This is a genomic window from Psychrobacter cryohalolentis K5 (genome assembly GCF_000013905.1).
Lineage (GTDB): Bacteria > Pseudomonadota > Gammaproteobacteria > Pseudomonadales > Moraxellaceae > Psychrobacter > Psychrobacter cryohalolentis.
Genome location: NC_007969.1, coordinates 2,595,210 through 3,056,582, shown reverse-complemented (window position 1 = coordinate 3,056,582; position 461,373 = coordinate 2,595,210). Strand labels below are relative to the sequence as shown.

The following is a 461,373-nucleotide window of genomic DNA, read 5'->3' as shown; positions in this document are numbered from 1 at the left end:
GCGTGCTATCGTCACTGATGTGGCGGGTACAACGCGTGATACACTACAAGAAACCGTTGTCCTCAATGGTTTGACGCTACACTTGACTGATACGGCAGGCCTGCGCGAGACAGAAGACACGGTCGAGCGTATCGGCATTGAGCGCGCGCGGACAGCGATTGCTCAGGCAGATATGCTGTTAATGGTTTATGATGTAACCCGTGATCTTGAAGAAGAAAGTACCCCATTACAGCTCGCTGAGCAGCTATTTGGCGAGCTACCAGAAGCCAAGCGCTTGTTAATTATCGCTAATAAAAGTGATTTATTAAACAATAATAGCAGCAAAGAAATAACCTCTATTTCGCAACAAGAGATTCATAATCGCGGTTACGAGCAAGTTAATGTTTCATGTGAAACAGGCGCAGGTATTGATGATTTAGTCGAAACTCTGTGTGCTAAAGTAGGGTTTCATCCACCCGAAAATAGCTTGATAGCTCGTACGCGTCATCTAGATGCGTTAAGAAGAACGGCCGAATATTTAGCAGAAGCTCATGAGCAGCTAACCGTCTTTAAAGCGGGTGAATTAGTTGCTGAAAGTTTGCGTCAAGCTCAGCATAGTCTGGGCGAGATTACCGGGGAGTTTAGTGCAGATGATTTGTTGGGCAAGATTTTTGGCAGTTTTTGCATTGGTAAATAATCTTATTTACGGTTATAAATTTGAATGATGTAGCTGTAAAGATGGGATTATGACTCGTTTAATAGTGCTTCATATAAAGACAAGGAAAGCCGTATGCATTGCCCTTATTGTAATGCGTCAGAGACAAAGGTAATCGACTCGCGTCTTGCTGCTGAAGGTGCGCAAGTGCGCCGCCGTCGTTCATGTAATAGCTGTCAAGAACGCTTTACCACCTTTGAAGTGGTCGAAGTGGTGATGCCTCGTATTATCAAGTCCAGCGGTAAGATTGAGCCTTATGATAATGATAAACTACGACGCTCAATTTTATTACCACTACAAAAACGTCCTATCACTATCGATGAGCAAGAAGGGATGATTAGCCGGATTGAAAAGCGTGTACGGCAAATGGGTGAGCGTGAGGTCAGCAGTAAAGTCTTAGGTGAAATCATTATGAGTGAGCTTAAAACGCTTGATGATGTCGCTTATGTGCGCTTTGCTAGTGTTTACCGCGACTTTCAGGACATTGATGCTTTTCATCAAGAGATTGCCAATATACGACCTAATGAAAAATAAGCATGACCGATAGGCTTTTGATGCTTTCTTAAGCCTATAATTTATGCTGCTTCATGAAACCATTGATAATAATATCTCATCATTTATTAAGCCCTTTTTTATGTCAAATTTAGACCATTCTCAAGATGCGAAAGACCACTATTTTATGATGCTTGCTATTGAGCAAGCAAAGCTTGGCTTGTATACCGCTCGACCCAATCCTGCTGTAGGGTGTGTCATTGTTCAAGCAGAGGAAGTTGTCGGTCAAGGCTTCCATCCTAAAGCCGGTCAGCCGCATGCTGAGGTATTTGCTCTAAAAGATGCTGGTATAAGAACAGTTGGTGCTACCGCTTATGTCACTTTAGAGCCTTGTAGTCATACAGGTCGTACGCCGCCTTGTGCAAAAGCACTGATAGAATCTGGCGTCATACGGGTTGTCGTTGCTGGACTAGATCCAAACCCACAGGTCGCAGGTCGCGGTGTGAAATTGTTAGAACAAGCGGGTATAGCTGTGAGCGTTGGTGTATTAAAAACGCAAGCAGAAGCGTTAAATAAAGGCTTTCTAAAAGCCATGCGTAACCAAATGCCCTATGTGCGACTTAAGATTGCGACCAGCCTTGATGGTCGTACGGCGATGGCGACAGGTGAATCAAAGTGGATTACTGGTCCTGCTGCGCGCGAAGACGTACAAAAGCTGCGGGCGCAAAGTGGGGCTATCATTACTGGTAGCGAAACGGTTATTGTCGATAACCCTCAGTTAAATGTACGCTCTAACCAACTAGGTATAGCAATTGAAGAGGTTCCACATCCTAAAGTGGTGATACTTGATAGGCGAGGTCGTTTAAAGCATGATCTACAGTCTGACTATCAGTTATGTCGTCGCCCAGATACCCTGTATTGGCGTGAAGATAATTTAAGAGAGTTATTAAAGGTATTAGTCACTGAGTATCAGTGTTATGACGTATTGATAGAAGCAGGTGCCAGTGTTGCTGGTAGCTTCTTACAACAGCAATTGGTAGATGAGTTGATTGTGTATCAAGCGCCATGTCTGTTAGGGCAAAAAGCGCGAGCGATGGTTGACATTAACCCCTTATCGCTAGCTCAGCAGTTGCGTTTTGATATTCAATGTCATGAACAGCTTGGTTCTGATCTGAAATTGACCTTATTACCCATTTAATTGTTAATTATCTATCCACACTCTTAATGCAAGATATGATGGTTAGGCATAAATAATGATTACTAATATTAGTTTCACATGAAACTGTGTATAACTTTGTTCCACATGAAACTTTTGATTTTGATTAAATGTTATTTATATAAATAAATCATAGTAAAATCAATTACTTGTATTGTAGTGACTAGATATACAAATATTAAATGAAAACAATATTAATTGTGGATAACTTGTTAATAACTAAGGCTTTTAAGCTTATAGATAAGTGTTTTCCATCACTTATCCACAGTTTACCCCGAAATATATGTGATATAGCATATTTATTACTGAGAAAAGCTATCTATAACGACAATAAAATAATGAGAAGAGGTTGATATGTTTACCGGAATTATAGAAAGTGTGGGAAAGGTTAAGTCGATGCAACCTACAGGCGGCGACATTCGCTTGACGATAGAGTCTGATGGCTTAGATTTTAGCGATGTGAAGCTTGGAGACTCTATAGCTTCTAACGGTATCTGTCTTACGGTTGTAGATTTCGGTAGTAATCATTATTCCGTTGATGTTTCACGTGAAACTATAGCGCGAACAGCATTAGAAGATCTAAAGCCCGGTCATCTGGTCAATTTAGAAAAAGCGATGCTGCCAACCACACGTTTTGGTGGTCATATCGTCGCAGGTCATGTCGATGGCGTCGGGATAGTCAGTAAGCTACAAAAGGATGCGCGCTCTATTTATATCGAAATTGAGATACCAAAAGAGTTAGTACATTATACCGCGACCAAAGGCTCGATTACCCTTGATGGTATTAGCCTTACCACCAATTTAGTACGCGATAATATCGTGTCGCTCAATATCATTCCACATACTGCGCAAGTGACCAATATTGCTCAGCATTGGCTGATAGGATCTAAGGTCAATGTAGAGGTAGATATCGTGGCCAGATATTTAGAGCGTTTATTAAATAAGTCGCAGGGAACCAGTGACAATAGCAGCCCGCAGAGCAGTATTACTGAAGCTTTTTTAGCGGATAATGGTTTTATGAAATAAGACCTTTGCTACAACAGTCTTATTCTGCTGCAAATTTTATATTAGCAGTAAGTGAGAAGCATGGAAGCTATCTTGTTTTGGCATGGTTTTGTGTAAGTGATCACTAACATCCTTTATGAGTTTTAATGGTATTTTTTAGGGTTTAATCAGTGCTGTTAAGACGTCTTGTAGTTTATCCTTATTAATAGGTTTGGCTAAAAACTCATCCATACCTACCTTTAAGCACGCTGAGCGGTCTTCTTCAGTATTGTTCGCTGTAAGTGCAACGATAGGAATATCATCGCCTTGCGCTCTAATTGCCTGAGTTGCTTGCAATCCATCCATCACTGGCATCCGGCAATCCATCAGAATAAGATCAATCTCTTGACGCTGCGCTTGCAGTATATCTAATGCTTGCTGACCGTCTTCTGCCACCACGCTACGATAACCAAGTTTGGCGAGCATTTTGCAGGCAATTTTTTGATTGGTAGGACTGTCTTCTACCACTAAAATCAGAGGTGAGATGATTTCATTAGACCTATTATCTGCTGACACTACAACGCTGTCGTTATACTTAATATCTGCTGCTTGTATGAGTATCTGTCTGGTAGGAAGTGTTAAGCGCAGTAGCTCAGAGAGCAGTAAATTCACATCTAGCGGCTTGGTTAAAAATCCATCACATCTATCTAGTAGCATAGAAGCGATGCGGCGCTCAGACTTCATACTTAGTAATATCTTTGGTAGTGATACATTAGCCAATAAGTGATTTAATGTATGCTGTCTGTCAATATTGCTAGATAACGTATTTGCTAAATCTTCTTCTTTTATTTGTTCCTCTACCATATTGGCATGGATACTTTTTTCATCTTTCAGTTGATTAGATAAAGCAAGCGTAATGCTTTCATAATAATCGTAGTCGAGGAGCAATATTGGAGCGAGTGTACGCTGGTTTTGCATCAGTTCGTCGTTGAGCTGTTGTAGGGTCACGCTATCAGTAGATGTAAAAATAGTGACTGTTATAGATAAATGGGTACATAGGCGTTTTAGATGTTCAGCGGCAAGTGGCTGATTGATGATGGCAATAAGATGCAATCGCGTTAACTGCTGATTGAGATGGTATATGGGTTGATAGTTTGGATTTTGGCAAGGCAGATAAAGATCAAAGGTACTTCCAACATCAGGTGTGCTGTGTAACTCTATAAAACCACCCAATAATTTAGCAAAACTATGAGCAGTTGTCAGTCCTACATCTGCTTGACTGACTTGAGTATGAATTTGGCTGGCTTTTTGCGAGTAACTCGACTGGTCTAATTGCGTATTTTCTAGTTGAGCTGTTTGATTAAAATAACTATGAAGTTTATCTCTCTGGGTTGTCTCTAAGCCAATGCCACTATCTTGGATACTAAAGCGAACCCAGTCATGCGCTGGGTTTGTTTTTCTGTTGGTATTATCAGGCACTAATTTATTAGTTGTACCGTTCACTAAATCATTAACCAGAATGGTATTTTTGGCTGATAGTTGTTCTGTATTCACAGCTTCAATCGTCAGTACAACGTAACCTGAACTGGTATATCTAATAGCGTTATCCAGTAAGTTACGTAAGATTGTCTGCAGACGTTTATGGTCGGTATCGATGAGGCGAGGGCAATCAGGAGTGAAAAAGTATAGTAATTCAAGCCCATGTTGTCTCGCATCTTTTGTGACTAAATGACTGACATGTTGCCCTATTTTATAAATGTCGACAGTTTCAATATTCAAACGAGTTTTTCGAACTTCTATCTCCCCTATATCCAGCATCTCGTTGAGCATAATAAGCATAGCATGACTGGTTTCAATCAGAGTATTGACAATCTGGTGCTCTTTAACAGTCAAAACGCTAGTATCAATCGGTTCTAAAGTATCAATCATAGCCTCTAATGGCAGCCGTAAGTCATGACCCATACTTGATTTGAGTGCATTAAATTCATCAAGTTGTCGCTGTATTTCTATATTTTGTTGCTGCAGCTGTTCGTTTTGGCTTGTTAAATCATTTACATTATTCAGTAATACGGTAAAACCGTGAACCTGACCATGCTCACCAAACCACGGGGTAATATGTAGCTGATAAGCTTTTTTATTAGCCAGCCCATATACCATAAACGTACGCGTAACACGAAGACTTTCTAGTTGTTGCAGCAGTAACTGGGTGGATTCATCTTCAGTAAAAACAAAATCTGTTAATTTATAATTGCTGTCATTTTGAAAGGCTGTCGAAAATACTTGCTCAAAACGTTGATTAAAGAAGCTAATTTGACCTTGTCTCATAATCATCAGCATCGGTAGTGGGGCGTGATCAACCAAACGCTCTAGGCGATGCTTTAGAGTAGTAATATGACGATGATTGTTATGCAATTGATAGTTAATCCGACTAAGTGCATGACCCAATTGCAAAAATTCAGGCGTAGATTCTTTGCTGACAAACGGTGGTGGTGTATATGCCTCTTTTGCATGACTGCTTAAGTTGTCGGTATAAAGCAGTAACTGCACCCAATTGGCGCGGCGTTTTAAGGTATATAGTAGTGCCAAAGTAAAAAACATGATGGCGGTCATTAAAGGCAACCAATAGCGATAAGATACCCAGTTAACATCGAGCGGCTTATGACGCAAAATGGTATAAAATTTATGGCCGCTTTTAAGCTCGATGGTTCCGACTAGTTTTTCGTTGGATAACGTATAGGTGCTATGAGTATTCTTATTTGATAATAGCGAAGTCTCAATGCTTGGAAACATAATCCCCGTAAATTCAGGTTCATCAGCTTCAGTTTGATGGTAAATGAAAGTTTGGCCGGAGGGCATCATAAAAATCAGCTGATAACTGATTCCTGCCAAAAAAGGCTTTTCTACTATCTTTTTAACGGCAGGGTTTATAGGATTATTAAGCTCGGAAATTTGATACTGCAAGGTATGAAACGTCTCTACACTGTGCTGCTTACTCTCATTCTTCATCTCATGAAACATGATGAAATAATACAATGACAACATGGCGAGTAATGTCAAAGTATAGAAAGCCAACAGGCGTTGCAGAGACTGAAATTGTGGCATAAAGGCATGACCCTAAGTCGGCATAATAATACACAGTAAATTTAAAATGGTTTCGTTAGATTTTACTGCTATATTCTTTATTATTAGCCTACAACAAAGCAATAAACAATATTGATAGCTAGCTAGTATATGACAATGTGAAAAATGAGACTGAATCTTATTGCTATTATAAAGATAATCAGACGCATTAGTAGCGCTTGATTGTGGCTATTACAATCATGGCACAACGCCACAAACTCACCTATAATAGCTTTATTACTTATTAATATTGCCTAAACTATGACCACACTTGCTTGTACCCCTGATGTATCTCTTAATAATGATAACTTTAAACCGACGCGTACAGAGCCGTTAAAAGTGGTATTTGCTGGCACGCCTGAGTTTGCCGCCGTGAGTCTTGAGGCATTAATCAAGCAGCAACAGGCATTGAATATCAGTATTGTAGCGGTCTATAGTCAGCCTGATCGTAAAGCTGGCCGCGGACAAAAGCTGGCGGCATCTGCGGTCAAGCAAGTAGCATTGGCACATGATATCGCTGTTGAACAGCCAGAGACCTTTAAAAAATCAAGTATAGAAGGGGTAATAGCAAGGCAAACTTTGCAAGATTATCAACCCGATGTAATGATTGTTGCTGCTTATGGGTTGATTCTTCCTGTTGGTGTCTTGAATACGCCGACTTATGGTTGCTTAAACATCCACGCCTCATTATTACCACGCTGGCGTGGTGCAGCGCCTATTCACCGCGCATTATTGGCTGGTGATAGTGAGACTGGCGTTACTATTATGCAGATGAATAAAGGGCTTGATACTGGAGACATGCTTTATAAAGTCAGTGCTAGTATTGAGTCTGATGATACGGCTGCCAGCCTACATGATAAAATGGCTGAGCTTGGTGCGACCGCCATTATTACTGTGCTACAAGATTTACCACACTATCAAGCTCAGGCTATAGTACAAGATGACAGTCAAGCCAATTATGCTGAAAAGTTAGTCAAAAATGAGGGTGAAATTGATTGGACGCAGTCTGCCACTGTGATTGAACGACAAATTCGTGGCTTAACTCCTTGGCCTGGTGCTTATACCTTTTTGGCAGGTCAGCGTGTCAAAATTTTAGCCAGCTTGCCTGTGAATGCATCGCAACCAACCGATAAACAAGCAGGTACAGTTATTAGTGTGGGGCGCAAGGCAATTTTAGTCGCTTGTGGTAAAGATAATAATATTGATACTGATGTAAATAGCGAAAAACCTCAAGCCAGTACTTTAGCTGTTACTCAGCTACAGTTTGCAGGCAGCAAACCTGTGAGCGCCGAACAAATCTGCCATGGCAATCAGCTTAATGATGGCGACCAGTTTAGTAAAGAAACGAAATAACTCCATTTAGATATACCTAATCCAAATCGCACAAGACGCTAACTATTAGACGTCAAGGAAATTCAATTTAATGAGACAAACCAGCACTGCACCAAGAAATAACAAGCTCAAACCGTCAAGCAACCTTATCATGAATGGTAGCGTTCGCGTTCGCGTGATTCGCACTTTGCTGGCCATTCAAAATGGTCAGTCGCTAGCAAGCGTCCTTGATCCGTTACTAAATAGTCTTCATGATGGGGATAAAGGTTTTGCTCATGCGTTATTGCTAACGACGTTGCGCCAGTGGTATGCCCTTGAGCGTCTACTCGATAGTCTGGCTGATAACTCGATTGATGAAAAAGAAGTACGTACGACGATTCAAGTAGGTTTGACGCAGCTGCTCTATTTGCAAGTGGCTGACCATGCGGCAATTCATGAAACGGTTGAAGCAGCAAAAGAAATTGAGTTTGCGCATGCGACGGGTTTAATCAATGCCATCTTGCGTAAAGTTGCTAAGAACCCAAGTAAGTTCCGTAAGAAGTGTGATAAAAAACACAGCTTACCGAATTGGCTTGCCTATCAGCTTAAGCAAGATTGGAGTGAGCAGTATGACGATTTGATGCAGGGTCTACGTCAACCTGCGCCAATGTTTTTGCGAGTAAATACAGCGGTTACTTCGATAGAGGACTATCAGCAAGCATTAGTGGAATTTGAAGTTGAAGCGGACTTAGTTGAGCTAACAAGTGGCTTACAACTCGAAAACTCGTCGGATACAGCCACTTCTAATAGTATAGTAACCAAAGGTCTTAGACTACATCAAAGCACTGCAGTCAATGCCTTACCACAATTTGCCCACGGGGCGGCTAGTGTGCAAGATATGCATGCTCAGCTTGCAGCACCGCTTATCCATAGCGCTCTACTCAATAAGCTGAGTGTTAAAAACGATGATGCAGACGGCGATATGGATACGAGCAACAATGAGATTCGTATTTTAGATGCCTGTGCAGCGCCGGGTGGTAAGCTTGCTCATTGGTTAGAATTAATTAGTTCAGACGAGCAATCACCTTTGTTTCACGTGAAACAAAACGAAGAATTTGTTTCTCTAGTTTCGAAAGTGAAGCTAACTGCGATAGATAATGAAGCGCCGCGTATCGAGCGTATTTATGATAATTTACAGCGCTTGAATTTAAGTCAGCATGATTTACAGCAAGCTGAGAAAAATATTGAGCTCAATATTGTTTGTGCTGATGCGACCACATGGCAAGGGGCTGGTAAGAAAAAGAGCAAGCTCGTATTTGACGCTATATTGCTAGACTCACCTTGTACGGCGACTGGCGTGATTCGTCGCCATCCTGATATCAGTATCTTGCGTACTGAAGAAGACGTCGAACAAACCGCACTTTTGCAAGCCGATATCTTGCATAATCTATGGCCACAACTTAAGGTTGGCGGTTATTTGTTATATGTTACTTGCTCTATCCTAAAGCAAGAGAACGTCGAGCAGATGCAGGATTTCATGACTCATTATAATAATGTAGCAGCTGTTGAATTTAGCGACGGTTGCAACTGGGGTATCGAACAAGCGATTGGTCGCCAGTGTTTGCCAATTGATAGCAAGAGCGGTGATGGTTTTTATTATGCCTTGCTGCAGAAAACTGCTGAATAAACCGTTTCAACTAATAATCTCATTGTAGACAGGACAATCTAATGAAATATATCAGTACCCGTGGTCAGACAGCGCCGATGGATTTTAGTGATGTGTTATTAATGGGTCTTGCACCAGACGGTGGTTTGATGTTGCCTGAGCATTATCCGAATATTGATAGTGCGACGCTTACTGAGTGGCGCGCGCTGAGCTATCCACAGCTTGCGATGGCGATTATGCAGCGCTTTGCGACTGATATTCCTGCGACTGATTTGCAGGATATTATTGAGCGCACTTATACCGCTGATATATTTGGCTCTGATGAGATTGTTCCTGTTCGCAAGCTTGAAGATAATATATATATTCTAGGCTTATCAAACGGTCCGACATTGGCATTTAAAGATGTTGCTATGCAGTTTTTGGGCAATGCTTTCGAATATGTGCTTAAAAGAAAAGACGCGCGTATTACTATTATTGGTGCAACCAGTGGCGATACGGGCAGTGCGGCAGAATATGCACTACGCGGCAAAGAGAATATCGAAGTCTTTATGCTTTCACCGCACGGCAAAATGAGTGAATTCCAGCGCGCGCAGATGTATAGCCTGACTGATAAAAATATCCATAATATTGCCATCGACGGTATGTTTGATGATTGCCAAGATATTGTCAAAGCGCTACAACAAGATGCAGAATTTAAAGCAGCTTATAACTTAGGCACGGTTAACTCTATTAACTGGGGTCGTATCCTAGCTCAGATTGTTTACTACTTTAAAGCTTACTTTGCCGTGACTTCAAGTAACGACGAAAAAGTTAGTTTTAGTGTGCCATCAGGCAACTTTGGTAATATTTGTGCTGGTCATATTGCACGTGAAATGGGGCTGCCAGTTAATCGTCTAATCGTCGCAACCAACGAAAACGATGTACTGAACGACTTCTTTAATCAAGGTGCTTATCAGCCACGTCCGACTGCCAAAACCTATATTACTTCAAGTCCTTCAATGGATATCTCTAAAGCCTCTAACTTTGAGCGTTTTGTTTATTTGCTATTAGATAAAGATAGCGCGCGCGTCCATGAACTATTTGAAGGTGTGAAATCTGGTCAAGGTTTCGATCTATCTGAGCTAATGGAAGCAGTTAATACTCGCTATGGTTTCGCTGCAGGTAAGTCAACCCATAATGACCGCCTGCAAACCATTAAAGCGCTTTATGAGCAGCATGGAGAGCTGGTTGATCCGCACACCGCTGATGGTATCAAAGTTGCTAAAGAATTACAGCGCGAAGGTGAAGTGATTGTTTGTGCTGAAACAGCGTTACCGGTTAAGTTTGCCGATACGATTGTTGAAGCAATAGGTCAAATAGATATTGCTCGTCCAGCCCATACCGAAGGTTTAGAGAGCTTACCGCAACATGTGGTGGTGCTTGATAATGAGGCTGAGTTGGTTGCTGAGCAAATCCGTCAACAGGTCACGCCAAACCCTGCCTAGTCGATTTTATTTTTAGTTAATTGTTAAAATGAATATCCAGTCTAAGGTTACGCTATTGTAAAAAAGTGTTTATGATTGTGTTATGGTGGATATAATTGTAATATTAGAAATCGCGTCAGTAGGTCATCGGTTTACCAGACGCTTTTTTAGCAATCATACCTGTCACTCATATCAGTCACTAACACTGAATAGCTGCTCTATAGACGTTATGATAAGGTGCTATAAGTCTTTATTTTTCCTTAATTCTTTGTTGTTATTTTTAAACAAAGGTAAAATAAGCCAACTTAAGTAGCCTTTATTATGGCGCTACCAGCGTTACATATTGTGGATATAACCATGAAGATGAGCTTAAAAAATATCGTAAAAGCGCTATTGGTGACAACCTTTAGTGGTGCAATGCTGATGAGCACCGCCCACGCTAATAATCCCCCGCCGACCATTAAAGCGGATGCGCCCAATCGCTATATTGTCAAAAAAGGCGATACTTTGTGGGATATTTCAGGACGTTATCTGGATAGTCCATGGCGCTGGAAAGAGATTTGGGCGACCAATAAGCAAATCAAAAACCCTCATCTTATTTATCCTAACGACGTTTTGATTTTATGCGTCATACAAGGTAAAACTCTGATCGGCGTTGATACGGGCGAGGGTTGTGCAGGGATTGAAAAACAGTTAACAGGCAATGTGGTGACTACGACAGTCGCTGTTACCTCTGCTGTCAATAGCATTCCGCCGATTCCTTGGTCTGCCATTCAGCATTGGCTTGATAAGACACTAATTGTTAATCCGCAAGATTTTAATACCACGCCTTATATTCTAGCCTCTAAAAAAGGTAATTTAATTACGGCTAGTGGTGACAAGGTTTATGCCAAAGGCGTGCCACTGCTTGTAGGTCAACGTTATGGTATCTACCGTGAAGGCGAGATGTATATCGAGCCAAAAACGCAAAAAGTCATTGGTTTAGAAGTCACACAAGTGGCAACGGGATTGGTTACGTCTACGGCAACCAATGGCGTGACGAGCTTGCAGCTTATCGACAGTTACGGTAAAGAAGTTCGTGAAGGCGATCGAGTATTTGTTGAATTAGACAATGCTATCCCACCAGTCTTTTATCCGACGCCTGCAACCGTTAATCGCGGTGGTATGATTGTTCGTGTGATGGATTCTATCAGCTCAGCTGCCAAAGGTAGTGTGGTGGCAATTAACTTGGGTCGCATACATGGTGCGAAGCCGGGTGATGTGTTGACTGTTTATCAAAAAGGCGCAGTCATACGTGATATTAAGGACAATGATACACCGGTACGTTTGCCAAGTGAGCCAAGCGGTATGGTGATGGTGTTCAATAGTTTTGACAATATCAGTTATGCTTATGTGCTTGAGTCTGAGCTGCCACTGAGCATTGGTGATCAGCTGTTGCCACCTCCTTATTTATAACCCTGCCTCAAGTTTTAGCGAGCAGATCTTAGATAAGCCTATAAGAGTCATACGATGATGACGGTAGCCACTTTTACTTTATCAGATGAGCAGCGTGCAATACTGGCGCTGTGGTTTGAGTTAAATGCGTCATTATCATCTTATCATAAACTCATTCATAACTATGATAGTGCGCAGCTTGCATGGCAAGCTGGCGTAGAGTCGTGGCGTCAACTAGGGATTCATCATAGCCATTTAACTCGTCATGAACATCCAGAGAAAACGCGCGCCAGCATCGATACCATTCAACAAGCATTGATAGAAGAAAAGTACGGTCTATTATTTGCCGACCAACCTAATTATCCTGCTCAATTGTTAGAAATCTACGATCCACCGCCGCTGTTATTTTATCGAGGTAATAGTGAATTGTTGCGTTGGGCACAAATCGCTATTGTTGGCAGTCGCAAGCCGACGGCACACGCGCAAAAAATTACCTTTGATATGGCACAGTATCTTGCACAAGCAGGCTACGTCATTACCAGTGGACTTGCCATTGGTGTGGATAAGCGCGCCCATCTTGGCGCATTGGCACAGACCGATGTAGCGTGCCAAGGTCGCACAGTCGGCGTTATGGGGACGGGTATTGATGTCAATTATCCCAATCATCATGATCGTCTGTTTAGCCAAATTATTGAGCAAGGTGGTTGCATCATCAGTGAACTATTACCGCATACGCTACCACATAAGCATACTTTTCCACGTCGCAACCGCTTGGTTGCAGGGTTGAGCCTTGCGACCATCGTCACTGAGGCAACGATTAAAAGTGGCTCGCTTATTACTGCGCGCCTCACATCCGAGCAAGGTAAGCAAGTTTTTGCAATTCCAAGTCATATAGACAATAGCAATGCTGAAGGGTGCCATCATTTAATACGTGAGGGTGCGACCTTGGTTTATCATCCTCAGCAAGTATTGGATGATATCAGTGTGCAATTGCCAAGCCAGTCTAAGCAGCATCAACTTGATCATAATTCAAAAGCACAAAGTCTTGATAAGTCAGTATTTAAGCAGTCTGCTACCATTAAAAAAACAATAAAACCTCAGGAAGTGAAGCCAGCGCCTAGTATTACTGTACCTGAGCATCTAACCACCTTGTTTGAAAAGTTGGACTGGCATGGTCAAGATTTGGATGCACTTATCCTTGTGACTGAGCTTGTGCCCGCACAATTGATTGGGCAGTTGATGGAGCTAGAGCTATTGGGCGCAGTGACGGTCCAAGGTGGACGCTATTTACGTATTTAATGATACTGATGTTTTTAAATATACTTGCAGCACTGCATTTTTTGTAAAATAAATTCACGCTATCTCTTTTCATTCTCTTTGTTCTAAAGGCATTATTTATGTCCTTATCTACACCCCTTATTACTGACTCTACTATTCAAGCGGCTACTTGGCTTAAAAACGGGCAGCTACTTGCTTACCCAACCGAAAGTGTGTGGGGCATTGGTTGTGACCCATTCAATAAGCAAGCAGTCATGCGGCTACTTGATATCAAGCAGCGCCCAATAGAGAAGGGGATGATTGTGGTCACTGATAGTCCCAGCCGCATTACGGCTCTGCTAGAAGGTCTAACGGCTGTAGAGCGGCAAACCGTACTTGATAGTTGGCAAGCTGATTCTATAAACGCCACTGCCAAACAAGCGCATACTTGGCTACTACCTATTCCAAAAAATCTGCCGATTACTATTCCATCATGGATTACTGGTGCTCATGATAGTGTTGCCGTACGTGTGATTGATCATCCATTGGTTAAGCAACTGTGCGCGCAAATGGTGTCAGTTAGCAATCCTTACGGTTTTGTCGTCTCAACAAGCTGCAACCCATCAGGAAAGCCACCTGCTCTGTCACTCATCGAAGCACAGAGTTATTTCTTAGGTGACAATGTAAACTCAGATGAGTGCGTTGGTTATCTTAAAGGGGAAACACTAGGCTATCAATTGCCAAGCCAAATAGGCGATGCATTGACAGGACAAGTTATTCGATAGTCTAATATTTAATAGCCAAAATTTCGCATAACTATCTCTGCTTCTTATTACTTAGCCCTAACGTCTACACTTGTCCCCTTGTTTTCATAGTGTGCTTTTTGTCACACTGATGAGAATATAATCAATAATAAGGATAATAAGTGATGAATATTCTAATCAGCGGTGGTTCGGGATTTTTGGGTAGTGCTTTTAGCCAAGAGCTCTTGATGCGCTACCAACAGATGGGAAAAGCGTTACAGATTACTTGGTTGACCCGTGATAGTAATCAAGCACATCCTAGTGATATCACAATGATGACCTATGATGAACTTACAAAGTCAGATGCATACTTTGATGTGATTTTAAATCTAGCTGGCGCAGGTATTGCTGATGCGCGCTGGAGTGACGATCGTAAAGAGCAATTGCTAGCCAGTCGAATGAAGCCGACAAAAGATATACTGGCATTTGTTGCCCGCAGTCATGTAAAGCCAAAATTGCTTGTTAGTGGTTCCGCGATTGGTTGGTATGGCAATCAAGGCGTTAAACCCTTGACCGAGAGCAGTGGTTTTCAGACAGATTTTGCCCATCAGTTATGTGATGATTGGGAGCAGCTGGCGCTACAAGCAACTGAGTTTGGTGTGCCAGTGACGCTTGTGCGTACGGGTGTGGTCATCCATCCTACAGGCGGTATGCTTAGCAAGCTCTTAACCCCTTTTAAAATGGGTGTTGGTGGACAATTAGGTGATGGTCAACAAATCATGAGTTGGATCAGCCGTGATGATTGGGTAGCGGCAGTAACATTTGTTATAGAGCAGCAGCTTAATGACAGTGCTTTTCAGGTTAACGAGAATACGCTCCATCCAGCAAGCAATAACGACATGAAAATTTATAATCTAACCGCGCCAAATCCTGTCACTAATCATACTTTCACCAAAACATTGGGCGCTTGGCTACATCGTCCGACCTTTTTTACTTTGCCGGCGTTTTTACTCAAGCTGATATTTGGTGAAATGTCGACACTGCTCATTGATGGACAGAAGGTGCTGCCGAAAGCATTGCTTGATGGTGGGTTTGAGTTTAAACATCAAACGTTTAAAGAAGCCTTGGAACAACAAGCAGTAAAATAGTACTCATCAAATCTGGCATAATAAATCTATAGTAAGCGCTATAGCTATTTCATAGACTGAAAAAGCGGATTGTTTCACATGAAACAATCCGCTTTTTTGGTTTTTATAAAGGGATAAAAACATAAATAGTGTCAGGTTTCAATAAACAAAAACTCTGTCTTCAACACGTAAGAATATTGACGTACTATACGTGCGTCTTTGGCTGGTTAAATTTTGTTATGTGGCTTTTTATAATAGGTACGCAACTACTGGCGTTTATGACGAGTATGATATTTTGGTGGTTAATCAAACCAAAATCTCGCTTTAGTCATATAAGTTTAGTCCTCAGTATTTTTGTGATTAATAATATTTTTCTTATTTACGGGCTGAGTGAGTTTTGGCGAGAGCGCTTTCATGTCTATCTGGCCGCCAGTATTTTGCAAGGCTTTATGTTGTATGCTGGTTTGGTCACCGCTATCATTGCTGTTATTTATACTCAGTTTTTTAAACAGAAGCTCAATAACGTATCCATTCGCGCGTTTGCAGTCGCTGTTTATACGGGGATTATAAGCTTGGCAGTATTTAATGCCTACTCTCCAGTCATTCATCATTTGACAGTAAAAACGGACAAAAACTTAGTCAAACCGATGAGAATAGCCTTAGTTTCTGATACCCATTTGGGTAGATGGTTTGGTAATCAGCAGATAGATAAAATGGTTGCGCTAATAGATGGGCAAAATCCTGATGTGGTGCTTATCGCCGGTGACGTCATGAACGACTCTACTGATGCTTATGATAAAACCAATATGCATGAGCATTTATCAAAATTAAGAGCGCCACTTGGTGTCTATGCAACTTTAGGTAATCATGATTACTCTGGTAATGAGATTGCGATTGCCGAAGCGATTGAGCGTGCTGGCATACAGGTGATTGATAATAAAAGCGTATGGTTGGATGATGCTGTATTGCTGGTTGGGCGTTCAGATGCGACAGACCCTAAGCGTCCTGCGGCAGCAGATTTGATGGGTGACATTCAAACTGATAAACCAGTGCTGTTTTTGGAGCATAGTCCTGAGGCTTTAGCAGAAATAAAGGACTTGCCGGTTGATTTACATTTATCAGGGCATACCCATGGCGGTCAAATATTTCCTTTAACCGTTTTACTCAAATGGTTTACGCCTTTGGTTTATGGCTTTAAAGCAGTAAATGGTAGCCAGTTTTTGGTCACTTCAGGTTATGGTATCGGGGCGGTGCCATTTAGGCTAGGGACGCGCTCTGAGATTTGGTTGATTACTTTACAACCGACCTAATGCGCTTCAATATATTGTGATTAAATGAATTTAGCTCAGAATAAACACACAGTGCTTAAACCCCGCTCAAGGATTTCCTCATGCGTTACGCCTTTATTTTCACCATTATTGTGCTGCTAGAGCTTTTTAGCACGGTTGCAGCGTTCAGCTTGCAGTGGTGGCTGCAGCCTTGGATAGATTCGACAACTACATCGATTGCGGTATGGATAGGGGTGTTTTTAATCACTCATGTTTTATTATTACTAAGCGTTACCAAGCTATTTTCTAATAGCTATCGCTGGATGAGTGGTTGGATGTTAGTGATGCATTTCATGATGCTGACTGCGGTAGCGACTGGTATATTGTATGGCGGGTCTTGGCTTTTAACCCCCTTGCTTGATAGTACGCTTGACCATTCAGAGATAATTGCTGCTGGATTACGCGTTTTTGCGCTGTTGTTTTTTATAGTGCTGTTTGCATATGCTTTATATAGCGCATATATACCCGTTGTGCATGAGCTGTCGATTCATATTCATAAACCTTTAAACAATCCATTGCGTATCGCGGTCGCTAGTGATTTACATTTAGGTCGGCTATTTGGTAATAAAGCTATTGAACGGCTGCATATCATGCTAAGCAAGTATCAAGCAGATGTTTTATTGATGCCAGGCGATATCATGGATGACAATACACAGGCATTTAACACTTATAATATGAAAGATAGCTTGGCAAAACTTGTCGCCAGTTTGCCATATGGTGTCTATGCGACGTTGGGTAATCATGATTTATATGGTCATGAGCAGCCCATCAGCGACTCTTTACGCGCGGCGGGCGTGCAGTTGTTAAATGATCAAGCAACACACTTCAGCCATCAAGGAGAAGTGGTATGGCTTATGGGACGCTTTGATAATCACAAGCGTCAGCGTGTCGCAACGACTGAGCTGCTCTCACAAGTCAATAGCGCTGAGCCCGTGGTTCTTTTAGATCACAGACCCAGCGCTATCATCGAACACAGTCAGCTACCAATAGATTTACAAGTATCAGGACATACCCATAACGGTCAAATATTCCCTGCTAATTTTATCGTCAGCGCGATTAACCGCTTGGGTTATGGCTATGAAGCCATTGGCAAGGGACATTTTGTGGTGTCCTCAGGCTATGGATTTTGGGGGATACCGTTTCGACTAGGCTCCCGATCAGAGATTTGGATAATCAATCTTACAGGTACCAATGTAGGTACTCAAACTTAAGATCAATAAGCACTCAAATATTAAAATTCTCATTAAGCGCTCAATAGCGCCCTTGTTTTTATGATTTCACGCACAAAATTAGCAAACCCTGTGATGATATGCTGAGTTTCTTGCCCTAATCTTTGATGAACGCTCATAAAGTGAATAAATCCATGCGGTGCGCCAAGTACCGTATGGGTTTGTACGGCTATACCATAACTCTTTAGCTGATCGGCATAAGCAAACGCTTCATCACGTAAGACATCTAATTCTGCTGCAACGACATAACTGGGACAAACCTGTCGATTGTCCCCAAGCATCGGTGAGGTCAGGATATGCTGACGCGGTAACGGACTATTTTCTAAACAAGCGGCATCAAAAATGGCAACATCAGCATGGTCGAGTAGTAGACCTTCACCATATAATTCCCAGCTTGGATAATCGGTCTCAATATCGGTCACAGGATATAAGGGCATCTGTGCCATAGGATGTGGTAAACCTTGTAATATATCAAAGGTCTTTTGACCTTCATCACCTAGATCCAACCAAGCCTCTTTATTTGGCGTGATGATTTGCTGAGCCATCAAAGTAGATAATCCACCACCTGCGCTATCACCTGCTAATACAATGCGTGATGGCAAAGCACCAAATTCTTCACAATGTTCAGCTAACCAAGCATAGGCACTGATACAGTCTCTTACGGCAGCAGGGGCAGGGTGTTCAGGTGCTAAGCGATAATCAACACTAATGACCGGCCAACCCGTCTGCTCACAAATAGCATGACAAAATTCATGATGGGTATTAAGGTCACCAATACAAAATCCACCACCATGAAAAAACAATAGCACGGTCTCATCAGGATTACTGGTCTGCTCTTTTTTAAAGCCAAAACCATTATCAGAGGTCTCATTTTGATAGCAGCGAATGGTCATATCACCGTCGTCGGCATTGGCAATCGTTCTATCTTGCCAACTGATGGCGCTATCGCCTTTTTTATGAAACTGTTTCAAATTGCTAAGCAAGTTGTCAGAAGCCTGCTGCCATACTTTTGGTGCTTGCATAGCGACCGCATCTGTTGCAAAGCGTTTACGCAGCTCAGACATCTCTATCAGCTGCAAAGGCGTTTTTAGCTTGCTATTGACTGCAAGTATTAAGCGCAGATGGGCATCAACATGCAAGTATTGCTTTGAAGTAGGTCCATCTAAACACTTTATCAAACTCTCAAGAATCGGCGTAGGTAAGCAGCCAAAGCTTTTTATGGCATAGTGCAGTAGATGCGGTTGATAGTTGGTCATCAGATGGTGCTCGAGTATCTTTTCTTTAATAGATAAGCCTTTATCCTCGCGACTATCTTGCAAAGCACTCTCATCTATATCCATTATTTCAGCTGATATATTGATATCAGTGCTTTTGGGGTTCTTATCTTGTCCAAATGACATAAGATTTAGGGTCTTCACCGCTTTATTGAGTAAGGTGTTGACTGATAGTACTGTTGAGTTAGACATAACACCTCTTAAAAATCATGGTGAATACTTATTAATGGTAAGTATTCACTGTTAGTATTTTGCTGACATTTGGCAAATGTGTAATGACTGTTATGCAGTCAATTTTGATTATAGCAATCATAAAATAATCGAAAATTAAGTTGGGTATTCTTTGGTAATAGTTTGGGTACAAAGCGTAAAGGAGTGGGAATAAATGACGACTTTTTGTACCTTTTGTTGGCTTAACTACATATTTATGGTTAATAAAGATCAGCAATGTGTATGCGAAATTGATAGATATCCGGCTATTTTTTCTTTATTTGCATAGTGGTTTTTATTGGTGAGAAAAATTCCTTGCGCTGGGCTTGAAATTTGCCTTCACAACCTTTATCAAGCAGCTATTGAAAGGTGATTACATATAGTTATACAAAGAACCAGTAATAAAGGTTAAGTAGGCAGTATAAGCCTATGAATTATGAGTAAATGCATTAGTAATAACCACAAAGTGGCGAGCGCTGCGCCAATTTTTTGTGTGCTACATTGCATCATTATTACGACACTATTAAATTATGACGCTATTAAATTATGACACTATTAAGGAGTTATCATGAGCGAGCAAAATAACAACCACGAATCGATCGATCAAAATGTTTCACATGACAATGTTTCACATGATAATGTGGTACACGATGAGAGTATCTTAGAAGAGACTTTAAAAGAATTTGACCCACAAAATAATGCTGGTGAAGAAAGTGTCATCGAAAATGATATTGATCTTGATACTTTTAAAGCCCGTATCGCTGAGCTAGAAGGTGAAGTTAAACAAGCTAAAGAAAGTACCGCGCGTGCCAATGCCGAAACTTACAATGCGCAAAAGCGTATGGAGCAAGAGGCAGATAAGAGCAAACGTTTTGCACTACAGAAATTTGCCAAAGAGCTTTTGGAAGTGGTGGATAACTTGGAGCGTGCGATTGAAAACGTCAATGCAGACGATCCTGTTACTGAAGGCGTGAGACTGACACATAAAGCATTGCTAGATGTGCTGAACAAAAATGGCGTCGAAGTGGTCGAGCCACAAGGCGAAAAATTCAACGCTGATTTTCATGAAGCGGTCGGTATCGACGCTGATGCGCCAGCCGATACTGTTGGTACAGTCTTGCAAAAAGGCTATAGTTTAAATGGCCGTTTATTACGTCCGGCGATGGTACGTGTCGGTCAGTAGTAAGTAGGACAGGCGCTAAAGCGGTAGTATGCTAAGCATATAACGTCGCCAATGTAGTCCTAGATGCTTATAGAGTATATAGGCAAAAGATATTCAGTCTTTAACTGTGCTAAACCTTATTATTAGTGAGGGTTTTCACAAAAAATCACACAAAAGGCATTATTTGCATGGCTATCGACTTGAAAAAATACATAAGCAAACCGATATAAAGCAACAAGTGACCGACTACGATCTAGTGATCGACGGTCTGATGAAATAAAATTTTATTTAAAAATAAATTAGGAGCAATTCATTATGGGTAAAGTCATTGGTATTGATTTAGGTACAACCAACTCATGTGTCGCAGTAATGGAAGGTGATAAAGTTAAAATCATCGAAAATGCTGAAGGTACTCGTACCACCCCATCGATTGTCGCTTATAAAGATGACGAGATCCTTGTTGGTCAGTCAGCCAAGCGTCAAGCGGTTACCAACCCAAACAACACGCTTTTTGCTATCAAGCGTTTGATTGGTCGTCGTTTTGATGACAAAGTCGTGCAAAAAGACATTGGTATGGTGCCTTACAAAATCGCCAAAGCCGATAACGGTGATGCATGGGTTGAAATCAACGGCAAAAAACTAGCACCACCACAGGTTTCTGCGGAAATCTTGAAAAAAATGAAAAAAACAGCCGAAGATTATCTTGGTGAAGCGGTTACTGAAGCAGTCGTTACTGTACCTGCTTACTTTAATGATTCACAGCGCCAAGCAACCAAAGACGCTGGTAAAATTGCGGGTCTTGATGTAAAACGTATCATCAACGAACCAACTGCTGCTGCTCTTGCGTATGGCATGGACAAAAAGCAAGGCGATAGCACTGTTGCCGTTTATGACTTGGGTGGTGGTACCTTTGACGTGTCAATCATCGAAATCGCTGACGTTGATGGCGAGCAGCAGTTTGAGGTACTAGCAACCAATGGTGATACATTCCTTGGTGGTGAAGATTTTGACTCAGCATTGATTGATTTCTTAGTCGCTGAATTCAAAAAAGACCAAGACGTCAACCTAAAAGGTGACTCTCTTGCGATGCAGCGTCTCAAAGAAGCGGCAGAAAAAGCGAAAATTGAGCTATCAAGTGCCCAAAGTACTGAAGTAAACTTGCCGTATATCACTGCTGATAGCAGTGGTCCTAAGCATTTGGTTGTGACTATCAGTCGCTCAAAACTTGAGAGCTTAACTGAAGAATTGGTACAACGTACTATGGGTCCTTGTAAGATTGCCCTTGAAGATGCAGGTATAAAAATCGGCGATATTGATGATGTCATCTTGGTTGGTGGTCAGACTCGTATGCCATTGGTACAGCAAAAAGTACAAGAATTCTTCGGTCAAGAGCCACGTAAAGACGTGAACCCTGATGAAGCAGTAGCAGCCGGTGCAGCTATTCAAGGTGCGGTATTGTCTGGTGAAAAAACCGACGTATTGCTACTTGATGTGACACCATTGACGCTTGGTATCGAAACCATGGGTGGCATCTTGACGCCAATCATTGAGAAAAATACCATGATTCCGACTAAGAAATCACAGGTGTTCTCAACGGCTGAAGACAACCAGCCAGCGGTTAGCATTCAGGTTTATCAAGGCGAGCGTAAAATTGCGAACCAAAATAAACAGCTTGGTCGTTTTGACTTAACTGATATTCCACCAGCACCACGTGGTTTGCCACAAATCGAAGTAAGCTTTGACATCAATGCTGACGGTATCATGAATATCTCAGCGACGGATAAAGGTACTGGTAAAGCTCAAAGTATCCAGATCAAAGCGGATTCTGGTTTATCGGACGAAGAAGTTGAACAAATGATTCGTGATGCTGAAGCTAATGCTGCTGAAGATGAGAAATTCGCCAATCTTGCGCAAGTGCGTAATGAAGCGGATGGTCGTATCCATGCAGTACAAAAAGCGCTAAAAGATGCGGCTGATAAAGTATCTGACGATGAAAAATCATCAGTAGAAGCGGCTATCTCTGAGCTTGAAGCAGCGGCGAAAGAAGATGACCATGAAGAGATCAAAGCCAAGCTTGAAGCATTAGACAATGCCTTCTTACCAGTTAGCCAGAAGATTTATGCTGATGCAGGCGCTAGCGCCGAAGGTATGGATCCAAACCAGTTCCAACAAGGTGCGGATAATGCTGGCGAGAGCAACCAAGCAGACGACGATGTGGTCGATGCTGAGTTCACTGAAGTAGAAGACGATAAAAAATAATTATACTGCTAATAAGTAGTTAAATAAAAAACGCATCCTTCGGGGTGCGTTTTTTTATTTCATTAATAAGATTGCAATTCACATGTCACACTTTAAAAGCGCTTATCATCAGCACATCATAAGTCAAATTCACATAAGGTTGACCGTCTTTATTTAATTCAGAAAACTGTTGCCAATAATCTTGCTCAAATTGTTTTAGACGGGACTTGGTCCATGTAAATGGCTGACCACTACTTGACTGATCTTGCGTTCGATTAGTCGAAACCCCTGTCAGCTTCATATGTTTAAGAACAGCGTAGGGATTGGCAAAAGGTACATCAAAGCGCTGAGTTAATAGTTTGATATTCTCAAAACCTGCGATTTCTAATGCTGATTGCCACTCATTGATAGTTGGATAATGCAGCCCTTGACCCGTTAGTTGCTTAATTTGCAAAAAGTTATCTGGCGTAAAAGTATTAAAGACTAATTGCCCTCCTGCTCGCAAACGCTGGGCAGATTGTTTTACAAAACTCAATGGGTTATCAAACCACTGTACCGCATTTGCACTGACTATTAGGCTGTGCTCTATCAAACTAGGGTTTATTGAGTTAGAGACTTTGGATAATTCAATGGTTTCAGCATCGCCAATTATTATGTTGGCTGTTGGTATTATCGATTGCAATATCGCTGCCCTTTCAGAACACAGCTCATTGATGAACCAGTGCTGACTTTGAACGCTCTCTGACAACAAACGTGTCATTTGACCTGTGCCTGCACCGATTTCAAATACGCTATCTTGCTTAGTACAAGCGATAAGGGCAAGGAGATGCTGACAGATTTGCGCTTGAATATGGGCATGCTGGTCATAATCGCTAGCAGTGGCAAAATGACGCGCGATGGTTTGTTTTCTTGTGCTGAGAATGTCAGGTGTAGCAGGAGGTTTCATGTTGTTTGTTGCATCCAAATAATTCGCTTAACGCTAAAAGAAAGTAGTTACTAAAAAATAATCGCATTATAAATGCGCTATCAGCCGCTGACAGTCCTCATGGCTAAGCGCTGCATTCATCACTAAGCGAATACGAGCAGTATTGGCAGGAACAGTAGGCGGTCTGACAGGTAAGGCATAAAATCCTGCTGCTTGTAGCTGCTTTGCTTTTTCGACAGTGAGCGCATTATCGCCTAGTATATAAGGCACAATAGGGGAGGCATAGCCTGCATCTTGATGAATTAACGACACGCGATATCGTTCGGGAATAGCGTCACTAAGCGTGACGGATAACCGTGCCAAATGAAGGCGCTGCTCCGTTAAGCTTGGCATTTTTGCTAAAATAAAACGTGTCCATGCGTGATTAATGGGTGGTAATGCGGTGCTAAAAATGAGGGGGCGCATCTGATTAATTAGCCAGTGTTTGACGACATCATTACACATGATATAAGCGCCAATGGACGCAAACGCTTTACCAAAAGTCCCCACCAGATAATCAATATCAGCCAGTGTTTGGGTTTCTTCTGCCACTCCTAAACCTGAATCACCTAAGATACCGATAGCATGGGCTTCATCGATATACAGCTCAATACGAGCATCTTTTGCTTTTAATTGCACCAATTGCGCCAAGTCAGCGCGGTCACCATCCATACTAAAGATGCTTTCGGTGACAATAATAATGCGCTTAACACTTGAATCTGCTTGCTCAATAAATTTGGCTAAATGCTCATAGTCGTTGTGACGGTAACGACGATAGCTAACCAGCTTACTTTGGCTGAGGCGTATGCCGTCGATAATACTAGCGTGCACCAGTTTATCTGCCAAAATGAGCGTTTTGATTGGCAATGTCGTCAGTGCAGGCAAAATACCTATATTGGCATGGTAGCCGCTGTTGAATACCAGTACCGATTTTGATGAAGATAAGTTTTTCTTGTCTACAGCGTTTTGATACCATTCTTGTAGTTCAGACTCCAATGCTTGCAGATGTTCATCGTTACCTGTCAAGAGCCTAGAGGAGGTGGCACTCATCCTAGGTATGCTATCGACTGGAAATTGATTGAGTTGATTAAGGAAATCGCTCTGGAGTTGCTTATTACTGCCCAAGCCAAGATAATCGTTGCTAGCGATATTGAGTAATCGCTTGCCTTCGCTAATCACATATTGCTCATGGTGTTGTAAGTTAGGTATCTGACGGTATTGATTCGCTGCTTTTAGCGCGTTGAGCGACTCTTGCAGACGATTGATAATAAGAGCAGTCATTGAGGTCCCTTTTTTTATTTAATCGCTTTTATTTAATCGTTTTTACTTATTAAAATGAGGTTCTGAGTAAATCGTCTCAAGAATAAGTAGGGATTATTGCACAAACTGAGTGGTTGTAACAAAAGATTTCATATATCGGCCTTTGTAACTTGAACACTGATAAACACTTGCAAAACTTAACTTTCTTACCATTAAACACTGACAGAGTCTCTGACATGGTTTGTTACTATGTATACATCGTTAGCAAACAAGGCGATATGACTAAAAATTCCACATAAATAAATAACTTGTTTGTCCACAGTGATTTTAAGGAGATACACATGAAAACTCTACAGAAAACTCTAATTGCATTAGCAGCCGGTTCATTACTAAGCATGGGTGCACAAGCTGCCGTTTCTTATGGCAACGGCTACACTGGTCAACCATACGTTGGTGCTAAAGTCGGTCAATTTGATTTAGACGTTGATGGCGCTGATGATCCAACCGCATATGGCGTATATGCAGGCTACAATTTCGATCCTAACTTTGGTATGGAAGCTGAATTTGTAGGCTCAGATGACGCAGATTACAGGGGCGGTGACATCGACGCAAAAACTTACGGCGCTTATGGTACCTACCGTTATGCTTTCCCAAATACCGGTCTATATGCTAAAGGTAAGCTAGGTGTTGCAAGAACTGAAATAGAAGCGACTGGTACTTCTCCAGCAGGTTTTTATAATGGTTCAAACAAAGATACTAGCTTAGCTGGTGGTGTAGGTCTTGGCTACTCAGTAAACCCTAACTTCAGCGTTGAAGCTGAATATGACAAGCTAGGTAGCGACGCGGATCTAATGACCGTTGGTGCACAGCTAAAGTTCTAATATTTTGATACTTAATCTCTTTATATTAAAGTATTAATAAGAACGCCCAGAATAAAAAACGATCGCTTCGGCGGTCGTTTTTTTTTGCTTTTTTTAAGCACAATATAGATAGTCTTAGTTTAAGGCAAATAGGGATGTGCTTTAATACTAAGAAAGTTAATTGGATTAAGACATTGTTTTTATAGCGCTTTTAAAACGTCCTTAGAGGAGTAAATGTGCTACATTGAAAGCTAGGATAACAAAGATAGGGAATAAAGCAATGATGGAGACTCTTTGGATGATTGAACCTTGGCATTGGCTAGTATTAGGCTTTTCGCTGCTGATAGTCGAGATGTTTGTGCCAACCTTTGCTAGCCTTTGGTTTGGTGCCGCTGCTATCATAGTGGCTGCGCTTGCATGGCTTCTGCCTGTTTCGGTATCCGTACAAATCATTATCTGGTTACTCCTCTCCGCCATCTTTTTGCTGGCATGGTTTAAGTTTATCAAACCTTTATCGGTTGATCGTACTAAAGCAGGACTTGGTGGCAGTGTGATCGTTGGTGAAACAGGTATGATTATTGCGCAGCCGCAGCCAGATAGGGCGGGCATGGTGCGTTTTAATGTGCCTATTGTGGGTGCCACTGAATGGATGTGCCGTACTCGAGGTGAGCAAGTGGCAGTCGGTGATCGAGTAGTGGTAACAGATATCGTTGGTAACGAGCTGATTGTGAGTAGCATGACATCGAAGGCAGCTGTGAACCAAAATATGCGCGTATAATAATAAGGATAAATTATGGAAAGCTTTAGCATTGTTATGGTGGTTTTGGTTGCACTGGTAGTCTTTACCGTGTTTAAAGGTGTGCGAATCGTACCACAAGGGTATAAATGGGTGGTACAGCGCTTAGGGAAATATAGCCAAACGTTAGAACCAGGTCTAAACCTTATTATCCCTTATGTCGATGATGTTTCTTACAAAGTAACGACCAAAGATATCGTCCTTGATATTCCGTCACAAGAAGTGATTACCCGCGATAACGTAGTGATTATCGCTAATGCTGTGGCTTATATTAATATTATTCGCCCTGATAAAGCGGTCTATGGCATCGAAGATTATGAGTATGGTATCCGTAATCTGGTACAAACGTCTTTACGTTCAATCATCGGTGAGATGGATCTTGATAGTGCCTTATCTAGCCGTGATGAAATAAAAATGAAGCTAAAGCATGCCATCTCAGAAGATATTGCAGATTGGGGTATCACGTTAAAGACAGTAGAGATTCAAGACATTAACCCCTCGCAAACCATGCAAGCATCAATGGAAGAACAGGCAGCGGCAGAGCGTCTACGCCGAGCGACAGTGACCCGTGCTGATGGTCAAAAGCAAGCGGCTATCTTAGAAGCAGATGGGCGTTTAGAGGCCTCACGCCGTGACGCTGAGGCGCAGGTGGTACTGGCGAAAGGCTCAGAGGAGTCTATCCGTCTAATCACTGCGGCGATGGGTACGGAAGAGATGCCGATTGTCTACTTACTTGGCGAGCAGTATATTAAAGCGATTCGTCAGCTGGCTGAGTCTGACAACTCAAAAATGGTGGTATTACCTGCTGACATTCTAAGTACCGTAAAAGGCATGGTCGGTGATAAGCTTAAGGTTTAAGCAGCTGTGCTTTGACCACATGCTATAAGCACAACGTATAAAAATAGCCAGTGAGTATGCTAAGCACTGGTTATTTTTTTGCCTTTAATTTATCTATCATTTTTTATGAAATACCGTTTTTGAATACTAAGAATATTGAGATAAGGAAAACGATAATGACTGAACAGAAGGTAAATATAGAAATAATCTCAATTGTGGATTTTCCGCAAGGCAGTCCATTACCTTATAGCGTGCTTGACGCAACGCATACTAATGCTGCCTATCCTGAGAAAAATTTAGAAATACGCGGTGGCGGTTATGGTTCAGATGCGGCGGCACATCCAAGCAATGCTAATCAATTCTATGTACTTACCGATCGAGGTCCCAATGCCGACTTTGATGGTATTGCTGGTAAAGGTAAGCAGTTTTTAGTGCCCAATTATACGCCGTCTATTGGATTGTTTGAGTTACAAGCTGATGGCAAAATCATCAAGATAAAAGACATTGTGCTTAAAGATAGCAATGGCAATCCTATCTCTGGACTACCGAATCCAAAAGCCTTTGGCGGTACCAATGAAGTACCTTACGATATCAATGGTCAGCCGATGACGGTGAATCCAGATTTACCGTTTGATGAAGTGACCAACCCCATTAAAAGTAATATCAATGGCTTAGATCCCGAAGGACTTGCCGCGCTCAAAGATGGCAGTTTTTGGATCAGCGATGAATATGGTCCACATCTTGTCCACTATGACGCGGATGGGGTGGAAATTGCCCGTATCAATCCTTTTGCACATGACGAACGCAATAATGTGTTTATTGATGGTAAGCAGGTGTTATTACCGGCAGAGTTTACCAAGCGCCGTGCCAATCGTGGTATGGAAGCATTAACTATAACGCCAGACCAGACTACGCTTGTAGGTATCATGGAGTCCTCTATGGACAATCCTGATAAATCGGGTCGTGGCTCTAGTTTGGTTCGTATCGTCATTATCAACTTAGTTTCAGGGAAAATAGAGCAATATTTATATCGTCTTGATATTGCAGAGCACGTGGCATCAGGGATAGTCGCTATCAATGAACATGAATTTTATCTCATTGAGCATGGCCGCAAGTTTCCTTTACAAGATAAATCGGCAAAAAAACTTATTTATAAAATAAATATCTCTCAGGCAACAGATATTGAAACCATTATCAGTGCTGATAATCCACATATCATCCAACAAAATGATACTTTCGGTTTGACTATTGACGGTCAAACGCTCGAGCAATTGATAGCAGAAAACGAAGCAAGCTGGCAACTACTCGAAAAGCTAGCTATCAAGCCTGTTAAAAAAACTTTGGTCGTCGATGTGCTTGCTACTCTAGATTATCCGCATGATAAGCTTGAAGGATTATGGTTACGCCAAGATGGCTCGTTAGGTTTACTCAATGATGATGATTTTGCGCTGACAGATACAGAGATAGTGGATGCAAAAAGCACGATTGAACAAAAATATCTAGATAAAGAAAAAACCATAGAGGATGCCAATCGATTATATCTTGTGATGCCTACTGCATAAAAACGGTCTCTAATAATAAGACATTACATTTATCACTAACCAAAAAAAGACCTCAATCGAGGTCTTTTTTATTATTTATATTTTAGAGGCTAAGGATTTAAATAACTTTTGAGAAGCGGTCTTTATGTTTTTTATCCAGATATTCATCGAATACCATGGCTACATTACGACCCAATAAGCGACCTCTTGGTAATACGCGAATGCCAGCAGCATCCATATCAATCAAGCGGTCTTCTTGCATTTCACCAAGCTGTTGAATCTCATGAATAAAATAGGTAATAGCATCGATGCCAAATTTCTGATTGATGTCTCTAAAGTCCATATAATCGTGACACAGTAAATTCATAATCACGTATTCACGTAAGCGATCTTTGATAGAGGTTTTAATCACATTGACCGCTGGCATGATGGTAGGATTATTACGTGCCGCATCGATATTGTCTTTATATACTTGCAAATCAGTATGGTTTTGTAGGATATAACTGCTGTTGGCATTGGCAATTTGACTGATTGAAGACACGCCAAAGCCCAATAAATCACAATCGCCCATGATGGTATAGCCCTGAAAATTACGATGCAACTTGCCCTCACGCTGGGCGACGGCAAGCTCATCATCAGGTTTGGCAAAATGGTCAATGCCAATATATTGATAACCGGCTTCAGTTAAAGTATTGATGGTATTACCGAGCATCGTGAACTTATCAGATGGAGTAGGTAAATCGTCCTCTTTGATTTGACGCTGCGCCTTAAAGCGTTCAGGCAAATGAGCATAATTAAATACCGACAAGCGATCTGGCGACATCTCGATAATACGGCGTATGGTTTTATCAAAGGTTTCAGGCGTTTGATGTGGTAAGCCATAAATCAAATCGACATTGATAGAATGAAAGCCTAATTCGCGCGCCTCATTTAATACATTTTCAATAAGCTCTGCTGAATGCACACGATTGACCGCAATTTGTACGGTTTCGTCTAAATCCTGTACGCCTAAGCTGACGCGGTTAAAACCAAGAGTACGCAATACTTTTAAGGTCTCGCTACTGAGCTCGCGCGGGTCAATTTCGATAGAGTAATCACCTTGATCTTCTGGTAAAAACTCAAACTGGGTCTGCAAAAACTCCCACAGTTGTATCAACTCATTGTCTTGTAAAAACGTTGGCGTACCACCACCGAAATGTAGCTGTTTAACCAGTGGTTTTTTACCGTCTTCTGGTGGCGTTAATAACCCACGTTTGTGTTTAATTTCAGCAATTAGATAGGCTAAATAATCGCCTGCATCGCTATTCTTTTTGGTGATGATTTTATTGCAAGCACAGTAATAGCAAAGATGGCGACAAAACGGGATATGGAAGTAAAGTGATAGCGGCGCATGAGCTTCGCGCGCTTGCAGGATTTTTGTCTCAAGCCCTTCTGGTATCGATGAAAACTCTAAAGCAGTTGGGTAAGAGGTATAGCGTGGTCCCGAACGATTATACTTATTAATGATATCTTGATCGAATGCTGGCAGCTGTTTGCTGGTGATGCTGCCACGAGTACTGGCATAGGGATTGTCCGGTTGCATAACAGGACGCACTGTAGTGGGCTGATCGCTCGCATTGATGGCGTGTTCAGGTGTGCTATTGATATCAACTTGTTCTGACATGCGAGATTCCTCGTTTGACTGTATCGATCGCTATTTTGAATAAGACATTTATGGCTTTGCTAATAGCTGTATTTCTTACGAAAGCTAATAAAAAACGATTGAAATAAGTAATGACTAGTATAACAAATCACAGCTTATAGTGTCATGGACAGCGAGGTTAGTTATACAGCGACGCTAATCACATAGCTATAAAGTTGTATAGTTAGGTGATGAAAAAAAGACTCTAGGATTGTCCTAAAGTCTTTTCTATTACTATCAAATATTACGCTAATTTTATTCTCTTAATTGAATCTTATTGCCAATGGCTTGCTTAGATATTTCACCAGCGCTAAAAGGCAGACGAATCCAGTCTTTAGCAGAATAACGACGGGTCTGATCACGATGGAAAGGACGAGTCGTATCACCAGCTTGCGAGAAGGCTAGCAGTGCTTCAACGACAGGGCCTTTACTATCAAACGTTACTGATTGCATATAAGTTGGACCATTGGTCACTGGACCATAAGTGCCATCGCTGTTTTGACTTGAGCTTGCGACGTTGAAAACGCCTTCAGGACCAAAGCCACCATGCATAGGAATTTTCTCACCGTTTTTGCCTGCATCAATAACGAATTGCAAGCTGCCTAATGGGGCATCAAGCGCGATATTTTTACTGTTAAAGTAAGCAATTGAGTCACCTAATGCTCTACGCGTGTTCTCATTAATGATTAGATCACGTGGTGTATTCACTGGATCGGCTTCGTTAAAAGGAGTTCTGAATCCTGCATTATTAAGTCCACTAACACGAAGGTTGGTCCAAAATTTTCTAAAGATATGAGCGCCTTTGCTATCAAGATTATTACGACGATCCCAAGTAGCTAAGATATTACATGCTTGAGTGGCATCGATGGTACTACCGCCAGTCAGAGGTAATATAGGAAATTCTTTACAATTAGCTATTACATCATTGAGAACCAGTTCAGCCGCATAACTACGATTGCCATAGACAACTTCTTCCATATTTTTTATGTTAAAAGTAGTACCACCTAAACCATCTTTATTATCTAATCGATCCAAGATTTGCGTAAACGCCATGCGAGTCCGCAATGACAATGGAGTGGCTTCAGGAGTTGATACTCCAGCGAAAGACACTAAATTACGTTGTAGTAGTGGTGAGAATCCAGTTAATGGTTGTTTTGCATTACTGAGCCAATAACTGTCGTTAGAATTAAGGGCATAATCATCACGTATTATGAATGGTAAGTTTGAACCACCAAAAATCCCCGCTTGCGGAGAGTCAGCATCATTACCCCATTCACAGGCAGCAGTACTACCATTAAGTGCAGGTAAGTCTGAGGCAATCAGCAGAGGAAGAGCAGCTCCAGCGTTAGCACTACAGGCTGCTAGCTTTTCTCTAGTGACATTAGGTACGGTTGAAATATCAGCATAAAGCGCTTTACCGTTACGATCAGTAGCAATGGTATTGACAAACCCTAGGCCTAGAATGTTTTGCATTCTATCGACGAGATCCTCAACGCTAGTGGCCATATTCATACTACGCCACTGATTAAGTGCTCTTGGATTTTCAGAAGCCGCGTCACGGATAGTATAAACGACGTTATTAGCATCACCCCATGCTGGTAAATTAGGATTAAGTAGTTTAGCGTTTAAGATTGGTCCATATTGTGAAACATATATGTTTCGAGTCATTGTTTGATTGTTTGGCATCTTAATAGTGACTGGAACCGTTTCAATGTCACGTTGTTCAACCATGCCTGCGCTGTTGACATAGTTGTATTTAAAAGGATTACCTTTGACTAGACTAAGCTGATAAAGCGTAAAGCGCTTAGCAGTCGATACCGTATGGCTCCAAGCCACGTCTTTATTAAAGCCGATATTGATAAAAGGTTGCCCTTGCTGAGCTGAACCCATCACGTCAAGCTCACCTGGTATTGTGGTATGAAACTCATAAAAACGCTGTACGCCTTCCCATGGTTCATGCGGATTGCCATACATCACGCCACTATCAGTACCTGTTACTTCACTACCAAAGGCATAAGCGTTACTACCCCCATCTAATACATTAATAGTCGTCATATCGAATTTTTCAACCGACTCTGCTATAGGTTCAGGGCTACTCATTCTAGAGCTACCCATGACGATACCTGACACTGGGGGAGCTGTGTCTACGATTTGTCTGACGAAGTTAGAGAGTCCACCACGTAAGTTGGCTTTGCCATAAACCGTCAACAAATCATCTAGCGTGATCTCACGTACCCATTCGGCATTGGCACAAGCAGGATCAATGTTAGCCACACCTGTATCACGTAGATAACGGCTAAAGCCTGCAGCATAGCCTGTGACTGCATCGATAGTTTCAGGGTCTTGCGCTGCTAAAAATTCAGCACGCCTGGCGGGGGTGTTATACCAGGTGTAAAAAACGTCGCTTCCTTCGTTGCCTTGAGCCCCTAAATAAAGCAAGCTTTCACCTCTAGCAACGACAACTTCACGCGCTAGCGAACAAAAATTATCTTCGGCAAAGGCATAACCTACACCGTAGCCCAAGCCCTTATAGTCTTTAGCGGTGATATGCGGGATACCAAACTCAGTGCGCTGGATATCCACTGCATAGGTGTCATTAGTATTTCCATTGCTACTAAGATTGTCACTATCCGAACAACCAGACAATCCCAATGAGACTGCCGCCGTTAATAACGTAAGCGTGTACACACGCCGATTAAGCACTTTGATGCTCATAAGCTTACCCATCCATGGTTAATTGGTGTTATTTAAAGATGTAGCAGAAAATCATTCAACATGCTTTAAACGATCAATAAATTCCTTTTATTGCTCATGCTTTTTTATTGTTTAGGTTTATTAACCGTCAGGCTTTTCAATGGTTAATCGTGATGTCAGTTAAAACATCAAAATGTACTTAAAACCTATAGAAATTTGATGAATATGATAAACAAAAAGCATTTCTCAATCATATAACAATTTCAAACGTCTACGCTAGTGAATAAACCAAACAAATAAATACGCAACATTTGCGCACTTATTAATAATCCTCTATGATCGATCAATCTCTCTATAGGAAAGGCTTATGTCGTTTGCTCAAGTCTATACCCGCTCGGTCGTCGGGCTGCACGCACCTGAGGTCATCATTGAAGTGCATTTGTCGCAAGGACTGCCAGCATTGACCATTGTTGGTTTGCCTGAAGCGGCGGTACGTGAGAGCAAGGATAGAGTGCGCTCAGCGATACTCAATTCTGGATTTCAGTTTCCTAATAGACGTTTGACGATTAATTTAGCACCCGCCGATTTACCAAAGGATGGTGCTCGCCTTGATTTACCGATTGCTATCGGTATTTTGGCAGCCAGTGATCAGTTGGATCCAACGGTATTGTCAGGGTTTGAGTTTATTGGGGAGTTGGCGCTCAATGGTGAGCTGCGGCAAGTAAGCGGTAGTTTGGCGGTTGCACGAGCAATGAAAGCTGAGGTATTGGCGACGCAACTGTTAAAAGGTGATGAGAAAATGATGTCGTCAACACGGCAACTCATTGTCCCAACCATCAATGGGGCAGAAGCTAGCCGTGTGGATGGCATCACCGTATTGGCAGCGACAAATTTAAAAGCCGTATGCAATCACTTGCAGTCACTTACCGATAGCAGTCTTTCGGATGAGCGCTTAGCGGCAGTAGAGCCAAATCAAATCCAGCAGCATATAGGCTATCAAGTAGATTTGGCAGACGTAAAAGGACAGCATCATGCACGGCGTGCCTTAGAGATTGCAGCAGCAGGTGGTCATTCATTGTTACTTACAGGACCACCGGGTTCAGGTAAGACCTTGATGGCGTCACGCCTGCCAACTATTTTGCCAGATTTGAGTGCAGAAGATGCGCTAGAGGTTGCCAGTACGTATTCGGTTGCCGATAGTGATTATGATTATGGCACACGACCTTTTAGACAAGTTCATCACACCATATCAGCGGTGGCATTGGTCGGTGGCGGTTCACGTCCCAAACCGGGTGAGATTACCCTTGCCAATAAGGGCGTACTATTCCTTGATGAGTTGCCTGAATTTGATCGTACGGTGTTAGAGGTACTGCGCCAACCACTAGAGGCAAAACAAATCACTATTAGCCGTGCCAACTCACAGATGACCTTTCCAGCAAATTTTCAACTGGTGGCGGCGATGAACCCGTGCCCGTGTGGCTATGATGGTGATGGCTCAGGGCGGTGTCGTTGCAGAGCTGAGCAGATTAAACGCTATCAAGATAAATTATCAGGACCACTACTTGATCGTATTGATTTACATATTACCGTACCAGCATTACCGATTGCGGATTTGCAAAACGCTCAAGCGGGAGAAACCTCCGAGCAAGTACGTACTCGAGTATCGGCAGCACATAATCGCCAATTAATACGACAGAACAAGGTCAATAATGAGCTGAGTCCTAGTGAAATTGATAAATATATTCAGCTAGGGGCGGGCGAGCAGCAGCTATTACAGCTCGCCCAGCAGCGCCTTAATTTATCTGCTCGTGGCTACCATAGGGTACTACGCGTTGCACGAACTATTGCTGATTTGGCGGACAGCGCGGATATCACGAGCGCCCATGTATCTGAAGCGCTCAGTTATCGTAGTAAATGATAGTTTTAAGATCCAATTATAGTAGATACACTTTTAAAAGAATACAGTGCTACTGGGATTAATTATTCGCAGCCTCTGTCTGCGTAGGCACAGTAAGCAAGAAAAATTGATACCAGTAGCATCTTATAATTTTTGTACTTCTTTTATTTAAGACTGACTATATTTGCAGGCTAACTCTTTAATAAATAGTCCACCAAAGCGCTAAAATCATCGAAGGCTGCCGTAGGATTAAGCTCACGAATATCTTGCCCATAGTTATAACCATAAGACAATGCGAGCGTGTCCATATTGGCATTTTGTCCCGCTAAGATATCATTTCTTGAATCACCAATCATGACCGCTTGTTTTGGAGTAACATTCAACGTCTCACAGACATGTAATAACGGCGCGGGGTCTGGTTTTTTGCTAGACAAGCTATCACCGCCAAGCACTTCGCTAAAGATGTCTTGCCAGCCAAAGGCTTGCAGTATTTTTGGTACAAAACGAATCGGCTTATTGGTGACCAATGCCAGCTCATATCCTGCTGCTTGTAGCTTTCTGAGCCCACTATCAACATCGGGGTAAGCGACAGTTTTGCTGCCACTGATATTTTTATAAGCATCGAAAAATACTTGCTCAGCATGGTCGACGGCTTCTTTGGCTAATTCACCCTCTAAAACCTCTATCTTACCAACCAAGGCGCGCTCAACAAGCATTCTTGAGCCATTACCGACCCAGTTACGAATGCTATTGAGAGGATAGGGCGTTTTGCCAAGGGTAGTCAGCATCGCATTGGTCGCATCCGCCAAATCTGGCACGCTATCAATAAGGGTACCATCAAAATCAAAAATTAAAAGTTGCTTATCCATTATTTCTACCCGTTAAAAGTGCTGTATTTTTTATTGATATTCGGTTAATGTTGATTACCATAGCATAAGAAACCAGTAAGCCTTAATTTTGCTATCCTATTCAATATCTTTATAGCGCTCACGGTGTTCAGCTTTCATCGCTAAATAATCTTTATTTTCACGGCATAAATCCCATTTTTCCTTAAAAATACGTGCAGACTCTGCTTTGATAGGGTCTTCGATTTGTCGTGGTAACTCTTCGCGACCATGCGCGCCGCTTTGACCTTTTTTATCATCAGGGACCGCCCCTTTATACTTTTTACCGCCTTTATGATTGGCATAGCGGCGGGCACGGGTAAAACCCATTTGAATAAATTTGCGTGCCATATCAGCGCCTACAAAGTCATGGGCTGCTAGATAATCTAAAAACATCTGATAAATAGTATCGCTACTCTCAAGCGCAATCTCAGGGGTGGCAAAGCGCCAGTACGGCAGTATCTCAGACTTATAAGGCTCTACCAATAACACCCCTTGCTCACCGCGACCGACACGGTACAGCTCAGGCTGCGCGCGCAAATCTAAATTTTTATAATCCAAGTCATAATCAAATTCTCTCATTATCTTACCTATCGGCTATCCATAGATGCCTTAGTATAAAGAGACTACACGATTCAAATGTAGCATAGATATGTTATAGATCGGTGAAAGTGAGCATCAATAGAAGTGAGTCATGATTGCAGGCATAAAAAAAGCCTCAAACAGTGATGTTTGAGGCTTTTTAGAATACTTAAACGAATGGTGGCTCGAGGCAGGTTCGAACTGCCGACACACGGATTTTCAATCCGTTGCTCTACCGACTGAGCTATCGAGCCGTCTTCGTTGAGGCGCTATTAAACTAAATATAGCGCTTACTGTCAAGAGGTTTTTGCATTATATGTAATAAAAGGGCAAAAATAATGAACGAGTCATCGAAATAAGCCTATTTAGGCTAAAATTAATCCTTGACGCGTAGTAGCTCGTATTCAGTCATAATACGATGAATCTCGGCATCAACCGCAACAAATGCACGCACGCCTTTTTTGACTTCAGCATCATAAACCAGTTTGATAAACTTAGCATCAATCGCACGACCGCGATTTTGCAGATGTACGGTGAGATACTGCAAGCGTTTGGCATCGGTCTGCCCATCATCAAAGCAAGCAACTGCGGCGATAGGCTTGTCATTAAACATACCGACATACAGCGTTTGACCACGTTTAAAACCTTGCTCAATAATAGCCAATACGTCAGCACCATCAGGCTGGCTATCATCGGTGTCATAGAGCGCCTCTAAGCGCTCGGCTAATTCGTTTTCACGAGTAGGCTTTTTGATGAGTGGCGCATCCAAACTATTGATGGCAATGGCTTCTAAAGGCATGTTCAATTCCTATAATTTAATACAGCAAGGCATAATAGAATCAGCAAAGGTGACGATTGATAAAACTGAAGCTATTATTTTAGCAGAATACGAGAATTTTGTGCGTGGTTTACTGCTTGGTCATGGCAGTAAATGGTAGGGTTTGCTATGATGAAGATAGACAAGGTTCTGTGTGCATCAAGCCTCATATTTTGGCTTGTTGAACAGGCTTTTTGAATAAGCATTGAACTTATTTTTAGCCTGATTGTTTTATTATCTATTTTAGACGCTAGTAAGAATATATTGGGCATTTTTCGCCCTATTTTATTGACCGCTTTTCATTTATAGAGAGTAGCCATGACCGCCAATTTAACGACGACAGCCAATATACCCAATACAGCTGAGCAAGATCCTACGCAAAAACTAAATTTACATGGTCGCCCTGAACGTATCGCGACTGTTGAGCGTATTACTGCTGAGACCCAAGTGACCTGTACGGTCAATCTTGATGGTACAGGGCAAGGTACTGTGGACACTGGCGTCCCGTTTTTGGATCATATGATTGACCAAATCAAGCGTCACGGTTTGTTTGACTTAGACATCAAATGTACCGGTGATACTTTCATCGATGATCACCACAGTGTTGAAGATACAGGCATTACGCTTGGTCAAGCATTTAACAAAGCATTAGGTGATAAAAAAGGTATCCGTCGTTATGGGCATTTTTACGCGCCACTAGACGAAGCATTGACGCGTGCGGTTGTTGATTTATCTGGTCGTCCAGGTCTGCATATGGATATTCCCTTTACGCGCTCGCATGTCGGCACTTTTGATGTCGATTTATTTAGCGAATTCTTCTATGGTTTTGTGAATCATTCGTGGATGACCGTGCATTTAGATAATCTAAAAGGCAAAAACAGTCATCATCAAATCGAATCTACCTTTAAAGCCTTTGCTCGTGCGCTACGTATGGCGTGTGAATACGATGAACGTGCGCTAAATACCTTGCCATCGACCAAAGAGGCGTTTTAGATGAGTCGTGCCACAAAAATTGCACTATTAGATTATGGTATGGGTAACTTGCACTCAGCCAGCAAAGCATTATCAGCGGTCGGGGCAGAAGTCTCTATCACCAATGACCCAAAAGTCGTGGCGGCAGCAGATAAGATTTTCTTCCCAGGCGTCGGTGCTATGCGTGATTGTATCGCTGGCATGCATGCGGCAGGTATTGACGAGGTCATACGTCAGGCGATATTTAATAAGCCTGTTATGGCTATCTGTGTTGGCATGCAGGCGTTATTTGAGCAGTCTGCTGAAAATGGTGGCACGCCTTGTTTGAGCATCTTAGATGGCACGGTACCCGCTTTTGATCCGGCATGGAAAGATGAAAAAGGGGTACAAATAAAAGTACCGCATATGGGCTGGAATACTATTAGTGGCATGGATTTTGAGCATCCATTGTGGAGTGGTATCGAAGACAAGGCGCATTTTTATTTTGTGCACAGTTATTACTGTGAGCCAGCAGATAGCTCGCAAGTGGCTGCTATTTGTGATTATGGTCAGCCGTTTTGTGCCAGTATCTTGCAAGATAATTTATTTGCCACCCAGTTCCATCCAGAAAAAAGCCATACCGCAGGTTTGCAGCTATTAAAGAATTTTGTAGACTGGGATATTTAAGAATAAGTATGACATATTTGGTTGCGCAGTCAGGTTGGCAAAGGCACAATCTGAGCGAGGAAGGAGCACAGTACTGCTTTGCTCTCGCGCAAAAGAGTTTGCATGGTCGCAAACTCTTTTTTATTCTTATTTTAAGCTTAATGACTTCCTACTCTCTTATATGTGGAATAAATAGTGGACTTTTATCTCTTTAAAAACGGCGTCGTGAGTGCCACAGGATTAGAAAAAGATGCCCTACATATTTATGTGGGCATCAGTGTTTATCTATTGAGCGTTATTTTGCTGCGTCCAATTTTCAAAAAATACAGTATCAGAGCGTTTATCGCTTTAATTATGGTGACCTGTATTGCTTTATTAGGCGAGTATTTGGATAACCGTCAGACCATTACCGAGCTAGGTCTCGCAGGGATAGAAAGCGCAGAGCTGATGGCAAGTATCCACGATATTATCAATACTTGTATGCTGTCGTATGTGCTTTATGGACTTACCATGTGGACGAAGATTTTTCAGTCAATCAGTACAGTCAAACCTATGATTAAAAGGCAGAAAAAAACGGACTATTCATAAGTCCGTTTTTTACTATTGAACTATTTTTATCATTGAAGTTATGATGCTTTGTTATTTTTAGCTTCATCATACAACTCACGTACTACTTCACCAATTGCTCTAATACCATCAGTCAGTGTTTGCTCATCAGCAGCGATACTCATACGAATACACTCGTGTGCGTGCTGATAATCGCTGACATCGACACCGGGGAAGAAGTACTCGCTTGGTACAATAAGCGTACCTTTTTCTTTTAGGCGCTCGTACAGCTCAAGCGTACTAATCGGCAAGTCTTTAAACCACAACCATAGGAAAATCGCGCCTTCAGGCTTATGAATCATCAATGGATAATCGCCCAATGCTTCTTTTAACAGCTTCACGGCAAGGGTGACCTGCTTTTGATAAAACGGCTTAATCTCATTATCAGCTAATTGCTTGATACGATCGTTTTCTACCAATGGCGTGGCAATCGCTGCACCAAATCTTGTCGGTGCTAGATTCACCACCGCATTCATCGCGCTGACGGCTTCGATCACTTTCGCATCGGCCACGATAATCCCCGTACGCATACCGGGCAGGCCAATTTTAGACAGGCTAAAGCATAGAATCGTATTGTTATCCCAATTCAGATGCGCGTCAGAGTAGATGATGTTAGGGAAGGGCATACCGTAGGCGTTATCGATAATCAGCGGTATGTCATACTGTTTGGCAATCTCGGCCAAATGCGCCATTTCGTCATCGGTCAGCACGTTGCCAGTAGGATTGGTCGGGCGTGAGCAGCAAATCGCGCCGATGCGACCTTCCTTTAATGCTGGCAAGTTCTCTAACGCTTCAAAGTCGACGCGATATTTAAAGAAACCTTCCTCGCCATCATGCGTCACTTCATCGATATGCGGTAGTACCGCTGCGAAATGCTGACCTTCGACATGCACGTCGCTATAGCCGATATACTCAGGGGTCAATGGCAGTAGAATGGATTTGTCTAAAGACTGGCTCTGTTCATCAATGAAAGCGCCACCGAATAGGTTGAATAGATAGAAAAATGCATTCTGTGAGCCATTGGTCAGCGCGATATTTTCTGAGGTCAGATTCCAATCATAATGACGGTTAAAGAAGCCAACCAAGGCATCGATAAAGGCCGAATCACCTTGTGGATTAGAGTAATTCGCCATGCTGATGATAGCGCTACTATTGGCCTCACCCGCATCATTGTCATTACCAAGCGCTTTATACGTTTCCAAAAATAACTCATTGACGGCATCAATTTTGGCAGGGTTACCACCGCCCAGCATATTTACAGGCTGATCGCTTTTTAGCGCGTCGCCTAGATCGTCCATTAATTGTGAGATGCCAGTGGGCTGGGTAAATTTTTGACCGAACTTTGAGAATTTCATAAGACTACCATACTGTTTTGGAGGATTTTGTAAGAAGGAATTTGATTGATAAAAGTTAGGCTAGTATAGCAAATGACTGGGGTGAGGAGAGCTAAGTCTAAGAAATCTCCAACATGATTTATTAAGATTACTTTATAATTTTAAAAAATGTTATTTATTTAAATTTTATAGAGAGTGGAGTGCGCTGAATGTCTGCTAAAAAGAAATATAAAAAAGATACTATGGTTAAAGGATGGGTTTTACAAGAAAAGCTAGGAGCTGGCGGAAGTGCAGAAGTGTGGATTGCAAAAAAAGGTAATAAAGTGGGTGCTATTAAATTGCTACAGTACTTAAGAGAAAATCCGTATTTAAGATTCAAAAGAGAAGTAAGTTCTTTGCTAGATAGTCAAAATATTGATGGTGTTATGAAGATAACAGAGTATGACCTAAATACAGACTTTAAGAAAAACCTACCTTATTTTATAATGCCAGTAGGGACTAAATTTAGTAAGTGGAGAGAAGGTAAAAGCATCTTAGAAGCTATTAAAGAACTAACTAATTTGGGTGAAACCATAAAAAATCTACATGACAAAGGGTATTATCATCGCGATATCAAACCTGCAAACATTTTGTTTGTAGACGATAGGTTGTATTTGGCAGACTTTGGGCTTGTTAAATTCCCTAATAATAAAGATATTACTGAAGAAAAAACAGATGTTGGTCCTAAGTTTACTATGGCACCAGAAATGAGACGCAATGCAAGTGTAGCTAGCGGTGAGTTTGCAGATGTATATTCGTTTGCCAAAACTCTTTGGATTACAATCACTGGTAATAATAAATGTTTTGATGGACAGTATAATGTTCTATCAACTGTAGGTCTGAGCAATTACTATGGAGGACTATACTCTAAATCATTCGATGTTCTATTAACAGAATGTACAGAAGATTCACCAAACCAGCGACCAAAAATGATAGAGGTTGTTAGAAGGTTAAAAGAGTGGACAGAAATTAATAATGACTTCCATTCGAGGAATTTGACAGAATGGTTTGATTTACAACGTAGTATATTTCCTGCTGGAGCACCGAAATCGGTAACTTGGGTCGATAAAAATGATATTTTAATTATATTAAATCAAATTGCGCAGGTTGAAAATTTAAATCATATGTTCTTGCCTGATGGGGGAGGTAATACATTCATTGGTGCAAGTATGGCTAACGAAGAAGGGTTTATAGCTATACAAACAAGTCCAAAGTCCTACTACATTTTAAAACCCAAAAAGCTTACTTATGAATCTTTCGGTATGGACTCCCAGTGGAATTATTTTAGATTAGAGGTTGAAATATCTCCACATACAGATGTATATGAAAATTTGTATTTCAATTACTCATATGAAGAGGTCGTTGAAGTTGAACCAACACTGTATGTTGATAGAATTCATTGGGACGAGAATGAGTACAATGGTGAATATTTACCAGAATCTGCAAACCGTATATGTAGGTATGTTAGCGGTTCATTTGTAATATTCAGTACACGTTCAATTTATAATCGCGTATCAGGTACTTATGATGGAAGACATAATAAGATGTCAGAAGATGAGTTTAGAGATTACATAACTAAGGGTGCTATAAGTCATGCAGAGCATCTTGCTATTACATAGACCAAGATACTTTATTGTTTAAAAAATCTTTTAAGTTTTGTAATGGTTATTGGCTGGAGTCACAGTTTAGCCCTGATAGCAGCGGTTATCCTGACGAGTTAGGCAAGTTGCAGTCGCTAAGTTTCTGTGTGACTACTTGAGCAAGAAGTATAGCCGCTGCCTAGACTAGCAAAGATTAACGGATTAAAAAACCCTCTATTATGAACCGACCCCCATAAGTTGGACACAACTTATGGGGGTATTTTTATGCGTTACGATCTAGACTTTAAGATGCAAGTCATCGCATACTATCTGCAAGGACATACCGGACTTGCCACAAGTGAGAAGTTTAAAGTAGATTCGAAACTTGTACAAAAATGGGTTAAGCAATATCAAAGCGGTGGTATAGACGCGATCAAGCCAAAGACAAGTAAGGCTAAATACAGCAGTGGGTTTAAATACAAAGTGATTACGACCATGCTGACGCAAGGATTAAGTCAATCCGAGGTCGCTTTAACATTTAATATCAGCTCACCTGCTTTAATTAGCCACTGGCACAAAGCATATCGACAACAAGGCATGTCTGGACTAATAACCAAGCCTAAAGGTAGAGCCGCCATGACCAAGCCATTTATCACAAGCAAACCAGATGATGAGAAAACCTTAGCAGAGCTTAAGCGTGAGAATGAATACCTACGTGCAGAGGTTGCGTACCTAAAAAAGCTCGATGCCTTGCTCAAAGCGGAGGAACAAGCAGGCAAAAAGCAAGGCTCATCGAAGCACTAAGACAAGAGCACCCTTTATCTGCTTTGCTAAACATCGCTAAGATGGCTAAAAGTGTCTTTTACTACCATAGGTGTCAGTTTGACGTTAAAGACAAATATGGAGACTTAAAACAGCGTATTACTGAGCTTTACCATCAGCATAAAGGCAGGTATGGTTATCGTAGAGTCACGGCTGCATTAAAGCAGCTAGATTGTCATCATAACCATAAGCTCATCGCTAAGCTTATGCATGACATGAAGCTTAGCGCAAAGATAAGACGTCAGAAGTATCGCTCCTATAAAGGACAACAAGGTAAGATTGCGAAGAACTATTTAAAACGCCAGTTTCATGCAGATAAACCAAATAAGCGCTGGCTGACCGATATTACTGAGTTTAAGGTGGGTGATGATAAGCTGTATTTGTCACCCATACTTGATTGTTATAACAATGAGATTGTCAGTTATACACTCTCAAAGAGACCCACTTATGACTTAGTTGGCAAGATGCTAGAGGATGCTTTGGCAAAGACGAAAGCGTGCCGTGATAACAAGTTAATGCTGCACTCTGATCAAGGATGGCATTATCAAATGAGACTGTTTGGACAGGTGCTGAAACAGCATGGTATTAAGCAAAGTATGAGCAGAAAAGGCAACTGTTTGGATAATGCGCTCATGGAGGGGTTCTTTGGTACCCTAAAGTGTGAGACGATTTATATTGAAAAGCCTAATTCGATTGAAGGTTTAGAGAAACAGATTCATGAGTATATTCACTACTATAATCATGAAAGAATTCAACTCAAACTAAAAGGACTGAGTCCTGTTAAGTACAGAACTCAGTCCTTGATATAAACTAAACCGTCCAACATTTGGGGGTCAGTTCAATTAAGAGGGTTTTTTATATGAAGCGAAAACTGAAGATACTTAGATCATCGCCCTTACCCTCGCCATAATCCCGCGACCAATCACCAGTCTCACATAAATAATGGCAATGGCAAACAGCAATACGACTAACGCCATACTACCAATACTCAGGCTTGCCCATGGCACACTAAAGCGTAGATTAAACCATTGGGTGAGGGCAGCCCATGCGCCCACGCTGGCGATAATGATCGCAAATGTCGCCGCACTAATTCCCAATACCCCAAGCTCTAGTATGTTTAGCATATACAAGTCGCGTTTTTGCATCCCTAGCAGCCTAAATGAGGCGCTTTCTTGCAGACGGTCTTGTGAGGTGGATAATAACGAGCTAATCAGTACCATGACACCAGTCAGTAAGGCGAGTAGCGTAAAGACGTAGACCAAACGGCTCATTTGCACCACAAGCTCTTGAATTTGCTGAGCGATAGCTGTACCGTCTATCGTCGTCACCGCAGGGAATTGTCGTACCATTTTTCCTTGCAGATCTGGAATATCATCAGCGTTTACATGGGCGGTGGCAAATTGAATCTGCGGGGCAGCAGAGAGAACAGCTGGCTCAAATAAAAAGTAAAAATAAGGACTGGGTCCTTGCTCGAAACGCGAGCGGATACTGGTAATCTGCCCGACGATTTCAATCCCTTGGATATTAAAACGCACTTCATCACCCATACCGACATTCAGTAAGCTGGCAGCAGTATCCAAAATAGATAAAGGCGCAACGGTTGACGATGAGTCTTTATTTTCATTGTTAATGGGTGCATACAGCTGATTGTCTACTACAGCATCCGTAATGAATTCAGTGTCCATTACTGTATCTGCATAGCTGAGATTAAAGACACGTGCAGGGTCATCAAAGCCATCAGCAGGCTCGATATCCTGCACAGGTATATTATTGGCAGTCACTACTCGAGCGCGTATAACAGGGTAGTAGCTCACTGGTGCGCCAATAATGCTATCAATCTCATCATGCTGATTACTCTGAATATCTAACAAAAATAAATTGGGTGCATCTTCAGGATAAGCGTTAATAAACTGGGCGTTGATACTGTAATTAAGTGTTGTAATGAGAGTCAGTACGGCTACCGATAGTGCTAAGGTGACAAAAAATAATGCCGATTGGTTGCCTTTACGCGCAAGGTTATGAATCGCAATACGCTGCATCCAGCCTATTTTAGCGTTACTTGCGATACGTGCCAGTAACCACAGCCAGCCGCGTGCCAATAGCCAAAATATACTCACAAAGCCAATTAAACCGATTAATAACTGCGCGCCAAATAACCATCCACCTACTTCATAAACAAAAAACACATATAGACCAGCCAGCATCAACCCATACCAAAGTAACGGCAAGCGTTTATACCAAGGCAGGTGTTGCACAGCTGAGCTTGCACCTTGATTGAGCAAGGTAGCAGGTTTGGTGGTATTCAATGCGCTCAAGCCACGTTGGGCGATGAGTAGCGTAAGCACCAAGGCTATGACGGTGGTTTTGATGGCACTAATAGGATTAATAGCCAAGCTGACATCCGTTGGCAAGATAGCCACAAGATAAGGCTGACCGACTTTGAGTAAGCCAAAGCTGACTAAAATTGCTGCGATACAAGCGATGATGGCAGTGATAATAAGGAGCTGATAGTAGCTGCGTTTTAGCGACTTAAGGGGCTCACCCAGTGCCAAACGTATCGCATTGCTCGACTGCTGCTTGGTCACAAATGCTGTGATGACGCCATACATAGCCACTGCGGACAATAACAATACGGCAATGACCAAAAGCTTTAAAAACATCAATACATTATCAGAGATACGCGATACCGAGGTGTCCGCAGATTCTGCATCAGAGAGCTCGATATCAGGATAATTCGTCAATATTTGCGTCAGTTTATCGCGCTGGGTCGCCATCAATTCTGCATTACCTGCCAGCTCAATACGGTAATTAATACGGCTACGCTGTCCCAATAGATTGGTTGCCTCTAATGCCTGCTGGGGCATCAAAATACGCCCACCAAAGCCAAAGGCGCTCAGCGGACGGTCAGGCTCTTTTGTCAGCACATCACTAATGATGAATTGCGCATCACCAATAGTGATTTGGTCACCAATATCAGCGTTTAAACTTTTGAGTACTTCGGGGGCGACCACTATATTATTGGCTGTAAGCTGCTGCCATAAGGACTGTCCTGATGCCAGCTCGACGTCACCATATAATGGGTAGGATTGGGAAACTGCTTTTATGCTGGCAAGCAAAGTCTGCTCATCAGTGACGACCATCGCGCTAAACTGATAGTCAAAAACCGTTTGTGTGTCGGCAAGGGTATCAATCTGCGTTAATACTTCGCTTGGCCAATCTTGCTTACTGTTTAATATTAAATCGCCACCGACCAAAGCGCGCTGATTATCATTGATATAGGTGTCAACTGACTGCTGGATAGAGTCCAGTGTGAGGTAGGTCGCAAGTGACAGCGTCAAAGTCAGTAAAAATAATACTGGATATATCCAGCGCTGCCACCAGCTACGGCTGAGTGCTTGCGCACCCAATCCTTGTAAACCTAATTTTTGTAAACCAAGGGTACTCGTCAATAGCTGGCGTACGATACCGCCATTAGCGTCTGACTCTTTAGCCATGGTGGTATTAGTAATATCAGTCGATGAGGTGTCTTCTACATTTTTATTATCCATTACGATACAATCCGCCCATCATGCATGGTGATAACGCGATCTGCCATGTCAGCTAGTGCTGAATCATGGGTGACCACTACCAACGCTGAGCCAGTTTTCTGACGCAAATCCAGTAATAGCTGCATCACTTGATTGGCATTTTGTTCATCTAAGTTGCCGGTAGGCTCATCAGCAAATACAATCTTTGGGCGTGATACCAATGCGCGAGCAACTGCTGTACGCTGCTGCTCGCCACCTGATAACTGGTTTGGCAAGCTATGACGCCGATGACCCAAATCAACTGCCTCCATCAACTCATCGACACGCGCCGCATCTGGGCGACGGGCAATATCTAATGGAAAAGCGATGTTTTCAGCAACGGTTAGCGTTGGTAGTAGATGAAAGGATTGAAAAACAAACCCCATATCGCGCTGTCGAATGATGGCTAGCGCATCTTCATTTAATCGGCTTAAGGTTTGACCTGCCAGCTCAACGTCGCCGCTATCAGGATAATCTAATGCCGCTAACAAACCCAACAAGGTGGATTTGCCAGAGCCAGATTTACCCATGATCACCACAAACTCGCCAGCATTAACGTGAATGTCGACGTCTTTAATAATAGACAAGGACTGGTCACCAACGTGTACGGTTTTATTTAGCTTAGTGGCAGTGAGCAGCGCTGCTTGCGAGGTAGGTAATGCTGATGTCATTGTGCTGTCTCAGTAGGCGTATTGGTCACATTCGACGGATTTATTTTTTTAAGCTCAGGCTGTAATATCGGCAAGATATTGTTATTAACGATCAGCGTATAACCTTCTTTGGTCGGATGAATGGCATCGGCTTGATTGAGCTTAGGGTCGCCGCCAACACCGTCTAAAAAGAACGGAATAAGCGTCACGTTCATGTCTTTCGCCACTCTTGGATATATCGCTGCAAAAGATTTTACATAATCAGAGCCAAGGTTGTCATAGATCTGCATACCGCCCAAGATAACCACGCTGTCATTGTCCTGTAAGCGTTTTACGGCAGTACGAATATTTGCTTCAACCGTCGCGACATCAATACCACGAATAGCATCATTGGCACCAATGGTCAAAATAGTGATATCAGGTTTGGTCTGTAATACCCAATCCAAGCGATTGACCAAACCGGTACTGGTCTCGCCGCTCAATCCTGAATTGATGACTTTTACATCTTTATAACCAAGTTCTTGTAAGCGTGTTTGTAATTGAGCAGGGTAATTGTCATCATTATCAACGCCAAGCCCTTCGGTTAACGAGTCACCTAATGCCAATATGGTCAAAGGCGCTGGTTGTTCAGCAGGGTTCGTTGTAGATGTGGTTTGAGACACTTGGATATCGGAGGTTTGACTGGTATTTTTATTGCTGTTTTGACTGCCAGTATCCGTCTGAGCTTCATTAGCATCAGGCGTTTTTTGGCAACCACTGATTGCGATTGCTACCGTCAATGCGACAACCGTGAGCAAGCGCTGCGGCAAGCGAAAAGGTCTGTTCATCATAATTCTGCTGTCCTATAGGCAATAGAGCCAGTCTAGCAGAATCAGATAAACAGCAATATGGTGCAAAAGTTAATCGATTAATGATAAAAACTAAACCTTCTTCCCATCGACCATCACCGGACGGCTGACCAGCCATGCAAATCCTACGTTTACCACCATCAATATCAGCATAATCAATAAGGGCAAATCCCAGCTATCCGTTGCTTCATGTAACCAACCAGTCCCCAATGGACCAAAAAACGCAATCAAATAACCGACTGCTTGCGCCATACCCGATAGCTCACTTGATTGATTGGCGGTATAAGTACGCATTGAAAACAGCATCATACTTAAGGTAAAAATCGCTGAACAACCAATGCCCATCAGCGCCGACCACAACCACGCCAAATCAGCAGATAAATAGCTGACACCTAAGATACCAATCACATTTAAAACCGCTGCAAGTACCGCCAGTGCCTGAATAGGTCGTCCACGATTGACCAACCATGTTAAGCTTAAAATCGCCACAGGTGCCATAAACTGGAATACCGAGTTCATCTGTCCCGCGCTTACTGCTGACAAGCCTTTACTGAGCCAAATCGACGGTAAAAAACTGGCAGCCGTATAAAAAAGCAGCGATTGTAAGCCCATAAATATCGCAATTTGCCAAGCAAAGGGTGTGCGCCACATAGAGATGGGCGATGGGGCTTGAACGCCTTCAGCAAGCGGTACTACGGGCTGATGGTTTGAAGAACCCAAACGCAGTCGTAGCAGTACCCATATTATTAAGGCAAAGACGCCCAAAATCGACCAACCACCAAGCGCCCATTGCCAGCCTACTTGCTCAGATAATGGCAAGACCACGCCCGCGACAATCCCTGCCGACACGGTCATAGTGAGACTGAATAATCCAGTAACTAAAGGAATATGATTGGGCGTACGTTGCTTGATAACAGGCGCCGCAAGGGTATTAGCAAAACCAATCGCTAACGTCAACAGTAATGTGCCGCCCAAAAACCCCATCCAAGTGGGAATAAGGCTGCGAATAATCATACCTATTGTTAGGAGGCTAATCATCGCAATTAAAGTGTTTTCAAGCCCAAAACGCTTACCAATCGCTGGCGAAATAAAAGCCCCAAGTGCAAAAGTCAGCATCGGCACCGCGCCAAGCCAGCCAATTTGGGTTTCGGAGATATTGAGCGCTCCTTGAACCACCGGCGCTATAGAACCTAGTGCCACAATGGGCGAGCGCATATTGGTCGCCAATAGAATCATGGCACATAGCACCAGCCAAAACGTAAAGCGCGAAGAGGGCAGCTGAAACGGCAAAGGCTTATCCGTCTGAGACTGTAAAGGCAAATCATTTTGCACATTAGGAGAGGTAGACATGGCAGCACGACTATTATTAGAATAAGAAAAAGGACACGTCATTAAACAGCGCCGAAGAGTCGTCGCTTGCAAAATAACACCGAAAAAATCTCACAAAGAAGATGAGTGAGACGAAAAAATAGAATATCGAAATATTGGCAGAAAGCAATTCATATGAACTTGCTACCTTAACGGGTAAGGCAATATGAATATCTATAAGTAGTGATGTAGAACAATAACGCTGCGCCATAAAAAAATAGCGCCAGCCCTTTTTTTATAAGGTCTGGCGCTATTATAAGAACAAATGACGGCTAAATACTACCAGCGTATGGTAACAAACCGACTATTTATACTGATTTGCCCAATTGAGCCGCTTTTAAAGCGTTCTCTTGTTGTTCAGCGATTAGAGAATCGCATTTATTAGGATCATCACCGCAGTACGAGCATTTCTCATTGCCCATCAATTTGGCAACACCGCCACAAGATCCTCTAAGCGGCTTTTTATTGACCATATAACCGATACCCATAAAGATAAAAAACAGCATGAATACGGTAAAGGTGATAGCAAGCATGGGAAGCAGTTGGCTAAGCATAGAGGAGACCTCGCGTTAAAAGTAGGACGGTTATCTGTGTGATAACCTCTTAATAGTATAGCAAAAATTCATCTTGTCCGTTTGAGCTTCTCAGCTTAGTAAGACAATTTCAGAAAGATACCGAATTAGCTTCTATTAGTGTTTTTAGATTTAGCTGGACTTTTTATCAGCACGTAATGCTTGCATAGCAGGTGTTTGCACCACTTGCCAATCATCAATGCTGTCCGCAGCTGCTTCTATGCTCACACCATCTGCCAACACGACAAACAATGCCGCTATGTTTTGCTCCTTGGCGACGCTCAAAGCTTTTTTGTAAGGCATAGCAGTTAAGGCGGTTGCCCAAGCATCAGCCAGCGCGACGGTGTCTGCCGCGACGGTTACCGATGGCGCACCACCTACAATCGGCTCACCTGTGGTCGGGTCAATGGTATGACTGTAGTGCTTACCATCAAAGACGACTGAGTTTCGATAGTTGCCAGAGGTCGCCAGATGCATCGTGTTGCCATTATTTATCGGTTGGCGAATCACTGCCATAGTTTGACGCTCGCTGACGGTACTACCTTCAATTGGTGCATCAATCGCAATTTGCCAAGGTTGTTGTTGCGCACTGACACCAGAGGTTGCCACCTCACCACCAATCTCAACCATATAATTGCGAATTTGATAATTGTTTTTTAGCACATCAGCGATGACATCGACACCATAGCCTTTAGCCACTGCTGAAAAATCAAGCCCAATGCCATCTTTGGCTTTATAGATAGTCTTATCTTTTTGAATGATACTTTCAAAGTCGACCAAGGCTTTGGCTTGCGCAATCTCAAGCGCCGTCGGTGGGCTTTGCAAACGCTCAACGGTCATCGTGCTACCAAAGCCCCAAGTGTCTATCAATGGCATCACTGTAGGATCAAAGGCACCACCCGATAGCTCATAAACTTGTCTTGAAGCTACCAACACATGATTAAAATCTTCATCGATGGTAATAGGCTCATCTTTGCCTAATTGATTAAATTTAGAGATGGTAGAGTCCGCTTGATAAGTGGACATACTGTCATTGATATCTTGCAGGCGCTTATCGATGGCTGCTTGTATAGTCGCTTCATCAGCGCCCTTAGGCAACTGATAGCTAATATGATAGCTGGTGCCCATGGTCTCACCGCTCAGATTATTATAATCGGTCTTTTGCTGGCAAGCGCTCATCCCTAGTGCAGTGCTTATAGCAATAATAGGTAGTAGGGCGGTATTCATCGATTTGACAGAAAATGAGAGTGGTATTGATTTTTGCATGCTTGGGTTTTTCATATGAGTCATCACAACTTGATATAGCGAAGGGATAAATGAGGCGTTAGCTATTAAATAAGCTAAGCGTTGCCTATTTTACACCCCTTGTCACCCATAACGCCAATTGTTGGCTTAAAACATTTTCAGATATTGATTGCTATGTAATATATATAGCTAAAATACCTAAAAAAGCTACGGTAGGGCTGGTATGAATTTTTTGCGGTCTATGTAGGCATAGCAAGCAAGAAAAATTAATACCAGCCGTACGTGATGTAGCGATATCACATGTCACTAATTATAGTTATTTAACATGCTAGATTTATTTGACTTGCGACTCACGAATGAGCTTATAAAGTTTTGGCGGTGATAGGCGATTAACCTTGGTGGCGAGCTTTTCTTTGCGACCAGCAACGATAATATACTCTTCCCCTTTAGTAAGGGCTTTGACGACTTGTTTGGCAAAGCTAGTCGCAGTTAGTCCTTTATTGGTTGCCGCATCCATCGTCCCTTGTGCACTACCGTCGCCAGTCAAGGCATTAATAGAGATATTGGTTTGAATAAATCCTGGGAATATCGTTGCTACTTCTATCCCTTGCTCGTGCAATTCAGCACGCAGACTGTTCGCCCACATATGAATAGCCGCTTTTGCAGCACCATAAGCACCGCGATATTGTGTACCGAGTAACCCTGCAACACTTGATATCATCACTATTTTGCCGCCACCTTGTTCGAGCATATCTGGCAATACCAATCTGCTCAGACGCGTCTGCGCAAAGTAATCTATGTCCATAATTTGTCGCTCGACGTCTTCAGTGGTATCCATGATAAGCGCGCGTTGACTGATACCTGCATTATTAATCAGCCAATCGATTTTTCCTGCTTGAGTTTTAGCGGTAGCGTATGCTAGTTTTGCTTGCTCAACATCGGTTATATCAAAAGGGATAACGATATGTTTTTTACTATTTTTACAGCGGCTTTTTACCAGTGCTAGGTTTTCTTCATCACGTCCACTTAGAATAATACGAGCGCCGCGTTTGGCAAAGGCGATGGTTAATGCTTCACCGATACCGCTTGACGCGCCTGTTATCCAAATGGTCAAATCTTTATAGTTGGTTTTCATAGGAATCCTTTCCGTTTCGCCCATAAAAAAAGAGCCTCAATTGAGACTCTTAATTTAGCATATATTATTCTATTAATTGTGGTTGCTTAACGATTAAGCTTAACTACCCCAATTAACCACCAAAGTCATCAAGCATGATATTTTCATCTTCAACACCCATGCTGTGCAGCATATCGATGACCGCCGCATTCATCATCGGTGGCCCACACATATAGTATTCACAATCTTCTGGATTTGGATGGTCTTTGAGGTATTCCTCTAACAAGACATTATGGATAAAGCCTGTATAGCCATCCCAGTTATCTTCTGGTAATGGATCAGACAATGCCACATGCCACTCAAAGTTAGCAAACTCTTCTTCTAGCTGATCATAATCTTCAACGTAGAACATCTCACGAATAGAACGCGCGCCATACCAGAAACTAATCTTACGATCAGAATTGAGGCGTTTGAGCTGATCGAAAATGTGCGAGCGCATCGGTGCCATACCAGCACCACCACCGACAAATATCATCTCAGCTTCGGTCTTTTTGGCGAAGAACTCACCATAAGGACCAGATACTGTGACTTTATCGCCAGGTTTTAGGCTAAAGGTCCAAGAAGACATTTTTCCCGGTGGAATACCATCAGGACCGCGCGGCGGCGGACTGGCAATACGGATATTAAATTTGATTAAACCTTTTTCATCCGGATAGTTAGCCATTGAATAGGCACGGATAACAGGCTCATCAACTTTTGAGACGTATTTAAAGATGCCAAAGTTATTCCAATCGTCTTGATACTCTTCAGCAATATCAAAGTCTTTATAATGCACTTCATGCGGTGGCGCTTCTAACTGTACATAACCACCAGCGCGGAAGTTCACTTCTTCACCATCTGGAATCTTCAGCACCAATTCTTTAATAAAGGTCGCAACGTTATCATTAGAGATAACTTCACATTCCCACTTTTGCACATCAAAGAATTCAGGATCGATCTCAATTTTCATATCTTGCTTGACGGCTACCTGACAGGCAAGACGCATATGATTGCGAATCTCACCTTGGGTAAAGTAACCTTCTTCGGTAGGCAGAATAGATCCGCCTCCTTCAATCACGCGGCAACGACACTGGGCACAAGTACCACCGCCACCACAGGCTGAAGATAAGAAAATACCTTCGCTTGCCAATGTTTGTAGCAGTTTGCCGCCTGCAGGTGTTACAACGTCATTCTCGGGATTATCATTAATATGGATAGTAACATCGCCTGAACTGACCAGTCGTGAGCGCGCTGCCAAAATAATGGCAACGAGACCCATGATGATCAAGGTAAACATAGCAACGCCACCAATCGCCGTAGCGTAATCCATGGTAGGTATCCTTAATCTATGGAGTAGGGGAGGGAAAAGACGTCATTGCGTTTTCTCTGAACCCCTACCGAATAAATGAATTAAATAGGTCAAATCGCTAAATAAGCTTTTAAGCTCAGCGGTTTAAATTGACATACCGCCAAACGACATAAAGCCAAGTGACATCAGACCAACCGTGATAAAGGTAATACCAAGACCGCGCAGCGGCGCTGGAATGTCTGAGTATTTCAATTTTTCACGAATACCTGCCAATGCGGTAATCGCCAGTGCCCAACCAAAGCCTGCGCCGACACCGTACACCACTGATTCACCAAAGTTATAGTCACGTTCTACCATGAACAGTACGCCACCTAATATGGCACAGTTAACGGTAATAAGTGGCAAAAACACACCGAGTGCGTTATACAGACTTGGGACGAACTTATCTAAGAACATCTCTAAAATCTGTACAGTGGCAGCAATCAAACCGATATAACTGAGTAAGCCTAAGAAGCTTAAGTCGATATCAGGGAAACCTGCCCATGCCAGCGCACCATCTTTTAGGATGAACTGGAACAGTAGGTTATTTAGCGGTACGGTAATGGCCATCACGACAACGACTGCTACCCCAAGACCGATGGCGGTTGAAACCTTTTTTGATACCGCTAAAAAGGTACACATACCTAAGAAGTAGGCCAGCGCCATATTCTCGATAAAGACCGAGGTTATAAATAAACTGACATAATGTCCCATTAGTGACCGCCCCCTTGAGCCATGCCTTTAGATTGCGGCTTCATTACAAATTCAGCATCTTCGACCTGATCAGGTTTCCATGTACGGATAATCACGATAAACAGGGCGATAATGAAGAATGCTGACGGCGGTAGTAGCAATAAACCATTTGGTACATACCAGCCACCGTCGGTCGCAGTTTGTAAAATGGTGATACCAAACCAGCTGCCTGCACCCAAGATTTCACGAATACTGGCGACAAATAATAATACGGCTGAATAACCCAAACCGTTACCGATACCATCCAAGAAACTTGGAATAGGCGGATTGCTCATGGCAAATGCTTCAGCACGTCCCATGACGATACAGTTGGTGATAATCAAACCAACAAATACCGACAAGCCTTTACTGACATCATAAGCGACCGCTTTTAGTATCTGATCGACCAAGATAACCAATGAAGCAATAATCGTCATCTGCACGATAATACGAATACTCGATGGGATTTGCTTACGGATAATAGAGATAAAAAAGCTTGAAAATGCTGTGACCAAGGTCAATGCCACGCTCATCACTAGTGCATTTGCTACACTGGTCGTTACCGCCAATGCCGAACAGATACCTAATATCTGTAGAGCAATAGGGTTATTATCAAAAATGGGCGAGGTTAAAATACTTTTTGTATCAGCCATGTTATGCCTCCTTGCCGTGTGCTGCTGGTATCACTGCTACCAGTTCGGTTACAGAATGCGCCTGCTGTTGATGTAAGTTTTGACCCAGTTTTTTATAAGGGCTTTGACTTGCTTTTACTTCAGCGTCTACCAGTGTTTCACCACTCTCTTTACGCAGCTGATCTAAGTACGGCTTATAGCCTTGCTCGCCAAGCCAAAACTGGATCATGTTACTGACGCCGCGACTGGTCAAAGTTGCACCACTGATACCGTCAACCCAGTTCTCTTTTGGGTTACCAGCTTTGGTTACGCCAGTAGCAACGGCACCTTTGTCATCATAAGAATGAATACCACTCCACATCGCACGCCATTCTGGCTCTTCGATACGAGCGCCTAGACCTGGAGTTTCTTTATGGTCATAGAAACTGATACCTTTGATGGTATTCATGTCGCTTTCAAGGGTCAAGAAACCATAGATAGTACCCCAAAGACCGTAGCCTTGGATCGGTAGTACCACTATTTCAGGTTGTCCAGCGTCGTCATTTTTGACATAAACTTTGGCATATTTAGGCTTACGACCGATACCGGCAGGATCATTACCACCCAAATCTTCACTCAGTGCTTTATTCTTAGTTGCTTGGCTGGCGTCATAAGCATTACGGTCAGGGATGCCAGCAGCGGTCAGCGCGTCATCATCAAGGTAGTTGCCTTTATTTAGGTCAACGATTTTTACCTCAAAATCTTTAAAGCGCTCCGCCACATCTTCATTGGTATCAGACGCAGGGTCAAACATACCAGCGGCAACCAAGATGTTTTTATTACGGTCTAAGCGCGCGTTTTCTACTTGCGCAGGCTTTAGACCCACAGCCGCAGCTGAGACCAATACCGAACACACCAAGCATAGCGTCAACGCCACACTGATGGTTTTTGCGTTATTACTTTTGGGCTTGGACATAGCGAACCCTCCGAGCAGTTTGGCGTTTGATATTTGCTTGAGTGACAAAATAGTCAAACAGTGGCGCAAATAAGTTAGCAAATAAAATGGCTAGCATGATGCCTTCTGGGAAAGCTGGATTAATGACACGAATCAATACGGTCATAAAACCAATCAAGATACCGTAAGCCCAGCGCCCTTTATTGGTATGCGCAGCAGATACTGGATCAGTTGCCATAAACACGGCACCAAAAGCAAAACCACCGATCACTAAGTGCCAGTAAAACGGCAAGCTCATCATCATATTGTCTTCAGAGCCAATCATATTAAACACAAGAGATGTGGCAATCAGACCAACCACACAACCTGCCATGATGCGCCATGAGGCAATGCGCGTCCAAAGTAGGACAGCAGCACCCATTAAGATAGCTAGCGTCGATACTTCACCGATACTGCCTTGCATGTTGCCTAAGAATGCATCACTCCACGTGATGGCATTGCCATAAACATCGACAAAATCTTGTGGGACAACCCCAAGGGCAGCAAGACCAAGTGGCGTTGCACCTGAAAAACCATCAACCGCGGTCCATACTGAGTCGCCTGACATATAAGCCGGATAAGCAAAGTATAAGAACGCACGACCCGATAGGGCAGGGTTAAGGAAGTTTTTACCTGTACCACCGAATACCTCTTTTGCCACGACCACACCAAAGATAATACCTAAGGCAACTTGCCATAATGGGATATCGGGTGGCAGACATAGTGCAAACAGTACAGAGGTAACAAAGAAGCCTTCGTTGACTTCATGACCACGGACGACGGCAAAGATAATCTCACAGAGAATACCAACCCCAAAGGTCACAAGATAAATCGGTAAGAACTGCATAGCACCGTAGACGAAGCTTGCCCAGATACTGTCTGGGTTGTAGCCTGCCATACTGGTGATAATGGTGCGCCAGCCTTCAGGCTGTAAGCCAAGGGTTGCAATCGCAGTTAATGCTTGATGACCGATATTGTACATACCCCAAAACATGGCTGGGAAGGTACATAACCAGACGGTAATCATAATACGCTTAAGGTCAATACCGTCGCGTACATGTGATGAGGCGTATGTCGTTGAGCTTGGTTGACGCAAAAACGTATCAAACATCTCAAAGATGGCGTAGTATTTTGTGTGTTTGCCACCCTTGGTGAAAGACGGCTCCATACGATCGAACATATTGTGTAAAAATTTCATCGTGGTTAGCCCTCCAGCTCAATGCGCGTTAAGTTATCACGCAAAATATCGCCGAATTCATATTTGCCAGGAGATACGAAGGTGCATAATGCTAAATCTTCTTCGTCCAATTCAAGTACACCCAAATCTACAGCCGTGATAATGTCTTCGACAATCAAAGCACGTAATAGCTGGGTTGGCAGATAGTCTTGTGGCATGACTTCTTCATAGACACCGATTGGCACCATCGCTCTAGGTGAGCCATTGCTTGTGGTAGTGAAGTTATATTTTTTGCCACCAAAAAACTGCGAAATATAGATAGGCAGTTTAGAGAAGCGGTTGGCGCCTGGCGTAAAGAAGTGGAACGCTGGACGCTCACGACCTTCTGCTAGCACACTGACTTGATTATCAAAGCGACCAAGATAGGCAATATTGCCAAATACTTGACGCCCAGACAGCACTGAACCTGAAATCACACGGTTCTCGCCAGCTGTCAAATTACCTTTGGTTAAGGCAGCAATATCCGCACCGCGTTCGGTGGCGATAATATGAGGATTGCTAACAGCAGGACCAGCTAAGCTCAACAGGCGACGAGTATATAAACGCCCGCTAGTAAATAGCTTGCCAATCGCAATCACATCTTGATAACCAATCGTCCAAACGCTTGTACCGCGCATGATAGGGTGCAAGAAATGAATGTGCGTGCCTGCAAGACCAGCAGGATGTTTGCCCGCAAAGCTATGATACTCAGTGACATTATTAGCTGCAGTTTTTGCAACTGGCGTCAACTGACTATTGCCATGATGGCAGACAAAGGTCTTTGGGCTCAAAGTGGATAATACAGCAAGACCGTCATTGAACGCCTGCAATTGCTCATTGATCAGCAACATCGGGTCAAATGCCAATGGATTGGTATCCATGGCTGTGACGAAGATAGCATGAGGACGCGCACCGATTTCAGGAGCACGGCTAAAGGGGCGCGTACGGAACGCCGTCCATTCACCAGAGGCAAGCAGTTGGGTTTCAACGACTTCAGAATCTAGGTCAGCAAGTTGCTGGGAGTCGTAGCGCTGAAATTCTACTTCCGCACCATTTGGGTCGACCGCAATTACAAGACTTTCAAACACACGACGTTCACCGCGTTTAATGGCGATGACTTTACCAGCAGCAGGCGCAGTGTAGATAACGCCAGCCCGTTTTTTGTCTTCAAAAACGGGTTGACCTTTTGCTACGATATCGCCTTCTTTGACATTCATCGTCGGCTTCATACCAACGTAATCATAGCCAATAAGTGCCACATGGGCGGGTCTGTGCTCAGATATCTCGCGGGAGGGTTCACCAGTGATGGGTAAATCCAAACCTTTCTTGATGGTAATCATAAGCGAAAACTTAGTCCATAGTCTAAAACGATACCAGACGTCCTGTGTGGTATATCGGCAGCATGAATGGTAACGCCATCACTAAAATAACCCAATCATATCTTATAAAAAGACAGCGATAAGGTTTTTAATAATGACACTTCATGACTACTAGTAAGAGTATTAACGCTGACCTTAGACTCCTTAACAACACGTTAATGTCTTATTCGAATGACCAAAGTGGCGACTGGCTACCAAGGTGTATACTAAAACACTGCAATCTAATTCTCATCTCTTAAAGAAATGGTGTTAGACAAAATACGGTTTTACCATACGATTTATTAAAATCTTAAAATCCATACTATTTGTGAGATTTAAGCACCACCACCCATTTGCTTAAATACAAATGAGAGATAAATGACTTATGATACTGAGTAGAAGCTATCTAAGCGCTATTGAATAACCTATGATTATAGGGTAAATATTAGGACTGAGTAACAGCCGTTGCTAAGCAAAACGTTTAATAGCGTATCAATACCGCATTATCATCTATCTTGCAATGATCGAAACCATCTATAGGTAGCAGACGATCTGGCTTTATCGCACAAATACAAATTTACCTAGGATTATACGCTAAACTGACCTAAAATTGCCAGTTGGTAATCGAATTTACCCAATGTTGCTAGTAATCCTTTGTGCTAAAACTTATGGTTATGACTGTCTGTTTTCTGCTGCAATAGAGAGAAAACTTTAGTTGATTTTATGACTAGAGTACTTACATCATTTTTAAATCACTATCAGGCTTATACATCTTTGGTAGTGAATTGACTTTACCGTGACCTGTTTAAATTGGCAGTTCTAGACATTTTATATTAAGTTTGTGTTTAAATGGCTCTTGTAAGCTAACCTACCTCCAAGTTTTGATTATTAATATCGTTTTATAAGGAATCCTATATGTGCGCTGTCCCTGTGATTATCCCTGCTATCGATCTCAAAGATGGTAAGTGTGTGCGCTTAAAACAAGGTCGTATGGAAGATGATACGGTATTTTCTGATGACCCTGTGGCGATGGCGGCACGTTGGGTAAAAGAAGGCGCGCGCCGTCTGCATTTGGTCGATCTAAATGGCGCATTTGATGGGATTCCAGTGCATAAGCAAGTGGTGCATGACATTGCAAAAGCTTTTCCTAAACTGCCAATTCAATTGGGCGGCGGTGTGCGCAATATGCAAACTATTGAGCAGTATATTACTGCTGGTCTGACCTATATTATTATCGGTACCAAAGCGGTTGAAGATCCAGATTTTGTTGCTGAGGCGTGCCGTGAGTTTGCTGGACACATTATCGTTGGTATCGATGCCAAAGATGGCATGGTTGCAACCCATGGTTGGGCAAACGTGACTGACACCAAAGCCACAGAGCTTGCCAAACGTTTTGCTGATGTTGGCGTGTCTTCTATCGTCTATACCGATATCGCCCGTGATGGCATGATGCAAGGCGTTAATGTCGAGCAAACCGTTAATTTAGCACGTGAAGGTGGCTTACCAGTGATTGCATCAGGCGGCGTCACCGATATGAAAGATATTGAGTTGTTAAAACCTTATGGTGATTGCATTGAAGGTATCATTACTGGTCGTGCTATCTATGAGGGCACGTTAGATTTGGGCGAGGCACAACTTTATTTGGACGGTAAATAATATTTGAAAAATACGCTTATCAGATTTTGAATAGATAAGGCGTAATCAAGGATGCTTATGGCCACTTATTTTGACTGCATTACATCACGCAAGTGCCAAAAAATGTGGAGTCAATGGCTGTTGCCATTAAGCATCCTATTAAGTTTACCAGCTTATGCCGCTCAAGAAAGTGAAACTGTTAATCCTATTGTATTAGACAGTAATACTGCCAAGCCCGTGCTTGATAGCAACGCATTACCTAATGCGGCTAATGACATTAATAGCACCCCTCTTCCTAGTAATACTCCTGAAAGTGGCACTTTGCCGGCTCAAGCGCCAGCTGTACCATCTCCGCTAACCCCTATTTCAATTGAACCTGCACCTTCTATCGATGGCGAGAGCAGTAATAACACTCAAATTGAAACCGCTCAAACTGTGCAACATGATAATGACATCCGCCAACGTATCAGTGGGATATTCTCAGAAATTGAAGGCTTGCAAGCAATTAATGTTGGTGTCACTCAAGGCGTTGTTACTTTAACCGGTGAAACACCCAACGAGAAAAAAGCCCAACAAGCCATTAATCTTACCAATCGTTTGACAGATGTTGTCACAGTTGAAGATAAGATTAACCGAACGCTTGATGTCCAGGATAATGTCACGACGGTTTATCAAAGCATCAAAGCTCAAGCCAAAAACCTTATCAAAGCTGTGCCGTTATTATTGGTCGGAATTATTTTATTTGCTTTAGTAACTTGGTTTGGTAGTTGGTTGTCCAATCGGCAAAAAATGTGGCAGCGCTTAACGCCCAATCCTTTTGTCGCAGAATTATTGTCGCAGACCGTCAAAGTCATCTTTATTATTCTGGGGCTTATATTAGCGTTAAGCCTGATCGGCGCGGAGACGATTTTGGGAACGCTACTTGGCGGCGCTGGGGTCATCGGTATTGCCGTTGGTTTCGCGGTTAAGGATACTATTGAAAATTATATTGCCTCTTTAATGCTCAGTATTCGCCAGCCATTTCGCGCCCGCGATCATATTTTGATTAATGCTCAAGAGGGAATAGTGGTGCGCCTGACGTCGCGTGCGACTATTTTAATGACGTTAGATGGCAATCAATTACGTATTCCCAATGCCGAAGTCTTTAAAGCCACGATTTTAAATTACACCAAAAATCCTGAGCGCCGTTTCACTTTTGAATTAGGCGTTGATGCCAATGACGATCCGCTTGCTGCCATCAAAGTGGGTATCGATGCGATTGCTCAATTGGATTTTGCCTTAGATAAGCCAAAAGTCACCGCGATTATCAAGGAGGTAGGCGACTCAAACATTATTTTGCAGTTCCAAGTATGGGTCAATCAATCAGAAGCTGATTTTTCCAAAGCCCGCAGTATAGCTATTCGCGAGACCAAGCATGCTTTAGAAGATGAAGGTTTTAGCTTACCTGAGCCCATTTATCAGTTACGCTTTAACCATAATCTAGAGCAAGCTTTTGAGTATTTCCAAAGCAGTCGAAATGGTGATAAGTCTCAAGAAGACATAACAGTAACGCCTATCATCGTTAAACCTTCTAATGATTCTAAAATAGCTAATGATGCTCAAGCGGCTGAAACTACGATTGAAGATAAAGATAAGCAACAAGCAAAGGCGCGGGCGAAGCATATCTTGCAAGGTCGGAATGCCGATCAAGTGCTTGATGCGCGCCCTGACGAAAAGCTAATGGAAAAGGTTGAGCAAGAAATTGCTGAAAATTCAGATGAAACTGATTTATTAAGTAATAGTAGCCCGCAAGAATAGTGCTGAATACCAACTATAAAAATCGGCATAGAAAATGCAGCGAAATGTTTATCTACATTTTATCGAACTAGACGAGACATTTTTATGCAAATGAAACATCTGATTATATTCGCGGTCGTTGGTATGGTTGTGTTATTGGGTTTTAATGTCATGAATGGCAGTCAACGTGAACAAAACCGAGAAGTTATAGCAGCGAGTAGTGAGGCAGCTGTATCTGAAAATAATGGTTCTGATACGAGAAATGCTAATGACAGCCATACATCAGATATCGCAAGCAAGCCCTTAGGTCAGGAGCCGAAAGCCATTCTAGATGATGCTACTACCAAGATCGATCAGGCACAGCAAGCAGATGCTGCGCGCTTAGAGCAAATGAGTCCTGCGGAGCAGTGATAGATCTGTTATTAGAAAACTGAAGACACAAAAAAGGCTAACGATAACGTTAGCCTTTTTTAATACTTATAGATTCAAGCTAGTTTAGCTCTTTTTACTACTGCCTCTACCACCACGACTGCCGCTTCTCTTCGCAGGTGATTTCTTTGGCTGATCTTTGCTTGTGGAGCTGCGGTTTGGCTGACTAGAGTTTGAATGATCTTTCTTAGTTTGATTCATTTTACTAGATTGCAGCTTTGCTTGTAAACCAAAGTCAATTTGTAGCAGATCCATATTAACGCCAGCTACTTTAACTTTAACCAAATCGCCCAGCCCAAACACTGTGCCTCTATCTTTACCGATAAGCTGTTGCTGCTGCTCATCATAAACAAAGAAATCGTCACCAACGTTTGAGATATGCACCAAACCATCGATATACAAATCCGTCAGAGTAATAAATAAACCAAAGTTTGTGACGGTAGTTACGACACCATCGAACTCTTCGCCGACATGATCTTTCATATAATGACATTTGAGCCATGATTCTACGTAGCGTGAAGCCTTTTCAGCACGGCGCTCAGTATCTGAGGTTTGCATGCCAGCACCTTCTAATGAAAAATCCATCACAGGCTGTTTGGCATTTGTCACTTTCGCCTTGATCGCACGATGCAACATTAAGTCAGGATAACGACGAATCGGCGAGGTAAAATGACTATACTCATCGTAAGCCAAACCAAAGTGACCGATATTGTCAGGTGAATAGTTCGCTTGCATCATCGAACGAAGCAGCATGCTATGAATGCTAATCGCATCCGGTCGCTCTTTAGTTGCTTCAATGATACGCTGATAATCTGCTTGAGTAGGATTTTCTTCTGGGAAGCTTAGACCAAAGTTTTTGGCATATTCATGGATACGCATCGACTTTTCGCCATCAGGCTTATCATGATTACGATATAACACAGGCAGCTCATTTTTTAGCGCAAAGTTTGCTGCACAGGTATTGGCAAGCAACATGCACTCTTCGATAAGCTTTTGCGCATCACCGCGCGTACGAGGCAAGATGGCTTCGATACCACCTTTTTCATTGAACTTAATATAAGTTTCAACGGTCTCAAACTCCATCGCATGACGCTCTTCACGCTTTTTGAGGAGTAGCTCATACAGTTGATGTAAGGTATCGACAGATTTTTTGACCTCTTTATTTTCTGTCAACGATTTTGGAACGCTACTGTCTTTTGGATTCTCAAGATAAGCGTTCACTTGATTGTAAGTCAAGCGCGCTTGCGAGTGCATGACGCCAGGATAAAACTCATAACTGGTGATTTTACCAGCACGTGATATCTTAATATCAGCAACCATACAGAGGCGATCAAGATTAGGGTTCAGCGAACAGAGACCATTAGACAGTACTTCAGGCAACATAGGAATCACTTGATGCGGGAAATATACTGACGTACCACGCTCGTAGGCATTTTGATCAAGTGGCGAGTTCGGTGTCACATAATAACTGACATCCGCAATCGCTACCAAGACGCGATAATTACCACCAGAACGCTTTTCTGCAAACACAGCATCATCAAAGTCACGAGCATCTTCACCATCGATCGTCACTAATGGCAACTCACGTAAGTCGACACGACCTTTTAGATCTTTTTCAGTCGGCTCTTTATAATCATTTGCTTGATTGAGCGCCGCTTCACTGAACTCTGATGGAATATCATAATTAAGTAACGTAGTCTCAATGATCAGTTCGCGATCATTGTCATCAGATAAGACTTCAGTGATTTTGCCCGTGGCAAATTCATGCTGATTTGGCCAATCAATAATATCAACTTTTACCGGCGAGCCTTGCTTAGCATTGAAAGCCTGTACATTGTCTTCTGTAACGGTAATCGGCTGATGGTTATTTGGGCTACCAAGCTCAACGCAGTAACCGTCTTCATCATGAGCCAGCGTACCGATAAAATGATTTTGACGACGCTCAACGACATCAACGATACGACCTTCAGTACGACCGCGGTTGTCTGTTGACGTGCCAACGGCTTCTACTGTATCGCCATTAAAGACCCAACGCATTTGTTTTTCATGCAAGAATAGGTCAGGCATATCACTTAATAATACAAAGCCAAAGCCCTTTGGATGGGCTGTTACTGTACCGGTGACGATGTCGTGCTGAGTGACCGTACGATAGCGATAAGGGCGACCGTCACGATTGACTTGTCCATCGCGTGTCATCGCTTTTAGGCGGTTGCCTAAAGCGTCAAACTGATCGGGATCAGCAATATTAAAGGCTTTTGCCAATTGCTGATGGGTGATTTCACCGTGTTCATTAATCGTGCTTAATATAAGCTCGCGACTAGGAATCGGGTTATCATATTTTTGTGCCTCACTTGAGGCGTTTGGATCATTCCAACTCATAAATTACCGTATCTATTTTTAAATTATTAATAATGACTATCTTAACACGAACAACGTCCCAATATCTTAGGTCAATTGTCTTATCTGTATTTGATAGCGAGTAGTCGTTAGTGGTCAAATTTTATTAAAAGTGAATGCTTATCTAAATCAAATATCAATATCGACCGTATTTGATTTATTGGTTATTTTTTCCATGTTCAATTCTTTTGACACTTCTAATACCGTGGTCTGATTAGATTTATCGAGGTATTTTTGGGCTTTATCAACCTCAGTGGTCAAGGTATTGACCGTTTGCTTCATATTCTCAAGCGCTTCAATTTTATAATTGCTAATCATATCCATGGTGTCATAGACATTATTGAAGGCATTTTGCAATTTATCAAGCTCAATAGTGCTGCTGGTCGCTTGCTCATGAATCTCAAGTGATTGACGCTTGAGCATTGCCGAAGTTGATTCAATCAAGCTACTGGTCGTTTTATTTAAAGCAGTAATTTGGTCAAGTACCAGTTTTTGGTTAGTCATGGCTTGTGCCACAACCACTGCCGTACGTAGGGCTGAGATAGTGGTAGTCGTGGCGCGATCTACCCCTTTAATTAGCTCTAAATTGTTTTTACGGATAGTATCTAATGCTAAATAACCTTGAACGTTTACCGCCAATTGTGTCAAAAAGTCGGTATTTTTTTGGCGAACATAAAACAGCATCTCTTCTTTAATAATACGTGCTTTCTCAGGGTCAGTCGCTTCTATCGCATAGACTTTTTGCTCGAGCTGCTCATCGATTTTTTTACCCACATAGATATATTGGCGAATCGATTGCATCAGCTCCCACATATTAATTTTTTCTTGCTCAATCATAGCATTGTCTTTGAGCAGCTCATCTTTACCATTATATAGACTCGTTACTACCGCATTAATATGAGATTGCGCTGACTCATACTGACGGAAATAGTCTTGTACTTTATTACCAAATGGAATCAAGCCAAATAGCTTACGTGAGCTGGTCAACTCTTTTTTGCTGGGGTCCAAATCTTCGACGATACCGCGCAGCTCCGTCAATGATTTTGCAATAGGGGAGTTATCAAATAAGCTGTCATTCAGGCTTTTAGCGGGTAGCTCTAACATACGGTTAGACACTTGCGCCGATTCACGGATTTCTTTATTACCCAAATTATGAATAGATTGGACGTTTTGTTGAAATTCAGAGCTGTGTACAGAGTTATTGATAACATGATCGACAAAAGCATCGACTTTGGCATCAAGCTCTGGAATATCGCTGTCATCTAACTTGACTATCTGATCTGCTTCACTTTTTTGTATCTCTTTAACAGGTTCTGGCGCGGTTAGAGTAATGGTTGGTGTAGAGGTGTTAGCAGGTGGGGTTAATTCTTGCATAAGGCTTCCTATGATATCTAAAAGAGGTTATATTTCTTATCAGCGACATTTGTAGTCGAGGCATGGATTATTTTTATCAGTTTAATTGTTTTTATTGAAATTATTCTTCATAAAGATAGAGTAGGTCTTTAGATTACCGTGTAATGAAAAGGTTGAGAAGATGGGTTTTGTAAAGCACTGTCGGCTTCATATATTTAAGGTTAAAGATAGTCAAAGAGGTACAAGTGTCAGAATTAACTATAAATATGCTTATTAAGCCCTACATACTAAAAACCACCAATATGCCGCAGCATATTGGTGGTGGGAAATCATGAATATCTATATAAACACAGCCACTACTAAGAATAGAAGATTAAAAAGTCTATTTCTTCTTAGTAGGTCCTAACAGCATACCCATTTGACGACCTTCCATCTTAGGATACTGTTCGACGTTTGAGATATCAGCCGTATCTTCAATGATACGATCAAGTTGCTTGCGACCAATTTCTTGGTGGGCCATTTCACGTCCGCGGAAACGGATGCTAATTTTAACTTTATCCTGATCTTCTAAGAAGCTAACGATTTTTCTCAGTTTAACCTGATAATCGGCTTCTTCAGTGCTAGGACGTAGCTTCATCTCTTTTAGTTGAGTCTGCTTTTGGTTCTTTTTAGCTTCTTTCGCCTTTTGCTTCTGATCATAGAGGAAATGTTTATAATCCATGATTTTACATACTGGCGGTTTGGCTTCGGGAACCAGCTCTACCAAATCTAGACTGTCTTCACGTGCCGCTTTCATCGCGGTGTCGATATCGACCACGCCCATTTGTTCACCGTCTTCTTTGACCAGACGGACTTCTTTGGCACTGATATCTTCATTAATGTTCAAACGGTTTGACTGTTTAATAGGTATTACTCCTGATCTATTTTTGGGATCTGTCGGCCCTTTTCGGCAACAGCTGCTTCTACTAATGTGATAAATTCAGCGACACTCATCACGCCTAGATTTTCGCCTTCGCGAGTCCTAACGTTGATGCTGCCTGATTCGACTTCTTTATCCCCTAATACTAGCATATAGGGAATACGTTCTAATGTTTTCTCTCGTATCTTAAATCCAATCTTTTCGTTACGCAAGTCACTAATGGCGCGTAAGCCTGCTTTTTTCAACTCATTGACCACATTTTCACATGCATCTGCCTGTTTATCTGTGATATTCATGACTACTACTTGTTGCGGCGCTAGCCATACTGGCATCCAACCGGCATAGTTCTCAATCAAGATACCGATAAAGCGCTCAAATGAACCTAAGATGGCACGGTGCAACATAATCGGTACTTCGCGCTCGTTTTGCTCATTGACGAATTCGGCATCAAGACGCTCAGGCATATTCGGGTCAACCTGAATAGTACCGCACTGCCATACGCGACCTAATGAATCTTTTAGACTAAATTCAATCTTGGGACCATAGAATGCGCCTTCACCTGGTAGATAAGCCCAATCAAGACCGGAACTATCCAATGCATCGGCTAATGCTTTTTCTGCAAAATCCCAAGACTCATCGCTACCGACACGTTTTTCAGGACGAGTCGATAGTTTCATAATGATCTTATCAAAACCAAAATCTTCATAAACAGCAAGGGTCAGCTTAATAAAATCAGCGACTTCTTGTTGAATCTGCGACTGTGTACAGAAGATATGAGCATCATCTTGAGTAAAACCACGAACCCGCATCAAACCATGGAGCGAACCTGATGGCTCGTTTCGATGGCATGAACCAAACTCTGCCATACGTAATGGCAAGTCACGGTAAGATTTTAAGCCTTGATTAAAGACTTGCACGTGACAAGGACAGTTCATCGGTTTTACCGCATAATCACGATTTTCGCTCGAAGTGGTAAACATATTGGTCGCATAGTTGCCCCAATGTCCAGAACGCTCCCACAAGCTACGATCGACAATTTGCGGCGTTTTAATCTCTTCATAACCATTATCGTGCTGCACTTTACGCATATATTGCTCAAGTACTTGATAAATCGTCCAACCATTGGCATGCCAAAACACCATACCCGGCGCTTGCTCTTGCATATGGAATAGATTTAACGCTTTACCAATTTTACGATGGTCACGTTTTTCGGCTTCTTCAATACGCTGGATATAGGCTTTTAAATCTTTCTTATCCGCCCATGCTGTACCATAAATACGTTGTAGCTGTTCGTTCTTAGCATCGCCGCGCCAATAAGCACCTGACATTTTGGTCAGTTTAAAGACTTTTAAGAAGCGAGTATTTGGCACGTGTGGACCACGGCACATATCGACATATTCTTGATGATGATATAGACCAAAGGCTTCTTCGCCTGGCATATCATTAATCAGCTTAAGCTTATATTCTTCACCACGTTCTTCAAAGATTCTAATGACTTCAGCACGTGGCGTTATTTTTTTGATAACGTCATAATCTTGCTTAATGAGCTCCATCATACGTTTTTCAATGGCTGCCATATGCTCAGGCGTAAACGGCGTTTCGCTATAGATGTCATAATAAAAACCATCATCGATAACGGGACCAATCACCATTTTCACATCAGGATATAACTGCTTAACGGCATGACCTAATAGGTGAGCACAAGAATGGCGAATGATATCGACACCGTCATCATCTTTTGGTGTCACGATTTCAACTTTCGCATCATGGGCGATAGGGTCATGCGCATCTACCAACTGACCATCCACACGTCCAGCGACAGTCGCTTTAGCAAGCCCTGTCCCAATACTTTGCGCCACTTCCATGACCGTTGTATTACCTTCGAAGTTTTTTACGCTACCATCGGGTAAAGTAATCGCTACCATAATCTATTCACCTTTTTGCGTCCGTTGGCAGTGATGATTGCAACCATCAATCATATAACCGTAAGACTGCGTCAATTATATCTAATTACTATGATATGTTGTAAGAGATGGTATTACTTAAAGGCAAGGCTCAAAGCAGCAGCTTCTTAGCTAAGTCTTAATAAACGAAGTGCCATTAAGTAATATTATAAAGTCAGCTATTATAGCAAAAAATGTCTATTAACACTAGATAAATGGGGAGTAGGGACTGTTATGAATAGCCATCTATATGGTCGTTAATAAGTTTCCATATATAGGTGCTTTCTGTACTAATATCAATGCACTCAAATAAAAGGCTTTTTAGCGATAAAGCAGCTACTCAAAATAGATTGATAGTAGGCAGTGGTAATATAATTAAATAGGGTCACTTACGACTAAAGGTGCATTTACAACATTATTTAATGACAGTAAAGATAATTAGTATGTTAAGTAGTTGAAAAATATCGACTATTTAAACCCTACTTAAATTAGTTTAAAAACCTTTGATAAAGCAGTTGACACTCCAGTCAGAATCTATATAATACGCCCCACAGCAAAGGAAGCTAGGCAATAAGTTAACCAACTTATCACTTAGATTACCGAGTTGAAACAAATTAAGAAAAGAAGTTGACAGACTATTAAAACATGATATGATGGTCAGCTCGCTAAATAGGATAAGCCAGATTGGTTTAGCATATTTAGTAAGAATACTCTTACTGGACGACAGTAGAGACATTATTTAAAAGCATAACTAAAGAACAACTTGTGTGGATTTTTGCTGATTCAGAATGCTAAAAAATAAAGTTGGTTGACTATCTTTTCGATAGAATTCTAACTATAAAAATTATCATTTAAGACAGTAAAAAAACTCAAAGTTAATTCATTACGAACATAATTTTTAGCGATTTTGCCAGATTAGATGAGCCAAGTTTAGAAGTCTCTTTAAAGGACTTCATAGCAAGATTAAACTGAAGAGTTTGATCATGGCTCAGATTGAACGCTGGCGGCAGGCTTAACACATGCAAGTCGAGCGGAAACGATGATAGCTTGCTATCAGGCGTCGAGCGGCGGACGGGTGAGTAATACTTAGGAATCTACCTAGTAGTGGGGGATAGCACGGGGAAACTCGTATTAATACCGCATACGACCTACGGGAGAAAGGGGGCAGTTTACTGCTCTCGCTATTAGATGAGCCTAAGTCGGATTAGCTAGATGGTGGGGTAAAGGCCTACCATGGCGACGATCTGTAGCTGGTCTGAGAGGATGATCAGCCACACCGGGACTGAGACACGGCCCGGACTCCTACGGGAGGCAGCAGTGGGGAATATTGGACAATGGGGGAAACCCTGATCCAGCCATGCCGCGTGTGTGAAGAAGGCCTTTTGGTTGTAAAGCACTTTAAGCAGTGAAGAAGACTCTTCGGTTAATACCCGGAGACGATGACATTAGCTGCAGAATAAGCACCGGCTAACTCTGTGCCAGCAGCCGCGGTAATACAGAGGGTGCAAGCGTTAATCGGAATTACTGGGCGTAAAGGGAGCGTAGGTGGCTCGATAAGTCAGATGTGAAATCCCCGGGCTCAACCTGGGAACTGCATCTGATACTGTTGAGCTAGAGTATGTGAGAGGAAGGTAGAATTCCAGGTGTAGCGGTGAAATGCGTAGAGATCTGGAGGAATACCGATGGCGAAGGCAGCCTTCTGGCATAATACTGACACTGAGGCTCGAAAGCGTGGGTAGCAAACAGGATTAGATACCCTGGTAGTCCACGCCGTAAACGATGTCTACTAGTCGTTGGGTCCCTTGAGGACTTAGTGACGCAGCTAACGCAATAAGTAGACCGCCTGGGGAGTACGGCCGCAAGGTTAAAACTCAAATGAATTGACGGGGGCCCGCACAAGCGGTGGAGCATGTGGTTTAATTCGATGCAACGCGAAGAACCTTACCTGGTCTTGACATATCTAGAATCCTGCAGAGATGCGGGAGTGCCTTCGGGAATTAGAATACAGGTGCTGCATGGCTGTCGTCAGCTCGTGTCGTGAGATGTTGGGTTAAGTCCCGCAACGAGCGCAACCCTTGTCCTTAGTTACCAGCGGGTTAAGCCGGGAACTCTAAGGATACTGCCAGTGACAAACTGGAGGAAGGCGGGGACGACGTCAAGTCATCATGGCCCTTACGACCAGGGCTACACACGTGCTACAATGGTAGGTACAGAGGGCAGCTACACAGCGATGTGATGCGAATCTCAAAAAGCCTATCGTAGTCCAGATTGGAGTCTGCAACTCGACTCCATGAAGTAGGAATCGCTAGTAATCGCGGATCAGAATGCCGCGGTGAATACGTTCCCGGGCCTTGTACACACCGCCCGTCACACCATGGGAGTTGATTGCACCAGAAGTGGATAGCTTAACCTTCGGGGGAGCGTTCACCACGGTGTGGTTGATGACTGGGGTGAAGTCGTAACAAGGTAGCCGTAGGGGAACCTGCGGCTGGATCACCTCCTTATAGATGGCATTCGGTCAGCAAGAATTCACAACAAGTTGTTCTTTAGTTTAAGCTAGTTTATTAGCTAGAGGTATATGCCTCGTACAGGCCTGTAGCTCAGCTGGTTAGAGCACCGTGTTGATAACGCGGGGGTCGGCAGTTCAAGTCTGCCCAGGCCTACCATTATTAGGGGCCATAGCTCAGTTGGTAGAGCGCCTGCCTTGCACGCAGGAGGTCAACGGTTCGACTCCGTTTGGCTCCACCACATAATAAACTTCTTTAGATGCTAATAAATAAATAGGTATCAAATAGAAACAAGTGATTCGTCTTAACAAAGACAAGATTACTTCTTTCTGTTTTATACAGAATCTGTGACTCGACGAGAGCACAGAGACTATTTAAAAACATAGATATGAGTCTGGGTTAGGAACACGTGTTCACGCGTTGTTTCTAACCTTAATAACTCACTACTTAACGACATCAGTTGTTATCCCAGTAGTGAGTTATTAAAAAAGTAAAGAGAACTGAATCAAGCGTATAAAATTAGGTGATATCGTTATCATAATTAGGCTTATATAGCACTTAGAAATCTAACTCCTATCTTTAGTAATAAAGGTTAGAGAAAGACTACTTGGGGTTGTATGGTCAAGTAATGAAGCGCACATGGTGGATGCCTTGGCAGTCAGAGGCGATGAAAGACGTGACAGCCTGCGATAAGCTTCGGGGAGGCGGCAATATCCTGTGATCCGGAGATTTCTGAATGGGGAAACCCACCTACCATAAGGTAGGTATCTTGTACTTGTACAAGAGGCAAACGAGGGGAAGTGAAACATCTCAGTACCCTTAGGAAAAGACATCAAATGAGATTCCCCAAGTAGCGGCGAGCGAACGGGGAGAAGCCGATTAATGCTAATGTAGAAGAACAGCGTGGGAAAGCTGACCGTAGTAGGTGATAGTCCTGTATTCGAAACATTAGCGTTAACATATTAAGTAGGGCGGGACACGAGAAATCCTGTTTGAAGATGGGGGGACCATCCTCCAAGGCTAAATACTCCTGACTGACCGATAGTGAACCAGTACCGTGAGGGAAAGGCGAAAAGAACCCCTGTGAGGGGAGTGAAATAGAACCTGAAACCGTGTGCGTACAAGCAGTGGGAGCCTTAATTTATTAGGGTGACCGCGTACCTTTTGTATAATGGGTCAGCGACTTATGTTCTGTAGCAAGGTTAACCGTTTAGGGGAGCCGTAGGGAAACCGAGTCTTAATAGGGCGTTTAGTTGCAGGGCATAGACCCGAAACCGAGTGATCTATCCATGAGCAGGTTGAAAGTGCCGTAACAGGCACCGGAGGACCGAACCCACTATCGTTGAAAAGCTAGGGGATGACTTGTGGATAGGGGTGAAAGGCTAATCAAACTCGGTGATAGCTGGTTCTCCCCGAAAGCTATTTAGGTAGCGCCTCGGACGAACACCATTGGGGGTAGAGCACTGTTTCGGCTAGGGGGTCATACCGACTTACCAAACCGATGCAAACTCCGAATACCGATGAGTGATATCCGGGAGACACACAGTGGGTGCTAACGTCCATTGTGGAGAGGGAAACAACCCAGACCGCCAGCTAAGGCCCCAAATTCCTAGTTAAGTGGGAAACGAGGTGGGAAGGCATAGACAGCTAGGAGGTTGGCTTAGAAGCAGCCATCCTTTAAAGAAAGCGTAATAGCTCACTAGTCGAGTCGGCCCGCGCGGAAGATGTAACGGGGCTCAAACTAGGAGCCGAAGCTGCGGATTTGAATTTGTTTTCAAGTGGTAGGGGAGCGTTGTGTAAGCCTGTGAAGGTGTGTCGTAAGGCATGCTGGAGGTATCACAAGAGCGAATGCTGACGTGAGTAACGATAATGCGAGTGAAAAGCTCGCACGCCGGAAGATCAAGGGTTCCAGTCCAACGTTAATCGGGGCTGGGTGAGTCGACCCCTAAGGCGAGGCCGAAAGGCGTAGTCGATGGGAAATCGGTTAATATTCCGATACTTGTTTATAATGCGATGGAGGGACGGAGTAGGTTATGTCAGCCTGGCGTTGGTTGTCCAGGTGAAAGGATGTAGGCAGACAGTTTAGGCAAATCCGGACTGTCATTATGCTGAGATCTGATAGCAAGCTGTACTTGTACAGCGAAGTGGCAAATACCATGCTTCCAGGAAAAGCTTCTAAGCAATAGTTATAAACGAATCGTACCCTAAACCGACACAGGTGATCAGGTAGAGAATACCAAGGCGCTTGAGAGAACTCTGCTGAAGGAACTAGGCAAAATGGTACCGTAACTTCGGGAGAAGGTACGCTGCCGATGGTGATAGGACTTGCTCCTTGAGCTGTTGGCAGTCGCAGATACCAGGCTGCTGCAACTGTTTATTAAAAACACAGCACTCTGCAAACACGAAAGTGGACGTATAGGGTGTGATGTCTGCCCGGTGCTGGAAGGTTAATTGATGGGGTTAGCGTAAGCGAAGCTCTTGATCGAAGCCCCAGTAAACGGCGGCCGTAACTATAACGGTCCTAAGGTAGCGAAATTCCTTGTCGGGTAAGTTCCGACCTGCACGAATGACATAATGATGGCAGCGCTGTCTCCAGCAGAGACTCAGTGAAATCGAAATCGCAGTGAAGATGCTGTGTACCCGCGGCTAGACGGAAAGACCCCGTGAACCTTTACTACAGCTTTACATTGAACTTTGACCTGACTTGTGCAGGATAGGTGGGAGGCTTTGAAGCAGACACGCTAGTGTTTGTGGAGCCAATCTTGAAATACCACCCTGGTCATGTTGGGGTTCTAACTCAGGTATAACAATACCGAGGACAATGTATGGTGGGTAGTTTGACTGGGGCGGTCTCCTCCTAAAGAGTAACGGAGGAGTACGAAGGTGCGCTCAGACCGGTCGGAAATCGGTCGTAGAGTATAAAGGCAAAAGCGCGCTTAACTGCGAGACCCACAAGTCGAGCAGGTACGAAAGTAGGTCTTAGTGATCCGGTGGTTCTGTATGGAAGGGCCATCGCTCAACGGATAAAAGGTACTCTGGGGATAACAGGCTGATACCGCCCAAGAGTTCATATCGACGGCGGTGTTTGGCACCTCGATGTCGGCTCATCTCATCCTAGGGCTGAAGCAGGTCCTAAGGGTATGGCTGTTCGCCATTTAAAGAGGTACGCGAGCTGGGTTTAGAACGTCGTGAGACAGTTCGGTCCCTATCTACCGTGGGCGTTGGAAATTTGAGAGGATCTGCTCCTAGTACGAGAGGACCAGAGTGGACGAACCTCTGGTGTTCGGGTTGTCACGCCAGTGGCATTGCCCGGTAGCTACGTTCGGATGGGATAATCGCTGAAAGCATCTAAGCGAGAAGCCCACCTCAAGATTAGATTTCCCTAAAGAGCCGTTGAAGACTACGACGTTGATAGGCAGGGTGTGGAAGTGCAGCGATGCATGTAGCTAACCTGTACTAATTGCTCGTTTGGCTTGACCATACAACACCCAAGTGGTTTGTATGAAAGCTCTAATTAATCTATCTTGTATAGCCTAGGCTATAGAATATATATAATTTCGATATCACCTTTAACCTTGATTCAGTTAGGTTACAAGTTGGTCGACCAATAGATAATATCTTGACGTCAAAACAATAATAACAGACTCATATCTAACCCCCTTTGCTGACGACAATAGCACGATGGAACCACCTGATCCCTTCCCGAACTCAGAAGTGAAACATCGTCGCGCCAATGGTAGTGTGGTTTGCCCATGTGAGAGTAGGTCATCGTCAGCTCTCTATTCCTAGATAAACCCCCTTTGCTTATGCAAAGGGGGTTTTCTTTCGTGTGCGGTTTGGAAATAAGAGGATTTCTCATTTGATTTGAAGATTTAGAGACTTCTTTGAGTTCGTTTTTTAGAGCTCGTGAGTTATTTAGCTGGTTAAATGAGTTTCATGACATGATATTTAAAGTGCTATCCAAGCTCATAACAGTCTTAAAGCGGATCAATTTCAGCTAAATAGACGATCTATATAGTTCTTTACCAGTTAGAGCTAAAGTCATCCAAATAAATATTTTCTCTAACCCATTGAAAAATATCGACTATTTAAACCCTACTTAAATTAGTTTAAAAACCTTTGATAAAGCAGTTGACACTCCAGTCAGAATCTATATAATACGCCCCACAGCAAAGGAAGCTAGGCAATAAGTTAACCAACTTATCACTTAGATTACCGAGTTGAAACAAATTAAGAAAAGAAGTTGACAGACTATTAAAACATGATATGATGGTCAGCTCGCTAAATAGGATAAGCCAGATTGGTTTAGCATATTTAGTAAGAATACTCTTACTGGACGACAGTAGAGACATTATTTAAAAGCATAACTAAAGAACAACTTGTGTGGATTTTTGCTGATTCAGAATGCTAAAAAATAAAGTTGGTTGACTATCTTTTCGATAGAATTCTAACTATAAAAATTATCATTTAAGACAGTAAAAAAACTCAAAGTTAATTCATTACGAACATAATTTTTAGCGATTTTGCCAGATTAGATGAGCCAAGTTTAGAAGTCTCTTTAAAGGACTTCATAGCAAGATTAAACTGAAGAGTTTGATCATGGCTCAGATTGAACGCTGGCGGCAGGCTTAACACATGCAAGTCGAGCGGAAACGATGATAGCTTGCTATCAGGCGTCGAGCGGCGGACGGGTGAGTAATACTTAGGAATCTACCTAGTAGTGGGGGATAGCACGGGGAAACTCGTATTAATACCGCATACGACCTACGGGAGAAAGGGGGCAGTTTACTGCTCTCGCTATTAGATGAGCCTAAGTCGGATTAGCTAGATGGTGGGGTAAAGGCCTACCATGGCGACGATCTGTAGCTGGTCTGAGAGGATGATCAGCCACACCGGGACTGAGACACGGCCCGGACTCCTACGGGAGGCAGCAGTGGGGAATATTGGACAATGGGGGAAACCCTGATCCAGCCATGCCGCGTGTGTGAAGAAGGCCTTTTGGTTGTAAAGCACTTTAAGCAGTGAAGAAGACTCTTCGGTTAATACCCGGAGACGATGACATTAGCTGCAGAATAAGCACCGGCTAACTCTGTGCCAGCAGCCGCGGTAATACAGAGGGTGCAAGCGTTAATCGGAATTACTGGGCGTAAAGGGAGCGTAGGTGGCTCGATAAGTCAGATGTGAAATCCCCGGGCTCAACCTGGGAACTGCATCTGATACTGTTGAGCTAGAGTATGTGAGAGGAAGGTAGAATTCCAGGTGTAGCGGTGAAATGCGTAGAGATCTGGAGGAATACCGATGGCGAAGGCAGCCTTCTGGCATAATACTGACACTGAGGCTCGAAAGCGTGGGTAGCAAACAGGATTAGATACCCTGGTAGTCCACGCCGTAAACGATGTCTACTAGTCGTTGGGTCCCTTGAGGACTTAGTGACGCAGCTAACGCAATAAGTAGACCGCCTGGGGAGTACGGCCGCAAGGTTAAAACTCAAATGAATTGACGGGGGCCCGCACAAGCGGTGGAGCATGTGGTTTAATTCGATGCAACGCGAAGAACCTTACCTGGTCTTGACATATCTAGAATCCTGCAGAGATGCGGGAGTGCCTTCGGGAATTAGAATACAGGTGCTGCATGGCTGTCGTCAGCTCGTGTCGTGAGATGTTGGGTTAAGTCCCGCAACGAGCGCAACCCTTGTCCTTAGTTACCAGCGGGTTAAGCCGGGAACTCTAAGGATACTGCCAGTGACAAACTGGAGGAAGGCGGGGACGACGTCAAGTCATCATGGCCCTTACGACCAGGGCTACACACGTGCTACAATGGTAGGTACAGAGGGCAGCTACACAGCGATGTGATGCGAATCTCAAAAAGCCTATCGTAGTCCAGATTGGAGTCTGCAACTCGACTCCATGAAGTAGGAATCGCTAGTAATCGCGGATCAGAATGCCGCGGTGAATACGTTCCCGGGCCTTGTACACACCGCCCGTCACACCATGGGAGTTGATTGCACCAGAAGTGGATAGCTTAACCTTCGGGGGAGCGTTCACCACGGTGTGGTTGATGACTGGGGTGAAGTCGTAACAAGGTAGCCGTAGGGGAACCTGCGGCTGGATCACCTCCTTATAGATGGCATTCGGTCAGCAAGAATTCACAACAAGTTGTTCTTTAGTTTAAGCTAGTTTATTAGCTAGAGGTATATGCCTCGTACAGGCCTGTAGCTCAGCTGGTTAGAGCACCGTGTTGATAACGCGGGGGTCGGCAGTTCAAGTCTGCCCAGGCCTACCATTATTAGGGGCCATAGCTCAGTTGGTAGAGCGCCTGCCTTGCACGCAGGAGGTCAACGGTTCGACTCCGTTTGGCTCCACCACATAATAAACTTCTTTAGATGCTAATAAATAAATAGGTATCAAATAGAAACAAGTGATTCGTCTTAACAAAGACAAGATTACTTCTTTCTGTTTTATACAGAATCTGTGACTCGACGAGAGCACAGAGACTATTTAAAAACATAGATATGAGTCTGGGTTAGGAACACGTGTTCACGCGTTGTTTCTAACCTTAATAACTCACTACTTAACGACATCAGTTGTTATCCCAGTAGTGAGTTATTAAAAAAGTAAAGAGAACTGAATCAAGCGTATAAAATTAGGTGATATCGTTATCATAATTAGGCTTATATAGCACTTAGAAATCTAACTCCTATCTTTAGTAATAAAGGTTAGAGAAAGACTACTTGGGGTTGTATGGTCAAGTAATGAAGCGCACATGGTGGATGCCTTGGCAGTCAGAGGCGATGAAAGACGTGACAGCCTGCGATAAGCTTCGGGGAGGCGGCAATATCCTGTGATCCGGAGATTTCTGAATGGGGAAACCCACCTACCATAAGGTAGGTATCTTGTACTTGTACAAGAGGCAAACGAGGGGAAGTGAAACATCTCAGTACCCTTAGGAAAAGACATCAAATGAGATTCCCCAAGTAGCGGCGAGCGAACGGGGAGAAGCCGATTAATGCTAATGTAGAAGAACAGCGTGGGAAAGCTGACCGTAGTAGGTGATAGTCCTGTATTCGAAACATTAGCGTTAACATATTAAGTAGGGCGGGACACGAGAAATCCTGTTTGAAGATGGGGGGACCATCCTCCAAGGCTAAATACTCCTGACTGACCGATAGTGAACCAGTACCGTGAGGGAAAGGCGAAAAGAACCCCTGTGAGGGGAGTGAAATAGAACCTGAAACCGTGTGCGTACAAGCAGTGGGAGCCTTAATTTATTAGGGTGACCGCGTACCTTTTGTATAATGGGTCAGCGACTTATGTTCTGTAGCAAGGTTAACCGTTTAGGGGAGCCGTAGGGAAACCGAGTCTTAATAGGGCGTTTAGTTGCAGGGCATAGACCCGAAACCGAGTGATCTATCCATGAGCAGGTTGAAAGTGCCGTAACAGGCACCGGAGGACCGAACCCACTATCGTTGAAAAGCTAGGGGATGACTTGTGGATAGGGGTGAAAGGCTAATCAAACTCGGTGATAGCTGGTTCTCCCCGAAAGCTATTTAGGTAGCGCCTCGGACGAACACCATTGGGGGTAGAGCACTGTTTCGGCTAGGGGGTCATACCGACTTACCAAACCGATGCAAACTCCGAATACCGATGAGTGATATCCGGGAGACACACAGTGGGTGCTAACGTCCATTGTGGAGAGGGAAACAACCCAGACCGCCAGCTAAGGCCCCAAATTCCTAGTTAAGTGGGAAACGAGGTGGGAAGGCATAGACAGCTAGGAGGTTGGCTTAGAAGCAGCCATCCTTTAAAGAAAGCGTAATAGCTCACTAGTCGAGTCGGCCCGCGCGGAAGATGTAACGGGGCTCAAACTAGGAGCCGAAGCTGCGGATTTGAATTTGTTTTCAAGTGGTAGGGGAGCGTTGTGTAAGCCTGTGAAGGTGTGTCGTAAGGCATGCTGGAGGTATCACAAGAGCGAATGCTGACGTGAGTAACGATAATGCGAGTGAAAAGCTCGCACGCCGGAAGATCAAGGGTTCCAGTCCAACGTTAATCGGGGCTGGGTGAGTCGACCCCTAAGGCGAGGCCGAAAGGCGTAGTCGATGGGAAATCGGTTAATATTCCGATACTTGTTTATAATGCGATGGAGGGACGGAGTAGGTTATGTCAGCCTGGCGTTGGTTGTCCAGGTGAAAGGATGTAGGCAGACAGTTTAGGCAAATCCGGACTGTCATTATGCTGAGATCTGATAGCAAGCTGTACTTGTACAGCGAAGTGGCAAATACCATGCTTCCAGGAAAAGCTTCTAAGCAATAGTTATAAACGAATCGTACCCTAAACCGACACAGGTGATCAGGTAGAGAATACCAAGGCGCTTGAGAGAACTCTGCTGAAGGAACTAGGCAAAATGGTACCGTAACTTCGGGAGAAGGTACGCTGCCGATGGTGATAGGACTTGCTCCTTGAGCTGTTGGCAGTCGCAGATACCAGGCTGCTGCAACTGTTTATTAAAAACACAGCACTCTGCAAACACGAAAGTGGACGTATAGGGTGTGATGTCTGCCCGGTGCTGGAAGGTTAATTGATGGGGTTAGCGTAAGCGAAGCTCTTGATCGAAGCCCCAGTAAACGGCGGCCGTAACTATAACGGTCCTAAGGTAGCGAAATTCCTTGTCGGGTAAGTTCCGACCTGCACGAATGACATAATGATGGCAGCGCTGTCTCCAGCAGAGACTCAGTGAAATCGAAATCGCAGTGAAGATGCTGTGTACCCGCGGCTAGACGGAAAGACCCCGTGAACCTTTACTACAGCTTTACATTGAACTTTGACCTGACTTGTGCAGGATAGGTGGGAGGCTTTGAAGCAGACACGCTAGTGTTTGTGGAGCCAATCTTGAAATACCACCCTGGTCATGTTGGGGTTCTAACTCAGGTATAACAATACCGAGGACAATGTATGGTGGGTAGTTTGACTGGGGCGGTCTCCTCCTAAAGAGTAACGGAGGAGTACGAAGGTGCGCTCAGACCGGTCGGAAATCGGTCGTAGAGTATAAAGGCAAAAGCGCGCTTAACTGCGAGACCCACAAGTCGAGCAGGTACGAAAGTAGGTCTTAGTGATCCGGTGGTTCTGTATGGAAGGGCCATCGCTCAACGGATAAAAGGTACTCTGGGGATAACAGGCTGATACCGCCCAAGAGTTCATATCGACGGCGGTGTTTGGCACCTCGATGTCGGCTCATCTCATCCTAGGGCTGAAGCAGGTCCTAAGGGTATGGCTGTTCGCCATTTAAAGAGGTACGCGAGCTGGGTTTAGAACGTCGTGAGACAGTTCGGTCCCTATCTACCGTGGGCGTTGGAAATTTGAGAGGATCTGCTCCTAGTACGAGAGGACCAGAGTGGACGAACCTCTGGTGTTCGGGTTGTCACGCCAGTGGCATTGCCCGGTAGCTACGTTCGGATGGGATAATCGCTGAAAGCATCTAAGCGAGAAGCCCACCTCAAGATTAGATTTCCCTAAAGAGCCGTTGAAGACTACGACGTTGATAGGCAGGGTGTGGAAGTGCAGCGATGCATGTAGCTAACCTGTACTAATTGCTCGTTTGGCTTGACCATACAACACCCAAGTGGTTTGTATGAAAGCTCTAATTAATCTATCTTGTATAGCCTAGGCTATAGAATATATATAATTTCGATATCACCTTTAACCTTGATTCAGTTAGGTTACAAGTTGGTCGACCAATAGATAATATCTTGACGTCAAAACAATAATAACAGACTCATATCTAACCCCCTTTGCTGACGACAATAGCACGATGGAACCACCTGATCCCTTCCCGAACTCAGAAGTGAAACATCGTCGCGCCAATGGTAGTGTGGTTTGCCCATGTGAGAGTAGGTCATCGTCAGCTCTCTATTCCTAGATAAACCCCCTTTGCTTATGCAAAGGGGGTTTTCTTTCGTGTGCGGTTTGGAAAGGGTGGGGTTTATCGGATAATCGCGCTGATTTATTCAGTTTAGAGTACGTATCCTAGTGAGGCGTTATCATGAGCTTTTTAGAAAAGCTTACCTGCTTCTGCTGTGTCTTCAAAATCAAATCCTAACTGCTCTCCTTTACGCTGTCTCATCTGTTCAATACGCTGTTTACGCCCAACGATGAGCCGTAGCACTTCACGACGCTGTTCAGTCGTCATCTCATGCCATAACTGACGCTCAGGACGACTGCGCAGGCAACCAAAGCAATAGCCTTTTTTATTGCTCGTGCAAACACCAATACATGGATTGGTGATATCAAACAGTTCAAACTGTTGGTTCATGGCGACTCCATTGCTATTACCGTCATTCCTTTGACCTGCATACAATCACTATGACAACATTCTTATGTCGCAAATACTGACTAATAGTGTGCCGTTTTATTGTTATTACTTTTGTCTAGCGGGTGCTATGCTTAGCTTCACTAGCCTATATAAGATAATCATAACAAAATTAATAAGTGAGATGATACGTGAACCTGATTTATATCCATGGACTGGACAGTGATGCGAACTCTACCAAAGGTAGGTTGCTAGAGGATTATTGCCATCAGCACCATTCTGATATCAATGTTTATCGTCCTAACCTGAATAGTGCTCCTGAGCAAGTTTTTGAGCAGTTAGTTAAATTGGTAACCGAATTAAATAAAGGTGCTAAAACTGTACTGATCGGTAGCTCATTAGGTGGTTATTTTTCCACATTAATAAGCAACCATCTAGGCTGCCCAGCGTTACTGCTAAATCCCAGTACTCAGCCTCATATCACCCTACAGCGTTTTTATAATGCATCGATATCAAATCGAGATAGCAGTGATGGGTTACCTAATAACAAAGTCCTGCATACGACGGCGGGCGGCTGGAATATTACTCCCTCAGATTTACAATGGTTTGCAGAACATCAACTTTTAGCAGTAAATTATCCCGATAAAGTCGCTGTGCTACTGAAAAAAGGCGATGAGCTGTTAAATTCTGAATTGTCTAAAGCTTTTTATCGGAGTCAGGGCGCATCAGTAACGGTGCAAGCAGGTGGTGATCATAGATTTAGTGACTTTGATAAACAGTTGCCAATGGTGATAGATATGCTACAAGATTTAGGACGGGTCTAAACAGACGACATTATATGACGTAAGCGATGGACTGTTAACGTTAATGTCGCTATTTTTCGTTATAATGGTTTAATAGAATTAAACGCACGCGAACAGTTAAGGATGCATTTGTGAGTCAATATAATGCGCAATCGTTAGAAGTTTTAGAAGGTCTTGAGCCAGTCCGTCGTCGTCCAGGTATGTACACCGATACCACGCGCCCGAACCATTTGGCGCAAGAGGTCATTGATAACTCGGTTGATGAGGCGTTAGCGGGTTATGCTAAAACCATCAAAGTGCAACTGCATAGTGATGGCTCGTTGTCTGTCGAAGATGATGGACGCGGTATGCCAACAGATATTCATCCTGAATTTAACCAATCAGGGATTGAGCTGATTTTAACTCGTTTGCATGCAGGTGGGAAATTTTCGACTTCCAATTATGAGGTGTCAGGTGGCTTGCATGGCGTGGGTATCTCTGTCGTCAATGCGCTATCAACGCGTGTTGAGGTTACGGTATGGCGTGATAGCACACAGTTTGATATGGCGTTTGAAAATGGTGCGCCCGTTACGCCGTTGACCGAAGCGGTTAGCTCAAATAAGCGCAAACGCGGTACTAAAGTGCACTTTTGGGCAGATGGTAGTTTCTTTGATACGCCAAAATTTAATGTAAAGCAGCTCAAGCATAATTTGAAAGCCAAGGCGGTTTTGGCAGCTGGACTGACGATTGAATTCACCGATGATATTAATGATGAAAAGGTGGTTTGGCAGTTTACTGATGGGGTGGTCGAGTATTTAAGCGAACAGTTAGATGGTCTTGAGACATTACCTGAAGCGCCATTCTATTATAATTACGATGCTAAAGCGGGTGAACGAGCTGCTATTACCTTTGCATTGTCTTGGTTGCCTGATGGTGGGACGCCAGTTCAAGAAAGTTATGTAAACCTGATTCCTACAGCTCAGGGCGGTACGCACGTCAATGGACTGCGCACGGGTATCTTAGAAGCCTTGCGTGAGTTCTGCGATATCCATAATTTACTACCGCGTAGTGTAAAGCTAACCGCAGAAGATGTCTGGGATGGGGTGAACTATATCCTGTCTCTTAAGTTCTCTGAGCCGCAGTTTTCTGGACAGACCAAAGAGCGCTTATCTAGCCGTGAGGCTGCAGGAGCCGTGCAGACATTGGCAAAAGATGCCTTTAGTCTTTGGCTAAACCAACATGCCGATATGGGTACGCAAATTGCCGAATTGGCAATTAGCAAAGCAGGACGTCGTTTAAAATCGGCAAAAAAAGTCGCTCGTAAGAAAATCACTCAGGGGCCAGCATTGCCCGGTAAATTGGCAGATTGCCGCGGTGATTTGCGTGATGGGGCTGAGCTGTTTTTGGTAGAAGGGGATTCTGCGGGTGGTAGTGCGAAGCAAGCACGTGATCGTCATTACCAAGCGATTCTACCCTTGCGTGGTAAGATCTTAAATACGTGGGAGGTCTCATCAGATACAGTGCTCTCGAGTCAAGAAATTCATGATATTGCGATTGCCATTGGCGTTGATCCGGCATCTGACGATTTATCTGAGCTACGTTATGACAAGGTATGCATCCTAGCGGATGCCGATTCTGATGGACTGCATATTGCTACCTTGATCTGTGCGCTATTCGTGAAGCACTTTCCTGCCTTAGTCGATGCTGGTCATTTATTTGTCGCAATGCCGCCACTCTATCGCGTCGATGTGGCTAAAGAAGTGCATTATGCGTTAGATGAAACCGAGCTTCAGCATATTTTAGCCAATGTACCGGGCAATAAAAAAGCCCAAATCACACGTTTTAAAGGCTTGGGTGAGATGAGTGCCGAGCAGCTGCGTGAAACGACCATGAACCGTGATACACGCCGTCTAGTCCAATTGGATATGGATGACATGGTACTAACCAACAGTGTGATGGATATGCTGCTAGCCAAAAAGCGTGCTGCTGATCGTAAGATATGGCTAGAAGATAAAGGTAATCTAGCCGATATCTCATAGCTATTTTTAGGACGCTTAGCATTATTTATAATCATGATTGAGTAAGCTATAACATAACAAAAGCATGTAAAATCCAGATTAGTGATACCAGCTTAATGGTATTATATGGATATCTTCTACTACATGGTGCCGTTATGACATCAAAATTATTTAATCGCTCTAATGCTAACAGTGCTAAGCCGCAACGCTCTAAAATATTACCAAGTCTCAATAAAAAACAGCTTGGGAATTTGGTTCCTAGACGCGGCAACAAGATTGCGCCAGTGATTGCGTCTGCATTCTTAAAAGCGGCTGGCTGGCGTACCGTTGGTGAGATAGCAAATATTCCACAGGCGGTGGTGCTAGCGCTTCCGCATACATCAAATATCGACGGTGTATATGCGATACCTAGTTTGTTTGCGCTCGATTTGAAAATTAGTATTATGGGCAAACACACCTTGTTTAAGGTGCCGGTCCTTGCACAATTGCTGCATTGGATAGGTATTGTTCCGATTGATCGCCGTAATAAAGGCTCCGTATTACAAGCGAGTATTGATAAATTTAAAACAGGTGAGCCATTATTTTTGGGGTTGTCGCCAGAAGGTACGCGTCAGTACACCAAAAATTGGAAGTCAGGCTTTTATTATTTAGCAGTGGGTGCCGGTGTGCCAATCTTGCCAGTGGCGCTGGATTACAATACCAAAGAGATACGCTTTATGCCTTTGGTCTATCCTACCGGAGATATCGAAGCCGATTTGCCAAAAATATATGCTCAATATCAAGGTGTAATTCCAAGACATCCTGAGCGTTTATCGCAGCCGCTACAGGACGTTAATAAATCAGCGGAGTAGTTTTTTAAGCAGTAGCAGATTATATTTATAAAAAACCCCTGATATGAACTGACCCCCAAATGTTGGACGGTTTAGTTTATATCAAGGACTGAGTTCTGTACTTAACAGGACTCAGTCCTTTTAGTTTGAGTTGAATTCTTTCATGATTATAGTAGTGAATATACTCATGAATCTGTTTCTCTAAACCTTCAATCGAATTAGGCTTTTCAATATAAATCGTCTCACACTTTAGGGTACCAAAGAACCCCTCCATGAGCGCATTATCCAAACAGTTGCCTTTTCTGCTCATACTTTGCTTAATACCATGCTGTTTCAGCACCTGTCCAAACAGTCTCATTTGATAATGCCATCCTTGATCAGAGTGCAGCATTAACTTGTTATCACGGCACGCTTTCGTCTTTGCCAAAGCATCCTCTAGCATCTTGCCAACTAAGTCATAAGTGGGTCTCTTTGAGAGTGTATAACTGACAATCTCATTGTTATAACAATCAAGTATGGGTGACAAATACAGCTTATCATCACCCACCTTAAACTCAGTAATATCGGTCAGCCAGCGCTTATTTGGTTTATCTGCATGAAACTGGCGTTTTAAATAGTTCTTCGCAATCTTACCTTGTTGTCCTTTATAGGAGCGATACTTCTGACGTCTTATCTTTGCGCTAAGCTTCATGTCATGCATAAGCTTAGCGATGAGCTTATGGTTATGATGACAATCTAGCTGCTTTAATGCAGCCGTGACTCTACGATAACCATACCTGCCTTTATGCTGATGGTAAAGCTCAGTAATACGCTGTTTTAAGTCTCCATATTTGTCTTTAACGTCAAACTGACACCTATGGTAGTAAAAGACACTTTTAGCCATCTTAGCGATGTTTAGCAAAGCAGATAAAGGGTGCTCTTGTCTTAGTGCTTCGATGAGCCTTGCTTTTTGCCTGCTTGTTCCTCCGCTTTGAGCAAGGCATCGAGCTTTTTTAGGTACGCAACCTCTGCACGTAGGTATTCATTCTCACGCTTAAGCTCTGCTAAGGTTTTCTCATCATCTGGTTTGCTTGTGATAAATGGCTTGGTCATGGCGGCTCTACCTTTAGGCTTGGTTATTAGTCCAGACATGCCTTGTTGTCGATATGCTTTGTGCCAGTGGCTAATTAAAGCAGGTGAGCTGATATTAAATGTTAAAGCGACCTCGGATTGACTTAATCCTTGCGTCAGCATGGTCGTAATCACTTTGTATTTAAACCCACTGCTGTATTTAGCCTTACTTGTCTTTGGCTTGATCGCGTCTATACCACCGCTTTGATATTGCTTAACCCATTTTTGTACAAGTTTCGAATCTACTTTAAACTTCTCACTTGTGGCAAGTCCGGTATGTCCTTGCAGATAGTATGCGATGACTTGCATCTTAAAGTCTAGATCGTAACGCATAAAAATACCCCCATAAGTTGTGTCCAACTTATGGGGGTCGGTTCAATATGGAGTATCAGGGGTTTTTTGTTTGCGCTTATTAATCTTGAGCCCTTACACATTAAGGCTTTATAAAGTTGCTTATAAGTAAACTTCGGTGTAATGGACAAAATTCATGCTAAAAAGTAGAAGGTAGTCGCTAATGGACATAATTCATGCTATTTGAGTGACTTTGATGCTAAAAAGTCTTTAATAAACCGTAACTTACGGCGCTCATTTAGCCCATGATGACTGTGTAATTGTCGCTTTAACTCACTAAACAAACCTTCAAGAGAATTTGTGGTGCTTGGTATGTCTAACTGCTCACATTCTTGATAAGTAAATAACCAATCACTATTGGTTCTGAGACTACGATAAGCACTTCTAAGACGCTTGTGGGTGTACCACGTTTTACCAGTATCGTCATTGGTACTACGCTCATTAAGATAATCTTCATGAGTCAAATACCAATAATCTAAGTGCTCTATGAAGTCAGCTTTATTAAGCTGTGTTAAGTCTAAAGCAAGCCCTCTAAGTTCAATGCTCGCGATGTTCTTAGGACGACGAGTCAGGTAACGAGTCACTATTTGCATTTGATGAAACTGACACATCTGACAAGGGGTGCTAATAAAAAGCGTTCTAAGTCCTCGTCTGCCATCGCAGGTAATGCTTTGTACATCAACGCCTAACGATGCTAAGTGATCCACTCCTTGCTTATAAGCACTGTTGGTTTCATGACTCACTACAGCGTAATAAAGAACGGTTCTAGTGGTGTTGTCCATAAAGACCATTAAACCAAACTTGCGACCAAAGTAGGTGGTGTCCATGATGATATTAGCAGTCGTAGGACGTTTAACTGGATACTGGGTACTGACTTTATCTAAGCGCCTTTGAATGGTTTTAAGACTACAGTGATACTTATCAGCCAGTTGTTTGTAGGTCTGTTTCCCTTGGGTATATTCAGTCCAAAGGGTTTGATTATTGAGTCTTTTACCACCTAAAAACTGCCGTCTGCAAGCCAGACATTGATACTGTTGTTTGCCTAGCTTGCGTCCATTCTTTTTGATGTGTTTATCACGACAAAAAGGGCAGTTTTTTGATTCATGGCGTTGATTCCTTGCAAATATAGACAGTATATAGCGTTAGACCCTACGCCAGCATGAAAAATGTCCATTACACCTAAACTTCTTATAAAGGTAACTGACGGTTAGAAGTGCTTACACCGCCATCGACGGGCAAATTGGTACCAGTAATCATGGCAGCATCATCGCTTGCTAAGAAAGTAATCACCGCGGCAATATCGTTTGGTGTGGCACAGCGTCCTAATGGACTATTATCTGATGATTCATCTATATTTGCTTGAAGATCTGTTATATCAGTATTTTGAATATCGGTGTTTTGAATCGCATCTGATATATCAGACTGAGTGACGCTTGGATTTACTGCATTAACGCGCACGCCGTCTGCGCTGTGTGCCGAAGCCAACGTACGGGTCAAATCAGTAATACCTGAGGTGGCAGCATCATAAGTCGCTGCACTCTGATCGCTACTACAAGCTGCAAATGAAGGAACGTTAATGATACTACCTTTACTCTGTATTAAGTAAGGCATGGCCGTCTGACAGACATACAAGGTTTCACTTAAATAGTCATCAACAGCCGGACTCTTCTGTTCAGTAGATAACCCACTATTTCTGCCTTGCGTTGTTTGTGCTGCGTTATTCACCAATATATCGATTGATTCAAACTTATCGATGACTCTTTTTATCATCTCTTGTACTTGGCTCTCAACACCAATGTCACAAGCAATGGTTAAAAAGTTGTCGGTATGAATCCATGTACGGTCTTGTGGAAACCCTTCAGTGATTTGATTTAATGTATCGGTCGAGCGTCCGACGAGTATGACATTAGCACCTTCATTCGCAAAACGAATGGCAGTTGCACGACCGATATGTGAGTCGGCACCTGTTACGACGACTGTTTTCTCTTTAAAGCGTTTCATGATGGGCAAGTCCTTGTTATCATCAGAGAGTTATTTGATACATAAATGGGCTAATTATATTGTAAAGTAGCATGCGTATTAATTGATTCCTCAATACGCGAGTAGTACCGCTTTTATATCATCATAACAAGTCACTGTGCTGAAAGCGACCATGTATAATTGCTATTATGTAGTTTATTTTTTATCCAATAGTCTTGGCGTAGCAGTTGCATTTATCCGCTGCACACCAATTGCGCCGCTTATAATAGCGTATTTTTTTCAGACAAAAAGGTGGTGACTGTGCCCAGTGATTCGACGATGGTAATGTCTGATGGAAGCTATCTTATGAATGAAATGGCTTGTTATTTACGAGCAGATATCTTAAAGATTATCTTGCCGGATATGCCAGTGGTAGAGAGCAACTATCAAGCGCAATATTCTCAGTACCAGCTATCACTGGGCGATCTTAACTTAGTAGAGTTGGTGATATATTTGCCTAATGACATGCTGCCAGCTGATATTGAGACACTAGGTAGGACAGCTTTTAATGCTGTAAATATATGGCGCAAGACTCATATATCAAGATCTATAGACAGCCAGTTACGTAGTATTGACGTCTTGGTTTTGGATATCCAGCGTCAAATTGATATTGATATTGATATTGATACTGAACATGATGTTCATAATAAATCTTGCAAAAAAAATCCTGTTCAACCTCTAGCCCATAGTTTTACGGATAGTGATTTAGTACAGGGTTCGATCGTTGATACAAGTGCATCTATTCAGCCATTACAAGCATTTGGCTGGCATGACTGGCATATTCATTTAAATAAATTAAAGATACCTTGCGAGCTATGGCGATTTTTACACTATCGTTTAGGGCATTCACAGCAGGATAATAAGGATCATATAACAAATTCCGAAAACGATATTATTACTAGATTTCTAAATGTTGCCGACTTCTTTGCCCCTGCAATCACGATAGATAATGCGTTGATAAAATATGGTTTGCAAAATGAGCCTAACTCGGCATTGATAGCGATGTCGCTGGCGCAGAAAACCAATAGCCCAACTAAGCAGATGTATCAACAGCATATGGCGCAAGCGGCTGCTTTATGGTCACAACTTAGCATGCAGATGTTAGAAACAGTTTATAAAAATCCTGCTGCGTTTAAGCAGAAAGAATCATTGGAGAAGTCTAGTAAGGCAGATTTTTCTCATTGGCAACAGCAGATATTAGATGAGTCATTGTTTTCGCGTCATGAGTTAGTTCGTACTTTATATAAGCATCCCAAGCAAGCGCAGCAGTTGCAGCAACAAGGCTATGTTGTCCACCAACATTCTTACGAGTGTTTGGGGCGGCATTATGTACTAATATTTTATGGACAAGATGCAGAAGGAAAGCATGGTAAGTCGGCTATACGCCCAAATTTAGCGAAAATCGCTTTAGATGTGGCGACACGGTTACCAATGGCAGAACTACATCATGTGGTTGTATTGGGTATAGATTTTATAATAGAGGCTGAAGATGCTTTTATGGATATTGATTTATGGATTCAGCCAGTTAATCCCATGACCCAGCGCGAGCGCCAACTGACTAAAAAGGTTCAGCAGTTGCAGCAAAGTAATCAGAGTAATGCTAGTGAAATTACCGAAGATAATAAGAAAAAAGCTCATTCTAATCATCTATCATAAGTGCGCTTAAATATTCCAAGTGCATCTCGCCCTAATAATACTGACTAAAATTACTTATTATCAAACATAAAAAAAGACAGCCTAAGCTGTCTTTTTTATAAAATAAATCAATAACGATAAATTATCTTAGATTATTAGGACCATCGATATCACTATCATCAGTTGCAATATGATTGATATCAACCGTAGAAGAATTTACATCACTGGTAGAGCTTAAGTTATTAGGTGTGATGATATTATTATCTACTTGGGTTGTGCTGCTACCAAACGTATCAGTAGCTGTACTTGGCGTATTGTCACGTACTGAAGCAGCAACCTTATCTTGAGTCGATGAGCTTGGCGTCAAAGCAGATTTTGCTTTTGCTTCGTCACGTTCTCTGTCCATTTTATCCTGCATTTTGCGTAAGAAACGTGCTGCTGCTTCTTGACCACCTAGACCAAACGATAGGGCAAATGCTACGGCAACTGCACCTAAAGTTAGACCAAATGCTAGGTTGACAATAGAGTCAGCGATACCCATTGCTTTTAGACCCATGGCAAGTACTAAGCCCATGATCAAAACGCGCACGATATTTGCTAGGAACTGTGAACCTTGTTCAGAGCGCTCAACGACACCAGCGATGATGTTGGCAAGCCAAAAACCGATGAATAGGATGATTGCGCCTAGGATGATATTAGCACCGAAAGCAATAAACATCGCAATAATGGCTGAGATAGGCTCAAAACCTAATAAGTCAGCAGCAGCGATAGAGGCAAATAACATGGCAAAAAATACGATGGCATAGCCAACTAAGTCAGAAACCTTTTTATCACCCATGGTCTGTTGAAGACCAACTTTGGCAGGTAACTGATTGATTTGCGTATTTTCAAGCAAGCCTTTGATGATGTTTGCAACCATACGTACAACATAAAAAGTCACAACCAAGATAGCAATTGCCATAAAGATATTTGGCAAGGCTTCCATGATTTTGTTTAGCATGTTGGTTGCAGGGCGAGCAATTACATCAATTTTTAGGGCATTTAAAGCAGCAATGATTGTTGGAATAATCACTACTAGAAAGGCTAAAGAACCTGCAATGTTAGGTAAGCTATTCTGTTCACTTAAACCAGCTTTGGTTGCAAGCTTTTGGACATCAAAAGTAGAAACAAGGTTGGTTACGATGCCACGTACCACTTTGGCGATGATGTAACCTACTACGAATACTACAGCAGCAATCAGAATATTAGGGATAAAGCTGAAGATTTTATCAACCATATTAGTTAATGGAGCAAATAAACCGTCAAGCTCTAGTTGACCTAATACCATGGTCAATACTACTAATAGAATGAACCAATAAACCATGTCAGCAATCGTGCTGCTCATTGGTTTTACACCAGCTTTTGCACTCAAACGCTCATCCATTGAGGTTTTTGAAAGTGCAGCATTGATGGCAGTACGTGCAACTGTTGCAATTACCCAACCGATCACACCAACTGCAATAGCAGCGATAAGATTAGGGATAAAGGTGAGTACTTGGTTTACCATATTGGCAAACGGTGCTGAAATAGAGTTTAGGTTTAACTGACTTAACGCGCCAGAAATAGCGATAACGAAAATAAACCAAAAAACAATCTTAGAGATGATGCCCTCTAAGTCATAGCTTTTACCCGTTGAAGAGTTCATACGTTGATTGAGATTGATTTTAGACAGCACGCCGCGTACCAGAGCAGCTATGCCCAAGGCGACAAGCCAACCAATGATAAAAATAAGAATAGCGCCGATGATGGAGCCGATAGGGCCACCCAGATAACCGTTGAAAGATGTAAACATTGGATTCATCCTGTCCTCCTCTAATGATCATGTGTCTGCTATAAGATAAGAAAATCACTTTAATTCAAGCGTTTCATCTGAGGCAAACACACACCTATTTATTAGTATTTTTAATTAAAATTATTTGAAAATTTGATTTTAGTGCTTTATAAGAAATTTATACTTAACAATCAGTAGTCACTATTAACAAAACATACCTTTTGTTATTTCTTTCCTTAACCAATTTAGCTTAACTTATGTAATTATGAATTTAAAGATAGAAAGCTTAACGTCTTACTATATTTGTGTGATAAGTTGTTATTTTTACGGTAAATATTAACATAGACTGTACATTTGACCGATAATTTCAAGTGAGTCATAGCAGGCAAAACTAAGATTTGCTATTATAGATAAATGTGACATCTCGCCACTATTATTACAATTTGAGAGCATTTTATGAAAAAAATCACTACCCTAAGCATCAGTGCCCTTGCTAGTGCTATGTTATTAATCACAGGCTGTAGCGCAAACAATGGCAGTAAAGAAACAGCTACCAAAAGTGTTTCAGTGACTGAACAAAGCCCTGCCAAGGAAAAAGTAGGCTATAGCTTGGGCTATATGATGGCAGAAGGGAATAAAGAAGCGGTTGGGGATCTGCACCTAGATACGTTTGAAAAAGGTTTCCGTGATGGCTATGAAGGCAAAAAAGCGGCATTGACAGAAGAGCAAATGCAAGAAGTGTTAATGGCCTATCAAAAAGAACAGGAAGCGAAGTTTGTGAAAGATATGGAATCTAAAGCGGGTGCAAACAAAACTAAGGGCGCCGCATTCTTAGTAGAGAATGGCAAAAAAGCTGGCGTAAAAACCACTGCTTCAGGTCTACAATATAAAGTAGTGACCGCAGGTACTGGCAAGTCGCCAAAAGCTACGGACGTGGTTGAAGTAAACTACGAAGGTAAATTGATTGACGGCACTGTATTCGATAGCTCATATGAGCGTGGTGAGCCAATTGAATTCCCACTAAACCAAGTAATCGCTGGTTGGACTGAAGGTCTACAGTTGATGAAAGAGGGCGGTAAATACGAGTTTTATATCCCATCTGATATCGCTTATGGTGAAGCGGGTAACGCAGGTATCGAGCCTAATAGCACGCTAATCTTTACCGTTGAGCTATTAAAGGTAAAGTAATTAGCAGTAATTAATGCCAATTTAGTATTGATACAATAGACGTTAAAAGAAGCCCTCTTACATTAAGAGGGCTTCTTTTTGCGTAAGAAATAGCACTTAAGCTTTCGACGTTAATGAGCCATTATTCAAAGGTTCTTTTGGAAAACTTTAGAATTGCGACCGTTATTATACTTCTCGCGGCGTATTTCAGGTAAGGCACTTGCCTCAACTTCAGCAAACCCCTGTTCAACGAACCAATGTGCTGTACGAGTGGTCAATACAAATAACTTGTGTAGACCATGGCTGCGTGCTTGTTGCTCCAAAAATGCCAGTAAATCAGCGCCGCGGCTACCGCTGCGATATTCTGGATGTACCGCGACGCAGGCAACTTCTGCTGAATCTGTATCGAGTGGATAAAGCGCTGCACAACCTAAAATCATGCCGTCACGTTCGATGACGCTATAATTATCAATCTCTTGCTCCAAGCGTTCGCGTGAGCGACTGACCAAGATACCTTGCTCTTCTAACGGCGATAATAGCTCTATCAGCCCTACCACGTCATCGACATCAGCGCGGCGAATCTCTTCGTAAGGGTCGTGACTAATCAAGGTGCCAGAACCATCACGGGTAAATAGCTCTTCAAGTAGTGCGCCGTTTTTGGCATAAGAGATAATATGGGTGCGATGAACCCCTTGGCGACAGGCATTGCTGGCACAGCTTAAGAAGTAATTAATCTCACAGTTTAGATCACGGTCACGTAAGAAGCGGTCGACTTCATTTGGAATCATCTCACGTAGCAAACGATCATTATGATTGATACCGGCTTCTTCGCCTAGGAAAATCAGCTTATCAGCACCAAGCGCCACGGCGGCACTAAGAGCAACATCTTCAGCCAATAAGTTAAAGACTTCGCCGGTTGCCGAATAGCCCATAGAGCCTAAAATTACAATATGATCGTGTAGTAGATTATTTTTGATGGCTTCAACATCGATAGAGCGTACTTCGCCTGTCATCTGGTAATCAACGCCATCGCGGATACCATAAGGACGCGCAGTGACGAAATTGCCCGACACTGCATCAATACGTGAGCCGTACATAGGTGAGTTGGCAAGCCCCATCGATAGCTGCGCTTCAATCTGCAAGCGAATAGCACCAACCGCTTGTAATATAGAAGGCATCGCGACGCGAGGTGTCACACGAATATCTTGATGCAGTGGCGATTCAATATCAGCATCTTTGAGGTTTTTCTCGATTTGCGGTCGCGCCCCATGCACCAATACCAGCTTGATACCCAAGCTATGCAATAAAGCAAAGTCATGAATCAGTGTGCTGAAATTTGGATGATTGACCGCCTCACCACCAAACATAATCACGAACGTTTTGCCGCGATGGGTATTGATATAGGGGGCAGAATTACGGAACCAATGGACGTATTCAGGGTTAATCTGGGGCATGGCGCTAGTAGTCATAATGGGAGCAATAGTCGTTAGAATAAGAAAAAGGGCGTGACAGAGAATGCCTGTCGTTAAAGGATCGCTAAAGATTTACCATAGCAAAAAACGTCGTTATGAGCTATCTTTTATTTCAGTAGCGTTAAAGAGTCTTCACAGCAGATTAACGATATACACAACATCAACACAGGGTTAATGTACGTATAAATGCTTTTTGTTATGCTAAGCGCTATTGCTTTACCGATGGCTTACGCAGATAATTGATAAAAATAATAATGTTTAAAAATTAACATGACTGAGTATGACCATATATGATGGTAAATTGCTTATTGTCCTATATTTTTAAAACTACTAATTTTTACCAGCTCCTTTTTTACCAGCTTTGTTTTACCGATACATCAACTAGGGATAATGAATGTCATGAAGAAAAGTAACCATTTTGCGAACCCATTCAGTGCATGGACTGGACACCGCTTGTTTCATGTTGTCGCTGGTACGCTCGTTGGCGTTATGGCTGTCACGCAAGCATCAGCGATGTTACCCACACCAGAACAAGCCGTTAATAATTCAGTAGCGGTTCAGTCAAACTTTAATCAAAACAGTCAGTCAAATGCGCAAGCAGTTAACAGTAGAATTACAGCGTCATTGATTAGTGTTGATGCCAATGGTAAAGAAATACTGGTTCCTGTGGATGCAAATACGCGTTTGCAGTCAGGTAATGTTTTAGAGTATCAAGGCTATTTTACCAATACCAATGCGGATCGGGTTCGTAAAATGACCGTGACGATGAGTATTCCTGAACAAGTAGAATTGCTGCGTGCTGTTTCTCCTGATTTTCCTTATGGTAGTGCAGACGGTAATACATTTGCCCGTATGCCGCTACGTGGAAAAGTTGACAATCAGTTGCAAGAAATTCCGTTAAAATTCTATAAAGCCGTACGCTGGGATTTGGAAGGCGTAGGTCTTAATGATACAGTCGCAGTGAAATACCGTGCGCGTGTCAAATAAGTATATGCTTTGATATCTGCTTCAACAAAAAAGCACCGCAGCAATCACTGTGGTGCTTTTTTTATCGTCAATCTTTGATATCTGTAGTTATCAGGATTTTTTATATATCTTTTTCCACTATAAATTAAAGAGTGGCATATTTACTCTTGGATTTTTCGTTAATAAGTTGCTTAATGGCATGAATTTGGGCGGTAGTGGCTTGCGAGCCAGCAGCAATCACAGCGCTACGCTGGCTAGTATCTAGCGAGCTGATATGACCGACATTTGGCATAATCACAATATCAGCACGATCACGCTCATGACGCATTGATGCAGCGCTATGATTAATCTGAGATGCTTTCGCGTTATAGACTGCATTGGCGATTAAACTATTTTCAAGAAAGCCCCAAAAGCTGGTTAATGAATTGAGGTTCGGTTTTTGATTGACAGTTGATGTACTAGCGTTAGCAGCAGTCACATCAACGGCGATAATAATATCGGCACCTAAATCACGGGCGCTATCCACAGGCACTAAGCTGACCACGCCACCATCAATATATTTTTTGCCGACTTTTTCAGGGATGCGCGGTGCAATAAAGATATTAGGCACACTACAGGATGCTTGTACCGCAAGCCCAACATCACCGGTGGTAAATACGGTCTTTTTCAGCGTGTTTTTATCAGCAGCAACCGCCGCAAAGGAGATGGGGAAGTTTTCTATCGTTCGTCCACCAACATTCGCGTTAATAAAGTTTTTGAGCTTAATACCTTCGATAAAACCTTGGTTAGATAAGGTAAAGTCTGTCAATTCACTATCAATGGTGGTCAGTGCCAAGTGTTCAAGCTGCTTTGCATTATAACCACTGGCATACAAGCTACCAACTAAGCTCCCGACACTGGTGCCTACTACCAGTGTCGGTTTGATACCGTTCTCTTCTAATGCTTTAATCACGCCTACATGAGCGAAACCTTTTGCACCGCCACCACCTAATACTAAAGCTACCGTAGGTTTGTTCGGTACTGACGTATCTGCTGGCGCGACTGGCGTCAAACTATTGCAAGCACTCATCAATATAGCAAATATAGCGAAGAGGCTCAGACGAAGCGTCAATAAAAAATGATAATAAGGGTGGCAGATAGAATGAGAGGACATAAAAAACCTTATCAAAAATTATCATAGAGGAATAAATAGAGGTGTAGTAGGGTATGCCTCAATAGGTTACGCAGAAATCAGCTAGACGTTGTATGGCGAAATAGCTTAGCATAAGGTATTAGTTAGCATAATAATTTAGCGGTATAGCTAGGCACGTTACAGAATATTGATCATTATCACATGATAAGACAGCTTATAAGCTAGCATGAATTCTTGAACAAGACACTTGACCCTGTAAAATTTATATTAACATCGTTAGGATTTTTGATGCCCACATCGGTTAACCCTGCTACACCTCATTTACTAGACGTTTTGGCACTTGATATGCCGGTGACGGCGCTGGCAGGTGTTGGACCAAAAGTGGCCGAGCAATTGGCGCAATTGGGCATTGCCCGTATCTTTGATTTGCTACTACATCTGCCACGCGACTATGAAGATCGTAGTCGCTTGGTATCAATAGGCGATGTGGCTCATGGACAAGCCGCCATGATTACTGGTCGCGTCGTGCATGTCGATACCAATCGCAGCGGCATGACGGTGATTGTAGATGATGACACGGGTACGATATCTCTACGCTTTTTTAAGGTATATCGTGGACTTGCTCAAACCATGTGTCTAGGTACCCATCTACAATTATTCGGTGAAGTCAAAGTGAGCCGCTACGGTAAGCAGATACATCATCCTGAATATCAAATTATCAGCAGTAACGAGACGGTAGTAAATACGGGTTTACAGCCTATTTATCCAAGCGTTAAAGGTTTACATCAAAATAAGCTGCGTACATTAATTAAGCTTGCACTGCAAACGGTTCGTAGTCAGGGCTTGCCGATGACTTTATTTACGCCTGAGGATTTTTCAGTCGTTGCGGATTTGCCATTAGTGCCTTTTGAACCAGCTAAAATACCGATAACCGAGCCAGATTATCCAGAAGATATCTTTTCCACCCTCGCGCGTAGTGTGCCTGACAACGGTTTTAGTAGTAGTGATAGCAGTAACAGTAGCGTCAATAGAACGAAGCCCTCTTTTTATCATAGTCAAAATAATACCAGTTCCGATGCTATAAGTATGGCTAATAATAACGTCTATAATTTAACCATATTTGAAGCGTTGGTATTACTGCATACGCCGCCTACTTATACTGATGCTGGTCAACAATACAAATTATTAACCCAATTAAGCGCTCGTACTCATGCTGCTTGTCAACGCCTCATTATTGAAGAGTTGACTGCACATCAGCTCAGCTTATTATATCGCCGTCAGCAATTGCATCAGTATAAAGCGCCAAAATGTGCTATCCAAAGTCCATTGGCAGATAAATTGTTTGGTGCGTTGCCATTTGATTTAACGGGTGCACAAAAAAGAGTTATGAGGGACATTACCGCTGATATGGCGACTTCAATACCAATGCTCAGATTGGTACAAGGCGATGTTGGCGCTGGTAAAACCTTAGTCGCGGCAGGCGCGGCGGGTTATGCATTAGATAGTGGTTGGCAGGTGGCGGTGATGGCACCGACGGAGATTTTAGCGGAACAGCATTTGGTTAATTTCAAAAACTGGTTTGAGCCGTTAGGTATTGGGGTTGGTTGGTTGGCTGGTAAACAAACCGCTAAGCAGCGCCGCGAAGCGTTAGAAGCGGTGAGCGAGAATACCGTACAAGTAGTCGTTGGTACTCATGCGCTTTTCCAGGATCAGGTACAATTTGCCAAATTGGGTTTGGTTATTATCGATGAACAGCATCGTTTTGGTGTTGAGCAGCGTATGGCGTTGACCAATAAAGGCGTGGCTGGTAGCACACCGCATCAGCTGATTATGACTGCAACGCCCATTCCGCGGACGCTAGCGATGAGTGTTTATGGCGATATGGACACTTCTATTATCGATGAGCTACCACCAGGGCGTACACCGATTACTACCGTAACAATTGACCGCAACCGCCGTGATGAGGTGATTGAACGTATTGCAGTTAATTGTGAAGCTGGCAGGCAGGCATATTGGGTGTGCTCACTGGTTGAAGAGTCGAGTGTACTCGATGCGCAAGCTGCTGAGGCGACTTATGAAGATTTGAGCGAGCGTCTGGATATTCGCATTGGCTTGGTGCATGGCAAAATGAAAGGCGCTGATAAACAAGCCATTATGCAAGCGTTTAAGGCAGGACAACTTGATTTGTTAATAGCTACTACAGTTATCGAAGTGGGTGTTGATGTGCCCAATGCTTCTCTGATGGTCATTGAAAATGCAGAGCGATTGGGTCTATCGCAATTGCACCAATTACGCGGGCGAGTCGGGCGCGGTTCAACAAAAAGCTATTGCGTGCTGTTGTATCAGAAGCCGTTGTCGGAGACAGGTACTGAACGTCTAAATGTATTGCGTGATAGTACTGATGGTTTTGTCATTGCGCAAAAAGATTTAGAGCTGCGTGGTCCGGGCGAGTTATTAGGAAAGCGTCAAACAGGTAATGTCGGCTATTATTTGGCGGACCTTATTCGGGATGAGCAGTTATTTGCTATTGCCCAGCGTTTGGCAAAGCATCTGATTGCAGATCCTGCACGCAAAGCCGATGTCAGCCAACTGATTCATCGTTGGATGCCAGAGGCAAGTCGTTATACCAATGCTTAATGATAGTTAACTCAACCTGTTTTCTATTACTGGTTACCATAAAAAAGCCATTATTTTCTTAAAATAATGGCTTTTTTATGGTTTTTATAAATCATTTATCAACCAATAATTAACACTGTATTCTTATTTTAATGAACTAATATTGACTTATGTGTTCATGAGTTATTATTGAACTATGATTATTTGTGTGGCAGTTTACGATAATGGATTGGCACAGTGTCTTCCATGCGTTTGCTAGGATATCGCGTTTTACATAATGATATATGGTTAAAATATGCGTATTTCTAGTCGTTTTATCGATTCTAACAGGACGTTAGGATGAGAACTTGATTAACTTCATAGTGGCAATCTATCTGCTTTGTCTGATGACTACTGTGCCATTCATGTTTTTTATTAACGACCTGAATTTATTAACAAGGATGTTTCATGAAAAAGACGTTAACCTTCGTTTGTGCTATCGCCACACCATTATTATTTAGCCAGTCTACTTTTGCTGCATTCGATTATTTTAAAACCGATGGTAGCTTTAAACGCTTTTCGGTCTCTGCTGGCTGGTTGCATGCCTCTCCACAAGGCACGGCCAATCCTCTAGAAAATACGACAGCCATTAAAGATGGTACTGTCGCTAAAAACGGCAGTGTTAAAATAAAAACTGTCAGAGAGGTTATTGATCCTGATCAAAATGAGCTCACTAAAGTTAAAGTAAATACAGGCCTAACTGCTATAGGGGTAGTAAGCTTTAGAGGTGAAGAAACTGATTTGTCTAGAACTACTCTAGGTGATGTATCAGGTCAAGTTAAGCTTGGCGGTTTAGAGAATTTCAGCAGTCCAGGTACGGGTCTTGAGTCTGCTGATGTTGATACTTTTGGTTCGCTATTTAACTATTATCTAAATGATAACTGGTCAATTGAAGTCAAAGCCGGATTTCCTCCTAAAGTAGATATTATGGGTAAAGGGAAAGTGTATGCACCTATATCTGGTGAGGTTACAGCTGGTGGAATAGGAGAATATGCACTACCAAAATTTAAAATTAAAAAAGAACAGCTTATAACCGATTTAGAACAAGGTGATGGCGTGGCATCTAGGGCTCGCGCATGGCTACCGGCAGCGGGGGTGCAATATCAGTTTGGCAAATCTGGGGTCAATAAGTTTCGCCCTTATGTCGGTGCTGGGGTTATGTATGCCTATTTTAACGGTATTGAACTAAATGATGGTATTCGTAAAGATTTAGAGGCAGCTGGACATCAAATTCAGAATATCAAAGATGGTAAATCGGGTGCTGCGCTAGAAAATGTGCCATCCAATCGAGAGATGAACGTGGATGTGGAGGCAGAAAGCGCTTTTGCACCTATCGTCACTGTTGGCGCTACTTATGATTTCAATGATAGATGGTTTGGAGTCGGGTCATTGTCTTATGCAAAACTGGACAGCGATACGACCATCACCGTTAAAAATGATAAGAATGAAGAGTTGATTCGATCGAAAGCTCACCTCGATATAGATCCTTATATTACTTTCCTTGGCGTCGGCTATCGTTTCTAATAGAAGATTTATAGTAACTACAGAATAGTAGGATAAATATAGCGCACATTCTTAAGACTGTGTTTTTTGTCTTACGATCTACAAAAAGAATCTTGATGCTATCAAATTCATTAATAAGCGGTATGTATTGCTTATCACTTTTAGTATGTTCGCTTGGAGCGTTTTTATATCTGCCGATATTGAGTCAGTATGGAACTTACGAAGCTCAGACACTATATATATAAATCAGATGACAACTTAATATATGCTATGCTCAATAAATTTACGAACTATTGTAGTCACAAACAGCATTTTGACCATATAAAGATGCTCGTTTAACGTAATGCTAGCCTATTTTCACCTATTATTTTCCTCATATTATATATCCTTATTATTGCCTGTATTGACAGAGAGTTATCATGAGCGATGTTGAAGACAACAAGCTGCCAGTTGAATCTGAGCTACCCCCATACCGCCAATCTGATGCGCGAACGTCTAAGCCTTTATCAGATAAGCCATTATCAAAATTTCCTTTATGGTTATTACCAGTATTGGCTATTGTGCTCGTTATTGGGGTATTGGTTGGTAAGTACTGGGGCAATGATGAGGAAGCGAGCAATGAGTCGCCCGTTGCTAACAATGTGCAAAACGATAGCGCTAACCTAAAAGATGCTAGCATTGAGCAAGCTGTATTATCGGTCGAAACAGTGCTACCAAGCCAAGATAATATTGGTAATACGCTCAGTGCTGACGGAACCATCAATGCTAAGGATGTCGCTAATGTCAGTGCCAAAGTAAACGGCGTAGCGATTGAACGGATATTGGTCGAAGAAGGTCAGCGTGTTAAAGCTGGTCAAATACTGGCTGTATTTGATACCGACGCGATGGAGCAGCAAGTCTTGCAAGCAGAAGCTGATGTTGCCGAAGCAAAAGCGACGCTTGCCAATGCCACTGCCGATGCCGCCCGCGTCCTGCCACTTATTGATATTGATGCCATTAGCAAGCAAGAAGCGGATCGCTATCGTACGGCTAAACTACAAGCGCAGGCGTCACTGCAAGCCTCTAAAGCTCGACTGAGTACGCAGCGCTTGAGTGTCAATAATGCCAATGTGGTTGCACCGGTTAGCGGTATTATTAGTGAAAAAATGGCTGAAGTTGGTATGATTGCTGGTGGAGACCCACTATTTACTATTATCAAAGGTGGTATTTTGGAATGGCGTGCGGATATCGATCCTAAGCTGATTGGTGAGGTTAATGTTGGCACACCAGTCCAAGTTAGCCTACCGGGCGGCGATTCTGTCATGGGGGAGGTCAGTCGCATTGCACCAACTGCTGATAATAATAGGCAAATTACCATTTATGCTAGCCTTGCTGCTAACGCGAAAGTAAGAGCAGGCATGTATCAAACGGGCGAGTTTTTATTGGGTAGTAGCAGCGCTCAAACGGTTCCTAATAGCGCCATTGTCAGCAATGACGGCTATGACTATGTGATGCTAGTGACCAATATCAGTACTAAAGACGGTAAAAACGGTCACAACATTGGCCGTATCAAACAACAACGTGTGACCCTTGGTGAGCGCTTTGGCGATAGTATTATGCTCACAGAGCCACTCCCTGCAGAGAGCCGACTTGTAAAGCAAGGGGGAAGCTTTTTAAATAATGGTGACTTGGTACGTGTCGTTGATGGTCTGAGTCAAACTGGTAAGCAGGCTACTAGCACAGACACGCAGGCGCGCTCATGAGTTTAAATGTTTCCGCCTACTCGATTAAAAATCCATTAGTGGCTATCTTGCTGTTTGTACTGCTCACCTTAGGCGGTATCTATGGCTTTATGCAAATGAAGGTGCAACAGTTTCCCGATATTGACCTACCAGCGGTGGTGGTCACGGTTACTTTACCGGGCGCTGCGCCATCGCAGCTTGAAAACGATATTGCAAAAAAGGTGGAAAATAAGCTCACCAGTATTGAGGGCGTCAAGCACATTCGTACGACGCTCCAGACGGGCGCTGCCACTATGGTCGCTGAGTTCGTCTTAGAAAAAGACATCCAAGAAGCGGTTGATGATGTGCGCTCGGCAGTCGGTGAGGTACGTGGCGATTTGCCTGCCGCTGCCAATGACCCTATCGTCACCAAAGTCTCAACATCAGGATTCCCAGTCGTCACATACTCTGTCGCTGCTGAAAAAATGAATGTAGAAGACTTGTCTTGGTTTGTCGATGATACCGTCACCAAGCGTTTATCTGATATACCCGGTGTCAGTACTGTTAGCCGTATCGGCGGTTTGCAGCGTGAAATTACGGTTGCCGCTGACCCTATTACCTTGAGTGGTCTAAAGCTTTCTATCACGCAATTATCCAATCAAATCACCGGTATTCAGCAAGACAGCTCAGGCGGTGAAGCCGAAGTCGGCAAAACCACGCAGACCATTCGTGTACTTGGTGCTGTTGAGCGTGCAAGCGATTTAAATAACTTACAAGTTGCAGTGCCTACGGGCGGTACGCAAGCGCTTGGACGCATGGCACAAATTACGGATGGCGCGGCTGATCCAAGCTCTATTGCCAAGCTCGATGGGCAAACGGTGGTTGCATTCAATATTACGCGCTCGCGTGGTGCCAGTGAAGTGGAAGTCATGGAGCTGGTTGACGCTGAGCTTACTAAGCTGTCAGCAGATGTGGGCAATATTAGTATTGAAAAGGTTTATGATCGAGCAACGCCAGTCGCTGAAGATTATCAAGCGTCATTACGGATGCTGATAGAAGGTGGTTTGCTTGCCGTAGTCGTGGTGTTCTTATTTTTACGCAATATCCGCGCGACTTTTGTGGCTGCTGTGGCATTGCCATTGTCCGTCATACCTACTTTTTTGGGTATGTATCTGTTTGGTTTTAGTCTTAATATTATCTCCTTATTGGCGCTGTCGCTGGTCATTGGTGTACTGGTCGACGATGCCATTGTAGAAGTTGAAAATATTATTCGTCATTTGCGTATGGGTAAGACGCCTTATGAGGCGGCAATGGAAGCGGCGGATGAAATTGGTTTGGCGGTTGTTGCCACTACCTTCACCTTGATTGCCGTATTTTTACCGACTGCGTTTATGGGCGGAATTGTCGGGCAGTTTTTTCGGCAGTTTGGTTGGACAGCAGCATTATCAATATTTGCCTCGTTAATGGTTGCGCGCCTTATCACACCGATGATGGCAGCATATATATTGAAACCAGAAAAGAAGCACGTTGAAAAGCAGAGCGCGCTGATGGATTGGTATCTTAAAGTGGTCTCATGGACGCTAGATCATCGCTGGATGACGATGGGTGCTACCTTAGTATTGTTTGTGGCTTCATTGGGTTTGGTAAAATTATTACCCACCTCTTTTATACCTGATAATGATATTGACCAAACACGGGTGGCGATTGAGCTGACACCCGATGTGGCGTTAGCGGACACGGAACGAGTTGCCGCGCTGGCAAGTGAGCGTATTTTAGCCATGCCTGAAGTGACCAATATCTTTACATCGGTAGGTGAGGCGCAGGCGACAATGGACTCAAACTCTAGCGGTGGCAAGGCAGAAAATATAGCAGGTCTAGATATTGTACTTGCGCCAAGAGCAGAGCGCGGCTCTAAGCAAGAGATTGAGCGTAAGATGAGTACTATATTGGCAGAAATACCCGGTGCGCGCTTTACGGTCGGGTTATCGAGTGGTGGTGAGACAGGTTATAATTTTTCTTTGACCAGCACCGACCCGCAACTGCTTGAGCAAACCGTACAGCAGATGATGTCAGAGATCCGTGAGCTACCAAGTTCTGGTGCTGTCACGAGTGATCGCAGCCTGCCACGCCAAGAGTTGACCGTCACGCCAAATAGGCTAGCAATGGCGGATAAAGGGGTGACGACGCAAGATATCGCCACGACCTTACGTGTGGCGACCGTTGGTGACTATGAGCAACGTTTGTCCAAGCTGAATTTAGATACGCGGCAGATACCAATTGTCGTGCGCTTGCCAGATATCGCTAAGCAAAACGTCAGCCAACTCGAAGGCTTATATGTACCAAGTGCGCTACCAGCAGGACAAGGCGTGCGTGTTGGCGAAGTTGCGACACTCGACTTTGGTACTGGACCTGCGCAAATCAGTCGCCTTGATCGTGAGCGTGCGATTAGTATTACTGTTCAGCCTGCCAATGGTGAGCTTGGTGATCTGGTACAAGCGGTCAAGAGTATACCTAGTATGCAACAGCTTCCAGCCTCTATTACTATTATTGATCAAGGACAAGCAGAAAATATGGCCGAGTTATTTAGCGGCTTTGTGATTGCAATGTCGGTCGGCGTGGTCTGTATTTTGGGCGTACTTATATTATTATTTGGACGCATCTTGCAGCCATTTACGATTCTCATGGCATTGCCCCTGTCTATCGGTGGTGCCTTTGTAGGCTTGGTAATTACCAATAGCAGCCTGTCGATGCCCTCGATGATTGGTTTTATTATGTTGATGGGCATTGCGACCAAAAACTCTATTCTTTTGGTCGATTATGCACTGATTGCTCAGCGGCGCGGTCTAGCACGTTTTGAGGCAATTATCGATGCTTGTCGTAAGCGTGCGCGTCCGATTATTATGACCACTATCGCGATGGGCGCTGGTATGTTGCCGTTGGTATTTGGTTGGGGTGATGCCGATCCGACCTTCCGTCGACCGATGGCAGCAGCAGTATTGGGAGGTTTAGTCACCTCAACCTTATTAAGCCTCGTTGTTATTCCAGTGGTCTATACCTTGATGGATGACTTATCAGGATGGTTTGGTAAGTGGCTTGCTCCGAATGGTAAGCCAGATATAATGACTGAGGAAAAGTAGCAGCTCTAACAGTAATACTGTTAGTAAGCGACATAAAAAGCTCAAATTATATTCAGATATAGTTTGAGCTTTTTATGGGTAAGATTTTTGCTACTAGATTAGTTAAAGCTATTATGAAGTAAAAGAGTCGTAATATGTGTTATTGGGAGACAGGTTACCAAGGTAATGGGCTTTAATTATGGTTCTTTGTATGACGTTAGTCTGAAACTGGTAAGTTTAGTGGTTTAGTTGAGCAAGTCTTTGTTATAGTCGATTCAGTTAAATTTATCAAAGAAACGGTTTATATCGATATTTTGATGCTATCCGTGTCTTGATCATTACTAGAACTATAAACCAGTTTCTATACATATTAGAAAACAAGGAATAACTATGATTAATGCCTATGCAGCAAAAGAAAAAGGTGGTGAGTTTGTGCCTTATCAATATGATCCTGGCACATTAGGGGATCATGAAGTAGAAATCGAAGTACATAGCTGCGGTATCTGCCATAGCGATCTATCGATGTGGCAAAACGAATGGGGAATGACCCAATATCCGTTTGTAGGTGGGCATGAAGTCGCAGGAAAAGTCCTCGCAAAGGGTAAGCACGTCAAGCACCTAGAGCTTGGCGATAAAGTCGGGCTTGGCTGGCATAAAGGATATTGCAACGTTTGTGATCTATGTATCGGTGGGGACCACAATCTATGCCCTGAGCAAGAAGGTACTATCATTGGTAACCATGGCGGTTTTGCAGATAAGGTGCGCGCAAAAGATACTAGCGTCATCAAGATACCTGAAGGGCTTGATTTTAATGCGGTAGGACCATTGCTATGCGGTGGCGTTACGGTGTTTAATCCGCTTATGCAGTACGACATCACGCCAACCTCAAGAGTCGCTGTTATCGGTATTGGTGGTTTAGGTCATCTAGCGCTTCAATTTGCCAATGCGTGGGGCTGTGAAGTGACGGCATTTACCAGTGAATCAAAAATGGAAGAAGCAAAAGAGATGGGCGCTCATCACTCATTAAACTCAAGAGAGGATAGTGAAATTGAAAAAGCCGCTGGTTCTTTTGATTTAATCATATCAACAGTGAACGTCGATATGAACTGGGATGTTGTGATCAAGACTTTGAGACCAAAAGGTAAGCTACACTTTGTTGGACTGTTAGAAGCTCCATTAGAGATATCAGCTGCACCAATGATTATGGCTCAAAACAGTCTGTCAGGCTCACCAGTTGGATCACCGTCAACCCTGCGAAAAATGTTAGATTTTGCCGCTCGACATAATATTCAGCCAGTGACTGAAACGTACAAAATGTCTGAGATCAATGAAGCATTTGAGCGCCTAGAGAGTGGTAACGCTCGCTATAGAGTGGTATTAGAAAGAGACTAAAAGTCATTGAAGATCACGAAGCATAGTCATATAGTGATACCTCATTTAATGAAAGACGGGGTATCGCTATTTTTTTGTATTGTACCTCTACTTTCTTTAAGCCATTTTTGCTTTTTTTTGAGCGCATAAAAAACCCTTGCTGTGGTATTAAACAACAGCAAGGGCTAATAGTTGAGTCAATAGAATGAATTGTCTAATATGATACTTTATTACTCGCTGACAAAAAATAAAATAAATTAGTAAACATTATTCGACTGTAACTGATTTTGCTAGGTTACGTGGCTGATCAACGTCTGTACCGCGCATTACTGCGACATGATATGACAGCAATTGTACTGGCACGCTATAAACAATCGGCGCAAGCGTTTCGCAAACATCTGGCACATACACCACGTGCAATCTATCTGCTGCGACCATTTGACTGGATTCGCTTGCAAAGACAAACAACTCACCATGACGGGCATGTACTTCTTGCATATTGGCTTTTAGCTTATCAAACATACTGTCTTTTGGGGCTAGCACCACGATAGGCATATCTTTATCCACTAATGCCAATGGTCCGTGCTTCAGCTCGCCTGCTGCATAGCCTTCAGCGTGGATATAAGAGATTTCCTTTAACTTTAATGCGCCTTCTAGAGCAATTGGGAACTGTAAACCACGACCTAGGAATAAGCAGCTTTTCTTATATTCAAAATGCTCACTCATGATCTTGATAGGCGCGTCCAGGTGTAAGCTGGCATGGAGCTGACCCGGTAGTTGTTGCAGTTGACTAAGCAGCGTGCTCAAATTTTCATCAGTCATGCGCTGTTGGGTCACACCTACCTTTAATAACAATAACATCAGTGCTGCAAGCTGAGTAGTAAAGGCTTTGGTAGATGCCACGCCAATCTCGGGACCGGCAAGCGTTGGTAAAAAGATATCCGTTTCACGTACCAATGATGAGGTTGGCACATTGCACAATGCCAGACTAACCAGTCCAATAGGAGACTGTTTTTGAATATCACGTAGTGCAGATAAAGTATCAGCAGTCTCGCCCGACTGAGAAATACAAATCACTAAAGAGTTATCAATAACGACTGGATTGCGATAACGGAACTCACTGGCAACTTCCACTGAGCAAGGCACACGAATAAGACTCTCAAACCAATATTTTGCGACCAAACCTGAATGATAGCTAGTACCACAAGCGATCACTTGTACGTGCTTAATGCCTTTTAATTGCGTTTCATGACGTTGCAGAAAATCATCACGCAGTTTAGTTGGCTCATCATTATCTAATGCCATCTCGAGAGTACGAGCGACAGCATCTGGCTGCTCGTAGATTTCTTTGAGCATATAATGCTTAAATTCGCCCTTGTCTGCATTGTGTTGTGCTGCGTCAATTTCATGGATTTGGCGTGTGACCTCGACACCATCAGCGTAAACCTGAATACTGTTACGCGTTAATCGGGCAATATCGCCTTCCTCTAGATACATAAAACGATTGGTCACTGGTAAAAGTGCCAATTGATCGGAGGCGATAAAGTTTTCGCCAATACCGACGCCAATCACCAAAGGAGAGCCTAAACGTACCGTAATCAGCTCTTCTGGGCAATCAACATGGATAACGCCAAGGGCAAATGCTCCATGTAACAAAGGAGTGACAGTGCGAACGGCTTCTAATAAGTCAGGCGTTGCTTTATAGATATCGTTAATGAGATGCGCGACGACTTCGGTATCGGTTTGCGAGGTAAACTCGTACCCTTTGGCAATTAATTCTTCTTTTAGCTCGGCGTAGTTTTCAACGATACCATTATGTACCACAGCAATCTTGCCTGAAACATGCGGATGGGCGTTACGCTGAGCCGGCTCGCCATGCGTTGCCCAGCGTGTATGCGCAATACCAATATGACCATCGAAAAACTCTGGGTTGACTGCGACGGCATCGACTAAGGCCTGAACTTTACCCACTTGGCGCTCACGGTGGAGCTCGCCATCACGAATGACAGTCAGACCAGCAGAATCATAGCCTCTATATTCTAGGCGCTTAAGTCCCTCAAGTAAGATATTGGCGATATTACGCTCAGCCACTGCTCCAACTATTCCGCACATAACTATTCCTTAAATTTAATTATTAGTATTTCTATGTATTTCTATGTATGACGATGTCTGGTTAATCTATAAATATAAATAAGCAGCACCACAAATCATTGTCGTACTGCTTGAGATTGCTAAGAGCCATTTTTATTTAACTAACTGTCAACGCTGCCATTATTTTTTAGTCGGACGCTTAAAGTCATTTTTCTGTGTTTGACGAGCACGACCAAAGGCTAGTGCATGAGCATCAACGTTTTTAGTAATCACTGAACCAGCTGCCACAGTAGCGGTATCACCAATTTTCACTGGCGCCACTAGACTTGAGTTAGAGCCAATAAAGGCATTATCGTCAATGATGGTTTGTGATTTATTCACACCATCATAATTGCAAGTAATCACACCAGCGCCAACATTGACACCAGTACCAATAGTGGCATCACCAATATAGCTTAGATGATTAACCTTGCTACCATCACCAATTGTTGATTTTTTAATTTCGACAAAATTACCGACTTTGCTGTTGTCAGAGAGTATGGTCTCAGGACGTAAATGCGCAAAAGGACCAATATCTACACCTGCGCCAACTTCAGCGCTATCAATCACGCAATAAGGCTTTATATGACAAGCGTTGCCTATCTGGGCGTTTTTAATGACACAGCCCGCTTCAATATAAACATTATCACCTAAGACACAATCACCCTCAAATACCACACCCACATCGACAAACACGTCCTGACCTGCGCTCAAGGTGCCACGAATATCGACACGAGTAGGGTCAGCGAACTGTACGCCAGCTTCTTGTAAGTCGGCGACAAGTTTACCTTGCCATGTACGCTCTAAGCTAGCAAGTTGTTGACGGTTATTCACGCCTTCAATCTCAAAGGTATGCTCAGGCTCAATCGCTGCAATAGTGATGCCATCAGCAACCGCCATTTTGACAATATCGGTCAGATAGTATTCTTGCTGCGCATTGTCATTTGATAGCTTGGGCAAAAATTTATGCAATAAAGCATTATCGACGCAGTAAATACCGCTATTAATTTCTTGTATCTGCTGCTCATCGCTATTGGCGTCTTTTTGCTCAATAATGGCTTCAATATTGCCATCTTTATCACGTTTAATACGACCAAGACCAAATGGATTATCTACGGTTAGCGTCAACATAGACATGCCGTCAGTATTGGCATCCTGTAGTGTCGCTAACGTTTGACAGCTAACCAATGGCACGTCGCCGTAAAGAATGAGGCTTTGTCCATCTTTTGGTAGCTCAGATAGAGTCACTTTGACCGCATGTCCCGTGCCCAACTGCTCAGTTTGGGCAACCCAAGTAATGGGCAAATGCGCATATTGCTGGTCAATGTGATCTTGTACTTGCTCGCCACCAAAACCATGGACAATGATGGTGTCATCAACCGTCAATTGATGGCAAGTGTCTAACACGTGACCTAGCAATGACTTGCCAGCCAATGTCTGTAGCACTTTTGGCTTAGCCGACTGCATACGCGTGCCTTTACCAGCAGCGAGGATAATTACCGAAAGAGAAGATGTCATAATAGCCCTACAAATGTAACAAAATATAATTTGGGATTATAGCGTAAATTGGCATTTAACTAAAACGCTATGTCGTGACCTCTTTGTAATTCAGCTATCGCTAACAGCAATATTAAATGATGAAAGTTGTTTTGTTATCACCATCTGGTTACAAGATAAAATAAATGCGCTGCTAATGTAAAATTAGAGGATTATATTATAAATAATGACCCAAACTGCCGCTGCCATAATGCTAGCAATAATGTCATCTAACATAATGCCTAGACCGCCAGCGACTTTTTTATCTGCCCATCCAATGGGTGGTGGCTTAATGATGTCAAAAAAGCGAAAAAGTATAAAGATCATGATCAGAGCAGCGACAGAAAAAGGTTGCGAGATATTGTGCCAAAAATTACCGTCAGCAATACCTATATAAGACAACGGCAATAAGGTAATCCATATACCTGCCCACTCATCCCAGACGATATGTGGGTCATCATGACCGCCCATCAAATCTGAGGTGCGACCACATATCCAGATACCAATGATGCAAGATAAAAGTGTAATAATTAAAAATGGTATAAAGCCTAAGCTTAGCAGCGGTATTGCAACGATTAAGCCGCCAACCGTACCCCAAGTGCCGGGCGCCCGGCGAGGTAAACCACTGCCTAAGCCAATACCGAGCCAATAAACTGCGCGGTCAATCATAGTGGCGTTGACTGGCAGAGGAGGGCAATCATTGGCTTTACGGATATCGGGCTTAACTAGGTCGTGATCGGTCATGGGTTAACCTGCAAAATGTTGGTAACCCGTAAGATTGGGCCAAGTAATAAACGGTGAGGGATGGGTGGGTGTCACTGGCTGATCTTGATAATAAAGTTCAGGACGTGTATGCGCCGCATTATCTGTATTTCTATCACTCGCCAATGCAATCACATTACCAATGTAAGTCACAGGCGTATTAACGTCGGTACAAGAAGATGGCTCGATATGGGGAGGTAAGGTAAAAGCCAACTCATAATCATCGCCACCAGTTAATTGACACAATAGCCGCTCAGATACATCGATACTAGCTAAAGGGTTACTGGTAGGAAGAGCTTCCAAATTAAGTCTCATAGCGATGCCGCTTTGCTCGCAGATATGACCAAGATCTTGATAAAGACCATCAGAGATATCTATCATTGACGTTGCACCGATTTGTGCTAGTGCTGCACCTAAGCTAATACGTGGTGTTGGCATATGAAGTCGATGCGCAAGTTCAATACCGATAGCATTATCAGGGTGCTGTAAGGCATAAGCGGCATCACCAAGTGTACCTGACACATAAATTTTATCACCGACTTGCGCACCTGAGCGATAGACAGCGGGAGTATCTGCGGCAATCAGCCCTTGGGCACTGACACTTAACACTAAGCTATCATTACGGGTCGTATCACCGCCTATCAAAGTCACACCAAATAACTGGCAAGCATGAAATAAACCTTTGGCAAACTCAGTCAGCCACTGACTATTAGCAAGGCGCTGAGGTAATGCTAATGCTAGTAAAATGCTATGCGGGGTAGCACCCATAGCCGCTATATCAGAGACGTTAACGGCTACCGCTTTATAACCAATAGCAAATGCCAGTTTATTCACCTGTTCCCAATCAGCACTAAAGTGACGACCTTGAACGAGTGTGTCAATACAGCTGACTAAGCGCGCGCCTTGTGGCAATGCCATCACAGCCGCATCATCACCGATGCCCTTTTCGACAGCGTTAGATGATGACTGCGTGGCTTGCATCTGTGAAAATATGCGCTCAATCAGCTCAAATTCATTCATGGCTAGTCTTGGCTTTTTTCATCAGCATCATTTAATTCAGCACTTTTTGTATCAAAATTAGCGCTATTCGAGTCAAGTAATTCGACCTCTGCTGTAACTTTGTCATTGCTAGCAGCGATGTTTTCTTCTACTGGCTGATCATTGGCAATGTTTTCGGCACTAACGGCAATCTCGTCTACTTTATCAACGATGACTGTTTCGATGCTAGTCGGCTTAATAATAATTTCCTCAACCGTATTTTGAGTATCGTTCTGCTTACTAGCTTTGTAATCAGTAATATTTGCCAAAGCTTTACTGACACTATTGCGTTTAACACTGGCATTATTAGCACTGATACGTGGTTTATTTGATGCTATTGGTTTTTCTTCGATATCGCTATTATTAGCATTGATATCTGTTTTTTTATCCGCTTTAGTAACAGGCTTAGCTGCTGCTTTTTGTGAGGTGCGAAGATTGGCTTTACTATCTGCGTCTACTTCGGGAGCACGTAGCTCAACTGCCATTCTATCTAAGACGGCATTAATCAGTTTATGTGCATCCGTAGCACCAAAGTGATTGTTTAGCTTCATCGCTTCATCAAGTACCACTTTGTACGGAATTTCTAAACGATTTTGTAGCTCGTAAGCGCCAACCAAAAGAATGGCATGTTCAACCGTATCGAGTTTATTGATTTCACGATCTAGATGCTGGCTAATAAGCGCATCTAAGGCATCAATCTGCTCTGGGATATCACGCATCATTTCATGATAGTAGCCAATATGTACAGTATGCATGGCATTAGTCGCGCGTGTACGAGCAGCAATATCGTGCGGGGCATTGGCTTTCCAACCAAGCTTGCCATCGATATCAAAACGGCGGTCAGTAACCAGCCATTCATATAGACCTTGCATAGCAAAGCGGCGTGCCTTACGAATAGCAGTGTGACTGGTCTTATAAGAAGACTCACTCATATCAAAGGTTTGATCGCCCGCACTGCTGCTCGCGATGCGCGTGGCTTCAGCTTGTTGGTCATTAACTTGTGCGGTTTGTGCAGCGCTAATAGCGCGCTTGAGTTGGTCAGTCATAAGGGGTCTATACCTAGTTTTTGAGATAATAAGTTTAAAAATAAAATGTTAAATAGTGGTCGACTAGCAAATGTTGCTAGTCAGTCTTGGAGATGGATGTTCGATAATCATTTAAAATATTAATGCTAATGCTATTGTAAAGTGCTAAGGGCTATCGTTATAACCATAGCCCCGTTTCAAACAATAAATAATAATTTTATACTCATAAATGCGGCTAACAGTGAGTGCAATTAAGCGTCTTCGCTGCCATCATCAATGTCTAACTGTGATAACACAGCAAGCATTTCTAGTACAACCATCGCTGCTTCTGAACCTTTATTACCAGCTTTAGTACCAGCACGCTCAATCGCTTGCTCGATGCTGTCAGTAGTCAATACGCCGTTTGCTACTGGAATATTATAGTCAATGGCAACACTGCTTAAACCTTTAGCAGATTCGCTTGCGACAAAGTCAAAATGCGGCGTGCTACCACGGATAATCGCACCCAAAGCAACGATAGCGTCAAAGCGATCAGACTCAGCAGCACGCTGTGCAACCAATGGCAACTCGAAAGCACCCGGCACACGAATCACAGTGATGTTACTGCCCAATACGCCATGACGAAGCAACGCATCAATCGCACCATCAACCAATGACTCAACGACAAAACCATTAAAACGACCGACGACGATACCGATACGCACGTCCTCGTTTTGATGTAAATTGCCATCAATATGGGTCACGTCATTGCGTTGCTGTTGTAAATTTGACATAAAAAATCCTTTGCCGAATAGGCTATTAATAGAAGTATAAGAATCTAAGTATTAGGAATCTAAATATATTGCTAGGTTCAAATCGCTTATTTAATTGGCTAGTGAGCAGATAAATAGGCAGTAAAATGAACGAAAACCAAATGATAATAAGCAGTTAGCGCTATGATAACATTTTTTTCTACTATATTTGTATTTTACCAACGTCTTACAAACGCATTTGTATACCTTGCGCTGCCATATATGCTTTGGCTTCTTGAACGGTATACTCACCAAAGTGAAAAATACTGGCAGCAAGGACGGCATCGACGCCGCCTTCTAATACGCCTTCGGCTAAATGCTGTAAATTACCGACGCCACCTGACGCGATAACTGGTACATTTACACGACTGGTAATTTGCTTCATTAATGCCAAATCGTAGCCTTTTTTGGTGCCATCGCCATCCATAGAAGTTACCAATAATTCACCGGCGCCAAGCTCAGCCATTTTGCTTGCCCAAGCGACGGCATCAATGCCCGTTGGCTTACGACCGCCGTGGGTAAATATTTCCCAACGCGGCATGATAATGCCATCAACCTCGATATCAGCAACGCGCTTGGCATCGATAGCAACGACGATACATTGATTGCCGAATTTCTGCGAGGCTTCACCGACGAACTCAGGGGTAAATACCGCAGCAGAATTGATCGCTACTTTATCCGCGCCTGCATTGAGCAAATTACGAATATCGGCAATTTTACGCACGCCGCCGCCGACAGTTAATGGCACAAATACCGTTTCCGCCATACGTTCTACCGTATGGTAAGTGGTGTCACGCTCGTCATTGGTCGCAGTAATGTCCAAAAAAGTAATCTCATCGGCGCCTTGTTCATTGTAGCGTTTCGCTACCTCGACAGGGTCACCTGCATCTTTGATATCGACAAATTGTACGCCTTTGACCACGCGCCCATTATCAACGTCCAAACAAGGGATGATACGCTTTGCTAACATAGGGTCTTTCACCTTATAATCAATTCATTCTATAAGCGCTAGTCTAGCAAAATCACTGCCATCTCAGGCAGGTTTTCGCAAGATTATTATGCTTTTAACCAAAGTTTGCTCATGCACGGTACAATCATTGTCATTACCGTATCTATTTACCTTCTTTTAATTGCCATAAGTGAGATGTCATGTCCGTCTATACCCAGTTAACCGATGACCAATTTGCTACCTTTTGCCAACGTTTTGGCGTATCGTTCGCCCGTGCCATTCCGATTACCCAAGGTATCAAAAACTCTAACTGGTTTATTCAGACGACTGACGATGTAGATGGCGCACATTCTTATGTGTTTACCTTGTTTGAAGAGCGTCCACCAGAAGACATCGAAAAAATGGCGGTTATCTTAAACCAATTAGATGGTAAATTGCCGGTAGCGGCGCCATTATCATTGGTTGATAGCGCAGAAAAATGTTATGTCATACGTTATGACAACAAAGCTATTACGCTAGTGCCATGTTTGGCAGGCTCGCATCCACAGCAGACGACGCAAGCGATGTGTCATGAAATTGGCGCGTCTTTGGCAGTATTGCATGAAACGCTACAACAGCTACAGCCTGCGGAAGAATATGGCGTGCCTTTATATCCATGGAGCGAGGTACGCGACCGTGAAAAGCAGTTTATGCCAGCTGATGAAGCCAAGCTGATGAGTGATATTTGGCAATCTTATACGGACTTGCCACTTGCCACTTTGCCAAAAGGCTTATGTCATTTAGACATGTTTGCTGATAATACTTTATGGAACTTATCTTTAAATAACAGTCAAAAAGGTGAAGCGCATCTGACTGGGTTATTAGATTTCACCGAAGTCAGCGTTGAACATTATGTGATGGATATTGCCATTACGATTAATGATTTTTGTACCACATGGGGTATGGCTGAACAAGGCGAGTCGGTGAATTTTGACCGCAGTAAAATGGCGGCTTTTTTGCAAGGCTATGAGTCGAAACGCATGCTCGGTGAAGATGAAAAGCGTGCACTACCAGTGATGCTCGCAAAAGCTGCGGTGATTTTTTGGCTATTACGTCTCAACGTCATTCATTATAACCGTACCGAAGGTCGTACCGGTGATAACATCATGGTCAAAAACCCTGACTTAATGAAGCGTCTAGCCGCTTATCATTGGTCACATGTTGAAAAAGCACAAAATACGGTATTTGTACTGTTAGCTATTAATAATAAGATCGAAAAGCCGATAGCTGGTGTGTTTAGCAGTATTACGCAAGCTGAGCAAACATGTGATAGTTTAGGTAATAGCAGCGATTTTATTATTAAAGAATATACGCTCGATCAATTAGTATAATTTTTTTAAGCATTCTTGTATCACAAATATAAAGGCGACCTCATGACCGATCAAGTTGATAACTGGCACAAACTGGCACGCTACGATACCAATATCCAAGGTGAGTTACATGCCAATTTGCTGCGTAATAATGATATTACTGTTTCTCTACAACCGCTGAGTGCGATGCCTGGCATGAATTCTGGCATCGTGCTTTGGGTACAAGATACCGATTTGGTGCATGCCAAACGCATTTTGGATAGTATTGATAAGGATGCGGCAAGCTTGCCTGAAACAGACGACGATAACGGCGGTACTCTATAAATGTGTCAACTTTTAGGTATGAACTGTAATACGCCAACCGATATTGGTTTTAGCTTTGCAGGCTTCCGTCGTCGCGGCGGCATGACAGACAGTCATGAGGATGGTTTTGGTATTGCTTTTTTTGAGCGTAGCGAATGCACTAATAGTGACAGCTCTAATAGTGAAAAGTCGGACAATGCCTCGACTGGTCTACGCTTATTCCATGACAATCGCCCAAGCCATTTATCACCCGTTGCTGATTTGGTTAATAATTATCCAATTAAAGCGATGAATGTTATCGCACATATTCGTAAAGCCACCCAAGGTCAGAATTGTTTGGCGAATACCCATCCTTTTGTCCGTGAAGTCTGGGGCGAGCAGTGGGTATTTGCGCACAACGGACAGATGAATAGCGAATTTATTAAACGCTGCCAGCGCCTGCAAGACAATGGTAATGCCTCACATTGCCAACCAGTCGGCACAACTGATTCTGAAATGGCATTCTGTTATCTGGTCAATCGGCTGAAAAGTAGCTTTAAAACTCGTCCGGATGACAAAACGCTGTTTAACTTTTTGACGACTCAATGTCGTTATTTATCCGCTAACGGTTTGTTTAATTGCTTGATATCGAATGGTCAATGGCAATTGGCTTATGCAGGCAGTTTACTGTTTTATCTCACGCGCAAAGCACCATTTGGTGAAGCGAAATTAGCAGATGATGATTTGGCGATTAACTTTGGTGATGTGACCACTGATAAAGATAAAGTGACTATCTTAGTGACTGTGCCATTGACTGAAAATGAAAAATGGCAACAGTTGGCAGTCAATGAGTGCTTAATATTTCAAGATGGGGATGTCATTTATAAAGACAGCCCAAGCCAGCGCAAGTTTTTGACGATTGAGGAAGGCGTTGCGGTAGCACGGGCAGTTGGGGCGAGTGTTTAGGAGTGGTGAATAGTGGATGTTAATTAAATATACATTCCACAACAACGCTTAAATTTCTCACCCGAACCGCAAATACACGGCTGTTTTTGGGTTATAGTCATTTCTACTGTTGGATCTAAAAAGTACCACTGCGCATTGTTGTTCGTTTTGTCTGTTACTTTTACAAAGGCAGACAATTCATGATGCGCCTGCAAGCCATCATTTTCATTATCAGAGACATTAAAGTAAGCCTTAAATTCAACTTGCGCATGACGTTTACCTAGCTTTGGCGTGTGCGCGACGATTTCCAATCCTGCCCAGTTCGTCTCTTTTGCCCAACTCTCAATCGCCTGAATATCTAGTAAATTTTGCTGCGCGGGTAGTGTAGTCTTGACGATATAGTTTGGCTTGACCAACACAAACGCACTATAGCGCGTGCGCATGAGGCGTTCAGCAGTTTCAGTTTTTATGCCGTCAGCTTTATCAGTTTCTTCGCTCAATAAACTGTCATGGTAAGGCTGGCAGCAATCTTGATAAAGTAGCGGCGCGCTAATGTCATCCGATGACGGGTTCATTTGGCAAGGGCAGGTCTGTAGAGAAATTGACATTATTTACTCAAGTTATTATTCGTTTTGATAGCTTCATAAGTTTTAATTTAGCCAGTTTTTTATCAATTCTGGCCATAGACCGATTTTAAGCTTTGCCCAAGGTGCGGGGTCACGTAGCTGCTGCCAAAATTCATCAAATGGTGGCGCAAAATATACCAAGAGCACAAGCATGACGTACAGTAGCAGATACCACCATTTGTCTTTATGCTGATAGAACTTCATCGCCGTACCCGATGAGCGCTTCATTTTCATATTGGATAAATTCACACTATATAACTCATCTAATGCCAAATGCACTATCGCGCCGCCAAATAAAAACAAGCCGTAAAACCAGCTAACCGTCAACGGTAAGTTTAAAATATCGTAGCTGATATAGGTCATTCCAAGCCCCATTATCGCCATATAGGGCACCGAGTGAATGACACCGCGATGCACGGTCATATTGGTAAAAACCGAAAATACCACATAACGCATAAAGCCGTAGCCGGCCAACCATAATGCTATCAGCGCCAGTAAACTCAGCTCACTACGCCAATGCATCACCAGACCAAAGGCAAAAATAAACGAGGTAATATTAAAGCCAAGTTTAATCGGCGTCGAGTTATCTGAATCTAAATCAGGTAGCAACCCACCGATGGTACCGAGCGCCACACACATCAAAAAACCTGAATCATCAATCAAGCCAGCTTTATAAACCGTTAGACTCATCGTACCACTGACCATGAATGCGACATTTAAGTGGGTGTTAAAATTTGCCATAAAAACTCATCAATAAGTAGCGCACGAAAACGTCATTTCGAGCGGCTTGTCTAGCCGTAAAAAAGCGCTCCATGATACCATAGCCACGCCAGTCGTCTAATAGAGATAGTGAACATGACCGCTACTGATTTACCTGCTAAGCCTAATACCAATCTTTATAACGCTCCTTTCGATGTGCCTGTTAATGCATCTGTTAATGCATCTGTTGAAGCTTCTATTAATAACCCGTCTGCAGGTAATAGCAGGCTTGATGACAGCTTTGTTGTTATTGACTGGCACGCGCCATGGCTGTGTCACTTAAACCAGTTAGGCTATATAAGTCACGCCATTACTCAGCTAAGTGGCTTAAAAAATGAGCCTGCTCAGACAGATATAATTGAGAATACGCCTGATATTATCGCCAAGGTTTTAAATACAGCATTGCAGCAACAGGCTGATGACCTACAGCAGTCATTATCGCAAACCAAACCTGCACTAAATAATCAAGCCCAAACCTTACGATTTGTCTCACAAAATGCGTTGCCAGCAGGCGAAGCATACGAGAGTTTTATCGGTACGACTGGTAATATTCCGACCCGTAATAATTTGCATGATTTATTTAACGGCAGCATTTGGCTAACCTTTCCAAAGACCAAAGCCTTGCTTAATTATTATCATATGCTTGAAATCGAACAACAAGGTATTGGTGCCAGTCGCGGGCGTGTCCGCGATACCATTACCGTATTTGATGAGAACGGCGCGATTTTAGTGACAGCAGAGCCTAGTATTGGTGAGGCATTAGTGGATTTTGACTGGCAAAAAAGTTTGGTAGAACCGCGTGAGCAGTGGGATAAACCAAAAGCGCTAAATAGCGCCTCTCAAGCTGCAGTTTATATTTTTGGTCATGCCTTAATAGAAAAACTGCTACAACCACGTAAAGCATTATGCGCCCATAGTATTGTTATTTATGTGACGCCAGATTTTTTTGCCTTATCGCTATCTGAGCGTATTAGTCATTTGGATCAGAAAGTAGCTGATTGTATGGAGGCGTTATTATCACAACCGGATGTGACACCGCGCAAACTGTCTCCATTGCCTATTTTGGGTGTGCCGCATTTTTGGGCTGAAAATGCCAAGCCTAACTTTTATGATGATAGCCAAGTGTTTCGCAGTGGTCGCCGTCAAAAATAAAAAGATAAGGGAATACCTTACGAGTTAACCGTTAATGCTTAACCGCTAAAGCATTGTTACGTTTACGATTGTGCCACGATTTGACTACGTCTAGACGTTAACAAAGCTCAGGTTATTTGTTATGGTAAAAGGACGTTACTGTTAAATACTAAAGATATGCTTATGTCTTTTGTTACCTAAGATTTTGTTAGTATAAAAATACAGCGGTCTATTTTTCTTAGCAACTCTTATGAGTCATTCATTTGAGTTGTTAATAACAGCTACTAAAGTTAGCCATTAAATTCATTTAGTAAAAATTTAACCACTATTATTTAGCCACCAATTATCAGCATAAATGCTTATTGATTGATAGTCATATTAGTTCAAGAGTTATTTATGTTCAGGATCTATAACAACGATAAGGAAGCTACCATGAGTGATATTTTTAATGTAAAAGACACTATTACGGTCGATAGCAAGGACCATACCTATTATAGTCTACCCAAGCTAACTGAGACTTACGAAAACATCAGCAAGTTACCATTTTGCATGAAAGTCGTTTTAGAAAACTTATTGCGTAATGAAGATGACGGGCAGTCTGTTGGCAAAAACCACATCGAAGCGGTCGCCAATTGGGATGCAGGCGCAGAAGCGTCAAAAGAAATAGCCTTTATGCCAGCCCGTGTTGTCCTGCAAGATTTCACTGGTGTGCCATCAGTAGTCGATTTGGCAGCGATGCGCGATGCCGTCGTTGAGCTTGGCGGCAAAGCTGAGCAAATTAACCCGTTTATCCCAAGTGAATTGGTCGTCGATCACTCAGTACAAGTCGATGCTTATGGCCGCGAAGATGCCATAGATCTTAACGAAAAGATTGAGTTTAAGCGTAATAATGAGCGCTATGAATTTCTGCATTGGGGCAAGAATGCCTTTAAAAACTTCGTTGTCGTGCCACCAGCCACAGGTATTGTGCATCAGGTCAACTTAGAGTACTTGGCCCGTGTGGTAATGGCTGCAGATGTCGACGGTGAGCTGACCGCTTATCCTGATACGGTATTTGGTACTGACAGTCACACTACTATGATTAATGGTATTGGTGTACTTGGTTGGGGCGTGGGCGGTATTGAAGCGGAAGCGGCAATGCTTGGTCAGCCATCATCAATGCTCATCCCACAAGTGGTTGGTTTTGAGCTAAAAGGTAAGTTAACCGAAGGCGTTACTGCAACGGATTTAGTGTTACGCGTCGTTGAGATGCTGCGTGCGCATGGCGTGGTTGGTAAGTTCGTCGAATTTTATGGCGAAGGCTTACACAGTATGCCACTTGCAGATCGTGCCACCATTGCCAATATGTCACCAGAATATGGTGCAACGTGCGGTATTTTCCCGATTGACCAAATGGCGATTGATTATCTACGTCTATCAGGTCGTGATGAAGCACAAATCGAGTTGGTTGAAAAATATGCCAAGGCACAAGGCTTATGGCATGATGCAGATACGCCAGCAGCGACCTACTCAAGTAAGTTGGAATTGGATTTATCATCAGTACAGCCCGCACTTGCTGGTCCGAACTTGCCACAACAGCGTATTAATCTATCTGATATGCATGAAAAATTTGGCGAAACCTTGACGGCGATGACCAAAGACCGTAAGAAAGAAGTTGAAGCCAAGGTTCGCTTCGATGAAGAAGGCGGTAAGCAAGAGCAAGCAAAAACGCTCGCGGCAAAACCTAATCCTTTTTGCGCGGAAGGCAGTACTTATTGCACGGTCAAAATCGAAGATGAAGAGTATAGATTGCGTGATGGTTCTGTCGTTATCGCGGCAATTACTTCTTGTACCAATACCTCAAACCCAGCAGTGATGATTGGCGCAGGTTTGGTTGCGAAAAAAGCCGCTGCAAAAGGTCTAACGGCTAAACCATGGGTTAAAACTTCACTGGCTCCAGGGTCAAAAGTAGTAACTGATTACCTTGAAAAAGCCGAATTGATGGATGAGCTAGAGAAAATAGGCTTCTACCTAGTTGGTTATGGCTGTACCACTTGTATCGGTAACTCAGGTCCGTTATTAGGGGCGATTGAAGGGGCTATCGAAGAAGGTGATTTGGTTGCCGCTGCTGTACTATCAGGTAACCGTAACTTTGAAGGTCGTATTCACTCACATGTAAAAGCCAGCTACTTGGCGTCACCGCCATTGGTTGTTGCTTATGCCCTAGCAGGTACTGTCGATATTGACTTGACCACGCATCCGCTAGGACAAGACCAAGAAGGCAATGATGTATTCCTAAAAGACATCTGGCCAACGTCAGAAGAAATTAACGAGCTAATTGCCAATAATATCGACGCGGATATGTTCCGTAAAAACTATGGCGAAGTGTTTGACGGTAGTGCAGCATGGAACGCCATTAGCTCAGCCGATAGCCAGCTGTATCCATGGAGCGAAGAGTCTACGTACATTAAGAACCCACCGTTCTTCGATGGCATGACCATGGAGCCGGAAGGTATCCCTGATATCGAAGGCGCGCGTATCTTAGGGTTGTTCGGTGATTCAATCACCACCGATCATATCTCACCAGCTGGTAATATCGATGCTGATTCTCCTGCGGGTAAGTACTTGCAAGGGCGTGGTGTGATGGAAGCTGACTTCAACAGTTATGGCTCACGCCGTGGTAATGATGCGGTCATGACTCGTGGTACCTTTGCCAATATCCGTATCAAAAACGCCATGATGGCTGGCAAAGAGGGCGGTTATACCTATTACTTCAATGGCGATAGCGCCACGTTACAAGATGGTCAAGAAATGGCTATCTATGATGCGGCGATGAAGTATAAAGAAGATAAACGTCCGCTCGTGGTACTTGGCGGTGCAGAATATGGCTCTGGCTCTAGCCGTGACTGGGCCGCGAAGGGAACGATTCTACTCGGCGTGAAAGCGGTACTGACCAGCTCGTTTGAGCGTATTCACCGCTCAAATCTAGTCGGTATGGGTGTTTTGCCATTGACTTTTAAAGACGGTGAAAATGCAGCGACCTATAATCTAGATGGTTCTGAAGTCCTTAGTATCACAGGTCTAGATAATGGCGAAAGCAAAACAGCCAAAGTTACGGCCACACGTGCCGATAGCTCAACTGAGAGCTTTGACGTCAATGTCATGTTACAGACGCCAAAAGAGCGCGAGTATGTGCGTCATGGCGGTGTATTGCACTATGTGCTACGTCAGTTAGCTGCTGAGAGTAAAGACGCAGCATAGTCATTTATTAGACCTAGTATGGTAAAGAGCCCAATCATATGATTGGGCTCTTTTATGCAATATTATCGTGCTTAGGTAATTTTATTGCTCAACCTTTCTCAGTCAGCAGCTTGACTCCCATGCCGATAAATATCACACCGCTTATTCTATTTAAAATTACTTCAATAGTAGGATTCTTACGCAGATTTTCACTGAACTTTGACGACAGTAATGCCAAGCACGAGAACCACATAAAACCGGTCGTGGCAAAAGTTAGCCCAAGACCTAAAAAAGACAACATACTATTACCGTAACTCGAGTCGATAAACTGTGGGAAGAACGCTAAAAAGAATAATGCTACTTTTGGATTAAAGGTATTAGTTATAACCCCTTGCTTATATATCTGCCACCTATCTAACGGTCGAGTAGAGGCTAATTTTTCTTCAATGGGTAAATTACTGGCAAGTAAAGGTGCTGGTTTGCTAGTCAGCATTTTAAAGCCTAGATAGCATAAGTAGCTTGCGCCAATATATTTCACTAGCGTAAATGCAAATGGTGAATTGGCTAATAGGACGGACAACCCGAGCGCAGCCAGCAAAGTATGTACTAAAATACCAGAGATAATACCGAATACAGAGTAGAATCCTGCAGTCTGTCCCTGTGACATACTACGAGTAATGATATACATGCTATCTGTTCCGGGTGTTATATTTAATAAAATGGCAGCAAGGATAAATCCCAGATAATTTTCAATACCAAACATAGCCAATACCTCCTTGTGATAGCAATTCAGCTCAACATTTTATAGAGCGCCTTTACATTGCATTCTATCAATATTCCTAATGGTATATATAGCCTTGCTAGCATTTTTCAGAAATGACAGACATAAAAAAGCCCAGTCACCGTATGATGACTGGGCTTTTTTATTGTTCGCTTATTAGTCTAATCTGATGCTAAGCAAAAGTGCTAATAAGTGACGCCGTATAGTGGCGTCCCCAGGGGGATTCGAACCCCCGTTACCGCCGTGAAAGGGCGGTGTCCTAGGCCTCTAGACGATGGGGACGCATAGAGTGTTATAACCAGTGGTTACAACGGTACTTCACAATATCAGATAGCTTATCTATTAATAACAGAGCAAGCATTGCCTAGGTGCTGATATCGTCCTACTAGCGAGTATTTATGTTAAAGTTTCAGTGAACTGAGCTTTGCAATAAATAGTATGGTGGAGCTAAACGGAGTCGAACCGTTGACCCCTTGCATGCCATGCAAGTGCTCTACCAACTGAGCTATAGCCCCTCGCTAAGAGTGTGCGTATTTTATGTAAGACCAGCAGTCTTGTCAACTGCTATTTTAAAAATAATGCATAAATATGCAAAAAAAAGCGTTTAAAGCCATTTTAGCTGCTTAATAAGCTTAAATTAACGTGGATTTTGCTTGATGGCAATCTCTTTTAGGGCTTTATCGGTAAAGAATTCTTCTTCAGTACCATCTGAAAAAATAACTGCACCGCATTCTGTGGGGATATATTGCCCACCTTTTAGTTGTACTGTGCTGATACCTTTAAAACCAATGATGTCAGATTCTTTCAATCGATCGACATTATGATTGATATAACTGCAATAAGAGCTATATATCCACTTTAAGTCATCAAAATCTTGACCGGTAGTGAGGGTCAACTTGGTATCGTATAGCTCTTTTACGATGGCATCGTAGTATTTCTGCGCTTCTTTTAGCGTGTTAAAGACATAATCTTTACTTTCTATTGTGACGGTCTTGGCTACCATTTTTATTTCCAATTTAAATATTAAATAAAGAATCAGTATTCGTATGCAAATGCTGAGATTCACGTAAAGAGGGGTCAGTATTAGTCTGACCCCTCTTTTTTATTCACTAATAATGTTATGAATCAACAATGTTATTAACAAACAACTAAGAAACTATTCTGCTGCCAAAAAGTCTGGCAATTCTGCTGCTTGTTTCTCTAGTTTTTTGAGTTTCTTTTTACCGAGGCCACCCAGCACGTCAACCGCATGACGCAAGCGTGTCAGCGTCATATCAGCACCAATAATCGCCATAGAGTTCATGACAGGCGTCGATGAGGTGCTACCAGCGATAGCGATAAAGAACGGCGCCATAAAGTCACGCATTTTAATATCAAGATGTGCAGCAAGGCCTTTTAGCGTGGCGTAGATGTTTTCTTCTGACCAAGTAGGCAAGACTTCTAGCTGCCATAATGACAGCTGTAGCATATCCATGATTTGCTCAGGTGTGAGCGACTTATGAGTAAAGCTCTCAGCGTTGATATCAGGTAAGTTTTGAAAATAGAAGCCACTCCAATTGACCGCATCAGATAACAATTCGATACGTGGTTGAATTGCCGCTGCGATAGCGGTTAGCTTGTCACTGTTGCTTGCCCATTCAAGGATTTTATTTTTTAGCTCTTCTGGCGTGAGTGCACGTAGCCATTCAGAATTGAGCCAGTTGAGTTTCTCGATATCGAAAATAGGGCCGCCAAGCGACACACGCTGAATATCAAAGCTGGCAATCATTTCCTCTAAGGTAAACTGCTCCGCTTCGTCAGGCATTGAGTAGCCCATACGACCGAGATAGTTTAGCAACGCTTCAGGGAGTACGCCCGCATCACGATAATAGGTGATAGACGTTGGATTTTTACGCTTAGACAGTTTTGATTTATCTGGGTTACGCAGTAATGGCATGTGGCAAAGTACAGGCATCTCCCAACCAAAATACTCATAAAGCAACTGATGCTTAGGCGCAGAATTCAACCATTCTTCACCACGCATCACATGACTGATATCCATCAAATGGTCGTCGACGACATTGGCTAAATGGTATGTTGGCATGCCGTCTGTTTTTAGCAGTACTTGCATGTCGACTTGGGTCCAAGGAATCTCAACCGTACCGCGTAGCATGTCTTGCACTTGACAGACGCCTTCGGTAGGCACGCGCATACGGATGACGTGCGGTTTGCCCTCAGCGACCAATTGCTCGGTTTTTTCTGCGGCTAAATGCGCACAGCGACCATCATAACGTGGGGTCTCGCCATTGGCCATTTGCTCAGCACGCATGGCATCAAGCTCTTCACTGCTACAAAAGCAGCGAAACGCATGATCGTTTTCTATCAGCTGCTCGGCGTGCTTTTTGTAAATATCACTACGCTCGCTTTGACGATAAGGCGCGTGCGGACCGCCGATATCTGGACCTTCCGCCCAGTCGAGACCGACCCAACGTAGTGCATCCAAAATCATTTTTTCAGATTGCTCTGTCGAGCGCGTTTGGTCGGTGTCTTCAATACGCAAAATAAATTCGCCGCCATGAGCCTTGGCAAAGGCTAAATTAAACAGTGCGATATAAGCAGTGCCAACGTGCGGGAAGCCAGTAGGCGAAGGGGCAATACGGGTACGAACAGGGCGTATGCTATTAGTAGAAGTAGATGGTTGCATCATAAAAATCTCAGAATGTTGTTGTTAATGAATGGGACGGTCAAAACTAGTAGTGAAAAGTGAAAATATGGACGAAAGAATGGCAGTCAACGTTGAAAAATAGCGTAAAATATAGCGCTAGTATAACAGAGAGATGGGATATTTTTAACGAAATGCCCTTCTAGCGCTTGACTACCCGTGTATCCTTGCGATAATAATGTTAGGTAAGTCATAACTTGTTTATTTTCATCTGATTTTTTACTATTACTGGTCAATTTGACCATCATCTATTGAGTTGTTTGTGTCCATATCGAATAGTAAGCCAAAAAATACGCCAAATGCTAATCACAATCCTTCTGACCCTGATCATTCTATGTCAGCGGCGAGTCTGTTTTCTGAAGAAAGCACTTCTACTCAAAAACTTATGCAAGAGCCTAGTGAAGATCAAGCTACGTCTGACGAATTGAGTTTTGTCCATGATGCGGTGCTATTGCAAGAAGCAGTCGCCGCAGTGTTGGGTGTCAAAGCGCTACCGAAGCAGACAGACGACGAAAGTCAAAATAGCTTGCAAGCAAGCGGTATCTATGTCGATGCTACCTTTGGTCGTGGTGGCCATAGTCGCTTGCTATTAAGCCAGCTTGCCGATGATGCAACTTTGATTGTTTTTGATAAAGACCCAACAGCCATTAGCGTTGCTCGTGAATTGGCAAATAGCGACAGTCGCGTAAAAGTGGTACATGATAGCTTTGCGACGTTAACAGACAGTCTTGCTGCAATGAGAATCACTCAAGTTGACGGCTTAATGGCAGACTTGGGTATCTCGTCACCACAAATTGATGATGGCAGTCGTGGTTTTAGTTTTATGCGCGATGGCGCGGTCGATATGCGTATGGATACCAGCCGCGGGCAGTCAGTTGCTGAGTGGCTTGAGACGGTCGATGATGAAACCTTGGCCAATGTCCTTTATGAGTTTGGCGAAGAGCGTCACAGTCGCCGTATCGCTCGTGCCATTAAGCAAATGGACAGTTACGACTCTACTTTAGCATTGGCTGAAGTGATAAAAGTTGCCCATCCAAACTGGCAACGCGGCAAGCATCCAGCGACCCAGAGCTTTCAGGCGATGCGGATTTTTATTAACAACGAGCTTGGTGATGTCGATAACTTTTTAGAGCAAAGTATTCCGATATTAAAGGTAGGCGGACAGCTAGCAGTGATTAGTTTTCACTCGTTAGAAGATCGCCGTATCAAGCAGTTTTTGCAGCGTCATAGTAAAGGGCAATATCCAGAAGATGAGAATTTGCCGATGCCACCCAAGCGTCCACGTTACTTTAGTAAGCCAAAACGCGTCGGTCCTAGTAAAGCAGAGATAAGTCATAACCCACGCTCGCGTAGTGCATGGTTACGCATGGCAACACGTACTGATGCTGACTATGTAGCAGATATTCATCCATGAATGCCATTATTAACTTATGTGGTTTAAATATGACTGAATGTTTTAATGATTACGCGGCTGTTAAAAAGCTGTAAACATTATCTGCTAGGCTCAGCAGTTACTTTTTTGCTTGGTATTGTTTTTATTGATGGTGCTGATGGCTTATAAGAGTTTTATAACTCGTAAATGGTTATCGCTTTTTATATTTTGAAGTTCACTTTTTTGAGATTGTCATGGCAATATCCGACAAACCTGCAAACCGCCGCGCCGCAACGCCATCAAATACCGATGTTGGCGCCTTATTTGTGCGTAAATTTAAAATATCAAATATCTATGTAGCTATATTGGTACTGTTGGCGGCTGGTATTGTATGGAGTGGCATCAAAACGGCTGAAGGTGTTCAGCAATATCATCAGGATTATAAAACCTTGCAAGACATGAAAAAACAAGAGCGAAAACTACAAGTTGAGCATCAGCGTCTGCTTATTGAACAACAGACCTTTAGTGCGACGCCGCAGATTGCCAGTCGTGCCGTTGCTGAGCTTGGGATGTTTTCGCCGACACTCAAAGATAAGCTGATTATCCAGCCAGGTGCTGCGACAGCAGTTGCACTCGTGGACCCTGATGCCAGTACTCCAGACACTTTAACGACGAATGATTCTGATGTTTTCGAAGCTGATGCTGTGAGCGATGCACCCGTTAAGGCTGCTGCTACCGATTCTGACCTAGCGGAGGCAGGACAATGAGCGATAAAAAACCCAGTGCTAAAGCGACCAGCAAAAAACCCGCCAGCGGCAAGGTTACTAAGCCACTACGCCGTGCTAGTGCGGCCAAATCTGGGCAAACGAGTAGCAAGCCTGACCATAAATCAGATGATGGCCGTAAAGCCAAGCTATTTGGTCGCTTAAAAAAGAATGAAGAACAGGGTGCTTATACCAGTGTCAAAAATCTAAAAAGCAAAAGATCAATTTTGGGAAAAGCATCTGGTGCTTCCTCTCGCGGCGGTGTCGAACAAGATAAGAACCGTTTCCGTTTGATTTGGGGTATAGCGCTGCTTATTTTGGTGGCACTTATCGGTCGTGCTTACTATATTCAAATTGCCAATACTCAGTTTTATCAAGATAAAGGCAATGAGCTCATCACCAGTGTACGCACGCAAAAATCCTATCGTGGCATGATTACGGATCGCAACGATTTGCCATTGGCTGTCAGTGCACCACTTGCGACAGTCTCTTTTAGCCCGCATGACTATGCCCGTGAATACTACGAGCTTAAGCGTATTATTATCACCAATCCTGAAAGTCCGCAGCTTATCGCACGTATGCAAAAGCGCTTAGACAATATGGATTTGACGACGCTTGCGGCGGCTGCCAACATCTCAGCCGATGAGCTAAAAAGAGTGACAGCTATCGACCCTACTATTGATGTAACGGATGAGGTGGCAGTCAAAGCAGCGCTGCCATCGGGTGCAGGCTCGCATTATTTGCCACTATTAAATAAAGTAACGCCGGAGATTGCAGAAAGCGTTAGCTCGCTTGATTTTCCTGGTGTTAATGAGAAAAACTTTTTTCAGCGCTATTATCCGCAGCCACAGCCTAACTCGCAACTACTAGGTTTCATGGGACAAAATGCCAACGATCCTGAAGGTGGTTATGAAGGACGTGCTGGTATCGAACGTCAGTATGAGAAAGATCTGGCGGGTGATGATGGTAAGGTTTTGGTGCTCAAAGATGCCAAACAAAACAGTCTTAAAGAAATCAAACAGGTTGAACCAGAAGTACCAGGTAAAGATGTGACATTGACCATTGATTCGCGTTTGCAATATTTGCTTTATAAAGAGCTAGAAAAAGCGGGGCGTTTGCAAAAAGCGCGCTGGTCGACAGGTATGGTAGTCGATGTACAAACTGGTGAAGTACTTGCGCTATCGACATGGCCGTCATTTAACTCTAATAATCTGAATGAGATGACGGGTGAAAATCAGCGTAACCGTGCGCTCCTTGATGTCTTTGAACCCGGTTCAGTCATGAAGCCATTCACCGTTGCTGCGGCTTTAGATTCAGGGAAATACACTGCCACTACTTTAATCGATACCAATCCTGGCTCTATCCGTGTCCGTGGTTATACGATTCGTGACCATAATAATCTAGGGCGGATCACGATGGCAACGCTACTACAGAAATCTAGTAACGTCGCCTCGACCAAGATTGCTTTGTCTCTACCGGCTGACGGCATTACCAATATGCAAAGACAGTTTGGCTTTGGGGCAAAAACACCACTGCAATTTCCAGGTGAAGGCAGTGGGCTTGTGGTGACACCAGAAGAAAAAGAAACTTCGAGACGGGCAACGGTCAGTTATGGCTATGGTATACAGGTAACACTGGCACAGATAGCACAAGCTTATTCAGCGCTGGCGGCAGGTGGCGTCATGCATCCGCTAACGTTGAATAAAAATGACAAAGCGCTACCAAGCAAACGTATTATGGCGCATGAACAAGCGATGGCCATCGTACAGATGATGGAAAGTGTCACAGAAGACGGCGGTACGGCTAAAGGTGCGGCTATTGATGGTTACCGCGTTGCTGGTAAAACAGGAACCTCGCGCCGTATCAATCCAAAAGGTGGCTACTATACTGACCAGTATCGTAATGTCTTTGCGGGTATGGCACCAGCTTCTAATCCAAAACTGGTCGGTGTCATGTTAATCGAAGACCCGCGTGGTCAGATTTATGCTGGTTTAACCGTGGCTCCTGTTTTCCATAATGTCATGAAAGAGGCACTACGTTTATATAATGTGCCTTTAGATAAGCCGCTCAAAACCGAAGCTCAATAGATATAAAAGTAAATTTTTTAATATCCACCTCTTAACTATTTGATGTGTTTTAACCGTTTAGGATTTGCCAATGACCCTGTCTACCTCGTCGCCAAGCAGTATCACAGTTACCTTGCAACAGCTGCTTGCAGCTAGTAGCAGCGACGATAGACATAGTCTACAGCAGGTATTTACAGCGAATATGACCGCAGCTGTTAGCGAGTCATCGCATCAAATAACCGCTGTTCAACTGGATGCGGTGATCAATATTCCATTCCAGCAGTTCTGTTTAGACAGCCGTCAACTAGCCAGCAACGACGTGTTCGTCTTGTTAAAAAGCCATACGCCAAATTGCCAAAAAAGCCGTGACCACCTTTATCAAGCCGCTAACAATGCGGCTTTTATCCTATCAGAAATAGATCCTAGGGCTTTACTTAACACGACTAGTGTATCAAATCATGCCGATATCACCTTACCAAATGATAGTACTGCTAAAGCGCAGCAGCAATTAGTAGCACTGCCTTGCCCCGTTTTACATGTGCCCAACATTCGTGATTTTTTAGGGACACTCATTCAAGCACGTTTGCAGTATCAGCAGCCCGTGACATTACCAACTGTCATAGCCGTGACGGGCACCAATGGCAAAACCACCATTAGCCAATTGGTGGCACAATTGACGCAGCTGACAGGTATGAGCAGCGCAGTCATGGGCACGGCAGGTAATGGTAGGTTTGGTGCTTTGGTGCAAGCCAGCCATACCACGGGAGATGTTTTAGCGGTCCAGCAGTTTTTGTATCAAATGGGCAAAGAAGGTGCTGAACTACTAGCATTGGAAGCCAGCTCACATGGTTTAGATCAGCAGCGTCTGCAAGGTATGCCAGTGTCGGTGGCGATTTATACCAACCTGAGTCGCGATCATTTAGATTATCATGCTGATATGGCAGAGTACGCGGCAGCTAAAGCCAAGTTGTTTGATAAAGCCCATTTTCCGGATTTGACCCATGCCATTATCAATATCGATGACGAGCATGCCCAGATTATGCTTGACACCGCACACGCTAGCAATTTGACCGTTTGGACATACAGCTTAGATTCACTAAAAACAGCTACCTTCGTCGCCGCTAACATCACGCCAAGTTTACGAGGTGTAGAGATCAGCCTGCGTACAGATTTCGACGATGGGACAATGAATCATTTAGATATCGTTAGCCCATTATTGGGACGTTTTAACGTGGCGAATTTACTTGCTGCTATGGCAGCTGCTGTAGCTTTAGGCATTAGCCTTGAGCATATTGCCGCAGTGGTGCCGCAGTTACAAGGTGCGGTTGGGCGTATGCAGCGTGTACCATCGAATGATGGTTGTTTCATCGTCGATTATGCTCACACCCCTGATGCCTTAAGTCAGGTGCTTGCCAGTCTCAAAACTCATTGTAAAGGCCAGCTATGGGCAGTGTTTGGCTGCGGTGGCGACCGTGATGCGGGCAAACGTCCTTTGATGGCGCAAGCAGGATTGGCAGGCGCGGATAAAGTCGTGTTAACGGCAGACAATCCACGTACTGAAGACCCCAACGCGATTTTGCAAGATATGCAGGTAGGGATGAGCACTGAGCAATATCAGCGTACCCATATTGAGCCTGCGCGCCAAGCAGCGATTGAGTATGCGGTCAATCAAGCAGCGGCTGATGATATCGTCGTTATTGCTGGCAAGGGTCATGAGACCTATCAAGAGATTAATCATGTTCGTTATGATTTTGACGACAGTGTTATTTTGCAAAATGCCTTAAAACAAGCAGGGCGCGTATAGCATTTATAGATAAATAATAGCGCTTACAGTTAGTTTTTCATGCTATCTAAAAAGTATTAGTCGTTAACTATAAAAAATAAATAAATAAGTAAGTAGTCATCATATATAAGGTAATCATTATGACAGCCGACAACGATAACAGCATTCAGTCGCAAGGGCTGTATGTTTGGCAAGAAGACAATCTGCTCGCAGCAACCGCAGCACTCGACGGGCATTGGCAGCTGAGTGAGGAACAATCCGGCTCAAAAAACGATGTAATGAGCACTCGTATTGCCACCGACACCCGTACGATAAAGCCTGGTGATATATTTTTAGCGTTAACGGGTGACAATTTTGATGGTCACGATTATCTCGATACTGCCATTGCACAAGGTGCGGTTGCGGCTATCGTCGCCCGCCCTATTGCTACAGCTGATGCAAATAGTATTCCGCAGTTAGTGGTGAGCGATACCCGTTTAGCGTTAGGGCAATTGGCTGCGTATCGTCGTCAGCAGCATCAAAATTTAACCGTCATTGCTATTACTGGCTCTAGTGGTAAGACCACCTGTAAAGAGATGCTCGGTAGTATCTTTGGCAGACTTGCCCCAACGCTTATCACGCGTGGCAACCTAAATAATGATTTGGGTGTGCCGATGATGTTGCTCGAATTATCCGACCATCATCGCTATGCCATCCTAGAGCTTGGCGCAAACCATATTGGCGAAATTGCTTATACTACGGAGATTGTCCAGCCAGATGTTGCGTGTATTTTAAATATTGGCACGGCGCATTTGGGTGAGTTTGGCAGCCGTGAAGGGATTTGCCAAACCAAGGCTGAGATTTACCATACCTTGAATGACAGCCAATTTGCGATCGTTCCTGATAAAGATGATTTTACCAATCAATTACGCCGTATCGCTGAAAAGCATACATCACACGTGATTGGCTTTGGTAGTACTGATGTCAGTGCCAGCCATTTAGATGTCGAGCCTGAGCGCAGTGAATTTAAGCTGCATATAGGCAATCAAGTCCATGATATCAACTTGCCACTAGCGGGCGAGCACAATGTCAATAATGCTTTAGCCGCTGCTGCCTGTGCCCATGCATTAAATATTGAAGTTAGTGATATCGTCGTTGGACTTGAAAATGCGCGTCCTGCCAAAGGTCGCTTGAACAGTCAGCTGTTAGGCATGCATCGACTGATTGATGATACTTATAATGCCAATCCACATTCGGTGCGAGCTGCAGCAAAAGTATTGGCAGCACAAACGGGCACGCAAGTCATGGTGCTGGGCGATATCGCAGAACTGGGAGAGGCGGCGGTTAGCGAGCATCAAAGCTTGGGTCGTACCATTGCGACCACAGGTATTAATGTACTGCTTTGCGTTGGTGAATATGCCCCTTATACAGTCGAAGGTGCGCAGGAGATTTCTGATATCAATGCCTATGCGTTTACCGATAAAGACAGTTTATTGGCGTACTTGAAACCTTATTTGCAAGCGCAGCAGGCGCAACCTTGTACGGTGTTGTTTAAAGGTTCTCGTTCCATGGAAATGGAAACACTTATCAATGCGCTAGTCGAGGAGTAGGCAGTGTTAGTTTGGTTGTTTAGCTGGCTTGGTCATTATTATGCCCCGTTTTATGCGGTTTCTTCTTTGACGCTGCGCGCGTTACTGGCGGTCGTTACCGCCCTTGCTTTTAGCATGGTTTTTGGTAATCGCGTTATTCGACGTTTGCGTGCACTTAAGTACGGTCAGGCGATTCGTAATGATGGACCACAGTCGCATTTGGTCAAAACTGGCACCCCGACCATGGGTGGGGTGCTGATTTTGAGCGCAATTGGGGTATCAACCTTACTTTGGGCGCGTTTGAATAATCCGTATGTCTGGATTTTGCTCATTGTCATGATTATCTTTGGTGCGGTAGGCTGGGCGGATGATTGGCTCAAAATTAAATATAAGAACCCAAAAGGTCTAATTGCTCGCAAAAAATACTTTTGGCTATCCATGGGTGCATTATTCGTCGGCATTTCTTTATATTATATTGCCACACTGCAGCCAGATATTGCGACGACTCGCGAGATGCAGGATTTATTAATACCTATCTTTAAAGATTGGATGATTCCATTTTCGGCAGTGCCGTTTGGTATTGGCTTTATTATCTTTACTTACTTTGTGATTAATGGCGCCTCTAACGCGGTCAATTTAACTGATGGCTTGGATGGCTTGGCGATTTTGCCAGTGGTCTTGGTTGCTGCAGGCTTGGGCGCGATGGCATATGTCTCTGGTGACGTACGCTTTGCGGATTACTTGCACGTACCTTATATTGCCTACAATTCTGAGGTGATTATTGTCTGTGGCGCGATGATTGGCGCAGGGCTTGGCTTTTTATGGTTTAACGCCCATCCAGCGCAAGTGTTTATGGGTGATGTGGGTGCGCTGTCACTGGGCGCAATGCTCGGTACCATTGCGGTAATGACCCGTCAAGAAATCGCTTTCGCAATTATGGGCGGACTGTTCGTTGCAGAAGCATTGTCGGTAATGCTACAGGTTGGCTCATATAAGCTACGCAAAAAGCGCGTCTTTCGTATGGCACCGCTGCATCACCATTTTGAAGAGATTGGCTGGAAAGAAACCCAAGTGGTCGCAAGGTTTTGGATTATCGCCATTATCTTGGTTATCCTTGGCTTGATGACGTTAAAGCTGCGTTAGAACAGTAACTCAGATTAATCTCGATATTCTTCGTTAAAAAGCCATCTCAACAAGTTTGAGATGGCTTTTTTGTTTCCCATACTATCTTTTCTCATACCTTTTAACACTTAGCATGGCTGAATTTTGGTAAAATAACAGCCATATTGCTATGATTTGAGATGCCTGTGTCCTTATTTATTTGTCCCCTTTGCCAGTCGCCACTGCAGCCCGCAATCGATACATGGCGCTGTGATGGTAGCTTGCACCCAAAACAAACTGCGCATCCTTTTGATGTGGCGCGTCAGGGTTACGTTAATCTTCTACCTGTCCAACAAAAAAAATCTAAAGCACCGGGTGATAGTCAAGCGTCCATCGAGGCACGGAAACGGTTTTTAAATGCAGGGTATTATCAGCCATTACAGGCACTGATCTGCCAAAAAATAGTGGAATTGTTAGCAAAAAACGAGTTGCCATCTGAACAAACTGGTAAACCAGTCAATTGGCTGGATATCGGCTGCGGCGAAGGCTACTATACCGAAGCGATGGCTCAGACGGGTATGGATACACTTATTGCGGCGGATATTAGTAAACCTGCCATAGTAGAGCTTGCAAAAGCGAGCAAGGCAGCAAGTTCTCTTTGGAATCAGCAAGATAAGAACGATAGTATTAAAACAGCAGTGATTTATCCATTAGTAACCAGTGCTGCTCATTTGCCCTTGCGTGCGCAAAGGATCAATGGGATTAGCAGTATTTTTAGTCCCATTCTGCCAGAAGCGTTCAATGAAGTATTAAGCGATGAGGGTTATTTAATCATTGCTAAGCCAGATATCGGTCATTTAGCAACGATGCGTGAGGCTTTGTTTGACGATGTCCGTGAGCACGATTCTGACAAGTTTTTGCAGGAATTAGCGCCATATTTTACGCTGCTTAACACTTATAATGTCAGTACTGAGTTAAAATTATCAGCAGATGATTTGGCTGATTTGCTGACTATGACTCCTTATGCATATCGTGCGCATAGCGAAAAAAGACAAGCGTTACTAGCTTTAGTTGCAACCGAAACATTTGCAACTGAAGCCAAGTTTGTCATATATATTTTGCAGAAAACAACGAACTTATAAGTTTACTTATCGCTATGTCATCTTATCAAGACACTTCACAAAATAACCTGATGGGCTTAAAGTAAGAGGCTTATAAAACAGGACCCATCGTAGCAATGATGTTGTTCCAAATCCTAGAAGATAGTGGCCAGTTTTTGACCTCTTCACGTGTTACTTCGTCTGAGTCAGCGATATATTGGTATTGGCGCTCAATAATATCCGCCGTCAGCTTTTTATCGCTAAAAACAATGTTATTCTCATAATTCAGATCAAAGCTACGTAAGTCTAAATTGGTCGAGCCAATCAAGCTAATTTCACCATCAATCGTCAAGGTCTTCGCGTGTAACAAGCCTGGTTTATATTCATAAATTTTTACCCCCGCTTCGAGCAATTGCCAATAATAACTGCGACTGGTCGCGGCAACGATAAAGGAATCGTTATTTTTTGGAAAAACCATCGTCACTTCAACCCCGCGATAGGCAGTAGCGCATAAAATACTGACGAGTGAATAATCGGGCACGAAATAAGGCGTAGAGATAATCAGCGTCTCTTGCGCTTGGCTAATCAAAGCACCCAAAAACTGTGGCGTGGTACCGTGCCGCTGAGTAGGACCATCTGAAAAAACTTGGGCAGGAAAGCCATTAGGCTTTGGCGTGCTATCATAATAAAAGCTATCAAGCGAAGTATCTGGGTTTTCAATCAGCCAATCACTAGCAAATAACATCTGATTCTGCGCGACCACAGGTCCTTCGATACGCAGCATAATATCGACCCACGGCGCATATTTTGGCTTTACCATAAATTCAGGATCGGCGCAGTTACGACTACCAGAGTAGCCAATTTTGCCATCAATAACGGTAATTTTGCGGTGATTACGCAGATCAATACGGCTAAACAGCATTACTTTTACAAAGTTGGTTAGTGGGAGAGCTACACTGACTTGTACGCCAGCATCTTGCATTTCTTGCCATATCTTTGAGCTCACCATCTTCCGTGAGCCCATGCCATCAACCATTGCTCGACAAGTAACGCCGCGCTTTGCTGCTCGGATGAGAGCTTGCGCGGTATCAATACCCATGCCATCGACGAGCCAAATGTAATACAGCACATGGATATGGTCTGTTGCAGCATCAAAATCAGCAATCATGCGTCTGCGTGTTTCGCTTGCATCTGCCATGAGCTCTGCCTGATTACCCTCCATAGTATGAAAACCGGTGGCTTTTGCTGCATAAGCAAAGGAAGCTTGATAAGCGGGCTTGATCATCTTCTCTAACGTCGTCTCATGACCAAGAACGCTTGGACTATGAGTATTTAATCGCTTAATGATATCGTCGCGTTTTTGCCCAAAGTCATGACCCAAATGCACTTCACCAAACATCCAGTAAATCAGCACGCCAAAATAAGGTAAAATAAACAGAATGACAATCCATGCTAATCTAGCGGGCGAGGTCAAATCATGACGAGATAAGACCCGTAAAGAAATCAGTATCAGTAGGATAAAATGTATCGTCAACAAAATATCTACGATCATAACAGCGTCCCTTATTATTATTTTATCTAAAAAGTATCAATCGCTTTAACTAATCAAAAAGAGAAGTACTATGAAAACCGTCTAGTATTCTCCAAAAAGCCAACCGCTGACAAAGGCAAAGTACTCTCTAAACCACGCGTTATAGCGAATTGATAACGGAGTAGGACTGGCAAGCATAGTAGGTTGCACGTAGCCTTGATGCCGAGCGATGTTTGCGGCGCGAATAATATGAAAATCACTGGTCACGATAGCGATGGGCGCTTTGATAGAAATGCCTTTTGCCGCTAATATCTCTTGGCTATAAATAAGGTTTTCTGCTGTACTCGTGCTTTGACCTTCTTGCAAAATATGCTTAAGAGGAATGTCATATGTATCGTACAAGTAGGTTGCCATAATATAAGCTTCGCTATGTGTCTGACCAAAACCTATGCCACCGCTAGTAATGACTAGTGCGCCTTTTTGTGAATTGATAAGAGGCGCGGCAGTATCTAAGCGTTTGGCAAGTGTTGGTGTAGGTTTGCCTGCGACCGTACCTGACCCTAGCACAATGATGGCAGCGACTCTAGGTATGGGTTTAGCACTTTGTTTAATCTGCTGCTGTAATGCATAAACAAAAATACCAAAACTGATCAACCAGATAAAAAACACCATCCATAGCCCATACCACAGACGGCTTAACCAATTATTTTGGCAGATAAATCTTATTATATTACGCCAAAAAATACCATGAGCAACAAACACCATACCTACTAAAAAGGGTACAACAGAACCAAAATTTACCTTATCTACTGCCATCAAAATCGTACAGTCGACGATCATAAGGCTACCGATAATGGTTAATATAACTCGCACTGGCATCATGAAGTTTTTTGGCAGGGGTATACGATTGTTCAAAGGCAATATATTCAATGGATCTTCTATGGTGATATTAGTTTGGACGCTAGAGCGTGTCTGATAAGAGATTAATCGCTGCCATGATAACGCACCCTGTTTTGAGATAACGTCTTATTGTTGTTACTAGGAAAAGCAAATTTAACGATAAGGGTGGAAGAGAGAGTTAAAGCGGTTTAAGGTTGAAGAGATCATCCATTAATGTAAATTTAGTGATAAGAAAATAGTAGAAGGTGATATCAGAAAAACAAGCATGAGAAAACTATAAGATTTATCTTAACAGTTTTTGAGGGATATTTAGGAGGGGGTAGGACAGATTGGGAAAACTAGGAATTTCTAAGATTGGCGGTGAAGGAGGAAGTCAAACAGTGGTTATAAGTATTTGATTTTAATAAATATATTAATATTATTTAATGATATAGACCAGCAAATAGACCAACAACTATCAAGTATTGAACACAATCTATTATAATGTAACTAAGTATTTCCATTATAAAATTAGTAATACTATTCAAAGATTTGATATTAATATTACTAGGTGGCTTTGAATATTAATCATGATACTCATAATCCCAGTCATTGCTTTCATTACCGTCATAGCTGAAATTATTTTCTTCGTATTCATCAGGATCAGTTCTATAGTGCCCTGATACTTCAGTGCCATCACTACGTACATAACTATTTACGTAACCATAACCTACTCCGTTGGAATATTCATCGTCATAAGAATCTATATCTTCTTCGTAAATTTGAATTTCACTATATTCACTATCATAATTTGAACCGTAGCTCTTGTCGTTCGAAGGTGTATAAACAGGACTATTTGCGTAAAAAATCAGAAAAGCTGTTAATAGTACAATATTTAAAAGTAAGTAGCCTCCTCCTCGATGTACTACATCAAATATAAACCATACTTTTTTAATATAGCTTATACCAAAACCTAGCTCCGAGTTAATTTTTACTGAAGCGACTGTGTATTTGAGCCTTTTCAAAAGAGGTGATAATACATACAGTAGATAACAAATAAAGATAATAAGTATTATGATTTTCATCTAATTTTCTCTAGGTCTATTCGAATATTTGTTTGTTATTTACATCACTGCATAATATTTTAGAGCTAAAAATACTTTATAGACCTATTTTAAATTCACCGCTTAAACCGTTTAATACTACTCACCACCACCCCAAATAATTCAAGCGATCCCTTAACCAAGATATCGGCATAATTGTCATTGTGCGCACGTAAGATGATGTTATCACCTAATATTAACTGCCTAGCAGTGAAGCCATCGTCTATCTATTAGCGCAATCACGATGTCTTTATGACAAGCTGTCAGTGAGCGATTAACGATTAAGATGTCATTGGGGTAGATGCCGATATTCAACATGCTATCTCCTTCTACCTCGACCAGATAAGTTGATGCGGGATGGCGGTATAAGTAAAGTGTTCAAATCAATACAGTTTTGCACATAGTCAGTTGCTGGGCTTGGAAAGCCTGCTTTTACCTTATCGCTGTATAAAGACAGCAATACTGTTTCACCATCGTCTGTAAGCTCACCGATTATTTTGACTGGCATCTAATAACCTTTTGATAGTTTTATTGAGTTGATAATCAAACTCAATAAAAACTGCTGTTGCAGTCCATATAAGGCTTCTTCAAATCTCTTACGAAATCTTACCCAACTTCTAAATAAACCCCTTTATCTTCGAGTTTTATTAAAGTTTTATTTATCAAATCGACCTGTCTATCAGTAGGTGTCTTTAAAGATTTTCCAAGTAAAACGTTAGGTACTAGTGATAAAACTTGCTTATCATTTTCATCCAGCACATCTTTTTCTTCCGCATCTTTTATTAAAGCTAACCATTTAGCTGGAGGAGTGTTGAATAGTTCTATCAAGCTACTTACAGCTTTAGTCACTGTCTTGGTTTGCTGAGCTGAATCTTGACGCTTTTCTTCAATGATATTTTTAGAAACTAGTTGTGTTTTAAACATCATATCTAGTGAGAAGTAATCACCCTTATCAATAATAGACTGTACTTTCATTAGGTTTTCTTTAGACTTAGCCATAGACAATACGGCATTTCCGGTTTCTTCACTGAACTGATTGAGTAGATCATTTATCTTAATGGAGATCTCGATAAACTGATCATGAAAAAATTCATTTACGTCCTGATCTTGCCATACTTTTGGATAGTTGAACTCAAGACCTTGTTTATCCATTAAAGCTTTAATAATATATATTGTATAAGCGGTCAAGGTTGCTTTGGTATTACCAACAAACTCTTCCTGCTTATATACTGACTTTTTACAGGCTTGCCAGATAATAAACTTCGCTACTAGCTCTTTAAAAAAATACTCATTTATTGTCTCAGGGTTATTATCCCAGACCTTTTCAATTGACTGTGCAAATCCGTTAAATGCTATTTGAGCCCCTTTAATAGCATCATGAGGTCTCTTGTCAAAAATGAGATAAATTTTGGCCAAATCTGTTTTGATAATTAACTGTTCTTTAGGGTGTTCAGATCTGAATGCTTTTTTACCTGCATCAGTTAGTTTACTTTGAGCATTTAAGTAAGAGCCTCTCGCTCTTTCGTAATACCAGCGTGTAGGTTTGATCCTTTCTTTTGACGTTGGAGCAAGTATTTGTCGTGATAGTTTTTCAAGAGTCCGATGGAAAGGATGGTTGGAAAAGAAGTCGGAATCCTTAATAGCGTTCTGAGAGTTCGCGAAGCGAGAAATATTACTAATGAGCTCATCTGACTTTGCATCGCTCACTACATTAAGTTTTAACTGAACCCTTATTTTACTTAGATCGGCTTTATCTTTCTTTTGAGTCAGTAATAAAGAAGCTGTAGTTTGCCCTCCATTCACAATCTGTAAGTTATTTATCTTGGTAATAACCTGTTTGCTTTTATCATATTCCACATCTGATGCTGTAGCCGTTAAGCCGTTGTTATAGCTAAAGAAATATTCGGGCTCTGTTTTAATCGTCTTCCTAATACCTTTATTAATTTTGCCACGAAATTGCAAAAAGCTTCTGACGTTTGCTTCTAATAGTCTTGCTCCATATTCATCATAAAGATTAGCAATCGTCTGTCCATTTACAACGCATAAATAGCTTGTTAGTTCGTCTGATTCTGTTGCCAGTAGGGAAGGAACTGCACCTCCCCATTCGCTCAAATCAATTTCGATCGCTTCAGATTTTGTTTGACTGCTCTCAAGATCGTAGATTCGTTTGATATCCCAGATATCAAGTTTTAGAGGAATATCTACGTCCTCATCTATTTCCTTTTTATCCGCCACCCGACTACTGATTTGAGCATTGGTTAAAATGATAAGCTTAATAGACTCAATACGTTTATATTTTTGGAATATTTCTTGAGCTGCTCTATAACCATCTGAACTTTCTTCTAAGCTTTCAATGAAATCTTTTTTCAACGCACTATTAAAAAAGTTAATACCTGCTTTTTTCAACTGTTCAATGCGACTATTTGTTAAAGATTTAATATTGTCATCATGAACGAAGTCGTTAATGAGTATAACTAGTTCTAATTGATCTAAGTCTAGGTCGTTAAAATCGCCGTTAAAACCTAACCCATCAATACGCCCATAACGAGATCCTGGTTTGTAAAAATGGTATAGCTCTAAGTCATCAACGACGCCTTGTTCCTCAATATAAGGAAGTATCTTTTCAATGAATAAAAGCTCTTTGTAGTTACCCTGCGTGGTCGAGCTATGGTCGAGCTCATTCATCAGATCAGTATAGTAGCTTTGAAGATCAGTTGGATTATTCATAGCCTTCCTCCATTTCGTCTGACTCATCTTCATCACCAAAGTAGTCTTCCATAAAGACTTTATTAACCAAGTAGCTTACAGGGTTATGGTTACTGGATTTTGGAAAGCTAATCGCATATGCTGGTACATCTTGGTATTTTGGATCGTCACCCTTTTTATCACCTTCTTTTTTAGACCCCACATAAAGATCGAAAGACTTGAGTACAAGTAAAGGACGACTTCTATTTCTTCTATAGAATCGAGCGGTTTGTTTAACTTTCGATTTCTCTTTTTGTTGTTCTGCACTTGCGTACTGCTCATCTGTTAAGCCAAAAGCTTCTTCCCATGGTCTTAAAATACGACCACCACCGTCAGCTGTTTTGACATGATCTGAGTGATAGCAAGATTTTGCAAAAGTACGAACCTGAGATAGTGCGTTTTCACCTAAATAACTTTTATGAATTGCAATATCCCAAGTTGCCAACTCATCCTCTCGTTCTTCAATATAGGATATCAGCGCCTCTTTCCTGCCATTATCATCGATTGAATGCTCATACTCATTGAGTAGGTTGATAACCTCGTCAATGCCAACTTTTTGAATCAAATGAAATTGCTTATCGTTTTCTGCTCTAACATAGTTGTAAACTGGCTTAAAGCCATATAAATCAGCAGATTTAAGCGCAAAATCAGTAAATAATTTACGTTGACTAAGTAAATTGTTTAGTGCAATACCACGAAGTGTAAAAGCTTCTTCAGAAAAGCTTTCTGATAGCGTAACAGCCTCTGTATGATGCATTTTGTTGCGTGCAGTAATTAATAGCCCAGTATTACTAGTTCTAACTTTTAAACCAAACTCTGCTGGCGTCAGACCATTTTGTTCCATAATAGAAAACTCTGAGCGCAATTCTTCAATAGATTGAGCAATGAATGCATACCATTCGAATGAAGCGTCAGGAATATATAGCTTACAGAGATCATCATACTGTTCACGGTAGCCAAACCATCGTCCCATCTGCAATAACGTATCTGCCATGGCGGTATTACGTATTAGGTAGCTTATAGTTAATCCTTCTAGAGTAAATCCACGTGATAGACTGTATCCACCGATAGCAATGACATTTAGACCGTTCTCATAATTATCGTAATCTAATTTATCTTTACTCTCACTATTTATTACTCTTACTTTAACTGAATCGATGACTTTTTGTAGCTGAGTAAAAAGCTCATCAACGTTCTGTTTATTTAAGTGAGGTAAGAACTTGCGGTACAAGCCCTCTAAATGTGGGTTTTTCAGACGCTCTTGCTGTGGTTTAGCACCATGAAATTTTACCGCTAGTCTGATTTCTTCTAACGTTTGGCTAACTAGATATTGTGCGTCAGCTTGCTCTTGAGTTTTATGAGATATATTGATCAGCATTGATGTATGTTTATTACTAACTGAGCGTACACTTTTAATAACGATAGTTACCAAGTACTCATAGAGCGCCAAAGTCAAACTTTTAGGAAGTTCAGTAAGAACAAAGTCTTTAGGTTTTTTTAACGGGATACTATCTTCATTATCTTGGATGAACTCTACGTAAGGAGAGTCGTAATTAGGCTCACCATCTTCTCCTAAGAAAAACTGGGCTGGGCCTAGATAATTCGATGGTGGTACAAGCGTAAAAATAAAATGCTTAGGAAACAAATCGTCTGCCAAAGCTTCATCGTGGTTGGCAGGATCTATAAATATATTCGCAAATGGGGTGGCTGTGTAACCGATATAAGAACCCTGACGAAACAAGTTAAAAGTCTCTCTTATTTGCCCATTAATTTTTGTCGTCTCATTTGGATGTTTACTGGTATTAATTGAAGCATTGTCTGCTTCATCGTCAATAATTAGTACAGGCTCGTTAATAAAGCGTTGACCCTGTTCATTATTTCTCAGCCATTTAATCACATTACCTAAAGTATGATGGTTTTTCTTAATGACCATGATGACTGGGTTCTTAGCGTTCTCCAATCGAACTGCCGTTGTCTTACGAATTTTTCCGCTAAAGTCTTCAGTTAAGCTTGTTAAACAGTGTGGCTGTTTCGCTTTAATTTCTTTATCAAGCACTGGGTTATTAGTAACCCCAACTCCTGTAAGTTTTTGCTCCTCACTGTTGACACCTATAAATCCTTTATTAACCCGCTTTTGAGTTTGTGATCTTAAGTTATTGTGAATGCCAGTAATCAGGATAATTAACTTATAGTCATAATCAGCTGCCAAGTTTATCAATGATAGATAATTCGCCGTTTTTCCCGACTGTACATTTCCTACTACTAAACCTTGCCTTTTGAAAGGCGTATCTATATTTGGGTTACCTAATCGCTCTAAAATATCTTCATTAGTGCGCTTCATGACATCAACGACTCTTGCGGGTAATCGTTCTTCATTTTGTAGATAGGTGTAATAGCGGTCGCTATAATATTTATCACTAGAGACCGTATGCAGCCAAGGCGTGATTTCTTGATCATCCAATACGTGAGCATTCTCTTGCTTAGTATTACGAAAGAGATTTAAATTATTTACGATATTATTGAAAACATCCAGCTCGCTCATTTGATCTATATTAAATGTGCTCATAGCTTCACTTACTGCTTCAGAAACACTCAAATTAGTGTTCAGCTCTAGCAATTTAACACTGATACTGTAAATGAGATTAATCATATCCGTATTCATGATTTATTCCTTTGATGTTTTTAGATAGCTTTCCCAGTCTCTGCTGTAATCACTAAAAGGTGCATTTTTTTCTAAAAGAAGTGTTATATCGCTTATCTCAAACCCAATATTAGAAAAATTTTCAAGATAACTGAGCGCTAGCTCCTCAAGTTCTTCATCGGTGTGTTTGGTTTTAAACTCTTTGGGAGAAGAAGCGTAGTCCACATACAACTGGTCAACTGGGAAACTTTCCTCAATTAAAATAAGTATCTGTTTAAGCTGACTTGTTTGCCTAACATCTAAACCTTCCATAAACTGTGAAATTAATGGATAGTCTTTATTAATTTGATAAGAGCGTAAATTTTTATTGGTATATTGATGCCAAAGTGGGGTGACATCTCCTTTGTGTCTATAACCTTTAGAGTTATAAACACGTTTAGATCCTTGAATATAGGTGTCGATATATTGCTTAAGTTGATCTCGCATTTGCTCAGGTGGCTTGGCATGTGATTTTTTAATATCAATATGCCATTCACTATCAAAGTTATTAGGTAGATCAATTTCGATTCGTGTTAGAGAGGTTAAGTCTGATTTTGCAGCTAATCGAAACCAATCACCTGCTATAAGAAGTCTATTAGCTCGATATACGTAGAATCCTTGGCTATCTCGATAGCTACCTAAAGAATATTTGTCATACTCTTCTTTGGTACATTTTGTATGGTGGGGTAGGGTATAGCCTTGCACCTTAATGTATACGTCTTTATATTTGATAGTTTCAAGGTTGTGGACCTGAGTGGCAGGTTTATGGCGAAAGAAGGGGTCCACGTAGCTAATTGCTCTACCGTTAATAACAATGTCTAAATTCGATACAGAACTTGGTGACTTATCTAAAAACCGGTGAAATATCAGTCCTAGATATTTTTCGGCATTATCAAACTTTTGCAATACATGGTTATCATTGCTGCGATTTCCGTCACCTTGCAGACGGTCACAAATCTCCCAGACTACTAAAGTACCTGTGTCTTCCAGTTGATCGAACTGATAGATCTCTACCATCGCGTCATCGCCAAGCTGTATTAAATCCCAGCAATTAGATTTAGTGACTTGATCCAAATCCCAACACATTGCCCACGTCTGATCAAACTGTCTAGTAACTACTGTTAAACGTTTACACTGTGAGAAAGAAGCTGTTTTTAAACCTAGACCAAATCTTCCTAAGTCTTTAGTAGAGCGCTCAATTAGAGGGCTTTTTGATCCAATCGTCATCGCCTTTATGAGTTCATCCCGACTCATGCCATCACCATTATCTAAGATAGCAACCTTAGTTACGGGATCCGTCTCAAAAGTAATGTGGACCTCGCTTGCTCCTGCAGTAATACTATTGTCAATAATGTCTGCCAAAGCTGTATCTAACTCATATCCAATATCTCGCAAAGAGTGCATAAGTGCCGCCGCATTTGGCGGACTATCTATAGTCAGTGACATATTTAAAACTTCCAATTTTTAATATAAAGTTTTTCAGAAAAAAAGTTTATTATTTTGGTTTTAGTTATATCGATTTATTTGGCTGCATTAAAAATCAATGAATCATAATAGTGCCTATTAGCATCACTATCATGAGGCACTAGTGCTAAGTTAAATAATTTAATGAAATTTATTTCATTAAATTTAACTAGCTATTTTTTATAGCCATCCTACACAAGTTTACTAATTAAAGCACTCACTATAGATGCTCTATATACTATTTTCAAAAATCCAAGCGCTTATATAAAAGTAGTAGGATAGATGGCTTTGAGTGTAGAGGTGTGAGGTTGCAGAATTCAAGTGCAGATGTGATTAAGGCGACGATAGTTGTCGTGAGGTTTTTGAAGTATATATAAGTAGGAGGTTTCTAATATAACTGAGTTATAAGGTAATAATTTAAATACGTTTATTTAGATCAGTTTCCTGCTAGCATAAGTTATTACCAATATCTCATCGAGCTACCCCATGTTAAGCCAGTCCCTTTTAGAAGCCTACCAACAAACTCATTATTGTTTTGGTGATGTCGTATTAAATATTGATAAGCCATCTGCTAAAGCAGAGTTGATTTTAAAGCCATTTATACGAAGTGGTGGCTTATTTATCACGGCTTGGAACCCTATGGGCGAATATCTAGATCTTACAACTAATGAGTTAGCAAATGAAGGTTTAAAGAATGAGCTGCTTAGTCGAGGCTTTAATGTCGTTGACGGCTATGGTGAAAATCCTGACGAATCGTGGAGAGAGAATAGTTTCTTTGCTTTTCCGATAGATGAACAAACAAGTATCAACCTGTGTTGTAGCTACCTACAAAATGCGGTGGTATATGTTACTCCCGAAGGTCTACCTTTATTATTGTTAAATCCTAAGCTCTCTAAGTATGAATAAGATTTACATTATTGAGCTACTTAACACGTAAGCTCTTTAGCATATTTTATTCCTCAAACGCTCAGTCGCTGGACTTGCAGTGTCAGTTGTCACTTTCTAGCTGTAAAGCTATAACAATATCTCCTACTCACTTTCTGTGAGCTCTCCTATTATTTTAATTACTATCTATTTTACTTTGTTTCGTTCATTAATAAGTGATCGACTTGTTCAAATATAGCCTCTCTTGATCTAAGCAACTCACTTTATTACATAGCTTAATAGCTAATGGTAAATCCAATAAAATCACTAATATCTTTAAAATACCAACATTAATATAAAAATATTATATCAATACTATTTACACCACTGAGTTTCTATGGTTTAATACTTGCATCAAACAATGATTGCAAGGAAATTCTTATGAAAGCTTCAACGCATTTAGTATCAAGGATGAGTCAACGTGCTATAGGTAAAGCCGAACTAGATATTGTTATGGCTTTCGGAGAAGTAGACGGAGATAAGGTCATTGTAAATAAAAGACGTGCAAAAGAACTACTCGTAGAATTCGAGTTTCTTCTAGCGTGTAAAAAGGAGAGAGTAAGATGAAACTAAGCTGTTATGAGAAAATAAGTTCTGGCGCAGATCTTAATGTCAAAGATATTCAGACGGCTATCAAGACGCTAAAGAATATTTTAAAAAAAGGTGGGGTAGTCGTTGTTTCTGAAAGCGGTACATTGATTACTACCTATAACTTAGACAGCTATGATCGAAGACTTGCTTTTAAATAGCATGTCTTTCAATACTAAATAATAAAGGTAATTTCATCTTATGCAAAAAAATACCCAAAACGTTCAGAGTCTGGTCTGGAGTTTTTATGATCTTATGCGCTCACATGGCATTAGAAAACACAATGAAAATGAAGTCGCATTAAAGCTAATAACAATCTTGGTGTTGTCAAAAGAAGACAAGCTTCCGAATGGTTTAAAGCTAAGTCAAAGTTTAGCGGAGTATAAAGGCGAGTGGTTAGCGCTTATAGACGCTCTTAAAGCAAGTGAGGATAGCCAGATACAGCGGGTTTTCTCATATGATAATGCTCTAGAGGATCTTCCACTGCCATTTATTCACAGCGCAATAAGTACTTTATTGAAGTATCAGGATATCACTCTAGAAAGCCCAGCAGTTGATTCGATCAGAACGATCATTTCAAACTTTACCTCCTCCACTAGTGAGGGTTTTGCAGACTTCAGCGTATACCTGCTAGCAAATGCATTATTAGGGGATAAAAGTGGTAAAACGACCTATCTAATGTCACCAGCTTCACTTCCTTTAGCTATTATAGCTAGCGAGGAGTCTGAAGGTGTTTGCTATGAAACAATAAATCAGTCAGGAATGATAGCAGATGCTTTATCGTTGATGAGCAAAAATAGCTTTGAGGTATCATATTCTAATGCATTGGATAAGCCTGCTTACATAACATCAAAAAATGAACTCAAGACGTTTGATCATGGTGTTAGTTTTTCACCGATGGGCGTAATGGTGCCAAAGCATATTTCTGATAATATCGATAGCTACGATAGATTTATTATACCGACTAAGAAAGTTGAATCAGCTAATATCTTACATTTGATTAAACAATGTCGTGGAACCGTTGTTGTATCTGTTCCTGAAGGATTCTTATACTCTACTATGGAGAAAGATCTGAGGCAGTATTTAGTTGATCAGGGTATGCTTAAAGCAGTGATATCTCTACCTTCAGGAATCTGGACAGGGACTGCTGTAAAGACATCATTATTACTCATTGAGCCAAATGGTAATAATCAATCGGTAAGATTTATAGACGTAACTGGTGAAGAGTTTATTGAAAAGACCACCAAGCGATTACTAAGCTTAAGCAATATCGATATTATTTTAGAGTATCTAGCCTCTGATAAAGAATTAGATTGCGCAACCTCAGTATCATCATCGCTCATCCAAAAAAACGACTATGATCTGAGTGTCGGGCGTTACCTTCTAGATCCAAAGGAAAAGAGAGTCAATAAAATCCTTAGCGAGTCAACGACAGTCACTCTTGATAGGATCGTTCGTTTTGAGCGTGGATTGTCTGTTAAGCCAGACGAAGGTGACTATACTGTCTTAGAGGTAGGCGCTAGCGAACTAAATGACATTGGTGACATCTCTGTACCAACCAAAGAAGCCAATATATCAGAGTCAGAACGTGCGAAGAACCAAACAGGTTTTTTACAGCCGAATGATATTATTTTCATCCTAAAAGGTAGTGCTGGTAAGCTTGGTATCGTGCCTGAAGATGTTCCAACGACAGGCGATAGATGTTGGATGGTAAATCGATCAGCGATAGTAATAAGGACAATTTCTGACAAAGTGAACCCAAAGGTTTTATACGCTTATCTAAAATCAGATATCGGGCAAACTCAAATCTCTGGTCTGATTAAAGGGGCTACTATACCCAATATTTCATTAAAAGAGCTCAAGCAGATACCTGTTATAGTACCGTCTTTAGAAGAGCGAGAGCAGGCAATTGCATGTATAGATAAAAGCAGAGAAACACAAAAAGCTATTCAAAAGCTGCTATCAGAGCAATATGCGATACAAAGTGAGCTTTGGAGTTTATAGACCTTCAAACAACCAAATTTAAAACAATTTAAATATACGTTAGGAAAACGATAGTTTATGGATATTTCAATCAAACAACTCGAAAGTGATCTATGGAACGCGGCTGACAACCTGCGTGCCAACTCAACCCTTACCGCTGCTGAATATAAAGATCCTTTACTAGGTTTAGTGTTTTTACGATTTGTACAAAATCGCCATGAAGATGCTAAGGTTAAAATTCAAGAGTCATTAGCAATCAATCCTCGTACTGGTCAAAAGCGCGAGGTGACCAAAGACGACTTCGTAGCTGCAGGATCGATTCTACTACCTGAAAAAGCCAAATATGATTATTTAGCTGCATTACCTGAAAGCGAAAATATCGCTGAGGCAATCAATAACGCGATGAAACTCATCGAGGAAGAGTATCCCTCATTAGTAGGTATACTTCCCAAAAACTACCAAGTCTTTGATAATAAGCTATTACGCGACTTGGTGCGTGTATTTAACAAAGATGCGGTAAGAAAAGCTAAGGGTGATATCTTCGGTCGTATTTATGAATTCTTCCTGATGAAGTTCTCTATGCAAGGTGCTGGTGCACAAGAGGGTGGCGAATTCTTCACACCGCCATCACTGGTCAATCTGATTGTCAATTTCATTCAACCTGATCATGGCATTATTCATGATCCTGCCTGTGGCTCCGGTGGCATGTTTGTACAGACGGCTCATTTCATACAAGGCCATATGCCAAACAAGAGTGTTAACGAGGCTATTACGGTCTATGGTACAGAGCTTAAAAGTAATAATACTAAGCTTGCTAAGATGAACCTTGCTGTTCATGGTATCGAAGGGGCAATAATAGAGAGTAATAGTTTTTATACTAACCCGCATGATCTCAATGGTAAGTGCGATTTTGTCATGGCAAACCCGCCATTTAACGTAAGTGGTATCGATGGGAAAAATAAATTTCTCACAGAAGACGCTCGCTTGCCGTTTGGCGCACCTTTGACCAAAGGCGGTACGATCGGTAATGGCAACTATTTGTGGATTCAGTATTTCCACAGTTATCTGAATAAGACTGGGCGCGCAGGATTCGTTATGGCATCATCAGCGACTGACGCAGGTCATGCTGAAAAGCTTATACGTCAGCAGTTGATAGAGACAGGCGATGTCGAGTGTATCGTCTCTATCGCTAATAATTTCTTTTATACCCGATCACTACCGTGTCACGTTTGGTTCTTTAATAAAGAAAAGAAGGCGGAAAATAAAGACAAAATCTTGATGATCGATGCGCGTAACACTTATCGTAAAGTCAGTAGCACGATTCAAGATTTCAGTGAGGATCAATTAGAGGGTCTAACAGCGCTAATTAATGCTTTTCGCGGCGATGAGCTTGGCGTTAGTAAAGACAATGAGTGGTTCACTGAGCATTTCCCTGATGGCACGTATACGGATGTCGAAGGACTATGCAAAGTAGTGGATCTTGATGCTCTAAAAGAGCAAGACTATAGTTTAACGCCAGGGCGCTATGTGGGCGTAAATATCGATATTGATATGGATTTTGACTATAAAGGGCGTATGACTGAGATCCGCTCAGAGCTTAGCAGTCTAAATAAAGAAGCAGCTGAGCTTATGAAAAAGATTCAAGGAGTTGAACTATGAAGGAAGACTGGAGAGAATATACTATAGATGACGTTGCTAAAATTATTAATGGCTATGCTTTCAAATCAAAAGATTTTATCAGTTCAGGTGTACCTATTATTAAGATTAAAAGTCTAAAAGACAAAATGCTTGTCATTGATAATGGAGACTTCGTTGATAAAGATTTTTTAAAGTTAAACGAAAAGTATCATATTCAATATGATGACTTTGTAATTGCTATGACTGGTTCACATATAACACTTCCTTCATCAGCAGTTGGAAGAGTCGCTAAATCAAGGCACAAAGAAAAACTTTTACTTAATCAGCGTGTTGGAAAATTCAAAGTAAAAGATAAGATCTGCGATCATAATTTTTTATATTACTTCTTAACAACAGATTATTTTTTTCAAAATGTAGGATTGCGTGCCAAAGGTGCTGGAAACCAAGCGAATATAAGCAATGGAGATATAGGTAGTATCAAAATTCATCTTCCACCACTACCAACCCAACAAAAAATTGCTAGCATCTTATCAGCCTATTATGACTTAATCGAAAATAATATAAGACGTATTGAGCTATTAGAAGAGCAAGCACAGCTCATCTATGAAGAATGGTTCGTACGTAAGAAATTTCCAAATTATGAGAACACACAAATTGATGCAGAGACAGGTTTGCCAGAGGGTTGGGAGAAAAAAGGGTTAGATTATTTATGTTCAAAAATTACAGATGGTACTCATGACTCACCCAAGCAAGTAAATCATGGATGCTACTTAGTTACTGGGAAACACCTTAATAAAGGCATTATTGATTTTGAATCAGCTTATCAAATAAGCATAGAAGATCATGAAAAAATTAGAAAAAGAAGTGGTATCGAAAAAGGGGATATATTATTTTCGAATATTGGTACGTTAGGAAATATTGGTGTAGTAACAGAAGATTTTGAATATAGCTGTAAAAACGTGGTTATTTTTAAGAAAAAGAATTGTTTTGATTCTTTTCTGTATTGTTACTTAACTAATCCTATAAACAAGATAAAGTTAGATAATCAGTCATCAGGGGTTGCTCAGAAATTTTACAGTTTGTCATTTATTAGAAGATTTCAGGATTTTTTCCCACAAGAGCCGCTTATAAAAAAATTTGACGAAATTGTTCAACCTATATTTGAACTAAAATATAAATTACATCAGCAAAATCAGCTTTTACAAGAAGCCCGAGACATTCTCTTACCACGTCTGATGATGGGTATTATCGAAGTATAAAAAATATAAATTAGTTGTAATTTACGGGGTAATCATGAGCTACGAATATTCAGAAGATGGCATGGTTGAGGAAGCGACCAAAGACGTATTAATTGAGCTTGGCTGGGAAGTCGTAACAGCTTGGAAAAAAGAAACCTTTGGTAAGGACGGTCTACTTGGAAGAGAGAATAGATCAGAGGTCATTCTCACTCGTGAGTTAAGCCATGCTTTGGTTACCCTAAATCCTGGCTTGCCTGATACCGCTTATCAGCAAGCTATCGACATCATTACTCAAAAAACGGCAGATAAAACGCTTGGTAAGATCAACCAAGAAAAGTATAAGCTGCTAAAAGATGGTGTCCCTGTTAAATTCACTAATAGCGATAATGAACTTGAAGAGCGCGATCTAAAGGTCTTTGATTATCAAGACTATAGCAATAATAGCTTTTTGGCGGTAAGCCAATTAGAAGTGGTTGGAGATCTATATAACCGTCGCCCTGATATAGTGGGTTTTGTTAATGGCATTCCGCTAGTGTTCTTTGAGTTAAAAGCTCATCATCAGGATCTGCGTCACGCTTATGATGATAACTTTACTGATTATAAAGATACCATCCCTGCTATTTTTCATTGCAACGGCTTCGTTATCCTTAGTAATGGTACAGAGTCTAAAGTAGGAACGGTAACCAGCCCTTATAAGTACTTCCTTGATTGGAAGCGTATTGAGGAAGATGCAGAAGGGGTAGTTAGCTTAGATACCATGATTCGTGGTACTTGTGACCCAAAACGCTTAATGGATATTTTTGAGAACTTTCTATTGTTCGACACCTCCTATGGTGAAGTCGTTAAGCTGATGGCAAAAAATCACCAATATATTGGCGTTAATAAAGTCATCGATCAAGTCGATAATATTGAAGATTTGCAGGGCAAGCTTGGTGTGTTTTGGCACACTCAAGGCAGTGGTAAGTCTTACTCAATGGTTTTCTTATGCGAGAAAATCCATCGGAAGATGGGAGGGTCTTATACCTTCTTATTGGTAGTTGATAGAAGCGAGTTAGAAAGTCAGATCTATGATACTTTTTCAGGCGTTGGCGTCGTTAATAAAAAAGAATTAATTGCAGGTAAAAAGTCAGGAATGACAGGGCGCGAGCACTTGCGAGAGCTACTATCGGAAAACCATAGATACATATTTACCCTGATTCATAAGTTCTCTATTGACCCAAATAAAGAGAGCGAATATCCATTAATAACTAATCGTAAGAACGTCATTGTGATATCGGATGAAGCTCATCGTACACAAGGTGGTACTTATGCACGCAATATGCGGTTTTATGGTTTACCTAATGCGTCGTATTTGGGCTTTACAGGTACGCCGATTATCAAAGACGAAGAAGAGCTGACCAAAGATATATTTGGTGACTATGTGTCTGTTTATGACTTTAAACGTGCTGTTGAAGATGGGGCGACTTTGCCTCTTCGTTATCTTAATAAAGGAGAGCTGCTTAACATCGATAATCCAAAGCTTGATGAAGAAATGGCTGAAGTTTTAGAGAATGAAGATCTAACCGAAGATCAAAGACAGAAGCTTATTCATAAGTTTAGTAGAAACTATCCGATACTCACGGCACAATCCCGATTAGAGACTATTGCCAAAGATTTAGTATGGCACTTCAATGAACGTGGTTATCAGGGTAAGGCGATGCTTGTCGCTCTCGATAAGCCTACAGCTGTACGTATGTATGATCTTATTAAGCGCTATTGGGGTGAATACCTAATTGAGCTACAAAAGCGTATTGATAATGCAGAAGATGTTCAAGAGGCTCAAGAGCTAGGAAGGAAATTTAATCGAGTCACTGAAACTGAAGTGTGTGTGGTGGTCAGTGGCGAGCAGAATGAAGTTGATAAGTTTAAAAAGCTTGGATTAGACGTTGCTACCCATCGTAAGAAGATGGTTGAGCGAGACCTAGAAAAGGAATTTAAAGATCCTGATAATCCATTTCGTTTAGCGATTGTCTGTGCAATGTGGATCACAGGCTTTGATGCACAGTGTGTATCTACCGTATATCTAGATAAGCCTATCAAAGGTCATACTCTAATGCAGACCATTGCAAGGGCGAACCGTGTCTATGACGATGAGAAAGAGAATGGCTTAATTGTTGATTACGGTAATGTCTATGAGCAGTTAGAAAAAGCATATTCTGTATATGGTGAAGGTGGTACTGGTGGAGGTGGTAAAGGAACAGGTCCTGAAAAGCCAATCCCTGAATTATCTGAGTTAGAGGTAGAGCTGAAAATTGCTATTGAAGAAACCATCAAGCATCTTGGATCGTTGGGCTTTGATCTTGAATCTCTCAAGAATGCCAGTCCAATGCTTAGAATTAGCAAATTACAAGAAGCAGAAAACTGTGTGTGCTTAAATGAGACAAGCCGAGCAACTTTTGAGGTTATGGCGCAGAATGTTTTTAGAAAATACAAAGCCCTCTTTCCTGAGCCACAAGCCAAGTCTCATACTAAAGATCATAATGCTATCGAGGCTATTTATAAGCAGCTCAATAAAAAAGCCAAATCAGCAGATATCACTGAAGTGATGAAGAAGCTACAAAGTTTAGTGAGCGATAGCATTAGCGTAAAACAGAGTCATAATGTAGATGGTGTTTATATTGACTTAAGTAACTTGGATTTTGACAAGCTGAAAGCTGCTTTCGCAAAGTCTGATCAAAAAAATACTATGACATATACGCTTCAACAGATCATTGAAAATAAGCTGGAGCAAATGTTAAAGGAGAATCCTTTAAGGATTGAGTTCTATGAGCGTTATAAAGAGATCATTGATGCTTACAATGCTGGTAAGTCTCTAGAGAATACAGTGAAAGCTTTCGATGATCTAAACGATTTTGTTAGAGATCTATCTGTTGAAGAGCAGAGAGCTGTAAGAGAAAATCTAGGCGATCAAGAAGTGTTGGCAATTTTCGATTTATTAACTAAAGGAAAAGAGCTAAACAATGAAGATGTTAAAAAAGTTAAAAAAGTCGCTAAGGATACGTTAGATAAATTAAAAGTAGAAAAGTTAAGTATCGAGCGTTGGCGAGAAAGTCGTGAAGTAATCGCTCAAGTTAAGATCGTTATTCATGAGAATATGTTGCACTTACCTATTGAATCATATAGTGATGAAGATGTTGATACTAAAGCAACAGATGTCTATCAGCATATCTTTGCCAGCTACCGTGGTGGTAATGATAGTGTTTATAGAATGAGCGCTTAAATCGAAGCTAGTTTTTAAGTATAGATGTTAACGACCTAGCTTTAAAGCCGTCTTCAATGATGGACTATAGGCCTTCTTTTTGAAGGCTTATAGGGTAAGGTTTTTCAGTTTTTAGTATTAGATTGAGTAGCCATTGCTTATTCTCCAGTTAGTGAGTTATAAGCGATTACACACTTTTTAGTAAAGATTCAAGGCTTGACCAGTGCAGTTCCTTTAATCGTATCCGAGAGCTTGTCGGAGTCTATCGTTATGCCAACTGGCTGCCTGCTCATAAATATATTTATGAGCAATATATTTTGCTATGTCATCTACATAGGGCGATGAGTTCATTGGTGTGAAACTACTATCTATGCTTACACCACCGTCTTCCATATCGACTAGATGATCATAGGCATATTCAGTTTGTAACCAGATTGCATTAGCTTCATATTCACTGAGCTCTTCAAGCCGTGATATGACATATGTCACAACCGCAAAATCATATTGATTCCATGAGTAGGTTCGTGATCCCCCTTGACACTGGTAACAAACATCATCCCAGAGATTTTCGAGGCAGCCTAGATCTATTGTAGTGCTTTGACTTTGCATCCACCTGATAGTCTGTCCAGCTATTTTCTTTGACAGTTTATTAGAGAGCTCTTTAGAGATGTTTAATGCTATCTTTTTTTCTAATCCCATTAATATCCGCCTTAACAGTGAATCAGTTAAAATATTATGCTGATACGCTTTTTATAGAAAAGTTAACTATATTATTGTTTTAACTAGCAGGAATTTATCTGCATGGCTTCTCTAAGCTTCGATATACAACCTTAAAAAGCATACTCACAGTAAAATACACTAGTTACTATCTTACAAATTTGATTCATAAAAAAGCCACTAATTAGAAGTGACTTGTTTTTGTGCATTCAAATAAATCACATCTATATATTATTTACAGTACTTGCTCTGTCATACTCATCTAAACGCTTGCCATTAAGCTGCCAGTGATCAAAGGCTAGCTCCATTAGCATTTGCTGTCTTTGCTCAATTGACGTCTTAGTCCATTCATCAAACTGGCAGTTTAGCTTATTCTTTAGGCGATTCAGACCAGTATTTTTGCCAATAGCATATTGATCATTTAATAATTTAGTCAGCACAAAATTGGAGTGTATATACTCTGCTTGCTTCATTCCAAACCAATCAGTGGACAGATCGTTGCAATTGTTAATAGCTTGATTGATTTGACTCTCAAGTAAAGTGGTATTACCCAGCATGAAGGTATATTTGTCGCGTTCTTCTTCGCCAAACTCATCACTTGCATCTAAATTAATTAAGGTTTGTGGGAGAATGTGTTCAATTTGAAGCTTTTGTATGTTGTCTTGACTAAGCGGAGTTAGTCCCGCTTGTTTGCATAGTTCAGTATTTAGGCAACCTAAAATATAGCGCTCTCGATATTGTGGATTATAGTCATAGTGTCTTATCTGCAAAAAACTATTTTTGAAGTCAGATAAATAGCCTCTTAGAAAGGGTATGACAGCTTCATCAACAAGGTTTACGACTTCCTCTATATTACGCTTTCCGCGTAATTTTATAGCCCAGTCTGTAAAACGCCTCTCATAACTGTTAGTTTGAATCTTAAGAGTATTAGAGAAAAATAAGAAGCTTTCGATTTGCTGAGCTAAATAGTTAACTACATCGTCATTACAATTCAAGTCCAATGCCATCAATAACATTAAATGCTGACGTGAGCGTTGTTTGTTTATATAACCAATCTTGACTACATTAGGGTATTTATTAATACCTATATTACTGCTATCGCTATTTGTGGCTTGTACTAAATGGCTGTAACGTTTAGCTGCTATAGCCATTTCATTCACTAAGTTTAGCGGCTTGGTCTCATACTGTAGTTTATCCTTACCTTCTTTAGATATGATCCACGAGTACAAATCATCTTCACGAATGATGCCATTATGATAACGTGCAATCATAAAGTATCTTAAAAAACGTAACGGTTTATCCCCTTCATCACAAGCTTGGAGATCATTAGTAATTTGCTTCCACTTGGTTTTGATAGTTTCAAAGTCGTCAGCATTAGCTTTACTAAACATCAGGTTCTTAACTAAATCCATTGCATTTAGACCAGCGCCACGTTGGTTAATCGTCTCAAATATTTTAAGCGCGCTACCTAGGTTATCCGATTCAATTACGACAACGTTAACATTCGTTAAAAAATATTGGGTATATTCCTCGAAACGCTCTACCCCTTGATTTAAGTAGTCTTGTAGATGTTTAAAAATACGATTATATGCTTTTTGCATCTTTTGGATTGAATTAGTTATTTCACCTTCATATGTCTTTTTTTGGATTATAGTTTCTAAGTACCCATTGCTTTCATCATACTGTAGCTCAAGGCGAGAAAGTGTAGACTTAGTCTTCAAGTCAAACTTAAAGAGCCAACCTTTTATAATATCTAGGATGCTACTGCTCATGTCAGTAAGCTGCCCCTTTTTTTGTAAGTCTTCTAGGATATTACGCATTGCACATAAGCTAATGACAATAGTCGTTAAACGTTGTTGACCGTCAATGACATCGTATTTACTGTCTTTTTTTACAACAATGATTGAGCCGATAAAATAGCTTTGTTGATCGTGAGAATTGGCTTCAAATTCTTCGTCTATATCAACTAAAAACTGATAAATATGTTTATCTGCTTCCCAGACATATTCCCTTTGATAGTCTGGAACTACAAAATAGTATTTTTCAAGCTCTTGAATACTAAAGACATCTGCATCAATCTTCATGTTTATCCTTATATTTCTCTGAAATTTTTATGACTTTACATTAGCGTCATGGTCTAAAGCCAGAAGGTGAATCTAGCTATCAAGTTAGAGTAAAAGAATTATACTCACTATTAACAAACATCCCTAAACAATAAACTTCAATACAATTATCTGTATTTTTGCACAGGTAAATTTCAATCAATCTTCTGTAGGTGTTAATTATCTAAGTCTAGGTATTTTACTAAAAAACGTTATAAATATAAAAATACACCTTTATCTAGAGAGAGGCTGAAATCCTTATTTAATAAGGCCTGTACGGTAAAAATAGTCTTTTTTTAAGTTGAAAATAATAATAAGCCAATCAGGATTTAGTTTATTAAAACTATTCTATAATCAATTCGTATTTAGGAAAATCTTTAAAAAAGGCATTGATGATTAATCAATGCCTGAGCCTTGTCATATTGCCGAGTATCATAACCGTGAGCACTTTTTTGTGCATAGCGTTCCTGTTACTTTCTTGCCTTAACCTAAAAACCTAATAGTTTTTGACGATTAATATAATGAACTGATTAAGTAACAGGTTGTAATACTGAGATATTGCTTAGCGAATCTTGATTGTATTTTTACATTGATCATCAGGAATACCATATCCGCTACAGCCCCAGAATTTACCAAACTTGCTTTCACGCATTTTCATGGGACGACCGCATTTATTACAGATTTTCATTGAATTGCCACAGTCTCTATTGTTGCATAAGCTTTCATGTTCTCTATCAACAGATGGTGCCTCACACTTCGTGCAGACGCGCGCCTTACCTACCGAACAACCTTTTCCAGAACTACAGCTATAGAAACTGCCATACTGCCCTTTGATTAAGCGTAGGTAGCCGTTTACGCAGTTAGGGCATTTAAATATCTTTCTATGGCGTTCTTGAAATGATTTAGAGAAAATGTTGATGTCATATTTGGGAGCCAGTAATTCAAGAACAAATTCTGAGGGCGCTGTGGGACTAGCAATAATATACGATTTCTTTTTACAGCGCGTTATACCAACATACAGCAAACGTCGTTCTTCAGAATGAGGGAATGAGTCTAATGTTGGAAGTAGGGCTTCTGGAATAGCGTCCTCGCGGTTTCCATTAGGGAAGCCGCTTTTCCCTTGGAAAAACCCAATTAAGATGCAATAGTCAGCTTCAAGCCCTTTAGATTTGTGAAAGCTCCAAAAATGGATGCCTTTTGAATTTTCTTTACCAAGAAAATCACGTGAATCTTTTAGCAAATAATTATACCTAGCAATAATCGCTATTGAACCCTCAGGGTCATTTGCTCTAATCTTGCTGACAACCTCAGCTACTCTACTATAGAGACCATTCTCTTCACCAGTCTTATCATCTAGTAAATATACTTGTGGTTCATTAATCACGTCGTGTGTTTTGATGTGTTTCTGATACTGCTCAGGGTTCTCCATGATGAACGTCCCAGCAGTATCAGCAATGCTATTGTTATAGCGAAAGGTCTTTTGGAGCATTGTTAGCGTGTGTGGTCCAACCAACTCATTGAATCTAGTGGTGAGCTCAAGTTTACCACCTGAAAATCGATAGATAGACTGCCAATCATCACCGACAACGGTTAATGAGGGATCAGGACCTTTCTCAATAATACTATTAACAAACTCCATCCGAGAAGCTGATATATCTTGAAACTCATCAACAAGAATATATCTCCATTGAGGTTTATATTGACCATTATCTACAACTGCGATTGCACGAATAATCATATCGTCAAAGTCAATTGAATCAGTAGCTACAAGCTCTTCAACATACGCGTTGTGCAAGTCAGTCAGAATGCGTGTCTTTTTCTTTGCTTGTGAGATGCCGGCTTTTTCTAGTCTATCAAGTATTGAGTTTTCATTGAGCCTTTCAAATCGAGTGGCTTGTAAAGCCTTAATAAGCATTTTGCTCCAAGTGGCAATTTGATTGCCTTCCTTGAGTTTAGAGAGTAATTCTTTTGAAGCCTCTTCAACTGAGTTTTTATCAGGAATAACCCCAACAGCAGCCAGTCGTTCTTCAAGACGAGCTTCGAGTGCATCTTCAGTCCAGTCATAATGGAATGTTTCCACTAAAACTGTTTCAAGCTCTTTATGCAGTTTACGTTTGCTATCTATAGAATCGTCATATGCTTGCTTATCAATATCTGGTCGAGTATTACCATGCCTATCAATGCCGAAGTGCTCGATGTAAATATTAGAGTCCGATATATGAAAATCAGGTTGGTAGTCAAAACCTATGTCAATTCTACGCTTACTGATATAACGCGCTTCATATTCGTATGCGATCTTATGAATAGCCAGCCAGTTAGCTATCCTGAGTTCCTGATACCCTTTGACCAACTCGCCTTGGAGAGTTCTAAACTCATTGTCTCTGATATGCCGCTCATACTCTTCTTGAGTCTTAAAGTCGAAAGGATTCACAGGTTCTGGGAATAGCGATATAAAATCGACCATTCTTTTGGGATCTTGTGTTAAATACTCTATTAGCCACTCTGTTACCCACGCACCAAGCTTTAAGCTGTCTTCAGTGAAGACGCTCATATAGGTTGAGATACCAGAATCCCCTAGGATTTTTCTACCTAAAGCGTGAAATGTTGAAATTTGAGGGGATTCAGTTAATACGATGCCTGAGTTCTCAGCTTTATCAGCAAGCCGTTTTTTTAACTCTTCAGCAGCTGATTTATTGTAAGCCAGAACTAGAATCTCTTGAGGTGCTGCTAGTCCCCTATCAATAAGGTCGAGGGCCTTGGCAACTATTACAGAGGTTTTGCCTGTGCCAGCAGCAGCCAGTACCATGTTCTTATCATTAGAGCGAAGTACACCTAGTCTTTGCTCATCAGTCAACGGGTTTGACTCTACGCTATCAAAAAAAGACTTTCTTCGTTCTAGATTGATTTTTTCATGATACGCGCCTAAGGTTTCTTGTTTGATAGGGCAGAGGTTGTGTATCTTCTCAACTTCGCTAAACAGATTAGGGTTGCTAAAGTAATCCCATGGCACCCTAGCATCTTTATAAAATATAGACAGCTCATCTGCTAATGACTTAATTGGTTCTATTTTAGAATCTCTAGGGTAGTTACTCAAAACTCGAAGGTTAAAATCTTCAATTAAGTTAAGGAGATGGGGTTGTAATGAGTGAGCAATCTTTTTGTTGATAGACTCTAAAAACGCTGTAGAGTTAGTTTTGGATAAAAATTTGTGTTCTCGCAATGATTGATTGTTGTGAACAAATAGAGTTGCGCCAAAGAATCCTTCTTCAATATAAGCAAACTTCTTAACTTCAGCGAAAGAGATGAGCTCAGTTGGTCCTTTTTTAGTGTCTATAAGCAAGCCTTGCTCTGTCAGACGGATGCCTTTTTTACCAAAAATCTTGCCAAGAAAATTAAAATTTAATTGATCAACGGTAATAATCTCTCTCATCTTTCTTACTCACATGTATCTAAAATAAATATTTGTCTATTTGAATGCGCCTTAATCTGAGCATACAGTCTATAGTAAAAGAATAAAAAACTTCAGTAACGAGCTAAAAAAATGACCATAATTCATGTACTTGGTTTGGGGGTGAATATTTTTCTTTGCGACTAGATCACTTGAGTTTTTTGCTTCATGTAATCCAACAGATGTCTCGCATAGGCCATTGTTAATATTTTGTTTTATGTTATTAGCAGTGGTGCTTTTGCAAGAATACAGTCTATTGAAAAATTAATCAGAAGATGAGTGTAAAAAACACTTGAAATATTGTTTCTATCATCTAATACTGCTTCCTTATCTAATTAGTATAAGGACAGTACAATGATCGAAGAGTATGATGAGAATGGAAATAAAGTCAATCATGATGAAAGTCTTACCCCAAATCAACAGCAACAAAAGAGTGATTTGATTGCAAAGCAAATAGAAAGTGGTACGTTTGATGAACCGTTGTTAGAAGGTCTACCACCTGGTGCACATATTGATACCAAACCAGGAGAATAGTTCTTCTAAAACCTACTTATAATAGCTTAGGTTTATGCTCTCGAAGCCTTCAGCTGTGTTTATTCAAAGGACTTTTGAAAGCTGTTGCGACTCATAATTTTGTTAGAGAAGTTATGATAAAAGGCGAGTCATTTAGATTGACTCGCCTTTTTATATTAGTTAGGTCTTATCACTATAATTTTTTCTCAAAACTCTCTATGCCATTTAAAAAACCCTTAACTGAATTAGACGAATTCTCGAATATGCTATTATCCAAGACTAAGGTATTAATTCTTTTAAGATTGCAGATACCTTCAGGAACTCTTGTTATATGATTATTGTCAAAGTGAATCTCTTCTAGGTAGGATAGCTCACCAATGCTATCAGGCAGATTCGTTAGGAAGTTTTCTTCAATGTGAAGTTCTTGTAATTCTGATAGCTGACCTATAGTATCGGGTAGCTCAGTTAGTCGATTCCATCTAATGTCAAGTATTTCTAGCTCAGTCAAATGAGTAATACTAGATGGTAGTTTATTCAGTTTATTGCCTGCTAGTTCAATTAGTTGCAAACTCATTAAGCTCCCAATTTCATTAGGTAACTTAATTAACGAATTTCTTGTTGCAGTGAGAACTTGTAATTTTCTAAGTTTGCATATGCTATCAGGTAATTCTGTTAGATTGTTACGATCAACAGATATGAACATTAGCTTCTTTAAGTTACCAATGCTATCAGGTAGTTTAGTTAGCTCATGATTTAATAAATGAATTTGCTTTAAATTGACTAGTATCCCAATAGCTTCAGGCAAGTAGGTTAGGCAGCGAGAATTACCATCGTAATCTCTTAGTATTTGCAAATGACTCATTGATAGCAACTGATCTTTATTACGAGGAATCTCGCTTTCAGGGATATTAAACTCATCTGCCCATTGCCATATTTTCTTAAGGTCACAGTCTTCTGAAATAGGATGATCAACATCAAGTGAAGAGATGCTGAATTCATCAGCAAGTTTAAAAGATTTTTTTGTAGAAAAGTTTTTAGTTTTCAATAGCTCAAGGGCTATATGCTCACGTTTAGATAATTGCATGGCTTACTCTCGTTGTTTTTAACCTTTTGCTACGATTCTTTAGTGTATTTTTTATCCACTCTTTTACACTCATTTCAACACTTGTCATAAAACGCTTAAAACTGTTATATAAAAAGCATTGGAATATAGAGCAGGGAGTTTTTACAAAAAATGCGTCAGGAAGGTTTAGTTGTATTTAAGGGGTTAAAATTATATTGGTCAGGTATGTAATTACATCTTAATGCGTATGTCGAGATAGGTTTTTGGGTTAATACTAATCACGTTAGGAAGAAAAAAATAAGCCAATTAAAGTGACTTATTCTTGTATTGCTACCTAGTGAACCCTATCTGCCATCTTGGACTCTAACCATTGTGTAATTTCACTCTCAACCCAAGCTACTCTGCCTTTTGATAATTTAACTTGACGAGGGAAAGTTGGGTCATAACGACTAGATCTTTTATCTAACATGTCGTAAATAGTTGTACTACTAAGCGCAGTGAAGTAGACGACATCTTTTAGTGGCACCATTCTTGGTATGAGTAAAGCACTTAGGTTAGCTGCGTTATTTTGGTTATTAATATTTAAATTTTCCACGATTAGCTCCTTGTAAGTTATTGAGAGCGTTTCCTCTCATACAGTTACCCAGTCCTATATTTTTTTACGGCATCCCATGCAGTCCGATTGTTTACTCTTATTTAATTCACGAAAAAAAGGAGCTGAATTAATCAGCTCCTTTATATGCTCTGTATACGCTTAGCAGTATCAACTCACAGCCGTCACACTTTGCCGTAGACCTTGCTCAATACTAGCTACTGTATTAATGGGGAATTCACTCTTAGAGTTATTTTGCTGATTGCTAGCTGCGTCTGTTTCCATCGGATAAAACTCCTCAGCGACTTCTGCTAAATCATCGCCATCGACCTCAAAGCATGAATTCACATATCCTTGTTTCGCAGCTTGCTCTAATGCTGCTTGATCAAAGCCATGCTCACTCAGCTCCGCATCTATCGCTTGTGCATCTTGCACCGCTTGCTTGAGTGTGATGCCATCACGCAGTGTTAAATCAACAAAGTAAATCGGCGTGCGATAGCTTTGTGTCGTACTTTTGCCTCTCAAGGTAAGCTGTAATGGCAGACATGACAGTTTATTGCCTGATACTGCTGCAAAGTAGCTCAGCCTTGCGGCAAGCGTACGAATACTATTAAAGCCAGTTGTCCGAAAGATGAACGTGCCAAGTTCATCATCCTCAGACAGATTCACATAGAGCCTTCCATAAGGTTTACAAGCACCGCCTTGTGCCAATGGACAGCGATCAGGTGATGGGCATGGATGGTTTTCAACGCCTTTGTTTGTGCGTCGCTGACATTGCTCACCGTCGCCTACGCATAGTGGGCGTCCGGTCTGTCTATCAAATAGCGTGTACTCAGCACGTAAGTTTAGTTCAGGATCATTAAACAGCATGCGTACCGGTATTTGTCTGAGTTTGCCGTTGCTGTTTTCGCGTAGCTTCTCGTCTAGTGGGTGATTGATCCAGCCGTCCTTATTTTGAACTTGGCTGGTGATGGTGAATTGATCGTCTTTGGCAGGTAGACGCTTGCCATCCTTTACAATGACACGTCCAATGCTGATACGTCCTAAAACTGGTGGGGTTATAGTGAGACCTTTAATCATGGTGATATTCCTTATGTGTTTTATTTAGCCATAAAAAAGCCCACCTATAACGGGTGGGCGTTTATGCGCTTATTTGATTGAGTGGATTAATTTACGGATTATGGTTGATAACGAATTATTGGCTTAGTTATCGTTAAGGATTACAAAGCGACGACTGCCTTGACGAGTTTTACTAAATTGCTCGAGCAACTCAGGATGCGCTTTGGTTAGTGCCTTGCTATCGAGGCTAATGCTGTCCTTAGAGCGCTTCCAAGATATAGCGCCTTTCTCGAATACCGCAATCTCATTATCTTGAATTAAGCTTTGCAGCTGGTGCTTCACTTGGTCATGACGCTGCTCTAACTCTTGCATATAGTCACGGTAGCTCAGCAATTGCTCAAACAACTTATTGGCTCCGTCATCTTCTCGCAGATCAACTTTGCTTGACGGCTCAGGGGTTGGATAAAGTTGTTTTAAGGCTCTCGCTGCTGACTCACTATGATCAGGCGTTGGTGGAGTGTCGGTTTCCACATATTGCCAAAATAACCGCTCATGCTCAATGATGGAGGCAATCAAGCGCTCGTCACGCTCAACTTTATAAATCTTTGCTTCATGACCACATAGCAGCACGCAGATATGTGCAGCTTGCTTACCCGTGACTGCTAATTGATGCTGCACTTGGCACGTCACATACAACGGTACGCCATGCTTCCACAGCTTGGCACCATGTTCCCCTGCGGTTTTACACTCTAGAATCTGCACCTTCTCATTTCCTGTTATCGCGTAGTCTAAGTTTGCCAGCATAAAGTGATTGTCAGGATCAGGATGCTGCAAGATGGCATTCACACGGCGAACCTTGTTGCCTGTGTGCTGTTGATAATATTTAGCCACCATCGGCTCTAGTGTATTGCCCCAGTACAATGGTGAGTAGCCATCAATATCGTCATCCAAGTGTGAATGCAAACGACCGGTCTTAATCATCCACAGCTCAAGCATCGATAAGTAAGGGTGTATTCCACAAGCTGCGGCAGCGTCAGAGCTACCAATACCTTGCTTACGTACCTCAAGCCAGTCCTCATGACTGAGGGTTTTGGTATTGACCAGACGTTTTGCGGTGGTTGATTGATTGGTAGACGGCTTTACTGTTTCAGTATCTATATTGGCTTTGGTCGCCATAGGCGCTTTCACCTTAACGGTTGTACGCTTGGTTTGTCTGAGCTGAGCGATATGGTTCAATGCGATTGTGTTCATGATGAACTCCTTCGTTAGATTTATTATTGGTTAAATAAACGGTATAAAAAAACCACGCTCAAAGGCGTGGTTGGTTGTGTTGTCATATTTTAAGCATCGATAATTAAGCAAGCATCAGCAGCGATTCCTCTAAACCCTTTTGTTTGAGCTTAGCGCCAGCACCGAACCATGCTGAGTTGAGTCGGTTGTCTGTATTCATTGCTCGACGTTCATGATCGACATACTCCGTAATGCTACACAGCAAACCATAAGCCGTATCACGAGCTGCATCAAGATCTGCTCCGCGTCCTTGACCATTAAACATCTGCATCACCTTATTCATCGCTTTTGCGTTTGGTACAGCGTCTTTCTCTTTCTTAGCGCTGTTAAATAAAATGATGTTATTGTCCTGATCATTGAAGACTCGGCTAAGATAATTAGCCGCTTCCGCTTGAGTGACACGGCGCTCAGACAATTGCTTCATCTCGTAGCTGTGTTGATTCCACTGTTTGACCGACACACCTAATTGCTGCTTCACCTTGTCGGCATCAAAGGAGGTGCTATGCGGTACTTTCACCACGCCACCGCTTCCGTCCGCTAAGCTAATTGCTAAAGTGTTATTGCAGACCACACGTATCGATGTGAACTGTGCTGTGGTCGCCAGAGTGCCATCACAAGCCGTTGCAAGTAACAGATAGCCATTACTGACATCTTTCCCCTTAAGCGTTGCTGACTGGCCTGTACGGGCTAATGCCCATAGCTTGCGACCTCCCTTTAAGACACCTGCTGTTTCCAATTCAAAGTCAGACTGCTCGGTAAGATCACGATAGAATTCCAGAATCTCACGCGGCTGCACTTCTTGATAACGCTGACTAACGACTGATAACGGCTCAAAGTTATCAGAGCGGTACAACACCTTCTGCTCAGCAAAGGGCAGAATCAGGTTATGCCCTTTGTCATTGTTTGCCATGTAGCTGACGTCTGAGGATTCAATACGCCAATCAAGCCCAGCTTGCTTAGCCCAAACCTCGATAGGCTGCTTAGGGGACAGCTCGTTACCTAAGCCATGCCAAGGGGTTTCGCCGACGTATGCCATTGTTTCGATTAAATGTGCCATGATAATTGTCCTTTTAGATTTGATTAGAGTTATTGGTTATATAGACAAGTTAAATGCTGAAAGTTTTTGAGCAGGTATTACAGGTATAACTAGGTCTTGCTGCCAGAGTGATCAAAGGTGGCTGCTGTAGCTTATCTTTAGCCAAGCTGATCGCAGAGGCAAGGGCCGTGCCTACTACTACACCGATAGCGGAATTGATTTTGTAATACCTACAGATGCTCACACCAAGACCAGATAACGCTGCTGGCGTACACAGCTGTTCAAAGATACTAAATGGATTGCCAATATCCATATTGTTCATCACCCTTGATGAGTGACAGTAAGGACAGATTGTTTGCATATAAGCTCCTTAAATTAAGCGCATAAAAAAGGCCTGCGATTAAGCAGACCTTTAATTAGGATGGATTGGGTTAAACCGTCAGGAGAGCAATGCTCCCTGACTGCTCTCATGGGAATAATATATATCTGAAATTATTTTACTATTTAGATAAGCCTCTATTCTTCCTTGAATTCACCATGTCCAAATGTTTGCATTTTAGGCAACCACACTTTGAGTTTTTGATCGTATTTATCAGTCTTTGTTAGATACCTTGCTACAGTAAAAGCGTTCTCAACCTCTTGAGGGTTATCACGGCGTATTCTACCAACACCTAATTTACCTTTCATCTCAAAATTACGCTTAGTCTCAGAATCGTGAGAACTATGATAAGTACCGACGCCCTCTGTGATCTCTTGCCATTTCTCACCTATCGTTTTAGCTATAAGCCAGTCAGAGTACTTTTTTGAATTATCGTAAGTTAGAACTAAATGGCAATGAAAACCACCGTTTTTATAACCTTGTTCTAATGCCCATGCATAACCAGTTAAGTGTTTAAAACAAGAGTTCCTCTTACTGATAAGTTTTCTGAGTTTTTTCATATGATTATGAAAACTGTGAATATTTACATTATGACGTTGGTCTTTTAAATATTTAAGCTCGATAAAGATAACCAATACTCTTGATCTTCTTTCAATTAGGTTTTTAAAGTAAAGATCTAAGCTTTCTTTGTTTCTTTTTTCTTGATAAAGCCAGTTATAACGCTCTGTACTAATTTTATCCTTATATTTCAAAAGCTCTGTAATTAGATTTTGAGTCATGTCGTATTCCCAAATAACATTGCAGGGATGCTCAGCGCCAATAAACATAATGGAGCTGTCCATAAGTGCGTTAATAGATTGAGAGTAATTTAAAGAATAATTTGAGTAATGCATATACATGAATGGACGATATAATTCGTTCAGTTGATCTTGAAAGTGTTTAGAGCTAAGATTATTGAATAGCAAGTTTTTAACAAGTCTATCAACGTCGTTAGTAATTTTAGATTGATTGATAAATGGATGTAGCATTATTTCACCTATAAGATTAATGACTCATAGGGTTATATGAATAAGTATTTTTATAATATCAGTAGCTAAGAGCTAATCTCTTAGCTTATTACTACCTAGTTATTTGATATTATAATACCAAGCTATTATTTTTCGTTTAGTATTGCCTTTTATAAGTCTAGACTAGAGATTTTACATACTAGCCTAGGAGGAAATGATTGCTTACTTAGGAGTGTTATGAGGGAAAGTTACCTGATATTTATATATTAGCTATATTAGGGTGATTTCAAAGGCAGAACTCTTATATTCCTTAGCGAAGGGTGGCATAAAATCTATCAAAATATTATGGAAAATCATCTTAAATAATACTTTATTACTATATAATGATTATTAGAATACGTAAGCTATTATACTAAAATATCACTAGTGATATTAACAATTTATAACAAAAAGGTCGTTGTATGTCTATAAATTATAGTAATGAAAAACGTCAAAGAGAATTCAATAATAAATCATACTTTGATAAAAATGTTAGGTCTTTAACAAAAAGGCAAGTTATTTGGATGCAAGAGTATTTATCTTCTAATGAGAACATTAGATTTTCTAGTGTTGGTTCAACCAACCGACATGAAGAGTTTATTGCGCAGTTATCAAGTGATGATAAATTCAGAGATTACGTTGAAGACGCTTATTCGAAAATGACTTATAAGGTAATACCGGATAGAGAGTTTAATTGGCTTATAAATAATTTAAGAGGTCAAATATTTACTTTGAGCATTCTATATTTAGAAAATGGTTATAACTGGTTTGATATTAATAGTAATGATTTAATGGAGGAGGTATATCGATTTTTCGATAATAAGATTAATGAAAATACTATAGATTCTAAAATTAGTCTGTTGAGTAAGATAGAAAGAATTTGGTTTTCAATATCTAGTAAAGATAATTATTCTAAGTGGATAAGTGAAAGTAACAAAGAGCAGATAGAGTGGACTAAGGATTATTTAAGAAAGACTGGTATCTATAATGAAATAATAAGAGATAAGGCTTCTCTAAAAGAAGTAAGAAGTCATGTTTTAGCTTCTTTGGATATTATAAGTTACCCATTGTCTGAAGCGTCAATAAACAATAGTAATAAGTATGTAACAAACGACCGTAAAGAAATAATTATAGATAAGATGAAGCGAGCTTGGAGCCAACAAAAATATCGTGATGCTGGTAAAACAAAAAAAAGCTATCATTTACCATTAACCATCCAGACACATGCGAGACTTGAGAAGATGGCTGAAGTTAATAGGTTATCTCAAACTGCAATGCTCGATATTCTAATTAACTCGGAATATAATTTAAAATTTCTTGATGTGGATGGCAATGAAATTTATTAGCCTTTGCTATAGAGATAGTAATGATTTTATATCTTCACCGGTTAGACCTTTATTTTGCAAAGCCTTTATCAAAGCATCACTATCTAAATCTGATAGGGATGTTTGGTTTTCCACAATCATTGACTTCTCAATCTGCTGCCGAGCTGTCTGGAAGTCTATGACTTCGCCTTTGTCTCTAAGTAGGTCTAAAAAGTCCGCCCATACTTGCATTATCTTGCGTCGTTCTTCTAAGTGTTGAGCATGGTTATATACAGCTCTGATGCTACTTTTCTTGTCGTGCGCCATCTGCTTTTCAATAGCATCACCCATGTATCCCAGCTCGTTTAGGTTAGTTGAGGCAATGTGACGGAAGCCATGTCCAGTTTGTTTACCTCCATATCCGAGAATGTCTAAAGCGTTATTGATGAACTCTTCGCTATAAGGCTGGTGCATACCAGTATGATAGAAAACGTATTCATACTGTCCAGTGATGTGCTTCATTTCCTCCAAAACCGCTAGCATTTGATCTGATAAAGGAACAACATGCTTACGCGCGATTTTAAGATTATCAATATCGACACGCCAGAGACGGTTAGGAAAATCAATATGCTCCCACTTCATCATTCTTAGCTCGATAGTACGACAGAAAGAATATGCTAGAAATTTCATACCTAATCTAGTTTGATCGTGACCATGATAGCCTTCAATGTCTTGTAAGAGCTTAGGTAGCTCGCTAAGCTCAACGTGTTTCATGTGCTTAGTCTTCGCTTTCGGATATAGCTCTTTAAGCCCATCTGTATGATTTACCTCGATTAGGCGCTCTCTCATGGCTCTTCTAAGAATATTCCCAACAAGATCAATAGTGCGTCTGGTTACTTCTCGTGGTGAGGCCCCTTCATTATTAGTCCTGCTTTCAATGTTATCTGCCATTAATTTACAATCTTCAAACGTCACATCTTTTAAAGCAATGCCTTCAAAGCTAGGTATAACGTCTTTGTGCATGCGATTATAGTCTTGCTGATAGGTGCGAGGCTTTACGTTGCGCTCACGCTCCTCTAGCCATTCAACCGCATAATCATTGAACGTTTTAGCTTGCTCATTCGCAAGCTTGTCTTGACGTTTTTTATTCTTTGGATTGATTCCATTGGCTACTAAAGCTTTAATGTCAGCGTTAGCTACTCTTGCTTCTGCCAAGCCCATTTGTGGGTATGTACCTAAAGTAGTTTTCTGCTGCTTACCATCAAAGCGATATGCGCTTACCCATGTCCGCGTTCCTGAGCTGCGTACCAGTAATTGTAAACCTTGTTGATCACTATATTTGTCTGGGCGAGAAGGGGTGCATTTATCAGTTGGCTTAAGCTTACGAATTTTGGCATCACTTAACATGTTGGTCTATTCCTTATACCTACAAGCTATATTTTTAAAGCTTATAGACGATTATGTTGGTCTAAGCCATATAGATTGAGATCGAATGTTGGTCTAATTGAGGCGTATATGAATAATAGACCAACGGATAGACCAACACAACACGTGGGATACATAGGTTCGAATGGGAATGATTGGGACAGGGATAGACAGTAAGCATAGACTGGAAGTCTTGCTGTTAAAGGGTTTAAGGAGTGTTTAGGATGTGATGGGACAGATTAGGAAAACAGGGGATAACTAAGATTGGCGGTGAAGGAGGGATTCGAACCCTCGATACGCTATTAACGTATACACACTTTCCAGGCGTGCGGTTTCAGCCACTCACCCACTTCACCGTTTTGAGTCATACTCACTTAAATACTGCACAGACCATTGATAATCTGATTAGGACTCCAAGCTTTTAAATACTGTATATGATATACAGGCACTGATTTTTGCAGGACCTAGTATAGCGGATAGCATTTAAAATGTCACGGTGTGCGCAGTATCTTTCTTTATTGGTAGACGCCTGCTAGGATAGAGCATACGTAATAGTAAGCATAAATGGTTGAAAGTTGCATGAGAAGTGTTTTTAAGCGAAGATTTAATCTAAAAAACAGCACGATAACGGTAATAATTGCTACCGTTTTAAGCGTATCAACGGCACATGCTGAGGATTTCACACAATGCAGCCAATCATTTTATGGCGGTGTCTATCCTGAATTCAGCAATACTAAGCTCAGTAATAATACCCAAGCACTATGTATGGACGGTTTCGCTGTCATGTATTCTGGTATATCACGTACACCATTATGGTCAGCAGAATATCTGGATCGTAAGCGTTTACAGCAGGCCAAACAAATCGACCGTGAAGACAGCTTTCATGAAGAAAGCCGATTGCCACAGTCCATGCGTGCCAAGCTCTCTGACTATTCAGGCTCAGGTTATGACCGCGGACATTTAGCGCCTAATGGTGACATGGCCAATCGAAGTCAGCAGTATGATAGCTTTAGCCTTGCTAATATAGCCCCGCAATCACCACGTAATAATCGCTATATCTGGCGCAATATTGAATCGGCGACTCGCTATTTAACGCAGCAATATGGTGAAGTCTATACTGTCACAGGGGTTGCATTTACTGATAAAAAAGCTAAGCAACTAGCAGGGCGAGTACTGGTGCCCAGTCATTTCTTTAAAGCCGTTTATATCCCAGCGATCAATCAAGCAGGTGTTTACTATGCACCAAACGACGAATCTGAGCGTATAGAAATAATTAGTATTGACGAATTGACGTCTAAAATTGGTATTGACGTCTTGCCGGTACTTGATGCAAAAACTAAAGTACAAGCTCTGGATTTACCGCTAAAGGCTGGTGAAGCGATAGATCTACCAACCACAGAGGTAGAAGAGCCTGCTTGGATACTATTCGTAGTAGCAATTTTTGAATGGCTCATGGCACAATTGCAAACATAGATCGTTTAAATATTGCTGGACCTGTGTGATTCTGATACATCCTGTAATATGCTACTTATGAAAAAAGGGGGATTAAATGATTGACCCATTTGCTAATAACCACCAAAGCATGCAAATTGGTGAGCTGGTGATTGAAAATCAAGAAGATAGAATTATTATTTATGGGGACATTAATCTGGTCTTAAATGACACTGGATATGAGCAGGCAAAGCAGCTGCATGAGCTTAGCGGTAAAATTTTAAGCGCCTTCGAAAGTAAAAGTCTCTATATTAATGATGAGGCTAAGTCAAAAGAAAAAGATGACCAATCGGGCAAAATTATAGACAATCCTTTCTTGTAACTTATTGATATAGTTTTGATTTTATAGAAATAATAAACTATAAAAAAATTACTAGGCAAATTCTTAAAATTGCTTATAATGGGTCAAGACAACGCTTATGCTGTCCAGATTTTTTATAAAGAGTAAATTGGTCATTTGGTATTTGCTGTACTAATGAGCGAAAACTGAATATAGTACCACTGAGCTGTAATAAAAAATTGTTGGCAAAGGATGAGCTTAGGACATAGAAACATATCGTTTCTAATAATCATTGAATGAAGGGAGTCTATTTATGAAACTATTCGCAAAAACTACATTAGCAATTGCTGGTATCAGTTTAGGAAGCATGGCATTCGCTGCTGATCCATTAGCCAATACTACTTGGCAGACTTATGACGAAGGCAAGCCAAAAGGCGTGGTTAAAATCACTGAGTCAAATGGCGTGTTGACTGGTAAGCTTATCAGCACCGTGTCAGAGAAGGGTCAGAAGCACGTTGGTATGACGATTATCTCTGGACTAAAAGCTGATGGTAATGGTAAATACAGTGGTGGTAAGATTACTGACCCTGAAAAAAACAAGACTTATAAATTGACTGCTAACTTGAATGGTAGCAATCTTGATCTAAAAGGTCATTTAGGGCCATTCTCACGTAGCCAAACGTGGAAAAAGAAATAAGTCTGAGTTACTGTAACTCTCTTTATTAAGCTAAGTCTTAATAAAGGATAAAAAAATCCCGCATTGCCGAAAGGTTTTGCGGGATTTTTAGTGGTATCTGTTGTTATATCTCTGTTTAAAGTAAAATTAAGATCCTGATTATATATTCATCTCAAAACAAAAGCGATATAAGCTAACTATAGCTTTGCTAGGATAGATGTTCATCGTAAACTGTGAGCAATGCGTGGCAGAGACTTTGAAATCCCTGCTAGCAGCACTACAGCATTCTTAAAGCAGAGTTATTAATATATCCACTATCTTATAAATTCTGGATAGGCTTCCATACCACATTCGGCAATATCAGCACCTTGATATTCTTCTTCTTCAGAGATACGCAGACCGATGACAAACTTGATAATGCTCCAAACGATTAAGCTGCTTATAAAGACCCATGCAAAAATAGTCGCAGCACCTACTAGTTGACCAAGCAATGACGCTGCCGGATTGGTCAGCGGTACAATAAGCAGACCAAATAAACCCACCACACCATGGACAGAAATAGCGCCTACCGGGTCGTCAATTTTTATTTTGTCTAGTAGTAAAATCGATAAGACAACGATGACACCAGCAGTCATACCAAATAAGGTAGCTTGTAGTGCTGACGGCGTTAAAGGTTCTGCAGTGATGGCAACCAAACCTGCCAATGCACCATTTAAGAGCATGGTTAAATCGGCTTTACCAAATATAAGGCGTGCGATGAGCAACGCACCAATCGCTCCACCAGCAGCGGCGGCATTGGTATTCAAAAACACGACAGCGACAGAATTGGCGCTAGCGATATCACCCAGTTTTAATACAGAACCACCGTTAAAGCCAAACCAGCCCATCCATAAGATTAAGGTACCAAGCGCTGCCAGTGGTAAGTTTGCACCAGGAATAGCGCGTATCTCGCCTTTAACGCCATATTTACCTAGGCGCGCTCCTAAGAGTAATACACCTGATAACGCCGCTGCCGCACCTGCCATATGTACGATGCCAGAGCCTGCAAAATCAGAGAAACCCAAGTCGCCTAGACTATATAAGCCAAAGACTTCCTTGCCACCCCATGTCCAGCTGCCTTCTAATGGATAAATGACACCAGTCATCACCACGGCAAACAGTAAGAATGCCCATAGTTTCATACGTTCAGCGACCGCGCCTGAGACGATAGACATACAGGTGGCTACAAAGACAACTTGAAAGAAAAAGTCGGACGCGCTGGAGTAAACTGCATCGCCATTAAAGCCGTTTTCAGCTGAGGTAGCTAATGCATCAGTGACCAAACTTTCGGTGCCTGCAATACCACTCAAAAACAGATTGCCGTCATACATGATGGCATAACCGCATATCATATACATGGTACAGGCAGTCGCAAAAAGCGCGATATTTTTTGTTAGGATTTCGACAGTATTTTTTGAGCGAACCAGCCCTGCCTCTAGCATTGTGAAGCCCGCAGCCATCCACATGACAAGCGCGCCACACATTAAAAAGTAAAACGTATCTAGCGCGTACTGGAGCTCAAAGATTTGATTTTGCATGTTAATTCCCCCTTGAATATATGCAATACAGAGATCGGTATGACCTATAAAGAGATATTTATAAGTAAGTCTTGCGCTTAGATAGCGTCAGGACCTGTCTCACCCGTACGAATACGAATGACTTGCTCGAGATTGGTCACAAATATCTTACCGTCTCCGATTTTACCGGTACTAGCGATACGCGTGATAGCTTCAATAGCTGGCTCAACCATCTCATCCATCACCGCCACTTCCACTTTTACTTTAGGCAAAAAATCCACCACGTACTCGGCGCCGCGATAGAGCTCAGTATGACCTTTTTGACGACCGAAACCTTTGACTTCAGTGACGGTAACGCCTTTTACACCAATGTCAGAAAGCGCTTCACGCACATCATCGAGCTTAAACGGTTTTAAGATCGCAGTGATTAGCTTCATAAAAAAATCCTTATATGGGTGATGTCGCAGGTCAATAGATGCCATTTGATGCAACATATTATGATCATGCTTATATTAAATGATTCAAGAATTGTGCCAAACTTACTCAAGGGGGAAGGTAAAATAAGGCGCATTTACTCAAAATCATTAGCACAATGACAAAAATGGCGTTTATACAGCAAACATAATCCTCGTTTTACTGTGTATAAATAGACAATTAACCTGTAACGTTACATGAATACAAACTTTATTATAACTAACTTTTTAATCACTTGGGGGAGGATATGGCTTTATTTCCTGTGATGATTGGCTAAATGATTGTAGGATATAAAAACAGCTAGAAAAGACAAAGGCTACCTGTTTATCGATATAAAGAGTAGTCTCTATATCGATAAATAAGTAGCCTGAGTGTCAAAAAGAATAAGCTAAGAGGCTGTCTTTAGGCTTTGGGGAACAATAAGTACGGAGTAGTGGTGCTACCTAATAGCTTTTTGGTGTCACTGCCTTTGAGCAGCTCAATCAAACGCGGCTGGGCAAAAGCACCTGTCATCAGTAGACCAATATCGTTGTCACGTTGATAGTAGGTTAGCGCTGCAGTGACATCACGGCAGTCGAGCAAGGTTTTTTTGCATTTAATACCAGCTTGTTTTAGGCGCGCGTAGGCTTCACGTAATGCATCGCAGTTTTCAGAGTTCTCTTTGCCGACCATGACGATATGGATCAGCAAGGCGCGCACTAAAGGTGTTTTACATAGCCAATTCAGCATTTTGTGCGAAGTAGGACTATTATCAAACGCAAATAAAGCACTGGTAGGGGGCAAAAATGGTGCATGAGTCACCAAAATGGGGCAGTGACTTGAGCGGATAAGCTGGCTTAGAGTCGATTTACAAGTGACATGATGACCAATCACGATAAGTTGGGCTTGGTCATCGACATAATTAATACTGTCATCGAGCTTTTCATGCCGATGCAGCGTATAAGTCTTGATTTTGTGACGTTGCTGCTCACAATAGCTGCTTGCTTGATGTAAAAGAAGCTTACCTTGCGCTTTTAACTCGCAATTACTCAAGTGCTCTTTTATAGTGAATTGATCTAGTAAGGTATTTTCATCATCAATATTGAGGCAGCCCGAATAATCAACGGCTGCCTTCTGCTGTAAGCTTGGCACTGAATACAGCAGTCCAATCGGGGCTTGCAAGCGGATAGACGCCCACATGCTTGCTTCCAATACAGCTTGCACATGGTTTGGGCAGTCTAAGCAGGCAATTACGCTATCTGGCTTCAAATTACTCATAAAGGCATCACATCATTTCAATAACTAAAATGCAAGCTGGGCAGTCGAGATATGGCGCTCAACTGCCCAACCTGATTTATATACCAATATAATTACTGATCAATAAACCACTCGTTTATATCAGCTTGATAACACACATACAGTGCTAATCTAATAAGCCAATATCTCGGCGATCATGAATCGAAAAACGATCGATAAGCGTACGGCTGGCACTGTTCAATCCAACGACTTTTACCTCAATACCTTCGCGCTGCAAGCGTATCACCAGCTTATCTAAAGTATCTACTGCGCTGATATCCCAAAAATGCGCTTGGCTCACATCGATGTGAACATTATCTAATGCCTCTTTGGTATCAAAGCTTTGCAAAAACTGCGTGGTAGATGCAAAGAACACTTGCCCTTGAACGTAATAATAACGTGTATTGCTACTGTCATCATATTCGCTAAATACGGTTAAGAATTGACCAATTTTGTTAGCAAAAGCTAAAGCAGATAATAGTACGCCAACACCGACGCCGTATGCTAAGTTGTGAGTAAAGACGGTGGTCAAAACTGTCGCTAGCATGACAATATTAAATGACATAGGATGGGTCTTAAATTCACGAATAGACTGCCAGTTAAAGGTACCAATAGATACCATAATCATCACAGCTACCAGCGCCGCCATCGGTATCAAGCTGACCCAATCATTTAAAAACACCACCATAATCAGTAGTACGACACCAGCGATGAGCGATGATAAACGGGTACGCCCACCAGATTTTACGTTAATCATTGACTGCCCAATCATTGCACAGCCAGCCATACCGCCAAAGAATCCTGATACGACGTTAGCGATACCTTGACCACGGCATTCGCGGTTTTTATCGCTTGGCGTATCGGTCAGCTCATCGACAATGGTTGCTGTCATCATAGATTCCAACAAACCTACGATGGCAAGCGCGATAGAGTAAGGCGCGATAATAAGTAAGGTAGTCAAGTTTAGGGGAATATCAGGAAGCAAAAACATCGGTAATGAATCTGGCAAGTCGCCCATACTGCCAACGTTACGAATATCAAGATTCATATACATGGCAACAGCTGTCAAACCTACAATGCAAATCAGTGGCGATGGAATAACGCGACCAATTTTAGGAATGAGGGGAAATAAATAAATAATCGCCAAACCTGCGGCAGTCATTATATAAACCGTCAGACCAACGCGTTCAGTGGCAGGGTTGAGCTCAGGCAACTGCGCGGCAAATATCAAAATTGCCAGCGCATTCACAAAACCGATAACGACTGAGCGCGATACAAAACGCATCAGATTACCCAGCTTTAAGATGCCCATAACGACTTGAATACCACCGCACAATAAGGTTGCAGCAAGTAGGTATTGCAGACCGTGGTCGGCAACCAAGTCAACCATGACCAGTGCCATGGCTCCTGTAGCTGCCGAAATCATACCCGGACGTCCACCAACGAAACTGATGACTACTGCGATGCAAAATGAGGCATATAAACCAACTTTTGGGTCGACACCGGCGATGATAGAAAAGGCAATGGCCTCTGGAATCAGTGCCAGAGCAACGACTAAACCCGATAAGGTATCGCCACGAATATTGGAAAACCACTCTTCACGTAAATTACCAAAAAAAGATGTCATAAGTAAACTGCATATAGTTGGGGACAAAAAAAGCAATCATTACTCAGTGACAGAATGATTGCATTGTGATGAGCATTTCTAGAATGATAAAACTGTGTCCGCAATCATGGTCTGCGGTAGAAGAAGACAGATAAACCGTCAGAAAAATTATAAAAATACATATGATGAAAAATAAGGGAGAACATGCCTATCATACTATTAGCGTAATATGAAACATTGCCAATAAGAGGCGACAGTCGCACGATAATCGTGACAACATGCTAAACTAAAATGCTATGCTGAAGTTGTCGTCAATATAGTCGCTCTTACTAAGGTCGCTATTATAGCATTAGCCACTCAATATAAAAACCGCCGTCTCATTGTATAAAGCATTGAAAAATCAGTACCGAAATATGGTTGATACCGTTATCATACTATTCATTTTAATCAAATGGTTCAGGCGATATGTGCAGTACATTGATTGTCTGTTTTCTTGATATCATTTTGTTTATTTATTTGTTCGTTTCATAAAAGGAAAAGCCATGACCGCTAGCACCGCAACAGAAACCTTACTTCATAAAGGCAGTGGTTTACAAGTCGTGGTCGGTTTGGGGCAGTCGGGGTTATCGGTCGCGCATTATTTGGCCGAGCAAGGCTACCAAGTTGCCGTCACTGACAATCAAGAAAATCCTGCGTTAGCAAATAAGCTACCTGCTACTATTGATATCAGGCAGTTTGGTGCGATCGATGCCGAATTATTACAACAAGCGGCACGGATTATTATCAGCCCTGGTATCTCTTTAGATAATGTCGCCATTGCCGCGGCACGAGCTGCAAATATTCCAGTGGTCAGTGATATTCAGCTATTTTGTGAGGCTTGTACGGTACCAATCGTTGCGATTACAGGTTCAAATGCCAAGAGCACCGTTACGACACTGGTCGGACAAATGGCGGCAGATGCAGGTATCAATGTTGGCGTAGGCGGTAATATTGGTGTGCCAGCGCTGAGCCTACTGAGTAATAAAGAGATGGAGCTGGCGGTTATAGAGTTATCCAGCTTTCAGTTAGAAACGGTCACCAACTTAGGAGCGCAGGTCGCGACAGTCCTCAATATGTCGCCTGATCACTTAGATCGTCATGGCGATATGCTCGGCTATCACCAAGCCAAACACCGTATCTTTCAAGGTGCCAAATCAGTAGTGATTAATCGAGAAGATGCTTTGACGCGGCCACTGGTATCAGACAGTTTGCCAAGATTGAGTACTGGTATCCATGCGCCTAATAAAGGACATTATGGACTTATTACGGATACCGCCGGACAGACTTATTTAGCACGCGGCACAGAGCGTCTAATATCGGCAGACAAACTCAAGATAAAAGGGCGTCATAACCTGCTCAATGCCCAAGCAGCGTTGGCATTGGGCGAGCTTGCTGGTTTGCCGCTTGAAATTATGCTCATTACTTTGCAGCAGTTTGCAGGGCTTGAGCATCGCTGCCAATATGTCTCTACAGTCGCTGGCATTGATTATTTTAATGACTCTAAAGGCACTAATATTGGCTCAACTATGGCGGCTGTTGAAGGTTTAGGTGCAGTTTATGCGCCAAAAGACGGTAAGCTGCTATTAATATTGGGCGGTCAAGGTAAAGGTCAGCAGTTCGGTGAACTTTCGCCCTTTATCAATCAATACGTGAGTCAAGTGCTGTTTATTGGTGAAGATGGTAAGCAGATTGAGCAGCATTTACGCGCAGCGGGTCTCAGCGATGAGGTCAGCCTACATCAATGTCAGACATTAGAAAATGCTTTTGCGACGATTGAGCAAGTAACAGCAAGTAGTTTGTCGCAAGTACAGGCAGTGTTATTGTCACCTGCTTGTGCAAGCTTCGATCAGTTTGATGGGTTTGTCGCGCGCGGCGAGCACTTTAGCCAGCTCGTTAAACAATTGGATGTTGTGTCTTAAAGGTTTCGATCATGAACGGCAAAACCTAAGCATCTATATAGCCCTATTCGGTCTTATAAAGCGCCTTGTTACAATATTATGTGACCTGCGCTTTATAATCGTAAACACGACAAGCATTTTCTGGATAAATGATTGTTTTGCTTATAAATTGCTGCTACTGTCAAAGACAAGCATTACGGTCAGGAATTACAGACTGTAGCAGAGACAGTGAATACTTTGATGAGTATTAATTGAAGGTTTTCTAATCGACACTGTGTTGCTTATGCGCAACTTTTTAGTCAAGTCTATTCACCAATATCTCTTTTTAATTTTTAAACGGTGGCGTTGCATAAACGCCGTGTTTTTTCGTTTGCTAGTGTATATAAAATTATGGCGCTCTCTTCTCTCTTTCGTTCTTCGTTTCAATCTCGACAACATAACGGTTCAGATGGCGTTTTATCTATGCCATCTGCGCGCGCGATTTTATTATCTAGCGTTGGCTGTATGTTGGTGCTGAGCCTATTAATGGTGGCTTCGGCGTCTATTCCTTTTGCGCTTAGCCGCGGCATGACAGAGCTAAAGTTTTTTTATAATCAGCTTCTATACATGGGCATTGGACTGGTTATCGCAGCGATTTCTTATCGGATTGTGTCCTTAAAGACCTTATATAAGACCGAAACCCAATTTATACTCTTAGCCATTACGGGAGCCTTGCTATTTGCGACCTTATTTAGCACGCCCATTAATGGCTCGAAGCGCTGGTTAACCTTAGCAGGATTCAACTTCCAGGTAGCAGAACTTGCAAAGCTTGTAATGATTATATTTGTCTCAGATTTTGTCGTACGGCGCTCATTCGAAGTTCGTAATGGTTGGGATGGCTTTTTAAGGATTGCGTTGGTGGTTGGGATGATAACCTTTCTATTATTAGCGCAGCCAGATTTTGGCTCCTTTGTGGTTATTATCGGCATGGTCTTTGCGATTTTTTATATCGCTGGTGCTCCTTACAAACAGTTTATCGCCTTGGGTGCGGTTGCTGTCGGCGGCGCAGTATTAATGGTTGCAACAGTACAGTACCGATTGGTACGAGTGATGTCTTTTCTAGACCCATTTGATGATGTGCAAGATACGGATTATCAGTTGGCACGCAGCTTAATTGCCTTTGGCCGTGGACAGTTTACCGGCGTTGGTTATGGTGAAAGTGTGCAAAAACTGTCGCATTTGCCAGAAGCGCATACCGATTTTTTATTAGCCATTACGGGTGAAGAATTGGGTTTCGTTGGGGTGACGATGATTCTAATACTTGAAGCGCTGATTATCGGTAGTGCTATGCGTATTAGTTATACCGCTCTAAAGCGTCGGCAGATGCGCATGAGCTATACTGCTTTTGGCATTGCGGTCGTGTTTATTGCACAGACCATTATCAATGCTGCAATGAATATGGGTGCAATTCCGACTAAAGGTTTGACAATGCCTTTCTTTAGTTATGGTGGCTCATCAATGCTGATTAGCTTAGTGATGGTGGCGGTGCTACTAAAGATTTATAAAGAAAGTCCTGAGATTGAAAAAAGCCAATGTCGCTATTACTAATTGGTGTTTTTGATTTAGAGAAGCGTCGCTTATAGCGGCGTTTTTTTGTTAAATAGCGGGCATATTTAAAGACTGCCTACCTTGTAATGGCGTGTTATCCCATTGAGCAATTGCTTGATTTAGCATACGCTCTGGCGAGTCATGCTCGACTGGTAACTGCCCTAATAGCTTTAACGCATACGCAAGTAATTCACTTGGATAACGGGTATCGATAGGCTGCGCAAGATTTTGCTTAGAGAGTTTTTGACCATCTGAATTGCATATCAAAGGCAGATGATACCAATGACTGATCGTCGGTAAGCGTGCTGCTTGCATGATACTGATTTGAGCAGTCGTCATCGGTAAGATGTCCAAACCGCGCATAATATGGGTGACTTGCTGTAGTCCATCATCAAGACTTGCCGCCAAAATATAATTAATCATGCCATCTTGACGTCGAGCCACCATGTCCCCTAAAGTTTGCTGCGGATTATCCCACTGTATGCCCTGAATACCATCATTAAATCCAATACAGTAATCTGGCAGCTGTATACGCAGTTTATGTTGTATAGGACTTAAATCCTTCTCAATACAAAAACGTGGATAGCGTTGCCTATTGGGCTGTAGATCACTATCTACTTTTCTATTATCGTTAATAGACAAGTCAGTGGATAATTTTACATCATTAAGCGCTATTTGTTGTTCTTGCTGTGTCCAATAATGCTCTAAACGCTTACGTGAGCACTGACAGCCATAAGTCAAAGGACTTAATACTGAACAGACATAATCATTATAAATATCAATGCGCTCAGATTGAAAAATAACATCGTCATCCCAGTTGAGCCCAAGCGCCTCTAAATCTATCAAAATTTGCTCGGTAAACTGTCTGTCACAACGTTCGGTGTCCGTATCTTCGATACGTAATAACCATTTGCCACCGAGTGATTTAATATGACAAAAGCTGGCAAGCGCGGTCGTTAACGAACCTAGATGCAGCTCACCTGTGGGTGAAGGCGCAAAACGGCCGATAGGCTGCGTCAATTCAATATTGGTTGGCATGGTTTTTTCTGACTTAGACGGGGTAAACGTTTTCAACATAGACAGTTATTGTAAAATGACTAGAGAGATGAATAGAATAAACAATCCACCTATAAAAAGATATTTAACAAATACGCTTATTTTGTTGGTGACTCGTCAACCTGCGTAAAGCCTATTTATAAAACGCAACGAGCGACCAATCAATGGTCGCTCGTCCTTATTGTCATGCTTGATCAAAACCGCTTCAGTTCACTATATCTTGTATTTAGCAAACCTAAGCGCTTTTAGGTATGACCTTGGTTTTGGCGTTCTTTAATCTCAGACAATGTTTTGCAATCAATACACTGAGTTGCTGTTGGACGTGCTTCAAGACGACGCAAACCAATCTCTACGCCACAGGTTTCACAAAAACCATAATCATCATTTTCGATTTCTGAGATAGACTTGTCGATTTTGCGAATAAGCTTACGTTCGCGGTCACGTGTACGCAAAGTCAGCGCAAACTCTTCTTCTTGAGTGGCGCGATCATTGATGTCTGGCATGGCACTCGACTCATCTTGAATATAAGTCTTGGTGCGATCCGCTTCACCGATAAGCTGATGCTTCCAGTCTAATAACATTGCCTTAAAATGTGCCAACTGCTCATCAGACATATACTCTTCGTCTTTGGCAGGTGCATAAGGCGTAAACTTAACATCACTTGGATTCGTGGTCAGGGTGCTCATATGGGTATCCTACTTTTTCAAATTAATTCAATAAAACGTGCTGTCAAAAGACCAGACGTTATCAATTTACCAAACGCTATAAATTTTCCCTTTATAAAACGTTTTACCACTTAGTAACACAGCTGATCTGATTAAAATGTTTGTCTCAATATGCTGATAATGACGTATCAATAGTCAAGTATATTGTCATAAATATTTTTATTTAAATGGTTATGCCTAAATAAAATAATAAGTCACTGACTGTGAACACTTAAATTGTGGTCGATGTAGCCATCCTAGCTATTATAATATTGCCTAATGATATATTAAACTGTTGTGATTTTTATCACTATTTATCGTTTGTAATGCTGTCTTCAAAATATAGCTCTCAAGACAAAAATCTGATTAGTTATATCGATATCAACCTATACTTTGCCAGCCATTCTATAACGAATCAAGCAAAATCAGCGAACAATATAGCCGACAGACTCAAAGCACCATTATAGCCAGACAAGTAATCAATTCTAGTCAATAAAACTGGTCGTCAAGTATCTAGTCTTTCAACCCAGCTTGCAACCTTTCCATTGTTGGCTAATTGCAACCAACGATACCCTGGGCGCATATTTTTATCGTAGGCAAAATTGTCTTCAAACGGCTTAAATTGATAGCAGGTAGAAGGAGTGCTATATACAGTGACACCTTGATAATGGCGTGTTTGCTCTTGATGGGTATGCCCATTGATAATAACGCTAAGATTTTCAAAAGGGGTTATATGCTGCCAGAACTCTTCTGCATTTTCTGCCATATGGCTATCAATCCATTCGGAATCTACGGGCAATACATGATGATGGAGCGCGATGAGCGCGGGCTTAGCACAAGATGCTAGCTGCTCACGTACCCAATCAATGTCGGTCGCCGTAATCTCGCCTTCTACTTTGCCAGTAATCGATGAGTCTAGTAAAAGCAGCTGCCAATGCTCAGATTCAATCAAATGACGGCTAAGCAGACGTGGGTCACAAGCCCTCGCAATCAGCGTCCGTTGGTAAAAAGGTAAATCCTCACCCATCTCATCAGTCACGTCATGATTGCCAGCAATACAGGCAAAAGGAATACCCGTCTCCTTCAATACTGTAAAAATATGGTCATAAATAGCAGGCTCTACTTTATTGACCAAATCGCCTGTTACAATAATTAAATCACACCGTATCTCTTTGCTCAATGCTTGCTTGATAATTGCCTCAAAACTATATTGGCAAACAGCGACTTCACTACTGGTTTCATCAGCAGAAGCCGGCACATGTGATGATAGATGCAAATCAGTGATTTGCAATACATTCACCTGTCCGTCTGGCGTGCTGACGGCACTCACAGGATAGCTTGGCATTAAATTTTGTCCCTTATCGAAGACTAACAATGAACACTTTTAGGATATTCAGATAATTAAATGCACCATGGCAGCTCACCTGATTTCTCAATGTCGTTTTTATAGAGCGCATTTTAGACTGCTGATAAGAAGGGTGTTCCCTCTTGCGTAAAGCGCTATTAACTATCATATTGATAGCATTAGTGAAATTTTACAACATTAAACGTATGAAAGCTTTAGCAATTTTAATGAAATAAAGTTGTGCAAGGGAAAGAGATATTTGAGAGCATTACCTATGGCTATAGTGTGTTATGGCAAATGGCCTACCTTCTAACGGCGTGGCGACCAAAACTTTGCCAATATGGATTTTGATGTGGTCAGTTTTGAGATGATTAAAGCGGTAAAGAACAAACTGGCTAAGACTAAGACGATAGAGAGTCCAGTTTGGATATCAAGCCAAATACTACCCCATACACCGAGTGTCACACCAAGTTGTGCTGTAAATAGGGCGATAATCACCATCTGTTTTGGTGACGCTGACCACAGGCGAGCAGTAAGAGCTGGCAATACCAATAAGCCACTGATCAATAAGCTGCCAACAGCTTGCAAAGCGATGGCACAGAACCCTGCTAATACGCCCATAAAAAACAGACGTTGGCGAGTAGGGTTAATGCCTTGTATACGTGCCAAAGCTTCATGGGTTGCCAATTTAATTTGGGCAGGCCATATATAAATGAGTAATGCTAATCCGACTAGTACACTACCAGCAATTAAGGGCAAATCTGCCCAATCAAGCTCAAGCAAGTTACCAAACAAGAACCCTAAGACGTTTGCTTGCTGATCGGTTAGTTGGGTTAAAGTTAATAATCCCAGACACAGTAAGGATACGGCAACCACTGCTAGTACAGCATCGGCTGGTAAGCGCTCATCATCCATAAATGCCAGTCCCAATACCACCATCACGCTTACCAACGCAATACCGATACCCATTGGCATCTGCCACCATACCGCCAGTGCCACACCTAGTAATGTCCCATGTGCTAATGCATCAGCGAAAAAAGCCATACGTCGCCACAACACCAAACATCCTAAAGGTGCTGAAAGCAATGCTAAAATACTACCGGCAATCCAAGCAGGCGCAATAATGGCTAACCAAGCACTCATAATACATATCCGTAAATTTTTATAAAAAAGGTAATCAGGTCGTTTTTGATTTAAGTCATTTGATTTTTATTATATCTAGCTTGGTGCGTGATGCTCGCAGGCATGCGGCTGATGGACATACGGCTGCTCGTAATGATGACCGAATAGCTTTTGAAACTCACTGCTGATGGCAAGCTCGCTCGGTTGACCTTCACAGCAAATATGCTTATTCAAGCAAATCACTCTTCGACTGCCTTTCATGACCCAGTGCAAATCATGCGAGACTACTAACATAGCACAGCGTAAAAATTCCGGTAGTTCATCAATAAATTGATACAACCAAACCTCCGTTTCAGGATCAAGACCTTGCATCGGCTCATCTAAAATCAATAAGTTGGGCTTATCTAATAACGCCCGTGCCAATAATACCCGTTGAGTTTCACCGCCAGAGAGGTGCAGCATCTGCCGCGAGAGTAAATGGGTCAATGATAATTTATCAAATATAAACTGCCGCTGCTCTGCCGTAAGGCGTTTTTTACAGGCTTGCGCTAAAAGGTCGCTGACACGTAATGGCAGTATTGGTGGCACAGAAAATCGTTGCGGCACATAGCCTATCTGTAAAGGCTCAGAAGGCGTGACCTGTCCAGATGTTGGTACAATCAGTCCCAAAATAAGCTTAACCAGCGTCGACTTGCCCGCACCATTGGGACCAATAACGCTTACCGTCTCATTGACTGCAATGTCAATATTAATATTAGACAGTAAACGTTGTTGACCAATATAGTAGCTGACATTGCTTAAGTTCAGCAGCTTACTTGTATTATTCATCAGATGACCGCGCATATGGATAGGGAATAGGTTTAAATATAACAGTAATCTAAATTTTTACTGACAGGCTTGGCAACGACCGCTCAGCTCAATCACACTACGAGCAACGGTAAAGCCGATATCTTCTTCAGCAAAGCTCATCATCTCTTGCACAGGTAAGCTGCTACACTCTTGTACGCGTTGACACTGCTCACAAATTAAAAAGGCTGCCGTATGATGAGCGCGTGGATGACAGCAAGGTACATAAGCATTGATAGAGGTCAGCTGATGAATCAAGCCTTCGCTCAATAAAAACTCTAAACTGCGATATACAGTTGGCGGTGCGACATTTTTCGTGCCCTCAAGCTCACTGTCATTATCTAAGAGTCGCATTTGCTGTAACTGAGTGATTAAATCATAAGCACCCACTGGTTTATTGGCCTGCAATACCAGCGTATATATCTGCTGCCGTAAGGGGGTAAAACGCACACCTCGCATACGAGACTGCTCTTTTGCTGCTTCTAGACGCTCGGTCACATCCTGTGGCGTAAAATCTTGCACGTCATGAGCATGCTCACAGTTCGATGAAGTGGTCGGCATAGCACAAACTCCCAAAAGCATTTTCAATAAATGCAGAAAGTATTCGGTTTTAATTAAATTCCGCACAGTATAACGGTAAATGGCTATATCAATACGTAGATTTGCCAAACCTTACTATTACTTTTAATCAACATCGCTTTTGTAGGTTGGACTGCGGTTAGCAAAAACAGAATAGCTGTAATGCAAAATAAAAGTGGGATTTAATTATGTTATAGTATAACATAATGATTGGAAACTTAATATATTAAAGATATCGCAGTTCAATGACTTAATAGGATCAATAACGCATGATTGCCAATTCTCATAAAGCCACGCCGATTGTAGATAACAGCTTAAACGTTCAGGAAAAGAATCTTTTGCATAAGGTGCAGCAATTAACACAGCAGTACTTCTTAATAGCTAGCTTGTTGATGTTAGGGTTTTTGGCGTTACCAGCTCAAGCGGCAACGGTGAGTGTGAGTAATTATCCATTATTTTTGTTAAGCCAAGCAGTTACTGAAGGCGCACCCCCTGCCAAGCAATTATTACAAGCAGGAGAGGTAGGGCATCATGGTAGTATCAGCCCCGGCGATATCAAAGCGATTCAGGACAGTACCTTTGTGGTTTGGTTTGGTGAGCCGTTAGAAAATAACTTGGCAGCAAATTTAAACGACGCGCCTAACTCTATCGCTTTATTTAAGTTTGATGCTTTTAATCGCCATCCTTTGCGTGATATCAAAGGCAAGCCTATCGCTGGCACGCTTGATCCACATATTTGGTTGGATCCTAACAACGCCAAAGCCATTACCCGTGCTCTTGCCGTCATACATAGTCATGCCGATCCGCAATATAAAGAACTTTATCATGCCAATGCACAAAAATTTGCCCAACGTATGGATGCAGCAGTGGCAAACAGTAGTGCTAAACAAAAACCTTTGCCGTATTGGGCTTATCATGATGCTTATCAATATATGGAAAACAGCATGAACCTACAGCTCATCGGCAGCTTAAGTACTGACGATCATTTAGCACCAAAAGCCAGTCAATTACGCTGGCTTAACGAGCAGCGCCCCGCTAAGAAAATGTGTCTGGTCAGTCCAAGTGCGCCTGCCAAAGGTTTACTTGCCAAGTTACAGCCCGTTCAAGAAACCGTTCAGGCAGAAGATATGAGTAATAGTAAGGACTTTGTCAGTGGGTGGCAAACGATGGCACAGCAGATTCGCCAATGTATATCATAATGGACTTATTAGAATAAGTGATTGAAACTGTTAATTAAGAATCCCTAAAGACTGTGATATAGTGCCGGTCAAAGACTGGTTATCTACGCTTAAGTATATGAATTCTTGATGATTGAGCTAGGTGACTGATAAAAGGTATATTTTACTTGCTTAAAAGGGGCTCGCTCCCTATAATAAGTGGCGTTTAATTTTGGTTAAAAGGTAACATCTGTAGAGTGAGCCATTCACGGATAATAGTGTCGCGATGATATTAGATAGCGATATAATCCAAATGTTTAAGGCTATAGAAATACCATGACCAAGCCTGCCAAACGCACACAAAAAGATAAAATTGGTATTTATATCAAACGTCAAGCATGGATACTGTTTATCCTTATTATTATTGCTTGGCTTGTAGATACGATGTGGCTGCACAGTGCGCTAACCGTTGCAAAAAGCACCGCTATTGGTGCCTTGCTAAGTTTTGCCACACAAGCTGTCTTTGCCTTTTTTATCTTTTGGTATACCGGTTATCGCGCGCGCTTACATATTGTTAGCCAGCTTTATCGGGGTCAGATGGCCAAATGGCTATTGACTGTGTTTGGTTTCGCACTAATTTTTATTACCGTACAACCCCTATCTGCGCCAGCGCTGTTTATCGGTTTTATGGTAATGCAAATTAGTCACAGTTGGATGTTGTGGCATATACGCTAGTGTTAATAAATGATAACTATATACATAGTTACAGTATTCATTGCGCTTAGCAAGTCACCCTGCCGTCCAGCTTCTCTATGACTGATTTTAGAAAGTCGAAGCATAATAATTGTCTTAGGACAGTACCAACTATCGTGATATGAGCGTTTGATATAAGGTAGCGTGCAGTAATGTGCGGGTAGGGGAGCGCGAAATGAGCGTTTACTACTATTTATACTTAAATTCTTACAATTTAATTATAGATGCGAAGCAACGGTGTTAAACGCCACTAGCAGCTAACTTATTCATACAGCGGATAAAAAAGTCACAATTGACTTTACACGAATACAACCCTGCATTAATATATGCAGCTAAATATTTTACTTAACAGCGCTGTATTAAGCGTCGACTGTCAAAACACAGTGATAATAAGTAAACATATACATAAGAATTTTGCGTACACATGTAAAGGGCTATTACTGAACTATCATAAGCCCTTTTTTGATAGCTAAAATTTATCTTACGCTATCAAATCAGCATGAGTCATAGAACTATGGGTTGGATGTTATTGGTTACATGAGCGTGTTAGCATGAGTCACTTGCTTGCTTTGTTGCAAGGCAGATAAACATACTAAAATCTCATCAGATGACAACCATATTTTTGGTAGTTGATTAAATCGTTGATTAATAAGAAGCTGACATTATGGCAGGCGAGCAAACAACAACAGAATATATCTCTCACCACTTAACGAACTGGACGTACGGCTATCTGCCGGGCGAAGGTTGGAAAGTTGCCTATAATGCTGAAGAAGCTAGTGCAATGGGCTTTAAAGCTATCCACCTTGATTCTATGCTTTGGTCAATTGGTCTAGGCATTGTTTTCTGTGCCATCTTTTGGATGGTCGCTAGGAAAGTCACTTCAGGCGTACCGGGTAAAACTCAGGCTGCGGTTGAGATGATCGTTGAGTTCGTTGATAACAACGTTCGTGATTCGTATAGTGGTACCTCAAAGCTGATTGCGCCTTTGGCGTTGACTATCTTTGTATGGATATTCTTAATGAACTTGATGGATTTACTACCCGTCGACTTTATCCCTATGATTGCTGGCCAAATCGGCGCACTGATGGGACATGATCCACATCATGTGTACTTTAAGATTGTTCCAACCACGGATCCTAATATCACGCTTGGCATGTCTTTTTCTGTCTTTATACTGATTCTGTTTTATAGTATCAAAGAAAAAGGTTTGGGCGGCTTTGTTGGCGAGCTAACACTGCATCCGTTTAGTGCCAAAAATCCTATCGTACAAATTATTTTAATACCCATCAACTTTATCTTAGAGTTTGTTACTCTGATAGCGAAACCTATCTCTTTAGGTTTACGACTATTCGGTAACATGTATGCTGGTGAGTTGATTTTCATACTGATTGCCTTAATGCCGTTTTGGATTCAATGGGCGTTATCAGTACCGTGGGCTATTTTCCACATCTTAATTATTACACTTCAAGCGTTCGTATTTATGATGCTGACGATAGTTTATATGTCACTTGCATCATCAACTGAACATTAATTAGACATTCAATAGGTAAATGAGGATACATCCATGGATCCAGTATTAGGTGGTTACACAGTTATCGCAGTAGCACTACTTATCGGTTTAGGTGCACTAGGTACAGGTATTGGTTTTGCTATTCTAGGTGGTAAATTCCTAGAAGGCGTTGCGCGTCAGCCAGAACTTGGTTCACAGTTGCAAACTCGTATGTTCATCGTAGCAGGTCTTCTTGATGCTATTCCGATGATCGGTGTTGGTATTGCTATGCTATTGTTGTTCGCTAACCCTCTAGCAGGTTAATCAGAAAGCTCAGTTGTAAATGTTTGGTAGTCAAAGTTTGTATCTTAACCATAGCCAAAATTTGGCTATCAAATATGATCAATGAAACTGATTTTTCATTAACAAAGAGGTGATCACGTGAATATCAATTCTACCCTCATCGGTCAAGCCATTGCTTTTGCAATCTTTGTGATGTTCTGCATGAAATTCGTGTGGCCACCACTTATCGGCGCAATTAATGACCGTCAGCGTAAAATTGCTGAAGGCTTAAATGCCGCAGAAAAAGCAAAAGCAGATTTGGCGACCGCGGAGCGAGATGTACAGCAGGAGCTTGATCTTGCAAAGACTAAAGCTGCTGCTCTGATCGAGCAAGCAAATAAAAGCGCCAATCAACTTGTTGAAGATGCAAAATCGCAAGCCCAAGTGGAAGGCGAGCGCATTCGTCAACAAGCGCAAGCCTCTATCGACCAAGAAATCAATCAAGCACGTGAATCATTACGTGCCCAAGTTGCTGAATTGGCGGTACTTGGTGCAGAAAAGATTTTGCAAGACAAAGTCGATGTGCAAAAACATGCCAGCATGTTAGACCAACTGGCGGCGAAGCTGTAATTGTGAGGATATAATGGCTGACTTATCAACCTTAGCACGACCGTACGCTAAAGCCGCGTTTGACTATGCCAATGAAAACGGGGCAGTAAATGAGTGGGAAGACTTCTTATTTGTTGCCGCCACCGTTGTCAATGACAAGTCGTTCAGTACTTGGCTAGACAATCCAGCTGTTTCTGCTGAGCATAAGTCAGCTGCTTTGGTCGATCTTTATGATACGCAAGTAGCTAGCGCTAATGATTCTGCTTTTAAGCAGTTATTAGATGCAAATAAAGGGGTTCGCCCTGACAGCAACGCCAGCTATTCAAAAGTATCAGTAGCATTTAGTAACTTCGTTAAACAGTTATCAGAACAAGAGCGTCTGGCGCTGCTTCCTGAAGTTTATGAGCATTATCGCCGTCACAAGGCAGTAAGCTTAAAGCAGCTTGACGCTTATGTGACCTCTGCTTATCCATTAACCGATGATCAGCGTGATATGCTACAAGCACGTCTTGCTGCTTCGCTAAATGCTAGCGTAGTGATTCATGAATCGGTGGATGCCAGTCTTTTGGCAGGCGTTACGATCAAAGTCGGTGACAAAGTCATCGATGATTCGATGCGCGGCAAGTTACAACAGTTAAAAACACAGCTAACGGCCTAATGCCAATCATTAACGTAGCTTAATTAAGCATGCGTGATATAAGAGCATTTACGTCAGTGGCGGGTTATCATAAATTAAAGGAAACAAGGCAATGCAACAATTGAATCCAGCGGAAATCAGTAACCTGATTAAGCAGCGCATTCAAGACCTTGATGCGGGTGCAACTGCAAAGAATGAAGGCACGATTGTCAAAGTATCTGACGGTATCGTGCAGATTCATGGTCTTGAAGATGCCATGTACGGCGAAATGATTGAGTTTGAAGGTGAAGTCTACGGAATGGCGCTCAACTTAGAGCGTGATTCTGTTGGCGCAGTAGTACTGGGTGACTTCCTAAAACTACAAGAAGGTCAAAAAGCCTATTGTACTGGTCGTATCCTTGAAGTTCCGGTAGGTCCTGAGTTGCTAGGCCGTGTTGTTGATGCTTTAGGTAACCCTATTGATGGCAAAGGTCCTATTAATGCCAAAATGACTGACAAAGTTGAGAAGATCGCTCCAGGCGTTATCGATCGTCAGTCAGTTGATCAGCCAGTAATGACAGGTTATAAGTCTGTTGATACCATGATTCCAATCGGTCGTGGTCAGCGTGAGCTTATCATTGGTGATCGTCAGACGGGTAAAACCGCGATGGCTATCGATGCGATCATTGCACAGAAATCATCTGGTATTAAATGTGTCTATGTTGCAATCGGTCAGAAACGTTCTACCATTGCCAACGTCGTACGTAAGCTTGAGCAAACTGGCGCCCTTGAATATACTACTGTTGTAGTAGCGTCAGCATCAGAGCCAGCAGCACTGCAATATATCGCACCGTACTCAGGTTGTACGATGGGTGAATACTTCCGTGACCGCGGCGAAGATGCACTGATTGTATTTGATGATTTATCAAAACAAGCAGTCGCGTATCGTCAAATCTCACTACTATTACGTCGTCCGCCAGGTCGTGAAGCGTATCCTGGTGATGTATTCTATTTACACTCACGTTTACTTGAGCGTGCATCACGCGTAAACGCGGCGTATGTAGAAAAATTCACCAATGGTGAAGTGGTCGGTAAAACAGGTTCTTTAACTGCTCTACCTATCATTGAAACCCAAGCAGGTGACGTATCTGCATTTGTACCGACTAACGTGATTTCAATCACTGATGGTCAGATTTTCTTAGAGTCAAGCCTATTCAACTCAGGTATCCGTCCGGCTGTGAACGCTGGTATTTCGGTATCACGTGTTGGTGGTGCGGCTCAGACTAAGATTATTAAGAAACTGTCTGGTGGTATCCGTACCGCACTGGCTCAGTATCGTGAACTTGCAGCATTCGCTCAGTTTGCATCAGATCTTGATGATGTGACTCGTGAACAGCTTGACCACGGTGAGCGTGTGACTGAATTGATGAAGCAAAAACAGTATCAGCCAATGTCAATCTCTGAGCAAGCCGCTGTTATCTATGCGTCAAACGAAGGTTTCTTAGCAGACGTACCAGTTGAAAAAATCGGTTCTTTTGAAGAAGCTTACTTACGCTACATGCATGATGAGCAAGCTGACTTAATGAAAGAGATTGATGACACTGCGAATTATAACGATGATATCGCAGGTCGTTTAAAGTCTTCTTTAGAGACTTTTAAACAAAATCACAGTTATTAATTTAACGGGTTAAGCCAGTTTTGTTGTGGCTTTAGTGTTAGAGCTTATGGAGTGGCGCGTTGTCTGATAAGCTTTTTATTAAGACAGCAGCGCCACTTTAGTCACAACTCATGGTATATGGTTGCGTCATGCCACAAGATATTAAAACATTTAAACAATGATGCAATGCTAAATTGTACATTGTTAATGAGAATACCGTTTTATATTGAAATATTGTTGCATGCGCCAATGCTTTTTTAACCCTCTTATATTGGAATCATTATGGCAAACTTAAAAGAAATACGTGCCAAAGTCACCAGTATTCAAAGCACCCAGAAAATTACTCGCGCTATGCAAATGGTAGCCGCCAGTAAAATGCGCCGTGCCCAAGAGCGCATGGAAGTGGGTCGCCCGTATGCTGATAGTATGCGCCGGGTTATTTCGCATTTGGTGCATGCCTCATCCGATTATAAACATCCGTATATGGTAAGCCGTCCAGTCAATAGAGTTGGCTATATTGTCATCACATCTGACCGTGGTCTAGCGGGTGGTTTGAATATTAACTTATTCAAAGCCTTATCTAAGAATATTCAGAAATACCAAGAGCAGTCTGTACAAGCTGAATTTGCTGTCATTGGCGCTAAAGGTGTCAGCTTCTTTAAAAGCTTTGGTGGTAAAGTCACCTCAGCCGTAACTGATTATGGTGATAAACCTACTTTTGAGCAGATAAATGCGCCAGTTCAAGCAATGCTTGACGATTATACTAACGGTAAAATAGACCGCATTTATGTGGTTTATAATAAGTTTGTCAATGCAATGACCCAAAAGCCAACGGTCAATCAGTTGGTGCCTTTACCAGAGAGTGCGTTTGGTGAAGAAGAGAGCGGCATTCAGACAGAACTTAGTTGGGATTATATCTACGAGCCTGATATCAAAACATTGATTGATGAATTGCTTGGACGTTACATTGAGTCTATCGTCTATCAAGCGGTGATGGAAAACATTGCCTCTGAGCAGTCCTCACGTATGGTTGCGATGAAAGCGGCGACAGATAATGCTGGCGACCTAATTAACGATTTACAGTTGGTTTATAACAAGCTGCGTCAAGCGGCGATTACCCGAGAAATATCGGAAATCGTTGGCGGTGCTGCTGCTGTTTCATAATTGAAACCCTTTATAAAACCCAATATATACAGAATTTCCAGGAGAACGCAATGAGTAGCGGTCGTATTGTACAGATTATTGGCGCGGTTCTTGACGTTGAGTTCAACCGTAATGAAGTACCTAAGATTTTTGATGCTTTGCTAGTTGATGGCACCGAAACTACTTTAGAAGTACAGCAACAGCTGGGTGATGGCATCGTACGTACGATTGCTATGGGTTCTACTGAAGGACTCAAGCGTAACCTTCCAGTTACCAATACTGGTGGCCCAATTTCTGTGCCAGTTGGTATCGGTACGCTAGGTCGCATCATGGATGTTCTTGGTCGTCCTATCGATGAAGAAGGTCCAGTACAAGCAGATGAGCGCTGGTCAATTCACCGTGAAGCGCCAAGCTATGCAGAACAATCAAACAGTACTGAGCTGTTAGAGACTGGTATTAAAGTAATCGATTTACTTTGCCCGTTTGCTAAAGGTGGTAAAGTTGGTCTGTTTGGTGGTGCTGGTGTTGGTAAAACCGTCAACATGATGGAATTAATCAATAACATCGCGCTTAAGCACGAAGGTCTATCAGTATTTGCGGGTGTTGGTGAGCGTACGCGTGAAGGTAACGATTTCTATCACGAAATGCAAGAAGCTGGCGTTGTAAACACCGAAGACTTTAGCAAATCTAAAGTTGCGATGGTATACGGTCAAATGAATGAGCCACCGGGTAACCGTCTACGTGTTGCACTGTCTGGTTTGACCATGGCTGAATACTTCCGTGATACGAAAGATCCTGCTACTGGCAAAGGTCGTGACGTATTGTTGTTTGTTGATAACATCTACCGTTATACACTAGCCGGTACTGAAGTATCAGCACTGCTAGGTCGTATGCCATCAGCGGTTGGTTATCAGCCGACACTTGCTGAAGAAATGGGTATGCTCCAAGAGCGTATTACTTCTACGCAATCAGGCTCTATTACTTCTGTACAAGCGGTATATGTACCTGCGGATGACTTGACCGATCCATCACCTGCTACTACTTTTGCTCACTTAGATGCGACAGTAGTACTAAGCCGTGATATCGCCTCACAAGGTATCTATCCTGCAGTTGATCCACTAGATTCAACGTCACGTCAGCTTGATCCATTGGTTATTGGTGAAGAGCATTACAACGTTGCTCGTGGTGTTCAAGAAGTTCTACAGCGCTATAAAGAACTAAAAGACATCATCGCGATTTTGGGTATGGATGAGTTATCAGAAGAAGATAAACTGGTTGTTTATCGCGCTCGTAAAATTCAGCGCTTCTTATCACAGCCATTCCATGTCGCTGAAGTCTTCACTGGCGCACCTGGTAAATATGTACCATTACGCGATACCATTGCTAGCTTCAAAGCAATCATCGCAGGTGAATATGACAGCTTACCAGAGCAAGCCTTCTATATGGCTGGCGGTATCGACGAAGTCGTTGCTAAAGCTGAAAAAATGAAGTCTTCTGCTGCGTAAGTGGTATTAGTATTCGCTAAAAAGTAGGTGTAATATAAACTTTATATCTACTCTTTAGTAACGTGTTGCGTTTTTGATCGCGCTTTGATAGTAAGGAATTAAGTATGGCAACGTTACAATGTCGCGTCGTAAGTGCTCGTGAAGAGTTGTATTCAGGCGAAATTAGCATGTTAATAGCGACGGGTACCGAAGGCGAGATTGGTGTATTGCCAGGTCACACACCGCTTATTACTTTGTTAAAACCGGGTGCGATGCGAGTGCAAACGCCAGACGGTGAAGAAGAAGTTATTTATGTCTCAGGTGGCGTGCTAGAAGTACAGCCTAAGATGGTTACCGTATTGGCTGATACAGCAATGCGTGCACATAACCTTGACGAAAGTAAAATCGTTGAAGCACGTAAGAAAGCGGAGCAAATGCTGGTCAATCAGTCTGATACCGTACAAACTAATGCTGCCTTGGCGTCATTGGCGGAATCTGTTGCTCAGCTACAGACCATCCGTAAGTACAAAAACCGTGCTTAATATTTTTTGCTTATAAGGGTAAATATTTATTCTTGTAAGCAATAATAAAAAAACAGTCCTTTATGGGCTGTTTTTTTATGGCTATTGGTTTTATTGGATAGTGATGGTTTTTAGCTTTTAGCCAAAAAGCTACTAGCAACAACGGCAATATATGGTTATATTAAGGGTTGGAAAATAGTTTGCTAACTTATAGAGTTGAGCTGTTTTATGCGCTTTACTTAGTGATCAGGCTTACGATTGAAAGCTTTAGACATAGCGAAACGGTTATCAGCAAATAAAGTTATTTGACGCTTTTTGAATATGATAAACGGTATGATTTTTGCACGTAAAATAAAGTTTTAATGGTCGTAGTTTATAGGTTTTGTTAACGACTATAAGCTATAGTATAAGAAGCTGCAGGATTAATAGTATACTGTGCTGCCAAGTTTGTAACAGCTATATAAACAGCAGTTGCACTATTTTGTAGTGCTATTCATTTTACTGCTCTTATTTTGACTACTTTTAAATGAGATGTATTAGAGGATATAACAATGACAACGAATGATGATGACAACACCCCCCGAATTTTGATTGTTGAGGACGATGAGCGTCTGGCCATGTTGACCCAAGATTATTTGGTCAAAAACGGTCTAGAAGTGGCGATTGAAACGGATGGTAATCGCGCCATTCGTCGTATTGTCAGTGAGCAGCCAGATTTGGTTGTACTTGATGTCATGCTTCCAGGTAGCGATGGCTTGACAGTCTGTCGTGAAGTACGTCCACATTACCAAAACCCTATCTTAATGCTGACGGCTCGTACTGAAGATATGGATCAAGTATTGGGTCTTGAGATGGGCGCCGACGATTATGTTGCTAAGCCTGCTCAGCCACGTGTTTTATTAGCGCGTATTCGTGCGTTATTGCGCCGTTCAGAAAACGCCCCGTCAGAAGATGTGCCACAGCGTCTAGAGTTTGGTGAATTGGTTATCGATAATGGTGGTCGTTCAGTGAATCTAGGTGATGAGTTAGTAGATTTCACCAGTGCAGAATATGATCTACTATGGTTGCTTGCTTCTAATGCTGGTCGTATTCTATCTCGCGAAGATATCTTTGAGCGTCTACGTGGTATTGAGTACGATGGTCAAGATCGCTCTATTGACGTCCGTATCTCACGCATTCGTCCAAAAATCGGTGATGATCCAGAAAACCCAAAACGTATCAAAACCGTACGTAGTAAAGGCTATCTGTTCGTAAAAGAAGGCAACTAATCGCCGACTTTTGCTATAAGTCTTGATTGTTCCTCGTTATGCAATAAGAAACCAGCGTAAAGCTGGTTTTTTAGGGTTTAAATATTAAGTTTTTAACCTTAATTGCTGCGTTATGTGGTTTAATTAAGCGATAATTTTATGTACCAGTTTAATTATCATATAAATATATATCACAGCAAATATTATCCTATAATAGGTATTATATCTATTGATAACGCTTATTCATCAGGTTGGTCACGGCACGTATGTCATTAGTCTCTTCTCTTAAACACAGTATTTTTGTTCGTATTTATGCAGGGCTATTGATAGTCTGCTTGTGTGTGGCACTATTTGCCCAGCTATTGATGGATACCATCAATAAAGAGCGTGTCCAATCTTATCGTGAAAATATGGCGACAGGGGCGTTTCATATCGTGAGTGAGGGTTTGGCTCACCAAGAAAACGAGGCGCAACGTGATTATTGGTTGTCTGATGCCAGTAGTTTGTTTGGCTCAGAATTTAAGATCGTGTCTATCGATGAAGTTGATTTTAATGCCAGCGAGCTGCGCCGTTTTGAGAAAGAAAACACGGTCGTACGCTATATCAGTCAACTGACCACTGCTGATGTCTATTATCGCCTACCAGACAATCAAGGTGTTTTGACTGCGCGTATCTCACAAGTGACTGAACAGCAAGTCAGAGCTATCGCCGTATTTTTGCTAGATGATTTGTCCTATTATATTACTTTGTCTGATAAACGTGCACGTTTGGCACAGTTAGAAGAAAAGTTTTCATTTCCTTTAGCATTTAAAGCAGTAGCGGCGCTCAATTTGGATCCTGATCAGATGGCGCGCTTGCGCCGTGATGAGGTGGTTATCTTATTGCAAGATACCAATACCAGTAAAAGTAACTCATCTATCAAAGTCATTGTGCCGTCTGAAATTAGTGATATGGCAATTTTGATCGGTCCAGTACCTTTATTTAATTGGTTCCCACTAAACTTGATCGTCAGTATGATTTTGATCAGTATGTTTTTAATTAGTTTGGGTGTGTATGCACTGATTTTCCCGCTTGAGCGCAAGTTACAACTGATACAGGTCGGGGTGAATGAGGTCAGTAAAGGTAATCTTGAAAGTCAAGTACAGGTGATTGGTCAAGATGAAATCGCCCGTTTAGCTGCAACCTTTAATGCCATGACTTCTCATATTAAGCGTTTGATTGAGTCGCAGCGAGAGCTAACGCGAGCGGTGTCACATGAGCTACGTACGCCCGTTGCACGTATTCGCTTTGCTGTTGATATGCTGGCAGATACTGATGATGAAGATTCGCGTTTTATGCAGCGTGACTTTATTGATGAAGATATCGAAGCGCTTAATGGCTTGATTGATGAAATTCTCACCTATGCGAAACTTGAAGAAGGCTCGCCCAAACTAGATTTGGAACCAGTCAATCTTCGAGAGCTGCTTGAGCAGATTGAGCGTGAAACCAATGCCTTGGGTAAACCGATTAAAATTGTCACCAAACTGCCAAATGCTAAAGTAGAGGCGATAGCAGATAGACGCTACTTACATCGAGTGATTCAAAATTTGGCTGGTAATGCTCTGCGTTATGCGGAGACTACGATTATCATTAGTGCTGGGGTCAAAAAGGGCAATGCCTTTGTCAGCGTTGAAGATGATGGTCACGGTATTCCAGAAGCAGATCGCGAAAAGGTCTTTATTCCATTCTCCCGCTTAGACGATAGTCGGACCCGTGCCTCAGGTGGCTACGGTCTGGGCTTGTCTATCGTATCACGCATTGCTTTTTGGTTTAATGGTGGTATGAAGGTTGATGAGAGCCGAGATCTTGGTGGCGCGCGGTTTGTGATGACATGGCCTATCAAGCCACTGACACAAATTCTAGCAGCCGATGAATTAACCCAAGATAAGAGTGAGCGTGAGTTTGATGCATAAGCATCGTTAATATACTTTTGAAATAAAACAGTGCTGTTAAGATGACTTTTATAAAGGTATCAAAATGTCTATCGAAATACTATTTCACTTGTAGCTATGTTATTTCTAACTGATCATAAATGACGCTAACAAGTTATTTATTGCTGTTATTTAGTCTTTAATGGAGGAGGGCAACGGATGCCGTATTTATTTGGGGGTTTGGTGGTATTAAATGCTGTCACACTAGGATATTATTTATTCTTACAGCAGCCAAGTACTACTCAGACGCTAAAGGTAGCGCAGGATGAGATTACCCAGCCTTTAGCGTTTACTAACAGTGCTGAGTATATTCCACCAGTTATTGGCAACAAGTAATAAGTTTTATAACCGTTGAAGTTTTTATATCTAAAGAAAAATAACAAAAAAAGCAACGATAGCCAGTCGTTGCTTTTTTAGTATGATTGATTGGCACTATTATGATCAGTTCAATATAAAAGTGATTAAGCGAGAAAAATTCGTCCCAGTCTCGCCCCATAAAATAAGGTATCTATTTTATTTAGTATCAACTGTCTCAATAAATGGCTTTGTAGCGGGATTGATATCCAAAGGCTGCTCTCCGGCAACTTCTGAAATGAGAGGGATGCGAATACAGACTTGTAGACCACCATCTGGATGATTAATAGCCTCAACTGTTCCATGATGCAAGCGCGCGATACGGTCAACAATCGCCAAGCCGAGTCCACTACCCTGAGTGGTACGCGCTGATTCGCCACGCTCAAACGGCTGCATGACACGCTCGAGTTGGTCTTCTGCCACCCCATCGCCGCAGTCTCGCACACATATAATCAACTGCTCTTTTGCTTCTTTATTGACTGTATTTTCGGTCACGACATCGCTGTATTCTATCACCTCTTTTTCTACAAAGGTTGGCATGACAACAGCAGACAGATAAATAGGCGGTTCACCATAACGCTTGGCATTATTCACCAGATTGATAATCAGGCGCTTAATCGACATAGGACGTACGGGCACAAGCTTGCTGCATTCTGACTGATAAATAAACTCTAGTGGCGCAAATTGCACCATAATCTCATTAAATATGGTATCTAAATTGGTAAGGCGTACAGGCTCATCGGAGCCATCTTTCATAAACGAGATAAATTGCTCTAAAATAGCATCCATATCTTCGATATCGTAAATCAACCCTTCACGAAAAAAATCATCGGGCAGCATTTCAGCAGTTAAGCGCATACGAGTCAGCGGGGTACGCAAATCGTGTGAGATGCCAGCTAACATAATCGTACGCTCTTTTTGCGCCTGGTTAAGAGTAGTAAACAGACGGTTAAAAGCCATATTTACTTGGCGAATCTCGGTAGGACCATGACGGGTCGGTAGCGTTGTTGCATGACCCAACTGAATATAGTTGGTAGCAGCACGTTGAAGATAACGTAGAGGACGGTTTAATTGACGGGCTAATAAAATAATCGTCAACAGTGTCAAAATGGGTAGCCCAAACAAAAACAAGATCAATAAAGTAGGGCTGTACTGCGAATAATAGACCACAGGTTCGCGTATCCAAAAACTGCTATCACGACTGTCTTGTACCCAAAGCTGAGGGGTTGGTTTAAATTTAAAATATACTTCAACTGGTCGGCCCAATTGTGCGCTGATTTCTCGCTGCAACACATCCGTAAAAACACTGACAAAAGCTTTGTCCGCAACCTCTGGAAAGTCACTTGGGTTATCCACCACTACTACATGTGAGTGCTGATAAATCCACTGACGAACTTCAGGATTGTCCCGCCAGTCTCGATTGGCGCTGTTCATCAGCCGAAGCTCGCTGGTCAAATAGCGCGCATGGCTTTTGAGCTCTGGTAAATATAGACTGCGCCAAAAAAACAAAATTGATACCCCGACGCTAATGAGAACAATAAAAGCCACCATTAGAGTGGTTAGCAGACTATTAGAGTAAGAGCGGGGTAACCAGCTTTTATGAGGCAATGGTGGGTTTGGCGTGGTCATAGGAATCCAAATTATAATGAGGCAGTGACAGATGCTATTGCTAGGATAGCATAACCCATTAATAACGCTGCCAGCTTTCATCGACAACGCTGGCAATATCATCCGCTTAAGATAAAGGCATATGATAGAGGAGTATCCATCATATTAGCAGCGTGAATGATGAATCTTATTTACAGTCATAACGATTTAAGCTATTGTTAATAAATAATTAAATAAGCACAGTTTATGTTTTCAATAAAATAAGACTGTGGTATAATTATGCCCTTTTTGGTATACCTGCGAAAGAGAGAATTCACATGGTTGTTATTCGTTTAGCACGGGGCGGTGCCAAGAAACGCCCATTTTATCAAGTAGTTGTTGCTGATCAACGCCGCGCGCGTGACGGTCGCTATATTGAAAACATTGGCTTTTTTAACCCACTCGCTAAAGATTCTGAAGAAGCAGTGCGCTTGAACATGGAAGCGTATAATGCGTGGGTCGCAAAAGGTGCACAACCTTCTGATCGCGTTGCTTCATTAGCAAAAGCTTATAATAAGTCTGCTGCTCAAACTGAAGCTACTGCTTAAGTTTTGGCTGCAATAGACTGATAGTGCATTTATGCATCCATCAGTTGGCTTAAGAATACCTAGCGTAACTGGTCTAACCAGGGTACGCCATTAACTGTTTATCGCTTTTGACGACGTTTATCGTTTTTAATAGCTTTTTATTTATCATCGCTGTTTTTATCATTGTTAGGTTAGCCGTTATGTCGTCTGCTCCAAACGCTAGTGCCCTTATGAAAATTGGTCAGCTCAAAAAGCCTTATGGCATCAAAGGTTGGCTTTGGGTATTTAGTGAAACAGACGATCGTACGGCGATATTTGACATCAAGCCTTGGTGGATGAAAACCGCTACCGGTATGAAACCTTTGACAGTAAAGGCTTGGCGTGAGCAAGGCACAGGAATTGTGGCTCAGTTTGAGCAGATTCCTGATCGCAATGTTGCTGAGACCATGAATGGGGTAACTCTTTGGGTCGAGCAAGACATCTTGCCAGAACCTGCTGAGGATGAATACTATTGGTCGGATTTGGTCAGCCTGCGCGTGATGAACGAGCAGGATGAATATCTAGGCGATATTACTGAGATGTTTGAAACTGGCGCCCACGCTATTATGCGGGTTGCGGCAACGACAGACAGCTTGGATAAAGAAGAGCGCCTAATTCCATGGCACAAGCAAACTGTAGTGAAAGTCGATCTGACTGAAAAGACAGTGCTAGTGGCATGGCCAAGTGACTATTAATAAGCCATTATTAATCAGTAAGGGTTAATAAGAAATTATTAAAACAAGCTTTAGTGGTATAAGCTTTAACTTTATCGCTTAAGATTGTTAATAGTAGTACCGATTTATTTAGCCAATATTAGCCACTGCGCAAGTAGACATCTGATGTATTTTGCCGTTATTAGTATTTTTCCTGAAATGTTTGCCACGATTCGTGAGTTTGGAATCACAGGTCGGGCAGTCACTCAGAAGCAAGTAACGATTGAATGCATCAACCCGCGTGATTTTACCAGTGATAATTATCGCCGTATTGATGAACGTCCGTATGGTGGCGGTCCTGGCATGGTGATGATGGCTGAGCCATTATCCCAAGCGATTGAGGATGCGCGCCTACGAGCAAGTCAGCATGGCTGCCGTGTCGACAAAGCGCATTGTCCGGTGATTTATATGTCGCCACAAGGGCAGACGCTGAGTGAGAGTAGTGTGGTCGATATGACTGAGTATGATGGCATGATTATATTATGCGGTCGTTACGAGGGCATTGATGAGCGCTTACTGTCGCAGTATGTCGATATGGAAATATCACTTGGTGATTACGTGCTTACCGGTGGTGAGCTACCAGCAATGGTGCTAATGGATAGTGTGATACGTCGTCTGCCTGATATTATGGGTGATGATAAGTCAGCTGAGCAAGACTCGTTCGTCGATGGCTTGCTTGATTGTCCACATTATACTAAGCCGCATGAGTTTGCGGGTATGGCAGTGCCTGAAGTGTTACTTTCAGGTCACCATGCCAATATCGCGAAGTGGCGCTTTAGTCAGCAAGTCGAACGTACGCAAGCGCGTCGTCCAGACTTATGGCAAGCGTTTACGCCAACGGTAGAGCAAGCAAAGTGGCTAAAGGCATTAGCAAAAGCTGATAAAAAATAGCGGTTAAAAAGATAAACAGTTAAGTAATAAAATTTTGAGCAATAACAAAACGAGTCATAGCATAATGGCCGTTTGTCATAACCTACTTACGTTGTGTCTTATTAAAAAGAGATATAATTAATTATTACAAACAGGTGATATGCGTCAAGCCTCTATTATCTAATGTGAGGAGATAACTCTCATGAGCAACAAGCATCCATTGGTTCAGGTCATCGAAAATGCTCAATTGATTGAGCGCCCAAGCTTTGCACCCGGCGATACCGTTGTGGTTCAAGTAAAAGTACGTGAAGGTGAGCGTGAGCGTTTACAGGCTTTTGAAGGCGTTGTAATTGCTAAGCGTAACCGCGGTTTAAACTCAGCGTTTACCGTACGTAAAATCTCAAGTGGCGTTGGTGTTGAGCGTGCATTCCAATTGCATTCACCAATTATCGATAGCATCGAAGTGAAACGCCGTGGCGCTGTTCGCCGTGCGAAACTATACTACTTACGTGAGCGCTCTGGTAAATCAGCACGTATCCGCGAGAAGCTTGCTCCGCGTGCGCCTAAAGTTGTTAAGGCAAAAACTGATGCTCGCGTTCCTGATGCAGTTGAAACTGCACCTGGTATTTAAGCAAAAGTTTGCCATCTTTAGTGAGCTGTATGGTATACAGTTGACTAGAGTAAGGCGACAGTAGATACAAACCCTTATTCATAGGTTTATCATATAAATAAGCGGGTCATACCAAAAAAGACAAAACCCCAATCTGTGCGAATGCCAGATTGGGGTTTTTGTTTCTGTCGCTTTAAATCACAGACTTAAATTAAAGCTTTAAACGTTGCCTTTAATCATCGAGATTTTCAATACGGCTGTTTTGGTCTTTAGATTTGCTGTACTTACGCAAGCGTATGTATAGCGTCTTGGTGACGATAGCGATGATCTTTTGCTGATCGTCCACGATATCTACTTGGTATTCACGAAAGACGGGTTCACCCTCTTTTGCCAGCTCTTGAATGGCTTTAATCTCACTGCTAGGGATTTTCATGCGAGCAGTAACTTTGCTATTGCCCGGCGCGATAAATTCAATATGTGAGCTTTTATCCCAAACGACGTAACTGCTACCCAGTTGATGCATGAGCATGAGCATATAAAATGGATCAACCATTGAATATAAGCTGCCGCCAAACTGTGTCCCTACAATGTTCTTATTTAGACTATTTAGTCCCATATTGACCACACATAAACCTTGGTCAAGGTTTATATGCTCAATCTTGATGCCGGCACCGATATAAGGTGCATAAGTGTTGATACGTAGCTTGAGCAGATAAGGCGTGAGCAATGGCATAATATTTTTTTTAGCGTTACGTTTTAGCGTCTCAAGATTTTTGGGTAGTAAACTCATAAACTTATCCTAGGGAACTTCTTGATTTTTAGACTGCTATTATTCAATCGTTATGGGTAAAAAGGTATTTATCATAGTGAAAAACTTATAAAGGCGCTAGAGCTAAAGCGTAACTTCATTCAAATCTTAGCGCCTTGTTTTTGTCTATGCGTGATTGTCGATGTTTTATGTACCATAACGCATTATTAATTATAGGAACCATCATCATAATGACTACAATCTACTATTTTATTAGTCACTAAGTAGTTAATAAGTTTGTATTTATTTTAAAATGAAACTTTATGTTATTAATGGCTGCTATATTTATAGTATATTCGAATCGTTATACATTCGCGTTCTAAAGTCTCATGACATACAATGACTGCATTTTTTCTTCAGTGGCTTAACACTTATCGTAAGAGTAGTAAGTGGATAACCAGTCACTAAAACGTCGGTCGACACAAGGAAATGTGATGAGTAACACGCAGCTTCCCCCTTTAGATGCCAATCCGCAGCAGCCAACCCCTTCTGATAATGATGTTCAAAGTAGTTATGTAGAATTACATAAGCCCTATTCAAGTTTTAAAAATCGTGATGCCTACCTCAATCATGAACTGCAAATCATGCAGCCGAAACGCTGGCGGCCTAATTTGCCGTTCCGTGATTATCGTTTTGAGTACGAAGATACCATTCCAGCGATGGCTGCGACCATTGGTAAAGTCGTGATGGTGGGTGCTATTGCGGCGACCTTTGCAGGACCACTCGGTTTGGGTGATGCTTTTATCTTAGAAAACGTCCGTTATGAGTTATTGATTGTTTCGTTTTTTGTCATTTTATTCTCAGGTTTTCTACTACCGACCGCCAACCTTGCGGGTACCCATGGGCCTTTAATTCCGCTTATTCCTATTGTTGTCGCAGCTGGTGGTCACCCGATGGCCTTTGGGCTGCTCATCGGTGCCTTTGGATTATTATTGGCAATCAGTAAAGGGGGCAGTTTACTAGCAAATTTGACCAGTAAAGGCGTGTGCGGTGGTTTGCTGCTCTACTTGGGCTTTATTGGTACGATATCACAAGTTAAAAACTTGTTTGCATGGGCAGAGGGCATTGGCATGGCGCATATTGCTTTTGTAGTGATTTTGCTGACGATTATCTTGTATGCTGTGTTAGAAAATTTTCAAAAGCGCTGGCTGGCTGTGCCGTTGAGCTGTTTGTTAGGCGGTGGCGTGGCATTTGCTATGGGTGCACCTTTTGCCTTTAAAACCGCACCCGGTCTACCGCATATGAGCCCTATGTATTGGTGGGGCGAAAATACCGGTTGGATGTTAGGATTACCGACGGTTGAGAGCTTTATCGTGGTATTACCTTTTGCGGTGTTAGCAGTGGCGATGTGGTCGCCAGATTTTTTAGGTCATCAGGTCTTTCAGAAAATCAGCTATCCCAAACGTACTGAACGTGTACTGATGGATATTGATGATACGATGACCAGTGCATCGTTTCGTCAGGTCGTAGGTTCTGTGCTCGGTGGGGCGAACTTTGCGTCGTCATGGGGTACGTATATCGTACCTGCAGCAATTGCCAAGCGTCCGATTCCAGCTGGTGCGATTTTGACAGGACTATTCTGCCTTATCGCAGGTGTTTGGGGTTATCCTATGGACTTGGCAATCTGGGAGCCAGTGATGTGTGTGGCACTCATCGTTGGCGTCTTTATACCGCTACTTGAAGCTGGGATGGAGATGACGCGTGAGGGTAAAACTACTCAGTCTGCCGCCATTGTCGTCTTTGCATCTGCGTTGGTGAATCCTGCCTTCGGTTGGTCTATTACTTTGGTGCTTGATAATTTAGGATTAATTGGCTCTAAAGAGCGTAGTGCCAGTCTAACCAAAATGAGCCGCTGGATTATTCCTGTGATCACCTTTGTGATACTGACCGGGGTTATGGCTATCGTCGGTATGTTGCCAGGTATCCCAGCACTATTACCAAATTTCCGTCACTAGTCGCACTGTAGGGTTGTTTTTCTGCAAAAAGTCAGCCTTGGTGCTGGCTTTTTTTATGGTTATTGATAAGCTAATAAGGGTTCTTGTAAAACCCATACCATCGCCCCATAAACATCTGTATATCAGTATCTTGAGAGCAATAAATTCTATGGTCAATGTCTCAGAATCGAGTCCCATCGATGACAAGAAAGCCCGTCTTAAACATTTAATCCAGCGCCTGCCAAACTTGCCGGGAGTGTATAAAATGCTGGGTAAAAATGGTGATATTTTATATGTCGGCAAAGCTAAATCACTCAAGAGCCGTGTGAACAGCTACTTTGCGAAAACCATTGATCATCCTAAGACACGAGCACTGGTGGCACGGATACATAATATTGAAACCATCATTACCCGCAGTGAAACCGAAGCGCTGTTACTTGAGCAAAATCTGATTAAAGAATATCGTCCGCCTTATAACGTACTGTTGCGCGATGATAAATCCTATCTCTATGTGTTTATTTCAGCAGATAAGCCTTATCCAAGATTGGCTTATGGTCGTGGTAAAGGCAATCACCAAAAGGGTCGCTTTTTCGGTCCTTTTCCTTCTGCGCATGCGGCAAAAGAAACACTGGTGCTCATGCAAAAAATGTTTCAAATGCGCCAATGCACCAATACCTTTTTTAAGCAACGTAAGCGTCCTTGTCTTGAATACCAAATTAAGCGTTGCCGTGCGCCATGTGTGGGCTTAGTATCGCCAGAAGAATATAGCGAGGACGTCAATAATACTATTCGTTTCTTAAAAGGTGACTCTAGCGATATCCATACTGCTTTGATTGAAAAAATGGAAGCTTCTGCTGAAGAGCTAGACTTTGAAAAGGCAGTTTTTTATCGCGATCAGCTTTCTATGCTGCGTGAAGTACAAGCCAAGCAAGCCGTTTATACAGTGCAGGGTGAGGCAGATGTGATTGCTATTGCCAGTCAAGGAGGCATGACCTGTGTCAACGTATTGACGGTACGTGGTGGGCGCGTGCTTGGCGGTAAGAACTACTTCCCTGATGTCGATAGCAGTGAGCCTCTTGCAGACAATTTATCAGCGTTTATCACCTCATTTTATTTTCAGGTGACGGATGATTTGCCAGCAGAGATTATATTGAGCGATGAATTACCAGATCAGCTAGCAGTGAGTGAGGCGTTGGCAACACACTTTGGTAGTAAGGTCGTTATCAAAACCAGCGTACGTGAGCACCGTGCTGAATGGTTAGACTTAGCAAAACTTAATACTAATAATGCACTAAAAACCAAACTTGGCGATTATTTAGAGTTACATGCACGCTTTGGGGCGTTAAAAGATGTTTTGACTGAAGTCACGGATCGTACCATTGACCGTATCGAGTGTTTTGATATCTCGCATACGATGGGCGAGGCGACGATTGGTAGCTGTGTGGTCTTTGATCAAGGTGGCTCGCGTCGTCGTGATTATCGTCAGTATGCTATCCATGACATTGTCGGCGGTGATGACTATGCAGCGATGAAGCAGGTTTTGACACGGCGTTATAAGAAGCAGCCATTGCCGGATTTATTGCTTATCGATGGTGGTAAAGGGCAGCTCGGTATAGCCAAAGAAGTGCTGACTGAGTTGGGTATCCTTGGTGATACTTTGCTTATCAGTGTGGCAAAAGGTGAAGGACGTAAGGCTGGACTTGAAGTTCTGCACTTTATTGACCATGAGCCACTTGACTTGCCTATGGATAGCAAGGCGCTGCATTTATTAATGCATATCCGCGATGAGGCGCATCGTTTTGCGATTACAGCGCACCGTAAAAAGCGTGATAAGCGTCGTTCATCATCAGTGCTAGAAGTAATACCAGGACTGGGCGAAAAGCGCCGTCGTGATTTGCTCAATCACTTTGGCGGCATGCAGCAATTGCTTGGTGCCTCGCAGCAAGAATTGGCAGGCGTACAAGGTATTGGACCAGTACTCGCAAAAACCGTTTATAAAGTGCTGCATGAGTAGTCTAGGTAATGTTCGTCAAATTTAGGTTTATGTTCATAAAGTTTGAACATGAAAAAAGAGGCTGTCCTAGAGTTATTTAGGATAGCCTCTTTTTACGTTTTGTTTAAAATTTTACTATTATTCAGCGTTTTTTCTTTTATAAGTCACAAATCTAAAATCTAACGCGCTTTTTTCATCATGCATTTGCTCAGATTCTTGCGCAACTTCAAACTCACTTGGCAGCTCAGGATAAAAGGCATCGCCATCAACGATTTCAGTATCGACGTGAGTGAGTTCGATACGGTCGGTGTACAGCAATGCATCGCTAAACACGCGCTCGCCACCAATTACCCAAATCGTATCAAGATGCGCACCATGCGCTAGGCTTGCTGCTTGGGTTAAGGCATCGTCTAAATTATGCATTACATAAGCTTTTTCACTACCTACCAAGCCTTTTTGCTCAGCATAATCTATCTGGCTACTGATAATAAAGCTCACACGTTTAGGTAACGGCTTGCTGCCCATTGACTCAAAGGTCTTGCGACCCATAATCACGATACCCTGTATCGCACCGTCATTTGGTTTGGTTGTCATACTTTTAAAATGCTGCAAATCGGCTGAGATATGCCACGGTAGCTCATTGTCTTTACCAATACAGCGATTGCTACTGATAGCCGCGATTTGGGCAACTTCGGTGTTGGCATAACTCATAAATTATCCTTTGCTAATGTTTAAATATATTTAAATACAATTGAATAAACAGGCGCTATACCGCAACTTGTGCCTTAATCGCTGGATGAGACTCATAGCCATCAACGCTGATATCCTCATAATTAAAAGCAAAAATATCTTTTACATTAGGGTTAAGTGCTAATGTCGGCAGCGTATAAAGCGAGCGGGTCAGCTGCAGCTCCACTTGCTCACGGTGGTTTTGATAAATATGGCAATCGCCACCGGTCCAAATAAATTCACCAACTTCTAGATTACAAACTTGTGCCACCATATGGGTAAGCATGGCATAGCTTGCGATATTAAAAGGTACGCCCAAAAATAAATCCGCTGAGCGCTGATAGAGTTGGCAGGAGAGTTTATTATCCGCAACAAAAAACTGGAATAACGTATGACAAGGTGGCAGCGCAACTTGATCTGCTTCACCCGGATTCCAGCCAGAGACAATCAAGCGCCGCGAGTTAGGATTGGTTTTTATTTGTTCAACCACTTGTGCGATTTGATCGACACCGTCAGAGTTATACTGCCCATCTGCAGTTGTGGTCGCGCCATAATTACGCCATTGGTGACCATAAATAGGACCTAAGTCACCTGCAGGACGATTAAAGCGCGCCGTTTGCTCGCTCGTTGCCCATTCATTCCAGATGCGTACGCCGTTTTGTTGTAAATAATCGACGTGGGTACTACCATTTAAAAACCATAGGAGCTCATAGGTGATGGACTTTAAGTGAACTTTTTTGGTGGTTAATAGTGGAAAACCATCGGCTAAATTAAAACGTAGCTGCGCGCCAAAATGGCTAAGCGTACCCGTTCCAGTACGGTCACCTTTTTCAGTGCCTTCATTAAGGACAAGGCGTAGCAGGTCTAAATAGGCTTGCTCGTTTTTAATGATAGAGCTGTTCATGGTCATAAAATTACTCTTCTGCGCTATTAAAACGCATCTTTAATATAGTTCTTAACGTGGTGCATGAAGAAGATAAAGCTTAATAAGCGGCTTGCTTACCCCAATCATAAATACCACGCTTATAAGCATAAATTAGCATAATCAAACCAGCGATAATCATCGGTGCGCTCAATAGCTGTCCTTTAGTCATCCAACCTAATAAAATAAATCCTTGGTCAACATCAGGCTGGCGGAAGAATTCGATGATAAATCGGCTGATACCATAACCTAGTAAGAATACAGCAGAGGCAGCCATACGTGGACGCGGCTTTGATGAATACCACCATAAGAAAATAAATAGCAGCAGACCTTCGGCAAAGGCTTCATATAGCTGCGATGGGTGACGCGGCAGCACATACTGACCATTAACCTCAATCATTAGCTCTTGCAATTGTGGATTACTCTGTAATTGCTCCATATCAAAGGCAGCGGCTTGCGGAAAATAAGTCAGCCAGTTATAGCCACCGTCTGAGACGCGTCCCCATAACTCGCCATTGATATAGTTGCCAATGCGACCGAATAATAAACCGGTTGGTACACAAGGCACGATAAAATCGAATACTTGGAAGGCTGTTTTTTTATATTTACGAGCAAAGAACCACATGCCTACCATGACACCAATAAAACCGCCGTGGAAAGACATACCGCCTTCCCAGACTTTTAATAAATAGGCAGGGTTTTGTAATAGCTCGCCAAATTGATAAAACAGCACATAGCCGATACGACCGCCCAAAATGACACCAAGTGCACCATAAAAGACCAAATCGGACACCATATCGGTGGTCCAATTGTCACGTTTGCTGCTGCGATACCAAGCCAGACCAAAAGCGGCAGCAAATGCGAGCAAATACATCAAGCCATACCAGTGTACTTCTACTGGACCCAAGGACAGCGCTACAGGATTATACTGAGGATGAATTATCATAAGGGCATCATCATTATTGGTAATTAAATGCTGTCTATAATAGCAAAATTCATCCCTTGCGAACACTATGATAAATGTATGGTTTATTGAATGAATAGCAAAGCGCTAAAAAAACCGATAAGATGAAAAAAAGCGCATCAATTTCTAAGGAATTATCATGTCTGCTACCTTATCATCACGATCATTTTTGCACGATAAACGGTTAACTACCGCAGTTGATGTGCAATCGCCAAACCTTAAGCGAACCAGATTATCTTTATTGTGTATAGTCGCATCAGGCTTCAGTTTTTTTGTGCCAGTGACGGCGCAAGCAGCAACCAGTAGTATCGAACAAATTACCATTTATCAAGGCTTAGCCAGTGTCACGCGTGTACTGCCCATCAGTGGCACAGGTGAGCAGACGCTGGTTTTTTCCTGTCTTTCGCCTGCGATTGAACCCGACAGTATTAGTGTGCAAGCACTGGGCAATGTCAATATCGGTGAAGTCAGTATTCAAACTTTGAGTGGCGAGCAAGCAGCGCAGTGCCAGTATCAAGGGGCAGCTAATGTACAGACTCAGCAGAATAATCTAGCGGATATCAGTGCCGAATTGGAAGCCGCACGCCTGACCAAAGCCTATTTGCAAAACCTAACCAAAGTCACGCAAATCACTACTACTGGTACCCTTGCCAATAATGCACGCGACTTAGAAACGCAAGCCGCCAGTATTAACAAAAAAATAGTAGAGCTACAAAAACGAGAAGCTCGTGCTAAAGACAACTTAAATCAGCTGGTCGCTGACAGTACTTCGTCAGTACAAAGTAATGTCACCCAAGTCAGTGTACGTACCGCTAGCCGTTCTGCTAGTAGTGTTAAATTACATTATCAAGTACGCGGTGCCAGCTGGGAGCCGACTTATCAAGCGCGTTTAAATACCGATAATAAACAACTCAACATCACCGCCTCTGCCATCATCGCCCAACAAACAGGCGAGAATTGGAACAACGTGCCCGTTATTTTGAGTACTGTCAATCCCAATCAAACGACGACCAGCCAGCTACCAAGAGTTGAACGTTTGTCATTATATGAAGAAGAGCAAGCTAAGTTGAGCCGTTATGCACAACCAATGATGGAAGCTGCTCCAGTGGTTGTTGTTTCTGTCAGCGACAGTTATGGCGGTGCAGGTGGTATGGCGCCGCTACCGAGTTTTACGGTTAGCAGCCAAAATAAAAACGGTATCACTGAGTATCGCTTGCCGCAGCGCGTGAGTATCCCCAGTGATGGCAGGCGCGTACGCACAGTGATAGATGAACAATCCGGCATCAGTAAGCTGTGGCTACGGAGTACACCAAGCATCGAAGCTGCCGCTTACTGGTATGCGTCTGCGCCGTTTTTGACGCCAGCTTGGGCAGATGGTTCATTGCAACTGTATCGCGACGATAACTATGTTGGTCAGTCGCGCTATGATTATCAGAGTCTAAAAGAGCAGGGGATTGGTTTTGGTGTTGATCCGAGCTTGCTTGTGAAACAGCTGGCTGATGAAGACAAAAAAGGCGATAAAGGCGTATTTAATCGTCAACAAACCAAAACCATCACTCAGGCTTATCAATTTACCAATCAGCACAATCGTAGTATGCGCATGCAAGTGTTAGGCGCAGAACCCTTGAGTAGCGATGACAGCATTAAAGTAACCGCGACGCATACACCAGCGATTAGCAAAAAAAATTGGAATGATAACAAAGGAATGGTAGCGTGGGAGTTCGATTTACCGAGTCAACAATCTCAAGTTGTGCAGTCGATCTATCAAATTAGCTATCCTGCGGATAAAAAATTAAGCACGAATTAATGTTAAATCAGAACCATATAATCGATTCAATTTAAAAAATACAATCCTGATGGGAATGCTGCTGGGATAAATTTTATGAAGCCTCTGGAGTGCGAAGCGCATAGCAAGCGAGGAAAATTTATCCCAGCATAACCCTATTTTGAACGAGCCTATTTTATATTGAAATGACTATATAACAATCATATAAAAGGAATTCTATGTGTATTGTCGCCATTGCTTGGCAGTTATTTGATGAGCTGCCTTTGGTTTTATTGTCCAATCGCGATGAGTTTTTACAGCGCCCCACAGAACCACTACATCAATGGGAAGATAAGCCCATTTTTGCAGGGCGCGATGCGCAAAGTGGCGGTACGTGGTTAGGAATTCATCAAGAGCAGCATGCTGACTTTTATAAGCAAAATGGTCGCTGGGCGGCAGTATTGAACTTTCGCGATGGTGTGCAGGCAAGTAATGATGAGCGCTCACGTGGTGAATTGGTCGCTGATTTTTTGACCAGTTGCTTAAGCCCGATGGAATTTGCACGGAAAATCAGTCTGCAAGAATATGCTGGGTTTAATTTGATTGTCGGCGATAGCAAGCAAGCGGTTGTCGTTAATAACCGTGGTCATGCACCAACACCCTTATATGGAGGCTTGCACGTATTCTCTAATGGTCAGCCAGAAGAGGGTTGGTTTAAGACAGAGCGTTTGCGTGGCAGGTTACGTCAAGAAATATTGCCATTAATTAGCGAAAATAGTGATTTTGAATACTGGCAAGACGCTGCTTTTAAGGTATTGTCCGATAATACTCAAGCACCAGAAGAAGAGTTACCAAATACTGGTATCGATATCAAAATAGAGCAATCGCTGTCTTCGATTTATATTGAAGGCGCCAATCTTACTGGCGTTGCTAGTAAGGAGACTACCAATAATGCCGTGCCAAGCTACGGTACAAGGACACAAAGTATTTTAACGTTACGGCGAAATACTATTAAAGATTCAGGCATTCAAGCTGAAATCGTCAGCCGTGAATGTACTCATTAGCTATTAAGAAAAATCCAGTGAAAAAAATACCGTTAGTAATATTAAATATCACTAACGGTATTTGTTATTGTGCTAATTGCATTAAAAATTGGTGACTTTATTCCACCAACAAATGGTTGTTTTGTTCCGGAATAATAAGCCCTTGTTGAAGCGGTAGCTCGGGCACCAATTCTTGCAAGGCGCGACGATATACGCTGCGTTTAAAGTGAATCACTTGTCCAAGTGGATACCAGTAGCTGACCCATTGCCAGTTATCAAACTCTGGTTTTCCCTCATCAAAGCGGATGTGTTGGGTATTTGGCTCATCTAAGCGTAGCAAAAACCATTTCTGTTTTTGCCCAATACATAAAGGGTACTGCCCATGACGCACATAGCGTTTTGGCAGACGATAACGCAACCAATCTTGCGTAACCGCTAGCAAATCGACATGACGCGGATGTAGACCGACCTCTTCCCAGAGCTCGCGATACATCGCATCCATCGGCGTCTCCCCACGGTCGATACCGCCTTGAGGGAACTGCCAAGCGTTGTGACCAATACGTTTTGCCCACAGAACTTGCCCTTGTGTATTTGCCAAGATGATGCCGACATTGGCGCGAAAGCCGTCTGCATCTATCATGACGTAACCTTTTAAAATGTTTAAAAATAGCTTATTTCAACAAGGCACAGTGACAGCAATCATAATTATTATAGGGTGATTGCTATCGATACTTTGGCAAAATAAGATTCATTACCATCATTAAACCAAGAAAAGAGCAAAATGTGTAACAGTATTTTGCTATAAAATGTTTCACAGCTTTAATGATTTAAAATCAAGAGGTTATATAAAGATATTTAAGCAGACTTTTGTATATTTTTTAGCTAAGTTATTTTGTTGTCAAAGTTTTTGCTTTAGTGTCTTATCGTTATAAGTGCTTACTTAATAATATAAGTAATAATACGAGTTTTTGATTCATTAATGCGGGTTTTAGCTTATGCTACACTAGTCATATTTTGCTTATCTTAATCAACGATAAAGTATTAAATCGATAAAGTTATTCTTATATATTGAACCAATAATATCGAACAAATAAGAACCTATTATTAAATAAAACAAGGAACATTAAAAATGTCAGAATCTAAAGCAAGTGTCACGTGGCAAGAAAACAAAGCTTTTATGGGCGTATCACCGTCAGGTCATAATGTACAAATCGATGCTGATAAAGAAAAAGGCGCCAGTCCAATGGAGCTGATTCTACTAGGGCTTGGAGGTTGTGCTAGCTATGATGTGGTGGCGATTTTGCAGAAATCGCGTCAAAATGTGACTGACGTACGTTGTGAGCTGACTGCTCAACGTGCCGAAACCGTACCGGCTGTCTATACTGATATTCATATGCATTTTGTCGTGACCGGTCAAGACGTCAAAGACAGCCAAGTAGAAAAAGCCATTAAATTATCTGCAGAAAAATACTGCTCAGCCAGTCGTATGTTGGTGCAAGGCGGGGTCAATGTGACGCATGACTTTGAAGTTATCGCAGGATAAAGGCGAGTATATTGATGAATTTATTCTTAGGATTGGTCTCTGATACTGCATCGTCAGCCATTTGGGCAATGGTAGTGGCAAGTCTGTTGCCATTAACAATGGCATTGACTGCAAAAATGCTCGGCGGCTTTAATTTGGCTGACAATGCCCATCCACGTGATTTTTTACAAGGTACGACGGGCGCTGCTGCACGTGCTAATGCCGCGCAGGAGAATAGCTATGAGACTTTACCGGTATTCTTAGCTGCAGTCTTGGCAGCGATGCTGTTTTTTGTGCCACAGCTGATTGTAAATACATTGGCTTGGCTATACGTGTTCATTCGCATTGGTTTTTGCGTGGCTTACATCACTAATTTGGCGATGTTCCGCTCTATCCTCTGGGGTCTTTCTATTGCCTGCTGTCTCATGCTCTTTTATTTAGCTATTCGAGTCAGTGTATAGTAGCAGCTGATTGAAAAAACTAATGCTTATAAGATAAAAGCAGCTAACGTTACTGTGCACTCATTTGTAGTGCGCTAATGATAGCTGCTTTATTTTTCTCTCTTTTAATACTGTCCCATAATATCTTCGCCTCGCTATAGCCTTTGGTGAGCATCGCTAACCATTGTTTATAACGACCGACCAATACAATGTCGCTTTTTGCCGTGCCTTGCAAAAATTTAATCTGATGCGCAATCAGGTCTTGCCATAACAATGTTGTTTCATTATTTAAAGTCTGACTATGTTCTCTATCAACCTGTGCAATTAAGTCGGGACGGGTAACTGCACCGCGACCCAACATCAAATGCTCTGTACCCGATTGCGTCATACAATTTTGTGCGTGCTCTGCATTCCATATTTCGCCATTGGCAATGACGGGAATATCAAGCGCATTAAAGCTTTGAATCTTGTCCCAATAGGCTGGCGGCTTATAGCCTTGGGTTTTGGTTCGTGCATGAACAGTTAGCCAATCAGCACCACTGTCTTTAATCGCGCCGCGAATATCATCCATGAGACTGGTATCGGTATAACCTAAACGAATTTTGGCTGAGACTGGAATGTCGGCAGGTACCGCTTGACGCACCGCGCTGATAATCTGATACATGGTTTCGGGTTCATCCAGTAATACCGAACCACCACGGTGGCTATTGACAGTTTTGGCAGGACAACCAAAGTTGATATCAATGGCAGGTGCACCAAGCGCACAGGCATATGCCGCATTGTCTGCCATGAGTTGCGCTTCACTACCGAGCAACTGGATATGAATCGGTGTGCCACAGGCAGTCTTGGCATCATGACGCAATTCTGGAACGTATTTATAGAATACATGCGCGGGTAAGACATGCTGAGTCACACGGATAAATTCGCTAACCGACCAATCATAAGGGCGACCCAAGTCTGATGCAATTTGCGTGAGGATTTGCCGCATTAACGGGTCGGTCAAACCTTCCATTGGTGCAAGGAGTCGGACAGGATTGGCAAATAGATTTTGTATTGTTTTCTGACGTATTTGAAGTTGCTGACTATTATTCATGCTTGTTGTTCACTGCTAAAAGGGTGCTATTAAAAGGTTGCCATAAAGAAAGATAGGCTAGAGGTTTAGAGTGGCAAATACAAAGATTGATTAAGTTAGGAAGATTAAGTATTACCAAAAATAACTTTTTTGCCTGTCTGTAAGCCTGATATCAAGTCTTTGATATTATGGATGTCCAAATTACTCTGCGCACGTGTACAAGCAACGTAGAGCAAACGCAATTCTTCTGGGCTTATCTTGACGGCATTGGTGGTGACATCATAATAAAAGTCATCGTCCAGCTGCACTTTTCCCCATTCGAGCCCTTTCGCCTTATGGGCAGTGGAGATGACATAGTCAGCATTCTCGATACTGGTGAGGCTGTTCACTGCTTGGCTCAGGACATTGGTGCCATGATCATCGACCAATTTCACCAGAGTTTTTAGATCACTGCCTTCATTAGTTTCAGAATACTCTTGAACGTCACCCCAATTATAAAAATACGCTAGCTCGGGCACGCCATACGCCGATTTGCCATTTTTTAAGTTTTCGGCGGCCTGACAAAATTTAAGCATACGATCGGTATCAGCTTGTAGCGCCACGCGGTGACCGAGCTTGAGTCCAGTCAATAGTTGCGACATCGCAGCAGCATTGGTGCGACATAGAATGGCGTCTTTTTTACTGTGTACCATGCCTTTGTCGGTGGAGGATTGCTTATTCGGATTGCCTTTTAACGGGACATCTTCTTGCAATGCTTTGAGTAAGGTGTTGGCAATTTCAGCAATCGGTTCGCCAAAGCGAAAAGACTGCGTCAATAATGTTTGCGGTAATGGCAACTTTTTCATTGCATTGACTGCGCCGCGCCATTCATAAATCTGCTGATGAGCGTCACCTACATAAATCACTTGCCGTGGCTGCTGGGTCAAGATTCCCATCATCAATGGATCGGCATCTTGGGCTTCATCAAACAAAATAAAATCCGCTGGAATGCTTGGCTTCGATAATGCCCAAAGCTTCAGATAAATATCATGCCCGATACCAGCAGGGTGACGTGCATCAATCGACTGTAGCCAGCGTTGCTCAACGGCAGGGTAGAGCATTTCACGCAACTGTTCGGCATCTGACTCATCGAGCCAGCTTGGAAATTCAATATGCCTTGGTGCAGGGTAGCTGGCATGCGTACTACAAAAACTGCTGACGGCGTCACTGACAAAACGCGATAATCGGGCTGGAGTCAGGGTAATATATTTGTTTATACCATCCATTTGCCGACGCACTTGGACGGGCTGCAAACCCAAATCATCACCCAGACGTTTGGGTGAAAAACGCGGCAACGACAGCTTAGCAGTGATATCACGGGCGACATGACGATAGGCAAGCGAATGAAAAGTGCGACATTCCACATGGGGTGGAAACTTTGAACGAGCGTCATTGGCAATTGTTTTGTTAAAAGCTAAATATAAGCCACGTCCACGCAAACGCTCACCAATCAGTTTTAAGGTCGTCGTTTTACCAGCACCCGCATACGCCACCACTTTAAATGACTTGTGGTCCATCGCCATGTTGAGCGCGCTCAGTTGCTCATCAGTGGGATCGCTCATATAAGCTGGCATAGATGCGGACATAAAAAATTACCTAAAAGAGTAAAACGGATCAAAAATGACGGGGGTAAAAAAAGCCACTGCATAGACAATGGCTGGCTCGTCATATGAAATTGCAAAATACTTGCAAGTGCACATGACAATAATAAAAAAACGGATAGAAAATAAAGGTACAAATAAGCTGGTTATATTAACAGATTAGCGCATTGGCTGTTTTTGGAATAAGTGTCTGATTAGTGATGTTATTCTTTATTTAACCCTGTATCGCTTGCTAAGGTAGGACTATGTTCTTCTTTAATTAAAATTTTTGCTAAAAATAATCCTAGCTCAAATAGTAGCCACATCGGAATGGCGAGCATCAACATCGACACCCCATCAGGCGGTGTAACGACCGCAGCAACGGCAAAACAGCCGACAATAATATAACGGCGTTTATCTTCTAAGCTCTGAATGGAGACGACACGAGTCAATATCAATAGCAAGGTGACGACTGGAATCTCAAAGGTTAAACCAAATACCATAAAGAGTTTGAGTGCAAAACTTAAATAACTGTCGATGTCGGTCATCGGCAAGACGTTCTGCGGCGCGAACATAATAAAGAATTTGAGAACGCCTTTAAGGACAATAAAATAAGAGAAAGCCACACCCGCATAAAATAAAAATATAGAGGACATTAAAACGGGAATGGCGATTTTTTTCTCTTTTTTATATAAACCGGGTGCGACAAACGACCAGATTTGATACAAAATGTAGGGCATTGCAAAGAATGCAGCGACAAAGACAGTCAGGCGTATCGGTGCCATAAAGTTAGAGGTGATATCCGTCGCGATCATCGTTGAGTTGGCAGGCAACTGGGCAACCAATGGGTTGGACAAAAAATCATAGAGCTCGCGTGAAAATCCGACCAAGGCTAAAAATATTACCAGTACCGCGACGCATATCTTTATGAGATGTCTACGTAGGTCAATTAAGTGCTCAGTAATGGGCATATCACCAAGTGAGCTTAGGATATCGCCAGAGTCCTCAGTATTGCTGTTGACATTACCATCAATGGTAGCTGTTGAAATATCGATATCTGAATCCGTGACTTTTTCTTGACGGCTTTTTTTACGTTTAAATAAGCCCACTAATGACTCTCCTGCTCATTAACAGAAGCCTGTTTAGGTAAAAGACTGTCTATATGGCTGTTTAGTAAGATATCGGCTTTATAATTTGGTAAGTAGGGCGGTTGCGGCAAACGACGCGCTTTATCATAAGCACCAAGACGAAACCACATGTTTTCCCATGGTCTAGTTGTGATGGTTTGAATCACTGGATTGGCGTTATCATTAAAGTCAGTTTTTAGACTGTCGTTATCACCTTGTGCCGATGGCTGCTCAGAGCTTTCTGGTTTCTCAGCCTGTCTATTATTATCGTAGGCATAGTCAAAGGATTTTGGACTCACTGGTCGATTATCATCATTCTCACTACTGCCTTGGCTACTTTGCCTTGGCTTAGCATCATCGACTAGATCACGTGATGCCTTTAAATGCTGGTTTTTCGAGGATTCAAACTCTTGCATACTGCCGCGCATTTCTGCCATTTCACGGCGCATTTCTGCTTCAGTCTGGCGAATTTTGGCCAGCTCTTTTTGCATTTGCTGGCGCGTCTCAGCTAAGTCAAGTTCCGCTTCGATTTCAGATTGCAAAGTAGAAACCGTGCGGCGAATTTTGGCATACCATTGCCCAGCGGTACGCGCCGCTTGGGGCAGCTTTTCTGGCCCCAAGACGATTAAGGCAATGACGCCAAAAAGCAATAATTCAGAAAACCCAATATCAAACATAATGTTTCGATGTCACTGTCTAGATGCTATACATTATGCGTGTCATCAACCTTAGTGGTTGTTGGGCGCTCTTCAGTGTGTGCGTTGCCATCATGGTCGAGCACCACTTGCTTTTTGGCATGTTCAGTATTTTCATCTTTGACGGCTTCTTTAAAACCTTTGACCGCGCCGCCCAAATCTTTACCAGCATTTCTCAGTTTGGAGGTGCCAAATACGACAACCACCACCACCAATAAAATCAGCCAATGCGTAATGGAAAAACTGCCCATAATGCTATCCTTATGTCTTGGTTTTCAGTCTTTATAGGAATACGTTGAGTGTATAGAATATTGTGATCGTACACAAAAGCTATCGACCGCTTATGCGAAGTGACACGTCACTATATTATAACCTGCTGTTATGACAAAAAGGTGAAAGCAACAATAATCAAACAGGGTAATGGCTAATCTTATAAAACGCTATCGAGCCGCCTTTTCATCAATACCTGAGAGACCAAAGCGTCGACCTAGCTCATTTAATACTGCCTCTGATTCGATATCGAACCAAGCCAAACCTACTAAAGTATGGAACCAAACATCAGCGACTTCATAGATAAGCTCATGACGCGCTTCGTCATATTGGGTTTTATCCGTATTTTCATTGCAATTAGCAAAGTCTTTGGCAGCGATGATGCTCTCTGTACTTTCTTCACCAACTTTTTCTAAGATTTTATTCAAACCCTTGGCGTATAAGCTTGCTACATATGAGCTATCGGCATCCGTATGCTTGCGCTCAGCCAATACACCGTCAAGCTGTTGCAAAATAGAGCGATTAGTAGTGTCATTGGTATTGGCATCTGAAGGGATTACATCGTGAGCCTGCGTCTCATTAGTTTTAGGAGTGGCTTTTTCTGCATCGCTTGAATGATAAATATCAGCAGGATCTTTTAATACCTTATCGACGGTTTGCCATGCAGGCGTTTGCCCTGATAAATCCAAACGCTGATAAAAACAAGACTCGCGCCCAGTATGACAAGCAATACCACCGACTTGAGTGACGCTAAGGACAATCACATCGGCGTCGCAATCTAGACGAATATCATGTACGCGTTGGGTATGTCCAGAGGATTCGCCCTTATGCCATAACTTGCCACGCGAACGCGAAAAATACACTGCCGTCTGCGTTTGTGCGGTTAATTGTAGGGATTCGGCATTCATCCAAGCCATCATCAAAATACGCCCTGACACATAATCTTGTGCAATTGCAGGAATCAAACCATCAGCATTAAAATTTACGGCAGCCAGCCAATCAGGTGAAGTCATAATCTTGTTGCCATCTTATAAGTAGAAAATAATAAAAAGTCGCTAAGTATTCGCTAAATAATAGTTATTCAGCCTATTTGTCATTCATGTAAGCGCTTTATCAACACGCAGTCTCTACTTAAACACAGCTTAAGCTGACATTCAATATGTTAAATCAGTAAATACAGCACAATTATACTCGAGCTGAATTTTGATACAGCAAGAATTGCAAATTAACAGTGTTTTTAATTCGCCTAGTTTGTTTTCATCTAGCTATCGCTTGTGGCTGCTCAGTTTTTGCTTCTAAGCGTGTGCTTTAAGTGGCTAATAACCAAGTTTTGAAAGACGAAAATAAGCAGCAAGGTATTTGTGATTAGAAAGAACAACATACGCTAAACAGCGTTAAAACTTTCCTTGGCAAAACAGCGCACGATCTGTTAAAATGTCGCCTCCCACCTCGAGGCAAATAGAGGTTTGGTGCCTGTTTTTACAGCCACTAATCATTATTGACTATTTGACGACCAGGTTCTAAAACAGAAAAAGAGGCAAATCATCATGAAAAATAAGATGAAAACCAGAAGCGGTGCAGCTAAACGCTTCAAAAAAACAGCGAACGGCTTTAAGCGTAAGCAAGCATTCAAAAGCCATATTTTGACCAAGAAATCACCTAAGCGTATTCGCCAGTTGCGTGGTCTTAAGTTGGTGCACAAGTCTGACGAAGCAGCAGTTCGTCGTATGTGCCCATACATTTAATAGGCTATCGTCATTTATCTTTAATTAAGCGCTGTTTAATGAATAGCGACTGAATTAAAAGTATATGACTTTGCAATTTGATAACGATGTCTATTATCTGATGACATCGTGATTCGTTTAATAATGATTAAAAATATCTTGGAGTAATTTATGGCCCGTGTAAAACGTGGTGTACAGGCGAATCGTCGTCACAAAAAAATCTTAAAGCGTGCAAAAGGCTACTACGGTGCCCGTTCACGTGTTTACCGCGTAGCGGTACAGGCAGTGACCAAAGCTGGTCAATATGCTTATCGTGACCGTCGCAACAAAAAACGTACTTTCCGTCGTCTTTGGATTGCACGTATCAATGCTGGTGCACGCTTAAACGGCTTAAGCTATAGCCGCTTTATCAATGGCATGAAAAAAGCTAACATTGCAATCGATCGTCGCGTACTTGCTGACATCGCTATGCATGATGCAGCGACTTTCACAGCGTTGGTTGAAAAAGCTAAAGCGGAACTAGCATAAATATTAACCTTCCTTTAGGTAGGCTGCTTTTTAAATCATTATTGATAAGTAGTTATCTACATGGATAGGAATAATATTGATTAATAGGTTGATATTAATAAAAGCTACCGCTGGTCGGTGGCTTTTTTTATATCACATTATCTGACTGCCTACTTTTAGTACCAGAATCACATACGCTGTTATAGGATAGCGTTTATCATCGTCTAAATATTCAAGCCATTCATATCATTGAAATTATCGTCACATGAATGGGTAAATGGTTTGCAATATTTGGTCAAATCCCTACAATTACCTATCACTATTATTAATAGTCCGTTTAAATCAGGAAGAATGCGTCTTATGACTACCCCTGCTGCTACCACCGATTTGTCGGCGCTACCGACCTTGTCCACAGAGCTAAGCGATCTTAATGAAGCTCAGCTAAATGAGTTGGCTAGTGCCGCTGAAGCCTTGATTCTACAAGTAACTGATGTGCGTGCGTTGCAAGATTTGCGGGTGCAATTGACCGGTAAAAAGAGTCCCTTAACTGGCTGGTCAAAGCAGATGGGTAAACTCAGCAGCGACGATAAAAAAACCTACGGCGGCTGGTTGCATCAAGTCCGTAGCCGTATTCAAGATGCGTTGACAGAGCAGCAGCAGCAGCTAGAAGTGGCTGCACTAAATGCCAAGCTTGCAAGCGAGAGCATTGATATCACCTTGCCTGCTCGCGGTGGTCAAAAAGGTCATTTGCATCCTGTGACCATGATTACCCAGCGTATGCAGCAGTATTTTATACAAGCGGGTTTTAATGTAGCCACTGGTCCTGAAGTTGAGAGCGATTACTATAACTTTGAAGCGCTTAATATTCCGTTGCATCATCCAGCACGGGCGATGCACGATACCTTCTATTTTGATGCGCATTATTTACTGCGTACGCATACCAGTCCCGTGCAAATTCGCACCATGGAAAAGAATGAGCCGCCGATTCGTATTATTTGTCCCGGTCGCGTCTATCGTAATGACTCGGACCAAACCCATTCGCCGATGTTCCATCAGCTAGAAGGTTTAATGGTTACCGAGTCGAGCACTTTTGCTGAGCTAAAAGGCTTGATTAGTGAGTTCTTGGAAGCGTTTTTTGCCAAAGAGCTAACCGTACGTTTCCGCCCGTCATTTTTCCCATTTACCGAGCCGTCAGCTGAAGTTGATATCCTCGATGATAATGGTAAATGGCTTGAGGTCATGGGCTGCGGTATGGTACATCCACAAGTGCTGACCAACTGCGGTATTGATGCCGAAAAATATACTGGTTTTGCCTTTGGTATGGGTATTGAGCGCTTTGCGATGCTGTACTACGGTATCGATGATTTGCGCCTGTTTTTCCAAAACGACGTACGCTTCTTAAAGCAGTTTGGCTAGAGTGCTCTTTATTTATATAAAAAGTGCTCCTTGTTAATATAACAAGTTAATGTGCCAACCTTTACTTCAAAATATTTATTATAAAATTCTGATCCGAGATACTTATGAAAATTAGCGAACAGTGGCTACGTCAATGGGTAAACCCCAACAATAGCAGTGAGCAATTGGCTGAACAACTCACGATGGCAGGGCTAGAGATTGATGATCGCTTTGCAGTCGCCCGTGCCTTCAGTGGTGTGGTCGTTGGTGAAGTTATCAGCGTTGAGCAGCATCCAGATGCCGATAAATTACGTGTCACACAGGTCAATATTGGTGCAGCTGAGCCGTTACAAATCGTTTGCGGTGCACCCAATGTGACTATTGGTATGAAAGTGCCTGTTGCGACTGTTGGTGCAGTTTTGCCAAGTGATGACAAAAAAGGCTTCACAATTAAAAATGGCAACCTACGCGGTGTCGATTCTAACGGTATGCTCTGTGGCGCTTCTGAAATTGATTTAACCGACAGCATCGATGGTTTACTTGAGCTGCCAGCAGATGCGCCAATTGGTATGGATATCCGTGAATATCTGGGCTTAGACAATCAAATATTGGATATTTCTATCACCCCAAACCGTGGTGATTGTTTTAGCGTACGTGGTATTGCGCGCGAGATATCCGTCATTAACGATTTGCCGTTACAAATGCCAAATATCCCTGATAATATCGATTTCACTCAAAACGAAGTGATGCCAGCTGTAACAGTCAGTGCTGTAGAAGCTTGTCCACGCTACCTTTTACAGTCGATAAGCAATATCGATCGTAGTATCGATACGCCAAAGTGGATGCAAGATGCGCTGGTTCAGTCAGGACTACGCTCGCACAACTTTTTGGTTGATGTGACCAACTATGTCTTGATGGAATTGGGTCAGCCGCTACATGCTTTTGATGCTGATACTATCAAGGGCGATATCGTTGTGCGTTTGGCACAGTCTGAAGAAACGATTACTTTGTTGAATGAGCAAACTATTACCTTAACCGGTGATGAATTGGTCATTGCTGATGATAAAGGCGCACTTGCACTTGCCGGAATTATGGGCGGTCAACGCAGTAGTGTGACTGATAGCACCACCAATATTGTGTTAGAGAGCGCATTCTTTAATCCATTGGCTATCGCTGCACGCGCACGCCGTTTTGGTCTGCATACTGATGCCTCACAACGCTTTGAGCGTGGGGTAGACTTTGAATTGCCAGCGCTTGCTTTAGCGCGTGCTGTTGATTTGATTACCAGTGTAACGAATTCTCAAGCGGGGCAAATAATCACAGTCGAAAGTAGCAAGCATTTACCGGCTCGTGCACCTATTACACTGCCGATTACTAAAGTCCGTGATGTCATCGGTATTGAGATTGAGCCTGCAGTCATGGTACGTATCTTGACTCAATTAGGCTTTAAGGTAGAGCAGCAAGCAGATAGCCTGATTTGCATGCCGCCATCGTATCGCTTTGACATGAGCATTAAAGAAGATTTGATCGAAGAGATTGCTCGTATCTATGGCTATGACAATATTCCAAGCGTCTTGCCGCACCTGCAAGTCAGCATGGATTATGACGATACCGCAGATTTGACGCATGAGATGAAGCTTTCGCTAGTCGATAATGGCTATATGGAAGCAATTAGCTTTAGCTTTAGTGACGCAAAAATAGAAGCCTTGCTTGATGATGAAGCATTGGGCGAAGTGTTGGCATTGGCCAATCCTATCTCTAGTGACTTAGCCGTGATGCGCCGTACTTTGCTATCAAGCTTATTGCCTTGTGTACAATATAATTTAAATCGTCAGCAGCCGCGAGTGCGTTTCTTTGAAACAGGGCTTAGCTTTGTTGGTCAAAGTATTAGCGAGTTGGTGCAAACGCCAAGTATTGCATTGGTAGCAGTCGGAGATATTTGGGACGAGCAAGCGTATCAAAACCGTGCATTAGACTTTTATGATCTTAAGCATGATATTGAGCAGTTATTACCTGCACAAATGGATAGTGCGCGTATCCGCTATGAGCGTAGTGAGCTAGCTTTCTTGCATCCGGGTCAAAGTGCCAAGCTTTATATCGATGATCAGTATGTCGGTTGGTTGGGTCAACTGCATCCTAATACCGCTAAACAGTTGGATCTGCCAGCTACGTGGGTTGCGCAGTTGTCATTGGCACCGTTACTAACGCTTGCTCGTGAACAGCATGCCATCACCACTCCAAGCAAATTCCCGCAAGTACGCCGCGATATTGCTATATTAGTAGACAGCGATATCAGCCTTCAAACACTAGAGTCAACTATACGTAAGGCATCAGGTGCACTCTTGACTGATCTTTGGCTGTTTGATGTATACCAAGGCGAAAAAGTGCCAGCAGGTCAACGCTCATTAGCATTTGCCTTGATATGGCAAGATAAAATGCAAACCTTATCGGATGACGCTGTAAAAACGGTCACTGATAAAGTGGTACAAGCATTAACGGTTGAGCATTCAGCACAGCTACGTGACAGCTAACCTCTAATCGAAAAAGACAAATACTCTATAGCCTCAATATAAATGAGGCTATGGATTTTTGCTATTTATAAAAATTATTAACTGATAGAAGATTTTATTCATAGAGTAAGTTAAGTAGTTATTAATAAAGGATTTTAATGCAGACTTTATTAAAAAGACGCACAAAAACCTTTATAATAGCTAACACTAATTCTCATACCGCTAAACCATGATATTCGACATCACGACATAGCATAGGAGTCGTACTGTGAGCACCTTAACCAAATCTGACATGATTGAGCATTTGATGAATCATCTAAACCTAACGCGCCAAGAAGGTCGCTGTTTGGTAGAGAATTTTTTTGACGAACTGTCAGAGAGTTTGATTGATGGCAAAGAGGTCAAGCTTTCAGGCTTTGGCAACTTTGAGCTTAAAGACAAAAATAGTCGCCCAGGACGCAACCCTAAGACAGGGGAGCCCGTCGCGGTATCAGCGCGCCGCGTTGTGACCTTTAAAACAGGACAAAAATTCCGTCAACAGGTCGATGAGCGCCTATTTGACCAATAATAGTAGTGAGTAAGATTAAAAGTGATGGTTCGCAGTTGTCTATTAAATCGACTGTTATAGCCATCATTTTTTTATGCGACATTGTCTCAGTTATATAAAACATAAATTGCAGGCATAAAAAAAGAGAGCATAAGCTCTCTTTTTTTTAGTACAGTATTTTTATTTATAAAAATAAAAATTACTGAGCTGGTTGCTCAACTACAACTTCGTCAGCTGCGTCTACAGCTGGAGTTTCGCTAGCTACGTCAACGCTAGTAGTAGTACCGTCTACAGGTACTTCAGCATCGATTTCGTCAGTAGCAGTAGCAAGTTGTGCATCAGCGATATCAGCTTCAGCGCCAGCAACAGCAGCTTCTGCTTCAGCAGGAACAGCTTCGCCTTCAGCAGCAGCTTCGTCTAATTGCTCAGAAGCATCAGTTACTTCTTCTTGAGCGTCAGATAAATCTTCAGCAGCGTTTTCTTTGTTGCTATCACAGGCAGTTAAGCCCATAGTTGCAGTCATGATACCAGCTAGAGCAAGTAATTTTAAGTTCATAAGGTTTTCTCCGGGATAATTAAATGAGCAGTAGCAGCAAAAAAGGTTGAACATCCGAGATGTCTCAGATATTCAACTAGTCTTAGTCACAGCTACTCAGCTTCCACGCATTCTATATGATTTCTTTCTGCATAGAAAGAGGTTGTACAATTAAGTTACAATAAAATTGTAAATAGGGTTTTATTTTACTTATTTTACATAATTATCCATACAAAAAGTCAAATTAATCGACGTATAATCAACGACATCTGCTTATTGCAGAGAAATTTCTTATGTCTGGTACTTTGTATCTGTTTGCGCTATTTATGACAGCATAATAAAGAAGATAGCGGATACATAAGTAATGCTAAATGGTAGTCATAATAACTGGCTGTAAATATAAAAAAGCGCTAAGTGTTTTAAAGCAGTTTGTAGTCTGTGGCAGATTAAATTAGCAAAGGTTATCAAGATATGACATCAAAGGATTGAGCTAAAAACTATATAACATGAATCATGATCGATATGAGTGGCATAAGATATCGTATTTTTTGGGAGAAGGATTATGAAATGGCAAGGCAGACGTGGCAGTACTAATGTGCGTACTAGTAGTGGTGGCGGTAAGCTAATGGGCGGCGGTATCGGCGGTATCATTATTGCTGGTATTTTATGGCTAGTGTTTGGGGTAAATCCCATGACCGCATTGCAAACAGGTCAAGAGGTCGCAGGCGGTGGTAATACATCTACTGAACCAGCTACCAGTGACGATCGGGATACACAGTTTGTCAAAGTTGTCTTGGCAGATACTGAAGAGGTTTGGCATCAAATATTCAATGAGGGGGGTAGTACATATAAAGAGCCGTCACTGATTTTGTTTAATGGGCAAGTCAGTTCTGCTTGTGGTAGTGCCAGTTCAGCGACTGGTCCTTTTTATTGCCCAGGTGATCAAACGGTCTATTTAGATACGTCGTTTTTCGTAGAGATGCGTCAAAAGCTTGGTATCTCTGGTGATATCCAAAACTCCGGGGATAGTGACAATCAGAACAAAGCGGGCGATTTTGCCCAAGCCTATGTGATCTCCCATGAAGTAGGTCACCATGTACAGACTTTGCTTGGTATTACTCAGCAAGTAAATGAGGCCAGCCGTCAAGTGACTCGGGCACAAGCAAATAAATTGTCTGTCCTACAAGAGCTACAAGCTGATTGCTTTGCTGGTGTTTGGGCGCAGCGCAATCAAGAGCGCGTACAGTTTTTAGAAGCAGGTGATATCGACGAAGCTATCAATGCTGCTGGTCAGATTGGTGATGATCGCTTAGCACGTGCAGGAGGCGGGGCGGTAGTACCTGATAACTTTACTCATGGTACTAGCCAACAGCGTGTAGAGTGGTTTACGCGCGGTCTAGAGAGCGGTAATGTGCAAACTTGTGATACGTTTAGCGGTGCTTTATAGCACTGATTATTATAAAACCAGTTATATTGATTGGTATAGTTAAAATATCTCAAAAACGCTACAGTGCTGCTGGTATAAATTTTTTGCAGCCTCTGTCTGCATAGGCACAGCAAGCAAGAAAAATTAATATCAGCAGCACTTGATGTATTGATATTACTTTTCCCTGACTATAGTAATGGTTAGACACAAAAAAGCCTGCAATTGATTGCAGGCTTTTTTGTCAGCTAGTTGGCTAGGTAATATCTTTCATTAAAATATATGCGCCAAAAGAGCTGCCCAAAACTGATTATCTGGTTTGATCATAGATATAACCACCAGCGCCGCCAATAGCAGCACCAGCGATTGCACCACGAGCGATATCTTTGCTATCGCCTTTACTTTTGATCAGTGCACCGGCAGCAGCGCCAGCAGTGGCAGCTTTAGCTGTATTACTTAGACCAGTGCTATATCCGTTAGTAGCACAGCCACCCATAATAAGAGCAGAGCTAGTTAGAGCCGTCATTGCGATAGTTTTAGCAAGTTTCATAATATCACCTATTAAATCGTCAAGTTTAAAATACTAAGTATACAGTATATATTTCAGTATGTTCTTAACCCTTATAGTAGCCCTTATATATAAATCTGGTCGTAGTAAAAACGCTAAGCTTTGCAAGTAAGCTGTAAATTATGTTGCCTCACTGTGTCATTGGTAGTGCCTTTGCTTAGGGTTATTGTATTTATCCTGATAGTAAGCTAACTGTTCTCGACGCGAATTATTCCCAATGATAGAGCCAATAGTAATAAAAACAAAAAGACCGCCTTATAGGCAGCCTTTATGAGTAAAACGTCAATTATTTATATAACTCTATTGTCGTAAAAGATTTAAAATCAATTTTGTGATTTACGCTTCATTTGCTCAAAAAATTCATCATTGGTTTTGGCTTCTTTTAAGCGGTCCAATAAGAACTCAGTTGCTTGTACACCATCCATCGGCTGTAGCAATTTACGCAGGATCCAAACTTTACGCAGCTTATCTTCATCAAGCAGACGTTCTTCACGGCGTGTACCCGATTTTTTGATATTAATGGCAGGGAAGACACGCTTTTCTGCCAGATCACGCTCAAGGGTAATCTCTTGGTTACCGGTACCTTTGAATTCTTCAAAGATAACGCTGTCCATTTTACTACCAGTATCAATAAGGGCACTGGCGATAATGGTCAAGCTGCCGCCTTCTTCAATATTACGAGCAGCACCAAAGAATCGTTTTGGGCGCTCTAACGCATTGGCATCCAAACCACCGGTCAACACTTTACCTGATGAAGGAATAACGGTGTTATAGGCGCGGGCAAGACGGGTAATCGAGTCAAGCAGAATGACCACGTCTTGCTTGTGCTCAACCAAGCGCTTGGCTTTTTCAATGACCATTTCAGCCACTTGTACATGGCGCTGTGGCGGCTCATCGAAAGTTGAGGCAACCACTTCACCGCGTACAGTACGTTCCATCTCGGTGACTTCTTCTGGACGCTCATCAATCAGCAGCACAATGAGGTAGCATTCAGGATTATTACGAGTGATCGATTGTGCTATTGACTGTAGCAGCATCGTTTTACCCGCTTTGGGCGGTGCCACAATAATAGAGCGCTGACCTTTACCAATCGGTGCGATCAGGTCGATAATACGACCAGTCAAATCTTCAGTCGTACCGTTACCTAGCTCAAGTTTTAGCTGCTCAGTTGGAAATAATGGCGTTAAGTTTTCAAAGATAAGCTTATGACGTGAGCGGTCTGGCGTATCAAAGTTGATTTCACCGACTTTTAATAGTGCAAAATAACGCTCAGAGTCTTTTGGTGGACGAATCGTGCCTGCGATACTGTCGCCAGTTTTTAGACTGAAACGGCGAATTTGGCTTGGGCTGACATAGATATCATCAGGACCTGCTAAATAAGAGCCTTCAGATGAGCGCAAAAAACCAAAACCGTCAGGGAGCACTTCAAGCACACCATCACCATAGATGGCCTCACCGTTACGGGCATGAGTTTTTAGAATGGCAAAGATAATGTCTTGTTTACGGCTACGTGCCATATTATCAAGACCCATCTCTTTAGCGATGGCCAGTAGCTCAGCGATTGATTTTTTCTTTAATTCAGTAAGATTCATAGATAGGTCGTTAGCAGTTGATAAGATGAGAGATGCCATTATTCATAAATCACGACAGTGATTAAAACAATGTTATTAGGGCGATAGAGGGTATATATACAGAGTTAAAATTTATGTAGTTTTGATTTTATGTGTCAGTTTATGAGCTTGTCGCAAGAGAGGCAGACAAGTTATAAAAGGTGAAGATAAAGAAATCTACATAAGAGTCTGCGTCAAAAACTCAATATCAGTCATTGTGTTTAGTCATTCGGTCAGTAGTGGTATTTAATAATGACGATGGTGTTTTTGTTGATAAACACGAGGAGAATAGCGACAAGATATTTAGGAGAGCCATTAGTGTTCTCTTATCAGCAGACTATACGGGCTTAAAGATAGTATTGTCAATAATTTTTGCCAAAAAAGTAAAGTAATCTAGCTTTTTGCTCATAAAATCAACAAAAAAGCCACTATCTGTATCAGATAATGGCTTTGATGTTTACGATGCTTTCAGCGCTTTTACTAAGAATGACCAAAGCAAGCATGCGTTAATTTATAGATGCTTATCTAATACTTTTGCCAATTCAGCTTTTGGCTGTAAGCCCATGACTGAATCCACTTTTTCGCCACCTTTAAATACGAATAGGGTAGGAATGTTGCGGATACCAAAACGGCTTGCCGCTTGTGGGTTGTTATCAACGTCAACTTTAACGATTTTAACTTTACCTTGGTACTCAGTCGCTAAATCTTCTAAAATAGGTGCGATTGCTTTACAAGGACCACACCATGTTGCCCAAAAATCAACTAATACTGGCACGTCAGATTGTAAGACGTCTTGGTCAAAGTTGGCATCAGTGGTATTAACAATAAGGTCTGACATAATTTTTCTCTCTTGTTTTATTATATGTATCACCATTTATCGATAAAACAATAAATGTCATACCAAAATGATGACCAGCTAACGAATGTTAAGAATGTGTATAAATCTGCCATTATATTAACATGTTTGCCTAAAGTTGACAGACGTAGACTGGTTAAATTGTTTAACAATTACGATTAGCACAATAAATCGACACATAAGGATACAGGGTTGGCTTTTATCTGTTACCTACTGTATTGATTTTTGCTTTTAACTGCTCATTAAGATTATTTGCATTTTGATTCTATAACGGATTCTGATTTTTATATCCGAACTGATTAATATAAGTCCATTCATATAAGTAGCCCACATTTATGCCCTTTACAGATGAAAAAATCGATGCCCTTAATGCTGAAGAAAAAACCCGTTCGCCTGATTTTTTTCAAACATTTGCAAAAAAAGTTACCGTCTATGAAGATGAAGATATCTGGGTAGTCGATAAGCCAGCAGGACTATTGAGTGTCGACGGTAAGAGCTTAAAAGTAAGCTTGCTAGCTCGCCTTGAACGTGCCAATCCTGCCGTCAAACTGATTCATCGCCTCGATATGGATACCTCTGGCCTGCTTATTTTCGCCAAAAATGCAGCGGCACAAACCAATATTAGTAAGCAGTTCATCGACCGACTACCGCAAAAAAATTATCAAGCACGAGTGTTTGGTCAATGGGACAGCGTTGGCGCTACTGGCAAGATATCGGTACCAGTACGCTATGAGCCTGCAACCAAACCGCGTCATATCGTCGATCCTAACTGGTCAAAACATGCGCTGACTTTATATGAAATATTGGCGCATGAAGAATGTGATGGTCAAATAGTAACTCGCGTCCTATTAAAACCAGTCACTGGTCGTAGTCATCAGCTGCGCGTCCATATGGTACATATCGGACATGTGATGATTGGTGACCCGATTTATGCAGAAGGTATTGCATTGGATATTGCGCCAAGACTAAATCTACATGCACAGCAACTGCGCCTAAAACATCCAACGCTTGGAGCGTGGATGGACTGGGAAAGTCCAACGCCTTTTTAGTATTTTTAAAATAAACTAAAATCTAGTATTGTTGCAAATTACTAGATAAAGTTGCTAGGTAAAGCTGCTATGGAAAATTAGTAAGGCATCCTGCGCTCTAATAGGTCAGCCAACTTGCAAAAACAAGGATTGTATTATGCTTAATATGACTACTGCCAAGCAGGCGCTTAAGAAGCGCTTTAAAGCTAAACCTTATTCATCAGATGCTCCTGCAGATTATGAGGTACTGATTATTGGTGCGGGTATCGCAGGCATCAGCATGGCTTGCCATTTGCAGCAGCAGAGCTCGCAAAAAAGTCATCGAAGTCTTTTTGATAGTAAAAGCGTTAAGCAGAAAAAACGCCTCAAACTTAATAGCCAACGATTTTTAATCGTAGAAAAACGTGAGGATTTGGGCGGTACATGGGATTTGTTTACCTATCCTGGTATTCGTTCTGACTCGGATGCGCTGACTTTTGGCTATAATTTCCGTCCGTGGTTGGATCATAAGATGCTTGCAAAAGGTGCAGACATTAAAAGCTATATTGCTGATACAGCACGCGAGTTTAAAGTGGTAGAGCATATTCGCTATCAGCATGAAGTACAGCAGTTATCATGGTCAAGCGACAGTCAGCAATGGACGGCGATGATTAAAAATCATGCTACCAGTGAAGTATTGAGCTTAACGGCAAACTTTGTCGTTGGAGCGACCGGTTATTATGACTATGAAACTGGTTATAGACCACATTTTAAAAATGAAGAAAATTTCAAAGGTGAAATAGTCCACCCGCAGCATTGGCAAGAAACACAATACGACGATAAAAAGGTCGTCGTCATTGGTAGTGGCGCGACGGCGATGACACTGATACCGGCATTGGTCGATGAAAGTAGTAAACAATGTGCCCGTCATGTCACCATGCTGCAACGCTCACCGACGTATGTTGCAAGCGTACCAGGCGATGATAATGCGCTTGACTGGCTATCAGGTAAATTCTCACCTTTATCAAAAGCACAGGCGTACACCTTGTTGCGTACGCGCAATGTGATGTTTCAACAAGGTGTTTATCGGGTGGCGATTTATGCGCCAAAGATGATGAAAGCGCTATTAAACCATAAAGTTAGAAAAGAGCTTAAAGGTAGTGGCGTGGATGTTGCCCATTTTAAGCCGGCTTATAATCCTTGGGAAGAGCGTTTGTGTGCGGTACCTGATAGCGATTTGTTTCAAGCTTTGCATAGCAAGTGCGCTGAAGTGGTAACCGATAGCATAAGCCAGTTTACCTCAACGGGTATTGCATTAGCATCAGGCAAGCATTTGGACGCAGATATCATCGTTACTGCGACGGGTCTAAAATTACAGATGCTAGGCGGTGCAGCTTTATATGTCGATGGGGAGTCGATCGATGTAGGCGCACGAATGACCTACAAAGCAGTGATGCTTGAGGGTGTACCAAATATGGCAATCATGTTTGGCTATACCAACGCGTCTTGGACATTGAAGATTGATTTGGCCTGTCAGTATGTGCTGCGTTTACTGAGTTATATGAATAAAGAAGGATACAAAACAGTATGTGCGCAGGCTGAGACTGAGCACGAAAAAGTGAAAACGCAGGCAGATACGGTACTTGGGGCACTATCAGCAGGGTATGTCAGCCGTGCCAAGGATGAGCTGCCAAAACAAGGTGATCGCTATCCTTGGCGGGTGAACAACAACTATGTCACCGATCGCATCATGCTCAAATACCGTAAAATCAAAGATGAGTGGCTACAGTTTAATCGTTAGAATTTGCTAATTATTAATATTACTGAGCTTGATTGATAAAATCACTGACTTGTTTACTAAGCATTTGCCATAAGGTTTCTTGCGCGCTTTTGCTGCCCCACGCATTGTGCGGACTAAATATCACGCGTGGATGCTCACCAAGAGCCAGTAAAGGATCATTGGCAGCTATGGGTTCTTGCTCAAAAACGTCGCTGCCATACCCTAAAATCTGCTCATTGTTAATGGCATCAGCAAGCGCTTGGCTATCCACAATACCACCACGAGCGACGTTGACAAGTAGAGGTTTTTTAGTCATTTTGGCCAAGGTGTCTGCATTAATAAGGTGCTGAGTTTTCTCATTTAACGGGCAATGCAAGCTCAGTACATCGGACTGCGCCAGTACGTCTTCAAACGCTGTATAGTCATCATTACGCGGCATACGCCCTTGGTGCTCCGCCCACAATACCGTCATGCCAAAAGCACGCGCAATATCAGTGACACGTTTGCCAATGGTACCAATGCCAATAATACCCAGCGTTTTATTTTCCAAATCTATAAGCGGGATATCAAGTAGGCAAAAATTACCATTATCTGCCCACGTGCCATCGGTGACTTTATTATGATAATGCAGACCGGCACGCATGGCATTTAGCATCAGCATAAAGGTATGCTCAGGCACGCTTTTCACCGCGTAACCGGCGACGTTATAGAGCGCGATATTATGCTCAGCACAAGCATCTTGGTCAACGTTATTCATACCCGTAGCGGTCAGTTGAATAAGTTTTAGCTTTGGCAAATTAGCAATCGCTTCGGCATTGATTTGCACTTTATTAGTAAAAATAATATCGGCGTCTTTGCAGCGCTCAATGATCAGTGCTTGAGGCGTATCATCGTAAGTAATGTAATCAGTAACGCCAGCGGGTGCTGGCAAATCGACGTTATCAGAAAAAGTGCCTTTATCTAAAAAAACCGCTTGCATGATGATTCCTTATCTCGTTGTTATCGTAAATAGGTTTTGTTTATTATCGGCTTAATGTAGCACGTTGCTGCATTTAGTCAAAAAACATGTCAAAAAGCGCAAAGCAAAAACCTCTACTTCAAGCTGAAATAGAGGTTTTATTTATTGAGACACTCGTTTCTTGCGCTTACTTATTTTTTTGCGCTTATAAAGAAAAACGCTTACGCAATTTACCGATCAGACTACGTACACGACTGCTCAAGTCAATGCGCACATCGTTTTCAGGATCGTGCTCGACTTCATAACGTTTGACCAATTCAGGGCTGGCTTTTAGTTTTGCATGGTGCTGGAATGCACGATTGACACTAATTTCAAGGAGGCTTGCGCGCATTGGTTTTGGTAAGCAGCGATAAACCTGACCTTTATTAATCAAATCAATCAGCAAGCCAGCATCTTGAAATTCGGTCTGTACCAAGACCACCAGATGCGGCGCATCTTGCTTTAGGGTAAAGATAATCGGCGCGATATTTTCGCCACTGACATTGATGTCGGTAATACAAACACCGATATCTTCGTTCGCTAAATAATCGTAAGCTTCCTCTAAACCTTGGGCGTGCAGCACTTTATAGTTATTAGAGAATTGCTTACGTATTTGCTCGATCAACTCATTGGTCTCATCAATGACCAATAGCGTTTGCTTGTTGCCTGAGCTGTCAAATTGCTCAGCGTTTTCGTCTGGGTTATAAGTCAAAGCGATTTCAGTGGCGCGTCCGACGACAGCGAGCAGTTCTTCAGATTTACATGGCTTGGTTAAATAACGGTAAATTTCACCATCATTAATAGAGCCAATAATCGCGTTTAAATCAGCATAGCCGGTTAATAATATACGCATGGTAGAAGGTGATACGTCTTTTACTTCGCGCAAGATATCAACGCCAACCCGCTCAGGCATACGTTGGTCACTGACTGCAACGTGTACATGGTTGTTTTTGATATAGTCGATGTATTCAGTCGGGTCAGTGGTAATAAAAACGTCATGCGTTTTACGAAACAACAGTTTCATCGAACGTAAAATACGTTGTTCATCGTCAATAAAAGCCAGCTTCGGTTTCGCTTCAACCCCTAACTCAGCGGTACTGATGTTATTACTGGTGTCATTTTCTAATTCATTCATGATGATATCCTTATGATGAATAACAGTGATATAGTTTTATATAATCATTAAAATAGCAATTAAAATAACAACAGAACCTAGCGATTATGCCGCTAGGCTTTTTTCTGTCAGATCATTATTAATGGGTAGCGTTAAGGTAAAGGTTGTGCCAACGCCTACAGTCGATACGGCTTTAATGTCGCCATTATGCTGCTCCATAATCTGCTGACTGATTGCCATACCAAGACCAGTACCTTCGCCTGCGCCTTTAGTGGTAAAGAACGGCTCAAATATCTGACTGAGCACTTCTGAGCTCATGCCTTTACCGTTATCAATGACATCAACATAAACATTGCTGTCATCGGCACGGGTGCGCACTTCGATTTTGCCATCAGATTTTTCGCCCATGGCTTGCGCGGCGTTATTAAGCAAGTTCACCAAGACTTGGTTAATCTGTGACGGTGAGCATTTAATTTCAGGTGTCGGCGCAAAATCAGTGACAATCTCTTGATGTCTGATAGAGTTACCCGCGATTTTCAGCGAGGCTTCGATACATTCGCGCACATCAATGGTCTTCACTTTTGACTCATCAAGACGGGCAAAGTTACGAAGATTAAGCACCATCTCGGTGATTTGCTCGACGCCAAATAGCGAGTCTTTAATCAGCTCTTTTAGCTCAGCGGACAAATCATCTTCTTGGATTTCATCAGACGCACGGACGATATCTGCCAATAGCTTGTCAATTTTGCCATCAGCAGCGGCATCAGTTTTAACGGCTTTTAACCCTTGTACCAGTTCAATCAGCTCTTCGTATTGCTCAGTTAGCTGTCCGATAATTTCAAGGTTATTTTGCACATAAGATAATGGCGTATTTACTTCATGAGCAACACCAGCAACCATTTGACCTAACGTCGCCATTTTTTCTGAACGAATCAATTGCAGCTGTGAGTTTTTCAGCTCTTTTAGCGTATCTTGCAGCTCAGCAGTACGTTCTTCTACTTTAATTTCTAGCTGCTGATTGATATTGGCAAGCTTACCTTCGTTAGATTGGATACGATCTAATAGGTCGTTAATAGAGCCGTTTACCAGTCCAATCTCGTTGCGACCTGTCTTAAATTTAACTGAGCTTAGCTTGTTGTACTGCTTGTTATTAATGATGTTTTCTGCGAGAGAAATTTTATCAGTGGTTTCTTTCAATGGCTTGAATGCTAAGAAAGTTAGCATAAAGTAGATAATACCAGCGGTGATAAGGAGCGCTAACGCAATCCAGTTAATCAAGTTTTCACTTAAATTGTCGGCAATGGCGTTAATCTCAGCATCAGGTTGGACAACGATAAGTTTCCAATAGGTTTCAGGAATCTCAAAGACATAGGCTTGACTGCCGTTATAAAAGTTATCATTGGTCAGCTCAAAGCTTTGTAGCAAGCGACTATCCATAGCATTTTGCTTGTTTTCACCGTTATTTAGGTAAGCAGCATAGTTGACCAAATAATAACCTTTGGAATCACCTGTTTCTGCTTTATCAATTGTATTCAATACTTGCTGAACTTGCGGTGACACGCTAGCTGCAACTTGCTCGATAATCTCGTTACGCTGAGTTTCCAAGAAGTTTAATACCGGATTCCAAGCAGGGTCAGAGTTGATAACTTGTTTGATATCAAGTGGTGTACCGGTTGCTTCATCAATATAGCTTAAGCGTTCAGGGTTAGATGAGGCGATTACCTTATCACTGTTATCTAATAATAAAATGTAGCCTGAACCAGAGCTCTCACTCAACTTGACGATGTTCTCTTGCAACTGGTTTAGGGTAAAGTTAACCGTACTGGCACCCCAAAACTGATTGTCACGCTCAATTGCGACACCGCAGCTCATGGCAAGCTCGCCTTTGGTTTGGCTGGCGCGAACATGGTTCCAGATACAGCTGTCAGGTTTGAGTAGTTTTAAGACGCTAAACCAATCTTCTTGATAATAAGGATTGGTTGGGTTTGGATCGCTTAGTACCGCTTGATAATCACCGTTTTGGCGTACCATCAAAAACGGATGGGTTGCAGTATTGGCACCAAGAGCGCCTTTTTCTGGCCAAATGCCGCCACTACCCAATAAGTTATAGTCGCGTTTATCGAATGCATTGGCGGTACTGACTTGCAAAATATTCTCTTGCGGTGGCAGCGTTTGCGCGCTTTGCTGTAACAGCAAGGCACTACGCATGACACGATTGATGTCGGCTGAGATACTATTAACCGCGGTATTACCACGTTCAGCGACCAGCTTTGCTGACTCAAGACGGATTTTATCATGGCCTTCTTTATCAACGACATAGACAACGACCGCAAGTACGACCGCAAAAGCAATGAACAAAATAGTGGTAACTTGGGTACTGACTTGATTAAAAAAGCCAACTTTTTTAGAGGCACTCATGACGGGATTTGTCCTTGGGAGTAGGGAGCACAAAAAGAATTGCCAATGGGATGGATTGGCTACAACTAAATATATGGTTAAGTTTCATCAAAATGGCTTGTAAACATTAGTCAGAAACATCAACTAAAAACAGTATTAACATAACTTAAAATTATGATAATAAAGTCAACTTATAACTTAATGGACTATTACAGGCAATAGCATACTCATAATCGCTGATAAAGCATCGATAACGGTTATGAGGTCTATGCTATTTTTTATATAAGTAGTAGTTAGCTAAAAGTCTAATGACTTAGTTAAATTGAATAGCCTTGGTATTAAGAGAGATGTTCTATTGCATTTTTTAACAATACAGCAACAATTTTACGATAACAATATTTTTTGTTTACTTGCGAGTCGTTATCTTATTGGTTTATAAGCCCAACTTATGCTTAGCCTTGACTTTATCTTGCAGAAATCTGCTCTTGAAAAGTGAACTTAACGCACTCATCTAAGCGCTAACGTTATATAATGATCTGTTTTACCGACGGATTTGGCTTACAAGCTGATGTGCCTGATATATCTCGTGACAATATACTGAATGACCGTATATTGAATAAACGTATATCCAATAATTATCAGTTCGTCCATGTGACTGATCCAGCAAGCATGGCTTGCATCGTAAACTACCTATTTTCTTATCATCTGAGTACAAAAAGACATCGCCCTATGACTATCTCTATCGCTTCATTGCACAGCACCGAATTCGCCGTTGGTCAACGCTATTTATCTGATACGGAGTCCGAGCTGGGCTTAGGTGTGGTCATCGATGTAGACGACCGATGTGTGCACATTTTATTTCCGCAAAGTGAAGAGACGCGCGTTTATGCAAAAAACTCTGCGCCGTTATCTCGTGTGGTGTTTAAAGTCGGCGATAGTATCTCTGATCAGGCAGGTAAGAGCTATACAGTAAATGCTGTTGAAGAAGTGATGGGCGTGCTCAAGTACAGTGTAAATGAGCATGAAAAAGCCATTATGGAAACCCGTTTGGCTGCTAATATTACTTTGGCGAAACCACTTGAGCGTTTGCTAGCAGGTCGTATTGAGCGCAGTGATTGGTACGATTTGCGTCAAGATATTTTGCGTATGCAATCAGCGCTTGCAGGTCACCCGCTTAAAGGCTTGATGGGCGCGCGCGTCGATATCATTGAGCATCAGCTCTATATCGCTCATGAAGTTGGCAAACGTATCGCACCGCGTGTGTTGCTGGCTGATGAAGTTGGTTTGGGTAAAACTATTGAGGCAGGTTTGATTATTCATCAGCAGCTACTGACTGGTAAAGCTGAGCGTGTATTGATTCTTGTACCAGACAGTCTGCAATACCAGTGGATGATTGAGCTGCGCCGCCGCTTTAATCTCAACTTTGCGCTGTTTGATTTGGTGCGTACCGCAGCGATTAAAGAGCATGACCCTGAGCAAAATGTCTTTATGACTGAGCAATGTGTCATCGCTGGTATGGACTTACTTCTTGATCATCCTGACTTGTATGATCAGGCGATGGAAGCAGGGTTTGATTTATTGGTCGTCGATGAAGCGCATCACCTGCATTGGGATGAAGCTCAAGGCGGCAATGATAAGTACGACCTCATTGCAGATTTTGCTGAAGAGACGGCAGGAGTCATGCTATTGACGGCGACACCTGAGCAGCTTGGGGCGCAAAGTCACTTTGCCCGTTTGCGTCTATTAGACCCAGATCGCTTTGATGACTTAGATGAGTTTATCGATGGTCAAGATGCTTTTGCAGAAACGGCAGCCGTCGCCAGCCTATTAATAGAAGATAAACCTTTAAGTGATGGTCAAATTGCCGCACTGAGCAGTTTACTGACGATTAGTATCGATGAATTAGCAACGATTAACGAAGACGAAAAACTCCGTACTTATGCCCTAAACGAATTGCTAGATCGCCATGGTACGGGACGTATTTTATTCCGTAATACTCGTGAGAGTGTAAAAGGTTTTTATGGTCGTAGTAGCCAGCCTTATCCACTGCCATTACCTGAAGCATGGGTCGACAGCTATCAAACCAATGGTAAATTGCGTGAACAGCTATGGGGCGAAGAAAATCAACCTGATGGTGGCTGGTTGGAAGACGACCCACGTGTGCCTTGGCTGATTGATATCTTAAAGGGTGAGCTTAAGCACAAAAAAGTACTGTTAATTGCCCGTAGTGGTGCGACCGTTGAGAGCTTGGAAGCGGTATTGCGTCTACATGCGGGTATTAAGACTGCTATCTTTACCGAGCAGATGACCTTGCTTGAGCGTGACCAAGCCGCGGCGTTCTTTGCTGATGGTGAAGGCGCGCAGATATTATTATGCTCAGAGATTGGGTCGGAAGGTCGTAATTTTCAGTTTGCAAGCCAGCTGATATTATGGGATTTGCCCGCCAATCCAGATACCTTGGAGCAGCGTATCGGTCGCCTAGATCGTATCGGGCAGACGCAGCAAATTATGCTACATGTACCTTATGTCCAAGGTACCGCGCAAGAGCGTCTATATCAGTGGTATAACAATGCGCTAAATATGTTTAATCAGATTTCACCAACAGCGCAGAGCGTACAAGAGCAGTATATCCAAGAGCTAAAACCGATGCTTGAGGGTGCCGATAACGACGTCAATCGTGCAATATTAGCAGATATTATCGCAGAAGCAGCACAGACACGACAGGGACTTGAAACACAATTGCAAGCTGGTCGTGATCGTCTATTAGAATACAACTCATGCCGTCCGCGCGTTGCTGGACGTATCGCTGATGCCATGCGCGATTTTGATGGGCACAATCTATTACCGCAGTTTATCGAGCGCTTTTTTGCCTCAGCCAATATCGAGCACAATATCCAACGCGATGGCTCGTGGGTGATTTCACCGATTGACAGCACTGAGATTAGTGATTATATCGATGGTTTGCCACTCGGTGATGAAGATGGTATGACGTTGACTTTTGAGCGTGAGCAAGCGCTGCAACGTGAGGATATTGCTTTTATTACTCATGAACATCCATTGATGCAGGCGATTTATGAGCTAGCAAGTACCAGCACCTTTGGTAATACCACGGTTGCAATGCTAAAAAGCGCTGCGGTACCACAGGGCATGGTAATGTTGGAAGTGAATTTCCGTGTAGAAGCCATTGCGCCAAAACTGCTTAACTTGCCTGCTACCTTGAGCACGCAAAATATCCGCGTCTTTATCAGTGAGCAGGGCAGCGATTTGTCAGCGCGTATCAGTGCCGATATGATCATGCCGCACATTGAGCGTCTGGATAAAAACCGTGCCCGCCAAGTGATTAAAGTACGCGGCGATGTCATCGAGCAGCGTTACTATGAAGCGGAAGATATTGCTCGTCAGCAGTTGACTGAGATTGGTGAACAAGCAAGTGCCCGCTTTAGCCAGCAGTGGTCGCGTGAGATCAAACGTCTTAAGCATCTACAAACCATCAATCCAAACGTGCGTCCAGCAGAGATTGAGCGTTTAGAGCAGCTAAAATTGCAAGGCGAGCAAGCATTGGCGGGCTTGTCATTGGTGCCAGATTCTATCCGTGTATTGGTGGCAGTAAAACCATAAATTTAATACAATAGTAAAAACGAGGTGTATTTAAGCATCTCGTTTTTATTTATGACTTTTTATCATGAGTTTTCGATAATCCATTTATTGCTCATCTACAGATTTATCTTGTATATTACTGCTATTGATTTCATATTATTTAAATTAAAACGCCATATCGGCTCAAGCCATATCGTCTTGATATTCTTTGGCGCTTATATCTAGATGCTTGGCGTTATTGATAAAAATAAGGAAAGTAATCGTCATGTCTGATTATTCACAACTAATAGATGAGCTATTGGCTACCGTCGCGCTCATCGAAGTCAGCCCTGATGTATTTGAAGGTAAAAGCCATGACTATGTCGGTGCCCGTATCTTTGGTGGGCAAGTTCTCGCACAAGCGATCATGGCAGCAGCGCATACGCTTGATGAAGACAAGCCTTGTCACTCATTGCATGGGTATTTTTTGCGCGGCGGTGATATTAACCAGCCGGTGATTTATCAAGTGCGCCGCTTACGTGATGGGCGTAGTTTGTCCGCGCGCGAAGTAACGGCAATTCAGTATAAGCAAGTACGTGGTAAGCCGCCGGTTGAGCAAGTGATATTTTCAATGATTGCCTCTTTTTCACCGATGGAAGAGGGCTTAGAGTATCAAGAAGATATGCCTGTTTATCCACCGCCTGAAGACTTACTTGCGGAGCAGGATCTAAAAGAAGACTATGTTGGTAAAGTTCCAGAGGCATTAAAATCTCGTTTTATGCGCCGTCGTCATATCGAGATTAAACCGGTGAAACCGCGTGACCCGATCCATCCGGAACCAATGAAGCCCAAACAAGCGAACTGGCTACGTATCCGTGAATTGGGTAATCAGCCGATTGCTATCCAGCAAGCATTATTGGCGTTTTCCTCTGATTTTTATTTGGTCGGCACGGGGCTGATGTCACATGGTATCAGCTTTATGACCAGCGGCTTGCAAGCTGCTAGTATCGACCATTCGATGCATTTTCATCGTCACTTTGACCTAAATGATTGGCTGCTATATGACATGTGGAGTGATACGACATCCAATGCGATGGGGCTCAATCATGGTCAGTTTTGGCAAGATGGTAAGCTGGTGGCGACCGTACAGCAAGAAGGCTTGATGCGTTTGCGAGTGCCGAAGTCTTAAGTTTTTATATTGCTATAAATAGAAAAAGCGACTTAGAATTATTCTGAGTCGCTTTTTTATGGCGTATACAATCGTTATTTTAAGCGGATTTTTTAATGATTATATATGTAATCCTATTCTAAAATTTTCACCATCGCTCTTGGTAAGCCTAGCGTTGCCTGTGCATCATCAGTATTCAACCAATTAATATTAATTTCAGCTGCTTGCAATGCCTTGGTTATCTCAGTCACCTGTTTATCGTTTAAAGTTACCGATTGCGGGGTTAAATACCAATGAAAATGGGTCAATGAATGTTTAATCGGTGCGTCATCAAGCAGTGTGTTGCTAACTGATTTTGCGCTCAATTTATTCTTATCCAACCACTCATTAATAATTTGCTCAGCAGTAGTAAATTCTGTCTCGTATATTTTTTCATTACTAGCTACTTCTAAAAGCTGATTATCATTCGCTGCAATTGGTCCCTTATTTTTATTCTTGTCAGCATCCTTCACGGCAACTTTTCCACTAATTTTTTCTATAAATGCTAGCGGCAAACTCCACAGTCCGCCCCAAATGCCATTGTCAGGGCGCTGTAGCCAAAGTATTTCGCCATTTTCGTTTTCAATAAGCAGTGCATTACTAAATTTACTCGGTTTAGGCTGTTTCTTAGCCTTCACTGGATATTCCGTTTCACGACCTTGCGCATGCGCTAAGCAATCATCTTGTAGTGGACATAGTAGACAAGCAGGCTTGCTACGCGTGCATAAAGTTGCACCCATATCCATCATTGCTTGCGCAAACAATCCTGATTGTTCTCTAGGCGTTAGACGCTCTGCCAATGCCCATAAATCTTTAGTCGTCGCGGACTTAGTGATATCGCCATCAATTGCTGCCCAGCGTGTCAGTACCCGTTTAACATTACCATCGCAAATGACGCCATAACGATGCAAGCCCATTGACATAATCGCCCCAGCGGTCGAAGGACCAACACCTGATATCGCTTCCCAACCTGCCAAGGTTTGCGGAAAGTCGCCAGTCTCGTCAATCACAGCGACCAATTGCTTCGCACCTTTATGCAAATTACGTGCACGCGCATAGTAACCTAGCCCCGCCCAATGCTCCGCGATGGTGTCCCATTCTGCTGCTGCTAAATCTTGCACGGTCGGAAAGGAGTCCATAAAACGGGCAAAGTAGGGCAGCACGGTGGTCACTTGCGTCTGTTGTAGCATGACTTCTGATAGCCAAACAATATAAGGATTTGGCGTATCGGTCTGGTGCTGTTGCCAAGGCAGGTCATGGCGACCATTATCGGCGAACCAAGCGAGGAGGCGCGGGGCGAATGCGTCTAAAGAAGTTAATGAGTGAGAAAATTGAGTATGCAAGAGTATTCCTTGTAAATTTAACAGGGATGTATAAAATTTGGGATTAAGGTTATTTATGGGGTGTAATACGATTGATACAAGACAACAGTAGGTGAGCTTAGTTGTGAGCACCATTGGATAAAATGGCAATTAACTGTATTGTTTGCCAAGTGAGATTGTGAGGATTTTCAGATAAGTTAAAGGTGAATTATAAAGATAAAACAGGTGCGCTAGGCGCACCCTACGAGCTATGTTAATTAGTGTCTACTTCCGATTCTTCCGCGTTTTAAGGCGACGTAAGCGTTTCTCTTCTTCTTTAGCGATTCTTTTTTCTTCTGCTGCAATGCGTTGTTCAGCGACGACGACTTCTTCAGCCTCAGTCATAGCAGGCGTCTCCAAAGTGATACGCCCAATCTTACCACTACGCAGCTCATTAACTAGGATTTCAGACATCCGGTAGGTATCGACTTTATTACCCGCGCGCACGCAGCCGCGATTGCGACCCGCTATTTCAAAAAACTCCCAATCGGTCTTAGGCAGTTCTTCAATTTTATAGCGGGTTTTTAGCAGCTCAGGATAGGCGGTTAATAAATACTCAGCGGTATAACCAGCAACATCCGCAAAATCAAACGCCGTATCACGAATGCCGCCTGTTGCAGCCAAGCGATAGCCAGAGTTTTCGTTTTCGACTTTTGGCCACAGCATACCGGGCGTGTCATAAAGCATAATATCGTCATCAAGTTTAATCAATTGCTGAGACTTGGTAACTGCCGGCTCATCACCTGTTCTAGCCACGGCGCGCCCAGCCAAAGTGTTGATCAAAGTCGATTTACCGACGTTTGGAATACCCATAATCATGGCTTTGATTTGGCGACCGGTACCGACTTTATTAGGGACGAGTTGTTTACAGATAGCAATGATACGTTTGACATCATTGGCTTTATCGGTATCACAAGCAATGGCTTTAACACCATTTTGCTGCTCAAGATAGTCCATCCACGCTTGGGTCAGCTCAGGATCAGCAAGATCAGCTTTATTTAAGATTTTGATGACCGGTTTTTCACCGCGTAATGCAGCGACCATCGGGTTTTCGCTGCTATAAGGAATACGCGCATCAATCACTTCGATAACCACATCCATCTGCGGCATAATTTCTTTGATTTCATTGCGGGCTTTGTTCATATGCCCAGGGAACCACTGAATACTTACTCTCTTATCCATCTGCTTTCATAACCTTTTATAAAAAATGCTCAAAGTAAGACGATCGTCATTTACTTTTCATGGTGTTCAGTTTACTACATAAGCCACGTACGGATGCTAAAAAGTAATAATGCTAACAGTGCTTACGCTATAATTTCAATTTGCTCTAATAAGAAACTATGATTCGACCTGTTCTGCTGTTCCATCACGCGCTGGTGGCAACGGTGCCAAATAACCAATCAATAAAATCAAGCTACCCGCACCAAGGAAAGAAATCACTCGCCAAATCGCTTCGGTCTGTGACAAATCAACTAAGACCAATTTTAAGACCACAATACCCAATAAACCAATGCCCATAAACCAAAGCGCGCGCTGGAGGTAACGACTGGCGATAATGGTGGCGACCAATGCCAGTAGCGTCCATAAAATCGTCAGACCCGTTTGCACTTGCTCACTATCCCATGCGCCGCCAGTATGGTAATCATATAATTCCGCTATCCACAGCGGTGTATTAATAAAAGCGTGCAGCGTTCTGACCAGCATACTAGAGAGTATCCAAAAGCTAATCAGCGCTAGTACGATCAACAACGTGTCACTCTTACGAATGGCGCTAAATAGATTTTGCGAGTGCGCGCCACGTTGACGCAATAAATAAACGCCCAATCCGTAAAACAACACCAGCCACAACGTTACATCATACAAGTTAAGCAGGGGCAAATAGGGCAGTCCCCAGATCACGCCATCATAGGTGAAATTGGTAAAAATGACCCAGCACAATGTTAATGGCACAAATATTTTGGCGCAACCTAATAGTGCACGTTGCCGGTCAAACCAATACATAGGGGGCGGTGAAGATGAATTTTTCGTCAGATTATTATTTTGCTGACGGTACGTCAACCAGAGCCCAGCTAGCATAAGCGCAACCGGCACAAGGATGGTCATCACGCCTTTTGAATCGGGCAATTCATAATGTACAGCCTCAGCCAAAATTATAATGCCAGTACCAAGCCAGCTTGCACTATCGTGACCTTTTAATTTTGCACCGTTATTGTTGTCGTTATTAGCATTGTTATGCCACGTCTTTAGCCATAATTGACCAAGAATCAGCCAGCCAATGAACAACGTTGTAAATATCGGCCAATAAAAGGCTGTCCATTGATAGTCAAATTCATATTGTTGTGGCAGTTGTAAGATCAGCATCGCATAAAATAACAGCAGCATACTATGGCTAAATTGTCTGATTTCTCGCCATGAACGATATTGATTGATAAAATGATAAATAATCATGCTAACGACACTTGCTAAGGCAATAAGCGTCGATGTTGCCAATTGCCAGTTGGCAAGCCATTGGTCAAAATCGAGGACTAACACATACAGCAGCCAACCCACCGCAGTGAGCGTTAACAGCCGTATCAAAGAAGGACGTTGCCAAATGATTTTAAACGCGATACTTTGGTTGTTGATACTTTCAAACCATTGCTGAGTTGCTGTCTCGCTAATGCCTAACGCTTTGCCGTATTCGGACAGCGTATTATTGGCGTTAAGCTGATTTTCATAATCGTGGACAGATGGCATTGAGCCTTGCGTCGCTGTCATAGGCGATGAAATAGGTAATGAAATAGGTAATGAAATAGGTAATGAAATAGGCGAATTGCTGGCACGTAAGATAAAGACGCTGGCAATTGCACTGATGGCAGAAATGGTTAATGCGAGCGTTGGATAGTAATCAAGGGTAATGACAAAGGTATTTGATAACATACCAATGCTAATTAGCTGCAATACTAAACCCAATAATACTGACCATGCACGAAGAGAACGCCTGCCAAACCATACCAATGCTAATCCTTGAACCGACCAGCCGAAGGCAATCCATTCTGCATTTAATGCCAGCGGAATCACTAATGCTAAAAAGCCAAAGCCTAATGCCAGCATCCCTTCCATAATCAATGCATAACGCTGACTGCGCTGAATAAACGTCCAACCAAGCCCCAAATAAATTACGGCTAAAACTGCGCTAGTGAGGGTTAAAGCGTGATTGATATCGTACAGTAACGCTGAAAATAAACCAAATGCCATTAGCGGTACAGAGAACAGTAGCCCAATATCAATAGGAAACACATAGCTGGCATGCTGACTCTTAATATCAGCAGTCTGGTCGGTATCAGTAGCCATAACGGTAGTGGCGTCACTATTGTCATAAGAAATAGTATCATTGTAAGCAATGATTTGCTGTGCATAGCGAATGACGACGAATAGATACAGCAGTACATGTAGCGCGACGAGTAATACCAACGTCCAACGCTGATTATCAATAATTACCGCTAAATTTTCAGTCAATCCCCAGTAGTATGCCAAACCAAATGTGACGCTCGCGCCAAATAAATTGAGCACCTTCCATGGGCGATAATGGGCAATAATGGCAATGGTAATATTTAATAACAAGTAATAGCTAAAGAGTATCGTTAAGCTGCCAGTATCTTGACTGGTCAAAATCGGTGCAAAAAATCCACCGGATAATGCTAATAATGCCAAAGGAAAAGCGTTTTGGCGTACCGCTAAAGCGACCGTGACTGCTGATAATATGCCAAGCGCTATAAAGCTTGGCAGACTACCAATCACCTGATAGACCCTATAGGCAAAAAATGTGGTCAAATAAGCAATGGCTAAGCCAGTACCTTGCAAGCTAATACCATACGCAAAGCGTTTTGCCGCTAGCTTTAAGCCTAATCCTGCCAGCCCTAATCCTAGGATAATAATGACTGTTAGCTTGACGCTAATAGGCACTTGGATTAAGTCACTTAGTAAGCGCAGCAGTAGAACCACGCCGATCAGTAAAACCAATACTCCAACACGCACTACTAGGTTGCCACCCAAAAACCAGTTTTGAATCGAATGAAGAAGTGAGGTAACAATAGGAAATGAGCGCTCGTCAGGTTCTATCGGCGCATTAGCGGCTTTATCGATCAAAAGCTGGCTATTGGAAACTGATGATTGTTTTGCAGATGTTGATACAAAGTTATTTGATAGAGGATTAGAGGATAAAGCACTAAGTGGTAATGGGGGCGGCATTGATTTTTCTGTTGATGACAATGCATCATCCCCAGATAATTCGATGTCAAAGATACTTTTTACAGCAGTATCTTCTATAGTAGTGGTACTATTCTTTTGCTGCTCAAGCTCGCTCTTTAGCTGCGCCATGTCTTGACGCAGTTGTGCCAATTGCTGATGCAGCCTAATATAAAGGGCAATCATAATTACTATTAAAGTAATTACAACCAGCCAACCTAAAGAACCCATCAAAAAATATAGCATCATTCCCACTCAATCTGTCCGTCCATTGAGTGATAATGACGCTATTTGATTGTAAGCACAAGAGTGACGCGCCCAACACGCCACAAATGAGCTTATTCAACGAAATTGAAAGGGCTTAAATAAGCTTATTGAATGTCAAAGTAGTATAAAAAGCTATTATGCCAAATTGTCTTTCATAAACTCCAGCATATTGTCCCAGCTCTGTTTGGCCGCCGTTTCGTTATAACCAAGATCAACATCATTTTTAGCAGCGCGCTCATCCGCATTTGGATTGGTAAAGCCATGCTTAGCACCATCATAAACATCAATAGTGTAATCAACGTTCGCCGCATCTAGCTCTGACTTAAGACCTTCTATCGCATCCATAGATACCATAGAGTCATCACGACCATGAGCAACCAATACTTTAGCAGTGAACTGCTCATTGGCAGGCTGCTTCGGTGATGGGTTGCCGTGGAAAGTAGCGACTGCTTTTAAGGGCATACCTTCGCGCGCCATATCAAGGACGATTTTGCCACCAAAGCAATAGCCAATTGCACCTAACTTATCGCTATCAACGGCTAGTTGATCACTAAAGTCATTGAGAATCAAACGGCAGCGCGCCATCAGCATATCTTGATCGGCTAATACTTGCTCCATCCACAGATTTGCTTGTGCAGCATCAGAAGTCAGTTTACCTTCACCGTATACGTCCATAGCGACCGCGGCGTAGCCTGCTTTTGCTAAGCGTTCAGTGACATTCTTTGGATGCTCGACTACGCCCCACCATTCGGGCGCGACCAAAATGCCAGCGACAGGATTATCATCTGTCGCATTTTCTGGTAATGCGACATAGCTAATCAATTGAATACCATTTTCAGTGGTACTGATTAATTCAAACGTCTTAATTGACATAGTATTGTCCTTTTTTAGGTAATGAAATTTACGTTATAAGTATCAGATATCTGTATTTTTTGAGTGATCTATTTGCTGACCTTTACTACCATAACGCCCAACTTAGTCAAAAACAGCTATAATACTGTAACGCTCTTTGTCAAAATGATACGGCAGTTTTATGACCCTAAATTTGTTAAATAACGATAAATCCCACTTAAGAGCTGCTACGGACACGCCTTTATTATTTGAAGGTGGCTCGACTGAATCACTGCGCCCGCAGTTTTGGTCACGCTATACGCTAGCAAAATTAAACCCTAGCGAATGGGAAGCCTTATGTGATGGCTGCGGTAGCTGTTGCTTGATTAAATATATTGATGAGGACGAGCAGGGTAATGTTGATGAAGATTTGGTTGAATATACCGATGTAACTTGCCAGCTAATGGACTGTGCGACCGGCTATTGCACGCATTATTCGACACGCCAAGAGCATGTGCCAGATTGCATTCAGCTGACGATTGATAATCTGCCAAATATGATGTGGCTACCGTCGCACTGTGCCTATAAACGCTTATATAAAGGGCAAAGCTTGCCAAATTGGCATTTATTATTGACCCAAAATGCAGTGGCAACCAAGCAACAAATGCGCGCTGCCAATGTCGGCGTAGCAGGGCGCTGCGTGACTGAGATCGGTATGGATGATGAAGAGATGGAAACGCGCGTGGTAAATTGGGTAAAGCCTTAACAATCTCTAACTCTTGGTTGTCAAAACATTTAATAGAAGCGATATCAATGTGAAGCTTGAGCGGCAGATTTAGCATTTGCTTCGGCAATATTTTGCGAATCAGCCAATGGCGGAATAGGAATGCTTTGTCGAATTTGCCGTGAAAATTCGCTGCCATGAATATCGTTGCTATTCTGAAATCCTTTAACCTTTGGATTGATATGGGTGCGCTCATACCAGGTATCCATCGACCAAGGTTGTCCTCTATTTTCGGGATTGGCGTCTAACATACCGGCATCATAAAGATAATTGGGCAACCAACCAGAGACCCAAATCCTGTAGTCCCATGGCAGACGATCATCACTGACCAGACGCGCCATATAAAAGATAATATTGGTACAGTTGCTGGTTAAAGTGTTGTACCAAGCAGGCTTGGCATTGAGCTCATCAGCGGCTGTCAAATATGACTCAAACAATGCTTTGACTTCATGCTGCTGTAGATGGCTAATGGGAAATAGACTTGCTCGCCGCGCGCGTTAGTACGTGTGTATATAATATCGCGCTCTTCAGCGGCAATCAGGCTCAATTCAAAACGTCTAAAAAATCCTGCCAATGCCGAAAACGATTCGCCATTCTCTTTACGAATCTCAAATGAAAAGGCAAGCGGGCGCTCATCTTCAAACCGAAAGCTCACCAAAGTATGAGCAATCAGTGGTCCCATCCAATACGAATTACTCACATCGATACCCGATAGTTTAGACATATCAATCGTGCGCGTCTCCCAGCGCTCTGTCGCTTCTGTGTCGGTATGCCAATCAAAATTTCGTACATTGGTGAGTGTAATCAGATCAGGATTGCTAGGATCGCGCCTATAAGTGACTCTTTCAGAGACTTCTGGCATCCAGTCACGTGATTGCTCTGCTTCAATAGAGAAAAACCAGCCAAGACCGATTAGCCAAAATGCCGTATAAGTGGCTATAAGGCTTTTAACAACAGTCTTTGCAGAAATACGTTTACTATTCACTTTCCTTATGCCAGTGAGCCTGTTTATCAGTGTCTCAGCCATGCTTGTCCGCAAGTGAATAGCAAGTAGTGCTGCCAGTAGTCCAATGACAGTAATGGTTGTGAACCACGCGATAACTGATTGACCACCGAATTGATACCAAATCGCTAGCAATAGCCAAACCGCTGACAGTAACAGCGTTAGCGCAATAAAAAATTGCAGCAAATAATATCGCCACTTGGGTTTGGTCGGCTTAGTTTTTAGTGGCTTACGATTCGATGGTTTATTCAATGTGCTATTTGCCTTTTCATTATTTAACTGATGATTGCCTAAGCCATTGTCTGAACGATGACCAGTTGAGTGCGACGAAAATAGGCGAGAAAAAAAGGCACGTAGCGACATAAGGTTTATTTTGCCTTTGTGTTGGCTTTTATTAAGAAAGAAACAGGCTTTGACCATAGCAAAAATTGCAACACACTGACAATACAATTTGAGTGAATTTGACGTTGAATGTCGCCAAGCCTTGCGATAAAGTAAACCTGATTAAGATGGATGATTTGTGCTTTAATATCCTCTTAATGATAAGCTGACTGTTTTATTTAGCCTTTTTATCCCCATCTATCATTTTTATGATTCTAATTGCCATTACATTAATTAAAGAGGTTAACTCACACCATCATGTCTGAAGATGCTCCAAGCCCGAGTAGTTGGTCGATGCGCGGCTTAAAACGCTGGCTATCGACCGCCCCCGAAACCCGAGATGAACTGATACGTTTGGTGCAAGACTCGCGCCAATTTCTAGAACCTGACACCGTGGATATGTTAGAAGGTGTGCTTGATTTGCCTGCAACACAAGTGCGTGAAATCATGACACCGCGCCCGCAGGTGGTTGGGCTACACGAAAGCGCCAGCCTCGCTGAAGTCATGGATATCATCCTTGAAACCACCCATTCGCGCTATCCGGTTTTTGATAGCCAAGATGACGATGCGGTCATTGGTATTCTGTTGGCAAAAGATTTGATTCCTCTGTTGGTGCACATGGTGCGCGATGAAGAAGAGAAAATCAGTAGCAAGCGCTTAAGAGATTTGGTGCGTCAGCCACTCTATATCAGTGAAAGTGCACGCTCTGATACTTTGCTGCGCTCATTACAGCGTACCCAAGTTCATATGGCGATTGTTGTCGATGAATTTGGCAATTTTGGTGGTGTGGTCACGATGGAGGATTTGCTTGAGGAAATCGTCGGTGACATCGTCGATGAGCATGATGATTTTGATGAAGACAGTGACATTAATAATATCGTCGCTGACCCTGAAAAGCCCAATACTTGGCGTGTCCAAGCGTCTACCGTGATTGAAGATTGTAACGATGAGCTTGGCTGTCATTTTGATGATACTGATGTCGATACTATGGGTGGCTTGGTCATGCAGACCCTTGGTCATGTCGGAGATTTAGAAGGTGAGAGCGTGGTCATAGACGATTGGCAAATCACTATCACTGATGTCGAAGGGCGTTTTATTCAAAATCTTGAGCTGACTAAAATTAATCCTGAACAACAAATCTTGATTGGCAGCCATTAAACACTTTGTTGAATAAGTTGAGCCTATTGATTAGAGCTATTAAAGATACGCTTAATAAAGGTCATAAGCATACAAAAAACACGATTGCGATCGTGTTTTTTTGTTTTTTAGCATTTGTAATCACTCTTTGGTCGATAAATTGATCGATAAAACACGCAAATTTACCCATTATTTTGGACAGACTGGTATTATGAGCAAGTTTGATTTTTGACGGCTGTATTGAGCATAATATGCCTGTTTTTATATGAAACGTCGATTGAATCATCAAGATTTGAAATTACTGAATAATAAAGTTTTGGATAACTGCTATGCGTCTGTCTACTGTTGATTTGCAAAAACGTCTAAACCCTGAGAAGCCAAAGGGCTTACCTCTGGTGCTGACGATATTGATTGCGTGGCTGGCAGGCGCAATATTTATCTTTGCACTCGCGCCTTATGGCTTTTGGCCCGTGGCTTTGGTCTCTCCGGCGATTTTATACGCTTTATTATTGCCACAGATGAGTGGTAAGCGAGCATTTTTTATTGGTCAGGCTTATGGCACAGGGCTTTGGTGTGTGGGGGCGTTTTGGTTATATACGTCCATTCATGTGTATGGTGATACGCCAGTATGGCTTGCGCTGATTATGATTGCGCTAATGGGTCTGGGCATGGGGTTATTCCATGGCTTTTTGGCGCTGACTTTTAATCGGCTGGTTGGCAAGCAGCCGTTATCATTTGCCGCGCTATGGATATTGCAAGAGTGGATGAAGACTTGGCTGTTTACAGGCTTTCCGTGGCTGTTTGTCGGTTATGCGTTTACTGAGCAGTATTGGCTGTCGTCATTGGCACCGGTCGCTGGCGTGTTTGCTGTATCGTTTGTGGCCGTATTATTAGCAGCCAGTATCGTGGAGCAATTTCGCCGTCGCGGTGGTTATCTGATTGCCACGTTTGCGCTATTAATCATTAGTACTTCTTTATGGCTCATCAATCCACAATGGACGAAGCCAAAGGGCACACCTGATTTGTCGGTGTCGTTAATTCAGGGCAATATCCCCCAAGACTTAAAGTGGCTGACTGAATACCAAGTAGAGACGCTAAAAATATATGCAACTTTGACCAGTACAGAATGGGAACGTGATATTGTCGTATGGCCGGAATCTTCTATTCCTATGTTTCAAGATGAAGCGGTTGGTTTTATCAATGAAATGGTAAAAATGGCAAAAGAAACCGATACCACATGGGTCACAGGTATTCCTTATCGAGATCAAGCAGACTTTGAACCAAAAATGGATAAGTACCCGCCGTTTTATAATAGTGTGATTGCGCTTGGTAGTGATGCGGAAGGGATGTATAAAAAGCAGCGTTTGGTCCCCTTTGGCGAATATATTCCTTTTGAGGGTATGCTAGATATCTTGCCAAATCTTGCTGGTAGCCAAGATATCATGAGCTATAGCCGCGGTAGTGATAACCAATCACCGCTGCGTGTACGTGGGCATAATCTGGGCGCGGCAGTATGTTATGAAGTTGCTTATCCTGATACCACGCGCAAAAATGCTATCGATACTGACTTTTTATTGACCATCTCAAACGATGCATGGTTTGGCACTTCAGCGGGTCCGCTGCAACATCTGCAAATGGTACAGATGCGCGCGCTAGAGAATGGACGCTGGTTTATGCGCGCGACCAATACGGGTGTGACTGCTATTATTGACCACAAAGGGCGTATCGTTAAACGTGCCCCGCAGTTTGAGCGTACCGTATTACGTGGCGATGTTCAGGCGCGTGTCGGTAATACCCCTTTTATGCGCTTTGGTAATTATCCTATTTTAATCGTGATTGCGCTGCTATTGTTATTGAGCTATCTTGGCAAACGATCGACGCCTCAAACACGTACGATTGATTAATTACACCGTAAATATACGGTGGCTATCATATTTTTCGATAATAAAACTTTTAATTAGTTGAGGCTTTTAACAAATCGACATAAATTGCGATATAATAGCCCAATATTTTAAATATTTTGTGCAAGGTGGATAAGGTATGTCAGAACATATTGTCGAAAACAACCCTAAAAAAGAGCTATTGTTGACTTTAGGCGGTGTTGCCTTATTTTTAGGTATCGTCTTATTGATCGGTATTTCTGGTTTCTTGCGCCCAGCGGGAGAGCATATCACTGCTGAAACTATGCCAGCAGTTGAAGCAGAAGCACCTGCAACCGCAACCGAAGAGGCAGCACCTGCTACTGCCCCAGCAGCAGATAATACCGCAGTGGCGACTGCTACTCCCGCGGATGCGACAGTGACTCCAGCAACTGACGCTGATAGTGCCGTTGTTAGCGCAGAAGCAGGTACAGCTACTGCTGAAGGTACAGTAAGTCAAGCGGCAGTTGCCGATGCTGATTTAACAGCAGAACCTGCTGATGGAGTAGCAGCGGAAACTACTGAAAAAGCGCCTGCTGCACAGTAATTTTGCTGTTTTAGAGTGATAGCATAAATATAGTGATGAGCAAGCTGTCTATAATTAAGTCTCTAAATGTAGCGTTCAGTCTCTAATTAGTGACACTGCCATTGCTGCTATGATTACGACTCAGCACAACCATAAAAACCCCGTTCTCAATTATGGAGAGCGGGGTTTTTTTATGGTTGTTTGTGTAATTATTGACCAATTCTCTCTTTACTTGCTTCCGAGCAGGTGAAACAATATTGCGCCTATAAAACCACTGACTAAAAGAATTAGGAATTGGGGCATTATCTAAGTGGAATTTAAGGGAATAGATTTATGAATATAGAATCAAAATCAGAGGTGAGTGCTGCCGAATTGGCATCGCTAGAAAACGGCTTTATGGGACATCCTAAGCCGCTACGCCCGTTATTTTTCACTGAAATGTGGGAGCGTTTTTCTTATTATAGTATCCGTCCGCTACTGGTATTGTTTATGGTAGCGACTGTCGGTAGTGGGGGTTTTGGCTTTGATGAAGTGACTGCCTCTGCCATTTATGGTATTTTTGCCGGTTCGTTGTATTTAGCAGCCGTGCCGGGCGGTTGGCTAGCTGACAATTGGCTGGGTCAAGAGCGTGCGCTATGGTGGGGCAGTATTATTATTGCTTTGGGTCATTTGTGTATCGCGCTTTCTGCTATGTTCGGTATGACGCTGTTCTTTATGGGGCTCATCTGTATCGTCTTGGGTTCAGGCTTGTTTAAAACCTGTATCTCAGTGATGGTTGGTGCCTTATACCCTAAGGGCGATTCGCGCCGCGATGGTGGATTTACTTTATTTTATATGGGTATCAATATTGGCGCGCTATTGGCAGCACTGATTGTGGGTGTATTTAAAGAAAAAGGGATGTGGCATATAGGTTTTGGCGTTGGTGGACTTGGTATGTTGGCTTCGCTAATCATTTACCGCTTTTCTGCTAAAAAGACGTTAAATCGTTATGCCAGTGCCAAAAACATCACCCCTGAATGGGAGCAATCGACAGGACTGTTTAAAAACGTCGGTCAGTGGGTTGCAGGATTCTTAGCTTTGCTAGTTGCCATTGTGATTTTAGTATCCACTGGTATCATGCCATTTAACCCTGAAATGGTCGCAGAATATATGACTTATGTCATTGCTGCAGTGGTCATCTTATATTTTGCAGTAATGGCTATTTCACCAAGACTGGATAAAACAGATAAGCTGCGCTTGTTGATTTGCTTTATTTTGATTATTGGCTCGACGCTATTTTGGTCAAGTTTTGAGCAGCAACCAACGTCTTTTAACTTGTTTGCCGATCGCTATACAGATCTAAATGTTTTAGGGTTTGAAGTACCCAGTATCTGGTTTCAATCATTGAATCCGTTGTTTATCTTAATATTAGCGCCTATAGCTAGTATTTTATGGGTCAAGCTTGGCAATCGAGGTCTTGAGCCAAGTAGTATGACGAAGTTTGCGCTTGGTATGTTGCTTGCGGCTGCCGGTTTTGCCTTGATGATATTTGCATCAAAAAGCATCTTAACCGCTGATGGCGGCTTGGCATCACCTTTATGGTTGGTTGGTAGTCTATTACTACTGACGCTTGGTGAGTTGGCACTGAGCCCTGTTGGGTTGTCTGCTATGACGAAGCTTGCGCCAAAAGGTATGCAAGGGCAGATGATGGGGCTGTTCTTTGCTTCTGTTGCACTGGGCAACTTAGTTGCGGCATTCTTTGGTGGTCATGTCTCAGCAGATAAGATTGAAGGATTACCCGGATTGTTTACCACTATGACTGTCTTTTTGGTAGTAACGGCAGTTATCTTGCTATTATTGGCAAAACCTATCAATAATATGCTCAAACAAAGCGAGCATGCGGATCAAGCCAGCTAGATAACCAGTTATTGATTAGAAGTGGTCCAAGTCAGTGACTGATGATAAGACGTGTTACCATTATGGGTAGCATGTCTTATTTTTTAACTTGCTAAGATATTTACCTAAGGCTATTGAAAGCTGACTGTCTGCCCAAACATCTAAGGGTATTGTTTTTACTCTTACGCTTCATCAACCTTGTCTGATTACTATGCAAAATGACTTTGCCTAATATCATTTGCCTAATCTTTGTTATTTTTTAATTCACATGAAGAACCAAAGCAATTTCTCAAATAAGACGGCTATCCATAGTCGCCTCACGTTATTTTTTAAACGCTGATTTTTAAATACTAATTTTTAAACACTCATAAGGAATTACCTAATGAATAAACAAGCCATTCATGATCGTATCGAGAGCTTACGTCAAACCCTAGCAGCACAAGACCTGACAGCGATTATTGTCCCTTCTGCTGATCCGCATCTGTCTGAGTATTTACCAGAATATTGGCAGGCGAGGCTTTGGTTGTCAGGCTTTACCGGTTCGGTCGGTACATTGGTCGTTACCGCTGACTTTGCTGGTCTGTGGACCGACAGCCGCTACTGGGTACATGCAGCTGAGCAGTTGGATGGCACGGGTATTACTTTAGAGAAGCTAGCACCGGGTCAGCCAAACCATATCGATTGGTTGGCTACGCATTTGGCGGAAGGTGATAGCGTGGCAGTCGATGGCAATGTACTGTCTATCGCTGAGCAAGATCGCTTGCTTGATGCCTTTGAAGCCAATGATATTACCTTAATTACTGAGCGTGATCTATTGACGGAAGTATGGACTGACCGTCCAGCATTGCCAGCAGCCAGTTTATATGTACATGATGCACAGTTTTTAGCGCAGTCTGCTATCGACAAACTTGTCGCCGTCCGTGTGGGTATGGCAGAGGCAGGGGCGACGCATCATCTGCTCTCGAGCTTAGATGATATTGCTTGGCTGACCAACTTACGCGGCGCTGATGTTGATTATAATCCTGTGTTTTTGGCACATATGCTCATTAGCGAAAACGACGCGACATTGTTTATTGATAATAATAAAGTCAATAGCGAGATAGCACAAAGCTTGAAAGATAGCGGTATCGCAATTGCTGATTATGAGGCAGTGCAAGACGCATTGGGTACGCTCACAGCCAATGACTTATTGCTATTAGACCCAAGTAAAGTGGCAGTGGGTACGCTATCTAAAATGGCCGATGGCGTAGGTTTTATTGAGCAAATGGCGCCAAGTACTTTGCTAAAATCGGTTAAATCTGACGCTGACATCGATCATGTACGTGAAGCGATGCGTCAAGATGGCGCAGCATTATGTGAGTTTTTTGCCACCTTTGAGCAGCGTTTAGCAGACGGTGAGCATTTAAGCGAGCTGGATGTTGATAGTATGCTGATCGAGGTACGTAGTCAGCAGCCACATTATGTGTCGCCAAGTTTCCCCACTATCGCAGGTTTCAATGAAAACGGTGCTTTGCCGCATTACCGCGCAACACCAGAAAAATTCAGCTATTTAGATGTAAATGAAGGCGAAGGCGGACTGCTACTGATTGATTCAGGTGCTCAATATCAAAACGGCACCACAGATATCACCCGGGTGGTTGGCATCGGTCAAGTAAGCACGGAACACAAACGCGACTTTACCACTGTACTTAAAGCACATATTGCTTTAGCAAAAGCACATTTTCCTGATGGTATTGCCTCACCACTGATTGATGCGATTTGCCGTGCGCCACTATGGCAAGCTCAAATGGATTATGGTCACGGTACGGGTCATGGCGTTGGTTACTTCCTCAATGTCCATGAAGGTCCACAAGTGATTGCTTATAGTGCCAGTACGCCAAAAGAGCGCGCGATGAAAGAAGGTATGATATCTAGTAATGAGCCGGGTCTATACCGCGAAGGTAAGTGGGGGATCCGTATCGAAAACTTGATGGTTAATAAACGTGTTTCTCATCCAGTAGAGACGGAATTTGGTAATTTCCTTAATTTTGAGACTGTTACTTACTGCCCAATTGATACGCGTTTGATTGAGCCATCATTATTAAGTCAAGTAGAGGTCGATTGGCTGAATGACTATCATCGCCAAGTATATGCAGAGCTAAAAAATCGCGTCGATGGCGCAGCACTTGACTGGCTAACCGAGCGTACGCAAGCCATATAAACATTGCTCATTTTTAAGCAAGCATAAAAAAGCCCCGTAAATATTTATGGGGCTTTTTTTTGTTCAGAGAATGCGTTTAGTTTTTTGGAAGATTACCGTTAGAAAGATTTTTGTCTTGCTCGCTTAGATGTTGAGTCATCTCAGCACGTAGCCAAGATTTTAGGTTTTCAGACATCAGCATCATCTGATCGCTCAAATAATCGTCAATCTGCATTTCAAGCTCATGAATTAAGTCTTTATGAGTGACGCTGAGTTTGGCATCTTTAACGGCTAAGCTGATCGCTAAACTGGCTTTATTGTTGATGGCGTTAATACTGCTATCATTTTTAATAGTGCTGTCATTTTTGATGCTGTCATCATCAATGGCATTAGCATGTTCGCTAATGGTTTTACTATTAGCAATATGTTCCTCATTATCAGAATCATCATTTATGATAGTATCAACTTTATCGTCGATTTCTGTTTCATCTGCATCAGCTATCTCTAGTTTTATAGCTGTTTCTAAACGATTTTTATCATCAGCAAACAGTGTCTCTCTTTCTACTTCTTTTTGAGTATTTTCAGTTTCTTTAGGCTTATTTTTTTCTTCTAAAGCTTGTTCTTTTAACCTGCTTTCCTTTGTTAAGTGAGTTTCTTCTTGACGTTTGGTCTCTTCTGCTTTGATTTTTTGTTCTTCTAAACGCTGTTGTTCAGCACTTGCCTGTTCTGCCGCTTGTTTATCAGCGATTGCCTTGGCGATAGCTTGCTCAGCTTCGTGATTCTCATAGAGATCATCAAGGTGTGCATCTAGGTCATGGGTGCTAAAAACAAAAGTTTCAAATGGCGTTTCAGCTTTCAATAAAGTCGTGATATCGGTGAGTTCTTGGATGATTGAGGCACGGATAGGCTCTGGTGCACACGTCCAGCGCTGATAAAACTGATGAGAAAATGAATAGCTTGACATGGTATCGTCCATAAATGTTGCAAAAATTACCCCTTATCATACGCAAGGATGATAAGGGGCTGCAAGTAGACAATCGTAGTAAATCTGCCACCAAGGTTACAAGGTTTCACTCATAAGCTTGACGCCTTAATGATTGAGTGGCCAGCGGGCAAATATCAATGAACCATTGGTGCCACCAAAACCAAAGCTATTGGATACGGCATACTGCAAGTTCTCAACTTGGCGCGATTGGTTGGCAACATAATCCAGATTACAGTTATCCTCAACATTGTCCAAATTAATCGTTGGCGGTACTTGTTGATGTTGCAAAGCAAGCACAGTAAAGATGGCTTCAACGCCGCCCGCAGCGCCAAGTAGATGACCGGTCATCGATTTGGTGGAGCTTACCAAGATGCTATCTTTTACAGGGGCAAATACCGTTTCAATGGCGATAGATTCGGCGACATCACCAGCAGGCGTGCTAGTGCCATGGGCATTTACGTAACCAATGACTGACGGCTCAATACCAGCATCGTTTAAAGCATTACGCATCGCTTGTGCTGCACCACTACCGTCTTCTGGCGGCGCAGTAATGTGACTGGCATCATCACTCATACCAAAGCCAACCAATTCAGCCAGTATCGTCGCACCGCGCGCTTTTGCGTGAGCAAGACTTTCTAGTACCATGACCCCTGCGCCATCACCAAGTACAAAACCATCACGGTCTTTATCAAATGGGCGTGAAGCGCGAGTTGGCTCGTCATTGCGAGTTGAAAGAGCGTGCATGGCACCAAAACCTGAGATACCAAGTGGACTTGAGCCTTTTTCACTACCGCCTGCTAGGATCACATCGGCGTCGCCATAAGCAATTAAGCGCGCTGCCAGACCGATTGCATGAGTTGCTGTAGTGCAAGCAGTGGACGTTGCAAGGTTCGGACCTTTTAAAGTATGTTTGATCGCCACCAGCCCTGCTGCCATATTGACGATAGAGCCTGGAATGATAAAGGGAGAGACTTTACTGGCACCTTTTTCACGTAAAGTATCACGGCTATTTTCGATGTTTTGAATACCACCAATACCTGAGCCTATAATGACACCAAAGCGCTCTTGATCAACACCTTGTACCGGAGCGTCAGCAGCGCTTACTTCATTGATAAAACCTGCTTGCTGTAGCGCCATCGAGGAAGCAGCAACCGCATAATGCATAAAATCATCATAACGGCGTGCGTCTTTAGCATTCATATATTGCTTTGGATCGAAGTCTTTGACCACGCCTGCGATTTGCGCACGATAACCCGATGCGTCAAAATGACTAATAGCTGTGATGCCACTTTCACCTTTGAGTAGTTTTGCCCACGAGCTTTCGACATCTAATCCCAATGGCGTGACCGCGCCCATACCTGTCACGACAACGCGCATCTCATCAGTGCGTTCAAAATGTGGAGGCTTATGACGTTTTTTTGTCTGAGCGGTGGCAATAGGGTTATTAACAGTACTATTCGTAGCTTGGTCGATAAGTGAGTCGTTCGGTAAACTGCTGTGCTGGCTCATTCGCTATATCCTATACTGACAGATCCTAAGAGGAGTGTATTTCTAAAGCCATTATAAAACACATAGGTGTACGCATGTAAACTAAAATTTGACCGCTCAGGCAAAACATACTTGTCCCAATACCACGCCTTTACTTGCGCCTGTCACGGCAGGCAAGTTACCGGTTTCACCCATAAGTGTTTGTCTTGCTAACCAAGCAAAGGCAACGGCTTCGACCCAAGTTGGTTCAAGTCCCAAGCTGGCTGTCGTTTCTACTTTGCATCGTTGCAGGTGTACTTGTAAGCGAGTCATTAAATAATTATTTAACGCCCCGCCGCCGCAGACATAAACAGCATTACTGCTACTAGCATTGATAAATAAATTGATTTGCGCACTGGCACTGATGGCGGTCAGCTCAGTGAGCGTTGCTTGTACGTCGGCGGATGAGTAGCGAACATCAGCAGAAGCTTGGTCGAATTTTTGTAACTCATCTTGTAGCCATGCTAAGTTAAAATCTTCACGCCCCGTACTTTTTGGATAGGTTTTCTTAAAAAATGGATGCTCTAATAGCTGATTCAGTAAAGGCTCAACGACTTGACCTGACTGTGCCCATGTACCGCCCGCATCATAATCCTTGTCCGTGTGCAATGTTGTCCACGCATCCAATAATAGATTGGCAGGTCCGGTATCATAACCAACCACGCTATCAGATGGCTGATTTTCTGAGTGTTCATTAGAATCTACAAGGTCATTAGAAATCGCTGGCAAGACAGCGATATTAGCAATACCGCCCAAGTTTAATAACACACGCGTGCTATCAGGCACCGCAAACAATGCTTGATGAAAAGCTGGAACCAAAGGCGCACCTTGACCACCAACTGCCATATCACGGCGACGGAAATCACTGACGACGCTAATGCCCGTACGTTCAGCAATGATATTGGCATCGACCAATTGCAAGCTAAAACCCATCTGCGGACGATGGCGTACCGTTTGACCATGACAGCCAATCGCTAGTACAGATTCACTATCAGTATTTGATTGCTGCAATAACGTATTAACCACGTCGCTTGAAAATTCTGCATATTCTTTACTTGCCCAGCCAAACCAGTCTAATTCGCTATTTGGTTCATCATCGGATGGCGTTAATGCTTGAATCCCATTAGGCTGACACAATGCTAGTAGCACTTCACGCAGACGCGGTGGGAAATCTTGGCTATGAGTCGCTAACACGTGCATCGGTTGTTGGGTATTATCTTTCTCACTGAATTGACAAAGGACCGCGTCCATACCATCTAAGCTAGTGCCCGACATCATACCTATATATAAGCCATCATCGAAGTTTTCAAACACCGTTTGTTCGAGCGCATCGGTCAAGGTGGCATAGTTTAAATCGTCCATATTATCTAGACGGCTATCAAAATCATCATCTAAACTCAGATTTGAAAAATTATTATGCTGACTATCAGCAATCGATGCAGGGTTGGTCATGGCAATTTACCTTAAAAAACGCTAGTATATCTGTCAAATTCTAACATTTTTTGATGGCTACGAGATTCTAAATAGCCCAAACGCTTTACCCTTTAAATAAAGACAATAAAGAGAGCATCATGACCACCCAAACTTATACCCTAGAAGAACAACTAGCGATAATCCAACGCGGTACACAAGAAATCTTATCTGAAGATGATTTGGTTAAGAAGCTAAAACTCAATCGTCCGCTGCGTATCAAAGCAGGTTTTGATCCTACCGCGCCAGACTTACATTTGGGTCATACCGTATTGATTAATAAACTGAAGCATTTTCAAGATTTGGGTCATGAGATTTATTTTCTAATCGGTGATTATACCGCCAAGATTGGTGATCCTTCTGGCAAAAACAGCACGCGTCCGCCATTGACCGATGAGCAAATCAAAGTCAACGCTCAGACTTATGCTGAGCAAGTCTTTAAGATTTTGGATAAAGAAAAAACCCGCATCGTCTTTAACTCTGAATGGTTTAAAGACATGTCAGCAGGCGATATGATTCAGCTTTCTAGCCAATTGACCGTCTCACGTATGCTTGAGCGCGATGATTTCTCTAAACGCTACGCGGCGCAAACGCCAATTGCTATCCATGAGTTTCTCTACCCATTGGTGCAAGGTTATGACTCTATCGCACTAAAAGCCGACGTTGAGCTTGGCGGTACTGACCAAACCTTTAACATCCTAATGGGACGCACCTTGCAAGGTCGTTACGGTCAAGAGCCACAAGTTTGTATCACGGTGCCAATCTTAGAAGGGCTAGACGGCGTTAATAAAATGTCGAAGTCACTTGGTAACTATGTCGGCATTTATGATGCTCCGGGTACCATGTACCAAAAACTTCTATCGATGCCAGATACCTTAATCCGTCGCTACTTTGAGTTTTTAAGCTTTAAGCCGATGGAAGAAGTCGAAGCGTTAATGGCAGAGATGGAAAACGGTCGCAATCCACAAGAAATCAAACGCATTCTTGCCGAAGAATTGATCGAGCGCTTCCATGATGCCGATGCTGCTGCTAATGCGCATAAATCAGCGGGTAACGTGCTTGCTGATGGCGAATTGCCAGTCGATTTACCAGAAGTGACCTTAGATTTAGAAGGGCAGGACGCATTATTTATCACGCAGATATTAAACCAAGCAGAGCTTGCCAAAAATAGCTCATCGGCTAAAGATATGATTAAACGCGGCGCGGTGAAAGTAGATGGCGAAGTCGTCGACGCGGGCTTTAGCTTAACCTCTGGTCAGACAGTCGTGATTCAAGCAGGCAAAAAGGCTTATGCTAAAGTGACAGTAGCTTAATAATTTATTGAGATAAGCTATTGAGAGTAAGAATAAGGTCGACATGATGGTCGACCTTATCTATTTTTGCGATGTAAGTATAATGAGAAAGTATTTGATTCGTGCATTTATAATAAAAATTAGGGTGCAATCATGACAAAACCTATCCCCCAAGGCATTTACCGCCATTATAAAGGCAACCTTTACCAAGTATTGCATACCGCGCAGCATTCAGAAACCGAAGAAGCCTTAGTCGTTTACCGCTGTCTCTACGGTGAGTATGGCGTATGGGTAAGACCGTTAGTGATGTTTTCTGAAACTGTCACGGTAGATGGTAAGCAGTTACCTCGATTTGAGCTTATAAAAGAATTGGCTGATTAAACCTAAGAATTTTCTGATAACTTATAAACAAGAAAGCGACCATTCAAGGTCGCTTTCTTGTTTATATACAAAATTCATTAGCTGTTTAAAAAAGCAATTAAAGCTTCATTAAATTCTTTAGCATGCGTCACATTGATACCGTGCGGGCCGCCTTCAACGATATGAAGTTGACTATCTGCAATCATTTCGTGCGAACGCTGACCACTGACCTCTAACGGTACGATTTGATCTGCATCGCCATGAATGACCAAATTTGGTACATCAAATGCTTTTAGGTCATCACGGAAATCGGTATAGCTAAAAGCTTTGACACAATCATAGCTAGCTTTGGCGGAGGCAAATGCAGCAATATCACGGTTATATAAGCGTAATGGTTTACTAACTAATAATGTGCCATCTTTTGGGGTAAAAAACTGCTTAGTAAAATCATTTAGGAAGGCAATACGGTCACCGCTGACACCATCTAAGAATTCCTGAATATCTTGCTTTTCTAGACCACCTTCAGGATTGTCATCTGCTTTATATAAATAAGGCGGCACAGCAGAGGCTAATACTGTTTTACTGACACGCTCAGAACCATATTTCCCAAGATAACGTGCCACTTCGCCGCCGCCCATAGAGAAGCCGACGATAGTAGCATTTGTTAAATCTAGCTCATCCATCAAGGCTTTTAAATCTTGTGCCAAAGTATCGTAATCATAACCATTCCATGGCTGGGAGGATTTCCCAAAACCACGTCTATCATACGTAATCACTTGATAACCAGCCTCAACCAGCGCAGGAAGTTGTGACTCCCATGCCCGTCCGCTTAATGGCCAACCATGAATTAACACGACAGGTTTGCCAGTACCTTGGATTTCGTAATACAGTTCGACAGGTTGCTCGTTTTGTGTTGCAACTTTTACATATGGCATGTTCAGATCCTTTTTATATTATTATAAAGTTTTTATAATGACGCACTTTTTTGATTTGGTTTTTTGGTTAATGAAGGCGAACGTCAGCTTTTTAGTATAAAAGTAGGTTTGAGTAATTACTATGACGTGTTGTAAAGTTATAGTGTCGATTATAGAGTTTTTAAGTGACATCGTAATGTTATGCTTAAGTTTCCAAAAAACTCTTTAACACTTTATAAAACCCAATTGGCTCATCCATTGGTACTGCATGACCTGAGCGTGGCAACACGACCTCAGTTGCATTGGGTAGCATCTGGGTGACTTTTTGCTGCCACTTAGCATTGTAAAGTTTGGAGCGCCCGCCAATCAGATTGACTACTGGAATAGTGACCTGTTCTATCGCGCCGCGGAAGTCATAGGGTAAGGTCAGATAGGCTTGTAAGCAGCGCATTTTATGATGCCAAATACTGTGTTCATAAAGTGCAAGTTTGGGATCGTTTTTATAGGTCATCACTTGTATAAAAGCTTTTGAGCGCGTGCGATTGACGGATAATAACGAAAACAGTCGTTCGACATCCGTTGCACGGCGTTTCAGGGCAAAAGGCAGATGGGTAAAGCTTTTGATGTCAGCATAAGGCAAAGTCTTATCAATCACCTCATGAAAGATATCGAATACTTCTTGCTGGCGCGTGCCAAACAAGCCACCTTGCCAATCAGGTTGATTATGAATAGCAGGACTTTGGTCAATATTCAAATAGCGGCTAACTCTTGCGCTACCATAACGCTCAAAATACGCCCACATCACTTGCGCGCCCATCGAGATGGCGGCAACTGGCAAGGATTCTATATTGCGTGCCAAGCAAATTTGCTCAATGACGATACTGATATCATCGGCATACTGGCGCACAAAATCAAACTGGGTTAGCTTGATATCTTTTGCCGCCCCAAACCCTCGCAAATGCGGTAGATAAAATGCGTAGTTGCCAACTAAGGGTAAAATAAACGGCAAAAACTCACGCGTATCCATACCATAGGCATGCAAGAGCAGCATGGGTTTACCATTTCCTATCACTGACACTGGTAGCAACGTACCGTCAGTTAAAGCAATATCAATCGTCTTCAATTGATAGTTAGCAGGCAGTTTGATTAAGTTTCTCTTCATAAGGTAATGCATCTTGTTTTCATTAAGCGGTTTTACCAAGTCGATTTAGCCAAAATGTATCGTAGCAAAAGTCTTTATCTCATTTCTAAAAGACTGCTATATTAAAATAGGTAACTGACCATAACATAAAAGCTGTTTAGGATTAAAAGCAGTTAAGTGGTAAAAGTAGCGACTTGTCATAGACTGTGATCAATCGAATCAAACGTCAGCAAGTAAAATATAAGGATATCAGTCTATGAACAAGTCAAATTTACCATTGCTTGATAGCAGCCTATATCCGCAAATCTGGCAGCAGCAGAACTTTGCTAGTCCACAGACATTATTGATGGAGATGTTAACAGCAAATATCACACTAGACGCCGATGCTTTCACCAAGCAATTGCTAGCCAATGATATTTATCAAGACTGGATTAATAGCAGCGTGTTTGGACGTTATTTACATCGTAATTTTACGGCGTTCTCTCAGCAAACAGAAGACAGTTTTAATATTGATATGCCTTCGCTGTTTCGTCAGGAATTGATGCGTCACGCGCAGTATTTACCATTAGAGCAGGTATTGTTTTTTGCAGGGGATTTACCAAAAAGTGTACGTCAGACAAAGGTGTTAATTACAACTATTAATCCTGTTACCGCCATCATTAATGCTCAGAAGCTAAGTGAAAAAGCTACCATCAATAATTCGACCACGATTATCAATCAGATAGTGATTAAAGGTAAACAAGTCTTAGGATTTCCGATACGGCACAATAAACGCACTAGCGAGCGCTTGCGTAATGAAGTACTGATTTTAGATTTTCAAGAGTTGCGCTTGGTCAATGAAGAGAATGTCAGTAGCAAAAAAAGAAGCAACATAGATGCGACTATATTGCTTCGGTCTTATGAATTACGTTAATAGGCCAAACAGTCAGCTAAAATTTTAAGAGTCTTGCTTAGCAATCGTTAGTCCGTTATAAGTTTGCGCGACAGGCATGACTTCCAAGCGATTGACATTAATATGGGCAGGCGATTCAATCAACCATAATAAAATATCGCCGATATCATCGCCGGTCATGGTTTTAAAGCCGTCGTAAACCTGAGCGGCTTTATCATCATCACCATGATAGCGCACGTTTGAAAACTCAGTTCCGGCAACATTACCGGGCTCAAGGTTGGTCACGCGCACTTGCGTACCGATGAGATCCGCACGCAAATTTAAGCTAAACTGTTTGACAAAGGCTTTGGTCGCGCCATAGACGTTACCACCAAAATAAGGCCAACTTCCGGCAATTGAGCCGACATTAATGATATAACCGCTATCGCGTGCGACCATGGCTGGCAAGACCGCGTGAGTCAGCGCCATTAAACCTTTAATATTGGTATCGGTCATACGCATCCAATCATCAAGACTAGCACTGTGAGCAGGTTCTGTACCAAGTGCCAGTCCAGCGTTATTTACCAAGACATCGATTTGTTTAAAATCAGCAGGCAAATCCGCAATGACTTGCGGGATAGACGCTGTATCACTCACATCCATGACCACAGGTAAAAACGCCTCGCCCAAAGTTTCTGCCAAAGCATTGAGTTTGTCTAAGCGTCTGGCACAGCCAATCACGCGATGACCATTGGCAATCAAACGCTCAGCCAGCGCTTTACCGAAACCCGCGCTTGCGCCTGTAATCAATACGTTCATCTTATATCCTTATCATTGATGTTTTGTACATATGTCATGTTGTTTGAGACGACAGCTTGTCTTAGTTTATCTGCTTTGGCTTACTTATTAAATAATTGCTTACCAAAGATTTTATCACCAGCATCGCCCAGACCTGGAATGATATAACCGTGCTCATCCAAATGACTATCTAATGCAGCAGTATAAATAGTCACGTCAGGATGTGCTTCATTGACTACACGGACGCCTTCAGGTGCGGCAACCAATACCAAGGCTTTGATATTGGTACAGCCGTTTTTCTTAAGCATTTCGATAGTTGCAACCATCGAGCCGCCAGTGGCTAACATTGGGTCAATGATAAGGGCTGGGCGTTTGTCCATGTGGCTAACAAACTTTTCAAAGAACGGCACCGGTTGTAAGGTTTCTTCATCGCGCTGTAAACCAACGACAGAGATTTTTGCCGTAGGAATCAAATCGAGCACCCCATCAAGCATACCAATACCCGCGCGTAAAATCGGTACGATAGTTGCCGTCTTACCGATGATTTGCTCACCAATGATTTCACCACACCAGCCTTCCATCGGAAAGGTTTCAATTTCAAAATCGCGGCTAGCTTCATACGCCATCAAGCGCGCAAGCTCTTTGGTTAATGTACGAAACTTATAAGTACTACAGTCTTTTTCGCGCATAAGGCTGAGTTTATGACGGACTAACGGGTGATCGATAACAGTGATTTTTAAGTCGCTCATAAGTATTCTCTTGGTTTTTTGGTCTGATGCTTGATTAGTATAAAAGATACAACACTTACTGCACTTCAACCCTATATTTAGCCCATCAATAGTAAGCTTAATACTTTAACAAAAAGTAAGCCAAAGGCATTTATAACGAGCTCGGTTTTGTTTAAGCCGACTATGTTTGACTATATAGCGCTATAACAAATGAAGTAGTGTTTAACCCTGCTATGATAGCAAAAAAACCGCTTTTCTGATGAAGAATCTTATGACCAAAACCTCACCGAATAATCCTATCCATCCACAAAAAGCTGCTAACGACTTTGTGTGGACACAGAAATTAAAGACCGATAGCGCAAATATCGAAACCCATCCTTTTGGTCCTGTCCTACCACCTGATGCCACCGTCATGATGATGGGCAGTTTTCCGCCCACTGCCGATAAATGGGCAATGAGGTTCCATTATCCCAATTTTCAAAATGACATGTGGCGCATTTATGGACGCGTATTTTTTGATGATGCGGATTATTTTAGAGTAGGGGACGAAAAACGCTTTGATCCTGAGCGCATTAGAGCCTTTATGTTTGAGCGTGGTATTGCCTCTTGTCCCACGGTAGTACAAGCGATTCGCGAAACTGGCAATGCGTCTGATAAAGACCTTACGGTCGTGACCACTGTCGATCTAGACACAATTTTGCCGCAAGTACCGAAAGTACAGGCGCTATTCACGACTGGTGGTAAGGCAACAGAGGTATTACTGAACTTATTAGCTGAACCACCTGCCAAATCGAAGTACCCTAAAACCAATCAAAGTATGGACTATCCTTATAAGTGGCAGGATAAAGATAATAAAAAAGCTGATGTTAATAGTTTAACCTTATATAGACTGCCTTCTACCTCGCGCGCCTATCCTTTAGCATTAGATAAAAAAGTCTCTGCTTATAAAGACTTCTTCAAAAAGATAGGTAAGCTATAAAAGTGTTATATAGAAGAAGCTATGAGGCTATATATAAGCACTAACTAAAGACAAGAATTGATTTTGGTAAAGGTAAAACCACTTTCAACCCTAACTGACTGATAAATAGATGGTATTGATGATAAGAGTAGATAATCGCCAAAATATCGGGCAAACCCCCTTGACCCTCTACTAAAACAGAGTATACTGCCCTCCAGTCGGAGAGGAAGGCGGGTTGGAGTGGTTTATCGCTTAGACAATTTAGCCAACCGAAAAAATTACTTTTAAGTTAACTCAAATTAAAATAATTTACTTCTTGACTTACTAATTAAAGCGTCTATAATACGCACCTCATTAAGACGAACTGGAAGTAGCTACTGTGTGATTACACAATAACTAACCAGTTAACTTAAAGAAACAAATTAAGAAAAGAAGTTGACAGACTATTAAAACATGATATGATGGTCAGCTCGCTAAATAGGATAAGCCAGATTGGTTTAGCATATTTAGTAAGAATACTCTTACTGGACGACAGTAGAGACATTATTTAAAAGCATAACTAAAGAACAACTTGTGTGGATTTTTGCTGATTCAGAATGCTAAAAAATAAAGTTGGTTGACTATCTTTTCGATAGAATTCTAACTATAAAAATTATCATTTAAGACAGTAAAAAAACTCAAAGTTAATTCATTACGAACATAATTTTTAGCGATTTTGCCAGATTAGATGAGCCAAGTTTAGAAGTCTCTTTAAAGGACTTCATAGCAAGATTAAACTGAAGAGTTTGATCATGGCTCAGATTGAACGCTGGCGGCAGGCTTAACACATGCAAGTCGAGCGGAAACGATGATAGCTTGCTATCAGGCGTCGAGCGGCGGACGGGTGAGTAATACTTAGGAATCTACCTAGTAGTGGGGGATAGCACGGGGAAACTCGTATTAATACCGCATACGACCTACGGGAGAAAGGGGGCAGTTTACTGCTCTCGCTATTAGATGAGCCTAAGTCGGATTAGCTAGATGGTGGGGTAAAGGCCTACCATGGCGACGATCTGTAGCTGGTCTGAGAGGATGATCAGCCACACCGGGACTGAGACACGGCCCGGACTCCTACGGGAGGCAGCAGTGGGGAATATTGGACAATGGGGGAAACCCTGATCCAGCCATGCCGCGTGTGTGAAGAAGGCCTTTTGGTTGTAAAGCACTTTAAGCAGTGAAGAAGACTCTTCGGTTAATACCCGGAGACGATGACATTAGCTGCAGAATAAGCACCGGCTAACTCTGTGCCAGCAGCCGCGGTAATACAGAGGGTGCAAGCGTTAATCGGAATTACTGGGCGTAAAGGGAGCGTAGGTGGCTCGATAAGTCAGATGTGAAATCCCCGGGCTCAACCTGGGAACTGCATCTGATACTGTTGAGCTAGAGTATGTGAGAGGAAGGTAGAATTCCAGGTGTAGCGGTGAAATGCGTAGAGATCTGGAGGAATACCGATGGCGAAGGCAGCCTTCTGGCATAATACTGACACTGAGGCTCGAAAGCGTGGGTAGCAAACAGGATTAGATACCCTGGTAGTCCACGCCGTAAACGATGTCTACTAGTCGTTGGGTCCCTTGAGGACTTAGTGACGCAGCTAACGCAATAAGTAGACCGCCTGGGGAGTACGGCCGCAAGGTTAAAACTCAAATGAATTGACGGGGGCCCGCACAAGCGGTGGAGCATGTGGTTTAATTCGATGCAACGCGAAGAACCTTACCTGGTCTTGACATATCTAGAATCCTGCAGAGATGCGGGAGTGCCTTCGGGAATTAGAATACAGGTGCTGCATGGCTGTCGTCAGCTCGTGTCGTGAGATGTTGGGTTAAGTCCCGCAACGAGCGCAACCCTTGTCCTTAGTTACCAGCGGGTTAAGCCGGGAACTCTAAGGATACTGCCAGTGACAAACTGGAGGAAGGCGGGGACGACGTCAAGTCATCATGGCCCTTACGACCAGGGCTACACACGTGCTACAATGGTAGGTACAGAGGGCAGCTACACAGCGATGTGATGCGAATCTCAAAAAGCCTATCGTAGTCCAGATTGGAGTCTGCAACTCGACTCCATGAAGTAGGAATCGCTAGTAATCGCGGATCAGAATGCCGCGGTGAATACGTTCCCGGGCCTTGTACACACCGCCCGTCACACCATGGGAGTTGATTGCACCAGAAGTGGATAGCTTAACCTTCGGGGGAGCGTTCACCACGGTGTGGTTGATGACTGGGGTGAAGTCGTAACAAGGTAGCCGTAGGGGAACCTGCGGCTGGATCACCTCCTTATAGATGGCATTCGGTCAGCAAGAATTCACAACAAGTTGTTCTTTAGTTTAAGCTAGTTTATTAGCTAGAGGTATATGCCTCGTACAGGCCTGTAGCTCAGCTGGTTAGAGCACCGTGTTGATAACGCGGGGGTCGGCAGTTCAAGTCTGCCCAGGCCTACCATTATTAGGGGCCATAGCTCAGTTGGTAGAGCGCCTGCCTTGCACGCAGGAGGTCAACGGTTCGACTCCGTTTGGCTCCACCACATAATAAACTTCTTTAGATGCTAATAAATAAATAGGTATCAAATAGAAACAAGTGATTCGTCTTAACAAAGACAAGATTACTTCTTTCTGTTTTATACAGAATCTGTGACTCGACGAGAGCACAGAGACTATTTAAAAACATAGATATGAGTCTGGGTTAGGAACACGTGTTCACGCGTTGTTTCTAACCTTAATAACTCACTACTTAACGACATCAGTTGTTATCCCAGTAGTGAGTTATTAAAAAAGTAAAGAGAACTGAATCAAGCGTATAAAATTAGGTGATATCGTTATCATAATTAGGCTTATATAGCACTTAGAAATCTAACTCCTATCTTTAGTAATAAAGGTTAGAGAAAGACTACTTGGGGTTGTATGGTCAAGTAATGAAGCGCACATGGTGGATGCCTTGGCAGTCAGAGGCGATGAAAGACGTGACAGCCTGCGATAAGCTTCGGGGAGGCGGCAATATCCTGTGATCCGGAGATTTCTGAATGGGGAAACCCACCTACCATAAGGTAGGTATCTTGTACTTGTACAAGAGGCAAACGAGGGGAAGTGAAACATCTCAGTACCCTTAGGAAAAGACATCAAATGAGATTCCCCAAGTAGCGGCGAGCGAACGGGGAGAAGCCGATTAATGCTAATGTAGAAGAACAGCGTGGGAAAGCTGACCGTAGTAGGTGATAGTCCTGTATTCGAAACATTAGCGTTAACATATTAAGTAGGGCGGGACACGAGAAATCCTGTTTGAAGATGGGGGGACCATCCTCCAAGGCTAAATACTCCTGACTGACCGATAGTGAACCAGTACCGTGAGGGAAAGGCGAAAAGAACCCCTGTGAGGGGAGTGAAATAGAACCTGAAACCGTGTGCGTACAAGCAGTGGGAGCCTTAATTTATTAGGGTGACCGCGTACCTTTTGTATAATGGGTCAGCGACTTATGTTCTGTAGCAAGGTTAACCGTTTAGGGGAGCCGTAGGGAAACCGAGTCTTAATAGGGCGTTTAGTTGCAGGGCATAGACCCGAAACCGAGTGATCTATCCATGAGCAGGTTGAAAGTGCCGTAACAGGCACCGGAGGACCGAACCCACTATCGTTGAAAAGCTAGGGGATGACTTGTGGATAGGGGTGAAAGGCTAATCAAACTCGGTGATAGCTGGTTCTCCCCGAAAGCTATTTAGGTAGCGCCTCGGACGAACACCATTGGGGGTAGAGCACTGTTTCGGCTAGGGGGTCATACCGACTTACCAAACCGATGCAAACTCCGAATACCGATGAGTGATATCCGGGAGACACACAGTGGGTGCTAACGTCCATTGTGGAGAGGGAAACAACCCAGACCGCCAGCTAAGGCCCCAAATTCCTAGTTAAGTGGGAAACGAGGTGGGAAGGCATAGACAGCTAGGAGGTTGGCTTAGAAGCAGCCATCCTTTAAAGAAAGCGTAATAGCTCACTAGTCGAGTCGGCCCGCGCGGAAGATGTAACGGGGCTCAAACTAGGAGCCGAAGCTGCGGATTTGAATTTGTTTTCAAGTGGTAGGGGAGCGTTGTGTAAGCCTGTGAAGGTGTGTCGTAAGGCATGCTGGAGGTATCACAAGAGCGAATGCTGACGTGAGTAACGATAATGCGAGTGAAAAGCTCGCACGCCGGAAGATCAAGGGTTCCAGTCCAACGTTAATCGGGGCTGGGTGAGTCGACCCCTAAGGCGAGGCCGAAAGGCGTAGTCGATGGGAAATCGGTTAATATTCCGATACTTGTTTATAATGCGATGGAGGGACGGAGTAGGTTATGTCAGCCTGGCGTTGGTTGTCCAGGTGAAAGGATGTAGGCAGACAGTTTAGGCAAATCCGGACTGTCATTATGCTGAGATCTGATAGCAAGCTGTACTTGTACAGCGAAGTGGCAAATACCATGCTTCCAGGAAAAGCTTCTAAGCAATAGTTATAAACGAATCGTACCCTAAACCGACACAGGTGATCAGGTAGAGAATACCAAGGCGCTTGAGAGAACTCTGCTGAAGGAACTAGGCAAAATGGTACCGTAACTTCGGGAGAAGGTACGCTGCCGATGGTGATAGGACTTGCTCCTTGAGCTGTTGGCAGTCGCAGATACCAGGCTGCTGCAACTGTTTATTAAAAACACAGCACTCTGCAAACACGAAAGTGGACGTATAGGGTGTGATGTCTGCCCGGTGCTGGAAGGTTAATTGATGGGGTTAGCGTAAGCGAAGCTCTTGATCGAAGCCCCAGTAAACGGCGGCCGTAACTATAACGGTCCTAAGGTAGCGAAATTCCTTGTCGGGTAAGTTCCGACCTGCACGAATGACATAATGATGGCAGCGCTGTCTCCAGCAGAGACTCAGTGAAATCGAAATCGCAGTGAAGATGCTGTGTACCCGCGGCTAGACGGAAAGACCCCGTGAACCTTTACTACAGCTTTACATTGAACTTTGACCTGACTTGTGCAGGATAGGTGGGAGGCTTTGAAGCAGACACGCTAGTGTTTGTGGAGCCAATCTTGAAATACCACCCTGGTCATGTTGGGGTTCTAACTCAGGTATAACAATACCGAGGACAATGTATGGTGGGTAGTTTGACTGGGGCGGTCTCCTCCTAAAGAGTAACGGAGGAGTACGAAGGTGCGCTCAGACCGGTCGGAAATCGGTCGTAGAGTATAAAGGCAAAAGCGCGCTTAACTGCGAGACCCACAAGTCGAGCAGGTACGAAAGTAGGTCTTAGTGATCCGGTGGTTCTGTATGGAAGGGCCATCGCTCAACGGATAAAAGGTACTCTGGGGATAACAGGCTGATACCGCCCAAGAGTTCATATCGACGGCGGTGTTTGGCACCTCGATGTCGGCTCATCTCATCCTAGGGCTGAAGCAGGTCCTAAGGGTATGGCTGTTCGCCATTTAAAGAGGTACGCGAGCTGGGTTTAGAACGTCGTGAGACAGTTCGGTCCCTATCTACCGTGGGCGTTGGAAATTTGAGAGGATCTGCTCCTAGTACGAGAGGACCAGAGTGGACGAACCTCTGGTGTTCGGGTTGTCACGCCAGTGGCATTGCCCGGTAGCTACGTTCGGATGGGATAATCGCTGAAAGCATCTAAGCGAGAAGCCCACCTCAAGATTAGATTTCCCTAAAGAGCCGTTGAAGACTACGACGTTGATAGGCAGGGTGTGGAAGTGCAGCGATGCATGTAGCTAACCTGTACTAATTGCTCGTTTGGCTTGACCATACAACACCCAAGTGGTTTGTATGAAAGCTCTAATTAATCTATCTTGTATAGCCTAGGCTATAGAATATATATAATTTCGATATCACCTTTAACCTTGATTCAGTTAGGTTACAAGTTGGTCGACCAATAGATAATATCTTGACGTCAAAACAATAATAACAGACTCATATCTAACCCCCTTTGCTGACGACAATAGCACGATGGAACCACCTGATCCCTTCCCGAACTCAGAAGTGAAACATCGTCGCGCCAATGGTAGTGTGGTTCGCCCATGTGAGAGTAGGTCATCGTCAGCTCTCTATTCTGAAATATCCCCCGACTAGTTATCTAGCCGGGGGATTTTCTTTGCCTGACGTTTGGAAATAAGAGGATTTATTTGTAGCTGAAAGGCTCAAATAAGCTTTTTCTGTTATGAAAATCGCTATATCTTATATTCAATATATTCCTTGTTATTCATTTAAAATGATTTGACTTATATCGTTATAGCTGCTAATTTTAAAGAGTATTTCAACTTTAGTTAATTAAAAGTATTTATAGAGTCTATACGGAAATTGACCTTATAATTAACTTATTAGTAAAGACTCATACCCTATCCATGGTTATCAAAAGGAATTGATAATGAAGTTAGCTCCTCTTTTTTCAATAGGTGCATTAGCAGCTATTAGCCTTCTAGGTTGTTCTAATCAAGCTTCTGATAGTACTGATGCTTCTGCAGCAACTTCTCAAGAAACAACCACATTGCGCTTTTCTCATTTTTGGCCAGCAACCTCCTCTATTAGTACAGAGGTCTTTGAACCTTGGGCTAAGCAAATAGAAGCAGATTCTAATGGTCGTTTAAAAGTAGAGTTATATCCTTCAGCTGGTCTTGCTAAAGCAGACGTTACTTATGAATCTGCTGCCAAAGGCACGATAGATATTGGCTCACAAGCACACGGCTATACCAATGGTCGCTTTCCTTTAACTCAGATTACTGAGCTTCCTGGTTTATCAAACTCAGCGACTCAGATGGGTTGTATGCTCCAAACTCTATATGAAGATGGTACTTTAGCTGGTGAATATGAAGATACGCATATGTTGTTTATGTATGGTGCTGGACCGGGTGCGTTGCATACAACGAACAAATTAATTCGTACACCTGAAGATATGAAAGGTATGCGTATTCGTCGTCCTTCTGCGGTTGCTGGCGACATCATCGAAAGTGCGGGAGCCTCACCAGTAGGCTTGCCTGCCAATGACATGTATACGTCTTTGCAACGCGGCGTCGTTGATGGTTTGAGTTTTCCATGGGAAGCTGTGACCGCCTTTAAAATTGACGAAATTACCAAATACCATACCAATATTCCTTTTTATAGTTCAGCGCTTATGGTGACTATGAATAAAGATAAATATGAGAGTTTACCGGATGATTTGAAAAAGGTACTGGATAAAAATTCAGGTATGGCGCTTGCCAATAAGGTTGGTGAAGTATTTGATAAACATGATGATATGGCAATAGAAGCAGCTAGGAAAAAAGGTGATGAAATCGTTGAAATCCCTGATCCATTAAATGATCCTAACTGGAAAGGACCGCTTGAGAAAGGCACCAATAAATATCTTGCTGATGTTAAAGCGCTAGGTCTAGATGCAGAGGGCGTTTATGCTAAAGCAAAAGCCGCCAGTGCAGCCTGTAAGGTCTAACCTAAAGGAGTTTCGCATGGTATTTTTAGTTAAACTGAGCATCCTCATTTCAAGGTTATGTCAATTCATTGGTGGTATCAGTCTCATTATCATTGTACTGACCACCATGCTAGATGTTATTGCCCGCTATGTATTCAAGCTCACCGGTGGTGAGTTTGGATTTACGGTCAAAGGCAGTGTTGAGATTGTCTCTTACTTTATGCTCTTTGCTTTACTTGGTGCTTTTGCTGCTTTTGTTGAACGCTCACAAATTATTGTCGATGTATTCACACAAAAGATGTCAAAAGCCGTTAAAGGTTACATGATGGGCACCTTTATGATGGGGTTCTTTATCATTGGTATCGTGTTCGCATGGGGTCTCTATGAAAGCGCTTTTGATGCAATAGAGTACGGAAAAGTCACCCAAGACCTTCGAATATCTATGATGCCCATTTACGCTATTAGTGCCTTCTTAAGCGTTTTACTTGCCATTCGCTCATTGATCGAATCCATCAACATCTTTAAAACAGGCGAGTTCTTTGACGCTGAGGAGACAGGCGCATGAGTCCAGAAATTATTGGTGCCATTGGTTTGTTATGTATGATTGCGATGGTCATGCTGCGTGTTCCTGTTGCACTTGCGATGCTTGGTGTTGGTTTGGTTGGCTTTGGTGCCGTGACAGCACCGATTGGTGCGGTGCAGATGCTCAAAGACTTACCCGTTGATGTTTTAGCGAAATATGATTTTAGTGCTATTCCATTGTTCATACTTATGGGTGTCTTTGCTTCTCATTCTGGTATGGCAGGGAAGTTATTTGATGCTACTCGAACTATCTTTGGTGGCGTTAGGGGTAGTCTAGGTATTGCTGGTATTGGTTCATCGGGTATCTTTGCATCCATTTCAGGGTCATCATTGGCGACAGCGTCTACCATGACCAAAGTAGCATTGCCACAAATGGAGAAGTACGGTTATCAGCCAGGCTTTGCCTGCGGTATTTTAGCCGCTGGTGGTACTTTGGGAATCATGATTCCGCCCAGTATTGCACTGCTGGTTTATGCCATCCTAACCCAGCAGTCAGTTGGTGATATGTTTATCGCTGGCTTCTTACCGGGTATGCTCGGCATGGTGATGTACTCAATCACTGTTATGATCATGGTACGCTGGAAGCCACATTTAGCACAACGTGGGGAGCCTACTTCTTGGAAACAAAAGCTAATCTCTTTGACAGGTCTTATTCCCTTTAGCTTTATCTTCATCGTGATTATCGCGGGTATTTTCTTTGGGCTATTTACCCCAACAGAAGGCGCTGCAGTTGGGGCGTTTGTCTCTTGGGCTTATGCTTTTGCCAAAGGCATGCGAATGATGGGGCTTAAGCAATCATTAATTGAGACGCTTGCCCTCTCTGCGGTGGTCTTCTTTATGTTACTTGGTGCTGAAGCACTCGGCTACTTTATCTCAGTATCGCGCTTGTCTTATAGTTTGGCGACGTGGATTGGTACATTGGCAGTTAGCCCAATGATAGTATTGATCTGCATTTTGATTATGTACTTTCTGTTAGGCTTGTTCATGGATGCCCTAGCGATGCTGGTGATTACGATTCCGGTAGTGTTCCCAATCATTGTTGCGTTAGGTTATGATCCGGTTTGGTTTGGTATTATTGCAGTATTAACCGTAGAGCTCGGACTCATTACACCGCCTATGGGTATGAATATCTTTGTGATTAAGGCAATGGCACCACATATTAAGCTGTCCGATATGTTCAAGGGGGTGATGCCTTTTATTGTCTCTGACTTGATTCGCTTAGTCATTTTGGTCGCGTTCCCAGCGATATCTTTAGTGCTACTAAGTTAATTCCTACATAAAATAACACTGGAGCATTGTTGCGTACTATGTATAACGCTAGAATAATTGAGAGACATCGTTTTGAAGTAGCATCTCTACGATAAGCTTGTCTTAAAACACTCATTTTAGAATCACATGGATGCGAGAAATACTATGACTATTGCTAAGAATATCGAGATCAGTAGTACCTCTGAAAGCAGTTTTGAAGATGCTATTCAACAAGGTATTGAGCGGATTTCTAAGACCGTCAACAATGTTGAAGGCGCTTGGATAAAAGAGCAAAAAGTAGGGGTTACTGATGGAAAAATCAGTAAATATCATGTCATTATGATTGTAAGCTTTGTTATTAATGATGGTACTGATATTAGCTAAGTGTTGATTGAAACCTAAAAAAGACTGCGATTGCAGTCTTTTTTTTGTCATAAAAAAAATATATTGAGGATTGTTGTGATTAGCAGGAGTAGCCACACGGCTTGCCTAAATATGTAGTAAAATAAAACGCTACCATTTTGAATATTTAGAATAGAAGTAAACATTTATGGCTGTCGATTTTAGTAACACGCTCATAGTCGCGATTTCTGCAACCGCTTTATTTGATTTGTCAGAGTCTGAGAATCATCTCATATCGCTTTTACAGCAGCGTCCCCACGATGCCGTTAAAGAGTTCCGCAACTATATGACTGAGCGTGAAAATGAACCGTTGACTATTGGCGCAGGTTATCCGCTGATTAAAGCACTATTGAATTTAAATCATTATTGTCATGATTGTGATAATAAGAATGACGGTGTCAATGCACCCTTGGTAGAAGTGGTCATTGTCTCAAAAAGTAGCCCTGATACAGGTATTCAAGTCCTAAATGCAATACGTGAACATGGGTTAACCATTTCGCGCTCAGCATTTATATCTGGCAGCCCTATTGCACCTTATATCAAAGATTTTAATGTAGATTTGTTTTTGACGACCAATCTTGAAGATGCGCAGCAGGTTGCAGATGCTGATATCTGTGCTTGTGCGATATTAGATGCCACGCCAGTCAATACTTATGAGTTGGATACCAAGCAGTTGCGTATTGCCTTCGATGGTGATGCAGTGTTATTTGATGATTCAGGCGAGCTGCTTTATAAGCAAAAAGGGTTGCAAGCGTTTCATGACCGTGAAGCCAAAATGCGCGATTTACCGATAGAAAAAGGCCCTTATGCAGAGTTATTGATTAAGCTGTCCAAAATGCAAGAGCGTCTGCCAGCAAGCCTGCATTCTTGTCCGATGAAAATAGCCTTGGTGACGGCTCGCAATGCCCCAGCTGACTTACGAGCGATAAAAACATTGCGTAATTGGGGCGTAGATATTGATATGGCGTTTTTTTTGGGAGGGCTTGAAAAGACTTCAGTACTTAAAACATTTGCGCCGCATATTTTCTTTGATGATTCAGTTAAGCATATCGATGCGGCTCGTAGCTTTGTACCAACGGCGCTCGTGCCTTATCATTCAACCTCACTATTACACGCCAGTAGTATATTAACTGCCAATAAAGATGCGTCATCGCTATCTTTTAAACCCGTAGAAACGACGATTTTATCTACCAGTCATTAACATGCGTTTAACAAGATAAAAAGGATAAAACAGTAGATGAAGTGGCAGCAATTGGCAACGCTTGTAATCGTACGCATTAAGCAAGTATTTGGTCTATATGCTTTTGTACTGATACCAATGTGGGTGATGTTTTTTCTTAATGACACCGTATTTTTTGGTCTATGGAATATTTTCGGTATCGTACCAAGAACATTGGATATTGGCAGTATGATAGGGGTATTTGCCTCATGGACGATGCATAGTAATTTCTCACATCTAGTGGGAAATTCGCTGACACTGATGCAGATTTTGTTCTTATTTGGTTTATTTGAGAATAACGCTTATCGTACTATTCTTAAGCTTATCATCGCCTCAGGTATAATGACTTGGATAATAGCTTCGCCACTGACGATTCATATCGGCGCTTCAGGGCTGTGTTTTGCGATGCTTGGGTTTATGATAGGTGGGGCAGTGTTCGCTAGGCGTTGGGGCTATTTACTTGCCTGTATTGTGATGGGTACGGGTTATTGGCTGACTATCAAACAAGGTTTGATACCGCAGCAAGGTATCTCATTTGCGGCGCATTTTGGTGGTCTATGCGCCGGATTGTTGTTGGGTGCCAATTCTAAACATGCTTATACGAAAGTGAATAATCGTTATTAGCCTTATTTTTCGGCAAATATATTTAGACAGACTGTTCAATAATTCATAAAGATAACGATAAGTCAGCTAACAGTGGCTTCAATGATTGAGTTATTTTTTATTAATACAAACATTGATATATAGCGGATCATTTTTTTCTAATGGACGCCAAGCAGTCGTTTGTTTCACATGCTCATCGATACTCATCTTACTGTCTTTTTCTTGTAATACATAGTCTGCACGAGCAGGGGCGGCACAGTCGATCACTTGCGGTACTTGCTGTACACTTCTACGTCTCTCAAACAAATACAAATTGACCAAGTAAACCTCTGGGTTATCGGCGTTAGCACGAGCGTGTCCGCTATCAGCCGCTATAAAGCGTAACGTCTGTGGTTTAACGTACGACCATGGACGAAACCACGTACCTTCTTCAACTTTTTTGACGACATGAACGCCTTCAGGAAGCTGTGCAAGCTGTTGACCAAACCAGCTGTATTCTTGACTTATTTGGAAGCCAAAAATACCTATCGCACCAAATAATGGAATAAGCCATCTTGGCGCTTTCTTACCTGCAAGTTTGCTGAGGTGAGTGATAACTAGTGCTATCCCAGCTAGACCAAACCCAGCCGCTATGGTTGCGATAAACTCAAAAAGCATAAGACTTTTCCTTAACGCAATCAGCGCATTTCATATCAATTATTAAAAATAAAATCATGTGTACAGCCTTTTTAAGCACATTTATCATGGCACTCATGCTTAACTTTCTCATTATTTTTACTTTTAAGAGGGGTGAGTAAAATTATCATGATTGGACGAATAGTATGTAAAAAATATTCCATGATCAGATTGGGATAAAAAAATCACTCACGAGCAGCTGCTGCCTGTGAGTGATATATTATCGTAAAAAACCATACGTCATTTGCACTTCATTTGCTAGCTTGTATCGAAGCTTAGTGATCTACTGCAGCACCAGCGCCACGTGGAGAACGTACACTTTCAACCAATTCTTGAATGTGTGCTGGTGGTGGCGCAGTCGCATAAGACACTGCGAATGCTACGATAAAGTTAAGCAAGGCACCAATCACACCAAATGATAATGGTGAGATACCAAACAACCAGTACTCTTCAGTATCAGGGAAGTTTGCTGTACCTGTAACGAAGAACCAGCCTTTAAAGATGAAGATATAAACTAAGATACTAATTAGACCTGTGAGCATACCAGCGATGGCGCCAAGGTTGTTAATACGTTTAGAGAAAATACCCATCATCAATGCAGGGAACAGTGAGGCACCAGCAATACCAAAGGCCAATGCAACGACCTGTGCAGCAAATCCTGGTGGATTAATACCTAAGTAGGTAGCAACCACAAGCGCAACAGCCATCGTGATACGTGCGACTTTTAGCTCGCCTGCATCAGTGATATTTGGATTAAGGTTACGTTTAATCAAATCATGACTGATCGCTGATGAGATGGCGAGGAGTAGACCAGCTGCTGTAGATAGCGCTGCTGCCAAACCACCTGCGGCGATAAGACCAATAACCCAACCTGGTAGCTGTGCGATTTCTGGGTTAGCCAATACTAAGATGTCAGCGTTGACATCAAGCTCATTACCTGCCCAACCTCTATCAACAAACACACCATCACGCTCTAAAGCATGTTCAGCTTTTGCTTTTTCAACGGTAGTCGTTGCAGCAGCAACATCGCCGCCATCAGTAGTAGCGGCAGCCAATGCTAGCTCTGCTGCACCAAGTCCACTATCACTATACAACTGGATACGACCGTCGTTATTGAGATCGTTATATTTAATAAGACCAGTTTCTTCCCATGTTCTCATCCAATCTGGACGTTGATCATATTCGATAGCAGGAGCGTCAACACCTTGTGGATAAACAGTATTGATTAGATTTAGACGCGCCATTGCACCTACTGCTGGGGCAGTGAAGTATAGGAGCGCGATAAATACCAACGTCCAACCAGCTGTCCAACGCGCATCTGCAACTTTAGGAACCGTGAAAAAGCGAATAATAACGTGAGGTAGACCCGCGGTACCAATCATCAGTGATAAAGTAAATAGCACCATATTCAGCTTGTTCGGTACGTCAGCGGTATAAGCGGTAAAGCCTAAGTCGACGACGATTTGGTCAAGCTTGGTTAGGATAGGAATGCCTGATTCAACATGGTTTGAGAATAAACCAAGACCTGGAATTGGGTTACCCGTCAACTCAAGTGAGATAAAGACGGCAGGAATCGTATAGGCAATCATAAGAACAACATATTGCGCAACCTGCGTGTAGGTAATCCCTTTCATACCACCAAGTACGGCGTAGAAGAATACAACAACAGCCGCAATAATCAGACCAGTGGTACTGTCAACTTCTAAGAAGCGTGAGAATGCCACACCAGCACCAGTCATCTGACCGATAACATAAGTGGTTGATGCGATAATCAAACAAACAACGGCAATCATAGCAGCGGTTTTAGAATAAAAGCGGTCACCGATAAAATCAGGAACTGTGAACTTACCGAATTTACGTAGGTAAGGTGCTAAGAGCATGGCGAGTAGAACATAACCACCCGTCCAACCCATTAAATAAGTTGATGCAGCATAACCGCCAGTGGCGATAATACCAGCCATTGAGATAAATGACGCCGCACTCATCCAGTCAGCGGCAGTTGCCATACCGTTAACAACAGGATGTACACCGCCGCCAGCAACATAGAACTCACTGGTCGAACCTGCACGTGCCCACCAAGCGATACCGAAGTATAAAGCGAAGGACAGACCTACAAAAATGATATTAATCGTAAATTGACTCATAGGGCTATTCCTCGTCTACACCATATTGTTTATCTAGTTTATTCATGCGCCATGCATAGAAAAAGATGAGGGCGATAAATACGATGAGAGCACCTTGTTGTGCAAACCAAAAGCTTATATCAGTACCACCTATTCTAATACCTGACAATAATGGACGTAGCAAGATGCCAAAACCATAAGAGACTAAAGCCCAAATGACGAGGCTGACTTTAATGAGACGGAGATTGGCGCGCCAATAACCTGATGAATCGTTGTGGTTCTCCATAGGACAACTCCTTTTGCCTAACATAAAAACAAGGTCACTGATCTGAGTCTGACAAGTCCCTGTGCTTTAGTGTTTATCTTATTGTGAAAACAGTGTCTTACAACCATAAAAACGGTAGATGAAAGACTAAAGCAGAGCGATCAATCAAGATAAGTAACCCAACATTATCAAAATATGAACCAACTTTTCCAGTGTAAACGATACAGACACCGAGGATAAATTACTCGATATGACTGTTATAAAAGTTAAAGGGTAAGAGTCGAGGTTAGTCGCTTAAAATCTAATCATTTAACAATAGATATTGAGACAGTCGATTAAATTTATTATATGGAAATAATGATGTGTAAAGAGGGAGGGGTCGGTATTCGCTGACAATCCTCTGTCTTATTATTATCATCTTCCCGATGACATTATTTTAATAATTAGAAATACATTCATGCCGATAAGTATTGCAAGCAGCTTTTATAAACTTATTAGGAATATATACAATATTGACTTATTTAACAATAAATAAATTTTATTTACTTTATGTAACTAAATATGTGTCTTGTAGAAACTATAACTAACTTATGTTAGTAGAAGCCAATAGATATCATAACTCTGAGACACTAGTATACTAAGACCTTAATTGTATTAAGGATTTGTTATATTCGTTAGATTAATTGATAAAACCAAAAAACGGCATTTATTTTAAAAATAACGGTTATATAAATAACTATTTTTATTATGAATAAGTATGACGTCAATATAATTTCAATATCATAACTATTGATTAGGTATAAAGTTTTTTCATAAACTATAAATAATAATTATTATTTTATTCCTATTAACTTATTACTAAGCAAAAGTTTATAAATAATCAATAATTAAAAAAAAGCATAAAAACAGCTAAATTGTCTATAGTCAGTTAAAATACCGCCATATGATATACGTGATTTCCTTGTCATTTTATTGCTCAAATAGGTAATGATGATCAATAAGCAAAGAGAGAACGAAACATCATAAAAAGCCATTAGTTACATCAATTTATAACATATGCTAAAAGTATAGAATGTTAGTGAAGGGGATATAGTATGAACGAAGGCGTAGCAGGTTGGTTTAATAGCATCGTAAACTATGGTGTGAGTATCATTTGGGGTAATAATGATTGGTTGATTGCCAGCAATCCATGGTATGGACTGCTGATGTTCGTCTTAATTGGTGCAGGTCTATATTTTACCGTGGCGACTCGCTTTATCCAGTTTCGTCATTTTGGTCATATGTGGCAGTTATTACGAGTATCAAATCAAGGGCGTAAAGATGGTGGTATCAGCTCATTTGAAGCACTGATGACATCACTTGCTGCGCGAGTAGGGACGGGGAATCTAGCAGGGGTGGCAATTGCCATCTATTTGGGTGGACCGGGTGCTGTATTTTGGATGTGGATGACAGCGATTGTGGGTATGTCAACCAGCTTTATCGAGTCAACCCTTGCGCAAGCATACAAAGTGCCGCATAACGATAATGTTTATCGCGGTGGACCGGCTTACTATATCGAAAAGGGTTTGGGTAAACGCTGGCTTGCCGTATTTTTCTCGCTATGTCTGCTGGTCGCTTTTGGCTTGGCGTTCAATGGTGTGCAATCCAATACCATTGCACAAGCGACTAATGAGGCGTTTGGTATTCCAACTTGGATGACCGGCTTGATATTAGTAGTGCTAGTCGCACCAGTAGTATTTGGTGGATTACGCTCTGTTGCGCGTATTGCTGGCAAAGTTGTACCAGTGATGGCGATTCTTTATATTCTGTTGGCACTCTATGTCATCTTGACCAATTTTAGCGAATTTCCAGCGGCGATTGCTTTGATTGTAAAGTCAGCATTTGGCTTTGAACAAGCAGCAGGTGGTGTGATTGGTTATGGTATTGCGCAAGCGATGATTAATGGTATTAAGCGTGGTCTATTTTCAAACGAAGCAGGTATGGGTTCAGCACCTAATGCCGCAGCGACTGCAAAGAGCCATCCTGATCATCCGGCAGTGCAAGGTTTTATGCAAATGTTGGGTGTGTTTTTGGACACATTAGTTATTTGTACAGCGACAGCTTCAATTATTATTCTCTCTGGCGTGGTTGATCCTAGTGTCGAGCAAGAAGGTATTCAATTAACACAGCTAGCATTGTCGCAATATGTAGGTGATATGGGTGTAATTTTCGTCGCGATTGCCATCTTCTTTTTCTCATTCACCTCTATCATTGCAAACTATAGCTATGGTGAATCGAATCTTGAATTTATCTCTGGCGAAAAAAATGCCAAAGTGATGATTATGATATTCCGCTTTATGGTCTTGGGCATGGTATTTATCGGTGCTGTCGCCAGCCTGCCAGCTATTTGGAACTTTGCCGATTTATCCATGGGTCTGATGGCATTGGTCAACTTAGTGGCTATTATCATCTTGTCGCCAGTAGCACTTAGAATATTACGTGACTATGAGCGTCAGATTAAAGAGGGCAAAACTGCTGATCAAATCAAGTTTAATCCTGATGATTTTGTGAAATTAAAAGATGAAGCCAATCGTGATGCGTGGACAGATTAAGCTGAAATCCTAGATATACAGCGATTAAATATACCTATAACAAAAAATCGCCCTTTTGAGGGCGATTTTTTTTGCAGCTTATTTTAAATAATAACCATCTAAACAATATATAAATAACAATTTACATGTTTGGATAGTTAGGACCGCCGCCGCCTTCTGGCGTTACCCACGTGATGTTCTGTGAAGGGTCTTTGATATCACAAGTTTTGCAATGGACACAGTTTTGCGCATTGATGACAAATTTAGCGCCTTCCGCGTCTTTTACAATCTCATAAACACCAGCTGGGCAGTATAAACGCGCTGGCTCAGCATAGAGTGGTAAGTTGATAGTGACAGGCACTGTTGGATCAGTTAATTTTAAATGTACTGGTTGATCTTCAGTATGGTTGGTATTTGAGATAAATACTGACGATAATTTATCAAATACCAATTTGCCGTCCGGTTTTGCATAGGTTGGCTGATAGGCATGAGCCGCACGCTCAAGCTGATCATAATCTTTTTTATTGTCATGAATGGTCAAAGGCATTTTGCCGCCCATCAGATTTTGCTCTAAAAAGGTAAACGCGCCGCCCATCCATTGACCCATACGGTGCATAGCAGGAGCAAAGTTACGTGCTTCATAGTTGTCTTTATACAACCAAGACTCTTCAAACATCGTAGTATAAGCCAGCACTTCATCATGTTGACGATCTTCTTGCAAGGCTTCGAAAATCGCCTCAGCCGCTAGCATTCCTGACTTCATTGAAGTATGGGTACCTTTGATTTTGGCAGGATTTAAGAAACCTGCGTCATCACCAGCTAATACACCACCTGGGAAGGTGAATTTTGGCAAGGAGTTCAAACCGCCTTTAGTTAACGAGCGTGCGCCGTAAGAGATACGTTTACCGCCTTCTAGAACATTACGAATAAGCGGATGTAGTTTTAGACGCTGCATCTCATCAAATGGCGACATATATGGATTAGAATAGGAGAGATCAATAACAAGACCAAAGCTTACTTGATTGTTTTCAGCGAAATACAACCACCAGCCTCCAGTTGAACCCGTATCAGTCAAAGGCCAACCTGAACCATGCATGACCACACCTTCTTCATGCTTAGCAGGATCAATATCCCATAGCTCTTTTAGACCAATACCATAGTGTTGGGGGTCACAGTCTTTGTCAAGATTAAAACGACTGATCAAGCGCTTGCCTAAGTGACCACGGCTACCTTCGGTAAATATAGTATATTTAGCAAGCAGCTCATAACCTGGCTCAAAGCTATGTTTCGCTTCGCCACTGGCAGCCACACCCATGTCGCCTGTCAATACGCCTTTAACTGAACCATCATCATTATATAAGATTTCATCAGCGGGGAAGCCTGGGAACATCATGACTTCTAGCTCTTCAGCTTGTTGAGCCAACCAACGAACGACGTTGCCTAATGAGACAATATAGTTGCCTTGGTTATGCATGCTGGCAGGAATGACCGAATCCATTAATTTGATAGATTTGGTCGCTGAACCCAGCATATAGACGCGATCTTCAATTGCAGGAACGTTTAGCGGTGCGCCTTTTTCTTTCCAATCTGGAATCAACTCATCCAAAGCGCGTGTTTCCATGACCGCACCAGAGAGAGTATGAGCGCCAAACTCCGAGCCTTTTTCGACCACACAAACCATGAACTCATCGTTACCTGCTGCGATGGCAAGCTGGCGTAGACGGATGGCAGCTGAAAGTCCGGCAGGTCCACCACCAACGATAATGACATCAAATTCCATTGACTCACGTTCTACTTCAGGCTCTGCTGCAACAGGTTCTGGCGCTTTGTCGACAACGACCGTTTCAGCAACTGGCTCAACGGCTTGCGTATCTACAATAACGGGCGTTTCTTCAGCGAGCACTTCTGGTGTTACCACTGCTGGCTCTGAATTTGCTGTGTCTGTCACGATTGGCGTGTCGATATTTACAGTATCACCATCAATAACTGGCGATTGATTGTCTTGCTCTTGCATACCTACTCCTAAACTTGTAGTGGCTTATCTCAGGGCATCATTAGCTTAACAATTGAATAATAAGGCTTGTGGCGCTAACTTTACTCAGACATATGGCTGCCCGATAAAAAGGGTCTTTACGGTATCAGTTGACGACGTTACGATGAAAGTGTTTTTAAAAACCTTCAAAACATAACGTAAAATGTGTCGTTAGTACAACGCCCACCAGACTAGTTCAAATAAAAAATCGTTACTTATTATAAAAGAAAAGTCCCACAAACACGATACGCATTTCACAACATCAGTGTTAAGGTAAGATTAAGACGGTGGGGGTACAATGACGATATTGTCTTATCATACCCGAAACTAAAATTTATAGTAATAACAGATTTGCCAAACTTTGATTACTACGTGAAGGATTGTACGATGACAGATAATAATAAAGATATCGATGCCACGACTGTAAAAGATGCTGAAACCTCTAATGACAAGCTGTCTGAGCTAAATACTATAGACAATTTGAGCCAATATTTAAAGTCTGTGGCAGGGACACGTGAAGGACGTGCCATACCGCCACTAGAAAGTTGGCATCCTGAACAAATTGATGATATGGACTTGGTCATCAAAGCCAATGGCGAGTGGTGGCATGAAGGCGGACACATGACCCGAGAGTCATTAGTCAGTCTGTTTGCCACTATCTTATGGAAAGAAGAAAAAGAAGGCGTGACTGAGTATTTTCTAAAGACGCCCGTACAGAAATTGCGTATCCAAGTGGAAGATGCGCCATTACTAATCAATGATGTCGGTATCGTCAACGAAGACACTAATAGTTGGCTTGAATTCACCACGACAACGGGTGATGTCGTACGCTTAGATGATGAGCATCCTATTTTTTTACGTCCTTATGACTCTGTTAATGTAGAGGGTAATGAAAATAGAAATGATCACTCTAATGATATGGATGCTGTTCATAATAGTCACGGAGAGGAAAACCAACAATTAACATCTGAGGTACAAATGCGTCCTTATATGCTGGTTCGAAATGGATTGACGGCACTTATTGGTCGCAATGTATTTTATCATCTAACCGAGATTGGCGAATTGACAGAGCAAGATGATAAAACCACGCTAACCCTGCAAAGTGGGGGTCATGCTTATACATTGACGATGACATCTATTTAACGGTCAATAATGAGCTATAATTAGGCAGTGATTGCTATTGATCTTGAGCAAATCTTGTTATCTATCTTATAGCCCTTTTTATTTATGGGTCTATAGTGAATTCAGTATTAAAGCGATACAGTAGGACTGGGATGAATTTTACGCAGCCTCTGTAGGCGTAGGCACAGCACGCCAGAAAAATTTATACCAGTACTGCGTTGAAACATAACGTATCTGTTTTATTTGGAATTGACTATATTATCGAAAGTAATATTGGTTAAATTTATTAGTAGGGTCGGTATGACAGTATTTTTATCAAAATGGCGGTGAAATAATATGAAAGTTGCCGCAAGTGCTGTTACTAACACAGTTAATACTTACTTAATAATTTCTGATAATAACACTGCTGAAGAAGCGATGGTCGATAGTCTGATATACAATCATAATAAAGGGACAAAGGCAGATCCAGACCGTAGCGCGCCTATTGGCTTATTTGATTCCGGTATTGGTGGCTTGTCTGTTTATCTCCATTTAGCCCAGCAACTGCCCAATGAACGTTATATTTACTATGCTGATACCCTGAATGTGCCCTATGGCAATCGAGATAGTGATGATATTAAAACATTCACATTGACGGCAGTAGAGTGGCTATATCAGCAAGGCTGCAAGCTTATTGTCATTGCGTGTAATAGTGCTTCAGCCTATGCGTTGCAGACAGCAAGGTGCCATTATCCGCAGCTACCCATCGTGGGTTTGGTACCAGCATTGAAACCTGCGGTATTGGCCAGTAAAAGTGGTCATGTGGCGGTACTAGCAACCAAAGCGACTCTAAACGGTAAACTCCTAAACGATGTCATTGCTACGATAGCCAGTCCAAGTGCAACCAGAGTGACCAAATATTTTGACCCGCAACTTGTGCCTTGGGTAGAATCAGGTATGCCGGAAAACAGTGAAACGGCGCAAAATCTTCGTCAGCAATTGCAAGTGTTCGCAAAGGATGGGGTAGACCAGCTGGTATTAGGCTGTACACATTATCCATTCTTTAAAGATTTTGTGATGCAAGCAATTGAATCGCAAAGACTATCAATGCAAGTGGTTGATTCAGGTCAAGCAATTGCAGAGCGCGTTAAGCAATTGTTGATCGCCAATAATTTGTCAGCATTGCCTATAGATGGATTAGATAGAAATGGTGTTTTAGATGCCAGTTTGAGTGACAATCAGATTAAGCCACCGTTGATATTTTATGCGACCAAATACGATAAGCATATGGATTTGCTGCTATCACGCTTACTTGGCGAGCAAACGCATTTACAATACCATCCTCATTTTGAGTATTAGCCTTAGGGGCTCCTAGGATTAATTTCGATACAGCTGTTATAATCCCGTAGTATATTAATGGAATTGGAAATAAAGTAAACGTATTCTAGCAATATTATGCTAGGCTTGTATTTACCAAACAGAATATTTTAATTGCTTGTTATTATAATTTTTCTGAGAACTCTGAGAACGTATCTTTTTCGACCAGCTAATAGAGATTAGAGGTGATCGTGCCAAACCGTCGCTACCATATTCATATTGTATGCGCTGATAACGACCAGTTATTGGTATTGGATAGTATTGCGATATTTTTTCAAGGCCGTGCCTTTTTAACCTATGATGCTTCCAGTAGATTACCCAAAGCTTCGTTATATGGGCGTCAGTGTATTGATGCTTGTGATTATGCTTTGATGGTCATTGGCGATAGCTACGGTACGACGCAAAATAACGGTGTTAGTCAAATGCATTTGAGCTATCTCAATGCTAAAGCGAAGCTCAAACCTTTACTGATACTAATAAAGAAACACCATAACGGTGCCAATATCAGTAGACAGTTGCAAGAATTTACCAGTGCAGTAACGTCAAAAACGGATAAGATTTATTATTACGAGACAGAAAACGACATCGAGCAATTGCTTATCCAAGCCTATTACAAAATGGTTGCTAGCCATAATATAGCTGCGGGATGGATCAGGGTTGATGAAGAGGCGATGAAGACTAACAAACCTTCAGTATCTGAGACTCTAGCGGCTACTTTAACAAACAATAGAGTGACAGGGCAAGAGACTACTGTCGTCCCTAGTCAGAGTATGGACGATAATGTCAGTAAGCCAATCGTATTGACAGAGACCTTTGAGATTCACTATAAAGCCCAAGCTTATGAGGGTGGTAATTTAACCGATGTGACAAGACCAATGGTATTGGCATGGCAAGACGTATTAATCACTCTGATAAAAATGCCAGCTACTTTTTCAAGCTATGGTCTACAAAGTGGTATCAACCGCTTAATCGCTGCGCGAGCTGAGATCGATATCAAGCGCGAGATGCCAAATGTTCATGCTGTAGCACGTTGTCAAATCTCTCAAGATGATCTCAATCATCTACAGCGGCAATTGGTTGCGGCTAATTGGATACAGCTAACTACCTATGGAACACGGGTCACACAGGAGCTTTGGAAGCTGACTTTTTATGCAAAAAGTTTACTTGATGCAAAAAAGCCATCGATAGAAAATCCTGCTATATCAACCGCCACTAGCTAAATTATCGCCTTCGCTATTATCAGTCATAATCGTTGCTACCAATCTTAGAACCTCATACAAATCATGATTGACTAACACGTTTCTTGCTAATGGCTACGTTTTGTAATACAAAGTATACGTGGTACTCGTTGTGAATCCCTTTGATACTCGTAATAATGATCAAGATGAACACATAATAATACTGAGCAATTAAGGAGAACAAATAATGAGTAATGCTAAAAATGACGCGTTAAAAAGTGAGTTGGATAGCTTAGAGCAAACCATGCATGAGGCAAGTCAGTTTCATACGTTAGAAGAGCAAGTAGCAGATATGAAGCGCCGCGGTATCGATCCGACCAAAGTCTATAAGGAATTGGATAGAAAGGAAGAGGATGCAGATTGGGGTGATGCCACGTGGAAAGAAAATGGCAAATGGGAGCCTAAGACGCCAGCAGATTTAGATGATAAAGCTCGTGAAAACTGGGATGGTGACAATGGTAAACCGAATCCACCACCTATCGTTTAATGTCTAAAAATTAGATATATCATGTAAACTGTGACAAGTCATAAAGAGTGTCAGAACTGACATGATCAAAAAGCCACGCTAATTAGCGTGGCTTTTTATTTTCATTAATACTTAAAAGGCATTACCTAATCAAGAGCCTTCATCAATACGTACCAGTTTTATAGTACCATCAGCACCCGTTACACGGCGATATCGCGTTGTGCTTGATTTTGATGGGCTGATCGCTATAGGCTGTGAGTAGCTATTAGATGTAGTATTTTGCTGTTGAATTAATTGTCCCATACGATCAGCAGACGCGGGGTTTAAAGGACGACTGTTTGTTGGCTGGTTATACTGATTGCCGTATTGCGAAGTATTAGGCGCCGTATTACCAACGATGGCACGATAGAATTTCTGCCCTGCACGTCCATCAGCTGGAAAAATGCCACGGCTAGACTGGTACTGCTGGATAGCAGTACGAGTATTATCACCGATAATGCCATCGACGGCGCCGATATCATATCCTGCATTTAATAATGCTTGCTGAATCGCTCTGGATTCTTGACGACCAATACCAGGATCGTCAGTTGGCCATGCTGTGATAAAGTCAGTTTTACTACTACTCTCGCGAGTAATCAAATCTGATAAATGGGCAATCGCCAGTGCATAGCTTTCTGAGGCGTTATAAGAATAGAACGTATCAAAGTTTTTACCGACTAAGAATGCAGGGCCGTCAGGACCGGCTGGTAATAATAATCCAGCACTACTCAAGTCAGAAGGAAGCGGGCTGCCATTAGCAAGGGTTAAACCTTGATTGCGCCAGTGGCTCATCGATTTTTTATCTTTACGGTTGGACGCTGCCCAAAATCCACTTGGCAGTTTTACCTCATAACCCCATGCTTCGCCTGAACGGTAGCCACGTTTATCTAAGAAGTTTGCCGTAGAGGCAAGGGCATCGGGGACGCTATTGACCAAGTCGCGGCGACCATCGCCATCGAAGTCGACTGCCAACTCTAAAAATGTACTTGGCATAAACTGCGTCTGACCAAACGCGCCTGCCCATGAACCTGTCATATCGCTTGGCGCAATATCACCGTTTTGGACGATTTTTAGTGCATTGGCATATTCGCCTTGGAAATAGCTTTGGCGGCGATCAAAGCAAGATAGGGTCGCTAAAGATTCAAACAAAGGTTTTTTGCCCAATGTCTGCCCAAAGTTAGACTCTACGCCCCAAACGCCTAATACGTGCTCGGCTTTAACGCCATAGCGCGATTCAATTTTACGTAACGTATCCGCCCATTGACGCTTGGCACGGATACCATCTTCTACGCGTTCGGTATCAACAAGTGATGACAAATAATCCCAAACGTCTTTTTGAAATTCAGGTTGATAGTTTAGCGATTGAATAACACTAGGGTCAGGCTCACTGGGACGATAGTTATTAAAGGTATAGCTATCAACATCACGAAATTTGCTAGAGTTTTTTAGACCATCTAGACACTGCTGAAACTGAGCATTAGACAAGTTTGGGGCGTCTGGCTTGGCAGCTTGAGCGGTGCTGGCAAGACTTAAGCCAATCGCTGCCGTCAATAAAGATAAGGTGGATAAGTGATTCAAGCGCATAAAAATATCCTATAAGCGTCGAAGTAGCTGTTAAAAAACAGTTACTAGAAATTAGTTATTAGAAAGTAAAACAAAGCGATGAAAAGTCGATTTTACTTAGAGTAACCAATCTCAATAGTAAAGAAAAGGTATCGTAGCACTCGGTTACTATAAGCTGACGTTGGCGTGAGGTTAGGATAGGGTTTTAGAAAAATATAGCATTACATAATTTTAGGAAAGTCTTTGGTTTTAACGTGGATGATTAATTTTACAGGTGTTTTACAAAGCTATTTCGCTAAAATGATATCCAATTCCTCAATAAAATCATGAATACGTGCTGCGTTTTTACCCAAGTCGCTACCGCCAACCCGCGATTTACTACGGAGATCAACCAGACGCTCGCTACCATTATCGTTGATACGTACAACGACATCATCTTTAAAACCAAACCACGCCGTAGTATCTGTTGCTTCAACAATACCTTTATTAGCATCAGTATTTACTAGCTCCCAACCTAAATTATCGATGGCTTGTTTAGTTTCCTCAATCAACTCAGATTTTGATTGTGAATAGACTAGCGTTTTTAGTTCCGGATAGCCTTGACGTTGTTGCTCGGCAGTTGCTTCACCAGCATAAGCGACTGGATTGGGTGCGTCAGCCCGTAGCGGAGCAATAGCGACAAACTCAGGTGGGTTGATTAAGTCAGTTGAAATATCATGAATAGGCGCTACGCTTTTGCCCTTACTCAGCATACTAAGTGGTAATCCGAGAGCAACGGCCGATAACGCAATGGTGACTACCACATTGGCAAGCGTTAGTGTATTTCGCTTAAATATAACTTGTAATACGAGCAATACAAGGGCTGCAACAGCGGTCAATATGCCATATTTAAATCCTATAAACACCGTACCTAATTCAATGATGTCATACTTATAAAGAGGGCCTGTCAATACGACTAATAAGAAAGCAATGAGACTTACGAAACTCACTAAAATTTTCATTAGATTTCTCGCTTATGGTTTATTCAACAACCAAACATTCTCTGTCACCGTCATCTCAGGTGCGGCGTTTAAAGTCGATGGTTTGCCCTCAAGCTCTTGAATTTGATAGTGAGCGCTATAGTACTGCTGGATTTGCTCATGACTGATTGAAAAGGGCGGTCCTGCTCGCTCATTTTGGTCGTAATTGAGTGTCAGTAATAACTGATGAGCGTTTTGACTGAGGTCGATAACTTGCTGACTATATTGCGGGCGCAACTCTGCTGGCATCGCAATTAATGCTGCTCGATCGTAGACCGCATCAACGCGACCAACATCATTAGTACGTAGCATAAATATATCTGCAACCCATAACGCTATTGTTTGTCCTGATAACTGCCCTTGATAGCATTTAATATTTGAATTTTTATCATGCGCTTTTATCGTATAAGAGATATTATTTTCAGCAAAAAATTCCTGTACCGCTGACTCAACCAATTCAACGCCGACCATATCAAAACCTTGATTGGCTAGCCAAATCATATCAATAGATTTGCCGCATAAAGGGATGAATATACGGCTTCCGGTGGCCATCTTTAAATCTGAAAAGTATTTAATCAACAAAGGATTCACTTTAGGCTGATTAAAGCCGATGCGTTTTTCCTTCCAGCGAGCCTGCCAAAATTCTGGATTCATTGCTTTAGCCTTCAGTTATAAGAATTTCTATTATCAGTTATTTTTTACAGTCGATGCATTATCATAACTTGTCGCTTGATATTGTTAAAGTCATTAACTCCAATAAAATTATCAGAAATTAAAAAAGCCAAATACTTATATTATAAGCATTTGGCTTTTATTAAATAATAAATTAAGACATGTCTGAAACGAATAAATTGTTAGGCAATGTGATGCTTAGCTCACCATATATTGACTGAATTCTTTACGTAGTTTAGCAAGTTTTGGTGGTATGGCAAAGTTGCAATAAGCTTGTCCTGGGTTGCGATTAAAAAAGTCTTGATGTGTGTCTTCTGCTTGATAAAATTCAACCGCAGGATGTACTTCGGTCACCACATTTATACCCATGTCACGCAGTTTATTAATGGTACGATCGATGGTCGGTTTTTGCGTTTCATCAGTGTAGAACACGACGCTACGATATTGGCTACCTACATCATTACCCTGACGATCCATTGTAGTGGGATCATGAGTGGCAAAGAAGACATCAAGTATCACTTCTAATGGGACAATCGATTCGTCAAATTCGACTTTAATCACTTCAACGTGACCAGTATTCCCACCGCAGACTGCTTCATAATTGGCTGATACCGCATCGCCGCCCATATAACCTGATATTACAGACTGTACGCCTTTTACGGATAAAAATACTGATTCGGTGCACCAAAAACAGCCACCGCCTAATATAATGGTTTGCATAATTTTTCCTATTCTTATCATTATAAAATATGAGCCAAGCATGTTTTACAAATCTATTTTGCTTGGCGATATACATTTAGCTTAACAGTGCAGTTGCCTGCGATAAGTAACAAATAGTAATGTTATAATGGGCTTTTGCTACGCTAAAAAGCTCGTTATTATCAGCTGCTTATTATTGATAGCGTCAGTCAAGATGATTACACACGTTAAAGTTTAGTTTAATTACCAAAGAATGAGTCACACTATGAGCCAATCTCAGCCTACCACTGTTAAACATGACACCTTATTCACCACGCCACTAGATAAAGCAGCTCGCTTTTCATTTGATGAGCAAGTGGTGGCTTGTTTTCCGGATATGATCCGTCGCAGTGTTCCCGGTTACGGTCAGGTATTGGCGATGTTACCCATATTTGCTCGTCGTCATTGTAAATATCGCCAACAGAGTGATAGTGGGCAGCGTGTGAGCCGTATTTATGATTTGGGTTGTTCACTGGGTGCTGCAAGTATGACCTTGGCTGGCGAGTTTGAGCCGCAAGATTTGCAAATTAAAGCGATTGATATTTCACCTGCGATGACCACTGAAGCGACTACTTTACTGAATGATAATTATCCTGAGCATGACATAGAGGTCATCACTGCGGATATTCGCGATATTGAGCTTGAGCCATGTGATATGGTGATTTTGAATTTAACCTTACAGTTTTTACCGGCTGCCGATAGAGTGGCAGTGTTAGAAAAGATTTATGTGGCACTCAGCGAAGGCGGTATATTGGTATTGACCGAAAAGACTCATGCCTTTGATGAGCAGTATGATGCGTGGTTGGTTGAACGTTATTATGATTTTAAACGCGCCAATGGCTATACCGAGATGGAAATCAGCGGCAAACGAAATGCGCTAGAAAACGTCCTTATTACGGATACTTTAGATGAGCATCACGCACGATTGAGTGATGTTGGCTTTCAGCGTCATCTCACGTGGTTTCAGTTTTTAAACTTCGTCTCTATTGTGGCGTTTAAATAATTCTTATTTTTAACACAGTTGTTTTTTGATCAATACGGTAACCTGCTTTTATGCTTAACGACACTATTACCCACGCCGAACGTGAACTGTATTTAACCCTGCTAGAACTAGCGCAACAGCAGCCAAGTGCTTATGAATGGCTTACGCGCTTGCCAACATGGTTAAATGATATCAAGGACAAAGCCAATTACGCGCATGCGCCTGCCTATCAAGCATCGGTTGCGCGTTTACCGAATTTGACGGTCAATAATGTCGATCTGAACAGTGATGTCTTGACGATTGAGGCAAATCTTAGTGAGTCTCAGCGCAAACAAACAATGGCATTATTAAAGCAGCTGATGCCGTGGCGCAAAGGGCCTTTTCAAATTGGTGGTCAGATCAGTAGTCGTCAAACTGTTGATACCCAAGATAACAGCGATACCAATGCGCCAATATTGATTGATACCGAATGGCACAGTGATTGGAAATGGCAACGAGTCGCACCGCATTTGGGTAACTTAAAAGGTCGCCGCGTCTTAGATGTTGGTGGTGGTTCTGGTTATCATGGTTGGCGTATGGCAGGGTCAGGCGCCGATACGGTCATCATCATTGACCCATCGTGCTTGTTTTATCATCAGTTTATGGCGATTCGGCATTTTGTAGGTAGCGCCGATGCTCATACTTATACTCATGGTACAGGGCGTTACCGAACTCATTATATTCCAGTGCCGCTTGAAGCATTGCCTGAGCATAGCCAATTATTTGACACCGTATTTAGTATGGGTGTGCTCTATCATCGCCAATCGCCGTTTGAGCACTTGCAACAGCTTAAAGGGCAGTTGGTCAAAGGTGGCGAGCTGGTACTTGAAACTTTGGTAATAGAAGGCGATGCCAATACGGTACTGGTACCGCATGACCGCTATGCTCAAATGAATAATGTGTATTTTTTACCTTCGGTTGCCGCATTAATAGGCTGGTTAGAGAAAGCTGGTTTTACTGAGGTGCGCTGCGTCGATGTGGCAGTTACCTCGACGGAAGAACAGCGCAAAACGGAATGGATGACTTATCATTCGTTAGCAGATTTTTTAGATCCTAATGATTCTAGCAAAACTCTTGAAGGCTATCCTGCGCCGCTGCGTGCTACTCTAATTGCCAAGAAATGATTGCAAAAAAATAATTGGCAAAGCAGTAAATTGTCAATGCTTTTTAGATAAACCACCGTGTAAATGCCATTTCTAACAATATTTTTAAGATAAAACCGATAAAACCAGTACCAAGTGCTAAGAACATCCAAAATGTACCAGCGCGACCAGCACCAGACTGTTTTGATAAGTCCCAAATGATAAAGAATAAAAAGGCAATAAAAATGGGCAATAAGATGTAAAGCCCCCAACTGGTAACGGTACTGGCAGCAATGGCAAACATAATTTTATCCTATATACGAAGTCATAAAGTACCACGTTCTCTGTTCGTTATTTTATTGCTTTTTAATGAAATACTTACAAATAGTTGAATAAGTATTTAAGCATCACGATATCAAGAGAAAGTAGCCAATAAATGGCGTTATTATAACGTGGAACAGGCTAGGTATGAATGTTTCATCAACCTTGGGAAACAGGAACGCTACAATAACTCTGACCTATAAGCCATCTGCCAATTATAATAACCCTTAAACGTCAAATAAACCCTAGCACCTTGCTATAAATAGCATTTTATCGCTATTTTTAGTCCAAATAGTGCAATAGCAGGTAAAGGTTGTTATATTTGCAGGTTACTTATCTTTTTATCGTATTTTATATTCCACCACTTTTATTGTTTATTTATCCGAGTTTATAGTCCTATGTCACAAGCCCAAATCGATACGCTTACCTCACTGTTTGACAGTGCGATTGCAGTCCTAAAAAATGACGGCGAATTACCGGCTGATTGGCAAAATAATAGCCAAATTACGCGTACTAAGGATACCAGCCATGGTGATTTTGCCAGCAATATTGCCCTGACTGCTGCCAAAGCTGCCAAAGCCAATCCGCGCCAAGTGGCTGAAAAAATCGTTAATGCATTGCCTGAGAATCAAGATATCCGCCAAATAGAAATCGCGGGTCCAGGGTTTATCAATGTGTTTTTGAATACTGAAGCCAAGTTTGCAGTGTTAGATGATATCTTCAATTTGCAAAATGGCTTTGGCTTAAGCAAGCAGTTTGACGGACAAAAAATACAGGTCGAATTTGTCTCTGCTAACCCAACTTCTAGCTTACACGTTGGTCACGGTCGCGGCGCTGCATTTGGTATGAGCGTATCAAACTTGCTTGAGGCGATTGGCTATGATGTCACGCGTGAGTACTATGTCAATGATGCCGGTCGCCAGATGGATATCTTAGCGACCAGTACTTATTTGCGCTATCTAGAAACCAATGGTGAGACTGTCACCTTCCCCGTCAACGGCTATCAAGGCGACTATGTCAGTGATATTGCTCAGACATTAAAGACGCAGCATGCTGATACTTACGTACATCGTTTCGCAGATATTGCCGAGAACGTGCCAGAAGATGCGCAGTTCGAAATAAATGCCGATGGCGAAAAAGTACTGCTATCAGGTGATAAAGAAGCCCATATCGATGGTCTAATTGCCAATAGTAAAGCTTTACTTGGTAATGGTTATGAGCTGTTTCTAAATGCAGCATTAAGCAGTATTTTGGCTGATATCAAAGACGATCTAAATGACTTCGGTGTGAGTTATGAATGCTGGTTTAGTGAAAGATCAATTGATAGCGAGATTGAGCCAGTCTTACAGATTTTAGAAGACAAAGGCTACCTCTACGAAAAAGACGGCAATATCTGGTTTAAATCGACGGATTTTGGCGATGAAAAAGACCGTGTCGTACGCCGCGCTAATGGGCAAAGTACCTACTTTGCCTCTGATATCGCCTATCATAAAAATAAATTCGATCGCGGTTTTGACAAAGTCGTGAACGTTTGGGGTGCAGACCACCATGGCTATGTACCGCGCGTAAAAGCGGCTTTATTGGCGCTTGGTATCGATGCCGACCGTTTAGATGTGGTATTAGTGCAGTTTGTCGCATTATGGCGCGGTGATGAAAAAGTACAAATGTCATCACGCTCTGGCAAATTTGTGACCTTACGTGAGCTACGTCACGAAGTTGGCAACGATGCAGCGCGTTTTTATTACGTCGCGCGTAAGCCTGAAGTACATGTTGATTTTGACTTGGAGCTTGCGAAATCGCAAAGTAAAGACAACTTGGTTTATTACATTCAATATGCACATGCCCGCGTTTGCCGTGTGTTAGAAAAACTAGAAACCAGTGGTTTAAGTGTGGATGATGCGATAGGTGCGGCGCAGCAAGAATTACTTGTTGCACCAAGTGAAGAGGAGTTGATTAAGCTGCTTGCCGCTTATCCTGCTACCTTGATGCGCTCAGCGACAGGTTATGAGCCGCACATCTTGACTAATTACCTTAAAGAGTTGGCAGCGTTATTCCATGGTTGGTACGATAGCAATCGTATTTTGCCTGTGAGCCTGACTTCAGGTGAGACACCAAGCGCCGATGAAATGGCGATGATGCAAGCTCGTTTACGTTTATCTAAAGCAGTACGCCAAGTTATCAGTAACGGGCTTGGTCTATTAGGGCTGTCTGCACCGTCTAGCATGTAATAAAGCTAGCAACTGATAGTAATAATTCAATAATGACAGATAGATTCAGTAGGGAGAATGCGATCCATGTTAGCCAAAAAACCAAGAGGTGCCACTGAAAAGCGCAAAACAAGTAGTGCGTCAGGCTTATTATGGATGTTTGTTGGTGCAGTGTTGACGCTGATGATCGGGGTATTCTTATATCTGTCACCATGGTTTAATTTTAGTCCCGCTGATACGGCTGGAGATCCTAATAAGCAAATACAGCAACGAGTTGATCCTGATGCTGACAATGGTGATTATGAATTCTATGATATTTTACCCAATCAAGAAATGGCAACCGTCCCTGATGAAGAATTTGACAAGACCGACAATGACCAGCTGGGTGAAATCATAGATTTTGAACCGGATGTGATTGTCAATCAAACTGACAGTAATGTGCCTAGTGCTAATGATGATACGGGTAATATTTCTGAAGGTACAACCAGTGCGCCAAATGCTGGCGCAGCTACTGGTAATGATGATATCGTTATTATTGAAGAAGATGCGACCTACGATGGTACGCCAGCGACAAGCAATCCGGGTACTAATGCAAACAAACCCAATGCTGGCAATGCAAGCATTCAAGCTGCTAAGCCTGCTGCTACGTATATCTTACAAATTAACAGTTTTGGTGATGCTGATGAAGCCGACCGTCGCCGTGCGCAAGTACTGATGGCAGGTGTTGATGCGAAAGTCGTTAAAAACACTACTGGTAATGGCTTGCCTATCTATCAGGTGATCTCACGCCCAATGAATAGTCGTCAAGCCGTTGCTACTGCTCAGCAGCGCCTGCAAAATAACGGGATTGATTCTATTATCGTTGAACAACGTCGTTAGTTTTAGGTTGATTTGATTGTTTAGAAAAAAAGCGTCACAGTGGCGCTTTTTTTATACGTTTTTTTTGCTAATAGCGGCGTATTTTTTCTAAGCTTAACCCACTATATTGAAATTTTTTATTGCCACACTAACCGAGAGTATCGCTATGACGGTATCTAATTCAGCAGTAACCACGCACAGTCCTTTTAAAGCATTTTTTCAAAAATACTTTATTGATGCATTTACTGGTATGGCTTTGGGGCTTTTTGTCACCCTCATAGCGGGTCTTATCATCTCGCAAATCGGTGGTTGGCTAAATCTTCCAACACTGATTGCCGTCGGAAAATTGGCATCTGTGTTAATGGGCGCGGGCATCGGTGTCGGCATTGCTTATTATCTAAAAGCGCCAACTTTGGTAATGCTTAGCTGCTTGGTCGCTGGTATGTTGGGCGCTCACTCTGAAGCATTAATGGCAGGTAATCTATTTATTGCTCAAGAAGCAGGTCCTGCCACCTTTGCTGCGCTACCGGGTAATCCAATCGGTGCATATTTGGCGTCAGTTTTTGCCTATCGCGCTGGTACATGGGTTGCAGGCAAGACCAAGCTTGATATTCTACTGGTACCTTTACTGATCTGCGCGGTGGCATTAGCCGTATGTGCGCTGCTCAATCCTCCTGTTGTTGCTGCGGTCAATGCCATTGGTCAAGGGATTCAAGCAGCCACTACTTTACAGCCATTATTAATGGGAATCGTAATCGCTGTTGTCGTCGGTATATTGCTAACGATGCCGACATCGAGTGCGGCGATTTGTATTGCTATTGGACTTGGCGGAGTTGCAGGTGGGGCGGCAGTGGTAGGCTGCGCGGCACATATGATTGGCTTTGCCGTCGCCAGTTTTAAGGACAACGGCATAAGTGGGGTTGTGTCTCAGGGTTTGGGCACTAGTATGCTACAAATTCCTAATGTGCTCAGAAAACCCATTATTTTATTACCGGCTGTTATAGCAAGTGCTATCGTCGGTCCGATAGCGACCGTCGGCTTTGAGCTAGCATGTACGGCTACAGGCGCAGGTATGGGAACCGCAGGACTGGTTGGCGTATTTGGCGTGATTGAAGCGTCAAAAGAGATTATGAGTACGGGTCAATTATGGACGGCGATTATTTTATTGATGTTTATATTGCCTGCTGTGATTGCTGGCGTTGTGGCTTATATGATGCGTCGATTTGGTTGGTTGGTCGATGGCGATATGAAACTGCCTTAGTATCCATTGAAAAATAAGCAGCATTCCTTAAAAACTAAGATTTAAGGAAGAACTCAGGAAAATCAAAAAGCCCAGTTATTTAAGATAACTGGGCTTTTCGTTCTTCTAGCATTTATAACATTTTTAAATTAGCGACGTACATCTTTAGGGGCGTCGCCTTTTGGCCAATCTTTGTCTTTATTGGCTTTTACCGGACGTGGCAAGTGAGTAAAGTAAGCAGCAATATCGACGGCTTCTTGGTCAGTTAACGTATTGCCTTGACCAAAGGGCATTTTGCCTTTGATAAATGCCGCAGCCGTATAGGTACGTGCCATACCAGCACCATCATTGAAGGACTTTTCACCAGCGACAGCAGGATAAACGTAGGTGCCATCGTCGTTATACTGACCTTCACCAGTTGCACCATGACAAACGCTACACTTCTCTGCAAATAGCTTTTTGCCATTGTCAGTGTTTGGCTCGAGGTTTTTATCCACTTTGACAAAACCACGACCTTCAGGCGATACGCCAAATGGCATGTCTTGTGACAACCAGCTCATGTAAGCCACCATTGCGTTCATATCATCTGAACCAAGATCCAGTGCCTTACCGTTCATCGAACGCTCAAAACAGCCGTTAATACGTTCTTGTATCGTATTGACACGACCTGCGCGCGTACGATAGATAGGATAGACGCTGGGCATATTGTTCCAAGGTGCAGCATAAGCCTCTGAACCATTGCCAAGGTGACAGCTTGTACAGTTCAGCTGATTACCAACGTTATTTGGCATCTCCTTATAAGTGTGATTGGCAATTTGTAAGCCGCGACGCACAGCGGCACCAAACTCATCATCTGGAATCGTAGATTCATCTGGCATCTTAATAGTAGGCTTGCCACTTGCCGTATCAGTGCCACCTGCGGTCGCAGTTATGTCATTGGCAGCTGGCATGTTACTTTTAATAACTTCAGCGCGTGCTTCGAGATCTTTTACTCGTGCCAATGCTGCCGCTTCTTCGACACGGTCAACGGCTTTGGTTTCAGTGTGATCGCTACAACCAGTAATACCGACAGCACTAATGGCAAACACAGTGGCTATCAAAACGGAGCACTTAGGATATAGGAGCGTTTTCATAGGAATATCCTTATTTTAAAAAGTAATATAGAAATTTAAATTTATATGCTAGTTTAGGTGCCATAATGGTAGAACCAACTCGATATTTTGTGTCAGTAAAAGGCTAAGAGCAGTAAAAATAAGGATAATCTTTAGAACAGCATAAAAATAACACGTAATATCGAGTCTTTGATGCAATCTTAGTTGCTCAGCAGCCTAACTCTAGCGCTTGAAATATAACAAAGAATGAAGCGGTAGGTTGCTAGTAACATTAGTGTATCAAATACAAATACGTAAAGTGTTTTAAAATTGAAAACAGAAGCTATAACATTAGTGTTTCGTTGCTTCTTTTAAACTGAAGTCCTTGTATTTAGCATAAAAAAGCGCTCAAACATAAATCATGTTTGAGCGCTTTTTTTAAATTTTAACTAACTTTTCGCTAATTAAAACGAGTGATGTAGCAGGTTAACAGTTAAGCAATTTCAGGCGTCTTGCCTTCGTTAATCACTTGCTCATCAACGAGTACAGTCTTAGCATCCTTCATAGAAGGCAGCTCATACATCGTCTCTAACAGAGCATTTTCAACGATAGAGCGCAGTCCACGAGCACCAGTTTTGCGTGCCATCGCTTTTTTAGCAATCGCATCAAGTGCTTCTTTGGTAAACGTAATGTCAGCGCCTTCCATATCAAACAGATACTTATACTGCTTAACCAAGGCGTTCTTAGGTTCCGTCAAAATCTGAACCAATGCATCTTCGTCTAGCTCTGTAAGCGCAGCAAGTACTGGAAGACGACCGATAAGCTCCGGAATAAGTCCAAACTTGATCAAATCTTCAGGCTCTACTTGTTGCAGTAGTTCTGAGCTACGACGACTATCATCTTTTGAGCTGACATCAGCATTAAAGCCAATGCCTGTCTTTTCAGTACGCTGCTGAATGACTTTATCAAGACCGGCAAACGCACCACCAACGATAATCAAAATATTGCTGGTATCTACTTGGATCAACTCTTGCTGCGGATGCTTACGACCACCGTGTGGCGGAATAGCCGCGACCGTACCTTCGATAAGTTTTAGCAATGCTTGCTGTACGCCTTCACCCGACACATCACGCGTGATAGAAGGGTTATCACCTTTTTTGCTGATTTTATCAATCTCATCAATATAGATGATGCCTTGCTCCGCTTTACTAACATCATAATCTGATGCTTGTAATAGCTTTTGTACGATGTTTTCAACGTCTTCACCGACATAACCGGCTTCGGTCAAAGTCGTGGCATCCGCCATCGCAAAAGGAACATCAAGTAGACGTGCTAGCGTTTGCGCAAGTAAAGTCTTACCAGAACCTGTTGGACCAATCAGCAAAATATTACTCTTTGCCAATTCTACCATTGCATCATCAGCACCAATTTTAGCTTTTTTGCTATCATTGGCTAAAATTTGGCTAACTTTTAGACGCTTATAATGGTTATAAACGGCAACAGCCAAGGCTTTCTTAGCAGCATCCTGACCGATGACGTATTCATCAAGCTTGGCGCGCAATTCTTTTGGTGTTGGCAGTTTTTTATTGACCCAAGAGGTATCAATATCGCTATCGTCATCACCATGTTCGTCACTGTCGGCGATAAGGTCTGTACATAGCTCAATACATTCATTACAGATATTGGCATCGTCAGCGGCAATCAGCTGCTTCACTTCACTTTTTTCTTTGCCGCAAAACGAGCACTGCGGGGTGTTATCTTCTGCCATATACAGGCACTCCTAAAATTTTATACTTATAAATATTCTGATGTGCGTATCAACGCTTAAGTGCCTAATATAGAGCACTTAAGCATAAGCAGTGCTACTAGCTACATCGATACAGCTGCTCATAGAATGGCTATTATAAAGAAGCAGGGCGACGCTCTAATACTTCATCGATCAGACCATATTCTTTGGCTTCTTTAGCATCTAACCAATAATCACGCTCGACGTCTTTTTCAATTTTATCTACTGGCTGACCCGTACGCTCAGCCAAAATCTCGTTTAAGCGCGCACGAGTTTTTAGGATTTCACGTGCATTGATTTCGATATCTGTTGCTTGACCTTGTGCGCCGCCTGAAGGTTGATGAATCATGACGCGAGCATTGGCTAGGGCATAGCGTTTGCCTTTTTCACCAGCAGCCAGCAGGAATGAGCCCATGCTATAAGCACCGCCCATACAGATGGTTGATACTTCAGGTTTGATAAAGTTCATCGTATCAAAAATGGCCAAACCAGCACTGACCGAGCCGCCTGGTGAGTTGATATATAAATGAATGTCTTTATCAGGGTTTTCGGCTTCCAAAAATAGCAGCTGCGCCACAATAAGATTGGCCATATGGTCTTCAACTTGACCGGTCAAAAAGATAACGCGCTCACGTAGTAGACGCGAGAAAATATCAAACGAGCGTTCGCCGCGAGCTGATTGCTCAACTACCATAGGAACTAATGCTGCTTGGGTTGCGCTTTGATTATACTGTGCGCTCTGGGCAGTAGTGTGTGCGCTCATCAGCATATCAAAATGCGGGTTGGCAGTGATGCGATCATAATCTGTCATAAAAATATCCTGTTTATAAAGATAGAAGATAAAAAGTAGAAAATCGTTAAATTTTTATTGGTGTTTATCATTGTAAACATTGTCGGTTTATAATAAAACCTATTACGCTAAATGAGACGGGTATCGCATCAATAGTTGATAAATAGCAGTAATAAAGGCTATTAGCTTAAAATAATTGAGCTAATGGTAACTTTTTTATCAGAGTAATAGTAACTTTTTAATGTGACAAATGATAAATGACTTCCTATTAATAGGGCGTTTGTGCGTACTTATCAAGGGTGCTGTCTATAATCTATCCATAAAGATAGCATATAAGCCACCAATAAAAATGCCCTAACAAATTTGTTAGGGCATTTTTAGAGCAATCTTAGCAGTCAGTACCAGTTAATGGCAAAGATTTAGCTAGATTACATTGCTTGCTGCTGTTGTTGCTGAGCAGCTAATAGGTCTTGGTAGCTAACTTCTTTGTCAGTTACTTTACCTTGCTCGATTAGATAATCAACCACTTGGTCTTCTAATACAACAGACTCAATGTTCGCGCGCTGTTGCTTATCAGTGGTGTAGTACTCGATTACCTCACTTGGATCTTCGTAGTTTTCAGCCGCTTCTTTGATGAACGTCTCAACGCGAGCTTGGTCAACTTCTAAGCCTTTGGTATCGATAACGCGAGCAACGATGATGCCAAGGCGTGCCGCACGTAGTGCTTGCTCTTCGAATAACTCATTTGGTAGCATGTCTTTATCGAAGCTATCAGCATTCGCACCGAACTGCTGAGAAAAACGTTGCATCATCATGTTGCGTTGACGCTCGATTTCTTGCTCTAGCATAGCATTAGGTACGTCAAACTCGTTCTTTTCTAACAAAGCATCAAACGTTGCTTGCTTTACTTGGCTACGAGCAGCATTTTTGATTTCGCGTTCCATGTTTTTGCGAACGTCATCTTTTAACTTCTCAACGCCGCCTTCTTTAACACCAAATAGCTCAAGGAATGCATCGTCAATTTCTGGTAGCTTAGATTTTTCAACCAATTTTACATTGATTTTGAACTGAGCTTCTTTACCCGCTAAGTTTTCAGCTTGATAATCTTCTGGGAAAGTCACGTCGATGGTTTTTTCTTCGCCAGCTTTCATACCTTTGATGCCTGCTTCAAAGCCAGGAATCATCTGATTGCTACCGATAACCAATTTGAAGTCTTCAGCAGAACCGCCTTCGAATTTTTCGCCATCGATAGAGCCTTCAAAGTCAAAAGTGACTTGATTGCCTTTGTCCGCTTTACCTTTTTTCTCAACGAATTCTTCACGTTGTTTTTGTAGGTTTTCGATCATGGTGTCAACATCAGCTTCATCAACCTTGGCGGTATGACGTTCAACTTCGATCTCATTGATACCTTGTACATCAACTTCTGGGAAGATTTCAACAGTGGCTTGATAAACCAAGAAATCATCTTCAAGTTTTACGTCGTCGATATTCGGCATGCCAACGGCGCGGATGTCTTCAGATTTGATCGCTTCAAATACAGTATCACGGATGACGTCGTTGATCACTTCTTGTTGAATGCCAGCACCGTACTGTGAACGGATATGTGACATAGGCACGTTACCTTTACGGAAACCGTCAATCTTGGCAGTTTTCGCTACTTGGCGAATACGGCCTTCAACTTTGTTTTGAATCTTTTCAACGGGTACTTTAACCGTTAACTGAGTTTCTTTGTTAGATAGCTTGTTGGTTGTGACTTGTAAATCTGTAGCCATGATCATTACACCTTTAGGATTAAATAATAGACAACCATGCCTCAAAATACGGGCGTTTATGACTGGTTGCCGTTGGAATAAATAGGGGATAGTGATAGCAAGTCATTCTCAAATCAATGCCTTTAGCAATCGCTGCTGGCTCTGAAAAACGACATGTTTAATCTTAGTCGATACTATCAAATATCAATAATAAACCGTCAATAGGTCGCATAATAACGCTTTTTGGCGAATAATACAGACAATTAACGGCTTTCAACAAAATTTTAAAAGTAGAACAGTATAATCTATCTGTTTATTAAAGTAAAAATTATCTGTTTTGTCGTTTACGCGGTATCAATTTACTATATCAGTCATCTCATTTAAAGTACGTCTTGTATGTCTACGCCTGATTTACTGATGTGAGGATTAAATGGCATCAAATTGGATAACTACAAGAGATAAGCGTCTTATAAAGGCAATTGCGCCAATAACTGCTTGATCGCCTGACCGCGATGGCTGATGCTATTTTTATCCGCAGCACTGAGGCTTGCCGCCGTCGCCTGCAGCTCTGGTAACCAGAACAGTGGGTCATAACCAAAACCGCCGTCACCATGCGCTGTCTCTGAAATCTCACCGTGCCATAAACCTTGCGCGATAATCGGTAGCGGATCATCGGCATGACGCACCATTGCCAGTACGCAAACGAACATGCCCTTAATAGCAGTATCAAGCTGTGCTGCGCGGATAGGCTGCAAGTCAGCGATAAGCTTTTCATTATTCTTACTGTCGTTACCATGCTCGCCGGCATAGCGCGCAGAATAAATACCGGGTGCATTACCCAGTACTGGCACACAAAGTCCAGAATCGTCGGCAATCGCAGGCAATCCACTAATACGGCTAGCATGACGGGCTTTTATAATGGCATTTTCGATGAAACTCAAGCCATCTTCAATCGCATCGTCGATATCGAGCTGACCTTGAGGGACAATCGTCACATCCAAATCTGCTTCTGCAAATAGTCTTGTGAACTCAGCAAGCTTGCCTTTATTATTGCTGGCGAGTACCCATTGCTTTTGAGATGTAGATTGGGTCAAGGGTCGCGATGTACTGGTAGCACTCATAGTGGATATTCCGTCATGTAATTAAGTCTAAATAAAAAATAGTGATTTATATTAAGGTGCTATTTTTATATTTTTTTTGTTTGCTGTTCGCAAGCAATACTGATTGCGATTTGCATAACATTTGGTAACTGATATTTGTCGCCACTATTGCTATAATATCTGCCAAGCTACAGTGAATTATATCTTATAGCTTGTGAATATTTGGTTAATAAAGGCTGACAAAGTCAAGTGTTTGGCTTTTGAGCCAAGAGCAAGAAAAGAATAATAGTTAATTTTGGATTCATAATAATACGTGATACTGTGTTCAGCAATACAATGTATTAATCGATAAAATTCATTTTAAACAATAAACTCAGCCAATTTAGCCAGCTATTTTATAGGGTTTTTTGCGTGTTAAAAATAGCGTAAAATTCAGTTTCCATAAAATAACAGTTAAAACAGCAAGGATAAAATAACTATGTCAAAGATTACTTTACCAGACCTACCATATGCAAAAGATGCTTTAGAGCCGCACATCAGTGCTGAAACTTTAGAGTTCCATCATGATAAGCATCACAATGCATACGTGACTAAGCTTAACGAGTTGCTACCAGGTTCTGGTCTAGAAGACAAAACGTTGTCAGAAATCATCATAGCAACGGCTAAAGATGACAGCAAGCAAGGTATGTTTAACCAAGCAGCCCAAGTATGGAACCACACGTTCTATTGGAACTGCATGACGCCAACAAACGGCGGCGGCGAACCTACTGGTGACTTGAAAGCGAAAATCGAAGAAGATTTCGGTAGCTATGACAAGTTCCGTGAAGAGTTCAAAAACGCAGCATTGACTCAGTTTGGTTCAGGTTGGGCATGGTTAGTGGCTGATAAAGTCGGTGGCAAATTGTCTATCGCCAAAACTGCTAACGCTGACACGCCACTTGCACATGACCAAATCGCGGTATTGACTTGTGATGTATGGGAACATGCTTACTACATCGATTATCGTAACCGTCGTCCTGATTACGTCGATACGTTCCTAGACAAACTAGTGAACTGGGACTACGCAAATGCGAAATATAAAGGTCAAGATGCTGGTGTTGAAGAGTAATCTTTAACGACTAAGGTTTTGATTTGAAAAAAGGACGCTGAGAGGCGTCCTTTTTTTGGTTTAATGATTATAGGAAGGTTGTACTAATGTCGAAATGATAGCTGCTATACTTGTATTTTTTAATATATTGTTTCAGGGGTGATAGTGGAAACGTTCTTAATAGTTGTTGTGATAACGACGGTTTTATTTCTCTTTATGAGAGGGGTTTTCTCTTTTAAAAATGCTACCCAATTAACGCTTAGACCCTTTAATGAGTGGCTAGTTCTATCTAAAGGGGTAAGTAAAAAAGAACGAGAAGTAATGAGCCATACCATATTACTTGAAACTGGAAGTCTGTTAGAGCAAGCAAATATAATTTCGCAGAGTGAGTTCAAAAAAATATTCTCAGGTTCTAGAATTTATGCTTCAGACGTCTTAATACTTACCTTGGTAACGACTCATATTCAGGATCATTTCTCAGAGTCTAGTGAGTTTCCCTTGGATGAATCTAAACAGGCTAGAATTTACTTTTATAACTGTTTTTGTAGATTGTATTTCGAGGGTTTTTATTCCGAAAGTAATATTTATAAGGGTAAAGAGTCTTTAATAGCTATGGCTAGGTATGCTACTGATAAAGAACAACAGCCATGGGATTGAGTGTATGCAGCTTAACTATGGTTACAGCGATCTATCTTTTAGGTAATAATCGATAAATGGTGCAAGCATCTTGAAACCCGTTTTTGCAAGACTTACCCAGCCAATCACGTGCCTTAGCATCATCTTGTTGTACACCTTTGCCAAAATGATACATCCTACCAAGATTAAATTGAGCTCGCGCATCACCTTGGCTAGCTGATCTTGTATACCATTCAAATGCCTTGGCATAGTCTTGTTGTACGCCTATGCCTTGATCATACATAGCACCAAGATTGCTTTGAGCTTGCGCATTACCTTGGTTAGCTGATTTTAGATACCACTCAAACGCTTTAGCGTTATCCTGTTTTACGCCTATGCCTTTCTCATACATTAGACTAAGCTCGTATTGAGCACTAGGATAGCCCTGATTAGCTGCTTTTTGTATCCATTCAAATGCCTTGGTATAGTCTTGTTGTACACCTCTTCCTTCCTTGTATGAAAGGCCAACCATGTTCTGAGCACTAGGATAGCCCTGATTAGCTGATTGTAGGTAAAACTCAAAAGCCTTAGTATCATTCTTTTGAGTATGCATCATACCCATAACAAATAGAGCCTCAGCATTACCTTGCCGAGCTGGTTTTTCTGCCCATTGAATAGCTTTAGGAAGATCTTGACGTACGCCTGTACCACCGTAATACATCATGGCAAGATTTATTTGAGCTCGCGCATCCCCTTGGCTAGCTAATCTCTCCATAAGCTTAAAACTATCAGATTCTCTGTTTCTTCCATAATATTTAAATGCTATTACAGATAAGGCTATCGCTCCGACTACAAACCAGATAAGCATATACACTTTCCTAAATAAGACTGCTAGATTTTAAAAAATAAATACAACTATGAAATAACGACTGCAATAGATAAAAGAAAATTAAAACGCTGCTATAGAAAAATTAGGGAGCGTTCTACGCATCACAACACCTCAAACCCAAACCTACCCAACGCCTCTCTGAGCATCGCAATATTATAATAAGCATGCGCATTGACGGTATTTTGAAAGAAAATATAGAGCGCATCAAAATGCTGACGCTGATTGGCAATCGCTTGCGCCCAGTCCTGCATCTCCGCCTCACTATAGCGATAATCATGGCGGTCAGCCGCACTCATCGCATCCCACCAGTTTAGATTATTGCCATGCATACGTAAGTAGCCAGTGCGCTCGGTAAATATCAATCGTGATGGCGGTAGACCACTGACTTTGGGATAATCAACGCTGCACCAAATCAAACCTTGCTCGGTAAAGCTATCGACCACTTGCGGCGTATGCCAGCCGTTATGACGAAACTCAATAGCGAGTGGGTAGTCCTTAAACCAACTGACAAGGTTTGCCAGATATAGACGATGCTCACGAGTACGATCAAAACCATGTGGGAATTGCAGTAGTAATGGCGCGAGCGCATTGGCTTCAATAAGTGGTGTGAGGGCAGTAAGGAAAGCTTGCGCGTGATCACTAGTGCCTTTACGCGCATGAGTAAAGTCTTGATGCAGTTTGACCGCGAACTTCAACTCACTGTCTGCTTGCACATAGGCTTTATCGACCATACCTGCAAAGGCTTTTTGTCCAATGGGCGCGTAAAAAGTACTATTAATCTCAACTGCACCATATTGCTTGGCATATTCACGTAAGAAGTCCGTTTTTTTGGTACCCGTTGGATACAGCGTACCGAGTAAATCGGTATCGCTATAACCGCCAGTACCGAGGTAAATACGCGGAGTAGGGGCACTATCCATGTTGATCACCCTTTGCTGTTTTTAATGATTAAAATATTGGGCGTGTTGTTTCTAAGCTTATTCCTTATTTAGCTATTTCTTACGTGCCCAAAGCCATTCGATAAGTGCCATCAGCGCATCAGTGTCTGAGCTGTCGTCAAGCTCACGAGAAATGGCTGCACGCCCGTCATCAAATAGCGATTGCGCATAGCTGGTCGCATTATTGACACCCATTAACTTTACATAAGTAGATTTGTCTAACTTTTCATCACTGCCGGCAGGTTTACCAAGCGTATCAGTAGAGGTCGTTACGTCTAGAATATCGTCCTGAACCTGAAAGGCGAGACCGATATGCTGTGCACACTCTTGTAGAGCCATGCGCTGCGGAGCCGTCGCGCCAGCACAGATACCGCCCATCAACATCGCCGCTTCAATTAATGCGCCGGTTTTATCACGGTGAATGGCTTCTAAATCGTTTTGCGAAATCCCAGTAGTGGCTTCAGCATTGAGATCAAGCATTTGACCCGATACCATGCGCCGTGCACGCGGGGCAAAGATAGCAAATAACTGACTTGCGATAGCGGAATCAAAAGGCGCAAAGGTTGGCAGATCCGCCGTCAATACTTCAAAGGCTAGCGTCTGTAATACGTCACCTGCGAGCAGGGCGGTCGATTCTTCAAAGACGATATGAGCGGTTGGTTGACCACGGCGCAGCTCGTCATCGTCCATACATGGCAAGTCATCATGCACCAGCGAATAAGTATGCAGCAGCTCCACCGCCAACGCTGCACGGCGGCACATATCATAATCTGAGTCGTTTTCTAACAAAGATGCCAAGGCATTGTCTTTATCGGCGATTGTGTCATTATGGCTATAAGTGCTGGAAAAAGCGCTGGCAACCAGTAGTGGACGTACCAATTTCCCTGTACCTGTCATTACATAGCGGCAAGCGTCAAGCAGCGGGCTTGGCAGCTCAGCGTAATCAAATAACACTTCGATATCTTTGGCTAATTGCGCGCGCACCTCATGGTGAAACTGCTCTGTGCTATTAAAAGGGATAAAGCTAATAGGAACAACGCTCGACGTAGAAGAAACAGACATAACCCAACCTTCTATCAGGTGAATAATAAAAATATCGTTAGTGTAACATGATAGATTATATTCCTTATGCCACATACATAATCCCTAATGTATTTTTTAAAGTTGTATATTAAAAATAGAAGGTTTGAGATCAAAAACAGAAAGCTTAATATGAAAAGCGGCATGAAATAATGCAACAAGCCCTCGTTACGCATTGGCGATTTAACTTAGTGGTTAAATATGTTTTGATAAGAGGCTGCATTTAAAGGTTAATCACCACGGTCTGATTCCAGTATACAAACAATCACTTAAGGCAGATTGCTAGTCAGGTAAAGGGCTGCTGTGGATTTAAGAGTGACTTGCGAGTATGGTATTAGCTTGTGACAGTCGGGGGCATAATCCCCTACACTAATTGGCGTGAAATTGGTCTAGCGATTGATAACTGAGGTTTTACACTATTTATCAATCGAAAAACGACTATAAAATCAAATCTCAGTCAATAGCTATAATAGTAGTAATATAATATAAGTACATAGCTATAAAGGTACAAGCATAAGCGCTAGATAATAAAGATATCTTCACCGTTTAATTTGGCTCACCATTATCACAATGACGTCATTATTGTTGATTAGGATGAAAGGGCAGGTTAACGGTGCTATTACCCATTTTTCTAACAATAACTGGCTATTTATTTTAATTTTAAAACGTAGCTTTCGTTATATAGCAAGGAGTTCCAAATGGTATACCAAGGAAATCGCATTACGGTGACAATGCTAGAGGATGGCATCGCCAACATGCAATACAACGCCGAAAATGAGAGCGTGAACAAGTTTGACACTGAGACCAATAAGCAGTTTGCTGAAGTTGTTAATGCGTTAGAAAAAGCAGATGACATTAAAGGCTTAATCGTCACGTCAAGCAAAGGCGTCTTTATCGCTGGGGCGGACATCACAGAGTTTGTGGCTTCTTTTAAGCAATCAGAAGAAGAAATCAAAGATTGGGTTATTAATATCAATGACGCCTTTAATCGCTTTGAAGATTTGCCTTTCCCGAAAGTAGCTGCTATCAATGGCGCAGCGCTTGGCGGTGGTTGTGAGATGACCTTAGTTTGCGAATACCGCGTCATGAGCGACAAAGCTATCATCGGTTTACCAGAAACTCAATTGGGTATCTTCCCAGGCTTTGGTGGTACGGTTCGTAGTACGCGTGTCATTGGTATTGATAATGCGCTTGAACTTATTGCGACTGGCACACCAAAGAAAGCACTCGATGCACTAAAACTAGGCTTGGTTGATGCGACTGTTGCTGCTGATGACTTGCAAGATGCTGCCATTGATTTGGTCAAAAAATGTATCTCAGATGAGCTTGATTGGCAAGCGAAACGAGAAGAAAAGCTCGTTCCTGTTAAGCTAAATCAGCTTGAACAAGCGATGGCATTTAACAGCGCAAAAGGTATGATCTTTGCCAAAGCCAATCCTAAGCAATATCCTGCGCCAGCATTAGCTATCGCTGCTATCGAAAAACACGTTAACTTACCACGTGACAAAGCGATTGAAGTAGAAGCGGCAGGTTTTGCAAAAGCGGCGAAAACCCCACAAGCAGAAAGCTTGGTTGGTTTGTTCTTAAGCGACCAATTGGTTAAAAAGTTAGCCAAACAGCACAGCAAAAAAGCACATGACATCAACGAAGCCGCTGTATTGGGCGCTGGTATCATGGGCGGCGGTATCGCTTATCAAGCAGCCAGCAAAGGCTTGCCAATCATCATGAAAGACATCAAGTCTGAGCAATTAGACCTTGGTATGGGTGAAGCCAGCAAATTACTTGGCAAAATGGTCGATCGCGGCAAAATAACCCCAGCAAAAATGGGCGAAACGTTAAGCCGTATCCGTCCAACGCTAAACTATGGCGATTTTGCTGAAACTGATATCGTCATCGAAGCAGTTGTAGAAAATCCAAACGTGAAGCGTGCGGTTCTTAAGGAAGTAGAAGGTCTAGTAAAAGACGATTGTATCTTAGCGTCAAACACTTCAACGATTTCTATTACTTTCTTAGCTGAAGCGCTTGAGCGTCCAGAAAACTTCGTTGGTATGCATTTTTTCAACCCAGTAAACCGTATGCCGCTAGTAGAAGTTATTCGCGGTGAAAAATCTTCTGAAGAAGCGATTTCAACGACCGTTGCTTTGGCCACAAAAATGGGCAAAGTGCCTGTCGTCGTGAATGATTGCCCAGGTTTCTTGGTAAACCGTGTATTGTTCCCATACTTTGGTGCCTTTGACTTGCTACTTAAACAAGGTGCTGATTTTGCTCATGTCGATAAAGTCATGGAAAAATTCGGCTGGCCGATGGGTCCTGCTTACCTAATCGACGTCGTTGGTTTGGATACTGGCGTACACGGCGCAGAAGTCATGGCAGAAGGTTTCCCTGACCGCATGAAGCCTGATTATAAAGGCGCTATCGAGCATTTATATGAAAACAAACGCCTAGGTCAGAAAAACGGCGTTGGTTTCTATAAGTATGAAATGGACAAGCGCGGCAAGCCAAAGAAAGTGGCTGATGAAGCGACTTATGAGCTATTAAAAACCACGACTGATAGCGACAAGCAAACGTTTGAAGATCAAGCGATCATCGACCGCACCATGCTAGCTTTCTGTAATGAAACTGTACGTTGCCTAGAAGACAATATCGTCAGCACGCCGTCAGAAGCAGATATGGCGATGATTATGGGCGTTGGTTTCCCGCCATTCCGCGGTGGTCCTTGCCGTTATATTGACCAAATGGGTCTAGATAACTACTTGGCACTGTGTGAAAAATACGCATACCTTGGCAAAGCCTATGAAGCCCCGCAAAAAATTCGCGATATGGCAGCAGCAGGCGAGACCTTTTACGCTACCGCGTAATAGGCAGTCATTACTAGGATGAAGTGCAGTACACATGCTCGATAAGATGATTGGTAATTTATTTATTATCAATAACCTTCTAAATTAGATAGGCGAGCATTACGGTACTGCCACTGACAATAAAAATTGAAAAGGAAGATAGTATGACAATTTTAAGTCCAAAAGACGTGGTCATCGTAGATGGCGTACGCTCAGCGATGGGTAAAACTAAAAACGGTATGTTCCGCCACGTTCGCGCTGATAGCATGTCTGCTGAATTGGTACGTGCATTGGTTGAGCGTAACGACTTTGACCCACGTGACGTCGAAGACATCATCTGGGGTTGTGTCAACCAAACGCTAGAGCAAGGTCTAAACATCGGTCGTAACATCGGTCTGCTAGCGGGTATTCCAAAGACTGCTGGCGGTCAAACCATTAACCGTCTATGTGGTTCATCTATGCAGGCGCTACACACTGCTGCTGCTCAAATCATGACTGGTCAAGGTGATGTTTTCATCATCGGTGGTGTAGAGCACATGGGTCACGTCGGCATGATGCATGGCGTTGATCTGAATCCTGAAGCGTCAAAGCATTATGCAAAAGCCTCAAACATGATGGGTTTGACCGCTGAAATGCTTGGCCGTATGAACAACATCACCCGCGAAGAACAAGATGCCTTTGGTCTTGAGTCGCATCGCCGTGCATGGGCTGCTACCACTGAAGGTCGTTTTGACAATGAAATCATCGGTATCGAAGGTCATGACGAAGCAGGTCGCTTGCAACTATGTACTGTCGATGAAGTGATTCGTCCTGATGCGACGATGGAGCAAATGCAAAAGCTACGTCCAGCCTTTGATCCAGTAGGCGGTACGGTGACTGCTGCTACCTCATCTGCATTATCTGATGGTGCGTCAGCGATGCTGATCATGAGTGCGCAAAAAGCTAAAGAACTAGGTCTAAAGCCACGTGCTCGCATTCGTAGCATGGCAATTGCTGGTTGTGATGCCGCTATCATGGGCTACGGTCCAGTACCTGCGACGCAAAAAGCACTTAAGCGTGCTGGCATGAGCATCGATGATATGCAAACCATCGAGCTAAACGAAGCGTTCGCAGCGCAAGGCTTATCAGTATTAAAAGCATTGAACTTGACTGATAAGCAAGATATCGTCAACATCAATGGCGGCGCGATTGCTTTAGGTCATCCACTAGGTTGTTCTGGCGCTCGTATCACAGTTACCTTGCTAAATGCTATGGAACAATCAGATACTGAAATCGGTCTTGCGACCATGTGTATCGGTCTTGGCCAAGGTATCGCCACTATTATTGAGCGTGTTTAAGCCTATAGTATTGCAATAATTTTAAAATAGTTAAGCGCTCTAATATGAACCCCTAGTTATCATAACTGGGGGTTTTTGTATTTATGAATCATAGTGGTTTACTTAGAATAAAAAGGTCATAAGTTGTTACTATCACTTATCTCCATTGACGCATTCGCTAAACTGTGACTAAATAAGAGAGTAATTAATCATTATAATTTTAAGTCTGATATTCATTCTAAATCAGTTTAGAGCCGTCAGCTTCAGCCGTACAAGGAGTGTACTATGTCCACCATGATTACTGATCGTACCTACCGTATTGACCGTGAAAATACCCAAGCGATGATAATCGACGTCCAAGAACGTCTGACTCCGCATATCTATGATCATGAAAATATTCTCAAAAAAATAACGACTTTGATTAAAGGTCTGCAAGCGCTTGACGTTCCCATTATGCTTAATGAGCAATATAAAAAGGGCTTAGGCGAGACATTGCCTGAAATTTGTGAGTTATTAGAAGGCGATAATGCCAAAGGTTTTGAAAAAGTCACCTTTAGTGCCTGCGACAATGACGATTCATGGAATCATCTTGCGCAGCAGAATCGAAGCATCATTTTATTATTCGGCGTAGAAGCACATGTCTGCGTGCTACAAACCGCGCTTGATTTGCTAGATAACGGTATGCAGCCGGTTATTATTGGTGATGCCGTCGGTTCGCGTTTTCCGTATGATAAAAAGCAAGCAATTCGCCGTATTCGCCGTGCTGGTGGCGTGATTACCACGGTTGAAACCATTCTGTTTGAGCTTTGCCGTAGTAGCAAAGACCCTGCGTTCAAAACCATTAGTAACTTGATTAAATAATCTTTTTACTCGATTTAAAATAAAATAGCGCTTACTAACATAAGCGCTATTTTATTTTTATGATAACGCCAATTAACGATAGGTTAACGTCTTCTTTTATAGCGTTTATAAAATGTATAATAATTGCTTATGCGTAAAGGTAGAATGAAGCGCTATACATTAGTAGAAAAATTAAGAGAATATTTATGTCATCAGCTAATTCCATGTCATTCACTAACCCAACGCTTGCCTCAAACATTGATATAGATCATGCCACTCATTATCTGTTAGAGCTGGATGCGCTTAAACGGGTAAATCGCCGCAGTTACGTGACGGGTACGACTCGTCTAGAAAACTCTGCCGAACATTCTTGGCATCTCGCTATGGCATGTTGGTCAATCGCTGAATTGTTTGAACTTGATGTCAATCATGAAAAGTTACTAAAGATGGCGCTAGTACATGACTTAGGCGAGATTGATGCCGGTGATACTTTTTTATATGCCGATACACGCACTGATGCGCATCTTGAAGAACGCGCTGGCATTGCGCGCTTACAAGCTGAACGTGGTAATGGCATTAAAGATTTAAATGAGATTTGGGAAGAGCAGGAAACTGGCAGCAGCAAAGAAACCCAGCTGCTGAAAGTGGTTGATCGCTTGTTGCCGTTTTTGCTTAATTTAAATACCAACGGAAAAACGTGGCTTGAGGGTAATGTTACGCGCTCGCAAGTAGCTGGCGCGCATGCCTTTATTAAAGACAGCTTTCCGAGTATTTATGAGTGGCAGGCACGGCAGATTGAATTTGCCACCGCGCAGGGCTGGTTGATTGATGGTTAAATTTATAGCAGTATCGCACTACTAAAAGCGTGTCTTTTTTATTTTGAACGGACTATGTTTTAAACGGACCATCGTGTGCGATAAAGAAAATGCTATTTAAAATGTCATTTATTACTACCAGCATCCGTGGTTTGCTGGACGATTTTTTCTACTTGCATAAAATTTGTATGCCGCACATCTTTGCCGCTGGTGCAAAAAATAACCAGCTCAGCAATGTTTTTAGCATGATCGCCCACACGTTCTAGGGCGCGCAATACCCAAAGTATATTCATCACTCTGGACACGTGGCGGCTGTCTTCCATAATATAGGTCAGCAAGGCTCGAGTGGCAGATTGATACTCTTCATTAACCGCCACATCACTTTGCAATACCGAAAATGCCTGCTGAGGATTCATATGCGAGAAGGCGTCAATCGCATCAAGTAGCATCACGTGCACCTTATTGGATAAATGCTGAACCTCTGAATATCCTCTTGGAGAAGCGCCGTCTTTAATTAATTTGCAGGCCATACGAGCAATTTTTTCGGCTTCATCACCCACACGTTCAAAGTCAACAATACCTTTGCTAACCGCCATCACTAAACGCAAGTCATTTGCTGCGGGTTGGCGCTTGGTGACTAACAAAATGATTTGCTCATCGATTTTAATATCTAGCTGATTAATCAGCTGGTCGTCTGCAATCACTTTTTTTGCGGTCGCTTCATCTGCAGCTATCAAAGCGCGGGTTGCAACCATGACTTGCTCTGCTGCCATGTAACCCATTTGCATAAACAGCTCAATCACATCATGTAAGTCATTATCAAAACCCTTTGATAAATGTTTTTGCGTTATAAGCATGGCGGCTTCCTTATTCTTGTAGATTTAAATAGGATATAAGCATAAAAAATACATCTATAGTCAATCCACTACAAATCAAACACAGTGCTACTGGGATAAGTTTTGCGCCGACTCTGTCTGCGTAGGCACAGCAAGCAAGAAAAATTTATCCTAGTAGCGCGTTATAATATTTGTACTTATTGTATTTAGGACTGACTATATTTATACAAACTGTTTTAACCATAGCGACCAGTAATATAGTCTTCAGTTGCCTTTTGAGCGGGGTTGGTAAATATCTGATCCGTCTCACCCATCTCTACCATATCGCCCAGATACATATAGGCGGTATAGTCAGAGACGCGTGCCGCTTGCTGCATATTGTGGGTCACGATAGCAATCGTATAGTCGTTTTTTAAATCGGTAATGAGCTCTTCAATCGCGCCTGTTGAGATAGGGTCGAGCGCTGAGGTTGGCTCATCTAGGAGCAGTACTTCAGGTTTTGTCGCCACACCGCGAGCGATACAAAGACGTTGTTGTTGACCACCGGATAACGACAATCCTGATGCACGAAGTTTGTCTTTTACCTCAAGCCATAAAGCCGCCTTTTTGAGTGCCCATTCGACACGATTATCCATCTCAGCTTTGCTTAGCTTCTCGTAGAGGCGTACGCCAAATGCCACGTTGTCATAGATGGACATTGGAAATGGCGTCGGTTTTTGAAAGACCATGCCGACTTGTGCGCGTAGCAAGTTCACATCGATGTCTTTGCCCAAGATATTTTTGCCATCGAGGTTGATATTACCTTCTGCACGCATACCGGGATATAGATCATACATACGATTAAACGTACGTAATAGTGTGGATTTACCGCAACCTGAAGGCCCGATAAAGGCAGTCACTTTTTTGTCTGGAATATCAATATTAATATTTTTTAGCGCTTGAAAGTCACCATAATAGAAATTGAGATCTCGAATACTCATCTTGGCAGGCGGCATATGCTGAGGGATATCTGCTACTGTTTGCTGAGTCAAAAAGGCACTGTCAGGCTGCTGCCCTTGATGCTTCTGACTTCCTTGATCTATATTGGAAAATGATTGACCAAATAAACCACGTTGGCTGACGTTTTGCTTATTCTCTTGCTTAACCGCTTTTCTTTCTAGTAAGTCTGTCATCATCATATCCAATTATTTTAGAATGTTGTCAATATAGGTGCTGAACATAAGTGCTAAACGTGCGCTATAAATTGGCTGCTTAGTCAATTCTTAAATCAGCTATCTTGTATGATCTTTACCGCCAATAAAGCGCGCGAGAATATTGACTATCAGTACTGTCATGGTAATCAGTAATGCTGCCGCCCATGCCAATGCATGCCAGTTGTCATAAGGGCTCATGGCAAACTGATAAATAGTGTTCGGTAAGTTTGCCATCGGTTGGCTCATATCGGTACTAAAATACTGATTGTTTAACGCAGTAAATAGTAACGGCGCGGTCTCGCCAGTGATACGGGCAAATGCCAATAGCACCCCTGTGGTTAGACCCGCTTTAGCCGCTTTAAGCGTGACCGTGCTGATCAGCTTCCACTTTGGCGTACCGAGTGCATAGGCCGCTTCACGTAAAGTATTTGGTACCAGATTAAGCATATTCTCAGTGGTGCGCACGACAATTGGAATCACAATCAAAGCAAGCGCAACTGCACCAGCCCAGCCGGAGAAGCTTTGACCTTTCACCATCAATGCATAAACAAAAAGACCAATCACGATAGAGGGCGCTGACAGCAAGATATCGTTTAAAAAACGAGTAACTTTACCCAACAAGCTGCCTTGTGAGAACTCCGCTAAATAGATGCCCGCCATCATTCCAACCGGCGTACCAATCGCGAGACCTAACAAGGCGATCATCAATGAACCAATAATAGCATTACGTAAACCGCCGTCGCCCATAGGCGGTGGTGTATCTGCCATAAATACCGGCATCTCGATTAACCCTTGAAAACCCTCAACAAAAAGCGTCAGCAAAATCCATGTCAGCCAGAACAAACCAAAAGCGATGGCTGAGATGGCAAAACCAAGCCCCAATCTATTGATCAGGCGACGCTTATGATATAAACGCTTGTTGTAGCGTTCTTCAAAGCGTGAAGTCGGCTGGCTGGTTTGGTCGTTATCAGTCGTGACAGTCGCTAAAGTCATTAGGCGTTTGTCCTTTGTTGGTCGAAGGATTGGGTTAAGTGGTTGATTAACATGCTTGCTTTATAACAAGATATTGGCGCTACTTAGTGACCGGCTTTTTGGTCGATACGCATAAGCATTAGCTTAGAGATGGACAAGACAATAAAGGTAATAACAAATAGGATTAAACCCAAATGTAATAGGGATGCCAAATGCAATTCACTTGATGCTTCGGCAAATTCATTGGCGAGTGCAGAGGTAATCGTTACCCCAGAGGTAAACAAACTTGGGCTGATATTAAAGGCATTACCGATTAAGAAAGTCACAGCCATCGTCTCGCCCAATGCGCGTCCAAGCCCTAAAATCACACCACCGACCACGCCAGCTTTAGTATAAGGTAAGATGATTTTGAACATCACTTCCCACGTCGTCGCACCCATGCCATACGCAGATTCTTTTAATAAATCAGGTACCACAGAAAAAACATCCCGCATGGTGGCGGCAATAAAAGGAATAATCATAATTGCCAGTACCAAGGAGGCGGTAAACATACCAAGCCCCATCGGTGCACCAGTGAATACTTGCCCGATAATAGGCAGAGGACCGATGTTTTCAATCAACCATGGCTGAATGTGTTCGCTAAAATACGGCGCAAAGACAAACAAACCCCACATGCCATAAATAATAGAAGGAATACCTGCCAACAGCTCAATGGCGATACCCAATGGCTTTTTTAAGAAGTTAGGGCACAGTTCGGTCAAAAAGATAGCAATACCAAAGCTCACTGGCACAGCAATAGCGATTGCAATAAGGGAGGTGACAATCGTACCGTAAATAGGTGCAAGTGCCCCATATTGATCGTTCACTGTATCCCAGTTATTGCTGGTATAAAATCCCAGTCCAAATTCAGTGATACTGGGCCAAGCGCCTACGATTAATGAGAGCAGGATGCCACCAAGTGACAATAGCACCAAGATTGCAAATGCTTTAGTTGCATTGACAAAGATAGCATCGTAACGTTTTTGTTTAGCCAGTTGGGACCTTAAATCATTCATAAGTGTCTCAGCGTTGAATAGAATCAAGTCAAAATAGTAAAAGAGGTTTTATCACAACAAACTTAAAAAAATCTTTAAATTTTCTGTGATAAAACCTCTCAAACCCCTACCGGAGAATAGTGGTTTGAGAGGTTGGCTCGACAGTGATTATGCAATCACTAGTATAAACAGGTTACTGTGCAGGCTTATAGACAGGTTGGCCGTCACTGCCTTTGACCTCACTCCATTTTGCTTTAAATAAGGCAACTGCAGTATCAGAGAACGGTACGTAATCAAGCGCCATAGCGTCGTCATCACCTTGCTCATAAGCCCAGTCAAAGAACTTCAATACACCAGCGACTTGTTTGGCATCTTGTGGCTGCTTATGTACTAAGATAAAAGTGGCGGCGGCGATTGGCCAAGCTTGCGCTGTTTCAGAGTTGGTAATGACTTTATAAAAGCCTTCTTGCTGTGACCAATCGATGTCACCTGCTGCTGCAAAGGTTTTGGCAGAAGGTTGTACGACATTGCCCGCAGCATTTTTCAGGGCGACGTGTGCCATACCGTTTTGCTTAGCGTAAGCGTATTCAACATAGCCGATAGAGTTTTTCATACGCGTGACATAGCTCGACACACCTTCATTACCTTTACCACCCGCACCGGTAGCCGACGTTGGCCATTTGACGGTCTTATCGACACCTACACTGTCATTCCAATCGCTTGACACTTTGGCTAGATAATCAGTGAAGTTAAAGGTTGTACCAGAACCATCTGAGCGAAACACTGTGGTAATGGCAGCGTCTGGTAATTTAAGTTCAGGATTCATCGCCGCAATTGCAGGGTCGTTCCATTTGCTGATTTTACCCAGATAAATATCAGCAAGCATTTTGCCATCGAGCTTTAACTGACCGGGCTCAATACCATCGATATTAACAATAGGTACCACGCCACCGATGACGCTTGGGAACTGTATCAGACCGGCTTCGTTCAACTCTTCTGGTGTCATCGGCGCATCAGATGCCCCAAAATCTACCGTCTTAGCAACGATTTGTTTGATACCACCTGATGAGCCAATAGACTGATAGTTCACTTGACCACCTGTGGCTTTATTGTAGGCATCTGACCACTTAGCATAGATAGGCTGTGGAAAAGAAGCACCAGCACCGGTAATACTCATCGATGCACTTTCAGCTGAGCTAGCACTAGCGTCGCTACTCACAGCAGTGTTTGATGGTGCTGTTGTGGCTGCTTCGTCGGTTTTATCGCTCTCGTTGTTGCTAGTCGTTTGGTTACAAGCGGCTAATGTCAAAGTGCTAGCGATTGCTACTGCCATGAATGAATAACGCATTATTTCTCCTAAAATTAATCAATTTTGAGTATCAAGCATTTATAAATAACAATGACAATGGTTTTCTGGGGTTGGCTGAAATGATGCTCTGCGGTTAATAAGGAGATTGTGCCAAATAAATATGACAGTTTGATGACATAAAGCCTTGCTATCACAAAAAACGACTGAAAAAAGAAAGTGATAAAAAAACGATGTTAAAGGAGTGGGCACAAAAAAAGCATAGGCAGTATTCTGATTACTGTCTATGCTCATTTTTTTTTCAATATTACTTATTACACAAGTTTTTTACTTAGATAAATGGTATTAGGTTTTAGCGCTACCCAACAGTTGCCCCATTTGAACGATTGAGCCATGCTGCATGGTATCTTGCCAATCCGTTTTTGCTGCTTTTGGCAGTACTACAATTGCGGTTGAACCTAAATAAAAACGACCAAGCTCGTCACCTTTTTTAAAGCTCATATCATGGTCTGCTTCTTGAATATCATCGGTACGGCTAATTTTACCCGTCGCTACTGTCTCAATCCCAGCGACAATCATCGCACCGACCATCACTACTGCCGCTTTACCATAGGCGGTATCAAACAGACAGACAAGGCGCTCGTTACGAGCAAACAAATCCGGCACATTAGCAGCCGTGGTGTTATTGACCGAAAATAGTGTACCAGGTACATAGCGGGTCTTGGTTAATATACCGTCAAATGGCATATGCACACGGTGATAGTTGCTTGGAGCAAGATAGACCGTAGCAAAACTACCATCCGCAAAATAATCGCCATCTGCGCTATCAGCTAAGAGCTGACCGATATCATAGTCACGACCTTTGGCTTGCAGTAGCTTATGGTCATGAATCTGCCCAAGCTGCGAAATCATGCCATCCGCAGGACTGACAATACCATTGATACTGGCATCGATAATACGGGCATTGTCTTGGAGCTCACGAGTAAAGAAATCATTAAAGCTCTCATAAGCGTTTAGGCTTTGACGCTCATATTCATCTAAGCTAACATCATACGCTTTGGCAAAACTGCGGATAAACGTACGCTTAACCCAAGGGTGGCGGCTGGCAGCTAAGCGCCCTGCGACTTTACTGATTTTTTGCTGCGGGACAAATTGCTGTAAGGTAGTAAATACATTCATAATAGATGACCAAATTAGGGATTAAAAATAGTTATTAAAATAAGAAGTTGTAATAAAAAATCATAGATAGGCAGTTTTATAGCTAGATTTATTTATAAACATAATCATAAGTACATACACAGATAATTGTATTTTATCATGGTCCGCAGCAGACTGTATGACCATAATCGTTAAAGGAAGTAAGCAATGAGATCTCTTATTCAGCGAGTCAAATATGCCAGTGTCAGCGTTGATGGGCAGGAGGTCGGTGCTATTGAGCAAGGTGTGCTGGCATATATCGGCTTGGGACACGATGATAACCTACAAAGTGCGCAGCGGATGATTGATAAAATCCTCACCTATCGTATTTTTGACAATGATGATGATCCAGCCAAATACGGCAAAGTCGATAAAAATGTCCAGCAAGTCGGTGGTGGGCTATTATTGGTCTCACAATTTACTCTGATGGCAAAGACGGATAAAGGTCGCCGCCCTGAATTTGGTAGCGCAATGGCACCTGATATGGCTCAAGCTTTATTTGCACAATTGGTTGATTATGCAAAGACGCAGTATTTAACGGTTGCAACGGGTCAGTTTGGCGCTGATATGCAAGTATTGAGTGTCAATGATGGACCATTAAACTTTTTATTAGAAGTGCATTAAGTCATTAGCATGGCTACTAAGTATTATAAATTTAAGAGTAAATGTCATTAAGCTGTCATAATTAAGCCCTTTAATGAAGAAACGCTTATTTGCGTTTGTTACTGCTTTTATAAACGCTATTTTGTCCTCTAACATTAAGAATATATTAAGAATACATTATGTCTAAAGAGCAAATTTTGATTGTTGAAGATGAAGATGCCATTCGTGAAATGGTCGTCATGACCCTAGAGATGGCGGGCTTTGATAGTTTGCAGGCAGCGGATGTGTCAGAGGCGCACCAACAAGTGGTCGATCATCGTCCAGCGCTGATTTTATTGGACTGGATGTTACCCGGTGATAAAAGTGGTATCGATTTTTGCCGTATGCTAAAAAGCGATACGCTGCTCGCCGAGATACCGGTTATTATGTTGACCGCCAAAAGTGAAGAAGACAGTAAAGTGCATGGTCTTGACGCAGGCGCTGATGATTATATGACAAAGCCTTTCTCGACCCGTGAGCTTATCTCAAGAATCAAAGCGGTATTGCGACGTAGTAACGCGCTAAGCGGCGACAAACCTATTAATATAGGCAGGCTAACTTTAGATGCCAAAAGTCAACGCTTCATGGTGGGTGATGATATTATCGATATGGGTCCGACAGAATATCGCTTATTGGCGTTTTTTATGAGCCATCCTGAGCGCGCTTATACCCGTGCCCAGCTGCTCGATCAAGTATGGGGCGGTAACGTCTACATCGAAGATAGAACCATTGATGTTCACGTAAAGCGTTTGCGCACATTACTACGTCCACATGATTGTGATACATTGATACAAACGGTACGCGGTACAGGTTATCGATTTTCTAGCCGTATCGAAAAAGGGTAATCGCTAGTAATATGAATATTGTATAGTGTCACCTTTTAATAGTGTCGCCTTTTATCGGGAGCGGCCAATAGTAGAAAAATTATAAAAAATAATGGATAAATAAAAATGCCTATCCAAGACAATGAGCAAGGTGCTACAAATCAACTTAAAAAAATCAGAAGTGCTTTACGAGCATTACGTGATGCCGTGATTTTGCTCAATGATGATGATGGACTTGAATGGTGGAACCAAGCGGCGCAGGATTTATTATTGTTGCAATCCTCAGATAAAGGCAGGCGTATTTTTGACTTCATTCAAGTGCCTGAATTTATCAAGTATTATCAGGAGGCAACGACGCTTAATACTGATGCCGATGCCGATGAGAGTGTGCATATCGTCTCTTTGCAAGACCCAAACCGCTATCTAAAGTGTGAGCTGACGCCATTTGGCGATGAAAAACTACTGATCATTTATGATGTGACCCGCTTGCAGCATTTAGAAGCAATGCGCCGCGACTTTGTGGCCAATGTTTCGCATGAGCTACGTACACCATTGACGGTCTTGATGGGATATCTGGAGAATTTCTCTGATCAGCCAGATATGCCTGCGAATTGGCGTCGCGGTTTTGAGCTGATGACTCAGCAAACGGCACGCATGAATAGGGTGGTCAATGACTTATTGCTACTGTCTCGTATCGAAATCGAAGAAACCCATGCGTTTAATGAAATCGATATGACCAAGCTGCTCACTCATGTCTATGATGATGCACAGGCGTATAATCAAGAATATAAGCATACGATTCACTTGCATATTGATACCTATGACGGACTATATGGCTCAGAGATGTACCTAAATAGCGCACTGTCCAATCTAGTGATTAATGCGATTAAATACACACCAAAAGGTGGCAATATCTCTATTAGTTGGACTAAGACTGCTGAGGGCTGCCGATTTGCTGTTGAAGATAATGGTATCGGTATAGCGCCGCAGCATCTTGCCCGTTTAACTGAGCGTTTTTATCGCGTTGACAGCGGGCGCAGCCGAGCAACAGGTGGGACGGGGCTTGGACTGGCAATTGTAAAACATGTCTTATATCAGCACGAAGCGAGCTTGCAAATTGAGTCAGTAGAAGGCATTGGCTCGACATTTAGTGCCGTGTTCCCAAATAACCATGTACGATCTGCCGCAATAAATTAATGCTTGATACACTTTAATCCTTTTGCAAAAGTGGATAAGGATTTACCGCGCTACCATTAATATAAATTCCATAATGAACATGCGGCGGTGTGCCTTTAGCATTGCCGCTATCACCCACGTAACCAATGGTATCACCGGCATTTACCCAGTCATTGGGAGAAATGTCAGCATAGTTTTCCAAATGTGCATAATAGTGTCCGGCGCCGCCAGGTCCTACTATCACAACGATGCGACCTCCTAACGTATTTTCGCCTACCTTGCTAACGATACCTTGGGTCGTTGCTTGTATTGGCGTGCCGCGCGCTGCAAAAATATCAATCCCTTCATGTGAGCGACCTTGACTACGAGCAGCGCCCCACGTATCTGTTAGAGGCTGCTTGGGTAGCGGATTTGGCAGGCTATTCTCTGTTGGTAGCGGATGTTGCAATAGGCTAAGCTGCTGCCATTTTGCTATGAAAAATGATTGAGTTTGTTGGCTGATACTCGGTAATAATCTGTCAAATACGAATAATAGCATCAGCAATACTGCGGCCTTGATGAGTACGCTAATTGCGCGGCTGATAAATGTAGGATTTGGTTGTTCGTGATTGCCATCTGGTCGCATCGACATCTCTTTGTCTTGTTATTGCTTTCACTAATATTATATAGATATTACCTTTGGCTCTTCGTATAGCATTGTTATACCTGACTTTTATCCCCATAAATAAAAAGCTACTGAATCTAATTGCATCTATTATGTAGTTGGTCCTGAATAAAGGAAGTACAAATGTTATCAATCACTACTGGGGTTAATTTTTCTTGCTTGCTGTGCCTATGCAGACAGAGGCTGCGAATAATTAACCCTAGTAGTGTTTTGCTCTTTTAAAAGTAGATTAATTATAATGCTCCTTTTAAACGAGCAAAATTGTCTGTCATTTATGTCCAACTTGCTATGGTTAAATTTTTATGGCTGCTGCTTTTAACATGGTCGATACTGCGCTGATTATCGATACTGAAACCGATCAAGGTCGTGATCCACGTCCTATCCAAGTGGCGACGATTAATGTAGCGACGGGCTTTGAGTGGATGAAATACTTTAATAGTGGGCGCTCAATATCGCCAGTTGTGATTAGAGTCCATGGCATTACCGATGACGATGTAGCGGGGCTTGAGCGGTTTGAGCTTGAGCAGTTTGAGTTACCTGAGTATCTTATCGGTCATAATGTACGCTTTGATTGGCGGGTGATTGGCAGTCCTTCCGCTAAGCTAATTTGCACCGTTAGGCTGGCGCGCGTCGCGTTTCCTGAATGGAGCGCCTATGGTCAGTCCAAATGTATTGAGCAGTTATTGGGCAAGGGTGAAGCTAGTAGGATGACGATTGCCGCTCATGATGCGCTCGGTGATGCTCGTATGTGTTATCTGCTGTATCAGGCTTGCTGCGAGCGCTTAGAGATTGCACCAACTGATTTTGCAGCAGCGCATGCTATTGCCAATAAAGCCAATCCAGTCGGTAAAATGCCCTTTGGCAAGCATAAAGGCATGCCAATCAAAGAGGTGCCTATTAGCTATGTAAAATGGATGCTGGGTAACATCCATAATATGCAGCCGTCGCTTTATTCTGCATTGACCAAACGCATCAAGGCAGAAGCGGCAGCAAACGCAAAAGAATCAATAGACGAATCCGTAATTAAATAGGCTCTGAAGTCTATTGATTATGTAACCAATCAATAGCCATTTGCCACAGCTTAGGCGCTTTAGCATTCGTCCTGCTGCTAAAATAACGCATGTGACCGATGCTACTAACACCAAAATCTTTGGGATCTAAAAAGCGTTTTTCTACTGGCATTTTGGTAAAAACGCGAATCATATCATCCATATTTTTGCTATTGGCAATCTCATCATCACTAAACCCTAGCCATAACGCTGGCATATCGATCTCATCATAAAAATGCGTGTGTATACTTTTCCCAAAGGCGGTCTTGATATAACCTGCGCCATTACACCACTCACGCCATTGACGAGCGACGCCGCGCGGCAGCGGCTCGCCCATGCCGATTTTATCCGATGGCGTGTAGCCTAGCGTCAAGTTAGTGAGAGGAATAAATGCTTCCATAAAACCTATGGCCTTAAGCTTATAAGGCATGTCCATGTTTTTGATGCGACCCGATGAGCAGGCGACATTAAATACTGAAGCAATAGACTGGGAATTTGGCATCAAACCAATGAGCTGACCGCCAGCGCTATGACCAATCAAATGATAAGTGGCATCGGTAAATTCATCTTGCAAGGCATCAAGGACTGCTGACATGTCGTGGCGACCCCAGCTGATTAAAGATGCATCACATTTTGCCAAGTCAGTTGAGAGTGACTCACCTATACCTTCATTATCGAATGTCAGTATGCCAAATCCATGCTCGGCTAAGTGAGTGGCAAAGTTATGATAAAACTGGCGTTTGATACCTGTTGCTGGTGCTATCATGACGGCTTTTTTTACAGGCGTTTTGGGACGATAGACAGTCGCTGCCAATGCCTGATTGCGATCGGTCATAATGCTTAATGAATAAGCCTCTGTTTGAGTAATAGTAGGGCTATTTTCCATGGTTGAACCTTAATATATTGTAGTTATTTTTATGAATGAGCTTTGTTAGCAAAGAGAGGGCGTTAATTTGCAATAAGCTGCCAATGTATAGCCTTAAAAATGTAGTAATTGCGTAGTGATAAATGGTTGCGACCGCGTGATAGCATTGCTTATGTTAAAATAAATCTCAGTAGGGAAGGCGCTCAAATATGACTTCTAAGTTCTATCTCAATTTATCTTGCATGATATGATCCATTAAGACTGGACTGAATAACTATCTTGACTATTCAACATGCACGGATAAAAACGCTTTAACAAACAAGTTCTTAATAAAAACAATTGATATAAAAGTTAAGGAAGCTATATGCAAATGAAAATTAACAATGACACTTATGAAGTGATTACCAGTCAAGATATTACTAATATCGAAAAAGCCGTGGATAAATCAGCGTTAACTATGCCGCTAGTTGCGGTCTATTGTGGGTCGCGTTTGGGTAATGATGTCATATATGAGCAAGCCGCACGAGAGCTTGGTGTGGCATTAGCAGAAAATGGCATGGGTTTAGTATACGGTGGCGCGAGTATTGGGTTGATGGGCGCAGTGGCTGATGAAGTGATTCGAGGTGGTGCAGAAGCAGTCGGTGTGATCCCAACCTTTATGCTCAAACACGAAATTGCTCATGAGCAGCTGACCCGTTTACATCTCACAGATACCATGCACACGCGTAAAACAGTGATGGCAGAATATGCTGATGCCTTTATTACTTTACCGGGTGGGCTTGGTACTTTAGAGGAAATCATGGAAATCGCCACATGGCGCCAGCTATATCAACATGAAAAGCCAATGATTATTTTGAATATTAATGGTTTTTATGATCGTATGATTGAGCATTTAAAATATACCACTGAGCAAGGCTTTATGAAGCAAGAAGATCTTGAGCGCTTAGTAGTATGTAACACGATTGGTGATGCTATTGATTTACTGCAGACGATGGTCAAAATAGATGCTGCTGTCGATACAGAAAAGATGGCTGGCAACTAAAAGCAGATATATAAGCAAATATGAAAAAAGGGAGAGAATGGCTAAAAAAAGCAATTCCTTCCCTTTTTTTGTCTGGTAATTAAGAACGTCTTTCTTCAGTCCTATAATTATCTGAACTATTATTAATATTTAAATCCTCTAACGCTTTTTCGCGAATACCACGATTGACGCCTGCCATTGCCAGCGGAAAGCCACGCTCTTTTGCCAAATCACGGGCGACTGTCTCAATAGCCAGACTGTCGTTGTGCGCCAGATACGCCCACTCATGAGCATAGCGATTACGGTTCACGGGCGTATCAATTTCAATCAAACCAAGCTCACTCAATTCATCAACGATTTGATCTGCTGCAATTAGAGTTGAAGATGCTTTGACGTTTTCAGCACGGGCATAGCGAATATTAGAGTACAAGCTCACATCAGCGACCCGCAGTGTATCATCCTCACCAGGAATTTGCTGCCCACCGTATAAAGCATTGCCGACAGTACGGGCACTATGGAAGGTCGGTACAAATTCTGCCACATAATCAATCGCTTGTTGGCTACGCGCTTGTAGTGGTGCTTTGTCCCAACCATCTTCGATATAGTGCACATATTGCGGCGGCAATTTTGGTTGGGCGCTGTCTTTACTTGAAGCCACCAAGCCATCATTAAACAGCGTGATAAAATTACTCATGCCATGTATCTGAAAATAACCACCCGGATAAGGGGTTAATTGCGCCATCCCTTCAGGTGTACCGCGATTACCGTAGACAATAATCTCTGGTATCTGTCCACCGGTATCTTCCCAATGAGTAATATAAGAGGATTTAAACTCTACCATACGCGTGACTTTGACACCGACCATATCATCAATCACCCCTGTACGAAAACCACAGGCATTGACGAGGTAATCAACTTCGATGGACTCGATTTTGCTATTAGATTGCGCTTCAGGATCTAAACCAGCACCTTGCTGATAATCAATACGCCATTTGGTCACATGATGATCAGCGTTTGAGCAGTTTTCACAATCAACTGGCATGACCTGCTTTACTTGAGTATCAGTAAAGACATGCGCATGCTCATAACCATCTAATGCCAATTGCGCCGATGCTGCCAAGCGAAAGATATTCCAGCCATATTCTTGTACCACAATCAGCGGAAATTTAACTTTATTTAAATCTAAATACTTAGCAACCGGTATCATCCATTCATCAACGGTAGTTGGCACAGTCACTTGCTCACGCTCAGACAATGCAATCAGTTGTTCATGGCTGTAGAGCTGATAATAATCTTCCGGTTCACCCAGTACTTTGTTGTTGGCATCTTGAGCAATCAGTTCACGATACGCATCGGTCAATATCTCAAGCCGCGGTAGCAAGTCTTCAGGCAAGCCGTCATCACGAGTCGGCACCGCAAATACCGTTGGGCGTACATCAATAGTATAAGGATAAAGCCGTAAAATATCGATGCACTGTTTGAGAAGGGCGACGCAGTCCTCGTCAGGGATTTCGCGGTAGAGATTGCCACCTGCATGCAAATGGCACATAGGCGGACCATCAATCAGCGATTTGTTTTTTTCGAACACATAAGTTTCAAGCCCTAACGCTGCCAATCGAATGGCAATGGTTGCCCCCGCCGTACCACCACCGAGGATACCGACACGTTGAGTAGCAATTACTTGATTATTCATGAGAGAGTGAGTCATTGTCGAGGTTATATCCTTAATAGCATTTGCATCAAGTGGTACTTAAAGGGGTACTTGGCATAGGCATGAGGTGGCTTATGGATATTGATATGCGTGCAGAGGCAGTCAAGTTCAACAGTGATCATAAATCTCAATGGTCACATTCGCCATTGTGTAGTCATGCTTAATTTCTATAGCGCTATTCTACAAAAAACGTTGGGGAATAGAACGGCAAATTGGTAAGTGCATACATGATTTTTGTCAACGTTTAACCCAAAATTCTATTGGGCATAAACTTACTCAATTAAGATAATATTTTTAATTCAATTTAAAAGCGTCATCCTATTATTACCATAGGGATGAGCAGATTGAATTCCTCTTAAAACCGCTAATTACTGATGGTATTAAGTATTTTTGTTTGGCGAAATTGTAATGTTTATGGGCTTTTGTAAATTTATATGAGGACAAGAATAACAGCTATAAATCCTATGCTATATTTAAAATCTCAATAATGGGTTTAAGATATTTGCTTGCAATTTATTATGGCTTAAATCCTAGAGTGATAAGAACGATCTAATAACAATTAACAATCTATGATGACAATGACAAGGAAGTTATTATGAAACATATTTTAGTTTTATCCGCTCTTAGTAGTATGTTGGCTCTTAGCGGTTGTTCAACGCTAAACAATATGGTCGGTAATGACGACTCTGGTATGCATGACGTGCAAGCAACCAATAAAAATACTGCGCCTGTCATGAGTAAAAACGGCATGTTGGTTGATTCTCGTAACCATATGACTTTGTATACTTTTGATAAAGATTCGATGAATAGATCAGAGTGTGGTAGCGCTTGTATGCTAGTTTGGCCGGCATTTATGGCACCTAGCAATGCCAAAGCCTCAGGGCAGTTTGCTGCCTTCCAACGTGAAGACGGCAAGTATCAATGGGCCATGAACGGCAAGCCGCTGTATTTCTATGCCAATGACACCAATGTTGGGGATAAAGATGGCGACAATAAACTTGGTGTTTGGCATATCGTTAGAACCAAGTAAGGTCTGAATATAAAGACTAAGTTTTACCATAAAAAAGCAGCCATCATTGTGGCTGCTTTTTATTACGATATTTTTAACTGCAAACTTACTTCATAAAAGCATAACATTGATATGTATAAAGCTATTTTGCTTTATTCTTCGTCGCCGCTTTTTTCTCAATCAGCTCACCGTCTATTTGAATGGGTACTTCAGTCGTAATGCCACTTGCAAAAGCGGTCATGCCATAAGCGGCACGGTCAATCACACCGGTTGCACGAAAACCAATAACTGGCTCTTTGGTCATCGGGCTATTGGCTATTTTATTCAGAGTCACATCTAGGGTCAGTGGCTTGGTTTGACCCAGTAGAGTGAAGTCACCTGTGACTGTGGCTTGTTGTGGATTCTTAAAGGTGATGTTAGTCGATTTAAAAGTCATGGTTGGATATTTTGCTACATTAAAAAACTCATCTTTTTTTAAATGAGCATCGCGAGCATCCCAATTGGTATCGATACTGTCAGTAACAATAGTGAAATTCATATTGGCTTTATTAGGTGCTTTAATATTGTAATTGACCATGCCTTTGACATCATTAAAGTGACCCATGGTGGTCGAAAACCCTAAGTGATTGACTGAAAATCCGACACGCGTATGTGCATCATCTAGCTGCCATTGAGTTGGCAGCGCCGCACTTGCCAGTGTTGTCATAGCAATTGCTGAGCCAAATAGAACAGCTTTTATACTGTTTTTCGCGATTGTATTTTTCATTGTCTTATCCTTATTAAATGTTAGTATTCAATTAGTATTGATAATTAAATCACCAATACTAATTGAATATTATTATTAAATTAATCTTAAAAATTAATAGTTATTGATTATGTTATCTAACGTATTATTATACGCAGCTTGTCTATCTGCCTCAATACTATTGATGCTGCAGTGACAAATTAGCATCGATAACCCTCACAACTGCTGCTTGCATCAAACCCCAAAAACCGGTAAAATCGCGGTTTGATTTTCCCGCTGGGGAAAGGCTAAGTGAGCAGAGGTGTGGTATTGGGTGCTGGAATAAGCCAGTGACGCAGTTGCCAGACTGAGAATGTCCTTAGTGCCTCAGTTACGTATGTCATCGTTTGCTGAATGCATCGTTAAAAATGCTGTTTTGCAAAGTCGTTATACATACATCGGACATAGAGAGTTTATTATGCGTAAAGATATTCATCCTAATTACCAAGAAGTTTTATTCCACGACACTAACGCTGACGTGTTCTTCTTGACTCGTTCAACTGTTAAAACCAAAACCACTCGTGAATACGAAGGTTCAGAATATCCATACTACCCACTTGATATCTCAAGTGCGTCGCATCCATTCTATACTGGTGAGCAACGTAAAACTTCTACTGAAGGTCGTGTTGCAAGCTTCAACAAACGTTTTGGTGCGTTTGGTGGCCGTAAGAAAGCTGCTGATGCTGACGCTGCAGAATAATTCACACGTATTGTGTGATATTATTTTGAGCATGTGTTCTCTCAAGCATGCACAGTGATGGTATTAAGAATACAAAAAACCGCTGACTATTCAGCGGTTTTTTTGTGCTAGCTTTTGGCTAATGGGTTGATGAATCGAGTAATTCTATAATCAGCTCCGACAATTGCTGCGCCCAATAGCCATACATCAGGCTACTTGGATGAAAGCCATCGCTCGCAAACATTACCTTGATATCGATCGGCGTACCGTTAGAGTGCTCAGCGATCATACGTGGGAAATCCGTTGCCATATAAGTGACGTTATCATGAGCCCTGCAGATTTGCTGCAATATTCCGTCAAGAATAGACGCTTTTGCGCCAACAAAGTTATTTAGCGGAGCAGGTATTGCTGGCATTTGTGCCATAGGCGGTAGACTTAAAAAAACCAACTCGCGCACGCCAAACTTACGCTGAGCGATGGCAATAATATCTTTGATTTGCTGTTGCCACTTGTCTACAGCAACACTCGATGTCGTATCATTGACCCCAACACTTAGTATCATCACATCGATAGGCTCATTTGGTGCTGGCATAATATATAGCCTGCGTAGAATATCAAAACTGGTGTGCCCCGTTGTCGCTTGCAGTGACCAGTTCAATACCGCAAACTGCTCATTAATAGTGGGCTGCTGCTGCAAGATTGGAATGAGCTTACCAACGAGCGCTTCTTGCTGCGTTTCACTACCGACCCCAGCCGCTGCTGAATCACCAACGATCATGATATGTAGTGCGGGTTTATTCTGAGCGGCTGACTCGTTACTGGCATGATCCAGTTGCACAGACCCATGTCTTTCTCCATTTGGCTCAGGCAAACGGACCGTATCTCGTTTGATTTTTCGACCTTGATAAAGGTATACAGGAGCAAATAAAACATCCTTTGCAGCAGCGGCTATTTTATTCTGTATTTTGCTAGTAGCTACCATCCTGCACGCTCTCTAATAATAGTTAGACTCTCGTCTATAAGTAATTTTCCATCAACATAAACATTACGCAGTAGGTTATCGCTCTCAGCAGTAAGCTCATCAGCCTTAATCGTTTTTAGCTGTCCATTACTGTGTTTGATTAATGCCAAACGCCCTTTTTTCGAGCGCTTTGAACGACTGGTGATCGGATCTTTATAGATGTCTTTCCATATACCATTGATAGAGATAGCACTGGCTTTCATTGCCCAGCTCATGGTATCGCGATTGACTTGTTGTAGCAGTCCACCACCCATACCGAAAGTCACGTTATCAGCGCTAAATCCTGCTTTCATGACCACATCGATAATCTTACTCAAGCCTTGTGGACTGATGCCATCACCTTGAATAACACGCACATAATCGGGCAGGACTTTGTAGCCTTTACTGTTGACTGTCGTACCAAACTTTACTGCCAGACGCTCCAAGGCTTCGCGCACGACTTTGGCTGGGTCGCCACTGTCTGGTCTGATAACTAAGGTACCGCCCATATTTTTTACATCGTCTTTTAGGCTGCCGCCCCAAATATTGTCAATGGCGTTCCATAAGTCATAGCTGTCAGAGACCACAGAAAAGCTTTTACCTGCCCCGCCAAACTGTTCAATCATATTGGCAAAGCCAGCAGTTTCACCGTCGCGTCCCCATGCCGTCATCGTGCTATGCTCAGCGGCAGGGATAGAAAATGCTGGCATGTCTTTATCCATCTGATACCAGCGGCTGGCAGCCACCAAAGCCGTCATCGAATCGGTACCGGCAAAATTGACTAAATGTGCAAGACTACCGAGGGCGACAGACTCTTGGCTAGATGCCCCGCGCGAGCCGAAATCATGCAAACGAAAAGTGAGTGATTCGGTATTGTCTGCTGATTTTTCTAACGCTTGACGAATGATGTTTTTACAATAGTGCGAGACACTAGCGACGGTTGACGGATACCAAATGGCACGAAGCAAAGCAGTCTCGATATAGCTTGGTAACCAATAAAACTCAGGGTCGGTATTTATGATTTGGCAGACGACATTGGATACAGGCACGATACTACCTTCAGGTATGGCTTCGATACGTAGTGGTAAATAACCACCATGTTTATCAACCAAGCGCTCCCAGCCAGCACGGTTAAAGGTTAAGCCATGTGCTTGAATGACCATTTCGGCTTCATCGATGTCTTGATGAGTGATTGGCGTGCTTAGATATTCTTTGATAAACGCTTGTAGTCCAAAAAACACCACATCGTAGTCGCCTTTACGTGCCTCAATATAGCTCGATAGGTATTCACTACCGCTTGGATATTGCACCCAATGTGAGGTTTTGTAGCTGTCGCTATTTAGGATTAAATTATTTAAATTACTGGTGTACATCACAGAACTCCTCTGCTTTGAGATGCCGCAACGATGGCGGCGCGAAGCCTTTACCGTCTATCGGTTTAGGAAATTATTAATAAAGGATCGCATAGCCGTCTGATAAAATACTATAAGCCGACCATTTTGGTGATAATGGCATAATGATCTTCAAACATCATTTTGGCATCAAGCTCGGCGAGCGGTAACCAAAACGCTGTGGCTGCGTCATCGCCGCCTTTTACTTTTGGCAAGCCTTTTGGGTCGTTTTTTAGCTGAAAATAAAATGCTTGAGTAATCGTACGCCCACGCGCTGAGCGGTAAGGATCATCAAAGGTATGCTGACTATGACAAGAGCCACGCAATACGGGCTCAGGGACTTTGAGGCGAGTCTCCTCACGGAGCTCACGGATACAGGCGTCAAATAGTGTCTCTTTTGGGTTTAAAAACCCACCCGGTAGTGCCCACAATCCTTGCCCCGGCATACTACGGCGCTCAACCAGCAAGATATGTCCTGACTGTACGACTAAGGCATCGGCAGTCATAAAGGTTGGCGGATAAGGAGCAGACTCCCATTGTCTTTTATACTTATCAACAAAATCGGCTTCATCGTGCAGTTGTTGATATTCGCTTGTTTTCTTGAATTCATCCAATACGTTGCGCGTTGACTCAGGGGTGCGCTCAGGTGTTGGCGTAGCACCCATTAAGTAGCTGTCACGTATAGGCGTGGCGGATAAGTTATGATAATTGGGTACGGAGACAGATGCCCAGTTGGGGAACAAAGATAAATAATACGATGAGCTGTCTTTTGAGTGACCAATCAGACCGATATCAGTCTGTAAGTCGCCAGTGACGGATTTAACGCCTGCTTGTACATATTGTAGCCAACGCGTGTCATTGTAGAGTGCATCATCGAGTCCAACGCAGTGGATACGCGCAGCTTGCTCTACTGAATAGGCACCCTTAATCATAGACGCGCGCTCAGCAACACTAAAAGGATTTCGCAAACTACGTGGCAGATTAGCAGAACCGATGAGCATAATCACATTGTCAGCCCGCTTGAGTGCCTCATCAATAACTGCTTTATGACCACAATGAAAGGGCTGAAAACGCCCGATAAACACCAAATAGCGATAGTGTGTATTATTCTTAGCTGAAATTTGCTCTGATGCTTCACTCATAAACGCCCAGCTCCTGCCGTACTGCTATCAATTATTAATGGGGATTTTTTAATTATTGGTTATTAACTAGGATTCAAAATATTATCAATTCAAAATAATTTGAAGACATCAATACTGACACAGGCTGCAACTGGCTGGCAAGTGTAAAGATGTTTAAGGCTGTATCTATATTATTGAGCAATCAAGCTAGAGGTAAATATATAAAGTTAGTCGCTATGCTTGTCAATCCACGCCGCAACCGTTGGCCAAATCTCTTTGGCAGCATGGCGGCTATTTAAAATGCGGCTATGCGTATAGTCGTCTAAATTGCCATTGCTAAGCGAGTACTCACGAAAGATATTCGCATGATTGTTAAAATTATTAAACAGTGCGCGACAACCCAAAGTGGGGGAGATAAACTGGTCACCTTTGGCGCTAATAGCATATATGGGTATGGTAATCTTTGGCATATGCTGTCGGTAATCAAAAGGCTCAGGATCAGCAAGTATATGTGTCGCCCTGTTCTTATTCACATTGCTTTTATTCGTATCGCCTTGCTTGATAAAACTACTGTGAAAGTTTTGCTGTAAGTTCCAGTCGTACCACTGCTTCATTGTATGGTAGCTTTCATTGACAGGACCCAGTTTGAGTTTTTGCGCAGGAATATAGCCCGATAAGCGATTGAGATATTTGGCGATAAATATTTTGACACGGTTAATAGGGTGCAAGGCGGCGCCATAGGCTTGGCAGGCAAATAGGCTGATACTGTTTATTTTGTCGATATAGTCTGGGTTTTGAATGAGAAACATGATTAAGCCGATACCGCCGCCGCTATGAGTGACGCAGTGTAGATTATCGAGGTTTAATTGATGACATAAATAGTCAAACGTCGCAGCAAAATCATAAGTGGCAATGGTTTCAAAGTTAAATTTATCTTTTGATGCTGAGCTTGCACCATGACCGCGCCACTCCATGATATAACAGTGATGTCCGAGTATTGCCAAGTATTCAGCGATTCTTAAGCAGGTTTTTTTGTCTGAAAATGTACCATGAGTTAAAAAGATATTTTGGGCTTTATGAGTAGAGCTATCAGATAAATATTGCTGTTTTTCACTATCAAAAATATGCCAAATAGCGATTTGTACATTATCTTTTGTGCTCACAAATTTTAGATTTTCAGTCAACATACAGGGCTCTCTTAAGACTTAAGTTTTCTGAGCAAATTTCTTTAGCTGCTCTCATTGCTTGTAACAGCTTTTAACTACACTGAATGCATCATAGACTTGATAAGTCAGCTTACTGTCTTTATATACAATGAAGATACGGTCAGCTCACTATAAGTGAGTATCATTACAGATAGCCACTGCTAATTCACACCGCTGCAGTCGGAATAGTCGACTAAGTGCGCTATAATGAGCCGTATAAATAGATAGCTGTCATGGTCAAAGCAACAAACGATAAGCATGATAGTCACTGACACATATTCCCTTGCATTGACGACACAAGAAGCGGGTACACAGCACGCTGGTGTCATAACACAGATAGGACGCATTATGAGTGAACATAACCCAACGGATACTCAAGTAGAACCTGCTGCCGATTACGAGTCAGCGCTTGATACTGAGCAAACCGAAGCTAAAAGCAATATTACCATCACGGAAGCGGCGCAAGGTTACTTAGCGGATTTGTTATCGAAGCAAGACACCGATGGTATTGGCGTACGTATTTTTGTTGAACATCCGGGTACACCGCGTGCTGAGTGCTGCATGGCTTACAATCAGCCAGGCGAAGAGGATAGTGCTGACCTGAAATTCAGCTACGATAATTTCTCTGCTTTTATTGAAGCGGCATCAGTACCTTATTTAGAAGATGCGGTAATTGACTATAATAAAGACCGTTTTGGTGGTCAGTTGACCTTCCGTGCACCAAACTCTAAAGTGCCAAAAGTCGGCGCTGATGCCAGTGTAGAAGAGCGTATCAACTATGTGTTGCAGTCTGAGATTAATCCAAGTCTGGCGGCGCATGGTGGTGATGTACAGTTGCTTGAATTGATTGATGAAGAAGGTGTTGGATTGACTGCCGTATTGAAATTTGGTGGCGGTTGTCAAGGCTGTTCAGCGGTTGATATGACTTTGCGTCAAGGTGTTGAAGTGCAGCTAAAACAGCAAATACCAGAGCTTACTCAAGTGATTGATGAGACCGATCATACTCGTACTGAAAACGCCTATTATAAATAAGAATGCTTTGATTAATAAAACCTAATCGGTGATTATAAGTACGAATAGGATGTTTGTTTTTTATTGCTTATGAATTTTTGTCATTAAGCGATGGATAATTTGCTATTCTTTTCATAAAGAAGTTGAGTTATGATTAACTCAGCTTTTTTTATGCCTATCGTTTAGCGATAGCTATTTTAATCACCAAATATTTTTTGATAGCGAATAAATATATAGGAGCCCAATATGAGTGACGGACAACCAGCTAAGCAAAATAATCAACGCCTTGAAACCTTGGCGATTCATGCCGGATATACTGTAGAGCCGACCACCAAAGCGGTTGCTGTGCCCATTTATCATACCAGCTCATATGCCTTTGATAATACTCAGCATGGTGCAGACTTATTTGATTTAAAAGTTGCTGGCAACATTTATACCCGTATCATGAACCCTACCAATGCGGTACTAGAAGAGCGCGTTGCTGCACTTGAGGGCGGTATCGGCGCGCTTGCTGTGGCTTCTGGTATGGCTGCCATCACTTATGCGATTCAAACCATTTGTGAAGCAGGCGACAATATCGTTGCGGTATCGACACTATATGGTGGTACTTATAATTTATTCGCTCATGCATTACCACGACAAGGTATAGAGGTGCGCTTTTTTGACCATAAAAATCCTGCCGCGATTCGTGATTTAATCGATGATAAGACTAAAATGGTCTTTGCGGAAAGTATTGGTAATCCACTCGGCAATATTATTGATATCCAAGCACTCAGTGATATCGCGCATGAATATGGCGTGCCAGTGGTGATTGATAGCACCGTTGCGACACCTGCATTATGTCGTCCATTTGAGTTTGGTGCGGATATTGTCATTCATTCATTGACCAAATATATGAGCGGTACCGGTACCTCGATTGGTGGCGCTATTGTCGATAGTGGTACTTTCCCTTGGGACGATTATCCTGAACGTTTTCCGTTATTAAATACCCCAGATGCTAGCTATCATGGCGTAAACTTCGTCAAAGACGTTGGCGCTGCGGCATTTATCGCCCGTGCTCGTGTGGCACCGCTGCGAAATACTGGCGCAGCGTTAAGCCCGCTCAATGCCTTTAGTATTTTGCAAGGTTTACAGACGCTAGGTTTACGTATGGAGCGTCATGTTCAAAACGCGCAAGCGGTTGCAGAGTATCTACGTGATCATGATAAAGTTGCTTGGGTAAAATATGCTGGTCTGCCTGACCATCCTGAGCATGAACTTGCCAAAAAATACATGAAAGGTACGCCATCTGCTATTTTGACTTTTGGGGTAAAAGGTGGGCTTGAAGCAGGCGCGCGCTTTATTGATGCACTGCAACTGATTACACGCTTGGTGAATATCGGTGATGCCAAATCATTAGCTTGTCATCCAGCAACGACCACCCATCGCCAGCTCAATGAGCAAGAGCTCGAAAAGGCAGGCGTCAGCATTGATATGGTTCGTTTATCAATTGGTATTGAGCATATCGAAGATATCAAAGCCGATTTAGAGCAAGCATTGGCTGCGGCTTAATTAAATAATAGCTTATAAAGCAGAAAGCCCATATCAAATCGATATGGGCTTTTTTATTTTCTAAGCTATCTAAATACTGCTAATTATTAGGCTTAATTTTTTAAGCAGTCAGTACACGTTTGGCAATACTCTGATAATCTTCTGACGCTAAACGTGGACCGAGCTGTTGAATCACTTGCGCGGCAACTGCGCTGGCAAGACGACCACATTCTGGCAAACTATATTGCTGTGACAAAGCATATAGAAATGCGCCCGCATAGTTATCACCGGCACCATTGGTATCGATGACACTATCGACTGCTGGCGTAGGGATATCATGAATTTCAATGTTGGACTCATCATTTGGCTGATGTGCAATCACCGCACCATTAGCACCGTCAGTGACTACTACAATTTGACAGTATTCAAGTAGCGCACGCGCCGCTGACTTGTATTCATTTTCATCTGTAAATAAACGTGCCTCTTCACTATTGCAGAATATCACCGCAACTTTATTGCCGAGCATATTTAGCAAACCTTCTTTAGCGAATTTCACAACGGCTGGATCAGCAAAGCTAACGGCAATCTTGGCACCGTTTACAGTCGCTTGCTGACGCAATTGATCCATCGCTGGCTGAATACCTGCAGACATAGCAAGGTAGCCTTCCAAATACAACCACTCAGCTTGAGTTAACGCGTCAAAGTCAACGTTATCAGCGGTTATATCGCTTGAAGTACCTAGGAACGTCTGCATAGTACGCTCGCCATCTTCAGTTACTGCAACCACACATGAGCCAGTTACACCGCCTACATGAATGGACTGAGGTGAGGTGGCAACACCTGCTTCATGTAAGTCTTTTAAATAAAATTCACCTTGCTTATCGTCGCCGACGCGGCAGGCATAAAAAGGTTTACCGCCCAAACTTGAAAACGTGTACATGGCATTGGCAGCTGAACCGCCACCCGCTTGTTTTGATGGTTCTATTTCTGCCAGCTTAAAATATGCCAATAATTGCTGTTGTTCTTCAATACCTGCCAGCGTCATATTACCTTTAGTCAGGTCAGTTTCTTCTAGTGCAGCATCTGATAACAGATATTCGTGGTCAACCAAAGCATTACCTATCGCCATCACATCGTACATTGCTTATCTCTCCTCAAAGAATTTATAACTGCGTCTGTTTGGTTATAATATCCAAAAATTATTATGCTTGTAGCTCAAGTAAGCGCTGATAGAGTGCATTCTTTTTGACACCGGTGATGTCAGCACCTAAAGCAGCGGCTTTTTTCACTGATAAGTCCTCTAGCAGCCGTTGCAGTAATTTATCATGAATACTGATGTCATCATCGTCTTGGGCAACATTGGCTCCGGCGACCACCACCACTATTTCACCGCGCTGCTGATTGTCATCTGCTTTAACAAATTCAACCAAAGCGCCAAGCGTACTTTTATTTACGGTCTCAAAGGTTTTGGTCAATTCACGGCAAAACGTTACTTCGCGCTCAGCACCAAATACAGTCGCCATATCTTCTAAACTGGCAATAATACGGTGCGGCGCTTCGTAAAATATTAAGGTTTCAGTGCGAGAGTGCAGTGCTGCTAATTGTTTTTGGCGACCATGTGTTTTTGCTGGTAGAAAACCAATAAAGCTAAAGCGGTCTGAGGGCAATCCTGCAACAGACAGTGCGGCAATAGCAGCAGAGGCACCAATAATAGGGGATACGCGAACGCCAGCAGCATGTGCTGCTTGCACCAATTGATAACCTGGGTCACTAATCAGTGGCGTGCCAGCATCACTAATCAAGGCAACGGAATGACCTTGCTCAATCATTTCAATAATTTTGGGTGTTTGAATGGCGCTATTATGCTCATGATAAGCCCAAAGCTTATTATGACCTTTTTGTTTAGCCGTGCTATCAGGGTCTTTTTCGCCATCATTCTTATTATTGTGTACTGTTACCTCTTCAGTATCATCATCCTTACTGCCTTTGGTGTTAATGCCAAAGTGTGACAACAGCTTACCTGAGGTGCGCGTATCTTCACAGGCAATGATAGCGACTTGCTTTAAGACATCAATCGCATGCGGTGTCATGTCGCTCAGATTGCCAATCGGCGTGGCAACGATATATAGACAAGCTGGCATCGCGGTAGGGCTAGACATGAAAACCTCGGGTCATTAAGATAATAAATAAAGGGATATGGCGCACTGACTGATAAAACTGGCTAACAACATTAAAGGCAAAAATGCCTTATCAAATAAGGCTTAAGCACAGTGTAAAAAATTCTAGCAGTATCAACACGCGAAAGTGGTTAGTTTAGCATGATGTGCTATGATAATTCTGAAATGTTGAGCAGACTGATAGACGTCATGGCAAATGATAAACCTTTAATGCTAACCTCTCCAAAACAGCGCCAAGGTAGCCGATTTGAGCAGCGGGCGTGTGAGTTTTTGCAAGAGCGAGGGTTGATTTTGGTTGCGCAAAACTGGCAGCAGCCTAAAGTTGGCGAGCTTGATTTAGTGATGTTAGAAAAAGGACAAGCATGGTCGACACTGGTATTTGTGGAAGTACGGCAAAGACAGCACTCATATTTTGGTGATGCGGCTATCAGCGTCACAGCAGGCAAGCAACGTAAAATTATCAAAGCAGCGCGTCATTTTTTACAGCAAAACCCTCAATATCATAAATATGAATGTCGGTTTGATGTGATTGCTTATAATACAATGAATAAAAAAAATAAAAATGAAGCCAATATCACGTTGGACAATCAACCAAATCAACGGTTAGAAATTAATCAGCCTGAATGGCTACAAGGCGCATTTATCACGTCAGCTTGGTAATAAGACTTGTTTATGATTTATTTAAGCGTGGCTAATTTTATAATGTCAAAGCAAATTAAATGAAGTTGTCGTTACCAAAAGCCTAACTGTAAGCAGTAAAAATTCAGTAGAGTAGCGGCACTAAAATAATTTTATTGAATCAAGTTTTTGTCATATTTGTTAAAATTACAACCATTGACTGTTGCTATTATTTATTATGAATACTCATGTACTAAAGAGGTAAATCATGACACAGATGAATCTGCGCACTGCTATTTTTGGCGCACCGCGCCGTAACGCGATAGGCATTATATTAATGTCGAGCATTGTCACGACTGGCTGTACCACCAATTATTTGACCAATAGTACAGAAGGTACTTATGGCGTGCCCATGACTGAGCGCACTATTCCGCAGCGTCTGCTTGATCGTAGTATTGAGCATACCGTCAAGATTAACGTTTATGGTTTGCAGGAAAATTTGCAGCAAACCAGTCGCATGAGTATTGATAGCTTTAATAGTATTGTATTACTGACCGGTGAAGTGCCGACTGAAACAATTAAGGCAGAAGTCAGTAAAGTCGTAGGCTCTATGCCAGATGTTCGTCAAGTCTATAATGAGCTGACAGTTGGTGCTTCAAAAGGCTATAGCCAAACTGTCCATGACGGTTATATCACCTCAAAGCTGATGGCAAAAACAGCCGCTGCTGATGGGGTAAAAGCGTCACAAATTAGAGCAGTGACCAATAATGGCGTGGTTTATATCATGGGTCGTATGACACCGACGCAGCAAAGCCACCTGATTGATATTGCCAATAGCACGGTTGGTGTTACAGAATTGGTACTACTGACTACTGTCGTCGATGATCGAGGCGTAAAGCTGGGTAACGATGACATCATGTATGAGGCCAATGCTGCAAATTCAGCCCATCCAACTAGAGTTGCAGTCGTTAATAACAGAGCAATATCTAATACTAGTGGTTCTGTCGCAGCAGATGCGACTATCAGTGCCACACCTATTATAGTGACCGAAGATGGCTCACCAGTTACCGAGCCTTCATCCAGCCCTTACATTGACCTGTATCAAAACCCATAGATTGAAGTGAATTAGATGAGTGATTAATCTTGACAAGATATTGTTATCTAATGCTAGTTTTATCTTAAAGTAGCCCAAATATCACTCACAAGAACACTAAATACCCATAACAGTAGAAGCACGATAAATTCCCTGTTATTCCGTAAAATATGTACAGTCAAAAAATATTAATCGCAAATATAGTTAATGCAGTGTAGGTAAGATTATAAATCTACAACTGACTGACATATAACAGGAATACTGCTATGAAGGCTTTAAATAATGATGTACAGCGACCTAAGGTAGGTATGTCCAAACTCGTACGTGTAGGGGTTACTACTGCGTTGGCAGTAGGCAGTATTGCGCTAGCGACGCAGCAAGCACAAGCGTTATCAGCGCTTGCTATCGTTAATGGTATTACTTCAAATGGCGGCATTGGGGTTAGTAAAGACATCCTGTATGGTGACGAGCCATTACAAGATTTGGATATTTACTATCCAAAACCTTTAGCGCAGGCTATGAAAACGAATACCACCATCAAACAAGATTATCCGATGGTGGTATTCGTCCATGGCGGCTCTTGGGAGAGTGGAAGTAAGGAGGAATATGCCTTTGTCGGGCAGAGTTTGGCGCAAGCAGGTTATGTGACTGCAGTGATTAATTATCGTAAAGCCCCTGAGCATGTCTATCCTGATTATGTCGAAGATACGGCGCAAGCGATTGCGTGGAGCTATAAAAATGCCAAGCGTTTCCATGCCAATCCAGAGCGTTTTGCAGTCGTTGGTCATTCTGCCGGAGCGTTTAACGCTGTTGCTGCGGTCGCCAATGAGGATTTTTTAAAGCCTTATGGTATTAAGCCAAAAGATATCACGGCAGTGATTGGTATTGCAGGTCCTTATAGTTATGACTTTCGTAAATTTAGTAGCGTCACTGCTTTTGCTGCCGACGCGACACCTGATGAGGTAATGCCAGATCGTCAGATCAAAGGGCAGCAGCCGCCGTATTTATTATTGACTGCTGAAAAAGACAAAGTTGTCTATGCGACCAATACCATCAAAATGACACAGGCGTTAAAAGCGGCAGGTGTTACCGTGCAGACAAGTGAAATTGCCGGTGCCAGTCATGCCACCAGTATTGGCGCGATGGCACCACCTCTACGCTGGGTCAATGATGTACGCGCACAAGTATTAAGTTATTTGGATAAAACCTTTAAATAAGGGTTGCAGTTAGTAAGTCCGACATGGGTATTGATTCTATTTTAGGTTAATAATGGTTAAGCATTGTTGTGTAAGACAGTGCTGTAAGATGGTCAAACTCTTGTTATAATGTCGTCACTTTACCTCTATACCCTATCTAAAACCTTAAGGCAGAATATTCTATGAGCATGAACGCTGACGATTTGATTGCATTTTTACAAACGCATTTTCCAGATGCCTTTATTCAAGCTGCCAATCAAGGAACTAAGTTTGATGTGCGTGTGGTTGATGCCAGTTTTGAGGGCAAACGCGCCGTTCAACGTCAGCAAGCCGTTTATGCTTTGGTCAATGATAAAATCGCCAGTGGTGATATTCATGCGCTCAATATTCAAGCGTTAACGCCTGCTGAATGGGATGTTCAATCGCAAGGCTAGAGTAGGTTAAAGCTTTTTATTTACGACTGGATTGTTTATTACGAGCAAGTATTTTTGCCGCTAATAACCGATTCGGTTTTTCATTATTTTTATACTTATCGTTAGGTTGTCACCTTTATGGATCAATTTTTAATCACTGGTAGTAGTCGTATCGCAGGGGAAGTCACCATTTCAGGCGCTAAAAATGCCGCGTTGCCGTTGCTTGCGGCTATGATATTGGCTGAGACGCCGACGACATTGCACAATGTGCCATCGCTACAAGATGTGCGCACTTTGATTGAGTTGATCGGTGGCATGGGTATCAAAATCCAAAAGCAGGGTGATACCGTCACTTGCGATACCAAGAGTATCGATAATTTTTATGCGCCTTATGATTTGGTTAAAACCATGCGCGCCTCAATCTTAGTACTGGGTCCATTGTTGGCACGTTTTGGTGAGGCAGAAGTATCCTTGCCGGGTGGTTGTGCGATTGGTTCGCGCCCCGTTGATCAGCATCTTAAAGCCTTTGAAGCAATGGGTGCTAGTATTACAGTGGAAAACGGCTATGTAATTGCGCAAGCACCAAAGGGCGGTAAGCTGTTAGGTTGTAAGTTCTCATTTGACATGGTAACGGTAGGCGGTACTGAAAACGTCATCATGGCAGCAGCACTTGCTAAAGGCACGACTGTTTTGGGTAACTGTGCGCTTGAGCCAGAAGTGGTTGATTTGGCTAATATGCTGGTCGCAATGGGTGCTAAAATTAGTGGTATTGGTACAGCAACCATGACGATTGAAGGCGTTGAGCGCTTGCATGGCTGTGAGTATTCAGTCGTGCCAGACCGTATCGAAACAGGCTCTTACCTTGCTGGTGCTTTGATGACACACGGTGATGTATTGACTAAGAATACTTCTGCGCTACTATTAACACCTGTGCTAGAAAAGTTTGAAGACATGGGTGCAATTATCACTACGGGTGATGATTGGATTCGCGCACAAATGAAAGGTCGACCAAAAGCGGTCGATATTCGTACCCAGCCGCATCCAGGTTTTCCAACGGATATGCAGGCACAGGTGATGGCGATTGCTTGTTTGGCTGATGGCACCAGTACCTTTATCGAAAATATCTTTGAGAACCGTTATATGCATGTCCCTGAGCTTAATCGTTTGGGTGCCTCTATCCAAGTAGACGGTCATACGGCTGTGGTAAAAGGGGTTGAATGCTTTACAGCCGCGCCTGTGATGGCGACTGATTTGCGTGCTTCGATGTCATTGGTAATGGCAGCCGCAACAGCAGAAGGTGAGAGTTTAATTGACCGCATTTACCATATCGACCGTGGCTATGAGCACGTTGAAGACAAATTGCGTGCGCTTGGTGTCAATATCGAGCGTATTAACAGCAACGATTAATTGGCTTGCTAAAAGTTATAACGCTAGTATTAATACTGGCGTTATAATCAAAATAAATTTTAAGCCTAGTGTAATATTAAAAATGCCCTTTGACGGCGACAACTTTCAGCACCATCAGCACACGGACCAGCGTCACTATGACTGAAGTAACCAACAGCTTACCAACCAGTGGTTTATTAAACGAAGTAAATGATGAGTTTTCAGGCTTAACACTGGCGTTATCCAAGGGTCGTATCTTAGAAGAGACGATGCCACTTTTGCGTGCCGCTGGCGTTGAATTATTGGAAGATCCTGAAGCCTCACGCAAGCTTATTTTTCCAACCTCAAATCCCAATGTCCGAGTATTAATTTTACGCGCAAGCGATGTGCCAACGTATGTTGAACACGGTGCAGCGGACTTTGGTGTGGCAGGTAAAGATGTGTTGCTTGAGCATGGCGCCAATCATGTTTATGAATTATTAGATCTGAAGATTGCTCAGTGTAAGCTCATGACCGCTGGTGTAAAAGATGCACCTTTGCCAAACCGTCGCCTACGTATTGCCACCAAATATGTGAATGTTGCTCGTGCTTATTTTGCAAGTCAAGGACAGCAAGTTGATGTGATCAAGCTGTACGGCTCGATGGAACTTGCGCCCTTGGTTGGTTTAGGTGATTTGATAGTCGACGTGGTTGATACGGGCAATACCTTACGTGCCAATGGACTCGAAGCGCGCGATCATATCTGTGATGTCTCTTCCCGTCTTATCGTCAACCAAGTCAGTTATAAGCGCAAGTTTTCACTGTTTGAGCCGATATTAGATAGTTTTAAAAACAGTATCAGCAGTACTCCATAAATCAGTACATGATAAAAGCGTATCGTAGATTGATAATATCAAGTATGGTTATACAAAATTCCAAACCAGTTTAGCGCTCTAAGGAGAACATAGCGTGCTAAACTGGTTTTATTGTATTTGCATGTCAGCTAATAAAAGCACCGTATAGTCTGAATGTGATTACTATAAATAAGCTGACATCTAAGCCCTCATATTATCCTTTTTACCGCCGTATTCATGCTCAAATATAGGACAAAGCCATGCGCCAATTAAGTACGCAAGACGCCGATTTTGACAGTCAGTTGACAGAACTGCTTGCTTTTGAAACCGTTAATGATGCCGATTTACTCAAAACGGTAGATGACATTATTAGTAAAGTGCGTCATGGCGGGGATAGTGTGGTGCTAGAATTGACGCAGCAGTTTGATCAACATCCAGCAACGACGATGAAGGCTTTAGAATTATCCAAAGAGGCACTTGCTGAAGCCTTTGCCAATCTTGATGATGCCGTGAAAAGCGCTCTGACCACAGCAGCGACGCGCGTGCAGAGCTTTCATGAGCGCCAAGTACAAGAGTCATGGCAGTATGAAGATGAATTCGGTAATCGTTTAGGTCAAAAGGTCACGCCGCTTGACCGTGTCGGCATTTATGTGCCGGGCGGTCTGGCATCTTATCCTTCTTCAGTATTAATGAACGCTATCCCTGCCAAAGTTGCTGGTGTCAAAGAAGTTATCATGGTAGTGCCAGCGCCAAAAGGTGTGCTCAATCCCTTGGTATTAGCGGCGGCGCATTTGGCACAAGTTGATCGCGTTTTTACTATTGGCGGTGCACAAGCGGTAGCGGCATTGGCATATGGTACTGAAACGATTTCGGCAGTAGATAAAATCACTGGACCGGGCAATAAATATGTTGCAGCCGCCAAACGCGCGGTATTCGGTCAAGTCGGTATAGATATGATTGCCGGACCTTCTGAGGTTCTGGTTTATGCAGAAGGCGAAGCGCCAGACCGTGCTGATTGGTTAGCGATGGATTTATTATCACAGGCAGAGCATGACCGTATTGCCCAAGCGATTTTTTTGACCACAAGTGAAAAACAGCTTAAAGAAGTCGCCATTGAGATTGAAAAAGCCTTGGCTGAATTACCCAAGGCAGATATCGCTCGTGATTCGCTAAAAAATCGTGGCGCGCTTATCTTGGTTAAAGACCGTGCAGAAGGCATGGCGGTGATCAATCGCGTTGCGCCTGAGCATTTGGAGCTGTCTGTTGATAATCCAGACGCGTTGCTTGGTAGTATTCGTCATGCAGGTGCTATCTTTATGGGACGTCATACGCCAGAGGCAATCGGTGACTACTGTGCAGGACCGAACCATGTGCTACCGACATCGGGTACAGCACGCTTTTCGTCACCGCTTGGCGTCTATGATTTTCAAAAGAAGTCATCCATTATTTATTGTAGTGAAGCGGGCAGTAAGCCTTTGGCTGAGACGGCAGATATTTTAGCGCAGCATGAGGACTTAGAAGCCCATGCACGTTCAGCCCGTTATCGTTACCAGTCCTAATTTTTTCAAAGACAATTATTGGAATAACAGGTCTTTGGATAACAACTTTTAGAATAACAGTTTTAGAAATAACCATTTCTGTGATTAATAGTAGGATAACTTATGAGTGAATCAAAGATAGATAACAGACTTTGGTCATCTAAAGCGCGTAATTTATCGCCGTATGTTCCTGGTGAGCAGCCCCAGCATGACGATTTGTGCAAGTTGAACACCAATGAAAATCCATTTCCACCTTCACCAAAAGTAGGTGAGGCGATTATTAAAGTCTTAGCGCAGCAAGCGGATGATTTGCGCTTGTACCCTGCACCTGAGTCTGAAGAATTGCGCGGCGCATTGGCCACGCTTTATGATCTTGATATCAATCAAGTGTTCGTTGGTAATGGCTCAGATGAAGTATTGGCATTGGTATTCGCCAGCTTCTTCTTAAAAGAGCGCCCAATTTTAGCGCCTGATATTAGCTACAGCTTTTATCCCGTTTATGCCAATACCTTTGGTATAGAGCTTGTGCAAATCCCATTAGAAGCAGATTTTAGTATCAGTCCTGATGCCTATCGTCGACCTTGCAGTGGTATCATTATTGCCAATCCAAATGCGCCAACTGGTTTATTATTGTCGCTTGCTGATATCCGTAAGCTTGCAGGCGAGCACTCAAATTCAGTGATTGTGATTGATGAGGCGTATATCGATTTTGCTCAGCTAGAAGAGAGTAGTCCAGACGTAGAAGTATCAGCGGTTAACCTTATTAATGAATTTGATAACTTGCTAGTTACCCAGACCTTTTCAAAATCGCGTTCGCTTGCCGGACTGCGTGTCGGTATGGCATTTGGTAATGCCTCTTTGATTGAAGCATTAACGCGTATGAAAAACAGCTTTAATAGCTATCCACTTGATAAGTTGGCACAAGCTGGTGCAACAGCTAGCGTCTTAGATGTTGAATATTTTGAGAAAACCCGCCAGCAGGTCATTGATTTGCGTACATCGTTGACGGTTGAGTTGACGGCCTTAGGTTATGACGTACTGCCGTCACATGCCAACTTTGTCTTTGCGCGTCCTCATGATGGTGCTGCCAGTCAAGTAGCAGAAGTATTACGTGAGCAAGGTATCATTGTTCGTCATTTTGATAAGCCGCGTATTAATGAGTATTTGCGCATTACGATTGGCACCGCTGCCCAGAACGAGCGTTTAATTGATGCGTTAAAAGCGCTACAAACTGTAGCGGATGTCGAGGCAAATTAATACCTAGCTCAACTATAGTACTAAAACAATATTTCATAAGTAATAAAAAGAGCCTGCTCACATGATGTGAGCAGGCTCTTTTGCGCCGCTTTAAGCTGTTTTCGAATATAAAGCTCAGTGGTTGGCTGTATTAGCAAGGACAGATAATAGGTTGCCGACTTTATCTAGGCACTCCTGATATTCAGCATCGCAGTCAGAGGCAACGGTAATACCTCCGCCTGCCCATAAACTGACTTGTTTGCTATTGTCAGCTGTGCTGGTCGCTTGCAGTGTGCGAATCAGTACATTCCACTGACCGCTACCATCAAAGTTCATATAACCCATGGTGCCACAATAAGCACTACGCGGTGCCCCTTCCAATTCTGCAATAATCTCTACCGCCCGTTTCTTTGGTGTGCCAGTAATTGATCCTGCAGGCAAACTGCCAAATAAGACGCTTAAGGGATGAGTATCTGTCTTGAGCTCGGCGGTAATGGTGCTGACCATATGATGTACATTACTAAAACTCTCAATCGCAAATAGCTGTGGTACCTTTACGCTACCGATTTTGGCGTATTTACCCAAATCATTACGTAACAAATCCACAATCATAACGTTTTCTGCACGGTCTTTTTCGCTGTTGATTAACTGCTGCTTATAGTCATTATCTTGTTCGGTTGTTAAGCCGCGCGGCATGGTTCCTTTGATCGGCTTGGTACGTATATGATGCTTGTCAGTCTCAATATCTTTGCTAAAGGTAAAAAATAATTCCGGCGAACAGCTTAATAATTCAAACTGATGGTTTGATGTATTTACTTTACCTTCATGATTATAGCTATCAATGGCTATATATCCTGCAAAAGGCGCTTGGGTATTAGCGTGCAAAGCAGGTAAATAGTCAATGAGGCTTGTGACTGAATTATCTTCATAAGTGCTTAAATAGCCACTCCATGCTTGGGTTAAATTGATTTGATAACAATCGCCTTGCTGCAAATAATTTTGCGTTTGATGAAATGCCTGCTGATAGTGTCGTTTGCTCCATTGAGCTTCTAGTAATAAAGGCGGCGTTTTACAGGAGTATTTTTTAGTGACATTCTCATTCGATAGTTGATTATCCAAACTATTTAAATAAGATGTTAGCACTCTGATTAGTGCATTTGTATCCTGCTGGACTGAGCTGCTGTCAGGGTTATTATCATTATTTACCTTTAACTGCCAACTGCTTTGACTGTCTGAATCAGCGGTTAAGTAAATATCATAATGCCCCAATAACGCGCACGGCTGTGCTGCCATCTCTATATTAACGGTTGGACTGAGTTCATGAGCACTAATGTCATAGCTGATAAAACCTATTAAGCCGTGCTGATAACTTGGTTGTTGATCGACGTCTTTAGTTGAGAACGAGCCGTTACCGTGAATGCCATCTATTTCATGAGCCCGACTGTAAGTAATTAATTCCTCTTGCCAGTCGCTATAACTCATATAGCTTGTAGCCGCACTATCACTGGAATTACTATAAAGGTGAACATGCCCACGCCGTGTTTTCTCGATTTTACAAAGGTTTCCCTGCTTAGTAGCATGCAGCGTGTTATTAGTCACAGGATAAACGCACCAGCTTGTCTTTGGTAATAAGCCAATCACAGGTCGCCCATCGTTATTGAGCCAAACCAGCTGCCAGTTTGCTTTGCTATTTTGTTCTAACAAATGTCGTTGCAGGTGCGGCATTAATTCGGCAGCAGATAAGTCACCAAAACGCCAGCTAGTTTTGCTAGCTGGCGGTAGGGCAGAATCTGTCTGCACAGTGGTATGAGTATCTATTACAACCATAGTTTAAGCGTCAAACTTTTTGATGATTAGTGTTGCATTGGTACCGCCAAAGCCAAAGCTATTGCTCATAAGAGTTTCAAGCTCAAGATCGCGTTTTTCAGTGACGATATCAAAGCCTTTGGCAGCCGGATCTAATTCTGTAATATTGATACTTGGTGCAATAAATCTGTCTTGTAACATCAGTAAGCAATAAATCAGCTCTTGTGCACCAACCGCACCTAAGCTATGACCTGTCATAGACTTAGTCGAGCTAATGGCAGGCACTTTACTGATATCGTTATCAAATACTTTAGCAATAGCTTTAAGCTCAGTGATGTCACCAAGTGGCGTACTGGTACCATGGCTATTGATATAATCTACGCTTTCTAAACCCGCTTCAGCAAGTGCTAGTTTCATGCAGCGTACTGCGCCTTCACCGCTTGGCGCAACCATTTCTGCGCCATCAGAGCTGGCACCATAACCGACAATTTCAGCCAAAATATTGGCACCGCGTGCTTGGGCATGCTCAAGACTTTCAACGACTACCATCGCGCCACCTGCCGCGATAACAAAACCATCACGGTCTTTATCATAAGCTCTTGAGGCAAGCTCTGGAGTACCGTTGTATTGAGTGCTAACAGCGCCCATGGCATCAAACATACAAGACTGAGTCCAATGTTCTGCCTCACTACCACCAGCGAGTATCACATCGGCTTTACCCAATTGAATAAGCTCGGCAGCATGACCGATACAATGCGTTGACGTGGCACAAGCCGAGGTTAATGAGTATGAGATACCTTGGATTTTTAGACCCGTAGCAAGCGCCGCTGATACTGAGCTGCCCATTGTTTTTGGTACAGCCATCGCACCAACGCCGCGTAACCCTTTTTCTCGCATGGCGTCTATTGCATTGGCGATATTTTCTGTTGACGCGCCGCCTGAGCTGGCGACCACGCCCACACGCGGATTGTTATTGATGGTTTCTAAAGAGAGTCCAGCGTGCTTAATGGCACTTAACGCACTGACATAAGCATATAGGCTTGCGTCACTAAAAAACCGTTTTAGTTTGCGGTCAATAGCTGAGGTATCAAGCTGTGAGTGATCAATACTGCCGCTGACGTGTGATTTGAACTCGTGCTCAGCATAAGATTCGTTGAACGTGATGCCAGAGCGTCCTTGTTTAAGAGCCTCTGTGACAGTAGCCAAATCATGTCCGATACAAGAGACAATCCCTGCTCCAGTGATAACAACGCGGCGCATACAATATTCCTTATTAGTAACGATTTTTTTGATAATTACTTTTAATCATCGTTTTAAAATATCTACTTCTACCATATCACTTCATCTCTATCTGTTTTTGATAACAAATGTGTTGTTATATAAAGGCATTTAAGTGCTAGCAGCGGACGCTAACGCTATCATGGATTCATAGAGAGTTGAGAGAAATAGAATGCAGGTAAATAATGGTACAAGTGTACTTTGAATTATGGCATATGATACCGTATCGAGGTGGCAAAATGTTTGAGTAAATGCAAAATAATAATAAAATAGGGCTTATCAGCAACAATGGTTATTCTATAGTTTTATGCAGTTTGTTATTAAGAAGCAAACAATAAGGGCGATGCATGCCATGGTACAAGCTTCTTTAATATGAGCTAATGTAATAGATATACTATGATGGTTAAGTTGTTATCGATAAATGACACTTTTAGATACAAAAGGGCTGATAGCGATAACATTGTTCGCACTGACACTCAAAATAGGGGTTCGCTAGAATGGCAAACAGCGTATTATTATAAAAAGGGTGTTAGAGCAGCATTTTAACAATGGTGATTTAACACTTAGTACTTTAACTATATTACTTTATAACAAACATCATATTAAGGATATCAAGATGGGAAAGCGTAGCACTTTATCGAAAGGTATTAGTACGGTTGGCTCTTTTACGCGTGGCAATCTAGAGCGTATGGGTGCCATGATTGATAGCGCGAATGCAAAAACTGGCAAACCGCGTCAATTTAAAGCGGTGAACTTAGGCGATGAAGATTACCAACAAGATTTGTTCCGTGAGCAAACGTTAAAAGCCACTCAGCAGTTATTGGGCACACGCTTTGCTGCTTATGGTAAATATGCCAAAAAAGTCGTGCCAAACAGCTTTTTTGAGTCGACCGTTGATGGCGCTTTTGCTCAAATTGCTAAGCTTGCCGACAACTGGAGTCAAATTGATTTACCGAATCAGCATCGCTTTGCCAATATTGTGAGCTTAGACGACGAGCAGCGTTACGCGTTAGCGACCGATATCGCCAATCAAAACCGTGCATTAGCGACGCTTGGCGGTGTTACAGGTTTGGCAGGTTTGCCGGGCTTGCTTGCGGATACATTATGGTTATTGTTGGTTTCTCTACGCACTGTTTATCAATTGGGCGCTGTTTATAATAAACCGTTAACTGGTAAGCAAGGCGTCAAAATGGCCTATGAGTTACTTGCCAATGCAGATCTCAGCAAAATGCAAGAGAAGCAAGCATTGCTGGCAGGTATTGGTATTGGTAAAGGTTTACTGGATAGCGCCCAAAGCAGCGGTTTACACAATGAGCTCAAAAACTTAGGCTTGCAGAATAAAAAAGTTAATTTTTACGCAGAGCAAGTGGACAGTATTGCTAGTCAGGTCGGTGTTGATTTGGATCAAATTAACTTAACATGGATACGCCGATTCCTACCAGCCACTGCCGTTATCGTTGGTATGCGCTATAACAGTCAGCTGATTGATGAGGTCATTGGCGTTGCTCAAGCAACTTTTGCGCCAGAAGCTAAGCTTGCCAATCGCGCTATTACGGATGACAGTAGTAGCGAAGTAAAGGTTAGTAAGGCAACGGGCAGCACTGAGCAGAAAGAAGACAAAGCTCAAGATACCGCATCACTAGAGAAGGAATCTAAAGAAAAAGAATCAAAAGATGCAGCCTCAAAAAACATAAAGTCAGACGCCAATGCTGCAAAAGATACTCAGAAAAAAGCTGACGATAAAGAAAACGATGTTGATGCTATAGCTGACGAAAAGAAGACTAGTGAAAAGAAAGTCGACAGCACTAAGAATGATAAGCAGAATAGTGCAGATAAATCTTCTGACAGCAAAACAAAGAAAGCCGCTGCTAAGTCGAGTAAATAATAAGCCATTAAGGTTTATTGATTACTTCGTTTTAGAATACTGAAGCTCTACGTAATTGCTATTTATCTTTAATGTTGGCGATATCGGCTTACTTCTATTGAAAATTAAACCGATATCGCCATATAGCTCAGGTAAACGACTGTTTTTTATCTCTAAATATCTTATCTAAATGATGTAAGCATCTACTTTTGATACCGTATTTAGTTAGCTGTTTTTTCGGTTATGCCGTTAAAAACAGATAAAGTGGTATAGTAGTAGACCGAATACATATCTATCCGCTGCTGTAAAGTCCAACTGCTCATAAGTGGTTGAAATAGCAGCAACAAGTCTTTATAATACACTGTCCTAAAAATGGGTGTGCCAAAATCTGTCGTTAAAGTCAGATCGATGGTGCGTTTCCCTATTTTTTTGTTTTTTACCAAACGGGAGAAGGATGCCTCATGGCAACAACTAACCAATTGATTCGTAAAGGTCGCAAAACCATCAAGGAAAAGTCAAAAGTTCCTGCGTTGGAAGCGTGCCCACAACGCCGTGGTGTATGTACTCGCGTATATACTACTACCCCTAAAAAACCTAACTCAGCCATGCGTAAAGTATGTCGTGTACGTTTGACTTCAGGTTATGAAGTATCAAGCTACATCGGCGGCGAAGGTCATAACCTACAAGAGCACAGTGTTGTTCTTATCCGTGGTGGTCGTGTAAAAGATCTACCAGGTGTACGTTATCACACCGTTCGTGGTGCACTAGATTGCGCAGGCGTTAAAGACCGTAAGCAAGGTCGTTCTAAATATGGTGCTAAGAAACCTAAAGTTTAATAACTAACCGTTATTAAATGAGTTTCTTTGTATCAAACATTAACTGTGCATGGGTCTGATGTGAGTAATTTTTGACCAAATGAGTCACTAATCTTTATCACACACCGCCATGCAGTAAGGCTGACTGACAACTCGATATAACGCCATCCAATATTAATTGGTGCGAGATTGTGAATGTCAGACACTCCTGAAGAAAAGGATATTTATTATGCCAAGACGTCGCGTCGTTGCTACCCGTGAGATCCTACCGGATCCTAAATTTGGTAGCCAAACTGTTGCAAAATTCATCAACCATGTCATGAGTCATGGTAAAAAATCTACTGCTGAGCGTATCGTTTACGGTGCACTTGAGACAGTAAGCCAAAAGCGTAACATCGAAGATCCAGTTTCTTTCTTTGAAGAAGTATTGGAAAATGTTCGCCCAATGGTTGAAGTAAAAGCTCGCCGTGTTGGTGGTGCAACCTACCAAGTGCCAATGGAAGTACGCCCCTCCCGTCGTACCGCCTTGGCTATGCGTTGGTTAGCTGAAGCTGCTGCAAAGCGTTCTGAAAAATCAATGGCTTTGCGTTTAGCTGGCGAATTGAATGATGCTGCTGATGGCAAAGGTAATGCTATGAAGAAGCGTGACGAAGTTCACCGCATGGCAGATGCTAACAAAGCATTCTCTCATTACCGTTTCTAAGCTACTCTTAATTAAGCTGTTCTTTTAAATATAGCTTTTTAAAAGTAGTTTTGGATGACTGGTGTATGCCAGTCATCTAGATATAATTTATTTATTCTATTGATTGTCGCCATTGTTAATAAATGATTTGCTTGTAATTATTGAAATATAATAACAGACACATTCATTTCAGATGGCGGACATCTGTCAAGATGCTGTTCTGAAAAGGGATGCTATTCTGTAAAGAAAGTCTCCTGAGTTTGATGCCGCACTATTCTTAGTAGTTACTCTTTTTTGCCCGTATTAGGTTCAATGATTAGTAATATTGCAGGGCTGAACGGCTTTGTCATAGAGTAGAGGTAGAGACACAACACATTAATATATACACGAATTTCCCTAGGAAAACACTATGGCTCGTAAAACTCCCCTAAAGCGCTATCGCAATATTGGTATCTCTGCGCACATTGATGCTGGTAAAACGACCACTACTGAACGTGTTTTGTTCTATACCGGTGTTAGCCACAAGATTGGTGAAGTACATGATGGCGCAGCCACTATGGACTGGATGGAGCAAGAACAAGAGCGTGGTATTACTATCACCTCAGCGGCGACAACTTGTTTTTGGTCAGGTATGGCAAAACAGTTTGACGAACACCGTATCAATATCATTGACACCCCAGGTCACGTTGACTTCACAATTGAAGTTGAACGTTCTATGCGTGTTCTTGATGGCGCTTGCATGGTTTACTGTGCAGTAGGCGGCGTTCAGCCACAGTCTGAAACCGTATGGCGTCAGGCAAACAAATATAAAGTTCCACGTCTTGCATTCATTAACAAAATGGATCGCGTTGGCGCTGATTTCTACCGCGTAGTAGAACAGATCAAAACTCGTCTAGGCGGCAAGCCAGTACCATTGGTTATCCCAATTGGTAAAGAAGACGACTTTGAAGGCGTTGTAGATCTAGTAACGATGAAAGCCATCTATTGGGACGAAGCGTCTCAAGGCATGGAATATGATGAGCGTGAAATCCCAGCAGAACTACAAGAAAAAGCGGAAGAATATCGTGAGTATCTAGTAGAAAGCGCTGCTGAAGCGACTGAAGAATTGATGAATGAGTATCTTGAGAACGGTGAATTAACTGTTGATCAAATTAACTCTGCTATTCGCCAGTTGACTATTGATAACGAAATCATTCCACTTCTTTGTGGTACTGCCTTTAAAAACAAAGGTGTACAGAAGATGTTGGACGCTGTTATTCAGTATCTTCCTGCACCAATGGATGTACCTGCTATTAAAGGTATCCTGGATGACAAAGATGAATCTGAAGGCACTCGTGAAGCGTCAGACGAAGCACCGTTTTCAGCTTTAGCATTCAAAATCATGAATGATAAGTTCGTTGGTAACTTAACCTTCGTTCGTGTTTATTCAGGTGTTCTAAAGCAGGGCAGCAGCGTTTATAACCCAGTTAAAATGAAACGTGAGCGTGTTGGCCGTATCGTACAGATGATGGCAAACTCTCAAGAAGAGTTGCAAGAAATCCGTACTGGTGATATCGCAGCCTTGGTTGGCATGAAAGATGTAACCACTGGTGATACGTTGTGTGACGAGCAAAATGTTATTACGCTTGAGCGTATGGAATTCCCAGATCCAGTTATCAGTCTAGCGGTTGAACCTAAAACCAAAGCTGACCAAGAAAAAATGTCAATCGCTTTAGGTCGTTTGGCGAAAGAAGATCCATCGTTCCGTGTACATACTGACGAAGAATCTGGTCAGACTATCATCAGTGGTATGGGTGAGCTGCATCTTGAGATTCTTGTTGACCGTATGAAGCGTGAGTTTGGTGTTGAAGCTAACATCGGCGCACCTCAGGTTGCTTATCGCGAAACGATTCGTAACACGGTTGAGCAAGAAGGCAAATTCGTACGTCAGACTGGTGGTCGTGGTAAATTCGGTCACGTTTGGTTACGTCTTGAGCCTATGGATCCAGCTGGCGATGTTCTTTATGAATTTAAAGAAGAAGTTGTTGGTGGTACGGTACCAAAAGAATTCCACGGTGCGGTTGATAAAGGTATTCAAGAGCGCATGAAAAACGGCGTACTTGCAGGTTACCCAATCGTTGGCGTAAAAGCGACCTTGTATGATGGTTCTTACCATGATGTTGACTCGGATGAGTTATCATTTAAAATGGCTGGTTCTATCGCATTCCGTAAAGGCTTCATGGCTGCAAACCCAACGCTACTTGAGCCAGTGATGAAAGTAGAAGTTGAAACACCTGAAGACTATATGGGCGATATCATGGGCGATCTTAACCGTCGTCGTGGTATGGTTCAAGGTATGGAAGACTTACCTGGCGGCACTAAGCAGATTCGTGCTGAAGTACCATTAGCGGAAATGTTTGGCTATGCCACACAAATGCGTTCAATGTCACAGGGCCGTGCAACTTACTCTATGGAATTCCAAAAGTACGCTGAAATTCCAAAATCAGTTGCAGAAGCTATCATCTCTAAATTCAACAATAAAGATGATGACGAATAAGCAAAAATCTATCGATAATGGCAATATAGGACATATCTCTATATTGTCAGTAGATAATCGAGCAATAATTGGTTAAAAGACTTGTTATTGCTCGTGATTTTCTTATAATATCTGCACATTAGTATGTGCACCCTTTTAACAGTTATCTTAATGTGGTCAGTATTCACTTAATTACTTTATATAAATTAAGCAGTTGACCCTAAAAAAAGAGGAAATACCCATGGCAAAGGCCAAGTTTGAACGTCTAAAACCACATGTTAACGTCGGTACCATCGGACACGTTGACCACGGTAAAACCACCCTTACCGCTGCAATCGCAACCGTAGCTGCAATCACCTCTGGTGGCGAAGCCAAAGACTACGCGTCTATTGACTCAGCACCAGAAGAAAAAGCACGTGGCATCACCATCAACACCTCACACGTAGAATATGACACCCCATCACGTCATTACGCTCACGTTGATTGCCCAGGTCACGCCGATTATGTTAAAAACATGATCACCGGTGCAGCCCAGATGGACGGCGCAATCCTAGTAGTATCAGCAACTGACGGCCCTATGCCACAAACCCGTGAGCACATCCTGCTTTCACGTCAGGTTGGCGTACCGTACATCGTCGTATTCATGAACAAGTGCGACGTTGTTGATGACGAAGAATTGCTTGAACTCGTAGAAATGGAAGTTCGTGAATTATTAAGCGACTATGACTTCCCAGGTGATGACACCCCAATCATCCATGGTTCTGCCACTGAAGCCCTAAAAGGCTCACAAGAAAAATATGGTCAACCAGCCGTTGTAGAACTATTAAACGTTCTTGACACCTACATCCCAGAGCCAGAGCGTGACATCGACAAAGCATTCCTAATGCCAATCGAAGACGTATTCTCAATCTCAGGTCGTGGTACTGTTGTAACTGGCCGTGTTGAATCTGGTATCGTACGCGTTGGCGACGAAATCGAAATCGTTGGTATCCGTGACACTCAAAAAACCACCTGTACTGGTGTAGAGATGTTCCGTAAACTGCTTGACGAAGGTCGTGCAGGCGAAAACTGTGGCGTACTACTACGTGGTACTAAGCGTGAAGACGTACAACGTGGCCAAGTACTAGCTAAGCCAGGTTCAATCACTCCTCACACCAAGTTTGACGCTGAAGTATATGTATTGTCAAAAGAAGAGGGTGGTCGTCACACACCATTCCTAAACGGCTATCGTCCACAGTTCTACTTCCGTACCACTGACGTAACTGGCGCAATCCAATTACAAGACGGTACTGAAATGGTTATGCCTGGTGATAACGTTGAGATGGGCGTAGAGCTTATCCACCCAATCGCTATGGACAAAGGTCTTCGCTTCGCTATTCGTGAAGGCGGCCGTACTGTAGGCGCTGGTGTTGTTGCTAACGTATTGAACTAATACTTAACGCTGTCAGAGTAATCTGATCTTCGTTAATCATTAGTCAAAAGCCATCCTCGAAAGAGGGTGGCTTTTTTGTGGGGGTGGTTTGCTAAATCGCAGAAGTGCTAATCAATTTAGTATTTATTAAAATAAGGTCTGTATATTTAAAAATTTAAAGCAATAAATCTATCTCAGATTTTGACTTCTATTTTTGATTTTAAACAGAGTTTTCTGACTTTTCTCCATTAAAGTAATGATTCATTGTATTAAGCAAATAAAATATCGTCTTAAAACTTGCATTCTTAGTAAAACCTTGTATAATTATCAGCCTTAACACCCCTAGGCGATTGGCTCAATTGGTAGAGCATCGGTCTCCAAAACCGAGGGTTGTAGGTTCGAGTCCTACATCGCCTGCCATCTTCTTATCACATCTTTGTCATACCCCACCATCTCCGAAGTGAGTTCTTTATGAGCAATAATCAAGATAACCTCGAGACTAAGTTATCTGATGCCAAGGCAGTTGCTGGTGGAATGCTGTCCAAAGATAAGCATGTTTCAGCAGGTAATCAAACGACTGCTGTTGAGATTGCTAAGACGGGTTCAGTAAAAGATGTGATTTTGTGGCTACTAGCCGCAGTTGTTTTAATTGGTGCAACGTTAGTTAATCAATATCTGCCCGGCTATTGGCAACCTGCCAATGACCTTTGGGTACGTATTGGTATTATCATTGCGCTTTTTGTATTTGCGCTGTTATGTCTTGCAATGACAAATCAGGGCCGTGCATTTAAGACTTTATTGAAAGACGCTGCTGTAGAACTACGCCGCGTTACTTGGCCTGGCAAAGACGAAACCTTCCAATATACATGGCAAACGATTGTCATGATTGCGGTTGTTGGTTTATTAGTTTGGCTATTAGATAACTTTTTTAACTGGTTCGTTGGCATATTTATTGGTTAATGGCGCGTATTAGCGACTGTTTAGCCAAGATTTATGGATAACGACTTACTTATAATGATCAGGAGCGTGATATGCGTTGGTATATTGTCCAAGCATTTTCAGGATATGAAAAGCAAGTACAGCGTTCATTAACTGATCGTATTAATCGTAGTGAATTCGCTGAGTTTTTCGGCGATGTATTGGTACCTACTGAAGAAGTCGTCGAAATGAAAGACGGCAAAAAACGTAAAAGCGAGCGTAAGTTCTTTCCGGGTTACGTATTGATCCAGATGGATATGAACGACAATACTTGGCACATCGTTAAAGATTGCCCACGTATTATGGGCTTCGTTGGCGGTACGCCAGAGACGCCTGCGCCGATTACGGAAGTAGAAGCTGATCGTATTCTAAACCGTTTGAATCAGACTGAAACTGACCCGCGTCCTAAGACTCTATTTGAGCCGGGCGAAGAGTTGTTGGTTATCGATGGTCCATTCACTGACTTTAAAGGGTTGGTTGAAAAAGTGGATTACGAAAAGTCTAAATTACATTTAACCGTAAACGTATTTAATCGACCGACTCAGGTTGAGCTTGAGTTTAGTAAAGTTGAGAAGCTAGATTAAATCAGCAAAAAAGTTCATCAACCGGGGAGCTGTTAGTCAATAAGGTTTATACCAGATTGATTTGGCGCTATTACCCATTTAGGAGAGTATCATGGCTAAGAAGATTGATGGTTACATCAAACTGCAAGTGCCTGCAGGCAAAGCAAATCCTTCACCACCGATTGGTCCAGCATTGGGTCAAAAAGGCGTGAACATCATGGCGTTCTGTAAAGAATTTAACGCTGCGACCTCAAACCAAGAGCCGGGTTTACCGATTCCTACTGAGATCACTGTATACAGCGATAAGTCTTTTACCTTCATCATGAAGTCACCACCAGCTGCTTACCTTTTGCGTAAGGCTGCTGGTATTGCTAAAGGTTCTGGTACACCTAATACCGCTAAAGTCGGTAAAGTTGACCGTGCTCAGTTAGAAGACATCGTTAAGACTAAAGATGCAGATTTAACTGCTGCTGATCTTGATGCTGCTGTTCGTACCATCGCTGGTACTGCACGTTCAATGGGTATTACCGTGGAGGGTGTGTAAATGAGTAAACTTACTAAGCGTCAAAAAGAAATCAACAGCCGTATTGAGCACGAAAAACAATATACTATCGAAGAAGCGGTTCAAATCCTAAACGATTTGCCAGCTCTTAAATTTAAAGAGTCTATTGATATCGCTGTAAACTTGGGCGTTGACCCACGTAAATCTGATCAAGTTGTACGTGGCGCAACTAACCTACCTGCGGGTACTGGTAAAACCAAACGCGTTGCTGTATTTGCTCAAGGTGCTGCTGCTGAAGCTGCCAAAGAAGCTGGTGCTGACATCGTTGGTTTTGAAGACCTAGCAGAATCAATCAAAGCCGGTAACATGGACTTTGATGTGGTTATCGCTGCTCCTGATGCAATGCGCGTTGTTGGTCAATTAGGTACTATCTTAGGCCCACGTGGTCTAATGCCTAACCCTAAAGTCGGTACGGTTACGCCTAACGTTGCTGAAGCCGTTCTTAACGCTAAAGCTGGTCAAGCACAGTATCGTGTAGACAAAGCAGGTATTATTCACACGACTATCGGTCAAGTTGGTTTTACTGCTGAACAAGTAATCCAGAATGCTGAAGCACTTATTTCAGATTTGAGACGTGCTAAGCCTGCTACTTCTAAAGGTACTTTCATTAAGAAAATCACCTTGTCTAGCACCATGGGTCCTGGTCTAAGTATCGATCCAGTTCCATACCGCACAGCGAAATAATTAAGTATGATCTGTTATTCAACGATTTTGAATAATGGGACAAAATATTTTAAAGAATTAGGTCAGCGTAGCAAACGCTATGCTGTCTAAGACCGTAGGTAGACAGCGGTTTGGTAAAATGGATTATGACTCTTGTAGATCAAAATTCATTACATTGAGCTGCTGTTGTTAATCGATGACAGATGAAAATCTTAATTGTCCTACGCAGACGGTGGCCCACCCAGTTGTTGATAAGAGCCGATAGGGCAACCTATCACTTGATGTCATTCTGATAACGGTGCCGTAATCAGTCGTTATGAGTACATTTGTTTTTAATAAATATAACTCGTAACGTGTCGTATCAAGTCAATCTTAGTTTGTGATTTAGATTACAGGATGATTGATTAGATTAAAGGAGTCAACTTATGGCATTAACGCTAGAGCAAAAACAACAAGTTGTGGCTGAAGTGTCTGAAGTTGCTGCTAATGCTTACTCAGCAGTAGCTGCCGAATATCATGGTATTGGTGTTGCAAAGCTTACTAAGCTACGCGAACAAGCCCGTGAAAAAGGCGTCGTTTTAAAAGTGGTAAAAAATACCCTAGCAAAACGTGCGTTTGAAGGCACTAAATTTGAGAGCATGTCAGACCGTATGACTGGTCCATTACTTTTGGCTTTCTCTATGGAAGATTTGGGATCTGCCGCTCGAGTCATTTTTGACTTCAGCAAAGATCACAAAGCTTTAGAGACCAAATTGGTATCAGTTGGTGGTGTTGTTTATGGTCCAGAAGAGCTAGAGCGCGTATCGAAGCTACCAACTCGCGACGAAGCAATCTCTATCTTGATGGCTACTATGAATGCACCAGTGACCAAGCTTGTCCAGACTATGAACGCAGTTCCTGGCAAGTTCGTTCGCACTGTTGCAGCAATCAAAGACGCAAAAGAAGCTGCTTAATTGCTTGTTTTAACGTAACTTTGACATCGCCGATTGCACTTTATTGCCAACACTATTTGAAAATTTGGCAAGCAATCCAAGCGATTTTAAAATCAATTAATTTTTATCAGATAACGGAGAGTTCTCATGGCACTATCTAAAGATGACGTGTTAAACGCAATCGCTGAAATGTCAGTAATGGATATCGTTGAATTAATCAGCGCTATGGAAGAAAAATTCGGCGTAACAGCTGCTGTTGCTGCTGCACCTGCTGCTGCTGGTCCTGCTGCTGCTGCTGCTGAAGAAAAAGACGAGTTTGACGTAGTTCTTGCCAGCTTTGGCGAGAAGAAAGTTGGCGTAATTAAAGCCGTACGTGAAGCTACTGGTCTTGGCCTGAAAGAAGCGAAAGATTTGGTTGAAAGCGCTCCAGCTCCAATCAAAGAAGGCGTTAACAAAGCTGAAGCTGAAGAGTTGAAAAAGAAACTTGAAGAAGCTGGTGCAACTGTTGAACTAAAATAGTTTAACGGCAGTACGAAAAAAAGCTGGTAATGCCTTGCATTATCAGCTTTTTTTTACTATAATTCGTAGCTTGACCTTTTGTGTCTGCCAACAGTCGTAAGCAACAACACGGTGGATACCCATCAAAAGGACAGACGATATACATGCAAGCACACTTAGTAGTTATTGAAATCAGATAATGTGGCTAAACGTCAATAGATGTTTGGCATTTTTTTGTGTCTGCACGTTTTCTATTAACATTATCGCTTATATTGACTCTGAATATTATTATTTATAAGCATTATAATTGTCCTATTTATTACTAATCAAAAACTATTGAATAAGCTTTCTAGCGTGATTTTACTGTCAGTATATAGGCTCGTAGACGGTATACATCAGCGACGATATTGATTTTGGCAGTAACCAGTTTGGATGTTAAATCGTTTATACACAATGTTAGTCGCATTTATATTTAGATAAAGCAACTGTCACTTAATCTTTAAAAGTGACATATTGCCAACACTTTAAGATTGAATTTTTCGCTCTGAGCAGTCATATAGGCTGACTTAAATGACGATAGCAAGATCGTATTTAGAGTGCAAAGCAAGCACTGATTGTTAAGATAGTAATTGATACAACGCCTTAAAAAGATTAACTGTGCTTTAAAAAGAACACCTGTTTTATATTATCGTTTACGTCGCTTAGTTTGCATAGTATTTATGCACGCCAGCCGCGATTTTAATTTGTTTCCACGTTTACTGTAAGGACTCTCGATGGCATATTCTTATACTGAAAAAAAGCGTATTCGCAAAAGTTTTGCTGAATTGCCTACTGTGATGGACATTCCCTATTTGTTGTCTATCCAAGTAGATTCTTATGAGCAATTTTTGCAAGAGCATAAAAAGCCAAAAGCTCGTGAGAATACTGGCTTGCAAGCTGCATACTCTTCTATTTTCCCAATTGAGAGTCACTCTGGTAACGCAGAGCTACAATTCGTTGAATACTATTTAGGTACGCCTGAATTTGATGAGCGTGAGTGTATCTTACGTGGTTCGACATTTGCTGCGCCTATGCGTGTTAAAATTCGCTTAATCATCAAAGACAAAGACAGCAAAGATAAAGACAGCAAAGCGGCTATTAAAGATATCCGTGAGCAAAGCGTCTATATGGGCGAGATGCCACTTATGACTGCTAACGGTACCTTTATTATTAACGGTACTGAGCGTGTAATCGTATCTCAGCTACATCGTTCACCTGGTGTGTTCTTTGACCATGATAAAGGTAAGTCGCACTCAAGTGGTAAGGTGCTTTATAACGCGCGTATCATTCCTTACCGTGGTTCATGGTTAGATTTTGAGTTCGATGCTAAAGACTTGGTTTTTGCTCGTATTGACCGTCGTCGTAAGTTATTGGCGTCTATTATTTTACGCGCTTTAGGCTTAAGCACTTCTGAGATCTTAGATTTATTCTTTGATAAAGTGCGAGTTTATAAAGGCGAAGAGCAGTTCGAGATTGATCTGGTTGCCGATCGCTTACGTGGCGAGATGGCACAGTTCGATATCGTGACGCCTGCAGGTGACGTGGTTGTTGAGCAGGGCAAACGTATTAATGCTCGCCGTATCCGTCAGCTTGAAGAAGCGGGTATGACTAAAATCTCGATTCCTGATGAATACTTATATGAGCGCATTTTAGCCGAAGACATCATCGTTAATGATGAAGTTATTGCTCGTGCTAACACGCTGATTGACCATGAATTATTGGTTAAATTAAGTGCGTTTGAAGCCAGTGAATCTATTAAAGAATTTAGTATTCTGTTTACCAACGATATCGACCAAGGTAGTTACATTGCCGATACGCTACGTGCTGATAGCACGTCAAGCCGTGAAGAAGCTTTAATTGAAATTTATAAAGTCATGCGCCCAGGTGAGCCACCAACGGTTGAAACTGCTGAGAAACTTTTTGACAGCATGTTCTTTAACGCGGATCGTTATGACTTATCAAATGTCGGTCGTATGAAGTTTAACCGTCGTTTAGGTCTTGATTTTGTAGATACCGATGACGCTGATATTCAGCGTGAACGTAGCGTATTGACCAATGCCGATATCGTTAACGTTCTAAAAGAGCTTATCGAGATTCGTAATGGTCGCGGTGAAGTCGATGATATTGACCATTTAGGTAACCGTCGCATTCGTTCAGTAGGCGAGATGGCAGAAAACCAATTTCGTGTTGGCCTAGTACGTGTTGAGCGTGCGGTTAAAGAGCGTTTAAGCTCAGCAGAATCTGATAACTTATCGCCACAAGATTTGATTAACTCAAAACCTGTTGCTGCGGCGGTCAAAGAATTCTTTGGCTCGAGCCAGTTATCGCAGTTTATGGATCAGAATAATCCATTGTCTGAAGTCACGCATAAACGCCGTGTGTCTGCATTAGGACCCGGTGGTCTGACCCGTGAGCGTGCAGGCTTTGAAGTACGTGACGTACATGATACCCATTATGGTCGCGTATGTCCGATTGAGACTCCTGAAGGTCCAAACATTGGTTTGATTAACTCATTAGCGACTTTTGCTAAAACCAACAGCTTTGGCTTTTTGGAAACACCTTATCGCCGTGTAGTTGATGGTAAAGTAACGGACGTTATTGAATATCTGTCAGCGATTGAAGAAGTCGGTACGGTCATTGCACAGGCTGATTCACCAGTAACTGCCGATGGCGCGTTATCTGATGAAATGGTTAGTGTCCGTAGCTATGGTGAATTCGTCCGTATGCCGCCAGAAAAAGTGACGCATATGGATGTGTCGCCAAGTCAGGTTGTATCTGTAGCCGCTGGTCTGATTCCATTCCTAGAGCATGATGATGCTAACCGTGCCTTGATGGGCTCAAACATGCAGCGTCAGGCAGTTCCTACGCTACGTGCTGATAAGCCATTAGTAGGTACCGGTATGGAGCGTCACGTTGCTCGTGATTCTGGTGTTTGTGTTATTGCTAAGCGTGGCGGTGTAATCGAAGACGTTGATGCCTCACGTGTTGTGGTTCGTGTAAATGAAGATGAGATGATTGCTGGTGAAGCCGGTATAGATATCTATAACTTAGTTAAATATACGCGTTCTAACCAAAACACTTGTATCAACCAACGTATTATTGTTAACCAAGGCGATGCTATTGCTGTAGGCGATATATTGGCCGATGGTCCGTCGACGGATCTTGGTGAGTTGGCATTGGGTCAGAACATCCGCATCGCATTTATGCCGTGGAATGGTTACAACTTCGAAGATTCAATCTTGCTGTCTGAAAAAGTGGTTAAAGAAGATCGTTTCACTACTATTCATATCCAAGAATTGACTTGTGTGGCACGTGATACCAAGCTTGGAACCGAAGAGATTACTGCGGATATTCCAAACGTTGGCGAAGCAGCTCTATCAAGCCTTGATGAAGCGGGTATCGTTTATATCGGTGCTGAAGTTGACGCTGGTGATATCTTAGTTGGTAAAGTGACGCCAAAAGGTGAAACACAACTAACGCCAGAAGAGAAACTCCTCCGGGCTATCTTTGGTGAAAAAGCCGCTGATGTTAAAGACACGTCTTTGCGTGTTCCAACATCAAGCAAAGGTACGGTTATTGACGTTCAAGTCTTTACCCGTGACGGCGTTGAAAAAGATGCACGTGCAAGAGCGATTGAAAAATCACAGCTTGATAGCTATCGTAAAGATTTAAAAGAAGAGCTACGTATCTTTGAAGAAGCGGCTCGTGGTCGTATTGGTAACTTATTAGATGGTCAAAAAGTCAGCGGTGGTTCTGGTCTAAAAGCCGGTACAGTGATGGCATTGGCTGATATGAAAGATATGAGCCTTGAGACTTTGCTTGATATTCAGCCTGTTGAAGAAGAAATCTCTGAGCGTCTAACGCAAATCGCTGAGTATTTGGTTGATAAGCAAAAAGATATCGATGTGAAGTTTGCTGAGAAAAAACGCAAACTAACCGCTGGTGATGACTTACAACATGGCGTACAAAAAATCGTTAAGGTATATCTAGCGGTTAAGCGTCGTATTCAGCCTGGTGATAAAATGGCTGGTCGTCATGGTAACAAAGGTGTTGTATCGCGCATTATGCCAGTCGAAGATATGCCTTATGATGAAAATGGTAATACCGTTGACATCGTCTTGAACCCGCTTGGTGTACCGTCTCGTATGAACATCGGTCAGGTCCTAGAAACGCATTTGGGTATGGCAGCGAAAGGCTTGGGCGAGAAGATCGATGGTATGCTCAAATCGCAAGCAGCGATCAAAGACTTACGTGACTTCTTAGATAAAATCTATAACCAAGTCGGCGGTGAGCAAGTTGATCTTGATAGCTTGAGTGATGATGACATCATGGCGCTAGCAGACAACTTGCGTGCTGGTGTACCAATGGGCACAGCAGTATTTGACGGCGCAAGAGAAAGCCAAGTTAAAGATCTGTTAGAGCTTGCTGGTATGGATCGCGATGGTCAACAGACGTTGTATGATGGTCGTACTGGTCAGAAGTTTGACCGCAAAGTAACGGTCGGTTATATGTACATGCTCAAACTTAACCATTTGGTTGACGACAAAATGCATGCGCGTTCAACTGGTTCTTACTCACTAGTGACGCAGCAGCCACTCGGTGGTAAAGCTCAGTTTGGTGGTCAGCGCTTCGGTGAGATGGAAGTCTGGGCACTAGAAGCTTACGGCGCGACATATACGCTACAAGAGATGCTGACTGTGAAGTCGGATGACGTTGAAGGCCGTACGCGTATGTACAAAAACATCGTCGATGGTGAGCAATATATGGATCCAGGTATGCCTGAATCGTTTAACGTATTGACCAAAGAAATCAAATCACTGGGTATCAATATTGAGTTAAAACAAAGCAACTAAATCCGTTGTTTAACTTAGTTGTCAACTAAAGGCAGTATGCTCATTGCTGCTGCTTTTAGTAATTTGTCTCAACCCTATTCATTGCCTTCATTCATCGTGGCCGCGCTCATAATACGCTGTCAGATGATTATAAAGATAACGGAGAAGCAACTTGAAAGATTTACTCGATATCATGCAAAGCCCTACCAGCAATGGTAACCATGAGTTTGATAGCATCCAAATTACCTTGGCATCGCCTGACGTTATTAAGTCATGGTCGCATGGTGAAGTAAAAAAACCTGAAACCATTAACTACCGTACGTTCAAACCTGAGCGTGATGGTCTTTTTTGTGCCAAAATTTTTGGTCCAGTAAAAGATTTTGAATGTTTATGTGGTAAATACAAGCGTCGTAAGTTCCAAGGCGTTATCTGTGAAAAATGTGGCGTTGAAGTCACTACTGCTAAAGTTCGTCGTGACCGCATGGGTCATATCGATTTAGCGAGCCCTGTTGCGCATATTTGGTTCTTAAAATCATTGCCAAGCCGCATCGGTCTATTGCTAGACATGACACTTCGTGATATCGAACGCGTTTTGTATTTTGAAAGCTACATCGTGACTGAGCCAGGTCTGACCTCTTTAGAGAAGTATCAGCTGCTTGATGACGAAGATTATTATAAAGCCCTTGAAGAATTTGGCGATGAATTTACTGCAAAAATGGGTGCTGAAGCGGTTCAAGACCTTTTAAAAGATATCGATTTAGATTTAGAGATTGATGAGCTACGTGAAGCGATTCCGCAAACGGGTTCTGAAACCAAGCTTAAAAAGATGTCTAAGCGTCTTAAATTATTAGAAGCATTCCGTGATTCTAATAACAAGCCTGAGTGGATGGTAATGAATATCTTACCAGTATTACCACCAGATTTGCGTCCGCTAGTACCACTAGAAGGCGGTCGTTTCGCAACATCAGATTTGAACGATTTATATCGCCGTGTTATTAACCGTAATAACCGTCTAAAGCGCCTACTTGAGCTAAGCGCTCCTGATATCATCGTACGTAACGAAAAACGTATGTTGCAAGAATCAGTAGATGCCTTGCTTGATAACGGTCGCCGCGGTCGAGCTATTACTGGTAGTAACAAGCGTCCATTGAAGTCTTTGGCTGATATGATCAAAGGTAAGCAAGGTCGTTTCCGTCAAAACTTACTAGGTAAACGTGTTGATTATTCTGGTCGTTCGGTGATCGTTGTTGGTCCAACCCTACGTCTACATCAGTGTGGTCTACCAAAGAAAATGGCACTTGAATTGTTCAAGCCATTTACTTATAACAAACTATTGTCTCATGGTTTGGCGACAACGATTAAAGCTGCCAAAAAGATGGTAGAGCGTGAAGAGCCACAAGTGTGGGATATGCTGGCCATGGTTATCCGTGAGCATCCAGTACTCTTGAACCGTGCGCCAACGCTTCACCGTTTGGGTCTACAGGCATTTGAGCCAGTACTAATCGAAGGTAAAGCGATTCAGCTCCATCCTCTAGTTTGTACCGCATTCAACGCCGACTTTGATGGTGACCAAATGGCCGTTCACGTGCCATTGACACTAGAAGCTCAGCTTGAATCTCGTGCGCTCATGATGTCGACCAACAACATCTTGTCTCCTGCGAACGGTGAGCCAATCATCGTACCATCACAGGATGTTGTATTGGGATTGTATTACATCAGCCGCTCGTCAGTAAATGCCAAAGGCGAGGGCATGATTTTTGCCACCGTTAATGAAGCATTGCGTGCAATTGGTTCAAACGATTTACATGTTAACGCCAAGATTAAAGTTCGTGTCACTGAAACGCATATTGATGATGATGGCAATCGTACTAAAGAGACGAGTATCAAAGATACTGTTGCTGGTCGTTTGTTAATCTGGAACATCATGCCTGTTGGTATGTCGTTTGACGAATGTAATGAAGAGATGACTAAGAAGAATATCTCTAAATTGATCAACTCTTGCTACCGTAAAGTGGGCGTAAAAGAAAGTGTTATGTTTGCTGACCAATTGATGTATCTTGGTTTTGCACAAGCGACACTATCTGGTGTGTCTATCGGTATCGATGACATGGTTATTCCACCACTGAAAAAGCAAATCATCGAAGTCGCTGAAGCTGAAGTGCGTGAAATTGAAGACCAGTTTGAGCAAGGCTTTGTAACGGCTGGTGAGCGTTATAATAAAGTGGTCGATATTTGGTCACGTACCAATGACAAAGTCGCTAAAGCGATGATGGACAACTTAGCGACTGATAAAATTATCAACGCCAAAGGTGAAGAAGAAGAGCAGAAGTCATTTAACTCTATCTTTATTATGTCAGATTCTGGTGCTCGTGGTAGTGCGGCTCAGATTCGTCAGCTTGCTGGTATGCGTGGTTTAATGGCTAAGCCAGATGGCTCAATCATTGAAACACCGATTAAAGCTAACTTCCGTGAAGGTTTGACCGTACTTCAGTACTTTATCTCAACGCATGGTGCGCGTAAAGGTCTTGCGGATACGGCATTGAAAACAGCTAACTCAGGTTACTTGACGCGTCGTTTGGTTGACGTAGCACAAGATTTGGTTATTACCAGTGATGACTGTGGTACTGAGCAAGGTTTGCTAATGAAGCCACATATCCAAGGTGGTGAAATCATTGAGAAGTTAGGCGAGCTAGTACTAGGTCGTGTAACAGCACGTGATGTCACTTATAACGATAATGCTGAAAAAATCTTGATTCCAGCGGGTACGTTGATCGATGAGCATTGGGTTAAAGTACTAGATAACAATGCAATCGATGATATCTGGGTACGTTCAGTGATTACTTGTAATATCGAACATGGCGTTTGTTCACAGTGCTATGGTCGTGACCTTGCTCGTGGTCATAAAGTGAATATCGGCGAGTCTGTTGGTGTTATGGCGGCGCAGTCTATCGGTGAGCCTGGTACTCAGTTGACCATGCGTACTTTCCACGTTGGTGGAGCGGCAAGTTCTGCTTCTGTGGACAACAGCATTTCAGTTCGTAGTGCTGGTCAAGCGCATTTTGAAAACATGAAGACTGTACAGCATACCGATGGTCATTTGGTTATCGTATCGCGTTCAGCTGAAATCGCCTTGACTGACGAGCTTGGTCGTGAGCGTGAGCGTTATAAAGTACCTTATGGTTCAAGCGTTCTTGTGAAAAATGAAGACCAAGTTGAAGGCGGTCAAACCATCGCTAAGTGGGATCCGCACACGCATCCTATTATTACAGAATTCGCGGGTACCGCACGTTTCAGTGAAATCACTGATGGCTTAACTGCTACCGTAAAAGTTGATGATGCGACTGGTATGAGCTCGTTTGAGATTCTAGCTACTCGAGATCGGTCAAGCTCAGCAAAAGACTTACGTCCGGCGATTATCTTGAACACAGACGAAGGTAAAGAAGTCGTTTATTTCTTACCTGCTGAAACTATCATTCGTGTTAGCGACGGTGAGAAAGTTGCAGCCGGTTCGATTCTAGGTCGTGTACCACAAGCGTCTTCAGGTACCAAAGATATTACCGGTGGTCTGCCACGTGTAGCTGATTTATTCGAAGCACGTCGTCCAAAAGATCACGCTATCATGGCTGAAATGACGGGTGTTGTTAGCTTTGGTAAAGAAACCAAAGGTAAAAATCGCTTCATTATTACTAATGAAGATGGCGAGATTCATGAAGAGCTAATCCCGAAATGGCGTCAGATTAACGTCTTCGAAAACGAAACTGTTGCTCGTGGTGAGGTTATTGCTGATGGTCCACAGAATCCGCATGACATCTTACGTCTGAAAGGACAAACTGCGCTTGCTGACTATATCGTTAACGAAGTACAGGACGTTTATCGTCTGCAGGGCGTAAAAATCAATGACAAGCACATCGAAGTTATCATTCGTCAGATGTTGCGTAAAGTTGAGATTACTGATGGTGGCGATTCAAACCACTTTAAAGGTGATCAAGTAGAATATGCTGATATCAAAGCATTGAATGCCAAGCTAGAAGCGGAAGACAAATTTCCAGTTCAGTTTGAACGTCAATTACTTGGTATTACCAAAGCAAGTTTGGCAACCGAAAGCTTTATCTCAGCCGCATCGTTCCAGGAAACGACACGTGTCCTAACGGCTGCTGCGGTCACTGGTAAAGTGGATGAGTTACGTGGTCTGAAAGAAAACGTAGTCGTTGGTCGCTTGATTCCAGCTGGTACTGGTCTTGCTTATCATAAAGCTCGTAAAGAAAAAGCAGAGCAAAAACTGCAAGATAAAGACTTAAATGCGGCGTTTGATATGTCAGCAACGACTGATGCGACAGACTTTGCAAGCTTCGATGAAGCCTTTGCTCAAGAGTTGAATCAAGGTAATCATTAAATTAGATAGCGTCTAGTTATTTGAATAAATAAAAAAGCCAGCCTAAGTTGCTGGCTTTTTTTGCTTTAAAATTCCATCACAACAAGTTTTTTCTTGGGAAATGATAAGATAAAATAGTACACTGCATAACCGAATTACTTAAATAGTCAGAGATTTTGGCTCTAGTATTCATAAGTATTCGTAATTTCTGATTATTTTTAGCAGTACTCACTAAAAAGGATAAGCGTATGGCAGATAAAACTCGCGTTGCCAAATATCAAGCTGACCGTACCAACCAAAAGCTATATTTTTGCCGCCTTGCCTGTCAAGCCGCTGCAGACACAACTGACAAGCAGTTATATCAAGCACATTGTGAGACCGCTATTTTTCATCTATACGGTACGTTTTTAGCTTTTTTACAAGAGCTTGGTCACTTTTATAATATAACGCTGACGACGCCGACGTTGCTAGATATCGAAGAAGCACTGATCGAGCGTACGCAAGTATCACCTGAAGTGCAGCGTCTAAAGCAGTTACAGCAGCAAGGATTCCTGGCTGATATAGAACATGCCTATCAGCGTTGTCTATATGCCGTGATATCTGAGCATTCGGTGGATAAAGCGGCTAATGACAAAAAACAAGTGCCTGATTTGATTGTCAATGTAGTAACACTGTCCAATCAATGGTTGCCAGATGATGCGACCATACGTGAATGGCGCCAACAGTTTTTGGAGCTGATTGAGCAGCTACGTGCTGGTATGGTGGAATTTTAGTTCTTATGGCTTAGATTATATTTTCAAAGCTTCGTTATGAGTGCTTAATGAGTAGCTGCTACCTTTAAGCTGAGTAAGGCACAAAATTAAATGCAATTGAAATATGCCCTATAAAAAAGGCTGGCTCAGTGTTTACTGAACCAGCCTTTTTAAATGTATCAATATAGAAAGCAGTCTATTACTCAGGCATCGCTGGCATACGTTCTACAGGCTTGACTACTAATGGTTTTGGTTTCTGCGCTGGGCTATTAGTAATACCATTATTAGCAGGTTTAACATCGGTCGTAACTGCCGGCGTTTCAACAGGTTTTGGAGCAGGTGGCTGGCGCTTCTGAATAGATGTCTTTACTGGTTTTTCCGATTTGCCTGTATCAGTATCTTCGCCATCAAGTTCAGTGACCCCTTCATCCATCATCTCTATAATGTTTTGCTGTTGTTTCTTGGACTTGGCACGGTTATTAATAGAGACCCATTGGCTAGGCGTGTCGTTAAGTTGGGCTTTCATAAAATCCATCCAAACGGGTAGGGCTGCCACACCACCATATTCGCGACGACCCATGGTTGATGGTTGGTCAAATCCCATCCAGACGACGGTAGCATTGGTAGGATGGAAGCCTGCAAACCAAGCATCTTTCGCTTCATTGGTGGTTCCTGTCTTGCCGCCAATATCATCACGTCCCAAAGATCTTGCTTTAAACGCTGTACCACGCTGTATTACATCACGTAAGATATCTGCCATCTCATAAGCGACTTTAGGCTTTAAAATACGCGGAGCTTGTTCAGCGCGTACGTACTGTACAACAGGTGCTTTTAGGCGATCTGATTCTGGACTGGCATCGTAAATGCTCAAATCAATCTTGTTACTGTCTTTAGTAGGGGTGTTACTCTTGTCAGCCTCTATATCAGTTTCTGTATTTTTACTTGCCGGCGATTCTTTAGCGTCGCCTGTTTTATCGTCTTCAGCTACTTTTTTACTCTCCTCTATTTTTGCATCATATTCTTCAGTTAGTTTTTTATTGACATCGTCGAGCTGCTCATTAAAACATAGGGCACAAGCTTGCTGGGGATTGGCTTGAAACAAAAGCTTATTATTATAGTTATAAATTTGTTCAATGAAATAAGGTTGAATGCGATGCCCGCCATTGGCAAAGGTGGCGTAAGCGGTTGCCATTTGTAATGGGGTTGCTTGACCTGTACCCAACGCTAAAGACAAAGTAGTTGGCAGCTTCTCTTTATCAAGACCAAATTCATCTAATAAGTTGCGAGCGTCAGAGATGCCAATTGCTTGCAGCAAGCGAATAGATACTAAGTTACGTGATAAATAAAGTCCGCGGCTTAACGTAATATCACCTAAGAAGCGACCATCAGAGTTTTTTGGTTTCCAGTCACCTACTTGCAGCGGGCGATCCGAAACTATACTATCTGGACGATAGCCTTTTTCTAATGCTGCTGTATAGACAAGGGGTTTAATGGTAGAACCCGGTTGACGCCAGCCCTGCAGAGCACGGTTAAATTTACTATGGTTAAAATCAAAGCCACCGACCAAGGCACGAACGCCACCGGTATCAGGATTCAGAGAAACCAAACTACCTTGTATCTCAGGTATTTGACCAAGCTGCCAGCCACCACTAGCAGTCGGTATCAGGCGAATAATATCGTTCTTACTCACTATTTGGCTGGCATTACTTGGAAAATAACCAATACGATCAGCAGAGATGTATTTACGTGCCCAGCGCATACCAGACCAATTAACGGTCACGCTTTCTCCTGAAAGCATGATTGCCTCAAAACTACTGGTATTCACTTTAGTCACTTTGGCAGGCGACATATTGCTATAGCGACTAAAATTCTTTAGCGGTTCATCATTTGCTTCGGCGCCGCGCCAGCCATGGCGATGCTCGTAAGCAACCAAGCCAGATAAAATTGCCTTTTCTGCATCTATTTGTGCTTGACTATCAACCGTCAAGCGTACACGCCAGCCGCCATGCATAACTTGCTCACCATAACGATCAACCAAAGCTGCGCGCGTCATTTCTGCCAAATACGGCATATTAACATCCAGCTTTTCTTGATAAAGCTTAATACCGATGGGCGCATTAATGGCTTCGTCATATTGGGTTTTGTCGATGTAACCCAATTCATGCATGCGACCAATAATCCAGTTACGGCGCGTGAGCGCACGGCTTGGATTGGCAACAGGATTGTATTTAGAGGGCGCTTTCGGCAAACCTGCAAGCATTGCCATCTCAGCAATGGTGAGATTTTCTAACGATTTACTATAATATTTTTTGGCAGCCGCACGAATACCGTAAGCGCCTTCACCTAAGTAAATTTTGTTGACATAAAGGGTAAGAATATCGTTTTTACTCAGCTCGTCTTCAATCTTACGGGCTAAAAACAATTCCGTTAGTTTGCGATTCAACGTGCGATCTGAGCTTAGAAAATAATTTTTGGCGACCTGCATGGTGATGGTCGAGCCACCTGTTTGGCTTTCATCATCCGTCACCACTTCGGTGACCGCGCGCCCTAATCCTTTAATACTAATACCGCTGTGCTGAAAAAATGAAGAATCTTCTGCTGCTAAAAAAGCATGGGTCAAGTCTTCCGGTATCTCTTCAAAGGTAATAGGCAATGATAAACGGTTGCCATATTGCCCAATCAATTTGTCATCACTACTATATATCTGTAATGGCATCTCTAAAGTTGCCGTTTTAATCTCTTGCGTGCTTGGCAACGTTGGCGATAAATACATCGCCATACCATAGAAGCCAATAGGGACGGCAAGCGCTAATACAACCGCCAACGCAAGACAGGCAATGAAAAGCCCCACCAAAAAGTGAATGAGACGAACGGTGGCATTTTTTTTGGTCATAGTCAGACTTATCGATTAAGGTTTGCAACAGATAAAAAACATTATACCTTGAACAAAATAGCCAAGTAATAATAAATGTGTAAGTTAGCCTCTACAGGACATTTAAATGCTTGAATCTATCTGTTAAGTAAAGTATTGTACTAAATTATTACAAATAACTATCAGATTGTACACTTAATATAAGGTATAGAGTTTGTGAGGCTATTTACTTCTAAGAGTCGACATTTGATTGGCGTGGATATCTGTACCACCTCAGTGAAGTTGGTTGACATACAGCGCCAACAAGGCGTTTTCCACCTAAGATCTTATGGTACTGAAATATTACCTGAAGGCGTAGTCATCGACAAACTCATTGTAGACACGGAAGTGGTAGGCAATACTATAGCAGGCTTGGCAAGGCGTTGCCAAGCGGCGGGTAGTAGTGCAGCCACAGCAGTCTCAGGATCAGCGGTGATTACTAAAATCATCGATATGGATATGGTGCTAAGTGACGTTGAGCGTGAAGCTCAAATTCGTTTGGATGCTGACCAATACATACCTTATCCGCTAGAAGACGTCAATTTGGACTTTGAAGTATTGGGTCCCTCTCTTATTAATGATGACATGGTGCAAGTACTGCTTGCCGCCTCTCGTTCAGAAAACGTTGACCAAAGAGTTGATGCCTTAACCTTTGGTGGTCTGCAAACCAAGGTAATGGATATTGAGTCGCATGCCATTGAGCGTGCTTTTGGCTTGATGGCAGACAGTCTGCCAAACTTGCCAGATTTGGTGGCGCTGGTTGATATCGGACACAATCAAACAACATTATATGTCGCCAAAAATGGCGAGTTTATCTATAGTCGTGAGCAGTTATTTGGAGGCAATCAGCTGACGGAAGCCATCCAAAACCGCTATGGTTTGTCTGCTGAAGAAGCTTCTATTAGTAAGCGCGAGCGTGCTCTACCTGATGATTATTATACTGATGTCTTAACACCATTTATAGAAAATACCATCCAACAAATCACTCGCTCTTTACAGTTTTATTTCTCCTCAAGTCAATATAGTAGTATCGATCATGTGGTCCTTGCTGGTGGCAGTAGCTCTATTGCGGGTCTTGCTGGTATGGCGCAGCAGCGATTGGGCGTGCCTGTGAGTATTGCAAATCCGTTCATTAATATGACTATTGCGCCGCATATCGATCATGAGCAACTGGCGATTGATGCACCCAGCTTAATGGCCGCTTGCGGTCTGGCGTTAAGGAGCTTTGACTAATGGCTCGTATTAACCTACTGCCCTGGCGAGAAGATGAGCGTGCCCGCCGCAATAAAGAGTTTATCACCTTAGTGGTGGCAGTGACACTGTTGTCTCTGCTTGCAGCATTTGCGACGTGGAGTTATTTTAATAACGAACTTGCTGAACAATTAGATGCCAATGCACTGATTGAACAAGAAAACGCTCGCTTGGATAAAGCGTTGGTCGAGATTGATAGCTTAGAGCAGCGCCGTGAAGATATCATCTCACGTATGCAAGTTATTCAAGACTTGCAAGGTCGACGTCCTGTACCTGTACGTTTATGGGATGATCTTGCTAAAGCCATTCCGCCAGCGCTTTATTTGAATAATCTAAAACGTGAAGGGGATGTATTAACATTGACAGGTCTTGCTGACAATCCAAACGTGGTATCAAGCTTGATCCGCAATCTTGATAGCAGTAAGTGGATGGGCGATTCAGCCGTAAGCAATATTCAGCAAAACATTACCGCTTATCAAGCAGCCCCTGTTTTGGAAAATACGGTCACTACGCCAGGTGAACAACCGCGTCCTATTTATCCTGAAGACAGCTATGTGCAGTTTGTAATCACGACTAAAGTACAGTCTGAAACGGCCGTGCCTGTAGAAGGTGCTGATGGCGCTATTGTACCTGGAGGTGAGTTATGAAACTGACCCGTAAAAAAACCCGCATTAAACTCAAAAAGACGGTGATAAGACAAAGAAAACAGTTTGATTTAAATGAGTTTCGCCGCAGTTTTGAGTCATTGGATTCTGAAAACTATGGCAGTTGGCCGCTCCCTGTTAAAGTCACCGTCATTGGTTTTATTATTGCTTTGATTGCTGCTTTGTCATGGGCATTACCAATCAGCAGTAAAATTGATGAAATCACAGCAGCAGAAAGCCAACAACAAACCTTGCTCGATAGCTACCGTGAAAAAGAATCACGCGCGCGCCATCTACAAGCTTATCAAGCTCAAGTGATTCAAATGGAAGCGGAGTTTAATACTTTGCTTGACCAGCTACCAAAAGATACCCGTGTATCAGAATTGGTTGAGGGTATCAATATGACGGGCGTGGGTAGTAACATCCGTTTTCAGGATATCTCTGTTGAGCCTGAAATTGAAAATGAATTCTTTATTGAGCAGCCTATTCGTATTGCAGCGTTGGGTGACTACCATCAATTTGGTAGTTTTATTAGTGGTTTGGCAGCTTTACCAAGGATTATCACCATGCACGACTTCGAAGTCAGTAATCCGCAGCCAACCTTGGATGTTTTACCCGAGCTAAATTTGGTATTGCAAACCAAAACCTATCGCTCCAAAGAAGCGGTCCCTGAAGGTGATGCAGCGGCGGCTGAAGCTGTAACCACCGATGCTGCTGCAGGAGGCAACTAATGACTAGCTACAAACTGCCTAAGTTAAGGTTATTGCTGTTAAGCGCTACTGTTTTATCTCTAACGGGTTGTACGGATCGTATCGGTTTAGTAGAACAGGCAATGGCTGATATCCGTAACCAGCCTGCGCAGCCGATTGAGCCTCCTCCTCAGGCCGAGCTGGTAGAAGATTTTGTCTATAGCGCCAGTGCGCAGCGTAGTCCATTTTTGCCACCGAGTTTAGTGAACGTACAAGGTCCGACCACCTTTATTGATGGGGTACGCCCTGATATAACCCGAGTCAAAGAACCGCTTGAACAGTACGAGCTGACACAACTGATTTTTCGCGGTGTGGTTATCTCGCCTGAAGGTCAACAGTATGCTTTAGTACAGCGTCCTGATGGCTCAGTTGCTAGTGTTAGAGTGGGTAATTATCTTGGATTGAATGACGGTCGTATTGTTGAAATCACACCGACTCAGATTAACTTGATTGAAATTGTGCCAGACAGCCGTGCTGGGTTTGTTGAAAAACCCCAGTCACTGGTGTCCCCTATAAGCTAAGTCGGCAGATTTTTTGAGGAATAAATAATGACAGTACGCAATAACAAGGTAATGACGATGAGCAACCGCGTATCTTCTACTTTTGCCATCTCTGCATTGGCAATGAGTATGGTAGCTGTAAGTAGCATTGCCCATGCCGAGCAGCGCATCAACAATGTCTCTGTGGTGCAGACTGCGCCAGCCGTAACGCAAATGCGTTTAGGGTTTTCAGGTGCGCCAGTATTACCAGCCGCTTATCAGCTCGACAATCCTAGCCGTTTGGTGCTGGATTTTGAACAGGTGCAAAACGGTCTTGCTAGTCGCTTTAAAGAATATAATATCGGTATGGTCAATGAGGTCACCACCTTAAATAGTGACAATACCACCCGTCTTATCGTTGGGCTAAAAAAGACGGGCAACTATACCACCGCGATTGATGGCAATGAATTATTGCTGACGATTACGGACCCTAATCGTCCAGTGATTGCTCCGGTGGTCACGAAAGTCATTACCAACGACCCTGTACAAGATGTCCTAAATGGCAATTCGGCTATTACTACCACGGCTGTGGTTACGCCCATTGTTGAAACCAGTAGCGTTGCTGTCCCGCCTATTAGAACCACAGTCACAAAAAACCAAGTACCTGCTGACACCATGGTCGTACGTGTCAACCCTTTATTAAGCCCACAACTTGCCTCTGCACAAGTCAGCAAGCAGTATAGCTATGATGGGCTAAGCGCTGTGAATTTTTCAGCAGGGAATGATGGCGGTGGTAACGTTAGTATCTCACTTGCCAATGAAGCGATTCCTGTAGACGTTCAGCGTCAAGGTAATAAGCTGGTTGTGCGTTTGACAGGCAGTACCGTACCTAGAAATCTGCTACGCCGATTGAATGTTAATGGTGGTTTGGTAGACAGTATTGATACTAAAAACCAAGGTCAAAATGGTGTTATTACCATCAATATGAAAGACGATTTTGAATATCAAGCCTATCAATCAGGCAGTCAGCTAAATATTGGTATCAGACGACCTGAGCTGCTACGTGAGCCGACGCTTGAAGAAAAAGTCTATACCGGTGCAGCGCTATCTATGGAGTTTCAAGATGTTGAGATTCGTAGTGTCCTAGATATCTTAGCGCAGTTTACAGAGATGAATATCGTTGCTAGTGATTCGGTCGCCGGTAATATTACCTTGCGCCTTATCAACGTACCTTGGGATCAAGCACTTGATATCATTCTTAAAAGTAAAAATTTGGGCAAACGTGAAAACGGTAACGTAATTTTGGTTGCGCCTTCAACTGAGCTTGCTGAACAAGAAGCACGTGAGCTTGAAGCCCAGCAAGCGGTTGAGTCTTATGCACCGTTACGTACTGAATATATCCGTCTAAGCTACGCAAAAGCGGCAGATGTCCTAACCCTGATCTCTCAAGGTAGTGGTGGTGCCTCTGGCGGTAGCAATACTGGCAGCGCCAATGCTAATACTAAAGATAGCAATAGCTTGCTCTCTAATCGTGGAACAGTAACAGTCGATGAGCGTACCAATACTCTGATTGTTAAAGATGTGGCAGCCAGCATTGAAAATATCCATAAGCTGATTGGTAAAATCGACATTCCTGTCCGTCAGGTCATGATTGAAGCGCGTATCGTTAGCGCGACTGATAGCTTTAGTAAAGAGATTGGAGTGCGTTGGGGTATCTTGTCAAATGGCGCTGCCAATAACCGGAACTTGTTGGTCGGTGGCAGTAACCAAACTTTATGGGACTTAAAAGATTTTGATGTGCAGACCACGACTATTAATGGTCAGACCGTCTCTTATCCTAAATACGATATTACTCGTCCTGACAATCTAAACGTTGACTTAGGCGTTGATAATCCAGCAGGTCGTATTGCCTTTGGTCTGCTAGGTATTTCTGATTTTATGCTCGATCTTGAGTTGTCAGCCATGCAAGCAGACAACCGCGGTGAAGTGATTTCTACGCCAAAGATTTTGACCTCTGATAAGCAAACGGCAAAAGTATCTTCTGGTACGCAGATTCCTTATCAAGAAGCATCAGCAAGTGGTGCGACTACTACTAGCTTTAAAGAAGCTGCTTTAAGTTTGGAAGCCACGCCAAATATTACTCCAGATGGTAAGATTGGTTTGCAACTGTTAATCACCAATGGCACACCGACCATTATTAATAATCAGGTTGCCATCGCTGAAGACTCGATTTCTACTAACGTTATTGTTGAAGATGGTCAAACCATTGTATTGGGCGGCGTCTTTAAAAACCGTACTAATAATGGCGTCGATAAAGTACCTTTCTTAGGTGATTTGCCTTATATCGGTCGTGCCTTCCGTAAAGACGTGCGCAGCAATACCAAAGAAGAGCTGCTGATATTTATCACGCCGAAACTGATCAATGATGGTATTAGTCGCTTAGATTAGTCAGATTTTAGTTGGTTTTGAGTCATAAAAAGCAAGCCTTAGTGCTTGCTTTTTTAATGGTTGATTTTTAGGCTGGCAAGGATTTTACTAACAATAATCACAGCTCATTACTAGCCAGAATATCAATGACGTTGTATCATACCTAATTTAGCTGAGTGAGTACTATGGTTGAGGAATTACCGTCGGTATTTTTGGTAGGGCCGATGGGAGCAGGGAAGACCACAATCGGCAGATTACTGGCAAAGCAGCTCGGGCGCTCGTTTGTAGACAGCGATTGGTATATCGAATCGCAGACCGGTGCCGATATCGCTTGGATATTTGCCAAAGAAGGTGAAGCGGGCTTTCGAGAACGGGAAACGCGTGCAATCGATGAGCTAACACAGCAACCGCAAATTGTTTTAGCGACTGGCGGCGGTGCTGTGATGGCAGCTGAAAATCGTGAGTATTTAAAGCAGCGCGGTATCGTTATTTATCTCAACGCGCCTGTCGATGTACAAATGGCTCGTACTGCGAAAGACAAATCGCGTCCTTTATTACAGCAGCCAAACCCCAGAAAAATACTGCAAGGTTTATATAGCGCGCGTGATCCATTGTACAGGGAAGTAGCGCATATTATTATGCCAACAGGACATACGTATCCACGGCACATGGTCAATCAATTATTACAGCAGCTTAACTCATTTTGTATCTCTACGTCTGTCGATTCAGAGCCTGAAAAAGACTGATGTCAAAAAATGACTAGTATGACCAATATTATCGAATACCTATTTAGTTAAATTTTACTCGTAAGAATTAAGGAGATTTTCATGGCAACGCCACTGTTTCATGCTGACTTGACAGTACATACGCAAAGTCATGACTATCCAATCGTCATTACTGAAAACGCAATAGCAGAAAATAGCAGTATGGCTAGCCAAGTTGCCCCTTATATTACAGGTCGTCAAGTCCTTATCGTCACCAATGAAACGGTTGCGCCTTTATATTTAAAGGCTTTACAAGAGGAACTTGAAGCGCAGTTTACCGTGCAGGTGTGCGTGCTGCCAGATGGCGAACAATATAAGAACCAGTCGAGTATCAATCAGATTTATGATGTGTTGATGGCAGTGCATTTTAATCGTGATGTGACTTTGATTGCGCTTGGTGGTGGTGTCATTGGTGATATGACGGGATTTGCAGCAGCAAGCTTTATGCGCGGCGTCAATTTTATTCAGATACCAACCACCTTGCTGTCTCAAGTGGATTCAAGCGTCGGCGGCAAAACCGGTATCAATCATCCGCAAGGCAAAAACATGATTGGCGCATTCTGGCAGCCGCAAATGGTATTGGCAGATATGAGTACACTCAAAACCCTGCCAGCGCGCGAGCTGTCAGCAGGGCTTGCTGAAGTTATTAAATATGCGCTGATTATGGATGCCGAGTTCTTGACTTGGCTTGAGCACAATCTGCCTGCGATGATGGCTTTGGATCTAGCGGTACTGGGTGAAGCGGTGAAGCGCTGCTGCCAGTACAAAGCTGATGTTGTCGCCCAAGATGAAAGAGAATCAGGTGTACGCGCTTTATTAAATTTTGGTCATACGTTTGGTCATGTGATTGAAACTCATGAAGGTTATGGTAGTTGGCTACATGGTGAGGCAGTTGCTGCGGGCATGGTACAAGCGGCTGAGCTGTCGCAAAAAATCGGCTGGTTAACGAGCGATGAGGTTGCTTGTGTTAAGCGCATATTGTCATTAGCCAATTTACCGATCACGCCGCCGCCTATCGAAGTTCAGACAGCTTTGGACTTAATGGGGCATGATAAAAAAGTGAAACACGGACAAATCCGCCTTATTTTGTTAAAATCATTGGGTGAAGCAGTATTAACCAATGATTTTGACCCGCATCTGCTCACCGATGTGCTAGCCACGCATGCACCGTAAGCTATAAAAGAACATACATTATAAATGGCTATGAGCAATTAATTGTTTTCAATATAGAAATAGCACGGTACTAAAAGCGATTCTCGTTTATTTTGAAGTGAGTATAGAGCGCTTGGTTTTATCTGTATAATTTTTATGACCCTATCCTAAGCATATCTTTACCAAGGACACCTCCATGGCAGCATCTCGCTCGACGACTCGCACCGCGAGTCAATCCTATCGCCGTCAAGCGCTGATTTGGCTGATAGCGACTCTGATGTTGGGTGTGACCACCGCTTTGGTATGGATGTTTAGCCAAACGCCAGCGATGGGCGCCAAGATAGAAAACGCGCCCATAGCAGCGCCCAAAACACTGAGTGCGGAGCTTGAGCAGCCATTGAAAATTGAATCGCTGCATGAGCTTGATACTGACGTACAACCGATCAGTTTTGATGAAACGGTTCGTGATTTGCGCAGCTATCCTGATGAGTTTAAAGATAAGCGTTATCTGCTTGCCAACAAAGGCAAGTGGACAGTACAGGTCATGAATGTCGCTGAAAATGAGGTGATTGTCAGTTATCTAGAAGGACGTGAAGACCGTAGCAAATTTACATATTTCCGCTACCTTGATGAAAACGAGCAAGTCCGTTATATGCTGACTTATGGCTTGATGGGCAGTCCACAAGAAGCAGTTGGGGCGGCTAAGCTGATAGATTTTAAGCTGCCTGCCAATGTGCGAGTATTGCCTGAAGAGATCAATCGCTATGTCAGCATCATTGATAATTATGAGCGCCCTGATCCTGTAAAAGATTTAAGTACAAAACGCACCCGTGCAGTCAATCTGAGACCAACCAAGCGTGAAGTGCCGCTACGTCAAAAAACACCTACGGTAAATAACAGTGAGCAAACTGCAAGCAATGCGACCAACCGTACTCCTCAAGAATCGACCAATAGCAGTGCGACTGAAAGCATTCGTCAGTCCGTTGATACTTCTGATACCTTGACAGTTAATGAGGAGCGTATTTTCGGTATAGAAGAGCAATCTCCTACTACCTCAGCCCCTAAAAGTACTGATAATAACCGTAAGCCTGAGCAAGAAAGCAAAAAGCCTGTTGTATCTGGTGCTGATACTAATTCAGCGAAAAAACCACCAGTGGTTGCCACGCCTAAGGCGCCGAATAATACTGCCAATCCCAACAGTACAAATTCGGATAATAAAAATCCAAATGCAAGCTCGGCGAATAAAAATGCCAATAATAGCTCTAACAATACGGCAGCGCCAAAAGCCAAAAACGACAGTATAAAAGAGCTCATCGAAGAAAAGAAAGACTAATTTTAAGTAAGCACATACGTCAAAAAGCCCACTAAAAAATACAGTGGGCTTTTTTATGAATCATTTACTTATGGGTTATGATATCTTATATAACCAATAGCAATATAAACACTTACAAAATCTGACGGATGAATCGGCAGAAAAGACTAGATTTTTTGTCAATCATTCACTAATATAAGGATGGGTGACGTTCTGTATAGTTATCGTAAATGGTCATTTGTTAGCTTCTAATTTAATAAGATTTTATTAAACTTAGGATAAATGATTAACAGAAAACATCATATCTCAAGCGCTGCTACTTGTTAGCTGGTTACTAGTTATCCGCTACGATCAGCATATCGCAAGTGGCGCAACTTCTCTTACTATCATCCTTATTAGGATTGTTAAGGCGCTTGAATATAGGCGTCTTATATTCACATTTGATGGATAAACTGCGTTTTTTCAGCTATTTACTAGTTTGATCATTGAAGATTATAAGATTCATATTGAAACTTATAGCCAACATAAGATCGACAAGTAGTCACGTTGAAGTGCTTAATATTTTGATTTGCGACGATTGACATTGAATACTTTCACCAAGTTATCCTATCAGTCCGCGTTAAATTGATGGCTCAAATATTGCTAGCATACAGGGTACTTTGATAATTGTTTTTATCATACCCAGCGCACTGGCAATAATTTTTCTGCTCGCGCTTTATTAATCCGGATATGTAAATATAATCCAGCCCGTTCTGCTTGCGGAAAACGGTTTGTGCATCACATTGGTTGCATAAACTTCCGCTTACTTAAAAGGACCAGCTATGTCAATGATTTCCTCCCATACGCATTTGGCCTCGCCAGATGACTTTTCTGACAATTGCGGTTTTGGTTTGATTGCTCATATTGAGGGTCAGGCCAGTCATGATTTGGTAAAAACAGCCATTCACAGCCTAAGTTGTATGACCCATCGTGGCGGCGTGGCAGCTGATGGCAAAACCGGCGATGGTTGTGGTTTATTATTAGCGACGCCCGTTGCCTTTTTTAGAGACATTGCAGCAGAGCAACAGTTTGAGATAACGGATAACTTCGCGGTTGGTATGGTATTCGTCAATCCAGATACGGCAACGGCTCAGCATAGCCTACAAGTATTAAATGAAGAGATTACCGCACAAGGCTTAGAAGTAGCCGGCTGGCGCGATGTACCACTTGATTTAAGCATTGTCGGTGAAATTGGGCGTCAGACATTACCAGATTTTAAGCAAGTATTTGTCAATGCGCCGGATGGTTTAGCGGCAGATGATTTTAATCGCAAGCTGTTTGTGGCGCGTAAAAAATCTGAGCAACGCTTGGTTGATGATGAGCTGTTTTATGTCTGCTCATTGAGCTGTCAGACTATTATTTACAAAGGTCTGGTGATGCCATCAGATCTGCCTGCTTTCTTCTTAGATTTGCAAGATGCGCGTTTAGCGTCGCATATTGTGGTATTCCATCAGCGCTTTTCAACCAATACGCTACCGCGCTGGCCATTGGCACAGCCTTTTCGCTATTTGGCACATAATGGTGAGCTAAATACCATCTCCGGCAACCGCAGCTGGTCTGAGGCGCGTACGCCAAAATTAAAATCAGATAAATTACCCAATTTGAATGAGTTAACGCCCTTAGTTAATAGTAGTGGCTCAGACTCATCTAGCTTAGACAATATGCTAGAAGTTCTGATGTCAGGTGGTATGAGCTTGTTTCATTCAATGTCGATTCTGGTGCCACCTGCTTGGCAGAATGTCGATAGCATGGATATGGACTTGCGGGCATTTTATGAGTTTTACTCGCAGCATATGGAAGCATGGGATGGTCCTGCAGGTCTCGTGATTCAAGATGGTCGCTATGCCGTCTGTATGCTGGATCGGAACGGTTTACGTCCATCGCGCTGGGTGACGACGAAGAATGGTTATATTACGGTCGCCTCAGAAGTAGGGGTTTGGGACTATAAGCCAAAAGACGTGCTCGCTAAAGGTCGTGTTGGACCCGGTCAGATGCTAGTCATTGATACTCAAACCGGTCAAATAATGGATACCAAAGCCATCGCGACCTTGCTCAAAAAGGCGCATCCGTATCGTAAATGGTTACGTGACGAGGCGACCCATATCCGTGATGATGAGCGCTTAGAAGAAGAGATAGCTGCACAGGCATGTCGCGGTGAGCCGTTAAAAGCATTGCAAAAAATGTATCACATCACCAATGAAGAGCGTACAGAAATCATCCGCCCTAACGCTGAAAATGCGCAAGAGCCAGTTGGTTCGATGGGTGATGATACGCCAATGGCGGTACTGTCACAGCAGATTCGTCATGTCGGTGATTTCTTCCGCCAGCAATTTGCACAGGTGACCAATCCACCGATTGATCCACTACGTGAATCTATTGTAATGTCGCTACAGACGTGCCTCGGCGCTGAAACCAATGTGTTTGCGCCATCAGCCCGCGACGCGCATCGTATTATCTTGTCATCGCCGGTGCTCTCAGCAAGTAAGATGCAGCAACTTGAAACTGTGAATGATCCTGCTTTTAAGATGGCACGTATCGACTTAAATTATGACCGTACATTAGAACTTTCCGCTGCCATTATCTCTATCTGCGAGCAAGTTGCCAGTAGCATTCGTGCTGGTCATACCTTGATTGTCTTATCTGATAAAGACATTGCGGTAGATGAAGTCCCTGCCAACGCCATAATGGTCACAGGGGCGGTGCATCATTATCTGATTGCACAAGGTATTCGTACTGATGCCAATTTAATTATTGAAACTGGTCTGGCACGTGATTCACATCAAGTCGCGGTATTAATTGGCTTTGGCGCGACCTGCGTTTATCCTTATCTAGCTTATGACGTGATTGATGATTTGGTTGCGACTGGCGAGCTGCTTGGTGATCCGATTCAGGCACGGGTAAATTTCCGTAAAGGCTTAGATAAAGGTTTGCTAAAGATTTTATCAAAAATGGGTATCTCTACCATTGTATCGTATCGCGGTGCGCAGTTATTTGAGGCGGTAGGTCTTTCTGAGGAAGTGGTTAATCTGTGCTTTAAAGGCGTGCAAAGTCGTATTAAAGGCGCAACTTTTGCTGATTTGGCAGCGGATCAAGCACAGCTCGCGGCAAATGCCTTTAAGCGTCGCGCCCCACTTGATCAAGGCGGCTTATTAAAATTTGTTTTTAATAAAGAGTATCATGCCTTTAATCCGGATGTGATTAATAGCCTACATTTGGCGGTACGAACTGGTAATTATGACAATTACCGTCAATATGCAGAAATTGTCAATAGCCGTCCGGTCGCTACTTTACGTGATTTATTACAGCTGAAAACGGACAATCCACTTGACGTTGATGAGGTTGAAGATATCTCAGCCATTTTGTCGCGTTTTGACTCTGCTGGTATGTCGCTGGGCGCGCTGTCACCAGAAGCGCATGAAGCCATCGCTATCGCTATGAATACCATTGGTGGTCGCTCAAATTCAGGTGAGGGCGGTGAAGACCCTGTACGTTATGGGACACTGCGTAACTCAAAAATTAAACAAGTTGCCTCTGGTCGTTTTGGGGTAACGCCCGCCTATCTGCGTTCAGCAGAAGTTATGCAGATCAAGGTTGCTCAAGGGGCAAAACCTGGTGAAGGTGGTCAGCTGCCAGGCGGTAAAGTCAATGCGTTAATCGCGCGCCTGCGTTATTCGGTGCCGGGTGTGACGTTAATTTCACCGCCGCCGCATCATGATATTTACTCGATTGAAGATTTGGCGCAGCTTATTTTTGATCTTAAGCAAGTCAATCCAGATGCGTTGGTGTCAGTTAAGTTGGTTTCGCGTCCGGGTGTTGGCACGATTGCAACAGGTGTGGCAAAAGCTTATGCTGACTTGATTACTATCTCAGGTTATGACGGCGGTACGGCAGCATCACCTCTGTCGTCTATCCATCATGCTGGCTCGCCTTGGGAGTTAGGTCTTGCTGAAACTCATCAATCATTACGCGTTAATGGCTTGCGTCATAAAGTCCGTATTCAAACCGACGGCGGTCTAAAGACAGGACTTGATGTGGTCAAAGCCGCCATTCTTGGTGCTGAGAGCTTTGGTTTTGGCACCACGCCGATGATAGCTGTCGGTTGCAAATACCTACGTATTTGCCATTTAAACAACTGCCCAACGGGCGTTGCCACTCAAAAAGCCCAGCTACGCGATGATCACTTCATCGGTGAAGCTGAAATGCTGATTAACTTCTTTAAATTTGTCGCAACCGAAACCCGTGAATGGCTTGCAAAGCTTGGCGTGCGCACGATGGAAGAGTTGGTTGGACGTACTGACTTGCTTGATATATTAGAAGGCAATACTGCTAAGCAACAGCATCTTGATTTATCGCCTCTATTATTTAGTCATCCTGCCAGTAGCGGCAAAGCGCAGACTTGTCAAGTTGAGCGCAATGAGCCATTTGATAAAGGCTTGCTTGCTGAGCAGATGATTAGTGATATGCTACTGAATATTCGTCAAGGCAATGGTGGCGACTATAGTTATTACGTTGGTAACTGTGATCGCTCGATTGGTGCGCGTATCTCAGGCGAGATTGCAGAGTTATGGGGCAATCTTGGCATGAGTGACAAACCTATTAAGCTGCACTTGACCGGAACAGCAGGACAAAGTCTAGGTGTTTGGAATGCTGGTGGCTTGCATATTGAACTTGAAGGCGATGCCAATGATTATGTTGGTAAAGGCATGGCAGGCGGTGAGATTGTGATTTATCCACCAAAAGACTCAAGCTTTGTGACGCAAGATACTGCCATTGTAGGTAATACCTGCTTGTATGGTGCAACAGGTGGCAAGCTATATGCCGCTGGTACGGCAGGGGAGCGTTTCGGTGTTCGTAACTCAGGTGCTCATGCTGTTATCGAGGGCACAGGCGACCATTGCTGCGAGTATATGACGGGCGGTATCATCACCATACTTGGACGTACTGGTCTTAACTTTGGCGCAGGCATGACGGGTGGATTTGCTTATGTACTCGATTTAGAAGGTGATTTCTTTGATCGCTGCAACCATGAGTTGATTGATTTAAATCGTATCTCAAGCGAGCAGATGGAAAGCCACCGTATCTACTTACAGCAGGTCATCGAAAGGCATGTCGATAAAACGGGCAGCGCATGGGGGCAGACCATATTAGCGGACTTCGAGCATTATGCGCGTAAGTTCTACTTGGTTAAGCCAAAAGCAGCAAACGTTGCAACTTTGCTTAAAACCACGACCGCTGATCCGCAATAATTGATCTGATTTATTGATAGCGTTGTGTACCATAATCTATAGATATTAGAGGTGCACGACGTTATTCTAAAGATGAATTTATAGATGTTTTGAGCAGGTAAATGACAGCCTATATAAGTAAATTTGCCTCATTGAGGCTGCCTATATCGACTGTTGTTAGCCACTATAAAAGACCCCTATATAAAAGAGACAATACCATGGCAAAACGCTTAGAAAATAGTTTTCAGTTTTTAGATGTGCCACGGCTTGAGCCGATCAAAAAAGACATCGCCACGCGTTCAACAGAGTTTGTTGAAATTTATCAGCCGTTTGAAAGTGAATCAGTCGCTCAGCAATCGCATCGCTGTTTAGAATGTGGCAATCCGTATTGTGAGTGGAAATGCCCCGTACATAATTACATTCCTAATTGGTTAAAATTAGCCGCTGAGGGTCAAATTTTCCAAGCTGCAGAATTGTGTCATCAAACCAATACTTTGCCTGAAGTCTGTGGACGTGTGTGCCCGCAAGACCGCCTATGTGAAGGCTCTTGCACACTCAATGACGGCTTTGGTGCCGTGACGATTGGCAATGTCGAGAAGTATATCAATGACACCGCTTTTGCCCTCGGCTGGCGTCCTGATATGTCTAAAGTCATTTGGACAGACAAGAAGGTTGCCATCATTGGAGCAGGACCTGCAGGGCTTGGCTGCGCAGATATCTTGGTCAGAAATGGCGTCAAACCCGTTATCTTTGATAAACGTCCAGAGATTGGGGGTTTATTAACTTTCGGTATTCCAGAGTTCAAAATGGAAAAAGACGTCATGCGTAATCGACGTGTCATCTTTGAAGGTATGGGCATGGAATTCCGCCTTGAGACGGAAATCGGTACTGATGTCAGTATTGATGAGCTGCTCGGCGAGTATGATGCTGTATTTATGGGTATGGGTACTTATACCTATATGCGTGGTGGCTTTGCTGGTGAAGAGTTGGAGGGTGTGTATGACGCTCTGGATTACCTGATTGCCAACGTCAATCGCTGTAATGATTGGGAAAAAGACTCAGGCGAGTATATCGACCTAAAAGGCAAAAAAGTCGTGGTGTTGGGTGGTGGCGATACCGCGATGGACTGTAATCGTACCAGTATTCGTCAAGGTGCTGAGCAAGTATTCTGTGCTTATCGTCGTGATGAGGAAAATATGCCAGGCTCACGTCGTGAAGTGGTCAATGCACGCGAGGAGGGGGTTGAGTTCTTATTTAACCGCCAACCGACTGAAATAATTGGCTTAAACGGTAAGGTTAATGCGGTAAAAGTAGTAACGACGCATCTGGGCGCACCAGACGAAAACGGTCGTCAGTATCCTGAGCCAATTGCCAACTCAGAAGAGATTATTCCCTGTGATGCAGTGATTATGGCATTTGGTTTCCGTCCAAGTCCGGCTGATTGGTTTGACGCGCAGCAGATTTCTATGGACAAATCTGGTCGAGTATTGGCAGCGGAAAAACAAACCTTTAAGTTCCAAACCAATAATCCTAAGATCTTTGCCGGCGGCGATATGGTACGTGGCTCTGATTTGGTAGTCACTGCCATTTGGGAAGGTCGTGAAGCGGCTGAAGGGATTTTAGACTACTTAGAAGTGTAGTAATTAGCCTGATTGACAGCCAAATACTCGCTTAATCATGCTTTTTTCTGGCGATATTCGAGCATGTTTTGACACTTAACGTCTTTTATCTTTTAATAGGTAAAAGGCGTTATTTTTATACTCTTTTTAATTCCAATTCTCATTAATGATAAGAGATGTCCTGCGTGAAGCCGACTTTTTTACAACGATTTACTGCTCCCGTGATAGAGCCATACGCTCGCTATCAGCATGCTGATGTGCTGCATGCTATACGTTTGGGCGTGGCAGTTATACTCGCTTTATTAGTCAATAAAGTCACCAATTTTCCACATGGAGAATGGACGACTATCACTGTTTTTATTATTCTAGGATTGTTACAGTATCAAGGTGCAATTTATACTAAGGCTAAAGAGCGAGTACTTGGTACTTTATTAGGTATTGGTGCTGCGCTCGGTATTGTATGGTTTAGTCAAGGCGTAGGGACATGGTTGTGGGTAGATTATGTCATCATCGGACTGATGAGTGGTATTATTGGCTATCTGGCGATTAGGAATCTTGGCTACACAGGGTTATTGACTGGTATAACCATGTTGATGATTGTCTCGGATTTGGGTCAAAGCACTATCGGCCAAGATGGTATCTACCGTGCCCTCAATATTTTACTTGGTACAGGGCTTGCCGTTGCAGCGACATTGATTTTGCCATTGAAGTCCACATTGATGTGGCGATTCTTACTGGCTAGTAACCTCGATGCTTGTAGTAATCTTTATGCTAGGGTAGGCAATCATATCGATACTGCTGAAGAATTGAGTGATGGTGCTGTTCAGTACGTCAATCCAACAGTCTTTGCCGTACCTGTTAACAAAGCCTTAGTGATAGAGCTACAGCAGATCAATAAAAGACTCTTAGCGGTACGCCCTCATTTGGCAGCAACAACGAGCGAGTCTGGTATCGATAAAGAGACAATTGAGAGTATTCAACGTACCCACCGAAATATTATTGGTACGATTGATCTGCTGCTAACGGCAGCACCGCGCTTAGCCAGTATCGAGATTGATGAGGATAATCATATCCTGCTCATACATTATCAGCACGAATTAACCCAAGTGATGCAACATATGGCAGCAGTGTTGCGTAGCCCAAGTGATGAGGTGTTTCGTCCCATTACGCGTATTACCTTATCAGAATATCCAAGCGTAGAAAATTTAGGCTTTGAATGGCAGGGCTACTTTTGGTTGACACAAACTTTACAAGTGCAATTACAGCAGCTCAGTGACTTATTACAAGAGACTAAGCCGCAGTGGTTTGCGGCTTCTGGTCTGCGCTACCAGCGCCGTGAACAACGACGTATAGAGGAGCATGGCGGTGAAACAGATTTGCATTTATAAATAAAAAAAGCTGACTCTATAAAGTCAGCTTTTTTTTACAATCATAATTACTAAAAACGGCTATCAAAAATCGACCATTAATAAACAATGATTAACGACCAGTTTTTAGCTTATCCCAATACTGTTGGTACACCTGCAATGCTTCATCACCAACATCTTCTTGGAATTCAGCTTTTGCCAATACGTCTTTACTAGGGTAGATGGTTGGATTATTTTTGACGTCATCTGGCATCATTTCACGTGCCGCAATATTAGGCGACGCATAACCTATCTCTTCACTAACAATTTTGGAGTTCTCAGGACGTAGCAGATAGTCTATGAACTTGTGGGCTGCATCGACTTGCGTGGCGTTTTTAGGAATGACAAAATTGTCCATCCATAATATCGCACCTTCGGTTGGGTATTTATACACCAAGCTAGTGAGACCTTCACTATTGGCGATGATAGCTTCCCCATTCCACGTCATACCGACGCTGGTTTCACCTTCCATATATGGCATACGTGAAGCATCTGAGTTAAAGGTTTTTACATTCGGCATCAAGGTCGTGAGCTTCTCATAAGCGGCTTTAATTTCGTCAGGATTTCTACTGTTGCCAGAGTAGCCTAGGGTTAATAGCGCCATGCCGAACACTTCGCGCATATCATTCATCAGCATCACTTGACCCTTATACTCAGGACGCCATAAATCATTCCAGCTATTGACCGTGGCTGGATCAACCGTCTCGCCATTGATAGCAAGACCGGTGCTGCCCCACATATAAGGAATCGAGTATTTGTTTTCTGGGTCAACTTTGGTATTGGTAAAAGAAGTGTCAAGGTTTTTAAAATTGCTCAATTTAGACTTATCAAGCTCTTGTAGCAGACCTTCTTTTGCCATTTTTTCGACATAATACGTCGATGGAATCGCCAAATCGTATTGGCTAGAATCATCAAGCAGCTTTAGCTTGGCATACATGGCTTCATTAGAGTCAAAGGTGGTGTAATTGACTTTGATACCAGTTTCTTCAGTAAAGCCGTCAAGTATTTCTTGCGGCATATACTCTGACCAGTTATAAAGGTTCAACGTGACATCGCTGGTAGCAGAACTATCGATAGGCGCGTTATCAGATTTGCTACAGCTGGTAATAGAGAGCCCGATGGCGGCACAGAGTAATGCTTTCGGCAGTATTTTAATAGAGGCGTGAGTAGACCAATTGGATGAAGATAAATGGGACAAAATGTTTCTCCTAAATTAGGGCAAAAGGTGAAAAGCGGGCGCATGATCCGTCATAAAATTAATTCATTATACGGTTATGATCATGGTAAGTCGAAATTTACAGGGCAGTGATTTAACTGCGTTCAGCACTAGCCAATGCTAGGAGTACTGCTCATGAAATGATAGCAATCAATCGTGCTATGATAAGCGTGACTTGGCCTTTAGCCAGAGCTCTTTAAGTATAGTCATACTCTAACCATAACATAATAATAAAGGATACAACATCATGGCTCAAACCGTTATTCCGACACTTCTTACTGATAAAGTTGCTATCGTCACAGGCGCCAGTCGTGGTCTCGGTGCTCAAATCGCCATGCAGATGGCAGCGGCAGGCGCGAGCGTTTGCGTGAATTATTTGCATAGTAAAGAGGCGGCTGAAAAAGTGGTTGCTGATATCGAAGCAGAAGGCGGGCGTGCTTTTACTTATCAAGGGGATGTAACTGATTTAGCACAAATGCAAGCAATGGCAGCAGAAGTTATAGAACTTTTCGGATGTATTGATATCTTAGTTAACAATGCCTTGCCGAGCTACCAGTTTAACCCGAGTGCTGATTACACCAGTATCGAGACTGTGAAATGGGCACATTTTTCTCAGCAAATTGATGGCATTGTCCAAGGTGCCGTCAATACAGTACAAGCGGTATTACCGCAAATGAAAACTCAGCAGATGGGTAAGATTATCAATATTTCAACCAACTTGGTTTACAATCCGGTGGTCACTTATTATGACTATACCACTGCAAAATCTGCATTGATTGGTCTGACACGTAATCTAGCAGCGGAGCTTGGGCAATATGGTATTCGTGTGAACTTGCTAGCAGGTGGACTATTAAAAACGACTGACGCTAGTAAATTAACCACTGAAGAAGTGTTTGATTATATCGCCACCACCACGCCACTACGCCAAGCAACCTCAGTTGCCGACTTTGCAAATTCAGTACTATTGATGGCATCTGACTTAAGCTCAGCTATTACTGGTCAATCTATCGCCGTTGATGGCGGCTTGACCATGCCTTAATAATGGCATTATTTACTAAATAAATTGACTTGATTGTACAAGAGAGACGAGATGACGAACCGTAAAATCGCTGGCATTATTACTGCTATTATAGGACTGTGCGCCATCATCGCTTTTTTCAATGATGGTATGAACACGCCCTTGTTAAGCTGGCCATTGGAAGCTTATCTTGGCGTGGCATTCACTATTGGCTGGTTGACCAATTTACCCACTTTTTTGGCTTATTTAATCGCTGCATTGATCTTTGTTTTGATCGCCGTCGCACTTTATAAACTAGGTAGTTGGCTTTATGGAGTAGTATTTAAACGCAGTTAAATGTAGTGATAGATCAGATGAATGGTTCAACCTGCCTATTTTCAGACCATTCATCTGCTTGACTAAACTCATAAATAACCCTATTCAAGCCCACACTGTCACGATGCTATATGCAAATGATCGAGTACCGCTTGTATTCCATATTCTTCAATTGTCCCAGTGACAAAATCCGCACGCGCGATCAGTTCAGGCTTTGCATCGCCCATTGCCACCGCATAGCCGACCAAATCAAACATCTCTAAATCATTTAGCCCATCACCAAATGCCATACAATCCTTTGCATCAATATCGTAATGCAGGCACAAATCGATGATACCGCGTGCTTTAGATGCCTCGATTGGTAATATATCTGCGCCAATATGATGCCAATGTACCAGTTTCAAATCATCTTGGGCAAAGTCAATTTCCTGCATTTTCTCTTCTTGAGTGTTAAAGAATACCGAGCATTGATAAACCGTATTTGCCTTATGATAATCTGGGTCAAGGATAGAATTAGGCGTTATCGCATTGTATTCACGCAGGCGCGCGTTTTCATGTGACCATGCAATATGCGTTGCGGAGTCAAATTTGTGGATGAGTTCACTTTTTTGGCATAGCATTACAATCTTGTTGGTCTGCGTATCGGTTAATGGATAATGACTAATCATGCCCTCTTTATTAAAGCTATATTGTCCATTCATACAGATAATGGCATCCAATACATCAGCCTCAAGTAAGGCTAATATATCAGCAGGCAATATGGCTTTGGAACGTCCGGTTGAAATCACCAGTTTAATATCAGTTTGGGCGAGTGCTTCAAGCGTTGCTTGATTGTGCGCGGCGATAATACCGTTACGGCTTAAGGTATCATCGATATCAAAAAATATTATTTTTGGGGTGGGGGTTTTTTGGGTCGGGGTCGGCATGGATGTCCTTTTTTGTATTTCAATAGTCTATAAAAGGGAATATCTCTTTTTTATCAATATTACACTTAAGATTCAACTTGATTATATAGACTTTATTAATTTACTAAACAGCAAAAAAATAGCAAAATATTTTTTGTTCGTTTAAAGTTAAAGACTTATTAAAAATTTATTCTCCTAAGGCTACCTACTTTCCAGCCCGAAAAACTTATACCATCATCAACTAGTAAGTTTCTATCGTTGTGCACGAACGGACTTACCCCTGACATGATAAGACTATTTATTTTATCTTTTTGTTCACTCGATAGACCATTCCACCATACAGGTGAGATAAATGTATTTTCAGCAAGTCCAAAAAAGAACCGTATTAGCGAACTAAAAATTTTGTTTTCTTCTAAAGCTAATAGTGAGTTGATAAAGCTTAATACTTTAGTAGAGGTTTTTAACCAACTAAAAACCACATATCCTTTACCATCACTAGAAAATGAATTAAAAACTAAGTGTTCAGCAACAAGGCTTAAGTTACCTAAATCTTGAATTAAATTTCCATCAAAGTCAGTTATAGGAGAAACAACTGATGAAACAGCAACAGGCATGGGTGATGTTGAATGGATAATAAGATGGCTCAAACTGTCAACTGATTTTCCTAAAAGTTGGTTATCCAGTTGAGATTTAAGCTCTGATAATTCTGTAAGAGCAGCTTTAGTTCCTGTTTCATGGTTTGCAGCAAATTTTTGAATAAACATTTGATCTAATATGTTCTTACCTTTATCGCTATTTTTAGCGAAATCAGAGGTGTTAAGCCCACCTTCTTTAGCATAAATCTCTTTCGCTACTGAACGGTACATTAGAGCTAAACACTGTTCATCATCTCCAATAAACTCTCTATCTTCAATACAAGAAAAAAGAGACTTATCATGTTTTGAGCAGAAACCCTTAAAGGTAGAAGCTTGATTAATTCCTATTTTTTCTGGAATTAGCTTCCCTTTGTTTCTTGCTATATTCGCGAAGTTTATTTTTAACCCTAAAACATGATTACTTTCATCTGCAATTTCTTTTAGGCTACTACTTTTTGAGACGGTATGAGCATTGATGATTTTTTGACTACACTCATGTTTTAAATCAGCGGGGGCATAACAATACTTTCGTGAAGCATTTTTTTGACTATGACCAATAGCCTCACCTTTACTCACAGGAGTCTCATTTTCACGTCCATAGTGGCAACGTTTAAATTTTTTCCCTGAACCGCACCAACACTTATCATTACGTCCTATTTTCATAGATTTCTGCTTATATTTAATTTGCTAAGAAAATATTCGATATCGCGTAGGCTGGGTGAAGTTTATGACACCTAACACTACGAAAATGTAAGCTAGCTATTTAGCATGTTTGAAGGTTCAATCAAATCACCCAACCTCAATACTCGTCACATTCTGAAAGCCTCTTGGCAGCTGACCGCCACGACTACCGCGTTTGGATGTATAGTTTGCTAAGTCCATCGGCTTTAAGGTCACATGACGCTTGCCAGCAGTAATGACTAAGCTGTCATGTTTACTGAGTGGCGTGATGGTAAGCACTTCCTCATCACCTTTTAGGTTAATCATCTTATTACCCTTGCCGCGAGCCTGTTCAGGCAAATCATCAAGCGCAAATATCAATAAATAGCCAGCATTGGTGACCACAGCGATATGATCGAGAGTAGAGCTATTTTCGCTAGCAGGGATGCCATTATTCTCAGAGCTTACAATCACCTCAGTTTGAGCATCAATACGGGCGATAGGTAATAAACGACTATCAGCAGCTAGGTTAATGATATTTTTACCGGCTTTTTGATTGCTATCTAGATTACCAATGGTGTTAATAAAACCATAGCCTTGCGAGCTGGCAAGGATGATGCGCTGGTCATTGTCGCCAGTGAGCAATTGCTCAAAAGTCGCACCTGCTGGTGGTTTCAGTACACTGGTCAGAGGATCGCCTTGACCACGAGCAGAAGCGAGGCTATGCGCATCGATACTATAGCTGCGTCCGGTACTATCGAGCACGTAGATCTTCTCATTAGCTTTAGCGCGAACGTGGGCTTGGTAGCTATCACCTGAGCGATAAGCCATGCCAGCAGCATCAACGTCATGACCTTTAGCCGCACGAATCCAGCCCGCTTTCGATAGGATAGCGGTGACAGGCTCGCTTGGTACGAGGTCCGATTCTTTGAGCGCTTGCGCTTCTTCGCGTTCTGCCAATTGCGATACGCGCTCGTTACCGTGTTCTTTCATATCGGCGGTGAGCTCATCAATCATCAAATTGGTCAGGCTATCTGGATTGTCCAAGTATTCTTGAATGATGGCGCGTTCAGCCGCTAGCTCATCTTGCTCGCGCCGCAGCTCAATCTCTTCGAGTTTAGCTAACTGACGCAAACGAATATCCAAGATAGCATTGGCTTGTATTTCAGTCAGGTCATAATCTTGCATTAATGATAATTTTGGGTCGTCTTCTTCACGAATGATGCGAATAACTTCATCGATATTCAGATAAGCAATCAGCAAACCTGCGAGGATATGTAAGCGCTTATCAATTTTATCAAGGCGATATTGCAAGCGGCGCGTGACTACAGAACGGCGACAGACGAGCCATTCTTCCAATATTTCTTTCAGGTTTTTAACCTGCGGTTTACCATTTAGGCCAATCATATTCATATTGACGCGGTAATTGCTTTCTAGGTCGGTACTGGCAAATAAATGGCTCATGACGCGCTGCACGTCGACGCGGGTAGATTTTAGCTCTAAGACGATACGGCAGGCATTTTCGTGGTCTGATTCATCATGAATATCAACAATCCAAGGCAGCTTCTTATCGGTCATCAGCTTGGCGATTTGCTCTTGAATTTTATTGCCTGAGACTTGGTAAGGAAGGGCATTGATGATAACAAGATTTTTCTCTTTCGGATCAATATGAAAGGTCGCACGCATTTTATAGCTGCCACGTCCAGTCTCATATATCGCTTGCAAGTCTTTTTTGCTGGTGATGATCTCAGCTGGGGTTGGCAAATCAGGCGCTGGTATCGATTGAGTTAATTGCTTAACCGACAGCTCAGGGTTTTTGAGCAGACGAATCGCCGCGCGTACCACCTCATTCAGGTTATGCGGCGGAATATCCGTTGCCATACCGACGGCGATACCAGTTGTTCCATTTAATAAAATATTGGGCAGGCGGGCAGGCAGGGTGGTTGGCTCCAACATCGTACCATCGAAGTTATCTTGCCAATCAACTGTACCTTGACCAAGTTCCGCGAGCAAGGTATTGGCATAAGCAGACATTTTGGCTTCGGTATAACGCATGGCAGCAAAGGACTTGGGGTCATCAGGGCTACCCCAGTTACCTTGACCAGTGATCAGCGGATAGCGATAGCTGAAAGGCTGTGCCATCAGTACCATCGCCTCATAACAAGCGCTGTCGCCATGCGGATGATATTTACCCAATACGTCACCGACTGTACGCGCAGATTTTTTCGCCTTCGCTGTCGATTTTAGCCCAAGCTCGCTCATGGCATAAACAATACGGCGCTGGACAGGCTTTAGACCATCAGCAATATTTGGCAGCGCCCGATCCATGATGACGTACATGGCATAATTAAGATAGGCTTGCTCAGCGAACTCTGCCACTGAGCGCGTATCCATTGGTTCATTTGCAAGGATTGGGTCAAGCGTGTTATCGATAACATTGGACATAAAATAGGGTTCACTTATCAGTTTTAATAGGTATAAAAAATCGGTGCAATCGCGCAAATAGGATAGTGCTATCCTAAAGGATATTGGTGCAATTAAAAAGCCACTACTCAGTATAAACGACAGTGCATGACGTGCTTAAGCTAATGGTCTTATTAAGCATGATGATCCTATAACGTTTTGGTCGATAGTTTTTAGAAAATAATATGAGTGTCGTTCATGTTACTGTTTTTATCCTCTTACTTATCACATTTACGTTTTCACCCATATAGCCTTAATAATGCTCATAATCATAAAATCGATGCAGGCAAGCGGTGTGCAGGCTGAGCGCTTATCGTTTTGCTCAATGTCACTTCCAGATTTTAATGAATTCTATCTACGAATAGACGATAAATACTTATCAACAAAAAGTGGGTTATTTGCTCGGAATCATAATTAACTCACTGATATAAATGTAAATATTGACCGTCAAGTTACTTTACGAACTCAAGTAGCATTTTTTTGTATTGAGTAGTTTGTATAAAGTGTGTATGTTAAACAATAAAGGGCTATTTACCGCTAAATTGTTGACTCATCACAATATCTTTGCACCGCCAGCCTTGCTTGCCATCACTGTGGTGAGCTTGCACACCGAGTTTTTGTACGTTTATCACATTGTGATAATTATGGGTTTACAGTAGCGCATTATTTATTAGGAGAAGTAAGATTATGGAAAATCAAGGTAACCAGATCCGTCGTAACGATAAAGTATGGGTAAAAACTTACGAAAAGCTTGGTATTCAATATGATATTGATATGCCAGCCGCTAATACTTCTTTAATCGATATATTTGAACGGAATTTTGTTAAACATGCTGGTAAAACAGCGTTTGTGTGTATGGACGTCAAGCTTTCCTACGAAGATTTAGATCGCTATAGTAAACAAATTGCTGCCTACTTGCAGTCACTTGGGCTGAAAAAAGGCGATAAAGTCGGCGTTATGATGCCAAATATTTTGCAGCTACCGGTTGCAGTATTGGGTGTGCTGCGTGCGGGTATGACCTTGGTCAACGTCAATCCGCTTTATACCTCAAAAGAGCTTGAGCATCAGCTAACAGACTCTGATACCAAAGCCTTATTTATTTTAGAGAACTTTGCCAAAACCTATGAAGAGATTGGTAAAGACTTGGTTGACCATGTCGTCGTAACCTCGATGGGCGACTTGATGAGCCCGTTGAAAGGCTTTATTGTCAATATGGTCGTGCGCCATGTGAAAAAACTGGTACCTGATTATAACCTTAAAAGCAGCACCAACTTTAAAACGGCACTGAATCGTTTTCCGGCGAAAAATTATAAACGTCCAGATAATATCTGCCTTGATGATATTGCTGTTCTGCAATATACCGGTGGTACCACGGGTGTTGCCAAAGGCGCGATGCTTACCCATGGCAACTTAGTTGCCAATCTGATTCAGTGTGATACCTATCTTGGTGATGCTTTCGATAAATTTGACGGTATGGCTGAGCAACCCGTTATCATGACGGCATTGCCGCTGTATCATATCTTCTCATTTACCGTTTGTGGCATGTTCGGCTTATATCGCGGCTGTATCGGTCTACTGGTGCCGAATCCACGTGATGGTGCAAGCTTAATCAAGGCTTATAAAGATTACCCACCTGCATTTTTCCCAGCAGTTAATACCCTGTTTAATGCATTGGCGAACAGTGAGGTATTTAAAGCCTTAGATCATAGCAAGCTTGAGATGTCTATGGGCGGCGGCATGGCGGTTCTAAAAGATACTGCTGAGAAATGGCAAAAAATTACTGGTAACGTGATTGTACAAGGTTATGGTCTGTCAGAGACTTCTCCGGTTGCGTCTGCAAACCCACAAGGTAATGGCGAATTCTCAGGCAATATCGGTCTGCCGATGCCAGCGACTGACATGGCTATCTTGGATGAAGAAGGCAATGAAGTAGATCTTGGTGAGCGCGGTGAGATTTGTGTTCGTGGTCCGCAAGTGATGAAAGGCTACTGGAAACGTGATGATGCCACGGCTGAAGTCATGACGTCTGACGGTTATTTCCGTACGGGTGATATCGGTGTAATGGATGAAGAAGGCTACTTTAAAATTGTTGATCGTAAGAAAAACATGATTTTGGTCTCAGGCTTTAACGTGTATCCAAACGAAGTAGAAGATGTGATGTCAGCCCATCCAAAGATTCTGGAATGTGGTGTCATCGGTGTCGAAGATGAAAAGAGTGGCGAAGTACCGAAGATTTATGTGGTGCGTAGTGATGACAGCTTGACGAAAGAAGAAGTGCTTGCCTATAGCAAAGAAAACCTAACTGGTTATAAGCGTCCGCGTTATGTTGAGTTCATCGATGAGTTGCCAAAATCGAACGTCGGTAAGATTTTGCATAAAGATCTGCGTGTACTTGAAGAAAAGAACCACGGTTAGAATATTTACCATCAAGTTCAAAGCGCTTTTTATCTGCTTTCATCTTTATCTATTAGTAAGAAGCAGGGATGAAAACCGCTTAATAGTTGATGTGGCAGTTAGTAAAAATAGCTATGATATATTGTTGTAAAAGATGGTTATCAATGATGATAAGGTCGCTTATATAGGGCCTTATCATTTTTTTGTTTTCCTATTATGATTTGGTGGTATTCATAGAGAATTCTCCATAAAGCTGATATAGTCCGTATCGATATTTTTTGCACTTAACGATAAAAGTGTAGATTTTTTAGCCCAGAGCTTTCACAGCATGATCACTATAAAGCACTGTAGCCGTGTTAGCTTTAACGGTTTTATAGTAAATAATAGAGTGGAGTGTGAAGGTGATAATTTTGATTTAAAAGATTTGTGAATGATAAGATCTGTTTGCTTATGAGCGAAAAGACTTCTTATTCACAAGTTTTTGATTTTGCAAATGAGTGACTAACGACCACGGTGATTTAATTAGACATATTCTATATTTTAACGGCCACATTTAAGGAAAATTATGACTGATAATATCAATAAAGAGATGACAGACCGTAAAGCTGCGAACAATACTCAATCAAAGGCTGGAACGAACGCGTTTCCTACTATGCCGACGATAGCGAGTGACAGTCCATGGTTAAGTGCTTATGAGCGCTATGGCATTAATGCTACCATTGAGATGCCAGATGACAGTACCTCTTTACTTGATGTGTTCGAGCGTAATTTCAGCCGTTATGGACAGAAAACTGCCTATATCTGCATGGGTGCTTCTATTACCTTTAAGCAATTGGATTTATACAGTCGTCAAATTGCCAGTTATTTACAGTCATTAGGGCTCGTAAAGGGTGATAAAGTCGGTGTCATGATGCCCAATATCTTGCAGTATCCTGTAGTGGCTTTGGGTATCATTCGCGCAGGTATGGTACTGGTCAATGTCAATCCTTTGTATACCAGCCGCGAGTTATCGCATCAGCTGCATGACAGTGGCACCAAAGCATTGTTCATCGTCGAAAACTTTGCAAAAACTTATCAAGATGCGCAAGATAAGGGTCAAGTGAAGCATGTCATCGTCTGTAAAATTGGCGATATGTTAGGCACGATCAAAGGACCCGTGGTCAATCTGGTCGCGCGCCATGTCAAAAAAATGATTCCCGCGTATCGTTTGCCAGAGAGCACGAGCTTTAAGCAGGCATTAAGTGCCGTATCAGCTAGCAAATATCAGCGTCCTGATTTGAACTTAAGCGATGTGGCATTATTGCAATATACTGGTGGTACGACTGGGGTAGCTAAGGGTGCGATGCTGTCTCATGGTAACTTAATCGCCAATATGTTACAGATTAGCGCGCTCATGGACAGCGCTTTTGAAGAGGATATAGACGCTACTGATGTGCTTTTGACCGCGCTACCGCTATACCATGTGTTCTCGTTTATGGTTTGCGGGATGTATAGCATGTACCAAGGTTGTGCTGGTTTGCTGATTCCAAATCCGCGTGATCTTGATGGTTTGATTAAAGAGATGGGCAAATACAAACCGGCCTTTATCCCTGCAGTAAATACTTTGTTTAACGGCTTGGTACATAAAGAAAGTTTTGCAGATTTGGATTTCTCCAGTTTAAAAGCCTCTATCGGTGGCGGTATGTCGGTACTACCAAGTGTGGCAAAAGAGTGGCAGAAAATCACTGGTCTGCCTATCGTTGAAGGCTATGGCTTGTCTGAAACCTCACCAGTAGTTGCCTTTAACCCAATGACCATTGCTGAATTTACCGGGAAGATTGGTATCCCTGCCCCTAGTACTGATGTCATTTTGATTGACGACGATGAAAAAATGGTAGCTATCGGTGAGCGTGGTGAAATCTGTGTCAAAGGTCCACAAGTCATGATTGGCTATCAAAACCGTCCTGAAGAAACGGCTGAAAGCTTTACTGCCAGTGGCCATCTTAAAACAGGCGATATCGGCATTATGGACGAAAAAGGCTTTATCAAAATTGTTGACCGCAAAAAAGACATGATTTTGGTTTCTGGTTTTAATGTCTATCCAAATGAAATCGAAGAAGCCATGAGCGAGCATCCAGGGATAGTAGAGTGCGGTGCGATCGGGATTCCAAATGATGATCGCGGCGAAGACCCAAAGCTATATGTGGTCAAAAAAGGCAATGTGACCGAGCAAGAGCTGCTTGATTTTGGCAAAAAACAACTGACCGGCTATAAGCGTCCACGTCATATTCAATTCGTTGACGAATTACCAAAATCAAACGTGGGCAAAATCCTGCGTAAAGAATTGCGTAAGATGGAAGGTTTAGAATAACTTTTACAGCTATTTTTAATCAAGACAGCGGTGCGATAGCTTGTGTGAATCTTGCTATTGCACCGTTGTCACGTTAGGATAACCTAACATTTAGCCCTGCTAGAGCATTCAGCTGTCATTTATTTTAATATATAAATTTGCTGGAAATACTGATTGGCTAACCACATAACCATAAATTTAAATCTAAACCTCTTATTTTATAACACTGCTTTTACAACTTCGTACTAGGGAATTTTATGCGTATTGACAACCGTGAGCTTAATCAACTTCGCTCAATCAGCTTTGAGCGCCATTACACTAAGCATGCTGAAGGGTCAGTATTGGTCAGCTTTGGCGACACCAAAGTACTGTGCACCGCAAGTGTAGAGTCTGGCGTACCGCGTTGGCTCAAAGGTAAAGGCAAAGGCTGGATCACGGCTGAATATGGCATGTTGCCACGCGCGACCAATACTCGTAATCAACGTGAAGCGGCTCGCGGTAAGCAATCAGGTCGTACTCAAGAAATTCAGCGTTTAATCGGTCGTAGTTTACGTGCCATGATTGATTTGAGTAAGCTTGGCGAAAATACCATTTACTTAGATTGTGATGTCTTGCAAGCGGATGGTGGTACTCGTACTGCTAGTGTGACCGGTGCCGCGATTGCCCTTATCGATGCCTTAGAGAGCATCCAAAAAACTAAGAAACTAAAAGCGGATCCATTGATTGGTTTGGTTGCTGCCGTTTCTGTTGGTATGAAAGATGGTAAAGCGTACTTGGATTTAAACTACGAAGAAGATGCCAGCTGTGATACGGATTTGAACGTGGTGATGACCCAAAAAGGCGAGTTCATTGAGCTACAAGGGACGGCGGAAGAAAAGCCATTTACTCGTGCTCAAGCTGACGATATGCTTATTCTAGCCGAAAAAGGTATCGCTGAGCTGATTGCTATGCAAAAAACCGCCTTAGGTTGGTAGTCATATAAGACCGCAATACGGCTTACTATTGATATTTTTATAATACTTTCACTGCTTTTCTATAGGTAAACGTGCATGCTTAAGCTGACTGATGACGGCGCCAAAATTACCTTACAAGGACAGCCCCAAGCATTAGACAATGGGCTGTTTTGGTTTGGTGCGGCGTTATTGGTAGGTGCAGTATGCGTCGCGCTGGCAATGAGTCTGTTGCCGGTACGATGGTCAATTGGTGCGCTTGCACTGCTAATTATCGGTAGCTTCTTTTTTAATCGGCAGCGCCAACAGCATAAAAAAGCGACAGCAGGTAATATTAGTAGCGGCATCTTATGGGTGCGTGCTGGTGAGCTGGTACATGACAACCAAGGCAAGCGTATGCCTATTCAGCTAACTGACAGCGATATGATAAGTCTAGTAGGCGAGCAATTAGAGATTACTGATGGCGACTCTAGACGTAAATATTGTATTAGTGGCTTTGATAATATCCAAGAAGCCACTGCTACCAAAGCCATTCTACAAGGTCAAACACTGACCAAACGTCATGTTAATATCAAAATGAGCAGCGATTAAGACCTTTATTATTAAAGGTTTTTTTAATGTTAAAGTTTTTTAACCCGCTCATCTTGCCTCGTTTGTGCACCGCTTATCCTTATATTTATACCTTTTATCGTTTATTTAAGCGTGATAAGGCTTGCAGAATCCTGTCCAAATGGTTTATAAGTAAGATTGAAAAAATCTCATCATACTTATAATGAATACGGTTATCGCTACTATGGTTATTGATACTATATTGACAAGGAGCTAGTCATGTCGCGTTTGTCCATTTGGTCAATCACAACGTCGTGCAGTGCATTATTACTTACTCTCGGTGCAGTCGGTCAAGTTCACGCCGATAGTATGAGCAGCTTAATTGCTCAAAAATCTTCTCTAACTGATTATAGCGCCCGCTATACACCATCGTACCCCGCTGTCCCTGCTGCTAAAATCAGTACGCGATCCACTATCCAACGTGCTGGTACTTCTAATAGTTATCGTTCGAATACAGACAATACACAACCAAGTTATTCTAATAGTAGCTATGCTAATAAAACCTACTCTAACCAAAATGCTTATGTTAGCAACAACCAACCTAATTATCGTTATCCTGAAGTACAACGCCAAGTATCATCAGTTTTGCCGGCATTTTTATCAGGCAACTATGATAATGTCGATAGCGAGTATCTACCGTTACTCAGCAATGCCGAAACGCAAAGTAGTCTGGCTGCCCGTGAAGTAATTAGCACTGCCCGTAAAATGGCGCTGAACGAGCGTACGATTATTCAAGGCGGCTGCTGGGATTATCTGAATGCGGTGTTCAAACGAGCCGGGGTGACGCGCGATACCATCCATAAAGGTACCTATGGTCAAGGTCCTTATGCCAATAGTGGTGAAATCGAAGTTGGTGACTGGCTCTACTATATCAATCATGGTTATAACGGTGTCGAGCACAGCGGATTGTTTGTCGGCTGGGTTGATGAGCAAGCAAAGCAAGCGCTGATATTAAGCTATGCTGGCGAGAGCCGCCGCGAGCCTGCGCGCTATCGTGTTTATGATTTGAGCAATGTCTATCAAATTATGCGCCCGAACGTTTAATATAGACCTTCTTAATATATAGTTAGAATATCTCAAAAACGCTACAGTGCTGCTGGTATAAATTTTTTGCAGCCTCTGTCTGCATAGGCACAGCAAGCAAGAAAAATTAATATCAGCAGTACTTGATGTATCGATATTACTTTTCTCTGACTATAGTTATTCAAACATAAAAAAGCGTCCCTCACTTCATCAAGTGAGGGACGCTTTTTTATTCAGTATTGCCTATACTAGAGCCAATTTTAGAACGGTTTAACCACCACTAGAATCACAATAATGACTAAAGCAAATACGGGTACTTCATTAAACCAACGCCAAAATACATGCGACTTATATTGTGGATTATCGACCAGCTTTTTACGATAAAAACCACAGGCACCATGATAAGCGGACAATAGAATAACTAGAAAGATCTTTACGTGTAGCCAGCCTTGGGTTTTATAGACGTCCCAACCCAAAAACACCATCCATAACCCAAAAGCCCACGTCGCTATCATAGCTGGCGTCATGATGCCGCGATAGAGCTTGCGCTCCATGATAGTAAAGCGCTCTTGACTGATCTTGTCATCGCTCATTGCATGATAGACAAATAGGCGCGGCAAGTAGAAAATCGCTGCAAACCAGCACACCACGGATATAATGTGTGCCGCTTTAATCCAATTAAAATAATCTGCCATGCTGAAGTCTCTTTGGTTATTTTAAGCAATGATAAACGCGGGCAAGCTTAGCGCAGATTATCTAATAATGGTAGCGTTAAGCCAAAACTACTCAGCCTCAGCTAGCCAAAACAACTTGTGATTGATGACCGCTCATGGCGTCTATGACAGGCACTTGCTTTGGTGCGCGAGGAGCGGCAAATTGCTTGGTTAAGCCAAGCTCACGCATGAGTCTATCATCGCCTGATTGACTGGCGTTACCCGTGGTCAGCAGTTTGTCACCATAAAAGAATGAGTTGGCACCTGCCATAAATGCTAATGCTTGCTCAGCGTCAGATAAGCTTTCGCGACCAGCAGATAAACGTACATAGCTACTTGGACAGCAAATACGTGTCACAGCAATGGTACGAATCCACTCAAGCACTGACAATTGACCTTCTGCCAAGACCTTATCACCGATTGGCGTGCCCTGAATCGGTACCAATAAGTTGACTGGAATAGACTCTGGTGCTTTAGGCATTTTTAGTAGCTCGTGCACCCAGTCAATGCGGTCATCACGGCTCTCACCCATACCGACGATATTGCCGCTACAGACGTTGATACCTGAGTTGCGTACGTTGGTGATGGTATCTAGACGCTCATCGTAGCTGCGCGTACTAACTACTTGCTCATAGTAGCTTCTAGACGTATCCAAATTATGATTGTAGTAATCTAGTCCTGCGTCTGCCAGTTGTGCGGCCTGATCAGTATCTAGCATACCTAGAGTCATACAGGTCTCAAGCCCTAAGGCTTTGACTTCTTTGACCAGCTCGACCACATAAGGCATGTCTTTGGCACTAGGGTGCTTCCATGCTGCGCCCATACAAAATCGTGATGAACCAGTAGCTTTTGCGCGCTTGGCAGCGGCAATCACCTTGTCCACCTCTATGCGCTTCTCAGCGACCAGCTTGGTTTTATCGCGGTGATGACCGGATTGTGAGCAGTAGCCGCAATCTTCAGGGCAGTTGCCAGTCTTGATAGACAACAAGGTGCTGATTTGTACTTCATTGGCATTGAAGTTCTGACGATGTATGGTTTGCGCTTGTAATAATAAATCCATCAATGGCAAATCGAACAATTGGGCAATTTGCTCGCGACTGTATTTGCTGGCAATGGCTTGTGGGGCATCGGTTGTTAATGATGCTAAAAAATCGTTGTCATTGCTATTAGTGTTGTTATTTGGCTCTGTGATATTAAGCAGTGCTGACATAATATAAATCCTTTTATAAAGATATTAAGCATGGTCATAGAAGATAAACATCGGATGTCGCTCATCTGTTTTAATTTTTTAGTAGTACTATCTACAATAAAAAAGGTTGCGCTATAGTATAGCGCAACCTTTTTAGAAAATCAGAAACGAGCGAAGCAGTCATTCAGCTATCAGTAACAGCTAGCTATCTATCGCTTCTGATTATTCGATTATTTACCCAACTTGTGCTTAGCAACACCGACCCAATGGTTGGCAAGTTTTTGAGCTTTATAAGCATATGGCTTGGCTTTTTGGATATAAGGTTTACATTCTTCGGGAATGGCTGGCACAATATGCTTAGCAAGTTTATTGAACCACATCATTAGGCTGTAATCGCCTTCGATGCTTAAATTGCCTTCTTGTACGGCAGTCATAAAGGCAGGAAGGCTGCCTTTAGTTAAAAGCTTAACGCCTGTCATAGAGTCTTTAAAATTGATAGTCAGGTCAGCTTCTTTAGCATGACCACTATGTTGGCTAAATTCACCATTATCAAAGCTATAATAACGTGCCACATCTGCTTCAGTGCTAGCAAGCTCAATGATAACCTTGCGATCTGCAAGTATTTTTTTAACATCTTCATTATCGCTATCAGCTAGCATAGACAAACGATAACCAATCACAGCTAATAAAACATCTAATGGATCAGACTTAATATCTAAAACCGGTACAGTAAACATAGACAAACTCCTAAAAAATGAGACGCAAATAATGCGTACTTTATAACAATTTTTGTGACAAATATATAAGTAGATTATAAACGATTGCTAGGTGTCAATTCTTTAGGAGTTACGTAGAGAGCCTTAAGTATCTTGTAACATTCGATGACAGCAATATGATAACGCAGAGTTTAATGAAAGCGTGGCTGATAGTCGTCGTCATAGACGGGTGTATGCTCAATATAACGCGCTGCTTGTAGCTCACGCTCTTGTATCATACCGCGACTGACATCCTCATAACGTAACGCTCGATATAAGACCCATGCGCCTAAAGGCAGCCAACTGATACCCATAGCAATTACATAATTGTGCCATTCTGACCATAAGAACCAATGTGTCACTAAACTATGAATCATTTCTACGGCTAACCAGTATCCCATGCCGCCAAACAAATACCAAAGCAACCAGCGCTGTGATGACACAGCAATAGCAACAACTGCGATTAAAAATAAACCATAGCCCAATATGGCACTTGTACTCAACGCCTCGCTACCAAATGTAGAAAATATTGTTAATAACATTGTTCATCTCGCTCTTCATAAGGTGAATTCCAACAAGGCTATTATGGAAGTTTGTAGCAGAAAGCTAAAGCCTCTGAAGGCGACTTTGCGACAACAGCTGACGTTTGATTTTTTAAAAGTATTTAGCAAAATAAATGGTAAATCTTACAGTTTTAGAGAACAAAAAAACGCCTTAATATGGGCGCTTTTTTTTGATGGTAAGATTTAATATAGTGATTTCAATATAGAATAGTTATGTTAAGAATAGCATTATGCTGGGATAAATTTCTCTCGCTTGCTGTGCGCTTTGCACTCCAGAGGCTTCGCAAAATTTATCCCAGCAGTACTGTATTCTTTTTAAATTGAATCGACTATAGTAAGAGTAGACAGGTATTAAGGGCGAGGGCTACGGCGACCCCAAAGCGATAAGGCAGTCACTAGAATGGCACCTAATAGCATCAAGCTCAAGGTCGTTAACCACTCTGCGCCGGTAGGGTAATGCCATGGCATGACGTTATGGATGGCTTCACTATTTAATGTCCCTAGGGCATCTGTTTTCCAAGGCCAGACTTTGACTAACGAGCCTGCGATAAAGCCGATAAGTAGCGCTAAAGTAGCTTGATAATAACGGGACAATAACCATTTAAGCATACGGGTAAAGAGCAATAATCCCGTTGCCATACCAGCCACCAATGTAAAGATAATAGCAAAGTTTAAAGTATGAACCGCTTCGAGTACCGTGTCATAAGCACCCATCAACAATAAAATAAAAGATCCTGAGATGCCTGGTAATATCATCGCGCAAATAGCGATAGCACCGGCAACAAACAAATACGGCAAACTTGGCGTCGTATTCATCAGAGGCAAGCTGCTAATGATAACGGCGCTGGCTACTCCAAGCAGGAACAAGAGCGCCCGTCCGATATTCCAGCGCTTAATCTCACTTAATAACAGAAAAACAGTTGCAATGACCAAACCAAAAAAGAAAGACCAAATCATTAAAGGCTGATTGTCTAATAAATGCTTAATAACACCGGCAAGCGTTGCAAGGCTGGTGGCAATACCCATCAACAGGAACAATAAAAAAGTGGCATCGACTTGTCGCCATACTGCGATTAAACCTTTGATACCACCCTCTTGGCGAAAGACCTGCCAAAGATTGGGACCCACACTGCTCAAAGCGTTAATTAAGCGCTCATAAATACCTGCAATCAGTGCAATCGTACCACCAGAGACGCCCGGTACAATGTCAGCCGCGCCCATTGCCAACCCTCGCACATAGACACCCAGTAATTCCTTGGGGCTATTTTTATAAATCGGGCTGCTTTCGTCAGCAGCAGGTTGGTTATCTAACTGGGTGGAAGATGACTGGGCATCTGGCCGTGGTGATTGTGATGCCGTCATGGACAATCCTTTTTATTGGACAAGATAAAGTTACTGGATAAGATAAAAGTTATTGAAAAAGATAAACATGGCAATATGAAATGACAATCGCGCATGGCAGTATAGTAGCGCCAAAAAACACTGTAAAGCAGAGAATAAACCATAAAAGCTGGACCAATTGAAATGTATCAGCCCAGCTTTTGGTTCGATATCTTTTATAATTAGCTAAACTTTGCTGCGTTCACTGCTGCGTACAAATGCAGGATAGCCTAGCGCATAGAGCACCCCTTCAAGCCCTGTGACATTCACAGCGGCATCGGCGCGAGCTTGTACGATAGGTTTGGCATTAAAAGCCACGCCCAAATCGGCCAGTGCCATCATCGGTAAATCATTGGCGCCGTCACCGACACAAACCACTTGAGACATCGTAATACCTAGGCGCTCAGCCGTATGGGCGACGATAGCCGCTTTTTTAGCACCATTAACGATAGGCAACTGTATATGACCAGTGACTTCACCTTCTTCGATATCCAATGAGTTGGCGTGTACTTCATCAATACCCAATTGCTCGGCGATATAGCGAGCGAAGTACGTAAAGCCACCGGATACAAGGACCGTATGATAGCCCAAAGCTTTTAGAGCGCTAATGGTAGCCAAGGCACCTGTCGATAATGTTAAGCGACTGCAAATTTCATCAAGCACGCTGGTTGGAATACCTTGCAATAACGCCACGCGCTGCGCAAAAGATTCATCAAAATCCATCTCGCCCCGCATGGCGGCTTCAGTGATGGCTTCTACTTGCTCGCCAATACCTGCCGTTTTTGCCAGCTCAACGATGACTTCCTGTTCAATTAACGTAGAGTCCATATCAAAGCAGGCAAGCTTATGAGTGCGCAGCATATGACCGACCGATAAGATATGACAATCTACAACATCTAAGTGATCGCTTGCGACGGCGTTTTGAGCGTTGTTATAAGCTTCAGTCAAGTCGCGACGCAAACGCGTGGTCAATTGGTCATCAATGATATGTGCGGCGGCAGTTTTTTTGGCAGGATGCATCAGGGTATCAGTCACTGGCACCAATAAATAACGGAATACTTGCACATCGATAAATGAACGTTTGGCAAAAGGTTGCGCCGTGTCTACATCAGCAATTTCAACATCTACAAAATTGGCATCAGCATCTTCTGCAACCGTGACCAGATGCCAATTTGGCTGCTCATCAACCCATGATTGTACATACTGGTGGATATCAAGTGAAGATACATGCGTCGGCAATACCACAATCAAAGCAAAAATAGGCAAGGATTGTAGTGCATCAAAATCCTGTAAATTGGTACCCTCTGGTAGTAACGAGGCCACGGAATCAACCGCCTGTTGCCATGCTTTGCTGTCTTTTGGTAACGAGTAAGAGGTATTGTTTGGCATCGCTCAATTGTCCCTTGTATGCTGATATAAGATTAGGAATAATAACAGCTTTAGTAAGCAGCGACTATAGATGAGACGCAAAGTATCAGTAGCAAATAAACCAGCAAATAAAACGGCGACTGTTGCAAAAAAATCTCAGTAAAATTGAAATGACTCATTACAAAAAAATTATGATACTCGCTAACGCCATAACCCTTACTATGGTGATATAGTAGATGTCAATGAGTGGGTAAGTGAGCCGTAAATACTGCTTAAATGCTTGCGCCACACATAATTGCACAACATAACTACTGTACGATAGCAGCGTTAAATAATCAGTCTTATAAAAAAAGATTATTTAGACAATGCGGTATTGAATTGAACAAATATAGCTGCATACTCTTGCAAAAATGAGCGAATGAGCAATAGCCTCGTTTTTTAACTCCATTTATCCAAAAAAGTTTCCCATATCATGACCTATTTAGCGCCGCGGCAAGGGTTGTTTGCCATCATTCTTCTGGTTAGTTTTTGTTTGCAAACCCTATTATTGGTCATCAGTACCGATCAACAGCTGAGCAACAGTCGTGCGCAAAAAGGCGAGCAAATGGTTGCTCAGCTCATTGATGAAGCGCGCCTGTCTTTAGAAAATAAAGACCGCGTCAGCTTAAGCGTTATTGCCAATCGCTATACCAGCGAACAAGACGTGACTCGCATCCTGATTAAAGACAATAATGGCGATATCTTGGTGCCTGTCGGCAATGCGCCGATGCAGCAGGGTGATACCATTAGCCAAATTGCAACCAAAGGCGATGCAGTCATCGGTAGTGTGGCATTGACTCTAAAGGATATTAGCAAGGGTGAAATCATCGCCATGCAATGGCCATTTGTGATTGGTTCGATGGTGCTGCATTTATTGCTGTGGCTGATTTACAGCTATATCGCTCGTCCAACCAGAGAGCAAATCAATGCCATCAGCCGCGATGTTCAAGACTTGCATCGCGAGCAATATACGCAGCTCGACCAGCGTGGTTATGCTCGTGAGCGAGAACGTCGTCAATCAGTGTCTGCTGCTGATGGTGATAATGGTGAGACAGGTACTAGCCAAAGTGATCGTTTAGTCAATGCTGCTCAAGCAGCTGCCAGTACAGCGTATAACCAGCAACCTAATACGCGTAAATTAGATATTCATAGTGCTGTCAATCAGTATGTCAGAACCCAGCAGAATCAAGATTCGACGCTCGATGATAATACTAACGGTACAACTGCGGATACTGCCAGTAATATGATAGACAGTGATGTCAATGATCATACGGCTTATAAAGCTGAAGACAGTAGCCAGCATGCTAACAATCATGTCTCTCGATTGTCTGCTACCAGAGCATTTGATAGTGTCAGTGTCCAGATTGTCTTTCATGATGAGTTTAATATGCTTGAGCGCTTGGCACCGTCTCAACGTCTGCCGTATTTGGCACTCTGTACGCAGCTACTAAACCAAGCGGTGACTGAATTACTGAAACAGCCATTGTTGTTGGGCGTGAGCGCACTCAATGAACCACAATTTGATGAAAGTGGTGCTTATGTGATGCTTAAAGCAGAGAATAGCCATGCAAAAGTTGCATTGGCAGGCGTGATGCTAGCCAAGCTATACTTGATGCTGAATAAAATTATTCATGATAAGCATATTGAGCTGTCACGATTTGCGCTGCCAGCCAAAGCTGGTGTGAGTGACAATGCCCAAGTCGATGCCATGACGCATCTGCTAGATAGCGTCGGCAAAAAAGAGCAGATGCTGATTTTATTGCCGAATGGTGGTCTTAAACAAATCAGTCATCACGTACAAGTACAAAGCGTCATGCGTCCAACGACGGTTTATGAGCGTGAGTGTGCAATATTCGATGGTGGCAATGATGCGATGATTCAGCGTTTAGCCGATGTGCGTAATGCGGTATTGATGATCGATGACTCAGAAGAGTAGGATTAGATACTCTATTTAACTTGCAGAAATTGTCTACAATTGCCTGCGCGATAATGACCAATAGTGTCTTGTTGTTGACTTGTAAATGCGTCATAGTAATAAAAAGCATTGACAAGGCTTAATAGAGACTTTATAAGGCATATATATATTGATAACTTTTCAGTAATTTTGCCAAAAAAGATAGGAGTTGGTCATGAGTGATGCTGATATTGATGACGATTTTGATGATGATTTCGTTGATGATGATGATGCAAAGATGGTTGAAGAAGCAGAGACGAGTGTACGTACACGCTTAAGTAGCCTTGAGAAGCGTCGTCTAATTGATAATCTACTAGAAGAAAAACGTTTGGCGAAAGAGCTAAAAGATGATCTAGACGATATCGATAATTTTGATGAAGATGGCGATGATTGGGATGATGACGAACTTTAATTCGTCATCGCTATAATGAGGTTATCACGCAAATATTTTGCGAATAATTTTTAAGTATTGATTTGCACTATTATGGCTATTAGCTAACCATCGTTAACTAATTATCCTAAGTGTGCTGTGCTAAGCTGGTTGGGTTCTGATTTTAATAGTATCAATAGTGAACAGCACCTATTTAACCAGCTATTTCTCACAGCTGTGCTTTAGCAATGATTGATTTAAAAAATCTTTGGGTAGATTGACTTATTCAAGATAATCGTCATCTTTATACCTCTCGTTATTTTATATAACCCTTATTTATTGCGCATGACGCAATCCATCTTTCAAGGACAACGACACCATGACCAACCAACTTAGTTTCGATGAACTACTCGATTATTTAGACAACGAAGAAAGCGCATTTGTACTTGATAGTGTTGCTACTCATGGTTTTTTGACTGCGACGGTTATTGGGCGTCCACTGCCTAATTGGTTAGAAGCACTGTTCGAAGATAATGTGAGCGAGATTCCAGCAAACGTGATTGATGGTATTCAGCGCTGGCGCGACTCTATCATCGCTGAGCTAAAAAACGAGACTCCTATTGAGCTACCGTTTGGTGAAGATGCGGGCAATGAAGAAGTGGCGGTCGATTTTTCTGATGATTCAGATATCGTTGCTTGGTCGATTGGCTTTGTGGATGCAATGTATGGTGATGAAGCCAGTGATTGGATGGAAAACGAAGAGACTGCAGAAGATGTGGCTGTTTTGACCTTGCCGATGATTGTGCTGAGTGGTATCGATGATGAAGACCCTGAGCTTGCTGAGATGCGTAAAGACCAAGATAAAATGGTACAAATGGTAAACAGCATCGAAGGCAACTTAACTGAGCTGTTTTTGTTGTTCCATACTAACGACTAAAGAGTTTGCTCAATATAAATTATTTGAGCAATGTGCTTTTTAATGCGTTTTAAAATATCGTGCTTTTATCTTGAACGGGCGATATGTTTTTTATGATTCTGTAAGTCATTAATTCTGTAGATTACCAATAAGGCTGTACTATGACTGTCCAACTCTCCAATCTTGAGCACTTGCCCAACTATCAGATTACTGAGCGCTTGGATGTGGTATACGGCAGTACCGTGCGCTCAAAGCATGTTGGTAAAGATTTATTTGCGGGTCTAAAAAACATCGTAGGCGGTGAACTCACCGCCTATACGGAGCTGTTAGAAGAATCGCGTCAAGAGGCGATTGATCGTATGATCGTCAAAGCTGAGGCGTTGGGCGCTGATGCAGTGGTTGGACTGCGTTTCTCGACCTCTAGTATTGCACAAGGTGCCTCTGAGCTATTTGTTTATGGTACAGCGGTCAAAGCCGTACGGATGCCACAACAGCCTGTCTATCAATCAACGAATCAACCGCCGAATCAGTCATCAAATCATCATTCTCAATATGAAGAGCCTGTGGCGTCAGTTGCTCAGCCTTCAACAGTAAAGTCACCTGATGATTTACCACGCTTTAATCCTTTTGGTGAATAAGACTACGCTCAAGTACTGACTGGTAGCCTTTTTGATGATAAGAGACGTTCCATGAATCAATCGTTCAGCCAAATGTTGATGAACTATGCGCCGCTGCTGGTCTTATTTATAGTTGGCTGGTTTTTTGGTGCGCGTCATGAGCGTCAGCATTTGGCAAGATTGACGATTGCCGAAGCTGAGTTGAGCCATATTATTGTCTCAAGTGAGCGTTTTTATGTATCAAAACTGGTCTCGCAGTCTGAGGGTGAGTTGGTGCTTGGTAGCGTCGTTATTGCGCAAGATTATTTTAAAATGGTAATTGCCAAAGTGCTGAGTTTCTTTGGTAAAAATCTCACCACCTATGAGACCTTGCTTGATCGTGCCCGCCGTGAAGCTCTAGTACGTATGCGCACCCAAGCACAGGCAAAAGGCTACAATCATATTTATGGTTTGCGTCTTGAAGTCAGTAATATCAATCAATTGGGTAGTATGGTCGAAGCGATCGCTTACGGTACGGCAGTGCTTAGTACTGAAAATTCTACTAAAGCGCCCAATAATGCTTTCAGCAATACTCCTGCCAAAACCTCAATCAATATTTCCAAAAAATAAGCGTTTATACCGTCATAGCTATTTAACTAAAAGTATTTAACGCCAATTATCAAAATCCAAATTATCCAAAAGCTCACATTAAACACTCTCATTTAATCTCGTTACAGTCCCTTTTACTCCTACTCAATCTCTGTATTCTGCATTTGACTGGCGAGTTGTTGAATAAAACAGCTAAACCTAACTTTTGACCTATATACTCCCCTTATAAATTCTTAATTATTGTTGATAGTTAGCAATAGCATGCTATGAGATATGCTATAAAACTATAAAAGAATTGTTTAAAACGGGTGATGTCCGTTATCTATAAGCATTAGCAGGTAGTGACAAGCGTATTAGCAAGGATTGCTAATCAGGCATCATTGAATCATTATAAATTGACCTAGCAATAGGTCTTATCTACAGGGATGTAGTTATGGAAAGTCTGGCTCTAGTCACCTTAGTAAATAGCGTTGTTATTCCTATTTGCTTGTTTTTAATCATGATGGGTATGGGTTTGACCCTTATTACCAATGATTTTAAACGGGTATTAAAATACCCAAAAGCCGTTGGTATTGGCTTGACCAATCAGCTGATACTGTTGCCAATTATTGGCTTTGCCCTAGCTAATATCATGCCATTACGCCCAGAATACGCCGTCGGAGTTATGCTCCTCGTTCTGTGTCCGGGCGGCACTACCTCAAACTTATTTACCTATTTGGCTAAAGGCGATGTGGCGCTGTCGGTGACGATGACAGCGATTGCCAGCGTTATTACGGTATTTACCATTCCCATTGTACTGAGTTTTTCATTGATTTATTTTATGGGCAGCGGTAGTGAGTTTGAATTGCCGGTAGTAAAAACCGTGCTTACCTTAGTGGTACTGACGATTGTACCTATTAGCATTGGGATGCTGATTAAACGCTACGCACCAAAAGTCGCCGATCGCTCACAAGTCTATGTATCTCGATTTGGGGTGATATTTTTAACGTTTTTAGTGCTGTTTTTGTGTTATGTGCAACGCGATATCATTGTCGATGCCTTTATCGCTACTGGCCCTGTATCGGTATTGTTGAACCTCTCGACCATGGCGCTCGGTTATTATAGTAGCAAATGGTTCGGTCTTAACTTAGCGCAAAGAACTTCGGTGACGCTAGAAGTCGGTCTACAAAACAGTACCTTGTCGATATTTATGGCATTAACGCTATTATCTAACTACGATATGTCGATGATGCCAGCTATTTATACCTTGGTAATGTTCCTAACGGCAGGCATTTTGGTGCGTATATTTAGCGCTCGGCACAATAAGTTAAGAAAGTCTGAGATAGAAAGTAGTGTGTTGGCAGCGCGTATGCTGTAAATAGGGATGAGTTATTTGTATAATTACTCAGGCATAATTGCTCGATTATAATTTTTTAGTTATAAAGCTGCATAACCACTTTCGATATAGTCAGTGCTAAATAAAATAAGTACAAATGTTATAAAAGGCTACTGTGGTAAATTTTCCTTGCTTGCTGTGTGCTTTGCACTCTCGAGGCTGCGTAAAACTTATCCCAGCAGCCCTATACTATTCTTAAATGGAATTGATTATAGTTAACGTCGGTTATGGAGTTTTAGCGTTAGATTTAAAAATACCGTACTAATTATCTCTAGTAAGGTCCACGGATATTGTTTTGTGCCTCTAGTTTATCCTTAGCTGTTTCTTCCTTTACTTTGGCTAATTCGAATAGGAAGGTACGGTTTTTAAGTATCGCGACAAATACCACGCCGCCGACGGTATTGCCGACCAACACCACGGCTAAAAACAGCAAATAACGCCCTAAGCTGACGGTATTGCCATAGAGCAAGGCTGAGAATACTTCGATATTACCCACGATACTATGATGCAAACCCAAAAAGCCGATACTGCCAGTAATAAGCGTCACCAAGACGATGCGGCTAAGGGTATCGCGCGCTGAGGTCACAAGCCACGCGGTGACGCCCATCATCCAGCCTGCCAAGATGGCACTGCCAAATATCACCCACCATCTAAACCCTAAGATATGCTCGGCGTAAATATCAATGTCGCTGACGCTAAATAGCTGCATATTTAAACCTAAACCTATCATTAATGCAGCAAATAAACAGCCACCAACGACGTTGCCAGCGATGACGATTGCCCACAGGCGTAGCAGCTTATTGAGCGGTTCGATTTTATTGAGCACAGGTAGGCTTAAGAGTGAGGTTTGTTCGGTAAATAATAGTGACTGACCGATGACGACGATGATAAAACCAATCGGGTAAAGTAGGGAGGCGAGTACAACAGCATAATGGCTCGGTAGCACGCCACTCAAAAGCGCAAAAGCCGCTAAAATCATAAAAAAGCTGATGCCAATCTCAAGGCCAGCGGTAAAAGCACTGGTAAATAGTGAGCCAAGTGAGCGCTCAAAAGTTTCTCTGGCATCCATCACTTGCTCAACTAAGATACTGGCATAGCTTTTTGCTTGACTTAAATTGTCATCATTAGCGACTTTTTTGATGGTTTCTTGGTCTTCTTTGCTAATATCCTCAGAGAAGTCTTCGTATTCCAATTTTTCTTTTGCATTAGTGTCGTCTGGCGTATCCGCATCGCTAATATCTTTATTATTATTACTAGATGGATGATAAGCGCTCTCATCAATCAAGCGCTTATCATCTATCTTGTCAGCTTTAGAGTGGCTGCTATTGTTATAAGTGTGCTCAGTATCTTGGGACACAGTTGGCTCGCTATTTATCGGGCTATCATTTTAGGATAAAAACGCCATTTATTATGCTATACGATAACTATATAAGTTCTCGCATCACCTGTATTTTATAACACGACTAGGATTTATTTTGTGGGAAGTTCAGCCGATTGGAGTTGTTTATTGGTATTTTCTGCTATTTGCTGGTGTTAGGGGCGTAATGACGCGCTGTAAGGCTGATAAATTACCTTAGCATCTAACAAAATCTGCCTATCTGCGTTAAAATCACTCTATTCATTATTTTCCTAATTTTTAACGTATTTATTTGACCACATTCATTATTCACAAAAGACCTTTTTATTATGAGCACTCCTGATATTCAAAGCAGCAAAACTAACCTGACCCAATTTATCCAAGCGGCACTTAGCCAACTTGAAAACGCCTATAATCCTGCGGAAGTCGAAGCGGGCATGTATCAAGGTTGGGAAGAAAGCGGCTATTTCCAGCCGACTTTTGACAAAGACGAGTCATTTTCTATTGCCTTGCCGCCACCGAACGTCACTGGCTCGCTGCATATGGGTCATGGTTTTAACAATGCAATCATGGATGCGCTCACACGTTACCACCGCATGGATGGCGACAACACGCTTTGGCAGCCAGGTACGGATCATGCAGGTATCGCGACCCAAATGGTCGTTGAGCGTCGTTTGGAGGCGCAAGGTATCAAGCGCCGTGATATGACGCGTGAAGATTTCATCGATAAAGTATGGGAATGGAAAGAAGAGTCGGGCGGTAATATCACCAGCCAAATTCGCCGTTTGGGCAGCTCGGTTGATTGGTCACGTGAGCGCTTTACCATGGATGACGGTTTGTCTAATGCGGTAAAAGAAGTGTTCGTACGCCTGTTCGACGATGGACTTATCTATCGTGGTAAGCGTCTGGTCAACTGGGATCCTAAGTTCCAAACGGCGCTATCGGATTTGGAAGTAGAAAACGTCGATGAAAAAGGCAGCTTATGGCATTTCCGCTATCATTTCACTGATAAAGAGTTGCAAACCCAAGAGGGCAAAAACTATCTGGTCGTCGCCACCACGCGCCCTGAAACCTTACTGGGTGACACCGCCGTTGCCGTCAATCCAAAGGACGAGCGTTACGCGCATTTGATTGGCAAAACCATTACCTTGCCAATCACTGGTCGCATTGTGCCTATCGTTGCCGATGATTATGTTGATATCGAATTTGGTACCGGTTGCGTAAAAATCACCCCAGCCCATGACTTTAATGACTATGAACTTGGTCGTCGTCATAACTTGCCATTGATTAATATCCTTGATGAGCGCGCTAACATTTTGCCAGCGATGGAAGTTTATCCTGATCTACAAACACGTGAGCCAACATTAGAAACCACGCCAAGTGAATACGCTGGACTTGAGCGTTTTGCGGCGCGTAAATTCCTTGTTGAGCAAGCAGGCGAGCAGGGCTGGCTAGAAGATATCGAAGACTATGCACTCAAAGCCCCACGTGCTGAGCGTGGCGGTACGATCGTTGAGCCGTGGTTGACCGATCAGTGGTATGTCGCGGTTAAAGAGTTGGCCAAGCCTGCGATTGACGCAGTAGAAGACGGCAGCATCGAGTTCGTCCCTGCGCAGTACAAAAACATGTATATGTCGTGGATGACCGATCTGCAAGATTGGTGCATCAGCCGTCAGTTGTGGTGGGGTCATCGTATCCCTGCATGGTATGACGATGCGACGGGTGAAATCTATGTCGCCCGTGACGAAGCGGAAGTGCGTAGCAAGTACAGTCTAAGCGATGATATCGTATTGCGCCAAGATAATGACGTGCTCGATACGTGGTTCAGTTCTGGTCTATGGACGTTCAGTACGCTTGACTGGGCAGACGTCAACGCTGATCCACGCGTGATGGACACCTTCCACCCGACCAGCGTGTTGGTGACGGGTTTTGACATTATCTTCTTTTGGGTTGCCCGCATGATCATGATGACCATGCACTTCGTGAAAAACGAAGACGGCACGCCGCAAGTACCGTTTAAGACTGTCTATGTGCATGGTCTGGTACGTGATGGCAATGGTCAAAAAATGTCAAAATCTAAAGGTAACGTCTTAGATCCGATTGACCTCATCGATGGTATTGATCTGGAAGCGCTGGTAGAAAAACGTACCAGCAACATGATGAATCCAAAAGACGCGGCCAAGATTGAGAAGCAAACGCGTAAAGAGTTCCCTGAAGGCATCCCAGCCTTTGGTACCGATGCACTGCGCTTCACCTTTACCTCATTGGCCAGTACGGGTCGCGATATTAACTTTGATCTAAAGCGTGTCGAGGGCTATCGCAACTTCTGTAATAAAATCTGGAACGCCAGCCGTTTTGTACTCATGAACTGTGTTGATAGCGAAGGCAATGCCAAGCCTATCGACCAAGCGGCGAATCCTGATGTATGGGAATTACCAGAAAAATGGATCATGAGTCGTCTGAACTCTACCGTTGCCGATATCCATCAGCATTTCGCTCAGTATCGTCTCGATATGGTCAGCCAAGATATCTATGAGTTTATCTGGAACGAGTACTGTGATTGGTACGTTGAGCTTGCCAAAGCCAGTCTAAATGATGACTCGGTATCAGAGGAACGTAAAGCGCAAATCCGCTATGTACTGCTGCACGTGCTAGAGACAGCGCTACGCTTTAGTCATCCAATCATGCCGTATCTGACTGAGCAAATCTGGCAGACGGTCGCACCGCTATTGGGTCGCAAAAACACTGACAGCATCGTAGTCGCTGACTATCCAAAAACGGATGATGCACAAATCAGTGAGCAAGTTGAGGCAGATATGGCGTGGCTACAGGAGCTAATCGCTAGTGTCCGTAATATCCGTGGTGAGATGAAACTGGGCAACGCGGTACGTCTGCCAGTACTACTACAAAATATCTCTGCTGATGAAGATGCGCGTCTATCACGCATCAAAAACCAGTTCAAAGCGCTTGCCAAAGTCGAGAGCTTAGAGATCGTCAAAGAAGGCGATGAAGTGCCGCTATCGTCATCAAGTATGGTCGGTCAGCTACGTGTACTCGTACCGATGAAAGGTCTGATTGATCCAACGGCTGAGCTGGCACGTTTGGGTAAGTCATATGATAAGTTGAAAGGTCAAGCGGAAGGCATCGCCCGTAAGCTAGGCAATGAAGGCTTTGTCAGTAAAGCACCTGCGGAAGTGGTCGATGCTGAGAAGGCGAAACTGGCTGAGCTAGAAGGACAGTTGACGGCAATGACGGCGCAGATGGAGCAGTTGAAAGCGTTGTAAATAAAGCGTAAATATCTATAGTAATAAAAAACGCTGTCATATTTATGATGGCGTTTTTTATTGTCTACTAGTTGGTTCTCTAAAGAACTATTAGTACTGCCAAATACTGAATATTTGTGTGCTATTATCTATATCCTATTGAGATTAGCTCGAATATATCTTTATAAGCTGCAAAAATTATCATCAGTAAAGCACCTGCCGAAGTGGTCGATGCCGAAAAAGCGAAACTGGCAGAGCTAGAATGGCAGTTAACGCCGTAGATGAAAGCTCTCAATAGTCACCTAAGAATTTATTACAATACTACCTACTTTTTAGCTTCAGACTCGAGATAATTTATGAAAAGCTTATACAATATTAAATTGGATGAAATAGCATCTATTAGCTCAGTTATTGAAAAATGTAATGCACTATTCTCGTTGATACGCTCATTAACACAAGTTATAGCTCTCACAAGTCTGGATATATCCACATCTATATTAAGATTAGAGGAAGATGAAAGACTTACCGACTTTATAGATAGGATTCAAAAACCATCCGATGGACTGCCTTATGAAATTTTGGATTACTTAGTTCCTAAATTTAGAACTGATATTGATGAGAGGTTTATGGATGGATGGTTTGAAAAAAAAGATAATATAAGCTTAGCGGATGAATTACGCAATTTTATTGAGTTTAGAAACTCCTCTTCTGGACATGGGGTATTGGATTTAAAAAAGTCGGAAGAATGGGCACCTAAGCTAATAAGTCTTTCATCTAGGATACTTGAGGTTTGCGAGAGGTTGATTCCATCAGTTGACAACAAATTAAAGGTAATTGATGAACACAAGATATCGATTCCGTTACTATATCAAGAAGAGCCATTTGTGATTATCTCCATTAAACAAAGAAAAGGTTTATGGAGATTAAAGGGTCAAACACTGAATATAACTGATTCAGAAGAATTTAGCTTTGGTTTAAATAATTCACGAATTTTTAATATAGAACGTATAAATACTAATCGAGGTTATGACTTAGTAGAAATAAATAACGAAAGCAACGATATTCTATTTCATAATATACCAGTCCGACAAACTGATTCATTTCATGGTAGAAATAAAGAGCTTAATACACTAACAGAATGGTACAGCGATGTAGACTCAAGAGTCTGTCTTATTTATGGTGATGGGGGATATGGTAAAACTACTTTTATATTAGAGTCTTTAAACCAATTTTTAGATGGTGATTTTGAAATAGAAAATAATAATCCATTATACATTTGTTATTACTCTGCAAAGAAAACTAAATGGACTGAAGATGGTTTAGTTTATTTTCAATCTGCACAGCCAATGGTTGATGACTGTATCCGAGAAATTGTAAAGACTCAGACGGATTTATCTAAGGAATGGTACGGTATTGATGGTAGAGCATTAGTAGACAAAGCAAAAAATATTCTACAGAAAAATAAAATAAATAGAGATGATATTCTCCTAATTATTGATAATTCTGAAACTTTAGCTAATTCTCCAACTGAGGTTAAGGAGTTGTCTGAGAGGGTTAAATATATATCAAAAAATATCGCAAGAGTTATTATAACTTCTAGAAGAAGAGAAATAATACAAGCCGAACCAATACTCATAGAAGGTTTAAATGAGTCTGAAAGCGTAGAGCTTATGAAAAATCTATCTGCGCGTTATAATGCAGAATCTCTTAATAAGGCTGGAGAAAATAGATTAAGAAAAATTGTCAAAAAACTAATGTATAAACCCTTACTTATTGAAGCATATGTTAAATATATGAAACACTCTCAATCTGGCATAGATGAAGGTTTGAATAAGTTTTACAAATTTTCAAACGAAGAGTTGTTAGAATTCTTATACGAAGATGCTTGGCTAAGGATGAATGAACTTCAAAGAAAGGTTTTCTTAGTAATTATTCATGTTGACCATGAAATTAATAATCGAGTTCTGGATAAGATTTATCAACTCGTTGAAATTAATAAGGAAGAGTTTACTCAAGCTTATGAGGAAACCTATTTCGCTAATATAACTGATTTTGGTTCAGAGTTTATTTTCGAAATAGTAAGTTTGGCACAGATGTTCTTTAAAAAGCAATTCTCAAGTTATACTAAATATGTACAAGACGATATTAAGAGTAAGGCACAAAAGGCTGAATTGTATGGAAAAAAGCTACAAGAAATGGAAAAAAGCTACAAAACTGATAGGGTTTCAGAAGCATTTAGGTCTGAATATGCTAGATTTGCTAAAAGTCACACAGATCGTGGAGAAATTGACAAAGCTATTGAGATGTACGAACTAGCTCTGGTTGATGATCCTATAAACTCATATTTATATGACCGTTATGCTTGGCTTTTAATTAATAAAACAAATAATTTTGAAAAAGCATTATTATTATCCGAAAAAGCATTTGAGTTAGATCAAAATAATATTGATGCTATGGTTAATGTAGCTTTATCTTATTACAAGCTAAAAAATATTAAAAAAGGTGATGAGTTTATAGAGCTTTGTGTTAAGAAAGGTAGGTCTGAATCATTTGTTTTTCTTAGAAAAGGTATTGCAAGGTATCAGATTGCAAAAAATTCAAGTGATAATAAATATGCTGTTAGCCTATATAATGAAGCTATTAAATTTTTTAACAAGATTGGATATAACACCAAGAGTGAAGCTATTACGGGCTATGAGGCTAAGATTAGAGATGATGCAGTACGATATCATAATTTATCTTTAAAGAGATTGAACGACATGAAGTTTAAAAACTAGTAGAAGCGCTTTAGTGCGCTATTATTTTTATAATTATCTTTATGAATGTAAGGAACACCATGAACCATCTCACCGTCGGACAACGCTCGCCTTTAAGCAATCTTGCTATTGACGATACCGCACCAATCACGCTCAAATTCACTCGCCAAAGCCCAATAGAGATGGACATCAGTTGCTTTGCCTTAGATGCAGCGGGCAAACTGATCAATGATGATTACATGGTGTTTTATAATCAGCCGACCTCTCCATGTGGGCAAATCAAGCTCACCCATTACGAATCGCAGCCAACGGCGAATAAAGGTATCCAAGCTGAGTTTGAAGTGAATTTATCCAAACTGGCTACCAATATAGACAGCTTGTTTTTTGTGTTATCAGCCGACACCCCGCTCAATCAAATTCAATCGTTAGAGATTGGTATTTGGCAGCAATCGCAAAAGGTACAGGCAGAATATCAAGCAGTAGATTTTGCCCAGCAGCAAGCCAGTATGTTGATGCAGCTTTATCGTAAGAGTGGCGTTTGGCGAGTGTCCAACGTCGCGCAAGGCTTTAATGGTGGACTTGCCGCCATCGTGCAGCATTTCGGTGGCGATGTAGAAGAGGGCAGCCCACAAGCAGTAGAGGCGACCGTCACGCCAGTTAAAGCAAAACCGTCATTAGAGAAGGTCATGCTAGACAAAGCGCCAAAACTCGTCAATCTGGCCAAAAAAGCCACGATATCGCTTGAGAAACGCCAATTGCAGAAATTGACCGCAAAGGTAGCATTGGTGTTAGATGCCTCAGGCTCAATGAACAGACAGTACAAAAAAGGCCGCGTGCAAGAAGTGGTCAACCGCATATTGCCATTGGCAGTGAGCTTCGATGACGACCAAGCGCTAGACTGCTGGGCGTTTGCCCGAGATCCGCAGTATTTGGGCGAGATTGGGCTTAGCAACTATGACGGTTTCATCAATAACGCTCATGGTGGCTGGCGCAAATGGGCACTTGGCCCGCGCATTAACAATGAAGCAGAAGTCATGAAAGCCGTGACGGATTTTTATCAAAAAGACGGCTTGGATGTGCCCGTATACGTGCTATTTATCAGTGATGGCGGGGTGAATGACAATCGCGGTATCACCAGAGTCATGACGGACGCCGCGAAACTACCGATATTTTGGCAGTTTGTGGGCTTGGGTGGTCGTGGTTATGGCATCCTAAAAAAACTAGATGACATGGAAGGGCGCGTGATTGATAATTGCGATTTTTTTGAATTAGATGATTTGGATGACATTAGTGAAGAGTCTCTTTATGAGAGTATGCTAGAAGAGTTCCCAAGCTGGCTAAAAGAAGCTCGTAAGATTGGATTGATAACATCATAACTGAGGAGTAACCGCCATGTTCACTGTGAAAACAACATCAACTACAAAAGCCCTCACTTTAAGTGCTTTGTTTTTAAGTCTAAGCGCTTGCGTCTCTTTACCTACCAATGAAAACATCTTAACAGATGCTGATCTTATTCGAGCTGCCCAGCCAAAAGAATTAGCACCAACCGAAGGTGCGCAGCAGAAGGTCATTGGCGTGCATAACGGTATTGCAGTGGTCAAATCCTTTCAGTGCTCAGACCTCTGTCCGCAGAATACCTTGCGCGTGATTTATTATGACGTACCTACCGATGCCACTTGTGACAGTATCGGCGGTGTGACCAAATCCATATTAGTACCCATCGCCATTACTGTGATGCCAAAAGAATACTGTTTTCCAAAAGCAATCGCTGATTACTGGGAAAGCTATCCTGCCAAACCATAGTGAATAACGACCGATATTTACCTAACTGCTAAACAAGCTACGTATCGGTAGCAAAACCGTGCAAAATCAGTCTTGAACCTAGGTTTCAATTTCTTTATCTTTGATAACTTATATAGGTAGTCCATACCTGATGACCTAATGTCTCACACTGACTGATAAAACTATCATGACTCAATTAAAAAAATCTTTTTATTACCGACCCAAGACCAATCAACATAACAATCCAACGGTGCGTTGGATGTTTTTGATATTTGGTTGGTTGTTTTTTGCCTTGGGTATCATTGGCGTATTATTACCTGTCATGCCGACCGCACCTTTTATCTTACTAGCGGCAGGGTGCTGGGCGCGTAGCTCACGACGCTTTCATTTTTGGCTGATTAATCATAAATATTTTGGTAAATTCGTCCGAGATTGGGAAGATCGCCATGCTGTACCTTTATATGGCAAGTGGCTAGCGACGATAATGATGGCAATTTCAACAACAATGTTATTTTTTAACATTCCTGCAGATATGATGTGGGTAGCTTGGCTGGTAGCCACGGTCTGTACTGGGGTAGCGGTCTATTTGTTCCGTTTGCCAAATGCCTAAAATGCGTTGATTTTAGGGCGAAAAACAGCCAAAAAGCGGCTTTGGTTACATGAAATCTAAGATAATACTTGCGAAAATGGGATCTTGCCCTTATAATACTTCCAAGCTTAAGAGCAGTTCTGCACCAAATCATTACCTCGTAGTATTAGTTATAATCCTTCGTTTTAATATTTATCGTTCAGTAGCTATTTGCAAGCGTTACCGGTCACTAGACCATTAATAAATTTAAAAGTAGGATTATCAATATGTCAGATACTCAAAAAGGTACAGTTAAGTGGTTCAACGAAGCTAAAGGCTTTGGTTTTATCGCTCCAGAAACTGGCGCAGACGTTTTTGCTCATTACAGCGAAATCACTGGTTCAGGCTTCAAAACTTTAGCTGAAGGCCAAGAAGTTGAGTTCACTGTAACTCAAGGTCAAAAAGGCCCACAAGCCCATAACATCGTTGCTATCTAATCTGTCTTTATAGACGCTTAGAGCAAGATGAAAAAAAAGCGAACCTTCGGGTTCGTTTTTTTTCGTCTACGATTTAAGATAAGCTATTTGCAACTAAAAGCTTAATATTTATAACGTGCGCTTTATGTTGAGTGGCTTTTAAATCAGACAATGAACCAAAAATGCCGATGACTACGCTGGTCGTCGGCATTTTTGATCTATATAACTCACAGCAATAATGATAACGAGCGGCAAGGATATTTGGTAGTTTACTTTAGCCAATCAAGCTAATACCAATATTAATAAATCCACCTCCAATGATCAGCCAAGCAAACATAATCGTCCCAAGTATTAAAGGTTTGACGCCCGCTTGTTTAATAGCGCTCAGATGCGTAGTTAAGCCCAGCGCAAACATCGCCATGGTGAGCAGCACATCGTCTAGCATGACCATACTACGCTCAAAGCTTGCGGTCATCGGCACCCAAGTGTGCAGTAAGACGATGGCAATAAATATAAAGGCAAACCAAGGGACTTTGACTTCTTTAATACGACTCATAAATGAAGCATTTTCACCATTTTCACTACAGCCTTTGGTCAGAGCAAAAGACAATACCAGTAAGAAAGGGGCGAGCATCATGACCCGAATCATCTTGGTGACAACAGCTGTATCACCCACTTCAGGACTGACTGCGTTACCAGCGACGACGACTTGAGCCACTTCATGAATGGTTGAACCCGTATAAACTCCGTACTGCTGAGCACTTAACCAAGGTTGCAACCAACCAAGATGGTATAAAAACGGATAGAGTAGCATCGCAACCGTACCAAAGACCACCACTGTCGCCACGGCGATAGTGACTTTATGCGCTTCTGCTTTAACGATTGGGTCGGCGGCGATGACGGCGGCAGCACCGCAAATACTGGCACCTGAGCCTATCAATAGCACGGTTTGTTTATCGACTTTTAATAATTTGCTACCTATCCAATAGGTCAATAAAAAAGTCGATGTTAGTACCAGTGCATCCGTCATAACTGCTGGCATACCCACGCTAGCAACTTGGGTCACTGTTAGTTTAAAACCATAAAACATAATGGCGAGTCTTAAAATCTGCCCTTTAGCAAAACAAACTCCTTCATTTAAACGCTCAGCAAAATTGGTATAGACCGTATTGCCAAGTATCATCCCGATTAAAATCGCCAGCGTCAGTGATGACAGTCCTACGATGCGCCCATTTGTCCATGTGTTTACACTAGTATTGAGCCATAAACAAAATAAACTGCCAATCAGCACGACGATGAGCCCTGCTAGATGGCGGCTGCGTGGAAAATAGTTGTTCACTGATTGGGTCAAGACGTACATGACTGACTGTCCTATTGTTTATAATCGAAATAAGCATAAGCTTATGAATAGACATTATAAGATAGACCAATCTATAATAAAAACAGATTAATTAGATACAAATTATCGATTTTATAGGTTAATAGAAAATCTTAGGGTTAAAAAGATAGTTTTTTAGATAATAGAGGATTTTTAAAATAACAGATGGTTTTTAGATTGCATCAATAAGATAGGATGTCAGAGAAATTATGAAAAAAGCCATGCAGGGATTACCAAAGATTACTCTCAAACAATTATCAGTGTTTGTCAGTATTTATCAAACAGGTAGTACCAGTCGTGCCAGTGAAGTGCTGCATTTATCGCAGTCGGCGGTCAGTAGTGCGTTGACAGAATTAGAAGCAAGGCTGCAAATGCCATTGTTTGAGCGCGTTGGGCGTAGGCTCAATCAGCATCCCAATGCCCATCCTATTTATATACAAGCTCAAGCTATCTTAGGGCAGTCGTTGACACTAGAACATTATCATAAGCACCAAGCAGGGCAGATCCATATTGGTGCTAGTACCACCATTGGCAATTACGTACTGCCGCCGCTGCTTGCCAAGCTCTATGAGGCACTGCCAGATGCAGATGTTGATATGTATATTGCCAATACTCAAGAGGTAGTAGCAGAGGTTGAACAACTAAATATTGATATTGCTTTAGTCGAAGGTATGCCGCGCCCAGTAGATATGAAGGTGATTGAGCAGCACGTGTGGCGCACTGATACTTTGATGATTTTTGCTAAACACAACAGCAAATGGTTGACCGATGTAGGTTATTATAACGATGCAAATAATTGCTATGAGCTGAGTATTGAGCAACTATCAATGCTGCCACTATTGGTACGAGAAGCGGGGTCTGGTACGCGGCAGATCATCGATGAGCAATTATTGCAGCATTTGCCCAATGCTGAGGTGATTATGGCAATACAGCAGTCGGAGGCGATTAAGCATATGGTCAGCGCTGATATTGGACTTGGGTGCCTGTCACAGCACGTCATTGAAGCAGAGCTTGCAACAGGGAAGCTGGTACAAGTACAGGTTGCAGGAATTGATTTGTCACGTACATGGTGGCTGGTATGGCATAAAGCGCGCCATCAAAGCCCGATTTGGCAAAGCTTTATTGATATTATTCAAGAGGATCGTGTTTAAAGGTAGCTATAGTCAATTCCGTATTAAAAAATATAGCGAAACTGGAATAAATTTTTTGTAGCCTCTGTCGGCGCAGCCACAGCAAGCAAGAAAAATTTGTACCAGTTTCGCCCTATAATAAAGTGCATTCACCTTATTTAGTATCGACTGTATTAATTCTATGCTTACACTTATTTATTAACGGGCTTATCAAGTCTCACAACTAAGCTGTCACAAGGTACATTTGGCAAGATATTATCTGCCGTTGCGCCACTAAGCCAAGCTGCTATCCCATGACGTTCATGACGACCAATAACCAATAAATCAACGTCATTCTTATGGCAATAGTTGACAATACCTTCACTATTTGAGATGGCAGTTGTCACTTCAGAGTTGACCACATGTAAGTCATTACGATCCAAAAACTGCGCCAGTTTCGCACGCGCTTCTTGGCAACGCTCATCATCAATCTCATCATATAAGCTTGAGGCAGGCACCAGCTCGTAGCCAAAGCCAACCATGGTATCTTTTACGATATGTAATACCGATAATTTGGAGTCAGGACGATTATCAACGATACGCTTGGCTTTTTGAGCAACCAAGTCAGCATCGGATAGTAAATCGGTGACCAATAAAATATGTTGGTAACTCATGAGCGGCTCCTTCCTTGTGGCAGATGATTTTAACTATAGCACTACTAATGACTGCTGTTAAGTAGGCTTTGTTAAATCGGGCGCTATCTTTATCCGTTATTCTTGATGACTTAGTGTTTTTCTCCACCCACTGTCTTGACTTACTAGCGTATTAGCCCCATCTACTGTCGTTAGGCAAATTCTTTTTAGCTGATAAATGCCATTCAATTCGAAGATGACCTATGAGGCTTTGATAACTTTAATTGTTTATTCAAAGCGATCTTTTTATAAATATAAATTTTACTATTTTAATTGCTGATATCGATTTCATACCTTGGTTATTGGCTAAGATGATACTGAAGTAATTAATGCATAAGGATAACCATGACTGACACGCTATTTACTGCTGATTTAACCCTGCATCCTGCCTTTGAGCTGATTGAGCACCGCCATATCGATGCATTATCGATGGATGTGCTGATCAGTCAGCATATCAAAACCGGAGCGATGCATTATCACTTGGCGCATCCGAGTGATGAAAATGCCTTTTTGGTCGGCTTTCGTACCCAGCCGATGGATTCAAAAGGTGAGGCGCATATTCTAGAGCACGTGGCTTTATGTGGTTCTGAAAAGTTCCCCGTACGCGACCCGTTCTTTTCGATGATTAAGCGTTCGTTAAATACCTTTATGAATGCGATGACCGCTGCCGATTGGACAGCGTATCCGTATGCCACGCAAAATAAAAACGACTACTTTAATTTGCTTGCCGTTTATCTTGATGCGTCATTTTTCCCCAATATTCACCCGCTTGATTTTGCCCAAGAAGGCATCCGTGTTGAGTTAGACGAAAATGACAAGCCGCAATTTAAGGGTATCGTTTTTAATGAAATGAAAGGCGCAATGAGTGGCGAGATTGACCAGTTGTATCATACGGTCGCCCATCATCTGTTCCCAACAACGACCTATCACTATAATTCGGGCGGTGATCCTGCTGATATCCCAGACTTGACTCATAATGAGCTGGTTGACTTCCATCAAAGCCACTATCATCCGTCAAACAGTGTGATTATGAGCTTTGGTAATATTCCAGTCGCTGAAACCCAAGCCAAAATCCATGACGATGCTTTGATTCAGTTTGAAGCAGGTAAAAAACATGTTTCGCGTCCAGAGCAGCGTTTGTCTGCGCCGATTAGTGCGGTCGATACCTATACCGCTGACGAAGCCGGCCCTGATCAAACCCATCATGTGGTGGCGTGGTTATTACCATCGATTACTGATCCCAAGCAGCGTTTGGCACTACGTCTTTTAGAAGGTGTATTGATTGAACATGCTGGCTCGCCGTTACGTGCGTATCTGGATAGCCATCCACTAGGCAAAGCACCAAGTCCATTATTAGGGCTTGATGACAGCCATTATGAAATGGTCTTTTATACCGGTCTACGCGGCTCAAACCCTGAGCATGCCGAAGCGGTAGAGCAGGGTATTATGGATTTGCTTAAAGAGGTCGCGAGCAAACCAATCGATGATGAAACCATTGAAACCATCTTGCATCAAATTGAGATAGATCAGCGCCATATCGGCGGTGATAGTATGCCGTATGGTCTAAATCTCATGCTAGAAGGCTTTAGTACCGCGATTCATGATGGTAATCCTATCGATGTCTGGGAAGTTGATGAGCATTTACAATGGCTGCGTGAACAAGTAAAAGATGCGCAATGGTTACCGAATTTAATCAAGACTCATTTGCTTGATAATCAGCATCGTGTGCGCGTCACAATGACGCCTGATAGTGAAAAAACAGCCCGTTTGGCAGCAGCTGAGCAGACTCGTCTTGATACCATCGAGATGGATTTGACCACTGATGATAAAGCTATCTTAAAACAACAAGCGCTTGATTTGGCAGTGCGCCAAGCAGCGCCTGATGATTTAAGCTTATTACCAAAAGTAGGTCTAGAAGACGTACCGACCGATATCAGCTTTAAACAAGGCACGCAAAAACAAGTAAATTTAAGCGGCAAAGAGAGCACCTTATTCGAATATGAAGCGGGCACTAACGGCTTGTATTATTATCAAATCATCGTACCGTTGACCGATGAGGTTGGTAAGAATAAGAATGAAGAGCTACCCGTTAATGAAGTAATTAATCATCCGTTATTGCCTATTTATTTAAGCTTGTTATCAGAGCTAGGTACAGATTCTCTTAGTGCCCATGAAATGCAGGCCAAACAAGCGGCGCATTCATCAGGGGTGACGGCGCGTGTTAGTCAGCGTACCAATGTCGATGACAGCCAAGCGATTAGCAGCTATTTCGTCGTGGCAACGCGCGCGCTGAATCGTAAACCTGAAGCGATTGATTTGCTCAAAGAAGTCATGGAACACAGTATTTTTAGTGAGCATGATCGTATCAAAGAAATCTTGCAGCAGCGTCAAGCAGGCTGGCAATCAAACCTTGCTGGTTCAGGTCATTCTTATGCGATGCAAACTGCCAGTCGTGGTATGAGTCGTCAAGCACAGCTAGAATATGTGCGCAGCGGTCTACCAGCATTGAATGCATTAAAAGACTTCTTAACCCATGCCAGTAGCGATGACGCACAGTGGGATAAATTAGCAACCAGTTTGATGGACTTACATCAGCGTTTAATTAGTTTGCCTAAGCACGCGGTTATCATCTGTGAAGCGGAGCAAACTGAACGCTTAAGCAATTTAATCGTTGATAGCTGGAAAGACAGTCAAGCGCCAAAGATTGCAGCTCAGTTAAAAAATTCTGATGCGAGTATTGAAGACAATATCCCAAGTGAGTTTGCCGAATTGCAACTAGATGCGGCATTAAATGGCGAAACAGATGCGGTCAAAGCGCTAGAAAGTGATGTGGCGCTCGATGTTGAAGACTTGGCATGGCTGGTTCCAACCAATGTCTATCATAATGCCAGTGCTTATACCGTGCCAGCGGCTGATCATCCTGATACAGCAGCTCTAATGGTACTCGCGCCTTATCTACGCAATGGTTATCTGCATAGCGCTATTCGTGAGCGCGGCGGTGCTTATGGCGGCGGTGCGGGCTACGATGCCAATGCCTGTGCCTTTAAGTTCTTTAGCTACCGTGACCCGCAGTGTGCTGAAACTTTTGCCCATTTTGATGCCAGTATCGAGTGGCTATTGAATGAGCCGCAAACGGACGAGCAGTTAGAAGAAGCCATCTTAGGTATTATCTCAGGAATGGATAAGCCAGGCTCTCCAGCAGGGGAGGCGGTTAAAGCCTGCTTTGCAGATTTGCATCATCGCGGCGTCGACTGGCAGCGTAAAATGCGCGCGTCAATATTGGCTGTGACCGTGGCTGACTTGCAGCGCGTTGCTAAGCAATACCTACAAGGGCAAAAGCATGTCCGCGCGGTATTAGCGCCTTATGATAAAGAAGCAGCAGTACAAGAGCTTGGCTTTAAAGTCTGTAAAATTAAAAGCTAGCTTTTAACTTGTAAAAAATCAGTATCTATATAAAAAACCGCCGCTTCCAGTATTTATATTGAAAGCGGCGGTTTTGTTTTGGTTGAGTATTTTAAAGCGCTATTTCTTAAAGGCTTACTTTTTAATTAAGTAATTAGCGACTGCTTTATAGGCAGGTAGCGAAGTTGGGTCGATTTTACCATTACTGGCTTCAGGGTATGAGGAAAAGCGAACGATGACCATATCGGCTGCTGGATCAACATAGACCGTTTGACCGTGGACGCCACGTGCTGCATAAATAGGCGTGGGATTATTAAACAGCCACCACATACTTTTATAGCTGCCATTATTGAGCTGTTTATAGCCCGCTTTTGCAAATGCGCCTTTATCACCGCCAGCTTCGATATTATCGACTACCGCTGTTGGGAATAAGCGCTCACCATTCATCTCGCCTTTATTGAGCATCAAGCTGCCAATACGTGCCATATCATGCAAACCTGCACTGATGCCGCCGCCAGCAAACGGCGTACCCTTAGCATCGACCGTCATATACGCGCTTTGTTCGGCACCGATTTTTTGCCAGATACGTTCAGAGAGCAGGTCATCGATTGCCTTGCCAGTGGTGCGTGAAATAATCCAGCCGAGTGCATCACTATTGATGGTTCGATAGTTAAACTCTACACCGTGCTCGCCCTTTTTAGGTACCGTTTGCAGATATTCAAAATAGCCATTGGGTCCGCTATAGCCTTTGGGTTTTGGTAACGGGCTTGCCGCTTCTGAATACTTCCAGATGTCTGCGTCAGGATCGGCATAGTCTTCACTATAATCGAGCGCCGTGGTCATATCCATCACTTGGCGTACGGTGGCATCGCCAAAGCCACTTTTTGCCAGCTCAGGAATAATAGAGGCAACCAATGCCTTATCATCAAGCTTACCTTCGGTGACGAGGATTTCTGCTAATAATCCTGTCATTGACTTGGTCATCGACATTGCGGCGTGATTACCCAGCTCATTGAGGCAACCATTTTGACGCTCATAGACGACCTTGCCATGATGCAGGATCATAATGCCGTCTGTATAGTTGGCATCAAGTGACTGCCGCCATGTCATAGGGCGTTTGCTATTGGTTGGGGTAAAGGTAATGGCATCAATATTTTTATCGAGTGCATAGTCAAGTTTGGATGGTGCACCGATACCGCGACTGACTTCGGTAGTGGGCATTAGCTCTCGAATATGACAGACTGTCCAACGCAGTTTGGGAAAACTAAAAAAGTCCGACTGTGGTTGAGTGATTAGCTTGCCTTTTGGAGGCGGGAAACCTTGCCTCCAGCCAAGCGTTTGCGGGTCTGATTCCTTAGCGGTTAAAGAAGTGTTTTCAGCATGACCGCTTACACTCGTCAGCCCTAGGGCTAAAGTTAGCGGTAATAGGGCAAAAGAGTGTTGTAGTGTCAGCATGGTATCCTCGCGACTTAGCTTAAGCAGTTAACATTAGGCAATAAAAAACCATTGATAAGATTTGAGCTTAATTCTTATCAACGGTCTTTACTACTTGCTTTTGTAAGTCAGCTTTTTAGCGAGCTTCGTTATTAATAGCGCTTAATGGCTTGGTCTTTACCAATGATCTCTTGATGAATTGGGAATTGATCATAACTGTCGTAATGTTGACGGTCTGCAAAATAGCTTTTTAGGGTACGGCGTACCGCTTCAAACGCAAGCTTATCCCAAGGAATGTCTTCTTCTGTGAATAACGCACAATCAAGACTTTCAGAGCCGATACCATAAGCACCGTCTTTTAGTTCGGTGATATAGATGCTATAGATTTGACCAATATCTGGAATGTCATACAAGCAATATAAATGTGGATTGATCACGACCGCGTCAGCCTCTTCAAAGCTCTCACGCGCGGCACCTTCGGCCATGGTTTCGCCGTTTTCCATAAAGCCTGCAGGTAACGTCCATAAGCCATACTGCGGCTCGATTGCGCGTCGACAGAGCAGCACCCGATGTTTATGGACGACCAGCGAACCACAAATTATCTTTGGGTTTTCATAATGAATATAATGACAGTTTGGGCATACCAAACGCGGTATATTATCCGTAGCTGGTATTTTGCGTTCTGCTTCACAACCGCATTGTAGACAATAGCGCATATCGACTGCCTTATATAATGAAATGAGAGAGATAAGGTTACTTTAAGACGTATAGCTTTAAGATTTATAATTGTTGTTGTATCAGGTTGTTGTATCAGATACTAGGGCTATCGAATATCAGATGATTATCTGACAATCGCCCTTTATATTAAGATAACACAAATCTTCCTCATACTGGCAATGATAATAATAGCGTATTTTGTGAGTTGAATCACCGCTGGAATTCCTTGTGTGCCAACAGAATAGACCAAGCCTATCAGTCACACAAAAGGTATGCAGTTATTATCAGATTGCGCTAGGCTATAAGTCACTCTACTTTAAATTGACTATGTTACCAATAGCGCGGATAGTGTCTGCCACGACCAATATTGTTGTAAATCAGCGCTACCACTACCAAGGCAAGGGCACCTACTAGCGTCGGAGTGAGCAAAAAATGCCACTTTACGCCGCCGAGCATCACAATCAATGGATTGGAGCCTGCAGGTGGATGCGGTACGCGCAGCAGTAACATGAGAGCAATTGCCGTACCAACGGCAAGGGACAAGCTCCACCACTCAACCCCAAATAAAGACATAAAAGCTAAGCCAGTAAAGGTAGTAATAAGATGACCACCGACAATGTTTCTTGGCTGAGCAAAAGGGCTTTCTGGATAAGCAAAAATAAGCAGGCAGCTGGCGCCAAATGAGCCCAAAATCATCGCGATATTTTGCCAATTTCCCAGTAATGCCAATACAGCAGTGGCAACTGTTCCGCCAGCCCAAGCAATGGCAATGATGACTAAGGGCAATCTTTGCGGGCAATCATCAGTTTTGCCCTGCATTTTATGTAATGAAAAAATCTTATCCACGAGCATTTCCTAAATAATATATGAATGACACCCTTGATCCATGAGGACCAATTGCAGTCGTACAATGATAAAAGACCATGTCTGTCTGACGGTTGTCGCAATCTGCTTGCTGCAACTATTCAAGGTTTTGATGGCTAATACTGATAAAAATACAGGGCAATTATAATGCTAAATCCCTCACAGTCCGTACGTTTTGATGAAATGACAGTTGCTGTACCAGATTTTATACGTTATCCCACGATCAGAAAGTTGGCTGAACGGGTGCAGCACGAGACCTTAAAGGCTATTGCTAGTCCCGCGCTTTATGACTCTCACGACCATTCGCGCAGTGCCCGTATTTTAAATAGTCTTTATCAAACCCCAATCGCCGATGCCTCTATCTTGGTCGCTATCACTCATGAGCGCCATCCTAAGCTGCTGCTGACTCGCCGCGCTGCTCATATGAACAGTCATGCTGGCGAGGTATCCTGTGCTGGTGGCAAACATGAACTAGGTGATGGTAACAATGTCGTTACCGCCCTACGTGAGGCTTGCGAGGAAACTGCGCTACCGCCTAATAAAGTTCAGCTGCTTGGTCAATTGCCTATCCAAACCTCTAAAAGTGGTATGAGTGTACGTCCTATTGTGGCACTTATTGCGCCAGATCTGCTTTTGGTACCAGAGCTTGGGGAGATATCACGCATTTTTTGGGCAGATTTTGAGACTTTATTAACTCAGCCAACAGTCGAATATTCCATAGAATATACATTGCAAGATCAGGCAGCAACGCTTCTGACACCGAGCTGGCAAGTAGATGGCGAAACAGTGTGGGGTCTGACGGGACGAGTCATTGCCAGTTTATTAGAAACAGGCTTTGATCGGCAACTAGAGTGGTATTACCGCATACAAGATACTCGATCATAGAAGTGTTAGATACTCGCTAATAATCATGTTTTTGGCGAAGGAGGATCGTTATTATAAACGTTAGTGATAATAAATGAATGCATTCTATTTATAATACTCATCATTTTTCTTTAACCACCAGTTCATATTGTCTTGGCGTTTAGCACGAAATGCTTCTAGCTTGTTGGCGACTCTACTATTGTGTTGACGGGCAGTATCGAGGGCAAATAGAATCGGCACGGAAGACAATACGCCAAAGCGTATTTTGGATTTTGGTAGGTTTAGCCCATCGCCAATATCATCACCAACCAAGGTACGGGTCACACTGGCATTGACCATCTCAACAAAACGCCCACGGCGATTGTCCTCACCCATCAGCTGACGTGGCAAATCATGCAGGGCTTTTGCCAGTGGTCGTCCCATTTTAAAATCAAGCTGCTGAATCGACAAATAGGTATAGAGCCATTCCCAACAGGCGGCTTCATCTTTTGGCAGTCGCTGCAAATCAACTCCCATCCAATAACTGGCAAGATTCCATAAATGCAAAATGCCTTCTGCTTCCTCAGTGCTAATACGGGCGCCAAGCAATCTTAAGCCACGCATAATCAACAGTGAAAACTGCAAATGAGTAGCAATCATATCGGTTTGATTGATAGGAATACCCCAATATGCAGTATTCCAGCTGCCATCTGGGTTGTGATGTTGGTTGGCATCTGGTATGACGCCTTTAGCAGCATTGCCTTTACCTTTGAGCAAGTTCTGTCGTACTGAGGTATGTATTTGACGTACTTTAATGGATTGCTGCCAACCTTCAGAGCCGATAGCCAATACTCGTTCAATATTAGGTTTGCTATGCTCTGAATCTAAATGCAATTGAGGGTGCTCAGAGACCGCCAAGATATAGGCGTAGGTACGCATCAATCTTGGTAAAGCGTCATGCATCAGTGCGCCAGTCTGAATCAGCGGTAGCGATAAGGCAGGGATACTATAGCCTGCCATGAGGGCTACATTACGCAACAACCAAATCAGCATCAGTGGATAACGGCGATAGGCAACCGCGCCGATTTGGGCAAGCTTGGGATCAAACCAGTCGGGATGGCGACTAAATTGTTCAGTTAATGCGTTGAATGAGGAATTATTCTTGAGGTTAGAGTCCGCTTTCTTATCAATAATAAACTGCTGTAATGGCTTGGCAAAACGAATGCCATCAGAGGCTAGATCATCTGCTATTGGATCGCCAATATCGTAGCCTGCAACTATTTCCTCTAACAAATCTTGCGAGATGACAAAGTCTTTTGGCAGTAGATAGCGCTTAATGCGTTTTAATACTTGCAGATCACTATGGTCATCAATGGCAGTGGTGCGTCCATGATGCTGATAAGAAACAGGCGCTTGATGACAGCCTGCACCTTGCCGAGCACTGGCGGCACTTGTTTTAGCGATTTTTTTAGAGATGTCGATGGAATCCATATTTATGAGCAACTCTGTAGCAACTGCTTTTTATGAAGTTGATTGAGCTACTTTGGGATAAAGTAGCTCAATCGTACATTAAGAATGACGCGTTAAGTCTACAGAGGTTACATTAACCTCATCTTTTAAAGTGGCTTTGAGCATCATATAACCTGCGATACCAGAGACGATTGAACCCATAATGATACCCAAACGCTCATCAAATAATGGTGTCTCACCGGCAAATGCAAGCCCACCGATAAACAAACTCATGGTAAAGCCTACACCACATAACAATGCTGCGCCGTAGATTTGCTTAAAGTTCATGCCTTTTGGCATAGTAGAAATGCCCAATTTAAAAATTAACCAGCACATCAGCATGACGCCTACTTGTTTACCGATGAACAGTCCAGCGGCAATACCAAGCGGTACAGAATGAAACAGCTCACCAAACCCTGCGCCCTTAAGCGAAATGCCCGCATTGGCAAAAGCAAATAATGGCAGGATACCGTAAGAAACTGTGTTTTGTAGGTCGTGTTCAAGCTCTTCAAGCGGGGAATGCTCAGGGTCAGTGCGATCAAATAAAGGAATAAATAGCGCCAATACAACCCCAGCTAACGTTGCATGGATACCGGATTTGAGTACGGCAACCCACATGATAACGCCAATTAGCAAATAAGGAGTTATGCTAGTAACGTTACGGCGATTAAGCAGATATAAAAACGGCAGACATAAGCCCGCGATAGCCAGTGAACCAAGTGATAAATCATTGGTATAAAATAAAGCGATGATAATAATCGCGCCGATATCATCAAAGATAGCAATCGAGACTAAGAATACTTTTAATGAATTGGGTACGCGATTACCAAGTAAACTCAAAATACCAAGAGCAAAGGCGATATCGGTTGCGGCAGGAATCGCCCAACCTCGCCAAAACTCAGGTTCATTATAGTTAAAAAACAGATAGACGATGGCTGGCATGATCATGCCGCCAAGAGCCGCTCCTGCTGGCAAGATAATTTGCTTTACATTGGACAGCTCGCCGATTAACACTTCACGCTTAAGCTCAAGTCCCACTAAAAAGAAGAACACTGCCATCAAGCCATCATTAATCCAATGATGCGCATCTTTAGCGATTGAGAAGCTGCCAATTTGAATAGCGACAGGTGCGTGAATAAAGGATTCGTACCACGTATTTAGAGAAGTATTAGCAATAATCATTGCTGCGATAGCTGCCAGCGCTAGGACGATACCGCCCGAAGCCTCGAGATTAAAAAACGCTCTGATTTTATGTATTGCCATATTGTCCTCATTAACTAAATAAAACGTGCGAAAGTATTCAAAAGCTCAAGTATTCTTGTATGTCTGTAATGGCTCCGCCTTAAGTACGCGACCACATATGGGGACGAGTCTTTGTTAGCACTGATGTTTATAATACCAGTGTAATAGATGTATATCCCTAGTTTCTCATATTCTTATTCATATAAACAAATGAAATAGGTTACCGGTTTTACCTTTTAACTTGAAAGCTTCATGACGAAAAAAGCTGTTTTTAAAGTACCTTGTGCGATAAATCTAGCAGACTTTGCTAGGGTTATGGCTTTTTTCGCAGTTTTATCTTTATAATAAGCCGCTTTACGTAACGGTTAGCATCGGATTTGACTCTTATAGCATTAGCCGTTATCAAAATAATATACACATTATCTATCCATATTTTTTGCCTGATATTCATCCAACTACTTTTAAATGAGCGTTTTTAAACAAATACTATCAAAAAGTATTGCTAAAAAAATGCTGCTAAAAAGTAGAATTGGTTGAATGTTTTAAGGCTTGTGTCTCTTATATCATAAATTTTGCAGGTCAGTGTCATGGACGTATCCCTTTCTATTGAAGTTATTTTAATGTTGACCGCTGTAGCCGCGTTGGCAGGTTTTATCGATGCTATTGCTGGTGGCGGTGGTTTGTTGACTATTCCTGCCATGCTACTTGCCAATATTCCGCCTGTATTGACACTGGGTACCAATAAGCTACAAGCAGCATCAGGGGCACTAGCAGCGTCTATTACCATGATTAGAAAGGGTGTGGTTAAACCCAAGAACATTAAGACAGCGATTATTGCGGCTTTTATTGGCTCTATCTTTGGCTCAATCGCGGTGCAGTTATCGCCACCTGACTTGTTAGAAAAGCTGATTCCATTTTTGATTGCAGCCATTGGTATCTATACTTTGTTTGCCCCCAAACTTGGTGAAGTGGAAGCTGCCCCTCGTATCTCAGAAGGTGCTTGGCAAAAAATTGCCGCCCCTTTAATTGGTTTTTATGACGGCTATATGGGACCTGGGACAGGTATGTTTTTTGCGCTTGGCAATGTGGCATTACGTGGTCGAAAAATTATCGAAGCAACTGGTGCGGCAAAGGTACTGAATTTATCGACCAATATTGGCTCATTAATCTTCTTTATATTGGGCGGTAATGTATTGTGGACAGTAGGGCTGGCGATGATGGTAGGGCAAACTATAGGGGCGTATTTTGGCTCGCATATGGTAGTAAAAGGCGGCAGTAGACTCATTCGTCCCATGATTGTATTGGTTTGTCTTGTGATGGTGACTAAATATGTACTTGGTTAGTGGAGGGTAGATTGATCAAGAAGAATGCAACTCTTGGTCTAAAAACCTACTTGCTGCATAAAAAAACCTCAGACCAATCGGCTGAGGTTTTTTTATGACTTATTTATAGGCAATCACTGATCACGATTAGCCGCGCTTAACATCGTCATACTCGCTGCCCATAATGCCATCGCTAAAGACTTCAGAGAATTCGCGTTCGCTGTTCTCATCGATATGACCGTCAAAGACATCTTTTGAGCCAGCATCAGGATCGTTATAAATCGCTAAATCCATTTTACCTTCTGATTTTGCGACGATAGCGGTCACCGCAGCATCACCGCCGACATTGACTGCTGTACGTAACATATCAAGGATACGGTCGACCCCTAAAATAAGACCAATACCTTCAATCGGTAGACCGACTTGGGCAAATACCATTGACAGCATGATTAGACCAACACCCGGAACACCTGCCGTACCGACAGAGGCGAGCACTGACATCAAAATAACGGTCAAATACTCAGTTATACCCAAGTCAATACCATAAATATTGGCAATAAAAATGGTCGCTGTGCCTTGCATGATGGCTGTACCATCCATGTTGATCGTCGCGCCAAAAGGGATGGTGAATGAAGCAACTGAGTTATTAACACCCATGCGCTTGGTGACCGTGCGCAAGGTAATTGGAATCGTTGCATTCGAGCTTGAAGTACTAAAAGCAAAAATCTGTACTTCGCGCATTTTTGCCAAAAACGTTCTGACTGACAAGCCTGAAGACAGCTTGAGGACAATCATCATGGTCACAAAGAAATGGAATGCCAGTGAACCAACCAGTACCGCAACATAACCAAGTAATGACCAAATCAGGTCTAAGCCAAGCTCTGCCATTGCTTTGGTCAATAGCGCAAAGACACCATATGGTGCAAGATTCATAATGATAGTCACCATTTTTAAGATGACTTCATTGATGAGCTCTAAACTTTGAACTAAGCCTTTAGCGGGTTTTCCTACCATCAAAATACTAATACCAATCAAAACGGCAAAGAAGATAATCGATAGCATGTCGCCGTTTGCCATCGCACTGATGGGGTTAGAGGGAATAATATTGGAAAATACATCGAGTAGTGGTGGCGCTTTCTCAGCTTCAAACGCCGCCTCTGTTGCTATATTCATGCCTTTGCCGATACCAAACAGCACGCCAAGCCCAATAGCAGTTGCAATCGCCAGTGCTGTCGTCACCATATAGATGAAAAAGGTTTTAGTACCAATACGCCCTAATAGACGAATATCACCGATACCGCATACGCCGCAGATTAGTGAAATCAAGACCAGTGGCACGACGAGCATTTTTAGCGAGTTAACAAACAGCTTACCGACAATGGCAAGAAAACCGTTGGTGACATAATTATTAACAAAGCTGCCTTCCGTGTTCAAGCCAGAGTAGTTTATAAATAGACCCAGTATAATACCGAGCACCATGGCAACAATAATTTTGCCGGTCAAACCCATATTTTTCCACATAAACGCTATCCTTGGTGTCCGTTACGCACAGCAATAGACACAATAGCGCGCTCAATATGAGTGCAAGATTGCTGTCATGACTGTTGCTGTGACGTCTATAAATATATGAACTGACCTTTAAGTCAGATTTTGGGGGACAATATAAAAGAATAGTTAGGGATACTGCAAGATTTTTTTATGACTTAAATAACGTGACATTACAATATTAGTATGTTCGAGTTTTTTATCTGTCAAAAATTCATATGAATTTGGCTGAATGAAGCGTTATTGAAGGAGCATAAAAAAATAATATGAGCGGTAAAATAAAAAAGCGAGATGACTCTGATGAGACCACCTCACTTGCTTCAATCAATATAGATAAATGGCGATAGGCAGATCAATCCTAGTTAGACATTGTCGTTTTCGTCACGGCGCAAACCATCTTTCCATGTAGGGTCACTGGTTTCTGTTTGCTGCTCGTGATTGTCTTGCTCCCGACTTGTGCTAGCAAATTTATCTTTGTTAAATCTATGGTTATAACTCATACGTTCATTTAGATGCGATGCTGCATCACGGTGACGCGAGCCAAGGGCTTCTATTTCAGGATGTGAATCCTGAAAATCAGTCTGTGCATTAATTTCCCTGGCGGTATCTTGTTCATTGACCATTTTTACATCGCCATCACTTTCGTAACCATGATCAGGGTTAGTATCTCCTGTTGGTTGGTTATTGTCTGGCATTGAATCAACTGATGCGATATTCTCAGAGGTCTGCTGCAGATTATCAGGGTTTAATGCCTGATTTAACTGAGCATTGTTTTTTAACTGAGCATCGCTTTTTAGTTCAGCATAGTCAGTTAGCCTATGTACAGCGTTCTCTAAACTGTGTGGGTTAGCACGTTCTTGCACTTTTGATAAATGCTTATCAAATGTATCGGTCAATAAGGAATCATAGCGTATCGAATTATAGGTTATTAGCTGTTCAGCTTCTTCTTCAGAAATGTCGCCATTTTGACTGGCATAGACTACATGATCTTCAAAAGTTAAACCTTCAAAACTGTCTTTATGCTCTGCTTTTTTAAATTTCTGCCATAAGGGTTCGACTTCGAGCAGTATTTGATAAGCATGCTCCATACGACCCGTGACATCATCCGGCTCAGTATTATAATAAACCATGGTTTTAAGATAGTCGCGGAAAGGATTTGCTTCAAAATCATCCATAAACGTATCACCCAGTTGGCGTTTTAATTCATCACTCACTGGGGCAAAGATACGACCACTGGGAAAAGTCACAAAGCTCACTAATTTGGCTGCAAACTGATTTGGAAAATTGGCAAATAAAGATAGGAATGCTTCTTGGATAGTATAAAGGCTATTTTTTAACGCCACTTCAGCATGCAAGCGCTCAGCGACTGATTTGCTGCCATATTCATAAAACTGCAAAATAGCTGTACAGATAAATAGATGAGAGTGGATGTCTGCTAAGCGCCCAGATAGCATCTCTTTGCGTTTTAAATCACCAGCCAATAACCCTAAAGACATGTCAGCAGTTAAAGCAAAGCCTGCGCTTAAGCGGTTAATGTCTTTGTAATAGGGACGGGTAAAATTATCTGCAAAATTTGGCGCATCATTGCTGCCACCAACATAGCCTGCGACGAAAGCTTTCGCACCGCGATTAAAAGTATAGCCCAAATGCTTAAAGAATAAATTATCGAACTGCTTGAGCGCGCCTTCTTTATCTTCGCTTTGTAGTAGTTGCAACTCATCGAATAGATAAGGGTGACAGCGCATCGCCCCTTGACCAAAAATCATCAATGAGCGCGTCAATATGTTGGCGCCCTCAACGGTGATTGATACTGGGATCGCTTGATAAGGAATGGCTAAAAAGTTGCGCGGTCCCATTTGTACTGCGCGACCACCAACGACATCCATACCATCATTAATTACTGAACGCATGGTCTCAGTGGCATAGTATTTTGCCATTGCTGTCATCACTGATGGCGTACCACCTTGGTTTAGACCACA

Annotated in this window: 361 protein-coding genes, 11 tRNA genes and 9 rRNA genes (2 of these 381 running past the window's edge); 213 read left to right on the top strand and 168 right to left on the bottom strand. The window is 42.4% G+C overall.

All coding sequences use genetic code 11. The annotated features are described in order from the left end of the window. The 4 genes from mnmE to PCRYO_RS12705 all read left to right on the top strand — a co-directional run. Positions 1-676, top strand: the 3' end of a protein-coding gene (gene mnmE, locus PCRYO_RS12720) for a tRNA uridine-5-carboxymethylaminomethyl(34) synthesis GTPase MnmE (RefSeq protein WP_083759476.1). 761 nt of this gene lie to the left of the window's left edge; only the last 676 of its 1,437 coding nucleotides appear in the window; the start codon falls outside the window, past its left edge; the stop codon is at positions 674-676. A gap of 93 nt (positions 677-769) precedes the next feature. After that, positions 770-1,228, top strand: coding sequence for a transcriptional regulator NrdR (gene nrdR / locus PCRYO_RS12715; RefSeq protein WP_011514769.1), 459 nt, complete (start codon positions 770-772; stop codon positions 1,226-1,228). Between the two features lie 100 nt (positions 1,229-1,328). Continuing rightward, positions 1,329-2,384, top strand: a complete 1,056-nt coding sequence (gene ribD, locus PCRYO_RS12710) for a bifunctional diaminohydroxyphosphoribosylaminopyrimidine deaminase/5-amino-6-(5-phosphoribosylamino)uracil reductase RibD (RefSeq protein ID WP_041753649.1) — start codon at positions 1,329-1,331, stop codon at positions 2,382-2,384. Positions 2,385-2,756: 372 nt separating this feature from the next. Next, the gene (locus PCRYO_RS12705; RefSeq protein ID WP_011514767.1) at positions 2,757-3,428 is read left to right on the top strand and encodes a riboflavin synthase; all 672 of its coding nucleotides are present in this window, start codon (positions 2,757-2,759) and stop codon (positions 3,426-3,428) included. Between the two features lie 135 nt (positions 3,429-3,563). On the opposite strand, the gene PCRYO_RS12700 is transcribed toward PCRYO_RS12705, so the two are convergent. Next, positions 3,564-6,488, bottom strand: a complete 2,925-nt coding sequence (locus PCRYO_RS12700; protein ID WP_011514766.1) for a response regulator — start codon at positions 6,486-6,488, stop codon at positions 3,564-3,566. Between the two features lie 279 nt (positions 6,489-6,767). Between PCRYO_RS12700 and fmt the strand changes: the two genes are divergently transcribed. From fmt to PCRYO_RS12655, 9 genes are all read left to right on the top strand, one after another. Next, the gene (fmt, locus tag PCRYO_RS12695; protein ID WP_011514765.1) at positions 6,768-7,859 is read left to right on the top strand and encodes a methionyl-tRNA formyltransferase; all 1,092 of its coding nucleotides are present in this window, start codon (positions 6,768-6,770) and stop codon (positions 7,857-7,859) included. A gap of 70 nt (positions 7,860-7,929) precedes the next feature. Then, positions 7,930-9,504: a transcription antitermination factor NusB gene (locus PCRYO_RS12690; protein WP_011514764.1), complete on the top strand. Its 1,575-nt coding sequence runs from the start codon at positions 7,930-7,932 to the stop codon at positions 9,502-9,504. Between the two features lie 41 nt (positions 9,505-9,545). Continuing rightward, entirely contained in the window at positions 9,546-10,967 is a 1,422-nt protein-coding gene (thrC, locus tag PCRYO_RS12685; RefSeq protein ID WP_011514763.1) for a threonine synthase, read from the top strand. A 336-nt stretch (positions 10,968-11,303) separates the two neighbouring features. Next, positions 11,304-12,401 (top strand): LysM peptidoglycan-binding domain-containing protein, encoded by a 1,098-nt coding sequence (locus PCRYO_RS12680; protein ID WP_226939318.1) that lies wholly within the window; start codon positions 11,304-11,306, stop codon positions 12,399-12,401. Between the two features lie 54 nt (positions 12,402-12,455). Then, positions 12,456-13,679 carry a DNA-processing protein DprA gene (dprA, locus tag PCRYO_RS12675; protein WP_011514761.1) on the top strand — a complete coding sequence of 408 codons (1,224 nt, stop codon included), beginning with the start codon at positions 12,456-12,458 and terminating at the stop codon, positions 13,677-13,679. A 98-nt stretch (positions 13,680-13,777) separates the two neighbouring features. Next, positions 13,778-14,422, top strand: coding sequence for an L-threonylcarbamoyladenylate synthase (locus PCRYO_RS12670; protein WP_011514760.1), 645 nt, complete (start codon positions 13,778-13,780; stop codon positions 14,420-14,422). Between the two features lie 143 nt (positions 14,423-14,565). Next, positions 14,566-15,528, top strand: coding sequence for a TIGR01777 family oxidoreductase (locus tag PCRYO_RS12665; protein WP_011514759.1), 963 nt, complete (start codon positions 14,566-14,568; stop codon positions 15,526-15,528). Between the two features lie 335 nt (positions 15,529-15,863). Next, a complete protein-coding gene (locus PCRYO_RS12660) occupies positions 15,864-16,817 on the top strand; it encodes a metallophosphoesterase (RefSeq protein ID WP_226939317.1) in 954 nt (317 codons plus the stop codon). Positions 16,818-16,897: 80 nt separating this feature from the next. Further along, complete coding sequence (locus PCRYO_RS12655) at positions 16,898-18,046, top strand: metallophosphoesterase (RefSeq protein ID WP_011514757.1); 1,149 nt, start codon at positions 16,898-16,900, stop codon at positions 18,044-18,046. 32 nt (positions 18,047-18,078) lie between these two features. On the opposite strand, the gene PCRYO_RS12650 is transcribed toward PCRYO_RS12655, so the two are convergent. Further along, positions 18,079-19,530 carry an alpha/beta hydrolase gene (locus PCRYO_RS12650; protein ID WP_011514756.1) on the bottom strand — a complete coding sequence of 484 codons (1,452 nt, stop codon included), beginning with the start codon at positions 19,528-19,530 and terminating at the stop codon, positions 18,079-18,081. Positions 19,531-20,116: 586 nt separating this feature from the next. Here PCRYO_RS12650 and grpE point away from each other — a divergent pair. Next, entirely contained in the window at positions 20,117-20,731 is a 615-nt protein-coding gene (gene grpE, locus PCRYO_RS12645) for a nucleotide exchange factor GrpE (RefSeq protein WP_011514755.1), read from the top strand. 294 nt (positions 20,732-21,025) lie between these two features. Next, on the top strand, positions 21,026-22,969 hold the full coding sequence (gene dnaK, locus PCRYO_RS12640; RefSeq protein WP_011514754.1) for a molecular chaperone DnaK: 1,944 nt from the start codon (positions 21,026-21,028) through the stop codon (positions 22,967-22,969). Positions 22,970-23,054: 85 nt separating this feature from the next. On the opposite strand, the gene PCRYO_RS12635 is transcribed toward dnaK, so the two are convergent. Beyond that, complete coding sequence (locus PCRYO_RS12635; RefSeq protein WP_011514753.1) at positions 23,055-23,894, bottom strand: methyltransferase domain-containing protein; 840 nt, start codon at positions 23,892-23,894, stop codon at positions 23,055-23,057. Positions 23,895-23,960: 66 nt separating this feature from the next. Beyond that, positions 23,961-25,193, bottom strand: coding sequence for an 8-amino-7-oxononanoate synthase (locus tag PCRYO_RS12630; RefSeq protein ID WP_011514752.1), 1,233 nt, complete (start codon positions 25,191-25,193; stop codon positions 23,961-23,963). A gap of 320 nt (positions 25,194-25,513) precedes the next feature. Between PCRYO_RS12630 and PCRYO_RS12625 the strand changes: the two genes are divergently transcribed. From PCRYO_RS12625 to PCRYO_RS12610, 4 genes are all read left to right on the top strand, one after another. Continuing rightward, the gene (locus PCRYO_RS12625; protein WP_011514751.1) at positions 25,514-26,053 is read left to right on the top strand and encodes a porin family protein; all 540 of its coding nucleotides are present in this window, start codon (positions 25,514-25,516) and stop codon (positions 26,051-26,053) included. A 259-nt stretch (positions 26,054-26,312) separates the two neighbouring features. Further along, a complete protein-coding gene (locus PCRYO_RS12620; RefSeq protein WP_011514750.1) occupies positions 26,313-26,810 on the top strand; it encodes an NfeD family protein in 498 nt (165 codons plus the stop codon). Between the two features lie 15 nt (positions 26,811-26,825). Then, the gene (locus tag PCRYO_RS12615; protein WP_011514749.1) at positions 26,826-27,686 is read left to right on the top strand and encodes an SPFH domain-containing protein; all 861 of its coding nucleotides are present in this window, start codon (positions 26,826-26,828) and stop codon (positions 27,684-27,686) included. A gap of 155 nt (positions 27,687-27,841) precedes the next feature. Continuing rightward, positions 27,842-29,227, top strand: a complete 1,386-nt coding sequence (locus tag PCRYO_RS12610; RefSeq protein ID WP_011514748.1) for an esterase-like activity of phytase family protein — start codon at positions 27,842-27,844, stop codon at positions 29,225-29,227. 97 nt (positions 29,228-29,324) lie between these two features. Here the strand turns inward: PCRYO_RS12610 and hemN are convergent, their stop codons facing one another. Both hemN and PCRYO_RS12600 read right to left on the bottom strand, forming a co-directional pair. After that, a complete protein-coding gene (hemN, locus tag PCRYO_RS12605) occupies positions 29,325-30,788 on the bottom strand; it encodes an oxygen-independent coproporphyrinogen III oxidase (RefSeq protein ID WP_406626825.1) in 1,464 nt (487 codons plus the stop codon). 354 nt (positions 30,789-31,142) lie between these two features. Continuing rightward, complete coding sequence (locus PCRYO_RS12600) at positions 31,143-33,602, bottom strand: penicillin acylase family protein (RefSeq protein ID WP_011514746.1); 2,460 nt, start codon at positions 33,600-33,602, stop codon at positions 31,143-31,145. A 346-nt stretch (positions 33,603-33,948) separates the two neighbouring features. Here PCRYO_RS12600 and PCRYO_RS12595 point away from each other — a divergent pair, with 346 nt between their 5' ends. Beyond that, on the top strand, positions 33,949-35,499 hold the full coding sequence (locus PCRYO_RS12595) for a YifB family Mg chelatase-like AAA ATPase (protein ID WP_011514745.1): 1,551 nt from the start codon (positions 33,949-33,951) through the stop codon (positions 35,497-35,499). A gap of 170 nt (positions 35,500-35,669) precedes the next feature. Here PCRYO_RS12595 and PCRYO_RS12590 read toward each other — a convergent pair whose 3' ends face one another. The 4 genes from PCRYO_RS12590 to PCRYO_RS12575 form a co-directional block, all read right to left on the bottom strand. Then, positions 35,670-36,347 carry a phosphoglycolate phosphatase gene (locus PCRYO_RS12590; protein WP_011514744.1) on the bottom strand — a complete coding sequence of 226 codons (678 nt, stop codon included), beginning with the start codon at positions 36,345-36,347 and terminating at the stop codon, positions 35,670-35,672. A 96-nt stretch (positions 36,348-36,443) separates the two neighbouring features. After that, complete coding sequence (locus PCRYO_RS12585) at positions 36,444-36,944, bottom strand: DUF4385 domain-containing protein (protein WP_011514743.1); 501 nt, start codon at positions 36,942-36,944, stop codon at positions 36,444-36,446. A gap of 178 nt (positions 36,945-37,122) precedes the next feature. Beyond that, positions 37,123-37,198 (bottom strand) — tRNA-Phe (locus PCRYO_RS12580). 122 nt (positions 37,199-37,320) lie between these two features. Beyond that, positions 37,321-37,743, bottom strand: coding sequence for a hypothetical protein (locus PCRYO_RS12575; RefSeq protein WP_011514742.1), 423 nt, complete (start codon positions 37,741-37,743; stop codon positions 37,321-37,323). Here PCRYO_RS12575 and PCRYO_RS13215 point away from each other — a divergent pair. The 4 genes from PCRYO_RS13215 to PCRYO_RS12560 all read left to right on the top strand — a co-directional run bounded on the left by PCRYO_RS13215 (position 37,742) and on the right by PCRYO_RS12560 (position 39,966). After that, positions 37,742-37,882 carry a hypothetical protein gene (locus PCRYO_RS13215; protein WP_020444528.1) on the top strand — a complete coding sequence of 47 codons (141 nt, stop codon included), beginning with the start codon at positions 37,742-37,744 and terminating at the stop codon, positions 37,880-37,882. The genes PCRYO_RS12575 and PCRYO_RS13215 overlap by 2 nt on opposite strands. Before the next feature lie 197 nt (positions 37,883-38,079). Beyond that, the gene (gene hisB, locus PCRYO_RS12570) at positions 38,080-38,754 is read left to right on the top strand and encodes an imidazoleglycerol-phosphate dehydratase HisB (RefSeq protein ID WP_011514741.1); all 675 of its coding nucleotides are present in this window, start codon (positions 38,080-38,082) and stop codon (positions 38,752-38,754) included. Then, positions 38,755-39,399, top strand: a complete 645-nt coding sequence (gene hisH, locus PCRYO_RS12565) for an imidazole glycerol phosphate synthase subunit HisH (RefSeq protein ID WP_011514740.1) — start codon at positions 38,755-38,757, stop codon at positions 39,397-39,399. 174 nt (positions 39,400-39,573) lie between these two features. Next, positions 39,574-39,966 (top strand): hypothetical protein, encoded by a 393-nt coding sequence (locus tag PCRYO_RS12560; protein ID WP_011514739.1) that lies wholly within the window; start codon positions 39,574-39,576, stop codon positions 39,964-39,966. Positions 39,967-40,004: 38 nt separating this feature from the next. On the opposite strand, the gene PCRYO_RS12555 is transcribed toward PCRYO_RS12560, so the two are convergent. Beyond that, a complete protein-coding gene (locus PCRYO_RS12555) occupies positions 40,005-41,339 on the bottom strand; it encodes a valine--pyruvate transaminase (protein WP_011514738.1) in 1,335 nt (444 codons plus the stop codon). A gap of 188 nt (positions 41,340-41,527) precedes the next feature. On the opposite strand from PCRYO_RS12555, the gene PCRYO_RS12550 reads away from it, so the two are divergent. The 3 genes from PCRYO_RS12550 to PCRYO_RS12540 all read left to right on the top strand — a co-directional run bounded on the left by PCRYO_RS12550 (position 41,528) and on the right by PCRYO_RS12540 (position 44,568). After that, positions 41,528-42,976: a protein kinase domain-containing protein gene (locus tag PCRYO_RS12550; RefSeq protein ID WP_011514737.1), complete on the top strand. Its 1,449-nt coding sequence runs from the start codon at positions 41,528-41,530 to the stop codon at positions 42,974-42,976. A 246-nt stretch (positions 42,977-43,222) separates the two neighbouring features. Then, positions 43,223-43,741, top strand: coding sequence for a helix-turn-helix domain-containing protein (locus PCRYO_RS12545; RefSeq protein WP_011513068.1), 519 nt, complete (start codon positions 43,223-43,225; stop codon positions 43,739-43,741). Then, complete coding sequence (locus tag PCRYO_RS12540) at positions 43,645-44,568, top strand: IS3 family transposase (RefSeq protein WP_105575668.1); 924 nt, start codon at positions 43,645-43,647, stop codon at positions 44,566-44,568. The genes PCRYO_RS12545 and PCRYO_RS12540 overlap by 97 nt, the downstream gene beginning before the upstream one ends. 72 nt (positions 44,569-44,640) lie before the next feature. Here the strand turns inward: PCRYO_RS12540 and PCRYO_RS12535 are convergent, their stop codons facing one another. The 13 genes from PCRYO_RS12535 to PCRYO_RS12475 all read right to left on the bottom strand — a co-directional run bounded on the left by PCRYO_RS12535 (position 44,641) and on the right by PCRYO_RS12475 (position 59,402). Beyond that, positions 44,641-47,307, bottom strand: coding sequence for an ABC transporter permease (locus tag PCRYO_RS12535; RefSeq protein WP_041753296.1), 2,667 nt, complete (start codon positions 47,305-47,307; stop codon positions 44,641-44,643). Then, entirely contained in the window at positions 47,307-47,996 is a 690-nt protein-coding gene (locus tag PCRYO_RS12530; RefSeq protein ID WP_011514735.1) for an ABC transporter ATP-binding protein, read from the bottom strand. Before PCRYO_RS12530 ends, PCRYO_RS12535 begins: the two co-directional genes overlap by 1 nt. Further along, positions 47,993-48,805, bottom strand: coding sequence for an arylesterase (locus PCRYO_RS12525; protein ID WP_011514734.1), 813 nt, complete (start codon positions 48,803-48,805; stop codon positions 47,993-47,995). Before PCRYO_RS12525 ends, PCRYO_RS12530 begins: the two co-directional genes overlap by 4 nt. Before the next feature lie 90 nt (positions 48,806-48,895). Continuing rightward, positions 48,896-50,215 carry an MFS transporter gene (locus PCRYO_RS12520; protein ID WP_011514733.1) on the bottom strand — a complete coding sequence of 440 codons (1,320 nt, stop codon included), beginning with the start codon at positions 50,213-50,215 and terminating at the stop codon, positions 48,896-48,898. A 284-nt stretch (positions 50,216-50,499) separates the two neighbouring features. Further along, positions 50,500-50,745 carry a (Na+)-NQR maturation NqrM gene (gene nqrM, locus PCRYO_RS12515; RefSeq protein WP_011514732.1) on the bottom strand — a complete coding sequence of 82 codons (246 nt, stop codon included), beginning with the start codon at positions 50,743-50,745 and terminating at the stop codon, positions 50,500-50,502. A 150-nt stretch (positions 50,746-50,895) separates the two neighbouring features. Beyond that, positions 50,896-52,044 (bottom strand): FAD:protein FMN transferase, encoded by a 1,149-nt coding sequence (locus PCRYO_RS12510; RefSeq protein WP_011514731.1) that lies wholly within the window; start codon positions 52,042-52,044, stop codon positions 50,896-50,898. Positions 52,045-52,342: 298 nt separating this feature from the next. Next, positions 52,343-53,143, bottom strand: a complete 801-nt coding sequence (locus tag PCRYO_RS12505) for an SDR family NAD(P)-dependent oxidoreductase (protein WP_020444515.1) — start codon at positions 53,141-53,143, stop codon at positions 52,343-52,345. 112 nt (positions 53,144-53,255) lie between these two features. Further along, positions 53,256-54,491 carry an NADH:ubiquinone reductase (Na(+)-transporting) subunit F gene (gene nqrF, locus PCRYO_RS12500; protein ID WP_011514729.1) on the bottom strand — a complete coding sequence of 412 codons (1,236 nt, stop codon included), beginning with the start codon at positions 54,489-54,491 and terminating at the stop codon, positions 53,256-53,258. A 123-nt stretch (positions 54,492-54,614) separates the two neighbouring features. Further along, on the bottom strand, positions 54,615-55,223 hold the full coding sequence (nqrE, locus tag PCRYO_RS12495) for an NADH:ubiquinone reductase (Na(+)-transporting) subunit E (protein WP_011281361.1): 609 nt from the start codon (positions 55,221-55,223) through the stop codon (positions 54,615-54,617). Then, entirely contained in the window at positions 55,223-55,894 is a 672-nt protein-coding gene (locus PCRYO_RS12490; RefSeq protein WP_011514728.1) for an NADH:ubiquinone reductase (Na(+)-transporting) subunit D, read from the bottom strand. The genes nqrE and PCRYO_RS12490 overlap by 1 nt, the downstream gene beginning before the upstream one ends. Before the next feature lies 1 nt (position 55,895). Continuing rightward, positions 55,896-56,828, bottom strand: coding sequence for a Na(+)-translocating NADH-quinone reductase subunit C (locus PCRYO_RS12485; RefSeq protein ID WP_011514727.1), 933 nt, complete (start codon positions 56,826-56,828; stop codon positions 55,896-55,898). Beyond that, positions 56,809-58,044 carry an NADH:ubiquinone reductase (Na(+)-transporting) subunit B gene (locus PCRYO_RS12480; RefSeq protein ID WP_011514726.1) on the bottom strand — a complete coding sequence of 412 codons (1,236 nt, stop codon included), beginning with the start codon at positions 58,042-58,044 and terminating at the stop codon, positions 56,809-56,811. Before PCRYO_RS12480 ends, PCRYO_RS12485 begins: the two co-directional genes overlap by 20 nt. 5 nt (positions 58,045-58,049) lie before the next feature. Beyond that, positions 58,050-59,402, bottom strand: coding sequence for a Na(+)-translocating NADH-quinone reductase subunit A (locus PCRYO_RS12475; RefSeq protein WP_011514725.1), 1,353 nt, complete (start codon positions 59,400-59,402; stop codon positions 58,050-58,052). 933 nt (positions 59,403-60,335) lie between these two features. Here PCRYO_RS12475 and hisA point away from each other — a divergent pair. The 3 genes from hisA (at position 60,336) to PCRYO_RS12460 (ending at position 63,242) form a co-directional block, all read left to right on the top strand. Next, positions 60,336-61,076, top strand: a complete 741-nt coding sequence (hisA, locus tag PCRYO_RS12470; protein WP_011514724.1) for a 1-(5-phosphoribosyl)-5-[(5-phosphoribosylamino)methylideneamino]imidazole-4-carboxamide isomerase — start codon at positions 60,336-60,338, stop codon at positions 61,074-61,076. 57 nt (positions 61,077-61,133) lie between these two features. Continuing rightward, positions 61,134-62,852 (top strand): mechanosensitive ion channel family protein, encoded by a 1,719-nt coding sequence (locus tag PCRYO_RS12465; protein ID WP_011514723.1) that lies wholly within the window; start codon positions 61,134-61,136, stop codon positions 62,850-62,852. An 84-nt stretch (positions 62,853-62,936) separates the two neighbouring features. Continuing rightward, the gene (locus PCRYO_RS12460) at positions 62,937-63,242 is read left to right on the top strand and encodes a hypothetical protein (protein ID WP_011514722.1); all 306 of its coding nucleotides are present in this window, start codon (positions 62,937-62,939) and stop codon (positions 63,240-63,242) included. A gap of 84 nt (positions 63,243-63,326) precedes the next feature. Here PCRYO_RS12460 and rnr read toward each other — a convergent pair whose 3' ends face one another. The 4 genes from rnr to thrS form a co-directional block, all read right to left on the bottom strand. Further along, positions 63,327-65,639: a ribonuclease R gene (rnr, locus tag PCRYO_RS12455; protein WP_011514721.1), complete on the bottom strand. Its 2,313-nt coding sequence runs from the start codon at positions 65,637-65,639 to the stop codon at positions 63,327-63,329. 147 nt (positions 65,640-65,786) lie between these two features. After that, entirely contained in the window at positions 65,787-67,031 is a 1,245-nt protein-coding gene (locus PCRYO_RS12450; RefSeq protein ID WP_011514720.1) for a toxic anion resistance protein, read from the bottom strand. A gap of 361 nt (positions 67,032-67,392) precedes the next feature. Then, the gene (gene infC, locus PCRYO_RS12445) at positions 67,393-67,896 is read right to left on the bottom strand and encodes a translation initiation factor IF-3 (RefSeq protein ID WP_011281352.1); all 504 of its coding nucleotides are present in this window, start codon (positions 67,894-67,896) and stop codon (positions 67,393-67,395) included. 23 nt (positions 67,897-67,919) lie between these two features. Next, positions 67,920-69,854, bottom strand: a complete 1,935-nt coding sequence (gene thrS / locus PCRYO_RS12440) for a threonine--tRNA ligase (RefSeq protein ID WP_011514719.1) — start codon at positions 69,852-69,854, stop codon at positions 67,920-67,922. Between the two features lie 983 nt (positions 69,855-70,837). On the opposite strand from thrS, the gene PCRYO_RS12435 reads away from it, so the two are divergent. From PCRYO_RS12435 to rrf (PCRYO_RS12390), 10 genes are all read left to right on the top strand, one after another. Next, positions 70,838-72,376, top strand: a 16S ribosomal RNA gene (locus tag PCRYO_RS12435). An 85-nt stretch (positions 72,377-72,461) separates the two neighbouring features. Next, positions 72,462-72,538 (top strand) — tRNA-Ile (locus PCRYO_RS12430). A gap of 6 nt (positions 72,539-72,544) precedes the next feature. Next, positions 72,545-72,620: transfer RNA gene (locus PCRYO_RS12425), tRNA-Ala, on the top strand. Positions 72,621-72,998: 378 nt separating this feature from the next. Beyond that, positions 72,999-75,860: ribosomal RNA gene (locus tag PCRYO_RS12420) — 23S ribosomal RNA — on the top strand. Positions 75,861-76,042: 182 nt separating this feature from the next. Next, positions 76,043-76,156, top strand: a 5S ribosomal RNA gene (rrf, locus tag PCRYO_RS12415). A gap of 804 nt (positions 76,157-76,960) precedes the next feature. Further along, positions 76,961-78,499: ribosomal RNA gene (locus tag PCRYO_RS12410) — 16S ribosomal RNA — on the top strand. An 85-nt stretch (positions 78,500-78,584) separates the two neighbouring features. Then, a tRNA-Ile gene (locus PCRYO_RS12405) sits at positions 78,585-78,661 on the top strand. A 6-nt stretch (positions 78,662-78,667) separates the two neighbouring features. After that, positions 78,668-78,743, top strand: a tRNA-Ala gene (locus tag PCRYO_RS12400). A gap of 378 nt (positions 78,744-79,121) precedes the next feature. Beyond that, positions 79,122-81,983, top strand: a 23S ribosomal RNA gene (locus PCRYO_RS12395). A 182-nt stretch (positions 81,984-82,165) separates the two neighbouring features. After that, positions 82,166-82,279: ribosomal RNA gene (gene rrf / locus PCRYO_RS12390) — 5S ribosomal RNA — on the top strand. The 16S, 23S and 5S rRNA genes sit together here with 4 tRNA genes alongside, the layout of an rRNA operon. A gap of 144 nt (positions 82,280-82,423) precedes the next feature. Here rrf (PCRYO_RS12390) and PCRYO_RS12385 read toward each other — a convergent pair. Further along, the gene (locus tag PCRYO_RS12385; protein ID WP_011514718.1) at positions 82,424-82,684 is read right to left on the bottom strand and encodes a DUF1289 domain-containing protein; all 261 of its coding nucleotides are present in this window, start codon (positions 82,682-82,684) and stop codon (positions 82,424-82,426) included. Between the two features lie 188 nt (positions 82,685-82,872). Here PCRYO_RS12385 and PCRYO_RS12380 point away from each other — a divergent pair, with 188 nt between their 5' ends. The 3 genes from PCRYO_RS12380 (at position 82,873) to PCRYO_RS12370 (ending at position 86,332) form a co-directional block, all read left to right on the top strand. After that, a complete protein-coding gene (locus PCRYO_RS12380; RefSeq protein WP_011514717.1) occupies positions 82,873-83,505 on the top strand; it encodes a YqiA/YcfP family alpha/beta fold hydrolase in 633 nt (210 codons plus the stop codon). Positions 83,506-83,615: 110 nt separating this feature from the next. Further along, positions 83,616-85,502 (top strand): DNA topoisomerase IV subunit B, encoded by a 1,887-nt coding sequence (parE, locus tag PCRYO_RS12375; protein WP_011514716.1) that lies wholly within the window; start codon positions 83,616-83,618, stop codon positions 85,500-85,502. Between the two features lie 134 nt (positions 85,503-85,636). Continuing rightward, complete coding sequence (locus PCRYO_RS12370; protein ID WP_049751818.1) at positions 85,637-86,332, top strand: lysophospholipid acyltransferase family protein; 696 nt, start codon at positions 85,637-85,639, stop codon at positions 86,330-86,332. A gap of 76 nt (positions 86,333-86,408) precedes the next feature. Here the strand turns inward: PCRYO_RS12370 and PCRYO_RS12365 are convergent, their stop codons facing one another. The 4 genes from PCRYO_RS12365 to PCRYO_RS12350 form a co-directional block, all read right to left on the bottom strand. Further along, a complete protein-coding gene (locus PCRYO_RS12365; RefSeq protein ID WP_083759463.1) occupies positions 86,409-87,248 on the bottom strand; it encodes an IS3 family transposase in 840 nt (279 codons plus the stop codon). Continuing rightward, a complete protein-coding gene (locus PCRYO_RS12360; protein ID WP_011513068.1) occupies positions 87,236-87,754 on the bottom strand; it encodes a helix-turn-helix domain-containing protein in 519 nt (172 codons plus the stop codon). Before PCRYO_RS12360 ends, PCRYO_RS12365 begins: the two co-directional genes overlap by 13 nt. A gap of 197 nt (positions 87,755-87,951) precedes the next feature. Further along, the gene (locus PCRYO_RS13360) at positions 87,952-88,599 is read right to left on the bottom strand and encodes an IS256 family transposase, variant Zn-binding type (protein WP_011513019.1); all 648 of its coding nucleotides are present in this window, start codon (positions 88,597-88,599) and stop codon (positions 87,952-87,954) included. A 361-nt stretch (positions 88,600-88,960) separates the two neighbouring features. Further along, entirely contained in the window at positions 88,961-89,773 is an 813-nt protein-coding gene (locus PCRYO_RS12350; RefSeq protein ID WP_011514714.1) for an SDR family NAD(P)-dependent oxidoreductase, read from the bottom strand. A 324-nt stretch (positions 89,774-90,097) separates the two neighbouring features. On the opposite strand from PCRYO_RS12350, the gene PCRYO_RS12345 reads away from it, so the two are divergent. Next, on the top strand, positions 90,098-91,447 hold the full coding sequence (locus tag PCRYO_RS12345) for a hypothetical protein (RefSeq protein ID WP_105575679.1): 1,350 nt from the start codon (positions 90,098-90,100) through the stop codon (positions 91,445-91,447). 121 nt (positions 91,448-91,568) lie between these two features. On the opposite strand, the gene PCRYO_RS12340 is transcribed toward PCRYO_RS12345, so the two are convergent. Then, the gene (locus PCRYO_RS12340; protein ID WP_011514712.1) at positions 91,569-93,266 is read right to left on the bottom strand and encodes a mechanosensitive ion channel; all 1,698 of its coding nucleotides are present in this window, start codon (positions 93,264-93,266) and stop codon (positions 91,569-91,571) included. A 426-nt stretch (positions 93,267-93,692) separates the two neighbouring features. On the opposite strand from PCRYO_RS12340, the gene PCRYO_RS12335 reads away from it, so the two are divergent. After that, positions 93,693-94,424 (top strand): FKBP-type peptidyl-prolyl cis-trans isomerase, encoded by a 732-nt coding sequence (locus PCRYO_RS12335; protein ID WP_011514711.1) that lies wholly within the window; start codon positions 93,693-93,695, stop codon positions 94,422-94,424. 125 nt (positions 94,425-94,549) lie between these two features. On the opposite strand, the gene argA is transcribed toward PCRYO_RS12335, so the two are convergent. After that, the gene (gene argA / locus PCRYO_RS12330) at positions 94,550-95,872 is read right to left on the bottom strand and encodes an amino-acid N-acetyltransferase (protein ID WP_011514710.1); all 1,323 of its coding nucleotides are present in this window, start codon (positions 95,870-95,872) and stop codon (positions 94,550-94,552) included. Between the two features lie 402 nt (positions 95,873-96,274). Here argA and PCRYO_RS12325 point away from each other — a divergent pair, with 402 nt between their 5' ends. Further along, positions 96,275-96,862 (top strand): hypothetical protein, encoded by a 588-nt coding sequence (locus PCRYO_RS12325; RefSeq protein WP_011514709.1) that lies wholly within the window; start codon positions 96,275-96,277, stop codon positions 96,860-96,862. A 124-nt stretch (positions 96,863-96,986) separates the two neighbouring features. Here PCRYO_RS12325 and PCRYO_RS12320 read toward each other — a convergent pair whose 3' ends face one another. Beyond that, a complete protein-coding gene (locus PCRYO_RS12320) occupies positions 96,987-97,994 on the bottom strand; it encodes a patatin-like phospholipase family protein (protein WP_011514708.1) in 1,008 nt (335 codons plus the stop codon). A 267-nt stretch (positions 97,995-98,261) separates the two neighbouring features. On the opposite strand from PCRYO_RS12320, the gene recG reads away from it, so the two are divergent. From recG to PCRYO_RS12295, 5 genes are all read left to right on the top strand, one after another. Next, positions 98,262-100,610, top strand: a complete 2,349-nt coding sequence (recG, locus tag PCRYO_RS12315; RefSeq protein ID WP_011514707.1) for an ATP-dependent DNA helicase RecG — start codon at positions 98,262-98,264, stop codon at positions 100,608-100,610. 426 nt (positions 100,611-101,036) lie between these two features. Next, positions 101,037-102,152: an OmpW/AlkL family protein gene (locus PCRYO_RS12310; protein WP_011514706.1), complete on the top strand. Its 1,116-nt coding sequence runs from the start codon at positions 101,037-101,039 to the stop codon at positions 102,150-102,152. 398 nt (positions 102,153-102,550) lie between these two features. Beyond that, positions 102,551-103,873 carry an efflux RND transporter periplasmic adaptor subunit gene (locus PCRYO_RS12305; RefSeq protein ID WP_011514705.1) on the top strand — a complete coding sequence of 441 codons (1,323 nt, stop codon included), beginning with the start codon at positions 102,551-102,553 and terminating at the stop codon, positions 103,871-103,873. Further along, entirely contained in the window at positions 103,870-106,968 is a 3,099-nt protein-coding gene (locus PCRYO_RS12300; protein WP_011514704.1) for an efflux RND transporter permease subunit, read from the top strand. The genes PCRYO_RS12305 and PCRYO_RS12300 overlap by 4 nt, the downstream gene beginning before the upstream one ends. 369 nt (positions 106,969-107,337) lie before the next feature. After that, on the top strand, positions 107,338-108,339 hold the full coding sequence (locus tag PCRYO_RS12295; protein ID WP_011514703.1) for an NADPH-dependent aldehyde reductase Ahr: 1,002 nt from the start codon (positions 107,338-107,340) through the stop codon (positions 108,337-108,339). Positions 108,340-108,585: 246 nt separating this feature from the next. Here the strand turns inward: PCRYO_RS12295 and glmS are convergent, their stop codons facing one another. From glmS to hisF, 7 genes are all read right to left on the bottom strand, one after another. After that, the gene (glmS, locus tag PCRYO_RS12290; RefSeq protein WP_011514702.1) at positions 108,586-110,430 is read right to left on the bottom strand and encodes a glutamine--fructose-6-phosphate transaminase (isomerizing); all 1,845 of its coding nucleotides are present in this window, start codon (positions 110,428-110,430) and stop codon (positions 108,586-108,588) included. 159 nt (positions 110,431-110,589) lie between these two features. Beyond that, entirely contained in the window at positions 110,590-111,966 is a 1,377-nt protein-coding gene (gene glmU, locus PCRYO_RS12285; RefSeq protein ID WP_011514701.1) for a bifunctional UDP-N-acetylglucosamine diphosphorylase/glucosamine-1-phosphate N-acetyltransferase GlmU, read from the bottom strand. 183 nt (positions 111,967-112,149) lie between these two features. Next, the gene (locus tag PCRYO_RS12280) at positions 112,150-112,728 is read right to left on the bottom strand and encodes a phosphatidylglycerophosphatase A family protein (RefSeq protein ID WP_011514700.1); all 579 of its coding nucleotides are present in this window, start codon (positions 112,726-112,728) and stop codon (positions 112,150-112,152) included. A 3-nt stretch (positions 112,729-112,731) separates the two neighbouring features. Continuing rightward, positions 112,732-113,766, bottom strand: coding sequence for a thiamine-phosphate kinase (gene thiL / locus PCRYO_RS12275; protein ID WP_011514699.1), 1,035 nt, complete (start codon positions 113,764-113,766; stop codon positions 112,732-112,734). A 2-nt stretch (positions 113,767-113,768) separates the two neighbouring features. Next, positions 113,769-114,830, bottom strand: a complete 1,062-nt coding sequence (gene nusB, locus PCRYO_RS13000; RefSeq protein WP_226939315.1) for a transcription antitermination factor NusB — start codon at positions 114,828-114,830, stop codon at positions 113,769-113,771. 230 nt (positions 114,831-115,060) lie between these two features. Next, positions 115,061-115,582 (bottom strand): 6,7-dimethyl-8-ribityllumazine synthase, encoded by a 522-nt coding sequence (gene ribE / locus PCRYO_RS12265; protein WP_011514697.1) that lies wholly within the window; start codon positions 115,580-115,582, stop codon positions 115,061-115,063. Positions 115,583-115,787: 205 nt separating this feature from the next. Continuing rightward, positions 115,788-116,570, bottom strand: a complete 783-nt coding sequence (gene hisF, locus PCRYO_RS12260) for an imidazole glycerol phosphate synthase subunit HisF (RefSeq protein ID WP_011514696.1) — start codon at positions 116,568-116,570, stop codon at positions 115,788-115,790. Between the two features lie 179 nt (positions 116,571-116,749). Here hisF and PCRYO_RS12255 point away from each other — a divergent pair, with 179 nt between their 5' ends. Genes PCRYO_RS12255 through PCRYO_RS12245 form a run of 3 tightly spaced genes read left to right on the top strand, consistent with a single transcriptional unit; the run spans position 116,750 to position 119,146 of the window. Then, the gene (locus tag PCRYO_RS12255; protein WP_011514695.1) at positions 116,750-117,919 is read left to right on the top strand and encodes a homoserine kinase; all 1,170 of its coding nucleotides are present in this window, start codon (positions 116,750-116,752) and stop codon (positions 117,917-117,919) included. Between the two features lie 42 nt (positions 117,920-117,961). Next, entirely contained in the window at positions 117,962-118,222 is a 261-nt protein-coding gene (locus PCRYO_RS12250) for a hypothetical protein (RefSeq protein WP_011514694.1), read from the top strand. Then, positions 118,223-119,146 carry a class II glutamine amidotransferase gene (locus PCRYO_RS12245; RefSeq protein WP_011514693.1) on the top strand — a complete coding sequence of 308 codons (924 nt, stop codon included), beginning with the start codon at positions 118,223-118,225 and terminating at the stop codon, positions 119,144-119,146. Positions 119,147-119,169: 23 nt separating this feature from the next. Here the strand turns inward: PCRYO_RS12245 and PCRYO_RS12240 are convergent, their stop codons facing one another. Both PCRYO_RS12240 and PCRYO_RS12235 read right to left on the bottom strand, forming a co-directional pair. After that, positions 119,170-119,733: a YchJ family protein gene (locus PCRYO_RS12240; protein ID WP_011514692.1), complete on the bottom strand. Its 564-nt coding sequence runs from the start codon at positions 119,731-119,733 to the stop codon at positions 119,170-119,172. 42 nt (positions 119,734-119,775) lie between these two features. Then, complete coding sequence (locus tag PCRYO_RS12235; protein WP_011514691.1) at positions 119,776-120,492, bottom strand: metal-dependent hydrolase; 717 nt, start codon at positions 120,490-120,492, stop codon at positions 119,776-119,778. A gap of 114 nt (positions 120,493-120,606) precedes the next feature. Here PCRYO_RS12235 and PCRYO_RS12230 point away from each other — a divergent pair, with 114 nt between their 5' ends. Together PCRYO_RS12230 and acnA are read left to right on the top strand one after the other, a co-directional pair. Further along, entirely contained in the window at positions 120,607-121,662 is a 1,056-nt protein-coding gene (locus PCRYO_RS12230; RefSeq protein ID WP_011514690.1) for a DUF3025 domain-containing protein, read from the top strand. Between the two features lie 411 nt (positions 121,663-122,073). Further along, positions 122,074-124,881 (top strand): aconitate hydratase AcnA, encoded by a 2,808-nt coding sequence (gene acnA, locus PCRYO_RS12225; protein WP_011514689.1) that lies wholly within the window; start codon positions 122,074-122,076, stop codon positions 124,879-124,881. Positions 124,882-124,969: 88 nt separating this feature from the next. Here acnA and PCRYO_RS12220 read toward each other — a convergent pair whose 3' ends face one another. The 5 genes from PCRYO_RS12220 to gltX all read right to left on the bottom strand — a co-directional run bounded on the left by PCRYO_RS12220 (position 124,970) and on the right by gltX (position 128,327). Beyond that, a complete protein-coding gene (locus PCRYO_RS12220) occupies positions 124,970-125,623 on the bottom strand; it encodes a LysE family translocator (RefSeq protein ID WP_011514688.1) in 654 nt (217 codons plus the stop codon). Positions 125,624-125,847: 224 nt separating this feature from the next. After that, a tRNA-Glu gene (locus PCRYO_RS12215) sits at positions 125,848-125,923 on the bottom strand. Between the two features lie 157 nt (positions 125,924-126,080). Continuing rightward, positions 126,081-126,156: transfer RNA gene (locus PCRYO_RS12210), tRNA-Ala, on the bottom strand. A gap of 122 nt (positions 126,157-126,278) precedes the next feature. Further along, positions 126,279-126,644 carry a hypothetical protein gene (locus PCRYO_RS12205; RefSeq protein ID WP_011514687.1) on the bottom strand — a complete coding sequence of 122 codons (366 nt, stop codon included), beginning with the start codon at positions 126,642-126,644 and terminating at the stop codon, positions 126,279-126,281. 153 nt (positions 126,645-126,797) lie between these two features. Next, positions 126,798-128,327, bottom strand: coding sequence for a glutamate--tRNA ligase (gltX, locus tag PCRYO_RS12200; protein ID WP_011514686.1), 1,530 nt, complete (start codon positions 128,325-128,327; stop codon positions 126,798-126,800). A 400-nt stretch (positions 128,328-128,727) separates the two neighbouring features. Here gltX and rsmH point away from each other — a divergent pair, with 400 nt between their 5' ends. The 7 genes from rsmH (at position 128,728) to PCRYO_RS12160 (ending at position 138,138) form a co-directional block, all read left to right on the top strand. Next, positions 128,728-129,756: a 16S rRNA (cytosine(1402)-N(4))-methyltransferase RsmH gene (gene rsmH / locus PCRYO_RS12190; RefSeq protein ID WP_083759475.1), complete on the top strand. Its 1,029-nt coding sequence runs from the start codon at positions 128,728-128,730 to the stop codon at positions 129,754-129,756. 212 nt (positions 129,757-129,968) lie between these two features. Next, on the top strand, positions 129,969-130,481 hold the full coding sequence (locus tag PCRYO_RS12185) for a cell division protein FtsL (RefSeq protein WP_011514684.1): 513 nt from the start codon (positions 129,969-129,971) through the stop codon (positions 130,479-130,481). Next, positions 130,478-132,565: a peptidoglycan D,D-transpeptidase FtsI family protein gene (locus PCRYO_RS12180; RefSeq protein ID WP_011514683.1), complete on the top strand. Its 2,088-nt coding sequence runs from the start codon at positions 130,478-130,480 to the stop codon at positions 132,563-132,565. The genes PCRYO_RS12185 and PCRYO_RS12180 overlap by 4 nt, the downstream gene beginning before the upstream one ends. A 70-nt stretch (positions 132,566-132,635) precedes the next feature. Next, positions 132,636-134,348 (top strand): UDP-N-acetylmuramoyl-L-alanyl-D-glutamate--2,6-diaminopimelate ligase, encoded by a 1,713-nt coding sequence (locus PCRYO_RS12175; protein WP_011514682.1) that lies wholly within the window; start codon positions 132,636-132,638, stop codon positions 134,346-134,348. A gap of 119 nt (positions 134,349-134,467) precedes the next feature. After that, positions 134,468-135,916 carry a UDP-N-acetylmuramoyl-tripeptide--D-alanyl-D-alanine ligase gene (murF, locus tag PCRYO_RS12170; RefSeq protein WP_011514681.1) on the top strand — a complete coding sequence of 483 codons (1,449 nt, stop codon included), beginning with the start codon at positions 134,468-134,470 and terminating at the stop codon, positions 135,914-135,916. Between the two features lie 3 nt (positions 135,917-135,919). Beyond that, positions 135,920-137,038, top strand: coding sequence for a phospho-N-acetylmuramoyl-pentapeptide-transferase (gene mraY, locus PCRYO_RS12165; protein ID WP_011514680.1), 1,119 nt, complete (start codon positions 135,920-135,922; stop codon positions 137,036-137,038). A gap of 158 nt (positions 137,039-137,196) precedes the next feature. Beyond that, the gene (locus PCRYO_RS12160; RefSeq protein ID WP_011514679.1) at positions 137,197-138,138 is read left to right on the top strand and encodes a putative RNA methyltransferase; all 942 of its coding nucleotides are present in this window, start codon (positions 137,197-137,199) and stop codon (positions 138,136-138,138) included. Between the two features lie 70 nt (positions 138,139-138,208). Here the strand turns inward: PCRYO_RS12160 and cls are convergent, their stop codons facing one another. From cls to PCRYO_RS12125, 8 genes are all read right to left on the bottom strand, one after another. After that, the gene (cls, locus tag PCRYO_RS12155; protein WP_011514678.1) at positions 138,209-139,648 is read right to left on the bottom strand and encodes a cardiolipin synthase; all 1,440 of its coding nucleotides are present in this window, start codon (positions 139,646-139,648) and stop codon (positions 138,209-138,211) included. Positions 139,649-139,729: 81 nt separating this feature from the next. After that, positions 139,730-140,467, bottom strand: a complete 738-nt coding sequence (locus PCRYO_RS12150; protein WP_105575702.1) for a YdcF family protein — start codon at positions 140,465-140,467, stop codon at positions 139,730-139,732. Positions 140,468-141,090: 623 nt separating this feature from the next. Then, the gene (locus PCRYO_RS12145; protein WP_011514676.1) at positions 141,091-141,591 is read right to left on the bottom strand and encodes a hypothetical protein; all 501 of its coding nucleotides are present in this window, start codon (positions 141,589-141,591) and stop codon (positions 141,091-141,093) included. Between the two features lie 222 nt (positions 141,592-141,813). After that, positions 141,814-141,927: a LexA family protein gene (locus PCRYO_RS13520; RefSeq protein WP_198010338.1), complete on the bottom strand. Its 114-nt coding sequence runs from the start codon at positions 141,925-141,927 to the stop codon at positions 141,814-141,816. Position 141,928: 1 nt separating this feature from the next. Continuing rightward, positions 141,929-142,117, bottom strand: a complete 189-nt coding sequence (locus tag PCRYO_RS13250; protein WP_198010337.1) for a hypothetical protein — start codon at positions 142,115-142,117, stop codon at positions 141,929-141,931. Positions 142,118-142,215: 98 nt separating this feature from the next. Continuing rightward, positions 142,216-144,336, bottom strand: a complete 2,121-nt coding sequence (locus PCRYO_RS12995) for an AIPR family protein (protein WP_011514675.1) — start codon at positions 144,334-144,336, stop codon at positions 142,216-142,218. Then, positions 144,329-147,016 (bottom strand): Z1 domain-containing protein, encoded by a 2,688-nt coding sequence (locus tag PCRYO_RS12130; RefSeq protein ID WP_011514674.1) that lies wholly within the window; start codon positions 147,014-147,016, stop codon positions 144,329-144,331. The genes PCRYO_RS12995 and PCRYO_RS12130 overlap by 8 nt, the downstream gene beginning before the upstream one ends. 3 nt (positions 147,017-147,019) lie before the next feature. Beyond that, a complete protein-coding gene (locus PCRYO_RS12125) occupies positions 147,020-148,480 on the bottom strand; it encodes an ATP-binding protein (protein ID WP_011514673.1) in 1,461 nt (486 codons plus the stop codon). Between the two features lie 504 nt (positions 148,481-148,984). Here PCRYO_RS12125 and PCRYO_RS12120 point away from each other — a divergent pair. The 7 genes from PCRYO_RS12120 (at position 148,985) to PCRYO_RS12090 (ending at position 158,128) form a co-directional block, all read left to right on the top strand. Then, complete coding sequence (locus PCRYO_RS12120) at positions 148,985-149,404, top strand: DUF3293 domain-containing protein (protein ID WP_011514672.1); 420 nt, start codon at positions 148,985-148,987, stop codon at positions 149,402-149,404. A 399-nt stretch (positions 149,405-149,803) separates the two neighbouring features. Next, the gene (locus tag PCRYO_RS12115) at positions 149,804-149,989 is read left to right on the top strand and encodes a hypothetical protein (RefSeq protein ID WP_041753291.1); all 186 of its coding nucleotides are present in this window, start codon (positions 149,804-149,806) and stop codon (positions 149,987-149,989) included. Further along, positions 149,986-150,171 (top strand): hypothetical protein, encoded by a 186-nt coding sequence (locus tag PCRYO_RS12110; RefSeq protein ID WP_041753289.1) that lies wholly within the window; start codon positions 149,986-149,988, stop codon positions 150,169-150,171. Before PCRYO_RS12115 ends, PCRYO_RS12110 begins: the two co-directional genes overlap by 4 nt. A 40-nt stretch (positions 150,172-150,211) precedes the next feature. After that, positions 150,212-152,014: an N-6 DNA methylase gene (locus tag PCRYO_RS12105; RefSeq protein WP_011514671.1), complete on the top strand. Its 1,803-nt coding sequence runs from the start codon at positions 150,212-150,214 to the stop codon at positions 152,012-152,014. Positions 152,015-152,071: 57 nt separating this feature from the next. Further along, positions 152,072-153,652, top strand: coding sequence for a type I restriction-modification system subunit M (locus PCRYO_RS12100; protein WP_011514670.1), 1,581 nt, complete (start codon positions 152,072-152,074; stop codon positions 153,650-153,652). Next, complete coding sequence (locus PCRYO_RS12990; RefSeq protein ID WP_011514669.1) at positions 153,649-154,890, top strand: restriction endonuclease subunit S; 1,242 nt, start codon at positions 153,649-153,651, stop codon at positions 154,888-154,890. The genes PCRYO_RS12100 and PCRYO_RS12990 overlap by 4 nt, the downstream gene beginning before the upstream one ends. A gap of 34 nt (positions 154,891-154,924) precedes the next feature. Further along, positions 154,925-158,128 carry a type I restriction endonuclease subunit R gene (locus tag PCRYO_RS12090; RefSeq protein ID WP_011514668.1) on the top strand — a complete coding sequence of 1,068 codons (3,204 nt, stop codon included), beginning with the start codon at positions 154,925-154,927 and terminating at the stop codon, positions 158,126-158,128. 213 nt (positions 158,129-158,341) lie between these two features. On the opposite strand, the gene PCRYO_RS12085 is transcribed toward PCRYO_RS12090, so the two are convergent. The 3 genes from PCRYO_RS12085 to PCRYO_RS12075 form a co-directional block, all read right to left on the bottom strand. Further along, positions 158,342-158,806 carry a hypothetical protein gene (locus PCRYO_RS12085; RefSeq protein ID WP_011514667.1) on the bottom strand — a complete coding sequence of 155 codons (465 nt, stop codon included), beginning with the start codon at positions 158,804-158,806 and terminating at the stop codon, positions 158,342-158,344. A 242-nt stretch (positions 158,807-159,048) separates the two neighbouring features. Next, a complete protein-coding gene (locus tag PCRYO_RS12080) occupies positions 159,049-160,908 on the bottom strand; it encodes a DUF262 domain-containing protein (protein WP_011514666.1) in 1,860 nt (619 codons plus the stop codon). A 580-nt stretch (positions 160,909-161,488) separates the two neighbouring features. Further along, the gene (locus tag PCRYO_RS12075) at positions 161,489-164,356 is read right to left on the bottom strand and encodes a UvrD-helicase domain-containing protein (RefSeq protein ID WP_011514665.1); all 2,868 of its coding nucleotides are present in this window, start codon (positions 164,354-164,356) and stop codon (positions 161,489-161,491) included. A 372-nt stretch (positions 164,357-164,728) separates the two neighbouring features. Between PCRYO_RS12075 and PCRYO_RS12070 the strand changes: the two genes are divergently transcribed. Next, a complete protein-coding gene (locus tag PCRYO_RS12070; RefSeq protein WP_041753287.1) occupies positions 164,729-164,908 on the top strand; it encodes a hypothetical protein in 180 nt (59 codons plus the stop codon). Between the two features lie 172 nt (positions 164,909-165,080). On the opposite strand, the gene PCRYO_RS12065 is transcribed toward PCRYO_RS12070, so the two are convergent. From PCRYO_RS12065 to PCRYO_RS12035, 7 genes are all read right to left on the bottom strand, one after another. Beyond that, the gene (locus PCRYO_RS12065) at positions 165,081-165,971 is read right to left on the bottom strand and encodes a leucine-rich repeat domain-containing protein (RefSeq protein WP_011514664.1); all 891 of its coding nucleotides are present in this window, start codon (positions 165,969-165,971) and stop codon (positions 165,081-165,083) included. A gap of 313 nt (positions 165,972-166,284) precedes the next feature. After that, complete coding sequence (locus PCRYO_RS12060; RefSeq protein WP_011514663.1) at positions 166,285-166,545, bottom strand: helix-turn-helix transcriptional regulator; 261 nt, start codon at positions 166,543-166,545, stop codon at positions 166,285-166,287. Positions 166,546-166,713: 168 nt separating this feature from the next. Beyond that, positions 166,714-167,622 (bottom strand): hypothetical protein, encoded by a 909-nt coding sequence (locus tag PCRYO_RS12055; protein WP_011514662.1) that lies wholly within the window; start codon positions 167,620-167,622, stop codon positions 166,714-166,716. 123 nt (positions 167,623-167,745) lie between these two features. Beyond that, a complete protein-coding gene (locus PCRYO_RS12050; RefSeq protein ID WP_011514661.1) occupies positions 167,746-168,852 on the bottom strand; it encodes a YqaJ viral recombinase family protein in 1,107 nt (368 codons plus the stop codon). A 103-nt stretch (positions 168,853-168,955) separates the two neighbouring features. Then, positions 168,956-169,948, bottom strand: a complete 993-nt coding sequence (locus PCRYO_RS12045; RefSeq protein ID WP_011514660.1) for a DUF932 domain-containing protein — start codon at positions 169,946-169,948, stop codon at positions 168,956-168,958. A gap of 49 nt (positions 169,949-169,997) precedes the next feature. After that, positions 169,998-170,288, bottom strand: coding sequence for a hypothetical protein (locus PCRYO_RS12040; RefSeq protein ID WP_011514659.1), 291 nt, complete (start codon positions 170,286-170,288; stop codon positions 169,998-170,000). Between the two features lie 155 nt (positions 170,289-170,443). Continuing rightward, a complete protein-coding gene (locus PCRYO_RS12035; protein WP_011514658.1) occupies positions 170,444-171,334 on the bottom strand; it encodes an inovirus-type Gp2 protein in 891 nt (296 codons plus the stop codon). A 440-nt stretch (positions 171,335-171,774) separates the two neighbouring features. On the opposite strand from PCRYO_RS12035, the gene PCRYO_RS12030 reads away from it, so the two are divergent. After that, positions 171,775-172,698: a hypothetical protein gene (locus tag PCRYO_RS12030; RefSeq protein WP_011514657.1), complete on the top strand. Its 924-nt coding sequence runs from the start codon at positions 171,775-171,777 to the stop codon at positions 172,696-172,698. A gap of 6 nt (positions 172,699-172,704) precedes the next feature. Here PCRYO_RS12030 and PCRYO_RS12025 read toward each other — a convergent pair whose 3' ends face one another. Then, positions 172,705-174,063: a tyrosine-type recombinase/integrase gene (locus tag PCRYO_RS12025; RefSeq protein WP_011514656.1), complete on the bottom strand. Its 1,359-nt coding sequence runs from the start codon at positions 174,061-174,063 to the stop codon at positions 172,705-172,707. Between the two features lie 283 nt (positions 174,064-174,346). Beyond that, positions 174,347-174,437 (bottom strand) — tRNA-Ser (locus tag PCRYO_RS12020). Between the two features lie 223 nt (positions 174,438-174,660). On the opposite strand from PCRYO_RS12020, the gene PCRYO_RS12015 reads away from it, so the two are divergent. The 3 genes from PCRYO_RS12015 (at position 174,661) to PCRYO_RS12005 (ending at position 176,549) form a co-directional block, all read left to right on the top strand. Then, positions 174,661-175,554 (top strand): DNA/RNA non-specific endonuclease, encoded by an 894-nt coding sequence (locus tag PCRYO_RS12015; protein WP_226939314.1) that lies wholly within the window; start codon positions 174,661-174,663, stop codon positions 175,552-175,554. 76 nt (positions 175,555-175,630) lie between these two features. Continuing rightward, positions 175,631-175,894: a hypothetical protein gene (locus PCRYO_RS12010; protein ID WP_011514654.1), complete on the top strand. Its 264-nt coding sequence runs from the start codon at positions 175,631-175,633 to the stop codon at positions 175,892-175,894. Between the two features lie 271 nt (positions 175,895-176,165). After that, positions 176,166-176,549: a DUF2147 domain-containing protein gene (locus tag PCRYO_RS12005; protein WP_011514653.1), complete on the top strand. Its 384-nt coding sequence runs from the start codon at positions 176,166-176,168 to the stop codon at positions 176,547-176,549. Between the two features lie 293 nt (positions 176,550-176,842). Here the strand turns inward: PCRYO_RS12005 and PCRYO_RS12000 are convergent, their stop codons facing one another. The 4 genes from PCRYO_RS12000 to PCRYO_RS11985 form a co-directional block, all read right to left on the bottom strand. Then, a complete protein-coding gene (locus tag PCRYO_RS12000; protein ID WP_011514652.1) occupies positions 176,843-178,105 on the bottom strand; it encodes an ammonium transporter in 1,263 nt (420 codons plus the stop codon). Between the two features lie 77 nt (positions 178,106-178,182). Beyond that, on the bottom strand, positions 178,183-178,521 hold the full coding sequence (locus tag PCRYO_RS11995) for a P-II family nitrogen regulator (RefSeq protein ID WP_011514651.1): 339 nt from the start codon (positions 178,519-178,521) through the stop codon (positions 178,183-178,185). A 439-nt stretch (positions 178,522-178,960) separates the two neighbouring features. Beyond that, the gene (locus PCRYO_RS11990) at positions 178,961-179,815 is read right to left on the bottom strand and encodes a universal stress protein (protein WP_011514650.1); all 855 of its coding nucleotides are present in this window, start codon (positions 179,813-179,815) and stop codon (positions 178,961-178,963) included. Positions 179,816-179,960: 145 nt separating this feature from the next. Next, positions 179,961-181,460, bottom strand: a complete 1,500-nt coding sequence (locus tag PCRYO_RS11985) for a SulP family inorganic anion transporter (protein ID WP_011514649.1) — start codon at positions 181,458-181,460, stop codon at positions 179,961-179,963. Between the two features lie 521 nt (positions 181,461-181,981). On the opposite strand from PCRYO_RS11985, the gene murD reads away from it, so the two are divergent. Continuing rightward, positions 181,982-183,397, top strand: a complete 1,416-nt coding sequence (gene murD / locus PCRYO_RS11980) for a UDP-N-acetylmuramoyl-L-alanine--D-glutamate ligase (RefSeq protein ID WP_011514648.1) — start codon at positions 181,982-181,984, stop codon at positions 183,395-183,397. A gap of 441 nt (positions 183,398-183,838) precedes the next feature. After that, positions 183,839-184,963: an FtsW/RodA/SpoVE family cell cycle protein gene (locus PCRYO_RS11975; protein WP_041753281.1), complete on the top strand. Its 1,125-nt coding sequence runs from the start codon at positions 183,839-183,841 to the stop codon at positions 184,961-184,963. Between the two features lie 48 nt (positions 184,964-185,011). Here the strand turns inward: PCRYO_RS11975 and gluQRS are convergent, their stop codons facing one another. The 6 genes from gluQRS to PCRYO_RS11945 form a co-directional block, all read right to left on the bottom strand. Beyond that, positions 185,012-186,001 (bottom strand): tRNA glutamyl-Q(34) synthetase GluQRS, encoded by a 990-nt coding sequence (gene gluQRS / locus PCRYO_RS11970; protein WP_041753279.1) that lies wholly within the window; start codon positions 185,999-186,001, stop codon positions 185,012-185,014. 263 nt (positions 186,002-186,264) lie between these two features. Then, positions 186,265-186,705 (bottom strand): RNA polymerase-binding protein DksA, encoded by a 441-nt coding sequence (dksA, locus tag PCRYO_RS11965; protein ID WP_011514645.1) that lies wholly within the window; start codon positions 186,703-186,705, stop codon positions 186,265-186,267. Positions 186,706-187,228: 523 nt separating this feature from the next. Continuing rightward, positions 187,229-188,068, bottom strand: coding sequence for a metallophosphoesterase (locus PCRYO_RS11960; protein ID WP_011514644.1), 840 nt, complete (start codon positions 188,066-188,068; stop codon positions 187,229-187,231). Between the two features lie 309 nt (positions 188,069-188,377). After that, positions 188,378-189,211, bottom strand: coding sequence for a metal ABC transporter permease (locus PCRYO_RS11955; RefSeq protein WP_011514643.1), 834 nt, complete (start codon positions 189,209-189,211; stop codon positions 188,378-188,380). 75 nt (positions 189,212-189,286) lie between these two features. Next, positions 189,287-190,018, bottom strand: a complete 732-nt coding sequence (locus PCRYO_RS11950; protein ID WP_226939313.1) for a metal ABC transporter ATP-binding protein — start codon at positions 190,016-190,018, stop codon at positions 189,287-189,289. 57 nt (positions 190,019-190,075) lie between these two features. Beyond that, a complete protein-coding gene (locus PCRYO_RS11945; RefSeq protein WP_011514641.1) occupies positions 190,076-190,597 on the bottom strand; it encodes a Fur family transcriptional regulator in 522 nt (173 codons plus the stop codon). A gap of 287 nt (positions 190,598-190,884) precedes the next feature. On the opposite strand from PCRYO_RS11945, the gene PCRYO_RS11940 reads away from it, so the two are divergent. From PCRYO_RS11940 to PCRYO_RS13210, 13 genes are all read left to right on the top strand, one after another. Further along, positions 190,885-191,814: a metal ABC transporter solute-binding protein, Zn/Mn family gene (locus PCRYO_RS11940; protein ID WP_011514640.1), complete on the top strand. Its 930-nt coding sequence runs from the start codon at positions 190,885-190,887 to the stop codon at positions 191,812-191,814. A 294-nt stretch (positions 191,815-192,108) separates the two neighbouring features. After that, a complete protein-coding gene (locus tag PCRYO_RS11935; protein ID WP_011514639.1) occupies positions 192,109-192,507 on the top strand; it encodes an ATP synthase subunit I in 399 nt (132 codons plus the stop codon). A 682-nt stretch (positions 192,508-193,189) separates the two neighbouring features. Then, positions 193,190-194,056: a F0F1 ATP synthase subunit A gene (gene atpB, locus PCRYO_RS11930; RefSeq protein ID WP_011514638.1), complete on the top strand. Its 867-nt coding sequence runs from the start codon at positions 193,190-193,192 to the stop codon at positions 194,054-194,056. Between the two features lie 33 nt (positions 194,057-194,089). Beyond that, positions 194,090-194,338, top strand: a complete 249-nt coding sequence (gene atpE, locus PCRYO_RS11925; protein WP_010197960.1) for a F0F1 ATP synthase subunit C — start codon at positions 194,090-194,092, stop codon at positions 194,336-194,338. A gap of 117 nt (positions 194,339-194,455) precedes the next feature. Continuing rightward, entirely contained in the window at positions 194,456-194,926 is a 471-nt protein-coding gene (locus PCRYO_RS11920) for a F0F1 ATP synthase subunit B (protein WP_011514637.1), read from the top strand. Positions 194,927-194,939: 13 nt separating this feature from the next. Beyond that, the gene (locus tag PCRYO_RS11915; protein WP_011514636.1) at positions 194,940-195,563 is read left to right on the top strand and encodes a F0F1 ATP synthase subunit delta; all 624 of its coding nucleotides are present in this window, start codon (positions 194,940-194,942) and stop codon (positions 195,561-195,563) included. Between the two features lie 91 nt (positions 195,564-195,654). Next, positions 195,655-197,199 carry a F0F1 ATP synthase subunit alpha gene (gene atpA / locus PCRYO_RS11910; RefSeq protein ID WP_011514635.1) on the top strand — a complete coding sequence of 515 codons (1,545 nt, stop codon included), beginning with the start codon at positions 195,655-195,657 and terminating at the stop codon, positions 197,197-197,199. 261 nt (positions 197,200-197,460) lie between these two features. Then, positions 197,461-198,342: a F0F1 ATP synthase subunit gamma gene (atpG, locus tag PCRYO_RS11905; protein WP_011514634.1), complete on the top strand. Its 882-nt coding sequence runs from the start codon at positions 197,461-197,463 to the stop codon at positions 198,340-198,342. A 50-nt stretch (positions 198,343-198,392) separates the two neighbouring features. Beyond that, entirely contained in the window at positions 198,393-199,826 is a 1,434-nt protein-coding gene (atpD, locus tag PCRYO_RS11900; RefSeq protein WP_011514633.1) for a F0F1 ATP synthase subunit beta, read from the top strand. Positions 199,827-199,930: 104 nt separating this feature from the next. After that, complete coding sequence (locus tag PCRYO_RS11895; RefSeq protein ID WP_011514632.1) at positions 199,931-200,347, top strand: F0F1 ATP synthase subunit epsilon; 417 nt, start codon at positions 199,931-199,933, stop codon at positions 200,345-200,347. Between the two features lie 530 nt (positions 200,348-200,877). Continuing rightward, complete coding sequence (locus PCRYO_RS11890) at positions 200,878-201,594, top strand: response regulator (RefSeq protein ID WP_011514631.1); 717 nt, start codon at positions 200,878-200,880, stop codon at positions 201,592-201,594. 245 nt (positions 201,595-201,839) lie between these two features. After that, entirely contained in the window at positions 201,840-203,525 is a 1,686-nt protein-coding gene (locus tag PCRYO_RS11885) for an ATP-binding protein (protein WP_011514630.1), read from the top strand. Between the two features lie 177 nt (positions 203,526-203,702). Beyond that, positions 203,703-203,879, top strand: a complete 177-nt coding sequence (locus PCRYO_RS13210) for a hypothetical protein (protein WP_156772650.1) — start codon at positions 203,703-203,705, stop codon at positions 203,877-203,879. A 177-nt stretch (positions 203,880-204,056) separates the two neighbouring features. Here PCRYO_RS13210 and PCRYO_RS11880 read toward each other — a convergent pair whose 3' ends face one another. Next, positions 204,057-205,526, bottom strand: coding sequence for an ATP-binding protein (locus PCRYO_RS11880; protein ID WP_049751817.1), 1,470 nt, complete (start codon positions 205,524-205,526; stop codon positions 204,057-204,059). Positions 205,527-205,822: 296 nt separating this feature from the next. Here PCRYO_RS11880 and rpsP point away from each other — a divergent pair, with 296 nt between their 5' ends. The 4 genes from rpsP to rplS all read left to right on the top strand — a co-directional run bounded on the left by rpsP (position 205,823) and on the right by rplS (position 208,324). Further along, complete coding sequence (gene rpsP / locus PCRYO_RS11875; RefSeq protein WP_011281274.1) at positions 205,823-206,092, top strand: 30S ribosomal protein S16; 270 nt, start codon at positions 205,823-205,825, stop codon at positions 206,090-206,092. A gap of 179 nt (positions 206,093-206,271) precedes the next feature. Next, a complete protein-coding gene (gene rimM / locus PCRYO_RS11870; protein ID WP_011514628.1) occupies positions 206,272-206,805 on the top strand; it encodes a ribosome maturation factor RimM in 534 nt (177 codons plus the stop codon). A 144-nt stretch (positions 206,806-206,949) separates the two neighbouring features. Further along, positions 206,950-207,714 (top strand): tRNA (guanosine(37)-N1)-methyltransferase TrmD, encoded by a 765-nt coding sequence (gene trmD / locus PCRYO_RS11865; RefSeq protein WP_011514627.1) that lies wholly within the window; start codon positions 206,950-206,952, stop codon positions 207,712-207,714. Between the two features lie 181 nt (positions 207,715-207,895). Continuing rightward, positions 207,896-208,324, top strand: coding sequence for a 50S ribosomal protein L19 (gene rplS / locus PCRYO_RS11860; protein WP_011514626.1), 429 nt, complete (start codon positions 207,896-207,898; stop codon positions 208,322-208,324). Positions 208,325-208,535: 211 nt separating this feature from the next. Here rplS and PCRYO_RS11855 read toward each other — a convergent pair whose 3' ends face one another. Next, positions 208,536-209,093 (bottom strand): DUF4442 domain-containing protein, encoded by a 558-nt coding sequence (locus PCRYO_RS11855; RefSeq protein WP_011514625.1) that lies wholly within the window; start codon positions 209,091-209,093, stop codon positions 208,536-208,538. Between the two features lie 452 nt (positions 209,094-209,545). Between PCRYO_RS11855 and PCRYO_RS11850 the strand changes: the two genes are divergently transcribed. Together PCRYO_RS11850 and uvrC are read left to right on the top strand one after the other, a co-directional pair. Next, complete coding sequence (locus tag PCRYO_RS11850; RefSeq protein WP_011514624.1) at positions 209,546-211,066, top strand: DUF3360 family protein; 1,521 nt, start codon at positions 209,546-209,548, stop codon at positions 211,064-211,066. Between the two features lie 148 nt (positions 211,067-211,214). Next, positions 211,215-213,059 (top strand): excinuclease ABC subunit UvrC, encoded by a 1,845-nt coding sequence (gene uvrC / locus PCRYO_RS11845; RefSeq protein WP_041753276.1) that lies wholly within the window; start codon positions 211,215-211,217, stop codon positions 213,057-213,059. Positions 213,060-213,176: 117 nt separating this feature from the next. Here the strand turns inward: uvrC and PCRYO_RS11840 are convergent, their stop codons facing one another. The 3 genes from PCRYO_RS11840 to lgt form a co-directional block, all read right to left on the bottom strand. Next, entirely contained in the window at positions 213,177-213,749 is a 573-nt protein-coding gene (locus tag PCRYO_RS11840; RefSeq protein WP_011514622.1) for a dihydrofolate reductase, read from the bottom strand. Between the two features lie 55 nt (positions 213,750-213,804). Beyond that, positions 213,805-214,677, bottom strand: coding sequence for a thymidylate synthase (locus PCRYO_RS11835; RefSeq protein ID WP_011514621.1), 873 nt, complete (start codon positions 214,675-214,677; stop codon positions 213,805-213,807). 73 nt (positions 214,678-214,750) lie between these two features. After that, positions 214,751-215,635: a prolipoprotein diacylglyceryl transferase gene (gene lgt, locus PCRYO_RS11830; protein ID WP_011514620.1), complete on the bottom strand. Its 885-nt coding sequence runs from the start codon at positions 215,633-215,635 to the stop codon at positions 214,751-214,753. A 157-nt stretch (positions 215,636-215,792) separates the two neighbouring features. On the opposite strand from lgt, the gene PCRYO_RS11825 reads away from it, so the two are divergent. Next, complete coding sequence (locus PCRYO_RS11825) at positions 215,793-217,460, top strand: DUF4139 domain-containing protein (RefSeq protein WP_011514619.1); 1,668 nt, start codon at positions 215,793-215,795, stop codon at positions 217,458-217,460. A 197-nt stretch (positions 217,461-217,657) separates the two neighbouring features. Then, a complete protein-coding gene (locus tag PCRYO_RS11820) occupies positions 217,658-218,482 on the top strand; it encodes an NRDE family protein (protein ID WP_011514618.1) in 825 nt (274 codons plus the stop codon). 97 nt (positions 218,483-218,579) lie between these two features. Here PCRYO_RS11820 and PCRYO_RS11815 read toward each other — a convergent pair whose 3' ends face one another. Further along, positions 218,580-219,101: an RNA pyrophosphohydrolase gene (locus PCRYO_RS11815; RefSeq protein ID WP_011514617.1), complete on the bottom strand. Its 522-nt coding sequence runs from the start codon at positions 219,099-219,101 to the stop codon at positions 218,580-218,582. Between the two features lie 489 nt (positions 219,102-219,590). On the opposite strand from PCRYO_RS11815, the gene PCRYO_RS11810 reads away from it, so the two are divergent. Both PCRYO_RS11810 and PCRYO_RS11805 read left to right on the top strand, forming a co-directional pair. Then, positions 219,591-220,004: an OsmC family protein gene (locus tag PCRYO_RS11810; RefSeq protein WP_011514616.1), complete on the top strand. Its 414-nt coding sequence runs from the start codon at positions 219,591-219,593 to the stop codon at positions 220,002-220,004. A gap of 14 nt (positions 220,005-220,018) precedes the next feature. Next, positions 220,019-220,444, top strand: a complete 426-nt coding sequence (locus PCRYO_RS11805) for an MAPEG family protein (RefSeq protein ID WP_011514615.1) — start codon at positions 220,019-220,021, stop codon at positions 220,442-220,444. Positions 220,445-220,493: 49 nt separating this feature from the next. Here PCRYO_RS11805 and PCRYO_RS11800 read toward each other — a convergent pair whose 3' ends face one another. From PCRYO_RS11800 to hisIE, 6 genes are all read right to left on the bottom strand, one after another. Then, positions 220,494-221,516, bottom strand: a complete 1,023-nt coding sequence (locus tag PCRYO_RS11800) for a tRNA dihydrouridine synthase (protein ID WP_011514614.1) — start codon at positions 221,514-221,516, stop codon at positions 220,494-220,496. 104 nt (positions 221,517-221,620) lie between these two features. Beyond that, positions 221,621-223,120 (bottom strand): UvrD-helicase domain-containing protein, encoded by a 1,500-nt coding sequence (locus PCRYO_RS11795; protein ID WP_011514613.1) that lies wholly within the window; start codon positions 223,118-223,120, stop codon positions 221,621-221,623. A 218-nt stretch (positions 223,121-223,338) separates the two neighbouring features. Continuing rightward, on the bottom strand, positions 223,339-224,223 hold the full coding sequence (tatC, locus tag PCRYO_RS11790; RefSeq protein WP_011514612.1) for a twin-arginine translocase subunit TatC: 885 nt from the start codon (positions 224,221-224,223) through the stop codon (positions 223,339-223,341). Then, positions 224,223-224,918 carry a Sec-independent protein translocase protein TatB gene (gene tatB, locus PCRYO_RS11785; protein WP_011514611.1) on the bottom strand — a complete coding sequence of 232 codons (696 nt, stop codon included), beginning with the start codon at positions 224,916-224,918 and terminating at the stop codon, positions 224,223-224,225. Before tatB ends, tatC begins: the two co-directional genes overlap by 1 nt. Before the next feature lie 26 nt (positions 224,919-224,944). After that, positions 224,945-225,187 carry a Sec-independent protein translocase subunit TatA gene (tatA, locus tag PCRYO_RS11780; protein ID WP_011514610.1) on the bottom strand — a complete coding sequence of 81 codons (243 nt, stop codon included), beginning with the start codon at positions 225,185-225,187 and terminating at the stop codon, positions 224,945-224,947. Between the two features lie 189 nt (positions 225,188-225,376). Continuing rightward, positions 225,377-226,219 carry a bifunctional phosphoribosyl-AMP cyclohydrolase/phosphoribosyl-ATP diphosphatase HisIE gene (gene hisIE / locus PCRYO_RS11775; RefSeq protein WP_011514609.1) on the bottom strand — a complete coding sequence of 281 codons (843 nt, stop codon included), beginning with the start codon at positions 226,217-226,219 and terminating at the stop codon, positions 225,377-225,379. A 534-nt stretch (positions 226,220-226,753) separates the two neighbouring features. Between hisIE and rpmI the strand changes: the two genes are divergently transcribed. From rpmI to PCRYO_RS11750, 5 genes are all read left to right on the top strand, one after another. Then, the gene (gene rpmI / locus PCRYO_RS11770; protein ID WP_011514608.1) at positions 226,754-226,951 is read left to right on the top strand and encodes a 50S ribosomal protein L35; all 198 of its coding nucleotides are present in this window, start codon (positions 226,754-226,756) and stop codon (positions 226,949-226,951) included. Between the two features lie 150 nt (positions 226,952-227,101). Further along, positions 227,102-227,458, top strand: coding sequence for a 50S ribosomal protein L20 (rplT, locus tag PCRYO_RS11765; protein ID WP_011281252.1), 357 nt, complete (start codon positions 227,102-227,104; stop codon positions 227,456-227,458). A gap of 339 nt (positions 227,459-227,797) precedes the next feature. Continuing rightward, positions 227,798-228,853, top strand: a complete 1,056-nt coding sequence (gene pheS / locus PCRYO_RS11760; protein ID WP_011514607.1) for a phenylalanine--tRNA ligase subunit alpha — start codon at positions 227,798-227,800, stop codon at positions 228,851-228,853. Positions 228,854-228,957: 104 nt separating this feature from the next. Next, on the top strand, positions 228,958-231,363 hold the full coding sequence (pheT, locus tag PCRYO_RS11755; protein ID WP_011514606.1) for a phenylalanine--tRNA ligase subunit beta: 2,406 nt from the start codon (positions 228,958-228,960) through the stop codon (positions 231,361-231,363). Between the two features lie 247 nt (positions 231,364-231,610). Further along, on the top strand, positions 231,611-231,910 hold the full coding sequence (locus tag PCRYO_RS11750) for an integration host factor subunit alpha (protein ID WP_011514605.1): 300 nt from the start codon (positions 231,611-231,613) through the stop codon (positions 231,908-231,910). Between the two features lie 178 nt (positions 231,911-232,088). On the opposite strand, the gene PCRYO_RS11745 is transcribed toward PCRYO_RS11750, so the two are convergent. Continuing rightward, a complete protein-coding gene (locus PCRYO_RS11745) occupies positions 232,089-232,445 on the bottom strand; it encodes a hypothetical protein (RefSeq protein WP_011514604.1) in 357 nt (118 codons plus the stop codon). Between the two features lie 541 nt (positions 232,446-232,986). Between PCRYO_RS11745 and PCRYO_RS11740 the strand changes: the two genes are divergently transcribed. After that, complete coding sequence (locus PCRYO_RS11740; protein ID WP_011514603.1) at positions 232,987-233,871, top strand: KPN_02809 family neutral zinc metallopeptidase; 885 nt, start codon at positions 232,987-232,989, stop codon at positions 233,869-233,871. 286 nt (positions 233,872-234,157) lie between these two features. Here the strand turns inward: PCRYO_RS11740 and PCRYO_RS11735 are convergent, their stop codons facing one another. The 3 genes from PCRYO_RS11735 to trxA form a co-directional block, all read right to left on the bottom strand. Further along, positions 234,158-234,397, bottom strand: a complete 240-nt coding sequence (locus PCRYO_RS11735) for a hypothetical protein (RefSeq protein ID WP_011514602.1) — start codon at positions 234,395-234,397, stop codon at positions 234,158-234,160. A 341-nt stretch (positions 234,398-234,738) separates the two neighbouring features. Beyond that, positions 234,739-236,007, bottom strand: a complete 1,269-nt coding sequence (gene rho, locus PCRYO_RS11730; RefSeq protein ID WP_020444407.1) for a transcription termination factor Rho — start codon at positions 236,005-236,007, stop codon at positions 234,739-234,741. A 529-nt stretch (positions 236,008-236,536) separates the two neighbouring features. Next, a complete protein-coding gene (trxA, locus tag PCRYO_RS11725; protein WP_020444406.1) occupies positions 236,537-236,863 on the bottom strand; it encodes a thioredoxin in 327 nt (108 codons plus the stop codon). A gap of 353 nt (positions 236,864-237,216) precedes the next feature. Between trxA and PCRYO_RS11720 the strand changes: the two genes are divergently transcribed. Together PCRYO_RS11720 and PCRYO_RS11715 are read left to right on the top strand one after the other, a co-directional pair. Further along, positions 237,217-237,930 carry an RluA family pseudouridine synthase gene (locus PCRYO_RS11720; RefSeq protein ID WP_011514600.1) on the top strand — a complete coding sequence of 238 codons (714 nt, stop codon included), beginning with the start codon at positions 237,217-237,219 and terminating at the stop codon, positions 237,928-237,930. A gap of 136 nt (positions 237,931-238,066) precedes the next feature. Next, positions 238,067-239,689, top strand: a complete 1,623-nt coding sequence (locus PCRYO_RS11715; RefSeq protein ID WP_011514599.1) for a flavin-containing monooxygenase — start codon at positions 238,067-238,069, stop codon at positions 239,687-239,689. Between the two features lie 19 nt (positions 239,690-239,708). On the opposite strand, the gene PCRYO_RS11710 is transcribed toward PCRYO_RS11715, so the two are convergent. From PCRYO_RS11710 to PCRYO_RS11700, 3 genes are all read right to left on the bottom strand, one after another. Next, the gene (locus tag PCRYO_RS11710; RefSeq protein ID WP_011514598.1) at positions 239,709-240,647 is read right to left on the bottom strand and encodes a D-2-hydroxyacid dehydrogenase; all 939 of its coding nucleotides are present in this window, start codon (positions 240,645-240,647) and stop codon (positions 239,709-239,711) included. Positions 240,648-240,831: 184 nt separating this feature from the next. Beyond that, on the bottom strand, positions 240,832-241,800 hold the full coding sequence (locus tag PCRYO_RS11705) for a response regulator (protein ID WP_011514597.1): 969 nt from the start codon (positions 241,798-241,800) through the stop codon (positions 240,832-240,834). An 84-nt stretch (positions 241,801-241,884) separates the two neighbouring features. Beyond that, entirely contained in the window at positions 241,885-244,197 is a 2,313-nt protein-coding gene (locus tag PCRYO_RS11700) for a sensor histidine kinase (protein WP_011514596.1), read from the bottom strand. A gap of 708 nt (positions 244,198-244,905) precedes the next feature. Here PCRYO_RS11700 and rapA point away from each other — a divergent pair. Both rapA and PCRYO_RS11690 read left to right on the top strand, forming a co-directional pair. Further along, positions 244,906-247,794 carry an RNA polymerase-associated protein RapA gene (rapA, locus tag PCRYO_RS11695; protein WP_192941323.1) on the top strand — a complete coding sequence of 963 codons (2,889 nt, stop codon included), beginning with the start codon at positions 244,906-244,908 and terminating at the stop codon, positions 247,792-247,794. Positions 247,795-248,038: 244 nt separating this feature from the next. After that, positions 248,039-248,941, top strand: coding sequence for an acyl-CoA thioesterase (locus PCRYO_RS11690; protein ID WP_011514594.1), 903 nt, complete (start codon positions 248,039-248,041; stop codon positions 248,939-248,941). A gap of 113 nt (positions 248,942-249,054) precedes the next feature. Here PCRYO_RS11690 and mutY read toward each other — a convergent pair whose 3' ends face one another. From mutY to PCRYO_RS11670, 4 genes are all read right to left on the bottom strand, one after another. Continuing rightward, positions 249,055-250,302: an A/G-specific adenine glycosylase gene (mutY, locus tag PCRYO_RS11685; RefSeq protein ID WP_041753271.1), complete on the bottom strand. Its 1,248-nt coding sequence runs from the start codon at positions 250,300-250,302 to the stop codon at positions 249,055-249,057. Between the two features lie 243 nt (positions 250,303-250,545). Next, entirely contained in the window at positions 250,546-251,502 is a 957-nt protein-coding gene (gene ylqF / locus PCRYO_RS11680; RefSeq protein ID WP_011514592.1) for a ribosome biogenesis GTPase YlqF, read from the bottom strand. 156 nt (positions 251,503-251,658) lie between these two features. Continuing rightward, on the bottom strand, positions 251,659-254,796 hold the full coding sequence (locus tag PCRYO_RS11675) for a DUF2339 domain-containing protein (RefSeq protein ID WP_011514591.1): 3,138 nt from the start codon (positions 254,794-254,796) through the stop codon (positions 251,659-251,661). A 153-nt stretch (positions 254,797-254,949) separates the two neighbouring features. Then, positions 254,950-255,687, bottom strand: a complete 738-nt coding sequence (locus PCRYO_RS11670; protein WP_011514590.1) for a dienelactone hydrolase family protein — start codon at positions 255,685-255,687, stop codon at positions 254,950-254,952. 160 nt (positions 255,688-255,847) lie between these two features. Here PCRYO_RS11670 and PCRYO_RS11665 point away from each other — a divergent pair, with 160 nt between their 5' ends. Further along, on the top strand, positions 255,848-256,411 hold the full coding sequence (locus PCRYO_RS11665) for a YcgN family cysteine cluster protein (protein ID WP_011514589.1): 564 nt from the start codon (positions 255,848-255,850) through the stop codon (positions 256,409-256,411). A gap of 44 nt (positions 256,412-256,455) precedes the next feature. Here PCRYO_RS11665 and PCRYO_RS13440 read toward each other — a convergent pair whose 3' ends face one another. Continuing rightward, on the bottom strand, positions 256,456-256,851 hold the full coding sequence (locus tag PCRYO_RS13440) for a DUF4105 domain-containing protein (RefSeq protein WP_011514588.1): 396 nt from the start codon (positions 256,849-256,851) through the stop codon (positions 256,456-256,458). Next, on the bottom strand, positions 256,848-257,795 hold the full coding sequence (locus PCRYO_RS13435) for a DUF4105 domain-containing protein (protein WP_264623029.1): 948 nt from the start codon (positions 257,793-257,795) through the stop codon (positions 256,848-256,850). Before PCRYO_RS13435 ends, PCRYO_RS13440 begins: the two co-directional genes overlap by 4 nt. A gap of 276 nt (positions 257,796-258,071) precedes the next feature. Between PCRYO_RS13435 and PCRYO_RS11655 the strand changes: the two genes are divergently transcribed. The 5 genes from PCRYO_RS11655 (at position 258,072) to PCRYO_RS11635 (ending at position 265,470) form a co-directional block, all read left to right on the top strand. Further along, on the top strand, positions 258,072-258,971 hold the full coding sequence (locus PCRYO_RS11655) for an HlyC/CorC family transporter (protein ID WP_011514586.1): 900 nt from the start codon (positions 258,072-258,074) through the stop codon (positions 258,969-258,971). A gap of 308 nt (positions 258,972-259,279) precedes the next feature. Next, entirely contained in the window at positions 259,280-260,854 is a 1,575-nt protein-coding gene (gene lnt / locus PCRYO_RS11650) for an apolipoprotein N-acyltransferase (RefSeq protein WP_011514585.1), read from the top strand. A gap of 136 nt (positions 260,855-260,990) precedes the next feature. Then, on the top strand, positions 260,991-261,416 hold the full coding sequence (locus PCRYO_RS11645) for a hypothetical protein (RefSeq protein ID WP_011514584.1): 426 nt from the start codon (positions 260,991-260,993) through the stop codon (positions 261,414-261,416). 312 nt (positions 261,417-261,728) lie between these two features. Beyond that, on the top strand, positions 261,729-263,291 hold the full coding sequence (locus PCRYO_RS11640) for a peptide MFS transporter (RefSeq protein WP_011514583.1): 1,563 nt from the start codon (positions 261,729-261,731) through the stop codon (positions 263,289-263,291). Positions 263,292-263,652: 361 nt separating this feature from the next. Then, positions 263,653-265,470 (top strand): aminopeptidase P family protein, encoded by a 1,818-nt coding sequence (locus PCRYO_RS11635; protein WP_011514582.1) that lies wholly within the window; start codon positions 263,653-263,655, stop codon positions 265,468-265,470. Between the two features lie 76 nt (positions 265,471-265,546). Here the strand turns inward: PCRYO_RS11635 and PCRYO_RS11630 are convergent, their stop codons facing one another. From PCRYO_RS11630 to PCRYO_RS11620, 3 genes are all read right to left on the bottom strand, one after another. Then, positions 265,547-266,413, bottom strand: a complete 867-nt coding sequence (locus PCRYO_RS11630; protein ID WP_105575677.1) for a hypothetical protein — start codon at positions 266,411-266,413, stop codon at positions 265,547-265,549. A gap of 126 nt (positions 266,414-266,539) precedes the next feature. Beyond that, on the bottom strand, positions 266,540-267,871 hold the full coding sequence (gene fabF, locus PCRYO_RS11625) for a beta-ketoacyl-ACP synthase II (protein WP_041753613.1): 1,332 nt from the start codon (positions 267,869-267,871) through the stop codon (positions 266,540-266,542). 168 nt (positions 267,872-268,039) lie between these two features. Beyond that, a complete protein-coding gene (locus tag PCRYO_RS11620) occupies positions 268,040-269,413 on the bottom strand; it encodes an anhydro-N-acetylmuramic acid kinase (RefSeq protein ID WP_011514579.1) in 1,374 nt (457 codons plus the stop codon). Positions 269,414-269,532: 119 nt separating this feature from the next. Between PCRYO_RS11620 and tyrS the strand changes: the two genes are divergently transcribed. Next, positions 269,533-270,744: a tyrosine--tRNA ligase gene (gene tyrS, locus PCRYO_RS11615; RefSeq protein WP_011514578.1), complete on the top strand. Its 1,212-nt coding sequence runs from the start codon at positions 269,533-269,535 to the stop codon at positions 270,742-270,744. Positions 270,745-270,876: 132 nt separating this feature from the next. After that, positions 270,877-271,104: a DUF1653 domain-containing protein gene (locus PCRYO_RS11610; protein ID WP_011514577.1), complete on the top strand. Its 228-nt coding sequence runs from the start codon at positions 270,877-270,879 to the stop codon at positions 271,102-271,104. Between the two features lie 77 nt (positions 271,105-271,181). Here PCRYO_RS11610 and PCRYO_RS11605 read toward each other — a convergent pair whose 3' ends face one another. Beyond that, entirely contained in the window at positions 271,182-272,018 is an 837-nt protein-coding gene (locus PCRYO_RS11605; RefSeq protein WP_011514576.1) for an alpha/beta fold hydrolase, read from the bottom strand. A gap of 184 nt (positions 272,019-272,202) precedes the next feature. Next, on the bottom strand, positions 272,203-273,159 hold the full coding sequence (locus PCRYO_RS11600) for an alpha/beta fold hydrolase (protein ID WP_041753611.1): 957 nt from the start codon (positions 273,157-273,159) through the stop codon (positions 272,203-272,205). Between the two features lie 235 nt (positions 273,160-273,394). On the opposite strand from PCRYO_RS11600, the gene PCRYO_RS11595 reads away from it, so the two are divergent. Then, a complete protein-coding gene (locus PCRYO_RS11595; RefSeq protein WP_011514574.1) occupies positions 273,395-274,051 on the top strand; it encodes a hypothetical protein in 657 nt (218 codons plus the stop codon). A 24-nt stretch (positions 274,052-274,075) separates the two neighbouring features. Here PCRYO_RS11595 and PCRYO_RS11590 read toward each other — a convergent pair whose 3' ends face one another. Further along, positions 274,076-274,828 carry an SDR family NAD(P)-dependent oxidoreductase gene (locus tag PCRYO_RS11590; RefSeq protein ID WP_011514573.1) on the bottom strand — a complete coding sequence of 251 codons (753 nt, stop codon included), beginning with the start codon at positions 274,826-274,828 and terminating at the stop codon, positions 274,076-274,078. 80 nt (positions 274,829-274,908) lie between these two features. Beyond that, positions 274,909-275,556: a uracil phosphoribosyltransferase gene (gene upp / locus PCRYO_RS11585; RefSeq protein WP_011281223.1), complete on the bottom strand. Its 648-nt coding sequence runs from the start codon at positions 275,554-275,556 to the stop codon at positions 274,909-274,911. A 391-nt stretch (positions 275,557-275,947) separates the two neighbouring features. Here upp and PCRYO_RS11580 point away from each other — a divergent pair, with 391 nt between their 5' ends. The 12 genes from PCRYO_RS11580 to PCRYO_RS11525 all read left to right on the top strand — a co-directional run bounded on the left by PCRYO_RS11580 (position 275,948) and on the right by PCRYO_RS11525 (position 288,020). Continuing rightward, positions 275,948-276,514: a DNA glycosylase gene (locus PCRYO_RS11580; RefSeq protein WP_406626824.1), complete on the top strand. Its 567-nt coding sequence runs from the start codon at positions 275,948-275,950 to the stop codon at positions 276,512-276,514. 752 nt (positions 276,515-277,266) lie between these two features. Next, a 16S ribosomal RNA gene (locus tag PCRYO_RS11575) occupies positions 277,267-278,805 on the top strand. Positions 278,806-278,890: 85 nt separating this feature from the next. After that, positions 278,891-278,967 (top strand) — tRNA-Ile (locus tag PCRYO_RS11570). A gap of 6 nt (positions 278,968-278,973) precedes the next feature. Further along, positions 278,974-279,049: transfer RNA gene (locus PCRYO_RS11565), tRNA-Ala, on the top strand. Positions 279,050-279,427: 378 nt separating this feature from the next. After that, positions 279,428-282,289: ribosomal RNA gene (locus PCRYO_RS11560) — 23S ribosomal RNA — on the top strand. A 182-nt stretch (positions 282,290-282,471) separates the two neighbouring features. Further along, positions 282,472-282,585: ribosomal RNA gene (gene rrf, locus PCRYO_RS11555) — 5S ribosomal RNA — on the top strand. A gap of 322 nt (positions 282,586-282,907) precedes the next feature. Then, positions 282,908-283,966 carry a TRAP transporter substrate-binding protein gene (locus PCRYO_RS11550; RefSeq protein WP_011514571.1) on the top strand — a complete coding sequence of 353 codons (1,059 nt, stop codon included), beginning with the start codon at positions 282,908-282,910 and terminating at the stop codon, positions 283,964-283,966. A gap of 16 nt (positions 283,967-283,982) precedes the next feature. Then, positions 283,983-284,510: a TRAP transporter small permease gene (locus PCRYO_RS11545; RefSeq protein WP_011514570.1), complete on the top strand. Its 528-nt coding sequence runs from the start codon at positions 283,983-283,985 to the stop codon at positions 284,508-284,510. Then, the gene (locus PCRYO_RS11540) at positions 284,507-285,796 is read left to right on the top strand and encodes a TRAP transporter large permease (RefSeq protein WP_011514569.1); all 1,290 of its coding nucleotides are present in this window, start codon (positions 284,507-284,509) and stop codon (positions 285,794-285,796) included. The genes PCRYO_RS11545 and PCRYO_RS11540 overlap by 4 nt, the downstream gene beginning before the upstream one ends. A gap of 144 nt (positions 285,797-285,940) precedes the next feature. After that, the gene (locus tag PCRYO_RS11535; RefSeq protein ID WP_041753268.1) at positions 285,941-286,159 is read left to right on the top strand and encodes a dodecin family protein; all 219 of its coding nucleotides are present in this window, start codon (positions 285,941-285,943) and stop codon (positions 286,157-286,159) included. A gap of 166 nt (positions 286,160-286,325) precedes the next feature. Further along, positions 286,326-287,378 (top strand): 5'-nucleotidase, encoded by a 1,053-nt coding sequence (locus PCRYO_RS11530; protein WP_011514567.1) that lies wholly within the window; start codon positions 286,326-286,328, stop codon positions 287,376-287,378. Between the two features lie 36 nt (positions 287,379-287,414). Then, positions 287,415-288,020 (top strand): rhomboid family intramembrane serine protease, encoded by a 606-nt coding sequence (locus PCRYO_RS11525; RefSeq protein ID WP_011514566.1) that lies wholly within the window; start codon positions 287,415-287,417, stop codon positions 288,018-288,020. A 90-nt stretch (positions 288,021-288,110) separates the two neighbouring features. On the opposite strand, the gene PCRYO_RS11520 is transcribed toward PCRYO_RS11525, so the two are convergent. The 3 genes from PCRYO_RS11520 to PCRYO_RS11510 all read right to left on the bottom strand — a co-directional run bounded on the left by PCRYO_RS11520 (position 288,111) and on the right by PCRYO_RS11510 (position 291,083). Continuing rightward, on the bottom strand, positions 288,111-288,656 hold the full coding sequence (locus tag PCRYO_RS11520) for a hypothetical protein (protein ID WP_011514565.1): 546 nt from the start codon (positions 288,654-288,656) through the stop codon (positions 288,111-288,113). 293 nt (positions 288,657-288,949) lie between these two features. Beyond that, positions 288,950-290,818, bottom strand: a complete 1,869-nt coding sequence (locus PCRYO_RS11515) for a sodium:solute symporter family protein (RefSeq protein WP_011514564.1) — start codon at positions 290,816-290,818, stop codon at positions 288,950-288,952. A 4-nt stretch (positions 290,819-290,822) separates the two neighbouring features. Next, positions 290,823-291,083: a DUF4212 domain-containing protein gene (locus PCRYO_RS11510; RefSeq protein WP_011514563.1), complete on the bottom strand. Its 261-nt coding sequence runs from the start codon at positions 291,081-291,083 to the stop codon at positions 290,823-290,825. Positions 291,084-292,156: 1,073 nt separating this feature from the next. On the opposite strand from PCRYO_RS11510, the gene PCRYO_RS11505 reads away from it, so the two are divergent. Next, complete coding sequence (locus PCRYO_RS11505) at positions 292,157-293,653, top strand: alanine/glycine:cation symporter family protein (RefSeq protein WP_011514562.1); 1,497 nt, start codon at positions 292,157-292,159, stop codon at positions 293,651-293,653. Positions 293,654-293,774: 121 nt separating this feature from the next. Here PCRYO_RS11505 and PCRYO_RS11500 read toward each other — a convergent pair whose 3' ends face one another. Beyond that, on the bottom strand, positions 293,775-295,412 hold the full coding sequence (locus PCRYO_RS11500) for an electron transfer flavoprotein-ubiquinone oxidoreductase (protein ID WP_011514561.1): 1,638 nt from the start codon (positions 295,410-295,412) through the stop codon (positions 293,775-293,777). Positions 295,413-296,051: 639 nt separating this feature from the next. On the opposite strand from PCRYO_RS11500, the gene PCRYO_RS11495 reads away from it, so the two are divergent. From PCRYO_RS11495 to PCRYO_RS11480, 4 genes are all read left to right on the top strand, one after another. Next, positions 296,052-296,807: a DUF1285 domain-containing protein gene (locus PCRYO_RS11495; protein ID WP_011514560.1), complete on the top strand. Its 756-nt coding sequence runs from the start codon at positions 296,052-296,054 to the stop codon at positions 296,805-296,807. Between the two features lie 315 nt (positions 296,808-297,122). Continuing rightward, positions 297,123-298,124, top strand: coding sequence for a glutamate racemase (murI, locus tag PCRYO_RS11490; RefSeq protein WP_011514559.1), 1,002 nt, complete (start codon positions 297,123-297,125; stop codon positions 298,122-298,124). A gap of 209 nt (positions 298,125-298,333) precedes the next feature. Then, positions 298,334-299,362: a DUF4062 domain-containing protein gene (locus tag PCRYO_RS11485; protein ID WP_226939364.1), complete on the top strand. Its 1,029-nt coding sequence runs from the start codon at positions 298,334-298,336 to the stop codon at positions 299,360-299,362. 205 nt (positions 299,363-299,567) lie between these two features. After that, positions 299,568-299,867: a hypothetical protein gene (locus PCRYO_RS11480; protein WP_011514557.1), complete on the top strand. Its 300-nt coding sequence runs from the start codon at positions 299,568-299,570 to the stop codon at positions 299,865-299,867. Between the two features lie 129 nt (positions 299,868-299,996). On the opposite strand, the gene PCRYO_RS11475 is transcribed toward PCRYO_RS11480, so the two are convergent. From PCRYO_RS11475 to msrA, 4 genes are all read right to left on the bottom strand, one after another. Beyond that, positions 299,997-301,469 carry a lytic murein transglycosylase gene (locus PCRYO_RS11475; RefSeq protein ID WP_011514556.1) on the bottom strand — a complete coding sequence of 491 codons (1,473 nt, stop codon included), beginning with the start codon at positions 301,467-301,469 and terminating at the stop codon, positions 299,997-299,999. A gap of 266 nt (positions 301,470-301,735) precedes the next feature. Beyond that, positions 301,736-302,449, bottom strand: a complete 714-nt coding sequence (locus PCRYO_RS11470; protein ID WP_011514555.1) for a DUF1499 domain-containing protein — start codon at positions 302,447-302,449, stop codon at positions 301,736-301,738. Between the two features lie 12 nt (positions 302,450-302,461). After that, complete coding sequence (gene tmpT / locus PCRYO_RS11465; RefSeq protein WP_011514554.1) at positions 302,462-303,121, bottom strand: thiopurine S-methyltransferase; 660 nt, start codon at positions 303,119-303,121, stop codon at positions 302,462-302,464. A gap of 216 nt (positions 303,122-303,337) precedes the next feature. Beyond that, positions 303,338-303,859 carry a peptide-methionine (S)-S-oxide reductase MsrA gene (gene msrA / locus PCRYO_RS11460; protein WP_011514553.1) on the bottom strand — a complete coding sequence of 174 codons (522 nt, stop codon included), beginning with the start codon at positions 303,857-303,859 and terminating at the stop codon, positions 303,338-303,340. Between the two features lie 232 nt (positions 303,860-304,091). On the opposite strand from msrA, the gene cmoA reads away from it, so the two are divergent. After that, positions 304,092-304,880: a carboxy-S-adenosyl-L-methionine synthase CmoA gene (cmoA, locus tag PCRYO_RS11455; RefSeq protein WP_011514552.1), complete on the top strand. Its 789-nt coding sequence runs from the start codon at positions 304,092-304,094 to the stop codon at positions 304,878-304,880. 50 nt (positions 304,881-304,930) lie between these two features. Continuing rightward, a complete protein-coding gene (gene cmoB, locus PCRYO_RS11450; protein WP_011514551.1) occupies positions 304,931-306,022 on the top strand; it encodes a tRNA 5-methoxyuridine(34)/uridine 5-oxyacetic acid(34) synthase CmoB in 1,092 nt (363 codons plus the stop codon). A 43-nt stretch (positions 306,023-306,065) separates the two neighbouring features. Here cmoB and PCRYO_RS11445 read toward each other — a convergent pair whose 3' ends face one another. After that, the gene (locus PCRYO_RS11445; protein WP_011514550.1) at positions 306,066-306,284 is read right to left on the bottom strand and encodes a DUF2788 domain-containing protein; all 219 of its coding nucleotides are present in this window, start codon (positions 306,282-306,284) and stop codon (positions 306,066-306,068) included. 415 nt (positions 306,285-306,699) lie between these two features. On the opposite strand from PCRYO_RS11445, the gene argS reads away from it, so the two are divergent. The 3 genes from argS (at position 306,700) to PCRYO_RS11430 (ending at position 310,627) form a co-directional block, all read left to right on the top strand. Then, positions 306,700-308,529 (top strand): arginine--tRNA ligase, encoded by a 1,830-nt coding sequence (argS, locus tag PCRYO_RS11440; RefSeq protein ID WP_011514549.1) that lies wholly within the window; start codon positions 306,700-306,702, stop codon positions 308,527-308,529. 66 nt (positions 308,530-308,595) lie between these two features. Then, on the top strand, positions 308,596-309,387 hold the full coding sequence (locus PCRYO_RS11435; RefSeq protein WP_011514548.1) for an SPOR domain-containing protein: 792 nt from the start codon (positions 308,596-308,598) through the stop codon (positions 309,385-309,387). A 145-nt stretch (positions 309,388-309,532) separates the two neighbouring features. Continuing rightward, complete coding sequence (locus PCRYO_RS11430) at positions 309,533-310,627, top strand: PTS transporter subunit IIC (protein WP_011514547.1); 1,095 nt, start codon at positions 309,533-309,535, stop codon at positions 310,625-310,627. 128 nt (positions 310,628-310,755) lie between these two features. On the opposite strand, the gene PCRYO_RS11425 is transcribed toward PCRYO_RS11430, so the two are convergent. The 5 genes from PCRYO_RS11425 to rdgB all read right to left on the bottom strand — a co-directional run bounded on the left by PCRYO_RS11425 (position 310,756) and on the right by rdgB (position 317,145). After that, positions 310,756-311,739, bottom strand: coding sequence for a c-type cytochrome (locus PCRYO_RS11425; protein ID WP_011514546.1), 984 nt, complete (start codon positions 311,737-311,739; stop codon positions 310,756-310,758). Between the two features lie 451 nt (positions 311,740-312,190). Next, positions 312,191-313,465: an ATP-dependent protease ATP-binding subunit ClpX gene (gene clpX / locus PCRYO_RS11420; RefSeq protein ID WP_011514545.1), complete on the bottom strand. Its 1,275-nt coding sequence runs from the start codon at positions 313,463-313,465 to the stop codon at positions 312,191-312,193. 133 nt (positions 313,466-313,598) lie between these two features. After that, positions 313,599-314,294 (bottom strand): ATP-dependent Clp endopeptidase proteolytic subunit ClpP, encoded by a 696-nt coding sequence (clpP, locus tag PCRYO_RS11415; RefSeq protein WP_011514544.1) that lies wholly within the window; start codon positions 314,292-314,294, stop codon positions 313,599-313,601. A 407-nt stretch (positions 314,295-314,701) separates the two neighbouring features. Further along, entirely contained in the window at positions 314,702-316,045 is a 1,344-nt protein-coding gene (tig, locus tag PCRYO_RS11410; protein ID WP_011514543.1) for a trigger factor, read from the bottom strand. 446 nt (positions 316,046-316,491) lie between these two features. Next, positions 316,492-317,145, bottom strand: a complete 654-nt coding sequence (gene rdgB / locus PCRYO_RS11405; protein ID WP_011514542.1) for an RdgB/HAM1 family non-canonical purine NTP pyrophosphatase — start codon at positions 317,143-317,145, stop codon at positions 316,492-316,494. 457 nt (positions 317,146-317,602) lie between these two features. Between rdgB and PCRYO_RS11400 the strand changes: the two genes are divergently transcribed. Together PCRYO_RS11400 and PCRYO_RS11395 are read left to right on the top strand one after the other, a co-directional pair. Then, a complete protein-coding gene (locus PCRYO_RS11400; RefSeq protein WP_011514541.1) occupies positions 317,603-318,232 on the top strand; it encodes a superoxide dismutase in 630 nt (209 codons plus the stop codon). A gap of 144 nt (positions 318,233-318,376) precedes the next feature. After that, the gene (locus PCRYO_RS11395) at positions 318,377-318,868 is read left to right on the top strand and encodes a hypothetical protein (RefSeq protein ID WP_041753263.1); all 492 of its coding nucleotides are present in this window, start codon (positions 318,377-318,379) and stop codon (positions 318,866-318,868) included. A gap of 31 nt (positions 318,869-318,899) precedes the next feature. Here PCRYO_RS11395 and PCRYO_RS11390 read toward each other — a convergent pair whose 3' ends face one another. From PCRYO_RS11390 to PCRYO_RS11380, 3 genes are all read right to left on the bottom strand, one after another. After that, entirely contained in the window at positions 318,900-319,694 is a 795-nt protein-coding gene (locus tag PCRYO_RS11390) for a tetratricopeptide repeat protein (RefSeq protein WP_011514540.1), read from the bottom strand. Between the two features lie 122 nt (positions 319,695-319,816). Beyond that, positions 319,817-320,635, bottom strand: coding sequence for a DUF72 domain-containing protein (locus tag PCRYO_RS11385; protein ID WP_011514539.1), 819 nt, complete (start codon positions 320,633-320,635; stop codon positions 319,817-319,819). A 72-nt stretch (positions 320,636-320,707) separates the two neighbouring features. After that, positions 320,708-321,715, bottom strand: coding sequence for a polyprenyl synthetase family protein (locus PCRYO_RS11380; protein ID WP_041753261.1), 1,008 nt, complete (start codon positions 321,713-321,715; stop codon positions 320,708-320,710). A gap of 716 nt (positions 321,716-322,431) precedes the next feature. Between PCRYO_RS11380 and fadB the strand changes: the two genes are divergently transcribed. The 4 genes from fadB (at position 322,432) to PCRYO_RS11360 (ending at position 327,562) form a co-directional block, all read left to right on the top strand. Further along, positions 322,432-324,591 (top strand): fatty acid oxidation complex subunit alpha FadB, encoded by a 2,160-nt coding sequence (gene fadB / locus PCRYO_RS11375; RefSeq protein WP_011514537.1) that lies wholly within the window; start codon positions 322,432-322,434, stop codon positions 324,589-324,591. A 143-nt stretch (positions 324,592-324,734) separates the two neighbouring features. Then, a complete protein-coding gene (gene fadA / locus PCRYO_RS11370) occupies positions 324,735-325,907 on the top strand; it encodes an acetyl-CoA C-acyltransferase FadA (RefSeq protein WP_011514536.1) in 1,173 nt (390 codons plus the stop codon). A gap of 264 nt (positions 325,908-326,171) precedes the next feature. Continuing rightward, on the top strand, positions 326,172-326,747 hold the full coding sequence (locus PCRYO_RS11365; RefSeq protein ID WP_011514535.1) for an isochorismatase family protein: 576 nt from the start codon (positions 326,172-326,174) through the stop codon (positions 326,745-326,747). Positions 326,748-326,932: 185 nt separating this feature from the next. Then, positions 326,933-327,562 carry an HD domain-containing protein gene (locus PCRYO_RS11360; protein WP_011514534.1) on the top strand — a complete coding sequence of 210 codons (630 nt, stop codon included), beginning with the start codon at positions 326,933-326,935 and terminating at the stop codon, positions 327,560-327,562. 104 nt (positions 327,563-327,666) lie between these two features. Here the strand turns inward: PCRYO_RS11360 and phoU are convergent, their stop codons facing one another. The 6 genes from phoU to asd form a co-directional block, all read right to left on the bottom strand. After that, positions 327,667-328,398 (bottom strand): phosphate signaling complex protein PhoU, encoded by a 732-nt coding sequence (gene phoU, locus PCRYO_RS11355; RefSeq protein WP_011514533.1) that lies wholly within the window; start codon positions 328,396-328,398, stop codon positions 327,667-327,669. A gap of 215 nt (positions 328,399-328,613) precedes the next feature. Further along, a complete protein-coding gene (gene pstB / locus PCRYO_RS11350; RefSeq protein ID WP_020444347.1) occupies positions 328,614-329,549 on the bottom strand; it encodes a phosphate ABC transporter ATP-binding protein PstB in 936 nt (311 codons plus the stop codon). Positions 329,550-329,648: 99 nt separating this feature from the next. Then, entirely contained in the window at positions 329,649-330,563 is a 915-nt protein-coding gene (pstA, locus tag PCRYO_RS11345) for a phosphate ABC transporter permease PstA (RefSeq protein WP_011514531.1), read from the bottom strand. Between the two features lie 83 nt (positions 330,564-330,646). Continuing rightward, complete coding sequence (gene pstC / locus PCRYO_RS11340; RefSeq protein WP_011514530.1) at positions 330,647-331,597, bottom strand: phosphate ABC transporter permease subunit PstC; 951 nt, start codon at positions 331,595-331,597, stop codon at positions 330,647-330,649. Between the two features lie 172 nt (positions 331,598-331,769). Continuing rightward, the gene (gene pstS, locus PCRYO_RS11335) at positions 331,770-332,924 is read right to left on the bottom strand and encodes a phosphate ABC transporter substrate-binding protein PstS (protein WP_011514529.1); all 1,155 of its coding nucleotides are present in this window, start codon (positions 332,922-332,924) and stop codon (positions 331,770-331,772) included. A 303-nt stretch (positions 332,925-333,227) separates the two neighbouring features. Then, positions 333,228-334,061, bottom strand: a complete 834-nt coding sequence (gene asd / locus PCRYO_RS11330; protein WP_011514528.1) for an archaetidylserine decarboxylase — start codon at positions 334,059-334,061, stop codon at positions 333,228-333,230. A gap of 186 nt (positions 334,062-334,247) precedes the next feature. Between asd and dtd the strand changes: the two genes are divergently transcribed. The 3 genes from dtd to phoR all read left to right on the top strand — a co-directional run bounded on the left by dtd (position 334,248) and on the right by phoR (position 336,742). Then, positions 334,248-334,703 carry a D-aminoacyl-tRNA deacylase gene (gene dtd / locus PCRYO_RS11325; protein ID WP_011514527.1) on the top strand — a complete coding sequence of 152 codons (456 nt, stop codon included), beginning with the start codon at positions 334,248-334,250 and terminating at the stop codon, positions 334,701-334,703. Positions 334,704-334,861: 158 nt separating this feature from the next. Then, a complete protein-coding gene (gene phoB / locus PCRYO_RS11320) occupies positions 334,862-335,566 on the top strand; it encodes a phosphate regulon transcriptional regulator PhoB (RefSeq protein ID WP_011514526.1) in 705 nt (234 codons plus the stop codon). A gap of 105 nt (positions 335,567-335,671) precedes the next feature. Further along, positions 335,672-336,742 (top strand): phosphate regulon sensor histidine kinase PhoR, encoded by a 1,071-nt coding sequence (gene phoR / locus PCRYO_RS11315; RefSeq protein WP_011514525.1) that lies wholly within the window; start codon positions 335,672-335,674, stop codon positions 336,740-336,742. 13 nt (positions 336,743-336,755) lie between these two features. Here phoR and PCRYO_RS11310 read toward each other — a convergent pair whose 3' ends face one another. Next, positions 336,756-337,346, bottom strand: a complete 591-nt coding sequence (locus PCRYO_RS11310; protein ID WP_041753258.1) for a M23 family metallopeptidase — start codon at positions 337,344-337,346, stop codon at positions 336,756-336,758. A 341-nt stretch (positions 337,347-337,687) separates the two neighbouring features. On the opposite strand from PCRYO_RS11310, the gene PCRYO_RS11305 reads away from it, so the two are divergent. Next, positions 337,688-338,416, top strand: coding sequence for a putative quorum-sensing-regulated virulence factor (locus PCRYO_RS11305; RefSeq protein WP_011514523.1), 729 nt, complete (start codon positions 337,688-337,690; stop codon positions 338,414-338,416). A gap of 10 nt (positions 338,417-338,426) precedes the next feature. On the opposite strand, the gene PCRYO_RS11300 is transcribed toward PCRYO_RS11305, so the two are convergent. After that, on the bottom strand, positions 338,427-339,320 hold the full coding sequence (locus tag PCRYO_RS11300; protein ID WP_011514522.1) for an alpha/beta hydrolase family protein: 894 nt from the start codon (positions 339,318-339,320) through the stop codon (positions 338,427-338,429). A 343-nt stretch (positions 339,321-339,663) separates the two neighbouring features. On the opposite strand from PCRYO_RS11300, the gene PCRYO_RS11295 reads away from it, so the two are divergent. Next, positions 339,664-340,341, top strand: coding sequence for a TIGR00730 family Rossman fold protein (locus PCRYO_RS11295; protein WP_011514521.1), 678 nt, complete (start codon positions 339,664-339,666; stop codon positions 340,339-340,341). Positions 340,342-340,420: 79 nt separating this feature from the next. Here PCRYO_RS11295 and PCRYO_RS11290 read toward each other — a convergent pair whose 3' ends face one another. Further along, positions 340,421-342,028 (bottom strand): FAD-dependent oxidoreductase, encoded by a 1,608-nt coding sequence (locus tag PCRYO_RS11290; protein WP_011514520.1) that lies wholly within the window; start codon positions 342,026-342,028, stop codon positions 340,421-340,423. A 598-nt stretch (positions 342,029-342,626) separates the two neighbouring features. Here PCRYO_RS11290 and PCRYO_RS11285 point away from each other — a divergent pair. After that, a complete protein-coding gene (locus PCRYO_RS11285; protein WP_011514519.1) occupies positions 342,627-343,061 on the top strand; it encodes a COG4315 family predicted lipoprotein in 435 nt (144 codons plus the stop codon). 121 nt (positions 343,062-343,182) lie between these two features. Here PCRYO_RS11285 and PCRYO_RS11280 read toward each other — a convergent pair whose 3' ends face one another. Then, positions 343,183-343,806: a YceI family protein gene (locus PCRYO_RS11280; RefSeq protein ID WP_011514518.1), complete on the bottom strand. Its 624-nt coding sequence runs from the start codon at positions 343,804-343,806 to the stop codon at positions 343,183-343,185. 436 nt (positions 343,807-344,242) lie between these two features. On the opposite strand from PCRYO_RS11280, the gene PCRYO_RS11275 reads away from it, so the two are divergent. Beyond that, entirely contained in the window at positions 344,243-344,524 is a 282-nt protein-coding gene (locus PCRYO_RS11275) for a type B 50S ribosomal protein L31 (protein WP_011514517.1), read from the top strand. 118 nt (positions 344,525-344,642) lie between these two features. On the opposite strand, the gene PCRYO_RS11270 is transcribed toward PCRYO_RS11275, so the two are convergent. The 4 genes from PCRYO_RS11270 to PCRYO_RS11255 all read right to left on the bottom strand — a co-directional run bounded on the left by PCRYO_RS11270 (position 344,643) and on the right by PCRYO_RS11255 (position 349,202). Further along, complete coding sequence (locus PCRYO_RS11270) at positions 344,643-345,485, bottom strand: SGNH/GDSL hydrolase family protein (protein ID WP_011514516.1); 843 nt, start codon at positions 345,483-345,485, stop codon at positions 344,643-344,645. After that, positions 345,479-346,876 carry a nicotinate phosphoribosyltransferase gene (locus PCRYO_RS11265; protein WP_011514515.1) on the bottom strand — a complete coding sequence of 466 codons (1,398 nt, stop codon included), beginning with the start codon at positions 346,874-346,876 and terminating at the stop codon, positions 345,479-345,481. The genes PCRYO_RS11270 and PCRYO_RS11265 overlap by 7 nt, the downstream gene beginning before the upstream one ends. 110 nt (positions 346,877-346,986) lie before the next feature. Continuing rightward, positions 346,987-348,036: a bifunctional nicotinamide-nucleotide adenylyltransferase/Nudix hydroxylase gene (locus tag PCRYO_RS11260; RefSeq protein WP_011514514.1), complete on the bottom strand. Its 1,050-nt coding sequence runs from the start codon at positions 348,034-348,036 to the stop codon at positions 346,987-346,989. Between the two features lie 206 nt (positions 348,037-348,242). Beyond that, entirely contained in the window at positions 348,243-349,202 is a 960-nt protein-coding gene (locus PCRYO_RS11255; RefSeq protein ID WP_011514513.1) for an alpha/beta fold hydrolase, read from the bottom strand. Between the two features lie 366 nt (positions 349,203-349,568). On the opposite strand from PCRYO_RS11255, the gene nfuA reads away from it, so the two are divergent. Together nfuA and PCRYO_RS11245 are read left to right on the top strand one after the other, a co-directional pair. Then, entirely contained in the window at positions 349,569-350,252 is a 684-nt protein-coding gene (nfuA, locus tag PCRYO_RS11250) for a Fe-S biogenesis protein NfuA (protein WP_041753256.1), read from the top strand. Positions 350,253-350,477: 225 nt separating this feature from the next. After that, positions 350,478-351,782 carry an O-acetylhomoserine aminocarboxypropyltransferase/cysteine synthase family protein gene (locus PCRYO_RS11245; protein WP_011514511.1) on the top strand — a complete coding sequence of 435 codons (1,305 nt, stop codon included), beginning with the start codon at positions 350,478-350,480 and terminating at the stop codon, positions 351,780-351,782. 100 nt (positions 351,783-351,882) lie between these two features. Here the strand turns inward: PCRYO_RS11245 and PCRYO_RS11240 are convergent, their stop codons facing one another. Together PCRYO_RS11240 and rsmI are read right to left on the bottom strand one after the other, a co-directional pair. After that, on the bottom strand, positions 351,883-352,902 hold the full coding sequence (locus PCRYO_RS11240) for an adenosine kinase (protein ID WP_011514510.1): 1,020 nt from the start codon (positions 352,900-352,902) through the stop codon (positions 351,883-351,885). 61 nt (positions 352,903-352,963) lie between these two features. After that, positions 352,964-353,920: a 16S rRNA (cytidine(1402)-2'-O)-methyltransferase gene (gene rsmI, locus PCRYO_RS11235; RefSeq protein ID WP_011514509.1), complete on the bottom strand. Its 957-nt coding sequence runs from the start codon at positions 353,918-353,920 to the stop codon at positions 352,964-352,966. A 159-nt stretch (positions 353,921-354,079) separates the two neighbouring features. Between rsmI and PCRYO_RS11230 the strand changes: the two genes are divergently transcribed. From PCRYO_RS11230 to hisC, 8 genes are all read left to right on the top strand, one after another. After that, positions 354,080-354,598, top strand: coding sequence for a YraN family protein (locus PCRYO_RS11230; RefSeq protein ID WP_011514508.1), 519 nt, complete (start codon positions 354,080-354,082; stop codon positions 354,596-354,598). A 226-nt stretch (positions 354,599-354,824) separates the two neighbouring features. Then, positions 354,825-355,670: a BON domain-containing protein gene (locus PCRYO_RS11225; RefSeq protein WP_011514507.1), complete on the top strand. Its 846-nt coding sequence runs from the start codon at positions 354,825-354,827 to the stop codon at positions 355,668-355,670. Positions 355,671-355,915: 245 nt separating this feature from the next. Further along, positions 355,916-356,866, top strand: coding sequence for an alpha/beta hydrolase (locus tag PCRYO_RS11220; protein ID WP_011514506.1), 951 nt, complete (start codon positions 355,916-355,918; stop codon positions 356,864-356,866). Between the two features lie 161 nt (positions 356,867-357,027). Further along, positions 357,028-357,279, top strand: coding sequence for a BolA family protein (locus PCRYO_RS11215; protein WP_011514505.1), 252 nt, complete (start codon positions 357,028-357,030; stop codon positions 357,277-357,279). Positions 357,280-357,396: 117 nt separating this feature from the next. Further along, a complete protein-coding gene (gene murA, locus PCRYO_RS11210) occupies positions 357,397-358,665 on the top strand; it encodes a UDP-N-acetylglucosamine 1-carboxyvinyltransferase (RefSeq protein ID WP_011514504.1) in 1,269 nt (422 codons plus the stop codon). Between the two features lie 137 nt (positions 358,666-358,802). Beyond that, complete coding sequence (gene hisG, locus PCRYO_RS11205; RefSeq protein WP_011514503.1) at positions 358,803-359,498, top strand: ATP phosphoribosyltransferase; 696 nt, start codon at positions 358,803-358,805, stop codon at positions 359,496-359,498. 239 nt (positions 359,499-359,737) lie between these two features. Further along, on the top strand, positions 359,738-361,036 hold the full coding sequence (gene hisD, locus PCRYO_RS11200; protein WP_011514502.1) for a histidinol dehydrogenase: 1,299 nt from the start codon (positions 359,738-359,740) through the stop codon (positions 361,034-361,036). 102 nt (positions 361,037-361,138) lie between these two features. Next, positions 361,139-362,272, top strand: a complete 1,134-nt coding sequence (gene hisC, locus PCRYO_RS11195) for a histidinol-phosphate transaminase (protein WP_011514501.1) — start codon at positions 361,139-361,141, stop codon at positions 362,270-362,272. Positions 362,273-362,386: 114 nt separating this feature from the next. Here the strand turns inward: hisC and PCRYO_RS11190 are convergent, their stop codons facing one another. Both PCRYO_RS11190 and PCRYO_RS11185 read right to left on the bottom strand, forming a co-directional pair. Continuing rightward, positions 362,387-364,078 carry an anthranilate synthase component I family protein gene (locus PCRYO_RS11190; RefSeq protein ID WP_011514500.1) on the bottom strand — a complete coding sequence of 564 codons (1,692 nt, stop codon included), beginning with the start codon at positions 364,076-364,078 and terminating at the stop codon, positions 362,387-362,389. A 3-nt stretch (positions 364,079-364,081) separates the two neighbouring features. Continuing rightward, positions 364,082-365,317 (bottom strand): beta-ketoacyl-ACP synthase II, encoded by a 1,236-nt coding sequence (locus PCRYO_RS11185; protein WP_011514499.1) that lies wholly within the window; start codon positions 365,315-365,317, stop codon positions 364,082-364,084. A gap of 634 nt (positions 365,318-365,951) precedes the next feature. Between PCRYO_RS11185 and PCRYO_RS11180 the strand changes: the two genes are divergently transcribed. From PCRYO_RS11180 to PCRYO_RS11110, 15 genes are all read left to right on the top strand, one after another. Next, positions 365,952-367,220: an EcsC family protein gene (locus PCRYO_RS11180; RefSeq protein ID WP_011514498.1), complete on the top strand. Its 1,269-nt coding sequence runs from the start codon at positions 365,952-365,954 to the stop codon at positions 367,218-367,220. Between the two features lie 440 nt (positions 367,221-367,660). Next, positions 367,661-368,035, top strand: a complete 375-nt coding sequence (gene rpsL, locus PCRYO_RS11175) for a 30S ribosomal protein S12 (protein ID WP_011281154.1) — start codon at positions 367,661-367,663, stop codon at positions 368,033-368,035. A gap of 208 nt (positions 368,036-368,243) precedes the next feature. Next, positions 368,244-368,717, top strand: a complete 474-nt coding sequence (gene rpsG, locus PCRYO_RS11170) for a 30S ribosomal protein S7 (RefSeq protein ID WP_011514497.1) — start codon at positions 368,244-368,246, stop codon at positions 368,715-368,717. 388 nt (positions 368,718-369,105) lie between these two features. Then, entirely contained in the window at positions 369,106-371,232 is a 2,127-nt protein-coding gene (fusA, locus tag PCRYO_RS11165; RefSeq protein WP_011514496.1) for an elongation factor G, read from the top strand. 220 nt (positions 371,233-371,452) lie between these two features. After that, complete coding sequence (gene tuf / locus PCRYO_RS11160; protein WP_011512793.1) at positions 371,453-372,643, top strand: elongation factor Tu; 1,191 nt, start codon at positions 371,453-371,455, stop codon at positions 372,641-372,643. Positions 372,644-372,966: 323 nt separating this feature from the next. After that, positions 372,967-373,042, top strand: a tRNA-Trp gene (locus tag PCRYO_RS11155). Positions 373,043-373,093: 51 nt separating this feature from the next. Beyond that, the gene (gene secE, locus PCRYO_RS11150; protein WP_011514495.1) at positions 373,094-373,582 is read left to right on the top strand and encodes a preprotein translocase subunit SecE; all 489 of its coding nucleotides are present in this window, start codon (positions 373,094-373,096) and stop codon (positions 373,580-373,582) included. A 71-nt stretch (positions 373,583-373,653) separates the two neighbouring features. Further along, positions 373,654-374,184 (top strand): transcription termination/antitermination protein NusG, encoded by a 531-nt coding sequence (gene nusG, locus PCRYO_RS11145; RefSeq protein WP_011514494.1) that lies wholly within the window; start codon positions 373,654-373,656, stop codon positions 374,182-374,184. A 91-nt stretch (positions 374,185-374,275) separates the two neighbouring features. Continuing rightward, entirely contained in the window at positions 374,276-374,707 is a 432-nt protein-coding gene (gene rplK, locus PCRYO_RS11140; RefSeq protein ID WP_010201717.1) for a 50S ribosomal protein L11, read from the top strand. Next, positions 374,708-375,409: a 50S ribosomal protein L1 gene (gene rplA / locus PCRYO_RS11135; RefSeq protein ID WP_011514493.1), complete on the top strand. Its 702-nt coding sequence runs from the start codon at positions 374,708-374,710 to the stop codon at positions 375,407-375,409. Positions 375,410-375,813: 404 nt separating this feature from the next. Beyond that, positions 375,814-376,341, top strand: coding sequence for a 50S ribosomal protein L10 (gene rplJ, locus PCRYO_RS11130; RefSeq protein WP_011514492.1), 528 nt, complete (start codon positions 375,814-375,816; stop codon positions 376,339-376,341). Between the two features lie 126 nt (positions 376,342-376,467). Continuing rightward, on the top strand, positions 376,468-376,839 hold the full coding sequence (rplL, locus tag PCRYO_RS11125; RefSeq protein WP_011514491.1) for a 50S ribosomal protein L7/L12: 372 nt from the start codon (positions 376,468-376,470) through the stop codon (positions 376,837-376,839). Between the two features lie 752 nt (positions 376,840-377,591). Next, complete coding sequence (rpoB, locus tag PCRYO_RS11120) at positions 377,592-381,710, top strand: DNA-directed RNA polymerase subunit beta (protein WP_011514490.1); 4,119 nt, start codon at positions 377,592-377,594, stop codon at positions 381,708-381,710. Between the two features lie 151 nt (positions 381,711-381,861). After that, positions 381,862-386,082 (top strand): DNA-directed RNA polymerase subunit beta', encoded by a 4,221-nt coding sequence (gene rpoC / locus PCRYO_RS11115; RefSeq protein ID WP_041753252.1) that lies wholly within the window; start codon positions 381,862-381,864, stop codon positions 386,080-386,082. Positions 386,083-386,309: 227 nt separating this feature from the next. Further along, positions 386,310-386,834, top strand: coding sequence for a DUF6586 family protein (locus PCRYO_RS11110; RefSeq protein WP_011514488.1), 525 nt, complete (start codon positions 386,310-386,312; stop codon positions 386,832-386,834). 178 nt (positions 386,835-387,012) lie between these two features. On the opposite strand, the gene PCRYO_RS11105 is transcribed toward PCRYO_RS11110, so the two are convergent. Continuing rightward, complete coding sequence (locus PCRYO_RS11105) at positions 387,013-389,706, bottom strand: penicillin-binding protein 1A (RefSeq protein WP_011514487.1); 2,694 nt, start codon at positions 389,704-389,706, stop codon at positions 387,013-387,015. Positions 389,707-389,901: 195 nt separating this feature from the next. Here PCRYO_RS11105 and PCRYO_RS11100 point away from each other — a divergent pair, with 195 nt between their 5' ends. The 11 genes from PCRYO_RS11100 to PCRYO_RS11050 all read left to right on the top strand — a co-directional run bounded on the left by PCRYO_RS11100 (position 389,902) and on the right by PCRYO_RS11050 (position 406,773). Beyond that, complete coding sequence (locus tag PCRYO_RS11100; protein ID WP_011514486.1) at positions 389,902-390,957, top strand: pilus assembly protein PilM; 1,056 nt, start codon at positions 389,902-389,904, stop codon at positions 390,955-390,957. Beyond that, a complete protein-coding gene (locus tag PCRYO_RS11095; RefSeq protein WP_011514485.1) occupies positions 390,957-391,622 on the top strand; it encodes a PilN domain-containing protein in 666 nt (221 codons plus the stop codon). The genes PCRYO_RS11100 and PCRYO_RS11095 overlap by 1 nt, the downstream gene beginning before the upstream one ends. After that, positions 391,619-392,350, top strand: coding sequence for a type 4a pilus biogenesis protein PilO (locus tag PCRYO_RS11090; protein ID WP_011514484.1), 732 nt, complete (start codon positions 391,619-391,621; stop codon positions 392,348-392,350). Before PCRYO_RS11095 ends, PCRYO_RS11090 begins: the two co-directional genes overlap by 4 nt. Next, a complete protein-coding gene (locus PCRYO_RS11085; protein WP_011514483.1) occupies positions 392,350-392,889 on the top strand; it encodes a pilus assembly protein PilP in 540 nt (179 codons plus the stop codon). Before PCRYO_RS11090 ends, PCRYO_RS11085 begins: the two co-directional genes overlap by 1 nt. Positions 392,890-392,916: 27 nt before the next feature. Continuing rightward, positions 392,917-395,295: a type IV pilus secretin PilQ gene (pilQ, locus tag PCRYO_RS11080; protein WP_011514482.1), complete on the top strand. Its 2,379-nt coding sequence runs from the start codon at positions 392,917-392,919 to the stop codon at positions 395,293-395,295. Positions 395,296-395,459: 164 nt separating this feature from the next. Next, positions 395,460-396,020, top strand: coding sequence for a shikimate kinase AroK (gene aroK / locus PCRYO_RS11075; RefSeq protein ID WP_011514481.1), 561 nt, complete (start codon positions 395,460-395,462; stop codon positions 396,018-396,020). Between the two features lie 81 nt (positions 396,021-396,101). After that, positions 396,102-397,211, top strand: a complete 1,110-nt coding sequence (gene aroB / locus PCRYO_RS11070; protein WP_011514480.1) for a 3-dehydroquinate synthase — start codon at positions 396,102-396,104, stop codon at positions 397,209-397,211. A gap of 175 nt (positions 397,212-397,386) precedes the next feature. Next, positions 397,387-398,523 carry a hypothetical protein gene (locus PCRYO_RS11065; protein WP_011514479.1) on the top strand — a complete coding sequence of 379 codons (1,137 nt, stop codon included), beginning with the start codon at positions 397,387-397,389 and terminating at the stop codon, positions 398,521-398,523. Between the two features lie 800 nt (positions 398,524-399,323). After that, positions 399,324-403,787 carry a glutamate synthase large subunit gene (gene gltB, locus PCRYO_RS11060; RefSeq protein ID WP_011514478.1) on the top strand — a complete coding sequence of 1,488 codons (4,464 nt, stop codon included), beginning with the start codon at positions 399,324-399,326 and terminating at the stop codon, positions 403,785-403,787. 197 nt (positions 403,788-403,984) lie between these two features. Further along, entirely contained in the window at positions 403,985-405,406 is a 1,422-nt protein-coding gene (locus tag PCRYO_RS11055) for a glutamate synthase subunit beta (protein WP_011514477.1), read from the top strand. Between the two features lie 155 nt (positions 405,407-405,561). Continuing rightward, positions 405,562-406,773 (top strand): FUSC family protein, encoded by a 1,212-nt coding sequence (locus PCRYO_RS11050; protein WP_011514476.1) that lies wholly within the window; start codon positions 405,562-405,564, stop codon positions 406,771-406,773. Between the two features lie 91 nt (positions 406,774-406,864). On the opposite strand, the gene PCRYO_RS11045 is transcribed toward PCRYO_RS11050, so the two are convergent. Continuing rightward, positions 406,865-407,989, bottom strand: a complete 1,125-nt coding sequence (locus PCRYO_RS11045) for an ABC transporter substrate-binding protein (protein ID WP_011514475.1) — start codon at positions 407,987-407,989, stop codon at positions 406,865-406,867. 265 nt (positions 407,990-408,254) lie between these two features. On the opposite strand from PCRYO_RS11045, the gene PCRYO_RS11040 reads away from it, so the two are divergent. Together PCRYO_RS11040 and PCRYO_RS11035 are read left to right on the top strand one after the other, a co-directional pair. Next, the gene (locus PCRYO_RS11040) at positions 408,255-409,046 is read left to right on the top strand and encodes a 3-oxoacyl-ACP reductase (RefSeq protein WP_011514474.1); all 792 of its coding nucleotides are present in this window, start codon (positions 408,255-408,257) and stop codon (positions 409,044-409,046) included. Between the two features lie 51 nt (positions 409,047-409,097). Beyond that, a complete protein-coding gene (locus PCRYO_RS11035) occupies positions 409,098-409,361 on the top strand; it encodes a hypothetical protein (RefSeq protein ID WP_041753251.1) in 264 nt (87 codons plus the stop codon). Between the two features lie 98 nt (positions 409,362-409,459). Here PCRYO_RS11035 and PCRYO_RS11030 read toward each other — a convergent pair whose 3' ends face one another. The 3 genes from PCRYO_RS11030 to parC all read right to left on the bottom strand — a co-directional run bounded on the left by PCRYO_RS11030 (position 409,460) and on the right by parC (position 413,985). After that, complete coding sequence (locus PCRYO_RS11030; protein WP_011514472.1) at positions 409,460-410,266, bottom strand: Cof-type HAD-IIB family hydrolase; 807 nt, start codon at positions 410,264-410,266, stop codon at positions 409,460-409,462. Positions 410,267-410,424: 158 nt separating this feature from the next. Continuing rightward, positions 410,425-411,543 carry a YecA family protein gene (locus tag PCRYO_RS11025; protein WP_011514471.1) on the bottom strand — a complete coding sequence of 373 codons (1,119 nt, stop codon included), beginning with the start codon at positions 411,541-411,543 and terminating at the stop codon, positions 410,425-410,427. A gap of 126 nt (positions 411,544-411,669) precedes the next feature. Then, positions 411,670-413,985, bottom strand: coding sequence for a DNA topoisomerase IV subunit A (gene parC, locus PCRYO_RS11020; protein ID WP_011514470.1), 2,316 nt, complete (start codon positions 413,983-413,985; stop codon positions 411,670-411,672). Between the two features lie 705 nt (positions 413,986-414,690). Here parC and PCRYO_RS11015 point away from each other — a divergent pair. From PCRYO_RS11015 to PCRYO_RS10995, 5 genes are all read left to right on the top strand, one after another. Beyond that, complete coding sequence (locus tag PCRYO_RS11015; RefSeq protein ID WP_011514469.1) at positions 414,691-416,418, top strand: AMP-binding protein; 1,728 nt, start codon at positions 414,691-414,693, stop codon at positions 416,416-416,418. Between the two features lie 544 nt (positions 416,419-416,962). Then, the gene (locus PCRYO_RS11010) at positions 416,963-418,747 is read left to right on the top strand and encodes an AMP-binding protein (RefSeq protein WP_011514468.1); all 1,785 of its coding nucleotides are present in this window, start codon (positions 416,963-416,965) and stop codon (positions 418,745-418,747) included. Positions 418,748-418,983: 236 nt separating this feature from the next. After that, positions 418,984-419,700 (top strand): ribonuclease PH, encoded by a 717-nt coding sequence (gene rph, locus PCRYO_RS11005; protein ID WP_011514467.1) that lies wholly within the window; start codon positions 418,984-418,986, stop codon positions 419,698-419,700. A gap of 75 nt (positions 419,701-419,775) precedes the next feature. Further along, a complete protein-coding gene (locus tag PCRYO_RS11000; protein ID WP_011514466.1) occupies positions 419,776-420,267 on the top strand; it encodes a hypothetical protein in 492 nt (163 codons plus the stop codon). Positions 420,268-420,504: 237 nt separating this feature from the next. Beyond that, positions 420,505-421,329, top strand: coding sequence for a hypothetical protein (locus PCRYO_RS10995; protein WP_011514465.1), 825 nt, complete (start codon positions 420,505-420,507; stop codon positions 421,327-421,329). A gap of 239 nt (positions 421,330-421,568) precedes the next feature. Here the strand turns inward: PCRYO_RS10995 and hemJ are convergent, their stop codons facing one another. The 6 genes from hemJ to serB all read right to left on the bottom strand — a co-directional run bounded on the left by hemJ (position 421,569) and on the right by serB (position 427,297). Further along, entirely contained in the window at positions 421,569-422,003 is a 435-nt protein-coding gene (hemJ, locus tag PCRYO_RS10990) for a protoporphyrinogen oxidase HemJ (protein WP_011514464.1), read from the bottom strand. 97 nt (positions 422,004-422,100) lie between these two features. Next, positions 422,101-423,231, bottom strand: coding sequence for a biotin synthase BioB (gene bioB / locus PCRYO_RS10985; RefSeq protein ID WP_011514463.1), 1,131 nt, complete (start codon positions 423,229-423,231; stop codon positions 422,101-422,103). Between the two features lie 209 nt (positions 423,232-423,440). Then, positions 423,441-423,947: a hypothetical protein gene (locus tag PCRYO_RS10980; protein WP_011514462.1), complete on the bottom strand. Its 507-nt coding sequence runs from the start codon at positions 423,945-423,947 to the stop codon at positions 423,441-423,443. A gap of 170 nt (positions 423,948-424,117) precedes the next feature. Then, positions 424,118-424,507 carry an AciT family ciprofloxacin tolerance protein gene (aciT, locus tag PCRYO_RS10975; protein WP_011514461.1) on the bottom strand — a complete coding sequence of 130 codons (390 nt, stop codon included), beginning with the start codon at positions 424,505-424,507 and terminating at the stop codon, positions 424,118-424,120. A 372-nt stretch (positions 424,508-424,879) separates the two neighbouring features. Then, positions 424,880-425,890 (bottom strand): DUF368 domain-containing protein, encoded by a 1,011-nt coding sequence (locus tag PCRYO_RS10970; protein ID WP_020444293.1) that lies wholly within the window; start codon positions 425,888-425,890, stop codon positions 424,880-424,882. 204 nt (positions 425,891-426,094) lie between these two features. Next, a complete protein-coding gene (serB, locus tag PCRYO_RS10965; RefSeq protein WP_011514459.1) occupies positions 426,095-427,297 on the bottom strand; it encodes a phosphoserine phosphatase SerB in 1,203 nt (400 codons plus the stop codon). 451 nt (positions 427,298-427,748) lie between these two features. Here serB and PCRYO_RS10960 point away from each other — a divergent pair, with 451 nt between their 5' ends. The 6 genes from PCRYO_RS10960 (at position 427,749) to PCRYO_RS10935 (ending at position 433,117) form a co-directional block, all read left to right on the top strand. Continuing rightward, positions 427,749-429,251 (top strand): hypothetical protein, encoded by a 1,503-nt coding sequence (locus tag PCRYO_RS10960; protein ID WP_011514458.1) that lies wholly within the window; start codon positions 427,749-427,751, stop codon positions 429,249-429,251. A 193-nt stretch (positions 429,252-429,444) separates the two neighbouring features. Further along, entirely contained in the window at positions 429,445-429,681 is a 237-nt protein-coding gene (locus PCRYO_RS10955) for a PA3496 family putative envelope integrity protein (RefSeq protein ID WP_011281113.1), read from the top strand. Between the two features lie 337 nt (positions 429,682-430,018). After that, positions 430,019-430,576 (top strand): UPF0149 family protein, encoded by a 558-nt coding sequence (locus PCRYO_RS10950; protein ID WP_011514457.1) that lies wholly within the window; start codon positions 430,019-430,021, stop codon positions 430,574-430,576. Between the two features lie 140 nt (positions 430,577-430,716). Continuing rightward, on the top strand, positions 430,717-431,193 hold the full coding sequence (locus tag PCRYO_RS10945) for a YbjQ family protein (RefSeq protein WP_011514456.1): 477 nt from the start codon (positions 430,717-430,719) through the stop codon (positions 431,191-431,193). A gap of 51 nt (positions 431,194-431,244) precedes the next feature. After that, entirely contained in the window at positions 431,245-431,781 is a 537-nt protein-coding gene (locus tag PCRYO_RS10940) for a YbjQ family protein (protein WP_011514455.1), read from the top strand. 412 nt (positions 431,782-432,193) lie between these two features. Beyond that, on the top strand, positions 432,194-433,117 hold the full coding sequence (locus PCRYO_RS10935; protein ID WP_011514454.1) for a bile acid:sodium symporter family protein: 924 nt from the start codon (positions 432,194-432,196) through the stop codon (positions 433,115-433,117). A gap of 289 nt (positions 433,118-433,406) precedes the next feature. Here the strand turns inward: PCRYO_RS10935 and PCRYO_RS10930 are convergent, their stop codons facing one another. Further along, positions 433,407-434,492 (bottom strand): formate/nitrite transporter family protein, encoded by a 1,086-nt coding sequence (locus PCRYO_RS10930; RefSeq protein ID WP_011514453.1) that lies wholly within the window; start codon positions 434,490-434,492, stop codon positions 433,407-433,409. Between the two features lie 329 nt (positions 434,493-434,821). On the opposite strand from PCRYO_RS10930, the gene PCRYO_RS10925 reads away from it, so the two are divergent. The 6 genes from PCRYO_RS10925 (at position 434,822) to PCRYO_RS10900 (ending at position 443,358) form a co-directional block, all read left to right on the top strand. After that, the gene (locus PCRYO_RS10925; RefSeq protein WP_011514452.1) at positions 434,822-437,776 is read left to right on the top strand and encodes a valine--tRNA ligase; all 2,955 of its coding nucleotides are present in this window, start codon (positions 434,822-434,824) and stop codon (positions 437,774-437,776) included. A gap of 335 nt (positions 437,777-438,111) precedes the next feature. Next, positions 438,112-440,532, top strand: coding sequence for a tetratricopeptide repeat protein (locus PCRYO_RS10920; RefSeq protein WP_011514451.1), 2,421 nt, complete (start codon positions 438,112-438,114; stop codon positions 440,530-440,532). Positions 440,533-440,591: 59 nt separating this feature from the next. Then, complete coding sequence (locus PCRYO_RS10915; RefSeq protein WP_011514450.1) at positions 440,592-441,887, top strand: VWA domain-containing protein; 1,296 nt, start codon at positions 440,592-440,594, stop codon at positions 441,885-441,887. 16 nt (positions 441,888-441,903) lie between these two features. Continuing rightward, positions 441,904-442,314 (top strand): hypothetical protein, encoded by a 411-nt coding sequence (locus PCRYO_RS10910; RefSeq protein ID WP_011514449.1) that lies wholly within the window; start codon positions 441,904-441,906, stop codon positions 442,312-442,314. 166 nt (positions 442,315-442,480) lie between these two features. Next, a complete protein-coding gene (locus PCRYO_RS10905) occupies positions 442,481-442,903 on the top strand; it encodes a YbaN family protein (protein ID WP_011514448.1) in 423 nt (140 codons plus the stop codon). 245 nt (positions 442,904-443,148) lie between these two features. After that, on the top strand, positions 443,149-443,358 hold the full coding sequence (locus tag PCRYO_RS10900) for a cold-shock protein (protein WP_010201661.1): 210 nt from the start codon (positions 443,149-443,151) through the stop codon (positions 443,356-443,358). A gap of 253 nt (positions 443,359-443,611) precedes the next feature. On the opposite strand, the gene PCRYO_RS10895 is transcribed toward PCRYO_RS10900, so the two are convergent. Continuing rightward, positions 443,612-444,697, bottom strand: a complete 1,086-nt coding sequence (locus PCRYO_RS10895; RefSeq protein WP_011514447.1) for a YeiH family protein — start codon at positions 444,695-444,697, stop codon at positions 443,612-443,614. Between the two features lie 227 nt (positions 444,698-444,924). On the opposite strand from PCRYO_RS10895, the gene PCRYO_RS10890 reads away from it, so the two are divergent. Next, on the top strand, positions 444,925-445,866 hold the full coding sequence (locus tag PCRYO_RS10890; protein WP_011514446.1) for a LysR substrate-binding domain-containing protein: 942 nt from the start codon (positions 444,925-444,927) through the stop codon (positions 445,864-445,866). A 170-nt stretch (positions 445,867-446,036) separates the two neighbouring features. On the opposite strand, the gene PCRYO_RS10885 is transcribed toward PCRYO_RS10890, so the two are convergent. Beyond that, on the bottom strand, positions 446,037-446,498 hold the full coding sequence (locus PCRYO_RS10885) for a universal stress protein (protein ID WP_011514445.1): 462 nt from the start codon (positions 446,496-446,498) through the stop codon (positions 446,037-446,039). A gap of 363 nt (positions 446,499-446,861) precedes the next feature. Here PCRYO_RS10885 and PCRYO_RS10880 point away from each other — a divergent pair, with 363 nt between their 5' ends. After that, a complete protein-coding gene (locus PCRYO_RS10880) occupies positions 446,862-449,939 on the top strand; it encodes an insulinase family protein (protein WP_011514444.1) in 3,078 nt (1,025 codons plus the stop codon). Positions 449,940-450,053: 114 nt separating this feature from the next. Here the strand turns inward: PCRYO_RS10880 and PCRYO_RS10875 are convergent, their stop codons facing one another. From PCRYO_RS10875 to PCRYO_RS10865, 3 genes are all read right to left on the bottom strand, one after another. Next, entirely contained in the window at positions 450,054-451,373 is a 1,320-nt protein-coding gene (locus tag PCRYO_RS10875; protein ID WP_011514443.1) for a serine hydrolase domain-containing protein, read from the bottom strand. Between the two features lie 131 nt (positions 451,374-451,504). Then, entirely contained in the window at positions 451,505-452,068 is a 564-nt protein-coding gene (locus tag PCRYO_RS10870) for an NUDIX hydrolase (protein ID WP_011514442.1), read from the bottom strand. Positions 452,069-452,399: 331 nt separating this feature from the next. Next, entirely contained in the window at positions 452,400-452,921 is a 522-nt protein-coding gene (locus PCRYO_RS10865) for an HPP family protein (RefSeq protein WP_011514441.1), read from the bottom strand. A 159-nt stretch (positions 452,922-453,080) separates the two neighbouring features. On the opposite strand from PCRYO_RS10865, the gene PCRYO_RS10860 reads away from it, so the two are divergent. Next, positions 453,081-453,818 (top strand): NUDIX hydrolase, encoded by a 738-nt coding sequence (locus tag PCRYO_RS10860; protein ID WP_011514440.1) that lies wholly within the window; start codon positions 453,081-453,083, stop codon positions 453,816-453,818. An 84-nt stretch (positions 453,819-453,902) separates the two neighbouring features. On the opposite strand, the gene PCRYO_RS10855 is transcribed toward PCRYO_RS10860, so the two are convergent. After that, positions 453,903-455,267, bottom strand: a complete 1,365-nt coding sequence (locus PCRYO_RS10855) for an oxygenase MpaB family protein (RefSeq protein ID WP_011514439.1) — start codon at positions 455,265-455,267, stop codon at positions 453,903-453,905. A gap of 78 nt (positions 455,268-455,345) precedes the next feature. Continuing rightward, entirely contained in the window at positions 455,346-456,548 is a 1,203-nt protein-coding gene (nhaA, locus tag PCRYO_RS10850) for a Na+/H+ antiporter NhaA (RefSeq protein WP_011514438.1), read from the bottom strand. Positions 456,549-457,114: 566 nt separating this feature from the next. Between nhaA and PCRYO_RS10845 the strand changes: the two genes are divergently transcribed. Then, positions 457,115-457,870 carry a TSUP family transporter gene (locus PCRYO_RS10845; protein WP_011514437.1) on the top strand — a complete coding sequence of 252 codons (756 nt, stop codon included), beginning with the start codon at positions 457,115-457,117 and terminating at the stop codon, positions 457,868-457,870. A 126-nt stretch (positions 457,871-457,996) separates the two neighbouring features. Here the strand turns inward: PCRYO_RS10845 and PCRYO_RS10840 are convergent, their stop codons facing one another. Further along, positions 457,997-459,370: a dicarboxylate/amino acid:cation symporter gene (locus PCRYO_RS10840; RefSeq protein ID WP_011514436.1), complete on the bottom strand. Its 1,374-nt coding sequence runs from the start codon at positions 459,368-459,370 to the stop codon at positions 457,997-457,999. A 386-nt stretch (positions 459,371-459,756) separates the two neighbouring features. After that, positions 459,757-461,373: the 3' portion of an acyl-CoA dehydrogenase gene (locus PCRYO_RS10835; protein ID WP_011514435.1), read on the bottom strand. It continues 1,323 nt past the right edge of the window; 1,617 of the gene's 2,940 nt are visible here — the last part of the coding sequence; the start codon falls outside the window, past its right edge — the gene reads right to left on this strand; the stop codon is at positions 459,757-459,759.

What these genes read in the sequence shown, in the direction of transcription:
- nrdR (WP_011514769.1), top strand. Translation starts at nt 770, where the DNA reads ATGCATTGCCCTTATTGTAATGCGTCAGAGACAAAGGTAATCGACTCG.
- ribD (WP_041753649.1), top strand. Translation starts at nt 1,329, where the DNA reads ATGTCAAATTTAGACCATTCTCAAGATGCGAAAGACCACTATTTTATG.
- PCRYO_RS12705 (WP_011514767.1), top strand. Translation starts at nt 2,757, where the DNA reads ATGTTTACCGGAATTATAGAAAGTGTGGGAAAGGTTAAGTCGATGCAA.
- PCRYO_RS12700 (WP_011514766.1), bottom strand. Translation starts at nt 6,488, where the DNA reads ATGCCACAATTTCAGTCTCTGCAACGCCTGTTGGCTTTCTATACTTTG.
- fmt (WP_011514765.1), top strand. Translation starts at nt 6,768, where the DNA reads ATGACCACACTTGCTTGTACCCCTGATGTATCTCTTAATAATGATAAC.
- PCRYO_RS12690 (WP_011514764.1), top strand. Translation starts at nt 7,930, where the DNA reads ATGAGACAAACCAGCACTGCACCAAGAAATAACAAGCTCAAACCGTCA.
- thrC (WP_011514763.1), top strand. Translation starts at nt 9,546, where the DNA reads ATGAAATATATCAGTACCCGTGGTCAGACAGCGCCGATGGATTTTAGT.
- PCRYO_RS12680 (WP_226939318.1), top strand. Translation starts at nt 11,304, where the DNA reads ATGAAGATGAGCTTAAAAAATATCGTAAAAGCGCTATTGGTGACAACC.
- dprA (WP_011514761.1), top strand. Translation starts at nt 12,456, where the DNA reads ATGATGACGGTAGCCACTTTTACTTTATCAGATGAGCAGCGTGCAATA.
- PCRYO_RS12670 (WP_011514760.1), top strand. Translation starts at nt 13,778, where the DNA reads ATGTCCTTATCTACACCCCTTATTACTGACTCTACTATTCAAGCGGCT.
- PCRYO_RS12665 (WP_011514759.1), top strand. Translation starts at nt 14,566, where the DNA reads ATGAATATTCTAATCAGCGGTGGTTCGGGATTTTTGGGTAGTGCTTTT.
- PCRYO_RS12655 (WP_011514757.1), top strand. Translation starts at nt 16,898, where the DNA reads ATGCGTTACGCCTTTATTTTCACCATTATTGTGCTGCTAGAGCTTTTT.
- PCRYO_RS12650 (WP_011514756.1), bottom strand. Translation starts at nt 19,530, where the DNA reads ATGTCTAACTCAACAGTACTATCAGTCAACACCTTACTCAATAAAGCG.
- grpE (WP_011514755.1), top strand. Translation starts at nt 20,117, where the DNA reads ATGAGCGAGCAAAATAACAACCACGAATCGATCGATCAAAATGTTTCA.
- dnaK (WP_011514754.1), top strand. Translation starts at nt 21,026, where the DNA reads ATGGGTAAAGTCATTGGTATTGATTTAGGTACAACCAACTCATGTGTC.
- PCRYO_RS12635 (WP_011514753.1), bottom strand. Translation starts at nt 23,894, where the DNA reads ATGAAACCTCCTGCTACACCTGACATTCTCAGCACAAGAAAACAAACC.
- PCRYO_RS12630 (WP_011514752.1), bottom strand. Translation starts at nt 25,193, where the DNA reads ATGACTGCTCTTATTATCAATCGTCTGCAAGAGTCGCTCAACGCGCTA.
- PCRYO_RS12625 (WP_011514751.1), top strand. Translation starts at nt 25,514, where the DNA reads ATGAAAACTCTACAGAAAACTCTAATTGCATTAGCAGCCGGTTCATTA.
- PCRYO_RS12620 (WP_011514750.1), top strand. Translation starts at nt 26,313, where the DNA reads ATGATGGAGACTCTTTGGATGATTGAACCTTGGCATTGGCTAGTATTA.
- PCRYO_RS12615 (WP_011514749.1), top strand. Translation starts at nt 26,826, where the DNA reads ATGGAAAGCTTTAGCATTGTTATGGTGGTTTTGGTTGCACTGGTAGTC.
- PCRYO_RS12610 (WP_011514748.1), top strand. Translation starts at nt 27,842, where the DNA reads ATGACTGAACAGAAGGTAAATATAGAAATAATCTCAATTGTGGATTTT.
- hemN (WP_406626825.1), bottom strand. Translation starts at nt 30,788, where the DNA reads ATGCAACCGGACAATCCCTATGCCAGTACTCGTGGCAGCATCACCAGC.
- PCRYO_RS12600 (WP_011514746.1), bottom strand. Translation starts at nt 33,602, where the DNA reads ATGAGCATCAAAGTGCTTAATCGGCGTGTGTACACGCTTACGTTATTA.
- PCRYO_RS12595 (WP_011514745.1), top strand. Translation starts at nt 33,949, where the DNA reads ATGTCGTTTGCTCAAGTCTATACCCGCTCGGTCGTCGGGCTGCACGCA.
- PCRYO_RS12590 (WP_011514744.1), bottom strand. Translation starts at nt 36,347, where the DNA reads ATGGATAAGCAACTTTTAATTTTTGATTTTGATGGTACCCTTATTGAT.
- PCRYO_RS12585 (WP_011514743.1), bottom strand. Translation starts at nt 36,944, where the DNA reads ATGAGAGAATTTGATTATGACTTGGATTATAAAAATTTAGATTTGCGC.
- PCRYO_RS13215 (WP_020444528.1), top strand. Translation starts at nt 37,742, where the DNA reads ATGTTCAATTCCTATAATTTAATACAGCAAGGCATAATAGAATCAGCA.
- PCRYO_RS12575 (WP_011514742.1), bottom strand. Translation starts at nt 37,743, where the DNA reads ATGCCTTTAGAAGCCATTGCCATCAATAGTTTGGATGCGCCACTCATC.
- hisB (WP_011514741.1), top strand. Translation starts at nt 38,080, where the DNA reads ATGACCGCCAATTTAACGACGACAGCCAATATACCCAATACAGCTGAG.
- hisH (WP_011514740.1), top strand. Translation starts at nt 38,755, where the DNA reads ATGAGTCGTGCCACAAAAATTGCACTATTAGATTATGGTATGGGTAAC.
- PCRYO_RS12555 (WP_011514738.1), bottom strand. Translation starts at nt 41,339, where the DNA reads ATGAAATTCTCAAAGTTCGGTCAAAAATTTACCCAGCCCACTGGCATC.
- PCRYO_RS12550 (WP_011514737.1), top strand. Translation starts at nt 41,528, where the DNA reads ATGTCTGCTAAAAAGAAATATAAAAAAGATACTATGGTTAAAGGATGG.
- PCRYO_RS12545 (WP_011513068.1), top strand. Translation starts at nt 43,223, where the DNA reads ATGCGTTACGATCTAGACTTTAAGATGCAAGTCATCGCATACTATCTG.
- PCRYO_RS12535 (WP_041753296.1), bottom strand. Translation starts at nt 47,307, where the DNA reads ATGGATAATAAAAATGTAGAAGACACCTCATCGACTGATATTACTAAT.
- PCRYO_RS12530 (WP_011514735.1), bottom strand. Translation starts at nt 47,996, where the DNA reads ATGACATCAGCATTACCTACCTCGCAAGCAGCGCTGCTCACTGCCACT.
- PCRYO_RS12525 (WP_011514734.1), bottom strand. Translation starts at nt 48,805, where the DNA reads ATGATGAACAGACCTTTTCGCTTGCCGCAGCGCTTGCTCACGGTTGTC.
- PCRYO_RS12520 (WP_011514733.1), bottom strand. Translation starts at nt 50,215, where the DNA reads ATGACGTGTCCTTTTTCTTATTCTAATAATAGTCGTGCTGCCATGTCT.
- nqrM (WP_011514732.1), bottom strand. Translation starts at nt 50,745, where the DNA reads ATGCTTAGCCAACTGCTTCCCATGCTTGCTATCACCTTTACCGTATTC.
- PCRYO_RS12510 (WP_011514731.1), bottom strand. Translation starts at nt 52,044, where the DNA reads ATGAAAAACCCAAGCATGCAAAAATCAATACCACTCTCATTTTCTGTC.
- PCRYO_RS12505 (WP_020444515.1), bottom strand. Translation starts at nt 53,143, where the DNA reads ATGAAAACCAACTATAAAGATTTGACCATTTGGATAACAGGCGCGTCA.
- nqrF (WP_011514729.1), bottom strand. Translation starts at nt 54,491, where the DNA reads ATGGATTACGCTACGGCGATTGGTGGCGTTGCTATGTTTACCTTGATC.
- nqrE (WP_011281361.1), bottom strand. Translation starts at nt 55,223, where the DNA reads ATGGGACATTATGTCAGTTTATTTATAACCTCGGTCTTTATCGAGAAT.
- PCRYO_RS12490 (WP_011514728.1), bottom strand. Translation starts at nt 55,894, where the DNA reads ATGGCTGATACAAAAAGTATTTTAACCTCGCCCATTTTTGATAATAAC.
- PCRYO_RS12485 (WP_011514727.1), bottom strand. Translation starts at nt 56,828, where the DNA reads ATGTCCAAGCCCAAAAGTAATAACGCAAAAACCATCAGTGTGGCGTTG.
- PCRYO_RS12480 (WP_011514726.1), bottom strand. Translation starts at nt 58,044, where the DNA reads ATGAAATTTTTACACAATATGTTCGATCGTATGGAGCCGTCTTTCACC.
- PCRYO_RS12475 (WP_011514725.1), bottom strand. Translation starts at nt 59,402, where the DNA reads ATGATTACCATCAAGAAAGGTTTGGATTTACCCATCACTGGTGAACCC.
- hisA (WP_011514724.1), top strand. Translation starts at nt 60,336, where the DNA reads ATGTGCGCTGTCCCTGTGATTATCCCTGCTATCGATCTCAAAGATGGT.
- PCRYO_RS12465 (WP_011514723.1), top strand. Translation starts at nt 61,134, where the DNA reads ATGGCCACTTATTTTGACTGCATTACATCACGCAAGTGCCAAAAAATG.
- PCRYO_RS12460 (WP_011514722.1), top strand. Translation starts at nt 62,937, where the DNA reads ATGCAAATGAAACATCTGATTATATTCGCGGTCGTTGGTATGGTTGTG.
- rnr (WP_011514721.1), bottom strand. Translation starts at nt 65,639, where the DNA reads ATGAGTTGGAATGATCCAAACGCCTCAAGTGAGGCACAAAAATATGAT.
- PCRYO_RS12450 (WP_011514720.1), bottom strand. Translation starts at nt 67,031, where the DNA reads ATGCAAGAATTAACCCCACCTGCTAACACCTCTACACCAACCATTACT.
- thrS (WP_011514719.1), bottom strand. Translation starts at nt 69,854, where the DNA reads ATGGTAGCGATTACTTTACCCGATGGTAGCGTAAAAAACTTCGAAGGT.
- PCRYO_RS12385 (WP_011514718.1), bottom strand. Translation starts at nt 82,684, where the DNA reads ATGAACCAACAGTTTGAACTGTTTGATATCACCAATCCATGTATTGGT.
- PCRYO_RS12370 (WP_049751818.1), top strand. Translation starts at nt 85,637, where the DNA reads ATGACATCAAAATTATTTAATCGCTCTAATGCTAACAGTGCTAAGCCG.
- PCRYO_RS12360 (WP_011513068.1), bottom strand. Translation starts at nt 87,754, where the DNA reads ATGCGTTACGATCTAGACTTTAAGATGCAAGTCATCGCATACTATCTG.
- PCRYO_RS13360 (WP_011513019.1), bottom strand. Translation starts at nt 88,599, where the DNA reads ATGGACACCACCTACTTTGGTCGCAAGTTTGGTTTAATGGTCTTTATG.
- PCRYO_RS12350 (WP_011514714.1), bottom strand. Translation starts at nt 89,773, where the DNA reads ATGAAACGCTTTAAAGAGAAAACAGTCGTCGTAACAGGTGCCGACTCA.
- PCRYO_RS12345 (WP_105575679.1), top strand. Translation starts at nt 90,098, where the DNA reads ATGAATGAAATGGCTTGTTATTTACGAGCAGATATCTTAAAGATTATC.
- PCRYO_RS12340 (WP_011514712.1), bottom strand. Translation starts at nt 93,266, where the DNA reads ATGAATCCAATGTTTACATCTTTCAACGGTTATCTGGGTGGCCCTATC.
- PCRYO_RS12335 (WP_011514711.1), top strand. Translation starts at nt 93,693, where the DNA reads ATGAAAAAAATCACTACCCTAAGCATCAGTGCCCTTGCTAGTGCTATG.
- argA (WP_011514710.1), bottom strand. Translation starts at nt 95,872, where the DNA reads ATGACTACTAGCGCCATGCCCCAGATTAACCCTGAATACGTCCATTGG.
- PCRYO_RS12325 (WP_011514709.1), top strand. Translation starts at nt 96,275, where the DNA reads ATGAAGAAAAGTAACCATTTTGCGAACCCATTCAGTGCATGGACTGGA.
- PCRYO_RS12320 (WP_011514708.1), bottom strand. Translation starts at nt 97,994, where the DNA reads ATGTCCTCTCATTCTATCTGCCACCCTTATTATCATTTTTTATTGACG.
- recG (WP_011514707.1), top strand. Translation starts at nt 98,262, where the DNA reads ATGCCCACATCGGTTAACCCTGCTACACCTCATTTACTAGACGTTTTG.
- PCRYO_RS12310 (WP_011514706.1), top strand. Translation starts at nt 101,037, where the DNA reads ATGAAAAAGACGTTAACCTTCGTTTGTGCTATCGCCACACCATTATTA.
- PCRYO_RS12305 (WP_011514705.1), top strand. Translation starts at nt 102,551, where the DNA reads ATGAGCGATGTTGAAGACAACAAGCTGCCAGTTGAATCTGAGCTACCC.
- PCRYO_RS12300 (WP_011514704.1), top strand. Translation starts at nt 103,870, where the DNA reads ATGAGTTTAAATGTTTCCGCCTACTCGATTAAAAATCCATTAGTGGCT.
- PCRYO_RS12295 (WP_011514703.1), top strand. Translation starts at nt 107,338, where the DNA reads ATGATTAATGCCTATGCAGCAAAAGAAAAAGGTGGTGAGTTTGTGCCT.
- glmS (WP_011514702.1), bottom strand. Translation starts at nt 110,430, where the DNA reads ATGTGCGGAATAGTTGGAGCAGTGGCTGAGCGTAATATCGCCAATATC.
- glmU (WP_011514701.1), bottom strand. Translation starts at nt 111,966, where the DNA reads ATGACATCTTCTCTTTCGGTAATTATCCTCGCTGCTGGTAAAGGCACG.
- PCRYO_RS12280 (WP_011514700.1), bottom strand. Translation starts at nt 112,728, where the DNA reads ATGACCGATCACGACCTAGTTAAGCCCGATATCCGTAAAGCCAATGAT.
- thiL (WP_011514699.1), bottom strand. Translation starts at nt 113,766, where the DNA reads ATGAATGAATTTGAGCTGATTGAGCGCATATTTTCACAGATGCAAGCC.
- nusB (WP_226939315.1), bottom strand. Translation starts at nt 114,830, where the DNA reads ATGACTGACCAACTCAAGCGCGCTATTAGCGCTGCACAAACCGCACAA.
- ribE (WP_011514697.1), bottom strand. Translation starts at nt 115,582, where the DNA reads ATGTCAAATTTACAACAGCAACGCAATGACGTGACCCATATTGATGGC.
- hisF (WP_011514696.1), bottom strand. Translation starts at nt 116,570, where the DNA reads ATGTTAGCAAAGCGTATCATCCCTTGTTTGGACGTTGATAATGGGCGC.
- PCRYO_RS12255 (WP_011514695.1), top strand. Translation starts at nt 116,750, where the DNA reads ATGTCCGTCTATACCCAGTTAACCGATGACCAATTTGCTACCTTTTGC.
- PCRYO_RS12250 (WP_011514694.1), top strand. Translation starts at nt 117,962, where the DNA reads ATGACCGATCAAGTTGATAACTGGCACAAACTGGCACGCTACGATACC.
- PCRYO_RS12245 (WP_011514693.1), top strand. Translation starts at nt 118,223, where the DNA reads ATGTGTCAACTTTTAGGTATGAACTGTAATACGCCAACCGATATTGGT.
- PCRYO_RS12240 (WP_011514692.1), bottom strand. Translation starts at nt 119,733, where the DNA reads ATGTCAATTTCTCTACAGACCTGCCCTTGCCAAATGAACCCGTCATCG.
- PCRYO_RS12235 (WP_011514691.1), bottom strand. Translation starts at nt 120,492, where the DNA reads ATGGCAAATTTTAACACCCACTTAAATGTCGCATTCATGGTCAGTGGT.
- PCRYO_RS12230 (WP_011514690.1), top strand. Translation starts at nt 120,607, where the DNA reads ATGACCGCTACTGATTTACCTGCTAAGCCTAATACCAATCTTTATAAC.
- acnA (WP_011514689.1), top strand. Translation starts at nt 122,074, where the DNA reads ATGAGTGATATTTTTAATGTAAAAGACACTATTACGGTCGATAGCAAG.
- PCRYO_RS12220 (WP_011514688.1), bottom strand. Translation starts at nt 125,623, where the DNA reads ATGTTTGGTATTGAAAATTATCTGGGATTTATCCTTGCTGCCATTTTA.
- PCRYO_RS12205 (WP_011514687.1), bottom strand. Translation starts at nt 126,644, where the DNA reads ATGGTAGCCAAGACCGTCACAATAGAAAGTAAAGATTATGTCTTTAAC.
- gltX (WP_011514686.1), bottom strand. Translation starts at nt 128,327, where the DNA reads ATGATGCAACCATCTACTTCTACTAATAGCATACGCCCTGTTCGTACC.
- rsmH (WP_083759475.1), top strand. Translation starts at nt 128,728, where the DNA reads ATGCAAGAGCCTAGTGAAGATCAAGCTACGTCTGACGAATTGAGTTTT.
- PCRYO_RS12185 (WP_011514684.1), top strand. Translation starts at nt 129,969, where the DNA reads ATGGCAATATCCGACAAACCTGCAAACCGCCGCGCCGCAACGCCATCA.
- PCRYO_RS12180 (WP_011514683.1), top strand. Translation starts at nt 130,478, where the DNA reads ATGAGCGATAAAAAACCCAGTGCTAAAGCGACCAGCAAAAAACCCGCC.
- PCRYO_RS12175 (WP_011514682.1), top strand. Translation starts at nt 132,636, where the DNA reads ATGACCCTGTCTACCTCGTCGCCAAGCAGTATCACAGTTACCTTGCAA.
- murF (WP_011514681.1), top strand. Translation starts at nt 134,468, where the DNA reads ATGACAGCCGACAACGATAACAGCATTCAGTCGCAAGGGCTGTATGTT.
- PCRYO_RS12160 (WP_011514679.1), top strand. Translation starts at nt 137,197, where the DNA reads ATGCCTGTGTCCTTATTTATTTGTCCCCTTTGCCAGTCGCCACTGCAG.
- cls (WP_011514678.1), bottom strand. Translation starts at nt 139,648, where the DNA reads ATGATCGTAGATATTTTGTTGACGATACATTTTATCCTACTGATACTG.
- PCRYO_RS12150 (WP_105575702.1), bottom strand. Translation starts at nt 140,467, where the DNA reads ATGATCGTCGACTGTACGATTTTGATGGCAGTAGATAAGGTAAATTTT.
- PCRYO_RS12145 (WP_011514676.1), bottom strand. Translation starts at nt 141,591, where the DNA reads ATGAAAATCATAATACTTATTATCTTTATTTGTTATCTACTGTATGTA.
- PCRYO_RS13520 (WP_198010338.1), bottom strand. Translation starts at nt 141,927, where the DNA reads ATGTTGAATATCGGCATCTACCCCAATGACATCTTAATCGTTAATCGC.
- PCRYO_RS13250 (WP_198010337.1), bottom strand. Translation starts at nt 142,117, where the DNA reads ATGCCAGTCAAAATAATCGGTGAGCTTACAGACGATGGTGAAACAGTA.
- PCRYO_RS12995 (WP_011514675.1), bottom strand. Translation starts at nt 144,336, where the DNA reads ATGAATAATCCAACTGATCTTCAAAGCTACTATACTGATCTGATGAAT.
- PCRYO_RS12130 (WP_011514674.1), bottom strand. Translation starts at nt 147,016, where the DNA reads ATGAATACGGATATGATTAATCTCATTTACAGTATCAGTGTTAAATTG.
- PCRYO_RS12125 (WP_011514673.1), bottom strand. Translation starts at nt 148,480, where the DNA reads ATGTCACTGACTATAGATAGTCCGCCAAATGCGGCGGCACTTATGCAC.
- PCRYO_RS12120 (WP_011514672.1), top strand. Translation starts at nt 148,985, where the DNA reads ATGTTAAGCCAGTCCCTTTTAGAAGCCTACCAACAAACTCATTATTGT.
- PCRYO_RS12115 (WP_041753291.1), top strand. Translation starts at nt 149,804, where the DNA reads ATGAAAGCTTCAACGCATTTAGTATCAAGGATGAGTCAACGTGCTATA.
- PCRYO_RS12110 (WP_041753289.1), top strand. Translation starts at nt 149,986, where the DNA reads ATGAAACTAAGCTGTTATGAGAAAATAAGTTCTGGCGCAGATCTTAAT.
- PCRYO_RS12105 (WP_011514671.1), top strand. Translation starts at nt 150,212, where the DNA reads ATGCAAAAAAATACCCAAAACGTTCAGAGTCTGGTCTGGAGTTTTTAT.
- PCRYO_RS12100 (WP_011514670.1), top strand. Translation starts at nt 152,072, where the DNA reads ATGGATATTTCAATCAAACAACTCGAAAGTGATCTATGGAACGCGGCT.
- PCRYO_RS12990 (WP_011514669.1), top strand. Translation starts at nt 153,649, where the DNA reads ATGAAGGAAGACTGGAGAGAATATACTATAGATGACGTTGCTAAAATT.
- PCRYO_RS12090 (WP_011514668.1), top strand. Translation starts at nt 154,925, where the DNA reads ATGAGCTACGAATATTCAGAAGATGGCATGGTTGAGGAAGCGACCAAA.
- PCRYO_RS12085 (WP_011514667.1), bottom strand. Translation starts at nt 158,806, where the DNA reads ATGGGATTAGAAAAAAAGATAGCATTAAACATCTCTAAAGAGCTCTCT.
- PCRYO_RS12080 (WP_011514666.1), bottom strand. Translation starts at nt 160,908, where the DNA reads ATGAAGATTGATGCAGATGTCTTTAGTATTCAAGAGCTTGAAAAATAC.
- PCRYO_RS12075 (WP_011514665.1), bottom strand. Translation starts at nt 164,356, where the DNA reads ATGAGAGAGATTATTACCGTTGATCAATTAAATTTTAATTTTCTTGGC.
- PCRYO_RS12070 (WP_041753287.1), top strand. Translation starts at nt 164,729, where the DNA reads ATGATCGAAGAGTATGATGAGAATGGAAATAAAGTCAATCATGATGAA.
- PCRYO_RS12065 (WP_011514664.1), bottom strand. Translation starts at nt 165,971, where the DNA reads ATGCAATTATCTAAACGTGAGCATATAGCCCTTGAGCTATTGAAAACT.
- PCRYO_RS12055 (WP_011514662.1), bottom strand. Translation starts at nt 167,622, where the DNA reads ATGATTAAAGGTCTCACTATAACCCCACCAGTTTTAGGACGTATCAGC.
- PCRYO_RS12050 (WP_011514661.1), bottom strand. Translation starts at nt 168,852, where the DNA reads ATGAACACAATCGCATTGAACCATATCGCTCAGCTCAGACAAACCAAG.
- PCRYO_RS12045 (WP_011514660.1), bottom strand. Translation starts at nt 169,948, where the DNA reads ATGGCACATTTAATCGAAACAATGGCATACGTCGGCGAAACCCCTTGG.
- PCRYO_RS12040 (WP_011514659.1), bottom strand. Translation starts at nt 170,288, where the DNA reads ATGCAAACAATCTGTCCTTACTGTCACTCATCAAGGGTGATGAACAAT.
- PCRYO_RS12035 (WP_011514658.1), bottom strand. Translation starts at nt 171,334, where the DNA reads ATGCTACATCCATTTATCAATCAATCTAAAATTACTAACGACGTTGAT.
- PCRYO_RS12030 (WP_011514657.1), top strand. Translation starts at nt 171,775, where the DNA reads ATGTCTATAAATTATAGTAATGAAAAACGTCAAAGAGAATTCAATAAT.
- PCRYO_RS12025 (WP_011514656.1), bottom strand. Translation starts at nt 174,063, where the DNA reads ATGTTAAGTGATGCCAAAATTCGTAAGCTTAAGCCAACTGATAAATGC.
- PCRYO_RS12015 (WP_226939314.1), top strand. Translation starts at nt 174,661, where the DNA reads ATGAGAAGTGTTTTTAAGCGAAGATTTAATCTAAAAAACAGCACGATA.
- PCRYO_RS12010 (WP_011514654.1), top strand. Translation starts at nt 175,631, where the DNA reads ATGATTGACCCATTTGCTAATAACCACCAAAGCATGCAAATTGGTGAG.
- PCRYO_RS12005 (WP_011514653.1), top strand. Translation starts at nt 176,166, where the DNA reads ATGAAACTATTCGCAAAAACTACATTAGCAATTGCTGGTATCAGTTTA.
- PCRYO_RS12000 (WP_011514652.1), bottom strand. Translation starts at nt 178,105, where the DNA reads ATGCAAAATCAAATCTTTGAGCTCCAGTACGCGCTAGATACGTTTTAC.
- PCRYO_RS11995 (WP_011514651.1), bottom strand. Translation starts at nt 178,521, where the DNA reads ATGAAGCTAATCACTGCGATCTTAAAACCGTTTAAGCTCGATGATGTG.
- PCRYO_RS11990 (WP_011514650.1), bottom strand. Translation starts at nt 179,815, where the DNA reads ATGAGTAATTTGAAGCCAGATAGCGTAATTGCCTGCTTAGACTGCCCA.
- PCRYO_RS11985 (WP_011514649.1), bottom strand. Translation starts at nt 181,460, where the DNA reads ATGACATCTTTTTTTGGTAATTTACGTGAAGAGTGGTTTTCCAATATT.
- murD (WP_011514648.1), top strand. Translation starts at nt 181,982, where the DNA reads ATGACCGCTAGCACCGCAACAGAAACCTTACTTCATAAAGGCAGTGGT.
- PCRYO_RS11975 (WP_041753281.1), top strand. Translation starts at nt 183,839, where the DNA reads ATGCCATCTGCGCGCGCGATTTTATTATCTAGCGTTGGCTGTATGTTG.
- gluQRS (WP_041753279.1), bottom strand. Translation starts at nt 186,001, where the DNA reads ATGCCAACCAATATTGAATTGACGCAGCCTATCGGCCGTTTTGCGCCT.
- dksA (WP_011514645.1), bottom strand. Translation starts at nt 186,705, where the DNA reads ATGAGCACCCTGACCACGAATCCAAGTGATGTTAAGTTTACGCCTTAT.
- PCRYO_RS11960 (WP_011514644.1), bottom strand. Translation starts at nt 188,068, where the DNA reads ATGCCAAGCTATCCTGTGAGTGCCGTCAGCACGCCAGACGGACAGGTG.
- PCRYO_RS11955 (WP_011514643.1), bottom strand. Translation starts at nt 189,211, where the DNA reads ATGAGTGCTTGGTTAGCCATTATTGCGCCTGCTTGGATTGCCGGTAGT.
- PCRYO_RS11950 (WP_226939313.1), bottom strand. Translation starts at nt 190,018, where the DNA reads ATGAATAATACAAGTAAGCTGCTGAACTTAAGCAATGTCAGCTACTAT.
- PCRYO_RS11945 (WP_011514641.1), bottom strand. Translation starts at nt 190,597, where the DNA reads ATGCCGACCACTTCATCGAACTGTGAGCATGCTCATGACGTGCAAGAT.
- PCRYO_RS11940 (WP_011514640.1), top strand. Translation starts at nt 190,885, where the DNA reads ATGATTGCCAATTCTCATAAAGCCACGCCGATTGTAGATAACAGCTTA.
- PCRYO_RS11935 (WP_011514639.1), top strand. Translation starts at nt 192,109, where the DNA reads ATGACCAAGCCTGCCAAACGCACACAAAAAGATAAAATTGGTATTTAT.
- atpB (WP_011514638.1), top strand. Translation starts at nt 193,190, where the DNA reads ATGGCAGGCGAGCAAACAACAACAGAATATATCTCTCACCACTTAACG.
- atpE (WP_010197960.1), top strand. Translation starts at nt 194,090, where the DNA reads ATGGATCCAGTATTAGGTGGTTACACAGTTATCGCAGTAGCACTACTT.
- PCRYO_RS11915 (WP_011514636.1), top strand. Translation starts at nt 194,940, where the DNA reads ATGGCTGACTTATCAACCTTAGCACGACCGTACGCTAAAGCCGCGTTT.
- atpA (WP_011514635.1), top strand. Translation starts at nt 195,655, where the DNA reads ATGCAACAATTGAATCCAGCGGAAATCAGTAACCTGATTAAGCAGCGC.
- atpG (WP_011514634.1), top strand. Translation starts at nt 197,461, where the DNA reads ATGGCAAACTTAAAAGAAATACGTGCCAAAGTCACCAGTATTCAAAGC.
- atpD (WP_011514633.1), top strand. Translation starts at nt 198,393, where the DNA reads ATGAGTAGCGGTCGTATTGTACAGATTATTGGCGCGGTTCTTGACGTT.
- PCRYO_RS11895 (WP_011514632.1), top strand. Translation starts at nt 199,931, where the DNA reads ATGGCAACGTTACAATGTCGCGTCGTAAGTGCTCGTGAAGAGTTGTAT.
- PCRYO_RS11890 (WP_011514631.1), top strand. Translation starts at nt 200,878, where the DNA reads ATGACAACGAATGATGATGACAACACCCCCCGAATTTTGATTGTTGAG.
- PCRYO_RS11885 (WP_011514630.1), top strand. Translation starts at nt 201,840, where the DNA reads ATGTCATTAGTCTCTTCTCTTAAACACAGTATTTTTGTTCGTATTTAT.
- PCRYO_RS13210 (WP_156772650.1), top strand. Translation starts at nt 203,703, where the DNA reads ATGCCGTATTTATTTGGGGGTTTGGTGGTATTAAATGCTGTCACACTA.
- PCRYO_RS11880 (WP_049751817.1), bottom strand. Translation starts at nt 205,526, where the DNA reads ATGACCACGCCAAACCCACCATTGCCTCATAAAAGCTGGTTACCCCGC.
- rpsP (WP_011281274.1), top strand. Translation starts at nt 205,823, where the DNA reads ATGGTTGTTATTCGTTTAGCACGGGGCGGTGCCAAGAAACGCCCATTT.
- rimM (WP_011514628.1), top strand. Translation starts at nt 206,272, where the DNA reads ATGTCGTCTGCTCCAAACGCTAGTGCCCTTATGAAAATTGGTCAGCTC.
- trmD (WP_011514627.1), top strand. Translation starts at nt 206,950, where the DNA reads ATGTATTTTGCCGTTATTAGTATTTTTCCTGAAATGTTTGCCACGATT.
- rplS (WP_011514626.1), top strand. Translation starts at nt 207,896, where the DNA reads ATGAGCAACAAGCATCCATTGGTTCAGGTCATCGAAAATGCTCAATTG.
- PCRYO_RS11855 (WP_011514625.1), bottom strand. Translation starts at nt 209,093, where the DNA reads ATGAGTTTACTACCCAAAAATCTTGAGACGCTAAAACGTAACGCTAAA.
- PCRYO_RS11850 (WP_011514624.1), top strand. Translation starts at nt 209,546, where the DNA reads ATGAGTAACACGCAGCTTCCCCCTTTAGATGCCAATCCGCAGCAGCCA.
- uvrC (WP_041753276.1), top strand. Translation starts at nt 211,215, where the DNA reads ATGGTCAATGTCTCAGAATCGAGTCCCATCGATGACAAGAAAGCCCGT.
- PCRYO_RS11840 (WP_011514622.1), bottom strand. Translation starts at nt 213,749, where the DNA reads ATGAGTTATGCCAACACCGAAGTTGCCCAAATCGCGGCTATCAGTAGC.
- PCRYO_RS11835 (WP_011514621.1), bottom strand. Translation starts at nt 214,677, where the DNA reads ATGACCATGAACAGCTCTATCATTAAAAACGAGCAAGCCTATTTAGAC.
- lgt (WP_011514620.1), bottom strand. Translation starts at nt 215,635, where the DNA reads ATGATAATTCATCCTCAGTATAATCCTGTAGCGCTGTCCTTGGGTCCA.
- PCRYO_RS11825 (WP_011514619.1), top strand. Translation starts at nt 215,793, where the DNA reads ATGTCTGCTACCTTATCATCACGATCATTTTTGCACGATAAACGGTTA.
- PCRYO_RS11820 (WP_011514618.1), top strand. Translation starts at nt 217,658, where the DNA reads ATGTGTATTGTCGCCATTGCTTGGCAGTTATTTGATGAGCTGCCTTTG.
- PCRYO_RS11815 (WP_011514617.1), bottom strand. Translation starts at nt 219,101, where the DNA reads ATGATAGATGCAGACGGCTTTCGCGCCAATGTCGGCATCATCTTGGCA.
- PCRYO_RS11810 (WP_011514616.1), top strand. Translation starts at nt 219,591, where the DNA reads ATGTCAGAATCTAAAGCAAGTGTCACGTGGCAAGAAAACAAAGCTTTT.
- PCRYO_RS11805 (WP_011514615.1), top strand. Translation starts at nt 220,019, where the DNA reads ATGAATTTATTCTTAGGATTGGTCTCTGATACTGCATCGTCAGCCATT.
- PCRYO_RS11800 (WP_011514614.1), bottom strand. Translation starts at nt 221,516, where the DNA reads ATGAATAATAGTCAGCAACTTCAAATACGTCAGAAAACAATACAAAAT.
- PCRYO_RS11795 (WP_011514613.1), bottom strand. Translation starts at nt 223,120, where the DNA reads ATGTCCGCATCTATGCCAGCTTATATGAGCGATCCCACTGATGAGCAA.
- tatB (WP_011514611.1), bottom strand. Translation starts at nt 224,918, where the DNA reads ATGTTTGATATTGGGTTTTCTGAATTATTGCTTTTTGGCGTCATTGCC.
- tatA (WP_011514610.1), bottom strand. Translation starts at nt 225,187, where the DNA reads ATGGGCAGTTTTTCCATTACGCATTGGCTGATTTTATTGGTGGTGGTG.
- hisIE (WP_011514609.1), bottom strand. Translation starts at nt 226,219, where the DNA reads ATGACTTCACCTGATTGGCTGGCTGCCGTAAATTTTAATGCTGATGGT.
- rpmI (WP_011514608.1), top strand. Translation starts at nt 226,754, where the DNA reads ATGAAAAATAAGATGAAAACCAGAAGCGGTGCAGCTAAACGCTTCAAA.
- rplT (WP_011281252.1), top strand. Translation starts at nt 227,102, where the DNA reads ATGGCCCGTGTAAAACGTGGTGTACAGGCGAATCGTCGTCACAAAAAA.
- pheS (WP_011514607.1), top strand. Translation starts at nt 227,798, where the DNA reads ATGACTACCCCTGCTGCTACCACCGATTTGTCGGCGCTACCGACCTTG.
- pheT (WP_011514606.1), top strand. Translation starts at nt 228,958, where the DNA reads ATGAAAATTAGCGAACAGTGGCTACGTCAATGGGTAAACCCCAACAAT.
- PCRYO_RS11745 (WP_011514604.1), bottom strand. Translation starts at nt 232,445, where the DNA reads ATGAACTTAAAATTACTTGCTCTAGCTGGTATCATGACTGCAACTATG.
- PCRYO_RS11740 (WP_011514603.1), top strand. Translation starts at nt 232,987, where the DNA reads ATGAAATGGCAAGGCAGACGTGGCAGTACTAATGTGCGTACTAGTAGT.
- PCRYO_RS11735 (WP_011514602.1), bottom strand. Translation starts at nt 234,397, where the DNA reads ATGAAACTTGCTAAAACTATCGCAATGACGGCTCTAACTAGCTCTGCT.
- rho (WP_020444407.1), bottom strand. Translation starts at nt 236,007, where the DNA reads ATGAATCTTACTGAATTAAAGAAAAAATCAATCGCTGAGCTACTGGCC.
- trxA (WP_020444406.1), bottom strand. Translation starts at nt 236,863, where the DNA reads ATGTCAGACCTTATTGTTAATACCACTGATGCCAACTTTGACCAAGAC.
- PCRYO_RS11720 (WP_011514600.1), top strand. Translation starts at nt 237,217, where the DNA reads ATGCCCTTTACAGATGAAAAAATCGATGCCCTTAATGCTGAAGAAAAA.
- PCRYO_RS11715 (WP_011514599.1), top strand. Translation starts at nt 238,067, where the DNA reads ATGCTTAATATGACTACTGCCAAGCAGGCGCTTAAGAAGCGCTTTAAA.
- PCRYO_RS11710 (WP_011514598.1), bottom strand. Translation starts at nt 240,647, where the DNA reads ATGCAAGCGGTTTTTTTAGATAAAGGCACTTTTTCTGATAACGTCGAT.
- PCRYO_RS11705 (WP_011514597.1), bottom strand. Translation starts at nt 241,800, where the DNA reads ATGAATGAATTAGAAAATGACACCAGTAATAACATCAGTACCGCTGAG.
- PCRYO_RS11700 (WP_011514596.1), bottom strand. Translation starts at nt 244,197, where the DNA reads ATGAGTGCCTCTAAAAAAGTTGGCTTTTTTAATCAAGTCAGTACCCAA.
- rapA (WP_192941323.1), top strand. Translation starts at nt 244,906, where the DNA reads ATGACTATCTCTATCGCTTCATTGCACAGCACCGAATTCGCCGTTGGT.
- PCRYO_RS11690 (WP_011514594.1), top strand. Translation starts at nt 248,039, where the DNA reads ATGTCTGATTATTCACAACTAATAGATGAGCTATTGGCTACCGTCGCG.
- ylqF (WP_011514592.1), bottom strand. Translation starts at nt 251,502, where the DNA reads ATGGATAAGAGAGTAAGTATTCAGTGGTTCCCTGGGCATATGAACAAA.
- PCRYO_RS11675 (WP_011514591.1), bottom strand. Translation starts at nt 254,796, where the DNA reads ATGATGCTATATTTTTTGATGGGTTCTTTAGGTTGGCTGGTTGTAATT.
- PCRYO_RS11670 (WP_011514590.1), bottom strand. Translation starts at nt 255,687, where the DNA reads ATGTCAATTAAGACGTTTGAATTAATCAGTACCACTGAAAATGGTATT.
- PCRYO_RS11665 (WP_011514589.1), top strand. Translation starts at nt 255,848, where the DNA reads ATGACCCTAAATTTGTTAAATAACGATAAATCCCACTTAAGAGCTGCT.
- PCRYO_RS13435 (WP_264623029.1), bottom strand. Translation starts at nt 257,795, where the DNA reads ATGTCGCTACGTGCCTTTTTTTCTCGCCTATTTTCGTCGCACTCAACT.
- PCRYO_RS11655 (WP_011514586.1), top strand. Translation starts at nt 258,072, where the DNA reads ATGTCTGAAGATGCTCCAAGCCCGAGTAGTTGGTCGATGCGCGGCTTA.
- lnt (WP_011514585.1), top strand. Translation starts at nt 259,280, where the DNA reads ATGCGTCTGTCTACTGTTGATTTGCAAAAACGTCTAAACCCTGAGAAG.
- PCRYO_RS11645 (WP_011514584.1), top strand. Translation starts at nt 260,991, where the DNA reads ATGTCAGAACATATTGTCGAAAACAACCCTAAAAAAGAGCTATTGTTG.
- PCRYO_RS11640 (WP_011514583.1), top strand. Translation starts at nt 261,729, where the DNA reads ATGAATATAGAATCAAAATCAGAGGTGAGTGCTGCCGAATTGGCATCG.
- PCRYO_RS11635 (WP_011514582.1), top strand. Translation starts at nt 263,653, where the DNA reads ATGAATAAACAAGCCATTCATGATCGTATCGAGAGCTTACGTCAAACC.
- PCRYO_RS11630 (WP_105575677.1), bottom strand. Translation starts at nt 266,413, where the DNA reads ATGTCAAGCTATTCATTTTCTCATCAGTTTTATCAGCGCTGGACGTGT.
- PCRYO_RS11620 (WP_011514579.1), bottom strand. Translation starts at nt 269,413, where the DNA reads ATGACCAACCCTGCATCGATTGCTGATAGTCAGCATAATAATTTTTCA.
- tyrS (WP_011514578.1), top strand. Translation starts at nt 269,533, where the DNA reads ATGACCACCCAAACTTATACCCTAGAAGAACAACTAGCGATAATCCAA.
- PCRYO_RS11610 (WP_011514577.1), top strand. Translation starts at nt 270,877, where the DNA reads ATGACAAAACCTATCCCCCAAGGCATTTACCGCCATTATAAAGGCAAC.
- PCRYO_RS11605 (WP_011514576.1), bottom strand. Translation starts at nt 272,018, where the DNA reads ATGCCATATGTAAAAGTTGCAACACAAAACGAGCAACCTGTCGAACTG.
- PCRYO_RS11600 (WP_041753611.1), bottom strand. Translation starts at nt 273,159, where the DNA reads ATGAAGAGAAACTTAATCAAACTGCCTGCTAACTATCAATTGAAGACG.
- PCRYO_RS11595 (WP_011514574.1), top strand. Translation starts at nt 273,395, where the DNA reads ATGAACAAGTCAAATTTACCATTGCTTGATAGCAGCCTATATCCGCAA.
- PCRYO_RS11590 (WP_011514573.1), bottom strand. Translation starts at nt 274,828, where the DNA reads ATGAACGTATTGATTACAGGCGCAAGCGCGGGTTTCGGTAAAGCGCTG.
- upp (WP_011281223.1), bottom strand. Translation starts at nt 275,556, where the DNA reads ATGAGCGACTTAAAAATCACTGTTATCGATCACCCGTTAGTCCGTCAT.
- PCRYO_RS11580 (WP_406626824.1), top strand. Translation starts at nt 275,948, where the DNA reads ATGATGATGGGCAGTTTTCCGCCCACTGCCGATAAATGGGCAATGAGG.
- PCRYO_RS11550 (WP_011514571.1), top strand. Translation starts at nt 282,908, where the DNA reads ATGAAGTTAGCTCCTCTTTTTTCAATAGGTGCATTAGCAGCTATTAGC.
- PCRYO_RS11545 (WP_011514570.1), top strand. Translation starts at nt 283,983, where the DNA reads ATGGTATTTTTAGTTAAACTGAGCATCCTCATTTCAAGGTTATGTCAA.
- PCRYO_RS11540 (WP_011514569.1), top strand. Translation starts at nt 284,507, where the DNA reads ATGAGTCCAGAAATTATTGGTGCCATTGGTTTGTTATGTATGATTGCG.
- PCRYO_RS11535 (WP_041753268.1), top strand. Translation starts at nt 285,941, where the DNA reads ATGACTATTGCTAAGAATATCGAGATCAGTAGTACCTCTGAAAGCAGT.
- PCRYO_RS11530 (WP_011514567.1), top strand. Translation starts at nt 286,326, where the DNA reads ATGGCTGTCGATTTTAGTAACACGCTCATAGTCGCGATTTCTGCAACC.
- PCRYO_RS11525 (WP_011514566.1), top strand. Translation starts at nt 287,415, where the DNA reads ATGAAGTGGCAGCAATTGGCAACGCTTGTAATCGTACGCATTAAGCAA.
- PCRYO_RS11520 (WP_011514565.1), bottom strand. Translation starts at nt 288,656, where the DNA reads ATGCTTTTTGAGTTTATCGCAACCATAGCGGCTGGGTTTGGTCTAGCT.
- PCRYO_RS11515 (WP_011514564.1), bottom strand. Translation starts at nt 290,818, where the DNA reads ATGAGTCAATTTACGATTAATATCATTTTTGTAGGTCTGTCCTTCGCT.
- PCRYO_RS11510 (WP_011514563.1), bottom strand. Translation starts at nt 291,083, where the DNA reads ATGGAGAACCACAACGATTCATCAGGTTATTGGCGCGCCAATCTCCGT.
- PCRYO_RS11505 (WP_011514562.1), top strand. Translation starts at nt 292,157, where the DNA reads ATGAACGAAGGCGTAGCAGGTTGGTTTAATAGCATCGTAAACTATGGT.
- PCRYO_RS11500 (WP_011514561.1), bottom strand. Translation starts at nt 295,412, where the DNA reads ATGGAATTTGATGTCATTATCGTTGGTGGTGGACCTGCCGGACTTTCA.
- PCRYO_RS11495 (WP_011514560.1), top strand. Translation starts at nt 296,052, where the DNA reads ATGACAGATAATAATAAAGATATCGATGCCACGACTGTAAAAGATGCT.
- murI (WP_011514559.1), top strand. Translation starts at nt 297,123, where the DNA reads ATGAAAGTTGCCGCAAGTGCTGTTACTAACACAGTTAATACTTACTTA.
- PCRYO_RS11480 (WP_011514557.1), top strand. Translation starts at nt 299,568, where the DNA reads ATGAGTAATGCTAAAAATGACGCGTTAAAAAGTGAGTTGGATAGCTTA.
- PCRYO_RS11475 (WP_011514556.1), bottom strand. Translation starts at nt 301,469, where the DNA reads ATGCGCTTGAATCACTTATCCACCTTATCTTTATTGACGGCAGCGATT.
- PCRYO_RS11470 (WP_011514555.1), bottom strand. Translation starts at nt 302,449, where the DNA reads ATGAAAATTTTAGTGAGTTTCGTAAGTCTCATTGCTTTCTTATTAGTC.
- tmpT (WP_011514554.1), bottom strand. Translation starts at nt 303,121, where the DNA reads ATGAATCCAGAATTTTGGCAGGCTCGCTGGAAGGAAAAACGCATCGGC.
- msrA (WP_011514553.1), bottom strand. Translation starts at nt 303,859, where the DNA reads ATGCAAACCATTATATTAGGCGGTGGCTGTTTTTGGTGCACCGAATCA.
- cmoA (WP_011514552.1), top strand. Translation starts at nt 304,092, where the DNA reads ATGAGTCACACTATGAGCCAATCTCAGCCTACCACTGTTAAACATGAC.
- cmoB (WP_011514551.1), top strand. Translation starts at nt 304,931, where the DNA reads ATGCTTAACGACACTATTACCCACGCCGAACGTGAACTGTATTTAACC.
- PCRYO_RS11445 (WP_011514550.1), bottom strand. Translation starts at nt 306,284, where the DNA reads ATGTTTGCCATTGCTGCCAGTACCGTTACCAGTTGGGGGCTTTACATC.
- argS (WP_011514549.1), top strand. Translation starts at nt 306,700, where the DNA reads ATGTCACAAGCCCAAATCGATACGCTTACCTCACTGTTTGACAGTGCG.
- PCRYO_RS11435 (WP_011514548.1), top strand. Translation starts at nt 308,596, where the DNA reads ATGTTAGCCAAAAAACCAAGAGGTGCCACTGAAAAGCGCAAAACAAGT.
- PCRYO_RS11430 (WP_011514547.1), top strand. Translation starts at nt 309,533, where the DNA reads ATGACGGTATCTAATTCAGCAGTAACCACGCACAGTCCTTTTAAAGCA.
- PCRYO_RS11425 (WP_011514546.1), bottom strand. Translation starts at nt 311,739, where the DNA reads ATGAAAACGCTCCTATATCCTAAGTGCTCCGTTTTGATAGCCACTGTG.
- clpX (WP_011514545.1), bottom strand. Translation starts at nt 313,465, where the DNA reads ATGGCAGAAGATAACACCCCGCAGTGCTCGTTTTGCGGCAAAGAAAAA.
- clpP (WP_011514544.1), bottom strand. Translation starts at nt 314,294, where the DNA reads ATGACAGATTATGATCGCATCACTGCCAACCCGCATTTTGATATGCTG.
- tig (WP_011514543.1), bottom strand. Translation starts at nt 316,045, where the DNA reads ATGGCTACAGATTTACAAGTCACAACCAACAAGCTATCTAACAAAGAA.
- rdgB (WP_011514542.1), bottom strand. Translation starts at nt 317,145, where the DNA reads ATGAGTGCTACCAGTACATCGCGACCCTTGACCCAATCTACATCTCAA.
- PCRYO_RS11400 (WP_011514541.1), top strand. Translation starts at nt 317,603, where the DNA reads ATGTCAAAGATTACTTTACCAGACCTACCATATGCAAAAGATGCTTTA.
- PCRYO_RS11390 (WP_011514540.1), bottom strand. Translation starts at nt 319,694, where the DNA reads ATGCTTATCTGGTTTGTAGTCGGAGCGATAGCCTTATCTGTAATAGCA.
- PCRYO_RS11385 (WP_011514539.1), bottom strand. Translation starts at nt 320,635, where the DNA reads ATGGATAGTGCCCCTACTCCGCGTATTTACCTCGGTACTGGCGGTTAT.
- PCRYO_RS11380 (WP_041753261.1), bottom strand. Translation starts at nt 321,715, where the DNA reads ATGTCTGTTTCTTCTACGTCGAGCGTTGTTCCTATTAGCTTTATCCCT.
- fadB (WP_011514537.1), top strand. Translation starts at nt 322,432, where the DNA reads ATGGTATACCAAGGAAATCGCATTACGGTGACAATGCTAGAGGATGGC.
- fadA (WP_011514536.1), top strand. Translation starts at nt 324,735, where the DNA reads ATGACAATTTTAAGTCCAAAAGACGTGGTCATCGTAGATGGCGTACGC.
- PCRYO_RS11365 (WP_011514535.1), top strand. Translation starts at nt 326,172, where the DNA reads ATGTCCACCATGATTACTGATCGTACCTACCGTATTGACCGTGAAAAT.
- PCRYO_RS11360 (WP_011514534.1), top strand. Translation starts at nt 326,933, where the DNA reads ATGTCATCAGCTAATTCCATGTCATTCACTAACCCAACGCTTGCCTCA.
- phoU (WP_011514533.1), bottom strand. Translation starts at nt 328,398, where the DNA reads ATGCTTATAACGCAAAAACATTTATCAAAGGGTTTTGATAATGACTTA.
- pstB (WP_020444347.1), bottom strand. Translation starts at nt 329,549, where the DNA reads ATGACAGACTTACTAGAAAGAAAAGCGGTTAAGCAAGAGAATAAGCAA.
- pstA (WP_011514531.1), bottom strand. Translation starts at nt 330,563, where the DNA reads ATGACTTTAGCGACTGTCACGACTGATAACGACCAAACCAGCCAGCCG.
- pstC (WP_011514530.1), bottom strand. Translation starts at nt 331,597, where the DNA reads ATGAATGATTTAAGGTCCCAACTGGCTAAACAAAAACGTTACGATGCT.
- pstS (WP_011514529.1), bottom strand. Translation starts at nt 332,924, where the DNA reads ATGCGTTATTCATTCATGGCAGTAGCAATCGCTAGCACTTTGACATTA.
- asd (WP_011514528.1), bottom strand. Translation starts at nt 334,061, where the DNA reads ATGAATGTATTTACTACCTTACAGCAATTTGTCCCGCAGCAAAAAATC.
- dtd (WP_011514527.1), top strand. Translation starts at nt 334,248, where the DNA reads ATGAGATCTCTTATTCAGCGAGTCAAATATGCCAGTGTCAGCGTTGAT.
- phoB (WP_011514526.1), top strand. Translation starts at nt 334,862, where the DNA reads ATGTCTAAAGAGCAAATTTTGATTGTTGAAGATGAAGATGCCATTCGT.
- phoR (WP_011514525.1), top strand. Translation starts at nt 335,672, where the DNA reads ATGCCTATCCAAGACAATGAGCAAGGTGCTACAAATCAACTTAAAAAA.
- PCRYO_RS11310 (WP_041753258.1), bottom strand. Translation starts at nt 337,346, where the DNA reads ATGCGACCAGATGGCAATCACGAACAACCAAATCCTACATTTATCAGC.
- PCRYO_RS11305 (WP_011514523.1), top strand. Translation starts at nt 337,688, where the DNA reads ATGGCTGCTGCTTTTAACATGGTCGATACTGCGCTGATTATCGATACT.
- PCRYO_RS11300 (WP_011514522.1), bottom strand. Translation starts at nt 339,320, where the DNA reads ATGGAAAATAGCCCTACTATTACTCAAACAGAGGCTTATTCATTAAGC.
- PCRYO_RS11295 (WP_011514521.1), top strand. Translation starts at nt 339,664, where the DNA reads ATGCAAATGAAAATTAACAATGACACTTATGAAGTGATTACCAGTCAA.
- PCRYO_RS11290 (WP_011514520.1), bottom strand. Translation starts at nt 342,028, where the DNA reads ATGACTCACTCTCTCATGAATAATCAAGTAATTGCTACTCAACGTGTC.
- PCRYO_RS11285 (WP_011514519.1), top strand. Translation starts at nt 342,627, where the DNA reads ATGAAACATATTTTAGTTTTATCCGCTCTTAGTAGTATGTTGGCTCTT.
- PCRYO_RS11280 (WP_011514518.1), bottom strand. Translation starts at nt 343,806, where the DNA reads ATGAAAAATACAATCGCGAAAAACAGTATAAAAGCTGTTCTATTTGGC.
- PCRYO_RS11275 (WP_011514517.1), top strand. Translation starts at nt 344,243, where the DNA reads ATGCGTAAAGATATTCATCCTAATTACCAAGAAGTTTTATTCCACGAC.
- PCRYO_RS11270 (WP_011514516.1), bottom strand. Translation starts at nt 345,485, where the DNA reads ATGGTAGCTACTAGCAAAATACAGAATAAAATAGCCGCTGCTGCAAAG.
- PCRYO_RS11265 (WP_011514515.1), bottom strand. Translation starts at nt 346,876, where the DNA reads ATGTACACCAGTAATTTAAATAATTTAATCCTAAATAGCGACAGCTAC.
- PCRYO_RS11260 (WP_011514514.1), bottom strand. Translation starts at nt 348,036, where the DNA reads ATGAGTGAAGCATCAGAGCAAATTTCAGCTAAGAATAATACACACTAT.
- PCRYO_RS11255 (WP_011514513.1), bottom strand. Translation starts at nt 349,202, where the DNA reads ATGTTGACTGAAAATCTAAAATTTGTGAGCACAAAAGATAATGTACAA.
- nfuA (WP_041753256.1), top strand. Translation starts at nt 349,569, where the DNA reads ATGAGTGAACATAACCCAACGGATACTCAAGTAGAACCTGCTGCCGAT.
- PCRYO_RS11245 (WP_011514511.1), top strand. Translation starts at nt 350,478, where the DNA reads ATGAGTGACGGACAACCAGCTAAGCAAAATAATCAACGCCTTGAAACC.
- PCRYO_RS11240 (WP_011514510.1), bottom strand. Translation starts at nt 352,902, where the DNA reads ATGTACGATGTGATGGCGATAGGTAATGCTTTGGTTGACCACGAATAT.
- rsmI (WP_011514509.1), bottom strand. Translation starts at nt 353,920, where the DNA reads ATGTCTAGCCCTACCGCGATGCCAGCTTGTCTATATATCGTTGCCACG.
- PCRYO_RS11230 (WP_011514508.1), top strand. Translation starts at nt 354,080, where the DNA reads ATGATGTGCTATGATAATTCTGAAATGTTGAGCAGACTGATAGACGTC.
- PCRYO_RS11225 (WP_011514507.1), top strand. Translation starts at nt 354,825, where the DNA reads ATGACACAGATGAATCTGCGCACTGCTATTTTTGGCGCACCGCGCCGT.
- PCRYO_RS11220 (WP_011514506.1), top strand. Translation starts at nt 355,916, where the DNA reads ATGAAGGCTTTAAATAATGATGTACAGCGACCTAAGGTAGGTATGTCC.
- PCRYO_RS11215 (WP_011514505.1), top strand. Translation starts at nt 357,028, where the DNA reads ATGAGCATGAACGCTGACGATTTGATTGCATTTTTACAAACGCATTTT.
- murA (WP_011514504.1), top strand. Translation starts at nt 357,397, where the DNA reads ATGGATCAATTTTTAATCACTGGTAGTAGTCGTATCGCAGGGGAAGTC.
- hisG (WP_011514503.1), top strand. Translation starts at nt 358,803, where the DNA reads ATGACTGAAGTAACCAACAGCTTACCAACCAGTGGTTTATTAAACGAA.
- hisD (WP_011514502.1), top strand. Translation starts at nt 359,738, where the DNA reads ATGCGCCAATTAAGTACGCAAGACGCCGATTTTGACAGTCAGTTGACA.
- hisC (WP_011514501.1), top strand. Translation starts at nt 361,139, where the DNA reads ATGAGTGAATCAAAGATAGATAACAGACTTTGGTCATCTAAAGCGCGT.
- PCRYO_RS11190 (WP_011514500.1), bottom strand. Translation starts at nt 364,078, where the DNA reads ATGGTTGTAATAGATACTCATACCACTGTGCAGACAGATTCTGCCCTA.
- PCRYO_RS11185 (WP_011514499.1), bottom strand. Translation starts at nt 365,317, where the DNA reads ATGCGCCGCGTTGTTATCACTGGAGCAGGGATTGTCTCTTGTATCGGA.
- PCRYO_RS11180 (WP_011514498.1), top strand. Translation starts at nt 365,952, where the DNA reads ATGGGAAAGCGTAGCACTTTATCGAAAGGTATTAGTACGGTTGGCTCT.
- rpsL (WP_011281154.1), top strand. Translation starts at nt 367,661, where the DNA reads ATGGCAACAACTAACCAATTGATTCGTAAAGGTCGCAAAACCATCAAG.
- rpsG (WP_011514497.1), top strand. Translation starts at nt 368,244, where the DNA reads ATGCCAAGACGTCGCGTCGTTGCTACCCGTGAGATCCTACCGGATCCT.
- fusA (WP_011514496.1), top strand. Translation starts at nt 369,106, where the DNA reads ATGGCTCGTAAAACTCCCCTAAAGCGCTATCGCAATATTGGTATCTCT.
- tuf (WP_011512793.1), top strand. Translation starts at nt 371,453, where the DNA reads ATGGCAAAGGCCAAGTTTGAACGTCTAAAACCACATGTTAACGTCGGT.
- secE (WP_011514495.1), top strand. Translation starts at nt 373,094, where the DNA reads ATGAGCAATAATCAAGATAACCTCGAGACTAAGTTATCTGATGCCAAG.
- nusG (WP_011514494.1), top strand. Translation starts at nt 373,654, where the DNA reads ATGCGTTGGTATATTGTCCAAGCATTTTCAGGATATGAAAAGCAAGTA.
- rplK (WP_010201717.1), top strand. Translation starts at nt 374,276, where the DNA reads ATGGCTAAGAAGATTGATGGTTACATCAAACTGCAAGTGCCTGCAGGC.
- rplA (WP_011514493.1), top strand. Translation starts at nt 374,708, where the DNA reads ATGAGTAAACTTACTAAGCGTCAAAAAGAAATCAACAGCCGTATTGAG.
- rplJ (WP_011514492.1), top strand. Translation starts at nt 375,814, where the DNA reads ATGGCATTAACGCTAGAGCAAAAACAACAAGTTGTGGCTGAAGTGTCT.
- rplL (WP_011514491.1), top strand. Translation starts at nt 376,468, where the DNA reads ATGGCACTATCTAAAGATGACGTGTTAAACGCAATCGCTGAAATGTCA.
- rpoB (WP_011514490.1), top strand. Translation starts at nt 377,592, where the DNA reads ATGGCATATTCTTATACTGAAAAAAAGCGTATTCGCAAAAGTTTTGCT.
- PCRYO_RS11110 (WP_011514488.1), top strand. Translation starts at nt 386,310, where the DNA reads ATGGCAGATAAAACTCGCGTTGCCAAATATCAAGCTGACCGTACCAAC.
- PCRYO_RS11105 (WP_011514487.1), bottom strand. Translation starts at nt 389,706, where the DNA reads ATGACCAAAAAAAATGCCACCGTTCGTCTCATTCACTTTTTGGTGGGG.
- PCRYO_RS11095 (WP_011514485.1), top strand. Translation starts at nt 390,957, where the DNA reads ATGGCTCGTATTAACCTACTGCCCTGGCGAGAAGATGAGCGTGCCCGC.
- PCRYO_RS11090 (WP_011514484.1), top strand. Translation starts at nt 391,619, where the DNA reads ATGAAACTGACCCGTAAAAAAACCCGCATTAAACTCAAAAAGACGGTG.
- PCRYO_RS11085 (WP_011514483.1), top strand. Translation starts at nt 392,350, where the DNA reads ATGACTAGCTACAAACTGCCTAAGTTAAGGTTATTGCTGTTAAGCGCT.
- pilQ (WP_011514482.1), top strand. Translation starts at nt 392,917, where the DNA reads ATGACAGTACGCAATAACAAGGTAATGACGATGAGCAACCGCGTATCT.
- aroK (WP_011514481.1), top strand. Translation starts at nt 395,460, where the DNA reads ATGGTTGAGGAATTACCGTCGGTATTTTTGGTAGGGCCGATGGGAGCA.
- aroB (WP_011514480.1), top strand. Translation starts at nt 396,102, where the DNA reads ATGGCAACGCCACTGTTTCATGCTGACTTGACAGTACATACGCAAAGT.
- PCRYO_RS11065 (WP_011514479.1), top strand. Translation starts at nt 397,387, where the DNA reads ATGGCAGCATCTCGCTCGACGACTCGCACCGCGAGTCAATCCTATCGC.
- gltB (WP_011514478.1), top strand. Translation starts at nt 399,324, where the DNA reads ATGTCAATGATTTCCTCCCATACGCATTTGGCCTCGCCAGATGACTTT.
- PCRYO_RS11055 (WP_011514477.1), top strand. Translation starts at nt 403,985, where the DNA reads ATGGCAAAACGCTTAGAAAATAGTTTTCAGTTTTTAGATGTGCCACGG.
- PCRYO_RS11050 (WP_011514476.1), top strand. Translation starts at nt 405,562, where the DNA reads ATGTCCTGCGTGAAGCCGACTTTTTTACAACGATTTACTGCTCCCGTG.
- PCRYO_RS11040 (WP_011514474.1), top strand. Translation starts at nt 408,255, where the DNA reads ATGGCTCAAACCGTTATTCCGACACTTCTTACTGATAAAGTTGCTATC.
- PCRYO_RS11035 (WP_041753251.1), top strand. Translation starts at nt 409,098, where the DNA reads ATGACGAACCGTAAAATCGCTGGCATTATTACTGCTATTATAGGACTG.
- PCRYO_RS11030 (WP_011514472.1), bottom strand. Translation starts at nt 410,266, where the DNA reads ATGCCGACCCCGACCCAAAAAACCCCCACCCCAAAAATAATATTTTTT.
- PCRYO_RS11025 (WP_011514471.1), bottom strand. Translation starts at nt 411,543, where the DNA reads ATGAAAATAGGACGTAATGATAAGTGTTGGTGCGGTTCAGGGAAAAAA.
- parC (WP_011514470.1), bottom strand. Translation starts at nt 413,985, where the DNA reads ATGTCCAATGTTATCGATAACACGCTTGACCCAATCCTTGCAAATGAA.
- PCRYO_RS11015 (WP_011514469.1), top strand. Translation starts at nt 414,691, where the DNA reads ATGGAAAATCAAGGTAACCAGATCCGTCGTAACGATAAAGTATGGGTA.
- PCRYO_RS11010 (WP_011514468.1), top strand. Translation starts at nt 416,963, where the DNA reads ATGACTGATAATATCAATAAAGAGATGACAGACCGTAAAGCTGCGAAC.
- rph (WP_011514467.1), top strand. Translation starts at nt 418,984, where the DNA reads ATGCGTATTGACAACCGTGAGCTTAATCAACTTCGCTCAATCAGCTTT.
- PCRYO_RS11000 (WP_011514466.1), top strand. Translation starts at nt 419,776, where the DNA reads ATGCTTAAGCTGACTGATGACGGCGCCAAAATTACCTTACAAGGACAG.
- PCRYO_RS10995 (WP_011514465.1), top strand. Translation starts at nt 420,505, where the DNA reads ATGTCGCGTTTGTCCATTTGGTCAATCACAACGTCGTGCAGTGCATTA.
- hemJ (WP_011514464.1), bottom strand. Translation starts at nt 422,003, where the DNA reads ATGGCAGATTATTTTAATTGGATTAAAGCGGCACACATTATATCCGTG.
- bioB (WP_011514463.1), bottom strand. Translation starts at nt 423,231, where the DNA reads ATGTCAGCACTGCTTAATATCACAGAGCCAAATAACAACACTAATAGC.
- PCRYO_RS10980 (WP_011514462.1), bottom strand. Translation starts at nt 423,947, where the DNA reads ATGTTTACTGTACCGGTTTTAGATATTAAGTCTGATCCATTAGATGTT.
- aciT (WP_011514461.1), bottom strand. Translation starts at nt 424,507, where the DNA reads ATGTTATTAACAATATTTTCTACATTTGGTAGCGAGGCGTTGAGTACA.
- PCRYO_RS10970 (WP_020444293.1), bottom strand. Translation starts at nt 425,890, where the DNA reads ATGACGGCATCACAATCACCACGGCCAGATGCCCAGTCATCTTCCACC.
- serB (WP_011514459.1), bottom strand. Translation starts at nt 427,297, where the DNA reads ATGCCAAACAATACCTCTTACTCGTTACCAAAAGACAGCAAAGCATGG.
- PCRYO_RS10960 (WP_011514458.1), top strand. Translation starts at nt 427,749, where the DNA reads ATGACCTATTTAGCGCCGCGGCAAGGGTTGTTTGCCATCATTCTTCTG.
- PCRYO_RS10955 (WP_011281113.1), top strand. Translation starts at nt 429,445, where the DNA reads ATGAGTGATGCTGATATTGATGACGATTTTGATGATGATTTCGTTGAT.
- PCRYO_RS10950 (WP_011514457.1), top strand. Translation starts at nt 430,019, where the DNA reads ATGACCAACCAACTTAGTTTCGATGAACTACTCGATTATTTAGACAAC.
- PCRYO_RS10945 (WP_011514456.1), top strand. Translation starts at nt 430,717, where the DNA reads ATGACTGTCCAACTCTCCAATCTTGAGCACTTGCCCAACTATCAGATT.
- PCRYO_RS10940 (WP_011514455.1), top strand. Translation starts at nt 431,245, where the DNA reads ATGAATCAATCGTTCAGCCAAATGTTGATGAACTATGCGCCGCTGCTG.
- PCRYO_RS10935 (WP_011514454.1), top strand. Translation starts at nt 432,194, where the DNA reads ATGGAAAGTCTGGCTCTAGTCACCTTAGTAAATAGCGTTGTTATTCCT.
- PCRYO_RS10925 (WP_011514452.1), top strand. Translation starts at nt 434,822, where the DNA reads ATGAGCACTCCTGATATTCAAAGCAGCAAAACTAACCTGACCCAATTT.
- PCRYO_RS10920 (WP_011514451.1), top strand. Translation starts at nt 438,112, where the DNA reads ATGAAAAGCTTATACAATATTAAATTGGATGAAATAGCATCTATTAGC.
- PCRYO_RS10915 (WP_011514450.1), top strand. Translation starts at nt 440,592, where the DNA reads ATGAACCATCTCACCGTCGGACAACGCTCGCCTTTAAGCAATCTTGCT.
- PCRYO_RS10910 (WP_011514449.1), top strand. Translation starts at nt 441,904, where the DNA reads ATGTTCACTGTGAAAACAACATCAACTACAAAAGCCCTCACTTTAAGT.
- PCRYO_RS10905 (WP_011514448.1), top strand. Translation starts at nt 442,481, where the DNA reads ATGACTCAATTAAAAAAATCTTTTTATTACCGACCCAAGACCAATCAA.
- PCRYO_RS10900 (WP_010201661.1), top strand. Translation starts at nt 443,149, where the DNA reads ATGTCAGATACTCAAAAAGGTACAGTTAAGTGGTTCAACGAAGCTAAA.
- PCRYO_RS10895 (WP_011514447.1), bottom strand. Translation starts at nt 444,697, where the DNA reads ATGTACGTCTTGACCCAATCAGTGAACAACTATTTTCCACGCAGCCGC.
- PCRYO_RS10890 (WP_011514446.1), top strand. Translation starts at nt 444,925, where the DNA reads ATGAAAAAAGCCATGCAGGGATTACCAAAGATTACTCTCAAACAATTA.
- PCRYO_RS10885 (WP_011514445.1), bottom strand. Translation starts at nt 446,498, where the DNA reads ATGAGTTACCAACATATTTTATTGGTCACCGATTTACTATCCGATGCT.
- PCRYO_RS10880 (WP_011514444.1), top strand. Translation starts at nt 446,862, where the DNA reads ATGACTGACACGCTATTTACTGCTGATTTAACCCTGCATCCTGCCTTT.
- PCRYO_RS10875 (WP_011514443.1), bottom strand. Translation starts at nt 451,373, where the DNA reads ATGCTGACACTACAACACTCTTTTGCCCTATTACCGCTAACTTTAGCC.
- PCRYO_RS10870 (WP_011514442.1), bottom strand. Translation starts at nt 452,068, where the DNA reads ATGCGCTATTGTCTACAATGCGGTTGTGAAGCAGAACGCAAAATACCA.
- PCRYO_RS10865 (WP_011514441.1), bottom strand. Translation starts at nt 452,921, where the DNA reads ATGCTCGTGGATAAGATTTTTTCATTACATAAAATGCAGGGCAAAACT.
- PCRYO_RS10860 (WP_011514440.1), top strand. Translation starts at nt 453,081, where the DNA reads ATGCTAAATCCCTCACAGTCCGTACGTTTTGATGAAATGACAGTTGCT.
- PCRYO_RS10855 (WP_011514439.1), bottom strand. Translation starts at nt 455,267, where the DNA reads ATGGATTCCATCGACATCTCTAAAAAAATCGCTAAAACAAGTGCCGCC.
- nhaA (WP_011514438.1), bottom strand. Translation starts at nt 456,548, where the DNA reads ATGGCAATACATAAAATCAGAGCGTTTTTTAATCTCGAGGCTTCGGGC.
- PCRYO_RS10845 (WP_011514437.1), top strand. Translation starts at nt 457,115, where the DNA reads ATGGACGTATCCCTTTCTATTGAAGTTATTTTAATGTTGACCGCTGTA.
- PCRYO_RS10840 (WP_011514436.1), bottom strand. Translation starts at nt 459,370, where the DNA reads ATGTGGAAAAATATGGGTTTGACCGGCAAAATTATTGTTGCCATGGTG.